Below are 438756 nucleotides of genomic sequence, written 5' to 3'. Positions count from 1 at the left end.
CGCGGCCGAACGGGGAGTTCCCGATGCGGCTGAGGAGGACGTAGTACAGCGTCACGAACACGAGCAGCAGGACCACCGCGTACGTCCCGCCGACGACCACGCTGGTTCCGACGTCGAGCGTGTCTGCGAGCCCGTACACCACCTCGCCGATCGCGGTCAGCCCCGACTCGGTTTCGTAGATCGCCCGTGCGGGGCTGTTGATCGGGGTGGAGATCCCCTGTCCGCCGCCGGTGCCGAACCGGAGCCCGAAGACGTCGACGACGTTGTAGCTGCTCGCCGACGGATCGGTGACGGTGCCCGCGAAGTAGCTGGCGTTGAACACCAGCCGGATGATCTCCGAGAGGCCGACGGTCACGATCGCGAGGTAGTCGGCGTCCAACTGCAGCGCGGGCAGCGCCGCCAGCCCGCCGACGACCGCGGTGATCAGTAGCGCGCCGACGATCGCGATCGGCACCGGCAGCCCCAGCCCTGGCGGCGAGCCCGTCGGCGACGCCGCGAGGATCGACATCGCGTACACTCCGACGGCCATGAACCCCGCGACGCCGATGTTGAACAGGCCCGTATACCCCCAGTGGAGGTTCAGCGCCAGCGCCAGCAGCGCGTACACCGCGATCAGGAACGTGATGTTGCTGACGGAGTTGGCGACGGCGTTGGCCACCGAGGCGTTGTTGACGCCGGCGAGAAAGCCCGCCAACAGGCCGTGGAACAGGTACGTCCCGAGCAACAGCCCGGCGATCAGCCGGGCGTCGTTCTCCTTGAAGTACGCCGGGACGGCTGCCCAGGCGCGATCGGCGACGCTCATGCGGTTTTCACCCCGCTGAACAGCCCCGACGGCCGGTACAGCAACACGAGGATCATCACGGCGAACGCGACGACCCGCGCGAAGTCGGAGGGGATCCACACCAGTGAGAGCCGCGAGGCGATGCCGATGATGATCCCGCCGCCGATGGCGCCGTAGACGCTGCCGATCCCGCCGAGGATCACGCCCGAGAACACCAACAGCAGGAGCCGCCAGCCGACGTTGTAGTTGAGCGTCCCGCGTTCGAGCACCATCAGAAAGCCGGCGATCCCCGCGAGCCCGCCGCCGACGATCCACGTCGTGCGGACGACGCGCTCGGTGGGGATCCCCGTGACCTGTGCGAGATCCTTGTTGTCCGCCATCGCGCGCATCGCCTTCCCGAGTTTCGTCCGCTGGAGGAGGAAGTGGACGCCGAACATCAGGCTCACTGCGGCGACGATGAGCGTGGCTTCGTGGGCGTTGAGCGGGACGTACCCGTCGACCATCGGGATGTCGACCGAGGGGATCGACCCCGTCTCGGTCACCCCGCGGGTGCTGGTGCCGAACACGAACACGATCGCGTACCGCATCGCGAGCGCGACGCCGATCGACGCGATCAGCAGGGGGATGCCGCCCTTGTCCCGCATCGGCTCGTAGACGATCCGGTCGAGCAGGAGCACCACGGCGACGGTGATGACGCCGGACGCGACGAGCCCCACGAGCAGCGCCAGCGGGGCGTTGATCACCGAGATCAGCGACGGCGCGGTGACGAGAAACGCCTCGCCGAAGGGGACGTCGACGTTGAGCGTGAAGAAGGCGACCAGGTAGGCGGCGAACCACCCGGAGAACGCACCCGTCGTGATGTAGTCGCCGTGGGCGAAGTTCGCGAAGCTGAGGATGCTGTACGTCATCGAGAGTCCGACGCCGGCCAGCCCGATCACGAGCCCGACGATCAGCCCGTCCAGCACGTACCGGCCGACCTGTGAGACCGGGGTCGACCCACCGAGGAGATGGACGCCGCCGGCGCCGACCTCGACGCCGGCCAGCTTGGCAACGAGATCGATGAGGAGGTAGCCGATCACGAGCCCCAGCGCGGCCACTGCGGGCCGTTCGAGCAGTGTCCGGCCGACAGCGCTGTACTCATCAGAAGATACCATGTGTGTCTTTCACAATCACTCTCTCCGCCGGAGGGATATAAAAATTCACTGCGTCCAGTCGACAGACTGCCGCCACCCCGCCCGGTCACGTCGGCGGATCGAGCCACGAATCGCGTCGGCTGGGGTGGGGGTCGACCGAGGTAATTGGCCACTCGCGGCGCACGACGCGCGGGGCTATCTGAGGGCCGACAACACCCCACAGCCCCCGAACGTGAGACGGACCCACACGCGTCTTGCGGTTATCTCGCTCGAACCGGCGATTAATCGGGGTGAAACCGATCCAAACTCGGCCGGAGTATCTCCCCGGTTTACCCCCGTCCAGCCGCTCCTGTCGAGTGCATGAGTGACACAACGACATCGCGGCGAACGTATCTCCGAGCGGCGGGTGCGATCGGCCTCGCAGGTATCACGGGACTGGCTGGCTGTTCGGGCAGTGCCGGAACGGGCACGCTCGCGACGCAAGTGAAGGACGCGCCGGGCGACATCTCGGACTTCGAGTCCTGTGTCGTCAGTATCCAGGGGTTCTGGGTGAAAGAGGCCGAGAACACGGAATCCGAGGCGGGTACGTCCACCACCGTCAACACCGCCGCCACCGATGAGGGCGGCGTCGAGCAGCAGGACGAGGCGGATGTCGATCAGAGCGACGAGCGCACGTACTACGAGTACGACGAGCCGCAGGAGGCCGACCTCGTCCAGCTCCAGAACGGGGAGAGCTCGCTGGTCGACGAACGCGAACTCGAGGTGGGCACGTACGCGTACCTCCAGCTCGACGTCTCGGGCGTCGACGCGACGCTCGCCGACGGCGGGAACGCAGACGTGGGGACGCCCGGCGAGGCGCCGCTGCAGTTCAAGGAGCGCTTCGAGATCCGCGAGGGCCAGCGCACGACGTTCACCGCCGACTTCACGCCGGTCAAGCGGGGCCAGACGGGGAAGTACCTCCTCCAGCCCGTCGCCTCCGGCACCGAGGTCGCCTACTCGGAGACGACCGAGGGAACGGCGACGCCGAGCCAGTAACGCAGCCAGCGAGTTTTCCGGAGCGATCCTTCGCCCGGCCCGTCGTCGGCCGACGCCCGCGTAGCCCGGACCCGCCCGCGAGACAGTAGGGAGAGCTATCCGGCCGTGGGCGTGGCATCGACGGCACGGGCAGTATGCGGCTCCTTCGCGTTTGCTCGTGTATACTAATCGCGGCGGGGGGCCAAGTCGGCGGTATCGAGATGCCAGACAGCCTCCGAACGGGCGAGCGCGCCCTGATACCTACCGGGCACGACGCGGCGAGTTACACCTGCGTCCGTTCACTCGCCCGACAGGGGATCGACTCCATCGTCGCCTCCGAGAAGTCGGGGGTCCCCGCCGCGGCCTCGCGGTACTGTGAAGAGTTCGTGTCGCTCCCGACGGCGTCGACGACCGACTCTCGTAGGGCTGCCCGCCTCACCGCCGGCGTCGATGGCCGTCTGCCGGACCGACCGGCGACAGCTCAATCCGAAGGGCCCTGCCTGTTTTCCTCTCGGGGGCATAACGGGGACAAATGGCAGCTGATTCCCGACAGTACGATCTCGTCGTGTGGGGAGCGACTGGGTTCGCCGGTCGCTTGACGGCCGAGTATCTCACGGAGCAGTACACGCCGGAGACGCTCTCGCTGGCGCTCGGCGGGCGGAATCCCGACCGGCTGGCGTCGGTCGCGGCCGACCTCGCCGACGGGAGCGAGGCGTGGGACGACGTCCCGACGGTCGTCGGCGACGCGACGGAGCCAGCGAGCCTCCAAGCGATCGCCCGGCGCACCCGCGTCGTCTGTACGACCGTCGGGCCGTACACGCGATACGGCACGCCTCTGGTCGCGGCATGCGTCGAAGCCGGAACCGACTACTGCGACCTGACTGGCGAAGTGAACTGGATCCGTGAGATGATCGACCGCTACCACGAGGCGGCGGTCGACGCCGAGACGCGGATCGTCCATAGCTGTGGGTTCGACTCCGTGCCCGCAGACAGCGGCACCCTGCTCGCACAGTCCTACGCGCTCGAGGCGTTCGACGCGCCGTGTGAGACGGTCCGCATCTCAGTCGACGACGCCAGCGGCGGTGTGAGTGGCGGCACCCTGGCGAGCATGGCCGCGGTGTTCGAGGCGGCGGCGAACGATCCGCTGGCTCGGGAGACGCTCCGGAACCCCTACTCGCTGGCGCCGGCCGGCGAGCGCGACGGCGTCGATCTCGGCGGCGCCCGCTTACCACGGCACGACTCGATCCGGTCGGTCTGGACTGCGCCGTCGCCGATGGCGCAGGTGAACGAACGCGTGGTCCGACGCAGTAACGCCCTACTGGGCTACCCCTGGGGGCGGGAGTTCCGCTGTACGGAGGTCGTCGCCACCGGCTCCGGGCTGCGCGGCGCGGCGGGTGCGACGCTTCTCGCCGGCGGTCTGGGGCTGTTTACGGCGGCGATGTCCGTGGGTCCGGCGCGGCGCGCCGTCCAGCGGTTTCTGTTCCCGGATCCGGGCGAGGGGCCGAGCACCGAACAGATCGAGAACGGCCACTTCACGGTGTCCGTCCTCGGCCGTGGGACGGCCCGGGACGGCCCGTTCAGCGTCGTGGCCGAGTTCGGCACCGACCTCGACCCAGGCTACGGCGCGGCCGCACGGATGCTCGGCGAGTCCGCGGTCTGTCTCGTCCGCGGCGACGTCGACTCGCCGCTGGACGGCGGCGTGCTCACGCCCGCCTCGGGCATCGGCGCCCCTCTCGTCGAACGGCTCCGCGACGCCGGATTCACCGCGACAGCCCGCGCAGTGGAGGCGCCGTCGACGGCCGATGGCGCCGACGCTAAATAGCCCCAACCGGGTCCCCAGCGTGTCCGCAGCGGCTGCCAACCGATCGACAACTGGAAAACGCTGCTTTTTACTGCGCATTGATAGGTTAGGTGTGTCCGAGTCAACAATCGCGGACGAGGAGATGGAGGTGTCGTGGCCACGACCCCCCGGTCCGCTCGCCCAGCGCCTTCGGGATGGCCTCGGCCCCGGCGCTCTCGGCACACCTCGCCCTCCGAGGACCCGTTCTGAATATTGCCGTCGTCAAAATGTTGGCAGAACACATATCCTCATAACGGCCCGGGTCAAATTAGGGGTATGTCCACATCCGACACACCGTACCGACGACTCCGCCAGTTCAACGCCGTGATGGCGGTCCTGCATTTCGTCCAGGGTGCGCTGATGATCTACCTGAGCACCTCGCTCAAGTGGACCATCACCGTCACCAGTCTCGAGTTTCAGGCGGGCACCCAGCGCCTCACACCCGTCCTCGAACCCTGGACGACGATCCAACTGTCGTACCTCGTCGCCGCGTTCCTGCTGCTGTCGGCGCTCGCCCATCTCCTCATCGCGACAGTGCTGTACAACTCCTACGTGTCGTACCTGAAACGCGGCATGAACCCGTACCGCTGGTACGAGTACGCGATCAGCGCGTCCGTGATGATCGTCGTCATCGCGATGCTCGCGGGCGTCTGGGACCTCGGGACCCTCGTGGCGCTGTTCTCGCTGGTCGCCGTGATGAACCTCATGGGGCTCATGATGGAACTGCACAACCAAACCACGACGACAACCGACTGGACGGCCTACCTCGTCGGCTCCTTCGCGGGTCTCGTCCCCTGGGTCGTCATCGCCATCACCATCGTGGCCACCGTACTCGGGAGCGACGGCGGCGGGCCGCCGGACTTCGTGTTACTGATCTACGCCAGCCTGTTCGTGTTCTTCAACCTGTTCGCGATCAACATGGTGCTGCAGTACCGCGAAACCTGGAAGTGGCAGGACTACCTCTTCGGCGAGAAGACCTACATCGTCCTCAGCCTCGTCGCGAAGTCACTGCTCGCCTGGCAGGTGTTCTTCGGCGCCCTCAACGCCCCCGTCTGAGGCTGACTCTCTCTTTGGCGGTCCCAGACACGGCTCCCCGACCTCCCGCCGCCTCGCGATAATCCGGGCTCAGAAAGCTGGCCTCGGCACTCATAGGGCTCGTCGTCGCCGGATGCCGAGTCCGGCTCGGCCCGGTGCCGTCGTCATCGGCCACTCGACGGTAGCCGCCGAGCGCGGAAGGCCGTTACCCTTCGCCAGAACCGTCCGCGGGTCGACGACCGCGTGGCGTCGCGTTCATGCCCCCCGGGATCCACGCACCGGTATGGCTACCACGCTCGAAGGGACGATCCTCCGGGGCGAGTCGTTCGACCCCATCGAGGGGCGGGTGATCGTCGAGAACGGCGAGATTGCGGCGGTGGAAGCGGCCCGGACCGACTCGACCGACATCGTGCTCCCGGCGTTCGTCAACGCACACACCCACATCGGCGACTCGATCGCGAAGGAGGCCGGCGGCGGCCTCTCGCTGGACGAGCTGGTCGCGCCGCCGGACGGACTCAAACACCGCCTCCTCCGGCAGGCCAGCCGCGAAGAGAAAGTCGACGCGATGGCTCGGAGCCTCCGGTTCATGGAGGACTCCGGCACCGCGGCGTTCCTGGAGTTCCGCGAGGGCGGCGTCGAGGGCGTCGAGGCGATCCGCGACGCGCTGGCCGACCGCGAGATCGACCCCGTGATCTTCGGCCGTGAGAGCGCCGACGCGATGCGGGCCGCCGACGGGTTCGGCGCCAGCGGCGCCCGTGACAGCGAGTTCGGTGACCTCCGGAAGGCCTGCCGGGCGGCGGGCAAGCCGTTCGCGATCCACGCCGGCGAGCGCGACCCCCACGATCTCACACCCGCGATGGATCTCGATCCCGCGTTCCTGGTCCACGTTGTCCACCCCGGAGACGAGCATTTCGACCGCATCGAACGCGAGGAGCTACCGGTGGTGGTCTGCCCGCGTTCGAACCTCGTCACGAACGTCGGCGTCGCCCCGATCCGCGAACTGGTCGAGCGGACGACCGTCGCGCTCGGGACGGACAACGTGATGCTGAACTCGCCGTCGATGTTCCGCGAGATGGAGTTCGCCGCCAAGCTGGCCGACGTGAGCGCGACCGAGGTGCTCCGGATGGCGACGAAAAACGGCGCCGAGCTGGCGGGGAAGGAGTACGGCCTGATCGAGGAAGGCAGACCCGCGAAACTGCTCACGCTCGACGGCGACTCGGACAACCTCGCCGGCGCGGAGGAGCCCGTTCGTGCGGTGGTCCGGCGGGCGGGTGAGGCCGACGTAAAGGACGTACTGCTATAGCGAGTAAGCGTTCGACCGATTTTTGTGACGGGACGATCAGTTCGCAGTATGTCCTCCACGCGACGAAAGCTCGCTGTCCGCCTCCTCCGGACGGATTGGAGCGAGTGGAACCGTTCTCTTCGGGCGAAACTGCTGTCCCCCGTGTTCGTGCTCCTCGGCGGTCTCACGAGCGTTCTCCTCCAGACCGGACTCGCCCATGGGGGGGCCGAACCACGACTGGACGGCGTCGTGACGGGCGTGTTTGCCGTGGGAAGTTTGGTCCTCGGTCTCGTCGTGCTCGCGCTCGTCGACTGACGCCTCCGGCCCGGGGTGGGCCCAGTCAGTTCACGGGAACGGGTGATACGCCCGCTCCGGCCGCGCCTCGTACCCCATCGACGCCGCCACGCGCCCCAGCCGGTCGCCGAAGAACGGCTCGCCGGTGAACAGCGGCTGTGCCTCGGGGATCACGACGCGAACACCCTCGAACCCCAGCGCGGCCACGTCGCGGGTCGTCGTCCGGGCAGCGTACGGCGTGAGCCCGGCGTCGTCGACGCGCTCGACGAGGGCGTCGAGTGCTGCTTCGCCCGAGAGCTCCGCAGCCTCGTCGGCGACCGAGTCGGCCGGCACAGTCGTCTCGGGGTGTGTGAGCTCGCGAGCGCGGTCGGGGAAGTCGGCGTACTCGCCGATGGCGCCGCCCTCCTCGCCCGCCTGTTCGGGCCCCATGTCCCGGAGTTCGATCCAGTTCTGGAGCGCCTCCGCGAGCGCGCCGGTCGCGGCGTCGACGGGATCGAGTGCCGCCCCGGAGCCGGCGGCGAACCGCGGCCACTCCCCGTCGCGGTGGACTGTCGCGGCGACGACCGGCACGTCGACGTCCTGCGTGAGCAGCGTGACCGAGACCGAGAGCGCCTCGGCACGAGCACGCTTCTCGAGTTCGCGGACGCGCTCGTCGTCGACGGCCAGCCCCAGCGGCTCGTAGTCGGAGTACCACGCGAGCATCGTCGCGTCGCGTTCGATCACCTCCGAGAGCCCCGAGATCACCGCCTCGACGGTCGAGCTCCCGAGGCCGAGCCCGGTGGTGATTGGCGGCTTGATCCGCCGCTCGGGCGGGGGGTACTGGACGATCTCGGCGGGGAGCCAGACGCCCGACTCCTCGACGAGATCCAACCCCGGCAGCCACGGGCGCTCGGCGTCGGGGTCCGGGTCGTAGCCGTCGCTCGTGACGAAGCGCGTCGGGAACACGGCGTCGTCGAGCGTTGTTGCTGGCGCGTGCCGGAACTCCGCGTTGCGGTAGACGCCGGCCGCGTAGCGCTCCAGTCCCTCGCCCAGCGCCTTCATGTACGCCTCGTTCCAGTCCGCAGCCGCACCGGCGGCGAAGGGCGCGGCGCTCGCGTCGGAGAACCCCTCCGTTCCCGCGATCGACGCGAGGTAGTATGGGAGGGGGAACGACGCCTGTTCGCCCACCTGCTCGACGAGGCCGACGCGGTCGTCGACGGCGATCTCGGCCCGACCGACGGCGTCGTCGAGGTCGGTCTCCCGGAAGGACAGCGAGAGCGTGCGGTCCCGCCCGCCGGCGCAGCGACAGTACGGGACCGGCTGGAACCGGCGTTGCACGTCGGCCTCGCCGACCTCGACGACCGTGCCGCCCAGATCCTCGCCGGTCAGCAGCCTCGTCGCCCGACGGCCGGCGACCGCGCCCGCGTAGCGCACGGCGCTGGTGGGCGCGGACCGATCGTCTCCCTCGGCTGTCGCGGCGACGCGGCGCTCCAGACAGCGGTAGCAGCCCGAGGCGGGCGTGAACGCCGAGACGGCGGCGTCGACCGCGTCGACGGCGTGGCCGCCGACGCCGCCGATCTCGACGGCGACCCACCGGTCCAGCGCGTCACTGTCGGCGGCGGTGCCGAACGCGTCCGCGCCGGCGGCGCCGACGACGAAACAGAGCCCCACGTCGGCGAACTCGTCGCTGCCGGCCTCGATCACCCGCGCGTCGAGATCGTCCATCGCCGCCTCGATCGCGTCGACGGCGGGGCCGCTCCCGACGATTCCGATATCCATGTCCCGGGGAGGGGGCGCCGCTCGCAAAAAGGAACGGGTGCCGGCTTAGCTGGCGATCATCGACTGCGCGACGCTCGCGATCTCCGCGGCGTCGGCGTCGTGGAGCCGCTCGTCGCCCAGCTTCAGCCGCAGTCGGGGGCGCCCCACGTCGATCGGGACCTTCTCGGTGTCGATCAGCCCCAGCTCCTCGAGGCGGGTTTTCGTCCGGGAGAACGTCGCCTTCGAGGCGATCCCCACGTCCTCGCCCCACTTGCTGATGTCGTACAGCAGCACGTCGTTCTTGGCGGCGACCAGCAGCGAGATGGTCACCTCGTCGAGCCCGTCGCCGTCGCCCCGGGCGGTCTCCAGCGAGTCGAGCACCGCGTCGAAGTCGGTGCGGGACTGCTCGCCGATGTCGTCGGCCATCGTCTCGCGGACCCGCGAGATGGCGGGCGTCCGGAGGTTGAACGCCTCAGCGGCCTCGAAGCGTGCGCTGTAGTCCTCGTAGGCCTGCCCGACGAACGACTCGTCGTCGGTCGAGAGCCCGGCGACGGCGTCGCCGGCAGTGACGACGGCGATCGTTCGCTCCTCGGTCACGAGCAGCGCGTTGTCGACGCCACCTTCGAGCGTCCGGAGTTCGAGGCTGCCGGCCTCGACGAGGTCGGCCGCGTTACTGGCGACGAGGAAGTCGTCCATCACGTCTTTGAGCATGCGTTCGTCCGCCAGCAGCTTCACCGTCGGGAACTCGCCGTCGAACTCGGTTCCGAGTCCGATCAGCGCCTCCACCGCCGCCGCCGAGGGACCGACGAACAGTACCTCGCCGTCGGCGGCTTCGATGCTCTCCCGCAGGATATCCTCTATTTCGTCGCCGAGTAAATTCGAGTTCATTCCTACGAGAGTATATGCGCTACTCGATATTTAATATTAACGGGTATATCGCCGTCTCAGGGCTTCTACCGGAAATTCTGAACTCGTTCTGATGGGAAATCAAGGCCGGAGTCGTGTGTGTAAGACAACTCTTTTCACGGAAGAAATGGTATGGTATTCCATGCCACGGAACGGTGCGCTACCGAGAATCGGTGTTCGGACCGGCGAGTTCGTCGCGCGCCACCCGCGGCTCGTCGTGGCGGTCGCGGCGATGCTCGTGCTCCTTGCGGTGCAGGATGGGGCGCTGGCCGCGGACGGTGTGGTCCTGGAGCCGGCCGACGACGCCTCGGCCGACCCCGGCCCCGAACCGATACGGGACTAGCGACCGGCCGTTTCGGCGGCGAGCTCTTCGGCGAGCTCGGTACACCAGTGGATGTCGCCGCGGTAGACCACGGGGAACTCCCCCCGGCGGAGGAACTGGACCAACTCAGCCGCGTCCATCTCGATCTCCCACTCGTTCCCGATCAACACTGGCGGGCAGTCCTGGTCGACGTTGATGAACGCACGCCCGCCCGCAAGCGACGGCGACAGCATCCCGTGGGTCAGGGTGAACGTGTCGCCGTCCCGGACCAGTTTTGCCTCCGTCCCCGCCAGCGAGTCCGTCTGCGTCAGAACGTGTGTGCCGTCGCCGACGACCGCGTAATCCTTCCCCATGATCACCCGCCGACGGGCCAGCGCGAGCGCCCGCTCGATCGCGTAGCCGTGGGCGACCAGCCGCGCGAACATGGTCCCGACTTTCGCGGCGTGGCTGTCGAGCACCTTCTCGAACGTGACCGCGCCCGCGACGCTCCCTTTCCGGACGAGCTCCGTCCCCTCCTCGTAGGAGCCACAGGCGTTGAGGAAGAACGTCTGGACCCGGGAACGGTCGACCGACGAGATCGAGAGCGTCCCGTCGGGACAGCGCAGCCCCGTCGGCTCACAGTGGCCGACGAAGTGGAGCAAGTCGTGGCGCTGCTCGATCACGTCGGCGAGCTCGTCGACTGACAGCGACTCCCGCACGTCGATGTCGATCTCGAGCTTCTCGGCCCGCCGCCGGTAGATGTCGGCGGCCCGGGAGTGCTCCTCCCGCATCTCCGCGTCGTTGAGCACCGCGACCACCGAGATCGGGCCGTCGGCCCGCCCCCGGTAGAGCGATCGGTTCTCGTAGGCCGCCGGGAGCGTTTTGAACGTGTCCATGGCGACGCCGCCGGCCAGCCAGCCGTGGTAACGACTCGGCCCCAGATCGGCGTCCCGGAGCTCGACCGGGTCGGGGGCGGCCACGCCCGCCCGGTAGAACGCCGAGAGCGAGCTGTCGAGCCGGTCTTCGTCGCTCAGCGGGCTGCTTCGCGGGGTGAACAGCTGCGGCACGTCGTCGAGCATGAACGGGAGACACTGGACGCCGTCGTACGTCGGCTCGACGTACATCGAGAGGTGCCACTCCGGCAGCGCCTCGGCGACGGCGTCGAGATCGACCTCCCGGTACGCCAGCACCCGTTCGGCGATCTCCGCGTCGTAGAGCGCGTCGGCGTCGATGGGGAGCCGATCGAGCAGATCGGCCGCCCGGACAGTCGCGTCGTGGGGGCCGGCGGTCCGAACCAGACAGTCGAGCCAGAACGTCCGTCGGAGCAGCGCCGCGACCCGCCGCTCGTAGCGTCGTCCCTGCCCCAGATCGATCTGCTCGCCCCCGGCACGGAGCGACGGCTCGACCCCGTCGGCGACGTGGACCTCGGCACCGAGGTAGTGTGCCAGCGGCGCCGCCGGCAGCAGCGCCGACAGCGAGCGGGGAAGCCGGAGTTCGATCGACGAATCGGGGACCGCCTCGCGAACGGAGTCGGGGATCGAGACCGTCTCGCCGAACGTCAGCGAGGGCGGGCGCTCCCGCATCGAACTGAACGATCGGTCGGCCGTCGCCGAGCAGAAGGCCCCAGAAAACGTCGAGAGCGCGGTCGCGACCCCCGCCGGGCTCCGGGGGACGGTGACCGACTCCCGCGCCGAGTCCACCCGGCTCCGAAACCCCAGCCTGACAGCCGTGGGGCCGGGGAACGAGACGACGGTCCGGTCGAACTCCGGCTGGGCGAGGCTGAACGAGCCGTCGACCCGGAGGAACGTCCGGACCGGCGCGGCGATCCGGAGCTCGTACGCGCCGGCGGGGAACGAGATCGGTCCCTCACGGCCGCCCAGCGTGGTCGACTCCCCGCTGTCGATGTCGTCCACGGCGACGACGACGGGCGGGAACTCCAGCCGCTCGGTCCGCCCGGCGACTGCGGCGTCGACAGGTGCGTCCAGCGCCGGTGCCGCGGCGGTCGGCGTCCACCCGACGGTCCCGACGCGGACGGCGGTTTTGGCCCCGTCGACGGCGCGGACACCGTCCCCCTCGATCTCGACGTCCATGCGTCCGTCCCGCGATACGGGAGGCCGGCGCTAAATCTCTGTCGGGCAGCGACAGTCAAGCTTAACCCGGACCTGGCCCCGGTTGCGCGTATGGAGCACGATCACGTCCGACAGGTCGATCCCGAGCTCGCGGACGCGCTCGAAGCCGAGACCGACCGCCAGCGGGACACGATCACGCTGATCGCCAGCGAGAACCACGTCTCGGAGGCGGTGATGGACGCCCAGTCCAGCAGCCTCACCAACAAGTACGCCGAGGGGTACCCCGGGCAGCGCTACTACGGGGGCTGTGAGCACGCCGACACCGTCGAACAGCTGGCGATCGACCGCGCGAAGGAGCTGTGGGGCGCAGAGCACGTCAACGTCCAGCCCCACTCCGGCTCGCAGGCCAACATGGCCGTCTACATCGCCGCGCTCGACCCCGGCGACAAGATCCTGAGCCTCGATCTGACCCACGGCGGCCACCTCAGCCACGGCCACTCCGCGAACTTCGTCGGCGAACATTTCGAGGTGCAGCACTACGAGTGCGACGACGAGACGGGGTACGTCGACTACGAGGGGCTGGCCGAGCAGGCCGAGCAGTTCGAACCGGACATGATCGTCTCGGGCTACTCCGCCTACCCCCGCGAGGTCGAGTGGGAGCGCATCCAAGCGACCGCCGAGTCGGTCGACGCGCTCCACCTCGCCGACATCGCTCACATCACCGGGCTCGTCGCCGCCGGCGAACACGCGTCGCCGGTCGGCGTCGCCGACTTCGTCACCGGCTCGACCCACAAGACGATCCGCGCCGGCCGCGGCGGGATGGTCATGTGCGGCGAGGAGTGGGCCGAGGCCGTCGACAAGGCCGTCATCCCCGGAATGCAGGGCGGCCCGCTGATGCACAACATCGCCGGCAAGGCGGTCGGATTCGAGGAGGCGCTCACGCCGGAGTTCGAGGAGTACGCCGCCCGCGTCGTCACCAACGCGGAGGCGATGGCCGAGCGCCTTCGCGAGCGCGGCCTCGATCTCGTCTCCGGCGGCACCGACACCCACCTCGTGCTCGCTGATCTCCGGCCGTCCCACCCCGACACGAGCGGGAAGGACGTCGAGGAGGCCCTCGAGAAGGCGGGGATCGTCCTCAACGCCAACACCGTCCCCGGCGAGACACGCTCGCCGTTCAACCCCTCCGGCATCCGCGTCGGCACGCCCGCGATCACGACCCGCGGGTTCACCGCGAGCGACTGCCGGACCGTCGCCGACTGCATCGCCGACGTCGTCGACGCGCCGGACGACGAGGACGTGCTCGCCGAAGTCGCCGAGACGATCGGCGAACTGACCGAGAAACACCCGCTGTACGAGTAGTCTGAGTGGGACGGCTTTTTCCGTAGAGCACTGGAGTAGTCGATAGATGCGTACCAACCTCCTCTGGGTCGGCCCGCCGGAGCCACCTGAGACGGTCGCCCGCCTCGCCGAACGGCGCGGCTGGTCGCTCCGGAGCGCCGACCCGGGGAGTAGTGCCGGTGCGGCGACCCGTCACCGCCCCGCGGCAGTCGTCGTCGGCACGGACGACGCCGATCTCGACGGGCTCCGTGCGGCCACGCAGGCGCCGATCGCGCACTGTCCACCGGTGACGACCGCCGACGGCGTGGGCGCCGCGAGCGCGGTCGGCGTCGATATCGTGCTCCCACAGGACACCGACGAGTGGGGAGTGGACACGCTCCTCGACCGCCTCGGGGCCGTCGAGTCGGACTCGGCCTCGATCGCCGACGGGATGGGCTCGGCCCACGACACTGCGCGGGAGGCAGCCGGCGATCCACCGGCACCGACCGGAACCGCGACGCCGACCGACGAACGCCCGCCGCGGGGGACGCTGACTGTCGACGACGAGGGGCAGATCAGCTACGTGGGCGAGCGCGCCGCCGAGCTGCTGGGCCGGGACGCCGAGTCGCTGCTGGGCAGCGAGCTTCACGAGGCGTTGCCGTGGGCCGACCTCGGCCGGCTGGAAAGGGTAGACGATCTCGCGGCCGACGACGGGACGGTGTCGACGGTCGAGCGGCTGATGCCGGCCAACCGCTGGCTGAAGCTGACCGCCCGTCCCACGGACGCGGGCGCGACGGTCACCGTCGTCGAACTCGACGCGGCCGAGCGTCGGCGGGTCGTGCTCGACCGGCTCCACGGGCTCACTCGCCGGCTGTTCGCCGCCGAGACGCCCGACGCCATCGCGGAGATCGCCTGCGAGGCGGCCCGGGACGTGCTCGGCCTCGAAGTCGTCGTCGTTCGCCTCGCCGAGCGGGGTGGGGACGGGCTCCGAGTGGCGGCGAAAACCGAGCCGGTCGAGGAGCTGATGCCCGCACGGTCGCGCTACGGCGTCGGCGAGAGCATCGCCGGCGCCGTCTACGAGGAGGGGAGCCCGCGGATCTCGCTCGACCTCGACGAGGAGCGGTTCGGCCAGATCGAATCGACGATCTCCCTCCCGTTGGGCGAGCACGGCGTCATGAGCGTCGGCTCGACCGCTACCGACGCGTTCGACGACGCCGACGTCTCGCTGGCGCGGCTGCTGTCGACGACGGTGACCGCGGCGCTCGATCGGGCCGAACGCGAGACCCAACTTCGCCGTCGGGAGGCGGTGCTCGAATCGGTCCAGGGGATGGTGTTCGTGCTCGACGAGGACCGACTGATCGACTACGTTTCGACGCCGCTGGCGGAGCGCCTCGGCGTGAGCCGGGAGGATGTCGTCGGCAAACACGTCGTGGAGTTTGTCGACGTGACAGAGTTCTACGGCGCCGAGAGCCGGCTCCGCGAGGACGTGTCGGATCTTTCGCTCGACCTCCGTATCGACTCGCCCGACGGGGAGTCGTTCCCCGCCCGCGTCGACCTCTCGGTGCTCGAACAGACCGACCGTGGGCGGACGCTCGTCGGCATCGTCGAGGACCGCTCGACGCTGGCGGAGACCCGCGAGGACCTCCGCCGGGAGCACGAGCGGCTGTGGACGCTGTTCGAGAACCTCCCCGACCCGGTCGTCGACGCCGAACACGTCGAGGGCGGGCCGGTGATCCGCGCAGCCAACGACGCGTTCGCGGACGTGTTCGGCGTCGACCGCGAGTCGATCGTCGGGCAGCCTATCGACGAGGTGCTCAGCCTGCCCGCCGGCGAGCGACCCGGAGACACGCCGCCGGAAGCGATCAACGAGCGGGTCCGCGAGGGGGAGGTAACGGGCGCGAAAGTCCGGCGGGAGACCGCCCACGGTGCGCGGACGTTCCTGTTCCGGGGGATCCCCTACGCCGAGAACGGTTCCGTCCGCGCGTTCGGCATCTACACCGACGTGACCGAGATCGAGCGCCGCGAGCGCCACGTGAAGGTGCTCGATCGACTGCTCAGACACAACCTCCGGAACGATCTCGGCGTCGTGATCGGCCGGGCCGAGAACGTGCTCGAACGGGCGGACGACCCGGATATCGAGTCGGAGGCCGCCGCCCTCGTCGAGGCCGCCAACGGGCTGATCGACCTGAGCGACACCGCAAAGCGCATCCGCCGGATCATCGAGGGCCCCGAGACCGAGCGATCCACGATCGGCGTCGCGAGCCTGTTCGGGCCGGTCGCGGCCGACGCCCGGGAGCAGTTCCCCGAGGCGACGGTTCGGATTGGCGACGAGTTCGACGACCTCGCGGTGCTCGCCACCTCTGATCTCCGGCTCGCGCTGGAGGAGTTGGTCGAGAACGCGATCGTCCACGGCGCCGACGCCCCGGCCGTGGATCTCCGAGCGGAGCCGTTCGAGCCCGCCCCGGGGGAGTGGATCGACCTGCTCGTTGTCGACAACGGGCCGGGGATCCCGGAGGCCGAGCGCGCGGCCATCACGGGCAGCCGCGACATCACACAGCTTCAGCACGGTAGCGGGCTGGGGCTATGGCTCGTCCGCTGGGCCGTCGAGTCCGTCGGCGGCGACGTGTCGTTCGAGCGCCGGGACGGGAACACCGTCGTGCGGCTCCGGCTCCGCCGGGCGACGGAGTAATCCACGTTCTTGCCCACTCGAAATAGTTTCCATCCTTTTCTATGCACGTATCCGAGGGTTGAAGTGGGCCCAGCCCCCGGTATCGACCGTGAGCGAGGCAATTCAGGAGCGAGCCGACCGGGCGGACGTGATCGACGGCGAGGCCGTCGCCGCGGCGGTACGGGAGAGCGTCTCCGGGGCGGTCGATCGCCTCCGGAGCGAGGGCGTGACCCCGGGGCTGGCGACCGTGCTGATGAGCGACGACCCCGCGAGCGAGACGTACGTCCGGATGAAACAGCGCGACTGCGAGGACGTGGGTATCGAGAGCCGCCACGTCGAGATCGACACTGACGCCCCGCAGTCCGAGCTGTTCGAGACGATCGACGAGCTCAACGCCGACCCCGCGATCGACGGGATCCTGATCCAGCGGCCGCTGACGGCGGGCGTCGACGAGCCGGCGGCGCTGCGCCGGGTCGCCCCCGAGAAGGACGTCGACGGGTTCCACCCGGAGAACGTCGGCCGGCTCGTGACCGGCGACCCGCGATTCGTCCCGTGTACGCCGCTGGGGATCCAGCGGCTGCTGGTGGAGGCGGGCGTGGAGATCCCCGGCTCGGACGTGGTCGTCGTCGGCCGCTCGGAGCTGGTGGGGAAGCCGCTCGCGAACCTCCTGCTCGGCCGCGGCGACGACGCGGACGCGACGGTGACGGTCTGTCACTCGAAGACCGACGACCTGGCGGCGCACGTCTCCCGCGCGGACGTGGTGGTCGTCGCCGCGGGCGTCCCCGAACTCGTCACCGGCGAGATGCTGGCGCCGGACTCGACGGTGATCGACGTGGGGATCAACGCCGTCGGCGAGGGCGACGACCGCGAACTGGTCGGCGACGTCGAGTACGAGAGCGCTTCGGAGGTCGCCGGCGCGATCACCCCAGTCCCCGGCGGCGTCGGGCCGATGACCCGAGCGATGCTACTGCGGAATACGGTGATGGCTGCGGCCCGGCAGTCGGGCGTCGATCTCGATCTGGAGTGAGGCTATCGGCGTCGTGATAGGTCCGACAGGAAATCTAGCGACGACACGATGGTCGTCGCACGCCACGCGCCGTGGCCGATTTTTACTCCGTGACGACCGTCACCGGCCCCTCGAAGTCGAGAATGACGCGCTGGGTCACGTCGCCGAAGATCGCCTTCCCGGTGGGCGAGCGGCGCTGGCCGGTCATGAAGATGTGGTCACAGCCGTGGTTCTGTGCGCCGTCGATTACGGTCTCGGCCCGGTCGCCGACCGCGCCGGCGGTCTCGTACTCGATGTCGACGCCCTCGAGCGTCTCGACGCCGATGTCGTTCGCGAAGCTGCGGGCGCCCTCAAGCGCCTGTCCGACGGAGTAGCTCACGTCGGCCTCCGGGATCGCCTCCAGCGCTTCGCGCTCCTCGGCGTACTCCTCCTCACTCACGACACAGAGCAGCGTGAGTCGGGCGTCGACCCCGGCCGCGAGTTCGCCGGCCTCTCGAACCAGCTCCTTTGTCACGTCGTCCGGTCCGACGACAGCGAGTGCGTGTTCCATACGCCGCAAATACCACGGTCCAGTGATAAAGCTGGCTGAAAACGTGGTAACACGTGGCGGAGGTGTGGATGGCCGTGCGACCGGGTGTGCCCCACGCTCCCGCAATCGCCTTTCAACTCTCGGCCAGCCCGTCGAGCCGCTGGCGTGCGGCCGCGAGCGCCGACTCCTCGCCGTTCAGGTAGCGGTGCAGGTCCCGGCACGCCCGGACGAGCGACTCGACCGTCTCCGGAGGGAGATCGCCCTCCAGCGCGTCGAGCCGCTTCTGTTGATCGCGGATTCGCCCGAGCGTTCGGCGCGCGTCCTCCTCAGGGGCGTCGTCGAGGTAGCTGGCCACGTCGTCGCGGTAGGCGTCGACGGCCGCCGCGTACGCCAGCCCACGGGCGGGCGCGAGCGACTCGGGCACGTCAGCGGGCGCGGGACGTTCGCCGTCGTCGGCGCCCTGGAGCAGGTCGAGTAGGTAGCGCTCGGCGGCCTCCCGTTCGGGCTCGTCGGACGCGGCGCCGAAGCGTGCGTCCCGGCGGTAGTCGGTGATCGCCGCCCGAAGCTCCCCGACCGCGAGGTACGTGTCGTCCAGCGGGAGCAGCTCGCCCCCGCGGAGGAACCCCCGCTTACGGAGGTACGCCCGGCAGTCCGACGCCACGCTGTCGGCGATATCGGTGATCCCCTCGCCGTCCGCGAGCGCGGTCCGGTGTGGCGTGAGCTCGAACTCGGCGGGGCTGTCCGTGTGGTGGCGCCGTTCGTCCTCGACCGCGACGCTCCGGAGGCTCCCGCAGTCCGGGCAGCTCGCCTCCCCGGTCTCGTAGTAGGACCAGCGCGTGCCGCAGTTCTTGCACTCGCGCTCGCCGCGGATCTTCATGCCCGATCGTGGGAGCGCCGGCGGCAAAACGGCGGTGGTCGGGCGGCGCGTCCACCGACCACGTCCACGGAAGCGAAGCGGTTCGAAAGAGCGAAGCGCTTTCGTCGTGCCGAGAGGCGCCTCGCGCCTCTCGTAGCACTCCCGTTAGCCAGCCAGAAATCGAAGATTTCTGGCGACGTGGACGAGCGGCGCTCGTCCGCCAGCCAGAACGCGGCGCGTTCTGGCGACGTTGTCAGAAGCTGTGCTTCTGACTGCCCGCCGGACGTAGTCCTGCGACGGCGAGCGACCAGCCGAGCCCTGCGTCGCTCGGTTCTCGAGTGTGATGCCGTGGTCGGGTGTGAACCCACCCCGCCCGCCCGTCAGCGATAAGTGACGACCCGCCCTACCGCCGGGCACGATGTCTCACCCGACATCCGTCGAGGATAGAGGAAGCCGTCGACAGGCGGCTGATCGAGAAATCGGTCGGCGCTGAGGACAGTCGGGACGGCGAACTGGTTCTGTCGCTCCCCGACGGTGAGCACCGGCTCTCCCGCGAGGCCGCGACGGCGTTGCGGGACGACCTGACCGCGGCGCTGACGGGGTGCCGGGAGTTCGTCCGGACTGCAGGCGAGCACCGCCCGGACGGCAGCTACGTCGTCTCGCGCCGGGGCGCCGACTCCGCGGGCAACGCCAAGCAGTTCCGCGACTTCCGGACGATAACGGCGCTGTACGAACGGCTGCCCGAGCAGTTCGACGCCAGCGCGGTCGGCGTGGCCGCCGGCGACGACGCGGTGTCGGGGAGCCGCCGACACCTGCTCGTCCGGCACTTCGCCGAACACCCCGCTTTCGACTGCGAACTGGTCGCCGAACAGCCCCTGACCGCGGAGAAGACACCCTCTGACGACGGGCAGACACGGGCGACCGTCGCCGCCCCGACCGACTGAGCAGTCCCGCAACGGCTGCCGCGGCGTCAACGCTTTTCTCGCCGCCGGCCGATCGATCGCCCATGACGTTCTCCATCGTCGCCAAAGCGGATGACGCGATCGGGATCGCCGTCCAGTCGAAGTTCGTCAGCGTGGGCTCGGTCGTCCCGTTCGCGGACGCCGAGGCGGGCGCGATCGCGACACAGAGCTTCGCGAACGTGGCCTACGGCGCGGACGGGCTGGAGCATCTCCGGGACGGGCTGACTGCCGAGGAGACGATCGAGCGGCTGACCGAGGCAGACGACGAGGCCGAGCGCCGGCAGGTCGGCGTCGTCGGCGCGGACGGCTCCGTCGCCGGCTTCACCGGCGACGACTGCTTCGACACTGCACTCGACGTACAGGGCGAGAACTACACCGCACAGGGGAACATCCTCGAAAACGAGGAGACGATCCACGCGATGGCCGAGACGTTCGAGGAGGCCGACGGCGGCCTGCCCGAGCGGCTGCTCGCCGCGCTACAGGCCGGCGACGAGGCCGGCGGCGACAGCCGCGGCAAGCAGGCCGCGGCGCTGTACGTCGTCAAGCCCGAGGGCGGCTACGACGGGGGGAACGATCGCTGGATCGACGTGCGCGTCGACGACCACGAGACGCCGATTCAGGAGCTCGAACGCGTGTTCAAGCTGTACGACGTGACGCTGCTGGCCCGGGAGGAGCCCGAGGAGGTGACGGAGCTGACCGGCGAGACCGCACAGGCGGTCGCCGACACGCTGGTCGATCTGGGCCACCTCGACACCGAAGATGCGGAGACCGTCGCCGCATTCGCCGAGCCCCAGCGCGACGCGCTGGAGGCGTTCCGGGGGATGAACAACTTCGAGAACCACTCGCTGCCCGTCGTCGAGGACGCGCTGGCCCGCGGCTGGGACGACGCCGACGGCGAGGGGGAAAAGCGCATGGTCGACGCGATCTGGCACGGGCTCCAGCGGCTGGAGCGGGAGTAGCGAGGCGGGAAAACTCGCCTCCGGCGAGGCAAACCGCCTCGGAGCGACGAGCGGCGTGAGCCGCGAGTAGCGAGATCAGTAACCGACGCGGTCGTTTGTTCCGCCGTCACACCCAAGCGCCCGCGGGTTCTACCCACCCGCATGCGCGACGAGTCGGAAATCCGCGAGCAGTACGAGTTCCTGCAGGAACAGCTCGACAGCGAGGAGATGAACCACGAGGGCGTCAGGGAGATGTTCACCTACTACAAGCGGGCGCTGGGGTGGGTGCTCGAGGAGGAGCATATCTAGTGTCGGATTCGGGACAACGCTACGTTTAACAGGGGGGACTGCCAACGACCGATGACGCTTCGTCTGGAGGGCCGAAGCGTCAGCGGGGACCGTTTCGACGCCGGGCACGGCCGGTTTTCTCGGCCCGCCCGGCGTTTTCGTTCTCACGTCCGTCAGTCACTGCTCCGTCGTGACGGATACGTCGAATCGTCAGATCAGATTTCTCCCCGACTACCGACGTTGGCCGGCGTCAACGGCCCTAAAACCGATATCTGCGTAATCTTTATCAGCGTTCCGAAATAGTAGGAAAGTAACACTATGTACGACCTCACCGGGTTCCAGCGCGACCTGTTGTACGTCATCGCGGGCGAGGGCGATCCACACGGACTGGCGATCAAGGAGGAACTGGAGGAGTACTACGAGTCGGAGATTCACCACGGGCGGCTCTACCCGAACCTCGACACGCTGGTCGAGAAGGGGCTCGTCGAGAAGGGCCAACGCGACCGTCGAACCAACTACTACACGCTGACCCGCCGCGGGACCCGCGAGATCGAGGCACGTCGAGAGTGGGAGGACCAGTACCTCGACCTAGACTAACCCTCGCCTTCGGTCCCCGTCTCCGGTGTGTCGTCGCCGCCCTCCGCGAACTCGAACTCCTCCCCGACGCCGACGGTGATGTAGCTCGGGTCGACAGCGTACGGCTCGATCGGCTCCGCGGCGACGAGCTCGGGGAGGACGATGCGGGTGAAGTGGACGACGAACACCAGCAGCATCGGCATCAGGAAGATGCCGTACCAGCCGAACAGCAGCGGGCCGAGGGTGTACGCGAGCATCAGCGCGCCGACGTGGAGCGAGCGCCCGGAGACGTACGGTCGGAGCACCAGATCGGGGATCGTATCGACGATCACGAACGACACCGCGGCGAAGGCGATGACGAACGCGAACCCGCCCGCCGTCCCCGCGAGCGCCGACTGGACCGCAAGCACCAGCGCCACCGGGACGTAGACGAGCTTCATCCCGACGACGGGGATCAGGCTCGCGATGCCGGCGAGCATCCCCACCAGCGCGGGCGCCGGGATCGACCCGCCCGGCGGTGCGAACACGTTCAGCACGGAGTAGGAGATCACGCCGATCGTGCCGGTCAGGATCGCGTTGAGGATGTTGCCGAAGAAGATCGAGTTGAAGTCCCGATCGACCGCGCCGAAGAACGTCCGGACGATCCCCCGGTCGTCGTCGAAGTTCCGGACGAACCAGCGCGCGAGCCGGTGGTCCTCCCGCAGCAGGTAGAACGCCATCGCCAGCATCACGAACAGGTGAATGCCGGCGATGCCCAGCACCGCGACGGTGCCGAACGCCGACTCGATCGGCTGGAGCAGCTCCGAGAGCTCCGCCGACGTGAGCATCTCCACCGTCCCCTCCTGCAGCAGGCTCTCCGGGTCCGCGATCCCGTCCAGCAGCGCCGGGTCGATACCGAGCTGTTCGACGTCGATCGTGGTCGTCTGGGCGTAGCGGTCGAGCTCCTGGAGCACGATGGTGACCGCATAGCCCACTAGCGCCAGCGCCGGCAACACCAGCGCGAACAGCGAGACGCCGGCGGCGAGGCTGGGGCTGTCGAGGGCGCGCCGGAGCTGCCGGTAGATCGGCCGCGTCGCGTAGTAGACGAAGAGGCCGAACACGAGCGTCCCGACGAAGGAGTAGGCGACGAACGCCAGCGCGCCGGCGAGCGCGAGGCCGAGCGCCCCCCACGCCAGTCGCCCCTTGTCGACCTCCGAGAACTCCATACCTCCCGAGGGGACCGGCGCGAGTATAAGCGTGTTCCCGACCCGGGGGGCGCACGGGCCCCTAGAGCTTTACGTGCCGGGTGCGGTACGTAGCGACCCATGCTGCCGCTGCAGGCCGACACGCTGTTCGCCGCCCCCCTTTCGGAGCCGGTGGTCAGGCTGACGATCGCCGGCGCGCTGGGGCTGTTTCTCGGGCTCGAACGGGAGTGGTCCGAGAAGTCGGCGGGCGTGCGGACGTTCTCGCTGTTGACGCTGTCGGGCGCGACGACGACGCTGCTGGCCGAGCGTGTCGCTGCGACCGGCGCGCTGGTGGCGGTCGGCGGCCTGCTCGTCCTGCTGATGGGCGGGCTGCTCGCGGTCCGAGAGCTCCAGAGCGACAGCGCCGACGCCTCGCTCTCGCTGACCACCAGCGTCTCGATGTTCGTCGCCTACGGGATCGGCGCGCTCGTGGCGGGGGGGCTGGTGATCGAGGGGGTGACGGTGGCGGTGATCTCTTCTGCGCTGCTAGTGCTCAAACGGGAGCTCCACTCCTTCGCCGGCGACCTCGACCGCGCCGAACTGCGCTCCTCGACGGAGTTCGCCGTGCTCGCGTTCGTGATCTACCCGATCCTGCCCGCCGAGGAGGTGGACCTCTTCGGCGTCGGCTTCCCGCCCCGGGTGGCGTGGCTGATGGTCGTCACCGTCGCGGGGATCGGGATCGCGAACTACGCGCTGGTGCGGACCTACGGCGGTCGCGGCGTCGCAATCACGGGCTTCTTCGGCGGGCTGGCGTCGTCGACCGCGGTCGTGGGCTCGATGCTCGATCACGTCCGCCAGCGCGACTCGGTGACGGAGTACGCCGTCGCCGCGGTGCTGCTGGCCGACGCCGCGATGGCCGCGCGCAACCTCGGGATCGTCCTCTTTTTCACCCTCACCTCGGGCGTACCCGTGCTCGTCGCGGCGGCGGCGCCGCTGGGCGCGCTGGTGCTCGCGAGCGTGGGTGCGGCCGCGCTGACCGCCGACTGGGACACGTCGCTCGAAGTCGAGCTGGAGAGCCCGTTCTCGATGCGGAACGCGCTCACTTTCGGCGCGGTGTTCGCGGTGATCCTCGTCGGTTCGGCGTTCGCACAGGCCCGCTTCGGCACCGCGGGGCTGTTCGTCAGCGCCGCGATCTCGGGGTTGGTCTCCTCGGCGGGTGCGACCACGTCGGCGACGCTTCTGTACATCGGCGGCGGCGTCGGCGGCGGGCCAGCCGTGATCGCCGTCCTGCTCGCGTCGGCGTCGAGCATCGCGGTCAAGGCCGGGCTCACGCTGTCGGGGCCGCGACGGTTCGCCCGCTCGGTCGCGATCTGGTCGGTGCTGCTGCTTGGCGTCACCGCGGCGGTGGCGGGGGCGGCGATCCTGTTCGGGCCGGGGTTCTGAGCGGACCGCCAGCTTAACAACGACCCCCCCGCTCTCTCAAGCATGGACCGGGATACCGCGGAGCCGGAGGTCACCGACCTCCCCGGCGACCGAGCCACGGAATGGGTCGACTACCACCACGAGTTCGCCGCACCGAGCACGTACGTCTACGAGTTCGTCTGGGACCACACCGCGCCCGCCGAGGGCCCGTTCTGTACCGACGTCGACGGCAACGTGCTGATGGACTTCACCAGCCACGTCGCCGCGGCGCCGCTTGGGTACAACAACCCCAAGATCATGGAACCGCTCTCGGAGTTCGACCTGTTCGACCCGGTGAAGATCGCCGGGCAGGACTTCTACGCCTCCGACGGGAAACCCCCGGGCGAGGGACTCCCCGGCGCCGCGGGGCTGATGGACCGCATCACCGCCACCGCCGAGGAGTTCGGTATGGACACCGTGTTCCTCTCGAACTCCGGCGCCGAGGCCGTCGAGAACGCGATGAAGATCTCCTACGACCACAACCCCCTCGGGAAGTACGCGCTCACCTTCGAGGGGGCGTTCCACGGGCGGACGCTGGGCGCGCTCTCGCTCAACCGCTCGAAGGAGGTGTACCGGCGTCGATTCCCCGAGATTTCGAGCGTTCACGACTTCCCGTACTGCTCGTGTGACGGTGCCCCCGAGAACTGCCAGTGTGGCTACTTCGCGGGCGGCACGTCCGCGCTGCGCTCCAAACTCGACCCGAAGACGGGCCACGTCAACCCCGAGGAGGTCGCGTTCCTGATCATGGAGCCGATCCAGGGCGAGGGCGGCTACCGCTTCCCCAGCGAGGCGTTCGCCCGCGATGTCGCAGAGGTCACCGAAGAGCACGACATCACGCTGGTCGCCGACGAGATCCAGTCGGGGCTCGGCCGCACCGGCGAGTGGTGGGCCTCCGAGCACTACCCGTTCGATCCGGACGTGATCACTTCCGCGAAGGGGATGCGCGTCGGCGCGACGATCTCCGACAGCGAGACGTTCCCCGAGGAGAAGGGCCGACTCTCCTCGACGTGGGGCGCCGGCGACATCGTGGCCGCCGCCCGCGGCGCGTTCACCATCGACGCCATCGCGGAGTACGACCTGCTCGACAACGCCACCGAGCGCGGACAGCAGTTCAAGGAGCTCCTCCACGACGCCGACCTCGACGGCGTGACCAGCGTCCGCGGCAAGGGGCTGATGCTCGGCGTCGACTTCGAGTCGAAGGAGCTGCGTGACGATATCGTCGACGCCGCCTTCCAGCGCGGTCTGCTGCTGCTGGCCTGCGGCCAGAAGACGATCCGCGTCCTGCCGCCGATGGACGTGACCGAACGCGAGATCGAACTCGGCGCGGAGCTGTTCGTCGAAGCGATCGAAGCCGAGAACTGAGCGACGCTGCCGACCTGTTTCACGAGCCCTCTCCGACTGCCGTTTTCCCCCGTTTCTGTCCGGAGCCAACTGACGCCCGATAGCGGCATCGCTCCCCCCGACCCCACAGCACCGACTGATTAACAACACTGGCTCAAAAGATAACAAGAGTTATTAGACACTACTACAGAATTAATAATCAGATGGGGCTAACCAGACGGCAGTTGATGGGTATCGCGGTCGGAACGGCGGGGGTCGGGGCGCTCGCCGGCTGTCTCGACGCGACGAACGGCGACAGGTCGGAGTCGGACGGACGGACCGCCCAGTCGTCCTTCTTCGTCTTCGGATCGATCACCGACGCGGTCGCCGGCGACGCGGCCACGGCGGCGTTGCTGGTGCCGACTGGGCAGCACGGCCACGGCTGGGAGCCCGGGCCGCGGGTGCGCGAGGAGGTCTCCGGTGCCGACCTGCTCGTCCACGGCCCCGAGGCGTTCCAGCCGTGGATGGACGACGTGCTCGCCGACCTCGACGCCGACGGCGACGAGGTCGCGACGGTCGACGTGGCCCACGACGTGGATCTGCTCCCGGCGAACGGCGGCCACGGTCACGAGGACGGGGGGGACGATCACGAGGCACACGCGGAAACGGATCATCACGAGGAGACGGAACACGACGGCGGGGGACACGACCACGGCGCCACCGACCCACACTTCTGGCTGGACCCGACGCGGGTCGCCACGGCGGCCGGGACCGTCGAGGCGGCGTTGGCCGACGTCGACCCCGGGAACGCCGACGCCTACGCCGAGCACGCGTCGGCGTTCCGCGAACGGCTGAGCGCCCTCGACACGCGGATCGAGGCGACCGTCGCCGACGCGTCGACCGACACCCTCCTCGTCGCGGGCCACGACTCCTTCAGCTATCTTGCGGACCGCTACGGCGTCCACGTCGCGGCGCTGACCGGCATCTCGCCCGACGACCGCCCGACCACGCGGGACATTCAACACGCCCAGGAGATCATCGACGAACACGACCTGCAGTACGTCTGTGCGGATCCGCTGGCGTCCCAACAGGCCGCCGAGCAGTTGGTCGCCGAGACCGACGCCGAGGCGGTGCTGCCGCTGACGGCGATCCCCGGCCTGACCGACGAGTGGGACGCCGAGGATTGGGGCTACGTCGACGTGATGACGGAGGTGAACCTCCCGACACTCGAACGGGCGCTCGACGCATGACCGCGGTCGTCGAGGCCACGGACGTGACGTTCGCCTACGGCGATCGCCCCGTCATCGAGAGCGTCTCGCTCGACATCGAGGCGGGAGGGTTCCTCGGTCTGGTCGGTCCGAACGGCTCGGGAAAGACGACACTGCTCGAACTCCTGATCGGGCTCCGGCGCCCCGACAGCGGCTCGGTTCGGCTGTTCGGCGAGCCAGCCCATCGCCGCGGGACCGGCAAGCGCGTGGGCTACGTCCCGCAGAACGTCTCGGACGCGGCCGGCGAGATGCCCGTCACGGTCCGGGAGGCCGTCCGGATGGGGCGCTACCCACGGCACGGGTTCGGGCGGTTCGATGATGACGACCGCGCGGCCGTCGAGGCGGCGCTCCATCGGGTCGAGATCACGGATCTCGCGGACCGGCGGGTGGGTCGCCTCTCGGGCGGGCAGCGCCAACGCGTGTTCATCGCCCGCGCGCTCGCCGCCGAGGCGGACCTGCTCGCGCTCGACGAGCCGACGGTCGGCGTCGACGCCGAGTCACGCGAGGCGTTCTACGATCTGCTCGGCCAACTCAACGACGAGGGGATGACGATCGTGCTGATCGAGCACGACATCGGCGTCGTGACGACTCGCGCCTCCGAGATCGCCTGCCTGAACCGCGAGCTCTACTTCCACGGCGACCCCGAGACGTTCGTCGAGACCGACGCGCTCGCGGCGGCCTACGGCGGGTCGCAGTCGATCGTGCGGCACAACCACTGATGATCGAGAGTTCGCTCGCGCCGTCGCCTCGTCCGCTCCAGTTCGACGGTGTGGCCTCGTTCGCCATCGACGGTCTCTGGGGCGGGCTGCTGGATCTGCTCGCCGCCGCGACCGGGATCGAGATGCTGTCCTACGCGTTCATGCAGCGGGCCTACCTCGCGGCGATCTGTGTCGCGCTGCTCGGACCGCTCGTCGGGAGCTTCCTCGTCCACCGGGAGATGGCGATGATCGGCGACACGCTCGCCCACTCGGCCTTTGCCGGCGTCGCGGCGGGGCTGTTCGTCAACAGCCTGTTCGCGGTGACGGTGCCGCCGTTGCTCGCGGCGCTCGTGGTCGCGGCCGTCGCCGCGCTGGCGGTCCAGACGCTGATCGACTCCGCCGGCGCGTACCGCGACACGTCGTTGGCTATCGTACTCACCGGTTCATTCGCGGTCGGGAGCGTGCTGCTCACCGCGACCGACGGCGGGATCGCGGTCGGGATCGACGCCTACCTGTTCGGCTCGCTCGCGACGGTTTCGCGGGCCAACGCGGCGATCCTGCTGGCGATGATCGTCGTCGTCGGAACGGTGGTCGCCGTCACCTACCGCCCGCTGCTGTACGTTACCTTCGACGAGGTCGGCGCCCGTGCGGCGGGCATCCCGGTCGCACGGTATAACCGACTGCTCGCGGTGTTGACCGCGGTGGTCGTCGTCGGCGCGATGCAGATCATGGGCGTGATCCTCGTCGCGGCGATGCTGGTGATCCCGGCCGCGACGGCGACGCCGCTCCGGGGGTTCAAACGCTCGATCGTGGGTGCGGTCGGCGCGGGTCTGCTCGCGACGGTCGCGGGCGTGACGCTCTCGTACGTGTACGACGTGGCCGCGGGAGGGACGATCGTGCTCGTGGCGATCGCCATCTACGCGGCGTCGATCCTCGCGGTTCGAGTGCGGAAACGGCACGGCGGTGCGCCGGCGGGCGAGCAGTGAGTAGTGGGGAGGGGGAGCCGAACCCCCACCGCGAGCGAAGCGAGCGGGCCGACGAGCCACTGTAAGGAGTGAGGAGGCTTTTGCTCGAGCTTTTGCCAGGGCCCCTCTGGGGGCCCTGGCAAAAGCTCGAAGCGTCGAGTTACATGTTGTACCGCCGATCGTCGTCGCGCTCGGGGTACTGATTCCCGCCGGTCATCTCCTCGTAGGTCGCGCCCGCGAGGTACTCGTCGTAGGTCACGTCGTAGCCGGTCCGCAGGTGGAAGTCGAGGTCGCCGCTGCTGACGGCCTGCTGGAACAGCGCGTGGATTCCCCGGCGGAGGAGTTCGTCGGTGTCCGTCCCCATCGCCGCCGACAGCATCGCGAGTTCGTTCCGGGTCTCCGGGTCGAGGTCGACGGTCGTCTCCTCGCCCAGTGCGGCGTAGTTCGCGGTCACGTTCTCGTCGAGGTCGTCGAGGCTCATGCCTGACGGTTTGGCGGGAGGGGAATACGGCTTGTGGCTCGCCCGCCGGCGGTGATCAGCCGGCGCGGGATGACTCGCACGCCGGCACGCCGTCAGCCGGCGCGGGATGACTCGCACGCCGGCACGCCGTCAGCCGGCGCGGGATGACTCGCACACCGGCACGCCGTCAGCCGGCGTGAGATGGCTCGCCCGGGGGGATGCGGTCAGTCCTGTGGGATCTCGCCCGGGCTCGGTATGGTCGTGACGCTCGCGGGGACGTAGCGGTCCCAGAGCACCAGTAGGCTCGGCAGGACGAGGACGCTCACTGCGAACGCTGTCGTCATGGCGACGACGACAATCGCCCCGAAGCTCTGGAGTTGGGGGTGGGGAACGAGCGCGATGGTGGCGAACGCGCCCGCCGAGGTGAGCGTGCTGCCCAGCAGCGCACCGCCGGTCCCGGTGACGGCGGCCTTGAGCGCCTCGAACGTGCCCGCGCCGGCGCGGCGTTCGTCGGCGAACCGGTCGCCGACGTGGATGTTGTAGTCGACGCCCAGCCCGATCACCAGGCTCATCAGCAGCGCAGTCAGCAGCGTCAGCGGGATCGAGAGGACGGCCATCCCACCGATGACGAGCCCGAGCACCAGCGCGATCGGAACCGAGACGACCAGTCCGAGCGTGGCGCTGCCGTGCATGTACTCGAACACGGCGGCCAGCGTCAGTGCAATGGCCGCGAGCGCGAGCACCATCGTCGTGAGGATCCCGCCGACGACTTCGCCGAGCACTGCGTCGTTGACGGCGAGGTTCCCGACGACGGTCGCGGTCCGATCGTCGCCGTCGGCCATGCGGTCGGCGCCCTCGGCGAGCTCCGGGACGACGCTGCTAGCCTCCGCGTAGTCGGCGTCGAGTGACAGGGTCACGAGCAGGGACTCGTACTCGCCGCCGTCCCGCTCGACGACGCTGCTCGCGACCTCACTGTCCGCGGCGTAGAACGCGTCGTACACCCGTTCGAGGTTCCGGTCCGGCACGCCGTCGCCGTCCGTGTCGGCGTCGTCGAGGACGGCCGCGAACGAGTCGTTCCGCGCAGCGACGGCGTGCATCGCCGTCACGGGTGAGCGGACCCCCCCGCCGTCTGTGCGATCGACCAGCAGCCCTTGCCCGTCGATCTCGTCGACGCCGCGCCGGAGATCGTCGAGCGTGTCGTCGCTCGTGACCTCCCCCTCTATCAGGATCGCCTCCTGTGTGGCCGTCTCGGCGCTGGCGGGCTGGTACACCTCGTCGACGTGTTGGCTCCGTTCGGGGACGGGATGGGGATTCCAGCCGATCGGGTCCGGCAGCTCCTGTTTCCACTCCGCGACCACGCCGTCGTTCTGCTGGTAGCTCTCCTCGTCGAGGTCCGCCCACGCGACGCCGCCGGCGCTCCCGACGACGAGCGCGAGGACCAGCACGGCCGGCGCGCCGCGTCGCGCGAGCGTAACTGCCTTCGCGAGGGCCGGCCGGAGGTAGCGACCGTGGCCGAGCGGCCGCTTGTGGCGGTCGATCCCGGCGCGTTCGAGCAGCCCGTCGACTTCGATCTTGAGCGCGGGGACGACCGTGAGGAAGATCAGCAGCGCCGAGACCACGCCCAGCGTGATCGACACGCCGAGGTTACGGATCAGCGGTAGGGGGTTCGAGAGGTTCGCGAGGAAGCCGATCGCCGCGGTGACCGTGACGAGCACCAGCGCCGTGGCGACGAGGCTCACGCCGCGGCGCATCGGTGCCCGAATCCCTTCGTCCTCGCCGCGCTGCTCGCGGTAGCGATTGAACACGTGGAAGCCGTAGTCGATGCTCAGCCCGGCGACCAGTACCACCGGGATGATGCTGGTGGCGCCGGCGGCGACGCCGAGCCAGCCCAGCAGGCCGAACATCCACACAACCGAGAGGGCAACGCCGACCATACCGACGACCACGTCGACGAGGTCGCGGTACGCGAACCCGAGCACGACGAGGATGAACGCCAGCGCCGCCGGCACCACGAGCTCGACCATCTCCCCGAAGAAGTGGCTACTCGCGTCGCTCCACGCCGCCGAGTTCACGACGAAGAAGCCGGCGGCGGAGCGCTCGTTCGCGCTGTGGTACAGCGCTGCGGTCGCGTTGTCGACGGTGCCGTTTCCGGCGTCGGCGTCGAGCGCGACGAGCAGCCGGCGGTCGGCCGCGGTCGTCTCGTTCCGCCCGTGATCGGCGGGTAGGTAGCGTAAGGCCCGCGGATCGTTCGACAGCGTCCGATCGACCAGCCGTTCGACCTCGCCGCGCGTCGCGCCCTCGAGCGCCCGGATCTGCTCGTCGAGCGAGGCGTTCGGGCTGCCGGCCGCGCGCTTCCCGACGAGGTTCGAGAGGCCCGTAACGCCGTCCTCGTGGAGGGCGGCGTCGACCGTCTCGTTCTCGCGTATCGTCCGTTGGTAGCGTAGCCCGGCGAGCAGGGACCCCTTCGAGAGGACGTTGCCGTCGTCGTCCCGGACGTACACGGCCTCGAAGGTACGGTCCGGCCCGTCGTCCGACCCGCCGAACTGGCTCTGTGCGTACTGTGCCTTCTGCACGCGCTCGACATCGTCGAACGCGTCGGCGTCGGCGCCGGCCTGACTCCCCGTGTCGAGCTGGGGGATCCCGGCGACCACCAGCCCCGAGAGGAGGATCATCACCAGCAACGTGAGCCGAGTGTGTCGCGTGACGAAACCGATCGCGTCCGACAGTGTATCTCGTGACATCGTTCGCTGTGAGAGACGCTCCGAACGCAGCCAGCTTATAAACGGATCCAGGACTGTCGAGTCGGAGTCTGGGCGGAAGAGTTAAATATCGAAACCGTCCCCACCACGGACGACTTACGCCCCGCGACCGCGCCGTTTTAGCGACGCCGCGCCCCACCTTCGCGTATGACCGACGCCGACGGCGGCACGAGCGCCGCCGACGCCCCCTTCCCCCCGGATCTGGATCTCGACGCCGTCCGCGAGGCGCTGATCGAGTGGTACGAGGACGACCACCGGCCGTTCCCGTGGCGCCAGACCGACGACCCCTACGAGATCCACGTCAGCGAGGTGATGAGCCAGCAGACCCAACTGGACCGGATCATCTCCGCGTGGGAGGAGTTCCGCGACCGCTGGCCGACCGTCGACGCCCTCGCCGACGCCGACCGGAGCGAGGTGGTGGCGTTCTGGACCGATCACTCGCTGGGGTACAACAACCGCGCGAAGTATCTCCACGAGGCCGCCAATCAGGTCGTCGAGGCGTACGGCGGCGAGTACCCCGAGTCGCCCGACGAGCTCGAGGAGCTGATGGGGGTCGGCCCCTACACTGCCAACGCCGTCGCGTCGTTCGCGTTCAACAACGGGAACGCGGTCGTGGACACGAACGTCGAACGAGTCACCTACCGCGCGTTCGACGTGCCGGACGACGACGCGGCGTTCGAGGCGGCCGCGGCCGAACTCATGCCCGACGGCGAGTCACGCGTCTGGAACAACGCGATCATGGAACTCGGCGGCGTCGCCTGTACGAAATCGCCCAGCTGCGACGAGGCGCGCTGCCCGTGGCGGCGGTGGTGTCACGCCTACGAGACCGGAGACTTCACCGCACCGGACGTGCCAGAGCAACCGAGCTTCGAGGGGAGTCGGCGACAGTTCCGGGGGCGGATCGTCCGCGTGCTGGGCGAGCACGACGCGGTCGCCGTCGACGATCTCGGCCACCGAATCCGGGTAGACTACACGCCCGACGGCGAGCACGGCCGGGAGTGGCTGGAGGGGATTCTCGACGACTTGGCCGACGACGGGCTGGTCGCCGTCGAGACGGAGGACGGCGAGCGCGTCGCACGGCTTCGGTAGCTGGGGATCGGTGAAGGTCGGCGGGTCGCCTTTTCGTCCGCCCGATCACGCTCTCTCCCGCCCCATCTCGACCAACGCGTAGCCGGCGCCGAGGAGCATCCCCGTCACGTGGGCGACCCCCGAGCTCTCGGGAACGACTGTCGACGCGCCGACGAAGTCGTTCAGCAGTTGGAGGGCGACGATCGCGACCGCGCCCGAGATTAGCCCGCGGCGCACCGCCGGCGTCTCGAACGGGCCGCGACCCCGTGCCAGCGCCACGGCGGCGAACGCGGCGGTGGCCTGGGCCGCGCCGCTGGCTCCGACGATCCCGCCGCTGACGCCCGTGAGGACGTACTGGGCGACCTGTGCCAGTATCCCGGCGACGCCGGTCGCGGCGAGGAAGGCGGCGTAGCGTCGCGCGCCGAGCGCGTGCTCGGCGATCGTCCCCCAGATCACGAGAAAGAGGAGGTTCGCGGCGAGGTGGTTCAGATCGGCGTGACTGAGCACCGCGAGCAGCCAGCCCGGTGAGGGCGACGCTCGTGCGACGAACCACGCGCCGAAGCGGTCCGCGCCGAGCGCGGCGGCGAGCCACGGGGCGAGCGCGTGCCAGCAGACCAGCACCGTGACGGCACCCCCCGTCACTGGGCTGCCGCCGAACCACACCTGCAGGTCCGCGGCGACCCGACGGGACGGGCGCTCCGAGTCGGGGTCGCGGGCCATGACCTACTCGTCGTCTGTAGGCTTCGGTGCCATCAGTCCTTGTTCCGTGAACAGCTCCTTCCCGCGTTCGTAGGCGCCGAAGCCGTAGAGCCGTGAGGGGCAGAGCACGTACCGCCGTTTCACCCCACCCTCCGAGCGGTAGCGGATCACGAACCGCGGCCGGGTCAAAAGCGGGAGGCCGTACTCCGGCTCGACGCTCTCGACGGCGTCGTACTTGATGCTGATCTCCTTCTCGGGCCGCCCGCCGCGGAGCCGCGACCAGACGAGCCACGCGAGCAGCAGCCCCGCGCCGGCGCCGGAGAGCCACACGGGCAGCGTCCGGACCGCCAGCGCGACCCCGACGACGACCGCGAGGCCGAACAGCGCGACGCCCGCGCGGCGAACCGGGGGGATCTCCTCGTCGGTCAGCGCGTCGCGGAGCGTCCCCAGCGGGCTCCGCTCGCCGACCCGGATGCGGAGGCCGTCCTCCGCGACGATACAGCGGCCGTCCTTCGTGCGGAACTCGCCCACCACTGTGTGGTCGGTGGGAGAACGGCGGAATAGCGTTTTTGGGTCGCGCTCACTCCTCGGCCACTGCCCGACACCGCTCGACCCACTCGGTCCGGAACGTCTCGTCGCTCACCACTCGCCCGACGAGATTCGCCGGCCGGCGAACACCCTCGTCGACACACCAGCCGAGACACTCCCTGTAGATCCCCATCGAGAGCTCTTCCCTGTCGGGATCGCGGACGACCGGCACCGTCTCAGTGCCCGAGAGCACCGCCGCGAGTGCGCGCGTGTGGCCGTCCGCGAGCACGACCCGGCCCGGCTCGACCGTTCCGGGGTCGAGTCCGAAGTCCTCGACGGGCTCCAGATACGGCAGCGGTTCGGGATCGGGGTCGTCGGCGTTCCACCAGTCGAGCACGCCCTCGAGCTTCGCGGCGCTCACGAGCAGTTGGCTGGGATGGAGGTCGGCGAGCGATCGCTGTTCGATTTCTTCACTTCCGTCCATCAGGACGCGGTGGAGACGATCTTGATCACGTCGCCCTCCTCGAGCTCGTGATCCTCGCCGATGCGCCGGCCCGCGCGGGCGTCGACGGCGTGGACGTACCCGTCGCCGATGTCGGAGTGGACGGCGTAGGCGAGGTCCTTCGGCGTCGACCCGTCGGGCAGCAGGAACGCGTCGGGGAGCACGTTCCCGGTGCCGTCGGTCCACTTCGATTCGTTCTGGACGGGATAGGCGGTGAATCGATCGAGCAGGCCGTACACCGCCTCGTTCAGGGACTGCTGGACGCCGGTGCCGCCGTGCTCGGCCATCGTCTCCCGGATCGTCTCGAGGCCCCGTTCCTGCGTCTCGCTCACGTCGCCGACGATCTCGAAGTCCTCGTCGCCGGGGTCGTAGTCGAGGATCCCCGCCTCGGCGCCGTTCCGGAGCGCGAGCTCGCCGTCGGCGGTGCAGGGGACGACCGGCTTGTCCGTCTCCCGCAGCGCCTCGACGTTCTCCTCGGGCGCGATGTCGATCTTGTTCGCGACGAGGACGATCGGCTTCGTGCGGGCTCGCAGATCGCGGGCGAGCGTCTCGCGGTGGTCGTCAGTCCAGTCCCGGGGGTTGTCGGGGTACGCCATCCCGCGGAGCGTGGCGGTTACGTCGTACTCGTCGGCCCCGAAGCCAGTCAGGAGATCGTGGAGTGCCTCGTCGATATCGAAGTCCGGCGAGCGGGACTTGCGCTCGACGGATTCCCAGTTGCGGTCGACGATGCCCGTGAGCCAGCGATCCATCTCCTCCTCGATGAACGTGGCCTCCTCCGTGGGGTCGTACGTGCCGACCTCGACGGGTTCGCCCTCCTCGTCGGTCGCGCCGGCGGCGTCGACGACGTTGAGGATCACGTCGGCGTCGGTCAGCGCGTCGAGGAACTGGTTCCCGAGCCCGCGGCCCTCGTGGGCGCCGGGGACGAGCCCCGCCACGTCGAGCAGTTCGACCGGGACGTAGCGTTTGCCGTCCCGGCAGTTGTCGCTGTCACAGCGCTCGTCGCGGTCGAGACAGGGGCACTCGGTGCGGACGTGGCTGACGCCCCGGTTCGGGTCGATCGTGGTGAACGGGTAGTTGCCGACGTCGACGTCGGCCATCGTGGCGGCCTTGAAGAACGTGGACTTGCCGGCGTTGGGTTTGCCGGCGAGTGCGACCGAGAGCATTTAGTTGCGGGTTGGTTCTGTGGACGGAGAGAACTGCCTTTCGGTCGATACCGGGGATTCTGAGTTTCGACGACTTTCTCGACGGGGGAACGCTGTCGGCGCGAAGCGGCCGCGACCTCGTGTCGCGGCTCAGCGCGAGGGATGAGCGAGTGAGCGGAGCGAACGAGCGAATCGGCTGGGGAGGTCTGTGGGCCATGCGGTCGGGGGGGACTGAAAGGGGCTGGTCGCTCGGGGAAGCACGACGACGCAAGCACTGAGGGAGCGTAGCGACCGAAGCGCGCAGCGAGTCGCGCGACCCGAGCGGGCAGGGGCTTTCACGGTATTGCTGGCCCTGTAGTCTGGACGAGCAACTCAGAGCGATAACCAAACAGAAGCAGTAGCAACCATACCGCAAACTCAGAAATCCGGCGTCTGCTCCTGCGGATCCTCCGGTGCCGCCGAGTCGTCGGACTGCACAAGCTGGATCTCGCCGTCGGCGCGCATCGTCCCCTCGACGTTCGCGCGCTCGTGGACCCGCAGGTCGCCACAGGAGACGTCGCCGCGGACGTTCGCGCCGGCGTCGATCGTGACCCGGCCGTCGCGGGTGCTCACGTCGCCGTGGATCACGGTCCCGGTGTGTAGGTGCACGTCGCCGCGGGCACGGACGCTGCCGAACAGCTCCGAGTGCTCGCCGATCGTCACCTCCGTCGCGCGGATGTTCCCGTGGAGCCGGCAGTCCGAGCCGATCGTCGCGGGCGTCGAGACGCGCCACGCGTCGTCGGAGACCGACGAGCCCCGCGGGATCACCAGCGGCGCCTGCTCGGCCTCGCCGCCGTCGGCCAGCGCGTACGCCAGATCGTCGGCGGCCTCCTCCTCGCCCAGCCGGAGTAGCTGGGAGAGCACGATGAAGTAGAACACCAGCGTCGGCATCGGGTTCCGGATCGTGATCCAGCCGTTGGCCTCGAACCCCTCCTCGATCTCCACGTCGTCGCCGATGTCCAGATCGCCCGACACCATCAGCTGGCCGCCGATCCGGGCGCGTTCCCCCAAGTACGCGTCATCGCCGACGAGCACGTCGCCGTCCACGTCGGTCCACATGTCCAGCCGACAGTCGTTCTCGGCATCGATGTGGCCGCCGAAGCTGCTCCGTTCGCCGGCCGCGACCGAGCGACCGCGGACCCCGAACTCGACGGTCGACTGGCCACCGACCAGCACGTCACCGTCGGTGACGAGGTCGTGCTCCTCGACCACGGTGCCGCTGGGGATGGACAGTTCGTCGAGCGGGTCCTGACGGAGCGACATATACGCGAGGAATCGGGTCCCATACTTAAAAGCCTCCGTCAGACATACCTCCACATCCCGACAGGATCCGCGGCCGTCCGGCCGTGTTCGGTGGTGACGCCGCCGGCGCTCGCCCCGGAAGCGTGAGGTTAACCCCCGGCGGCGTCCTACGTCGGCGCATGACCGCACTTTCGTTCGACGAGGAGGGCGTCGACGTCGTCTACGAGGGCACCGAGTTCCGACTGGAGAAGCCGCTGATCGAGGAGGCGACCGAGAAGTCCTACCCCGACGTGACCGACCACGAGGTGCTCAAGATCGTCGAGGAGGACCCCACCATCTCTGGGGAGCCCCGCCGAGTCGGCGACATCGTGCAGTCGATCTGACGCCCGATCAGCTCAGCCCGTACTCGTCGTGGTCGTCCTCCAACCCGTCGGCCTCCGCGACGAGGTAGCCCATCAGGTCCTGCGCGCTCTCCGCGACGGTTTCGAGGTCGTCGTCCGACCGCCCGGTCACCGACACCGACAGTTCCCGCAGCCCCAGATCCACTCGCGGGACGGTGCCGTCCTCCCCGGACGCATCGGCCGAACGCCGGCGGGCCTCCCCGCCGGACGCGTCGCTGCTCTCGTCGCCGCCGTTCTCTCCCATACCCGCGGGACTCTGTCCGGCAGTACAAAAGTTTCCGGGAGCCGCCGGCTCAGCTGTCCACGAAGGTCCGGCGATCCAGCCGCTCGGTCGCCTCGTCGGCCAGCGTCCGCAGATTGACGGCGTCCTCGCGGTTGTAGGAGATCAGCGTCTCCAGCGAGCCGTCCTCGCCGCGCTCGTACTCCTTCCAGAGCCGGACCGCGTCTCGGCCGGAAATGTCCGGGCGATCGCGTTCGATCCCGATCTCCTGCTCGATCGGCTTGAGCCCGCCCGAGAGCCCGAGCTGCTTGCAGGTGTACATCAGGTCGAGGTGGGGCGTGTCCACGTCGAGGCCGAACGAGGTCTCGAGGAACGGCACGTCGAAGCGCTTGCCGTTGAACGTCACCAGCAGGTCGGCGTCCGCGAACTGCCCGCGGACGTTCTCGGCGGTGAGGTCGTCGCCGTTGACGAGCGTCGTCGTCTCGCCGTCGCAGTGGAACGAGACGGTGGTGACTTCGTTCCGATCGTGGTCGAGCCCGGTCGTCTCGATGTCGAAGAAGCAGGCCGACTCCCGGAAGTTCTCGTAGAGCCGCCAGCGCTCGCCGGAGGGGAACGCTTGGTCGAAGAAGGCAGCGTCGCCGGCGTCGAGGCGCGGGCGGGCCTCGTCGATGAACGACTCGACGCGCTCGCCGGTCTTGACGCCGACCGCGCTCGGGTGGAAGTCGTCCCAGTGGGTGATGTCGTCTTCCCAGAGTCGGCGTTCGGTCGTCTCGCCGACGCCGCGAACCGGGATGAAGGAGTTCTCGATACCGATGTTCGTACGTTGTTTAGACATGGTGAGTTGGGAAGATTGGGGGGTTGGAGAGGCTCCGTGGATCGTTCATCGACGGCTATGTCAAACGCGGAGAAAAGCCTGCGGGTTGTCCGGGTCGGTGAGGACTGCCTGAACGCTCCGCCATGGCCGGGCGTCAACGACAACAGTTTCCTCCCCCCGCTGTCCATCCTGAACTGAATGGTGGACCCGCTGTGGTACCCCTCGGTCGGGGATGTCGTCGACATCCACGAGGACATCGTCTCGGAGTACCCCGAGACCGATGGAGGGGTTCGAAACCAGGGAGACATCGAGTTCGCCCTCGGCTACGTCGAGAGCGGGAGCTTCGGTGAAGCGCCGGATGGAATCCACGAGAAGGCGTTCCACCTGCTCCGACTGCTCGTCGCCAATCACCCGTTCGTCGACGCGAACAAGCGAACGGCGCTGAACACGACGAGCGTCTTCTACTTCCTCAACGGCTACCGGTTTACTTACGACCACGAAATCCGCTCGTTCCTCAAGCAGTTCGCCGTCGACGAGGCGGCTGTCGACGAGTCGGCGGCCATCGAGTACCTCCAGTCACATACTGAACAACTGGATCTCGCCGCCGAGATCGAGAACTGGCGTGAGGACCTCGTTCAGTTCGGCGTCGACGAACTCACGGGCAGTCGGGACGACCCGAACGATTAACCGCGTACGTGCGTTACATCAGCTATGGCGACGGAAGAAGGAGTCGAGTCGGAGTCCCCGTTGGACGAGGTGATGGCGGACATCAGGCAGGAGCTCGTCCGCCGGGTCGCGGCCGCCGACCGCGACGAGAACCGCGACGTCTACGACGCCCTCGAAGACGAGTAGCCACTGCCCCGGCAGTTCGCCGGGCTGAGGACGAAGGAGTTCTCGACGCGCATGCCCGGAGTGGATCGGTTCTCGGGTATAAACTCGGCACTCCGTGGGGGAAGACGAAAGAACGAGGTAGGGACCACGGGAAGCCGTGAGCCGTGAATCAGACAGTTTACCGACTCGGACTGTTGACGCTCCTCCTCGGCGGTTTCGTCTCACTCGGCGCGGCTACTGCCGGCGGCGGGGTCGGCCTCCTGTTGCTCGCCCTCGGGTACCTCTTCGGGCTGATCGGCGTGCTCCAACCCGACTCTTCGGGGCTGGCGGGCAGCGAGTAGCTACTCCCGCACGCGCTCCCGTTCGCTCTCGCCGTCCTCGCGTTCCTTGTACGGCTCACACACACGGCTCAGACCTTCCTCGAAGCTGATCTCGGGCTCCCAGCCCGTGGCCTGCTTGAACTTCCCGGCATCGGCGTGGGTGTGGTAGACGTAGTTCTCCAGCGGCACCGGCTCGTAGACGGGGTCCACGTCGGTCCCCAACTCCTCGTTGATCATGCCGACCATCTCGTTGAACGTGTAGGGATCGCCGACGCCGAGGTTGTACACGCCGTCGAGCTCGTTCTCGGCGGCGAGCTCCAGCCCGCGGACGATGTCCTCGACGTGGGTGAAATCGCGGGTCTGCGTGCCGTCGCCCCAGAGCACCGGCGACTCGCCGTCGGCGATCGCGTCGGCGAACTGCGCGATCGTGTTGGCGTACTCCCCCTTGTGTTCCTCGTTGCCGCCGTACCCCTGGTAGACGGAGAAGAAGCGCATCCCCGCGAGCGTGAGGTCGTGGAAGTCGGAGTAGTACTCCGCGTAGCGCTCCCGGCCCATCATCGACGCGTCGTACCCCGTCGCGGCTTCGACGTCCATCTCCTCGTTGCAGGGCTCCTGCTGACTGCCGTAGATCGAGGAGGTGGAGGCGTAGACGAACGTCTCGCAGCCGTCGTCCATCGCCTGCTCGACGACGTTGACGAACCCCTCGATGTTGACGCGGGCGCCCTGCCGGGGGTTCTCCTCCAGCATCTGTCGGGAGGATAGCGCCGCGAGGTGGAACACCACGTCCACGTCGGTCGGGAGGTCGTCGTCGAGCACGTCCGCCTCCGCGAAGATCACGTCGTCAGCGAGGTTCTCGGGGGTCCCGAGGTAGCAGTTGTCCAGCGCGATCACCTCGTTGTCGGTCGCGAGATAGTTCGAGAGGTTCGAGCCGATGAACCCCGCGCCGCCGGTGACGAGCACGCGCTTGCCGTTCATGTGCGGGCCTCCACCCGGCGGCGGCAAAGGCCTGTCGTTCGGCGATACGAACATCCGTCCGGTGTACCTCGATATTTTGAACGGATACTCCAGTTTTTCGCGGCTCGATGCCAGACTTATTCCGATACTTCGGGAGTCGGCCGTAGGTTTATGTACTCTGGCAGAAAATTAGTCAACAAATGTCTTCGATCGAGCTCACGGCCAGCCAGCGTACGATCCTCAGGGCGCTCGTCAATCTCCACGGTGAACAGGAGTCCGCAGTCAAGGGGGAGACGATCGCCGAGGAGGTGGGCCGCAACCCCGGAACGATCCGGAACCAGATGCAGAGCCTCAAGGCGCTCCAGTTGGTCGAGGGCGTCCCCGGCCCGAAGGGCGGCTACAAGCCGACGACCAACGCGTTCGATGCACTCGACGTGCAGCAGCTGGACGAGCCGGCGTCGGTGCCGCTGGTCCACGAGGGCGAGGAGCTAACCGGCGTCAACGTCGAGGAGATCCGCCTCACTAGCGTCCACAACCCCGACCTCTGCCGGGCGGAACTCCACCTGCGCGGCTCGGTCAAGCAGTTCCACGAGGGCGACGACGTGCGCGCGGGTCCGACCCCGCTGTCGGCGCTGGTCGTCGAGGGCACCGTCGACGGGAAGGACACGACCGCGAACGTCGTCATCCTCGAGATCGAGTCGATGGCGGCGCCGTCAGGGGAAGCCGCGCACTGACCGACGCGACGGTCCGCTTCACCCCTCCCGTTCGTCTAACACCACCGGGATGCCCCGTTTCGCGACGTCCTTTACGAACTCCCCCGAGTCCGCCTGCAGGATCTCGATCGTGTTGTAGTGGACCGGCAGCACCAGATCCGGCTCCATGCGCTCGGCGAGGTCGGCCGACTCCGCGGCGCTGCTGACGACGGTGCCGGCGATGTTCGCGAGGAACAGCGAGACCGAGAGCTCCGCGAACGCGTCCAGCGCGTCGCTGTCGCCCGGCCAGAACACCGACGTGCCGCCGATCGCGAGCCGGTAGCCGACGCCGAACCCCTTCGGATGGCTGACGTTCCCGTCCTCGTCGGCCCGGGGGCCGTCGGGCTCGTTGTACGCCGGGACGGACCAGACATCGGCGCCGCCGTCGACGCCCTCGACCGCGAGGTGGTCCTCCTCGCCGATCCGGACGACCTCGCCCGGGAGTTCGGAGACGGGATCGACGTCGCGGTCGATCCCCGCCGGGTCGACGGCCTCGTAGACGACGACGGTGGTGTCCTCGTTCGCGACGCGGCGGATCCCGTCGGCGTCGTAGTGGTGGTCGTGGGTGATGCAGACCAGATTAGCGTCCTCGGGGCGGTAGTCGGTCGCCCGCGGGTGGGCGGCGTCCTTGGGGTTGCCGCCGCCGACGGGGGTCCAGTCGCCCGTGAGCACGCCGTAGCGGCCGGGGTCGAGGTAGGCGACGAAGCCGCCCGGCGTCTCGATGCGCGTGGTCGCGTAGCCGAGCCACGTGACGGCGAGGCCGTCGTGGTGGACAGTCATGCTCGACGGTGGGGTCGGGGGGTTCTTAGGGGTTGGTGGAGCGGTATTCGGCGTGGTTTTTCGAACAGCTACTGACGGGAGTTGCTACGACAGCAGTTCGATCGTTGGCAACTGAGACAGCAACCGCGACGGCGACAGCAGTTCGAATGTTGGAACCTTGCGACTGCAGTGCGCCGGGCACGAGGCCCGGCGCAGCGCCAAGTCCCCACCCCTCCCCGCGGCCTCGCGACCGGTGCGAGGCCGCGGCGTCCACCGCTCCGCCACCGCACCGCAGCCAGCAGTGGCGCGAAGCGCACGCGGCCTCGTGCGGCGTGTCAGCGCGAGGTCCTCGCGAGTGAACCGAGCGAGGGCACGTGAGAGCTTGCTCTCTCGGAGGACGAGGGAGCGACGAAGGAGCGACCGAATCGGTTGGGGAGGGCTGTGGGCTGTGCGGGGCGGTGCGGTCACAAGGTGCCAACGATCGACATGCTGTCGCCGTTGCAGTAGCTAACGAGTCGACAGACTGTCGAAACAAACCCTCTTCAAACCGATCAGTCGTTGGCCAACCGCTCTACACGCTCCACAGTATCCGCATCTCCCGGCGACTTATCCTCCCGAACCCCCACGAACCGCGGGAACCGCAGCGCGTAGCCGGCGCCGTAGGTCGGCGACGCCTGAATCTCCTCGTACCCCACCTCGAACACGACCTCGGCCCGGAACTCGACGGTCTGGCCGTCCTCGCTGACGACGTGGGGTTCGAGCAGGTCGGTGAGCTCGGCGAGCTTCTCGTCGGTGATCCCCGTCGCCACCTTCCCGACCGTCTCGTAGCCGTCGTCGGCCCCCACCGCGAGCAGGAACGTCCCGAACTCGTTGGCGCGGCGCCCCTCGCCCCACTCCGCGCCGACGACGACGCAGTCCAGCGTCTCCACGTCGGGCTTGCGCTTGAGCCAGTCCTGCCCGCGGTCGCCGGGAGTGTACGCCGAGTCGGGCCGTTTGAGCATGATCCCCTCGTGACCCGCCGAAAGTGCGCCCTGCTCGAACGCCTCGATCTCGTCGGCGTCGTCGCTGTAGAGCACCTCGCTGGCGGCCTCGGGCAGGAGTTCCGAGAGCCGGTCGTGGCGCTCCCGGAACGGCCGGTCGAGGAGATCAGTCTCCTCGGTTCCTTCCCGACCGTCGAGCAGGCAGTCGAACGCGTGGAGTTCGAGTTCGACCGCCTCGCGCATCTGCTCGACGTCGTGCTTCCGGCGGAACCGCCGGAGCACCTCCTGGAACGGCAGCGGGCCGCCGTCGTCGTCGACCGCGACGACCTCGCCGTCGAGGATCGCCGGCGCCGTCAGTCGCTCCTCCGCGTACTCCCGGATCTCCGGGAGCGCGTCGGTGACCTCCGAGGTGTTCCGCGAGTAGAGCCGGACCGTCGGGTCCTCGGGCGTCGGCTCGCGGTTGGCCTCGGGCGGCGCGATCCCCTCCGGATGGTGGTGGAGCTGGACGCGAGCGCCGTCGAACTTGATCTCCGCGGCGACTTCGTCCCACGACTCCAGCGCGCCGGTGACGGTGCCGGCCTGGGCGAGCATCGACTGCACGGGCCGGCCGACAGTGAGGCTCATCTCGGCGAGCCCGTCGTCGCCCTCATCGCGGGCGATCCGGGCGACTCGACCGTAGTCGTTGCTCACTTGGAGCGCGTCGGCGACCAGCCCCGGGTCGACCTCGAACGCTTCTGCGATCGCGTCACGGACGGTGCCCTCGCCGACACCCAGCCGCATCTCCCCCAGCACGAGCCGGGCGAGGTAGCGCGCCTCCGCGTCGCTCACTCGCGAGAACAGGCCGAACAGCGTCGCGAGCTTGGTGTCCTCGCTGCCTTCCCCCTCGGCGGCGGCGACCTCCCGGAGCGCCTCGTCGACCTCGGCCAGCGTGGGGCCGTCGCCGCCCGCGTCGCCGCTCGCGAACGCACCGAGCCCCTGTTGGCCGCCGAGGTTCAGCCCCGCTGCGACGGCGCCGATCTCGCCTTCGTCGGCCAGTCGCTCCTCGACGTCGTCGGCGGTGACGTTCGTGCCGGCAGCTTTCGCGAGCGCCTCGTAGCAGAGCGCGGGCCCCACGTCGAGCGTACGGGCGTCCCAGCCCGGGAACACCCGGCCCTGGAGGAAGCGCGCGACGGTCTCGATCTCGCTGCCGGCGTCCCGGAGCAGATCCGCGACCAGCGAGCCGGTCTCGAGGTCGGCGGGCTCGGCCTCCAGTTCGGCGGCGCGGTCGGCGAAGGCGGCGAACTGCATCTGACTGGGGTAGGACCAACCCCCAAAAAAGGCCCCCGATGCGGCGCCGGCCGTCGGCCCACGGGTTCTTCCCTGTCCGTACACACAGCCACGGGCATGGATCAGACGCTCGCCGATCGCGTCAGGGAGCTGCAGTCGGTCGACCCAGACGCGTTCGCCCAGCAGGCCGCCCAGGACGCGGAAGTCGTGAAGTCGCTGCTCCGCGAGGGGGCGTTCGACAACCACCGCTCGGTGGTGGGGATGGAGTACGAGTTCTACGCCGCCGCCGACGGCCGGTGGGCCGAGAACGACGCGACCGACGGCACGCTGATGCGGGTGCCCCGGCGGCTGTTCGACCTGATCGACTTCGAGAAGGAGCTCGGGCTGCACAACGCCGAGATGACCACCAGCCCGCAGCCGTTCAACAGCTACGGGATGGCCGCACAGTCCGCCGAGATCCGCTCACACCTCCAGAACGCCCGGGACTGCACCAAGGCCGAAGGGATGCGGCTGGTCAGCGACGGGATCTGGACGATCCCGCCCGCGGGCGAGACCGCTCGGGAGTATCTCACCGACAGCGTCGTCGACGACGGCGTCCGGATCGCGGTCAACATGAGCGACGCCGTGCGCTACCACGCGATGTCCAACACCGACGCGATCGATCCGCCGATGACCGTCGACGCGCCCAACGTCGACCTCGAAGCCGACACGGTGATGCCCGAGAGCCTGATCACGTCGATCCAGCCCCACTACCAGATGAGCCGGGCGGCCGACCTCCCCCGACACCACACGTACGCGCTGCGGATCGCCGGCCCGCTCCTCGCACTCGGCGTGAACGCGCCGTTCTTCCCGCCGGACATCTACGAGGACGGCGTCGACGCCGAGACGATCCTCGACGAGGCGTACATGGAACACCGCATCGCCGTGTTCGAGTCGGTGCTCAACACCGATGACGCGGAGAAGGTCGCGTTCCCGGCGGATCTGGACACCGTCGAGGAGGCGGTCGACCGCATCGCGGGCGACGACGTGGTGGTGCCGATCCCGACCGACGACGACGGCGAGCGCTTCGACGACCAGTTCCCGACGTTCCGGGCGAAACACGGCACGTACTGGCGCTGGGTCCGGCCGGTGTTCGGCGGCTCGACCCGCTCGGACGCCAACGCCCGCATCGAGTTCCGCCCGCTGCCCGGCCAGCCGACCGTGAAAGATACCGTCTCGTTCCTCGCGGCGTTCGCGGGGCTGATGCAGCAGCTCCCCCGTCACGGCCACCCGGTCGACGAACTGGACTGGGCGACCGCCGAGTCGAACTTCTACGAGGCAGTACGGGAGGGGCTGGACGCCGACCTCCACTGGATCACCGCCGACGGCGAGCGGACGACCGACACCGACGACCTGTACGACGACCTGCTCGCGAACGCGAGTGCGGGGCTGCAGTCGGCGGGTTGCTCGACGGCGGCCGCCGAGGAGTACCTCGCGCCGCTGCGCCACCGCGTCGAGAACCGCGTGACGCCGGCGTCGTGGAAGCTCGACCGCGCGCGCGGCCGGATCGAGGACGGCGAACCGTTCGCCGACGCGGTGCAGGATACCAAACGCGAGTACGTCCACCAGCAGCGGGAGACGCTGCTGCAGGGGGCGTTCGCGGACTGGGCGTAGGACGGCGGCGCGGCTGGTCGGTCGTGGCAGACCGGAGAACGTGAAACGCGAGTGTTTTCGTACAGACACGATCGCGGCATCGGCTCCGAGCAGCGACACGACGGTCGCTGCCGGTCGCGCGCCGCGGTCGGTTTAGAGCAGCTTGTCGATCTCCTTCTCCTTCGTGACCTCGACGCCCTCGTCGGTCACGACGGCGATGTTGATCCCGTTGCCGGAGGCGGTGTCCCGCTCCATCGCGCTCTTGATCGCCTTCGTCGCGACGGTCTTCGCGTCCTCGATACCCATCTCCTCGTCGAACTCCTGTTCGAGCACGCCCAGCGCGAACTGGGAGCCGGAGCCGGAGACGGCGTAGTCCTCCTCGGTGGTGCCGCCCAGCGCGTCGATGGAGTAGACGTGCGCGCCGGTGTCGTCGACGCCGCCGAGGATGGGGGAGACGATGTAGAACGCGCCCGAGCGCAGGAGGTTACCCGTCAGCGTGGAGAGCGCCTGCATCGACATCTGCTTGCTCCGGCGGACCTCGAACAGGTTCGACTCGGCTTTCAGCGTCTCGATCAGCGACTGGGCCGCCGACACCGAGCCGGCGATAGTGAGCGCGCCCGTCGGGTGGATCTGCTCGACCTTCTGGACGTCCTTACTGGAGACCATGTTACCCATGCTGGCACGCATGTCCGTCGCCAGCACGACCGCGTCGCCGGCGTTGATGCCGATCGTGGTCGTCCCGGTCTTCATCCCCTCGTCGGTCCCGGCCTGTGCACGACGCTCGTCGGCGTGGGGGAACTCCCCGAGTTCGGGGCCGAAGACGTCGGACTGGTCGCCGCTCAGCGGGTCGAGCCCTGACTGATCAGCAGGTGTTCGCATTGACGAACGCTAATCGGGGAACGCTGATAAAGCCACCCCTTCGGGGAGAACTCCCCGGTTCCGAAACCCCGACGGCGCCGCTTCGCGGGCGGGCGCTCCGCGAAAAACTCCCCCGACTACTCCGTCGCCTCGTAGGCCGCCTTCGCGCTGTCGACTGCTCGGCCGAGCGGCAGCGGGACGCCAAGTCGGCGGGTGAACAGCGCGACCGGCAGCAGCGCGATCCCGAACAGGACCGTGAGTTGGTAGAGTGCGAACAGTGTGACGCGGCGAATGGTTCGGCTCATCTCCGTGCCCGTTCGGATCGCGTCCCGGTATAAGTACTTGTCGGGCCGCGTTTCGGATATACCTCGACGCTTGCAGGCGTTTCCACTGTGGTTGTTCCGAGCGAAAGCGGAATGGGATATCGGATAAAGACGGGCGATAACGTGTGGGGCTCATGCGGAGTATCGCTGTAAGTTATACAGTCGGTCGGTCCATGCTGCGCGGGGGCAGCGCCGCTTGGGAAACCCTGAAACACACCCTCGGCGTAGAGGGTGGTATGAGCGAGTCAGACTGGACCGACGCCATCGTCGGCGAACGGATGGCGGTCGACCAGCAGTTCGCCGCGGAGGTCCGTGACTCCCCGTTCTCGAACCAGGAGTGGGGGCTGATCATGACGGCGGCGGAGTTCGATATCGTCGACGCCGACGACCCAGAGAACGCCCGGATCGTCCCGAACACGGAGAAGGTGGCCGGGATCATGCCCGAGGTCGAGAAGATGGAACGCGGGATGGGCGCCGGGCCGGGCGGCAGCGCCGACGGCGGTGGCGGCGACGGCGTGTTCTCCTCGGTGAAAGACGCCCTCGGCGTCGGTGGCGGCGGCGACGGCGGCGAGCCCGACCGGACCGAGGAGGCCGAGGCGCTGCTCGAACGCTACGCGGAGGCGCTGCAGGAGCACTTAGTCGAGAAGGGGCGCTGGGAGCAGGTCCGCATCGCGTACCAGGAGTAGGACGCCCCCGACGCCGGCGTTAGCTGTTGGCGATCTCGGCGTCGTCGAGCGGGAAGTCGACGTCGACCTCCTCACGGCTCTCCTCGGTCAGCGTGAGTTCGAGCGCCTGGCCGCAGTCCGGGCAGGGGAGGATGACGTCGATGCGGAGCGACTCGCCGGCACCGCGGATCTCCGTGACGGTGCTGTCGGTGGTCGTGAGGTACTCGCTGTCGAGCTCGTGGGCACAGGCCATACCGGCCCTTGTGCCGCCACCCGTTTCAGTACATCGGCCGTCGCCGACTCTTTTTTAACCGTCTCCCGCCCAACGGCGGGTATGAGCGATTTCGGCCTCGACCTCACCCGCGCTGAGGAGGAGCTCCCCGACGACGACGCGACGGGTGACGTAGTGCTGGGGGTGCTGGACGGCGAAACCGATCCCGACGAGTGGATCGACGCCGTCCGGTCGGGCGACGTGCTCGTCCTCGACGTGGCGGGCGACCTGAACACGCTGGCCGCGGGGTTCGCCCGCGAGATCCGAGCGGAAGGCGGGTCGCTGACCCACTTCCGGGGGTTCCTCGTCGTGACCCCACCCGGGACGGAGATCGACGCAGACAGGCTGTAAGCGCAAGCCCCGCCTCGGTGCGGCCGCGGACGACCGATCGCGACGGTTCTCGGTACTCGACGGCCGGTAGCCCCCGTCGTTATCCCGGCGCCGCCCGTAGTGGGACCCATGCCCACGTACACGCGCCGCACTCGCGTCGATGCCCCGCTCTCGGAAGTCTGGGCGTTTCACTCCCGGGTCGAGGGGTTGGAGTCGCTCACCCCCGGGTTCATGTATCTCGACGTCGGCGAAGTCCGCGGCCCCGGCGGGGAGGCCGACCCCGAGGTGCTGATGCAGGGGAGCGAGATCGAGATGTCGCTGCGCCCGTTCGGCGTCGGGCCGCGCCAGCGCTGGACCTCGATCATCACCGACCGCGAGGAGGGCAACGGCGTGGCGTGGTTCCGCGACGAGATGCGCGGCGGCCCGTTCCCGCGCTGGAAACACACCCACCGTTTCCGCGGGGACGGCGACGGGACGATCATCGAGGACCGCGTCGTCTACCGGCTCCCGCTCGGCGGGCTCGGCCGGGCGCTCGGGCCGCTGGGCGTCGTCGGCTTCGAGCCGATGTTCCGCTACCGCCACCGGCAGACGAAGAAGCTGCTTGAGTAGCTACTTCTCACACCATCGTCGGCAGCAGTGCCGTTACGAACACGACCCCGAGCCAGCCCGCGGCGTTCCACCACGGCACGCCACGGACGCGCGGGCCGGGGAGGACGTCCGCGTACGCCCACGCGCCGTCGCGGACCGCGTTCGGTTCGACCGCGGCGTCGGCGAGCGTCGCCAGCACCGCCGCCAGCCCGGCGACGGCGACCGTGCCCTCGACGGCCAGTGACGCTGCGCGGACCGCGAGGTAGACGACGGCGGGCCACGCGAGCAGGATCGAGACGGGGACGCCGGCGACCTTCGGCCGGAGGTAGTGGGTGAACAGCCCGGCCCGGATCGCGGGCGCCTCGACGGCGAACGCGACCACGATACCGCCGGCGAACAGCGCGACCGTTTCTGAGAGCGGCCACGTCAGCAGCGCGTGCAGCAGTGTCGCGAGGAACAGCACGATCTGGCTGCCGACGTAGCGCCGCGCCGTGTCGTCGTCGATGGGGCGGTCGGCCGCGGAGTGGGCCGAGTCAGTCACGGTTCCGTGCCTCCGCGGTGAGGTAGATCCCCAGCAGGACGACGGCGCCGCCGACGATCGTCGTCGGCGTCGGCACCTCGCCGGGAAGCAAAAGCAACGCGAGCACGGTGCTCCCGACGGGCTCGCCCAGTAAGCTGACCGAGACGACGCCGGACTCGACGTGGGCGAGCGCCCAGTTGATAACGGTGTGGCCGAAGATTCCCGGCCCGACCGCCATCCCGAGGAACAGCAGCCACTCGTGGCGCGGGTAGTCGACGAGCGGGGCGCCCTGTGCGAGGGCGACGACGAGCAGCACGACCGAGCAGGCGACGTACACGACGACGACGTAGGGAACGAGCGAGACGCGCTGCCGGAGCGATCGCCCGGCGAGTACGTAGGCGGCGGCACAGACGGCGCCGACGAGCGCGAGGGCGTTGCCGTACGTGCTCGTGCCCGTGAGCCCGTCCGAACTCCCGATCCCCATCGCCGCCAGCAGCGGGTCGCCTAGCGACATCGTGGCGGCGCCGACCAGCGCGACGGCGATGCCGACGAGCATCCGCCGGGTGAGTCGTTCGTCGAGCAGCGCCCACGCGCCGACGGCGACGAACAGCGGCTGGCTCTGGACCAGCGTCACGCTGGCGGCGACGGAGGTGTGGTTCAGGCTCTCGAACCACGACGCGAAATGCAGCGCGAGCGCGACGCCGGTGAGCCCCGCGACGCCCAGATCCCGGAGCTCGATCGCCCGGAACTCGTGGCGGTAGCGGCCGACTGCCCACGGCAGCAGGAACGCGGTCGTGAACAGCACGCGGTAGAACGCCTTCACGACGCTCGGCGCGCCCGACCAGCGGATCAGGATGGCGCTGGTGCTGACGGCGACGACGGCGACCGCCAGCGCGCCCATCGGCGGGACTCGCTCCTCGACGGCGGCGAGGGACACGCAGAACGCTCCTCTCGCCGGGCGCTTACCCGTTTCGGAGGGAGCAATCCAGTATCGTCCCCGCTCGATACCGTCGTCAGAGGGGCCGTCGTCGTCGGGCGATACTGACTCACGTAGCGAGGCCAAGAGACAATCCTTAAGTCCGAACCCGGACCTACGTGGAAGTGCCCGCCCTTAGCTCAGACTGGTAGAGCAGCCGACTGTAGATCGGCTTGCCCCCCGTTCAAATCGGGGAGGGCGGACTGAACTTCAACACCCGTGAGCGATAGCGAACGGTGTTGAATGTGAGGGAGAACCGATCCGATTCGAGCACGGAAGTCGCAGCCGAGCGCAGCGAGGTCGTCTTCCGGCGTTCCAATCGGGGAGGGCGGACTTTCTCCTCACGACGATCAGATTGACGAGCGCTGTGTGTGTCGTCGAGACCGACGGTTCGAGCGCCGCACTAAATGACGTCCCGCTCGCGGAGCGCCTCGATCGTCGCCTCGTCGACGCCGACCGACTCGAGCACCTCCCTCGTGTGTTCGCCCATCTCCGGCAGTCCGGAATCGGGCCCGTGCCGGCGCTCCGGCGTCGCTTTCGCGGGGAAACCGACCCGTGGGACGCCGTCGTCCTCGACGATGCCGCGACTCCTGATGTGGGGGTCGGCGATCGCCTCTTTCGGCGTCCGGACCGGCGCGAACATCACGTCCAACTCGCCCAGTTCCTCCTCCCACTCCGCCTGCGTCTTCGACCGGAACGTCGTCGCGAGGGTGTCCCGGACCGCTTCCCGGACGGCGTCGTCCTCGGCGTGGTGGTTCTCGATCAGTTCGGGGTGGTCCACCGCCGCACAGAGGTTCCGCCAGAACTTCGGCTCGAGCGCGGCGATCGAGACGTATCGATCGTCCGCGGTCCGGTAGAGGTCGTAACAGGGGAGCTTCCCGGTCAGTTCGGTCTCCCGCGGGCGCGGGTCGTCCCCGGCGAAGGCCGCCGACGCCACCGGCTGTGCGAACGACAGGATCGTGTCGGTCATCGAGACGTCGACGAAGCTCCCCGATCGGTTGCCGAGCGAGCGGCTGAGAAGCGCGCTCACGACGCTGAACGCGGCGAAGAGGCCGCCGGCCATGTCCCCGATTGGGTAGCCCGGAATTGCGGGCTTCCCGTCGGCCTGCTCCCGCGTCATATCGACCAGCCCGGCGACGCTCGCGTAGTTGAGGTCGTGCCCGACTCGATCACGGTACGGCCCATCCTGTCCGTATCCCGAGAGCGAACAGTAGACGATCTCCGGATTGTGCTCGCGGACCGACTCGTAGTCGATACCGAGTTCCTCGGCGACGCCCGGCCGGAACTGCTCGATCACGACGTCGGCGTCCGCGACCAGTTCGTCGAAGAGTTCGTGCCCGTCGTCGTCCTCGAGGTCGAGCGTGACGCTCCGCTTCCCCTCGTTGACCGCAGTGAAGATCGTTCCGACGCCCTCCGGCGTCTTCGGCGCCATGGACCGCGCGTAGTCGCCGACCCCCGGCTCCTCGACTTTGACGACGTCGGCGTTCATGTCCGCGAGGAGCTGTGTCGCGTACGGGCCCGGTAGCAGCCGCGTCAGGTCGAGAACGCGAACCCCCGTGAGATCCATACGCCGTCTCCACCGCGAACACGCTTAAAAAGTGGTCCCGCGGGGGGTCTCCTTTCACCGTCTCCCGGCCGATCGCCGGTCTCGGCGACAGGCCGACCGCTTACGAATCCGGATCGGCCCACGGATCGTCGGCGTCCGTGGGCGCCAGTGCGCGCTCGATGTCGGCCTCGTCGAACTCCGTCGAAGACAGCACCATCGCGAGGCGCTGCCAGCGGGCGCTGAGGTCGCCCTCGCCCTCTGGGCCCACGCGGGCGCCGTGGGTCTTGAAGAACTCCGTGCCGCGGTCGCGGCGCGAGCCCTCGCCGGTGTGGCCGTCGAACACCGCGTCGAATCGACCGTTCGGTTCGAGATCGCTGACGGGGAAGTCGTGGCTCGGCTCCTCCCCGCGCTTGCGGGCCTCGGCGCGGCGCTCTGCGACGGTGCCGAAGTACTCGTCGGCGTTAGCGGCCTCGCGGGAGGACTGCGCGCGGGCACACGCGAGCGCCGCGTGCACAGCACAGAGGCGGCCCCGCCACTCGTCGGGCTCCCAGCGGTCGGTCGCCAGTTCCTCGTAGCGTGCCACTTGGGTCGCGACGTCCTGCCCGGCCCGGAGGTCCTCGACGACGTAGAGGTTCAGGCGCTCCCAGAGGTTCCAGCCGAACCCCGAGCGTGCGAGCTCCCACGCGGCCCACGCCGCGATCTCCTCGTCGGAGCGCCGGACCGCCTTCTGGAGCAGGCTGGAGACGACGTACCGGCTGAAGCCGCCGTCGGTCTCGTCGGGGTCTTTCTCCTCGCCGAAGTCGTCCTCGCCGGTCGCCTCCGGGGGCCGGTCGGTCTCCAGCGAGCCGTCGCTGCCGAACGTCGCCTGTCGCTCGTCGCCCATGTGCCCGTCGCCGGCGGCCGGCGCCTAAACGCTCTCGGTCCGTTGGGTGGTCGCTGTCGGGCTATCGGCGTCGGACTACAAACTCGCCCCGGATCAGGCGTCTGTCGCCGATGAGCCTTCCTCGTCGTCGCCGCCCCCTTCGTCGTCGTTCGAGTCGTCTCTCTCGTCGCCGTCCGGTTCGTCCGCCTCGTCGCTACCCGACCCGTCGGCGTCGTCGCCGACGACCGTCTCGTTGACGCGGACGCCCTTCTCCGCGAGGTGGCGCATCTGCTTGCGGGCGAACTCCTCCTCGCGGGTGCCGTGGGTCGCGAGCACAACCACCTCCGCACGCCCGACCGGGCGCATCGTGCGGCCCGCGCGCTGGGCGCCCTGGCGGCGGGAGCCGCCGAGCCCCGACGCGACGACCGCGAGCTCCGCGTTCGGGAGGTCGATCCCCTCGTCGCCGACGCGGGAGACCACCAGCGCGTCGCGCTCGCCCGTGCGGAACGACTCGAACAGGCGCTCGCGGCGGTGGTGGGGAGTCTCCCCCGAGACGAACGGGGCGTCGAGCTCGTCGGCGATCGCCTCGCCCTGATCGAGGTAGTCGACGAACACCAGCGCCTTGCCCTCGTGGTCGGCGAGCAGTCGGTCGATCTCCTCGACTTTGCGGGGGTTGGTGGCGGCCAGCTGGTGGCGCTCGCGGCCGTCGGCGCTGGCGTACTCGTTCTCGGCCAGCTCGTCGTCCCACGGGAGGTAGCGGAGTTCGACCTCGGGCTCGGCGACGAAGCCGGCGTCGAACAGCGCCGACCAGTCGGTGCCGAGCGGCGGGCCGATCAGCGTGTAGATGTCGGTCTCGTCGTCGCTCTCGCGGACCGGCGTGGCAGTGAGGCCGAGGCGGTGTTTGCTCTGGAGCGCCGCGGACTGTCTGAACACCGGCGCCGGAACGTGGTGGGCCTCGTCGAACACGATCAGCCCCCACTCGCGCTCGTCGAACAGCCGGCGGTGGCGGTCCATCCCCGCGATCTGGTAGGTCGCGATCGTGATCGGGCGGAGCTGCTTCGTGCCGCCGTGGTACTCGCCGACTTGGTCCGGGTCGACGGTGGTGTGGCGCTCGATCTCCTCGCGCCACTGCCCCGCGAGTTCGCGGGACGGAACGAGGATCAGTGTCTCGCCCCCGACCGCTGTGAGCGCGCCCAGTGCGGCGACGGTCTTCCCGGACCCGGGCGGGCCGACGAGGACGCCGGCCTGCTTCTCGAGGAAGCTGTCGACCCAGGACTGCTGGTACTCCCGGAGGTCGGTGGTGAGCTCGGCGTCGATGGGGTCGCCGCTTTCGAGGTCGCGGTCGTCGACGACGGGGTAGCCCGCCTCGTAGAGGGTGCGCTTGATTCCCGCGATCGCGTCCTCGTTGACCCACGCCTCGGTGTCGGAGATGGGCGCCCGGATCGCGTCGTCGTCGAGCTTCTCCATCGCGACGTTGCCCATGAGGTCGTCGGTGGCCGCGGTGAGGACGGTGTAGCCGTCCTCGTGGGTGTCGAGCCGGAAGCGGTTGGCGCGCTTCCACTGGCTCTCGACCCACTCCTCCAACCCTTCGTAGCGTCGGGGGAACACCCCACGCATCGTGAGGATCAGGTCGGCGACGCCGTCGAAGGGTGCGGACCAGACGTCCTCCGGGCGGATCCGGTAGAGGTAGCCGCGCGTGCCGGGCTCGGTACCGGTCGTGTCGACGAGGTGGGCGAACTGCGAGAGGCGGGCCTGGGTGTACTGCGTCGGGCGGTCGACGACGATCTCTCGTCGTTCCGGGAAGACGATCACGCGCTCGCGCGAGGCGAGCTCCCCCCACTCCGTCGGATACCAGACCACGGGGTCGTTCTCCACGTCGACGCGTTCGAGCAGCCCCTGATCGGCGAGGCGGGAGAGTGCCTCGTCCGCGTCGGCCTGTGACTCCTCGAGGCGACGGGCGAACTCGTCGGCGGTGAGCAGCGGCCGGCCCTCCGCCTCGACGGCGTCGTAGAACTCCGAGAGGGAGAGATCCGTCATTACCCACGGTTGGCGGTCGTGGGGAATACGGCTTGCGACCTGTGGCGTCGACGCTTCACCGACGACTGTCGGGGAAACGCTCTTCCCCTCTCCGGATAACCTGTGAGACGATGCTGTCCGTTCGTCAGTGAGCGTCGGTCGACTGCCGGTCTGACGCGGGGTGTAGCCTCGCGTCCGTCACTGCGGTCGCCACCCGTTTCTTCGCCCTCGAAACGCCCGCTCACTACCGATACTGACGACGATGACGAACGACACGACTGACACGACATCGACTGCATCGAACGAGACTACTCCCCCGGCCGCCGTTCGTTCGGGCTTGCGTACACACGCACGCGGACTCGACACGTGCGACCCCGAAACGAATCTCTCACCCGACGTGCTTCCGGCCGGCCTCCACGACGCGGCAGTCGTCGCGCTCGGGGAGAGCACTCACGGGACGCGGGAGTTCTTCCGGCTCAAACATCGACTGCTGCGCTGGCTCGTGACCGAGGCGGGCGTCCGGACGTTCGCGATGGAGGCGAACGCGCCGGAAGCGCGGGCACTCGACGAGTACGTCGTCCACGGCCGGGGCGATCCGGAGGCAGGGCTCGAAGACCTGTACTTCTGGACGTGGCAGACCGAGGAGGTGCTCGCGCTGGTGGAGTGGCTTCGCGCGTTCAACGAGGAACGGCCGATCGACGACTGGGTCCGATTCCGCGGCTTCGACGCCCAGTACACGCAGGGCGCCGTCGACGCGCTCCGAGACCACTTCGGCGGCGAACCGGAGTCAGATCTCGCAGCCGATCTCGAACTGATCGGCGACGACGGCACTCGGCCCGTAAACGATGATCGAGCCGAGGAGCGCATCGAGGCCGTGGAGCGTGTGGTCCCGCGCGTCCGCGCGGCGCTCGGGGACGGCGACGCCGACGAGCGTGCCCGTCACTGGCTCCGGGTGATCGAACAAGCGACCGAGTACAAGCGGCGACTCCTCGAGTGGGAGGCAGCCGACGACGGCGACGCCGAGACGGCGATGGAAGCGGTGCTTCGGGTCCGGGACCGGGCGATGGCCGCGAACGTCGAGTGGATCGAAAAGCGGGCCGACGGGCCGGTCGTCCTCTGGGGCCACGATGCGCACGTCAACCGGGACCGGCACGCGGTCCGGGATTCCGAGGCCGCCGTGCCGTCGATGGGGAACCATCTTGCCGATCGGTACGGCGAGGTGTACTACGTGGTCGGGTTCGCGTTCGCCCGCGGGTCGTTCCAAGCGATCGACCGGACCGGCGAGGGGCGAGGACTCACCTCGTTCACGCTGCCCGACCCAGTTTCGGGTACGGTCGAGGAAGTGCTCGACGATGCAGGTGTGGGGACGGCGATGCTCGATCTCCGAGGCGGAACTGAGGATCCGCGGCTCGTCGACTGGCTGGCAGCGCAGCGAGAACGGTTCTCGGTCGGGGCGACGTACGACGGCGGTCCCGAGGGGTATCTGACTGCGTACCCGATCGCGGAGGCGTTCGACGCGCTCTGTTACGTCGAGGAAACCACGCGGGCGCGGCCGATCGTGGGCTAGCGCGAGCAGTCCGCGCGGTCGAGCTCGCCCTTCGAGCGGAACCGGCCGTGACAGTCGACACAGCGCAGGTGGCCGTCGCCGGGCTCGGTGACGAGATCGTGGCCGCGGACGTAGAACGGCCGGGGCACGTCGCGCGGGCGGATGTGCTCGGGGACGTGCTCGTCGGAGCGCTCCGAGAGCGTGCTTCGGAGCCGGATCGTCTCCACGTCGGTCCGGTCCCACCGCTCCGAGCGCTGGGCGGCGCCGATGTCGGCGATCTCCGTCCACGCGGTGACGACGACCGGGGAGGCGGTGTCGGTGTCACAGACGACCACCACGAGCCGGACACCCTCGTCGACGCGGGCGAACCGCCAGCCGTCGCTGCTGTTCCAGCGAAGCTGTCCCCCGCGGATCGTGGCGTCGATGCCGTCGAGGGTGACGTAGCGGCCGCCCTGTGCGAGCCGCTTGCGGACGTGGTCGGTCAGGGAGTACTGTCCCGGGTTCCGGATCGGCGGGTCTTCGGGCCGCCGCCGGGTGGCCTCGGGGACCGCCGCCTGCTCGGCCGTACGGTGCGTCGTCTCTGGGCCCGGGGCGCCCCGGCCGTCCGGGCCGTGGTCACGGGATGCCACTACCGGCGGCTTCGTACTGGAGGGTTATTCCTCTTGCGCCGGTATCACACTGCGTCAGCGCGACGAAAAACGGGTCGGGAGGCGGCGTCGCCGGTTCAGCTGAGGAGGCCGAGCCCCTCGATGCGCTCGACGATCTGCTCGACGGCCTCCTGTGCGTCCTCGGTGCGTTTCCCGCCCGTGATGACGATCTTCCCGGAACCGAACAGGAGGATCACCACGTCGGGCTCGTCCATCCGGTAGACGAGGCCCGGGAACTGTTCGGGCTCGTACTCGACGTCCTCGAGCCCCAGCCCGATCGCGAGCGCGTTGAGGTTGAGGTTGTGCCCGAGGTCGGCGCTCGAGACGATGTTCTGGACGGTGATCTCCGGGTCGTCCTCAACCGGGATGGTGAGGTCACGGAGCTTCTCGAAGATGATGCCCAGCGCCTCGTGGACGTCGGCGATGCTCTTCGCGCCCGTGCACACGATCTTCCCCGAGCGGAAGATCAGTGCTGCCGCCTTCGGACTCTGTGTCCGATAGACGAGGCCGGGGAAGTTGTCGGGGTTGAAGTCGGCGCCCGGGAGGTCCTCCGCCAACGCTTCGAGGTCGAGCTCCTGCCCGATACCCGTCGATGCGACCACGTTCTGGATCTCTATTGAGTCTGCCGGCGAACTCATCGTTCACCCTTTATTGCTCACCCAGCCCTTATAAACGGTTCCCTTATATACCGCCTCGCCGGTGTCGGTGGTGGATCGTGAGAAGATATTCCCACGGTAACGCCACCCAGTGGCCGATCGAAACATCAGGGTTAAGTGTTCCACACCCATCGGATGGAATGCGAAGAACGCGCCGTGGCCCGGGACGACCCGAGACGGTGCGTGGGCCCGGCTCGCTTCGATGGGTTTATGACCCATCGAGCGAAACATACGGGTCCGAAGAAAGATGAGGATTCCGCCCCCCCGGTCCGCCGTAGGACGGAATCTGATGTGAGCTTTGGTAGTTCGGTGTCCCCCGGTTCGGCCGGTGGACAGCGAACGGTAACCGATACGCAATACCAGATTGGTAACGATCACGTCGTGTGATCCGACCCGCCACCCACGTGCATCAGCACGTACACATTCCGGTTGATCCTGCCGGAGGTCATTGCTATCGGGGTCCGATTTAGCCATGCTAGTCGCGCGGGTTAGACCCGCGGCGTATAGCTCAGTAACACGTGGCCAAACTACCCTACAGACGGGAACAACCTCGGGAAACTGAGGCTAACTCCCGATACGCGTCGACTGTTTGAACACGTCGACGCTCAAACGCTCCGGCGCTGTAGGATGTGGCTGCGGCCGATTAGGTAGACGGTGGGGTAACGGCCCACCGTGCCAATAATCGGTACGGGTTGTGAGAGCAAGAGCCCGGAGACGGAATCTGAGACAAGATTCCGGGCCCTACGGGGCGCAGCAGGCGCGAAACCTTTACACTGCACGCCAGTGCGATAAGGGGACCCCGAGTGAAAGGGCATATCGCCCTTTCTTTTCTGAACCGTAGGGGGGTTCAGGAACAAGAGCTGGGCAAGACCGGTGCCAGCCGCCGCGGTAATACCGGCAGCTCGAGTGATGACCGATCTTATTGGGCCTAAAGCGTCCGTAGCTGGCCGCGCAAGTCCGTCGGGAAATCCACCCGCTTAACGGGTGGGCGTCCGGCGGAAACTGTGCGGCTTGGGACAGGAAGGCTCGAGGGGTACGTTCGGGGTAGGAGTGAAATCCCGTAATCCTGAACGGACCGCCGATGGCGAAAGCACCTCGAGAGGACTGATCCGACAGTGAGGGACGAAAGCTGGGGTCTCGAACCGGATTAGATACCCGGGTAGTCCCAGCCGTAAACGATGTTCGCTAGGTGTGTCACTCACTACGAGTGAGTGATGTGCCGCAGGGAAGCCGCTAAGCGAACCGCCTGGGAAGTACGTCCGCAAGGATGAAACTTAAAGGAATTGGCGGGGGAGCACTACAACCGGAGGAGCCTGCGGTTTAATTGGACTCAACGCCGGTAACCTTACCAGCCCCGACTACGGTGATGACGGCCAGGTTGATGACCTCGTCACGACGCCGTAGAGAGGTGGTGCATGGCCGCCGTCAGCTCGTACCGTGAGGCGTCCTGTTAAGTCAGGCAACGAGCGAGACCCGCACTCTTAATTGCCAGCATGTCCCTTGTGGATGATGGGTACATTAGGAGGACTGCCGCCGCCAAGGCGGAGGAAGGAACGGGCAACGGTAGGTCAGTATGCCCCGAATGGGCTGGGCAACACGCGGGCTACAATGGCCGAGACAATGGGTTCCTACCCCGAGAGGGGACGGTAATCTCAGAAACTCGGTCGTAGTTCGGATTGCGGACTGCAACTCGTCCGCATGAAGCTGGATTCGGTAGTAATCGCATTCCAGGAGAGTGCGGTGAATACGTCCCTGCTCCTTGCACACACCGCCCGTCAAAGCACCCGAGTGGGGTCCGGATGAGGCCTGTTTCACAGGTCGAATCTGGGCTCCGCAAGGGGGCTTAAGTCGTAACAAGGTAGCCGTAGGGGAATCTGCGGCTGGATCACCTCCACTGACCGGGATCTGCCCTCTGGGCAGACCCACCTTTCGCCGTTCGGTGTTTCCGGTTCGACCGGGCACCTTAGAACTACCAAAGCTCCATAGGGCTCGTAGCTCAGTGGGAGAGTGCCTCCTTTGCAAGGAGGATGCCCGGGGTTCGAATCCCCGCGAGTCCATCTCGGATAGAAGGAAACCGTGCGGGTTATATGCCCGACGGAAGTACGATGGAATCCAGAACGATCGATGCACCAGACCGCGAGAGCGCGTCTGGGAAGGGTCAGAGTACGCTCCCGTGACACCCACGGGACGTACGTTGACGACCGTGTGTAAGCGTAGTCCAGGCACCCACTGGACCCGTTCACCCGGGTTGCAGTGGAACGACGATAGACGATTACCGACAGACGGCTACTATGCCGGCTGATGGATTGCTCGGCTCGAGTGCCGAAGAAGGACGTGCCAAGCTGCGATAAGCCTCAGGGAGCTGCATGGAAGCATAGAACTGAGGATCTCCGAATGGGAATCCCCACCGCAATTGCCTCGCGCAATGGGGAACGTCCTGAATTGAAACATCTTAGTAAGGACAGGAAGAGAAAGCAACTGCGATGTCGTTAGTAACCGCGAGTGAACGCGATACAGCCCAAACCGAATCCGCAAGGACATGTGGTGTACAGGCTGGCTCCCAGCACTCGACAAACTACGAGAAGTCTCTTGGAACAGAGCACGAAACAGGGCGACAGTCCCGTACCGTAGTTCAGTAGAGTGTGCGCCAGTTCTAGAGTAGCGGGGGTTGGATATCCCTCGTGAATGTCGCGGGCATCGACCGCGAAGGCTAAACACTCCTCGAGACCGATAGCGAACAAGTAGCGTGAGCGAACGCTGAAAAGCACCCCGAGAAGGGCGGTGCAATAGGGCATGAAACCAGTCGGCGATAGAGCGACGGGGCTTGAAAGGCCCCTCTCAAAACGATCGAAGCGCGAGCTTCCAGTAGGACGAGAGGGGAGCCGAAGTTCCGTCGTACGTTTTGAAAAACGAACTAGGGAGTGTATCTCTTTGGCGAGTCTAACCGGATCATCCGGGGAGGCGTAGGGAAACCGATAGGGGCGCAGCATTGCCAGGCCCACCGTGTTCAAGCGCGGGGAGTCGAAGGGATACGACCCGGAACCGAGCGATCTACTCTGGAGCAGGGCGAAGCGTGCCGAAAGGCACGTGGAGGCCCGTTAGGGTTGGTGTCCTACAATACCCTCCCGTGACTCGAGAGTAGGGGTGAAAGGCCCATCGAGCTCGGCAACAGCTGGTTCCAACCGAAACATGTCGAAGCATGACCTCATCCGAGGTAGTTTGCGCGGTAGAGCGACCGATTGAGAGACCCGCCTCCGAGAGGAGTCGGCCTCTCTGTCGAACTCCGAACGTGCAAACGCCGTGGACGATGGGAGTCCGGTGCCCGGGGTAAGCTTGGGTACCATGAGGGGAACAACCCAGAGCTGGGTTAAGGTCCCAAAGTGTAGATTAAGTGCGATTGGAAGGTGGTCTCGAGCCCTAAACAGCCGGGAGGTGAGCTTAGAAGCAGCTACCCTCTAAGAAAAGCGTAACAGCTTACCGGCCGAGGTTCGAGGCGCCGAAAATGATCGGGGCTCAAATCTACCACCGAGACCTAGCGGCACTATTCAGATAGTGACCCAGTAGGTTGGCATTCTGGACGGATGGAAGCTCGGGCGAGAGCTCGCGTGGACCGTCTAGTAACGAAAATCCTAGTCATAGTAGCAGCGAAAGTCGGGTGTGAACCCCGACGGCCAGAAGAGTAAGGGTTCCTTGGCACTGTTAGTCAGCCAAGGGTTAGTCGATCCTAAGGTCCCTCGTAACTCGCAGGGATCGAAAGGACAGCTGGTTAATATTCCAGCACCATCGTGCAGTGAAACCGACGCTTTCGGAACCATTGAGCCGGGCCTTCGCCCGGTCGAATCGAGGAAGCTCGTGGACGCCGTAACGGCAGGAAGCGAGCGAAGCTCGAGACAGCGAAAGTCGATGTTACCAAGAGCCCGTGAAAAGGGAGCACGATGTCCGTACCGAGATCCGACACAGGTACTCTGCCAGAGCAAGGCGCGGCCTGTCGGGAGAACCGACGTTAGGGAATTCGGCAAGTTAGTTCCGTACGTTCGCAATAAGGAATGCCTGCCCCAAGCGGGGCAGGTCGCAGTGTCTTGGGCGCTCCGACTGTCTAGTAACAACACAGGTGACCGCAAATCCGCAAGGACTCGTACGGTCACTGAATCCTGCCCAGTGCGGGTATCTGAACACCAAGTACAATTGGACGAAGGACCCGTCAACGGCGGGGGTAACTATGACCCTCTTAAGGTAGCGTAGTACCTTGTCGCTTCAGTAGCGACTCGCATGAATGGATCAACGAGAGCGCCACTGTCCCAACGTTGGACCCGGTGAACTGTACGTTCCAGTGCGGAGTCTGGAGACCCCCAAGGGGAAGCGAAGACCCTATAGAGCTTTACTGCAGGCTGTCGCTGAGACGTGGTCGCTACTGTGCAGAGTAGGTAGGAGGCGTTACAGAGGTACCCGCGCTAGCGGGCCACCCAGCCATACATGAAACACTACCCGGTAGTGACTGCGACTCTCACTCCTGGCGGAGGACACCGGTAGCCGGGCAGTTTGACTGGGGCGGTACGCGCTCGAAAAGATATCGAGCGCGCCCCAAGATTTCCTCACTCGGGTCGGGAACCCGAGGAAGAGCGCAAGAGCAAACGGAAGTCTGACAGTGTCATTCCCAACGAGTGACGCTGACGCGAAAGCGTGGTTTAGCGAACCAACCATGGTCCTTGATGGGCCAGGTTGCTGACAGAAAAGCTACCTTAGGGATAACAGAGTCGTCACGCGCAAGAGCACATATCGACCGCGTGGCTTGCTACCTCGATGTCGGTTCCCTCCATCCTGCCCGTGCAGAAGCGGGCAAGGGTGAGGTTGTTCGCCTATTAAAGGAGGTCGTGAGCTGGGTTTAGACCGTCGTGAGACAGGTCGGCTGCTATCTATTGGGGGTGTTATGGTACTTGACGAGAACGATCGTATAGTACGAGAGGAACTACGATTGGACGCCACTGGTGTACCGGTTGTTCGAGAGAGCACTGCCGGGCAGCCACGCGTCACGGGGTAAGAGCTGAACGCATCTAAGCTCGAAACCCACTCGGAAACGAAGTACCGTTGAGGTCACTCGTAGAAGAGGAGTTAGATAGACTCGGGATGTACGCGCCAAGGCAACGAGGCGTTGAGTCCGCGAGCACTAACAGACCGAAGCCATCATTCATCCGGTAATCGGATATCTCTGCACTGCACCCGTTTTGAACGGGTCCAGGTGCGAACTGGACTACGCTTATTACACGGTTCGATCACACCGAGCATGGCATGCTCGTGGTTCGATTCCACGACTCGGCGTGAGACGGCCAGAGTGGTGAGGCAACACCCGTACCCATCCCGAACACGGAAGTTAAGCTCACCTACGTGTGGGCGAGTACTGGCGTGGGCGACCCGCTGGGAAAGTGCACTCGCCGTCTCTCTATTCATTGCGGTATACTTGACGTTGTGAGGAGTGAGCGAGTCGATCGCTCTCCGCTCGTTTTCGATACCTCGAGCGGATATCCTATCCGCCGCAACACGTATTTTTATGCCTGCTCGGGTGTTGTAATCGGCACGATGCCCGACGACGGTCCGGCACTCCTCTCGTTTGGAGTGGACCGGGCGATGCGGGCGCTACGCGAGCACGCGGCCGGACGGAACGTCATCGCGGTGCTGACCGACTCGACGGCCGACGAGTGGCATCGCCGCTGGGAGCGATCCGGCGGCGACGCGACACAGCTGGCGATCGTCGACTGTTTCGACTTCACACGGGGAGCCGCGGCGGAGACGCGCACGAACGTCGTCTCGAACGACCTCGTCGTCACCGAACTGGAGCGTCCCCTCACCGGCGAGGGGCTCCAGTCGGTGTCCGATCGCTTCTTCGACGGCTGGGCCGAGAGTCCGCGCGGGACCGTGGTGTACGTCGAGTCGCTGCGTGATCTCCGCGAGGACACCGATCGGGAGACTGTCGAATCCCTGCTCGATCGGTTCCGCGAGCGCACCGAGCGGGAGGGTTCGGGGGTCGTCGCCGCCGTCTCCCCCGACACGGTGTGCGACGCCGTCGCTTTCGGCGACGCGTTCACCGAAACCGTCGGCGAGCCGTCGTTCGACTCCGACGCGCCGACCGCGGTGCAGCGGCTCCGGGCGACCGATCCGACCACGTTCGGCTACTTCCGACAGTACTGGCGGGACGCGATCGAGATCCTCGACCGGGTCGACCGCTCGTACGTGCAGGCCGGCCAGCTCGACACCGAACTCTCCTCGCGCACGCTCGGCGCGACGCTGTCGGCGCTGGCGCAGTTAGACGCGCTCGCGGTCCGGGCCGACACGAACGGCCCGAACCGGTACGACTGCCGGCGCTACGACCCCGAGCGTGCCGCGGAGCTCGGGCTCGCGGTCGAGCTACTGCCCGACTGACGGCGCCGCGAGCGAGCTATCGACGACGGTGCCGTCAGGCCGGAGCGTCACCGTCCCGAGCATCGTCGTCTCCCCGGGTTCGGTCGTCGACGCGATCACACGAAGCGTCTCTTTTCGATCGAGCCGTTCCCAGAGCACCTCCTCGACCATCCCTTGGAACGAGTCGGGGTCGGTCCACCCCGAGTCGATGTCCGATGGCACCCGGACCACGACGCGCAGTTCGCTCTCGGTCACACGAACCCCGACGCCGAACGTGTCGCCATCGCCCGCCTCCTCCGTCCCGTCCGCGTCGTCGCTCATACCCGCCCTCGGTTCCCGTCGGGCAAATCCCCTCCGGCTCGCCCGTGTGTGAGACTCACAGACTGAGACGGTGCCGATGGGACGCCTTTTGTCCGGGTACCACGTCGATCGTTCCAATGAGTTATCGGATCGGACTCGTCGGCAAGCCCTCCGTGGGCAAGTCGACGCTGTTCAACGCCGCGACGATGAACGACGTGCCGGAAGGGGCCTACCCCTTCACGACGATCGACCCGAGCGTGGGCGAGGCGTACGTCCGCGTGGAGTGTGCCGCCCCGGAGTTCGACGAGACGTGTACGCCGAGCGTCGGCTACTGCGACGACGGCACCCGGTTCGTCCCGGTCAAACTCGTCGACGTGGCGGGTCTCATCCCCGGCGCCCACGAGGGGAACGGGCTGGGCAACCAGTTCCTCGCGGACCTGAACGAGACGGACGTCCTCGTTCACGTCGTCGACTTCTCCGGCGAGACCGACCTCGAAGGCGAGGCTACCGAGGGCCACGACCCCCGGGAGGACATCGCGTTCCTCGAGAACGAGATCGACATGTGGTACCTCGACGTGCTGGAGAAGGGGATCGAGCGGCACCTCTCGGGCTACCACGGCGGCGACGGCGACGTGGAGGACGCGCTCGGCGAGCAGATGGACGCGTTCGGGATCGTCGCCGAGGAGATCAAGCAGATCATCCTCGGCCAGGGGATCGACTTCGATCCCGAAGCGTGGAGCGACGACGAGCGCGAGGAGCTGGCCCGGGAGATCCGCAAGCGCACCAAGCCGATCGTGATCGCGGCCAACAAGATGGACACACCCGCCGCACAGGAGAACTGGGCCGAAATCACCGAGGAACAACAGTACGACCACCTCGACTTCGTGCCCGTCAGCGCCCACGCCGAGAAGTCGCTGAAGAAGGCGAACGACGCCGGCGTCGTGGAGTACACCCCCGGCGAACCCGACTTCGAGATCGTCGGCGACGTGAGCGGCGAGCAGGAGGAGGGGCTCGAACAGATCCGCGAGTTCGTCGGGAACTACGGCGGCACCGGCGTCCAGGACGTGCTCGAGACCGCGCTGTTCGAGACGCTGGGCTGTATCGGCGTGTTCCCCGGCAGCGCCAACGGCTCGAAAGACGAGAAGGGCGTGTTCAGGGACTGCTTCGTCCTCCCCGAGGGCGGCACCGTCGAGGACTTCGCGTACACTATCCACTCCGACGTGGGCGACGGCCTGCTCCACGGGATCGACTGCCGCTCCGGCCGACAGGTCGGCTCGGACCACGAGCTCGCCCACCGCGACGTGGTCGAGATCGTCACCACCGGCTGACCGCTGGCTACTTCTCCCCCGACGCCCGACGTGCCAGCCGTGCACGTCGACTGCAAGCTGTTCGGCCCGTTCCGCGACGACGCCGGCGTCGAGGACGTGGGCGGCGAGTACGACCCCGGAACGACCGTCGGAGAGCTCCTGTGCGATCTGGAGGCGGAGTATCCGAGCCTCGAGGGACGGCTCGTGGATGAGGACGCGGACGAGACTGCAGGATCGACGGTCGTGACGGTCGACGAGAAGAACGTGACCCACCTCGACGGGCTCGACACCGAACTCGAAGACGGTGACGTGGTCCGGATCGTCCCCTCGGTGTACGGCGGGTAGGCCGCGGGCGCGGCCGGGCGCTCAGTCGTCCGCGCTTGCGGGCGCGACCGAGTCGACCGCCGCGTCCGGGACGGTGCCATCCTCGTTCCAGCCGCGGGCCTCGTAGTACTCCTGAACAGCCTCGGCGAGGTCCGGGATCTCGTAGGGGAGGTCGTCGTCGTCGACGTCCTTCCCGCGCTTGTTGTTGAAGTGGCGTTCGCGCTCGATCGTCTCGGCGCCGATCGACTGCAGTCGCTCGTAGTCGACGCCGAACAGCTGTTCGAGGCGCTCGTCGGTCATGTAGTCGCCGCCGAAGGCGCAGATCACCCCGGAGTCGCGGACGACGTTGTGGTTCTCCAGTCCGACGAGCGTCTCGGCCTTGCCGAGCGTCCCCTCGGGATCGACCTCGCCGGAGTACTCCAGCCCGAGCATCCCGCCGTACATGTGGTCGGCACCACGGTTCGCGACCGCGTAGGAGAGTCCCTGGCCGTGGAGCGTCCGGCCGTCGTGGGCCGCGAACTCCAACCCTTTCACGGTGTAGTTGTCGACGCCGAGCTCTTCGTGGGCGCGGGCAGTCCCCTCCGCGAGCAGGTCGCCGATCCCCTCGCGGTGGGCGATCTTCTCCAGGGTCTCGTGGACCAGCTCCGCGTCGCCGAAGGCGTCCTCGCTTTTGAGGTAGGCGGCGACGGTGACGCCCGCGGAGATGGTGTCCATCCCGAGCTCGTCACAGAGCTCGTTCGAGATCATCACGTCGACGATGTCGCCGACGCCCTGACAGGTGCCGAAGGAGTACACCGTCTCGAACTCCGGCCCCTCGGTCTCGACGCCGCGCTCCTCGTCTTTCGTGGGGAGCTTGCAGGCGTAGGCGCACTGTGAGCAGGCGCCTTTCTTGTACTTCTTCTCCTCGACGGCGTTGCCACCGATGTTCGCGATGCTCTCGAACTCGTAGTCGTCGAAGTACCGCGTCGGGATCGAGAAGTTGTCGTTGATGAACTCCGTGTTGCCGGTGGTCCCCTGTCGGCGCATCAGGTCGTCGCTGGTGGCGGCCTCGCGGTGGACGTCCATCGCCGGCGGATCCGGGATCTCGATCTCGGGGGTCGAGTCGCCCTCGAAGGTGACGCACTTGACGTTCTTGCTGCCGAGTACGGCGCCGATGCCGCCGCGGCCGAACGCCCGGGAGTCGAACGTCATCACCGACGCGAACCGGACGAGGTTCTCGCCGGCGGGGCCGATCGTGATGCAGTTCTCGGGGCCGAGATCGTGGTGGCTCTCCATGTACGCCGAGACGCGACTGGTCTCGGCGCCTTCGAGTTCGGGCACTTCCTCGAACTCGACTTCCGGGCCCTCCGGGCCGTCGGTGACGTGGATCGCGAGCAGTTCGTCGCTCTCGCCGACCAGTTCGAGCACGGAGAGCCCTGCGGCGCCGAAGTTTCGCGAGAGGTAGCCGCCGGCGTTGGTGGAGACGAGGCCGTCGGTCAGCGGCGAGAGCCCCGTCATGTTCATCCGGCCGGTGAATGAGGTCTGACTCATCTGCATCGGCCCGGTCGAGAGGTACGCGCGGTTCTCCGGGCCGAACGGGTCGGCGCCGAAGGGGATCCGATCGTGCGCCAGTGCGGTCGCCGTCGCGCGCCCGCCGATGGTCCGTTCGAGCACGCTGTCGATGTCGACGGTGTCAGCGCTGCGCTTCCCGACGTCGACGGTGAGCATCGGCCCCTTCGCGTGAAGCATGCGTGGTCGCTTCGCACCGCCGAGACTTATTCCTGTCCCCAGTTTTCTGGTGCTTTCCCTCGCGCGCGTGCGTGACCGTTCGAAACCACTAAGGTCGGAGCGGAGCGAATACCCTCTATCAAGGCGCCGATGATACCTGATGCCACAGCCGCGTCCGTGCTCCAGAGTGGGCTGATCCCCGAGGGGACACGGGTGCAAGTGTTCAGCGAGATCTACTGGGTGTTCCTCGCGCTCGGAACCCTGGTGGGAGCCGTCGTTATCGGCTACATGTTGTACAATGCGTATAAATACAGCTACGAGGGCGGCAGCGACGAGAAGGATCGCCCGAAGCTGGGGGAGGTCCCGACCGGCGGGGGGAAGGGGAAGAAGCTGTTCCTCTCGCTGAGTCTGAGCGCGATCATCGTCATCTCGCTCATCGCGTGGACCTACGGGACGCTGCTGTTCGTCGAGGGACAGAGCGGCGAGCAGGGCGTCGAGGTGGAAGTCGAAGGCTACCAGTTCGGCTGGAACTTCCACTATCTCAATGACGACGGGAGCTACGCGGGGGTGAACACGACGAACACGCTCCGCGTGCCCGTCGACAGGCAGGTCAACTTACGGGTGACGTCGGCGGACGTGTTCCACAACTTCGGCATCCCGGAGCTCCGGGTGAAGTCCGACGCGATCCCCGGCGAGACCACGGAGACGTGGTTCGAAGCCTCCGACACGGGTACGTATACGGCCCACTGTTACGAACTGTGTGGCCAAGGTCACTCCTACATGGACGCGGAAGTGATCGTGATGCCCGAGGACGAGTATCAGGACTGGTACACGTCCCAGACCGCGTCCGCGAACAACGAATCCGCGAGCAACGAGTCCGCCGCCAACGTCGCGGCGGCGGGGGTGTAACGTATGACAGACGACACACAACCACGAACTGACGGCGGCACGGCACTGCCGGGTGACAGCCACGACGACGGCCACCTCCCGCCGCGGTGGTCGCTGAAGCGCTGGCTCGTCACGACCAACCACAAGGACGTCGGGATCCTCTACCTCGCGACCGCGATGTTCTTCCTCATCTTCGGCGGGGTGCTCGCGCTACTGATCCGCGCCCAGATGTGGGCGCCGCGGGCCCCCGGGGAGGGGATCCTCTCGGCGATGGCGTACAACCAGGCCGTCTCGCTGCACGGCCTGATCATGGTGTTCTGGTTCATCTCGCCGTTCGCGACCGGGTTCGCCAACTACATCGTCCCGCTGCAGATCGGTGCGGAAGATCTGGCATTCCCGCGGCTGAACGCGCTTTCCTACTGGCTCTACCTGGCCTCGGGCATCCTGGTGTTCGCGTCGTTCTTCCAGGGCGCCTCCTACGCAGGCGGGTGGACGCTGTACGCGCCGCTGAACATCCCGGCGTTCATGCCGAGTATCGGGGCGACGACGACGGTGTTGGCGATCGTGGTGTTCTGTGTCTCGATCACGGTCGGTGGGGTGAACTTCATCACTACGATACACCGCATGCGGGCACCCGGGCTGACGATGCGTTCGCTCCCGCTGTTCACCTGGTCGATGCTGCTGACCGTCTGGATGATGCTGCTCGCCTTCGCGGCGCTGCTGGCGGCAGTCATGATCCTGCTCTCGGACCGCATGCTCGGGACGACGTACTTCGCGGCGACGACCGCGGGCGGGTCCGTGCTGTGGACCCACCTGTTCTGGTTCTTCGGTCACCCCGAGGTGTACATCGTGTTCTTCCCGGCGCTGGGCGCGATGGCCGAGATCTTCCAGACGTTCACCGGCAACCGGATCGTCGGCCGGAAGTGGTTCATCGTCTCGATGGTGCTCGTCGCGCTGCAGAGCTTCATCGTCTGGATGCACCACATGTTCCTCACCTCGATCAACCTCGAGGTGAAGACGCTGTTCATGGCGACCACTATCGGGATCTCGCTGCCGTTCGACCTGATGGTGTTCGCGCTGATCTACACCCTGATCAAGGGCCGAATCAGATGGGACACGCCGATGCTGTACGCCTTCGGTGCGATGGTGCTGTTCATCGTCGGCGGGATCACCGGCGTGTTCCTCGGCGCGGTCGTGCTCGACTACGAGTTCCGTGGCACCTACTGGGTCGTCGCCCACTTCCACTACGTGATGGTCTCGGGGGTGACGGGCCTGATCGCGGGGCTGTTCTACTGGTTCCCGAAGATAACCGGGAAGACGTACGACGAGTTCCTCGGGAAGCTGAGCTTCGCGGTGTACTTCACCGGGTTCAACCTGCTGTACTTCCCGCTGTTCCTCGCGTGGGGGACGCCCCGGCGCGTGTTCGCCTACCGTCCCGAGTATCTGCCGTGGCACCGCCTCGCTTCGGTGGGCGCGGTGATCCTCGGGATTTCGTTCCTGTTGATCATCTATAACCTCGCGAAGAGCATCGTCGCGGGCGACGACGCCGCGGCGAACCCGTGGCCGTACTCGACGACCGCGGAGTGGGCAGTCTCCTCGCCGCCGCCGATGGAGAACTTCCCCGGCACGCCGTCGTACGCTAGCGGCTCGCTCGAGTTCCTGCGTGACGACGAACCGACGGGCGCGGCCGCCGCCGACGGCGGCACGACCGCGACCGACGGCGGCCACGCGGCCGCACTCGAGTCGGCACACGACGACGGCGGACACGTCGATCACGCCAGCTACTGGCCGTTCATGATCGGCCTGTTCACGGTGGTCACCGCGATCGGCTTCTCCGGGCTCCAGACCGGGAGCTTCCCGAGCGGGCTCGAGGGCACGTTCTACGCTGCGGCCTCCGTGCTCGGCGTGATCGGGCTCATCGGCTCGGTCTCGTTCATGGGGTACGAGAACTTCACCGCCCACGAGGGCGGCTTCGGCGAGACGTGGCCGTTCGGCGGCGTCGAGAACACGAAGATGGGGATGTGGGTGTTCCTGGCCTCCGACGTGGTGCTGTTCGGGGCGTTCATCGGCGCAGCCATCTTCCTGCGTGTGGCCTACGGCTGGACGCAGTGGCACCCGATCCCGCACAACCCCATCCCGGGCTTGGTCAACACGTACCTGCTGTTGACCAGCTCGTTCACGGTGATCCTCTCGCTGGTCGCCGCCCAGAAGCGCAGCCGGAAGGGCGTCGTCGCGAGCCTCGTCGTGACGTTCCTGCTCGGGCTGGCGTTCCTCGTGAACAAGGCGATCGAGTGGGTCGTCCTGTTCCAGGGGACCGAGGAGTACGCACCGATCGCGCTGGACTCCAGCGTGCGCGCCTCGACGTACTTCCTGACGACGGGCCTGCACATGGGCCACGTGATCGCGGGGCTGCTCGTCACGGCCTACCTGATCTGGCGCGCCTGGAACGGGGCGTACGTCAACGGCGACGACGAGCCCCTGGAGTACTTCGGGCTGTACTGGCACTTCGTGGACATCGTGTGGCTGTTCCTGTTCCCGATGTTCTACATCGTCTAGACCAATGGCACGAACAAAACTCTACACCGGCATCTACGTGGCACTGTTCGTCATCGCGACGATGCAGGTCGGCGTCGAGCAGATCGGTCTGCTCGAGGAGAGCTACCTGCTCGCGCTCGGCCTGATCACCGCCCTCTCGCTGATCAAGGCGGTGATGGTCGCGGGCTACTTCCAGCATCTCGTCTGGGAGCCCCGTTCGGTGACGTACGTGATGCTGCTGGGCTTCGTCGGCTTCCTGGCGCTCACGGTCGCGGCGTCGTACTCGATCCAGTAAGGCGCCGCCGCGGTCGCGGCTTTTCGGCGACATCGTCGTTCGGTAACAGTTCTCTCCCGGGCGATACCGTTATTCCGGATCCTGACAACCGGGACACATGGAGCTAGCAGTCATCTCCGACAGTCACGTCCCCGAACGCGAAACCGCCCTCCCGGCAAAGTTCCGCGAACGCGTCGCGGCCGCGGACCACACGATCCACGCCGGCGACTTCGAGACGGCCGACGTGCTCGACGACGTGCGCGATCTCGCCGCCGGGCTCACGGCCGTCCACGGCAACGTCGATCCCGACGAGCTCGGTCTCCCTGCCGTAGCTGCGGTCACGTTCGAGGGCGTCACGTTCGTCGTCACTCACGGCACGATCAACCCCGTCGCCGCGGCCGTCGACGCCCGTCACGTCGACACGGAGATGGAAGTAAGTGAGAAAGGAGAGATCCCGTCGTTCGAGGCACGGCTGGAGAGCGACACCGGACTCGTCCTCGGCGGCGACCAGTGGGCCGACGCCGTCGCGGACACGGCCCGAGCGCGCGGGCGGACCGAGCCTGGCGAGACAGTCGTCGGCATCGGCGGCCACACTCACGTCGTCGAGGACACCGTTCACGAGGGCGTCCGCGTGCTCAACCCCGGGTCAGTGACGGGCGCCGACCCCGCCGAGCGCGCGACGATGATGACCGTCACGGTCGAGGACGCCGAGGTCGACGTGGCGCATCACGAGGCCTGACGCCCCGCCTTCAGGTCCAGACGAACGTGTAGCTGTAGAGGAACACGAACGTGATCAGCGTCAACAGCGCGAGCACCTTGATGTGGAACTGGAACAGCTCGTCGCTCTCGCGGTCGTCGGCCGCGGCGTAGCGTTCGGCCTCCGCCTCGGTCAGCGCGTTGCCGTGCTCCTCGCCGAGGTGCAGCGCGTGGAGATGCTCGGTCGGGAACGGGCGGCCACAGTACGGACAGCGTTCGGCGTCGTCGTCGACGGCGAACGCCGCGTCGGTGCTCGCTCGTTCGGCCTCGTCGGTGGTGGATGAATCGGTCATGATCAGATGAAGGGGGCGTCGATCGTCGGCTGTGCGAGCAGCCACAGCCCCGTGATCGTGTACAGCACCATCACGATCACGTAGGGGTACTGGCTCCGAATCGGCTGGAGTCGGCCGGTGAACAGGTCGAACGCCCGGGTGTGGGCGGCCCACACCGCGAGCAGGTGGCCCGACAGCACTGCAACGGGACCGACCCAGCTCACCCACCCTGGGAGCCCGAGCACCGGCGGTGCGACCGGCGGCGACAGCGGGCTCAGCGTGACGACGACCGACGCCGGGAGCTGGGTCAGGAAGTACGGGAAGTAGTGCCCGAAGTGGTAGCCTGCGGCGATGGGCACCAGCGCGGGCGCGAACGCGGCGGCGATCCGTGGCGCCGAGCGGTACGTCGTCCCGCTGCTCCGCACGCGCTTGGAGGCCCCCCAGTAGACGCCGAAAAACAGCGCGTAGCCGCCGAGCATCGCGCCGAAGTACGCGAGCTCGGCGGGCACGCCCGCGCGGACGACCGGCGCCGCGATCGACTGCCAGCCGGGGGTTGCGACGAACCCGTCGAACGTCGTCACCCACAGCAGCGCGATCACGAAGCCGATCTCGCTGGCTATCGTCGTCGCGTCGGCGTCCACGTCCGTCAGCGCCGCGCCGGGCGCGGCCAGTTCGAGGCCGTCGTCGGTGCGCTTGATCGGCGCCACGCGGCCGTACAGCTCGAACACGCCCGAGATGGGATCGATCTGCCTCCGCCACGTTCCGTGGCCGAGCAGCACGCTCCCGGCCACGGTCGCGGCAAGGTACGCGCCGACGACGACGGTCAGCTGTGTCGGGTTCGACGCCACCGCGGTGACCACCTCCAGCCAGACGAGCAGCAACAGCCCGGCGACCGCGGGCCAGCGCCCGACCCAGTCGGGCAGCGAGAGCCTTCCGTCGCCCGCAAGCGGCGCCGCGAGGCGGCCGAAGGGGTCCAGCGCCGGCCAGCTGTTCCCCACGAGGTAGGCGCTGGCGGTGAACCCCGCCCACCAGACCACCCAGACCAGCAGCACCGCGAAGCTCCGCGCGGCCTCGGGCGGGCCGAACACGCCCGTCACGACGACGCCGGCGAGTCCGAGCAGGCCGATCGCGCCGCCGACGGGGCCGCCCCAGCGGCGGATCGCCGCGCCGCCGGGGATCGACACGCGACGATCGTGGTAGGACTCCAGCAGCTCGCGGTCGGTGACGAAGCTGGTGAGCAGGAAGGAGACCGCGACGACGCCGCCGCCGGTCATCAGGAACAGCCACGTCGGCGTGTCGACGTTGCCCGAAGTGATCCCCGGGCCGCCGTGGGCACGCGCCGGCGCCGCGAACAGCGTCACCGACAGGAGGACTGCGAGCCAGCGCGTTCCCGTGCCGGCCACGGCCGATCGGACGGACGCTGCGAGTCGGCGGGCGTCGCCCCGTTTTCGGGCCGACACCGAGCGCTGGCAGTGTGTACTCACGTCTCCCCGAAACTCGGGGCGGGAGCTACAGGAACGTTTCGCAACCGGTTCAGGCGCCAGTCAGCAGGTTCACCGTGATCACGAGCACGATCAGCAGCCCCAGCACCCACGAGCCGGCCATCACGGCGGCCGCACGCCGGTAGCCGCGGGCCTTTGCGGCCGCGTAGGTGCCATAGAAGAGGTAGAAGACGAACGCCGCCGCCAGCGCGCCGCCGACCGCCGCGCCGCCGACCGCGACGATCGAGCCGGAGAAGGAGTCGCCGCTGACGAACAGCGTCGCGCCGCCACCGACCGCGAGCGCCGCGACGATGAACGCCAGCGTCCACGCCGACTCGTTGCCGGCGAGGGAGCTCCAGACCGACTGGTCGTGCTGCAGCCCCGGCGTGTACTTTTTCCAGCCCCGACCTACCGTCGCCGCCACGACGGCGACGAGGAGGACTGCCATCAGCGCCGCACTCACGAGGTAGATCGTCGATGCCATGGTACGTCTGTTACCGAAGAATGGCCACGGCGAGGGTATAAAGATTCGTTTCCTCCGTCGTCGGTGACGGTGTCGTCAGTCGGAACGTAATGTACGCGGACTGTGTGGGAGTGTCCTCAGCCCGTCGCTGCCGGAAAAGCCGGCGTGTCCGGCTACTGCCGCCCCCCGATATCGAGGGGTGATTCGGGGGTGGTAGCCAACCGCACCGAACCGCTAAGAGGTGTCACCACCTACTGTGGCGTATGGGACTGGATTCGAACAACCCACACGACCCGCTGGGCAAACGCGCGCCGCGGGAACACCAGCAGCCGACCGATCCGTACAGTCCCGAGTTCCAGCGCGATCTCCAGTACGCATCGGACCTCGTGTTGCAGACGGCGGAGCGACAGGCCGACGACTTGGAGGTGGTCCGAGAGATCCGGCGGGAGCAGCAGCGCCGCGAGCCGGTCCCGCTGGATGACCACGGCGCGCTCGGCGACGACCCGTTGGACCCGCTGGACGCCCTCAACGCCGACACGATCGACGATCTCAGCGACGACGCGCTCGCCGTTATCGCGGACCTGCCCCCGATGGAGACCGAAATCGACGACTTCGGGGCCGGGACGGATGGGGTGTCGGGCGTGGACGGGTCCAGCGACGACACGCCGGACGACGGCCACGACGAGTACGAGGAGGGGTACGTCGACGGCTACGAGGAGGGGTACGAGGAGGGGTATCGGGAGTGAGTTTTTCAACCACTCGGCCGGTGTGTCGTGTATGGCCGTCGTCAAAGTCGCCTGCCCGTACTGCGGCGAAGTCGCGAACGCGACCGTGAACTCGAAATCCGACGAGATCGCGGAGATCGGACGGAGTCAGAGCTCGAGTCGGAACTACCACTCCGCCTGTAAGGAGTGTGGTAGTCGGTTCCACTACGCCCTGAACTCCTGACTGTCCGCTTTCAGCGCGGTTGCTTTTTTCGACATGTCGACTCGCGAAGCTGGTCGTTCGAACCGTGGCGTCGACAGAAATGCTCCGGCTGGGATTCGAACCGGAGCAAGACGTTCCGGGATGCTCACTTCGTTGCGCTTCCGGGCTGCGACTTGCAGGCTTCGAATCCGAGTCGATTCGTCGACGCCGACTCGCGGTTCGCTACGCTCACTGCTCGAACATTGGCGTCGACAGAAATGCTCCGGCTGGGATTCGAACCCAGGTCATCACCGTGAGAGGGTGATATGATTGGCCGGACTACACCACCAGAGCGCTTCGCATCCAATCGTATTCGGGTTGAACGTAAAACCGTTGCGTTTCCTCGCCGCCGTGTGGCGGATTCGCAGATCACGAGGGGGCCGTCGACGCCTTACCGGAGCCGCTCGCCGCCGAGGTACACCTGCTCGGGTGACTGCCACGCCTGCACGTCTTCGAGCGGGTTGTCGGGCAGCACCAGCAGGTCCGCGCGGTACCCCTTCTCGACCAGTCCCGTGTCGTCGAGGCCGAGCAGGTCGGCGGCGTTGACCGTCGCCGCCTCCAGCGCGCCCCGCTCGTCGAGGCCGTACTCGACCATGTAGGCGAGCTCGTGGGCGACGTCGGCGTGCTCGTTGAACGGCGTGCCCGCGTCGGTACCCATCGCGATCGGCACGTCGGCGTCGAGCGCGTACTCCCACGCGGCGGCCATGCGATCGGCGGCGTCCTGCCCTTTCTCGACGGCCTGCTCGGGGATGCCGGCGTCGCTGTTCTCGACGATCCCCTTCAGCGCCGACAGCGTCGGCACCCAGTAGGTGTCCCGATCGGCCATCAGTTCGGCGGCTTCCTCGTCCATGAACGTCCCGTGCTCGACGCTGTCGATCCCCGCGCGGACGGCGTTTTTGATCCCCTGCGTGCCGTGACAGTGCGCCGCCGTGGGGCGGCTGGCCGTGTGGGCCGTGTCGACGAGGGCGTCCAGCTCCTCGGGCGTGAGTTCGGGCGCGCCGGTCTGGGCGCCCGTCGTCAGCACGCCGCCGGTGGCCATACACTTGATCACGTCGGCGCCGGCTTTGAGCTGTTCGCGGACCGCCTTGCGGACCTCGTCGGGGCCGTCGGCCTCGCGGCCGAACCAGTGGCCGTGACCGCCGGTCATGACGACGTTCTGCCCCGCGGCCTGCACGCGCGGGCCGGCGATGGTGTCGTTCGCGACTGCCGCGCCGGCGTCGATCGCGACCGTCGCCGGCGCGCCCAGATCCCGGGTCGCGACGACGCCGGCCTCGGCCTGCTTCCGGAGGTTCTCAGCGGCGCGATAGGCGAGCGTCGCCTCGCTGTCGCCCTGCACGCTCTCGGCGTCGGGCCGGGCGTCCATCATCAGGTGGACGTGGCTGTCGATCATCCCCGGCACGACGAACTGTCCCGAGACGTCGACGCGCTCGTCGGGCTGTTCGTCGCTCGCGTCGCCGACGACTGCGACCGTGCCGTCCTCGATCAGTACGTCCGCGGTCCGCACTCCCTCGGCGTCGACTACGTGGCCGCCTTCGAGTAACTGCATGGCTGTCGGTGGTGGCGCCGACTACCTAAAGCGTCGGGTGGCGGCGAGAAGCGGTCCGCGGCGGGAATTCGGGCTCGCGTTACTCCTCGGAGTCGTCGTCGGACTCCTCGGCGAGCGCGTCGAGCAGTTCGGCGATCTCCTCGGTCTCGTACGTCTCGTACCCGTCGTCGATCGTAATCGAGACGACCGAGAGCGCGTCGGCCTCGATCTCCTCCTCGTGCTCGCGGAGGCTCCGCAGGACGAGGTTCAGCCCCTCGTCGAGACTGAGATCCTCGGACCAGCCGTCCTCGAGCACGCCCTGGATCTCCTCGCGACCGCCGCCGATGATGGTCGCCTTCCACTCGTGGGGCGTCCCGGAGGGATCGGCGCTGAACAGGCGCGGCGTGCCCTTCTCGCCCTCGACGCCGCCCTCGATCCCGCCGATCAGGAGCGCGGCGCCGTACGGTCGGGTCCCACCCATCTGGGTGTTCTCCTGGATGTGGTCGGTGATGTACTTGGTGAGCGTCTCAACGCCGATCGCCTCGCCGTAGCGCAGATGGTTGCTCTGGGCCATCTGGCGGGCGAAGTCGATCAGCTGGCGCGCGTCGGCCACGTGGCCGGCGGAGGCGCCGCCGATGTGGTCGTCGAGCTTGTGGATCTTCTCGATGCTCTCGGACTCCATCAGCTCGGAGCTCGCTTGGGCCTGTGCGGCGAGGACGACGCCCTCCTCGGTTCGGACGCCCACGCTGGGTGCGCCACGCGAGACGGCCTCGCGGGCGTACTCCACCTGGTAGATGCGTCCGTCCGGGGAGAACAGCGACGTCCCGCGGTCGTAGGCCTGCTGGTCGTTTCCTCTCATCGGGAACCCTCCGCCGCAGAGACGGCTTCGCTGTCGGTCATCGACTATCGGTACGCCCCCCCGACTGAAAAACCCTGCCTAAGCGGGATTTTACAACCCCTATCGCTGCTGGCGATCTCGGGCCGTCGTGTGAGACGGGACGCGGCCGCGGCTGTCCTGCCCAGTTCGGGGATTTATGCCGCCTTAGCCCCCGGCGTACGTATGGCCCGTGCCACCGTCTGTCTTACCGTCGATTTCGACGCCGTCTCGCCGTGGCTCCACGCCGGCGAGTTCGGCGACTCGCCCGTCCAGCGCTCCCGCGGCCGCTTCGGCGCCGAGGTGGGCGCGCCGCGGCTGCTCGACCTGTTCGACCGCCTCGACGTGCCGGCAACGTGGTTCGTCCCGGGGCACACGATCGACTCCTTCCCCGAGCCCTGCGAGCGCGTCGTCGACGCCGGCCACGAGATCGGCCACCACGGCTGGAGCCACACGCCGCCGGGCGAGTACGAGAGCCGCGAGGCCGAGCGCGCCGACGTGGCCCGCGGGATCGAAAGCATCGAGTCCCTCACCGGTTCGCCGCCTGCGGGCTACCGCTCGCCGTCGTGGGACTTCTCGCCGCACACGGTGTCGATCCTCCGAGAGTTCGGCTTCGAGTACTCCTCCAGCGGAATGGCCCGGGAGTTCGAGCCGTACGAACTGACCGACGAGCACGCGCCCGTCGACGAACCGTACGAGGTCGGCGAGCCGGTGGGGATCACCGAGATCCCCGTGTCGTGGCAGCGCGACGACTACCCCGCGCTGGCGTTCTCGGGCAACCGCGCGTTCTCCGACGAGGCGGCGGTGTTCGACCACTGGCGCCGGCAGTTCGACTGGATGTACGAGCAGTACGAGGGGACGAACTCCGTCGAGGGCGGCGTGTACGTCCTCACGCTCCACCCGCAGGTTAGCGGCCGGAGCCCCCGGCCGTCGATGCTCCGGGAGCTAATCGAGCATATGGCCGCCAAGCCCGGCGTCGAGTTCGCGACGGTCGGCGAGGTGGTGTAGCGCGGTGTCGAAACCGTTTGGAGCCTCGCGCTCCCACTCGAAGGCATGTCCGAACTCACTGCCGCGCTCGACGCCGAGGGCTTGGTCTGCGTCGTCGGCGCCGGCGGCAAGAAGACCACCATGTACGCGCTGGCGGCCGAGAGCGACCGCGCTGTCGTCACCGCCACCGTCCGCATCCCCATCTTCGACCCCCACGTCGCCCGCGTCGACGTGACCGAGGACCCGATCGCGGCGCTGATGACCGCTACCGACTGGCCGCTCGGCCTCGTCCCCGAGCAGGAGTTCGAGGACCGCTACCGCGGCTACGAGCCCGACACGGTCGACGAGATCGGGGCAGCCCACGACGGCCCGGTCCTCGTCAAAGCCGACGGCGCCCGGATGCGCGAGTTCAAGGCGCCCGGCACGAACGAGCCACAGATCCCCGAGCAGGCCGACACGGTGATCCCGGTCGCCAGCGCCCACGTGGTCGGCAAACCGCTCTCCGAGGAGCTGGTCCACCGGCCGGAGCGCGTGGCCGCGGTCGCGGGCATCGAGGTCGGCGACGAGATCACGCCCGAAGTCGTGGGGCGCACTCTCGCGAGCCCTCAGGGTGGTCTCCGGGGCGTCCCGCCCGGCGCGACGGCGATCCCGCTGGTGAACAAGATCGACGACGACGAGGATCTCGCAGTCGGCCGCGAGATCGCGAACGCGGCGCTCGAACACGCCGACCGCGCGGTCGTCCCGCGGGTCGTGCTCGCGCGGATGGCCGACGCCGAGATTCGCGAGATCGTCGAGTAGCTACCCCAGCCGCGCCGCGGCCTCGTCGAACTCCGCCTTCGTATTGATGTTCTCGAACGTCTCGAGGTCGGTCACGGCCGTCAGTTCGTCCTCGCCGACGACCGCATAGGAGAGGTCCTCCAGCGGTGCGAGGATCTTGCGGTCACCCCGTTCCAGCGCGGCGTCACAGGCATCGGCCATCGCGTCGGGTCGGTACACCGCCTGCGTCGTCTGGTACCAGCCGTCGCCGAGGCGCGGCACCGCGCCGTCGAACGGCGGCGTTCCTTCGTCGTCCCCGTCCGCCGGCGGGTCGATCTCGCCGCTCGCGCGGTCGAACAGGTAGCTGATCGCGTCGGGATCGACGAAGGGCATGTCACAAGCGACGACGGCGGTGTACTCGCCCGTCGCGGCCCGGCAGCCGTTCCTGATCCCGGCCATCGGCCCCTGATCGGTCTCGGGGTCGAGCGCGAAGCTGGTGGGGAGGGAGTACTCTTCGAGCGCGTCGCCCTCGCCGGCTGACCGCGTGCCGGCGAGCGCGTCTTCGATCGCCGTGCGCTGATCGTCCCGACAGTTCACCACTAGTTCGTCGACCACGGGTTCGAGCCGGTCCGCGACGCGGCGGATCATCGGCGTTCCGGCCAGCGGCGCGGTCGCCTTGTCGTCGTCGCCGAAGCGGGTCGAGCGCCCGCCGGCGATTATCACGGCCGAGTGCATGGGCGTGGCTCGGTGACCTCGCGGAATGTGGCTTGCGGTCCGGTCAGCCGTCGTACGAGCGCTCGATCACCGTCTCGCCGCTCTCGTTCCGGACGATAACGGTGTCGCCGCCGTTGTTCCAGACCGGACTTCCCTGCCCCCAGTAGTAGTCACCGCTGCCGTCCTCGCCGCTGCCGGTGTGGAGCGTGATCGTCCCGTTCGGCGGGATCTCGGCGCCCTCGGGGAACGTGTACGTGTGATCGGCCTCGTCGCTGACGGTCCAGCCCGAGAGGTCGAGCGTCTCGTTGCCGGCGTTGCCGAACGTGACGTACTCACCGTTGAGGTTCTCCCGGTCGTCGCCCGCGGCGTCGGCGGTGATCTCGCTGATCCACAGCGGCGGGCCGCCGTCGGCGATGGGAATGGGGGTCTCAGTCGCGGTCTGGGGGTCGCCGGTCGCGCAGGCGCCCCAGAGCCCGGCGTCGGTCCCTCTCGCGATCCCCTCGGCGGTGCCGTAGCGCTCGCGGTACTGGAAGCTCGAACTGTCGTACCGTCGCGCGAGTCCCAGCGTGAGCAGTCCGTAGTTGAACGAGTCGCCGTCGACGTGGACGTACGCCAGCAGTCGGCCGTAGTAGCCTCGGCGGGGCTCGTTCTCGTCGAAGGAGAGCGTCACCGTCTCGCCCAGCAGTTCGTCCTCGGCGTGCTGACTGGCACGCTCACCCCACTCGCGGAGGCAGTTCCGGCCCGCCTCGGCCTCGGGGACGCCGGGGAACTCCGCGGGGTCGGTCTCGGCGTGGACCTCCGGCGTGTCGACGCCGAGCAAGCGAACCGTGTCCTCGCTGCCGTTGGGGTAGCGCACGTCGATCGTGTCGCCGTCGACGACGTCGATCACCTCGACCTCGATCGCGTCTGGCTTGGGCGTCGCCGACGGCGGGGCGTCGATCGCAGTCGACGGCGTGGCTGCCGTGCCCGTCTCGGTATCCGTCGGCATCCGACCGTCGCCGTCGGTCGCGACGGGGCCGCCGGCACAGCCGGCGAGAACGAGGAGCAGACAGAGCGCGACTGCGCGGGCGCCGGAGTGCATCGCCGGCGCTACGGAGGGAAGCGGGAAAGGCGTTGGCTACGGCGCGAGGCGGTTCTTCCGGTTTTTCATGTTCTCTTCGTAGTAGTCGAACGTCACCGGACACCACTCCGCAGCGAAGTCGAGCACCTCCTCGGTCAGCCCGCGGATCTCCCACTGGGCGTCGGCAGCGGCGCGCATGTCGGCGACGTGCATCAGCGTCCGGGCGTTCATGCTCATCACGACGTTGACCTCGGTGCCGATCGGCAGCACGAACCGGGCGTCCTCGGGCGGCATCCCCAACTCCAGCAGGCGCTGGTACTCTTCGACGGAGCGCTGCACCGAGTCGCGGAACACCTGCTCGCGCTGCTCGACGGTCGCCTCGTCGACGCTGCCGCTCTGCTGATTGCGGCCGATCCAGTCCGGGTCGGTCGCGGAGGGCGGCGTGACGACCATCTCGCCGTCGCCCACCGCCTCGGGGTCCACGTCGTCGAACGAGACGTAGCGCATGCTCTGGACGTCGAAGGAGACGTGGCGGTGGCGGGTGAGCTGGGCCATACAGGAGCGGGACATCCCCTCGATCGCGAACGTGGCCTGCGGGTGCTCGAACGGGCCGAAGTGGCCGTGGGAGAGCAGGTGGCCGATCAGCGTCTCCTTTTTCGCTTCGAGGTCGTCGCCGTCGACGGTCTCCATCGTCTCCTCGAACGTCTGCTCGCCGACGAACGCCGACGCGTAGTCGTTGCGTGCGGCCCGACAGATTACCTCCTCCGGGTCCTCCGTGGCCTCCAGCAGTTCGACCTCCATGTTACTACGTTCGCGGGACCGGCGCGGCATAACTCTATCCGAGTCGGTCTCCCCCCGGACTGAAACCCTTGGCCCGGAACGAATCGCTTTAGTGGCTCTCCGGGGAATCCAACCGTATGGCAATCAAGCCGAAGTACGTCAAACAGCTGGGGACGATCCTGCTCGAGAAGTACCCCGAGTCGTTCAACCAGAACTTCGAGACGAACAAGGAGAGCGTCACCGCGCTCACGAACGTCGAGTCCAAGGAGGTCCGCAACCGCATCGCGGGCTACATCACGCGGAAGGAAGCCGGCGCCGCCGCACAGGAAGCCGAAGCGTAGTTCTCCGCTAGTAGCTGTACTCGTCGGCGGTCAGCTGGACGTATCGGTTCCGGTTCCGGAACTTCACGAGCTTGTACTCCGCGAGCAGCTTCGCACCGCGCAGCCCTGCTTTGGGGCTCCAGGAGAGCATCTCGTTGGCGCCGTCCTCGGCCAGCATCTCCTCGCCGACGCCGAACACCTCGTCCCACTGATCCGGCCCCCAGCCGCGGACGAGCTCCGCGAGCGAGACGTTCCGGAGCACCTCGTCGCCGATTGCGTCGCGCCACTCGTGGTTGTAGTGGCCCAGCCGCTCCTGTGCCGCGAGTCGCCCCGCGATCGCCCCGGTTCGGACCGCGAGGTGGTCGCCACCCTCGTGGAACGCCGACGTGGTGCCCATCGCGCCGCCACAGACCGCGATCCCGGCGTCGACGGGCGACTCGATCGGCCGCGTCGAGGAGATGGGGTACGTCTCGGTGCCCCGGCTCTTGCCGGCGTCCTCGACGATCGGGAAGTCCTCGAGATCGTACTCGTCGCCGTACTCGCGTTCGAGCAGGCGCTCGATGTAGGTGGCGCCCTGCGGGATCCGGTCGTCCTCGGGGCGCAGCAGGTCGTACTTCTCGCGGTCCTCGACCTCGTCGATGTCCATCCCGATCGGCATCGTGAGCCCGACCCGACAGACCCGGTCCTGGTTCGGGAAGATCCACGGGTAGGCGGTGTGGCCGGGCATCAGCCCCCACCAGAACACGATGGCGTCTTGCACCTCCTCGTAGATCTCCTCGGGGAACTCCCGGTACTCCTGGTAGGCGATGTGGTTGGCCGTCGGCGGCGAGAGCACTGTGCTCGCCGAGCGGTGCTCCGGGAGGTACTCGTCGAGCACGCCCATCGTGACGGTGCGCTGGGGGCCGTCACAGAGTAGGAGGTAGTCGGCGCCGATCTCCTCGCCATTGGCGAGCGCGACCGTGTGCCGCGGGTGGTCGTGCGCCTCCGTCAGGACGCCCTTCACCGACGCCTCCGTGCGGTAGTGGGCGCCCACCTCCTCGGCCCGCGAACGCAGGAAGTCGTCGAAGCGTGCGCGGTGGAAGGTGTAGCCGAACTCGTCGTAGGACGACTCGATCCCGGTCGAGCGGAGGCTACACGCCGTGTTCGGGCCGCGGAACTCCGCGCGGTCGAGCACGTTCTGCACCACCCCGTCGGGCATCTCGTCGGGGTGAATACCCATGATGTCGACCCAGTAGTCGAGGATGCCGGCGGCGTCGGTGGAGTCGGGACCCAGCCCCGAGCGGTCCTCGCGCGGGACCCCCTTCTCCAGCACCACCGCGTCGGCGCCGTGTTCGGCCGCGGCGTGGGCGGCCGCGGTCCCGGCCGGCCCCCCGCCGACGATGGCGACGTCTACGCGTTCCATGACTGGATAGGTGCGTACTCGCCGCGTTAAAGGTACTGACTCCGGGCGCCCCCGCCCCGACCCCCTCGGTCACATGAACATCCGGTCGGCGAATGCCGCCTCCTTTTCGGCGGCGGCCTCGTAGCGCTCGGCGAGCTCCTCGTAGTAGCGCCGGATCTCGTCGGCAAAGGCCTGCAGCGGCTCGGTGTTCACGTCGAGGTCGTACAGCTCGTCGATCGTCTCGATCAGCCTGATCGCGGCCTCCATGTCGGGCGTCTGATCGTGGACCGGCGTGCGGAACACGCCGACAGCAAGCGGCGAGTCGATCCCCTGCTCGACCAGCGCGCCCGTCACGCCGTCGAGGTACCCCCGCGACATCGGCTCGATCTCGCTCCCGGTTAGTCGCCGCTCGCGGTAGTCGTCGGTCGCGACGTAGTACGTCCGGTGGTCGTCGGGGCCGTGCTGCATCGGCACCGCGTCGACGACGACCACCTCCTCGACGCCGTGATCCTCGGTCCAGGAGAGGATCTCCTCGCCGAACGGGCCGCTCAGCGCCGGCGGCACGAACAGCTCGTTCTTCAGCAGCGTCAGCTCCAGATCCGGCCGCGAGAACAGCCGCGTGTGGTGTGTCGGCTGCCCGTTCTCGAAGGGGGTGATGCTCGGCATCCCCTCGGCCGACACGTGGCCCGTCTCCGTGAGCTCGAGTTGGTCGATCAGGAAGTCGACGGCCGTCAGCCCGGCGAGCCCGTAGCTCGCGAAGCCACAGAGCAGCGTCTCCTTGGGTTCCTCGCTGCTCTCGACGCCGAACCGACTCGCTGGCCGAGCACTGTCGTCCATGCGTATGGAGTCGGCGGCTGTGGCCTTAGTTCTCCGGTCGATCCCAGTCGGCGTACTCCTCGATCCGGGATACTGCCTCGCGTTCGCGGGCGCCGCCACAGCGCTCGGCCACGCCCGTGAGGAAGTCGAGGCGCCCCCGGAGCTCCTCGTCGTCGAACCCCGCGACACCCAGCCGCGAGGCTGCGACCGTCGCCTCGACCACCGCGCCGAAGCCGCGGTTGATCGTCGTCGCCTCCTCGCGGACGACCTCGCTCTCGCCGGGTGTGAGCTCCCACTCCCGGATCGTCGTCTCCCCCTCCGTCCAGGTGTCGAGGAGCGCCGCGTCGACCCCGATCCACGCGTCCGCGCTGGGGAGCACCGGTTCCGGCTCCTCGCGGATCGAGAGCGCGGCGTCGACGAACGGCCGCGGGTCGGCGACGAACTGGACGACCCCGCCGCCGCGGCGCTCGAAGTTCCGGCGCGTCCGCGTGTTGCCGTACGTCCGCGCGGTGACGGGATCGCCCGCGTGGAGGCCGAGCGCGGCGAGATTCCACAGATCGTTCGGCCCCTTCGTCGCGATGACGGACTCCGTCACCCCGCGCAGCGGGACCGGCCAGCCGTCGGGCGCGTCGTCTTCGGGCGCCCAGCCTCCGCCCGCCCCCGTCATACCGTCAGCCCCCGTTCGAGCGCGACGAACAGCGCTGCGGCGACGCGGTCGGCGGTCGTTCCGGGGTTGATCCCCTCGTCGACGAACGCCTCGGCCAGCTCCTCGGCCGGATCGAGCGAGTCCGTCCGTTCGACCGCAGCGAGGGTCGATTCGGCGCGCTGGCGGACCTCCCGCGCAGTCTCCTCGCCGTGGGTGGTCGCGACCAGCGTGTCCGGCTCCGCGGCCAACTGCCGGAGGAAACAGCCCGCCGCGCGGTCCAGTACGGGGCCGTCGTCGGCAAGGATCGATTCGGCGGCATCGAACGTCCGCGGGAACCCCTCGACCCACTCCGCGGCGTTCGTGTCGGGCACGCCGTCGTCGGGATCGGCGGAGAGCGCCATCACGTCCCAGAGCGTCATTTCCCGCTGGCGGAGCGCGGGCGCCGCGTCGCTCCCGTGCCGTGCGTCCAACTCGGCGACGCCCTCGGGTGGATCGCCGACCGCCACGTCGACGTGCTCGAACGCGCGGTAGAAATCCACGGCATCGTCGACGGTCGTCGCCCGGCAGCGATCGCGAACCGCCTCGCGATGCAGTTCGTCGGCCGCGGCAACGCTCACCAGCGGCGTCAGCAGCAGCAGGCAGCCGAACTGGGTGTTGCCGCCGGACTGCCGACTCATGCCCGCGACGGCGTGGTCGAACGCCTCGCCGACCGGTACCCCCTCGGCCGCCAGCCGCAGCCCTGCCGCGCTCCCGACGCTCCCGGCGAGGAACTGCTCGAAGCGCAGGTCGTCGAGGTCCCGCCGGCGGTCGACGTTCCCCGGCTTGGGGGTGCCGGCCACCTCCAGCAACAGCGCGAGTTCGGCGTTCTCCGCCGGGGTTCGGGGGCTGTCGCTCACGGCTCCACCTCTCGTGGGCTCTGCTCCTCCGCGAACCACTCCGCCACTGCGTCCCCAACGCGGTCGAGCACCGCGGGGTCGTCGCTCGGCCGACCGACACTGACTGCGTCGGCGCCGTACTCCAAGTACTCCCGGACGCTTTCCCGGCCGCGAACGCCGTTGTTCGCGATCAGGAACAGGTCGGTCGCGTCGGCGACGTCGGCCACTCTGGCCTCGCTGTCCATCGCGTCGACGTGCATCGCGTCGGCGCCCGCGGCCTCGACCCGTCGGGCCACGGCCACGAGATCGACGCCGTCGAGTTCGGTCCGGACTTTCACGCTCACGTCGGCGCCGGTCGCGGCGGCCGCGACGAGCGCTTCGAGTCGCTCGGGCTCCCGGAGCAGCGACTCCCCCGCACCGGCCGCACAGAGTTCGTCCTGCCGGCAGTGGGCGTTGATCTCCACGAATGCGTCGTGATCGGCGGCCACCGCGGCGACTTCCCGGACCGGCTCGGCCGTCGTCGAACGGACGTTGATTCCCGGTCGCAGGTCGACGCCGGAGAGCGCCGCGAGCTGGTCGTCGACGAACGTGATCGGGTCGTCGGGCAGGAACTCAGAGCGGTCGCGGTCGGCGACCATCGCTCGGGCCGCTTCCCGGGTCGACCGATCGAGGCAGACGCCACCGAGGACGGCCGCACCGGCCCAGTCAGCACCCGCTCGGGCCCACTCGGCGTCGGCCTCGCCCGAGAGCGACGCCAGCGCCAGCCGCGGTTCGAACATCACGGCTCACCCCCGAGCGCGGGCAGATCGCTCGTGTCGATGTCGTCGCCGTCCAGTGCTTCAGGGCCATCGACTGCGACCCCGAGACTGTCTAGGCCCGCGCCGACGGCGGCGAGCGCGAGCGCGCAGGCCCGACCGACGCGCTCGGCGTCCGCGGGGTCGTCGATCTTCGTGTCGGTCCGGACGACCGGGCGATCGAGGTCGGTGCCGTCCGCCTCGTCGAGCACGAACGCGTCCGCGAAGCCGTACGTCTCTGCGACGCCGGCGGTCGACGGCTCGCGGCCGGTGCCGGCCATCAGGTCCGCGACGGGGCCAGAGAACGCCTCGTCCTCGCAGAACGGCGAGACGGCGACGACCGGCGTCTCCCCGAGCGCGCGGTCGACGCCCGGGAGCGACCGAATCGGGCCGACCGAGGTGACGGGGTTGGAGGGGCCGATCACGACGGGGCCGCTGAGGGCAGCCTCGACTTCTGGCGTCGGTTCGGCGGTCTCCGCGCCCCGGAACTCTACGCCCTCGACGGAAGGGTCCGCTCGGTTCGCGACCCAGTACTCCTGAAAGTGCATCTCGCCCTCGGGCGTCTGGATCATCGTCGCGACGGGGTCGTCGCTCATCGGCAGCAGGTCGATCGCGAGGTCGAACGCGTCGGCGAGCGTGTGGGTGGCCTCGGTCAGCGAGTGCCCCTCCTCGAGCAGCGAGGTCCGGGTGATGTGGACCGCGCGGTCGCGGTCACCGATCGTCATGAACTCCGCGATCCCCGAGAAGCGCCGCCAGCGCGCGATCTCTTGGCCTTCAGTCTGCGCATCGTCGGGGAGGTAGCGCGGTCCTTCTTCGAGGCCGGCCGCGTCGGCGAGCCGGAACAGTTCCGCGTTCGTCTCGTGGCTGTCGCCCTCGATCCCCCACCACGTCTCGCGGTCGAGCACGCCGCCACCGTCGAACAGCACCGTGTCGAGGTCCGGGCAGACGAGCAGCCCGCCGAGCTCCACGTCGTCGCCGGTGTTGCCGACGACGGTGACGGCGTCGCGCGCGAAGACGTGCTCGTCCCCGGAGAGCAGCTTGGGGGTGCCGGTCCCCCCGGCGAGGAACGTGACCATGGGCGGCGTTTCGTGGGCGCGGGGTTGAAGCTTCCTCTCCCGACGGCGCACCGGGGCGACTTTGGGGCTCGCCCACGGGGCTCCGGTATGAACGCGATCAAGGACTCCGTCCACGACTGGATCACCCTCTCCCCGGTTGCGACGGACCTGCTCGATACGCCGGCGTTCCAGCGGCTCCGGCACATCAAGCAGCTCTCGACGATCCGGCTCGTCTACCCCTCGGCCTCGCACACGCGCTTCGAGCACTCGCTGGGCGTCTACCACCTCGCCGAACAGGCGCTCACCCACCTCCGCGTCGACGGCGAGCGCGCGGATCACGTCCGCGCCGCCGCGCTGCTGCACGACGTGGGCCACGGCCCCTACGGTCACCAGACCGAGGAGGTGATCATGCGCCGCGCGGGCCGGCACCACGACGAGATCGGCGACGTGATCGCGGACACCGGAATCGCCGACGTGCTCCGGGAGCACGACCTCTCGCCGTCCCGCGTCGCCGCACTCGTCCGGGGCGAGGGCGAACTCGGCCAGCTCGTTTCGGGGGAACTCGACGTGGACCGGATGGACTACCTCGTCCGCGACGCCCACCACACCGGCGTCCCCTACGGCTCGATCGACCACGGGCGGCTGGTGCGGTCGCTGCGCTACCGCGACGGCGAACTGGTGCTCGCCGAGGGGAACGTCCGCACTGCGGAGTCGCTGCTGCTCGCCCGCGGGCTGATGAACGGGATCGTCTACCGCCACCACGTCTCCCGGATCGCGGGCTCGATGCTCGAACGCGCCGCAGAGCGCCTGCTCGATGGCGAGAACGACGTGGGGATCGAGGAGTTCGCCCGGATGGCCGACCACGATCTGCTGGTCGCGCTAGGCGAACACGTCCCCGACCTCGGCGGCCGGGTCGAGCGCCGGGATCTGTACAAGCGGGCGGTGTGGGCGGACCTCTCGGACACGCCCGCACACCTCCTCGAACTCGAACACGAGGACGAGCGCGCCGCCGAGCACGATATTGCGGAGCGCGCGGGCGTCGACGAGTCCGAAGTGATCGTCGACGTCCCCCGCCGGCCGTCGATGAAGGAGTCCAACGCCCGCGTGGTCGTCGATGGCGTGGTCCAGCGACTGGAGGAAGCCTCGGGGCTGGTCACCGCGATCCGACAGACACAGCGCGACAGCTGGCGGTTGGGCGTGTACGCGCCCGAGCAGGAGCGCGAGGCGGTCGCGGAAGCGGCCGTGGACGTGCTAGGGCTGCCCGAGCGCGTGCAGCGGTAATGTGGTCGCTATCGGCGACGCTCGGCGGGTAGAACGGGCGGCTCGGGAGAATCCATCGTCACACGGGGCTCGGTGGGGGTAACCCTCGTCACTGCCGCCCGGCGGGACGTTGCGCCTCGGCGAGTATGAGTGGTTCGTCTCGCCGTTACGCCGCATCGACCGCGCCTCCCCGTACCGCCGTCACTCTCGATCGACCGCGGCTCAACGTGCCGCGGTCAATCAAGCTCCAGCCACGGCACTTCGACCAGCGGCGGGATGTGGGTCTCGATGTGGTGCTCCCAGACGCCCTCCTCGCCGAACGCTTCGCCGTGGTCGGCCGTCACCACCACGTCGCCGTCGAGCTCGTCGACGAACGCGGCGATGTCCTCCAGCACGATCCGGAGGTTCTCCTCGTACAGCCCGAGTGCGGCCTCCTGCGTGCCGTTTTTCATCACGTCCGCCGGGTCGAGTTCGAGCCAGAGCCCGGCTTTCTGGGCGAGTTCGCTGCCGTCGAGCACGCTCTCGACGTTGGTCCGGAGCGTGTCGCTCATCGACGCGAGCGTGCCGCCGTCGGCCTCCGCGTCGCCGTTCTCGGCTTCCTCCTGTTTCCGGATCCCCTTCTGGATCTGTTTGAGCTTCTGTCCCTTCCCGCGGGAGAGGTAGGGGGCGTGGGGCTGCATGTAGTGCAGGACGGTGCGCTCGGCGCGCTCGACGGCGTCGCGGTTGTTCCGGAACGCCTCGGTGATCCCCTCGGGGGGGACCGTGCCCAGATCGTCGTCCCAGCCCGTCTTCCAGACGTCGAACACTTCGGTGATGTGGTCGGAGGCGGTCCACTCGTAGTCACAGCTGGCGCCCCACTTCAGCTCGTTCAGCGGGATCCCGAGATCGTTGATGAACGGGTTGCCCGAGAAGTAGGCGATGTCGTGGTGGCCGGTGAAGTTGCGGTACGCCCACTCCGGCGTCGACGATCCGGCGCTGCGTCGCTTCTCCAGCCGCCCGTCCAGATACTCGTCGTAGATCTCGCTGAACACGTCGTAGCGACACGCGTCGAGCACCAGGCAGTAGTCCCACTCGGACTCGAGGAAATCCTGATCCCGCATCAATTACCGGGGGGTTCTCAGTCGTTCTACGTATTCCTGTTGTTTTCGTGGCCCCTCGAAGGCCGGCTCGCCCCTTCAGCACGACTTTTGTGTGCCGGCCCGGAGTAGCGGGTATGGAGCTGTTCGCCGTCTCCGACCTCCCGGAGATACGGGCGGGCGACGATCTGGCCGCGATGATCGCCGAGCGGGTCGACCTCCGGCCCGACGACGTGGTCTGTGTCGCCTCGACCGTCGTCTCCAAGGCCGAGGGCCGGACCGCCGACCTGGAGGAGTTCCCCGCCGGCCCGCGGGCGAAGGAGATCGCCCGGAACCTGGAGGAGATCTCCGGCGACGAGAAGGACCCGCGGTTCGCACAGGCCGTCCTCGAGAACAGTACCGACGTGGTGATGGACGAGCCGTTCATCCTCACCGAGGCGCCCTTTGGCCACGTCAGCGTCAACGCCGGGATCGACCGCTCGAACGTCCCGGACCACGACCTCCTCCTGCTGCCCGAACGACCGAGTCAGTCCGCCGAGCGCATTCACGGGAACCTCCCCGAGTCGCCGCCCGTGATCGTCACCGACACCTCCGGCCGGCCGTTCCGCCACGGCCAGCGCGGCGTTGCGATCGGCTGGGCGGGGATGCCCGCCTCCCGGGACTGGCGCGGCGAGACCGACCGCGACGGCCACGAACTGCAGGTGACCGTCCAGAGCGTCGTCGACGAGCTCGCGGGCGCCGCCAACCTCCTCTCCGGCGAGGGTGACGGCGGCGACCCGGTCGTCGTCGTCCGGGACTGGGCGTTCGGCGACCACGACGGCAGCGACAACATGTTCCGCGAGATGCGCGGGGACTTCGTGCGCCAAGCGCTACGTGGCTGGAAGTACGAGGACTGATCGATGCCCGAACCCACCCCCATCCGCCGCGGGATCGAACTCACCCCCGAACACCCCGTTGGCCGCCTCGCCGAGCTCGCCGAAACCGCCGAGGCGGCGGGGTTCGACGCCGCGTTCGTCTCCTCACACTACAACAACCGCGACCCGTTCCAGGCGCTCACGGCGATCGCCGAGCGAACCGACTCGATCCGGCTCGGCCCGGGGGTCGCCAACCCCCACGAGAGCCATCCCGTCGCGCTCGCGTCCCGAATGGCCACGCTTGACGAGCACTCGGGCGGCCGCGGCGTGTTCGGGATCGGCCCGGGCGACCCCTCGACGCTGCGGAACCTCGGCGTCGACGGCGACGATCGCGGCCTGCGCTCGGTGCTGGAGGCGTTCAAGGTCGCGAAGCGGCTCTGGAACGGCGAGCGCGTCGACCACGACGGCACGTTCGCCGCCGAGGACGCCGGCCTGAACTACGAGCCGCCGGGGGAGCTCCCCGTCTACGTCGGCGGGGAGGGGCCACACATGTGCCGGATGGCCGCGAAACACGCCGAGGGACTGCTGTTCAACGGCTCACACCCCCGGGACCTCGCGTGGGCGGCCGACCGGGTCGCGGAGGGGCTGGACGAGCGCCCCGACCACCGCGGCGAGTTCGACTTCCTCGCGTACGCCAGCGTGAGCGTCGCGGCCGATCGCGAGGCCGCCCGCGAGGCCGCACGGCCGCCCGTGGCGTTCATCGCCGCCGGCGCGCCCGAGCCGGTGCTCGCCCGGCACGACATCGACGCCGAGCGCGCTGCCGCGGTGGGCGAGAGGATCAGTGAGGGCGCCTTTACCGAGGCGTTCGAGCGCGTGACGCCAGCCATGATCGACGCCTTCGCCGCCGCGGGCACCGTCGAGGAGGTGGCCGACCGGCTGGCGGCGGTGTTGGATCACGCCGACGGCGTCGTCTGTGGCTCGCCGCTGGGGCCGGATCTCGACGCGGCGGTCGAGCTAGCCAGCGAGGCGCTGGAGGAGGCGGAGAAACAGGGCTGATCGGACGACTACCGCGTCGAACTCGCGCCCAGCAGGTCGATCAGGCCGCCGAACGCGAGGTAGCCCAGCGCACCGCTGGCGGCGATCACGAAGAGGGCACCGACGGCGGCCGAGACGGCCGACAGCGGGTCCTGTGTCACGACGCCCTCGAACAGCCGTCCCATCTCGGGCAGGTCGGTGACGAGCCGGGTCACGAACTCCTGCAGCGTAGCCATACGTCGGCGTTGTATCGGGGGTCACTTCGCTCTTCCGTGTGCAGCCGGGGGAGTTTTCCCCGGCCGCGCCCCACCGACGGGCAGTGACGCTCGATCCTATCCACGTCGACACTATCGCCCGGATCGCGGCCTCCATCGCGGGCACCGTCGACGACTCCGACCACGACGACCACGCCGACCGCGCGTGGGGGCTGCTCGACCCGCTGCGGGAGGACGGCCGGATCGTGGTCGAACCGCTCGCCGAGCCGGCCCTCCGGGCCGCCGCGATCGACGACGTGGCGCTCGCGGACCGACCGTTCGAGACGACCCACGGGCTCGACGCGGGGACGCTCAACCCCACCGGGTTCAAGAACGGGCTGCTGCTCGACGTGGCACAGGCGGCGATGGCCTCGGCGCCGACGGATCTCGATCTCCACCGCTCGCGCTCGATGGTCGCGACCGTCCACGCCAGCGACGCCACCCGCGAGTACGGCGAGGAGTGGCGCAACTACGACGAGGGCTACAGCCGCCGGAAGGTGCTCCAAGTCCCGGCGGTGAGCGAGTTCGCCGACGAGGTGACCCACGAGCTCGCGCTGTATCTCGCGGAGTCCTCCCACGCGCTCGAACACGCCGAGCAGGTGGAGGAGCTACTGCTGCTCGATGGGCCGCTCTACCCCAAGCGGCTGTTCAACTGGGAGTCCCGCGACCCCGCGCTGGCGGAGGCCACGAAGGAGGCAGCGCCGCAGGCGATCGTCGAGAACTACGTCCGGCTGGTCGAGCAGTTCGTCGAGCGCGGCGTCCCGATCGCGGGGTTCGTGAAGAACCCCACCTCCCGGTTCATCGTCCGGACGCTCTCCGATCGCGTGCCGACGCCGTGGACCGACGACGCCGCGCTGTTCACCCGCCTGCTGGAGCAGCGCGACGACGCGCTCGACGAGAGCGCCGACGACCCGTCCGCTGCTCGGGAGGAGTCCGACCTCACGTTCACCTCGTGGTTCCGCTCCCGCGGGTCGTCCGACGAGCCGATGTCCGTCGACGGCGACGCGATGGGGATCGAGCGCCGACTGGAGCCGGAGTGTTACGAGGTGACGTTCTGCTACCTCTACGACCCGCGGACCGACGTGACGTACAAGATCGAGGCCCCCTACGCCGTCACGCGGGACCCCGAGACTCGCGAGGCGCTGACGACCCAGCTTCTGAGCGAGGTCGCGACCGAGCGCGGGCCGCCGGAGGCGATCGGGAAGGCCGACGAGCTCGCGAAGATCGGCGCCGGCGAGAAGGCGGCGATCCGCCGGAAGTTCGAGGAGACGTTCGGCAGCGAGTCGCGGTCGACGTACGACGGGCTGCGCTGGGGCGAGGAGGAGTAGTTTCGGTTCTCGGTGGTGGTTCGGTCGTTGGTAACTGGGACAGCGACTCCGATAGCGACAGCAGTTCGGTCGTTGGGCGCTGTTGAAACCCTCCGCCTGTGAGAGATTCCGCGATAGTCAGTAAGTACAGGCTGGACAGATATCGCCGTCGGCTCTCTCTTTCCTGGTGTTGTTCAATCTATCCTGCTGAGGCTGGGGAACTCGGTACTACTCGCTACTGGTTCGTTGTTCCACGTACTCGCGTGTCTCTCCGTGCAACACGTATTCTACCTGCTGAAGTTCATCGATCGACCCCGAGCCGGTGACGAACATCGCTGTCCGCAGCTCGGCGATCAGGTCTTCGACCCGTTCGATGACAGCGTCTGGCCCGTCTGTGGCTGGTTTCAAGAACGGTTTCGCCAACCCGCCGGCGTGGGCACCTAGGGCAATCGCTTTTGCCACGTCCAATCCCGTTCGGACACCACCACTCGCAATTACGCAGTCGTGTTCGGTAACACACTCGATCGTACTTGCAGCGGTCGGGATGCCCCATTCTCGGAACAGCGTGCCGATTCGTTGCTGCCGCGGCGCGTTCGCGGCTGCTGCGCGATAGGCTTCGATCCCGGACCACGTCGTTCCGCCTTTACCAGCGACGTCGATCGCGTCAACGCCTGCCGCAGTTAGCTCGCGAGCAGTCTCTCCGGAAATTCCGTTGCCCGTTTCCTTGACGATAATCGGCACCGAGAGTGCCTCGGACACTCGTTCGATCGCAGCTACACAGTTCCGCCCGTCGACATCGCCTTCAGGTTGGGTGGCTTCCTGAAGGAAGTTCAGGTGAACCGCGAGCGCGTCGGCGTCGATCATTTCGACTGCCTGCTCGACCATTCCGATGTCGTACTCTCGGAGCTGTGCAGCGCCGAGGTTCCCGTAGATGAACGCATCGGGCGCGGCATCGCGGACGACGGTGTACGATTCGAGGACGCGTTCGTCGTCGAGTTCGAGGCCCGCTCGCTGGCTACCGAGACCCATGGCGATGCCGGTCTCGCTGGCGGCCCGGGCCAGCGCCCGATTAATCTCCGTCGTGTTCTGGTGCCCGCCAGTCATGCTCTCGATGAAGATCGGGGCAGATAAGTCGTGACCCAGGAAGTCGATGGAGGGATCGATCGCGTCGTAATCAAGTTCCGGAAGCGCGTTATGGATGAGTCGGACGTCGTCGAAGCCCGTCCCTGTCGTTTCGACGTCCCGATCCTGAACGATTTGAAGGTGGTCGTCCTTTCGGTCTTCAGTCTCCGAGGAGTCCTGCGCCGTCATTACCCGAGTTCGTACAGGAGGTGGCAAAACAATACTGTTGTATGGCTCTGTTGGCACTGTCTAGTTAAGCACGGCTTCTGCTGGCGTTTGTTCGTCGAGCGATTGATGCGGTCTCTGGTAGTTGTAGTAATGCACAAATTGTTCAAGCCATTCGCGTGCGCTTGCCCGACTGCCGACCCAGGAGTTGTGGAAACGGTCGATGCGCATTTTGAGGGTGTGAAACCACTTTTCGATGTGGTTTCGGTCGGTATAGTCAACCCGACCGTTGAGCCCTAAGCGAGAGAGGGCAGTCCTATACCCGAACTGGTCAACGAGAAACACAGCGTCGGAGAGATCGTGTTTCTCACGGAGTCCGTGAAGGAACGCAGCCGCTGGATCAGTCCCATGTCGTCCGAACAGCTCCACATCAAGAATCAGTTTTGTGTCGAGATCTATTGCAGCGTACAGCCAAGACCATTCGCCATTGATTTTGATAGCGGTCTCGTCAACTGCGACCCTTGACGGCTGCGCCGTCGGCGGGTCGCCGACGCTATCAGCGACTCGGTGAACCCATTGGCAGATCGCTTGATGTGAGCGTTCTACGCCGAATAATCGGAGAATTTCTTTCGTTTCTCGAAGCGAACAGCCGGTCGCGTGGAGGCGGACGGCGAACGCCCTGACGGGCGTCGCCGTCCGCTCTCGCTCCCAACATTCAACATTCGCTGTGTTCAACGTCTCTTTGAGCAGTTCTTGGTTTCGCATAGACACCAAAACCAACGAACTGCTCACTTCTCAAACTGGCTTAACTTGACAGTGCCGCTCTGTTGAAACCCTCGAGAACTGATAGGATCGGCGTGCGAGATACGGAGGATCAATGGGGCGTTTGGTGTCCGTTGGTGGGACGACGATCTCGACAGACCAATCGACCAGAGACGTTCACCCACTACACACCATTCTTCGAGATGACAACCGTCACTGTCTGGCCGTCCCGTCCCATTGCTTGGACAGTCCAGCCGTACTGTTCAACAGCCGCGCGGAGGTCCTCAGGAACGAGGTCTGGATTGCCTGCGTCACAGTAGACACGCGGGAGAAAGCGCCGCAGTCCTTCTGGGGGTTCTCGGCGATGTTGTTCAGGGAGTGCGACTTGTCCGCTTGCTTCGTCTGGAAACCCTTCAGCCCGATCAATGCCGTCATACCCGAGGTCACGGACAGCATCGAGAATGGTGTCGAGCGAGATCTGCTCCCCGCACATCTGTAGCTCTCCTCACTTCCGAGTTACGAGGAGCACGATCATAAATCTGCGCGCTGGCTCGTCACGTAGCGCAATCGAAAGTGCCGTATTCACAACTAACCGATGATCTCGGTTTCGAATAGACTGCACCGTCGTGCAAGACTCACGCCCTGTATGCAGCAGCTTGCTTCGACAACTACTCAACTTCTGTCAGTAGGGGCGTACGCGATACAGAGGGTGTAGGCAGCACGGTGAACGCCTCAGTTACGGAAGCGTTTCGCCCTCTGCGTAGCAGTTGAACCGAACACTTGCGGTTGCGATCTGCTCGGCATCCGGGTCAGTCAACGAGACAGTGTATTCACCGTGAACCGGTGGGGGGCCCAACGGTACCGCGTAGAGTTCGTCACTGCTGGAGCCAAACACGGGGTAGTCCTCGGGGTCGAGACTACTCATCCCTCGATTGCTCATGAGTGGAATCGACGCGACGAGGTCGTCATCACTATCTCGTATCCTGACTGCGTGGTACCGTTCTCCAGTAATGGCTTGGTCAGAAACCAGTATCCCGAGGGAGACCTGATCTTCACCTCGTATTGGAGCAATCTTTCCAAGATATTGCGAATCGCTGCCCACGCCTCGACTGGAACACCGAGCGATGAGTTCTTCATTACCGAGACAGCCAGCGGTTGCAGTCACAGTGGCAGCAACACCCGCTATCAGCTCACGTCTGGAGGGCATGGCACCTGATGTGTGTCCACGTATTGTAATGATACTGGTACTGCGGCATTCGTGCTCTGTACTCAGCAGAACGCTGAGAACAGATCTCCGGTTGAGGGTTTCAACAGAGCATCTCGATGCTTGATACTTGCGATCGCAGGGCCCCGGGCACGTGGCCCGGCACAGTCATAAGTGGTCATGCTCACTCCGCGGTCCTGTCCGCAGTCCAACCGAACTCGGCGGTCGCTGTTCCGAATCCCTGTCGTCGGTCAACGGAAAGCCCAGCCCCGACCGTTCGCTAAACAACCCCTACGCCGGTGTCTCCTTCTCCACGTCGATCTCCACGTCCTCCACGCCGATCCGGGCGAACTGCGTGCGGATGTGCTCCCGCGCCGCCGAAAGCGCCTGCTCGCGGGTGTCGAACCCCCGCGGCATCGGCGACTCGAACGCCACCCGGATCTCCTCGCCGTCGATCTCGATGGCCGAACCGCCGCTCTCGACCTGGTAGAACGTGTCACACACCCAGACGTAGGCGGCGTCCTCGTCGGGGGCACCCTTGTACGACGGGGGCTCCTCGCCGCGCTCGAACAGCGTGCCGGTGAGGGCGGTCCCGCCGCCGCGACCGTGGACGTAAATCATACCGAAGCTAGTCGGTCGGCGCCTTTAGGGGTGCTGCCCCCGGCGTCCGCCGCGATCCCCGGGACAGGGAAAGGCGTATGGCGGGAGCCCTCCACCGCCGATACATGAGCGATTCGGGCGATCTCGGCGACTTCACCGACTACGTCGACGACGCCGAGCAGTCGGGGGCGACCGACGGCGGCGACGCGGCCACGGGGGACGACCCGGGCCGGGAGAGCGACGACGCGGCCGAGTTCGAGCGCTACGGCGCCGAGCCGGCGGGCGCCGACGAGGGGCTGGGCACCGTCTCCGTCTCGCAGGGGCTGCGCGTCTCCCAGGATGGCGACGAGACGACGCTGCGCGCCTTCATCACCACCGGGAACCGCGACTCGGTGCGGCTGGGGAGCTACCTGCTCGTCCCCTACCCCGACGACGAGGTGCTGTTCTGCTCGATCGCCGCGCTGGAGTACGCACAGGAGTTCCAGTCCGACGACGCCACCGAGATCCACGCGCGCCGGCAGATGCGCCGCGAGGAGTTCGAGGAGCGCGACTACAAGTTCATGGCCGAACTGGAGCCCGTCGCGGTCATCTACGAGGAGGGCGACGAACTCAAGCGCCGGATGACCGACCGCGTACCCAAGCCCGGCGCGCTCGCCCGCGAGGCCTCGGACGAGGAACAGATCAAGACGGGACTCAAGATCCCCGGCGACGGCGTGTTCCTCGGGCACCTCTCCGTGGGGGGCGAGAAGGTCCGCACCGCCGCGGAGCCGCCGACGGTCGACTACCGCGTGAAGGACGACTACGCCGACGGCGACCCGCTCCTCTTCCGCCACACGCTCGTCGCCGGCGGCACGGGCTCGGGGAAGACCCACGCCTCGAAGAACGTCCTCCGGCAGTACCTCGACGAGGAGCGCGCCTACCCCTTGGACGACGGCCGGGAGGTCCAGCCCGCGGTCGTGCAGTTCGACCCGCAGGACGAGTACGCCCAGATGCACGACGACAACCCCGGGATGAGCGACGCGTTCGCGCGCACGCTCGACCGCGAGGGGATCGCCCACGGCGGCCACGACGACACGATCGCGCTGGTGCCCGTCGAGGACGGCGTGAGCTACGGCGGCGAGAACCACCGCGCCGAGCAGGTGCGGTTCACCATCCCGTTCTCGGTCGTCAAAGAGTACGAGATGCCGTGGCTGGTCGCCGGTGGCGGGCTGAACGACAATCAGTACCCCGCGCTGCTGACGCTCCTGAACCGCTTCTTTAGCGACTACGGGCAGGAGGGCACGTACGAGGAGTTCAAGCGGTTCCTCGACGACCCCGGCCTCAAGGAGGAACTCGACGAGTCGGGCCGGGTCCACGAGGCGACGTTCGACGCCGTGAAGCGTCGGGTTCGAGGGATTCCTTCCGGGATCTTCGATCAGGATGCTCGACCGATCACCGAACTCGACCACGAGCTCGTCCGGCCGGGCGGGCTGACGGTGGTGCCGACGTACCACCTCTCGACCTCGCGGGCGAAGGAGATGTTCGTGCTCGCGGTCTCCTCGTTGCTGGTCGACGACAAGCTCTCGAACTCCCCGCAGAGCCAGCGCATCAAGGAGACGCCGCTGGTGCTCGGGATGGACGAGGCCCACAACTTCCTCTCCGACGCCGACACCGTGCAGGCCCGGAAAGTCGTCCAGAAGTTCACGGAGGCCGCGAAGCAGGGGCGGAAGGAGCGACTCGGGCTGTTCCTGATCACGCAGGACCCGCAGGACATCGCGGAGCCGGTGTTCAAGCAGGTGAACACGAAGGTCGTGTTGAACCTCGGCGACGAGGACGCGATCTCGTCGGTGAACATCCCGACGGAGTTGGCACAGAAGGTCCCCTACATGGAGAAGGGCCAGATGGTGGTGTACTCGCCGGACAACTCCGAGCCGGTGGAGCTGATCGGGCTGAGCGAGTGTGTCACCAGACACGGCGACTGACCTGCGACGACCTCCGTGTCGTCGCGGCGGAACGAATGCCGTGTCTGTGTGTGACTCGCCGCGGCGAGTGAGCGCGAAGCGATCTCGTGTCGCGAGCACCGAACCAACGCCGTAACTGTGTGGCCCGCCGAGGTCACGAGATCCGCCACCTCGCTTTTCACGGATGCCCCCGAACCCCCAGTCATGACCAAGCGAATACTCGTCGCGTACGACGGGACGCCACAGGCCGAGGAAGCGCTGGAGTTCGCGATTGACGAGTGGGACGGCCACGACATCACGCTGCTGTACGTCATCAACCCCGTCGAGGCCGGCTACAGCGCCGGCGTCGGTATCCCCAGCGGCAGCGAGGAGTGGTTCGAGCAGTCCAAGGCGGACGCCGAGGAGCTGTTCGAGGAGGCCGGCGCCGAGTACGACGCCGAGTTCCGGACGGAGATCGCGGTCGGGCGCCCGCCCCAGACGATCGTCGAGGTCGCCGGCGGGGAGAGCGACGACGTCGACGCGCCGGCGTACGACCACCTCGTCGTCGGGAGCCACGGCCGCACCGGCGTCTCGCGCATGCTGCTCGGTAGCGTCGCCGAGAAGGTGGTCCGGGAGTCGCCGATCCCCGTCACGGTCGTCCGGTGAGTCGGCCGACAGGACGGTAACGTCGACGCCACCCGCTGACCCGACGGTGACCTAATTACGGCCGACTCGACAGGCATTAAACCGCGAACCGCCCGTCTCGGGTATGGAGTTCGACGACGCCGTCCTGACCCGCCGCAGCGTCCACGAGTACAGCGACGAGTCGGTCGCCGAGGAGACAATCGAGGCCGTCTTCGAGCGCGTCCGCTACAGCCCCTCCAGCTACAACCTCCAGCCGTGGGAGTTCCTCGTGCTGACCGAGGCGAAGAACCGCGAGCGCCTACAGGAGGTCGCCTACGGGCAGGCGCACGTCACCGACGCGCCCGTCGCCGTCGCGGTGCTGGGCAACACCGACCCCAGCGCCCACGGCGAGGCGGTCGCCGAGGACCAGCTCCAGAAGGGCTACCTCCCGAACGAGGAGGCCAAGGCGGGCCTGCTGGAGACGATCGAAGGGATGGCCGACCGCGACGCGGAGACCAACCGCGTCTGGGCCACCAAGAGCACCGCGCTGGCGGCGATGACGCTGATGCACGCCGCCCGCGCCGAGGGGCTGTCGACCTGTCCCGTCGGCGGCTTCGACCCCGACGCGCTTCACGAGGAGTTCGACGTCGACGAGCAGTACGAGCCGGTGATGCTGGTGACGATGGGCCACGCCGCGGCTAACGCCGCCGACACGAACACGCCCCGGAAGTTCCGCCGCTCCGTCGACGACATCGTCCACCGCGAGGAGTTCGAGCCGACGGAGGCCGAACTCGACGAGGAGGTCGTGACCGAGAGCTTCGCGACGCAGTAGTCGATCACGGCTCGTGACCTGCCGCGCGCTCCGTCGCGCGGCCGCGGAGCCAATACCGCGATTGTGCAGTCACCAACGATCACGAGCGACGACAACGAACAGAACTATCCTCCCCGCCGACAGCTACCCGCTATGGTCGCAGTCGAACAGGTCCTGTTCGGCGTGTTCCTCGCCGTCGGCGGTGCCCTCCTCGCGATCGACCACCCGGCGATCGACTGGCTCAACCGCTGGCTCAAGTCGGCGGGAACGACCCAGCAGCCGTCGGAGATCGAGATGGACGACAACGCGCGGCTGGTCGGGTTCGTCGTCGGGAGCCTCACGGTCGTCGTCGGCCTGCTGCTCGTCGTTGATGGGACTGCTTGAGTGCAGAGCCACGGACTACTCGGCTCCGGCGCCCACTCCGCCGACTACCAGCGTCGGGATCGCCGTGAGTCGGACGACCCGCTCGGCCGTGCTCCCGGCGGTGGCGATCCTGGAGAACCCGGTCCGGCCCTGTGTCCCCATCACGATCAGCTCCGCGCCGTAGTCGACGGCGGCGTCGACGATCTCCTCGACGGCCAGTTCGCTGGGGGCGGTCCCGTCCGTCGGGATCAGTATTCGGCGGTACATGCCTCCTCCGGGAGAGCGAGCCGGAATAAACGCTCGGGCTCAGATACCCGGGATGCCCAGCGCGCCGATCTCGACGAGGCTGACCCGCGAGAGGATCCACAGCAGCACGATCGCCGCCAGCCACGCCGCGAAGCCGATCCCCGCGGCGCTGAGCCAGCCGCCGGGGTAGCGCCAGTTCACGACGCCGATCCACAGCAGGAGCAGCAGCGCCGGGCCGACGACGGGAATCCCGCCGACGAAGCCGAACAGCGCGTACACCAGCGCGCCCACGGCCGCGGCGATGACGGCGTCGCCGAACGCCGGCTCGTCGCCGACGACCACCCTCGCGCCGATGTGAATCGCGAGCGCGCCGACGAGCAGGCTGACGATACCGACGAGCAGTCCGTCGATGAGGGCCATACCCCGACCAACGCGTCGCGTCGGGGAAAGGATGGTGGGCGCCGTGGCCGGCCGGCGACGCCGCGACTCCGGGGAGGCCGAAGGCTTTAGCGGGAGTCACTGCGTTGATTGGAACGAATGGACGAGTCGGATCTGCGGATGGACCAGCGCGTCAGAAAGTCGACCCGCGAGACCCTCCGGGAGTCGTTCGTCACGGGGCTCGCGGTCGTCGTGCCGATGCTGGTCACGGTGATCGTCCTGGCGATCGGGTTCCAGTACGTCTACGACTACCTCTCGTGGTTCGCACAGGGGATCGTCGCCGCCGACAGCCGCGTGAAGCTCCCGATCATCGGCGACATCCCGGTCGGCGTGTTCGTGATCCAGTTGGCCACGCCGGTCGTGCTCCTCGTCATCATCATGGTGGTGGGGATCTTCACGAACACCACCAAGTGGGGCGAGCGCGCGGTGGACTATTTCGACTACTTCATCTCCCAGATCCCCGCGGTCGGCGGCGTCTACGACTCCTTCCGGCAGATGAGCGACGTGATGCTCGAGTCCGACACCCAGAGCTTCCGGGAGGTGAAGCTGGTGGAGTTCCCCCACGAGGGCGCGTACACGCTGGGGTTCGTCACGACCGAGACGCCGGACGCGCTCTCGGACCCGGCGGGCCACGCCGAGATGCTCACCCTGTTTCTCCCGCTGGCGCCCAACCCCGTGATGGGGGGCCATCTGGTCCACATGCCCGCAGACCGCGTGATGGACGTGGACATGACCGTCGAGGAGGGTATCCGTGCCATCGTTACCAGCGGTGTCGCCGTCGCCGGGGGCGAGGGCGCCACGAGCGGGGGGATGTCCGAGGAGCAGCTTCGCGATCTGGCCGGCGTCGAACACGCCGACCAGCAGTTCGACCCCGAGGACGACTCGCCGACGATCCGCCGCTCGGCGCCGGTCGACACCGACCGATCGGACACGTACGACGAGTCGGTCGAACCCGCGCGGGCGACGACGCCGGACGACATCGCCCGTCGCGAACGCCCCGAGGCCGAAGGTCCCGCGGCCGACGCCGACACGGCCGCGGAGCGAGCCCACGGCGTCGACACGGGCGACGCGAACGTCACCCCCGCGGAAGAGTCGGGACGCTACGCCACCGAGGCCGACGCGACCGATCGGCCGCCCGCGGAGATGGCCGGCCGGGACGCCGCCCACCGCGAGGGGACCGACGAGCCGCCGGCGGAGGCGGCCGGCCGCGACGCCGAGCAGCGTGGGGAAACCGACGAGCCTCCGGCGGAGGCGGCCGGCCGTGACGCCGCCGATCGCGAATCGACTGAGGAACGCCCGGCGACGGCGGCCGATCGCGCGGACGAACAGCGCGACGCCACCGAGGGCGAGCCCGAGGACGAGGCGAACGAGGACCGGGGTGGCCGGGGCTGATGGCGGCGTTCGAACTCCGCGAGCACACGGCCGACGTGGCGGTCGCGGCCCGCGGCGCGACGCTCGGGGCGACGTTCGCCGCCGTCGCCGACGGGCTCGCGGCGGCGATGTGCGAGGAGTGGCCGCCGGCGGACGCCCCCGACGGCGGGGAGCGTGCCGAACTCCGGCTGACCGCCGAGAGCCGCGAGGCGGCGCTGTACGACTACCTCGACCAGCTCATCTACGAGCGCGACGTTCGGTCGGTGCTGCCCGTCGACAACGCGGCCGAGGTGGCCGACGGGGAGGCGTGGACCGTCGACGCCAGCTACCGGGGTGTCCCGCTCTCGGCGGTGACCGCTCGGGATGTGAAGGCGGTGACGTACTCCGAGATGCGACTCGAGCGCATCGACGGGGAGTGGGAGGCGTACGTCGTCTTCGACGTGTAGCCAGCCGCGGCTCGCGACCGGCGAGCGACGCTTGGTCGCTCGCGAGGAGCGTGTTGCCGCGGCTGTGTGTAACCGATCTCGCCTCGCGATCGGCGAGCGACGTTCGATCGCTCGCGAGGAGCGTGCTGCCGCGGCTGTGTGTAGCCAACCTCGCTGCCGGCTCACTCCTCGACGTACTGCCGGACGAGCCCGCACTCCGGGCAGGCGTACGTCGTCGGCTTCACCTTCTCCTTCGCGCCGAGGCTCCCCAGAATTCCTTCCTTGGGCTCGTCAGTGACGAGGTGGAGTTCGAACCCGTCGGAGGTGCGCATTGTCATCTCTTCGAGTGTGACGCCACAGTCGGGACAGCGTCTCGTCGTCGCCATGCTGGCGCCTCCGTCCCCGATCGACGTAGTTCCCCCGGGCGAACGCCTTTGCCCCTCCGGACACAGTTGGGGGTATGACGCGCCACATCGCTCCCGCGGCGGCCGCAGTCGGGGTGCTGCTCGCCGTCGTTCCGGATCGGGCGCTGGCACACGTCCGGTACGTCACGCCGGGCGACGGCGGGGAACGGGCCGCGGAACTGCTCGCCGCGGTCGCGGCGGACCCGCTCGCGCTGGCACTGCTGTTCGGCGGCGGTGCCGGCGCTGTCGTCGCGGGCGCGGGCTGGCTCCGGCTCCGGCCGTTCCGGCTGGACCTCGCCGTCCTCCGGCGGACGCTCCGGAGCTACGACGACCTCCTGCCGTGGCTCGCCCGCCTCGCGATCGGCCTGCCGATGGTCGGCGCCGGCTTCACGGGCTACCTGTTCTCGCCGGCGGCGACCGCCGACTTTCTCGGGCTTCCGGGCGCGCTCGTCCGGCTGTTCGGCATCGGCGTCGGCTTCCTGCTCGTGTTCGGTTTCGCGACGCGGCTCGCGGCTGCGATCGGGCTGTTCGGCTACCTCGTGGGCCTCCTGCTGAGTCCGGCGTTGCTGCTGGCGTTCGAGTTCCTCCCGGGGCTGCTGGCGATCCTACTGCTCGGCGGCGGGCGCCCGAGCGCGGACCACGTCTTCTCGCGAATGTCGGCCGTCGGGGGAACGGTGTACCAGCGCATCGACCCGATCCGGGAGACGCTCGCGCCGATCGGTGAGCGACTCGCCGCCCGCGACGAGCTCGTCCCGGTGATCGTCCGCGTCGGGCTGGGGTTCTCGTTCGTCTACCTCGGGGTCGTCCAGAAGCTGCTCATGCCCGGGCAGGCCCTGGGCGTCGTCGCGAAGTACGACCTCACCGCGGTCGTCCCCGTCTCGCCGGAGCTGTGGGTCGTCGGCGCCGCGCTGACGGAGGCGGCGCTGGGGATCGCGCTCGCGTTCGGGCTGTTCACCCGCGCCGGCTGCGGGGTCGCGATCCTGATGTTCACGACCACGCTGTTCGGCCTGCCCGACGACCCCGTGATGGCCCACGTCTCGCTGTTCGGGCTGGTGTCGGTGCTGGTGATCACGGGCGGCGGCGCCTACTCGCTCGACCGCTGGCTGGCCGAGCGGTTGGGTGACGAGTCGGGGCGACAGCAGCGAACCGACGAGCCGACGGCGACCGCCGACTGACACGCAACGGTCTTTCTCTTCCGGCCCCGACGCCCGAGCATGACCACGATGGAGTTCGGCGACGTGACGCTCGAGCGCGTCCGGGAGCACGTCTGGGAGATCCCACAGGAGGAGGGGATGGAAGTCCCCGGCCGCGTGCTCGCGAGCGAGGCGCTGCTCGAGGACATCGGCGACGACGACAGCCTCCAACAACTGAAAAACGCCGCGGCACTGCCCGGGATGACGAAGTACGCCCTCGCGATGCCCGACGCCCACCAAGGGTACGGCTTCCCGGTCGGCGGCGTCGGCGCGATCGACGCCGAGGACGGCTGCATCTCGCCCGGCGCGGTCGGCTTCGACATTAATTGCCTTACGGGGGGATCGGAGGTGTCCCTCTCGCACGGGCGGAAACGGAAGATCGAGAACCTCTGGCGGGACTTCGACGAGCAGGACGCGGTCGTTGCAGCAGGTGACGACGGCGAGGTGTCGTCCTCTATCCGGTTGTTCACTCAGTCAGCGCCGAAGACTGTCCACGAACTGACGACGGAGACGGGCAAGACGATCGAAGCGACTGCCGACCATCCAGTCCGCACGCCGAACGGGATGGTCGAAATCGACGATCTCGATGACGGTGACCAAATCCTCGCGCATCCGTTCGAGGGACTCCAGGACGAACAGCCGCCGGAGTTCGACCTGCTCACGGAAGACGACTTCGAGGACGAGGACCCCCAACTCGTGGAAGCACTGAATGAACGGGGGCTGCTGCCACTCCGTCCGACGGACGACACGTTCCCGCGGCTCCTGAAGCTCGTGGGGTTCCACACCGGAGACGGGGCGTTCCGTGACGACCAGACGTGGTTCTACGGTGAGGAGGAGGACCTCCGGACGATCCGGGAGGACATCGCCGCGCTGGGCTTCTCGCCGTCGCCGGTATACGAACGCGATCGGGAGCACGAGGTCCGCGGGAACCGCTTCGACCACACCGAACACAGCGTGAAGGTCGGCGCGAAGTCGCTGCGGGAGCTACTCCTGCGTCTCGGTGCCCCGGACAGCCCGAAGGTCGACTCCGAGTTCACGGCGCCCGACTACCTCGACCGTCTCCCCGACTGGCAGCGTGCGCTGTACCTCTCGACGTTCTTCGGGGCGGAGATGAGCGCCCCCGCAGCGATGACGGCCAAGAACCTCTACTGTCCGTCGGTGTCCCACAACCGCCGCAGCGACGTTTCCCAGGCCGGAGAGGAGTTCATGCAGGACCTCATGCGCCACCTCAACGAGATCGGGGTTCGGACGAACAGCCTCGAACACGTCGAGGAGTACGAGGAACACGACACCGAGCGGTTCAGGTTCGGGATCAAGAACGACTCCGAGACACTCACCGAGTTCTTCACGACCGTCGGCTACCGCTACAACGAGGAGAAGCGGCGGAAAGCAGTCCTCGCGGCACAGTACCTCAAGCTCAAAGAGCGGACGATCGACGAGCGCGTTCGGATCGCCGAGAAGGCACAGGCCCTCGCGGACGGTGGGGTCGCGACTCGGGAGATCAAGGAGCGGTTCGACGCCGTGAACGATCGGTTCATCGATCGGAGCATCTACAAGCAACGGAAAGGGCGGCCGCGCCCGCCGATGTCGTTCCCGGACTACGAGGAGTTCTGTGAGAACACGACTGTCGCCGACGACCTGACGGTCCCGGTCGAAATCGAATCCATCAAACGGATCGGGAAGAAGCCAGTCTACGACATCGGCGTCTCTCACGACGCCCACAACTTCGTCGCCAACGGCGTGGTCGTCTCGAACTGCGGCGTCCGGATGCTCCGCACGCCGCTCACGTACGACGACGTGCGCGGCCGCGAGGAGGAGCTCGTCGACGCGCTGTTCGACGCGGTCCCCTCCGGCCTCGGCGGCGGCGGCGTCGTCGGCGGGAGTCGTGACGCCGTCGAGGGTGCGCTGGAACGTGGCGTCGAGTGGGCCGTCGAGGAGGGGTACGCGACCGAGGCCGACCTCGAACACTGTGAGGACGAGGGGCGACGGCCGGACGCCAAGCCCGAGTACGTCTCGAAGAAGGCCAAGGACCGCGGGATGAACCAGATGGGGAGTCTCGGCTCGGGCAACCACTTCCTCGAAGTCCAGCGTGTCACCGACACGTTCGACGACGCGGTCGCCGACGCCTACGGGCTCACCGAGGGGGAGATCGTCGTGCTGATCCACTGTGGCAGCCGCGGGCTGGGCCACCAGATCTGCTCGAACTACGTGCGCCGGATCGAGCAGGAGCATGGCGATCTGCTCGACGAGCTACCGGACAAGGATCTCGCGGCGGCGCCGGCGGACTCCAAACTGGCCGAGGAGTACTACGGCGCGATGTGTGCGGCGGTGAACTTCGCGTGGGTGAACCGCCAACTGATCACCCACCGGACCCGGGAGACCCTCGCCGACGTGTTCGACGCCGTCGAGACGGCGGACGTGGAGCTGCTGTACGACGTGGCCCACAACATCGCCAAGCGCGAGACCCACGAGGTCGACGGCGAGGAGCGCGACCTGTTCGTCCACCGCAAGGGCGCGACCCGTGCGTTCCCGCCGGGCCGCGAGGAGGTACCGCCGGCGTACCGCGACGTGGGCCAGCCCGTCATCATCCCGGGATCGATGGGCGCCGGCAGCTACGTTCTCAAGGGCGGCGACCGCTCGCTCGCGGAGACGTTCGGCTCGACCGCCCACGGCGCGGGGCGGCTGATGTCCCGGACGCAGGCCAAAGGGGAGTTCTGGGGCGGCGACGTGCAGGACGATCTCGCCGAGCAGGAGCACATCTACGTGAAGGCCAACTCCGGTGCCACCATCGCCGAGGAGGCGCCCGGCGTGTACAAGGACGTCGACGAGGTGGTCCGCGTCAGCGACGAACTGGACATCGGCGACAAGGTGGCGCGGACGTTCCCGGTCTGCAACATCAAGGGCTGAGCTTTACGTCGGGGCGAGCGTACGTGGGGTATGCTCGAAACGCGGCGCGGCCGGTTCGTCGGTATCGCGCTCGCCATCCTCGTCGTCGCCGTCCCGCTGTCGGCGCTCCTGATCCCGCCGGACCCGTACACGCAGGTGGTCGTCCTCGCGGGTGTGGTGCTGTTCGCGCTGACGGCGGCGAACCTCCTCAGCCACCCGACGGTGTACGAGCGGCTGCGCGAGCAGTAAAAATCAGGTAACTTACTGTTCCTCGTTTCGGCGAACACTTTTGGTCCGTATCCACCACTACTCGGACATGTCCCTGCCAACACGTGACGAGGTGCCTGCCGACGAGAAGTGGGACCCGTCACTCGTGTTCGACTCCCCCGACGACTGGGCGAGCGCCGCCGACGCGTTCGAGGCCCGGCTCGACGACCTCCGTGCCTACGAGGGCCGTGCCGCCGAGGACGGCGAGACGCTGCTCGAACTGTTGGATCTGGTCGAGGAGCTCAAAGTGCGCCGGCTCGGGAGACTCCACCTCTACGCCTTCCTCACCAGCTACGTCGACACGACCGACACGGCGGCCCGTGAACGCTTCGCCCGCTACCGCGATCTCGCGGCCGAGATGGCGTCGGCGATGGGGTCTCTGGTCCCGGAACTCCGCGAGGCCGGCCGGGAGCACGTCGAGGAACTCCGCGCGTCGACGCCGGGACTCGACCGACACGGGGCACACCTCGACCGCCTGCTTTCGAGCGCCGACCACGCGCTCTCTCGCGAGACCGAGTCCGTGCTGGCGGAGCTCGACCCCGCCCTCGAGAGCGGGAGCGACGTGGGCAGGTCCATCGTCGACGGTGACGTCGCCCCGCCGACAGTTGAGACCACCGACGGCGAGCGCCGGGTGACGCCGGCCGCGAAGTCGGCGTTGCTGCGCGCTCGGGATCGGGAGGTCCGCCGTGTCACCCACGAGCGGTTCCGCGAGGAGCTTCGGCGTCACCGCCACGGGATGGCGTCGGCGTACGTCGGGCGGATCCGCGCGGACTGTCGCCGGGCCGACGTTCGCGACTACGACTCCGCGCTGGCGCGCCGGCTCGCCGGCCGCGACGCCAGCCTCGGCGGCACGTACCCGACCGACGCCTACGAGACCGTGATTGAGGGGATCGCCGACCGACTCGGCCCGCACCACGACCTGCTCGAGGCCCGCCGCGAGGCGACCGACGGCGACCAGTTCCGGGAGTGGGACCTCCTCGCCCCACTGCCGCCGGGCGAGGCGCCCGAAGTTCCCTACGATCGAGCGCGGGAGCTGATCCTCGACTCGCTCTCCCCGCTCGGCGAGGCGTACGTCGATCGCGTGGCCGGGATCCTCGACGAGCGCCGTGTCGACGTTCGCGAGACGGCGAACAAGCGCCGCGGGCCGAAGGCGATCCAGAACACCGCCGTCGCCGAGGGGCCGTTTCTCGCGCTGAACTACGACGGCAGCCTGCGGGCGCTGCTGCTGTTCACCCACGAGCTCGGCCACGCGGCGAACCGCGAACTCGCGGCCGACGAGCAGTGGCCGATCGATCAGGGCGTCCCCGAGCACACCGGCGAGGTGGCGTCGTTCGCCCACGAGACGCTGCTGGTCGACCACCTCGCCGAGGTGTGGTCGGGGGCCGAGGCGCTCCACGCCCGCTCGGTGTTCCTCGACAAGCTGCCGCTCTACCGCGCCGCTCGCGGAGCGACGTTCGTCCACGAACTACACGACGCGGTCGCCGACGGCGCCGACCCCGGCCCGGACGCGTTAGACGAGCGCCACCGCGACCTGCTCAGCGAGTTCAAAGCGCCCGTGGAGCTGGGCGAGCACGCCGGTGCGGGCTGGCAGGAGATCGACCTCGCTCGGGAGCCGTACCACGCCTACCTCTACGCCACCGGCTCGGTCGGCGCGCTCGCGCTGGTGCGGGCGCTCCGCGAGGGTGATCTCGCGCCGGAACAGTACCGCGAGATGCTCGCCCGCGGCCGGAGCGTCCGCTCGAACGAGGCGTTCCGGCCGACGCTCGACTTCACCGACGAGGCGACCGTCGAGCGCGGGATCGACGCCTACGCCGACCGCGTCGACGCGTTACTCGACGCGCTCTGAGTCACTCCCCCGTCGGGCCGTTCGGGCCGCCGGGACTGTCCGGCCCGCGGGGTCGCTGCGGGCCGACGCCGATGGTGACGCGGTCGTCGCCGCGCTCGGGCTGGATCTCCTCCCCGTCCTCGAACCGGACGAACGAGAGGTAGAACGGCTCGCCGCAGCCCGAGTCGGGCGCCTCTGCGGCGTCGGGCAGCTCTTCGCCCGTGAGTAACAGTTCCTCGTCCGCACCACAGACGAACCGGACGCCGTCGACGTCGTCCTCGTCCTCGAACGGCTCGTCGGGGGCGACGTACTCCCACCCTTCGAGAGGGTAGGGCGTCACGGTTTTGTCCGCGAGATACCCCTCGCGCTCCAGTTCGTGGACGGCGCCACAGCGCGGGCAGTAGTAGGTGACGGGGTAGGCCATGGTGGACGTTGGTGTGGCACGACCACGTGACTTTCGCCGGTCGCGGGCGCCGGTAGCGCGATCGCCGTGGCCGGCCGAGTAGCAACACCTATCGGGCGAGCGACCCCAGCGGCGAGCATGATCGACGAGACGGTCGCCGAGATCCGGGAGATGCGGAGCCACTCCTCCTCGGCAGTCGCGGTGAAAGCCGCCACCGCACTCCGGGAGCTACTGGATCGGGAGTACGTCTCCGCGGACGCGTTCGATCGGGACCTCGAACACAACGCCGGCGCGCTCCGGCGGGCGAATCCCTCCCACGCGTCGCTCCACGCCGCGATGCGCAGCATCACCGACGCGGTGGTGGACGAGGGCGACACGCCCGAGGAGGCCAAGGCACTGCTCGAACAGGCCATCGAGGACGCCGTCGAGCGCGTCGAGTCGGGCAAGCGCCGCGCGGCCGCCCACGCGGCGGACACGTTCGAGGACGGCGAGACGATCCTGACCCACGACTACTCCTCGACTGTCCTCGAAGCCGTCGAGACCGCCTGCGCCGACGGCACCCACCTGACGGCGTACGTCACCGAGGCCCGACCGCGCTACCTCGGCCGGAAGACCGCCCGGATGCTCGCGGGGATCGATCGCGTCGAGCCCCACCTGCTGGTCGACAGCGCCGCCGGCTACGTGATGGACGAGGTCGACCGCGTGATCGTCGGGATGGACTGCATCGTCGAGGGGACGCTGTACAACCGCATCGGCACCTACCCGATCGCCGCGGTCGCCGACCGCGAGGACGTGCCCGTCACGGTCGTCGGCTCCTCGACCAAGGTGATCGACGAGTTCCGCTTCGAGAACGAGTTCCGCCCGGGCAGCGAGGTGATGCGCGAGCCCGTCGAGGGGGTGGAGATCGAGAACCCCGCCTACGACGCGACGCCGGTCGAGCTCGTAGACACGCTGATCACCGACGAGGGCGTCGGCGAGCCCTGACCCGCGATGCCCGCGCCGCTCTCGCTCCGCACGCGCCGTGCGATCGACGACCGCCTCGACGGTCTCCGCGAGCGGTTCGGACAGTTCCCCGTCGTCGACGTCACCCGCCTCAACGATCCCGAGTTCTTCGAGCACGGCGTCGAGATGTTCGATCGCGGCCAGCGCGGCGCCGCGGGTGCCCGCGTCACCGACGACGACGGCTGCGTCCTCCTGCTCCGCGACGACCGTGATCCGGAGATGTGGGTGCTCCCCGGCGGCGGTCACGAGCCGGGCGAGACGTTCCCCGAGACCGCCCGGCGCGAGGTCCGGGAGGAGGCGGGCGTCGACTGCGAGATAACGGGCGTGTGGCGCGCGGTCAGGAAGCGGTTCGTCCGTCGGGACGACCCCCAGCGGCGGGGGTACCTGCTGGAAGTGTTCTTCACCGCCGACGCCGTGGGTGGGGAGGCTGGCGTCGACCAGGCACGGCTGGACGACGGCGAAGAGGTGCTCGAAGTCCGGTGGTTCGACGAGGTGCCGGCGAGCGTGATCCCGGTCGTGACGGACCCGACGGCGCCGCCGGTGGTGTGAACGCCGGCCGGCTCAGACGGTGTCCCGGTCGGTGTACGTGTACCGGCGCGCGATCGACTCCCCGTCGAACTCGTGGAAGTCGGCGAACCCGAGTTCGACGGCGTCGCCGTCCTGCTCCCCGCGAAACGTCCCGCGGACCGCGACGGTGTCCCCGTCATCGGACTGCGTCCGATTGCCAGCGGAGCGTTGCTCCACGCTGTCGGCGACGACGGCGTGGAGTTCGTGCTCGCCGTTCGAGAGCGGCCGGCCCGTCTCGTAGAACTCCCGAAGTGCTTCCCGTCCCTCGATGGTCGCCTGTCCCGGGCGCTCGTAGACGACGTCCTCGGTGAACAGTTCGACCAGCGCGTCGTACTCCCCGGCGTCGACCAGCGCGTAGTACCGCCGTACGACTGATTCTCGTGACATGTCGGTACTGCGTGGGCGAGTCGGTTGAGCGTTTCCCCGGACCGATGGCTAGCGGGGCCGACGACGACCGCGACCTGCCGAGAAGGGTACACTCTTTTCGCCGCAGGTCGACGCCGCGAGTATGACCGAGCCAGACGTGCTACTGCTGCGCCAGAAGATCCACGGACTATCCGTCGACGAGTACGCCGATGCGATGCGCGAGCGCCTCCCCGACGCCGACATCGCCGTTGCCCGGACGCCCGAGGCGGAGCGGGAGCTGATCGAGAGCGCCCGCGTCGTCGCCGGCTTCAACGTCGACCCCGAGATGCTCGACCGAGCGGCAAACCTCGAGCTGTTCGCCTGCTCCTACGCCGGCACGGGCCACCTCCCGATGGAGGCGCTGGAGGAGGCCGGCGTCGCCGTCACCAACGCCTCCGGCGTCCACGGGCCGAACATCTCGGAGTACGTGATCGGCGCGCTGATCTCGCTAGCGCGGGATTTCCCCCGCGCGGCCCGCCAGCAGGAGGAGCGCGTCTGGCAGTCCTTCGGGAGTCAGGAGCTCTACGACTCGACGGTCACCGTCGTCGGGATGGGCGCGATCGGGCAGGCGGTCGTCGAGCGGCTGGAGCCGTTCGGCGTCGACACGATCGGCGTGCGCTACACCCCCGAGAAGGGCGGGCCGACCGACGAGGTGCTCGGCTTCGACGAGATCCACGACGCGCTCCGGCGCAGCGACTCGGTCGTGCTCGCGTGCCCGCTCACGGACGCGACCCGGAGCCTGCTCGACGACGAGGCGTTCAAGACGATGCCGGCGGACGCCAACCTCGTCAACATCGCCCGCGGTGGCGTCGTCGACACCGAGGCGCTGGTCCGCGCGCTCCGGGGTAACGCCATCGGCGCCGCGTTCCTCGACGTGACCGACCCCGAGCCGCTGCCGGCGGACCACGCGCTCTGGGGGTTCGACAACGTCCGGATAACGCCCCACAACGCGGGCCACTCCCCGGTGTACTTCGAGCGGCTGGCCGACATCGTGGCCGGGAACTACGAGGCGCTCGAAGCGGGCGGCGAGATCGAGAACCGCGTCGTCTGATTCGGCCGACTGCCTAGACCCAGCCTTCCTCGACGAGCAGTTCGCCGTTGAGCACCGAGGCGCCGGCGGCGCCGCGGATGGTGTTGTGTGCGAGACAGTTGTACTGGACCCCCTCGGCGGTCTCACGGAGCCCGCCCGCCGAGATCTGCATCCCCTTGCCGCGCATCCGATCCAGCCGCGGCTGCGGGCGATCCGGGTCGGCGAACACGTGGATCGGCTGCTCGGGCGCCGACGGCAGGTCCACGCTGTCGAGGCTCTCCAGCGCCTCGTGGACGGCTTCGGGCTCGGGGTTCGCTTCGAGCTCGGCGAACACGTTCTCCAGGTGGCCGTCGAGCGACGGGACGCGGTTACAGGACGCGGACACGTCCACGTCGTGCAGCGAGAGCTCGCCGTTCTCCACGTCGCCCAGCAGCTTCCGGGACTCGGTCTCCATCTTGGCCTCCTCGCCGCCGATGTGGGGGAGGACGTTGTCGATGATCTCCATCGACGTGACCCCGGAGTAGCCCGCCCCGGAGACGGCCTGCAGCGTCGCGACGTGGACGCGTTCGAGGCCGAACCGATCCAGCGCGGCGAGTGTCGGGACCATCGTGATCGTCGAGCAGTTGGGGTTCTTGACGAGCGCGCCGTCCCAGCCGCGCTCCTCGCGCTGAGTCTCGAGCAGGTCGAGGTGGTCGGGGTTGACCTCCGGGATCGTCAGCGGCACGTCCTCGGCCATGCGCTCGTTCGAGGAGTTCGAGGAGACGACGTAGCCCGCCCGGCAGAGTTCGGGCTCGATCTCGGCGCCGACGCCGGAGGGCAGCGAGGAGAACAGCAGGTCCAGATCGTCCGGCAGCGCCTCGGGGCTGGTCTCCCGGACGGTCATTTCGGCGACGTGGTCGGGGATCGGCGTGTCGACGCGCCACTTGGCGGCGTCGCGATAGGGGCTCCCGGCGCTCTCGGGGCTGGCGGTCACCGCGGCGATCTCGAACGTCGGGTGGTCGTCGAGCAACTGGACGAACCGTTGGCCCACGGCGCCGGTGGCGCCGAGCAGGCCGACACGAACGGACATTACCCGCTGTGGGGGTGGCGTGCCTAAGTGCGTTCGGGTAGCGGGAGAGAGCCCGGCTAACTGCTGATTTCGAGAGTTTCGTGCTCCCAGTTCCGGTTCGGCTGCGAACTGTCAGCACGTTTCCGGCGGCGCCGACGAATCGTTGGCGGACTGTCTGGCCTGCTGGACTCTGTCGGGGTCGACGCCGTAGACGTACCGAGCAGCGCGTGAATTCCTCCCACGGCGGACCTAACTGCCGGCTACTTTTATACGGTCTCGGGCTATATCCCCACGAATATGCCATCAGAGTTCGGCGCGCTGTCAGTGCTCCCGCCGCTGCTCGCGATCGTGCTGGCGATCGCGACCCGGAAGGCGGTGTTGTCGCTGTTTCTCGGCATCTGGGCCGGGGCGGTGATCTACACGGGCGGGCTCGGGATCGTCCAGACGTTCGAGTGGATCGTCGCCGCGGTCGCCGGGGATTTCCACGTCCGCATCCTCGTCTTCACGCTCCTGTTGGGCTCCGGCGTCGCGATGATCTGGAACCTCGGCGGCTCCTACGCCGTCCGCGACTGGGCGATCGCGAAGCTCGACAGCCAGCGGAAAGTCGGCGCCGTGGCGTGGCTGCTCGGGGTCGTGCTCTTCTTCGACGACTACGCCAACACGGCGATCGTCGGCTCCGCGATGAAGGACGTCTCCGACCACTTGCGCATCTCCCGAGAGAAGCTGTCGTACATCGTCGACTCGACGGCGGCGCCGGTGGCGACGCTGGGCATCTCCTCGTGGGTCGCGTTCCAGCTCTCGCTCATCACCGACGGGTACGAGGCCGCGGGCGTCGCCGACCATCCGGCGGCGTTCGAGGTGTTCCTCAGCTCCATCCCGTTCAACATGTACTCCATCCTCGCGGTCGTGATGGTCGCGATCATCGTGTTCTCCGGGCGTGACTTCGGCGAGATGCTCGACGCGGAGCACCGATCTTGGAGTACGGGTGCGGTGAGTCGCGAGGACGCCCGCCCGATGCAGGACGTGAAGTCCGACCTCGGCGAACCGAGCGCGACGAACCCCCGCCTCGTGAGCTTCTTCGCGCCGATCGCCGTGCTCATCGCCGTCACGATCGGAAGCGCGCTGTGGACCGGCTACTCCCCCGGCGCGAGCGTGATGGACATGGTGACCAACGCCGACTTCGCGTCGGCACTGATCTACGGCTCGTTCGCGATGGTCGCCACGGGGTTCGCGCTCGGGAAGTTCTACGGCATCCTCACGCTGGGTGAGTCGACGGACACGGTGATCGACGGGTTCGGCCTCATGCTCACTGCGGTGTCGATCCTCGTGCTCGCGTGGGGGATCGGCGAGGTCGTGAGCGCGTTGCAGACCGGCGAGTACGTCGCCGGGATCGTCGGCGACCAGTTCCCGATCGCGGTGCTGCCCGCGCTGGTGCTGGTGCTCGCGGCGTTTATCGCGTTCTCGACGGGCACCTCCTGGGGGACGATGGGGATCCTGACGCCGATCGTGATCCCCGTCGCCTGGAACCTCACCGGCGACCACACGATCATCGCGGCGATGGTCGGCGTGATCTTCTCCGGCGCCATCTTCGGCGACCACAGCTCCCCGATCTCGGACACGACGGTGCTCTCGGCGACGTTCACCGGCGCCGACCTCGTCGACCACGTCCGCACGCAGCTGTACTACGCGCTCACCGTGGCGCTCGTCGCGATCGTGCTGCTGCTCGTCTGGGGCGTCACCCGGATCACCCCGGTCGCGCTGCTACCGGTGGGCGTCCTCGCGCTCGTCGGGCTCGTCTACGGGCTTTCGGAGCTCGATGCGGACCGCAAGGGGATCGAGCCGGTCGCCACCGACACGCCACAGGAGGCCCCAGAGTCGGACGAGTAAGGGTGTCGCCGCCGCGGGCAGCCGGCGACGACTAACCGCTCCGACGCACCTTTTAAACAGCTTCGGGAGGTAGATCGAGTCCGCGCCTTCAGTCCCCACCCGAGCACTCCCGCATGGGAGCGATGACAGCGTGGCGAACCCGGGCGCGGAACATCCGTCGTGAGAGCGACCGCCCGCCGGGGCGTACCCGGTCGCCCGGCACGAGGGTTAGCCAGCCGACGCGGCACGCAGCCCCGGGATGAGGCTGGCAGTTAGTGTTCCGGGCGACACTTCACGGCCAGCGGCGCGTTCGTCCCGAGGGCGGGCTTTATCATTGTCCGGGCGAACTATCTAGCATGTCACTCGATATCGCAGTACCAGATCCGCCGGACCTCTCGAACCGTGGGATGCCGCGGGAGTTCGAGTGGGACGACGACACGCTCGGCTCGGAAGATTTCTACCGTGAGGACCTCGAGGACCTGCTGCAGGCGGGCGCGTGGAGGGAAGGGTTCAACGAGTGGGAGGAGTACACCGACCTCGACGAGCGGCAAGCCCGCGCCGTCAGCGATCTCGGGCTGTTCCACGCGATCGACTTCTACTGGGATCCGACCGAGGACCGACTCCGGTTCGACGTGCCGGAGATACCCGAGGACTGGCAGGAGCAGGACGTGAGCGTGTCGCTCGACTCGGACGACCTCGCGACGATCGACACCGCGCTGACGGACCTCGCCCGGACCGTCTACGAGGTGCTTGAGGACTACATCGACCGGAACGACACGGCCGACGGCGAGGGCTGGGGCGAGGACATATACGGGGACCGAGAGGAGTAGCCGCCCGATACGCCGGCGTTCCAAAACCCCTATATCGGGCGTTTAGGCCGCCCGAAACGCTCGAAATCGGGCGGTATCGGCTGCAAGATTTATCCGTCTCCCGTCCCTACTTGTAACCGACTATGAGTACTCAGAAGACTGCCCGACAGCGTGCCGGCACCGTCGAGGAGAACGCCGTTCGCATCGACACCGAGAAGGCCGAACAGATCGTCGACGCCTTGAACCGCGATCTCGCGTCGGCGTACGTGCTCTACCACCAGGTGCGAAAGCACCACTGGAACGTCGAGGGCGCGGAGTCCGGCGACCTCCACGAGTTCCTCGACGCCGCCGCGGGGACGCTCGAGGGCCACGCCGACGCGATCGCCGAGCGCGCGCAGGCGCTTGGCGGCGTCCCCGTCGCGGGCCCCGCCGCACAGGAGGAGCACGCCTACGTCGAGTTCGAGGGCGAGGACGTGTACGCGATCCGCGACTCGCTAGAGGCCGACCTCGAGGCGTACGGCGACGTGATCGAGAACGTGCGCGAACACGTCGGCCTCGCGACCGACCTCGGCGACTACGCGACGGCCGAGCTCCTCCGCGAGGTGCTGGAGGATCTGGAGGACGACGCCCACGACATCGACCACTACCTCGAGAACGACACGCTCGTCCAGGAGTAGAACCGTGTCCGAGCCCAAACGCGGACGGCTCGTCCGCGACCTGCCGGGCGGGACCGTCCGACAGGAACGGGGAACCGTCGACGAGAACGCGGTCCGGCTCGACCCCGACGAGGCCGCCGAGATGGTGGAGGCGCTGAACGTCGCCCACGCGGGGGCGTTCAACCTCTTCTACCTCGTGCGGAAACACTACTGGAGCGCCGAGGGCGCCGAGTCCGGCGCAGTCGCGGAGTTCCTCGGTGACGCCTACACTCGGCTCCGCGAGATCGACGACGCGGTCGCCGAGCGGATCACGGAGATCGGCGGCGTCCCCGTGAGCACGCCGCCGGAGATCCAGGAGTACGCGCCCGTCCACCTCGAGGCCGAGCACCTCTACAGCCTGCGTGCCTCGCTGGCGGGCGATCTGGACGCGTACGCCACGCTGGCGGTCAGCTTCCGGGAGGGGATCGACACCGCCGACGAGATCGGCGACGGGGCCAGCTACGAACTGCTCTCGGACCGCCTCGAGACGATCGAGGACGACGCCCACACGATCGAGCGCTACCTCGAGGACGACGCGCTCGTGGAGGTGGACCGATGAGTGCGCCACACCTCCGCCACCCGGCCGACGAGGAGCTGCGCCGCGAGTGGGGGAGCGTCGGCGACAACGAGATCCGGCTCGATCCCGAGGCGGCCGCCGCGGTGATCGACGACGTGAACCGTTGTCTCTCGGGGCTGTACGTCCTGTTCAATCAGCTCCGCAAACACTACTGGACCGTCGCGGGCGTCGAGTCCCACCAGATCGAAGAACGGCTCGAGGAACAGGCCGACCGCCTCAGCGAGTTCACTGACGAGCTCGCGATCCGCGTCCACGCGCTGGGCGGCGTCCCCGTCAACGGTCCGATGGGGATCCGCGAGCACGCGCCGATGCGGATCGAGGGCGGCGACGTCTACGCGCTGCGCGACGCGCTCGCGAGCGACCTCGACGGCTACGCGACGCTCGCGGTGACGGTCCGCGAGGCGATCGAGACGGCCCGATCGGTCGGCGACGAGCGCACGGCCGAGGCGCTGGAAGAAGGACTCCTTACGATCGAGCAGGACGCACACACCATCGAGCGCTACCTCGGCGACGACAGCCTCTAGCGGCGGACGTCGACGGTCAGATCCGTCGAGATCCAGCCGTCCTCGTTCCCCTCTTCGGTGAACACGGTTCGCTCGGTCGAGAGACAGTGGGCGTTCACGGCGGGCAGCTCCGTCCGATCAGCCTCCTCGACCGGCTCGTTCGTCGGCATCAACTCGATTTAGGGGTACCTAAAGAAATAAAGCTTCGGGTCGAGCGGGAGGCGGCTATATAGCCCTCCGGATGCGACCGAAGTGACCCGTATAGATGTGTATTCACGGGCTTATACGACTTTAAAATATTCATACCCCTGTGGTATTTCCTGTATCCCATCCGTTATTTCGTCCCAGAAAGCATCTCGCTCGTGTGCAAGATTCCAACGAGGGCGGTCGTCCACGGCGGACGTTTCTGAAGACGGCTGGGGTCGTCGCCACCGCGGGGCTCGCGGGCTGTAGCGGTGGCGGGAACGAGACCGACTCCCCGACGACCGGCGGCGGGGGCGGGGAGACCGAGACCGAGAGCGAGACGCCGGGGAGCGCCGACGAGGGGACGCCGACCGGGAACACGCTGTCGCTCTCGATCCCGAACGCGGCGAACTTCGACCCGGTACAGATCAAGGGCGACGGCTCACAGCTCGTCTCCGACCACGTGTTCAGTGAGCTGTTCAGCCTCCCCCGCGGGAGCCTGGAGCCGGAGGCACAGCTGGTCTCGGACTACTCGGTCTCCGACGACGGGCGGACGTACACGTTCCAGCTCCGGGAGGACGTGACGTTCCACAACGGCGACCAGCTGACCGCCTCGGACGTGGTGTACTCCTGGGAGCGCCTCGCCGCCTCCGAGAACAGTCAGGAAGGCGGGGTGATCCTCGATGGCGGGTTCCAGATCGAGCACGAGACCACCACGGAGACGGTCGACGGCGAGGAGCAGGAGGTGTACGAGCCCGGGAGTCTGGCGGTCGAGGCGGTCGACGAAACCACGCTGGAGGTGACGCTCGCCAGCCCCTTCTTCGACGCGCTGTTCTGGTTCGCGTACGGCTCGCTGAGCCCGGTGCCGGAGGGTATCGTCGGCGACATCGAGGGGTACGACGGGGAGATGGAGTACTCGGAGTTCGCCTCGCAGTCGCCGATCGGGACGGGCCCGTTCCGCACGGAGAGCGTCGAGACGGGGACGGAGGTCGTCCTCGCCGCCGACGAGGAGTACCACGGCGAGGAGCCCGGCCCGGAGGAGATCCGGATGCAGGTGGTCCAGAACACGCAGGCGCGCTACCAGCGCGCGGTCAACGAGAGCGTGCAGGCGTTCGAGCTCCCCAACTCCCGGTTCGACCCGAGCAAGGTCTCCTTCGAGGAGAGCCGCGAGCTGGGCCAGCGGATCGGCACGTACGGGCCGCTGTCGAACGACGAGACCGTGAACTACGCGACGTGGGACGACGCCTACACCGCGTACTTCATCTTCGACTGCTCGCGCGTCGAGAAGCCGATCCGGCAGGCGCTGAACTACGCGGTCAACCAGGAGAACTTCGTCGAGCAGGGGTTCCGCGGCGTCGGCGAGCCGGCCTACCACCAGAGCCCGCCGTCGGTGTACCCCGGCGGGAAGGAGGCGTACGACCAGCACGCCGAGGAGAACTTCCCGTACGGCTACAACGAGGCGCTGATGGAGGAGGCACGGACGACGATGGAGGACGCGGGCTACGGCCCGGACAACCCCGCCTCGATCACGCTCTCGCTGTACAACGACCGGAACCCGGACGCCTACTCCCGGATCGCGGACATCCTCCGGTCGAAGGCGTCGGCGATCCACGTCGACCTCACGATCGAGCGCGCGCCGTTCAACACCATCATCAGCGAGGCCGTCAGCGGCAACCTCGACATGTACACCCTCGGGAACGGGCTGGAGTACCCCTCGCCCATGGACATGCTCAAGTTCGGCCGCCCGTACGAGGGGAACCTCGTCCGCTGGCGCGAGGACCCCTCCGACGCCTCCGAGCGCGCGGCCGCGGCGTGGGAGCAGATCCAGAACAACCTCGGCCCGGGCGAGTCGGCACAGCAGGCCCGCAACGAGGCGTTCATCACCATGGAGGAGGCGATCTGGGAGGACGCGATCTACCTGACGAACTACCACCCGCGCGGCCAGCAGTGGTGGTACGACGACGTCGACGTGCCGATCCAGAGCAGCGGCTTCCACGACCGACTGTACGACGACGTGACGTTCTGAGCCCGCCGGCGGATCTTTCTTCCCACATGATAACTGTTCGACTCGACCACGCCTCATGAATCGGCTCACCTATCTGTTCCGGCGGATCCTGATGTCGATCCCCGTGCTGTGGCTGGGGACGACGGCGACGTTCCTGATCATCCGGGTTGGCCCGCTCAGCCCGGCGGCCGCGATCGTCGGCCCGATCAACAGCGCACAGGCACAGGAACAGCTGGAGCGCATCCGGCAACAGCTCGGGCTCACCGATCCCATCGGCGTGCAGTACGTGGAGTATATGACGGCTCTGATCACGTTCGACCTCGGCCAGTCGTGGGTCGTCTACCCGGGACAGAGCACGATCTCGCTGCTCGCGCAGTTCGGCCCGCGGACGATCTGGCTCGGGCTCTGGGCGGTGCTCATCCCCATCTTCGTGGGCATCCCGCTGGGGATCTACGCCGGGCTCAACGCCAACTCCGCCGAGGACTACGCCGCCTCGATCGGCGGGATCGTCTGGCGGGCGATGCCGAACTTCTGGCTGGCGGTGATCCTGCTCGCGCTGCTGTCCCGGACGGAGTCGCTGTTCTTCGGCGCCGGCTGGGAGTCGTTCCTGATCGAGACCGAGCTCGTCGGCGCGCCCGACCTCTCGAACCTCGGCACCGTCGACGGGTTCGTCACGGCGACCAAGCAGATCCTCCCCGCCGCGTTCGTGCTCGGCTCGGCGTCGATGGGGAACGAGCTCCGGCTCTCCCGGACGGCGGTCCTCGAGATCATCACGGAGGACTTCGTCGACATGGCGAAAGCCACCGGCGTCCCCGACCACCGGATCGTCGGCAAGCACGTGCTCCGGAACGCGATGATCCCGCTGATCCCGATCGTCACCAGCGAGGCGTACCTGCTCGTCGGCGGGAGCGTGCTCGTCGAGGTCGTGTTCGGCATCAACGGGATCGGGACGCTGTTCTACGAGGCGATGACTAGCGGCGACCTCCCGCTCGCGGGCTCGCTGATGTTCGTGTTCATCCTCATCACGGTCTCCATCAACATCGCACAGGACCTGCTGTACACGGTGATCGACCCGCGGATCGGCTACGAGGAGCGACGATGAGCGGGGAGGTCTATCAGCGGGACGCCGGCAGGCGCCGGCTCCCCGTCCTCGTGAACTCCGCCGCCGGCTGGGCGCTAGTCGCTGGCCTGCTGGTGCTGCCGGAGTTCGGCGCGCTGCTGCAGTTCGCCACCGAGCTCCTTCCGCTCGGCGCCGGCGTCTCGAGCCTCGCCGACTCGATCCCCACCCTGATCAGTCGGGAGACGATCCCGAACCAGGGGGCGAACGTCCCCGGCTCCGGCTGGCAGGGGACGTTCCTCGGGCTGTCGCCGGCGGGGGCGTGGGCGCTGCGAGTAGCCGTGGCGTTCCTCTACGGCGGCGTCTGGTGTGTCTGGCTGTGGTACGGCTACCGCCTCTGGCGCCGGAAGTACCGCGACGCCGACTGGACGCCCCGCGACGACGCGGTCCGCGGGTTCGGCCGCCATCGCTGGGGCCAGTTCGGGCTGGTCGTCGTGGTGCTGTTCCTGATCCTCTCGATCTTCGCGCCCGCGCTCGGCCCGACGACGATGGAGCGCAACGTCGAGGACCCGTTCAGCTACGAGGTGAGCTACTACGACGAGGACGCCGGTGAGGTGCGGACGGTGACGGTCGGGCAGGCGAACCTCGAGTCGACCTCACAGGGGATCGAGGAGCGCAACGTCGGGCTGTTCAGCTACGATCGGTACAACCGCTACCACCCATTCGGGACGTTACCCTCCGGGCAGGACCTGTTCACCGCGGTCGCGCTCGGGGCGCGGGTGTCGCTGTTCATCGGGCTCGTCGCGATCACCGTCAGCGCGGTCGTCTCGGCGGCGCTCGCGCTGATCAGCGCGTACTACGGTGGGCTGGTCGACCTCGCGATCGTCCTGCTCAGCGACGCGACCCAGTCGTTGCCCCAGCTGCTGGTGGTGATCATGCTCTCGGTGGTGCTCTCCCAGACGTGGATCGCCGGGCTGTACAACGGCGCCGTGTTGCTCTCGCTGATCTTCGCGCTGACGGGCTGGCCGTCGCTGTGGCGGGCGGTCCGTGGGCCGGCGCTGCAGGTGTCCGAGCGGACGTGGGTCGACGCCGCCGACGGCTACGGGCTCGACTCGCCGCGGACGATGCTGCGGCACATCTTCCCGTTCGTCGTCGGCTACCTGCTGGTGTACGCGTCGATGAGCCTCGGCGGCATCATCATCGGCGCCGCCGGCCTCTCCTTCCTCGGCCTGGGCGTCACCGCGCCAACGCCGGAGTGGGGCCGGCTCGTCAACGTCGGCCAGCCCCTGCTCACGACCGTCTCGTGGCACATCGCGGTGATGCCGGGCGTGCTGATCGTGATCGTCGTGACGGGGTTCAACGCGCTCGGCGACGGAATCCGCGACGCGATCGACTCCGAGACCAACCTCGAAAACGAGGAGGAGGCCAGCGCGGCCGCCAGCGGGGCCGGGGGGTAACGATGCCGGGCGATCACCCCCTCGCGAGGGCGTGGACGCGCGTCCGGAACGTCGTAAGTTCGACCGCGGCGACGTACCGCGAGGACGGTCGTGACGTCGTCGAAGTCGTGGCCGACCACGCGACGGCGCGGGAGGCCGACGACACGGTGACGCTGAGCTTCACCGTCACGGGAGACGTTGCGGACGAACTGGCGGCGGCCGTCGATGACGACGCGACGTACCGGACCGAGGTGCAGTACGTCGACGTGGACGGAACGCGGCTGTTCGTGCTCGAAGTGCGTGCGCCCGAGGCGCCGGTCGTCCTGCTCGCGGGCGGCGTGGGCCACGACTCGCTGCGGCCGCACGCGTCCCAGCCGGACGCCCCCGCCCGCACGCTCGTCCGCCGCGTCGACGGGCGCGAGGCGGCCCGGTTCGGCCACGAACGGGTCGCACCGTTCGTCGACGAGCTCGGGTAGCCGTCGCCCGACCCGTCTACATCCCCCCGTCAGCCGAGTCGTCCTGCGTCATGATGACGCCGCTGAGCAGCATCAACACCGCGAGCGCGACCATCCCGGCGTCCCAGCCCATCCCGGCACTCGGCCCGGCCATGCCGCCCTGCATCCCGCCGTCCATTCCGGTGCTGCCCAACCCGTCCATCATCCCCGAGCCGAGCAGCGCCTGGTTCAGCAGCATCAGGACCGCGTACGCGATCATCAGCGGGCCGCTTGCGTCGCCGAGGCGGTCGGCGCCGTCGGTCAGCAACAGCGCGCCGTGGCCGAGCACGACGACGCCCAGCACGAGCATCAGCCATCCGCCCGTCCCCATCGCGCCGGTCGACGCGCTCCACAGCGAGTAGCCACCCGAGACGAGACCGATCGCGGCGCCGTACAGCCGCGTGTTCGAGGCCATACTCGCGCTTTGCCCGGACGGCGCTTAAACCCGCCCTCGCCGGAGCAGGCGGCCGGATCAGTCCTCGGCCAGCAGCACGCGGTCGACGTACTCGTCGAGTTCGTCGCGGGCGGCCGTCGCCGCCACGTCGTCGCCGCCGGTCACGCGGCGGGTCATCGCGCCGGCGACGGTCGTACTCAGAAACTCCGCGACGGTCGCGGGGTCGACCTCCCGGAAGGCGCCGGACTCGACGCCGTCCTCGATCACGTCGACGAGCCGGTCGCGGAACGCCCGGTCGTGCTCGGCGAACTGCTCGCGGTAGCGCTCGTCGTGGGCGGCCTGCGCCCGGAGTTCGACCATCGCGGCGGTGAACTCCCCGTGCTCCGCGGCGAGGGAGGGCGTGAGCATCGCGTCGAGGATCGCATCGAGCCGTTCGACGGCGTCACCGTCGGCCGTCTCGGGTACCGACGCCTCGTGCTCCTCCAGCATGAACTGGAGGAACGCCAGCAGCAGTTCGTCCTTGTCGTCGTAGTGGTGGTACAGCAGCGACTTGCTCTTCTCGAAGGACTCGCCGATCCGCTGGATCGTCAGCCCCGCGTAGCCGTGCTCACACAGCGCGAGATACGTCGCCCGCATGATCGACTCCCGGGTGGTCCCGGGGTCGGCGAGGAACGGTGGTGTCTCCCCCATGTCGAACGAATGTTCAGTCGCGAGGATATGGGTGTCGGTCGTGGGGCCTCACTCGGAGTCGGCCGACGTGAACTCGGTCGTACACCAGTGACAGAACTCGAGGTCGGCGTCGACCTCCTTCCCGCAGTTGGGGCAGGTGACCATCTCCGGGTTCTCCTCGGAGACGACCGGTACGTCGACGTCCGGCGTCACGTTGCGATCGGTCTGGCGCCGGTAGGCCAGCAGGAACGCGTCGAACGCGCCGGCGAACTGGACGGCCATCGTGGGGTACAGCGCGGTGCTGTCGGCGATCGCCTCGCCGGAGCTCATCGCCACCAGCGTCCCCTCGGGGACGAACGCGAACGTCACCGCGAACGCCAGCGCGAGCCAGCCGAACCCGCGTAGCCAGCGCCGCAGGTAGAACTGCCCGAACCCGGTCGCGATAGTGCCCAACAGCCCGGCCAGGTACGGCCGGAGTCGCTCCGGAACCAACGACATACGCCCCCTGAACGGCCCGTCGGGGAAAGCGCTTCCGTCTGCCCGTTCCCCTCCGACGTTGAACGAGCGTTCACCGAAGTCGGAAGGGTTATGGCCGAGCTGTTAGTACGAGAGTACAGACAGATGACTAGCCAGCGTACGTCGGACGAGCGGAGGTGCGGATGAGAGGAGTCGACACCGTCGTCGACGCCGTGATGGACCACAGCAAAGTGGTGATCGCGGTGATGTTGGTGTTGACCGTCGCAATCGGCAGCGGCGCGGCGATGGTCGAGCAGACGTCCTCGCTCGACCAGTTCCAGACGGACTCCCCGGAGGGTGAGGCGCTCGACTACGCCGAGGAGAACTTCTCGACCGGCGACGAGGACACCACGACCGCACAGGTGATACAACGTGACGACGACGTGTTCGACCGGTCGTCGCTCGTGGGGATGCTGGAGTACCAGCAGACGCTCCACGACAACGAGACGATCAACGCGACGCTGTCGGACGACCAGCCTAGCACGAGCATCGCGAACGTGGTCGCGATCGCGGCGATCAGCGCCGAGGAGGGCGAGGACGTCCAGCGGACCGCCGCCGAACTGCAGGCGCTCAACGAGAGCGTCAGCGAGGAGCGAGCGGCGATCCAGGAGCGCAACGAGACGCTGACCACGACCGCGGGGCTGCTGCGCGAGTCGCTGACGACGCTCCGGCAGAACCCCGACGCGAGCGTCGAGGCCGCGTTCGCCGACGTGCGCGCGAACACGAGCGTCGAGCTCGACGAGGAGGACGCCGCGACGTTCGAGCGTGCGGCCGGACAGCTCCGGAACGCCACCTCCGAGGCCGAGGCCCAGGAAGCGTACCAGCTCGGGACGCAGGGCGTGCTGGCGGATCAGTACGCCGCCCTGCAGGAGCGCTCCACGGCGCTACAGGCGGACGCCGACCGACTCCAGACGCTCGCTGACGAGCTCGAAACCGAGCGCCAGCAGTACGAGAACGCCTCCAACGCCACCCTCGAAGAGCAGCAGGAGCAGCTCCGCTCGATGAACGAGTCGGAGATCCACGACACGATCGGGACCGTGCTCGGCGAGGACGCCGGCGGGAACGGCGGCGACGGGCCCGGAACGTTCGCCCTGATGCCGACCGACTACGACCCCGGCTCGACGGAGGCCGACGCGACGATGCTGATCGTGACGATGGAAGGTGACGGTTCCGCGGCTCAGGGCTCCGCGGGTGAGGAGATAATCGACGCCCAGCTGGCGATGCAGACGGTGAGCGGGCAGGCCGACGGCGGCGAGTACCTCGTCTTCGGCGCGGGGATCATCAGCGACGAGATCACCAGCTCGATGACCGACAGTCTGCTGATCGTCGGGCCGCTCGCGATCATCTTCGTGCTGATCGCGCTCGCGGTCGCTTACCGCGACGTGCTCGACATCCTGCTCGGGCTGTTCGGTATCGGCGCGGTGCTGGCGTGGACGTTCGGCTTCATGGGCTGGGCGGACATCGCGTTCAACCAGATCTTCATCGCGGTGCCGGTGCTGTTGATCGGGCTGAGCATCGACTACGCGATCCACATCTTCATGCGCCACCGCGAGGAGCGCGGTAACGGCGGGGAGGGCGGCCCGCGGGGGTCGATGCGGACCGCCCTCGTCGGCGTCGGGATCGCGCTGATCTACGTCACGGCGACCACCGTGATCGGGTTCCTCTCGAACCTCACCAGCCCCGTGCCGCCGATCCGGGAGTTCGGGATCGTCAGCTCCGCGGGGATCACCGCGGCGCTGCTGGTGTTCGGCCTCCTCATCCCGGCGATGAAGGCCGAGATCGACGAGTTCCTCGAAGGGCGCGGGATCGACCGACAGAAGCGGGCGTTTGGCACCGGCGGCGGCGCGTTCTCGTCGGTGCTCGCCGTCGGCGCGACCGCCGCACGGAAGAGCCCCTACCTCGTGATCGTGCTGGCGCTGGTGCTCAGCGCCGGCGGCGGCTACGGCGCGACACAGGTCGACACGTCCTTCGAGCAGTCGGACTTCATCGCGGAGGACCCCGACGATTGGATGAAGGATCTCCCCGAGCCGTTCGCGCCCGGGGACTACACGGCGAAAGCCAACCTCGAGTACGTCAACGACAACTTCCTGCGACAGGACTCCCAAGCACAGATCCTGATACGGCCCGACGGGGGTGATCTCACCGACGACGACGTGCTCCAGCGGATCGCCGACGCGGAGTCGACGGCCGCCGAGCAGGACGACGTGACACAGACGCTCTCGAACGGCGAGCCGCGGATCGAGAGCCCGCTGTCGGTGATGGAGGCCGTCGCCGAGGAGAACGACTCCTTCGGCGCGGCGTTCGAGGCCGCGGACACGAACGACGACGGGGTTCCGGACCGCAACCTCGACGCGCTGTACGACGACCTGTTCGAGGTCGCACCCGACCGCGCGTCGAGCGTCATCGACCGCGACGACGGCGAGTACACCGCGATGCGGATCGTGGTCTCCGTCCAGGGCGGTGCGAACGGCGACGCCGTCACCGAGTCGATGCGCGACGTGGCCGACCAGGTCGACGGCGAGGGGCTGGACGCGACCGCGACCGGCAGCGCGGTGCTGAACAAGATTGTCCAGGACCAGCTGCTTCAGACCGTCGTCGAGAGCCTGCTCATCACGCTGGTGGCGACGTTCGTGTTCCTGATGATCGCCTACCGGCTGACCGAGGGGAGCGCGACTCTGGGCGCGGTGACGCTGCTCCCGGTCGCGTTCAGCGTGACGTGGATCCTCGGCACGATGCATCTGCTCGACATCCCGTTCAACGTGATTACGGGGATGATCACCAGCCTCACCGTCGGACTGGGGGTGGCCTACAGCATCCACCTCTCCGAGCGGTACAACCAGGAGCTGGAGCGTACCGGCGAGATCTGGACTGCGATGGAGCGGGCGGTCACCGGCACCGGCGGCGCGCTGCTGGGCTCGGCGGCCACGACGGTCGGCGGCTTCGGCGTGCTGATCTTCGCGATCCTACCGCCGCTGCAGCAGTTCGGCCAGATCACGGGGCTGACGATCATCTACGCGTTCCTCGCGAGCGTGTTGGTGCTGCCCTCGCTGCTCGCGGTCTGGACGCGCTTCGTCGGCCCGGACGGCGTGTTCCCCGCGCCGGCCGACGGTGACGACGACGGCAGCGACGGCGGCGACACCGACGACGGCGGGTCCGCAGGCACGGCCACCGAGGTCGCGCGGCAGGGACCCCGCGCCGAACGCTGCTTCGACCGCTCGGTCGTCGGCCCCGACGGCACGGTTACGGTGACCATCGAGACCGAGGGCGTCGACGGCCGCGCGGTCGTGTACGAGCGGACGGACGGGACGCCGACCATCGAGTCTGCGACGACCGAGCCGGTTCGGCAGGTCGAAGCAGACGGCGTGCTCTCGGTCGCGCTCGAGGGCGAGAACCCGACGCTGCGGTACACGACGACGGTGCCCGAGGACGCCACGGACGGCGAGACGGTCACGTTCGACGGCGCCGTCGTCGTCGGCGGCGAGGTGTACAAGACCGACGGCGAGTACGAGGTGTCGGTCGTCTCCGACGTGTTCGAGCGCGTCACCGCCTCCGGCACGGTGTCGGCGGCGGATCTCGCGGACGCCTACGGCGGGTTCGAGCGCGAGGAGCTCACCGAGGCCCAGCTCAGCCGGATCAACCAGGCCTGGACCCGCGGGGAGGAGTGATGGACGACGCCGACGCCGCGAACGCGCTGACAGAACTCGGGCTCTCGACGTACGCGGCCCGGACGTTCGTCGGCCTTCAGAAGATCGGCGTCGCCAGCGCGAGCCAGGTCGCGGGGGTAACCGAAGTGCCGCGATCGCAGGTGTACGGTGCGACCGACGAGCTGGAGGAGCTGGGCCTGATCGACGTCCAGGAGGGGTCGCCCACGCGCTACCGGGCGGTCCCGGTCGACGAGGCCCAGGAACTGCTGTACGACCGGCTGCAGTCGACCGCTGACGCGGCGTTCGATCACCTCGAGAGCGTCCGGGGCCAGCACGCCTCCTCCGACGACCGCGAGGCCATCTGGACCACCGAGGGGCGGGAGAACGTGACTGCCCGGATCACGTCGCTGGTCCCGGGCGCCGATCGCCAGGTGCTGTTCGCGACGAGCAACCCGGCGCTGCTGACCGGCGACGTGGCCGACGCGCTCGTCGAGGCGGCGAACGGCGGCGCCGACGTGACGGTCGCCAGCGCCGACGCGGCCGTGCGCGAGGCCGCGAGCGACGCCGGACTGTCGGTCGTCGACGTGGAGGAGGCAGCACCGGAGCTCAGCGTCGGTCGGGTATTGCTGATCGACGGCGACACGGTGCTGCTGAGCGTGCGGCCGACCGAGGAGATGCCGACCGTCGCCGACGAGTCGGCGTTCTGGAGCGAGGGGACCGGGTTCGCGCGCGTGCTGGCGGCGGTGATCCGGCAGGCGTTCGTCTGAACGGTTTTACCGGGGTCCTCCCTCGCTTCGCTCGGTCGAACCCCGGTAAAACTCGTTCATGTCGTCAGAACGTTTTGCGTTCTGACTGCTACCCAGAATCGCATCGCGATTCTGGTGATGCCAAAATGCCGGACCTCCCTTCGGCCGGTCCGGCGAACCGCTCGCTTCGCTCGCGGATGCGACGTTTTGAGAAACAACTGAACGTGAAGTGTGGGAGACGAAGCCGGTACTGGGGAACTGGCAGTCAACGATCAAGTGTTTGATGAAAATGGTCAGAAATCGACAGTTGTTGACGGGAGTGGCGACAGTCCTCTACTTCCTACTCGTTTAGCGAGGACTGGCGCGACGTCAAGCGAAGCTCTGTATCGTCAAAAACATTTTAATCTTCAAAATAGACGGAGATTATTGTGTATCGGTCCCTACCCATACATGGGGGAAGGGATGCCCCTTAACGACCTTGGGAGGGGTCGTAGTGGGTTCTCGATCGGGAGGCAGTCCAGGCGGCGGTCGCGATCGTTGAACTGACTGCGGAACTCACACGTGGTGAGGTGTCCGAAACAACGTCTGTCGTCGGTCCACCACTTCAGATGTTGTGGTCCCCCTCACCGCCTCGTTCGGAATGCCCCGAGAACGTTCTCTCATCAGTTCGCACGAACTACACACCAGCCGTTTCTCGATCGTTCCGAGCGACAAAACGTCCGCCGATCGACCCTCAGTCCACCCACCGCAGCACGCTCGCCGCCCACGTGTACCCCGTCCCCGCGGCGAGGAACAGCACCACGTCGCCGTCCGCGACGAGCCCACGGTCCAGCCCCTCGTCGAGCGCGAGCACCTGATCGACGCTCTGGACGTGGCCGTACTCGTCGAGGTAGTGGTGGCCGTCGCCGACGCCCAACTCGTCGGTGAGGTAGTCGTGGAACGAGCGCTTCATGTGCGTGAGCGCGACGAAGTCGATCTCCTCGCGGGTCAGCCCCGACGCCGCGAGCGCATCGTCGGCGACTGCGAGGAAGTTCTGGAGGCTCACCTCGCCCAGCCGTTCCTTCATCCCGTCGGGGTCGGGGACGGTCAGCGTGTGCAGCCCCTCGTCGACGGTCGCCGCGCTGGGCGGGCGCTCGGAGCCCCCGGCGGGCATGATCACGTCCCGGGAGAACGAGCCGTCGGTCTTGGCAGCGTGGCCGTGGATCGTCGCGAGCGCGCGCTCGCCGGCGTCGCGTTCGAGTACGGTCGCACACGCGCCCGAGCCGAAGTTGAACATGAACGACGCGTCGGCGTCGCCGTAGTCGACGAGATCCTCCTCGCGGCTGGCCCCGACGAGCAGCGCGGTGTCCACGTCCCCCGTCTCGATCTGGGCGGCGACCTGCCGGAACGCGATCGGCTGCCCGGCACAGAGCGAGTAGCTCTCCGTCGCGTAGGCGTTCTCGGTGCCGAGGCGGTCGGCGATATCCGCGGCGGCCGACCAGACGACGTGGTCCTTGTACTCCGAGCCGTGGTACAGCACCAGATCCACGTCGGCGGCGTCGACGCCGGCGTCGTCAAGTGCCTCGCGGGCCGCGGTGACGCCCATGTCGGTCGCGTGGTCGCCGTCCGGCGGGCAGACATGTTTCTCGACGACGCCCATCTTCTCGACGACCACGTCCTCGGGGATGCCCGAGCGGTCGGCGATCTCCGGGCCGGTGATGGTCGACTGCGGTACGTAACGGCCGTAGCCAGTGAGTGAGACGGTCATTGAGTCGAGAGTCGCCACCGGTCAGCCGCGCCGGTAGCGGTCGAGGGAGTCGGGGAGCCGTTTCGCGACCGTGCCGCCGAGGCGGTCACGGACGGTGCCGAGCAGGCCGTTCGGGACGTACAGCACGAACAGCACGAAGATCACGCCGATGTAGAGGCTGGCGTGGCCGTTGAGGAACGTCTCGATGGCGCCGCCGACGGTGAGCCCGCCGACGAGGTCGGCCTCGATCACGCTCGCCGGGAGGTGCTCTCGGAGGTACGGCAGCAGCCCGCCGCCGGAGCCCCGCTTCGAGAGGAACTCCCGGACGGTCTCGTCGAACAGCCGGCCGTACAGCGGGCCGGCGAGCGTGCCGAAGCCGCCGATGATCGACGCCAGCAGCGCGTCGCCGGTGACGAGGAAGTACATCGAGTTGTCCGGGGCGACCGAGCGGCCGTAGCCGCCCATCAGGCCTCCCGCGATCGCGGCGAAGAAGCCACTGATCGCGAACGCCGCCAGCTTGAACCGGAACGGGTCGTACCCCACCGCCTCGGCGCGCTCCTCGTTCTCGCGGATCGCCAGCAGCACCGTGCCGAACGGCGAGTGGATCAGCCGCTGCATCGCGAGGTAGCAGACGAGCACCACCAGTCCGACCATGTAGTAGGACACCTCGGTGCCGCCGAGTTCGACGAACAGTAGCTCCACGCTGTCGCCGGTCAGCCGACCGATCTCGAGGTTGAGTGCGTCGACGCCGGGCACCCCAACGTCGAACCCGTCGGGGTGGACATCGGTCGAGACGGCGGCGCCGTCCCGCGGGTTCTCGCTCACGTAGTCCCAGCCGCGGACGAACACGTACGCGACCTGTGCGAACCCGAGTGTGATCATCGCGAAGTACACTCCCGAGAGTCGGAAGGAGAGCGCACCGATCGCGAGCGCGATGACGACCGCGAGCAGCCCCGCCAGCAGCAGTAGGAACATGAAGGGCGTCCCCGGCGCGAGCAGCGGTATCTGCCCGTTGGCCGCGAGCACGACGAAGTACGCGCCCGTGCCGTAGAAGATGGCGTGGCCGAAGGAGAGGTAGCCGGTGTAGCCCGAAACGAAGTCGAACGACATCGCGAACAGGCCGAAGTAGAACACCGTGACCATCGTCTCGACGCGGGGCAGCAGCGTCTCGACCTCCGTACCGAGCGGCGAGGCAGCCAGCAGTGCGTAGAGGAACGGGTACAGCGCGAACGCCGCCACGACCAGCGCGTGGGCGGTGTGCTCCCGGAGGTAGCGCCGCCACCACTCGCGCCCGCTGGCGGCCGCAATGGTACCCTCCTCGGGTGCGGCCGGGTCGTCCTCGTCTGGCGGATCGGCGCCGAGATCGTCGGCGCTGCCGCCCTCGGTGGGAGAGCTAATGGCCGCCCACCTCCTCGACGCCGAACAGTCCCTGTGGCCGCACGATCAGCGTCAGCACGAGTACGAGGAAGATCATCATCTCGGGGAGACCGGTGAAGGTGATCGCGTTCTGGAACCACCACGTCATCGTCGCGTCGACCATACCCACGAGCCCGGCCGCGACGACGGTGCCCCGGAACGTGCCGAGGCCGCCGACGATCACGACGACGAACGCGGGCAGCAGCGTCTCGTGTGCCAGCGGCAGGCTCGCCCCCCAGACGGGGTCCCACATCAGCAGCATGCCGGCGACGCCGGCGATCGCGGAGCCGAGCGCGAACACGGTGGTGAACACGCGGTTCACGTCGATCCCCAGTGCGGCGGTCATCTCGTCGTCCTCGCTGCCGGCCCGGACCACCATCCCGTAGCGCGTCTGGGTCAGGAACACCCAGACGGCGCCGATCGTGACCGTGCCGAAGGCGATCTGGAACAGCGCCAGCGGCGACACCGAGAGCCCGGCGAACGAGAGGTTCTCGACCATGAACGCCGGCTTCGTCCCCAGCGCGTCACGCCAGTCGGTGATCGGCTGGATGCCGTAGAACGAGACGACGATGCGGGCCGCCTCGTCGAGCACGAGCGCCAGCCCGAACGTCAGCAGGATCTGGTAGATCGGCGGGCGGTCGTACAGCTGGCGGATCAGCCCCACCTCGACGGCGCCGCCCAGCGCGCCGATGGCGGCGAACACGAACAGCGTGCCGACGAGGAAGAACAGCACGCGGGCGAGGTCGCCCGTCGCGCTCCCGACCAGCACCACCATCACCAGCCCGCCGAGGTAGGCGCCGAGCATCGTAAAGGAGCCGTGGGCGAAGTTGAGCACGCCCAGCAGCCCGAACACCAGCGTCAGCCCGCTCGCGATCATCGCGTACAGCGCGGCCTTCGACAGCCCGTTCACGAACACCTCCGACAGCGTCCCGAGCCGGAGGAACTCCCCCAGCGCGTCGACGATCAGGGGTGTGAGTACGGCCCCCGTCATGCCGAGAGATGCCTCCTGAGCCGTTCGGAGTCGGTCGACACCTCGTCGGCGTCGCCGCTGTCGACGACGACGCCGTGGTCCAGTACGTAGAAACGGTCCGCGAGGTCGAGCGCCATCGGGAGGTTCTGCTCGACCAGCAGGATCGTCGTCTCGCCGGCCACTGCTTCGAGCGCGTCGTGGACGGCCTCGACGATCAGCGGCGCCAGCCCCTCGCTGGGCTCGTCGACCAGCAGTAGGTCGTTCCCGCCGACCAGCCCGCGAGCGATCGCGAGCATCTGCTGCTGCCCGCCGGAGAGGTCGCCGGCGTCGCGGTCACGAATCTCTTCGAGGTCGGGGAACGCGTCCCACGCGAGCTCCAGCCCCGCCTGCACGTCTGACCCTTTCGGCACGGCGATGCGGACGTTCTCCTCGACGGTGAGCTGGCTGAACATCCGGCGGTCCTCGGGGATCCACCCAACGCCGGCGTCGGCGACCTCGTGGGTCTCCTTCCCGACCAGCTCCTCGCCCCGGTAGCGGATCGACCCCTCGCGGGGCGGGGTGAGCTGGAGGATGCTCCGCAGCGTCGTCGTCTTGCCGACGCCGTTGCGACCCATCAGCGCGACCACCTCGCCCTCCTCGACTTCGAGGTCGACGCCTTCGAGGATGTGGCTCTCGCCGTAGTACGTCTCGACGCCGTCGAGTTCGAGCAGGCTCACGCGCCGGCCACCTCCTCGTCGTCGTCGGTCTCAGTATCGCTCGTCGCTCCACTGGTCGTGGGGGCCGCCTCGTCGTCCACCCCGTAGCCGCCGAGGTACGCCCGCTGCACCGCGGGGTCGTCCCGCACGGCCGCGGGCTCGTCGTCGGCGATGACTGCGCCCTGGTTCAGCACGACGATGCGGTCGGAGACGTTCATCACGATGTCCATGTTGTGCTCGACGAGCAACACCGCGTGATCCGTCGCCACGTCGGCGATCAGGTCGATGATGTCGTCGACGCTCTCGCTGGAGACGCCGGCGTTGGGCTCGTCGAGCAACAGCACGTCGGGGTCGCCCGCGAGCGCGATGCCGACCTCCAGTTGGCGCTTCTCGCCGTGGGCGAGCGCGCTCGCCGGACGGTCCGCCAGCGCGTCGAGGCCCACGCGGTCGAGGATCCTGTGGGCTTCCTCGATGTGCTCCTCGAACGTGTTGGCGTTTCGCCACCCCTTCCAGGCGTTCTCGCCGGCGGCCTGTGCGGCCACCCGGACGTTCTCAAGCACGGTCCGTTCGGGGAACACGTTCGTAATCTGGTACGATCGGTGGACTCCCGCCTGCGCGACCGCCGCGGGATCAGCGTCGGTGAGCGACTCCCACTCGCCGTCCCGGCGGAGTTCGATGCTGCCGGCCGTGGGTTCGAGCGCGCCCGTCAGCAGGTCGAAGAACGTCGTCTTCCCGGCGCCGTTGGGGCCGATCAGCGAACAGAGCTCGCCTTCCCGGAGCCGAAAGTCGACGTCATCGACGGCGGTGAGGCCGCCGAAGTTCTTGGTCAGTCCGGCGGTGCGGAGCATCTACAGCGAGCAGTTCATCCCCGGCGCGTCGGCGGGGATCGTGGTCTCGCCCTTGCCGATCGTCGCGAGGGGCTCGCCGGGCTGGATCGCGGCGTCCCAGTTCTCGGCCCACTCGTCGCTCGTGGGTGCGAGGTTCGCGACCGTCATGGCCGAGCGGGCCTGGTTGTTGTACTCCTGGAACGTGTAGCCGTTCTCGCCTTTGGGCGTGTCCGTGACCGTCATCCCCCGGAGCGCGCCGGCCACGTCGCTGCCGCTCGTGGAGCCGGACTCCTCGACGGCTTGGACGATCGCGGAGGCCGCGGTGAACGTCCCCGACGTGAACAGGTCCGGCACGACGCCGTAGGCGCTCGTGTAGGAGTCGACGAACGAGCTGTTGATCTCGTTGTCGTACTGGTTCCAGTGGTAGCGCGTCGTGAACGGGCCGAGCCCGGAGTTGTCGAGCTTCTCCTGTGTGAGCGGCTCGCCGAGCGCCTGCTGGAGCGTCTGCCCGACGACCTGACTGGTGACCTGTGTCGCCAGCCCGCCGAAGACGGAGTAGCTGTAGTCGCCCTGGAGGTAGGCCGTGAACATCTGCGGGAGCGTCGAGACGGTGAACCCGCCGACGACGCCGTCGGCGCCAGCGTCCTCGGCGTTCTGGAGCAGCCCGTCCCACTCGCTGTACCCCTGCGGGACGAAGCGCTTGTCGAGGATCTCCACGCCGTTGTTCGCGAGCACCTGCTCGTAGTTGTTGACGACCGCGCGACCGAACGAGTAGTCGGCGCCGAACAGGTACACCGACGAGATGTCGGTCTCGGTCGCGACGTACTTCCCGCCGGAGCGGGCGTCCATCGCCGTGTTCTCGGAGGCCCGGAATACGAGATCGGAACACGTGCCCTCGTTCGAGGTGATGCCGGCCGACGCCGCGGGACCGGCCATGAACGGCACCTCCGCGGTGTCGACGACCGTGTCGATCACGCGGGTCGCCGCGCCGGAGGACGCGGTGCCAAAGAGCATGTCCACGTCCTCGTTCTCCACGAGGTCGGTCGCCGCCGACTGGGCGGTGTCCGCGCTGAACTGCGTGTCACGGACGATCAGTTCGTACTCGGTGTCGCCGGCGGTCACGGTGTAGCTCCCCGTGGTCGACTCCTCGATCGGGTCGGTGTCGCCCTTGTAGGCCATTCCGGAGAAGAACCCCCAGAGCGCCTGCTTCCCGTAGTAGCCGAGGTCACCGGAGACCGGCTGGAGCACGCCGATGCTCATGCCGCTGCCGCCACTCAGTGCGCCTGTACAGCCTGCGAGCCCGGCGACGCCGGCAACGCCGGTCGCTCGAAGCATGCCTCGCCGCGATAGCTTTCGCGCCATATCCTCAGTGTGAGGTTCTCTCCCACCATGGATGGGCGGGTTAACATGTAAATATCGCCGGCGTTCGGGCCGCTACTCCAGCTCTCCCAGTGCGTCGACCACCCGATCGATCAGCTTCCGCTCGGCGCGACGGAGGTTCTTCGACGCCGCGGGCTTGGAGACGTCGAACTCGTCGGCCAGATCGCCCAGCGTCGCGCCGCGCGGGCTCTCGAAGTACCCCCCCTCGACCGCGGTTTCGAGCGTCTCGCGCTCCGTCTCGGAGAGCTCCCGACAGCCGTTTATCAGCGTCATCGCCGCGCCGGCGTTGCTCATCAGCTCGGAGATCTCCGGGATGCTAGTGTCCTCCCGGGAGAGCACCGAGAAGTCGTTGTTGCGCTCCAGCCCCGCGAGCGCGCCGTCGGCGAGCCCGTCGTTGTCGAAGCCGACGTGCCACGTCTCGCGGCCGTCCTCGATGTAGAACGGGCCGGTGACGTAGCCATCGTTCTGCCGGATCGTGCTCATCGCACTGGTCTCCTGGATCGTGGTCCGGATGCGGGCCGCCCCGTCGCGCTTGGCGAGCAGGTCGAACCCTTCCATCCCCCGGTGCTCGCGGAGCATCGACAGCCCCTGATCGAGCTCGTGGCGGTCCGGCGCCTCGACGACCATCCGGGTCTCGAGCTCCCCGGCCGCGGGGTTGAACTCCCAGTAGGAGGCGGCGAAGCTCAGTTCGGCGTCGTCCGTCGTGTCGATGAACGGGCAGTCGTACTGCCGCATATCGAGTGCGATGTCGATCATGGGGGAGCTGTACTATCATGAACGATTCTCTGGTTCCGTGTTAAGGGTTTCCGTGGGCGGATCCTTCCGTGGGACCGGGTTCATACCTGAACCCTCCCTTATTGGATGGTTCGGGGACTGTCCTTCCCCATGACCGACGACCCCACCCCGGGCGCCGACGGCCCGGACCTCACCGCCGCGAACGTTCTCGAGGCCGACGACGACCGCTACGCCGCCGATTCGGTCGCACTGGTCACCGGCGCGGCCTCGGGAATCGGCCGCGCGGTCGCGGTCGCGCTGGCGGCCAACGGCTGCACCGTCGCCGCGGCCGACGTGGACGCCGACGGCCTCGCCGACACCACCGACCGCGGAGCCGACCTTGACGCGCCGGGCGCGATCCACACGATCGAAGGGGATCTGACCGAGGACGACGACATCGAGCGGGTCGTCGACACCGCGGCGGAGTACGGCGATCTGCGCTTCCTCGCGAACGTCGCGGGGCTCCAGCACGTCGCGCCGATCGAGGAGTTCCCTGCCGAAAAGTACGACCTGATGCAGCGGGTGATGCTCCGCGCGCCCACGCTGCTGTCCAAGCATGCGTTCCCGCACATGCGCGAGGCCGGCGGCGGCGCGGTCGGGAACATGGCGTCGGTCCACGGCCACTACACGACGAGCGACAAAGTGGCGTACAACGTCTGTAAGTTCGGCATTCGGGGGCTCACGCAGTCCTTAGCGGCCGAGGGTGACGGCGACGTGCGGGCGTTCTCGGTGTCGACGGGGTACGTCTCGACGCCGCTTGTGACCGGGCAGATTCCGGACACCGCTGAACAGCGCGGTCTGACCGAGCAGGAAGTGGTCGAGGACGTGATGCTCGGACAGTCGCGGACGAAGCGAATGATGAGCCCTGTCGAGGTCGCGAACTTGTTCGTGTTCGGCTTCTCGAAGCACGCGAAACACCTCAACGGCGGGGATCTGCTGTTCGACGGCGGGATGACGGGGACGTACGAGTGAGAGCAGCCGGTCGGTAACCGGGACGGGAACTGTTCAACGAGCGCCGATGCGTTCCGTACGGCGTCTCGGAGTCCCTCCCCGTCGGCGTCGACGACGCGGCGGCGCGGGAGTACCACTTTATGCGTAGCCTGCCCTACTCGACACGTGATCTCTCAGGTTCTCGTTCCGATGGACGACTCGGAGATGGCCCGGCGAGCGCTCGAGTACGCCCTCGAGAACCATCCGGACGCGGACATCACCGTCATACACGTCTTGGGCGGACCGTCGCCGTGGGGGACGGCAGCGACGTCGCTCGCGCTCGCGGATGACCTCGAAGCGGCCGCCGAAGAACAGGCGGAGGAGCTGTTCGACGACGCCCGGGACCTCGCCGCCGAGTACGACGTCGAGATCTCCACCATCATCGAACTGGGCCATCCGGCTCGGGCGATTTTGAACAGGGCCGACGAGTTCGACGCGGTCGTTATCGGCACCCACGGTGGCTCGATGGCCGACCGACTGGTCGTCGGGAACGTCACCCAGAAAGTGTTCCGCCGGTCGCCGGTCCCCGTCATCGTGGCCCGGTGAACGGGGGCTGCCGCCGGCGTCGGGCAGTCTCGCCCGGGGCGTTCCGGGAGACCGCGGTGACGAACACCGGTTTTGGGCTCCCGACAGCTACTCCCCGAACTCTTCTTTGAGGGACGTCCGGTCGATCTTCGACGGTCCCGAGGTCGGCATCTCGTCGACGAACACCAGCGCTTTCGGGTGTTTGAACGACGCCAGCCGCCCGTCGAGGAACGCGGTCAGTTCGTCGAGTCCGAGCGACTCGTCGCCGACGACGACCGCCTTCCCCACCTCGCCCCACGTCTCGTCCGGGATCGGGACGACGACCGCCTCGTCGACTTTCGGGTGGTCGGTCAGCGCGTTCTCGACGGCGGCGGGGTAGACGTTCTCCCCGCCGGAGACGAACATGTTCTTCTTCCGACCCTCGACGTAGTAGTACCCCTCCTCGTCCACGCTGACGAGGTCGCCCGTGGAGACCCAGCCGTGCTCGGCGTCGCCCGTGGCGCCGAACGTCCCGCGGCTTTCGCTCTCGTTCCCCCAGTAGCGGTCCGCCGCGTGGGGAGAGGCGAGTTCGAGCTCGCCGACTTCGCCCTGCTCGACTTCCTCGCCGGCGTCATCCACGACGCGGGCATCGACGTGCATCGCCGGCACGCCGACGCTGTCGGCCTTCTCGCGGGGCCAGCCGTCGGGCATCGTGAAGTTGTTCGGGCCGCACTCGGTCAGCCCGTACCCCTGCGAGAGGTCGACGCCGCGGCCCCACCACTCGCGGAGGACGGCGTCGCGACACGGGCCGCCGCCGGATTTGGCGAACCGCAGCGTCGAGAGGTCGGTACTCTCCCAATCGTCGTGTTCGGTCATCATCCGCAGCACCGCGGGGACCGCGACGAGCACCGACGCGTTCGTCTGCTCGACCAGCCCCAGCACCTCGCCGGGGTCGAACTCCCGGGCGATGAGGACCTCGCCGCCCATGTGGAACAGCGGGAGCGTGAGCACGTTCCAGCCGCCGGTGTGGAACATCGGGAACACCATCGGCGTGGTGTCGTCCTCGCGCAGTCCCCACGCCGTGATGGTGTTGAACGAGTTCCAGAGCAGCCCCCCGTGGGTCAGCACGGTCTCCTTCGGCGTCCCGGTCGAGCCGCCGGTGTGGAGAAAGAGGGCTGGGTCGTCCATCGAGAGGTCGGCGGTCTCGACCGGCGCGTCGTCCGCGGGTCGCTCGTCGAGCAGGGAGGGGTGATCGACCGTCGGCTCCCCCTCGGCGGGCAGCGCGCGGACGGTCGTCTCCAGATCGACGTGGTCGAGCGCGTCCTCGACGGCTGCGGCGAAGGGTGCTTCGACCACGAGCAGTTCCGGTTCGACGTTCGCGAGCAGTTCACCGAGTTCCCGTGCGGCGAGGCGGTGTGAGAGCGGGGCGAGCACGCCGCCGGTCTTCCCGCAGGCGAAAAAGAGGTCGACCAACGCGGGGCGGTTCCGGGAGACGACGGCGACGCGTTCGCCGTCGGCGACGCCGTGGTCGCAGAGCAGGCGCGCGGTCCGGTTCGCCCGCGCGTCGAGGTCGGCGTACGTGAACTCCCGCCCCGTGGTGTCGTCGACGAGGCCGACGCGGTCCGGCGAGAGTTCGGCGCGCTTCTCGCTCCAGGCGCCCACCCAGTCGTACGGCCGGGCGCTGTGGCCGTGGACGGGATTGGTTCCGTTACCGGGCATGGTCGTCGAGGAACTCGCGAAGTCGGTCGGTCACGCTCTCGGCCTGCTCGACGAAGAAGAGGTGCGGGCCACCCTCGAACAGTTCGAGTTCCGCGTGGGGGAGCCGCTCGGCCAGCGCGTGGGCGTTCTCGACTGGCAGCACCTCGTCGTCGGTGCCGTGCATGAGCAGCGTCGGCAGCGAGAGTCCGCCGAGTTCGTCGGCGGCGTCGAACGCCTGTACGGCAGCGGCCTGTGCGTTCCGTCCGGCCTCGCTGGCGTCGGAGTCGAGCCGCCAGTCGACGATATCTTCGATCAGGTCGGGGTGCGATCCGGCGAAGCCGTCGGAGATCGCGGGCGTCATCTTGTACCGGATCGCTTCGCGCTCGTCGGCGTCCTCGGGCACGTCGAACATGAACGCCTGTGTCTCCGGCGGGACCGGCACGGCGTCCTCGCCGCCGTGGGAGGTACAGAGCAGCGCGAGCGACGCGGCGCGGTCGTCCTCGAGCGCGAAGCGCTGGGCGATCATTCCCCCCATACTCGCGCCGACGACGTGGGCCGACTCGACGCCGGCGTCGTCGAGCACCGCCCCCAGATCCTCGGCCATCTCGTCGATCGTGTAGGGGCCTTCCGGGCAGTCCGAGGCTCCCGTCCCGCGGTTGTCGAACACGATCGTGTCGTAGGAGTCGGCGAGGGGGTCGCGCTGGAACTGCCACATCCACTTCCCGTAGCCAAGGCCCTCGACGAAGATTACCGTCGGCGCGTCGCTCGGCCCCTCTCGATCGTAGGAGAGGGCCACGTCGCCGTTGTGTGCGGTCGGCATACCCTCGAACTGTCGCCCGCGGGCTATCAAGGTCCGTATTCACATGTGAACCGGGGTAGCTACGGTGCCGCCGGGACTCGATTGGGGTATGCCTGTCGCGACCGTCGGCGACGACGCCGAAGTACAGCGCGAGGTGACCGAGGAGACCATCGAGGCGTACTCCGAGCTCACCGGCGACGAGAACCGCCTCCACACCGACCCCGACTACGCCGCCGAGGGGTTCTTCGGCGGCGTCGTCGCCCACGGGATGCTCGGTGCGGGACTGATCAGCGCCGCGCTGGCCGCGCTCCCGGGGGATATTGTCTACCTCTCGCAGGACCTCGATTTCGAGGCGCCGGTTCGTCCCGGCGACACGGTTCGGGCGAGCGTCGAGGTCGTCGCGGAGCTGGGCGACGACCGCGTGCGCGTCGAGACTGTCGCCGAAGTCGTCGACGGCGACGAGCCGACGACGGTGATCGACGGCGAGGCGGTCGTGCTCTCGGTGCCGCACGAGGAGTAGTCACCCCGACGCTTCAGGGCCGACGGAACGCTCGCAGCGTGTCCCGGCGCTTGCTCGACTCCGAGAGCAGCTGTGCGAACCCCCGCTTTTCGAAGATCGCCTTCCAGTCGCGGTGGTACAGCGGGAACTCGTCGTTGACGTAGGAGACGTCTGTCTCCCCGCGGGCGCCCGCGCCGCGGGCGGACTCGTTCTCGACGGTCAGCAGTAGGTCCCCGGTCACCCGGCCGACCTCGTCGAACACCGTCTCGGCCTCGTCGGGGTGGATGTGCTGGAGCGTCTCGACGGAGTAGACGGCGTCGAACGCGCCGTCGTCGAACTCAGGCAGGATCTCGCCGGCGTCGCCGACGTGGAACGTCGCGTCGGCCGCGAGGTCGGGGTACTCCTCGCGGAGCACGCTGATGGCGTCCGCGTTGATCTCGATCCCGTGGAGGTTCTCGAAGCCGCCGTCGTGGAGGTGGGCGAGGTGGCGGCCGGAGCTACAGCCGATCTCCAGCACGCGCGCCTCGCGGTCGAGGAAGTGCGAGACGAGATCGCGCACCTGCTCGCTGGCCTCGTTCGGCCCCTTGTGGGCGTAGTACGTCGGCGAGAACTCGCCGGTCCGCTCGGCCCACTCCTCGCGCACGTCCTCTGGATTCACTGTGTGGGGTTGGGGCGCCGGCGAGTAAAGGCCCGTCGGCCTGTGGACGGGCGGCTGCCGGCGGTTCGACACTGTCCCGGCCGGACCGAAGGGGTTAACAGTCAGCCGCGAGTTTGTCGGTACGTAATGGCGACTGGTACGGTTGATTTCTTCAACGACACGGGCGGTTACGGTTTCATCGAGACTGAGGACGCGGACGACGACGTGTTCTTCCACATGGAAGACGTCGGCGGTCCCGACCTCGAAGAGGGCCAGGAGGTCGAGTTCGACATCGAACAGGCCGACAAGGGCCCGCGCGCGACGAACCTGACCCGCCTGTAACTCGGCTCAGCGTTTTCGCGACGCAGTAACTATTCGGGCGTCCGCGTTGCGGACCCCTGAACTCACACGTTCCAGCGGCGGCTACTCGCCGCCCAGTGTGTTCACACCACCGAGCGACGGCTATCCGCAACCGCCTTAGGCCGTCGGCGTGGAACGCGAACTATGCAACCACGAGCGATCGCGGAGCTCTCGACCGCCGAGCGCCGGGCCTTCTTCGACCGGGACTCGGGGGTCGAGAGCGCCCGCGAAGACGTCCGGGAGATTCTCCCGCGGGTACGCGAGGAGGGTGACGTGGCGGTCCGGGAGCTCTCAAAGGAGTTCGACGGCGTCGACGTCGCGAACATCGACGTGACCGCCGAGGCCGAGCGCGCGGCCGAGGACGTCGACGACGACACGCTGGCGGCGATCCGCGACGCCGTCGCGAACGTCCGGGCGTTCCACGAGCGCCAGCGCCCCGACGGCTGGCGCGAACAGTTCGAGGACCGCGAGCTCGGCCGGCGTTTCCGACCGATCGAGCGCGTCGGCGTCTACGTCCCCGGCGGCACCGCCGCCTACCCCTCCAGCGCGATCATGGGCGTCGTGCCAGCGAAAGTCGCGGGCGTCGAGCACGTCGCCGTCGCGACGCCGCCCGCGGAGGAGATCAACCCCGTCACGCTGGCCGCGATCCACGAGGCCGGCGCTGACGCGGTGTACTCGGTGGGCGGCGCACAGGCGATCGGCGCGCTGGCCTACGGCACCGAGACCGTCGACGCGGTCCAGAAGATCGTCGGCCCGGGCAACCCTTGGGTCACCGCCGCGAAGGCTGAGGTCCGCGGCGAGGTCGAGATCGACTTCCTCGCGGGCCCGAGCGAGATCCTCGTGCTGGCTGACGACACTGCCGACCCGGAGTTCGTCGCCGCCGATCTGCTCGCACAGGCCGAACACGATCCGGAGGCCAGCGTCGTCGCCGTCACCGACGACGCCGCGTTCGCCGAGGAGATTGTGGAGGAGACCGAGCGACAGCTCGCCGACCGCGAACGTGCGGAGACGATCCGCGAGGTGCTCGATTCCGACGCTTCGGGCGTGCTCGCCGCGCGTTCGATGCCCGAGGCGGTGCTGTTCGCCGAGGAGTACGCCGCCGAACACCTCTCGATCCAGGCCGAGAACGACGAGGCGCTGCTCGACCGCATCGACAACGCGGGCAGCGTGTTCCTCGGTCCGTACGCGCCCGTCGCGGCCGGCGACTACGCTACCGGCACGAACCACGTGCTCCCGACCGGCGGCGGCGCGAAGGTCCACGGCGGCCTCTCCGTCGACGAGTTCCTGCGTTCGTCGACGGTCCAGCGCCTCGACCGTGACGCGTTGGCCGACCTCTCGGACACCATCACCACGCTGGCCGAGGCGGAGGGGCTGGAAGCCCACGCCGAGAGCGTCCGCGTTCGGCTACGGGACGGCACGACCGGCGACGGGGACGCGTCCGGCGACAACACCGACGATGCCGGCCGCGCCGGGGACGCGTCCGGCGACAACACCGACGATGCCGGCCGCGCCGGGGACGCGTCCGGCGACAACACCGACGATGCCGGCCGCGCCGGGGACGCGTCCGGCGACAACACCGACGATGCCGGCCGCGCCGGGGACGCGTCCGGCGACAACACCGACGATGCCGGCCGCGCCGGGGACGCGTCCGGCGACAACACCGACGATGCCGGCCGCGCCGGGGACGACGCATAGATGCCCCGGCCCGCGGCACCGACGTTCCCGGACGCTTGCGAGCGCCTACTCCGCGACCCCGACGGCGAGCACTCGCTGCACACCACGCTTGCGCCCGTCTTCGACCGCCTGACCGACGCGGAACGCGTCGCCGGCGACTTCGAGGCGGTCCGAGCGTTCGCGCCCGAGTCCGGCGACGCCCTCGAACTCGGCTGTGGCGTCGGCGCGCTGCTCGCCCACCTGAACGACCGCTTCGACCGCACATTCGGCGTCGACGCCCACCACGACCTGCTCCGCTTCACGGCTCACCGCGCCCCAGACACGGATGTGGCCGTCGGCAACCCCCTCGACCCGCCGACGGACGCGACGTTCGATCTCGTGGTCGCGATGGCCGGCCCCGCGGCGCCGCCGGCGGTCGACGACCCCGCCGACCTGATCGAGGCCGCGGCCGACCGACTCGCGCCCGAGGGAACGCTCCTCCTGCGGGCGGTCACCGACGCCGACGCTGTCCGCGATGCTGTCGAGTCGCTGGGCGTGCTGACCGGCAGCGGCTACCGGATGGAGCGCTCGGTGACCGATCTCCCGAGCAGCGGCGGAATCGACCTCCGGATGGGCTACCGTGCGACCGACGAGGACAGCGGCGACACCGCGACGACCAGCGAGACGATCGCGGTCCCGGTCCACGACGCCGAGTCGCTCCGAGCGGCGGCGGAAGGCGCCGGACTGCAGGACGTCCGCCTCGTCGACGGCTCGGGGACGACGCTGTTGGTCGCTCGAGCCTGAAGATCGGTTTTCTGTCGCGAAATTCTGAAAACAGTCTCGCAGGGGTCGTCGCGTGACTACTCGGACTCCGAGGGCTCCTCCGACTCCGGAGTCTCGTCCGAATCCTCACGCTCACGGACCCGTAGCGTCGCGATCCGCGTCCCGTCGACGCCGGTCACTTCGGCGACGTGCCCGTCGATCTCGACGCTGTCGCCGTGTTCGGGCGCGCGGTCCAATCGGCTGAGCACGAGTCCACCGACCGTCTCGACGCCCTCGTGGCCGAACTCGGTCCCGAGCACGTCGTTCACCGCGCCGATCGCGACGCCGCCGTCTACGTCGATCCCACCGTCGCTCCGCCGGTGGATCGCCGGTTCGGCCTCGTCGAACGTGTCCGTGAGGTCGCCGACGACGGCCTCCACGATGTCCTCGACCGTAGCGATCCCCTCGAACGAGCCCCACTCGTCGATCACCGCGGCCATCTGCTGGCTGTCGTCTCGGAACTGCACGAGCAGGTCGTCGATCGACGTGGTCTCCGGCACGACGATGACCTCGTGGGCGAGATCGCCGGCTGTGACCGCCGACTCGCCGTCGCCGACTGCACTCAGCACGTCCTTCACGTCGACGAAGCCGACCACCTGTGTCGGCTCGTCGGTCTCCACGACCGGGTAGCGCGTGTGGCCCGACGCCGCGACGGCCTCCCGGAGGTCGTCGAGCGACGCGTCGGCCGGCACGCTCACCACGTCCGGCAGCGGTACCATCACTTCCCGGACCGTGGTGTCGTCGAGTTCGAACACGCGCTCGATCATCGCGACCTCGGCCACGTCGACGTCGCCCTCCTCCCCGGAGCGTGCGAGCACGCGTCGGATCTCCCGTTCGCCCAGCGTCTCGTCGGACTCCGACGCCGGCGCGACGCCGAGCAGCCCCGTGAACGCGTTGGCGGCGCCGTTGAACACGACGATCCCCGGGTAGAACAGTAGGTAGAACAGTTTCATCGGCGGCGCGAGCAGCAGCGAGATCCGCTCGGTCCGGGCGATCGCGAACGTCTTGGGTGCGAGCTCGCCGAACACGACGTGGAGGAACGTGATGATCGAGAAGCCGATAGCCAGCGCGACGAGGTGGACGAACGTCGGCGGCAGCACCGATCCCAGCACGGGCTCCAGCAGCGACGCGATCGCGGGCTCGCCGGCCCACCCCAGCCCCAGTGAGGCGAGAGTGATCCCCAACTGCGTCACGGCGAGGTAGTTGTCGAGGTCGGTCATCACGTCCTGGAGCGCGCCCGCGCCGGTGCGTCCCTCATCGACCAACTGCTCGACCGAGGTGGCTCGCACCCGTACGAACGCGAACTCCGCGGCGACGAACAGGCCGTTCAACGCGACGAGCACCAGCGCGACGAGCAGCCGGCCGACCGAGAGGGCGACGTCTACCATCGCCCCCTCAAGCCAGCGGCGGTCGTCTGCAACGAGTCCATACTGGACTGTCCGGCGCTGGCGGCAAAAAGTATCCCCTGCGGTCGCCGCCGGCGACCGTCGCCCGCAGACCGGGAGGGTTTTCCTGTGCAGCCGTCGTTCCCCTACCCATGTACCACGTCGTCGGCGGCGGGATCGCCGGCCTCGCGGCCGCGTACAGCCTCCAGCAGCGCGGCCACGAGGTCCGGATCTTCGAGGGAAGCGACGAGCTCGGCGGGCTCGCGGCCAGCTACGAGACTGCGGGCGACCCGATCGAGAAGTTCTACCATCACCTCTCGAAGTCCGAGGAGACGATCGTCAGGCTCGCCGACGAGCTTGGCGTCGGCGACCGCATCGAGTGGCTGGTCGGGAAGAATGCCTACCGCATCGAGGGCGAGACCTACCCGATGGACACCCCGTGGCAGATCCTCGCGTTCCCCCACTGGAGCGTCTACGATAAGTTCCGGCTGGGGATGCTGACCCTCGACGTCGACGTCCGGGGCGGCATCCCCGCCTTCGACACCTACGAGCGGCTCGAAGCGTTCGAGGACCAGTCGGCCGTCGAGTTCGCCAAGGAGCACACGACCGAGAACGTCTACGAGACGTTCTTCGAGCCGCTACTCGACGCGAAGTTCGGCGACCGGAAGGGCGACGTGAGCGCGGCGTGGCTGCTCGCCCGCATCAAGTTCCGCGGCGAGCGCGACCTGCTCCGGGGCGAGATCCTCGGCTACCCCGAGGGCGGGTTCGAGGCGCTACTGGACCCACTGATCGACGCTGTCGGCTGCGATACCGTCCGGACCGATACTCGGGTCACGGACCTCGGGATCGAGGACGGGACCGTCGAGACGGTGACGACCGAGTCCGGCGGCGAAACGACGACCCACGACACCGAGGGCGTCGTCGTCGCGACGATGCCGAACGTGCTGGAGGAATTGGCGGGCTACACCTGCGAGATCGACTTCCAAGGCGCGGTGTGTGCGGTCGTGACGATGGATCGCCCGCTGACCGACACGTACTGGCTCAACATCGCCGACGACGCCCCCTTCGGCGCGCTGATCGAGCACACGAACTTCGTGCCGCCGGCGCGCTACGGCGGCCAACACCTCCTCTACGTCGCCTCCTACGTCCAGAGCGAGGACGAGTGGCTCGCGACGGCCGACGACGAGGAGATCGAGCAGGAGTGGCTCGACGCGATCGGGGGGATGTACCCCGAGTTCGGCCGCGAGCACGTCGAACAGTTCCGGCTGGCCAAGGCGCCGCGGGCCGCGCCGATCTACGAGCAGGGGTATCTGGATACGGTGGTGCCGTACGATCTGGAAGCTGACGTGGCCGACGGGCTCTACTACGCCGGGATGGCCAGCGAGGCCCAGTACCCCGAGCGCAGCCTCGACGGCGGCATCGTCGCCGGTTTCGAGTGTGCAAAGCGGATCGACCGAAAGGCGGACTGATTCGTTTCTCTTACCGGTTTCTCTCCGTTTGTCGGTAACAGCGACTGTGACAGCATCTCGATGCTAGACCGCCTGCGACCGCAGGGCGCCGGACACAGGGTCCGTCATCAGAAATCGAAGATTTCTGATTGGCAGACGAGAGCCTGCGGCTCCCGTTAGCCAACCAGAACGCTTCGCGTTCTGGTGACGGCGACAACTGCCGGCCCGCGGTGTCTACCGCGACCGCACCGCTGTGGCGGTCGGCGCGCGACGTGAGCAGGGCGGGACCGGGATCCCGCTGGCAGTACCGGCGATGCGCGGGTCGCCCGCACGACGCCCCGTGTGCGAACGAGCACGCGCGGTCCTCGTGACCGAAGCGAACGAGGAGACGAGAGAGCGCTTCGCTCTCTCGGCGGACGAACGAGCGAACGGACGTGAGCGAGTGAGTCGGCCGGGGAGGGAGCGAGGCGGGAAAACTCGCCGAAGTTCCCACGAGCGGAGCGACCCGCGAGCAGTGAGGGCTGTGCGGGGCGGTGCAGTCACAAGTGGTCAACGATCGAGTTGCTGTCGCTGTACACTGCTCCGGCGTTACCGAACCCAACCCAGAAACACGAAAACGCCTACTCGTCCGGATCCAGACCGCCCTGCTCCCGGACCTCCAAGATGTGCCGCATGTTCATATAGATCTCCGGAATCGACGTCTCCTCGCCCGCCTTGTACAGGTCCGACACGCGGTAGAGGAACGCCCCGATCTGCGACGCCTCCGAGGAGTCGTCGCGGGCGCGGATTTCGTCGGCGACTTCCCGCAGCGCCTCGCGCTTCTCCTCGTTCTCGGGGAACGTCGCGTCGCCCTCGGGCGCCATCTCCCAGTCCGGGTCGTCGCCGTTCTCACCAGCCATGCTGCTGGACGCTCTGCCGGCGGATCACGCCGACGTTGTTGGCGACGTTCTCGGTCAGCACGCGGAACGCGTCGGCGGTCTCGCCCTCCCGGAGCACGACCGGCTTCCCCTCGTCGCCGCCCTGCCGGATCTCGGGGTCGATCGGGATGCCGCCGAGGAACGGCAGGTCGTTCTCGTCGGCCAGCGTCCGGCCGCCGCCCTCGCCGAAGATCTCGTGCTCGTTGCCACAGTCCGGACAGCGGAACGAGGCCATGTTCTCCGCGATCCCCAGCACCGGCGTCTCGTGCTTACCGAACATCCGCAGCCCCTTGCGGGCGTCGTCGACTGCCACGTCCTGCGGCGTCGTCACGACGACCGCCCCCGTCAGCGGCAGCGTCTGGAGGATGGTCAGCTGCGTGTCACCGGTCCCCGGCGGGAGGTCGAGCACCATGTAGTCCAGTTCGCCCCACTCCACGTCCTCGACCAGTTGGGTCAGGAGCTTGTGGACCATCGGACCCCGCCAGATGACGGGGTCGTCCTCGCCGGAGAGGAAGGCCATCGACATCAGCTTCACGCCGAACTTCTCCGGCGGGATGATGGTGTCTTCGTCGGTGGCTCGCGGCGCCTCGTCGGCGTCGAGCATCCGGGGCACGTTCGGCCCGTACACGTCGGCGTCGAACAGCCCCACCTCGGCGCCGAGTTTCGAGAGGCCGGCGGCGATGTTCACCGCCATCGTCGACTTGCCGACGCCGCCCTTCCCGGAGGCGACGGCGATGATGTTCTTCACGCCCGGCAGCACCTGATCCTCGCCCTCCTGATCGTCGGGGATGTTGGCCGAGAGTTCGACCTCCAGTCCGGCGGCCTGCAGTTTCTCCCGGACATCGGCGGCGATCGCCGACTCGTGGGGGGCGTACGGCGCCCCGAGCGCGAGCGACACTTTCGCGGTCCCGTCCTCGACTTCGATGGCGTTGACCAGTCCCAGCGACACCAGGTCGTCGCCGAGGGAGGGGTCCTCGACCTCCGCGAGCAGGTCGCGTACGGCGGCTTCGTCCATAGTGAGCGGTGGCGCGTTCGGCTAATGAGGGTTTTGAAGCCGGGTCCCGGCGCGAGGTCGGTTTTGTACCCCTCGACACCGCCGTCGTGGGGGTAGCGAAACCACAAGTAGTTACATTTTCGGTGTCACCACCCGGAGGCTTAAGCCCGTCCGGACGAACCCTAAGCCAATGCCGCTCTCGGACGAGTTCGGCCGCGAGGTGACCGGGGTCCGGGTCTCCCTCACCGACCGGTGTAACTTCGACTGCGTCTACTGCCACAACGAGGGGCTGGGGGACACCCGCGGGCCGATGGAGCCCGGCGACGACGAGATGGACACCGACGACGTGGTGCGCTTCCTCGACGTGGTCTCGGAGTACGGCGTCGACTCGGTGAAGCTGACCGGCGGCGAGCCGATGCTCCGCCAGGACTTAGAGGAGATCATCCGCCGCGCGCCCGACGAGATGGAGGTGTCGATGACGACCAACGGCACGTTCCTCCCGGGCCGCGCCGAGGACCTGAAAGAAGCCGGGCTCGACCGCGTGAACGTCTCGCAGGACGCGCTCGACCCCGACGAGTTCGCCGAGATCACGAAGTCCGGCGCCTACGAGAAGGTGATGGAGGGGGTGCAGGCCGCCGTCGACGCCGACCTCGCGCCCGTGAAGCTCAACATGGTCGTGTTCGAGCACACCGCCGGCTACGTCGAGGGGATGGTCGAACACGTCGCCGAGAACGAGGGGCTCCAGCTCCAGCTGATCGAGTACATGCCCGAACTCACGGGCCGGCCCGAGTGGAACATCGACATCGACCGCGTCCACGACTGGCTCGACGACATCGCCGAACACGTCGAACACCGCGAGATGCACTACCGCAAGCGCTACTTCGTCAACCCCGAGACGGCGGAGTCGGTCGCCGCCGCCCCCCAGCCCTCCGAACTCGACGAGTTCCAGGGGGGGATGGTCGAGATCGTCGACCCCGTCGAAAACGCCGATTTCTGTGCCAACTGCGGCCGAGTCCGGGTGACCCACGAGGGGTACCTGAAGGGCTGTCTCAACCGGAACGACGACCTACAGTCGATGGGCGAGATGAGCCGCGAAGAGATCCGCGAGACGTTCGAGCAGGTGGTCGCCGAGCGCGTCCCCTACTACGGCGAGTACCTCGTCGAGAACGAGCGCGGCGAGTACGAGATCAACGAGAAGTACATCTCGGCCGCCGACTGAGTCTCCTCCTCACCGACCCGGAAGGAACTCCCCGTACCGCTCCACGAGCGTCCCCGCCAGCCGTCGTTCGACGGGCGTGAACCCCAGCAGCTTGAGCGTCGCCGCGAACGCCGCGAGCCCGGTGACCGTCCCCACGACCGCGCCGACGAGGCCGGGGGCGACCATCCGGGCCGCGAACGCGATTCCGGCGAACGGGACGGCGGCGAGCAGCGGGAAGCTGTGGCGCTTCGTGAACGGCTGGAGCCCTTCGAGACGGTAGAGCACCGCCACTTCGATCCCGTTGTTGAGCGTGAGCATCAGGAGGTACGTCCAGACGACGCCCGCAAGCCCGAACTCGATCGTGAGCGGGATCGCGACGACCGCGAGCACGGTCGTGATCGCGACGTTCGTCACCAGCAGCGCGCGCTGATGGTCGGTCATCCGCAGCAGGATGCCCACGCTGCCCGCGGCGCAGGCGGCGACCTGTGCGAGAATGAACAGCGTCAGCAGCGGCGCGTACGCGGTGAACGTCGGGCCGAACGCCGCCATCACCGTCTCGCGGTAGATCACCACGGGCACCGCGGCGGCGACGACGCCGACGAGGACGAGCCGGCTGGTGACGTGGTAGAGCCGGGATAGCGCCTCCTCGTGGCCCTGCTCGTTGAGTGCGGCCGCGACCGGCGGGATGAACTGATTGATCGCCATCAGCGGCAGGCGGACGAGCTGGGAGACCAGCACCCCGACGGAGAACACGCCGCCCGCGACGCCCGTGAGAAACACCGCGATCAGCGGGTAGAACCCCAGCCGCTGGGTCGTGGTCGCGATCCCGCCGAGGAACAGCGGGATCGTGTAGTCGAGGTAGCGCCGGCGCAGCGCCGGGAGGTCTGGGCCGCGCAGGCGCGGGCGGAACCCGCGGGCGCGGACGATCCAAACTGCGGCGCCGACGCCGGTGAGCCCCATCACCGCCAGCACGCCCCCGGCGACGAACAGGATGTCGCCGAGGACGAACGCGCCCACGATGCCCACGATCAGCTGGGCGGCGGGGAACGCCAGCCGGAGTGTGAGGTTCAGCGGCGCGACTGCCTCGATCCCGCGGAGCACCTCGGTCACGGTGAACAGCCAGACGCTCGCCGGCATCCCCAGCGCGAACACCCGGAGCAGCGTCGCGAACTGCTCGCTCTGGCCGGCCATCGCCGTGAGCCGCGGCGCCGTGAGGAACAATCCGGCGCCGAAGACGGTCGAGACACCGAGCAACAGCAGCGACGCGAACGTCGCCAGCGCGTTCCGCTCCGCCTGATCGGCGGTCGGGAGGAAGCGGCTCAGCCCGCTCCGGAACCCGAGTACGATCCGGGAAAGAAATCGTTGGATGCGGCGGGCCAGTGCGAACAGCCCGTACGGCGCCGCGCCGAGGCCGTTCGTGAGCGCGGCGGTGAAGACGACGGTGAGCCCGCGCTGGAGCAGGATACTCGGCACCGAGACGGCGGCGCCGTGGGCGACCCGCTCCAAGGCGTCGTCGAGCCGACGAGCCACGTCGTCAGTCTGTTCGGGAGACCCGTCGGTGGACACGCTGCCGGCTACCCGGAACGCCCGAAAAAATCCGGCGGTCCGTCGGAGCCGTGTGGTGTGCCACCGAAGGTAGCTTGATTGGTCGGCGGCGCCACGCTCGGGTATGTCCGACAGCTGTGAGTTCCTCGAACGGCGGCGCGCCGGCGACGGCGCCGAGTTCGACGGCGAGCGACCGTACTGCACCGCCGTCGACGCGTTCGTCCAGCCGATGCGGGCCGACGTCTGCGCGAAGCGCTACGGGCTCGACCCGGAGACCGCCTGCGAGTTCTACCGCGAGGCGACGGGGCTCGGCTCGATTACCGGGTTCGACGGTGGGGAAACGACGGCGGATGGCGAGTCGGAGACGGAGGAGGCCGGCTCGTGAGCTACGACGACTACCGCGACGGGAAGCCGCTGATCGTCACCGCCGCGCTCACCGGCGGCGTCCACGGGAAGGAGGCCAACCCGAACGTCCCCGAGAGCCCCGCCGAAGTGGCCGACGCGGCGGCGGCCGCGGAGGAGGCGGGGGCGAGCATCCTTCACCTCCACGCCCGCGAGGACTCCGGGGAACGGGCGTTCTCGACCGAGCGGTTTCAGGCGCTGACCGAGGCGGTCCGTGATGCGACCGACGACGTGGTGATCCAGCACTCCACCGGCGGGACGGCTGCGCCCGACGCGCTCCGGGCCGAGCCGCTGCGGACCGATCCTGCGCCGGAGATGGCGTCGCTGGACATGGGGCCGCTCAACCGCTACCAGCACCTCACCAGCGAGAACACCCGGGCGCTCGTCGACGCGCTCCACGAGGAGATGCAAGCCCGCGGTATCAAGCCCGAACTGGAGGTGTTCAACGGCGGCCACCTCAACGAGTCGCTGCGGATCTGGGACGAACTCGCCGAGCCGCCGTACGTGAACCTCGTATTCGGCGGCGGGACGACGACGATCCCCAGCCCCCGAAATCTGCTGAACATGGTGGAGAACGTGCCCGACGGCGCGGAGTTCAACGTCCTCGCGTTCGGCCCCCACCAGCTCCCGCTGACGACGATGGGGATCCTGCTGGGCGGGCACGTCCGCGTGGGGCTGGAGGACAACCTCTACTACGCGAAAGGCGAGCAGGCCGAGAGCAACGCGCAGTTGGTCGAGCGGACCGTCCGGATCGCCGAGGAGTTGGGTCGCCCGGTGGCGTCGACGGCGGAGGCCCGAGAGATTTTGGATCTGTAGTCGACGGCGCGTGGCAGCCACGTCGGGCGATCGGCCCGCCGCTGTCGGCGGTGTTTCCGTCTCACACACCCACCCCCGTTCCGTGATGTTTAAGTGTGTACTCCCGGAAGCGATGGGTGTAGTGAACTGTAGGGGCACGGCGTCCCGAGTCCGAGGAATCGGGCGACGATAGAAGACAACGCGGGTTGCGGTAGCCTAGCCTGGCCCAAGGCGCAGGGTTGCTAACTCTGTGGCGCACAGCCTCCGGGGTTCAAATCCCCGCCGCAACGCTCGCACCGACACCAACCAGATATGAGTGCAGAAGAACCAACGGACGGCGAGGCGGAGGGGGACGAGGACCTCCAGTACTTCGTCCGGATCGGGCAGTCCGACCTGGACGGGACCAAATCCGTCGAGCGGTCCCTCAGCGAACTCAAAGGCATCGGCAAGCGCATGGCGCGCATCGTCGCCGACGAGGCCGACGTAGATCGGCAGGCGACGATCGGACGCCTCGAGGACGACGAGATCGACAGCGTCGTCGAGGTCGTCGAGAACCTCGGCGATCACGTCCCCGAGTGGATGGCCAACCGGCAGAAGGACTTCTTCTCCGGCGAGACCACCCACGAGACCGGGGGCGATCTCGAGGAGTCCCGGCGCCACGACATCAACCGCATGAAGATGATCAGCTCCTACAAGGGCGTCCGCCACGAGCGCGGGCAGAAGGTCCGCGGACAGCGGACCAAGTCCACGGGTCGAACCGAGGGGACCATCGGGGTCAACATCGAGGAGATCCGCGAGGAGATGGAGGAGGATGAGGCAGAATGACGACAGGTAACGCCACCAAACGCTACGAGACGCCGAACCACCCGTTCCAGGGCGAGCGTATCGCCGAGGAGGCCGGGCTGGTCGACCGCTACGGGCTCGAGAGCAAGGAAGAGCTCTGGCGCGCACAGTCGCGCCTGCGTGACTTCCGCCGCGAGGCCCGACGGCTGCTCGGCGCCGCACAGGGCGACGTCGAGGCCGCCAACGAGCAGGGCGACGAGTTCGTCGCTCGGCTCCGGAAGATCGGCATCCTCAACGAGAACGACGACATCACCGAGGTGCTGGGTCTCGACGAGACCGACGTGCTGGAGCGCCGTCTCCAGACCGTCGTCTACCGACAGGGGCTGGCGTCGACGCCCCAGCAGGCTCGGCAGTTCCTCGTCCACGGCCACGTCACCGTCGACGGCGCTCGGGTCACCGAGCCCTCGAAGTTCGTGACCGTCTCGGAGGAGGACGACATCGAGTTCGACGAGAACTCCGTTCTCGCGGACGAACTCCACCCCGCACGCGCGGAGGGTCAAGACGAATGAGCCAGAGCGAGTCCACAGCCGACGACGACGAGAAGTGGGGCATCGCACACGTGTTCGCGTCGTTCAACAACACGCTGATCACGGTGACCGACGCCACCGGCGCCGAGACAGTCGCGAAGTCCTCCGGTGGGACGGTCGTGAAGCAGAACCGCGACGAGGCGTCGCCGTACGCGGCCATGCAGATGGCCGAGGCGGTCGTCGACGACGTGAAGGCCGCCGGTATCGGCGGCGTCCACGTCCGTGTCCGCGGTCCGGGTGGCAACGACACCAAGTCGCCCGGCCCCGGTGCACAGGCGACGATCCGAGCGCTCGCCCGCGCGGGCCTGGAGATCGGCCGCATCGAGGACGTGACCCCGCTTCCCCACGACGGGACGCGCGCACCCAAGAAGAACCGACTGTAACACATGGCAGACGAATTCGACGTCGAGTACATCCGAGGCGACGATCGCGAGGCGCGGATCCTCGTGCGCGGTCTCACCCCGGCCTTCGCCAACGGGCTCCGCCGGGCGATGATCGCGGACGTGCCCACGCTGAGCATCGACACCCTCCACGTCGTGGAGAACTCCTCGGTGATGTTCGACGAGATGATCGGGCTCCGGCTCGGGCTCGTCCCGCTGACGACGCCCGACGACTTCGAGTACGGTGACACCGTCACCCTCGCGCTCGACGTCGAGGGGCCGGACACGGCGTACTCCGGGGATATCGAGTCCTCGGACCCCGACGTCCAGCCCGCCGACGAGGACATCCCGATCATCCAACTCAACGAGAACCCCAGCGGCGAGAACCAGCGCATCGAGCTGGAGGCCGAGGCCGTCCTTGACGACGGCAAGAGCCACGCCAAGCAGTCGGGGGGCGTCGCGGTCGGCTACCGTCACCTGCGGACGGTGTCGGTCGTCGGCGACCGCGGCGAGTTCGACGAGGAAGAGACCAACATCCTCCGCGGGGTCATCGAGACCGAGGAGGGTGAGCTGGTCCCGACCGACGAGTTCGATCACGACCTGACCGAGCGCTACCCCGGAAAGGAACTCGAAGTCGAGGACGTGCCCGGGGCCTTCGTCTTCCACGTGGAGACGGACGGCTCGATGACGGTCGAAGAACTGGTGCTCCGCGGGATCGAGTCGATCGAGTCACGCGCGGACGAACTGCAAGAGAAAGTCGCAGTCTAATGTTCCAAAGTCCACGACACCCCGACGCCAGCCCCCGATCCGGGAGCCCCGGCGCCGGCGCGTCGTGGCTGCGGACCGAAACCGCTTTCAAGGGACATCGAGTACACGAGAGTGCAGGCAGGGATAGCCAAGTCAGGCCAACGGCGCAGCGTTCAGGGCGCTGTCCTGTAGAGGTCCGCAGGTTCAAATCCTGCTCCCTGCACTCTCAGTTTTTCGGAGGCAACTCCACTTCAGAGGTCAATCCATGAGTAGCAACAAGACGAACCCGAGACTAGGGAGCCTCATCGCCGAGCTCAAGTCGGTCTCCCGCGACGTCGGTGCCAACGTGTGGGCCGACGTCGCCGAACGACTTGAGAAGCCGCGCCGCACGCACGCAGAGGTCAACCTGGGTCGCATCGAGCGATACGCCCAGGAAGACGAGACAGTCGTCGTGCCCGGCAAGGTGCTCGGTAGCGGTGTGCTCCAGAAAGACGTTACCGTCGCCGCGGTCGAGTTCTCCGGCACCGCCCGGAAGAAGATCGACCAGGTCGGCGAGGCAGTACAGCTCGAACAGGAACTCGAAAACAACCCCGAAGGCAGCAACGTGCGGGTGATCCGATGAGCGTCGCCGAGTGGGAGGCCGACCTCGTCGTCGACGCCCGCGACGCTATCATGGGCCGCGTCGCCAGCGAGGTCGCCCAGCGCGCCCTCGACGGCGACCGTGTCGCCGTGATCAACGCCGAGCAGGCCGTGATCACTGGCAACGAGGAGGCCACGATGGACACCTACCGCACGCGAGCGAACCTCGGTTCGGACTCGGGGCCGTACTACCCCAAGCGCCCGGACCGCATCTTCAAGCGCTCGGTGCGCGGGATGCTGCCGTACAAGCAGGATCGCGGCCGTGAGGCCTTCGAGAGTATCCGCATCTACGTGGGCAACCCCCACGACCGCGACGGTGAGGTGCTCGAGGGCACCTCGCTCGACCGGCTCTCGAACATCAAGTTCACCACGCTCGGTGAGATCTCCGAGACCCTCGGCGCCAACAAGACATGGTAACGAACACGTCCGGCAAGAAGAAGACGGCCGTCGCCCGCGCCACGGTGAGCGAGGGCGAGGGTCGCGTTCGCATCAACTCCCAGCCCGTCGAGCTGGTCGAACCGGAGCTCTCCCGTCTCAAGATGCTGGAGCCGTTCCGCATCGCCGGTGACGACCTCCGCTCGGAGATCGACATCGACGTGTCGGTCTCCGGCGGCGGCTTCGCGGGGCAGGCCGACGCGGCCCGCACCGCGATCGCCCGCGGGCTCGTCCAGCACCTGCAGGACGCCGAACTCCGCGACGCCTATATGGAGTTCGACCGCTCGCTGCTGGTGAACGACTCCCGGCAGTCCGAACCGAAGAAGTGGGGCGGGCCCGGCGCGCGTGCCCGTTACCAGAAGTCCTACCGCTGAGGTGATCAAACCATGATGATACCCGTCCGGTGTTTCTCGTGTGGCAAGGTCATCGGGGAACACTGGGAGGAGTTCGAGGAACGAGCGCGTGACGGCGACGAGGACCCCGCGGCGGTGCTCGACGACCTCGGCGTCGATCGGCACTGCTGCCGGCGCATGATGGTGAGCCACCGCGATCTGGTGGACGTCGTCTCCCCCTACCAATGAGCACGGAGTTCAATCGGTACGAGAAAGCCCGCATCATCGGCGCCCGAGCGCTGCAGTTGTCCTACGGCGCGCCGGTACTCGTGGAGACTGATCGCACCGAACCGTACCTCATCGCGGCACAGGAGTACGACGCCGGTGTCCTGCCGTTCACCGTTCGACGGGAGGGCAAATGACGCGCATCAGCGGCGTCTCGCTCCGGCGCGTGCTCGACTCCCGTGGCAACCCCACGGTCGAGGCCGACGTGCTGACGCGGTCGGGCGGCTTCGGCCGCGCGGCCGCCCCATCCGGGGCCAGCACCGGCGAGCACGAGGCCGTCGAGCTCCCGCCCGGCGAGGCGATCGCCGCGGCCCGGAAGCACGCAGTCCCCCGACTCGTGGAGGAGGTCCACGCGGGGAACCAGCGCGAGGTCGACGCCGCGCTGCGCGGCGCCGACGGCACCGAGGACTTCTCGGAGATCGGCGCCAACAGCGCGGTCGCCATCTCGATGGCGGCCGCCAAGGCCGGCGCCGACGTGCTCGGGGCGCCGCTGTACCAACATCTCGGCGGCACGTTCCGGGGGGACAACTTCCCGGTGCCGCTGGGCAACGTCGTGGGCGGCGGCGAGCACGCCGCCGACGCGACCCACATCCAGGAGTTCCTCGCGGCGCCGGTCGGGGCTCCCTCCGTCGCGGAGGCGGCCTTCGCAAACGCCGCGGTCCACGAGACCGTGGGCGAGCTCCTCACCGAGCGCGGCATCCCCGCCGCGAAAGGTGACGAGGGCGCGTGGGCGCCGTCGATCGACGACAGCGAGGCGTTCGAGATCGTCGCGACGGCCTGTGAGCAGGTCGCCGAGGACGTCGGGTTCGAGATCGAGTTCGGTCTCGACATCGCGGCCTCGGAGCTCTGGGACGGCGACGCCTACCAGTACGGCGACCGGAGCCGAAGCCCCGCAGAGCAGGTCGACTACGTGGCCGAACTGGTCGCGGAGTACGACCTCGCGTACGTCGAGGACCCCGTAGAGGAGAACGACTTCGAGGGGTTCGCCGAACTCACCGACCGAGTCGGTAGCGAGGCGCGGAGCGCCTCGAACGCGAGCGGGCGAAGCCCGCGAGCAGAGGAGACGCTCCTGTGTGGGGACGACCTGTTCGTCACTAACACCGAGCGACTCCAGCAGGGTATCGAGCGGGGCGCGGGCAACAGCATCCTGATCAAGCCGAACCAGATCGGGACGCTCTCGCTGGCGGTCGACGCCATCGAGACCGCGAGCCGCAACGGGTTCACGCCCGTGATCTCCCACCGTTCGGGGGAGACCGAGGACACGACGATCGCACACCTCGCCGTCGCGACCGGCGCGCCGTTCATCAAGACGGGCACCGTCGGGGGCGAGCGAACCGCCAAACTCAACGAACTCATCCGCATCGCGGAGGACGCTGTATGAGCGAAAGCGAGAACGACGACACAGAACCCGCCGAGGAGGACGTGGCCGACGAGGTCGCCGACTCCGACGCGGCGGCAGAGCCCGCCTCGGACGCCGAGGCAGAAACAGCACAGGCCGACGAGGCCGAGGAAGAGGAGTCCCGGTTCGACGAGAACGTCATGCCGGACGAGGAGGAAGCAGACCTCCTCATTCCCGTCGAGGACTACCTCTCCGCTGGGGTCCACATCGGGACCCAGCAGAAGACCAAGGACATGGAGCGGTTCATCCACCGCGTCCGGGACGACGGGCTGTACGTCCTCGACGTGAGCCAGACCGACGGCCGCATCCGGACCGCGGCGGAGTTCCTTTCCAACTACGACCCCGAGCAGGTGCTCGTCACCTCCTCGCGGCAGTACGGTCGGTTCCCGGCGGAGAAGTTCGCGGACGCCATCGGCGCCCGCGCCCGCACGGGCCGGTTCATCCCGGGCACGCTGACCAACCCGAAGTACGACGGCTACATCGAGCCGGACGTCGTGGTCGTCACGGACCCGATCGGCGACGCGCAGGCGGTGAAGGAGGCCATCACGGTCGGCATCCCCGTCATCGCCATGTGTGACTCGAACAACGCCGTCTCGAACGTCGACCTGGTCATCCCGACCAACAACAAGGGTCGACGCGCGCTGTCGGTGGTCTACTGGCTGCTGGCCAACGAGACGCTGGACCGCCGCGGCGCCGAGCCCAGCTACGCCCTCGAAGACTTCGAGGCCGGGCTGTAGGCCCGTCGAGATCCTTTCTGCGTTCAGTTCTGTCCGGGTAGCGGCGGCGCCGTGTCGTCTGCCGAGGTCTCGGCTGGGTTTCGTGAATCGCACTCGTTCGTGTGGGTAGCTCCTCGTTCATTGGGAACTGAGACAGCAACTCGATTGTTGGCGACTGAGACAGCAACCGCAACAGCAACTCGATCGTCGACCACTTGCGACCGCAGTGCGCCGAACACGAGGTTCGGCGCAGCACCGAGTCCCCACCCCTCCCCCCGCGCTCGCCGACCGCTGGCGAGCGCGAGGCGTCCACCGCTACCGCTGTGGCTGTCGGCGCGCGACGTGAGCAGGGCGAGACCGGCGGTCTCGCTGGCAGTGCGGGCGACGCGTGGATCGCCCGCACGACGCCTCCGTGCGCGAACGAGCGCGCGAGGTCCTCGTGAGTGAACCGAACGAGGGCACGAGGGAGCTCCGCTCCCTCGGAGGACGAGTGACCGAGCGAAGCGAGGGAAGGAGTCGGCTGGGGAGGTCTGTGGGCTGTGCGGGGCGGGGCGGTTACAAGTGGTCTAGCCTCGAGTTGCTGCTGCCGTGTGGTTGCTGTCTCAGCACCCAACAATCAGGCTACCGTACCGTCCAACCACGCCGACGACGGGCTTTTCCTGACTCTCATACAGGTACACCCATGGGCTATCGAACCGTGCGAACACAAGACGTGGAGCCGGCCCCCGACCGACCGTGCGAACTCCGACGGCTGACCGAGGCCGCGGGACTGACGCAGGTAGCTCTCAACCGCTACAGCGTCGAGCCGGGCGAGGAGATTCCGCTGGCGTACCACTACCACGACGAGCAGGAGGAGGCGTTCTACGTGCTCTCGGGGGCGATCGAGGTCGAGACACCCGAGGGGACGTTCGAAGTGGGCGCCGACGAGCTGTTCGCGGCCGAGCCCGAGAGCCCCCACCGGACGTACTGCTCCGACGACGCCGAGGGGGCCGCGGAGGTGCTGGCCGTCGGCGCGCCGCAGGCCGACGGCGACGTGCACGCCTACGAGCCCGACGAGTAGCAGTCGGAACGACTGTAACGATCGAGAGCGAGCGTTCGGACATGACGACTTCGAGCGCCCCCGGCAAGGTGTACCTGTTCGGGGAGCACGCCGTGGTGTACGGCGAGCCTGCGGTGCCCTGCGCGATCGAGCGCCGGGCACGGGTGAGCGTCGAGCCACGCGACGACCACCGCGTCCGCGTCGAGGCCGACGAGCTCACCCTCGACGGGTTCACCGTGGAGTGGGGAAACGACGCCGACGAGCAGCCCGACGTAGACGTCCCCTCGACGCTGGTCGAAGCCGCGACCGGCTACGTCGACGAGGCGTTGGGGCAGGCCCGCGACGCGCTGGACGACCCCGAGGCGGGGTTCGACGTGACCATCGAGAGCGACATCCCGCTGGGCGGCGGGCTGGGCTCTTCCGCCGCGGTTGTCGTCGCCGCGATCGACGCCGCGGTGCGCTCGCGTGGCGAGTCGATCGACCCCGAGGAGCTCGCCGACCGCGCGTATCAGGCCGAATCGACCGTGCAAGGCGGGGAAGCCTCCCGTGCGGACACGTACTGCTCGGCGATGGGCGGCGCGGTCCGCGTCGAGGGCGACGACACGCGCCCGATCGAGGCGCCCGAACTCCCCCTCGTCATCGGCTACGACGGCGGCGCGGGCGACACGGGCGAACTGGTGGCCGGCGTTCGCGCGCTCAAGGAGGAGTACGAGTTCGCCGCCGACACCGTCGAGACGATCGGCGACCTGACCCGCGAGGGCGAGCAGCTACTGGCCGAGGCCGAGCCCGGCGAGGAGCCCAGCCCCGTGTTGCTCGACGAACTCGGCAACCTGATGGACTTCAACCACGGGCTGCTGTCGGCGCTGGGCGTCTCCTCGCGCTCGCTGGACCGGATGGTCTGGTCCGCCCGCGAGGCAGAAGCGGAGGGCGCGAAACTGACGGGTGCGGGCGGCGGCGGCTGCATCGTCGCTCTCGATCGCACGCAGGCCACCCGGCGGGCGCTGGAGTACTCGCCGGGCTGTGAGCAGGCGTTCCGCGCCGAACTCGCGACCGAGGGGGTGCGTGCGGAGGAATGAGCCCGACGATCCTCAAGCTCGGCGGCTCGGTGATCACCGAGAAGGACCGCGCGGAGACGCTGGACGGCGAAGCGCTCGACGCGGCGGCCGACGCGGTCGCGGATGCGATTGAGAACGGCGATGTGTCCGAACTGGTGCTCGTCCACGGCGGCGGGAGCTTCGGCCACCACCACGCCAGCGAGGCGGGCGTCACCACGACCGACGGGAGCGGCGACGCCACGGACGCGATCGCGATTCACAGCGCGATGAAGACGCTCAATCAGTTCGTGCTCTCCCGACTCCACGAGCGCGGGGTGCCCGCGCTTCCGGTCCACCCGCTCTCCGCGGGGGCTCGGGACGCCGGCGGCGAGCTCGACCTGCCGATGAACCAAGCGGCGACGATGCTGGAGGAGGGGTTCGTCCCCGTCCTCCACGGCGACGTGATCGCGACGGCGGGAGAGGGCGTGACGGTGCTCTCCGGCGACGAGATCGTCACGACCGCCGCGGCGCACCTCGCCGCCGAGCGCATCGGCCTCTGTTCGACGGTGCCGGGCGTGCTCGACGTGGAGGACGAGGTGATCCCCGAGATCACCGCGTTCGATGACGCCGCCGACGCGCTGGGCGGGAGTGACGCCGACGCCGACGTGACCGGCGGGATGGCCGCGAAGGTGCGGCAACTGCTCGATCTCGGCGCGCCGGCGTCGGTGTTCGGCCCCGAGAGCATCGGGGCGTTCCTCGCGGGCGAGCAGCCGGGGACGACGGTCCGCGGGCGGCAGTAGGCCTGGGACGACGATCTGCGGACGGTGACGGCCACGGCCGGACAGTTAAGTGTCTTAGCGACGAATCTGTCCCCATGGCTGCGGACCTCACCGAGCGCGTTCGGGAGATCGCCGACGAGCGCGGCGTTCCCGAGTCGGAAGTCTTCGAGCAGGCGCTGGAGCGCGGGGTCGAGGACATGTGGTTCGACCTCGTCGTCTCCCGGTACCTGAGTGGGGAGATACCGCGAGCCGAAGCGCTCGAAGCTGTCGGTGAGGAACGACTCCGACGGGTCGAGCGGGAGGCAGAAGCGGTCGAAGAGGACGTGCGCTGGGGCTCGACGGCGTGATCGTCGCCGTCGCCGACGCCGGCCCCATCATCCACTTGGCCGAGATCGACGCGATAGAGCTTCTGGGAACCGTCGACGAACTGTACGTCCCGGAGACCGTTCGAGGCGAACTGGAAGCCGGAGGCGTTCCACAAGGGTTCGAGAAACTCGAGTTCGAACTGGTCGTCGCCGAAACGGACGAACGGAAGTTCGGCACTGGGCTAGACGAGGGTGAAACGGCCGCACTGGCGGTCGCGACGGGTCGTGACGCCGTTCTCCTGACCGACGATCTGACGGCGAGGGAGGCAGCGAAGGAATCAGGCGTCGGCGTACACGGTTCGATCGGCGTCGTCGCACTCGCGTTCAACCGTGGCGAACTGACCGAGGAGCAGGCGGTCGAGTCGATGCGATCGCTGCAGACGGAGACGAGTCTGTTCGTCACCGACGCGGTCGTGGACCACGGGATCGAGATGCTCCGGGACAGGTCGAGCGAGTAGCCGGTGATCTGCGGGCGGCAGTAGGCCCGGTGCGACGATCCGCGGGCGGTGACGGACAACCGCCCCGGGACGACGATCCGCGGGCGGGAGTCGTTCGGCAACCCTTTACCCCTCCCATGCCCGGCTTCGACCATGCACGAGATCACCGGGAGCGGCTTCGTCGAGGTGATCGCCGGGTCGATGTTCTCGGGGAAGACCGAGGAGCTGCTGCGGCGCCTGCGACGCGCGGAGATCGCCGGGCAGGACGTGGCGGCGTTCACTCCGGCCATCGACGATCGGTACGGCGAGACCACCATCGGCTCCCACGAGGGGCGCCAGTGGGACGCGCGGGTGATCGACAACGTCGGCGACGGGGTGTGGGAACTGCAGGAGTACCTCAACGGCGAGGAGGTGGTCGCGATCGACGAGGCGAACTTCTTCGACCGCGACCTCGTCAACGTCTGTAACGTGCTCGCCAACGACGGCCGGCGGGTGATCGTCTCCGGGACCGACATCACGTTCCGGGGCGAGCCGTTCACACCACTGCCGGAGCTAATGGCGATCGCGGAGTACGTCGACAAGCTACAGGCAATCTGTACCGTCTGTGGCGAGCCGGCGACCCGGAACCAGCGGCTGGTCGACGGTGAGCCCGCACACGTCGACGACGACACGATCGTCGTCGGCGCCGAGGAGTCCTACGAGGCACGGTGTCGGAGTTGCCACACGCTCAGGACCGACTGAGAATGACCGACCGAACGGGAACACACGGATGACCCAGTGGATCGGGAGCCCGGAGGGTGGCCGCGACCGCGGGCCACGAGCGCTCGCTCGCGCGTGGGCGGAGGTACTCGTCCGGCCGCGACGGTTCTTCCGAAACGGGATCGCGCCCGCGGATCAGGCGCCGGGGCTGGTCTTCGGCGTACTCGTGGCGCTGGGTGCCGTCGCCGGCCGACTGGCGACCGGCGACATGCCCACCTTCGAGACCGGCGGCGTGACACCCCCGTTCGGGCTCGGGAGCGGGCTGGGCGCCGTGCTGGTGCTGCTTGGGGTCGGACTGTTCCTCGCGCCGGCGGCGTTTCACCTCTCGGCGGCGATCGAGACGGTGGGGCTGTCGCTGCTAGCGCCGGACCGCGGCGGCGTGAGCGAGACGGTACAGGTCATCGCGTACGCGACCGCACCCTGTCTGCTGACCGCCGTGCCGTGGGCGCCGCTGCGGGTGGGCTGCTGTCTGTACGGGGCGGCGTTGCTCGTCGTCGGCACCGCGGTCCGGCACCAGACCTCGATCCCGCGGGCGGCGGTCGCGGCGGCGCTGCCGGCGGTCATCCTGTTCGGCTACGGCTACGGGGGATTCGCGGCCGCGGGGCTCTGAGTCGGGGCCGTTCCGGTCGATCGCAGTTGTTTTCGACAACGCCTTTAGGGCGGACCGAGTTTGTCCTCACAAATGGGCAACTGTATCATCTGTGGCGCCGACACCGAGGGCCACATCTGCCAGTCACACGAAGAGGACGTCGTTTTCGAGTTCCGCGGCAACAGCCCGGACCAGCTCGTCGAGAACCGCTTCTACCGCGGCGTCGTCGACGGCTACGCCGACTTCGGCGTGTTCGTCGACCTCTCGTCGAACGTCACGGGGCTGCTCCACCGCTCCGAGCTGGACGGCCGCCTCGAGAGCCTCGACTGGGAGGCCGGCGACACCGTCTTCGTACAGGTGAAGAACGTTCGTGACAACGGGAACGTCGACCTGACCTCCTCGATCCGACAGGCCGATCGCGAGTTCCGCGGGACGCTGATTCAGGACGGGACCGAGGAGCTGCTCCCCGAGGATGACGAGGAGGAGGTCGAAGAGGGAAACGGGCGTGAGCGGGACGTAGAAGCGACGACCGGGGAGGACGAGGAGTCCGCTCCGGCCGAGACCGACGGCAGCGGTGCCGAGGCGGCGACGCAGGCCGTCGACGAAGCGGCGGCGGAGTCCGCCGATTCCGAGACCGAGCCTGACGAGGCCGACTACGCCGAAGACGAATCTTCGGAGAGCGAGCCCGTCGACGCCGATCCGGCGGAAGCCGACACCGAGGAGACCCCCGCGGGCGCCGAGCCCGAGGAGCCGACCCGCCGCGACATCGGCGAGCTTTCCGACCGCGTCGGCGAGGAAGTCCGGATCGAGGGCGAGGTCGTCAGCGCGCGACAGACCGGCGGCCCGACCGTGTTCGAGCTCCGCGACGAGACCGGCGTGGTCGACTGTGCAGCGTTCGTCGAGGCCGGCGTTCGCGCCTACCCCGAGATCGAGGTTGGCGACATCGTCCGACTCGACGGCGAGATCGAGATACGCCGCGAGGAGCTGCAGGTCGAGACCGAGGCGCTGGTCGAACTCGAGGGCGAGGAGCGCGAGACCGTCGAGCGACGGCTCGCCGAGGCGCTGACCGAGCGCGCCCGCCCGGACGAGGCGACGCTGGTCGCCGACGACGACGCCGTTTCGGCGGCCAAGGAGAACCTGCTCGACGCCGCGGAGGCGATCCGCCGTGCGGTGTTCGAGTCCCGGCCGATCGTGGTCCGGCACGCGGCGACCGCCGACGGCTACGTCGCCGGCGTGGCGCTCGAACGCGCGATCCTCCCGATGGTGCGCGAGGAGCACGCCGAGAGCGACGCCGAGTACCACTACGTGAACCGCCGTCCGCTGGAGGAGGCGGTGTACGAGATGAACGACGCGACGAACGACGTGACCAGCATGCTGCAGGACCGCGACCGGCACGACGAGAAGCTGCCGCTCGTGGTGCTGGCCGGCACCGCCTCCACCGTCGAGAGCGAGGACGGGCTGGAGATGCTGGGGATCTACGGCGCCAAGCGCGTCGTCGTCGACGCCGCGCCGGCGGACGCGGAGATCGCCGACACGTCGGACGTGCTGGTCAACCCCGACGCCGCCGGGCTCTCGACGGGCGCGCTGGCGTCGTCGCTCGCGACGACTGTCTCTCCCGAGGTGCGCGAGGAGATCGCCCACCTGCCGGCGGTCAGCTACTGGCAGGACACGCCCGACTCCTACCTCGACGCCGCCCGCGAGGCCCGCTTCGACGAGGAAGCGGTGACGGAACTCCGCGAGGCGATCGCGCTGGAGGCGTTCTACCAGTCCTACGACGAGAAGCGCGAACTGGTCGGCGACCTGCTGTTCGGCGAGAGCCCCGAGGCCGTCGCCGCCGGCGCGCCGGAGGACGCCGCCGAGAGCGAGACGCTTGCGGGTCACATCGCGACGCAGTTCCGCGAGAAGATGGACACTGAGGTCGAGACCGCCGAGGCCAACATCGAACGCAGCGAGAGCGAGGGCGTCGAAGTCGCGGTGCTCGACACCGAGGAGTACACCCACAAGTACGACTTCCCGCCGAGTTCGCTGCTGCTGGACGAGCTCCACCGCCGCGGCGACGCGGACGTGACGATCGGCATCGCGATGGACGAGCTCTGGGTCCGCGCGGAGACGGACGTGGATCTGCGTGCCGTGGCTCGTGAAGCGGCCTCGAACGCGCCGAACGCCGGGATCTCGGCTGCGGGGCTCCGCGAGGGTCGGATCGAGTTCCTCTCCGGTGCGCGTGAGGAAGTCGAGATCGCCGTGGTTGGTGCGGTCGTCGAGCAGTTCGACTGATTCTCGGTTCGCTGCATTCTCTCGGTTTTCTTCGGTTCGGTAGTCGGTACTGGGTTCAGCTACTGGAACAGCGACCGCGACAGCAGCTCGATCGTTGGCAACTGAGACAGCACCCGCAACAGCAGCTCGATCGTCGACCACTTGCGACCGCAGGGCGCCGGGCATGAAGCCCGGCGCAGCACAGAATCCCCACCCCTCCCCCCGCCGGCGCCGAACGGTGGCGCCGGCGAGGCGTCCACCGCGACCGCACCGCTGTGGCGGTCGGCGCGCGACGTGAGCAGGGCGAGACCGGAGGTCTCGCTGGCCGTGCGGGCGACGCGTGGGTCGCCCGCACGACGCCTCCGTGCGCGAACGAGCGCGCGAGGTCCTCGCGAGTGAAACGAGCGAGGGCACGAGAGAGCTTTGCTCTCTCGGAGGACGAGGGAGCGAAGCGACCGAGTCGGCTGGGGAGGATTGTGGGCTGTGCGGCGCGGTTGCAGTCACAAGTGGTCTAGCTCACTCCGCGGTCGTGTTCGCGGTCGCGGTAGCCATCGCCGATCAATCAACTCGATCGGTGGCTCACGGCTCACTCCGTTCGCCGTTCGCGTAACGAGGTGGTTTACCTCCGCTCCCTACGGTCGCGGAGTTTCCCCACCTCGCTCGCAACCCTTAACCCCGAAAACCACCCACCACACACCAATGAGCACGGACGCCGCGGACACCGAAAACGGCGACCCCCCCACCTTCGTCGACGCCTGCGAGGAGCTCTGCCGCCGGATCATCGAGGAGGACCTCGAACGCGACGATCTCGAAGCCGCCAAGCGCGAGGTCTGCAGCGAGACTGGCGCCCCAAAGGTCCCCACCAACGGCGACATCCTCAGCTACGCACCCGACGAGTGGCGCGAGGAGGTGAAGTCCGTCGTCCGGCGCAAGCCCGTCCGGACTGCCTCGGGCGTCTCGCCGATCGCGATCATGACCTCGCCGCATCTCTGCCCGCACGGGAAGTGTCTCTACTGCCCCGGCGGCCCCGCCTCGGAGTTCTCCTCCGCGCAGTCCTACACCGGCCACGAGCCCGCGGCGGCCCGCGGTGAGCAGAACGACTACGACCCCTACGGGCAGGTCACGCTCCGACTCGAACAGCTCCGCGCGATCGGCCACCCCGTCGACAAGGCCGAACTCATCCTGATGGGGGGCACGATGACCGCCCGCAGCCACGACTACCAAGAGTGGTTCGTCAAGCGCGCGCTGCAGGCGATGAACGAGTACGACCTCGACAGCGACCCGAACCCCAGTCAGACCGAGAGCTTCGCCGAGCCGCCCGAACAGCAGGAGTTCGAGTACCTCGAGGACGTGATCGCCCGGAACGAGACCGGGGACATCCGCGTGACGGGGATCACCTTCGAGACAAAGCCCGACTGGTGTGACCCCGAGCAGATCGACCGCATGCTCGATCTCGGCGGGACGAAGGTGGAAGTCGGCGTTCAGACGACCTACGAACGGATCAACCGCGAGATGCACCGCGGCCACGGTACGCAGGCCTCCATCGACGCCAACCGCCGCCTGCGGGACTCGGCGTTCAAGGTCGGCTTCCACATGATGCCGGGCCAGCCCGGGATGAGTCAGGAGATGTGCCGCGAGGACTTCCGGCAGCTGTTCGACTCCCCTGAGTGGCGCCCGGACTACCTCAAGATCTACCCCACACTCGTCGTCGAGGGCACCCGCGTCTACGACATGTGGAAGCGCGAGGACTTCGAGCCGTTGGACAACGAAACCGCCGCCGACGTGGTCGCCGACGCGATGAACGAGATTCCGAAGTACTGCCGGCTTCAGCGCGTCCAGCGGGACATCCCCGCGGACTTCATCGAGGGCGGCGTCTGGAAGTCGAACCTCCGGCAGCTCGCCCAGCAGCGCGCCGAGGAGAAGGGGTACGAGATCCGGGACATCCGCGCCCGCGAAGTCGGCCACAACGACGCCGACCCCGACCCCGCGGAGATCACGCTGGACACGATGGAGTACGAGGCCGGCGGCGGCACGGAGCGGTTCATCTCCTTCGAGGACCCCGTCCGGGACCTGCTGATCGGCTTCTGTCGGCTGCGGTTCCCGAACGATCCCGTGCGCCGGGAGCTACAGGACGCCGCGCTGGTCCGCGAACTCCACGTCTACGGCTCCGAAGCGACGTTCGATGGGAGCGGCGACGACGACGGCCAGGAGTGGCAGCACCGCGGCTACGGCAAGCGGCTCGTCCGCGAGGCCGAGCGCCAGGCCCGCGAGGCCGGCTTCGGGAAGCTGAGCATCATCTCGGGCATCGGCGTCCGAGAGTACTACCGCGAGAAGCTTGGCTACCACCAGGACGGCCCGTACGTCTCGAAGCGTATCTGAACGGGAGTGTTTTTGTCAGCGTCGCTCAATGCCCCGCGTATGAGCGACGCAGGCGGGGACGGGCAGGACTCCGTGGGCCAGCGGCTCCGGGAGAACGCCACGGGCATCGTGAGCACCCTCGTCACCGCGATCTGGTTGGGTGCGCTGTTCACCGATCAAGGCTGGTGGCTGGCGGCGATGCTGGTGGGCTACATCGCGGTGGTGCCGATCACCGCGATGCTGTTCGGCGACGAGGAAGAGCAGGAGGAGTGGCTGGACCGGGACGGGGACAGCGCCACGAAGCGATCGAGCGACGAGAACGAGGAGACCCCCCTCGAGACCCTCCGCCGGCGCTACGCCGAGGGGGAGCTGAGCGAGGCGCAGTTCGAGCGTAAGCTCGACCAGCTGCTCGGGACCGAGACGATGGAGGACGCCGAGGAGTACGCGCGCCGGGAGCGCCGCGAGCGGGAGACAGAACGCGAGCGGTAGCCGCGGTCGGGTAGGCGCCGGCGTGAGCCCCGAACGGAACGCCCTTCCCGGTCGCCCGAGAAATCCGGCGCATGGAGCCGAAACGCGAACTGTCGAGCGTCGACCTCGCGGCGCTCGCGACCGAGCTCTCCCGCTACGAGGGAGCCAAGCTCGACAAGGCGTATCTCTACGACGAGGACATGCTGCGGCTCAAACTCCGGGATTTCGACCGCGGGCGGGTGGAGCTGTTGATCGAGGTGGGCGAGAACAAGCAGGCCCACGTCGCCGACCCCGAGCGCGTACCCGACGCGCCCGGACGGCCCCCGGAGTTCGCGATGATGCTGCGCAACCGCATCGAGAGCGCCGACCTCGTCTCCGTTTCCCAGTACGAGTTCGACCGCATCCTCGTCTTCGAGTTCGAGCGCCCCGACCAGAACACCACGCTGGTCGTCGAACTGTTCGGCGACGGCAACGTCGCCGTACTGGACGGCAACGGCGAAGTCGTGCGCTCGCTGGAGACGGTGCGGCTCAAGTCACGGACGGTCGCGCCCGGGAGCCCCTACGAGTTCCCGAAGTCGCGGCTCAACCCCCTCGAAGTCGACTACGACACGTTCGAGGCCCGGATGGAGCAGTCCGACACCGACGTGGTGCGGACGGTCGCGACCCAACTCAATCTCGGCGGCTTCTGGGGCGAGGAGCTCTGTCGCCGCGCCGGGGTCGAGAAGGCGATGGACATCGACGACGCTGGCGAGTCGGAGTACCGCGCGATCCACCGCGAACTGATGGATCTCGCCGAGGCGCTCCGAAGCGGCCAGTTCGACCCGCGCGTGTACGTCGAACTCGACGAGGACGCCGAGAGCGACGAGGACCGCCCGCTAACCGAGCGCGGCCGCGTCGTCGACGTGAGCCCCGTGGTACTCGAAGAGCGATCGGATCTCCACAGTCAGGCGTTCGACTCGTTCAACGCCGCGCTTTCGGAGTACTTCTACCGCCTCACGGAGCAGGCACAGCGTGAGGAGGAGGGTGGCGGCCGCGAGCGCCCGGAGTTCGAGGCCGAAATCGAGAAGGAGAAACGGATCATCGAACAGCAGGAGCAGGCCATCGAGGGGTTCGAGGAGGAGGCGGAATCGCTCCGGCGGAAAGCCGAAATCTGCTACGCGCGCTACGATCTGATCGACGAGGTGCTCTCGACGATTCAGAACGCCCGCGAGCAGGACCGCCCGTGGAACGAGATCGGGGAGACGCTCGCGGCGGGCGCCGAGCAGGGCATCCCCGCCGCGGAGGCAGTCGTCGACGTGGACGGCTCCGAGGGGACGGTGACGGTCGACGTCGACGACGAACGGATCACTCTCGACGCGACGACGGGCGTCGAGAAGAACGCCGACCGGCTCTACCAGGAAGCGAAGCGCGTCGAGGGGAAGAAGGAGGGCGCCCGCGAGGCGATCGAGGACACCCGAGAGCGACTCGAAGCCGTCAAGAAACGGCGCGAGGCGTGGGAGGAGGAGCCCGAGCCGGAGCCCGAACCCGACGAGGGGCAGGAGGACATCGACTGGCTCTCGCGGGCCGACATCCCCGTCCGGCAGCCCGAACACTGGTACGAGGAGTTCCGGTGGTTCCACACTAGCGACGGCTACCTCGTGATCGGCGGGCGCAACGCCGACCAGAACGAGGCGCTGGTGAAGAAGTACCTGAACAAGCACGACCGGTTCTTCCACACGCAGGCCCACGGCGGCCCGGTGACGATTCTCAAAGCCAGCGGCCCCTCCGAGCCGTCGAGCGCCGTCGACTGGCCCGAGTCGAGTCTGGAGGAGGCCGCCCAGTTCGCGGTCGCGTACTCCTCGGTCTGGAAGGACGGCCGCGGCGCCGGCGACGCGTACATGGTCGAGCCCGATCAGGTGAGCAAGACGCCCGAGTCCGGCGAGTACCTGGAGAAAGGCGGGTTCGCGATCCGGGGCGACCGGGAGTACTTCCGGGATCTGGCCTCCCGGGTCACGGTGGGGATCACCTGCGACGACGAGACCCGGGTTATCGGCGGCCCGCCGAGCGCGATCGAACCGAAGGCGGAGACGACGATCACGCTCGAACCCGGGAAGTTCGCCCAGAACGACGCCGCGGTGAAGTGTTACCGTGAGTTCAAGTCGCGGTTCGCCGACGAGTCGTTCGTCCGCAAGATCGCCAGCGCCGACCGGATTCAGGAGTTCCTGCCGCCGGGCGGCAGCGATCTGATGGACTGATAAACGGCGCTAGCGCCCATCTTCTGCGGGGAGCCGCAACCCCTTCCGCCGCCCGGCGAGCACGTCGAACCGCTCGTCGCGTCGGATTTCGAGCCAGTAGAGCAATCGCTCGGCCCAGCGGAGCTTCCTCGCTTTCAGTTCGCTCACGTCGGGATCGTCGAACTGCCAGCCCACGAACCGGAGCTCCCCCGCCCCCAGCGCGTCCGCGAGAAACGCCGCGCGGTCGCCGTCGGTGAAGCCGCCGAAGTTCCGGACCGGCCCTTTCGGCGCGGCCTGTGTGGTCGGCAATAGTCGTTCGTCGGCGAACTTCGGGACCCACTCCGCCAGCGCGTCGACGTTGTCGCCGTGGGCGTGGACCGCGGCGGGGAGCCCTTCACGGCTCGCGGCGGCGAGACGCCCGGGCGTGCCGTCGAGGTCGGTGACCGCGAGGTCGACGCCGATTCCGGCGTCCCGGAGCGTCGTCGCGGCCGAGGAGGCGGCGATGACGCGGTCGGCGGCTGCGGCAGCCTCAGTCTCGTCGGCGAGGGTCGGCCCGGCGCCGGCGACGGCGACCGTTCGCCCCTCGAAGGCGGGGAGGACGTCGAGATCGAACGGCTCGGTCGTCGACGCCAGCCGGTCGCGTGCGCGCTCGTCGGCCGCGCGGCCGAAGCCGAACTCGGCGAGGATGCGCTCGTAAACGGGCTCCCAGACGTGGAACTCCATACGGTGTAGCCGTGGCTGACGGACGTGAATACTGCGGAGATGAATGGGCCGGCGTGGTACCGAAGTACCCCTACCCAGGTACCGTGCCGGCGTCCACTTGTGGTTTTCTGCGGCCCCGGTATAAGCTTTCTTGTCGGCTCCGGCGAGTGAAGCCCCGTAACCTTGATGCGGTGGCTGGCGCAGGATACCCCATGGATCTCTATCGCACCAGCGAGTCGGGTGTCGTCCCGGTACAGCCGCTCGACCCCGGCGAGACGGCCGGGCTCGCCGGCGCGCTCCTCCAAGGGCCCGGCGGGAGCCTCGGCGGCGACGATGTGCTGTTCGTGACGACGGCTGCCGGCGACGGCGCCGCAACGGCGCTGGCACTCGACGCCGAGGGGTCGGCGGTCGTCGTCGGTGCCGTCGACGGTGAACTGGGCAGCGACGCGGTCACCGACGCACTCCAGCGCGCCAGTACGGTCGCGGATCACCCCTACGAGGCGCTCGACGAACAGTACGACGGGGGGTCACTCCGCGAGGCGCACGCGGAGTACTTCCACTGTGCCCCGCTCGACCCCGGGGCGTTCAACGAGGATCAGCGCGTCCGGCTGCTCGGGACGGCGTTCGCCGACGAGGCGCTGGATCTGGCGACGTTCCTGAGCGACCGGGAGCTGGCGGTCGACGCGGTCCGGATCGAGGCGTTCGGCGCGGTGGAAAGCGAAGAGTTCCTCGTCCGGTTCGTCGCCGACGACGATGGGCAGCAGACGCAGGCTGCCGACAGCACGGAGGAGTGGGTCGCCGGCACGAACGCGAGCGCCGCGGCAGCGACTGGTGAGGCTGCCAGCGGCGACGACGGCGCGGAATCGGACGCACCGACCCACGAATCGGCGCTCGCGGCGAGCGATGGAGTCGACGACGATGTCGGAGCGGAGGACGAAACTGGGTCGGAGGACGGGAACGGAGCGGACGGCCGGGACGGAGTGGGCAGCGGAGACGGAACCGACGAGGGGGCCGGAACGGACGGGGCCGAGGAGGAGAACCTCGAACTGCCGACGTTGCTCGACGCCGTCGCCGAGGGTGTAGCGGACCGGCTCGTCGGGACGTTCGACGCCGACCCCGAGGAGATGGTCTCCGTCGAGCGCGGGAACGAGCTGCTCGTTCGGCCGGATCACCCCGCCTACGCCGGCGGCGTGCTGCGCTACCGGCTCCAGGTCGACACGGACGGCACCGTGGAGTTCGGGGTGAACATCTACGGCGGCAGCGAGGCCGAGAAAGAGCAGATGCGCGCGGTGGTCCGGGAGAACGAGGCGGCGATCGAGGAGGAGCTGGAGTACGAGATCGCTGACGGCTACGACGGGTTCGCGGCGAGCCGGCAGTTCGCGACGTTCGATCAGGTCGCAGCCGCCGAGATCGTCGACGAGTTCGATCGGCTCGTCCGCCTCTTCCACTCCCGCGTGATGCGGGCCTGACGCCGAGAAGGAAAGAGACGTCACCCCGGAGCCCGGAGATCCGGGCATGCGAATCGTCCAGCGCGGCCACGGCGCGGAGGGCCGTGACCGGGTGACGCTCGTCCCCGAGACCGTCGACGACCTCTGGCACCTCTCGCACGTGCTCGAACCGGGCGATCTGGTCGAGGGCGACACCACCCGCCGCATCCAGCGCAACGACGACCAGATGCGCGACACCGGCGGCGAGCGCGAACACCTCCACGTCACCCTCGAAGTCGAGGACGTGGAGTTCGCCCGGTTCGCGAACCGCCTCCGGGTGGGTGGCGTGATCCAGCACTGCTCGATGGAGGACCAGATCGGGCTGCACCACACGATCAACGTCGAGACCCACGAGGAGCTCACGATCGAGAAGTACCTCAAGCCCGACCAGCGCGACCGGATCGAGGAGGCCGCCGAGGCGACCGACGCGCCGGACGTGGCGGTCGTCACCGTCGAGGAGGGCGAAGCGTACGTCCACACGGTCCAGCAGTACGGTACCGACGAGTACGTCTCGCTGACCGCGCCGACGGGGAAGGGGGAGTACGCCCAGCCACGGACCACCCTGTTCGAGGAGCTCGGCTCGGCACTCCAGCACGTCGACGCGGAGGCGATCATCGTCGCCGGCCCGGGCTTTACGAAGCGCGACGCGCTCGACTACCTGAAAGAGGAGTACCCCGACGTGGCCGAGAAGGTCGCGACGACCGTCGACACCTCCGCGGCGGGCGATCGCGGTGTCCACGAGGTGCTCAAACGCGGCGCCGTCGAGGACGTGCAGGATCAGACCAGAATCGCCCGTGAGAGCGAGCTTATCGACGAGCTCACCGAGCGCATCTCCACCGGCGAGAAAGCGACCTACGGGATCGAGGAGACCGCCGAGGCCGCCGAGTACGGCGCGGTCGGGACGTTGCTCGTCGTCGACGAGCGCCTGCGCACCGAGCGACAGGACGAGGGCGACTGGGAGCGGGACGCAAACGAGATCATCGAGACCGTCGAGCAGAAAGGCGGCGAGGTGGTGGTGTTCTCCTCGGAGTTCGCCCCCGGCGAGCAGCTGTCGAACCTCGGCGGGATCGCGGCGCTGTTGCGGTACCGGATTCAGTAGCGCGGACAAAACTTTACGAGCCTCCCCGCGTTCAGTACGGCTCATGGACAGAGAGACCACCCGCCGAGCCCTCCTCTCGACAGTTCTCGGCGCCGGGGTCGGCGGGATGGCGCTGACGGAGGCCCGGTCCTACTTGGATCGGTTCGCGCCCGGGTCGGGCAGCGTCTGGGGCGCCGCCACGGGAACCGCCCCCGACGAACTCGACAGCCCGTACGGTCCGGCGACCGTCAGCTACGACGGCTACGGCGTCCCGCACGTCGAGGCAGAGAGCGAGCGGGCCGCCTACTACGCGCTCGGCTACTGCCACGGCGCCGACCGGCTGTTCCAGATGGATCTCTACCGGCGGCGGATGGCCGGCCACCTCTCCGAGGTGGTCGGCCCGTCGACCGTCGACTCCGACACCTTCCACCGACAGATGGATTTCGAGGGCGCAGCCGAAGCCACGTGGCAGCGCGCGGAGGGCACCGAGACCGGCGACGTGGTCGAGGCGTACGTCGCGGGGGTGAACCACGCCCGCGAGGTCAAGCCGACGCCGGTGGAGTACGGGCTGCTGGAGTTCGAGCCGCAGGCGTGGACGCCGACGGCGACACTGCTTGTCCAGAAACAGATCTCGTGGGGGCTCACGGGCTCGTTTCGGACGCTCCGGAGGGCGCTGGCCCGCGACCGGCTGGACGCCGACGCGACCGAGCAACTCTACCCGCGGATGATGGACCACGAGACGCCGATCCTGCGCGGTGGAGAGGCGTCGTTCGCGGCTACCGACGGCGACGCCGCCGTCCCCGACCCGGACCTCGTCGACTGGCTCGGCGCGTTCGAGACCGGCCCCGGGATCGGCTCGAACTCCTGGGTCGTCTCCGGCGAGCACACCGCCTCCGGCGACCCCATCGTCGCGAACGACCCCCACCTCCAGCTCTCGGCGCCACCGGTCTGGTACGAGCAGCACGTCGTCGGTCCCGAGTTCGACAGCCGCGGGGTCGCGTTCCCGGGCGTCCCGTTCGTCGTGATCGGGCAGAACCACGCCGGGGCGTGGGGCTTTACGAACGCGGGCGCGGACGTGATCGACTTCTACACCTACGAGACGGTCGACGGCGGCGACGGGTACGAGTACGGTGACGGCATCCGACAGTTCGACAGCCGGAGCGAGACGATCGAAGTCGCCGGCGCCGAGAGCGTCGATATCGAGGTGAAGCGCTCGGTCCACGGCGCGGTTTTGAGCCAGTACCCCGACGGCGACGGGTTCGCGGCCGCCGACGAACTCGGCGTCGCGTGGACGGGGCTGTCCGCCACCCGGACCGTCGAGGCGGTCCGTGAGCTCAATCTGTCCGACGGGCTGGACGACGCCGAGGCCGCGATCCGGAAGTTCGACGAGCCCACACAGAGCTTCGTCTACGCCGACGACTCGGGGAACACCTACTACTGGGTCACCGGCCAGATCCCGATCCGGACCGTCGACGGCGAGCCCGTTCGGGGCACCCGGATCTTCGACGGCTCCGCAGGGGAGGGCGAGTGGGGCGAGGGGTACGAGCCCTACGGCGAGTCTTCGTGGGACGGGTTCGTCCCCTACGACGAGAAACCCGGCGCCCGGAACCCCGACTACCTCGCGACCGCGAACCAGCGCATCACGAACGACCCCGAACACTACCTCTCGGAGGGGTACGCGCCGCCGTTCCGTGGGGGGCGGCTCTACGACCGGCTCGACGCCCGCGCCGAGAGCGAGGCGCCGATGGACGCTGCGTTCCACCGAGACCTCCAGACCGACGTTCTCGACGGCCGCTACGACCTGTTCCGGCCGATCGTCGAGGAAGTAGTCGGTGCGGGTAGGACGGCCGACGACGATCTGGACGCGCCGACCGCGGCGTCGCTGCTCGACTGGGACGCCGAGATGCGGCCCGACCGCGCCGAGCCGCTGCTGTTCGAGCAGTGGCTCCGGGCGTTCCGCGAGCGAACGTTCGGCGACGATTTCGAGAGCGTCGATCTGCCCGAGGAGTTCCCGCGACCGAACTTCCGGGTGCTCGGCACGCTGTCGGCCGACAGCGAGTGGTTCGACGGCGACCGAACGGCGGTCGCGGCGGACGCGATGGCGGACGCTCGCGAGCGCATCGACAGCGAAGGCTGGGAGACGTACGGTGACTGGAACCGCGTCCGATTCGCCCATCCCTTCGACCAGTCGTTTCTCAACTACGAACAGCTCCCCACCGCGGGCTCGCCGGGGACGGTGCGGAACTTCCACAGCGAGGCGTCGACGGGCGCGAGCTGGCGGATGGTGGCGACGTTCGACGGCGAGTCGCGGGCGGTGCTGCCCGGCGGCAACTCCGGCGACTACTTCTCGGCTCACTACGACGACCAGCTCTCGCTGTGGGCGAACGGCGAGTACAAGTCGATGGCCCGGACGCTCCCCGACGGCGTCGATCTGACGTTCACGGAGGGCGACCGATGAGTCCGGACTCGTCGGTGTCGGGTCTCGCAGGCCTCCGGAACGACCGCCGGCGCCGGCTCGCGACGACCGCCGTCGCCATCGTGCTGGGGCTGGTGCTGTCGCTGTTCCACTGGACGGGGCTCCTCGTGGCGGGTGCACTGGTCGCGCTCCCACAGCGGTCGCTCGGGCGCGGGGTCGCCGCCGGGGTCGGGATGGGTGCGCTGGTCGTCGTCGGCTTCCTCGGGCAGTTGGCGCTCGCGGGGACGCTCGACCCCGTGCTCGCGATGGGGCAGCCGAGTCTGCTCGCGCTGGGGATCGGTCTGCTGCTGCCGGCGTTCGGGTCGCTCCTTCGCGGCGTCGTCTGATCGGTCCGAGGTGGCGTGCGAATCACTCGGAGTCGTCGAACTGGAGCGGGACGATCCCCGCCTCCCGCCACGCCTCGAACTCGGCTCTGAACCAGTCGTCGGTCGCTTCGACCGCTGCCTCCGTGTGACAGCAGTAGTAGCCTCGGCCGTCGTGGAACAGGACGACCGCCGCGTCGTCGACCGGGGGCGGGTAGTACACGACCGCGCCCCCGTCCGCCCCCTCGATCGTGTCGAAACTGCGACTCCGGAGCTCGCCGGAGTCCTGTGTGAACATCGAGATCGCTAGCGCCTGTGGGTGGACGCGGTCGATATCGAGTTCGAAGCGGTGGACGATCGGGTGGGACTTTTTGACCGCCTCGACGCTCTCGTACCGGTCGTCGGTCGGGCCGCTCTCGAAGAACAGATCGCGGGCGTCCGACTCGTGCCAGATGTACCAGCCGGCGAGTGCGACGAGCTCCTCAAGCGAGCAGTCCGAGAGCTGGACGGTCGCGATGTCTGCGTCCTCGAACCGCTCGGGTAGCCCCGGCGGCGGCGTGACGCTGTTCGCGTACGCCTGCACGTACTCGCTCCAGCGCATCACGGTCGTGGAGTCGACGCCGTTGCCACTCACCAACTGCTCGATATCGGTGCTCCCCGTGAGCGGCCCGTCCTGTGACGGGTGGGGCGGAAGGTCGTCGGGAACCGCATCGGCCTGATACCCCATGTGCGGTCGATTGCCCACGGACTCCCTTAATACTGCGTCGGCTTCCGCGGGGCGACGCCCGCGCCGAACTGTCCCTTTTTATCGGCTCCCGTCCCACCCACACCCATGGGCACCCACATCGTCCCGGTCGGCTTCGACTACGACCGGCTGATCGCGCCGTTGATCCGCGACCAGTTCGACGTAGATCGGGTGGTGCTGCTGGAGGGGGCCGTCGGCAGCGAGGCCAACGTCGAGTACTCCCAGAACCTCGCGGGCAAGCTCGAACAGGATTTCCAGAACCTCCTCGGGGCCGAAACCGAACGCGTCGGGCTCTCTGACGTGTACGACTACGACGCCGCGTTCGAGCGGGCGTACGACCTGATCAACGCTCACCTCGACGCCGGCAGCGAGGTCTGGGTCAACATCTCCTCGATGCCCCGGCCGGTCAGCTTCGCCTTCGCGACCGCGGCGCACTCGATCACGCTTGAGCGACAGGCGGACCGCCACCGCATCCACACCTACTACACCGCCCCCGAGAAGTACTTGGAGACGGAGATGGCCGAGGAGCTACGGGAAACGCGGGACCTGCTCGCCGAGGTCCGTGAGGCGGGCGTCGACGACGAGGAGATCGCCGAGCGCCTCGGCAGTATCGAGGGGCTGCTCTCGGAGTTCGACGAGCGGGGGACCACGATCGGCGCCAAGCGAATCGGCGACAACCACATCGTCGAGCTCCCGGTCGCGGCGTTCTCGAACGTCGAGCCGTTCGAAGAGGTGATCCTGTTCACGCTGGGCGAACACGGCGAGTTCGAGAGCGTCAGCGAACTCGCGAAGACGCTCGCGGCGGACATGGGCGAGGAGTACACCGACAGCTTCCGGTCGAAAGTGATCTACAACGTCGACCGGCTCGGCCCCGGCGGGAAGGCGTACGTCGAACAGGAGGAGCACGGCAACTCCCACCGCACCTCTCTCTCACGGATCGGCGAACTCTGGGTGCGGGCCCACGCCGACGACGAGCCCGCCGAACTCTCCTAATCCGCCGTCCCGTTGTACCAGTCGAGTTCGTCCCCGTCGATCTCCGTGGGCGACTCGGAGGTCACGGCCGTGACCGCGCCCGCGGCGTCGAGGTAGAGTCGGCCGTCGTCCTGGACGGCCGTATCGCGGAACACGCGCTGGGCCTCGGTGGGCGAGAGGCTCTCGTTCTCCGCGAGCATCAGGGTGAGCGTCCCCGCCACCAGCGGCGCCGCCACGGAGCTGCCGTACATCTCGCCAGCCGTGTTCGTGTCGATGGCGTCGGGCGCCGAGATGTCGAGCCGCGGGCCGGTCGAGCTGTACGACCGTGGCTCGCCGGTCACCGCGTCGACGGCGCCGACGGCGATCACCCCCTCGGCGGTCGCTGGCGCGACCATCCCGCCGGCGTCGCTGCTGATGTCGAGTTCGTGGCGGGAGGAGAACAGGTCGACGGTACTGTCGTTGGCGTCGGGGCCGCCGCGAACCGCGACGTAGTAGCGCCCTCGGGGGACGGTGGCGTCGATCGCCTCGGTGTGGCTGCCGTTCCCGCTCTCGTTCGTCGCCGACTTGGCGATCAGCGGATCCTCGCCGTTCTCGGCGCGGTAGAGGTAGAGGTCGTAGTCGGCACTCCCCTCCCAGTAGAGCCGGAGCGAGACGCTGCCGCCGATCCCCCCTTCGCCCAGCGTGTTGTACCGGGTGTCGTTCGCGAACGCGAGCCAGCCCTCGTTCCCGGTGCCGGTCCAGTGTCGCTCGGCGTAGTTGCCCGCAGAGGTGACGAAGGCGGTGTCGTTCTCGGCGGTTGCGGCGGCGGCCTCGTTCATTCGTGCCATCCCCTCGGCGGTTCGCGGGAAGTAGCTCCCGGCGTCGACGACCACGTCGACGTCCTGCTCGCGCAGCCAGGCGAGTGCGCGTTCGTAGGCGGCCGGCCCGCCGTCGAGGCCGATGCTCGCGAGGTACAGCTCCGAGTCGGGTGCGGTCCGGGCGACGATCTCGGCGACTGCGGTGTCGTGCGTGCTGTCGACGGAGAATCCGGACGATCTGTCCGCGAACGTCCGGCTCGCGGCGACGGAGTCGCCGATCGGGCTCCCGCCGGGGGAGAACTCCCCGCCGATGACGCCGACCCGAACGCCGTCGCCGGTGACGCCGGCGTCGTGGACCGCGCCGAACCCTGACAGCGGGTCAGGCTCCGTCGACTCTTCGGGAGGGTCGGGCGACGATCGGATGGCGTCGGCGAGCGCGTCGTTCGGTGGCCCACGAACGAGCTGCTGGCTGCTCGACCCGACGGGGGCCGCGAAGGAGACGCTGCTCACGACGACGACGACGACGAACAGCGTCGCGGCGGTCCCGACTCTCATTCCGTCACCTCCGATGGTTGCTCATCAGTCCATCCGACTGTACTGGAGTGCGACCGCTGCGATGGCGACCAGCCCGCCGGCGAGGAACAGCGCCGCCGGCGGGACCGTGCCAAACAGCGCGCCGGAGCCGGTCGAGTCGGCGACGCGGGGGCCCGTGGGGCCGGCGATACCGCTACCCCCGACGTTCACCGTCGCGTGGACCAGCAGGCTCCCGACGAGCACCGCGGCCGCGGCGCCGACGTACTGCCGGAGCGAGTCGAGCAGCCCCGACCGCTCGGCCTCGTTGCCGACACAGACGACCAGCGAGTCGTCGACCGGGGCGTACACCTTCATCTCGCGGCCCTTGACCGAGTACCGCGTCTCGGCGACCTCGACCAGATCCGCCTCCTGGAGGTTGTCGAGGTGGTGGCGCGCGTTCTGTAGCGACGTGTCGACCGTGTCGGCGAGTTCGGATGCCGTCCGGGGGTCCTCGTGGAGCGCCGTCAGCAGCGATCTGGCGGTCTCCGAGGAGAGCGACCCGATCAGCGGATCGACCTCCTCGTCGTCGAGCCAGAGCAGCCGGGTGCCCCCCTCGTCGTCCCCCTCGTCGGCGGCGACGGCGTCGGACTCGGACGGCAACAGACCGGACATGGGTGTGCGTACCACATCCAGTAACTAAACCCTTCGGTAACGACAAGAACAGCCGAGTCAGCGCGCGCGGCGGAGTCGCCCCAGCACTGGCGTACGCTCGCCGACGAGCGCGTCCGCCGCCTCGACTGCCTCGTCGGCGTCGGCGGCAGTCGCGTCCCCACCGTACCGGGCCCGCTCGTACAGCCCCGCCACGCGGTAGACGCGCGTGTCCGTCACGTCGAGGCGGTCGAGGTAGTCTTCGACGGTCTCGCCGGGGCGTCGCGGCCGGTAGCGAGCGCCGAGCAGCGTCTCGATCCGGTCGTACGCGCGCTCGACGTCGGAAACGGGGTCCGCCCGTGGCTGGTAGCGCAGCCAGACGAACCGATAGAGCCGGGTATCGAACCCGAACCGCCGGGCGGCGGCCACTCCGCCGAACAGGAGCACGAGGCCGTACCCTACCTCCTCGGGCGTGGGCAGCGCCGGCTCGTCCGAACTCCCTTCCTCGCCGCCGCCGGTGAAGTTCCCGACGGTGCCGTTCGGGGCCTCCTGTCCGGGCCGGAGGATCTCTTCGAGGTTGTCAGTCGCCGTCACCGCGTCGGCGGTGTCGTTGCCCGTCCCGGCCGTGGTCGTCTCCGTCGGCGTTGGTGTCCACTCACCCGGGCCGGTTCGGTTGGTGTCGACGCCGTTTTCCCCGGCCTCACGAGCCTGCGTGACGCGCTGCTCGGCCGCGGACTCCCGGGGGCCACTCGGCGTCGGGTCGAACGCGACCCAGCCGGTCGCCGGGAAGTACACCTCGACCCACGCGTGGGCGTTCAGCCCGCGGACGACCCACTCGTCCTCGGCGACGCGTTCGCCGGGGGTGTACCCCGTCACCATCCGGGCCGGGACCCCCTGGGTTCGCAGCATCACGGCCATGGTCGTCGCGTAGTAGGTACAGTAGCCGGCGTCCATCTCGAACAGGAACCCGTCGGCGACGCTCCCGCGCGGGCGCTCGACGTTCAGCGAGTACTCCTTGTTCCGCTCCAGGTACGACTCGATCGCGACGGCGGTCGCGTAGGGGGTGGAGGCGTTCGCCCGGTCGGCGACCGTGGCCGCGCGCTCGCCCACCCGGTCGGGCGTGCTGTCAGGCAGCGAGAGGTAGCGCTGTTCGACCGTCTCGGGGTAGTCGGTGCCGGCCATCCGGAGGTCGTCGATCGTGTACGCCGGGCGCTGGCTGACGACCCGGTAGGACTCCCCCTCGGCGATCGGCGCCGCCGCACGGAGGCCGCTCTCGGCGGTCACCTGCGTCGCGCGCTGGACGGCGCCCTCGACGCTGACGGGCTTCCACACGGCGGGCATGGAGTTGAGCGTGCTCTCGGCGGTGATCGTCTGCTCGATCTCGATGCTGGGGCCGGGCGGGCCGTCGAGCTGGCCGTCGTAGCTGCGGGCCTCGCCGCTCCGGACCCACGAGCCGCCCGTGTAGCGGTCGTAGGCGCCGACACGCCAGTACCCCTGGCGCTCGGACTCGACGGAGAACCGGACCTCCGGTGAGAGTCGGATCGCGCCCACGATGCCGACGTTGTCGGCGTTGTCGACGACGTTGCCTTCGAGCGTCGGCGTCGCGCTACCGCCGAGGACGGGACCGCCGGCGGCGCCCGGGACCAGCGAGACGGTCGACGAGAGCACGATCATGGCGGTGACGACCAGGACGACCGTGTCCCAGTGGAGCGCGATCGCCCGCCGGGGGGTGAGCTCGCCGAACCCGACCGCGACCGCCGCGCCGACGGCGCCCGCAAGCGTGGTGAGAAAGCCGGCGTCACCCGTAAGCACGAACAGGCCGAGCGCGCTCCCGCCGATCGCGGCGCTCAGGGGGTAGTTCCCCCGGAGCGCGAGCAGCCACGAGCCCAGCAGCGGCGCGGGCAGCACCGCGAGCACCCAGATCTCGGCCTGGATCAGCCGGAACACCGAGAGCCCGCTGAGCAGCGCCGCGAGGTCGGTCAGCACGGAGCCGGCGTCGATCAGCGCGCGCTGGCTCGCGGGGATCGAGAGGTAGTACGCCGCCATCCCGGCCAACAGCGCCGCCGCGCTCCCCAACAGCGCCGTCCGGGTGTCGACGCGCCCGGCGAGCACCGCGCCGACGGCGAGCACCGCGCCGGCCTCGACGATCAGCAGCCCCGTCCCGCCGACCACGTCGGTGACGTGAAACAGCACCCGGAGGTACGACGCCGTGAGCACCGCGATCCCGACCATCCCCGGCGAGAGGATCGCCGACCGGAGCGACCAGTCCGGGTCGGTCGCGAACCGCGACCGGCGGCCGGGCGCGGTCGTCACGCTTCCACCTCCGGGGTCGGCGCGGTGCCCGCCGTCCGCGCCTCGACCATCTCCGAGAACTGGTGGCGGCGCCCGCGGACGTCGACGGTCGCGTCGTCGCCCCGCCCCTTGATCACCACGTCGGCGTCGGGGTCGGGCACCGGCCCGGAGTCGACCACCGCAAGCGTCCGGAGCATCGCCGCCTGCCCGCCGAACTCGGGGCCGACCCGGAGCTCCCCCCGGGGGAGCGAGAGCTCGATCGGGACCCCGTCGGCGACCAGCGGCAGCACCACGCTCGCGGTCGCCTCGGCCATCGCGTCGGCGCCCTCGGCGTTCGCGCCGGCGGCGACGGTCACCGACGCCACGTCGGTGTCGGCGGCGAACTCCGTGACGATCAGCTCGTCGCGCTTGGCCGTGGTCTTCCAGTGGATGTCCCGCAGTGGGTCGCCCGGGACGTACTCCCGGAGCTCCTCGAACTCGCCGCGCTGGTCGCTCCGGCTGTACTCCTGCAGCCGTCCCAGCGACCGCCGCCCGACGGCGCCGAGCCGGCGGACACGCGGGAAGACGATCGTCGTCTCGGTCCCTCGGAGTTCGGTCTCGCGTGCGTGCAGGCCGAACGCGTCGGTCGCGACCACCGTCACCGGGCCGAGCGTGTGCTGGCCGCGCTGTCGGTACTCCACCTCGTACTGGAGTGGCTCGGCGCCGACGGCCGTCTCGAACGTGATCTCGGCGTCGCCGCTGGGACGGTCTCGGACCGTCGCGTTCTCGGATTCGACCGGCCACAGCCCGTCGCCGACGCGCTCGGTCACGTCGCCGAGAAACGGCCGGGAGAGCGGGTCGCCGTTACGGCTGTGGAAGGCGAGCGTCGCCGTCCGGCTCTCCCCGACGTGGGCGTTCTCCGGCGGCGTGCGGTCCACGTCGACGGCGGGGACGAACCGGATCTGGAGGTAGCCGGCGACCAGCGCGACGACCGCGGGGGCGACGATCGCGTTGAGCGCGCGGGCGCCGAACACCCCCGCGAGCAGCACTGCTAGCCCCGCGATTCCGGCGATGGCACGGCCACGGCGGGTGAGCATCACTCGACAGGGACGGTCGAGAGCGCCGAGGCGACCACGTCCTCGCCGGTCTCGCTGCCCGTTCGCGGCCGGATGCGGTGGGCGAACACCGTCCGGGCCTCCGTCTGTACGTCGTCGGGGGTGACGTAGTCGCGGCCGTCGAGCAGCGCCCGGACCTGCGAGGTGCGGGCCAGCGCGATGCTCCCCCGGGGGCTGACGCCGAGTTGGGCCTCGTCCCGGGTGTGTTGGGCCAGCCGGCTGATGTAGCTCCGGACGGGCTCGCGCAGCGTCACCTGGCTCGCCGTCTCGCGGGCGCGCCGGAGCCGCTTGCCGTCGGTCACCGGCTCCAACTCCTCGATGGGGTGGTGGCCGGCGGTGCGGCCGATGATTTCGGCCTCCTGCTCGTCGTCGGGGTAGCCCAGCCGGAGCTTCTTCGCGAAGCGGTCGACCTCAGCCATCGGGAGCTCGTAGGTGCGGCCGGTCTCGACGTCGTTCTGGGTCGCGATCACGACGAACGGCTCGGGGAGGCTCCGGGTGTCGCCGTCGACGGTCACCTGTCGCTCCTCCATCGCTTCCAGCAGCGAGCTCTGGGTTTTCGGCGGCGCGCGGTTGATCTCGTCGGCCAGCACGACGTTCGCGAACACCGGGCCGGGCTGGAACTCGAACTCCTGGGTCTTCTGGTTGAACACGTTCACGCCGGTCACGTCGGAGGGCAGTAGGTCGGGCGTGAACTGGACGCGGCGGAACGAGGCGTCGACGGAGGTCGCAACCGAGCGAGCGAGCATCGTCTTCCCGGTCCCGGGCACGTCCTCCAGCAGGACGTGGCCCCGGGCCAGCGTCGCGACGAGGAGGTGTTCGATGGCGTCGCGCTTCCCGACGATGACGCGCTCGACGTTGTCGACGATATCGTCGATCAGGCCGGCCGCCGCCTCGACCGACAGCGGGTCCAGCGTCGACGGGGCCGCGTCGCCGCCGGTCTCGATCGCCGCGTCACCGCCGTCGGACCGAGCATCGTCGGTCATCGTCGCGGACCACCTCCGGGAACGCCTGTGCGGGGAAGGTACACGGGGGGATTGTGTGGCTGTGTCTACCTAACTCTGCCGCCAGCGGCGGATCAACCCCGTCGCTGACGGGGCGGCGTGTCCGTCTTGCCGCATCGGACAAGCCATTAGCCGTGGGGCCCCCAGCCCGGGCCATGGAGACCACCGACGCGTTCGCCGGCCTCGACTGCATCGACTGCGGGGAGCGGTTCGACGCCGACACCGCGACGCATCGCTGCCCGGACTGTGGCGGCATCCTCGACCCGGCGTACGACTACGACGCGATCGACGTGTCCCGCGAGACGTTCGAAGGGGAGCGCTTCGACTCGCTGTGGCGCTACGACGCGCTGCTGCCGTTCCCCCGCGAGGCCGCGGTCTCGATCGGTGAGGGGACGACGCCGCTGGTCGACTGTCCCACGCTCGCCGAGGCGATGGGCGTCGGCGAGGTGTACATCAAAGACGAGGGGCACAACCCCACTGGGACGTTCAAGGACCGCGGGCAGACCGGCGCGGTGACCGCCGCCGCCCAGCACGGCGCGGAAACGATCGCGCTCAACACTGCCGGCAACGCCGGGCAGGCCGCCGCAGCCTACGCCGCACAGGCGGACATGGACGCCCACGTCTGGCTGGCCGAGCGCGCGGGCTACACCCAGAAGGCGATGATCGAGGTCCACGGCGGCGAACTCCACGTCGTCGAGGGGGAGATCACCGACGCCGGCGCCGCCTACAGCGAGCGCATGGACGAGGAGGACTGGTACTCGACGAAGACGTTCGTCACGCCCTACCGCCACGAGACGAAGAAGACGATGCTGTACGAGACGGTCGAACAGCTCGACTGGGACGTGCCCGACGCGATCGTCTACCCGACCGGCGGCGGCGTCGGCCTCGTCGGGATGCACAAGGGCGCCACGGAGTTCCGCGATCTCGACTTGATTGACGACCTGCCGGGGATGTACGCCGCACAGGCCGCCGGCTGTGCCCCCGTCGTGAAGGCGTGGGACGAGGGGAAGTCGATCCACGAGGCGTGGGGCGACGAGAACATCACGACCGTGCTCAACGGGATCGCGGTCCCCGACCCGGGTGCGAGCCCGCTGATCCTCGACGCACTCGAAGAGAGCGGCGGCGGCGCGGTCGCCGCGAGCGACGAGGAGATTCTCGATGCAGCCGTCGAGATCGCCCGGACGGAGGGCGTGGAGATGGGCGCGACGTGTGCCGCCGCGGCTGCCGGGGCGTTCGATCTCGCGGAGCAGGGTGAACTCGGCGAGGACGATACGGTGGTGCTGCTGAACACCGGCGCGGGCAACAAGGACGTGGACACGCTGCGTAGTCACCTGGGCGAGCGGGAGTTCGCGGGCGGGGAGTAGACGGGCCGGGCTCTGTTGAAGCCCTATTTGCCAGATATTCTACGGCGAAACAGTCGGTAAGTGGGGTTGCGATTTGAGCCAATACAACGAAGTGGCTCTACTTACAGGTGTGTACTATGTCAACATGTCCAGAATGCTCTCATCAAGAACCACACATTAGACCCTTTGTTTCAGACGACGGTTTTGATGACCTTGAAGATCGGAATACTGTAGAGGATGACATAGGATACTCAGATATCGAGTATTTCTATGCGTATTTATGTTGTCCAGAGTGTGATTCGATTCTCGGTGGAGGGCCAAGACGGATAGAAGTAGATGAGTAAGGCCGATTCGTAGGTCCTCTGTACTTACCGATCATCTCCAATCCGTCACGGGGCGAGTGTTTCAACGGAACCACACGCCCCCGGAGGTGTTTTCTCGTATACGAGAGAGTATACACGACGTATGAGCAAGAGCATCCGCGTCGACGAGGAGACACACGCCGCACCGTCGGCGCTCAAGCGGGAGGACGAGACGTACGACGACGTTCTCTCGCGCCTGCTCGAAGAGCGCCGCGAAGCCGTCGTCGAAGGTGCGGGCTGTGGGACGGGAGCGACGCTGCGACGGCAGCACGCGAGGCGCGTGAACGCTGACTTCGACGTTCCAGCATTGACCGACGTCGTCGATATCGACCTTCTGTAGCGTCCGCCGTCTACGGCCCTTTTTACCGGATGCCGCCGAACGTCGGCGTATGACGACGATCAAGGACTCCGTCCACGACCACATCGAGGTGGAGGGGGTCGCCGCCGACCTGCTGGACACCCCCGCAGTCCAGCGGCTCCGCCACATCAAGCAGTTGGGGACGGTGCAGTTGGCGTACCCCTCCGCGAACCACACGCGCTTCGAGCACTCGCTGGGCGTCTACCACCTCGCCGAGCAGGCGCTCGACCAACTGGGCGTCGACGGCGTCGACGCCGAACGCGTCCGGGCGGCGGCGATGCTCCACGACGTCGGCCACGGCCCGTTCTCGCACAACATCGAGGCGCTGACCCACCGCGAGACGGGGAAGTACCACGACGACGTGGACGAACTGCTCGCGGAAGGGAAGGTGGGTGACGTGCTCCGATCCCACGACCTCTCGCCGGACCGAGTCGCGGGGCTGGTCGCCGGCGAGGGGAAGTTCGGCCAGCTCGTCTCCGGGGAGCTCGACGTCGACCGGATGGACTACCTCGTCCGGGACGCCCACCACACCGGCGTCCCGTACGGCACGATCGACCCCGGGCGGCTCGTCCGGGCGCTGCGGTTCGTCGACGGGGAGCTCGTGCTCGCGCCGGGCAACGTCCAGAGCGCGGAGTCGCTGCTGGTCGCCCGGGCGCTGATGAACCCCACCGTCTACGCCCACCACGTCGCCCGGATCAGCAAGGCGATGCTCCGCCGGGCGACCGAGCGACTGCTCGACGCCGACCCCGATCTGACCGCGGAGGAGCTCCGCCGGATGGACGACCACGGGCTGCTGGTCGCACTGCGGCTGTGTGAGGAGACTGACGAGTTCGCCCGGCGCTACGCCGAACGGGACCTGTACAAGCGTGCGGTCTGGGCCGAACTGGGCGGCGTGCCCGACTGGCTGCTCGACGCCGGGCACGGAGAGACGCGGGAACTGGAAGCCGAGATCGCCGCGGCCTGCGATCTCGACCCGCAGGAGGTGATCCTCGACGTCCCCAGCGAGCCGTCGATGCGGGAGTCCACCAGCCGCGTGATGGTCGGCGACGAGATCCGCGAACTCGGCCGGCAGTCGCCGCTGGTGAAGGCGCTCCGGACCGCCCAGTACCAGCAGTGGCGGCTGGGCGTGTACACGGTGGCTGGGGCGACAGAGCGCGTGGGTCACGAGGCGGTCGAACGCCTCCAGCTCGACGTCGACGGCGCGCTGGTGAGCGAACGCCGCGGCCGCCCGGCGACGCTCGACGAGTTCGCCGGGGCGGAGTGACGGCCGCCATCCCCGCACTTATGCGTGGCCGCACCCACCCCCGACCGTGACTGGAACCGTCGAACGCATCCACGTCGCCGGCGAAGCGGGCGCCCCACCCGAGCCGCGGGAGTCCGTCGAGGCAGTCGTGGGCAAGGGGCTGACTGGCGACCGCTACTTCGAGAACGAGGGGACGTTCTCGACCGACGACGAGGACCGGACCCGGGATCTCACGCTGATCGAGGCCGAAGCGATCGAGCAGGCGGAAGCCGACTACGACGTCTCGTTCGAACCCGGCGTCCACCGCCGGAACCTCACGGTCCGCGGGGTGGGGCTGAACCGCCTGCTGGGCGAGCGGTTCCGCGTCGGCGACGCGGTCGTGGAGGGAACTGAGCTCTGTGAGCCCTGCTCGTACCTCGAACGGAAACTCGAAGAGAAAGGGGTTCAGGAGGCGCTGGTCCACCGCGGCGGGCTGCGATGTGAGATCGTCGATGGCGGCGAGATCGCCGTCGGCGACGACGTACTCACCGAGTAGAACCGACGCGTTCAGGGCGCCGCCGTCCCCAGCGCAGCCATGAGCGACCCCGAAGGGCTCGACTTCGACCGCGAGATCAAGGTCCGGCTGGCGTTCGCCGTCGTCGCCGCCGCGCTGGGGATCGGTGTCGCGATGTTCACCGACGTCTCCGAGTGGATCGCGTTCGGGATCGTCGTCGTGTTGGGGATCGTTGCACCGCGGGCGTACCTCTACCTCACCGACGAGTAACGCCTCAGAGCCGGTCGGACCGACCGGCGGCGCTCCAGGCGTCCGTTGGCGTCCCGTCGCGGACTCGCACGGTTCGGCGCTGGGTCGATTCGACGCGGCCAGCGAACCCCCAGCGTTTGCCCTGCCAGCTTTCGGCCTCGTTTTTAGCCGCTTCCGCCGCGGCCGCCGCCTCGCCGTCACGGATGTGGGCGCCGACGGCAGCAACGATGGCCGCGGCTTCGGCCTCGTCTGCGTCGTCGGGCAGGTCGAGGCGCTCGGCGAGGGGGTCAGTCATATGGGGATGTTGCCGTGTTTCTTCTGGGGCGTCTGCTCGCGTTTGCCCTGCAGCATCTCCAGATCGGAGATCAGCCGCGCGCGGGTCTCCGGCGGCTCGATCACGTCGTCGATGTAGCCGCGGTCGGCGGCGGTGTAGGGGTTGGCGAACTCCTCGCGGTACTCGTCGATGAGCTCCTGCCGTCGGGCCTCCACGTCGTCGGCCTCGTCGAGTTCGTCGCTGTAGAGGATGTCGACCGCGCCCTCCGGCCCCATCACCGCGATCTCGGCGGTCGGCCACGCGTAGTTCACGTCGGCGCCGACGTGGCTGGAGGCCATCACGTCGTAGGCGCCGCCGTAGGCCTTCCGGGTGATGACGGTGAGCAGCGGCACCGACGCCTCGCAGTAGGCGTACAGGAGCTTGGCGCCGTGGCGGATGATTCCGTTGTGCTCCTGATCGGTGCCGGGCATGAAGCCGGGGACGTCGACGAACGTCAGGACGGGAACGTTGAACGCGTCACAGGTGCGGATGAACCGCGCGCCCTTCTCGCTGGCCTCGATGTCGAGCGTGCCAGCGTTGACCCGGGGCTGGTTCGCGAGTACGCCGACTGCGCGGCCGTCCATCCGGGCGAAGCCGATCACGAGGTTCTTCGCGAACTCAGACTGCACCTCGAAGAACGAGCCCTCGTCGACGACGGAGGTGAGCACGTCGTGCATGTCGTAGGGCTTGCGCGGCTGGTCGGGGACGGCCGAGTTCAGCGACTCGTCGGCGCGCTCGGGGTCGTCCCACGGCTCGACCCGCGGGGGGTCCTCGACGTTGTTCTGCGGGAGGTAGGAGAGCAGCCGCCGGATGTTGTCGAGCGCGTCTTCCTCGCTCTCCTCGGCGAAGTGGGCGACGCCGGAGGTGGAGGCGTGGGTGACCGCGCCGCCGAGCTCCTCGAAGCTGACCTCCTCGCCGGTGACAGTCTTCACCACGTCGGGGCCGGTGATGAACATGTGGCTGGTGTCCTTCACCATGAACGTGAAGTCGGTCATCGCGGGGGAGTACACCGCACCGCCCGCGCAGGGGCCCATGATCGCGGAGATCTGCGGGACGACACCCGAGGCCTCCTGATTGCGCCGGAAGATCTCGGCGTAGCCGCCGAGTGCGTCGACACCCTCTTGGATCCGGGCGCCGGCAGAGTCGTTGAGCCCGACGACCGGCGCGCCGACCTGCGTGGCCTTGTCCATCACCTTCGTCACCTTCTCGGCGAACACCTCGCCGAGCGAGCCGCCGAAGACGGTGAAGTCGTGGGCGAACACGAACACTTTCCGGCCGTCGACCTCGCCGTAGCCGGTGACGACGCCGTCGCCGTACACCTGTTTCTCATCCATCCCGAACTTGTGGTTGTTGTGGGTTCGGAACTGGTCGAACTCCGTGAACGTGCCCTCGTCGAGGAAGTAGTCGATCCGCTCGCGGGCGGTCATCTTCCCCTTCTCGTGCTGGCGTTCGATCCGCTCCTCGCCGCCGCCTTTCAGGGCTTCCTCGCGGCGTTCACGGAGTTCCTCGATGCGGTCCTCCATCGTCACTGTGGACCACCTGCAGTCATTACTCCGAACGTCGCCCAGGTGTCGCAAAAGGATTCCGAACACGCGAGGCCGGAAAACGTCGTGCCTCCGGCGCGACGGCAAACCCCCTCGGAAACGTGAGCAGGGCGGCACCGGCGGTCCTGCTGGCAGTCGGCAGCAAGGCCGACGACGACGGTGAGCGCAGTGAGCCGCGAGCCGACGCCACACCGCGACCGATTTACCCCCACCGTTCCGAACCCTCGACCATGACCGACACGCGCAGCGCGCTGCTCGACGCCCTCGACGACGGCCCCGTCGACGGCCCCGCGTTGGCCGACCGCCTCGGAGTTTCCCGAGCCGCGGTCTGGAAACAGGTCGAAGGTCTCCGCGAGGCAGGCTGGGGGATCGAGAGCACCGACGACGGCTATCGCGTGGCCGACGTGCCGGAGTTCGGCGGCGCCGCCGTCGCGTACGGGCTCGACGCCCCCTTCGAGATCGAGTTCCACGACAGCATCGGCTCCACCAACGAGCGCGCCCGCGAACTCGCGGACGAGGGCCGCGAGGACGTGGCCGTCGTCGCCGACGAACAGACCGCCGGCCGCGGACGGCTGGACCGCGGCTGGCGCGGTCCTTCCGGCGGGATCTACACCTCGCTGCTGCTCCGCCCGGACGTGCCGCCCGCCCACTCGCCCGTCTACACGCTCGCGGCCGCGGTCGCCGTGACCCGCGCCGCGCGGGAGGCGGGCGTCGACGCGCGGATCAAGTGGCCCAACGACGTTCTCGTGAGCAGGGCGGAACCGGAGGTTCCGCTTGCAGCCGGCGGCGAGCCGGCGAACGAGAACCAGTCGGACTCGTCCGATGACCTACTGGTCCCGGCGGCAGGCGAGGCGCGCGGCGGGCAGAAGCTCTGTGGCATCCTCACCGAGATGGAGGGGGAAGCGGACCGTGTCGCGTGGCTGATCGTCGGTATCGGGATCAACGCCAACGTCGGTGCGGGCGTGCTCCCCGACGGTGCGACCTCGCTGCTGGCCGAACGGGGCGAGCCGGTCGACCGCCGAACCTTCACCCAGCGCCTGCTGGAGACGTTCGACGAGCTCCGCAGCGACCCGGAGTCGATCCTCGACGCGTGGCGCGAGCACGCGGCGACGCTCGGCCAGCGTGTGCGCGTGGCGACCCCCGGCGGCGACGTGGTGGGCGAGGCCGTCGACGTGGAGTTCCCCGGCGCGCTGGTGGTCGAAACCGACGACGGCGAGCGCGAGCGAGTGACTGCAGGGGACTGTGAGCACTTGCGACCGATCTGAGGCACAGTCGGGGCGTGTCCCACGCTTATCCGGCCGCCCCCCGTAGGAAAGGGAGATGACCGACATCCCGCCGGATTTCGACCCGGAGTCGCCCGAAGAGCGCGAGATCGCCGGCGAGGCGGCCGGCGACCGATCCGACTTCCTCTCGCTGATGGCCCACACGTACCGCGGCGAGCTCGGTCGGATGACCTCGTGGCGAACGCGGATCGACAGGACGACCAACTGGGCCGTCGTCGTCACGGCGACCCTGCTCACGTGGGCGTTCTCCACCGATTCGCGGCCCCACTACATCCTCCTTGTCGGGATCGTAATGGTGACGATCTTCCTGTGGATCGAGGTCCGTCGGTACCGCGTGTACGATATCTGGCGCTCGCGGGTCCGGCTCCTCGAGGAGAACGTGTTCGCGAACGCGCTCGATCCTGAGGGAGTCGAGCAGTCGAGCTGGCGGCAGCTCCTGAGCGAGGACCTCCGCGAGCCGGCGATCAAGGTGTCCGCGTACGAGGCCATATCCCGCCGCCTTCGCCGGGTCTACTTCCCTCTGATCTCCGTGCTGGTGGGGGCGTGGATCGTCCGGCTAACCGTGTTCGGCACCTCGAACGGTGTCGTCGGCGCCGCAGCCGTCGGCGCGATCGCCGGGGAGTTCGTGCTCGTCGGCGTCGGAGCGTTCTACGGCGTCGTGCTGCTGCTGTCGTTCCGGCCGAGCGGGCGGCAGGCGAAAGGGGAGCTCCAGTCCGAACCCGACGCCGAGCGGTGGAAGTAGCGTCCGGAACGGAAACGCACTAACCCCGACCGGCCGAACCCCCACTATGACCGACCCCCTTCTCGTCCGTGCTGCCCGCGGGGAGCGCACCGAGCGCCCGCCAGTCTGGCTCATGCGGCAGGCTGGACGCCACTTGCCTGAATACCGCGAGCTCCGTGAGGAGTACTCCTTCCGCGAGGCGATCGAAACGCCCGAAATCGCCGAGGAGATCACCCTCCAGCCGTACGAGCGCTACGACGTCGACGGCGTGGTGATGTTCTCGGATATCCTCACCTGCCTCGAACCGCTCGGCTTCGACTACCACATCGAGTCCGGCGTCGGCCCGGTGATCGAGAACCCCGTCGAGGGGCCCGACGACGTGGCCCGCCGCCGGGGCGACGTGCGGGAGGAGCTGGCGTTCGTCGCGGACCTGCTCGACCGCCTCGACGAGAGCGTCGCCGACGAGGACGCCGTGTTAGGGTTCGCCGGCGGCCCGTTCACGCTCGCGTCCTACGTCGTCGCCGGCGGGCCAGACCGCGGGCGCAAGGAGGTCCGGAAGTTCCGGGCGCGCCACCCCGAGGCGTTCCGGGAACTGCTGGAACGGTTCGCGGACGTGGTCGCGGAGTACCTCGAGATGCAGGCCGACCACGGCGCCGACGCCGTCCAGCTGTTCGACACCTACGCGGGCGTGCTCCCGCCGGACGACTACCAGGAGTACGTTCTCCCGCTCCACCGCGAGATCGTCGAGCGCGTCGATCTCCCGACGATCGAGTTCGTCCGTAACATGGGCGGGCGGCTGGAGAGCTTGGACGCGACGGGGGCCGACGCCGTCGCGCTCGACTGGACCGTCGACATGGCGGCTGCTCGCGCGGAGTTGGGCGACACGCCCGTGCAGGGGAACCTCGACCCGTCGCTGCTGTACGCCGACCCCGAGACGATCCGCGAGCGGACTGCCGAAATAATCGAGGCCGCGGGGCCCGAAGGACACGTGCTCAACCTCGGCCACGGCGTCAACCGCGACACGCCGATCGAGGGCGTCGAGGCGTTCGTCGAGACCGCGAAAAACTGGGAGTGGTAGCTACTCGGCGCCCGCCAGGTTCCCGGCCAGCCGTCGGGCCTCCCGGACGCGGCTCGGGACGCCCATCCGGCCGGTGTAGTTGGTCGCGAGCGTGATCCCCTCGGGGGGGTCGACGCGCTCGCTGGCGCTCCAGGAGTCGTCCCACGCGGGGAACGCCCGCGGCATGCGCTCGATGTTGACCACGTCGGCGTCGACGCCCATCACGCGCCGGAACTCGGAGACGGCAGTCTCCCCGAGCGTCTCGTCGTCGCGTTCGATCGCTCCGGGGTCGTGCATCCCGCCGAGGAAGACGGTGTAGACGCCGTCGCGGTCGAACAGGCTGGTGTTCCACGTCACGCCCAGCGTCCGCAGCGGCTCGGTCCGGCGGACCTGGTAGCCGAACCCGTCGACGCGGGCCGGGCTCTCTAGATGCACCATCACGAGGGGGTTGTAGTTGAACTCTCGGAGCGCCGCCGCACTCTCGGCGTCGACGCCATCGACGATGTCGGCGGTGGTGTCGGCAGGCGTCGTGAGCACGACGTGATCGACGCGCCGGCTCGCGTCGTCGGTGTGGACGAGCCACTCGTCGTCGCCGGCCCGTTCGATCTCCGTCACGGGCGTCTCGCGGTGGAGTCGGTCGGCGTGTTCCTCGGCCAGCGCCTCCGGAAGCCGCTGAAGCCCGGACTCGAAGCTCGCCGGCGGTGGCGTCTCGTCGTCGGCGAACACCAGTCGGGAGAGCGCCGCCCGGAGCAGGCTCCCGTTTTTCTCCTCCATCCCCATGATCGGCTTCAGCGCGTACTTCGCCGGCATTCGCGCCGGGTCGGAGCCGTACGTGCCGCCGAATAGCGGCGAGATGAGGTTCGTGTACGTCTCGGTGCCGAACTTCCGGACGAACGCGTCCCGGGCGGACTCCTCCGGGTCGATCGAGTCCATCAGCGGCTCGGCCAGCAGGCGGAGTTTCGCCGTCGGCGAGAGCAGATCCGTCCGCCGGAACGCCGACAGCGACCGGGGCGCCTCCCGGAGCTTGCCGCCGGCGTAGACGAACAGCGGCAGCTCGTCGTCGGCCGTGATCACCTCGTCGGCGATGTCGAGGTCGGTCACCATCGCCCGGATCGCGTCGGTCATCCGCAGGCGCTGGGGGCCGAACTCGAACAGCTTCCCGTCGATCTCCCCGCTGCGGACGACGCCGCCGACCTCGTCGCTGGCCTCGTACGCCACGGCGTCGACGCCGCGCTCGGCCAGCGCGTGCAGCGTCGAGAGGCCGGTCATCCCGCCGCCGACGACGGCGACCGCGGGGTCGTCCTCAGTCATTCCGGCGGGCGTTCAGACACATCGCGTTCGGCTCCGGCCGGCACTTGCACTGCTGGAGCCCGTAGAGGTCCGGATCGAAGTCCGCGATGAACGGCTCGGTCAGATCAGCGAGCAGGCCGACGAACCGCTCGTCGTCGTAGGGGACGGGGACGCGAGTGAACGCCATCCCCTCCGCTTCGGCCTCCTCGCGCAGGTCGTGGTCGAGCTCCCCGAGCGTCTCGCTCTGCTCGTGCATGAAGCTCGTGGGGTCGACGACGACGCGCTCGGCGTCGATCTCCTCGATCACGTCCTCCACGTCGGGCTGGGTCCACTCCACGTCGCGGTTGGCGTGGTTCTGGTAGCCGAGTTCGTACTCGGGGTTGCCAAGCATCCCCGCGACCATCTTGCAGTACTCCTCGACGTACTGGACGTAGCGGCTCCCCTCGTCGAGGTAGTACGTCGGCGTCCCATGGGCGGAGAAGATCAGCCGGGTGTCCGCGTCGAGTTCGATTCCCTCACGGTCGAGCGTCTCCCGGATCTTGTCCGCGCGCATTCGGGCGTAAGCCGAGTGGGTGTGGTACCCCGTGATCTCGGTGTACCGCACGTCCCAGTCGAGCTCGTCGACGGCCTCGGAAAGCTTCTCCAGCGACTGCACCGTCGTCGAGGGGCCACACAGCGGGTAGACGGGCAGCCCGATGAGGCGGTCGACGCCGTCGTCGTGGGCGGCCTCGGCGGCGTCGCCGATGAACGGCTCCATGAACTGATAGCCGACGTACGTCTCCACGTCGTAGCCGCGGTCCTGGAGTTCGGCCTCGACGAGCTCGGCCTGCCGGCTCGCGTGGGCGTTCAGCGGCGAGCCGCCGATCTCGCCGTACTCCTCGATGAGGCCGGGCGCGCGGCGCTCGGCGAGCGAGCGGGCACGCTCGCGGGCGGCCTCCTCAGTGGTCTCCCCCTCGATGTCCATGTTCGCGAGGAAGATGCGTTCGAGGTAGTCCTCGACGACGTCGCGGTCGGCCACGGCCGGCTCGCCGAAGTTGAGCACAGCAATCCCAGTAGTCATACCTCGAACACGGGGCCGGCGAGGCAGAAAGGTAACGGTTCAGGCGCGCGCCCGCGCGTCCTCAGCGATCGTCGCCCTCGCCGTCGTCCGCGTCTTCGGTTTCCGAGTCGGCGTCGTCCCTCGATTCGGCGCCCTCGGCGCGAACGGCGGCGGAGTCGACGGTCTCGCGCTCGGCCGCCTCGCGGGTCGCGACGCGGGCCTCGCCGCTAGTGTCGTCGAACACCATGTGGCGGTGCGGGTAGGCGATCTCCACGTCGACGTCCTGCTCCTCCAGCTGCTCCCAGATCGCCGTCTGGACGCGCGAGCGGGCGGTCAGGAGCTTGTACGGCCGGTCGATCCAGTAGCGGAGCGTCAGGATCACGCCGTCGTCGTGGAACTCGTCGATGTAGCAGGTGGGGCGTGCGGGGTAGCGCGCCGAGCCGATGCGGATGTCCGGCCCGCCCTCGATCACGCCGTCGACCTTCCGCGCCGCGCTCTCGATCAGCGACCGCGCCTCGGCCACCTCGCTCTCGTACGTTACCTCGATCGACAGCGAGAGCCGGGTGCGCTCGTCCTCCGCCGAGAGGTTCGTCACCTTGTCTTGCCGGATCACGTCGTTGGGAACGACGAGGAACGTGTTGTCCATCGTGAATATCTTCGTGTACCGGATCGTGATATCGTCGATGAACCCCCGGGTCCTGTCGGGGAGTTCGACCATGTCGCCGATTTCGTAGGGCTCGTCGGCCAGCAGGAACAGCCCGTTGACCACCGACCCTACCAGCGGCGCCAAGACGATCCCGATGACCGCCGAGAACACCGTCACCGAGAGCACGATGTTGCCGAGTTCGAGGCCGACCAGCCCCGCCGCCAGCAGCAGGAAAAACAGCGTGATCGTCGCGCGGATCAGCCGCAGTACCTGCTGGGCGACGCTCTGCCGCCGGAACCGCTTCGCGACCGGGCGCCCGAACAGCCGGACGGCGTACCGCGAGACCGTGTAGCCGATGGCGCCGAACACCACCATCAGGACGAAGCTCAGCGCGGGCGAACTCCCCCAGTTGGGGAACATCGGCGCCAGCCGGTCGATGAGGGAGCCGAGCATCCGTATCGGGTCCGGGAACTGGCCGAGGCTCACGACCCCACATCCACCCGCCCCGGAAAAAGCGTTACCGTCGGCGCGGCCCCGGTGTCGATAAGCGATCGGACGCCCAAGCGAACCCATGGAGAAACAGACGCTCCGCGAGCGGGTCTGGGACGAACTCGAAGCCAGCGGCGACGCTCGGTTCCCGTTCCCGCCCCACGGCCGGATCCCCAACTTCGCCGGGGCGGAGGAAGCGGCCGACCGGCTCGCGGCGACCGAGGCGTGGGCCGCCGCGGAGACGATCAAGTCAAACCCCGACTCCCCCCAGCGACCGGTCCGGCGGCGGGCCCTGGAGGCGGGGAAAGTGGTGTACATGGCCGTCCCGCGACTCAGCGACGAGGACTGCTTCCTGCGGCTCGACCCCGCGGAGATCGACGACATCGACCACGCTACCACGATCGGCGGGTCGTCGGAGTTGGGGGTGCAAGTCGGCCCCGAGGCGATGGCACCGATCGACCTGATCGTCTCCGGCAGCGTCGCCGTGACCGAGGACGGGGCACGGGTCGGGAAGGGCGAGGGGTACAGCGATCTGGAGTTCGCGATCCTCCGGGCGTTCGGGCTGGTCGACGACGACACCACGACGGTCACGACCGTCCACGAGATGCAGGTGGTCGACGAGGACGTACCGACGACGGCACTGGACGTGCCGATGGATCGACTGCTCACGCCCGAGCGGTCGATCCGGACCGACTCGGCGGGCGGGAAGCCGTCGGGGATCGACTGGGACGCACTCGACGACGAGCGGCTCGAAGAGATCCCGATCCTGTCGCGGTTGGAGCCCTGACTACGTCTCGATCGCCGCCGCGAACGCCGGGAGAACGCGTTTGACCTGCGCGCCGTCCTCGACGAAGACGATCGTCTGTGGCGGGTCAGCGGCTTTCGGTCGGACGCGGAGCCCCTCGTCCTCCGCTGCTTCGGCGACCGTCGCGGGCGCGACGCGGAACTCCACGCGGACGCGGTCGGGCTGGACGTAGACGCTCGCGATCGTCTCGTCGGCCGGGGCGTTGCGGACGCGGTAGGCCAGCGCGCCGTCGGCCGTCGGCTCCACGTCCGGGTCGGCGTCGGTGACCGCGAGCGCGTCGTGGCTGGCGCTGCTCTCCAACTCGGAGGCGAGCAGTTGGGCGATGCGGTGGCCGTCACTCAGTCGGTCCGTACTCATTCGTCGAGCACCGAATTTCGGGCCGCCCCGGCGACCCCGCTCACGTCGACGCCCTCGCGGCGGGCGTAGACGACCGCGGCGGCCTCGATCGTCACGCCCAGTTCGCGCTGGAGCTCGTTGATCCCCGCGACGGCGGTCTGTTTCTCCACGCCGGCGTCGGTGACGCGGTCGAGCACCTGCTCGAAGGCGCTCTGCTCGCGCAGCACGTCGGCGTCGGGGGTGAACTCCTCGGGAACGTCGACGGCGTCGGGCTCGAACGTCGCGACGAGCTCGCCGTCCTCGCGTTCGAGTAGCCCGCGGCCCAGCGCAACGTCGACGACGCGTTTGGCCTGATCGGGGGAGAACCAGTCTCGGTCGAGCGAGAGCGCGACGACGAACTCGCCGTCGCCGAGCCGGTCCCGGCCCTCCTGCCGGAACGGGACGGCGACGGTGGCCTCCAGACTCATGCTCGTGTGGAGGGGGCGGGCTGAGGGTAAGGGTTGTGGATCGACGGGGTTCGGAGGTGATTCTTCGACGGTGACTGTTTCCACGGCATCGGACGATACTGCTTCCGCGACCGCGAACAGCGACAGCATCTCGATCGTTGGCAACTTGGACAGCAACCGCGACAGCATCTCGATCGTTGGCCACTTGCGACGGCAGTGCGCCGAACACGAGGTTCGGCGCAGCATGGAGTCCCCACCCCTCCCCCCGCGAGCGCCGACCGTCGGCGCTCGCGAGGCGTCCACCGCCCCGCTACCGCACCGCGGCCGCGGTGGCGCGTGACGTGAGCGCGACGGCGCGAACGAGCGCGCGAGGGACGAGTGACTGAGCGATAGCGAAGGAACGAGTCGGCTGGGGAGGCCTGTGGGCTGTGCGGGGTGGTGCGGTCGCAAGTGTCCCTGCTCACTCCGCGGTGTCGTCCACTGCTGTAGTGGTGCCGTTCGCGGCCGTGGTACTGTCGCCCCCCCAACAATCGACGCTCCAACAACACCGATCACGAACCCCGACCGATCCACCACACACCGCACCAGCGATCAGCACTGGGCCGAGAGTCGAACAGGGCGGGAACTGCTCGCTCGTTCCTCGCTGCGCCGTTCCCGTCGGCTCGACGCTCGCTCCGGCGTCTCACTGCTTTCGACGCGGAGCGAGAGTCGAACGGTTCAAGTATTCGCTGACCGTTTCCCAGGGTATGCAAGACCAAGGACACTCCCGACGCAAGCGGACCGGGGGGCGACTCGTCCGATCGCACAAGAAGAAGCGCCACCAGCTGGGGAACGAGCCCACCGAGACCACGGTCGGCGAGCCGAGGTTCCGTGTCGTCGACGCCCGCGGCGACAACCACAAGACCCGCGCGCTCTCGACGAACGTCGCGCAGGTCGCCGACGGCGGTGAGACTGTCGAGGCCGAGATCGAGGACGTGACCGAGAACCCCGCGAACGTCAACTACGTCCGACGGAACATCATCACCAAGGGCGCAGTCATCGAGACCAGCGCCGGCACCGCGCGCGTCACCTCCCGCCCCGGCCAGACGGGGCAGGTGAACGCGGTCGTCGTCGAGGAGTAACTGCGACGCGTTCTCCCGTTCTCTCGACCAGTTAGCGGCCGCGCCGGCGACGGGGGAGGGATCCCCGACGCCGACCGCGGGACGGTGTTCGAGCGCGACTTCCGAACGACGAGGACACCGGCTACGGGCTGGACATCGTCGCCGAGGCCCACGGCTGAGACGTGACGGTGACCGAGGCGAGGGCGGCGCTCGCTTCGAGATCACCGGCGTCGAGTTCGCCTAGGGCGTCGGCGCGGCCTTCTGGAGCGCGGTCTCGGCGACGTTGCCGCCGTAGTCAGCCGAGCGCGAGAGCGAGTCGACGATCAGCCCGAGCAACTGCGCTCGCGCGGGGTCGAGCTCCCGGAGCAGCTCGTCGATTTCGCGGGCGCTGGCGTCGAGCTCCTGGACGCGCTCGCGGGCGCCGTTGGCCAGCCGGATCGCCTCGTCGTTCTCATCGGCGACCAGCGCGGCCATCGCGTCCTCGATCACCTCGGCGGCCGCGTCGTGGAGCTCCTGCAGCGAGGCCGCCACCTCCTCGGGTGGGGTTCCATCCAACTCCAGCGAGAGGTGGGCGATCTTGGTGGCGTGGTCGGCGACGCGCTCCAACTGCCGAGCGCTCGAGTGGTAGTCGAAACAGACCTCACGGGGGAGCCCGAGCTCCTCGGCGGCGGTCGGGCTGCGCAGCGTCGCCCGGAAGATCCGGGAGACCACCATGTACAGCCGGTCCACGTCGTCGTCGCGCTGGATCACGTCACGAGCGAGGTCGTCGTCGCCGGCCGCCAGCGCCTCGACGGCGTCGTCGAGCATCGACGACGCGATCAGCCGCATCCGGTCGACCGCGTTGTGGATCGACAGCTCCGAGGAGTCGAGCAGGTCCCGTACGACGACGCGGTCGGCGGTCTCCTCCAGCACCTCCAGCCCGACGAGCCCCTGGGCGGCCTGTCGGATCTCCCGGCGCTGGTCGGTCGTGATCCGGTCGGCCTCGAAGGAGATCACGTCGAACCCCGAGACGTACATCGTCATCACTGCCCGCCGGAGCTCCTCCCCGTCCAGCCCCGCCACGTCGAGGCTCCCCTCCGTCCGCCCCTCCTCGCTGACCGGCGTGAGGATGAGCGAGTCGTCCTCGGGGTGGAACTGCACGCGGCTTCCCGCCTCGACGTCGTTCTCGGTCGCCCACTCCTTCGGGATCGACACGGTGAACGTCGAGCCGCCCGTCACCTGCACCTTCCGGGTTTCGGCCATTGGGAGTGGGTAGCCGCCGGGACGGTGATAAACATTCCCCTCAGCTATATACTCCCACGTCGACCTGATACTCGAACGGAAAGACACACCATTGAGCCACGAATCTACCGAGACGTTTTTCGACGCAGATCGCTAAAATAGTCGCCGAATCGGCCCATACAAGCAGATACAGACCGTTCGGGGACAACCGATTCGACGGATACGTGTGAGAACTGTTTCCGAACGTTGTACTATATAGATTTCATAGTAGTGTATTTACCTGCGTACGGGAACTATCCGGTGATGGCAAAACAGACCGACGGCGTCTCCCGACGAACGTTCCTCGCCGCCGCAGCCGCCACGGGCACGGTCGCGGCTGCCGGCTGTACGAGCAACACTGACACCGAGAGCGACGGACTCACCGGGAACATCGACATCTCCGGCAGTTCGACGGTGTTCCCGCTTTCGGTCGCGATGCGCGGGGAGTTCACCGCTGAGGACGTCCACCCGGACGTCGATATCTCGGTCAACTCGACCGGCAGCGGTGGGGGGTTCACGAACTACTTCTGTACGGGCGATACGGACTTCAACAACGCCTCCCGACCGATCACCGAGACCGAAGAGGAGCAGTGTTCGAACAACGACGTGACGCCAGTCGAACTCAAAGTCGCGACCGACGCGCTGACGGTCGTCGTCAACAACGACGCCGAGTGGTTCGGCGACGACGGCGAGGAGTGTATCACGGTCGAAGAGCTGGCGGAGATCTGGTCGGGCGAGAGCCAGCCGACGACGTGGAACGACGTGAACGCCGACTGGCCCGACGAGGAGATCGACCTCTACGGCCCCACCGACGCCTCCGGGACGTTCGACTACTTCCTCGAGGAGATCATCGGCGAGGAGGGCGAACACCGGACCGACTACCAGGCGACCGAACAGGACAACCAGATCATCAACGGCGTCGCCAACAGCGAGTACGCGATCGGCTACATGGGCTACGCCTACTACTCCGAGAACACCGACCGCGTGACGGCGCTGGGGATCGACAACGGCGACGGCTGCGTGAAGCCGACGCTGGAGACCGCAAGCAGCGGCGAGTACCAGCCGCTCTCCCGGCCGCTGTTCACCTACCCCGCACAGTCGGCGCTGGCCGAGGAGCACGTCGCCGAGTTCGCGCGCTTCTGGCTCGAGAACAGTACGAGCGAGGAGATCGTCGCCGACGAGGTCGGCTACGTCCCGAACACCGAGGAGGAGAAGCAGGAGAACCTCGACCGCCTCGAATCGGCGATCGAAGCGGCCGCCGAGTAGTGTCGGCCGCGCTGTGAACCACACAACGAAGCGCTTTTTCGGTGATACACCGATGAACGAGTTACAATGAGCGGGGACGGAGCAACAGAGGGGTTGACCCGACGGACGCAGAACTCCTCGCGAGAACTGCTCGCGAAGGCGTTCTTCTTCTCGTGTGCGGCGCTGTCCGTCGTCACGACGCTGAGCATCATCGGGCTGTTGGTGTACGAGGCCTCGAAGTTCTTCGCGATCACCGCGCCGCTAGTGGGGATCGAGGGGCCGACCGCAACGCTGACGGAGTTTTTCACCGGCAGCGAGTGGGGGCTCCAAGGGCCGAACCTCGGCGTGATGCCGCTGGTGGCGGTGACGGTGATGGTGACGATGGGCTCCGGGCTGATCGCGATCCCGCTGGGCGTGGCGACGGCGCTGTACCTCAGCGAGTACGCCAGCGAGCGGGCACGCTCCTACCTCAAGCCCGCACTCGAGATCCTCGCGGGCGTCCCCTCCATCATCTACGGGATCTTCGCGGTGGCGTACATCACGCCCGTGCTCGACGCGCTGTTCGGCGTCGACGGGCTGTTCAACGTCGCCTCGGCGTGTATCGTCGTCGGCATCATGATCCTCCCGATGGTCGCATCGGTCTCGGAGGACGCGATGCAGGCGGTGCCCGACGACCTCCGGCAGGCGGGCTACGGCATGGGCGCGACCAAGTACGACGTGTCGACGGGGATCGTCGTCCCCGCGGCGGCGTCGGGGATCTTCTCCTCCTTTATTCTCGCGCTGTCGCGCGCGATCGGCGAGACGATGGCGGTGACGCTTGCGGGCGGTTCGCTCGCCCGCGAGTTCGACCCGACGAGTATCGCCTCGTACCTCTCGCTGTTCGACCCCGACACCTACCTCGAACCGGGAATGACGATGACCGCGGCGATGATCCAGCTACTGACCGGCGACGTGACCGGCGGTGGGCTCGCCTACCGCAGCCTGTTCGCGGTCGGGCTGGTGCTGTTCGTGATCACCCTCGCGATGAACGTGCTCAGTGACCTGATCTCCCGACGGTACCAGGAGGACTACCAATGAGCGCGGACGTCAGAGAAGGGTTCGGCCGGGTCAGCCGACGGATCGGGAAGCTGTTCCGTGCGGTGCTGCTCGCGTCGACGCTCGCGGGCATCCTGACGCTCGCGGTGCTGTTGGTGTACGTCGCCAACGACGCGTTCAAGCCGCTGACGGCGGATCCCGGCTGGCACCTCACCTTCTTCCTCACGCTGGTCGTGCCGACCGTCGGCGTGGGCTGGTGGAGCTACCGGCGGAGCTACGGCACGCTCGCGACGGGGCTGCTCGGCACCGTGATGCCGGGGATCGCGGCGTTGTACGCCGGGGGGCTCGCCGCGCTGTTCATCGACGTGATCCCGACGCTGGTGTGGCTCTCCTTTGTCGTCGCGGTCGCGGTGCCGATCGGCGTCGCCGCCGCGCTGCGGCGGACCGACCGAAACGTGCCGTTCCTCGCGAAACTGGGACTGCTGCTCGGGACGACGGCTGGCTCGCTGCTGGTGATCCCGGGGGTCGTCCAGGAGCTCCCGACGGTGCCGGCGGACTGGATGGTGCTCGTGCTGACGCTCGGGGTGCCCGAGGCGCTCCTGCTGGGACGTTGGCTCGGCGGTCGGTGGGGCCAGCGCGCCGGGCGGATCGCCGGTGCGGCGATCCTGCTCGGCAGCGCCGTCGGCGGCGTCGTGGGGACGGCGACCGGGCTCGGCGCGATCCCGGGCGTCGCGCTCGCGCTGTTCGCCGGGGTCCCGACTGGGATCTACGTCGCGATCGTGCTGAAGGAGCGTCCCGAACGACGCGTCGGGCTGTTGCTGCCCGCGGTCGTCGTCGCCGGCGCGCTGACGGGCGAACTGCTGGTCGGCGCGCTCGGCTTCGCCGGCCCCGAGTCGTGGGTCGACTGGGGGTTCCTGACCAGCACGGTCCAGCGCGCCAGCGACCCCTCGGCCGTGGGGATCTACTCCGGGGTCGTCGGAACGATCCTCCTGATGTTCGTCGTCGCCGCCATCGCGGTGCCGGCCGGCGTCGGCGCCGCGGTGTACTTAGAGGAGTACGCGCCCGACACGACGCTGACCCGGATCATCGACGTGAACATCAGCAACCTCGCGGGCGTGCCCTCGGTGGTGTACGGGCTGCTGGGGCTGGGGCTGTTCGTCCGCTACGCGGGCCAGCCGACCGGGACGCTGCTGGTCGGCGGCGCGACGCTCGCGCTGCTCGTCTTCCCCATCGTGATCATCTCCTCACGGGAAGCGATCCGGGCGGTGCCGGACTCCGCGCGGCAGGCCTCCTACGGAATGGGTGCGACGCGCTGGCAGACCGTGAAGAACGTCGTGCTCCCGCGGGCGTTCCCGGGGATTCTGACGGGGACGATCCTCGCGCTCTCGCGGGCGATCGGCGAGACCGCGCCGCTGCTGGTGATCGGCGCCGCGCAGGTGTTCGGCGTGCCCGACTCCTGGAACTCCGCGATCGGCGCGATGCCGCTGCAGCTGTACGTCTGGGCGTCGACGTACGCCAGCCCGGCGTTCTACACCACCGTCCTCGCGGCGGGCATCGTGGTGCTGCTGACCGCGATGCTGAGCATGAACTCGATCGCGATCTACGTACGCAACCACTATGAGCAACGCTGACCAGCCAACAGACATGAGCGAGGGATCGAGCGGCGACGAGTACGCGGTCGGCGTCCCCGAGGGCCGGGGACGCGACCGGGACGCCGACGGCGAGACCGAGACGATCATCGAGAGCCGCGACCTGAGCGTCTGGTACAACGACGAGCAGGCGCTGCGGTCGGTGAGCATGGAAATCCCGGAGAAGCGGGTGACCGCGATGGTCGGCCCCTCGGGCTGTGGGAAGTCCACCTACCTCCGGAGCATCAACCGGATGAACGACTTGATCGACGCCGCACGCGTCGAGGGCGAGATGCTGTTCGACGGGAAGAACGTCTACGACGACGACGTCGACCCCGTCGCGCTGCGCCGGCGTATCGGGATGGTGTTCCAGCAGCCCAACCCGTTCCCCAAGAGCATCTACGACAACGTCGCCTACGGGCTGCGCCTGCAGGACCGCACCGAGAACTTAGACGAGAAAGTCGAGCAGGCGCTCAAGGATGCCGCGCTCTGGGACGAGGTGAAAGATCAGCTCGATCAGTCGGGACTGGACCTCTCCGGCGGCCAGCAGCAGCGACTCTGCATCGCCCGTGCGATCGCGGTCGACCCCGAGGTGGTGCTGATGGACGAGCCCGCGTCGGCGCTCGACCCCGTCGCGACCTCGAAGATCGAGGACTTGATCGACGACATGGCCGAGGAGTACACGGTCGTGATCGTCACCCACAACATGCAGCAGGCCGCCCGCATCTCCGATAAGACCGCCGTGTTCCTCACCGGCGGCGAGCTCGTGGAGTTCGACGACACCGACAAGGTGTTCGAGAACCCCGAGAACGATCGAGTCGAGGACTACATCACCGGGAAGTTCGGGTAGCGCGGCCGCATTTTCCACGGATCCTTCTGTCGCCCCCGTTCGAACAGCGGCGCGTATCGCCTCGGACGGCTGCCGAGGCGGCCCCATGGCTACGTTCCCCACGGGAGACGGGGCGGAGTCTCGAACAGTTATCTACCCCGCGGCGCAATCGACGGGCATGCCGCGGGACGACTACCAACGACAGCTCGAATCGCTGCGGGAGGACGTGCTCTACATGGGCGAGCTCGTTGCTGAGCGCCTCCGGATGGGGCTGGACGCGCTCGAACAGCAGGACGGCAATCTCGGTCAGGAGGTGATCGACCGGGACAGCGAGGTGAACGAGCTGTACCTCGAGCTCGAACAGGACTGCATCGACCTGCTCGCGCTCCAGCAGCCCGTCGCCGGCGACCTGCGCTTCATCGCTTCCTCGTTCAAGATCATCACCGACTTGGAGCGGATCGCCGACCTCGCGACCAACCTCGGCGAGTACGCCGCGGAGGCCCGCTACGAGGTGTTCCCCGACGTCGACGTCCAGCGGATCGGCGACGAGACGCTTGAGATGCTCGCGATAGCGATGGCGGCCTACGAGGACGAGGACGCCGACGGCTGCTTCGCGGTCGCCGAGCGCGACGACGAGCTCGACGCGCTGTGTGAGAACGCCTCCGAGATCATCGTCCGCGACCTGATCGAGAAGGAGGCCGACGACGAGAACGAGATCGAGGACCTGATGGCCGACGTCTCGCGGCTGCTGCTGACGGTTCGGGACCTCGAACGCGTCGGCGACCACACGGTGAACATCGCCGCGCGGACGCTGTACATGGTCGAGAACTCCGACGAGCTGATCTACTGACTCACTCGCTCAACCGCGCGAGCTCTGTATCCGAGAGCTCGATCCCGCTCGCCGCGACGTTCTCCCGAAGGTGTTCGACGCTCGACGTGCCCGGGATCGGCAGTGTCACGTCCGAACTACCCAGCAGCCACGCCAGCGCGATCTGGTAGCGCGAGGCGTCGTGTGCGTCGGCGATCTCGTCGACGATCTCGGCTTTCTCGCTGAGGTCGCCCGCGCCGATCGGGAAGTACGGGATGAAGCCGATTCCGGCGTCCTCACAGGCGTCCAAGACGTCCTCGTGCTCGCGGTTCGTGAGATTGTACTCGTTCTGGACCGTCGCGATCTCGACGTGATCGCGGGCGGTCTCCAACTGCTCGACGGAGACGTTGCTCAGGCCGACGTTGTCGACCAGCCCGTCGTCTTTGAGTTCTCCCAGCGTCGCGACGGACGCCTCGAAGTCGACGTCGGGGTCGGGGCGGTGGAGCTGGTAGAGGTCGATACTGTCGACGCCCAGTCGGTCGATCGACGCCAGCGTGGCGTTGCGCAGGTAGTCGGGGTCGCCGAGCGGGAGCCAGTCGCCGTCGGGGTTCCGGAGCAGCCCGCCTTTCGTCGCGATCAGCGCGTCGTCGACCACGCCGGCCTCGGAGAGCAGGCGCTCGCTCGTGCCGGGGCCGTAGGAGTCTGCCGTATCGACGAAGTCGACGCCGAGTTCGACCGCCTCCCGAGCCACGTTCCGTGCGGCCTCCTCGTCGTCGGGCGCGCCGATGATGTTCTCGCCGCAGAGCCGCATCGCGCCGAAGCCCAGTCGGTGGACGGTGTACTCGCCGATGTCGAACGTGTCGCTCTGGTTCTCGGTCACGCCCGGACGTACCGGCGCCGGCGGGGAGGGTGTTGTGCTACCGGCAGCGCTACTCGTCGTCGGCGACGCGCACCTCGTACGCCTGCCCGTCCACGCGGTAGCGGCTGCGCGACTCGTCGTGGCCGATGAGTCCGTACGTGACCTGCTCGGTGCTCCGGAGTCGTACCTCGTCGATGCCCTCGTCGAAGAACGGGAGCGTGTTCCGCAGGCCGCGGTACCAGTCACGCATCACCTGCTCGCGGATGAGCGTCTCCTCGGCCTCGCCGGCGCGAGTCACGGACACCGTCACGTCCTCCTCGCTCTCGCCGCCGTCCCACTCCGGCGCGGTGACAGTGACGGTGTTGCCGTCACGTTCGTGTTCGACGCCGTCGGTCGGCACGATCTCGCCGGGGTCGCCGACGAGCTCGACCATCGCCGTGCTCGAGGAGGACTCGTCGCCGTAGCCGACCGAGACGGCGTAGCGGCCGCCGCCGAGGTGAGGGTAGGCGCGGCCGTCCTCGGGCGGGAGGCTCCCGCCGCCGCGGTAGGCGTGCAGCGTCCACGACTTCGTGCCCGCGGGCGGCACCATCCGACACTCCGCGGTCCGGACGTACGGGCCGAGGTCGAACCACTCGCCGTCGTGGCGCTTGTACACGTACCAGTGGCCACAGCCCAACTGCTCGCGGGTGTGGTTGACGAACTGGAACGTGATCCCCGCCGGGAGCTCGGCCCGCTCGGTCTCGGGGCGGAGGTACGTCCCGGAGGACTCGTCGGCGGTGTGGTACCAGCCCGCTCCGGCCTCGCCGTCGCCGTCGATCGGGGGGACGGACTCGCCGGCGAAGCGGGACTCCCCGTCGGGCCCGGGCGCGCTCGTCTCCCAGACGGTGATGCTGGCGTCCGCGCCGTCGGTCCCGCCGAGGTACTCGTACACGCCGGTCGGCCGGCCCGACCCCTCGGGGTGGCCGACGACGGCGTACTCCCCCCGGATCGCCTCGCCGGGGTCGAGCGTGACCGTCTCGGGCAGCCAGCGGTCGATCTCGCCCGCCAGCCGCCACTGGCCGTCGCTGTCGCGTTCGACCGCTGGCGGCTCGTCGACGAGGTCGTGATCCCCCGTCGGCGCGAAGAGCAGGCTCCCCTCGTCGCGGAGCCCCGCGCTCATCGACGGCTCGCCGTGGTCGCGTGGCGGTTCGCTCGCCGGGCGGCCAAAGGGCGGGAGCCAGTCGAGGCCGACCGACTCGCGGTACCGCTCGGTGTTCTGGAGCGAGGCGACCAGCCGGGCGGGGTGGTCGGCGGCCGCGGTCGCGTCGAACCGCATCCGAACTTCGGCGCCGTCCTCGGTCCGGTAGCGCATCGGCGAGAGCGCGTACGTCCGGTCGATCGTCCCGAGGTCGACGACGCTGGCGCCGAACAGCGCGTTCCCGTCGATCTGGACCACCTCGTCGGGGGTCCCGGCCGGCGTCGACGGCGTGGCTGTCGGCGTGTCCGTCGCGGGGTCGCTGGGCTCGGTGTCGGTCGTCCCGACGGAGCTACAGCCGGCGAGGAGGCTGCTGCCAGCTGCCAGCGAGGCGAGGAGGGCACGTCGGCGCATACGCGCAACTCCGAACCGTCGCTAAAAGGCCCTTGTGGAGGGAAAAAGACCGTTTTGTGCCTACTGGAAGCCCAGACGGTTACCGCGGTCGACGTTCGCGCTGGAGCTGCCGCGGAACTCCTCCTCGACCTCCTCGTAGTAGCTCATCAGGTCGTCGGTGATCGTCGGGCGCACCGCCTCGATCGCCTGCCGGAAGTGGCGCATCTCGACCTCCTCGGCGCCGTCGGACTCCCGCAGCGCCTCGATCGCAGCCTCCCGACAGATCGACTCCAGGTCGGAGCCGACGTAGCCGTCGGTGATCTCGGCGACCTCCTTCAGGCTCACGTCCGGCGCCAGCGGCGTGTTCTCGGTGTGGATGTCGAGGATCTGCTCCCGGCCGCCCTGGTCGGGCGCGCCGACCATCACGAGCCGGTCGAAGCGCCCCGAGCGGATCAGCGCGGGGTCGATCATGTCCGGGCGGTTGGTGGCGCCGATCACCATCACCTCGCCCATCTCCTCCAGCCCGTCGAGCTCGGTCAGCAGCTGATTGACGACGCGCTCGGAGACGTTGGTCCCGGCCTGCTCACCGCGACTCGGCGCGAGCGAGTCGAGCTCGTCGAAGAAGATCACGGTGGGCGAGACCTGTCGGGCCTTCCGGAACGTCTGCCGGATCGCCTTCTCGGACTCGCCGACCCACTTCGAGAGCAGTTGCGGGCCGCGGACCGAGATGAAGTTGGCGTTGGTCTCGTTCGCGACGGCCTTCGCCATCAGCGTCTTCCCGGTGCCGGGCGGGCCGTACAGCAGCACGCCCTTCGGCGCCTCGACGCCCATGCGCTCGAACTTCTCGGGGCTGGATAGCGGCCACTCGACGGCCTCCTTCACCTGCTGTTTGGGGTCGGTGAGGCCACCCACGTCGTCCCACGTGATCTTGGGGAGCTCGACCAGCACCTCCCGCATCGCGCTGGGTTCGACCTCGTTGAGCGCGCCGCGGAAGTCCTCCTTCTTGACGATCATGCGGTCGATCAGGCTCGGCGGCACCTCCTCCTCGTCTAAGTCGATCTCGGGGAGGTAGCGCCGCAGCGCCTTCATCGCGGCCTCCTTGCTGAGGCTCTCGATGTCGGCGCCGACGAACCCGTGGGTCTCGGCGGCGAGGTGGTCGAGGTCGATGTCGTCCGATAGCGGCATCCCGCGGCTGTGGATCTGGAGAATCTCCTTGCGGCCGGTCTCGTCGGGGACGCCGATCTCGATCTCGCGGTCGAATCGGCCGGGGCGGCGCAGCGCGGGGTCGACGCTGTCGACGCGGTTGGTCGCGCCGATGACGATCACCTGCCCGCGGGAGTCGAGCCCGTCCATCATCGTCAGTAGCTGGGCGACGACGCGGCGCTCGACCTCGCCGGTCACGTCCTCCCGTTTGGGTGCGATGGAGTCGAGCTCGTCGATGAACACGATCGAGGGACTGTCCTCCTTGGCGTCCTCGAAGATCTCCCTGAGCTGCTGTTCGGACTCGCCGTAGTACTTCGAGATGATCTCCGGGCCCGCGATGGAGAAGAAGCTCGCGGAGGTCTCGTTGGCGACGGCTTTCGCGAGCAGCGTCTTCCCGGTGCCGGGCGGCCCGTGGAGCAACACCCCCTGGGGCGGCTCGATGCCCAGTTTCTTGAAGATCTGGGGGTGTTTCATCGGCAATTCGACCATCTCCCGGACGCGCTGGATCTCGTCTTCGAGGCCGCCGATGTCCTCGTAGGTGATCCCGCCGCCGGTCTTGTCGAAGCCGGAGATAGGCTCCTCGCGGAGCTCCACGTCGGTCTCTTCGGTGATGAGGCAGACCCCGTCGGGCTCGGTGTCGACGGCGATCAGCGGGATCGCCTGCCCGGGCGAGCGCATGAACGGGTGGTTCGTGCTCGACATCACGGGGACGATGTCGCGCTCGACCACCGGGCGCTTGAGGATCTGGCGTTTCACCATGCCGGCGGCCTCGGAGCCGAACTGCACCGACGCCTCTTCCGGCGGCGCGAGGGTGAGCGACTCGGCAGTCTCGGCCTCGGCCTTCCGGATGGTGACGCGCTCGCCGATGCTCACGTCGGCGTTCTGGCGGGTGAAACCGTCGATACGCACCGTGTCGGTGTTCCAGTCCTGTCGATCGGCGCGCCAGACCTTCGCCGCCGTGGTCTCGGCGCCCTCGATCTCGATGATGTCCCCGGGGGAGAGCTTGAGGTGGAGCAGGGTGTCGGGGTCGAGCCGAGCGATACCACGGCCCGAGTCGTTCGGGTACGCTTTCGCGACTTCCAGTTGGACTTCGTTCATGAGTAACCCGGAGTGAGTTAGGTAGAAAGAAGGGGTGTTCGCGCATAAGTGTGGCGTTAGACCGAGGTTTTCTTCGCGCTGCCACACAGCGAATTACCGGCCGACGGCTGCCGAATTCTCTGGTCGAACGGCGGCAGAGTCGATCGAGGAAACGTCAGGGCGGCCGTACTCGATCCCGCAGAAGTACCGAACCGCCGCGAGTCCGAGCGCTTTCGTACCACCCCGCGCAAACCTCGCCAATGAGCGAGTCCGTCCCTACCGGCTGCGACCCGATCGACGACCTGCTCGGCGGCGGCTTCGAGCGCGGCACCGTCACGCAGGTGTACGGCGAACCGGCGGCGGGGAAGACCAACCTCGCGCTCGCGGCGGCCGTCGAGGCCGCCGTCGACGGCGGGCGCGCGCTGTACATCGATACCGAGGGGCTGTCGGTCGACCGCTTCCGGCAGATCGTCGACGGGAAGACCGACGGCGAGGCGGACTTCGAGGACGTGGCCTCCCGGATCGTGATCTCGGCGGCCCACGATTTCGCCGAACAGGCCGAGGCCGTCCGAGACGCCGAGGAGCTCGCCGACACCGCCGACCTGATCGTGCTCGACTCCGCGACGGGGTTCTACCGACTGGAGCGCGCGGGCGACGACTCCGGCGGCGAGTCCCTCCGGAAAGTCGCCGGGCAGATCACCCACCTGCTCTCGCTGGCCCGGAAACACGACCTCGCGGTCGTGATCACGAACCAGGTGTTCCGTGACCCCGACGCCGATCGGACCCGCGGGCTGGGCGGCAACACGCTCGAGCACTGGACCGGCGTCGTACTACGGCTTGAGCGGTTCCGGGGCGGGAACCGCCGGGCGGCGCTGGAGAAACACCGCTCGAAAGCGACCGGCGAGACCGCGACGTTCCGGATCGTCGAGGAAGGGCTGGCGGCTGCCGAGGATCTCTAACTCGGCTCGTTCCGCCCGAACTGGACCGCCAGCCAGCCGCCGATCCCCGCGCCGATGCCGCCGGCGAAGTAGCCGGCACCGAGGACGAATGCGATGGCGAGTAGACTGCCGACGGTCCTGAACCACCCGTCCTGCCAGAGGAACCACGTCGTCGAATCGTACAGGAACCACACCACGAGCGGGAGTGCGGCGATCAGGCCCGCGCGGCCCCCGGCCGCGTAGGCGTCGACCGCCTCGGGAGCGAGGTAGCCGGCCACGAGACCCGCGACGAACAGCAGCGGGCCGCCCTGCCCGCCCTGCCCGTAGACGGGGAGCGCCACCGCGACGCCGACGGCGCCGCCGAGGAGGACACAGCGCCACAGCCGAGCACGATCGGTGGAGGGAGCGGTGGTCGAGGACACGCCGGGACGCTGGCGCGCCAGCAGCAAAAAATCGGAGGTCGCTCACGTCGTTCGTGGATGTGGCCCGAAGATAACCTACTCACCGCGAGCGAACGGAAGTGAGCGAGCGGGCCAAGGAGGCCCCGTCAGGGGCCGACGCAGGCTTTTGGCCGAGCTTTTGCAAGGGCCCTCCGGGGCCCGCAGCAAAAGGTCGGGTTAGAGCTCGTTCAGCTTCCGCATCAACTGGCCGCGGTACTCCTCGTCGGCCTTCACGCCCTTGAGTTCGAGCACGTTCCGCTCCAGTCGGTCGAGCGCGACGTGGAACGCGTGCTCGGCGCCGTACCCCTCACCGGAGCCGGCGACCTGCCCCTGCGTGGTTCGCAGGCGGATCTGACAGCGCAGCAGCGGGGTCCCACGGAGCTTCTCCTTGTGCTGGGTGAAGCGGACGTGGGCGTGGAGCACGTTCATCTCCTTGAACTTGTCCGCGACGCTCGTGATGTCCGCGACGATGTCCTCACGGGAGAGCACGTCCAGCAGATTGACGTTCGTGATCTGGACGTCCATCGACTCCTCCTCGGTGTGGGTCAGCGCACGGAGCACGTCGGTCTTCGTGATGACGCCCTCGATCTCGGCGCCGTCGGGCGTCGCCGTCACGATGAGCCCGGAGATGCCGTTCTCGAACATGACCGACACCGCCTCCTCGACGGTCTCGCCGGCGGTGATCGTCTGGACCGGGCTCGACATCAGGTCGTAGACGGGGATGTCGAGCATGCGCTCGAGCTCGCCGCTGCGGTCGCCCTCGCCCTGTCGGTCCTCGTCCCGGACCGCGAAGTCGACGATGTCGTTGGTCGTGACGATCCCCGTGAGGTCGCCGGTCTCGTTGACGACGGGCAGCCGGGAGATACCGTTCTCCCGCAGGCGGTTGATCGCCTTGCCGACGTGGTCGTCCTCGGTGACGGTGACGACCGACTCCGAGGCGATGTCGCCGACGGTGATCGCTTCGAGGTTCTCGAGCACCGCACGCAGGATATCGTCGGCCGCGACGATCCCCCAGAGGTTCTCACCCTCGTAGACGGGGGCGATCTTCACGTCGCCCTCGACGAGGACGCGGGAGACCTCGCGCACGTCGTCGTGCCGGCCCACCTTCGGCGGGCTCCCGCCGCTCCGTGAGGAGCGGACGACGGCGCCGACCTTCATGTCGTCCTCGACGTGGGACTGGATCAGCTGTTTCTCGCGGATCACGCCGATACAGTCGCCGTCGTCCATGACGACGACCCCTTTGGGGTTCTCCCGCTCGAACCGCGACCGAATCTTCGCGACACGGGTGCCGGCCTCGACCTCGACGAACTCCTCGACGGCGATATCAGAGATGTCCATAGACACCTCATCAGTTCCCCCGGCGTTGCCTTGAAGCTTATCGCATCGGGACAACGTCGTGATCTGTTCCTGTGGCGCGTTCGCGCCGGTGGCCGAAACACCGCGGAACCGTGGGAGGGGACCGCTGCGGACGGCGTCATCGTCGGCCCGGGCTCACACGCGAGCAGGACCCAGAGCGTTCTTGGGGCTGGCTCACGGAGACCGAAAACCATGCACGAACACGGAGCGAGTGGCCGCGCCGCGCTCGCCCGCCGCGCGGCCGTCGCGGGCGGCGACGTGGCGAAGGAGTTCTTCCGGACCGGCGTCGCGGTCGAGACGAAGGACGGGAAGACCGACGTGGTGACTGAGGCCGACCGCGCGGCCCAGCGTGAGGTCGAGGGGATCATCCGGGATGAACGTCCCGAGGAACCGATCGTCGGCGAGGAGGACGACGCGCGCAAGTCGGTGCCGGAAACGGGGCCGGCGTGGATCGTCGACCCCATCGACGGCACCAACAGCTACGTCCGGGAGCTCACGACGTGGGCCACCGCGGTCGGCTGCGTGACCGACGGTGAGCCGGTTGCGGCCTGCAACTACCTGCCTGCGATGGACGACGTGTACACCGCCGACGGCGAGGCGGCCTACCGCAACGGCACCGAAATCTCGGTTTCGTTAGTGAGCGACCCCGAGCGCGCCGCGGTCGTGCCGACCGTGTGGTGGCCGCGGGAGCGACGCGACGAGTACGCCCGCGCGTGTGAGGCTATCGTGACCCGCTTCGCGGACTTGCGACGGCCCGGCAGCGCACAGGCCGCGCTCGCGATGGTCGCCGCCGGCTCGGTCGAGGGGGTGATCACCAACGTCCAGACGAAGCCCTGGGACACGATCGCCGGCGTCCACCTCGTGCGGCAGGCCGGCGGGAAAGTTACCGATCTGGAGGGAGACCGATGGCACCACGACGCCCGCGGGCTGGTCGTCTCGAACGGCACGCTCCACGACGAGATGCTGGCGGCCGCACGGGAGATCGACGACGCGGTCTGACCTCCGTTGCGTTCCGGTCTGTTCCAGAAAGAGAAAAATATCGACAAGACGCGTATCTTCGCTGGGAACACTTGCGGTTCACAGCTTTCCTGCGGTGGCGCGAAAGCGGGCACGGCCTCGTGCCGTGCCTCAGCGCGAGGGACGAGTGAGCGACGGAAAGGAGCGAACGAGTCGGCTGGGGAGGTATGTGGGCTGTGCGGGTGAGTGGAACTGAAAGGGGCTGTCGGCTCCGGGAAGGCGGACGAGGCACGCACCGCAGGCGACCGACGCGAGCCCCCCGACCGGAGCCGGCAGGGGCTTTCACGGTGTTGTTGATCTCCGACAACCCAACACCTCGAGTCTCACTGAGCACAGCTAATCAACCCAAGCCCAAACCCCGCCCGACAGACACGAATCAGCGGCCCAGTCACAACCGCAAAGAGCCTCCACCCCGGACCCCGAACCATGGAACTCGACGAGACGGACCGGCAGATCCTCCGTATCCTCCAGGAGGACGCCCGGACCCCATTCAGCGAGGTGGCCCGCCGGATCGACATGTCCAGTGCGACGGTCCACGACCGGGTGAACCGCATGGAAGAGGCGGGCGTCATCGAGGGGTACCACGCGAGCGTCGACGCCGACGCGGTGGGGTACGGCGTGAGCGCGTTCGTCGGCCTCCGCACCGAACAGGGCCGCGAGGAGGAGGCGCTGGCCCATCTCGCCGGCCTACCCGAGGTACAGGAGGTCCACCTCACGACCGGGCAGTGGGACGTGATGGTGCGGGTCCACGCCGCGGACACCGAGGCGCTCCGGGACCTGATGTTCGACCACATCGCCGACACCGAGGGGTTCACGCGCTCACAGACGATGGTGGTGCTCGGTACCGACTACGAGGCGGACGGGCTGCCGGTCTAGCCGACGTACTGCGCCTCGGCGGAGTTGCGGTCCTGGCCGAAGTCGACGATCTCGGCGTCGATCACGTCGCCCACGCCCGCGCCGTCGGGCACGCCGTCGACGAAGATCACGAACCCCTCCTTCTTGCAGACCGCGACCCGCTCGCCGGAGTGGTGGCTGTTGAACTCCTTGATGCCCAACGAGACGCGATCGCCCACGTCGACCGGCGGCTCCCGCTCGGTGGCGGCGTCGTGGGCCTGCCGCGACTGGTCGCGCTGGGCCCGCTCGATCCCGTCGGCTCGCCCCTTCCGGTAAGCGGCGTAGACGGCGATCACGGCGACCGCGACGCCGCCGGCCACCAGCATCGGTGTCGGACTGACCATACCACCACGGGCGGGTCGCGTGAGGTAACGTTACTGGTCCCGGGTCGGTCGATGCGGGATACCGCAACCCTGAAGCCCCACGCTGTGCGGTGTTGAGGTATGTTCTCCCTCCGCGAGTGGGCTGATGGGAACCCGGAACGCCTCTGGGCCGGGGTCGTCGGCACACTCCTGGTGGCGCTGGTCGGGGGGTCGATACTCGCCCCCGAGACCGTCTACGATGGGTTCATCTGGCACTACTTCTGGGGACCGGTACAGGCCGACGCACACAACGCGGTCTGTGCGGTCCGCCCCGGAAGCACTGTCGAGTACCTCTACAGCACGTCGGCGTGCCAAGCGGCCGCCGAGCCCGTGGCCTACCCGGGCTACACGGTCGTCAGCGAGATCGGCTACATCGTCTCGCTCCTGCTCACGATCACGGGCGTCGTGTTGCTGCTTGAGCGGCTCGGGATCGGCGAGGAGCGCGGGCTGTTCTGGGCGATGGTGCCGTTCATGCTGCTCGGCGGCGCGCTCCGGACCGTCGAGGACGCCCACAACGCGATGGGCGACAGCTGGTTCGACTACCCGCTGAACACGCTGCTGATCAGTCCGATCATCTACTTCACGCTGTTCGTCATCGCGCTGGCTTGCATCCTCCTCTCGCTGTGGCTGGCCCGGCAGGAGTACGTCGACGACTACGTCCGCCCGCTGACGGCGATGGGCAGCGGCGCGTTCCTGCTCTCGGTCGGCTACCTCTCCTACCTCGCGCTGACGGATCCACAGGTGCAGTTCTACCCGCTGGTGCTGGTCGCGATGGTCGGGCTCTCGGCGGCCGCGGCCGTCGGGACGTGGTACGCCATCGAGACGTTCGCGCCGAGCATCAACGAGGGGACGGGGATCGCCGGCGGGATGGTGCTCGTCGCTCACGCCGTCGACGGCGCCGCGAACGTGATCGGGCTGGACTACCTGATGGCGCTGGGCGTGCCGTACAACCTCAACCCCAAACACCCCGCGAACCAGTTCATCGTCGACCTGTTCGGGGCGGCGTGGCCGTTCCTCGTCGTGAAGATGGCGGCGGCGACGTTCCTGATCTGGGTGTTCGAGCCCGAACTGGTGGAGGAGACGCCGCGGTACACGACGCTGCTCCTGATCGCGGTCAGCGCGGTCGGGCTGGGACCGGGCTCTCGGGACCTGTTGCGGTCTGTTTTCGGGGTCTGAGGCGTTCTCCGGCGGTCGGCCGTCGACCCGCGCCATTTTTACCCTCGGACGCAGAAGGACGAGTAAGAACATCCCGCGGGTAAACGCCACCGGGGCGTTGCGGGGATCGGTGACCGACGCGCTGTAAGACGCCGGGGTCCACGACCCCCACGCTCGCGGCTGTTTCAGTACGCACACCGCCACGAACGTGGCTTTGAGTGCATCCAACCATGGAAGTCGAAATCGCAACAATCGGCGGCTACGAAGAGGTCGGTAGACAGTGTACCGCGGTCCGCGCGGGCGACGACGTCGTCATCTTCGACATGGGCCTGAACCTGAGTAAGGTCCTGATTCACGACAACGTCGAGACCGAGCAGATGCACAGCCTCGACCTGATCGACATGGGCGCCATCCCGGACGACCGGGTCATGTCCGAGATCGAGGGCGACGTGCAGGCCATCGTGCCCACGCACGGCCACCTCGACCACATCGGCGCCATCTCGAAGCTGGCCCACCGCTACGACGCACCGATCGTCTCGGCGCCCTTCACGATCGAGCTGGTGAAACAGCAGGTCCAGGGCGAGTCGAAGTTCGAGGTCGACAACGACCTGATCAAGATGGACGCCGGGGAGACGATGCAGATCGGCGACGACACCGAACTGGAGTTCGTCAACGTCACCCACTCCATCATCGACGCGATCAACCCCGTGCTCCACACGCCGGAGGGCGCCGTGGTGTACGGGCTGGACAAGCGCATGGACCACACGCCCGTCATCGGCGACCCGATCGACATGGATCGGTTCAGCGAGATCAGCCGGGAGGAGGGCGTGCTCGCGTACATCGAGGACTGTACCAACGCCTCGAAGAAGGGCCGGACGCCCTCCGAGCGCGTCGCCCGCGAGCACCTGCGTGACGTGATGATGAGTCTGGAGGATTACGACGGCGGGATCGTCGCGACCACGTTCTCCAGCCACATCGCCCGCGTGAAGAGCCTCGTCGAGTTCGCCGAGGAGATCGGCCGCGAGCCGGTGCTGCTCGGTCGCTCGATGGAGAAGTACTCCGGCACGGCCGAGCGCCTCGGCTTCGTCGACTTCCCGGACGATCTCGGGATGTACGGCCACCGCAAGTCCGTCGACCGCACGTTCAAGCGGATCATGAAGGAGGGGAAGGAAAACTACCTCCCGATCGTCACCGGCCACCAGGGCGAGCCCCGCGCGATGCTCACCCGGATGGGTCGCGGCGAGACCCCATACGACATCGAGGACGGCGACAAGGTCATCTTCAGTGCCCGCGTGATCCCGGAGCCGACCAACGAGGGCCAGCGCTACCAGTCCGAGCAGCTGCTCCGGATGCAGGGCGCCCACATCTACGACGAGATCCACGTCTCCGGCCACCTGAGCCAGGAGGGCCACTACCAGATGCTGGAGGCGCTCCAGCCCGAACACGTGTTCCCCGCCCACCAGGACCTCAAGAACGCCGCACAGTACGTCGACCTGTGTGAGTCCGAGGGGTACACGCTGGGCGAGGACATCCACCTCTCGCGCAACGGGCAGGTCCACCAGATCACGGAGTAACGATGAGCGACGAAGCGACGGTCGAACGGCTGCTCGCCGCGGTGAAACAGCGCCGCGAGCGGGTCAACGACGCCATCGCCGAGGAGCTCCCGATCGAGGAGCCCGAACGCCTCTACGAGGCCTCGCGCTACCTGCTCGACGCCGGGGGGAAGCGCCTGCGGCCGACGGTGTGTCTGCTCGTTGGCGAGGCGCTGGCCGACGTGGCGCCGGGGACCGCCGACTACCGCGAGTTCCCCGCGCTGTACGACGGCGAGGTCGACCTGCTGCGGGCGGCAGTCAGCATCGAGGTGATCCAGTCGTTCACGCTGATCCACGACGACATCATGGACGACGACGACCTCCGGCGCGGCGTGCCGGCGGTCCACCGCGAGTACGACGAGTCGACCGCGATCCTCGCGGGCGACACGCTGTACGCCAAGGCGTTCGAGTTCATGACCGACACCGGCAGCCGGCCGGAGCTCTCCGTCGCGGCCACCAACCGGCTGGCGCGCACCTGCACCGAGATCTGCGAGGGGCAGGCGCTGGACGTGGAGTTCGAGACCCGCGCGGGCGTGCTGCCCGAGGAGTACCTCGAGATGGTCGAGCTCAAAACCGCCGTGCTGTACGGCGCCTCCGCGGCCATTCCGGCGATCCTGCTCGGCGCCGACGACGAGACCGTCGAGGCGCTGCGGCAGTACGGGATCGACTCCGGACGCGCGTTCCAGATCCAAGACGACGTGCTCGACCTCACCGTTCCGAGCGAGGAGTTGGGCAAGCAGCGCGGCTCGGACCTCGTCGGGGAGAAGGAGACGCTGATCACCCTCCACGCACGCCAGCAGGGCGTCGACGTGGACGGGCTCGTGGGCGCCGAGACCGCCGACGAGCTCACCGAGGCCGAGGTCGCCGCGGCCGTCGAGACGCTCGAGGAGGCGGGCAGCATCGAGTACGCCCGCTCGAAGGCCGAAGAGCTGACCGCGCGCTCGAAGGACCACCTCGACGCGCTACCGGACAACGAGGCAAGCCGGCTGCTCGCTGACTTGGCGGACTACCTGATCAACCGCGGCTACTGAGCCGCGAGCCACGGCCGTTTTTCGGCGGTGACGGCGATCGACGCGTACGGAGTCGACCGCCGTCGCCGTTCCGTTCGCCAACTACTGTTCGTGATCGCCGGCGCCCACACCGGGACGTTCGCCGGCTCCGTGATCCCGACGACGTTCGGGCTCCCGGGCGACGTTGCGGGCGGGCTCACGATCCTGCTGCTGTTTCCGCTCCCGTTCGTGGTCGACGAGAATCGGAGATTCCCGTCTGCACACGAGAGCGTCGCTCTCGTGAACGTCGACGCGAGGTAGGAGTACGCCGACCCACTGTTCACGAAGCTGATGCGCTGAGCTCACCGCAGGTCGATCTCGAACCGGGACTCGGCGGCTGCGGCGTCCCGAAGGCGCTCGGTCGACCCACACCGATCGAGCAGCGCCGTCAGCCCATCGAGCCGGACCGGGCGGTAGTCGAGTAGCTCCGCGGAGACGTTCACGCGACGCGCGTCGGCCGCGACGAACGGGTGCGTGTCGGGGTTGTTGTCGTGGTGGTGGCCGTGGATCACCCAGCCGTCCCAGTCCTCCGGCACGTCCTCCGGGCGGTGAGTGCAGTAGAACGTGCGCTCGCCGTGATCCAGTACGGTGGCGTCGACGACCGGGAACGGCGCGTCGTCGGGGTCGAGCCCGACGTCGTGGTTGCCACGCACCAGCAGATCGCCGTCGAGCTGGTTGAACCGCTCGATCGTCTCCCGGCCGTCCTGCATATCCATCGCCACGTCGCCGAGGTGGACGAGCACGGCGTCGGGCGGGACCGTCTCGTAGTGGGCGTCGAGCATCGCGCTGTCCATCGCGCCGGGCGAGTCGAACGGCCGGTCGCAGTACTCGATGATGTTCGCGTGGCCGAAGTGGTGGTCGGAGATCAGGTAGCGGCTCACGGCGTCGATAGCGGGAGATCGGTACTTAAACTCTCACTCCGGTGTGGGCCCGACTCTCACGCCGGTGGCCGGCAGATAGGACCGCGATGGACACGCTCAAGCCGCCGCCGCCACCAGTTCCGACGTGTCCCGCTATCAGGACGCCGGGCTGTTCGTGGTGCTGGCTGTCGCGTGGGGGGCCGGCTTCTCGGCGATCGAGGTCGGCCTGGAGACGATCCCGCCGATCCTGTTCGCGGGGTTTCGATTCGATATCGGCGCAGTCGTAACAATCGGCGCGCTCGCGGCGCTGGGGCGGCTGGATCTCCCGCAGACCCGCGCGGACTGGCAGGCGATCGCCGTCGCGGCGGCGTTTCTCGTGTTCGGGAACGTCTTCTTCCTCTTCTTCGGGCAGCTCTACACCTCCGGCTCGGTCGCGTCGGTCGTGTACAGCCTCAATCCCGTGCTCACTGTCGGCTTCGCCGCCCTGCTACTCTCGGGTGACGGGCTGGCGCTCCGGGACGCGGTGGGGATCGTCCTCGGACTGATCGGCGTGGTGCTGATCGCGCGGCCGTCGCCGACCGCCGCGACCGAGCCGCCGGCCGGGGCTCCCGATCTGCTCGACGGCGCGTTCGCGCTGCTCGGGCCGGACGCGCTCGGGGCGGCGCTGGTGTTCTGTGCGGTGATCGCAGTCGCGGCGGGCAGCGTGCTGCTGCGCCGGGTCGACGCACCGATGGCCAGCCTCCCCACGACTGGCTGGGCGATGGGGCTGGGCGCGATCATGCTCCACGCCGCCAGCCTCGGGCTGGGGGAGTCGATCGTCGTGCCATCGGGGACGTGGACGTGGGTCGCGGTCGGCTACGTCGGCGTCGTCGCGAGCTCGGTGGGGTACGGGGCGTACTTCACGCTGATGCGCAGTCGGGGGCCGTTCACCGCGAACCTCGTGAGCTACGCGGTGCCGCCGGTCGCCGCCGTCACGGGCTGGGCGCTACTCGACGAGGCGCTCCCGCCAGCGGCCGTCGCCGGCTTCGGCTGCATCCTCGTGGGCTTTCTCGTGCTGAATCGAAAAGTGGTCAGCGAGGAGCTCCAGCGACTGCGGGCCTGATCGGGCGAGAAGTCAGTTCAGGTCGAGATCCGCCAGAATCTCCTCGGCGTGGTTCTCGGGGTCGACGCCCTCGTAGACGGCGACGATCTCGCCGTCGTTCACGACGAACGTGTTGCGGAACACGCCCATCACTTGGTTGCCGAAGACGTTCTTCTCGCCGTAGGAGGCGTACGCCGCGGACACCTCGCCGTCCTCGTCGGAGAGCAGGTCGAACGGGAGGTCGTACTTCTCACGGAAATCAGCCAGATCCTCGACGGGGTCGTCGCTGATGCCGACGACTGAGACGCCCGCCTCCTCGTAGGTGTCCCAGTCGTCACGGAACGAACAGGCCTCGGTGGTGCAGCCGGGCGTGTCGGCGCGCGGGTAGAAGTAGACGACCGCGTACTCGCCGGGCAGATCCGAGAGCGAGACCACGTCGCCGTCCTGGTTGGGGAGCGAGAACTCGGGGGCGTCGTCGCCGGGTTCGAGCATGCCCGAGCGTGCGACCGGCGGGGACTAACGCTTTCCGCTCCCGGCGACGCCTCACCAGAGCTGCTCGGCGGCCTCGCGCTGGAGCAGCGCCTCGGCGTTGTCCGCGGGCAGCGACACCACGTCCTCGCTCTCCAGTTCGTACTCGCGATCGTCGACGCCGAGCAATCGCCCCACGTCCTCGGTGACGCGGACGGTCGTCCGCTCGTCGTCAGCCGCCGCAGCGGCGGCCTCCGTCCCCGCGCCGGTCGCGGCGGCGTCCGCACTCGTAGGCGCGTCGTCTCCGCCCACGTCGGCGCTCGCGGTCGCGACCCCGCCGTCCGATCGGGGATCGACCGGTGCCTCGGGCGGTTCCGACCCCGCCGCCTCGGCCTCACCGGCCGGCCTGTCCGGCGGTGCCGGCGGCACGTCGTCGGACTCGTCGGCGCTCGACGGGCCGGCCGGATCGGGCGCGCCCGTGCCGACCGCCGGCTCGTCGCGTGAGGGACCGGTGTCGTCGGTTCCCGTCGGCGCCCCGCCGCCGGGCGCTGCCGGCTCGCTCGGTTCCGTCGTCTGGGTCGGCTCGGGCTGGGCGCCCGGCGAGCCCGCGGGGACGCTGTCGCCCTCGCCGGCGAGGATGTCCAGCACGCGCGAGCGGTTCTCGCCGATACGGCCGACCATATCCTCGAACAGGTCCCGCTCTTGCGTGGTGAGCCCCTCCTCCTCCACGGGCATATCGGCGGCCTTGAACGAGGCCATCTTGACGACCTTCCCGACGCGGCGCTCGTAGATCGCCTCGACGACGTCCTCCGCGCGCTCGATGTCGTCGCTCAGCCGGGAGACCTCGGGGTCCGAGAACGGCTCGTCGGCTTCCTCGGCCACGCGCTCGCGCTCCGCTTTCAGCTCCTCGATGTACGCCGCGACGTCCTCGTAGAACGAGTCCCGCAGGTGCTGGAGGCTGTCCTTCTGGCGCTCCTTGCTCTGGACCGTCTGGAGTTCGTCGATATCCATGCTGTGTGTTGGGGCCGCGCGGGTGGCGCAACGGCGGCCTGCGGGGTCGTTCGGTTACTCTGCGGCTTTCTCGGCGCGCCCCCTCGCCATGAGGAACACGCCGACGTACTCTTCCACTGATTGCGGACCGGGCTCTAAAGCTGTTTCGCCGCCGAGATCGACCGGGCCGGGCTCGGTGACGTTCACCATGATCCGCTGGCCGCGGAAGCGGTGGGCGACGGCGTCTTCTAGCGGGTCGAACGCGTCGAGATCCGCGGGGTCGATTGGTTTCACGACGAAGCCAGTCCCGCCGTGGAGCGTCCCCGGGAGTCGGATCAGCCGGCGGACGTCGGTGGTGACGGGCTCGTCGATCGGCGCGGTCTCGTTCCCGACGACCTGTGCGGTCAGCGCCTCGATCAGCTTGCGCAGGCCGGGACCGCCGGCCTCGACGTTCCCCTCGCGGATCGCGTCGGGGTTGCGCTCCGCGGCGTCGAGGATGGTGCTCGCCCGGCCGTCGCCGATCCCATCGAACGCGGTGAGCGCTTCGAGGGCGTCCTCGCGGTCCATCTCCCGGAGTTCGGCGACGAACTCCACGAGTTCGCGGTGGACGCGTCGGCCCCAGCCGCCGCCGGTCTTGAGCTCGCGGCGGGTGGTGCCGCCGTAGGAGACGGTGCGGATCAGGTCGTCGCGGTCGAGGTCGACCGCGCGGACGTAGTCGACGATCTCGCGCCGGGCCTCGCTGTCGAGGTCGAGCAACGCGCCGTTGCGGACGTGGACGTGGTAGCCACGGCCGCCCGAGAAGACGATCAGCAGCTCGTCGTCGGCGAAGCCGAAGTCCTCCCGGAGCAGGTCGAGCAGTCGCTGGAGTGCGTCCTTACACGCCGCGAGCATCTCGGCGTAGCTGGCCTGTTCCTCGTCGACGCCGGGGAGGTGGTCGGCGTCGAGGTCGAACACGAGATCCGCGCCGCGCCAGCCCTTCTCGGCCATCGTCCTGTTGTCGGGGTCGTCGTAGCGCGCCGCCGAGAAGTAGGCGTGGCGGGGCGCCTCGCGTTCGAGGAACTCCCGGACCGACTGGGCATCCCCGCCCATATCCAGCAGCGACCGGTGGCGGACCATCGTCGTTCCGTCGCTCTCGGTGTAGGGGATGTGCCCCCACTCCCGAGCCGCGGGCTCGGGCGGCACCGAGAGGTCGGCGTCGGCGTAGTAGTCGCCGAAGCGCCCTCGAAGGTAGTTCCGCGTGCGGTCCTCCATTCCTGTGCTCGCTTGTGGAGTTCGTGGTATAGGGTTTTGCCTTCGCCGACGCGGCGCGTCGCCGCGCCACGGGACGGCGTCACAGGGTCCGAGACGGCGCCCTCGCCGGGTTTCGGCGGGTCCCGAGTTCGACGGCTTTAAGTCTCGCATCGCCGTCGTCTCGGGTGAGACAGGCGTAGCCTGTTTCACTCACCCGTAGGAGCCGCCTACGCGTACTACGGAGGTGAAAGATGGCAGATTCAATAGAGGAAGCAGTATCCCGCGCACTCGAGGACGCACCCGATCGGAACTTCACCGAGACGGTCGACCTCGCAGTTAATCTGCGCGACATCGACTTGAACGACCCGTCCAACCGGGTCGACGAGAGCGTCGTGCTCCCGTCAGGAACCGGACAGGAGACACGTATCGTCGTCTTCGCGACCGGCGAGACCGCCGTCCGCGCCGAAGACGTCGCCGACGAGGTGCTCAGCCCCGACGAGCTGGAGGATCTCGGCGACGACGACGACGAGGCGAAGGACCTCGCCGACGATACGGACTTCTTCATCGCGGAGGCCGCGATGATGCAAGACATCGGCCGCTACCTCGGGACCGTGCTCGGTCCGCGAGGGAAGATGCCGACCCCGCTCCAGCCCGACGACGACGTGGTGGAGACGGTCGAACGGATGAAAAACACCGTTCAGATCCGCTCCGGCGACCGCCGGACGTTCCACACCCGCGTCGGCGCCCAGGACATGACCCCCGACGAGGTCTCGAACAACATCGACGTCATCATTCGTCGTCTCGAGGCCGACCTCGAGAAGGGCCCCCTCAACATCGACTCCATCTACGTGAAGACCACGATGGGGCCGGCCGTGGAGGTGCCCGCATGAGCGAAGCCCAGGACGTCCGCAAGACCGAGACGGTGCCCGAGTGGAAGCAGCAAGAGGTCGACGAGCTCGTCGACTTCCTCGAGCGCTACGACGCCGTCGGCGTCGTCGGCGTCACGGGCATCCCCTCGCGACAGCTCCAGAGCATGCGCCGCGGGCTCCACGGCACCGCCGAGGTGCGCATGAGCCGCAACACGCTCATGACCCGCGCCGTCGAGGAGGTCGACGAGGGCCTCGAACAGCTCGCCGCGGAGATCAGCGGCGAGGTCGCCTTCGTCGGCTCGAACGACAACCCGTTCGGGCTGTTCAAGGAGCTCGAAGCCTCGAAGACCCCGGCGCCGATCGGCGCCGGCGAGGTCGCCCCCAACGACATCGTCATCCCCGAGGGTGACACCGGGATCGACCCCGGCCCGTTCGTGGGCGAGCTGCAGTCGGTCGGCGCCTCCGCCCGGATCATGGAGGGGTCGATCAAGGTCACCGAGGACTCCCACGTGCTCGACGCGGGGGAGACGGTCTCCGAGGACCTGGCGAACGTGCTCGCCGAGATGGGTATCGAGCCCAAGGAGGTCGGTCTCGACCTGCGCGCCGTCTACGCCGACGGCGTGCTGTTCGAGCCCGACGAGCTCGCACTCGACGTCGACGAGTACCGCGAGGACGTCCAGGCTGCCGCCGCGGCCGCCCGGAACCTCTCGGTCAACGCCGCCTACCCGACCGCCGAGAACGCGGGCACCCTGCTCGCGAAGGCGGCCGGCGAGGCCAAATCCGTCGGCCTCGAGGCGACGATCGTCAACGAGGAGCTCGCCCCCGATCTGATCGGCAAGGCGGACGCACAGCTGCGTGCGCTGGCCGCCCAGATCGACGACGAGGAGGCACTCCCCGAGGAGCTGCAGGGCGTGGAAGCGCCGGCAGCCTCCGAGGACGTCGACGAGGACGAGGACGAACAGGACGACGAAACGACTGATGCCGAGGACGCCGACGACGCTGAGCCGGAGGACGACTCCGACGACGACAGCGACGGCGGGGAAGGTCTCGGCGAGATGTTCGGGTAACTTACAATGGAATACGTTTACGCTGCACTCACGCTGAACGAATCGGGCGAGGAGATCAACGAGGAGAACATCACGGCCGTGCTCGAAGCGGCCGGCGTCGACGTCGAGGAGTCCCGCGTCAAGGCCCTCGTGGCCGCGCTGGAGGACGTCGACATCGAGGAGGCCATCGAGACGGCCGCCGCTGCGCCCGCCGCGGGCGGTGCGGCCGCCGGCGGCGCTGACGGTAGCGCCGACGAGGCCGAGGAAGCAGAGGAAGAGGACGACGCCGAGGAGGAGGCCGAGGCCGAAGACGACGACGACGAGGGTGACGACGAGGAGTCCGGCGAGGGCCTCGGCGAGCTGTTCGGTTAAACGGCAGCGACCCTCTCACCGACGCTTCCGCAGTGCCGATTTCTTTCGACGCTCGTTCGGGAGTGGCGACGCTGGCGTGATCGCTCGTTGACGCCCCTTACCGCAGCCAGTTGATCGCCACGATCGCGACACAGACGGCCGCGATCGCGAGCGGCGCCGCCGAGTCCGGCTGGCCGAACTCCCAGCCGAAGACCGTCGTGCCGACGACGGCAACGGCCGCGACAGCTAGTCCGATCAGTTGGAGGGCTCGCGAGTCGCTCGACTTCCCGGGCATAGCTGGCGCTACTGGGGCGAGATGCATAGTTCTCCAGGACAACACTATCGCTATTCGAGTAACGTTCGGAAGGATTGTGCGTGGGTGCTGTCCAGCGGACGAGCACCTGCATCGTATGGTGAGTGGTTGCTCACCGTGCGATGCGTGGGACCGGATTTGAACCGGCGGACCTCTACAGGACAGCGCCCTCAACGCTGCGCCGTTGGCCTAGCTTGGCTACCCACGCTCGCGTGCTTGCTGCAGTCGTTCATTACCGACGGTCCAGTAAAAGGGCTTCCTTTTCGCGTCGCCGTCGGGCGACGAGATAGCCCCGGGGAGCCGACGGCGCCGTGCCGTTGCCACACGTTTCTTGGCCCGCGGGGTCGACGCTCCGGTATGAACGTTCGTGCTACCGTCCGCGACCACACGCTCGGGACGGCGACGCTGCTCTCCGTCGTCGCGCTCGCGCTCGTGTTCGCCGCCGCGTTGCGTGTCGTCCCCGCGGAGGCGCTCCCGCAGGCGCCCGCGGCGATCGTCGACGCGATCCCCCACCTGAACGCGCTGATCTGTACGGTCGCGCTGGCTACCGTGATCCTTGGCGTCCGGGCGATCCGGGAGGGGAACGTCGAGCGCCACCGGAAGCTAATGGGGGCGACGTTCGGCCTGTTCGCGCTGTTCCTCGTCGCCTATCTCTACCGGGTCAGCCTCGTCGGGCCGACGGAGTTCCCGGCGACGGGGCTGTTGGAGACGGCGTACCTCGCGATCCTCGGGATCCACATCACGCTCGCGATCGTCTGCGTGCCGCTGGTGTTCTACGCGCTGCTGCTCGCGTGGAGCTACCCCGTCTCGGAGATCCCGGAGACGAACCACCGAAAGGTGGGCAAGATCGCGGCGCCGCTCTGGGCGATCTCGTTCGCACTCGGTGTCGTCGTCTACCTGCTCGTGTACGTGATCGCCTGACTACCTCCACTGCGGTTCGGACCGCTCCGCGCCGCAGTCGGGACAGACCACGACCGTCTCTCCCTCGCGATCCCCAGACGCGACCTGCATCTCCTCGCGCCCACACGCCGGACAGCCCCGGATTCGGTGCTCGCCGCCACACTCGGGACAGGCCAGCAGCACCTCGCCATCCCACGCCGGGGAGAGCCCGCGGTGGCCACAGTCCGGGCAGTCCAACGGGATGCGCACCTGCTCGGTCTCGGTCGGTGCGCCGAGTGCGAGCACGAGGGCCGGCGACTCCCCCACGTTCGTGCCGGTCTGGTACTCGCCGGGCGCGAACCGAACCGCCTCGCCGGCGTCGACGACGATCGGTTCCGAGAGCGTCTCGAACGTCACCGTCCCCTCGACCACGTAGAACACCTCCTCCTGATCGAGGTGGGCGTGGAGCCCGCTCGGCAGCCCGTCACCCGGAGAGAGGCGGTAGCGGTTGATCGCCACGTCGGTCGTCCCGAGCGCGTCCGAGAGCGACTGCCGATCCGTACCGTCGGGCGAGAACGTCCGCATACGGGCTCCTTCGGCGGGCGTGAGAAAGAGCTTGTGCCGTCCCTCAGTCGTTACAGAGTCACGGCTGACGATCGCCGTCCCTCAGTCGTCACAGAGTCACGGCTGACGATCGCCGTCCCTCAGTCGTCCGCCACGACGGCGCCGTCGATCTCCGGCCGCGTCACGTCCCGATCCGTCTCCTCGCCATCGATGTCGTAGGGGTACTCTCCCGTGACACAGCCCAGACAGAGGTCCGCACGCGACTCGCCGAGCACCTCGGCGACGCCGTCGACGCTCAGGTAGGAGAGCGAGTCCGCACCGACCGTCTCGCGGATATCCTCGGTGTCCTGCCCCGCGGCGATCAGCTCCTCGCGGGAGGCCATGTCGATCCCCATGTAGCAGGGCGCGAGGATCTGCGGCGCGCCGATGCGGAGGTGAACCTCCGCCGCGCCGGCCTCCTCCAGTAGCGATACGAGCTGCGTCGAGGTCGTCCCGCGGACGATGCTGTCGTCGATCAGCGTGACCGACTTCCCCTCGACCGTCGAGCGGATGGGGTTGAGCTTGAGGCGGACGGCCTGCTCGCGCTGGTCCTGCGTCGGCATGATGAACGTCCGCCCGACGTAGCGGTTCTTCATCAGTCCCTCCGCGAACTCCGGCCCGTCGTCGCCGAGCTCCTCGCTCGCGGCCTCGGCGTACCCCGTCGCGAACGCTCGCCCCGAGTCGGGGACGGGCATCACCACGTCGCTCTCGACGCCCGATTCCTCCCAGAGCCGAGCACCGAGGTCGCGGCGCGTGTCGTAGACGAGCTCCTCGTCGATCACGGAGTCCGGCCGCGCGAAGTAGACGTGCTCGAAGAAGCAGTGGGCGGTGTGCTCCTCCTCGACCAGCTGGTAGCTCTCGTACCCCGTGCCGTCGGGGTCGAGCAGGACGAGCTCGCCGGGTTTCACGTCCCGGATCAGCTCGCCGCCGAGCGTGTCGATCGCCGCCGACTCGCTTGCGAGCACGTAGCCGTCGTCGAGCTTCCCGAGACAGAGCGGGCGGTTCCCCTGCGGGTCGCGGATCCCGAGCACGGTCTCGTCGTGCATCACCGTCAGCGCGTAGGAGCCGTGGATTCGGTCCATCGTGCGCTTGACCGCACGGACGAGATCGGCGTCGAGCAGATTGCGGGCGAGGTCGTGGGCGATCACCTCGGTGTCGCCGTCAGAGGTGAACGCGTGCCCCTCTCCGGCCAACTCCTCGCGGATCTCGCCGGCGTTGACGAGGTTCCCGTTGTGACTCAGCGCGAGCGAGCCCGAGCGGAAGGAGACGGTAAACGGCTGTGCGCAGGCCTTGTCGACGCTGCCGGCCGTCGGGTAGCGGACGTGGCCCACGCCAGTCGAGCCCTGGAGGCCGTCGAGGTCGTCCTCCTCGAACGCCTCGCCGACCAGCCCCATCTCGACGTGGTCGTGCTGCTGGAACCCGTCGTGGGTGACGATCCCCGCCGACTCCTGGCCGCGGTGCTGGAGCGCGTACAGGCCGTAGTAACAGGGGTGGGCGGCCCCGCGGTCCTCGAGCGCGACACCGACGACGCCACACTTCTCCCGCATCCCGTCGGTCGGCCCTTCGGCCGAACCCTCGTGCATACCCGCCCGTCGGTCGCGCGGAACCAAAAACCCCCGCTATCGTGCTGTATCGTTGCCGGTAAACGGAGAGAATATTCAGATACGTGCATATCGACGGCCGGCGCGGCGATCGCGCTGTCCGTCGCTGGGACCGTCAGTAGCGCGAAAAGCAGCCGCTACTCGGTGGGAAAACGGCGGAGAAGACTGCAGTGAGAGCCGTCAGTTGTCGCCGCTTTTCGACTGCCACTCGTAGTCGCGTCGCTTGGCGGACTTCCCGAACCCGCACGACGAGCAGACCTTCTTCTTCGTGTGGTAGGATTTTTCGCCGCAGCGGCGACATTTCGTGTGAGTCGTGGTGTTCTTCTTCCCCTGGCTCGGTGTTCCTGCGCCGGTCATAGAGTTACCGAAACGACGTTGTCACCACGGATAATCGTTGTGTTGTCCACTTCCTCGACGTCGAGTTCGCCCAGCACGGCGTCGCTCGCGTCGGCCGGTTCGAGCACGACGTTCATGTGCTGGTCGTAGCCCGAGAGCGCCCCGTAGAAGGACTCGCCGTCCTTCAGATGGACCGTCACCGGCTCCGAGAGCGACTCCTCGAGCACGTCGAGCGGGCGTCCACTCATGGTCACTCAAACCCCGGTGCCGGAAATAAACGTACCGAACCGCCGACGACGCCGGACGGCCGTTCCCATCGCCGGGCGAGTCGGCTCACTCCAGTTGGCCGACCGCCTCGGCGGCGTAGCCGAAGATGTCGTCGTACCCCTCCGCCGAGAGGAGCACGGGGTAGAACGGCTCGTCGGCGGTCAGCGCCTCGCCGTCGGCGATCGCGAAGCGCTCGCCGGCCTCGACGCGCTCGAAGTTCGGGACGACCACGTCGTACTCCCGGCCCGGCGGCTTGGCGATCGGGCCGTCGAGGCGGAACACTTCGACTTCCCCGCGTTCAGGCTGAGCGAGCCGGTCGTCCGTCGCGGGGACCGACAGCGCGTTCGACGCCGCGAGGAACGCCCGGGTGAGCCAGTAGGCGTTCTCGGCGGCCTCCTCGCTCCCCTGGAGGCCACACTCCAGTTCGATCGTGTGGGCGTGCTCGACCAACCGGCCGTCGGTGTAGTTGTCGGTCTCGATCAGCACGTCGACGGGGAGCAGCGGCGCGAGCGAGCGCGCGATCTCGTCGACGGTGTCGATCACTGCGATCGGCTCGGCGTAGGACTGTGTGGAGTGCAGCGCGAGCACCGTACAGCCCTGCACCTCGCGGGCAAGCTCGTGGGCCAGCCGCGACTCGTGGGTGTCGCCGTCGGGGTCGCCGGGGAACGCGCGGTTGAGGTCTTCCTCGACGTACCGGACGCCCCGCTCCAGCGCCTCCTCGTTGGCGATGATCAGCTTCACGGGGCGATCGACTTCGGGGTCCTCGGCGACGAGACGGTCGACCGCCTCGACGCCACAGGGCTCGTCCCCGTGGATGCCAGCGACGACGGCCAGTTCGGGCTGTCCCTCGCCCAACTGGTGGATTCGCATACCACACTGAAGGAGGTGAACGGGCAAGAAGGGATCGGCTTCGGCCTACTCGATCAGCGACGCTGTCCGGGACAGCGCCGCCGTCAGCAGCGCCACCGTCGCCGCCAGATCGTCGCGATGGGCGGTCTCGACGGGGGAGTGGTGGTAGCGAACGGGGATCGAGAGTGCGCCCGACAGGACGGCGCCGCCGGCGTTCTGGAGCGCCCCGGTGTCGGTCCCGATGTTCGCGGCGACCTCACGCTGGTGAGCGATCTCCTCGGCGTCGGCCACGTCAGTGAGCCACTCGACGACGGCGGAGCTGGGGATCACGGAGGCGTCCTTGCGCTTGATCCCGACGCCCTCGCCGAGCGTGGACACCGTCTCGCCGGCGTCGACGCCGGGGACGCTCCGTTCGAGCGTTCCGTCGAGCGCGAGCACGAGATCCGGGTCGAACTGCTCGTCGGTCGCGACCGCACGAGCGCCGCGCAGGCCGACCTCCTCCTGCACCGTCGCACAGAAGTGGACCGTCGCGTCTGGCTCTGCGGCGCGTGCAGCGGCGAGCATCGCGTAGACGCCCGCGCGGTCGTCCAGCGCTTTCCCGGTCACGCAGTCGCCGAGTTCACGCGGTTCGGCGTCGAGCGTGACCACGTCGCCGACCGAGACGGCCTCGGCCGCGGCGTCGCCGTCGAGCCCCAGATCCACCGCGAGGTCGTCGATATCCGCCACGTCGTCCTCGTCGCGCGTGTGGGCCGGCTCGGCGCCGATGACGCCCGGGACCGTCCCGTCGTCCGTGTGCACGGTGACGGGCTGTGCACGGAGGATCTGTGCGTTCCAGCCGCCGAGAGCGTCGAGCCGGAGGAAGCCGTCGTCGGTGACCCGCGACACCATGAAGCCGATCTCGTCCATGTGGGTGGCGACGACGACCTCGCGGTCGTCCTCACCCTCAACAGTTCCCACGACGGTGCCCATCGCGTCGGTGTCGATACGGTCGACGGCGGGCGCCAGCGCCTCGCAGACCACTGCGCGGACGCCGTCTTCGTACCCCACCGGGCCGGCGGCCCGGGCGAGATCGAACAGGAGTTCCCGATCGTGCATAGTCGAGGCTGTTCCGGGGCGAGCAAAGGCGCTCCGGTCGGGGCGACCGTCGCCGGCTCAGGGAAGCCGCGCGAACCGCCAGAGCGAGGCGATTCGGACGAACCCGATCGACTCGTAGAAGCCGACGTGCTCGTCCGTGGCGCAGACGACGATCCGCTCGGCGGGGAGCGGGCAGCGGTCGACGACCGCCCGGACCAGTTCGGCGCCGACGCCCTCGCCCTGCGCGTCGGGCCGGACGCCGACGTGGGTGAACCGGGCGACCGACCCTTCGGTCTCGTCGTCGTGGACGTACCAGCCGGCAGCGCCGATCGGCTCCCCGTCGCGGGAGACGACGACCTCGCGTCCGTCGAGCGCGCCCGCGATCGCGGCGGTGTACTCGATCCCCGCGGGGTCGCGGCCGACCGCCTCGTGGACGGCTCGGGCGTCGTCGCTGCCGTGCCGGCGAGTGTCGAACCGCAGCCTCGTGTCGTCACCGGGAGTGGCGGTCGAGTCCGGGACGAGCGCCCGGTAGTCCTCCCGCTCGTAACCGTGGTTCCGGAGGAAGGGATCGAGGCGGACCGCCGTCTCGGTGTCGTGGCCGGCGACGACGCGGTGGGGGAGGTCGTGGCGCCGGTAGAGGCGATCGAGCTGCTCGAGCAGCGCCTGCGCGGCGTCGTCGTCGCCGACCGACGGCGGGAGCCCCGCCGTGGACGGGAGTCGGGCGTCGAGCAGCTGTGTCGCCGCCGCGCGGTCGGCGTGGGCAGGCTCGTGGACGAACGTCCCGAACCACGTCTCGGTCACGTCGGCGAGGACGCGCCACTTGGCGTACTCCGCGTCGGCGACGCGCTGGGGCGCGAGCATCTCACCCCAGCCCCGCGGCGTACTCGTAGTCGGCGGGGTAGGCGTCGGGCGTGTGGTCGTCGATCGCGATCCGCCAGTCGTCGATCAGCCGCGGTTCGAACATCGCGACCAGCAGCTGACGACGGACCGCCGCCACGTCGACGCCGTAGAAGTCGTCGGGCACGCCGCGCAGGTAGTCGAGCGCGGTCGAGAACAGCGACCGCATCCCGTCGTCACCGGCCTCGGCCCCCCGCCCGCCGTCGGCGGCGTGTTTGTGCGTACCGGCGGCGACCTGCTGCATCCCGTGGCAGAACGCCGACTCCGCGGTCCCCCGGCCGTAGTTGTACCACTCGAACTTGAAGCAGTCGTAGCTCTCGGTGTAGGCGGCGTCGTTGTACAGCCGGACGCCGTGTTCGGCCGCGCGCCGGAGCGTCGCGTGCTCCCAGCGACGGTCCTCGCGCCACCCGGTCGGGTCCCCCAGCGGCGGCGCGACACCGGGGTCGCGGGTGTGCTCGTCCATCGTCGGAGGAGTAGAACGGGCAGGGGCCTGAAACTATCGCCGGCGAGCGCGAACAGTGCGCAACGACCGACCCGAACCGTTGGCTTAAACCACGACGGCCCGTTTTCCCGGACTGTGTGCGAGGGTAGCCAAGCTGGGAAACGGCGGCGGACTCAAGATCCGCTCCTGTAGAGGTCCAAGGGTTCAAATCCCTTCCCTCGCATGAGTGCGCGCCGAAGGCGCGCTACGAATGCACACGGAAGAATTTGAACGAAGGCAGACGCAGCGCGAAGCGACCGTCTGCACGTAGTTCAAATCCCTTCCCTCGCATCGTCGGGGCAACCACCCCGTGATGCGGGAAGACGCTCTCGGAGCGCTCTTCCCTCGCAAAACTCTGCGTCCACGACTCAGTAGCGGTCGCTCAGTCGATCTTCCCCGATGACGGCTTCGCACACATCGAGAACCGCGTCAGCCGCAGGATCGACAGCGTCTCGAAGGGGTAGGACTCCTGTCGGACCTCCTCCGAAACGAAGCCGGCGTCGCGGGCCAGTTCCTCGACCGCCTCGAACCCCGCGAGCGAGGAGACCAGCAGCAGCGCCTGCCCGCCCGGCGCGAGCACGCGCCCGAGGTCGTCGAGGAACGGCTCGATCAGCTCGCGCCCGCTCTCCCCGCCGGAGAGCGCCTGCTCCATCCAGTCGTCCCACTCGTTCTCGGGATCGGTCGGGAGGTACGGCGGGTTGAACAGCACCGTCTCGAAGCTCCCATCGGCGAACGCGTCCGTGAGATTCGTCCGGACCGCCGCGATCCCGCGTTCGCGTGCCTGCTGACAGGCGTGTGGGTTCACGTCGGCGGCGACGATCTCCGGCACCTCGGGCGCGACCTGCTCGGCGACCCAGCCCGAGCCGGTGCCGACTTCCAGCGTCCGCCCGCGGGCGAACTCCGCGGCGGCGTCGGCGAGCAGCCCCGAGTCCTCCGCCGGCTGGTACACCTTCGTCTCCTCCCCGCGGCGCTCGGCCAGTCCCGCGGCCGTCGACTCCTCGTCGGTCATCCGTCCGCCTCCGCGTCGGCAGCGCCTTCGCGCTCGATGCGGTCGTCGTCGGTGTCGTCGTCGCCAGTCTCCTCGCTGTCTTCGGATCCCTCGTCCGCGTCGTCAGTCACGTCACTCGCACTGACGCCCGAGGCGGCGAACCCGCCGGGCTCCGGCCGGCCGGAGAGTTCGCGCTGGGGGAACGGGATCTTGATCCCTTCCGCGGCGAACGCTTCCTTGACCGCCGCGATCACCTCCGTCCGGGCTTTCCACATCTTCCGGGCGCTGGGGTTGTCGATGTAGTACCGCAGACGGAGCACGACGCTCGACCCCCCGAACTCCGCGAGCACGACGTTGGGGTCCGGCCGCTCCATCGGCGTCTCCGTCTCGGCCATCGCTTCGGCGGCAGTCGCCATCGCGTGCTCCACGTCGGTATCGTAGTCGACGCCGACGTCGGTCTCGATCCGCAGGCGCCCCTTCCGGGAGCGGTTGCGGATCTCGGTGTCCGTGACGATGTCGTTGGGGATCATCACGTACTCGTCGTCGAACGTCCGGAGCTGGGTGTTGAACACGCTGATGTCGGTGACGATCCCCTCCTCCTCGCCGATGACGACCCAGTCGCCCAGATCGAACGGGCGGGAGAACAGCACGACAAAGCCCGCGAGCACCGCGCCGAGGGTCTGGCGCGCTGCGAGACCTATCACGACACCGGCGGCCCCCGCACCGAGCAGCAGTTGGCCAGGGTCGACGTTCCAGATCCCCAGCACCACCAGCACCCCCATTGCGAACACGAACAGCTGGACGAGGTGGTGGGCGACCTCCTGCTGGTGGTCGCTGATCGCGCCGCGCTCCTTCGAGAGCCGCCGGATGCTACTCTTGGTGATCCGAGTCAGCCCGTACGCGGCCACGAACACGGCGATACTCAGCGCGATGGCGGCGACCTGCTGGCGGGAAGGGTCGATCTGGGACAACCCCTGTTCGAGCAGCCGGCCCGCCCGCCAGACCGCGATCAGGAACATCGCGGTCACGGCAGTCCAGACCGTGACGATCCCCGCCTGCACGGACTCGGCGACCGGGTCGTCGACGTGATCTTTCAGCCGCGAGCCGAGCGACCGCACCCCCGAGCCCACGAGCCCCAACACGACCAGCGCGACCAGCGTGAGGAGGAGTCGCATGTCGGTCGACGTCGTCAGCGCCCAGATCGCCTCCCGGAGACCGTGGTGGCCGGGCATTCAGCCACCCCTGTCGCCGACGCCGGGGTCGACCTGTCGAGCGAGCTGTGCGAGCGCGGCGAACTCCGCGGGCGAGACGGTTCCCGCGCGCTTGCTCATCAGCGACTCCTCAGCGGCGTCGACGACGGCGTCCGGCGTCTCCAGCCCGGAGATGTGGCCGGTGTTCCGGACGGCGTTGCGCATCGTCTTCCGGCGCTGGGTGAACAGCGCCTTCACGAACCGCAGGAAGAAGGACTCGTCGGCCACCTCGTACTCCGGCTCGCGGGGCGTACAGCGGACGACAGCGCTGTCGACGCGTGGTCGGGGGTCGAACGCCTCGGCGGGGACGTGCTCGACGATCTCCACGTCGGCGTAGTGTTGGGCCGACACCGAGAGCCGGCCGTAGTCGTCCTCGCCCGGCCCGGCGACCATGCGCTCGGCGAACTCCTGCTGGAACATCAACACCAGCGGGCGATTCCGGGGAAGGAGGTCGAACGCGATCTCCGAGGAGGCGCCGTAGGGGAGGTTCGACACCGACGCCGAGAACTTCGGCAGGTCGACCTCGAGCGCGTCGCCGCCGATCACGGTCAGCGCTCCGGACTCGATCGCGTCGGCGAACTCCTCGCGGAGGAAGCCGACGAGATCCGGGTCGCGCTCGACGACGGTGACCTGCCCGTCGGCGGGCGCGGCCGCGAGCAGGCGGTCGGTGAGGGCGCCGGTGCCACCGCCGATCTCGAGGACGTGCGAGCGGTCGGCCGCTTCCGGGAGATAGCCCGGGAGCCGGTCGAGCACCCGGTCGTCGACGAGGAAGTGTTGGTCGAACTCCGGGTTCCCCCGCTTGGCCCGACGGATGAGGGCGTCGGGGTCCCGCAGGTCGTCGGACCCAGTCATTACCGGCGATACCGCGTCGGCGGCGTTAAAAGCCCCGTTCCGCTACTGCTGCTCGCCCACGAACGCCCGGTACTTCACGTCCTCGGTGAGCTCCTCGATGATCCGCTCGACGACGGTGCCTTTCGCGTCGTGGAGCCCGGAGATGCGCTCCTCCAACTCCTCGAAGCTCTCGAAGGGTCCCTCCCGCTTGCGGCTCTCGAGGATGTCGTCCCGGAGCTTCTCGCCGATCCCGGGGAGGACGTTGAGCTGGTGGAGCCGCAGGGTCAGCGGCTGGGCTTCGTTGAAGTACTCGAGGAAGCGGTCGGGGTGACGGTCGACGATCTCCTCGATCACGTAGTCGAGCTCCTGCTCGGCGCCCCGTGAGAGGTCGTCGTGGTCGATCTCCCGGTAGCGCTGGACCAGATCGCGGTCGGCGTCGGGCGCGACGACGATCCGGTCGCCGATGCTCACGTCGGCGCCGTCGACGAGCGTGAGATCGAACAGGTCGAACTCCTGTTCGCCCACGGCGTAGGCGATCTCGGGTTTCTGGTGCTGTGACCGATCGTCGTCAGGGCGCCCGTACGGGAGGTGGTCGAGCACGACGGCGTACTCGACTTCCGCCTCGGCGGCGTCCTCGGCCGTACCGGACTCGTCGGCGTCGCTCATGGCCGGCGTACGTCACCCCGACGGATAAACTGTCGCCCGGCGTGAGAACGAGTCGAAAGCGCCCGCGGTCAGGCGTACTCGGCGACGACGTTGAGGATCTCGTCGAGCTCCTCGCCCGACAGCGAGTAGCGCTCCTGTGCGTAGACGGTTCGCAGCTCGTCGCGGTCGCGGGGGAGCAGGTCCGCGATCTTGTGCGCGGTCGCCTCGTCGACCTTCTCGAGCTCCTGCAGGCGCTCGACCAGCTCGCGGGACTCCTCGGCGTCGAGCAGTGCGAAGCGGTTCACGTGTTCGATGGCACGAGCCAGCTCGTAGCGGAGTTCCCGCTCCTCGTCGGCCGCGCGTTCCTCCTCGACGGACTGGAGCTCCTCTTTCACCTCGGCGGCGGTGAGATACTCCTCGTCGAGCTTCTCTTTGAAGATCGTCATTACTCTTCCTGCGCGCGGAGATGGGCGGCGGCGGCGATGATCGTCTTCTCCTTGCCGCCGTCGGTGATCTGGACTTTGAACGCGTCGCCCTGCTGGCCGAGAACCTCGCCGGTGTGGCCGTTGAAGCGCGCGTGGAAGCGCCCGTCCTGCACCGAGGGGTCGAGCACGAGGTGGACCTTCTGTCCCTCGTCGAACTCGGCGATGGCGCGCTGGGGCGGCGACGTGCCGCGCTCGCGGGGGTGGTTCGAGAGCTTGTTCCGGGTTCCGGTGTTGGGCCCGTTGGAGCTAGGCATGGTCTTGTACCCGCGTACTGGTGGTCGGCGTATAAACGATGCGTTCTCGGGACGGGATGTGCCGCCGAGACACCCCACTGGCCGCGCCGGAAGCGGAACTATGACGCCCCCGCCGGCCCAGTGGCCGGTATGAGCGACGAGCACGACGACGAACGCATCGAGACCCGGGCGATCCACGCCGGACAGGAGCCCGACGCGGAGACCGGCGCGCTGATGACGCCGATCTACGCCAACTCCACCTACGAGCAGGACGCGCCCGGCGACCACCGCGGCTACGAGTACTCCCGGACGGGCAACCCAACGCGGACGGACCTGGAGGAGAACCTCGCCGCGCTGGAGGGCGGGGAGTTCGGCCGCGCGTTCTCCTCGGGAATGGGGTCGATCAACACCGTCCTCAATCTGCTCGAATCCGGCGACCACGTCGTCGCCGGCGACGACGTCTACGGCGGTACTCACCGAATCTTCACGCAGGTGTACGAGGACTACGACCTCGAGTTCGACTTCGTGGACACCACCGACCACGACGCGGTCCGCGACGCGATGCAGGAGAACACCGAACTCCTCTGGGTCGAGACGCCGACCAACCCCCTGCTGAACGTCAACGACATCGACGCGCTGACCGACATCGCCGACGAGTACGACGCGCTCAGCGCCGTGGACAACACGTTCGCGACGCCGATGCTCCAGCGACCCCTCGAACACGGCGCGGACATCGTCTCCCACTCGCTGACGAAGTACCTCGGCGGCCACTCCGACGTGGTCGGCGGCGCGCTGATCGTCGACGACGCCGAACTCGACGACCGCATCGCGTTCTATCAGAACTCCGTCGGCGCCACCCCGTCACCGTTCGACTGCTTCCTCGTCCTCCGCGGCACGAAAACGCTGCCCGTGCGGATGGACCGCCACTGCGAGAACGCCAGCGAACTGGCGCACTGGCTGCAGGACCACGACGCGATCGACCGCGTCTACTACCCCGGGCTGGAGAGCCACCCGGACCACGAGCTCGCGGCGGAACAGATGGACGACTTCGGCGGGATGCTCAGCTTCGAACTCGACGGCACGCTGGAGCAGGCCCGGACGGTCGTCTCGGAGACGGACGTGTTCACGCTCGCCGAATCGCTCGGCGGCGTCGAGAGCCTGATCGAGCAGCCGGCGACGATGACCCACGCCGCGATTCCCAAGGAGGAGCGTGAGGCGGCGGGGTTGACTGACGGGCTGATCCGGGTGAGCGTCGGCGTCGAGCACGTCGACGACATGAAGGACGATCTGGAGCAGGCGTTCGAGGACGCGCTGGACTGACCACGAACGAGCGAAGTTCCCGCGAACGAAGTGAGCGGGAGCACGAGAGAGCTTCGCTCTCTCGGAGCGAGTGAGTGGGCCAAGAGCCGACCAACGGGAGGCTCGCAGGCTTTTGGTCGAGCTTTTGCAAGGGCCCTCCGGGGCTCGCAGCAAAAGGTCGAGTAGAAAGGTCGGTTATCGGCGAACGAACTCCGAGAGCTTCTCCGAGATTGTCCGTTCCTCGCCGAGTTTGAGGTAGTAGGCGTCGCCGCCGTCCTCGTAGTAGCTCTCGATGCGGCGCACCACCTCGAAGCCGATGTGGCGGTAAAAGGAGAGCGCGTCCTCGTTGGTCGCACGGGCGTGGCAGGTCACCGAGTCGTGGTCGCGGGCCACGTCGGCGACGAGGCGCTGCCCGAACCCCTCGCCGCGGTGGTCCGGCGAGACGGCGAGGAAGAGGATGTAGCCGTCGCGGCGGGCCGAGACGAAGCCGGCGAGCTCCCCGTCGACGAAGATCAGGCGGCAGTCGGCACGGCGATAGGCGTCCCTGAAGAAGCTGCGGCGCTGCTTCAACACGCCCTCAGTCCGGCGGATCCGCTCTTTTAGTTGCCACGCCTCGGACTCGTGGGTGCCGTCCCCCCGGGGGTCCCGGCGCGTCTCGACCGTCGCGCTCACTGTTGCCGATTGGTAGTCGTGACGGGGATTTAACTCCGTCGTCGGTGGGGGCAAGCGTCGGCGGGAGGGCGACGGGGATATCGAGCTTCGTGGCTGGGGAACGGAGGGCCCAGCAGGGCGCTCGCCGTATTGGTCGTCACACGTCGACGGCATCGAGCTCCGTGGCTGCGAGCCGAAGCTCGCAGCAGGTCACGCGCCGTCGACGGCTAAAACACGCTGTCGGCGGTCGCGGCCCCGACCACCGCGAAGACGGCGCCGATGCTCACCGCCTTCGCGGTCTGGTAGGCGTCGGCGTCGAACGCCTCCGGTGCGGCGAAGCTGAACGCCAGCACGAGCACCGAGCCGAAGGAGACGAGCATCAGCGTCAGGAACCGGTAGGGGATCCCTGCGACCTCCGTCTCGTCGTCGGCGTCGCGGCCGCTATCGGCGCGGTAGAGCGCCCCCCAGCCGATCGCGACCACGATCCCGACTACCGTCACCCACTGGGCCGGGTTCATGAACCCCGCGAGCACCCAGACCTCCTCGGTGACGACGAACGGCCCGGCGAGCAGGAACCCCCCGACGACCTGCTGGGCCACGTCGGCCGGCTGGAACTCGCGGTTGAACAGCCGGCGGAGGAGCCTCCGCACGATACCGGTCATACGTCGTCCTCACGGCGGGAGGTCTTTACTCCGACGACCGCTGGGCGGGACACCGCCGCGGCTGCTCGTCGCCGCGATGGGGTTTCACACCGCCGCGGCTGCTCGTCGCCGCGGCGGAGTTTCAGAAGATGTTCGCCTGCCGGTACACCGAGATCCCCTCGTTGGTGATCTCGTACGGCTTCGTCTCGCGGGAGTGGTTCGCGTCCCGGATCTTCTGGATCTCCACCGCCAGTCTGGTCTCTCGGAAGTCCGACGGACGGACGTACTGGAGGATGAACACCGCGTCCACGAGGTATTCGATGATCCCGTACCGCGAGGTGTAGGCGTCGTCGCTGTCGGCCTCGGAGGTCAGCATCGTCGTCACGCCCGCCCGCTTGAGCGAGCGCGCGAAGTCGAACACCTCGGACCGCCGGTCGGCGGGGTGGTCGTACATCATCTCCAGCAGCGACACCGAGTCGAGCACCAGCCGGTCGGCGTTGAACTCCTCGACCAGCCGCGAGATGTCGTTCCGGATCGACGACAGCGAGTTCGCCATCTCGATGGGGTCCATCGCGACGATCGCCAGCCGGCCCTCGTCGCGCCACTTCCGGAACGGCCAGCCCTTCTCCTCGGCGGTCGAGAGGATCGCCTCGCGGGACTCCTCCAGCGTGATGTAGATCGCCCGCCCGTCGTCCTCGAGCGTCTCCGTGAGAAACTGGAGGCCGAACGTGGTCTTCCCGGTCCCCGCGGAACCGATCGCGACCATCAGCGATCGCGTGGGGACGCCGCCGAGGATCATCTCGTCCAGCCCCTCGATCCCCACGTCGATCCGGTCGATGTCCGAGTCCAGCTCCGCCTCGTCGAACGACTCCCCCTCGCCACCGAACCCCTCGGCGCCACCACCGAAGCCACCACCACCGGCGCCGAACCCGCCGCCACCGCCGAACTCGTCCGCGCCACCCTCGTCGCCGATCGCATCGCGGCCGCCCCCGCCCTCGCCGAACTCGGGGGCGTCGCCGAACGGGTCCTCCTCGGACTCGGCCTCGTCGCCGGCGACACCGCCGAAGGGATCGGTCTCCTCCCCGCCCTCGTCGAACGAGTCCGCGCCGGACCCGCCGAACTGATCCGACTCTGGACGCTCCGGCGACTCATCGGCGACCGGTTCGCCGAAGGAGTCCTCCCCGTCCTCAGCCTCGCCGCCGAACGAATCCTCCCCGTCCTCAGCCTCGCTGTCGAAGGAGTTCTCAGCCTCGCCGCCGAACGAATCCTCCCCGTCGTCGGCGGACTCCTCTGCCGCGGGTGACTCCTCGTCCGCGCCCGCACGCTCCTCCTCGTCGGCCTCGCGCATCGCGCGCTCGAACCAGTCTTCCTCCTCCTCGTCGCTCATGGGGGCGCGCTCACCTCCGCGGGGCGGTCACTCATTATCGACCCTCCGTTGCGCCCGCAAATGAAGGTTGTCCGTGTAGCGTGTATCCGCGCGTTTTTGCCGGCGGGGTGGGAAGCGCGAGCCATGTTGGTCGGTATCGTCGCGAATCGGGGCAACAGGCGGGCGTCGTTCCTGGCCGCGGATATCCGGGATCGGCTCCGGGAGGCCGACGTCGAGGTGTGGCTCGACGAGGCCACGGCGGGGGCACACGACGAGTCCGGCCACCCCGTCGACGCGATGGACGCGTGTGACCTCGTCGTCACGATCGGCGGCGACGGGACGTTCCTGTTCGCCGCCTGCGGCGTCGGCGGGACGCCGGTCCTCGGCGTGAACCTCGGCGAAGTCGGCTTCCTGAACGCGGTCGGCCCGGAGGAGGCAGTCCAGGAAGTGATGCGGGAGGTCGAGGCGCTCGAAAGCGGCGAGCTCTCCGTCCGTGAGGCGCCCCGACTCGTCGCCACTGGTGAGGACTGGGAGAGCCCAGCGGCGGTCAACGAGATCGTCCTGCAGGGGCCACAGCGCGGTCGCGCCGGCGGGATCGGGCTCGAGACCAGGGTCGACGGCTCGCTGTTCTCCTCGGGCCGGGCCGACGGCGTGCTCGCCGCGACGCCGACGGGATCGACCGCGTACAACCTTTCGGAAGGCGGGTCGCTGATCCACCCCGACGTCGACGCGATCGTGCTCAACGAGATGTGCGCCGAGGCGGGGATGCCGCCGCTTGCGGTCGGGCTCGACAGCGAGATCACGGTCCGGCTCACGGGGGCGCCGGAGGCCCACGTCGTCGTCGACGGCCGAGTGACCCGGAGCCTGGAGCCGCCGGCGACGGTGACGATCCGGACCGCCGACACGCCGGTCCGGATCGCCGGCCCCGACGTGGAGTTCTTCGAGGCGCTGAACAAGCTGGAGTAGGTCGCCGCGCTGTTCGCGTATCGTGTCCCGGAAAACGAGCGAGCGACGAGGCCGAGGCGGTCAGCCCCAGTTCTCCTCGCGCGTCGGGCGGTCCGACAGCGCAGCCACGTCGACGCCGGCCAGCGACTCGTCGGTCGCCGCGGCAACCTCGAGCGCTTCGAGCGCCGCGTGGGCCGACACCGTCGTCGAGAGGTAGGGGATCTCCTCCTCGACGGCGGTTCTGAGGCTGTCACGCTCCGTCGACAGCAGGAAGTCGATCTCGTCGGCCATCAGCGCGCCTTCGAGGTCGTCCGGCTCGGCCAGTTCGAGGTGGTCGGCGAACGCGTCGACCACGTCGGCGGGCCAGTCGCCGTCGACCGCGAGCGTGCCGGACTCGGGGATCTCGTTGTCGGCGGCGATCTGGGCCTTCCCGTAGGCCGCGCCGAAGCTCCCGGCGGTGCCCATCACCTCGCCCGTGGACTTCATCTCCGGCCCGAGGCGTGGGTCCGAGTTCGGGAGGCGGTCGAACGGCAGCACGACCTCCTTCACGCTCGGCTGCTCGGGGATCTGCTCGGCGACGTCCATCTCCGCCAGCGACTCGCCGGCCATCGCGCGGGCCGCGAGCTTCGCGATCGGCACGCCCGTCGCTTTCGAGACGAACGGGACGGTGCGCGAGGAGCGGGGGTTCGCTTCCAGCACGTAGACGGTCGCCCCCTCGTCGTCTTCCTGCACCGCAAGCTGGACGTTCAGCAGGCCGACCGTCGAGAGCGCCTCGGCGATTTCCTCGACGACCTCGCGGACGCGCCCCAGCGTCTCGTCGTCGAGCGAGCGCGGCGGGATCACGCAGGCGGAGTCGCCGGAGTGGACGCCCGCGCTCTCGACGTGTTCCATCACGCCGCCGATCAGCACGTCCTCACCGTCGCTCACGGCGTCGACGTCGAGCTCGACCGCGTCCTCGAGGAACGAGTCGATCAGGATCGGCTTCTCCGGGGAGACGCGGACCGCCTCCTCGACGTACTCCTGGAGTTCCTCGTCGCTGTGGACGATCTCCATCGCGCGCCCGCCGAGCACGTAGGAGGGGCGCACGAGCACCGGGTAACCAACGTCGTGTGCGAGGTCGAGCGCCTCGGCTTCGCTCGTCGCGGAGCCGCCGGCGGGCTGTTCGATGCCGCGCTCGGCCATCAGGCGGTTGAAGCGGTCGCGGTCCTCCGCGAGGTCCATCGCGTCGACGCCGGTGCCGAGGATCTCACAGTCCAGCCCGCGGCGGTCGAGCTCGTCCTGTAGCGGTTCCCCCACGTCGACGGAGGTCTGCCCGCCGAACTGGACCATCACGCCGTCGGCGTTGGTGGCCTCGACGGCGTCGGCGACCTCCTCGGCGGTGATCGGCTCGAAGAACAGCCCGTCGGAGGTGTCGTAGTCCGTCGACACCGTCTCGGGGTTGTTGTTGAGCACGTGGGCGTCGATCCCCAGTTCCGAGAGCGCGCGGACCGCGTGGACCGCGCAGTAGTCGAACTCCACGCCCTGTCCGATACGGATCGGGCCGCCGCCGACCACGACGACGCTCTCGGCGTCGCGGTCGACCTGCAGTTCGCCCGCAGCCGCGTCGCCCTCGAACGGGCCGGTGAAGGATGGGGGTTTGCGCGAGGAGTAGTAGTACGGCGTCGACGCCGCGAACTCGCCCGCGCAGGTGTCGACCTGCTTGTACGTGCGGCCCGGCACGGTCGCCTCTACTTCACCGACGCCGGCACGTTCCGGGGAGACGGGGAGGCTCTCGCTGTCTGCGGCGCCCGCGGCTGCGGGCTCGGCGGCCTCCCGCCACGCGCCGCGGGTCTCGGGCAGCCACGTCAGACTGCTGTCCTCGAACACGTTGCCCGCGAGCGCGGAGATCTCCGCGTTCGTGAAGCCGGCGACCGCCGCGGGCGTGAACTCGCCGTCGACGACCGCCTGACTCGCGTCGACGATGCGGGCGAAGCGCTCGACGTACCACTCGTAGATGCCCGTGGCCTCGACGACCTCCTCGACGGTGAAGCCGCGCTCGAACGCCTCGAACATCGCGTACGGACGGTCCGGGCTCGGGCGTTCGAGGTAGCCCTCGCGAAGCTCCTCGTCGTCCAGCGCGTCGAACTCCACCGCGGGGTCGTACTCGGAGCTTCTGAGCGCCTTCAGCAGCGACTCCTCGAACGTCCGCCCGATCGACATCGCCTCGCCGGTCGACTTCATCGCCGTCGAGAGCGTGAAGTCGGTCTCGGGGAACTTATCGATCGGCCAGCGGGGCACCTTCGTCACCACGTAGTCGATCGCGGGCTCGAACGCCGCGGTCGTCTCGCCGGTGATCTCGTTGTCGATCTCGTGGAGGCGCTTGCCGAGCGCGACCTTCGCGGTCACGCGGGCGATCGGGTAGCCCGTCGCCTTCGACGCCAGCGCCGAGGAGCGGGAGACGCGGGGATTCACTTCGACGACTCGGTACTCGCCGCCGGGAGTGCCGTCGTCGCGCCACGCGAACTGGATGTTACAGCCGCCCTGAATCCCGAGGTCGCGGATCACCTCGAGCGCCGCGTCGCGCATCTCCTGGTGGCCGTCGTCGGGGATCACCTGCGAGGGCGTCACGACCGTGGACTCGCCGGTGTGGATCCCCATCGGGTCGAGGTTCTCCATGTTGCAGATGATGATGCAGGAGTCGCCGGCGTCGCGCATCACCTCGTACTCCAGTTCGACCCAGCCCGAGATGGACTCGGTCAGCAGCACCTCGTCGTTGCGCGAGAGCCTGAGCCCTTTGCGCGTGCGTTCGAGCAGTTCGTCCATCTCGTGGACGACGCCGGAGCCGGAGCCGCCCAGCGTGTACGTGGTGCGGGCGATCACGGGGAGGCCGCCGACCGCCTCGACGCCGGCCTCGACGCGCTCTTTGAGCGCCGCTTCGCTCATCTCCGTCGCGGACTCGTCGTCGTCGAGGCTGATGGTCGTCGACGCGGGCACCGGCTGCCCGAGCTCCTCCATGCGCTGGCGGAACAGGTCGCGATCCTCGGTCGCGTAGATCGTATCGAGCGGCGTGCCCATGATCTCCACGTCGTGCTCTTCGAGGACGCCCAGTTCGGCGAGTTCGGCGGTGACGTTCAGCCCGGTCTGCCCGCCGATGCCGGCGATGACGCCGTCGGGCTGTTCCTTCCGGATCACCTCCGCGATTGCCTCGGGGGTAATGGGTTCGACGTACACTCGGTCGGCGGTCTCGGGGTCGGTCATGATCGTCGCCGGGTTGGAGTTGACGAGCACCACTTCGGCGCCCTCCTCCTGCAGCGCCCGGCAGGCCTGCGCGCCGGAGTAGTCGAACTCCGCGGCCTGTCCAATCTGGATCGGGCCGGAGCCGATCAGGAGAATCGTCCGACCCTCGCCGGCGCCAGGGTCGCCGCCGTCGGTCGCGTCTGTCGGCGGCGACGGTCCGCCGCCGTCTGTGACTGGCTCCGGGACCACTGATCCGTCGTCACTGCCGGTGTCCGTCATTACTCACTCCGAATACGTGAATCGTAATAAGTTCGGCGAATAGCTACGAGGTCCGTAGAGAGATTACGAATTTCGTAACGACGGCGCGCCGTTCGGTCGAAACAGCAATATCTGTGACAGCCGAGACGGCGAGCGTGTCCCGCGAGTACATAAGCTGGTCCGCGACGACATCCCCGCAGTGATCGAGGGCGACGGCGAGACCCCCGTCACCCGCGTCGTCGACGGTGACGCGTACGAGGAACGACTGTTCGGGAAGCTCGACGAGGAGGTGAGTGAGCTCCGCGAGGAGCCGAGCGCCGACGAACTCGCCGACGTGCGGGAGGTGCTGGCCGCGATTCAGCAACGGCTCGGCATCGACGACGACGAGCTCGAACGCGTTCGCGAGGAGAAGGCGGCCAAACGGGGGCGGTTCGAGGACGGCGTCGTACTGGAGCGCGTCGAGGATTAGACGTAGGGCTCGGGGTCTAGATCGCGTTCGTCGCGGTACTGATCGACGAACTCCGTCACGTCGAACTCGAGCATCTTCTCCTCGAACTCGGTCATCGCGCGCTCGCTCTCGGCGTGGGAGATCGCGTGCTCCATCATCTCGACGACCAGCTCCACCACCACTTCGTGGAGCCGTCGGGCGTCGAACTGGGAGATCCACACCATCGCGAACCCGACGTCGCCCTCGTCGGTCGCGTCGGCGACCGCGATCTGTTCGGGGAACTCTTCCATCACCATCCCCATCAGGTGCGGGGTGCCGAAGTCCGGCATCTCCTCGCTGGTCGTCTCCACCACGTCGTCGAGCGTCTCCACCAGAAACTCCGGGAAGAAGCGCGTCGGCGGGTGCATATCCATCACGACCGCGTGAGATTCCCCGCAGTCACAGTCGAGTTCGCGCATCCCGAGGTCGAGCGACGTGAGCGCGACCGTCTCGCCACAGGGTAGCTCCAGTCGCTCGCCGCCTGCCGTAGCCATGGTCGAGAGAGGGGGCTGACGGGCTAAAAGGTCGCCGCTCCCGCGCCGTGTTCGGCCTTACTCCTCCTCGTCGGAGCCGACGTCGAACGTCCCGCCGCCGGCCTCGTCGTCGTCGGCGATCGAGACTTCGGTCGCGCCGTCGTCGCCCTCGTCGGTCACCTCGATCTCCGCGGCGTCGTCGTCCGTGTCGTGTTCCGCTTCGTCGTCCGTGTCGTGTTCCGCTTCGTCGTCCGTGTCGTGTTCCGCTTCGTCGTCCGTGTCGTGTTCCGCTTCGTCGTCCGTCTCCTCGTCCTCGCGTTCGATCCCCTCGATCTCCAACTCCACTTCGACCTCGATCCCCTCGGTTTCGAGTTCGGCCTCGATCTCGCGTTCGTCGCCGGCCTCGACTCCGAGTTCCTCGCTGTCCACTTCGACTTCGACCTCCACGTCGATCTCAACGTTCGCGTCGTCGGACATACGCGAGGCCGTAGGGACGCGGACGGGATAGTTCGCTCGGCCGTTCTCTCCGACGTTCCGGGCCCGCCGCTCACGGCCCACTCCGTTCGGAGAGACGGTTTCGCCTCCCGCTCGCGGCTCCGCCGTCGCCGCTCGCTGTTTCGTGACTGTTTACCTCCGCTTCCTTCGATCGCGGAGTTTCCCAGTCCCGCGTTCGACAGTCTTTACCTCCAAACAGCCCGACCACGAAGCATGCAAGAGGAGACACGCGTCGAGTGGCGTCAGTGGGGGCAGGACGCCTTCGACGAGGCGCGCCGACGCTCCGTACCCGTACTGCTCTCGCTCTCGACGACCTGGTGTGTGGACTGCCACGAGATGGACGCCACCACCTACGCCGACACCAACGTCGCGGCCAACGTCAACGACCGCTACGTCCCGATCCGCGTCGACGCCGACCGCCAGCCGCGGGTGCGCGAGCGCTACGCCGCCGGCGGCTTCCCCTCCACCGTGTTCCTCACGCCCGACGGCGAGGTGCTCTCGACGGCGACCGCGCTCGCGCCCGACGGGATGCGGCAGGTGCTCGACCGCGTCGCCGAGAACTACGCCGAGAAGGGCGACGGCGCCGGCCGCGTCCCGCGCGCGCTCTCGGGCGACCTCCCGCCCGCGGGCGAGGTCGCCGCCGCGATCGAGGAGCAGCTCGCCGGCCAGCTCGGCGAGAAGTTCGACGACCGCTTCGCCGGCTGGGGTGAGAGCGCGAAGTTCCCGCTTGCCCGGACCGTGGAGTTCGCGCTCAAACGCGAGCGCGATCAAGCCCTCCGCACCCTCGACGCTATCCGGGACCACCTCCACGACGACGTGGCCGGCGGCTTCTTCCGCTACGCCGGCCGGCAGGACTGGGGCGAGGTTCACCACGCGAAGCTGCTCGACACGAACGCGTCGCTGCTCCGGGCGTTCGCCCACGCCTACGTCTACACCGGCGAGGACGCCTACCGCGAGCCCGCCGAGTCGACCGTCGAGTTCCTCACCGACGACCTCTGGAGCGGCGTCGCCGTCGGCGGCAGCGTCGGGCCGGGCGAGGGCGCCGAGTACTGGCGGAAGAACGCCGAGGAGCGCGCGAACGCCCGCTCGCCGCGGACCGATCTCACCGCCTACGCCGGCGGCAACGCTCTCGCCGCCGACGCGCTGCTGACGTACTACGGCTACACCGACGACGATCGCGCCCGCGAGTACGGCGAGCGCGTGCTGGACTACCTCGAACGTGATCTGCTCGAACACGGCTCGGTCGTTCACTTCCGCGAGCGAGGACAGGACGGCCCCCGCGACGTGCTCGGAGATATCGCCGCCGTCGTCGGGGCGTTCACCCGGGCCGAGCAGACGCTCGGCTACGGTGCCGACGTGGCCACGACGGTCGCAGACCACGCGGTCGAGGCGCTCCACGACGGCGGCTCGTTCCGCGACGGCCCCGCCGAGGGTCCCGGCTTGCTCGACCGCCCGCTCCGCCCGCTGGACGGCAACGCCGGGATGGCGAACGCGCTGGTCGACCTCGCGACGCTGACCGGCGACGAGGCGTACCGCGAGCTCGCCCGCGAGACCGTCGGCGCCTTCGCGGGGGCCTCCCACCGCGTCGGCGTGCAGGTCGCGGAGTACGGCACGGCCGCGAGCCGACTCGTCCACGAGCCGCTGGCGGTAACCGTCGCCGACGAGCCGGGCAGCGATCTCCACCGTGCGGCGCTCCGGATCGCCGACCACGAGAAAGTGGTCGTCCCCGACGCCGACGAGTCGGTCGCGCCGGAACTCGACCGCGGAACCGCCCGCGTCGCCGGCGTCGACGAGCCCGCGAGCGACCCCGAGTCGCTGATGGAGCGCGTCGCCCGGCTGGAGTAGCCGTCCGAGAAACGCCGCGAAACGACCTTCACGGGTAAACGTTCGGTGAGTTTTTGAGGGGGCAAGCTGTGACAGACGACCATGGCAAGCTTGCGCGATCTCGGGCTCTCGGAGTACGAAGCCCGGGCGTACCGGGCGCTGCTCGACGACTCGCCGAGCACGGCGAAGGAGCTCTCGGGCTCCAGCGACGTGCCGATGGGCAGAGTGTACGACGTGCTGAAAGATCTGGAACGGCGGGGGCTGGCTCGGAGTCAGGCCGCGAGCCGACCGAAGAAGTACGTCGCCGTCGAGCCCGAGGCGGCGCTGGACCGCCTGCTCGACGCGAAACGCGAGGAGCTGCGGGAACAGGAGGCCCAGTACGAGGAGGCCGTCGACGAACTGGAGGGCGATCTCGACGCCGGCGTCCCCACCGAGGAGGGGTTCTGGACCGCAGTCGTCGGCCGGGAGGAGAGCGCCGACCTGCTGCTCGAACGGCTCGATACGGCGACCGAGCGGGTGATCACCGTCGCCGGCGGGCCGACCCCGCAGTTCGACGTGGGCGAGTACGGCGACGAGGTGACCGCGGCGCTCGGGCGCGCGCTCGAACGCGGCGCCGAGGTATCGGTGCTGCTCGGCCCGGATCTGATCGAGACGCTGCCGAACACGGCGCTCAAACGCTACGAGAAGGAGCTCGCGGGCCACCCGGCCTTCGAGGTCCGAACCACCGAGCGGGTCAGCGGTTCGTTCCACCTGATCGACGGCGTCGAGGCGTGTATCGAGGTCCCGAACCCGCTGGCGCCGCGGGAGCCGTTCGCGATGCTCGACCTGAAGGATCGGGAGTTCACCGCGGACGTGCGGGAGACGTTCGACCCGCGGTGGGAGGACGCCGAACCGCTGACGACTGACTAGGCCGAGAGCTCCTCGCGGAGTCGGGCCATCGTGACCTCGCGCTCGGCGACCGCGTCGTGCTGGTGGATCGACTCGTCGTTCTCCTGTTTGACGTGGATCACCGCCTCGTCGTCGAGGTCGGGGTAGGCGTCGACGACGCCCTCCGCCAGCGAGCGCACGCAGTCCTCGACGAACTTCGCGTTGGCGTGGGCCGCGTAAGTCATGTGGTCCTCGTCGGGACGCTTGGCCAGGTTGTAGATCCGCGCGCTCATCGAGTCCCGCGCGATCTCGATCAGCTCCATCAGGTCGACGTCGGGCTCGGTGTCCTGCGTGATCGTCAGTGTGGCGTGCCCGCGCTGGGAGTGGCCGGGCTGGGGCACCTGATCGAGGAACGCCTCGGTCGTCTCGTCGTCGACGCCCAGTTCTTCGAGCGTCTCGCGAGCGCGGGACTCGGACATCCCCTGCGAGCAGGGGCAGACCGTCATCCCGGTGACGCGGCAGCCAATCTCCTCCTCGGTGCCCTCGTCGGTGGCGGTCGCGGAGGCGATGATGTCGACGGTGCCCTGCGTGGGCCGACCGCTGGCGGGCGTCTCCTCCCGGAGCACCCACTCCGCCTCCATCTCCACTTCGGCGGTGGTGGTGTACTCGTGTTTGGCCAGCAGACGCTCGGCCGCCTCGCCACAGAGCGCCTCGACGCGGTCGGTCTCGCCGTCGACGGCGTCCTCCAGCACCTCGTCGATCACCTCCATGTTCCGGCTCATGTCGATCCCCTTCCGGCCGCTGGGGAGGTCGACGAACACGGAGAACTCCGCGGTCAGCACGTACGGTCGGTCCTCGCCTTCGAGTTCGACGAGCTTCTCGACGCCCGTGACGCCGACCTGACTCAGCCCGACGGTCACGTCGGGCTCGTCGGCCTGCACGTCCGGAAGCTGGTGACTCATTACCGGTCCTGCGGCCTCCGCGTGATTAGTGTTGTTGGAAGAGGCACGCGCGCCAGCGCGCGCGAGGGCCGCCGAGGTTCGTGTGGTCAGCGACGCACAGCGACGGCATCGAGCTCTTCGGGAGCGACACGGAGGTCGCTCCGGTTCGCTCGCCGTAACTGACTACGCACAGCGACGGCATCAGGTTCCGTGGCCAGCCCACGGAGGGGCTGGCCGGTCACTCGCCGTTTTTTGGCTACGCACAGCGACGGCGTCTAGCTCTTCGGGAGCGACACGGAGGTCGCTCCGGTTCGCTCGCCGTCGCTGGCTATGCACAGTCACGGCATCGAGCTCCGTGGCTGCGAGCCGAAGCTTGCAGCAGGTCACTCGCCGTGTTCGACTACGCACAGCGACGGCGTCAAGTTCCGTGGCCAGCCCACGGAGGGGCTGGCCGGTCACGCGCCGTCGCTGGCTAGGGCCAATCCTCGCGCTGGTCCCCCTCCTCGAAGTGGTCCTCGTCGTCCTCCTCGGCAGCGATCTCCCAGTCGGCCGCCTCGGCGGCGTTTTCGAGCGGCAGGTACTCCCAGTCGACCGACTCGGCCTGCTCACGGTGCTCCTCCGAAGTGCCGACGAACACGTGGCGTTCGGTGTCGAACTGGCGTTTGACGTTCTCCAAACTCTCTTCGACGCCTCGCGGGCCGGAGAAGAAGTCCTGTCTGATGCGTTCCTTTCGCGTGAAGTTGGTGACGACGTAGGTGGGTTTGTCGCTCACCACGCCGACGTAGCTCGTCCACCCGCGGGCGTCGTTGAACACCGCGTTGGGGTCGGCGAGCGACTTCAGCGCGTCCAGTTCGAACGCGAGCGTCATGTCCGAGGAACCGCCGGAGTCCATAGGCGCACTGGGAGCGGTCGCCGCAAAACGACTTCGGTGTGGTAGTCGTCCGGAACCGGGCCGAAAACGGACTCGTCGAGATCAGTTGTCCACGCCGGCTGGCAGCGTGCCGTTACCAGAACGCGGAGCGTTCTGGTTGGCGAACGAGAGCTTCGCTCTCGTAAACGGCGAGATCAGTCGTCAGCGACCGGCGCTTCCAGATCGTCGACGCTGAAGGATTTCTCGACCAGCTTCTCCTTCTCGTCGCCGACGTGGGTCCCCTCACGCATCAGTTGCTTGTACGCCGACTGGGGCGCGAGGTCACCGATCAGCACGCCGCCGACGATGCGGCCGTCTTTGAGCGCGAGGCGGCGCCACTCCGTGTCGGAGTACTTGCGCTCGACGCTGTCGTCGCCCTGCGTCGGGTGGCCGAAGGAGAGGAACGGGAAGTCGAAGTGGGTGATGGAGTACGAGGAGACCCAGCGGAACTCGTCATCGCCGTAGTCGAGCATGTTCTTGGCGGCACACTCACCCTGGGCCTTCGCGGAGCCCCACGCACCGTTCTGGGCCTGATCGCCGAGGATCAGGTCGTTGAATTTGGTACAGTCGCCGGCGGCGTACACGTCGTCGAGGTTGGTCTGCATGTACTCGTCGACGATGATGCCGTCGTCGTCGTAGTCGAGGCCGGTCCCGCGGAGGATCTCGGTGTTGATGTCCAGCCCGATCGCGACCCCGGCGAAGTCGGCGTCGTACTCCTCGCCGTTGGGGTCGACCGCGGACTCGATGTGGCCGTCGTCGTCGACCTCGAAGTGGTCGACACCGGAGTCGAACACGGGGGTGACCCCGCGCTCGCGCATCGCGTCGTGGAGGATCTCGGCGCCCTCCTCGCTGAGCGCGTAGCGCCACCAGGCGTTCCCGCGCATCAGGTAGTGGGCCTCGACGTCCTGTGCGCCACAGATCGCCGCGAAGTCGATGCCGAGCAGGCCGGCGCCGACGATGACGCCGGTGTCGGCCTCCTCGACGTCGGCCTTGATCTTCCGGGCGTCCTCGAACGTCCAGAAGTGGTGGATCCCCTCCGCGTCGGAGTTGTCGACGGGGAGCTGTGCGGGCGTCCCGCCGGTGGCGATCAGCAGCTTGTCGTACTCGTAGCTGTCGCCCTCGTGGCTCGTGACCGCGTTGGCGTCGGTGTCGATGTCGACGACGAGGGTGTTGAGCTGGAGGTCGATGTCCCGCTCGTCGTACCACGACTCCTCGTGGATGGAGATGGGCGCCTCCGGAAGCTTCCCCTTCGCGAACTCCTTGATCAGGATACGGTTGTAGAGAGCCTCCCCCTCGTCGGTGATGACGGTGATGTCGGCGTCCGGAGCGTTCTCGCGCAGCGTCTCCGCCGCCGAGCTCCCAGCGACCCCGTCGCCGATGATCACGAACGACTCACTCATGGCTTCAGGTTTGGCAGCGGGGGTTAATGTGGGTTGCCATACGGCTTTCGGTAGGAGAAGGCGGGCCATACCGCGGGTCTCGGAGGGTTGAAGGTCGTTGCGCCGCTACAGTCGGACGATGAAGCTCCGTCAGAACGTCCGTCACTTCGCGGCGAAGCAGGCGCTCACGATGCCCGTCGTCGGGGAGAAGATGAACGAGAAGCTGGTCGACCTCCACGTCGACGAGTTCGGCGACCGCGCCGAGGACGGCCACCGGGAGGAGCGAGAGCCCCACATGGAGGTCTTCTTCGACTGCACGATGGCCACCTATCTCGGGGCGCTCGGCGACGGCTTCCCCGAGGCCGAAGCCCGGGAGATCACCCACCTACAGGCGAACTTCGACTTCTACAACCACGGCTGGACGGAGATGATGGAGTTCCCCGTCGACGAGGTCGAGGAGCACTACGAGCGCTACGCGGACTTCTTCGATGCCCACGACATTACCATCGACGATCCGCTCGGGGAGTTCCGAAACCGCGAGGTTCCCGAGGCGCCGTCGACGCCGGGGAAGCTCGACGATCCGGAGCACCCCCACGCCGCGGAGGGGTTCGCCGACGACGTGTACGTCGAGACCGAGGATGGGGTGGTCGCGGGCGACCGCAGCGACGAGATTCAGGGATCGGCGAACTGAGCGGGCAGGTTCGGTCGGCGAGCAGGTGGCTCGATCGGCGACCGCGGCGGGCTGAACCACACAGCCGCGATACCCGCCGCGATACGGTGTTCAGATCACGGCGGGGTTGGTCGCGTTCTGATAGTTGAGTGCTGAGATGGTTTCTCGTACTGTCCACACAGGGAGTGCATCGTTCGGCGAACAACACTGTAAGGTCGGCAACTCTGCCGCAGTGACGTTCGCGGTCGCGGCGGCACAGTCAACGCTAATACTGTGAGTTGCTCCCCAGCGACTACCTCGGACGAACCTCACTCATCAGCGAACCGTTTTTCCTCCCGCCACGCCCACTACAAAGCAGTGGACGCCCACCAAGAGGAGCTCTCGAACCCCTTCGCGATGGACGAGGACTGCCGGAACTGCCCCGCCCTCGCCGACTGCCGGGAGCAGGTGGTCCACGGCTACGGCGACGCCGGCGCGGAGTTCGTCTTCGTCGGCGAGTCGCCGACTGCGGGCGCCGAAGCGACGGCCGTACCGTTCACCGGCGACGCCGCAGGCGAGCGAGTCCAACGCATCCTCGGCGAACTCGGCTTCTCGCGCTCCGACCCTGCCGCCGCCGAGCCCTACCTCCAGAACGTCTACCTCACCTACCTCTCACGCTGTCGCCACCCCGAGCGGGCGGCGACCGACGAGGAGGTGCGGAACTGCGAGCCGTTTCTCAACGCCGAACTCCGGATGATCAACCCCCACATCATCGTCCCCGTCGGCGACCGCGCGCTGCGGGAACTCGCGATCGAGTACACCACGCGATCGCCGGACAGCTTCGACGTGACCGAGGAGCACGCCACCACGGTCCGGGGTCGGGGGTTCGAACTCGTGCCCATGATCCCGCCGGGCGAGCAGAGCGACGCACAGGAGGCCGCGTTCGTCGAGCACGTGAAGGAGAACGTGTTCTCGCGGGACTACCGGCAGACGAAGGGTCGCAGGAGTCGGTAGCCGGTCGTTCGGCGCTACGCCCAGTACGCCGTCTCGTTCGGAACGCCACGTGTCCCGACGACGACGCCGGCGGCGACGACTACGACGACGAACGCGAACACTGCCGCCGTCGGTGCGAGCGACGCCGAGTCGGGGAGCCGTCGCAGGAACGTTGCCAGCCCGCCGAGTGCGAACGCCGAGGTGACGCCGGACGCGAGCAATCCGGCCGCGCGGGAGTCGAGCATACCGGCGCGTCGGCGGGCTGTCGCTTAAGGGCGGCGCTCGACGCCCGGCCGGTCGCGTCCCGCCGGATTCAAGCGCGCCGCGGGCCGAGAGTCGACGATGACAGTCGTCGTGCTGCTCGCCGATCCGCCACGCCCCGGACTCTGCTTCCCCGACCTCGCGGCGACGAGCCCGCTGAGCGAGTCGGAGGTCGCCGAGCTCGCGGCCGCGATAGCGAAGGACACCATGCGGGCCGTCGAGCGCTCCGGCGCCAGCCTGCTGGTGAACTACCGTCCGGATGATCTGCTCCCCGAGGTCCACCGGACCGACGCCGCCCCCGAGGCGGAGCTGCGCGCGCTCGCCGCCGACGCGCTCGAGGACGTGAGCGACGTGCGCTTCGAGCCGCAGGTCGGCTCGACGACCAGTGCCCGCGTCGGCAACACCGCCACCCACCTGCTCGAGGAGGAGGAGATCCGCTCCGTCGTGGTGCTGCCCGGCAACACGCCGTTCGTCACTCGGACGGGGATCGATTCCGCGGCGATGAAGCTCCGCTCCAACGAGGTGGTGCTGGGCCCCGGCGCCCGCGGCTCGGTGTACTACGCGGGCTTCACCGACACGCTCGACTTCACCGACGCGATGGCGCCGCCGGCGCTGAACACGCTCGCGGAGCTGGCTCGCGGCGAGGGCCACGACACCGAGTTCGTCCCGACCCAACCGACGATCGAAACCAGCGACGACCTCGCGAGCGTGGTCGCGGAGATCCGCGCGCGCGTCGCCGCCGGGAGAGCGGTCCCCGAGTTCACGACCGCGCTGATCGAGGAGTACGGGCTCGTCGTCGACGAGAACGGCCTCGACCGGCAGTAACGGCCGCCCAAAACTTTTACCGGCGCATCGAGAACCGGAAAATATGTCGGTTCGAAACCCCCGACGCCTCCGCTACCCCCTCGCTCTCGTCGGGCTCGTCGTGGGGATCTTCGCTCTCCAAGGTGTGCTCGAGATCGTCGTCCAGCGTACGGTACAGTCCGGCTTTCCGGCGTGGCTGCCGACGTTCGGCAGTATCGGCCAGACCGTGCTGACGTACACGCTGCTCGGCAGCGCCTACACGTACCTGTTCGTCCCCGTGGCCGCGTTCTGGCTGGGGATCCGGTACGCCGGCGGGGAGTGACGCCGGAACGGTAGGTTCAACCCACCCGAGCGAGTACGGCCGGACGCGCGGTGGGATGGCAGAGTGGACCATCGTGTCTGCCTACATCGGATCATCACGCCGAGGCGACATTTTAACCCCGAAATACCAGACTCAGGCCTTCTACCCCAAGTATAATTATTCGTTGTTTATAAAAACACAGGTTCGATAATCCAGTCTAATCAATTCCTTTTTTAGTTCATATATTGAAATATTATTCAAGATCTTCGTGAATATTTCAGGTTCTGTTGATACTTCATTGGTCATATTCTATCTACGGTGAAATAGCCGGTAAGTGGGATCGCTTTCTAACCGCTCTTGGGTTTTGTTCAGCTACTGTAGTGTTTGTACTTCCAACAGTTCCTTTAGGCCTGGATAGGAATGGTCGATTAACGAATGAGGCGCCGACGTTTCCTCCGTCACGGGTTCATTGCCGGAGTCACCGTCTCCATCGCCGGCTGTAACACAAAGACGGGTACGCCAGACGGCGAGTCGGATACATCGACGCCCGGGGCTGACGAAACACCGGAGGACACCGCTACATCTGCAGAGCAGACACCTTCGGAAGGTGAACAGCAGCCCAGCGAAGATTCCGAACCAGCGGCACGGTACTTTTTCGAGGATGAAACCGGGGCACTCGGCCACCTCGCAGACGACGAAGTACCCCAAAACTACGACCACAGCATAACCAACTCTGCTACAGAGTCCGAATACCGGGAGATGCAGAGAAACGACCGCCAGTACCCGGAAGGACTGGAAGACGGACAGTTGACGATGACCGTCGACGAAATGATCTCCCGCGCCGAAGAGATCTACAACAACCCCGAAGAAAACATAGACACATTAGGATACGAAGACCTGAACTTCGCTGAGGAAGACGACGAAATAGTATTCACCCGGGCATTGATCAAAGCATCACAGGAAGCAGGAGTAACTAGCTCAGGTCTAGCAGACATTGTAGTAGCAAACATCGCAGAAGACGCCGTCGACCAGATTCAACCCGGCTTCACTGAGTTCAAACTATCAACTCTGCCAGCAACTGAACCGATAGCACCAGGAGGTCAGGGACACAGCGGAGGCGTAAGAGAAAACGAGTACAACCAGAGCTTCGGAAACTCCGGCTTCAGGCATATGGCCGCCCTGCTCCAGTACGAGAAAGATGGAGAAACAGAACTCAAATACGCCGAACAAACTAACTCAGTAAACGTAAATACATTTAGAAGAGTAATCAGGCATCCAGAGTTCTCGCTCTACCGCTCAAGCCTAGAACAAGATACTGTAGACAATGCAAGAGACTCAGAGCCTGGAGACGAGGGAACAATGTTCCCAGAACACTACGTAACGGCTCTAGACTACACTAAAGCAAGAGAGCTAGAGAGTTCCGAAGACAATATTCTCGGATTAGGTGAGAACACATTCGGCGGGCTCAATGCTACAGGAGACTATATCGGAGGAGTACTATTCCAACTGGTAGACGATATGAGCATCACTGGTTATGACAATAACCCAGATAGGAATCTAGATTCACCAGAAGCTGTAATTGATGGCACTCTAGTATCAGACGAGTTCGGTGAGAGCTTAGAACAGTTCGTAACAGACCCGACCCGAGAGAAAAGACAATACATAGAGAATATCGCCCGTGGAATGTACCAGATACAGGAACAGGAGGGATGGGGGACAAGTCTTGCATTGACGGGTACACTAGAAGACCCAGAAATACTGCCGACCGATCAACCAACAGTTAACGCAGTGAGGCAGGACAAGGCCTACGATCAGGTACGAAAAAGAGTCGTCGCGTAGCGGTTAGTAGTTCACCTGTACTTTCCGGCCTTTCTCATCTATTACCAGCCGAATATTTTCAATATAAGCGTATTTCCCTTTACCCCATCCTGTCAAGTGCGTCACGTCGGTCCTCGACGGAGATGTTGTCGTATTTCATCGTCGTCTCCACGGACTGGTGACGGAGCTGGGACTGTGCGGCTGCAAGACCCTCTTCTCGTGCCATATATGTTCCCGTTGAGTGCCGGATAGCGTACCACGACAATTCCCGTTCGATATCACCGATCTCGCGCAGTTGGTTGAGTAGGTACTTCAATGAAGAAGAACCATAGGGGTTGCCGTGGCGCGTTAGCCATAGTGCATCGGTGTCGTCATACTTCTCGTACATCTGCCGTTCCTCCATCCATCGAGTAAGGTATTCTGCCGTTTCCCGGCGGAGACTGACCGACCAGTTGTCCTCGTTCTTCGACGACTCATCCGCAGGGATGTGGAGCGCGGCGTTATCGGGGTCTACCCAGTACGTCTTAGCTCGTTCTACCTCGACAGGTCGAAGCCCAGCATCGAGACTCGTATGCACAAGACTCGGGTATTTGAATCCGTTTGCCCGTTCGAAATCCTTCGGGCCGACCTCTTTCATCGGCTTTCCGTACCTCCGACCAAGATGCTTCTTCCACTCCGTTCGACCATCCGGGTCAAGCGCGTGGTATGACGGGACTGTTCCGAACTCTAGGGAAGCCTCTCGGATCGCTTTCCGCTCCTCCTGATGTAGGAAGGCTTTGGGCTGTTTGGCTCCCGAATCCGAGGAAATGGTTATCGGCGACTCCCACTCATCGGCGTCGTCGCGGTAGCGAAAGTACGCCTTGAGTGCGAGCTTGATGTTGTGGAGATAGCTCGATGAATACTCGTTATCCGCCATCACCATTTCCCGAATATAAGTGTCGGCGTCTTCGTGGTCAATATCGAGGCTGAACTCTCCTCGATGCTCCCAAGCCCACCGATGGAACTTATCGAGAACGCTTGCGTACACCTTCGCAGTGTCGTATGCGTACCCTTCCAGTTGATCAGGGTTCTTCCCCATACGCGAAAGCCACTTGATTAACTCCGTCCGGTGGTTCTCGTATGCGACTTCTTGCCGGTGGTTCACGGCAGCACGCGATTCATCGCTCATCATAACGATACCTTCAACTTTATTGCGGTCATTCATTGGTACACACCCTATGACGCAGGATTTCGTCCGTTCCGGGCTTTTTCAACTTAGCCGGGGATGGCACGGTTTCGTTCATATGATTTCTGGTAAGATGGCCTGAAATCGCCCGACTGCGACGGGGTGTAAAGTGTCAATTCGGTGGGATGGCAGAGTGGCCTATTGCGCCGGTCTTGAAAACCGGTGGCGTCAGCCTCCTGGGTTCAAATCCCAGTCCCACCGTATTCTGTGAACGATAGTGAGCAGCGACGCGTGTCGAACCCCTCCACCGACGCCGACCGCGTCGAACGCAAAGGCTTTGGGCCGGTCGGGCGAACGTCCGAGTAATGAGCGACGACTGGCCCCACGACCCGGACGGCGAGGAGGGGAGCGAAGGCCGCCGTAAGTACGGCCACGCCGTGCTGGCCAAGAAGATCGACGAGGAGGAGGACTTCCCGCTCTCGGCCGAGGAGTACGTCGCCGACTACGGCGACCACCCGGTCCGGATCAGCCACGAGCAGGTCGTCTCCGTCGAAGAGATCTTCGAACACGTCGACGCCGAGGAGTTCGAGGACTTCGTCGAGTTCCACCGCACTCTCGGTGCGGCGATGCGCGAGAACGGCTACTGGTTCTACGAGGGCGCCGAGCAGTTCGTCGACGCCTGAGCGACTGCCCGCCTTCTCCACCATCTCCCCGATCCGAGGCGTGGCGTTCGCGGCTCGACGACTTTCGGCTGGCCTAAAACCCGAAACGACTAAATGGATTTAGGCAAGCCTAAAGGATATGTGGCGTAGGGACACGCCCGCCGAGCCGGAGACGACGGCTGCGAGGGACCGGAGCGACTCGACCGTGGGACGGCCTCGAACGTGGCGGGGGGTAGAACGATGACCGAGGTGGAGCTCTGCCCGCTCCGCCGGCGGATCGAGGCGCTGGCCAGCGAGCGCGGCGAGTACTACCTCGTCTGCAGCCGCTACGGCGACCGGCCGGTGCCGGCCGACGGCTGCCGGTTCGAGAGCTGTGCCGTCGCTCGGCGGGCCGCACGGCTGACCGAGGAGTACCGCTCGGCACTCCGGCGGTACGACCCGGCGCTCCCGGAGTACGACATCGTCGTCCGACAGACGCCGAAGCTCGGGGCGGAGGCCGACCCCGACGGGGCGGGGGCCAGCCAGTGATCGAGACACACGTCGACCGCGCGCGGACCGCGGTCGAACGCGAGCGGGAGGTGCTCTCCGAAGAGGGGTCGGCGTACGAGGCGTTCCGGCGCCGCGTCGAGTCGCTGTCGGCGGCGGAGATAGGCCGCGGGGCTGGCGTCGGGGGGACGACCCACGGCGGCGTCGCGACCCGGACTGCCCACGGGGACGCGAGTGGGGGCGCCTGCGAGCAGGTCCGGGAGGCGTTTGCCGAGACGGTTCGGCCGTACAGCGTCGACGACGTGGGTGAGGAGCCGCTGCTCGAGACGATCCGCGAGGAGCTCGGCGACGGGATCGCGCTGGCGCTGGCGCCGACGACCGAGACGGCGTTCACCCCGCAGACCAAGGGCGCGATCCTCACCGCCACCCGCGAGCGCTGGCGGGGGATCGACGCCACGATCGACGCCCTCGACAGCGAGGCCGAATCGCTCCGGGCGGTCGGCGAGACGGTCGACGAGATCACGGACTGGCTCGCGGCAGCGGACGAGATGCCACTCTCGTCGCTGGGGTTCGACGAGCTCCGGGAACGTCACGACCGACTCGCCGAGTTCCGGGATCGGTGTGAGCGGCTGCTCGACGACCGACAGGAGTTGCTGCTGACGACGACGGGCCGGAACCACTCCGCCGACGTGGCCCATCGGTCGCTCGTACGGTATCTCTACAGTTCGCTGCCGGTCGTCTACCCGGTGCTGTCGACGGTGACGCGGTTGTACGACGTGTTGGAAGAGTGTCAGCGGGCGGTTCGGGATCATCTGACTCGACGGGTATGAGCGATTTTGGGTGATAGAACGGTCGTGGCTCGGCTCGTTGGTCTCCCGTACGGCGACTGCGACAGCACCAGCAGTTCGATCATTGGCCACTGAGACACCGGCCGCGACAGCAGCTGTAGACAACTTGTAACCGCAGTGCGCCGAGCACGAGGCTCGGCGCAGCACCGAGTCCCCACCCCTCCCCGCGGCCTCGCGACCGGTGCGAGGCCGCGGCGTCCACCGCCGCCGCACCGCGGCCGCGGTGGCGCGAAGCGCACGCGGCCCCGTGCCGCGTGTCAGCGCGAGGGACGAACGAGCGAACGGACGTGAGCGAGTGAGTCGGCTGGGGAGGTCTGTGGGCTGTACCGGCCGGTGCGGTCACAAGTGGTCTACGATCGAGACGCTGTCCCTGTTCGCGGTCAGTCCTCGAACTCCGTGCACCCAGCGGCGACGTTCGCAGACACTAGCCGATCAACACGATCGAGCACAGACTGCCGCGTACACTCCTTCCTGTACCGAAAACACTCGTAAAACCGACTACTCCTCGTCCAGCGACATCCGCTCGCCCAACTGCTGTTCGATCGAGCCGCGTTCCCACGTCCGGGTCCCCTCGCCCTCGATCTCGGCTTCGATCTTCTCCTCCAACAGATTCACTGCCACCGAGTTCGCCCCCTCGGGGATGATCAGGTCGGCGTGTTTCTTCGTCGGCTCGATGAACTGCTCGTGCATCGGCTTCACCGTCGAGAGATACTGGTCGATCACGTCCTCCAGCTCACGGCCGCGCTGGATCACGTCGCGCTTGATCCGCCGAAGAATTCGCACGTCGGCGTCGGTCTCGACGTACAGTCGGAGATCCATCATGTCGTTGATCTGCTCGTCGTACAGCGAGAGGATCCCCTCGACGATGATCACGTCGGTCGGGAGCACCGTCACGCGTTCGTCCTTGCGGTTGTGGATCTCGAAGTCGTACTGGGGCATCTCCACGGCCTGTCCCTCCGAGAGCTGCCGGAGGTGCTCGCGCAGGAGCTCCCACTCGAACGCGTCGGGGTGGTCGTAGTTGATCTCCTCGCGCGCCTCGCGGTCGAGGTGGCTCAGGTCCTCGTAGTAGTTGTCGAGGGGAATCCGGGTCACCGACTCCCCGACGCTCTCGGTTATCAGGCGGGCGACTGTGGTCTTGCCGGCGCCGGTGCCGCCGGCGATCCCGACCACGAACGAGGGGATAGTCATCGCACGGTTCGAAGAGAGCGCCGCGTTTCAAACTGCTGTTTCGGCCCAGTCACCCCGCCAGCTCGAGCTCGTTGGCGACGAGGAAGGCGGCGGCGACGCCGAGGGTGAGCACCGCCGCCCAGACCGCGATCGCCGGCTCGCTCCAGCCGTCGGTAACGGTGACGGCGACGAGCCAGGCGAGCAGTCCGGTTCCGAGAACGAACGCGGCGTCCGGTAGGTCGACCATATCCGCGGTAGCGACGCCCGGCTACGTCAGTGTGACGCTCCGCTGTCGAACAGCGAGGCGCTGAGCTGTTCGGCCTCGGCCTCACCGTTCCCCTCGCCCGGGCCGGCGAAGGCCGCCCGCGCGATCGTCGCCGCCAGCGTGTCGGGGTCGTCGACAACCGGCGCGAGCGCGGCTCGGAGTGCGGTTCGCTGCACGTCGATCACGGGCGCCCCGTCGGCCTCCTCCCGGGCGCGCTCCCGGCGCGCCTGCAGTTCCAGCCACGCACGGACGGTCGCGCCGGTGTACTCGCGGGCGAGCTCCACTGGGTCGTCGACGCTCGGCACCGTCGCGAGGAAGCGCGCGCCCGGGCCGTCAGCGTCCACCCGATCCTCGACCCACTCGCGAACCGTCTCGGGATCGTCCTCGGCGTCGAGCGCCGCGGTCGCCGCGTCGAGCAGTTCGGCCTCCCGCTCGGCCACGCGGTGGAACGCGTCGCCGACGACGACCGTGTCGGCGCCGGCCTCCCGCACTGCCCTGACGTCCTCGCCGTTCGCGAGCCCGCCGCCGTACCAGAGCCGCGAGCGGACGAGCGCGTCGTCGATCCGGTCGAGCGTCTCGACCGCCGTCTCGCCGCCGTACGTGCCGGAGTACTCCAGATAGACGATCTCAGACTCCAGGTGTCGGTCGGCGGCCATCGCCCGTCGCTTGGCGGCCGCAGGGTCGAGTACGTCTTCCTCGCCGACGCCGGCCTCGCGGGCGGCGGCGCTGTCGGGGTTCTGGACGATGTACGCCTCGAACGCCGCCTCCGAGAGCAACAGCGAGGTGGCGACGCTTGCGAGCCAGTCGGCGACCCGGTCGGGGAGCCACGGCGCCTTCCGGCCGACGAGCTGGGGCGCGAGCACCTCGCGAACGCTCTCGATCGCGACGCCGAGTGTTCCGACGAGCGCCTCGCTGTCGCCGTTGAGCACCTCCGGCACGAGCAGCAGGTCGGCGGTCTCCTGACTCCGTTCGGTGACGTGCTCGGCGCCGCTGGGTTCGTGACAGACCGGCGTGGACAGCGGCGCCAGCAGGTCGAACGCGGCCTCGGTGTTCGCCGGCGTCACGTCCGCGGAGCCCCCGACCGAGACAGCGTCGGTCTCGGCGAGCCACAGCGGGTACAGCAGCGGGAGCTTCTTCGCGCCCTCGGGGTCGACTTTCGTCACGTGGTCCCAGTCGGGCACCGGATTGGTGTCGAGCGCGCTCCGGGCGAGCAGCCGCGCGGCGTCGACCGCGCGCTCGCCCCGGGCTGCGAGATCCCGTCGCATACAGGCAGTTCGCCGCCGGGCGGCAAAAACCCGGTCGGTTCGGGGATGGACAGCTTCAAACCGCTGGTCGGCCCACCCTCGGCCATGTCCGGACCGCTTCGCCGGGTCGCCGACCGGCTCGCGGGCGTCGACGCGCTCCCGACGCCCGCCCGTGCGGTGTTCAGCCACTACGCCGCCGGCGGCTCGCTCGAACTCAGGGCGATCCGCCTCCAGCAGCGCGTCGAAGACGAGATCGAACGGATGATCGACGACGCCTACGCCGACGTGGAGGCCGCTCTCGCCGCGGAGTTCGGCCGGGAGTCGGTCGAGTTCTCCTACGACACCAAACTCACCATGCCGGTCGAGCTCACGCTCGCACACGTCTACCGCCGGGCCAGCGAAGCTGCGGCGCCCGGGATCAACCCCGTCTCGGGCCGGCGTGCGACCGACCCGATCTCGAAGTTCCGTCGGCGCCGCGCCGACTCGGACGCGGATTCGGTCGAACTGGTGGGGGAGACGCGCCGCGCCCGTGAGGTGGCCGAACTGGTCGTTGTCGCCCTGCTCGACGGCGACATGCGCGACGCGATCAACGACGGGGAGTACGAGGATTTCGAGGTCGACTTCGACCTGTCGCCGGCGGACCGCGAGCGCGTCGCCGAGATCGCACAGGAGGTGCTACAGGCCGCGGTGCAAGAGCAGTTCGCGGCGTTCCCCGACGACGTTCGGGGGGCCTACGACGCCGCAGTCGACCGCTCGGAGGCCCACCAGGATCGGGACCCCCACTTCCGGGCGCTGCTGGCCGACGCCGTCGCCGCCGCCGAGGCCGACGCAGTCGACGGCGTGACCGTCGAGGGCGACACCGACGAGCGCGAGCGCGATCCCGCGACCGCCCGCGAGGCGCTCCGGGAGGAGTACAAACACGCGGAGTTCGAGGACGACCCGGCGCTGTTCGACGAAACCGAACTCGACCTCCCGTACCTCGTCACCCAGTACGGCCGCGTCGGCGTGATCTACCACGGGATGATCGAGATGTTCCGCGAGGCCGGCATCGAGCTCTCCCCGGAGTTCGAGCGCGCGGTCGTGCTCTCCATCATCGGCGCACAGGTCTGGCTCGACGACGTGGACGACTTCGCGGCCGACGTACGCGAGGGCCAGCTCACCCCCGTCACCGCGGAGTACCTGCTGGCCGGGAGCGACGCCGAGGCGTACGACGCCGTGGTCTCGATCACGGAGTCGTACCTCGACGCCGCCCGTGACGCCGCCGAGACCTCCGACGCACCGATCACGGGTATCGCCGTCGAGTACATCCGACAGGACGGCGAACCGGGGAAGCTCCCGCGGTAGCGCCGTCCACCCGGGGCGACTGCGAGGGCTTATTAACTTCGGCGCAGTGATTCACAACTAGATGGACACAGAGGCTACTCCGACGTCGCGGCGGAGCGAGCGGGTGGTTGGCGGAGCCGGCGTGCTGGCGTTGCTCGTGGCGTCGGCCGTCGGCATTGCGATGGGAGCGACGAAGCCGGTCGGGATCGGCTGGGTCGCGTTCGTCGCCATGGTCGGCGGCGTCGCACTCGCCCGCCGGACCGGCGACAAGCGGCCGTCGACGCTGGTCTGGGGCTCCGGGCTGGCAAGCGGCGCGATGATCGTCAGCGTCGGGCTGTTCCTGCTGCCGGACGCGCTCAATCACCACCCGAAGTTCGGCGGGCTGGGCGTCGCGGCGGGCGTGATCGTCGGCTTCGGGGGCCACGCGATCGGCCATCGGCTCTCTCACATCGACCTGCCGATGGACGCGACCGTCGCCCAGCTCACCGCCCACGCCGCCGCGGCGGGGGCGATCATCGGCATCGTCTACGGCAACATGCCCGAACTCGGCCCGCTGCTGGGCGTCGCGATCGTCTCCCACAAGGGGCCGGCAGGGTACGCCGCCGCGGACCGCCTCCAGCGCAACGGGCGCTCGTGGCTGCCGATCCTGCTGCCCGCGGCGGGCGTCGGCGTGGTCGCGGTGCTGACGAGCGCGATCGCGCTGCCGGCGTCGCCGCCGGTGAACGGGCTGGTGTTCGGGTTCGCGACGGGCGTGTTCCTCCACGTCGCGATGGACTTCCTCCCGCGGTGTGAGCTGGGAAGCGAGATCCACGACGCGCTGAGCGTCGACGACGACGCGCACGAAGTGCTCGATCGGCTCCGCCTCCACGCGGTGGCGTCGACGGTGCTCGGCGGAACGGTGGTCGTCGTCCTGTGGCTGGTCGTGACTGGTGGCCCCTGACTACTCGCGGAGTCGTCGCACCTGCCACACCATCGCCGAGCCCACCAGCAGCAACACGGTGAGGTTGAACGCCGCCTGGAACAGCGAGCGGTACTCGTGGCTGATCCACTGATTGATCGCCGAGGAGACGTTGAAGTAGAGCTGCAGCGTCGCGATCAGGGCCACCAGCGAGAGCCCCGCGAGCAGCACGTAGTTGAGCGTGCGCCGGAGGTCACGCCCCTCGTCGGTTCGGCTCGGTTCGGCTCGCTGCTCGTCGGTCTCGTCGGGTTGGTCGGTCATGGTTGGCTCGATCGTGGCTCGGTCCTCGGGCTGTGCGTCCCCGTCCGGTTCGTCGTCGCTCATCGTCGCCTCCGCGCGAGCAGCCCCGCGCTCAGGAGTGCGACGACGGCGACGATCGGGCCGAAGCCGGGCGTCTGTGCCGCCGTCGTTTCGGTCCCCTCGGGTCGGGCCGGGGGCCCCTCCTCGCTCTCGAAGTCGCTGGCGTCGAACTCGACCTCCTGCTCGGTCTGGTCGCGTTCGAGCGTTTCGGTGGGGTCAAGGTTCACGACCCCGCCCGCGGTGTCGACGATCACGCCGTCGCGGGTGAGCACGGCGTCGACGTAGTAGTTGTACTCGCTGGGCACCGACACCTCGGTGGTGACCATCTCGCTTCGGCCCTCACGCAGGCCGCCGGCCTCGACGCTCGTCCGGGCGGCGACGACGTTGGACTCGGCCTGCCGCAGGACGAACGTCACCGACAGCGAGTCGGCCTCGCTGGGGCCGGCGGCGGTGAGCCAGCCGCCGAGTTCGAGCGTCGTCCGGTCCTCCCCGGCGTCGGCGATCGACACCGACACGGGCTGGAGAACGGGGTCGTCGACGAAGCTCACGTTCGACTCGGCGTAGGCGGGCGTCAGCGCTTCGACGCCGCTGATCTGCCGGGTGAACTCGTCGACACGGGTACCGTTGCGGTACACCACGCCCTCAAGCTCGTAGCCGCCGTCACGGGGGACCGAGAGCGTGGTCGAGACGCGGCGCTCGCCCTCGGCGGTCAGGTCGCCGACCCTGACCTCCTCGGAGGCTTCGAGCAGCCCGGACTCGGCGTCAGTCGCCTCGAACAACACGGTCACGTTCTCCGCGGTGTTGCCGCGGTGGTCGAGCGTCGCGAACAGTTCCAACTCAGCCGTCTGTCCCGTGATCTCCCCGGTCGCGATGTCGGCGTCGACGACGCGTACCGGCCCCGGACGAATCGGGTCGTCGTCGGGCGCCGTGACCGCGCCGGGGACCACGGCGGCCGCGAGGAGGGCGACGGCGACGACCACGACGGCGACGCCGGCGAGGACTCGGTTGCTGTCCATAGCCTAACGGTCTCGTGAACTGTACAAGTGCTTTGTGTGGGGTTAGTGGGTGAATTCCGGAGGCAGGACAGCGGTGATCGGTGAGACGGCTATCTCCCCGTTTCGGAGTTGACTGTCCCCGAGACAGCGACCGCGACAGCAGCTCGAACGTTGGCACTTTGCGACCGCAATGCGCCAGGCATGAAGCCCGGCTCGGTACCGAGTCCCCACCCCTCCCCCCGCGAGGCGTCCACCGCCACCGCACCGCTGTGGCGGTCGGCGCGAAACGCGAGTCCCTCTGTGGACGAGCCAGCGCGCGAGGTCCGCGTGAGCGAAGCGAACGAGGGCACGAGAGAGTTTGCTCTCTCGGAGGACGACCGAGCGAACGGATGTGAGCGAGTGAGTCGGCTGGGGAGGACTGAGGGCCCTGCGGGGCGGTGCGGTCGCAAGAGGGCATGCTCGCTCCGTGGTGGCAGTCACGCTGCCGTCGATCGTCCAGAGCGCTCGGCGTCGTCACGACGCCGGACTCCGCCCACCTGTCGACCCCCTAGAAGCCACGAACAACCGGTATCGGAGACGAAACACTCAAACGCCGACCCCGACAACCGAACCGTATGGAACTGCGGGTCATCGAGAAGACTGACGAGGAGCTCCGCATCGAGGTCGCCGGCGAGGGTCACACGTTCATGAACGTCCTGAAGGGGACGCTGCTCGAGAACGACGACGTCGCCGCCGCGACGTACGACGTGAACCCCGAGCAGTCCGGCGGTCAGACCGAGCCGATCCTCTCGATCACGACCGAGGGCGGCGCCGACCCCCTCGACGTGCTCGAGTCGGCTGCGGGCGACGTGAGTGAGAAGAGTGCGGTGCTGCGGGACGCCTTCGAGGACGCGGCGGCCTGAGACGGCTCTCGGATTCTTTCTCTCTGTCGTCGTTCGTCGCCGACCGGAATTCGCGGATGCCGTGACGCGGTGAGAATCAGATCCGGACCGGGATCCCGCGCTCGGCGAGGTACTGCTTGACCTCCTGGATCGAGTAGTCCTCGTAGTGGAAGATCGAGGCCGCGAGCCCGGCGTCGGCGTCGGCCTCGGTGAACACCTCGTACATATCGGCGGGCGAGCCACAGCCCGAGGAGGCGATCACGGGCGTCGAGACGGCGTCACAGACCGCCGCGGTGAGCGGGATGTCGTACCCCTCCTCGGTACCGTCTTTGTCGATGGAGTTGACGAACAGCTCGCCCGCACCGCGGGATTCAGCCTCCTCGGCCCACTCGACGGCGTCGATCCCGGTGCCCTCGCGGCCGCCCTTCACGGTGCACTCGAACCAACAGGACTCGCCGTCGACCCGCTCGTAGTGTTCGCCCTGCTCGTCGTACCGTCGGCGCGCGTCGAGCGAGATGACGATACACTGCGAGCCAAAGGCCTCGGCGCCACGGTCGATCAGGTCGGGGTTGGCGATCGCCCCGGAGTTGATGCTGACCTTGTCCGCGCCGGCCCGGAGCGTCTCCTTGATGTCGTCGGTCGTCCGGATGCCGCCGCCGACGGTCAGCGGGATGAACACCTCGTCCGCGACCGCCGACACCGTATCGAGCATCGTCTCCCGACCCTCCGCGCTGGCCGTGATGTCGAGGAAGACGAACTCGTCGGCGCCGGCCTCGTTGTAGCGTTTGGCCATCTCCACCGGGTCGCCGGTGTAGTCGAGATCCTCGAAGTTGACGCCAGTGTAGACGGCCGGATCGCCGTTCTCGTCCACGTCCACGTCGATGCAGGGGATGACCCGTTTGGTGAGCGTCATTGTGTGGGTTCGGCGGCGTCGGTCGACGGTCCGCGCATACGCTGGCTGGGCGGGCCACCCATTTGCACGTTACGGAAGGAGCGACCGAACGGCCCGGAACGAAACCCGACGACGGGAGCGGGCCGATCGCCGGAAGCGATTTACGCCGTCCGTCCACACGTCCGAGTATGGTCGACGCCACGGAGCGCGACGGGATGACGTGGTACCAGTGTGAGAACTGCGGGCTCCTGTTCGACGACGAGAGCGACGCCAGCCAGCACGAGGAGAACTGCGCCGGCGACGACCCCTCGTACCTCCAGTAGCCCGCGTTATCGCTCGTCGAGCCGCGTCCGGAGCGCCGGGAGCAGCCACTCGACGACCCACGCGCCCGCGAGCAGCCCCGTCACCGCACCCAGCAGCTCGATCACCGACACGCTGACCGCGTTCGTTTCTCCGGCGACTACGACACCGACGACGAGCAGGAACGCGCCGATCACGAGCCAGTCGGCCGTCGACCGCTCGCTCCCAGTCGACTCCTGCTGGAGTCCCGTGTGTCCGTACGCGACGGAGGGTGCGACACTCAGCAGGAGGCCGACGACGACGCCGGTCGTCGGGAGGGGGTCCGCGACGACGGCCAGCCCCGCGCCGAGTAGCACCGTCGGGAAGAGATAGACGACGGCCGGATGGTCGGGGACGACCCCGTACAGGAGTTCGTCGATCGCGGCCCGCCGGTTCGGGGGTGGGCTATTTGTCGATACCGTCGTGTTACGCCGTCGACTCGTCGGCACCGACGATCTCGAAACTCTGTTCGCCCCAGTCGTCCTCGACGAACACGAACACGCGGCCGCGAGCCACCTCGGGATCGGCTTCGACCTCGATCCGCCGGCCTTCGAGGTGCCGTGCGGTCACGCCGGGGAACACCTCCTCTTCCTCGCCGGGATCGATCATCACGCGGCCGACGCCGGTGTCCTCGAGGATCTCGTCCTCGGTCTTGCGGTCGTTGACGTACAGCATCACCCCCTCGCTCTCGGTCGGGTCCGTGACCAGCAGGTGGCACTCCTTTCCGGGGCCGGTCCGGACCGAGCCCTCCTCGACGCTGGGAACCCCCCGGTACAGCGTCTCGCGGCCGTCGGCGTACTCGACGACGACACCCTCCTCACGGAGGTCGATACCGACCGTGTCGGGGGGCACGTCGTTCCGGTTGGACATAGTCGGGCGTAGCGCCCGCGAACGCAAAAGGGCCGCGTCACGCGACGGCAGGTGCGACGACGCCTACGACCCAGTGACGTCCTCCGCGAAGACAGCGTAGGCAGTTACGCCGGCGCCCCAGAGTAGTATCCCGCCGAGCACGGCGTCGTTCGGGACGTCGTAGCCGAGGTTCCACGCGAGCACGAGCAGCTGGAGGCAGACGAACAGCCCCATCGTCGCCGCGATCACGACCGTCTCGACACGTGGTGGGCCGGGGTCGAACCGGAACGCCACACGCAACACGCCGTACGTTACGGCGGTCAGTCCGGGGACGAGCAGGACTGCGAGCCACCGCGGGGCGTAGTCGTCCGGCGTCCCCGAGAGGTCGACGTGAACGATCATCCGCTCCGGGAGCGCCGGCCACGCGATCGCGCCCGCCGTGAGCGTGAGCAGGACCGTGACCGCGGCGAGCGAATCACGGCGGGAGAAACGGCGCATTCGGCGACGAGTCGTGTCGGGGACGGGAAAGCGTTTACTGCTACCGCATCCCCGGCGGCGGCCCCTCGTCGTCGTCCTGCTCGATGTCGACGTTCAGACCCATCTCCTCGCGTCGCTCCTCCAGCTTCCGGATCTCCCGCCGGTAGTACGTGCCGCCGGCGACGGCGACGCCGAGCAGGCCGACCACCAGCCCGCCGAAGATCTGCACGTCACGCGGGAGGTAGAACCGCACCGAGAGCGACTCCCGGGAGAGCTCGGTCCACTCGATCGTGAGCCGACCGTCGACGACCGTCTTCGACTCGGCCGGCGGCGCGATCCGGCCGAACAGCGGGATCGACGCCTCGCGGTTCTCGGGGAGGACGACGGTGTAGTTGCCGCCCTCGACGGCGGCGGGGTGGGTGAACTGCTTGGGCGTGCTCTCGCCGGAGTACGCCAGCCGACCGTCCTCGCCCGGCGGCTCGATCACGAGGTGGTTGTTCTGGGTGCGCACGGCGCCGCCGTGGTCGCCGAACGCGGAGCCGTTGATCGTCGTCCCGTTGGGGTAGCGATACCGCAGCGAACTGACCGTGAGCGGCTGATCCGTTCCCAAGAAGCCGGGCCGGGAGAGCCGGATGCTGTCGTTGACCGCCGAGCGGTCGTACACCGCGTGGTAGGTGACGTTGCTGGTGACGGTGATGTGGACCTCGTCCTCGGCGTCCCAGTCGTACGGCTGTGCGGGCGGCTCGTCGAGTCTGTCGGGGCTGGTGGGGCCGCCGCCCATTCCGCCGAGACAGCCGCTAAGCGTGACAAGCGCGACCAGCGCGACCAGCGCGAGCAGTCGACGGTTCATCCCTCGGTCCTCACGGCACGACGCACTTGAGTTCGGCCGGGAGATACTCGCCGACGCTGGCGAGCAGCCCCGGCGGGTCGGTGCCCGCGGCGCAGACGACGCTCTGTTCGAGCAGCCCCAGCCGCTCGACGGTGACGATGTCCTGTGCGTGACCCGCGCGGTTCAGCGTCGCGCGTACTTCCCCGCGCGTCGCGGAGTTGACGTTGAGCCGGCCGCCGGAGTCGGCGCCCTCGTCGTCGTTGCGGGTCCAGTCGTACAGCATGTCCTGGGTCTCGTCGGCGAGCCGGTGGTCGCCGTCCGCGTCGTAGACGAACTGCAGGGGCGTGTGCTGGACGACGCCGAAGCGGTCGCGGATCTGTGAGCCGTCGCCCGGGCCGAGGCCCAGGTCGTCGGCGTCGATCTCGATCGGCTGGCCGGCGTCGAGCGTCCACCCCTCGTCGTCCCAGTAGCGGAGCGTGCCGACGGCGACCTCGCCGTCGTCGAAGTGGTCGGTGATCTCCCCCCAGCGCTCGCGCAGGACGTTCCGGCCGGCGGTGGCGTCGTCGCCTTCGACGGTGACGGCCACGAACTCGTCGTCCCGGACGCCGACGGTCCAGTCGACGTCGAGCTCGGCGAGATCGTTCGCGACCAGCGAGTCCAGACTGTCGAGTGTCCGTTTCCGGGCGCTGCCCTCGACGTAGCACTTGGTTGCGAGGACGACCATCAGGCCGCCTCGACGTTGAGTTCGTCGCGGAGCTGGTCGAGCCGCCACTCCATGGCCTCGACCATGCGGGTGTTCTCCATCGCTTCGAGCTGGGTCCCACACTCGGGACACTCGAAGCCGAACTCCATCGCCTCCTCGAACTCGAAGCGCAGCGAGCAGTTCTCACACAGGTAGAACTGGTGTTCGGTCTCGTAGTCGAGACGCTGCTGGAGCGCGTCGGCGAGGCGGTGCATCTCCTCTTCGAGGTTCTCCGGGATGTTCTCGTAGTGGAACGTCCAGAGGTAGGTGAGCCAGCCCGAGTCCTCGTCGCGGACCCGGCGGTAGGCGGCCAGGTCGTTCTCGTAGAGGATGAACAGCGCGCGGCGCACGTCGTTGAGTTCGAGGCCGAGCTCCTCCGCGAGTTCCTCGTCCGTCACTTCGCCGTCCGGGGGGGCGGCGGCGACGGGCATCCCCGTTGGACCGACCAGGTCGTGGAGGTACTTCTGAATCACCGGGTCCTCCAAGAGTTCCTCAAAAGCCATTGCGGCGACCTAAAAGGGGCACGCGCTTCAACGTTGTGGGTTCTGGGTCTTCGTTCGAGACGTTCGGTTCGAAAGTGGCGGTGGCTGGGTTGTGATCAGCTACTCGGTGAAGGGCGGGATAGCGGTGGTCAGAAACAGCTAGAAAGCCCCAGTTCGCTCGGGTCCCGGGCCTCGCTGCGCTCCTCGCTTCGTTCGCTCCGCTCACTCCGCGGCGGTGCTTGCGTCGGCCGGGTTCCCCGAGCGAACTGCCCCTTTCAGCCCCGCCCGACCGCACAGCCCACACACCTCCCCAGCCGATTCGCTCGTTCGCTCCGCTCACTCGCTCATCCCTCGCGCTCGGCTCGCGCACGGAGGCGCGAGCGCTTCGCGCCACCGCGGAACTGCGAGCATGCGCGTCGATGCTCCGAAAGTCAGGCGTCGTCGTCGGCTTCGTCCACGTTCCCGTCCTCGTCCACGAGCTCCGGATCGACCACGCGCTTGCCAGTCTCCTTCGGGATCACGCGCTGCTCGCCGCCCTCCCACTCGCGGTCGAGTTCGTCGCCGTCGAACAGGCGGTCGAGGAACACGGCGAGGCCGGCGACCTCCGAGTGGGGCTGGTTCGTGACACCGACGTTCCAGTCCGCGTGGTCGTACACCTCGAACGGCACCTTCTCGCCGCCGACGACGATCAGGATCGGCTCGTCGTGGTGGGTCTCGCGGATCTCGTCTTGGACGGTCTGGACCTCCTCGCCGTACATCGTGAGGTGGACGACCGTCCCGTCCCAGTTCTGGATGATCGCACGCTGGTCCTCCCGGAGTTCCACCTCGAAGGGGCCGCCGAAGCGGTCGGTGATGTCCCGCACCGTCTCGGCGGACTGGCCGGCGTTGTCCGGAAAGATCACGCGGTCGGCGCCAAGCGCGCGGGCAGTGAGGCCGACGTGGGTCGTCATGCGGTCGTCCCGGCCCGGCCGGTGGCCGAACCGGAGCACACAGCACTCCGGGGCGTCGTGCATACGCCGACGAAACCATGGCGGAGGGGTGGCGCTTTCGGTTTCCCGGCCGCGAGCGATCGGAACGCACTTCCCCGAACCCGAACAGTCGCGGGTATGAACCTCAGCGGGCAGACCGTGGTCGTGACCGGCGGCGCCGGACTGGTCGGCTCCCACCTCGCGGGGATGCTGGCCGACGAGAACGACGTGCTGGCAGTCGACGACCTCTCGAAGGGCGAGCGCGAGGCGGTTCCGGAGGGCGTCGCGTTCGAGCAGGCCGACATGCTCGCCCCCGACGACGTGGCACGCGTCATCGACGAGGAGACGGATATCGTGTTCCACTTCGCGGCCCACACCGACGTGCGCGTCGACGATCCCGAGGAGGAGCGCCGGGTGTTCGAGGAGAACACCGAGATGACGTACAACGTCCTCGAACGGATGCGCGAAGTGGGTTGTGACGCGCTTGCGTTCACCTCGTCATCGACGGTGTACGGCGAAGCCCCCCGGCCGACGCCGGAGGACTACGCGCCGCTGGAACCGATCAGCATCTACGGCGCCTCGAAGCTCTCCGACGAGGGCGTGGTGTCGACGTTCGCCCACTCCTACGGCATCCAGTCGTGGGTGTTCCGGTTCGCGAACATCGTCGGCCCGCGCCAGCGAGGCAACGTGATTCCGGACTTCATCCAGAAACTGCAGGACGACCCCGAGACGCTCACGATCCTCGGCAACGGCAAGCAGGAGAAGTCCTACCTCCACGTGGCGGACTGCGCGGCCGCGATCCGCGACGTGGTCGAGCACGCCGACGGCGAGTACAACCTCTACAACCTCGGTTCGAAGACTACCACGTCCGTCGTCGACATCGCGGACATCGTCGCCGACGTGATGGATCTCGACCCCGAGTACGCGTTCACTGGCGGTGACCGTGGCTGGACCGGCGACGTGCCGAAGATGCGGTTGGACACGAGCAAGCTCTCGGCGTTCCACGACGTGCCGGAGGCCAGCGACGCGGCGGTCCGACGCGCGGCCGAACAGCTGTACGACGAGCTCCGGTAGCCCGGCTCAGACCAGAACGGTTTCTTCGGCGTCGAGTTCTCGATTCTGACAGGTTACTTCGCCGACTGCGAGGTACTCCCCCGCCTCGGGTGACTGCCACGCGGCGTCGAACGTTACGCTCTCGCCGGCCGGGATCGTCTCGCTGCCGAGCACCTGTGCGAACATCTGGTCGGCGTCCGAGCGCCACAGCGGCGACGCGTCGTCGTCGGCGTCGGCCGGGTAGACGGAGACGCGGACGCGCTGGCCGTCGGTAAAGGAGAGTTCCACGGGCTCGTCGCCCCGGTTCTCGACGGTGAGTTCGAACGCGAGCGCGCCGTCGCGCTGTCGGCTGTGGAGGGAGCTTTCGAGCACGGCCACAGTTCCAGCGACGGCCAGAAAAACCTTCCCGCGTCAGGCGTCGTCGCGCATGTCCGGCGGCAGCAGGTTCGGGATGCCGTCTTCGATGGGGTAGGACTCGCCGCAGTCGGTGCAGGTCAGCGTCCCGGAGATGATCTCGCCGTCGTCGCGCTCCGTCGCGTCGAGTTCGAGGTCGTGTTTGTCCATCGGGCAGCAGACGATCTCCATCAGCGACTCCTTCATGCGCTGTTCGTCGGGCCGGCCGGGGCAAAAGGCTGCGGGTTCCGCGGGGCTACTTCACGTAGCGTTCGTACGCCGACCGGAACGCGCCGGACTCCTCGGTGAGTTCGTCCCACTCGTCGAGCCCGCGTTCGACGCGGGAGCCGTCGATCGTGTTATCGAGCACGAACGCGACCAGCCCGCCGACGGCCATCCCCGTCCCGCCGACGACGTAGACGGTGTCGGCGACGATCTGCAGCGTCGCGTCGGGGAGTATCGGCGCGGTGAGCAGCGGGCCGACGATCGGCGTCGCCGCCACCCCCTCCGCGAAGGCGGCGGCGCTCCCGACGTTGCCCATGTACGCCGGAAGCGCGAGCCCGACGAACAGCGAGATGCCGACGACGAACGCGTTGCGCGAGGAGTCGAGGTCGACGTGTTTCAGGTTCGAGAGCCCGACCGCGACGATCTGCCCGAACATCGCGACGTAGAGCCCGCCGACGATCGGGTCGGGGATGGTGGTGATCAGCGCGCCGACGTAGCCGACGAAGCCCGCGATCAGCATCAGCACCGCGCCGACTTGAATCACGAAACGAGAAGCGACGCCGGTCAGCCCGATCGCGCCGATGTTCTCGGAGTAGGAGGTCGAGCCGTTCCCGGTGCCCATGATCCCGGCGAACACGGTCGCGATCCCCTCGACCCCGACCCCGTGGTCGATCCGCCGTGCGGAGGGTGCGCGCTCGCCGGCGAGGCGGGCGACGGCGTGGTAGTCACCGAAGGACTCGATCATCGAGGCCAGCACGCCCGCGAACATCCCGATCACGAACGAGGTCCGGAACGTCGGCATCCCCCACTGCAGCGGCGCCGGAATCTGGATCAGACTCGCGTTCGCGACGACCGAGAGATCGACGAACGCCGGCGAGTCCGCGGGGACGACTCCGAGCACCGAAAGCCCGGTCGCGAGCGCCCACGCGACGGCGATTCCCAGCAGAACGGGGTAGAGCCGGAACGCGCGGTGGGCGTCGTCGACGTACTGGCTGAAGCCGACGATCAGGAGCACGGTGAGGCCGAGCAGCCACCACGCCTGCTCGGCGGCGACGACCTGTGGCGCGCTGAACAGCGAGAGCCCGATGAGCGCGATCGTCGGGGCGATCACTACCGGCGAGAGATACTGTTTGAGCCACCCCATGACGCCGAGGTAGCCGAACACCGCCTCCACGATCCCGCCGACGATGATCGCCCCCTGGAGTGCGAGGATCGCCTGCTCCCAGTTACCCGTGCCGACGAACCCGATGATGGCCAGCGCGGGCGCCAGCATCGAGAACGTCGCCCCCTGCACGATCGGATAGCGGTTCCCGACGACCGTCTGGAGCAGCGTCCCGACGCCGGAGACGACGAAGAAGGTACCGACGTACAGCGGCTGCACCGCGGCGGGCATCCCCATCGCGGTCGCGAGCGCGAGGGGGACGGCGATGTTTGCCCCCACCATCGTGAGGTAGTGTTGGAGACCGAGCAGCGCCGACTCGCCCGCGGGCGGGCGCTCGTCGACCCCGTACTCGATGTCCTCCGACTGTTCGACCGACTCGGTTCCGGGCTCGCCCGCCATCCCCTCCGGCGGGGTCTCCGGGTTCGGCGCTTCGCTCATCGACTGTCTACCCGGACGGTTCAGCCTCGCCCGTAAATACGGCCCGCATCCGGGGCGGCGCTGGGTGCCTTACTCCCAGGGGGTCTGGCGCTCGACGGTCTGGTCCCGGTCGGGGCCGACGCCGACGGCGTAGACGGGCGCGTCGAGTTCGCCTTCGAGGTATTCGAGGTAGTCGCGGCAGGCGGCAGGCAGCGCCTCGTACCCCTCGGCGGCGACTGCGCTCCAGTCCTGCTCGCTCCACGTCTCGAACTCCCGGAAGTTCGGCTCACACCGCGCCCACTCCTCGGTGGTGGCGGGCACCGTGGTTCGGGTCTCGCCATCGAGCTCGTAGCTGTGACAGACCTTCAGCTCCTCTAGCCCCGCGAGCACGTCGACGTGATTCACCGCCAGCCCGGTGAACGACGAGCGTCGCGCGGCGTGGCGCAGCATCGGCACGTCGAGCCAGCCGATCCGTCGCGGCCGGCCGGTGACGGTGCCGAACTCCCCACCTTTCTCGCGGATCTCGTCGGCGAGTTCGGCCTCGTCGGCGTCCATCTCCGTCGGGAGCGGCCCCTCGCCGACGCGGGAGAGGTACGCCTTCACGATGCCGACGATCTCGCCGGCGCCGACGATGCCGGGGCCGACGCCCGAGCCGACGGCGGCGCCGCCGGCGGTCGGGTTCGAGGAGGTGACGTTGGGGTAGTTCCCGTGGTCGATGTCGATGCTCGTTCCCTGTGCACCCTCGAACAGGAGGTTGCCGCCCGACTCGTGCTGCTCGTGGAGGAAGTCGCCCGCCTCGACGAGCATGTCGTTCTCCCGGAGCCGCTGGCCGTAGTTGGCGTACTCCGCGACCAGCTCGTCGACGTCGAACTCGACGCCGGTGTCGATCCCGAACACATCCTCCGCGATCGCGCGCTTCTGGGCAACGGTGTACTCCAGCCGGCTCCGGAGCACGTCGACGTCGAGGAGGTCGCCGACCCGGACGCCGCGCCGGCCGGCCTTGTCCTCGTACGTCGGGCCGATCCCGCGCCCGGTGGTGCCGACCTTCATGTCGGTGTCCTCCTTGTCGGCCTCCTCCATCTGGTCGAACACGCGGTGGTACGGCATGATGACGTGGGCCCGCTTGGCCACGCGGACGTCGGGGTCGAGCCCCTGCTCCCGCAGGCTCTCGATCTCGTCGAACAGCGTCCGGGGGTTGACCACGCAGCCGTTGCCGAGCACGCCGGTCTTCCCGCGGACGCAGCCGCTCGGGACCAGCGAGAGCTTGTACTCCTCGCCGTCCTCGACGACGGTGTGGCCCGCGTTGTCGCCGCCCTGATACCGAACGACTGTGTCGGCTTCCTCGCCCCAGCGGTCGACGAGGGCGCCCTTGCCTTCGTCGCCGAGTTGCGCCCCGACGATTGTGACGGTCATGTGCGGCGGTTCAGTAGCCCCGGCTAAACCGATTTCGATGCCGCTATCGCACCAGCCGTGGTCGGAACGGTTAACTTCGCCCCGTGTGTAGCTATACCACCCAGATCCCCCCGACGGTCGAGGGGAAGTTTTAACCTCTCGCAAGAGAAGTTAACATACAGCATGATAGATCGACTGGAGAAAGAAGTGGACATGCTGGAGCGGCACCTCCAGGTCCTCCGAATGGTCATCGAGAACGAACCGATCGGTATCGTGAAGATGTCGAACGAGACCGGCTACCCCCACCACAAGGTACGCTACTCGCTGCGCGTCCTCGAAGAAGAGAACCTCATCGAGCCGTCGAGCCAGGGTGCGATCACGACCGATCACACCGCGGAGTTCGTCGAAGACCTCGACGAGAAGCTGGACGACACCGTCGAGAAGCTGCGGGACATGCGGATCGAGTCGGCGCCGGAAGCCGAGAACTGACGGTTTCTGCAGTTCTGAAACGCCGGTCTACAGCTCCGGAACGCTGACGTGGAACTCGCCTTCGCGGGTCTCCACGAGACAGAGGTGGTAGCCTTCCTTCCGTGAGAGCTTGACGAAGCTCTTGTTCTTGCTGCGCTTCAGGAGCCCGCCGCCGGTGGCCTCCTCGGCGGTTTCGAGCGCGCCCGGTTCGTAGTAGCTCGACGTGACGAAAAACGCCGCCGACAGCTCCTCGTTGCTCTCGGCGACGGGGGTGGCGTTCCGGATCAGCGACTCGAGCATCGGCTCGGTCGCGGGCTCCCGGGAGTCGTTGAGGTCGGTGACGACCAGCGGCTGGCCCATCCGGTCGCGCAGCACCACGTCGAAGGAGACACGCTCCTCCTCGGCCTCCTCGCCGAGGGTCACCTCGCCGCGGAGTTCGATCCGGTCGATCTTCGGGAGCGCGTCGTACAGCGTCCCCATCGACGTCTGATTCCGCGTCTCCCGAACGTCGTGGACGAACGTCCGGGTCAGCCACTCCACGAACCCGTACTCGATGGTGTCGTGGAGCCACTCCTCGAACGGTCGGCCGTCGACGACTGCGCCGTCGTCGTCGAACTCCGTGTGGTGTTCGAGCCGGAGGTTGTCGTTGACCGCATCGCGGCCGGCGTCGCCGGAGTGGGCGTCTTCGAGCGTCGGCCCGCCCTTGCGTTCGTAGCGAACGAACAGGTTCGTGCCGGCCATCGCCTCCTCCGGCGTGATCTCGTGGTCGCCCTCGGGGACGTACTGCTGGACCGCTTCGAGTTCGGACTCGGCCGCTTCGAGCTCCGTCTCCAGCCGGTCGACGGTCGACCTGAGCTCCTCGAGCTCGGCTTCCAGCTCCTCGGCGGTCGCCGCCGCCTCGTCGCGCTCGCGTTCGAGCCGGTCGCGCTCGCCGGAGAGCCGTTCGTTCTCCGACTCGAGACGGTCGGTTTCGGCCTCCAGCTCCTCGACGTGCTCGCGGAGCCGGTCGCGCTCCTCGCGGAGCGCCTCGACCTCCTCGGCCGACTCGCTGCTCGACGCCGGCTCCGTTGTCGGCGTGGGCTCGGAGCTCCCGTCGTCGTCGGACTCCCGTGATACGGAGTTCTCGGGGTCGAGCGCCGGGATCGTCGCCCCCTCCCGCCACTCGGACTCGGCTTCGAACCGCTCTCGGGCCCCCGAGGATCCCCCGGCCGACGATCGCTCGGTCGACGCTCCGGCTGTGGACCGCGCAGTCGACTCGTCTGCCGACCTCGATTCGTCGCCGCCGGACATCGCCGCCTCCGCGGCTTCGCCCGCCGATCGGTCCGTTCGCATCGACGCGGTCGACTCCGTCTCCTCGGCCCCACTGTCGGCTGTTTCCGCCTCCGACGACCGGTCGCGAGGGGTCCGCGAAACCGACGGTTCGTCGTCGCTCCCGGCCGCCCCAGCCCGGGATTCGTCGGCCGAACTCTCCTCGTCGTCCCCCTCTGGGGTGTCGGCCCGTTCAGCCGCGCCGGCAGTGCTGGGCTCTGCCCCCGTCGCGGCTCCACCGTTCGGAGCGGACGGCTCCCGACCCGATGTGGCGTTCTCGTCCGCGATGGACTCTTCGCCCGGGGCGGACTCCCCACCCGTCTCGGGCTCGTCGGTGCTCGCGGCGGCGGCCGCGGCGTCGCCGAAGGAGTCCGGCTCGGGCACGTCGACGATGTCGAGGTCGACGGTTCTGACCCGGTAGATGCCGACCTCGTCGTCGGCGCGCTCGAACGCCTCGTCGCCGGAGATGCGCCGACGCTGGTTCCCGATGAACGCGACGGGCAGCCGGCGGCCGCCGTAGTAGACGAGGTAGTAATCACCCGAGAGCACGTTCTCCGAGAGTTCGACGTAGCCCGTGAAGTTGCCCGACTGCAGCGTCTGATCCACCTCCGAGATCGGCGTCTCCTCGGTGTAGTACTCCCCCCGGACCTCGCCACCGGTCTCCTGCATCGCGAACAGCAGGGGAAGCGAACGGTCGGGAGCGACGTAGGCTGTGCCGTCGGCGTCGGCGAACCGGTCCATGTCGCCGTCGAACACGCCGAGGACCCGGCCGTTGAGCATGAACAGCCACGCCCCGCCGTCGGTAACCGCCCCCGTGAACTCCCCTTCGGCGAGCTCCCGGAGCCCGGCGTGGCCGTCGGAGAACGGCTCCGAATCCCAGTCGGTCACCCGCTCGACCGTTTGACTCTCCATCGTTGATCGGTACTCGCCCGGTGCGGTCAAAATACTTTGTGGAGCGTCCCCCGATCCGGACAGCGGTCTGACGCGTTCACGGCGGGACAGGCACAGCGGCGACGGTCAGCCGAGCGCCCGAACGACCGCGGCCACGATCGGCGCCCCGAGTAGCGCCAGCGCGACGATCGCTACCGGAGGGGCCCCCTGTGTCGGCGGGAGCGATCCCGTCACCGTCAGCCAGACCGCGCCGGCGGCGACGACGACGATCCCGAAGCTCGCAGTGCTCGCGACCGCGCGCTCGATCGACGTGGCCACGATCGCCAGGGGGAGGGCGGCGACGAGCATCCCCGCCGGGTGGGCGACCGTCGCGGCGGCGCCGAACAGCCACGCGAGCGCGCTCGCGGCGTCGGCGAACCGCCCGTCGCGGACCGGCCGGAGCCGGCTCCCGTAGGCGAACAGCGTCGGCGAGGGCTGAGTCACGTTCGTGAAAAGCGGTGGCTCGTACATCAATCCACCCACTCCGGGCGAACGTCCGAAGGGATAACTAAGAGGCGTCCGTGAGCCGACCCGTGTCCGCTCAGTTCTCGCTGGACGCCGCCACTCCGCGGCGGGAGATCGCACGCCTCACGGGGCCGGTCGCGGTCGTCGTGTCGATCGGGGGGATACTCCTCGCGACGGTGCTCTCGCCGACGTTCTCCTGGGCCGGGGCGCTCTCGGATCTCGGCGTGACGCCCGGGAGCGCGTGGCTGTTCAACGGCTCGCTGGTCGTCGGCGGCCTCGTCGGCGCGCCGTACGCGTGGGCGCTGTGGAGCGCTGGGGCCGACCCGCTGGGCCACCTGCGCGCGGTGACGTACCTACTCGCACTGGTCGGGATGGTCGGCGTCGGCCTCGCCCCCGCCGGCCGGCCGCTGCATTTCCCGTTCGCGATCTCGTTTTTCGTGTTCGCCGCGCTGACCGCGGTGGTCGACGGCGTCGCCCGCTTCCGGCTCGACACCGGGAAGCTCGCGCTACTCGCGGGCGTGCTCGCACCGCTCGCGTGGCCCGTGTGGCTGCTGTGGCTGGGCGGTCGTGGGATCGCCGTCCCGGAGTTCGTGGGCGCGGTGCTGTTCGGTGTCTGGGTGGTCGCGCTCAGCCCCGAACGCCCCGGCCGCCCGACGTAGCTACGTCGCGAGCTCGGCGAACGCGTCGACGGCGTCGTCGTCGCCGGCCACGACCAGCGTGTCCCCCTCCTCGATCCGCATCCCCGCGTCGATCGACGTGATCGTCCGGCCGTCGCGTTCGATCGCGATGACGGTGCAGCCGGTTCGGGCGCGTACGTCCGCGTCCGCGAGCGAGTGGCCCACCAGCGCGGGCGCCTCCCGTCTGACGACCTCGACCTGTGTCTCGGGCGTGATCACTTCCTCGTCGAGCAGTTTCGACGCGAGCATCCGGCCGCTGACGGTCGGCAGCGAGAGCACGTACTCCGCGCCGGCGCGGTAGAGCTTCGGCGGCGAGTCGGCCTCGTTGGCTCGCGCGATGACGTTGGTCTCCGGCGCGACCTGTTTGGCTACGAGCGCCGCGAACAGCGCGGTCGTGTCGTCGGCCAGTGCGAGCACCAGCGCCTCGGCGCTCTCGATCCCTGCGTCCTCCAGGGTCGCCGGGTCGGTTACGTCGCCGACGATGTCCACGCCGGGTTTGTCCTCCACGTCGACGATGGTGGCCGGGACGCCCGCGGCGGTGATCGCTTCGGCGACCGCGGAGCCGACGACGCCGTAGCCCGCGATCGTGATGCCGGACCGCGCCGAGCGACCCTCGGCGATGCTCCGCTGTTTCATCGTCTCGACGCCGTCCTCCGGCCCGGCGACGAGCAACACGGTGTGCTCGTCGATAGTCCGGCCCGGATCGGGTGCCGAGACGAACTCGCCGCGGAACCACGCGCCGATGATGTTGGCCCCCGGCAGCTCCTGGATCCCGCAGTCGCCGATCGTGCTCCCGTCGAGTGGCGAGCCCCGCTGGACCAGCAGCTCGCCGACCTCGAACTCGTCGGCGATCTCGACCGCGCCGCTCAGCTCCGAGGAGAGGGCGGCCGACGCCTTGCCCGCCAGCGACTCCCCGAGCACGTCCCGGGGATGGATCACCTCGTCGGCGCCGGCGTAGCGGTGGTAGTCCGCGTGGCTCTCGTCCTCGACGAGGCTCAGTACCCGGGTCTCGGGAGCGACGTGCTGGGCGGCGAGGATCACGCTGGCGTTCGTCTCGTCGTCGTCGGCCACCACCACCGCGCTGGCGGCGGCGATGGAGACGGCTTCGAGCGTCTCGACCTCCTCGGGGTCGCCGTGGACGACTTCGACGCCGTCTGCCCGGAGCGACTCGACGGCGTCGAGATCCGACTCGACGACGACGTACGGCTGACCGCGCGCGCTCAGTTCGGTGATCAGCGTGTCGACCGTCGGCGAGAACGAACAGATCACGATGTGCCCCTCGCCGTCGAACGTGCGGGACGGTCCCGACGACAGTGCCTCCGCGAACAGCGGCAGCACGAACGCCGGCAGCGTGAGGAAGATGAGCGCGACGCCGGTGAACTGCATCGCGATCGACAGCGCGAGCATCGGCGTGGTGTCCCACTGGCCGGCCTGCTCGCCGTAGCCGACGGTGGTGAACGTCTCGACGACGACGTGCAGCGCCTCGATGAACCGCATCTCCACCCCCTCCAGCCGCGCCATCCCGAACTGGTAGAGGAGGGCGTAGGCCAGGATCACCGCGGCCGTCCCGAGGAGGTAGAGCCCAACACGCCGCGCCGGGTTCGCCATACCCTCCAGTCCGGGGGGAGGGGCTAAAAACCGCCGGGCCCCGGTGCGGTCCGAACCTCAGCGTTCGACTGGGCGCACGCCGAACATCGCGGCGACGGCCAGTAGCCCCGCACCGAGCAGGAACGACTGGCTCCAGCCGAGCGTCGCTTCCGAGGCGCCGACCTGCGTGCCCAGCGGCCCGCGGATCGACGACCAGACGAACTGGTACGTGCCGGCCGTACCCATCGCGAGCGCGCCGACGGCCACCAGCCACCACCGCGAGAACGGGAGCGCGTCCGCGTCGGCCGCCATCAGACGAGTCGGGAGAGCCGCTCGCCCAGGAGTGCCCGGAAGCGGTCGACGTCCACGTCGACGGCGACCCGGGCGGTCCGCTCGGCGTCGGTGAGGCCGTACTCGTCGAACATCACCGCGCCGCGGGCATCGCCGTCGTCGACGAACACGTCGGTCGGCGCCGACTCGTGGGTCAGCACGTCCGCGAACAGGCCCGCGACCACGAGGGCGTCGTGCTGTGCGGCGTGTTCGAGGCCGACGCTCTCGCGCACCCAGTCGGGGTAGTAGTCGAGCCACGCCCGGATCGTCTCCGCGGTCGCCGAGTCGCCGTCGACGACACCCGGCGGCACCTGGGCGCGGTGGGTGACGTTCAGCCCCGCGACCTTCGGGTTCGCGTCCCAGACGACGCGTCTCGCCGCGGCAGGGTCGGAGTAGAAGTTCGCCTCCGCCATCGGCGTCCGATTGCCGGTCGCGCGGATCGTCCCGCCCATCACGGTGACCTCCTCGAGGCGCTCGGGGAGGTCGGGGTCGCTCATCAGCGCGACCGCGACGTTCGTCAGCGGGCCCAGTCCGACGAGCGTCAGATCGTCGTGTTCGGTCGCCTGCTCGCGGATGAACGCCGGCGCGTCCGTCGACACGGGCTCGGCGGCCGGTCCGGGCAGCTCGCCGGTGATCCCGCCCTCGCCGTGGATCTCCTCGGCGGTCTCGAGTTCGTGTGCCAGCGGCCGACCACAGCCCGCGGCGACGGGCACGTCCGTCCGGTCGAACAGCGTCAGCACCGACAGTGCGTTCCGTGTCGCGTTGTCGACGCTCGTGTTGCCGGCGACCGTCGTCACGCCGACCACGTCGAGCTCGTCGCTCGCGAGCGCCAGCCCCAGCGCGACGGCGTCGTCACAGCCCGGGTCGACGTCGAGCAGCACCTTCCGTGACATGGCCCCGCGTTCTGGCCCGCCCGACAAATACCCCCCGCGACTCAGATGATCTGCCAGCCGCCGTCGACGTGGAGCAGCTCACCCGTCACGTACCCCGCGGCGTCGCTCGCGAGGAACACCGCCGCGGGCGCCACGTCGGTCGGGAACCCCGCCCGGCCCAGCGGAACCGGCTTGAGGAACTCCCCTTCCTCGGCGCCCTCCTGGGCCTCCTCGGTCCACCCCTCGAGGAACTCCGTCGCGATCTGCCCGGGGGCGACGGCGTTGACCCGGATCTCGTGCTCCGCCAGTTCGAGCGCCGAGCCGCGGGTGATCATCCGGATTGCCCCTTTGGTGGAGTCGTACTGCACCTGCCCGAACTGCGCGACGTTCGAGCTGATGGAGGCAGTGTTGACGATGCGGCCCGCGACGCCGCGGTCGATCATGTCGTTGGCGGCGATCTGGGTGCCGAAGAACACCCCCTTTGCGTTGACCGCGTGGATGCGGTCGAACTCCTCCTCGGTAATCTCCCGCATCGCGCCGCCGATGTAGAGGCCGGCGTTGTTCACCATCACGTCGACGCCGCCGTACTCGCGGGCGGCCTCGACGGCGACGCGGATCTCCGCGGGGTCGGAGACGTCGGTCTCGACGAACTCGGCGGTGCCGCCGTCGGCCTCGATGCGCTCGTGGGTCGGCTTCTCGGCGTCGCGGTCCTTCGGCTCGGGGTCGATGTCGGCGTTGAGGACGGTCGCGCCGGCGTCGGCGAACGCGAGCGCGATCGCTCGCCCGATGCCGGAGCTCCCGCCGGTGACGACGACCGTCTCGTCGGTGAAGTCGTACTGAACTGTACCCATACCCCCGCCCACGGCGGAACCGCACTTAATTCCCGACGCGTTCGCGTGACGCCGTCGGGATCGTCCCGCCCAAGAGCTATCGGGGCGGGCGACCCATCGACGGGCATGGCCCGCCACGTGAGCCGGGAGAAGCAGTCGCCGAGGTATCTCGACGAGGAGGACATCGATCCCGAGAAGGGCGACATCGCGGTCTGTCGCTGCGGGCTCAGCGACGACCACCCGTTCTGTGACGGCTCCCACCGACGGACAGAGGACGAGGGCGACGGCGTGTACTGCTACGTCGACGGGGAGCGCCGCGAGATCGCGAGCGTCACGTTCGCGGACGGCGAGACCGTCGAGTACGGCGAGGAGAAGTCGGACTGACGCGTCGGGCGATCGACTGCGCGGCTGGTGGACCCGCGCTCGCTGCCGAGAAGGGCCGAGCCGGGGACCGCCGACGTCACTCCTCGACGATGAACTGGGCGGCGATCGACCCGACCTCGCTCATCGTCTTCGGCTCGTCCACGGCGTCCGGGAACGGCGAGTCGCCGTTGAGCTTGTTGAGGAACCCCGCGTGCCGGGCTTCGACGCTGTGAATCCCGATCGCGGCGTTGAACACGTCGTCGTTGGCGACGGTCGGCGCGGCGCCGGCGTAGGCGGCGACACCCGTGTTCTCCAGCGCCTTCGCGACGCCGAAGAACTCCGAGGGCGTTTCGTAGCCGAAATCGTACGTCGCTTCCTCGACGGGCGTGCCGCCCAGCGCCTCGATCGTGTCGGAGATCGCCGACACGTGGGCCGCCTCGTGGTCGCCGACGGTCCGGAGGTAGCCGGGCACGAGATCACGCAGCCCGTCGTCGAACTGGTGGAGCACGTCGGCGTCGCGCAGTTCACTGTCGCTGAACTCGGCGATTCCATCGCGGTAGAACGCGTTCTCCAGGTGTTCGAGCGTCAGTGCGTAGTTGAGCACGTCGAGGTCGCTCGTGTCGTCCGGGCGCTTGCGGTCGTGGACCGGCCGGTACTCGCGGAGCTCGTAGACGCTCGGGTCCACCTCGCTGGTGACGAACCCGCCGGCGATTCCGAGCACCTCATCGATGGATTTGGCCTCGTCGACGGCGTCCGGGAACGGCTGGTCACCGTTGACGACGTTCAGGAAGCTCGCGTGGCGGGCCTCGACGCTGTGGATGCCCGCCGCGACCGTCAGCAGCCCGTTGTCCACGATCTGGGGCGCGGCGCCGGCGTAGGCGGCGACCCCGGTGTTCTCAAGCGCCTGTGCGACGGCGAAGAACTCCGAGGCGGTGGTGTAGCCGAACTCGTAGCTTCCCTCGGCGACCGGATCGCCGCCCAGCGACTCGATCGTCGCGGTCAGCGCGTCGACGTGAGCTTTCTCGTGGTCGCGAACCGTCGCGAGGTAGCCCGGGACGGCTGTCCGGATCGTCGCACCGAAGCCCGAGAGCGCGTCCGCGTTCATCAGCTCGTCGTCGGAGAACGCCATCAGCCCGTCGCGGTAGAACGCGTACTCCAGATGCTCGAGCGTGAGCGCGTAGTTCAGCAGCGGCACGTCGGGCGCGGCCGCGGGCGGACCCTCACAGGGCAGTCCGTCGTCCTGCCCGACGGAGAGCCCCTCCGGGCGGGGGTGAGTCGAGTCAAGCTGCTCGCGCTCGGCGGCGAGTGCATCCTGTGCGACCTCGTTGGGGTTCACCCAGCGCGTGCCGGCGATCTGGACCCCGATGATCTGCCCGTCCGGCACGTCGTCGTCGGCCACCGAGAGGGTGTAGTTGCCGCTGTAGCGCGGCTTTCCGTCCGGGTAGGGTTCGAGTTCGTTCGGCCCGACGACGAAGCCGACGTCGTAGCCGTCCTCGGTCTCTCGAGCCATGAGTACGCCGGAGTTACCGGAGACGCACACCGAGAGCTTCTCCGTGCCGTAGAACGCGGGCTTGCCGATCGCTTCGTGGGCGCTCGCAGTCCCGGCGAAGCCGGCGCTTGCGACGGCGCCGACGCCGAGTGCCTTCATCACGGTTCGTCGGTCGACACTTGTCTCACGACTGTCGTCGTCCGATTCGAGTAGGTCGAAGTTTGCCACAGTCGCGCCCACGTCGCTGGCGGAGTAAGTTATGATCCGATTTCAGCCCGTATGGGGACGTTAACGGAAGGGAACGAGGTAATCTGCTCCCGGGCGGGTGCTACGCGGAACTGTTTAGGCCGATGGCGCGCGCAGTCGGGGTGTGTACCGGACCGGCCACCTCGGGGTGTCGATGCTCGTGTTCGCCCCGATCGGCTCCCTGCTGGTCGCGATCGGCCAGCCGCTGGCGGCGCTCGTGACCGGCGGCGCGATGCTCTGGCTCGCGATGCTGCCCGACGTGGACCACCGAATTCCCGGGGTCCCGCACCGTGGACCGACCCACTCGCTGCTGTTCGCCGGGCTCGTCGGCGGGGCGTTCGCCGGCGCGGGCGCGCTGCTGGCCGAGGGCGTGGGGACGGTCGGCCGGCTCCAGCTCTCGCTGTTCGGTTTCTTCGTCGGCTTCGTCAGCGTCAGCGCCCACCTGCTCGGCGACGTGCTCACGCCCGCGGGCGTGGACCTGTTCTGGCCGTGGGGCCGGGAGTTCAGCCTCTACGTCACCCGCGCGGACAACACGCTCGCGAACTGGGGGCTGTTCCTGCTGGGAACCTTCGCGCTCGCCGCCGCGGGCTCGCTGGCGGCTCAGGGCGTCTGATCGGTGACGAGCACCGCACTGATCGCCCAGCGTTCGTACCCCAGCGACCTGGCGAGCGCGACCGACGCCGGCGCCGACTCGCGGGTGCGGTAGCGGACCACCGCGTTCCTGTCCACATCGAACGCGGTCTTCGTGATCGTGGAGACGACCGCGCGCCCGTAGCCGCGCCCGCGGTGCTCGGGGTCGACGACGACGCCCACGTCAGGGAACGGGAGGTGGGTCAGCGTCGCGACCGCCGCGAGCTCGCCGTCGACGAACAGCCCCGCGGTCTGCCCGGGCCGGAACACGGGCGAGGCGCGGGCCCACTCCTCGCCCGGGACGCGCTCGCGGAGTCGTTCGAACGCGTCCCGGTCGGCGCCGACGAGCAGGCGGGCATCGGTGTCGACCGGCGAGAACGAGGCCTCGTCGACGTAGCCGAGGAAGTACGGACCGTGGACGGCATCGACGCCGGTGTCGCTATCCGCCAGCGCACGCGTCACCGCCTCGGTCGCGGGGAGGTCGGCGTCGCTGAGTGTGTCTGCGGCCTCGACGAGCGCGGCTTGGAGATCCGCGGGGGCGGCCACGACCAGCGCGTCGCTGCGGCGGACGAGGCGGATCGTCCCCTCGGTGGCCGTGTCGACGACCGTGACCCCCGATTCCGAGAACACCGCGGGCGAACAGTCAAGCCGCTCGGCCCAGTGGCGGGCGATCCGGTCCTCGGTGTCGGGCGCGAGCGTCATCGCTTCCACCTCTGAGCGCGAGACGCAAAAAGAGCGGTCGTCTTGAAGTGGCCGCCCGCCCAACGGCCGGCGATGGCCGACCCAACGCTCGATGACGACGCGATGACCCGCTTCGAGGTGCCCGAGTTCGAGGAGCTTCCCGAGGATCTGCAGGACCGTATCACGGAGGAGACCGAAGAGGCCGGCTTCACGCCGAACGTGTTCTCGGCGTTCGCGTACAAGCCGAGCCACTTCCGGGCGTTCTTCGACTACCACGACGCGCTCGTGGACGACACCGCGCTCGACCGCGAGGAGGTGGAGATGATCGTCGTCGCGGTCTCGGGGCGGAACCACTGCTACTACTGCAACGTCGCCCACGGCGCGCTGCTGCGGATCTACTCGGGCGACCCCGAGCTCGCCGACCAGCTGGTCGCGAACTACCGACAGGCCGACGTGAGCGAGAAACGGATGGCGATGCTCGACGTGGCCGTGAAGCTGACCGAACACCCCGACCGCGTGACGGAGGCCGACCTCGAACGGCTGGCCGAGGTGGGGTACAGCCCCGAAGCGATGTGGGATATCGCCGCCGTGACCGCCTTCTTCAACCTCAGCAACCGGATGGCGATGTTCGCGGACATGCGGCCCAACTCGGAGTTCCACACGATGGGGCGCTGACCGCGGTCAGGCGCCGACTGCGGCGTCGACGACGACGAGCAGCACGAAACCGACGAGGAACGCCGCCGTCGCGGCGTCGGCGTAGCCGTGGCCGTGGCTGGAGGGGACCATCTCCCGGAGGACGACCGCGAGCATCGCGCCCGCGGCGAAGCCGGCGGCGACGGGGAAGATCCCCTGGGCGATCCCGACGAGTGCGAAGCCGAACACCGAGCCGATCACCTGCGGGACCGTCCCCGAGAGCGTGGTGTAGAGGAACACCTTCGGCGTCGAGACGCCCGACTGAGCGACCGGGATCGCGAACGCGAACCCGTCCGGGACGTTCTGGAGCGCGATCACGATCGCGAGCACGATCGCCACCTCCTCCAGTCCCGAGGCGTAGGCGATCCCCATCGCCAGCCCCTCGGGCGCGTTGTGGAGCGTGATCGCGCCGCCGACCAGTGCGGCGCGGCGGAGTCGGTCGTCGAGCGCCGCGTCGTCGCTCCCCCCGTCGCTCCCATCGAACTCGACGTCGCTCCCGTGGTCGTCCCCGTCGTCGATCTCGCCCCCGCCGTGGCCGCGCCGTCGGTGGTACTCCGTGTGGAGGTGCGGGAGCACGCGGTTGCCCGCGAGCAGGCCGAAGCCGCCGAGGAACACGCCGACCATCACCGCCGAGAGCGCGCCCTGCTCGCTGCCGGGGATGATGAGGCCGAACACCGACGCCGCGACCATGATGCCGCCCGCGAGCCCGAGCGCCGCGTCGTACGTGCGGTGGCTCACGCGGGCGCCGAACAAAGTCGGGATCGCGCCGAGGCCCGTTGCCAGCCCCACCAGCGTGCTCACTAGCAGCATCGACTGGAACGGCGTCATTGGGGGAAGGAGTGTGGGCCGGGCCTAAATACGCTCGGCCCGCGGCGACGCCGGCGCGGCCGTTTCGGGAACGCCTATACGACCACGGCAGGTAGGGCCGGCCATGACCGAAACTGACGACGCCTGGTTCGCCGGCATCGACCCCGGCGACCCCGAGGCCGCGGCGGCGGCGATCCGGGAGGGTGAGGCCGACGAGCCCCGCGACTGGCCGGCGCTGGCCGTCGACGCCGGGTTCGCCGCCGACGAGGACGAGTACTACGACCGGCTCCACGAGGCGACCGTCGACGCCGCTCGCGAGGCCGCACGCGCGGCCGAGCGCGCGGACGACCAACAGTTGATCCACACGCTGCGGGCGATGGACGACGCCGAGCGAACCGCGAACGAGCTCGCCGAGCGACTGGAGGAGTGGGCCGGCGCGCTCATGGACGTGGAGGAAGACGCCACGGGACTCGACTTCGCGGCCGTCGTCGCCCAGCGCGAGCCCGCGGACGCCACCGAGGAACGGGCGATCTCGCTGGCCGAGCGCGTGGTCGACCTCCGCGAGGAACGCGACGACCTGCGGGCGTTCATCGAGCGCCGCGCGCCCGAGGTGGCGCCGAACCTCGCAGAGATGGCCGGCCCCGTGCTCGCCGCACGCCTTATCTCGCTTGCCGGCGGGCTGGAATCGCTCGCGAAGAAACCCTCCGGCACCGTGCAGGTGCTCGGCGCGGAGGACGCGCTGTTCGCGCACCTGCGGGGGCACGCTCCCTCGCCCAAACACGGCGTGATTTTCACCCACGAGTTCGTCCGCGGCACGCGTCCCGAGGACCGCGGCTCGGCAGCGCGCGCGCTCGCAGGGAAGCTCTCGATCGTCGCCCGGATCGACTACTACAGCGGCGACCGCCGGGAGAGCGTCCACGAGGACCTGCGGGAGCGGATGGAGACGATTCGCGCGCGTGCGACGGACGAGGAGGAGGTGGCCGATGAGTGAGCTTCCCGCCGGCGTCGAGCGCCGGACTGTCGCCGGCGAGGATCGCTTGACGACCGAGGGCGAACCGGTGTACGGCGAACCGATCGTCGACGCCCGGCGGGTGTGGGACGCCGGGCGGTCGAAGCTCGGTGCGATGCTCGAACTCGGGATGGACACTCGTCTGCAGGGCGGGGAGTCAGTGCTGTACCTCGGTGCCGCTTCCGGGACGACCGTCAGCCACGTCGCCGACTTCGCGGGGCCGACGTACGCGGTGGAGTTCGCGCCGCGACCGGTCCGGGATCTGGTCGACGTGGCCGAGAGCCGGCCGAACCTGTTCCCACTGCTCGCCGACGCCCGGAAGCCACGGGAGTACGCCGGCGTCGTGGAGTCCGGGCTCGACTGCATCGTGCAGGACGTGGCGACCCGCGGGCAGGCCGAGGTGGCGACCCGGAACGCGGCGTTCCTCGCCGACGACGGCCTGCTGCTGGCGGCGATCAAGGCCCGCAGCGAGGACGTGGTCGCGGAGCCGGACGAGGTGTTCGAGGACGTCCGGGAGACGTTGCGGGCGGAGTACGAACTGCTCGAAACGATGCGGCTGGACCGCTACCACGACGATCACCTCGGGATCGTCGCCCGGAAGCGGTAAGCGCCACGAGAGCACGCCACAAGCTTCGACGGCCGTTTGTTCTATCCCTGTACTTTACACCTCGCCGACACAGCGGACAGGTATGGCAGCTATCCGGACGGACGGGCTCCGGAAGGAGTACGGCGCCGTCACCGCCGTCGACGACCTCGACCTGAGAGTCGACGCTGGCGAGGCGTTCGGCTTCCTCGGGCCGAACGGCGCCGGGAAGTCCACGACCATCGATCTCCTGCTGGGGTTCGCAACGCCGACCGCCGGCCGAGCGGAACTTCTCGGTCGGGACACCACCGCGGCCGGGAGCGTCCTGCGGCGGGACGTCGGCGTGTTGCCCGAACGCTACGGGGTGTTCGAGGGGCTGACCGCACGCGAGCACCTCCGCTCCATCTGCCGGCTGAAAGGGGTCGACGACGACCCCGACCGCCTGTGTGATGTGGTCGGCCTCGACGCCGCCGACCGCGACCGTCCCGCCGGGGGGTTCTCGAAGGGGATGCGGCAGCGACTCGCGCTCGCGACCGCGATCGCGGGCGATCCCGACCTTCTCGTGCTCGACGAGCCCTCGGGCGGCCTCGATCCGACCGGAATCACGACCCTGCGCGAGATCGTCCGCGGCGCCGTCGACGACGGAACGGCCGTCTTCTTCTCCAGCCACCACCTCGCGCAGGTCGAGGCGGTGTGTGACCGCGTCGGGATCATGAACGACGGCCGGCTCGTGGCGGTCGACACCGTCGACGGGCTCAGACAGCGAACCGGCGGCGCCGAGCGACTCCGGTTGGAACTCGACGAGGCGCCCGGCGAACCAGTCCTGCGCCGTCTCCGGACGGTCGACGGGGTGTTCGACGTGACTGTCGACGGCTGGGAAGTCGTCCTCGGCTGTCGTGAGGCGCCGGCCAAGGCCGAGGCCGTCGCGGCCGCCGTGGACGCCGCGACGGTGGCGGATTTCTCGGTCGAGGGGCGCTCCTTGGAGCGGCTGTTCGAACAGTACACGACCGACAGCGACGCGAGAGCCGCTGCCGACGGTGCGCTTGCGGCACAGGACGGTGGGTCGCCGTGAGCGTCACGGAGGTCGCGCGCCACGACCTGCTCGTCGTCCGGCGGTCGCTTCTGCTCAAGGCCGTGCTGGTGGTCCTCCTCGCCGCGCCGGTCGGCGGCGTCCTCGTCGGGTTCGGGCTGGGGGACGATCCGGGCTTCCGGTTCCTGCTGCTGTCGACGTGGCTGGTCGTGGGCGGTGCGGTTCCGCTCGTCGGCGTGCTCGCCGCCGCGCCGGCCGTGGCCGGCGCCCGGGATGCCGGGCGGCTCCGCCTGCTGCTCGCCACACCGATCGAGCGGGCGACGGTCGCGGCGGGCGTACTCTGCGCTCGCCTGCTCGTCGTCGTCGGGTCGCTGGCTGCGGGGCTCTGTGCCTGTGTGGTCGTCTTCCTCGCCCTCCCCGCGCAGGTGGCGCCGGGCCGACTGGCCGGCTTCGTGCTGTTCACGCTGGCGGTTGGGGTGACCTACGTCTCGCTCGGGCTCGCAGTCTCCGTCACCGTCGACTCCGCGACACGTGCCGTCGTGGGGGCGGTCGGACTGTTCGCCGGAACGCTGCTCTGGCCGCAGGTCGCGTCGATCCTCCACGGCGTCCTCGCCGACCTCGGGGTCCCCGCGCCGCGAGTGGCGTTTCAGTTGCTCGGGCGACTGAGCCCGTTCGGCGCGTACAGTCAGGTGATCAGCGATCCGGGTGCGATCTACGGTGTCGCGGTCACCACGCCGCTTCTGGGATCGGGAGCGATGGCTCTCGTGCTCACCCTCTGGGCGACGGTTCCGCTGGCGCTCGGCGTTCGACGGTTCGCCCGGATCGATCTCTGAACGCGCGCCTCGGCCACGCGTTCCGGAGCCGGCACCCTATTGAGGTGGGGGCTCTGACTGTGGAGCAAATGGAGGAACTGGGCTCCCGCGAGAGCTTCGACCGGATGGGAACCCTCGGGATCGAGGAGGAGTTCTACGTCGTCGACGACGAGGGGCTGCCGGTCTCGGGTGTCGACGAGCTGGTGTACGGCGACGCCGAGCCGCCGGCACCGCTCGCGGGGAAGCTGGACCACGAGCTGTTCAAGTTCACCATCGAGACCCAGACCCCGCAGATCGAGGACGTGAGCGAGGCCGAGGACCACCTGCTCGCGGTGCGGGAAGCCCTCGTCGAGCACGCCGAGGATCACGGCTATCAGATCGCGGCGGCGGGACTCCACCCCGAGGCGCGCTGGCGCGAGCTCGATCACGCCGAGAAGCCGCGGTACCGCTCCCAGCTCGAACGGATCCAGTACCCACAGCACCGTAACACGACCGCGGGCCTGCACGTCCACATCGGCGTCGACGACCCGGACAAGGCGGTTTGGATCGCCAACGAGCTTCGGTGGGAGATGCCGCCACTGTTGGCGCTGTCGGCCAACTCCCCGTTCTGGAACGGGTTCGACACGGGGCTCGCCTCTGCGCGGGCGAAGATATTCGAGAACCTCCCCAACACCGGGATGCCCACCGCGTTCGAGGACTACGCGGCGTTCGAGCAGTACGAGCGTCGGATGGTCGAGCAGGGGTCCGTCGAGGACCGCGGCGAACTCTGGTTCGACGTACGCCCCCACACCGGCCACGGCACCGTCGAGATTCGGACCCCGGACGGGCAGGTCGACCCCGCGGTCGTCGACGCGTTCGTCGAGGGGATCCACGCGATGGTGATCGACCTCGCGGAGCGCTACGAGGACGGGAAGCGCGACTCCCTCGGCGCGGGGCTGCGCCGGGAGCTGCTCGACGAGAACAAGTGGCGCGCGACGCGACACGGCCACGACGCGACGTTCGTCGACCGCGACGGTGAGTCGACGATCGACCTCACGACGGCGATCGAGCGCACCTGCGACCGGATCGGGAACGACGCGTTGACGGCGCTCCTCGATCGGGAGAGCGGGAGTCGGCGACAGCGCCGGATCCACGAGGAGCGGGGGAGCGAGGCGCTGCGGGAGTCGCTGGTGTTGTAGCGCGGGTACCGAGCATGGCCGCTCGACCCGTAGCGCCCCCGCGACCGGGGGAGGCGTCATCGATCCCAGGGACCTAAACATCAATCCCCTCACGTTTCAAAACGCATTTGTGAGTGGCAAGGGATCGTCTACTCCCCGCAGATGGCCGCCATCGAAACCTCCAACCTAACCAAGCAGTACGGAGACACGATAGCCCTCCAAGCGTTCGATCTCACAGTCGAGCGCGGGGAGATATTTGGATTTCTCGGCCCCAACGGCGCCGGAAAGTCGACGATGATCGACATCCTCCTCGATTTCGTCCGCCCGACCGACGGGGAGGCGGAGATCACGGGCCACGACCCCCAGCAGTTCCCCCGTAAGGTCCGGCGGGATCTCGGCGTTCTCCCGGACGACTACGGCCTCTACGACTCGCTCACCGGGCGCGAACATATCGAACTCGCCGTCTCCCTCAACGATAGCGGGGAGGACCCCGAGGCGGTTCTCGCCCGTGTCGGCCTCGCCGACGCCGGTGACGAAGCGGCCGGGAGCTACTCGAAGGGGATGTCACAGCGACTCGCGTTCGGGATGGCGCTCATCGGCGATCCCGACGTGCTCGTACTGGATGAACCGACGTCCGGCATCGACCCGAACGGGGTACAGGACATCCGAGAGATAATCCGTGAGGAGGCCGACCGCGGAACGACCGTCTTCTTCTCGACCCATATCCTCGAACAGGTCGAAGCGGTCTGTGACCGTGTCGGAATCATCGACGACGGCGAACTCGTCGCCGTCGATACGATCGACGGGCTTCGGGACCGGTTCGACAGCCGCTCGATGCTTTCCCTCTCGGTCGACACGACGCCGATAGACCTCGAACTCGGCGATATCGACGGTGTTAGCGCGGTCGAGATCGCCGAGGGACGGGTCGAAGTCCGGTTGACTGACGCCGACGCGAAGTCCACCGTCATCGCCCGGGTCGAGGCGTCCGGGGCGTCCGTAACCGACATCGAGATCGAGGAGGCGTCGCTCGGTGACCTGTTTGCCCGGCTTACCGCCGAGGAGGCCGACGCATGAACGCGCTGGCAGTAATCGCGCGGAAGGACTTCAAGGACTCGCTGCGGACCCGTTCGATCTGGGTGATTGCTGGGGCTATGACGGTTCTCAGCCTCTCACACGTCCTCTCGTTCATGTCGACGCCGATCGCCGATCAGCACACTCGACCGTTCGTTCTGGCGGTCGCCCAGTTCACCCTCTGGCTGCCTCTCGCCGCCATCGGTATCGGGTTCAAGTCGATCGTCGGCGAACGGAGTTCCGGAAGCATCCGGGTTCTCTTGGGACAGCCGGGCACCCGCCGGGACGTGGTGTTCGGGACGTATCTCGGGCGATCGTTGATTCTGACGACGACCGTCCTGCTCTCTCTGGCGGTGATGAGCGTCGTCGTCACCGTCGGGTTCGGAGGTATGGAGGCCGTCGACGTGATCGGCGGAACGATCGCGCTGTTGCTGTTCGCGCTGGCGTGGATCGGGCTGACCGTCGGCGTGTCCAGTTCCGTCGCAAGCGAGACCCGCGCGATCGGCCTCGTGATGGGTCTGTACGCGCTGGTCGAACCGCTCTGGCGGAACCTCGTCTTGCCACTGTTCTCGTTTGCGTTCACGGGAAGCAGCCAAGTCCCCTCTCAGGCAACGGTCTTCTACTCGCTTGACGAGCCGACGTGGTATCTCTACGTCAACCGCCTTAGCCCTGCGGAAGCGTTCAACGCCGCACGCTACTACGTCCCCGAACTGATCGAGGGTCTGCTGTACGGCACAGCCGTTCCCGGACCCCACGCTCCGAACGTTTTCGGACTCGCAGTCCTGCTGGGCTGGGCGACGATTCCCGTCATCGTCGGCTACCGGCGGTTCGAGCGCGCCGAACTGCAGTAGCCCCACCCGCTCAGTACCGGATCGGGTACTCGCGGATCGTCTCGGGGACGGCGTCGCCCCAGAACTTCTGCATCTCCTCGTCGTCCATCCCGCGCTCGGTCTCCAGTGCGGACTCGTACGCCTCGCGCAGGTCCGCGATCGGCTGGCCGGGCGCGTCGACTCTGAGGTTGTGGTAGAGCTTGTGCGGGTCGCCGTACACCAGCACCGCGGCGCTGAGGTTGTCACCGCGCTTGTCGCCGCCGGCGGACTCGCTGGCTTCCAGCGCCGTCAGCAGCCGGTCGGTGAACCGCCCGGTCGCGCGCTCGAACGCGGCGGCGACAGCGTCGATCACCTCGGGGCTCGCGAGCAGGTCCCCGCCGACAGTGTACTCCTCGCCGACGTAGTGGTCGGCGTGCTCGACGCACTTCTCGCCGGTGTGGGCGTACGTCCCCCCGTCGGCGTCGATCCCGTGAAGCTGGAGGCCGACAGACCCTGCCCGGCCGGCGACGAACGCCTCCGCCGCCGTCGGGAGCGAGATCCCTCGGTCGAGCAGGGCGAGCAGCGCCTCCCCGTAGTCGGCGCCGGCGTCCCACGACTGGGTGACGACGGCGCCCTCGGCGCTCACCCACGGGCAGACTGCCCCGACCGCAGGGAACGCCGACGCGACGGCGACGCCGACCTGCCCGGACTCGGGATCGCGGGCCGCGATCGAGATAGTCACGGCGTTCGCCCCCTGCTCGTGGTACTCCCAGTCACACCCCGACTGGGGCTGTCGCCGGCTTGAACGTTCCGGCCTCGGCCGAACGTTTTTGCCCGACCGCACCGCCACTGTCGACCGTGTACCTCTCACACCCGGTCCGACGGATGCGGGACGACCCGGGCGAGGCGCCGGCGACGCTGGTCGTCGAACTCGACGACGGTGCGGAGCCAGCGGGGCTCCACGACACCCTCACGGACGCCGGCGGCGGGGTGGTCGAAGAACTCGGGTTCGACTGCTGGCTCGTTCGGCTGCCCGAAGCGGGCGTCGCCGAGCTCTGCTCGCTCTCGGGCGTGGTTCGGATCGAGACCGACGCGACGCTTGAGCGAACCGTCGACGAGACCGTCGAGGGGGAGAGGAGCGAACCCCCCGAAAGCGAGGACACTCGGGAGGTCTGACGCGCGGCGGCTGTGGTTGGCGGTCCACGATTCGACGGGCGATGGGTCGACAGGCTACTCCGGGGGCGACGACGCGGTTGCGGTCGACGCTTCCTGTGGGGAGTCCGTCGACGATTCCGGCTCGACCCTCGGTAGTGTCACGGTGAACACGGTGCCCTCCGGGCCGGTGTCGGTGAGTTCGACGGCCCCGCCGTATCGCTCGACCAACCGCGCGACGATGGTGAGACCGATCCCGTGGTCCGTCTTCCCCGTCGCCGTCTCGAACAGCAGGTCGCGCTCGGCTTCGGGGATGCCCGAGCCGTTGTCCGCGACGCGGACGTCGACGGTGTCCGGTCCCGCGGAGACCGAGACAGTGACGTGGGGGTGGCCGCTCTCGTTGTGTTCGACCGCGTTGTTGAGCAGGTTCGAGAACACACGTTTGAGAAGCTCGTCGGCACGGACGTACACGCCGTCAGGGATCTCCGCGTCGGTCTCCACGTAACCGTACCGGTCCTCCAGTTTGTCGAGCTCCTCCGCCAGCACGTCGGTGAGATCCACGGGGCCGAGGTCGGTCCCCTCTTCGAGGGACTGCAGCAGCAGACGCACGTCCTTGGTCGTCCCGGTGAGCTCGTTCGCCTGCCGCTCGATGACGTCGAGGTACTCGTAGTCGGGGTCCTCCTCGCTGGATCGCTGTTTGAGTAGGTCGGCGTAGCCGCTGATGACGGCGGCGGTGTTCAGCACCTCGTGTCGGAGGAGGGAGTTGAGGTAGTCGAGCATCTCCCGGCGCTCCTCGGACTCCTTCGCTTGGACGGATGCGCGCTCGGCATTCACAGCACGCTCCACCGCCCGTGCCTCGTAGTAGCCGATCAGGAACCCCCCGCCGACGCCGATGCTGAGCGACCACCGCGTCCACCCGACGACGATCAGGACGTTCTCCGGCGGCATCGTGAGAATCAGCACGGCGTTCACCAGCATGAACCCGATCCCCCCGGCGACGGTCCACTTCAGCACGCGGAACTGCTGCCCGCCGGAGAGCGACGAGCGCGACAGATACCTCCCACCCGCGACGAGTCCGACGATCCCCGGAAGGCTCGTCAGGAGGCCGGTGACGTAGACGGCATTTATCAGGTGAAGCCGGCTCGAAAGTATAAGCCAGGTGAACTCAGAAACAACAATCGCGCCTAACAGACAACCGAGCGCGACCAGAATCCCGTTTGCACGGTTGTCAAACTTCACTCGTTACGTCTCAAGAACCGCTTAATACGCATAATGGTTCCGGAGATTCTCGTGTCGGAAGGACCGACGTCGAACGATAGGAGGGTTCTGCGGAGGGTTTCCGGGGAGTGTAAAGATCGAGCACGGACTTGCCTCTCGTCCATTCGTCGACGTCGACGTGGGTTCGGAAGCTCACCGCTCGAACATTGGTCGCAACAGAAGTAACTCGGCTCTCGCGAGTTGGTGGCGCGGAAAATCATGCGCTGGCTGGGATTTGAACCCAGGTTGTGACCATGGCAAGGTCACGTGATACCACTACACTACCAGCGCGTTCCTTCGCATTCCCACCAAGTGCGGTTTTCTTCTTAAGGCTTCCGAAACGCTGCCAATCGACGGCCGGCGGCGGGGTATCGCGCCGTCCGTGAACGACATCCACGACACAGACTCACGAGCGAAAGAAACCGGCCAACGGGCGTCTCGGGCCGTGTGACGCCGTCACAGCCCCCGTGCTGAGTCGCTACCCTTTTACGGTGTCGTTCGGAAGTGGAGGTACAGTCCAGTGGCGAGGCACATGACGGACGGCACCACACTCGTCGTTCCGTCGTCGCTCGTCCGGGAGGCCGAGGACAAGCGCGAGGCGACCCGGAAGCTCGGGTACGTGGCTCGCGCCGCGGCCATCTACCGGATCGAGCGAATCCTCGTCTTCCCCGACCGGGAAGCCGAGGGCCGCTGGGGCGGGGAGTTCGTCCGCACGGTGTTGGCCTACGCGGCCACACCCCCCTACCTCCGGAAGGAGGTCTGGGACGAACGCGACGAACTGCGCTACGCAGGCGTTCTCCCCCCCATGCGTGTCTCCCCACGGACCGGCTCCGAGGGTGAAACCCCGGAGTCGAGAGAAGGAATCGTGACCGAGGTCGGACCTGACGACCGCGTCCGGGTCAATTGCGGACTGCAACACCCGATCTCCCTGCTCGTCCCGCCGTCGATGGCGGTCGAAGAGGGAGAGCGCGTCACAGTCAGGGTCTCTTCGCGAGAACCCGTCCGCGCACGGCTCGTCGACGAGGACCCATCCGGGTTCACCGTCGACGCCTGCGTGGACATCCAGGAAGCCCTCGCCCGCGAGGACGCGGGCATTCGCATCGGCACGTCGCGCCACGGGGACGAACTCACCCGTTCGCGGCTGGCCGAGATCGCCCCGCGCTACCGGGACGGCGCCACCGTCGTCTTCGGCTCGCCGGGCCGCGGGCTTCCGGAGATCATCGGGGCATCCCCGAACGATCTCCCCGTCGAACCCGACTCACCCGGGTTCGACCTCTGGCTAAATACGGTTCCGGACCAGGGCAGCGAGGTAGTGCGCACCGAGGAAGCGGTGTTCGCTACGCTCGCCCCGCTCGCGCTCAGGGACTGAGCGCGGAGGAAAACGAACATGCCACAACCAAGCAGACCACGAAAAGGCTCGCTGGGCTTCGGCCCGCGAACGCGTGCGGCGTCGGAAGTGCCGCGTATCCGCTCGTGGCCGGACGACGAGGGCTCCCCTGCGCTGCAGGGGTTCGCTGGCTACAAGGCCGGCATGACCCACGTCGTGATGGTCAACGACGAGGAGGACTCGCCGCGGAACGGGATGGAGGAGTCCGTCCCCGTTACCGTCGTCGAGACCCCCCCGATGCACGCGATCGCCGTGCGAGCCTACGAGGACACGGCGTACGGATCGAAGCCGGCAACCGAGGTTTGGGCGACCGAGTTCCACGACGAGCTCGACCGCGCGCTCGACCTGCCGGCGGAGAACGACTTCGAGGGCGACGCTGAGGAACTGCGAGCGCTCGTCGAGGAGGGTGCGGTCGACGACCTTCGGGTCATCACCCACACCACCCCCGCGACGCTGCAGAACATCCCCAAGAAGGAACCCGACGTGATGGAGACGCGAGTCGGCGGCGGCTCCCTGCAGGAGCGTGCCGAGTTCGCGCTCGACCTGGTCGAGGACGGCGGCGAACACGAGTTCGGCGACGTCTTCCGAGCGGGCGAGTACCTCGACGCCTCGGGGATCACCAAGGGCAAAGGGACGCAGGGTCCCGTCAAGCGCTGGGGCGTCCAGAAGCGGAAGGGCAAGCACGCCCGTCAGGGCTGGCGGCGCCGCATCGGTAACCTCGGCCCGTGGAACCCGAGCCGCGTTCGCTCGACGGTTCCCCAGCAGGGCCAGACCGGCTACCACCAGCGGACGGAGCTCAACAAGCGCCTGATCGACTTCGGCGAGGGCGACGACGCCTCCGTCGACGGCGGCTTCGTCAACTACGGCGAGGTCGACGGGCAGTACGCCCTCGTGAAGGGCTCGCTGCCGGGCCCCGATCAGCGCCTCCTGCGCTTCCGCCCCGCGATTCGGCCGAACGACCAGCCGCGCCTCGATCCCGAGGTGCGCTACGTCTCCACGGCCTCCAACCAAGGGTAACACACAATGCAAGCAACTATCCGAAACCTGGACGGCTCGGACGGCGACGAGGTCGAGCTCCCGGCGGTGTTCGAGACGACGTTCCGCCCGGACCTCATCAAAGGCGCCGTGCAGGCCGCCCAGGCCAACCGAAAGCAGGCGTACGGCGCCGACGAGTACGCCGGGCTCCGCACCCCCGCCGAGTCGATGGGGTCGGGCCGCGGCATGGCGCACGTACCTCAGGAGAACGGACGCGCGCGGCGTGTCCCGCAGGCCGTCGGTGGCCGCGCGGCACACCCGCCGAAAGCCGAGAAGGACCAGGGCAAGAAGGTCAACGACAAGGAGCGCAAGCTCGCGACCCGCTCTGCCATCGCCGCCACGACCGACGCCGAACTCGTGACCGAGCGCGGTCACGACTTCGACGAGGATCTCGAACTCCCGCTCGTCGTGAGCGACGAGTTCGAGGAACTCAACAAGACCAAGGAGGCCGTCGAGGCCTTCGAGGCGCTGGGTATCCACGACGACGTCGAGCGCGCTGACGACGGCAAGAGCGTGCGTGCCGGTCAGGGGAAAGCCCGTGGCCGGAAGTACACCGAGCCGAAGTCGGTACTGGTCGTCACCAGTGAGGAGCCCTCGCGTGCCGCACGCAACCTCGCGGGCGTTGACGTCGCGACCGCCGCGGACGTGAACACTGAGGACCTCGCACCCGGCACCGACGCCGGCCGACTGACGCTCTGGACGGAAAGCGCCGTCGAGGAGGTGGCCGACCGATGACTGGAATCATCGAACACCCGCTGGTCACCGAGAAGGCGATGGACCAGATGGACTTCGACAACACGCTCCAGTTCATCGTCAACGTCGACGCGGACAAGCCCACCATCGAGGCGGAGATCGAGTCCAGCTACGACGTGACCGTCGACTCGCTGAACACGATGGTCACGCCGCAGGGCAAGAAGAAGGCGATCGTCCGCCTCTCCGAGGAGGACGACGCACAGGAGATCGCCTCGCGGATCGGGGTGTTCTGACACATGGGACGACGAATTCAGGGGCAGCGGCGTGGCCGCGGGACGCCCACGTTCCGGGCGCCTTCCCACCGCTACAAAGCTGACCTCGAACACAAGAAAAGCGAGGAGCACGACACGATCTCCGGCGAAGTCGTCGACATCGAACACGACCCCGCCCGCAGCGCGCCGCTGGCGGACGTCGAGTTCGAGGACGGCGACCGTCGGCTCGTGCTCGCTCCCGAAGGTATCGCCGTCGGCGACACCCTGCAGGTGGGTGTCTCCGCCGAGATCAAGCCCGGTAACACGCTGCCGCTCGCGGAGATCCCGGAGGGGATCCCGATCTGTAACGTCGAGAGCCAGGTGGGCGACGGCGGGAAGTTCGCCCGCGCCTCCGGCGTCTCGGCACAGCTGATGAGCCACGACCGCGACGTCGCGGTCGTCCAGCTGCCCAGCGGCGAGGTTCGCCGGCTCCCGCCGGCCTGCCGAGCCACCATCGGCGTCGTCGCCGGCGGTGGGCGAACGGAGAAGCCGTTCGTCAAAGCCGGCAACAAGCACCACAAGATGAAGGCCCGCGGGACCAAATACCCGCGTGTCCGTGGGGTCGCGATGAACGCCGTCGACCACCCGTTCGGTGGCGGCGGCCGCCAGCACCCCGGTCAGCCCAAGTCCGTCTCGCGGGACGCCCCGCCGGGACGGAAGGTGGGCGACATCGCCTCCAAGCGCACCGGCCGCAGCGGTGGCAAGGGGGGAGAGTAAACCATGAGCTCGGAATACCGAACCGGCCGCGAAGGGGAGTTCACCTACCGCGGTCACACGCTCGAGGACCTCGAAGAGATGGATCTCGACGAGGTCGTGGAACTGCTACCCGCCCGCGTGCGGCGAACTATCGACCGGGGACTCGGCGTCGACCACCGCAAGCTGGTCGAGGCAGCCCGGGACGCGACCGAGGAGGAGACCGCGAACGATCCGCTCCGGACGCACCTCCGGGACATGCCGATCCTGCCCGAGTTCGTCGGCCTCACCTTCGAGGTGTACAACGGCCACAGCTTCGACCGCGTGAAGGTCGAGCCGGAGATGATCGGCCACTACCTCGGTGAGTTCCACCTCACCCGATCCACCGTCGAGCACGGTCAGGCCGGCATCGGCGCGACCCGGTCCTCGAAGTTCGTGCCACTCAAGTAACCTATGGGAATCAGCTACAGTGTCGACGCCGACCCGGAGACCACGGCGAAAGCCATGCTGCGGGAGCGTCAGATCAGCCTGAAGCACAGCAAGGCCATCTCGAAGGCCATCAAAGGCAAGACGGTCACCGAGGCCGAGGAGTACCTCGACGCGGTTATCGAGGGCGACCGCTCGGTGCCGTTCAAGCAGCACAACAGCGGCGTCGGACACCGATCCGACATCGACGGCTGGGACGCCGGCCGCTTCCCGGAGAAGGCCAGCAAGGACTTCCTCAAGCTGCTGACCAACGCCAAGAACAACGCCGACCATCAGGGGTTCGACGGCGAGGAGATGACCATCTCCCACGTCGCGGCCCACAAGGTCGGCGAGCAGGTCGGCCGAAACCCCCGCGCGATGGGGACCGCCGACCCCTGGAACACCGTCGAAGTGGACGTGGAAATCATCCTCGAAGAGGAGGAAGATAACTGATGGCGGACGAACAGCAGTTCATCGAGAACGGCCTGCAGCGGAGCCAGATCGACGAGTTCTTCGCGGACGAGCTCAGCCGCGCCGGCTACGGCGGCATGGACATCGCGAAGACGCCGATGGGGACCCAGATCGTCCTCAAGGCCGAGAAGCCCGGGATGGTGATCGGGAAGGGTGGGAAGAACATCCGGAAGATCACGACCGAGCTCGAGGACCGCTTCGACATGGAGGACCCGCAGATCGACGTGCAGGAGGTCGACGAACCCGACCTCAACGCACAGATCGTCGCGGACCGACTGGCCAACGCACTGGAGCGTGGCTGGTACTTCCGCAAGGCGGGCCACACCACCATCGACCGCATGATGGAGGCCGGCGCGCTGGGCGCGGAGATCGTCCTCTCGGGGAAGGTCACCGGCGCTCGCTCGCGCGTCGAGAAGTTCAACCGCGGCTACATTAAGCACAACGGCGAGCCCGCCCAGTCGGTCGTCGACGAGGGCCAGGGCGTCGCCGTGATGAAGCTTGGCACCATCGGGGTCAACGTCAAGGTCATCGGACCGGACGCGGAGCTCCCCGACGACTTCGAGATCACCGAGACCTCGGAGCCGCCGGAAGTCGAGCAGGCCGAGACCGGCGAGGGCGTCGAGGAGCTGCTCGCCGACGTCGAGGAGGAGGAGATCCCCGAGGCGCCCGAGCACGAGGAGCCCGAGCTCCCCGACGAGGATCCCGAGGAAGTCATCGACGAGGAGGTCGTCGAGGAGGTCGTCGAGGCCGCCGAGGAGGTCGTCGAGGCCGCCGAGGAGACCGAGGACGTCGAGGAAGACGACGTCGAGACCGCATCCGAGGAGGCCGTGGAGACGGCCGACGAGGAGGAGCTCGACGAGGACGTCGAAGAGGAAGCGGCCGATCTCGTCTCCGAGATGGAGGAGGCCGAAGACGCCGAAGACGACGAGGAAACGGAGGAGTAATACATGGCGATTCTCTACACTGAAGAGATCAGAGACATGACGCCCGCCGAGCGGGCGGCCGAGCTCGAGGAGCTCGAGACCGAGCTCCTGAACGCTCGCGCCGTGCAGGCGGCGGGTGGCGCGCCGGAGAACCCCGGCCGCGTCGGCGAGCTTCGCCGCACGATCGCCCGGATCAAGACGATCCAGAACGAGGAAGGCGACGACGTCGAAGCGGCCGAGATTCAGGAGTAACGCACGATGGCACTCACACCCGATACCCTCACACGACACGAGCTCAACGGGCTGCCCGTCCGGGTAGCCGACGCCGCCAACCCCGACCTCGTCGGGATCAGCGGCCGCGTCGTGGTCGAGACGATGAAGACGTTCCACGTCGACGACGGGCGTCGGGTGCGGCAGGTCCCCAAGTCGGGGAGCTGCTTCGAGTTCGCTATCACGAACGCGGAGGACGCTGCGAGAGCCAGCGTCGCTCCCGCCGCAGATGAAGCCGCGGGCGCCGCCGAGGCGTCCGGGTCCGTATCCCAACTCGGGACGGAAACTGCCGGGGTCCGCCCCGGTAAGTCTGGCCCGTCCGCCCCGCCCCGGAGTCAGGGTCGGGGGGCGAGCCAGTTCGAGGAGGACGACTCTCCCCGAACCGGCGAGTGCCAGGATACGGTCTACGTAACGGTGGATGGCGAACGACTGCTCTCACGACCCACCGCGCGAACCGAGCGCGGGGGTGATTCGACATGGCAATCGGACTAAACGTAGAACAACCGGAGGAGACCTGCTCCGACGAGAACTGTCCGTTCCACGGGGACCTCTCCGTGCGCGGGCAGACGCTCGAGGGTGAAGTCGCCTCCACCGACATGGACAAGACCGTCGTCGTGGAGCGGGAGTACGACGTTCGTGTGCCGAAGTACGATCGGTACATGAAGCGTCGATCCCGCGTCCCGGCACACCTGCCGCCGTGTGTGGACACGGAGGAGGGTGACACGGTTCGCATCGCAGAGACACGACCGCTCTCGAAGACCAAATCGCACGTCGTCGTCGACGTTCTCGACGACGGGGGTGAATGATGGAGGCGCTGAAAGCCGACGTCACGCAGGGTCTGGAGAAGGGCTCGAAGATCGTCTGCGCCGACAACACCGGCGCCCGCGAGCTCAAGGTCATCAGCATCACCGGCTACTCGGGGACGAAGAACCGTCACCCGAAAGCCGGCATCGGCGACAAGATCACCGTCTCGGTCACCAAGGGCACGCCCGAAATGCGCCGCCAGGTGCTCGAAGCGGTGGTCGTTCGCCAGCGAAAGCCGATCCGGCGACCGAACGGCGAGCGCCTCAAGTTCGAGGACAACGCCGCCGTCATCATCGACGAGAACGAGGAGCCCCGCGGTACGGAGATCAAGGGGCCCGTCGCTCGCGAGGTCGCTGAGCGGTTCGGCACCATCGCCAGCACGGCGACGATGATCGTCTAAGCATGACACGACAGCCACGCAAACAACGAAACCAGAAGCGAGACGCCGACCTGCACGAGAAGCAGAAGCAGGTTCGGGCCACGCTGACGGCCGAGCTCCGCGAGGAGTACGGCCAGCGGAACGTCCGCGTCAACGCGGGCGACACCGTCGAGGTGCTCCGCGGCGACCACGCCGGCGAGGAGGGCGAAGTCCTGGAGGTCGATCTCCGGGGCGAGGTCATCCACGTCGAGGAGGTCACCGTGGAGAAGACGGACGGGGAGGAGGTTCCCCGGCCGCTCGACGCCTCGAACGTCCGCGTGACCGAACTGGATCTCGACGACGAGATCCGGCAGGCGCGTCTCGAGGAGGACAACGAATGACGAACCATCAGAAGCGACTCTCGGTACCGAACTCCTGGCCGGTCGAACGGAAGGAGGAGACGTTCACGGTCAAGGCCGACGCCGGCCCCCACGGTGAGGACGGGGTTCCCCTGCTCATCGTGCTCCGGGACGTGCTCGGCTACGTGGACTCCCGCAAGGAGGCTCGCTACGCGCTGAACAACGACGCGGTGCTCGTCAACGGCGACGCCGTCGCCGACGAGGCCCGGCCGATCGGGATGTTCGACATCCTGGCGTTCCCGGCCCGCGAGGAGTACTTCCGCGTGTTCCCCGGCGAGGGCGGCCGCCTCGCGCTCACCCCGATCGACGAGGAGAGCGCGGCCTCCCGACTCGGGAAGATCACCGACAAGCGCCAGGTCAGCGGCGGCGCGTTCCAGCTCTCGCTGCACGACGGCACCACCCTCCACGAGGAGGACGCCGACGAGTACAGCGCGGGCGACTCGCTGGTGATCGACAACGAGGACAAGGAGATCGTCGCACACTTCGAGTACGGCGAGGGCGCGCTCGTCACCGCCGTCGACGGCCAGCACGCCGGCGAGATCGGCGAGGTCGAGGAGATCCTCGTCACCCCCGGCTCCGGCCGCAACAGCGTCACCGTCGCCACCGACGACGGCTCCTTCGAGACCGTCGAGGAGTACGTCGTCACCATCGACGAGAACTTCGTGGGTGATGACGATGAGTGAAGCCGAAGCGGAGTTCCACCCGATGCGCGAACCGTCCATCGAGAAGGTCGTCGTCCACATGGGCGTCGGCCAGGGCGGGCGCGACCTCGGGAACGCCGAGGAGATCGTCGAGGAGATCACGGGCCAGCAGTCGGTCCGAACCTCGGCGAAGCGCACCGTGCAGGCGTTCGACATCCGCGAGGGCGACCCGATCGGCGCGAAGGTCACCCTCCGGAACGAGGACGCCCGCGAGTTCCTCGAGACGGCGCTCCCGCTGGCGGAGATCAGCGCCTCACAGTTCGACGAGGCCGGCAACGTCAGCTTCGGCGTCGACGAGCACACCGCGTTCCCGAGCCAGGAGTACGACCCCCAGACGGGGATCTACGGGCTCGACGTGACAGTCACGCTGGTCCGACCGGGCTACCGCGTCGCCAAGCGCGACCAGGGCACCCGGTCGATCCCCGAGACGCACCGCATGACCGCCGAGGACGCCATCGCGTTCCTCGAGACCGAGTTCGACGTGGAGATCGACGAATGAGTGAACTAGACGGCGAACACACCGGGAACGAAGAGACCGGCGAGCACGCCACCCAGGGCAGCACGCAGGAGCGGCAGTGCCGACGCTGCGAGCGCACCGAGGGGCTGGTGAGCAAGTACGGCGTCTTCGTCTGCCGGCAGTGTTTCCGAGAGATCGCCCGCAGCATGGGCTTCCGGAAGTATCGATAACTATGGCAGGAAACGACCCACTGGTGAGTGCCCTCTCCGGCATCGACAACGCCGAGAGCGTCGGGCACCTCGACCACACGGTAGCACCCGCCTCGAACGTGATCGGCAGTATCCTCGAGGTCTTCTACGACCGCGGGTACATCGGCGGCTTCGAGTTCGTCGACGACGGCCGAGCAGGCAAGTTCGAGGTCGAACTGAGTGGCGCCATCAACGACTGCGGGGCGGTCAAGCCCCGCTACTCGGTCGGCGCTGACGAGTACGAGCAGTGGGAGAAGCGGTTCCTCCCGGCCCGTGACTACGGGTCGCTCATCGTCACGACCAGCCACGGCGTCATGAGCCACTACGAGGCCCGCGAACAGGGCATCGGTGGCCAGATAATCGCATACGTCTACTGATGAGCAGAACAGAACTCACTATCCCGGACGACGTCTCCGCGGAGCTCGACCATCTCGACCTGACCGTCGAGGGTCCCAACGGCTCGGTCACCCGACGCCTCTGGTACCCCGACGTCGACGTCAGCGTCGAGGACGACAGCGTGGTGATCGAGGCGCCCGAGGACTCGGACGCCAACACCCGCGCGACGGTCGGCACCTTCGAGAGCCACGTTCGGAACATGTTCCACGGCGTAACCGAGGGCTGGACCTACGAGATGGAGGTCTTCTACGCCCACTTCCCGATGCAGGTGGAAGTGCAGGGCGAGGAGATCGTCATCGAGAACTTCCTCGGCGAGCGCGCCCCGCGGCGGACGCCGATCCGGGGCGACACGCAGGTCGAAGTCGACGGCGAGCAGCTCACCCTGTCGGGCTCCGACAAGGAGGCCGTCGGCCAGACCGCAGCGGACATCGAACAGCTCACGCGGGTCAGCGACAAGGACAACCGCGTGTTCCAGGACGGCGTGTACATCACGCAGAAACCCACGGGTGATGCCTGATGGCTGACGACGCACCCGAGGAGATCGAGGACATCAGCGGCGTCGGGCCCTCCAAGGCCGAGACGCTCGCGGAGGCCGGCTACGACTCCGTCGAGGACCTCAAGGCCGCCTCGCAGTCCGAACTCGCCGAGGTCGACGGGGTCGGCAACGCCCTCGCGGCCCGGATCAAGGCCGACGTCGGTGGCCTCGAAGTCGAAGAGGAGACCGAGGCCGAGATCGAGGACGAGGCAGACGAGGAGGAGGCCGACGAGGACGAAGAAGTGGAGACGGAGCTCCAGCCTCGCGGCCACGCCGACAAGACGCCCGACCTCGACGACGACACCGCGGCCGCGCTCGCCCAGAAGCACCGCGAGGGCAAGCCGCAGTTCAACCGACAGGACTACCACAAGAAGAAGCGGGTCCCCACCTCGTGGCGGCGCCCCCGTGGTACCCTCTCGAAGCAGCGCCGTTCGATCAAGGGCAAGGGTCCGAAGGTCGAGGCGGGCTTCCGCTCGCCGAAGGCCGCACGCGACCTGCACCCGAGCGGCTTCGAGGAAGTGTACGTCCACAACGTCGACGACCTCGACGGCGTCGACGGCGACACGGAAGCGGTCCGCATCGCCTCGAAGGTCGGCGCCCGCAAGCGCGAGCGCATCGAGGAGGAGTGTGAGGACGCCGGTATTCGTGTCCTCAACCCGACCTACGTCGAAGTGGAGGTAGAGGAATGACGGATCTGAGCGCACAGAAGCGACTCGCAGCCGAAGAGCTGGACGTCGGCGAGAACCGCGTCTGGTTCGATCCGGAGGCACAGGACGAGCTCGCGGACGCGATCACCCGCGAGGACATCCGCGATCTGATCGCGGACGGAACGATCCGCGCGGAAGACGAGAAGTCCAACTCCCGCGGCCGTGCCCGCGACCGCAAAGCGAAGCGCGACTACGGGCACCAGACCGGTGCCGGCTCCCGGAAGGGGAAGTCCGGCGCCCGGCGCAGCGAGAAGGACGAGTGGGTCAGCCGGATCCGCGCCCAGCGCTCCCGGCTGAAGGAGCTTCGCGACGACGAGGAGGTCCTCGACGCCTCCCAGTACCGCGAGCTCTACAACAAGGCAAGCGGCGGCGAGTTCGACAGCGTCGCCCGCCTCGAGGCCTTCGCGGAGAACAACTACGACGTCGAGATCGGAGGCGACGACTAATGGCAACAGGACCACGATACAAGGTGCCGATGCGTCGTCGCCGTGAGGTTCGGACGGACTACCATCAGCGGTTGCGCCTGCTGAAATCCGGCAAGCCTCGCCTGGTCGCCCGGGTGAGCAACAAGCACGTCAGGGCGCAGCTGGCCAGTCCCGGACCCGACGGCGACGAGATCCACGCCGCAGCGTCCAGCGAGGACCTGTCGGAGTACGGCTGGGAGGCTCCCACCGGGAACCTACCGAGCGCGTACCTGACGGGCTATCTCGCGGGCCTGCGAGCGATCGACGCCGGCCTCGACGAGGCCGTGCTCGATCTGGGTCTCAACACGGCGACGCCCGGCAACAAGGCGTTCGCAGTACAGGAAGGTGCAATCGACGCGGGGCTCGAGATCCCCCACAGTGACAGCGTCCTCGCGGACTGGTCGCGCAACCGCGGCGAGCATATCGCCGAGTACGCCGAGCAGCTCGAGGATGATCTGTACAGCGGGGAGTTCGACGCCACGGAGCTGCCCGAGCACTTCGACGACGTGCGGGAGACGCTCCAGGAGGACCACGAATGAGCCAGAACGACGGCTGGGAGCCGGTGACCCGGCTCGGCAAGCAAGTGCAGGACGGAGAGATCACCTCCATGGAGGAGGCGCTGCAGTCCGGGCTCCCACTGAAGGAGCACGAGATCGTCGACCAGCTCCTCCCCGGCATGGAGGACGAGGTACTGGACATCAACATGGTCCAGCGCATGACCGACTCGGGCCGGCGGGTGAAGTTCCGCTGTGTCGTCGTCGTGGGTAACCGCGACGGCTACCTCGGCTACGCCGAGGGGCGAGACGATCAGGTCGGCGGCGCGATCCAGAAGGCGATCGAGGTCGCGAAGCTGAACGTGATCAGTGTCGACCGCGGCTCCGGCTCCTGGGAGGACCAGGCCGGCGGCGTGAACTCGCTGACCCGGCGTGCCGAAGGCAAGGCCGGCTCCGTCGAGGTCGAAGTCATCCCGGCCCCGCAGGGGCTCGGGCTGGCCGGCGCCGAGACCGTCCGGAACATCCTCGAACTGGCCGGGATCCAGGACGCCTGGACCCAGTCCAACGGGAACACGCGGACGACGGTCAACCTCGCGAAGGCGACGTTCAACGCGCTCGAGAACGCCTCGCAGGCACGCACGCCTGACCGCGCGCGACGCGTCCAGCGAGAGGCCGACGACGGGGTGAGCAACTGATGCGAGCAGTCGTCCAACTCCGCGGCAACATCGACATGACCGCGGGCCAGCGCGACACGCTGGACATGCTCAACATCGGCCGCGTCAACCACGCCGCGCTCGTTCCCGAGACAGACACGTACGACGGGATGGTCGCGAAGGTCAACGACTTCGTCGCCCACGGTGAGCCCTCGGTGGAGACGCTGGCGCTCGTGCTCGAGACGCGTGCGGACGCGCTCGAGGGCGAGGCCGACGTCGACGAGGAGTATCTCGCCGCGGAGACGGAGTACGACAGCTTCGAGGCGCTGGCGGAGGCGCTGCTGGCGGAGGAGACGACGCTGCGCGAGCAGAACATCTCCCCGACGCTGCGACTCCACCCGCCCCGTGGCGGGCACGACGGCATCAAGCATCCGGACAGCACGGGCGGCGAACTCGGTCCCCACGAGGAGATCGACCCGCTCCTGGAGGCGATGCGATAATGACCAGCAAGAAACGACGACAGCGCGGTTCCCGCACCCACGGCGGCGGCAGCCACAAGAACCGGCGCGGCGCCGGCCACCGTGGCGGCCGCGGCAAGGCGGGCAGCCGCAAACACGAGATGCACCACTACGGGCCCTGGGCGAAGCACGGCTTCACCCAGCCCGACGAGGTACAGGACAACGTCGCCGAGGTGCGCGTCCAGAAGATCGACGAGGACGCGGCGCTGCTGGCGGCGGAGGGCGTCGCCGAGAACGACGACGGCGCCTACACCATCGACGCTCGCGACGTGGCCGAGGACGGCTGGGAGGCCGACGTGGTGAAGGTGCTCGGCAACGGGCAGGTCCGCCAGGAGCTGCACGTCACCGCCGACGCGTTCAGCGACGCCGCGACCGAGCTGATCGAGGACGCCGGGGGCTCGACCACCGTCTCCGAGCGCGCCGAGGAGCGTGCCGAGCGGGAGGCCGAACAAGCCGCCGAATCTGAAGAAGCCAGCGAGGACTGACAATGAGCTGGAAGGAGACCGCCGAACCAGTGCTCACGCGGATGCCGACGGTCGCACGGCCGGAGGGGCACGTCCCCTTCAAGCGCAAGCTGCTGTGGACCGCCGGCATCCTCGTGATGTACTTCTTCCTGACGAACGTCACCCTGTACGGGCTCCAGACGGGGGGGACTGACTTCTACGGCCAGTTCCGTTCGATCCTCGCCGGCGCGTCCGGCTCGATCCTGCAGCTCGGGATCGGCCCGATCGTGACGGCGTCGATCGTGCTTCAGCTGCTGGGCGGGGCCGACCTGCTCGGGCTGGACACCGAGAACGACCCGCGCGATCAGGTGCTGTACCAGGGGCTCCAGAAGCTGCTGGTCGTCGTGATGTGTGTCCTGACCGGCGCGCCGATGGTGTTCGCGAGCCCGATTCTGAGCGCCGACCCGGTGGTCGCGCAGTCGCTCGGGATCGGTCTCCGTGGCGTCGAGGCGCTGCTGTTCGCGCAGATCCTCGTCGGCGGGATCCTGATCCTGTTCATGGACGAGATCGTGAGCAAGTGGGGCGTCGGCTCCGGGGTCGGCCTGTTCATCATCGCCGGCGTGAGCCAGCGCCTCGTCAGCGGCCTGTTCGGTTGGCAGGGGCTGACGGGCAACAGCGGCTTCGTCTCCTCCTGGATCGGGATCATCACTGGGAGCGCCGAGCTCCCGGGCTCGCCGCTGACGACCGAGGGGTTGAGCGCGATCTTCCTCGGGCAGGGGATGATCCTCGCGATGATCACGACGGTGCTAATCTTCGTCGTGGTCGTCTACGCCGAGAGCGTCCGGATCGAGATCCCGCTCTCGCACGCTCGCGTGAAGGGCGCCCGCGGGAAGTTCCCCGTGAAGCTCATCTACGCCAGCGTCCTGCCGATGATCCTCGTCCGTGCGCTGCAGGCGAACCTGCAGTTCCTCGGGCAGATCCTCCACAGCCAGTGGAACGGCATGCCCGTCTGGCTGGGCGAGTACGACACCCAGACCGGGCAGGTCGTCGAGGGGCTGTTCTGGTACCTCAAGCCGATCCAGAGCCCCGACCAGTGGATGTGGTTCGTGGGCGCGACTGTCACCGCCGACTGGTGGCAGGTGCTGCTCCGGATCGGCATCGACCTGACGTTCATGATCGTCGGCGGTGCGATCTTCGCGATCTTCTGGGTGGAGACCACCGGGATGGGCCCGGAGGCGACCGCCCAGCAGATCCAGAACTCCGGGATGCAGATCCCCGGCTTCCGGCAGAACCCACAGGTGATCGAGAAGGTGATGGAGCGGTACATCCCGCAGGTCACCGTCATCGGTGGCGCCCTCGTCGGGCTGCTGGCGGTGATGGCGAACATGCTCGGCACCATCGGGCAGGTCTCCGGAACGGGGCTGCTGCTGACGGTCTCCATTACGTACAAGCTGTACGAGGAGATCGCCGAGGAGCAGCTGATGGAGATGCATCCGATGATGCGCCAGATGTTCGGCTCAGAATAAGGAAGGTTCGGGCCTTACAGCCCGGATACGTCCTTCTCAGCGACTCTCCTTCCTAGCAGAACGCACGTCCGAAAGCGGCCGCTGAACCACGCGACGGCGAACGTGACGACAGGCCAGACACCTCGGAAGCAAGGGGAGAAGCATCGCCGTCGCGGGGCGGCACGGAACGCGGTCACCGCGCCGACGCGTTCGAGTTAGCGAGTCGGGTCGCGGGCGGGGATCAGTCCCTGTGCCATGAGGCGACGGGCGATGACGACCAGCCCGTTCCCGAACCCCTCGCCGAAGATCGCTTGCTCCTCGCCGCTGTCGGGGATGATCGAACTCACGAGGATCGTCGAGCGGTCGACCAGCAGGAGCCGCCCGATCGCCGTCTCGTCCTCGGCGTCCGCGGCGTGGAGCCACTCCAGTCCGGAGACGAACGTCGTGGCGTCGGGGACGGCCGCCTGGATCCGGCGCTTTAGCGGCTCCGTCAGCGCGCCGACGACGAGTTCGATGTCGCCGTCGACGTCGTTGAGCGTCGCGACGAGCTCCTCGGTCAGCAGCGACTCGTCGCCGGCGACGAGCTCCTCGGTCAGCAGCGACTCGTCGCCGACGACGAGCACGATCTCCTCCGTCGCGGTCTCGAGGAGCCCGTCCGTCCGGTTCTCGATCGCCTCCCGTCCGCTCATCGCCCACACCTCCTGGATCGGGGACTCCTCCTCCTCGTCGACGGCAGTGACCGCGCCAAGCGAGTCGTGCAGTCGCTCGATGCGGTCGTCGTACTGGTCGCGGAGGGTCTCGGTCGCCTCCCCCAGCGAGACCGCGCGGAACTGCTGGGGGCTGGAGTGCTGTATCTCGACCAGCCCCTTCGCCTCCAGCACCCGGATCGCGTCGTACACGCGGGTCCTGGGGACCTCGGTCAGGTCGCTGAGCGACTTCGCGGTGCCCGTACTGAGGCGGGTCAGCCCGACGAAACACCGGGCTTCGTACTCCTTCAAGCCGAGCTGTTGGAGTACCTCGATCGCCTCCCGCACGTTTTCAGGTGTGTCCATGTAAGCCGACCGTCCGAGGGAGCCCCGGGGTCGGTCTACCGTTTCGGCGGTAGTGGGATAGGTTTTGTCACTGGTCCCGTGACAGAGTTAACAGTCGAAATATCTACAGAGAGCTGCTCTATTGGGATAGTTCTTTCAATCTACGGTAAACGTTACTCTCCCAGTAACACGGTACGGGACGATTTACGATGAAGCTTCTTTCGAACTGACAGAAAGTAGTTACTCGTTTAATCACAAAAGAGATAACGGCGTGGACACAGCCAGTAGTACACGCGAGAGCGGTGTCGACGCCCCCGTACTGCAGTCCGGCCAGCCGGGCAGCTGTCACCGCACGCCACCAATATCGATGTCCAACGACCCACTCCAAGATCCGGAATCCGAAGCCATCGAGCAGCTCGAACGGTTCGGACTGAGCACGTACGCCGCTCGGACGTTCGTGGCGCTCGCGAGCTTGGGCTCCGGAACGGCCAGAGACGTGAGTCAGGTCGCGGAGGTACCGCGCACCCGGGTGTACGGAGCGGTCGAGGAGCTACAGGACCGGGGGCTGGTCGACACGCTCCAGTCCTCGCCCAAGCAGTTCTGGGCCATCTCCAGCGAGACTGCGGGCCGGACGCTCAAACGGGAGTTCGAACACCGGCTGGACGTGCTCCGGACGGCGCTGACCGAACTCGAGCCGACCGACCGCCAGAGCGAACAGCGGGGGGTTTGGACGGTGGACGGCCAGCCAGCCGTCACGGAGCGGCTGTTAGAGTTCTTCGACGGCGCCGAGGAGCGGATCGTCTACCTGACTGCCGGAGACAGCCTCTCGGCCGAACTGGTCGAGGGGCTGCAGGGGGCCGCGGCTCGGGGGGTCTCGCTCAGGCTCACGGGCGGGTCGACGGCTGGGCAGGAGCGGCTCCGATCGCAGTTCCCGGACGCGACGGTCACCGAGCCGACGTGGGGCTGGTCGGAGACGCGGGCGGGCCGGCTCATGATCGTCGACGGCCGGAAAGTGCTCGTGAGCATCGTCGGCGAGGGCGGGGACGCCTCGGAGACCGCGATCTGGAGCGAGGGCTCCTCGAACAGTCTGGTGGCGGTGGTGAAAGCGATCTTCGACGGCGTCCCGGAGTCCGACAGCCCGGAGTAGCGGGGTGGCCGTCCCGGCCTGTACATCGGGCGCCGGTCAGGGAGTACAGCCTACTCGCTTTTCGAGGACGGTCGAAGCGAGACGCTGTCGCGATGGCCGTGTTTCAGACACTCGTCGAGGAATCCCGTCAACTGACTGGCTGCCTCCGACTCGAGACCACGAACGCGCCCTCCGTCTCGTTCCATGGCAGGTTCAACAGCACTGACTCGTCGCGTACTTGGAGTGTCGCGTACCGCTCACCCATCTCCTCCCCCCAGTCATGGTCTCAAAGCGGGTGGCCCGTTTCGTCGATCGAGGAGGTCGGTTCGTCCTTACTCATCGAGCGCCCCGAACTGATACTGTAACGCGGTTCGAATGTGGAAGTTCTTCGTCTCGACGCTCTCTGCCTGTAGTGCGAGGTTGAGGTGGTCGAGTGCCCCCTCGGAGAAGCTCTCCTCGCGTACCGCGGCTGTGGTGGACGTTTTCATCTCTGTTCGTCTGGTAGTAGCCTGCTACACATTTTACTGGGGTTCATATTACGGATTCAGATTTTTGTGATTGACCGAGTGACAGAAATTGTGATCCGGTTCCCGACGTCACCTCGAGAGAGCGTACTCGGGGGGAGCCGGCCGAACCTACCCATCGAACTCGGTCGACTGCCGCGAGCAGCACTCCTTCGAAAGTGACAGAACGCTCTCGTGGAACTCGTCGTAGTTCGGGCTCTCGTAGCCGTCCTCCGTATGCCACTTGTATCGAACCTCGTGGGACTCGTCGATGGTCACGAGCGCCCGTTTCGGGACACCGAGGTGGCGCTCCCACTCGTCGTCGGCCAGCCCGAACTGTTCGGTGACGCGGCCGGTCGAGTCGCTCGACAGGGGGAACGGGATGTCGTATCGATCGATGAACTCCTTGTGGGCGTAACAGGGTTCGAGCGAGATCCCGAGCACGTCGACGTTCTCGGTGAACGTGAGGTACTCGGCGTCCCGGAACCGACAGAGCACGTCGGTACAGACCGGGCTGAAGTCAAGGGGTAGAAGACGGGACGACAGCGCTGCCCGCCACTCGCGGTCGGGGCGCGCGGTACACGTCCCCGTGGTCCCGACGCTGCTGACCACGAGCGGGGGGTCGGGTGATAGAATCCCGACAGTAGATCCCCGATCCGGCCCACGAACGGGGACCGTGGTACTCCGACTCAGAGTAAGGTTATAACCCTCCGGCCGATATAGCCGGTGACCATGAAGAAGCAGGAGCTCATCCACCTGCACGGCCTTCTCGCGGAGCTTCAGAGCCAGTTCGACGCAGCGGGGGACACTGTCTCCGAAGAGTACCGGGAGCTGGGCGTGCAGCCGACATCCATTCACCGATCGAAAACTGACCACAAGGCAGCCGTATTCGCGCTGATCCACGGCGTCACCGACGAACTCGAAGACGGCGAAGAGGCGGAGACGGAGACGATCGCCGCCACCGCCGACTGATCCTGCGGCCGCGGTCCGACCCGACGACAGATCGAACAGCGACTGCGATACCGGTCCCCGCTGGAGGGACTTCGATTCACGCCGATCGGTACTGAAGCGTTTATCTGTCTACCGTGTGTAGCGTCAGGCGAAGCGTGCCGGCCGACGCGCTGAACGAGGGACCACCATGAGTGTCCAACAGACGCCATCGGGCGACCCGCTGGTATCGTACCCCGAGTTCGGGCTGAGTTGTCTGTACGACGACGACGACGACCCCTCGGAGGTCACCGTCTTCCCCGGGGAGGAGATGTCGACCACCGAGTGGGTCACTGCCGACGTCGACAGCGCCGTCGCTCTCGACGAACTCCGGTAGCCGGCACAGTTTTCTCCGCGGATCCGAGACTGAACACCGCAGCGGCAGCACCGGCGACTTTCGGCCGAAGGTGAGCGGCGACTCCCGCCGCCGTTCCGGGTGGCCGAAGCCACCGCAGAAGACAGCATTAAACCCGGGGCAACAGTACAGCCACCTATGAGCGACGAACCGTCAGCCGCACTTTTGTCACACCTGCTCGTTCCGGTCGCGACTGAAAAGGACGCCCGCGAGACGGCGGTCGCGCTGGCGCCGTACGATCCCGAGCGCGTGACCGTGGTCCACGTCGTCGAGAAGGGCGGCGGCGTCCCGGACAAGACGCCCGTCGAGCAGTCCGAGTCGATTGCCGAGGCGGCGTTCTCGGGGTTCCGCGAGCGGTTCCCCGACGCCGAAACCGAGACCGTCTACCGGCGGAACGTCGTCCAAGGCGTCATCGACACCGCCGCCGAGACCGGCGCGAGCGCGATCGCGTTCCAGCCCCGGGAGGGGAGCCGCCTCCAGCAGTTCCTCGCGGGCGACCGCACGCTCCGACTGGTGACCGAAGCCGACCGCCCGGTTATCACACTCCCGGGACGAACTGAATGAGCGACGAGGAGCTCGCCAAGGACCTCGGCCCGCTGGCGGCGCTGACCATCGGCGTCGGGACGATGATCGGGGCCGGCATCTTCGTCCTCCCCGGAGAGGCGATCACCCGTGCCGGCTCGTTCGCCATCGTCTCGTTCGTGCTCGGCGGGGGGATCGCCCTGTTCACCGCGCTGTCGGCCAGCGAACTCGGGACGGCGATGCCCCGCTCCGGCGGCGCGTACTTCTACGTCAACGAGGCGTTGGGCCCGCTGTTCGGCTCGATCGCCGGCTGGGCGAACTGGCTGGGGCTGGCATTCGCCTCCGCGTTCTACATGGTCGGCTTCGGGGAGTACGTCGTCGGCATCGCCGGCCTCCCGGACGGGTTCCTGATTGCCGGGTTCACCGTCCCGTGGATCAAGTTCATCGGCCTGCTGGCGGCGACGCTGTTCGTCCTCGTCAACTACATCGGCGCCAAGGAGACCGGACGGCTCCAGAACGTCATCGTGGTCATTCTGGTGCTGATCCTGACCGTGTTCACGGTGTACGGCGCGACCCGCGCGGCCCCCGCGAACATCCCGGGGTCGAAGGGGCTGACGCCGATGCTGGAGGCGACCGGCCTCATCTTTGTCTCCTACCTCGGCTTCGTCCAGATCACCAGCGTCGCCGAGGAGATCAAAGAGCCCGGGAAGAACCTCCCGCGGGCGATCATCGGCTCGGTCGTGATCGTGACGATCATCTACGCGCTCGTGTTGGTCGTGATGAGCGCCGCGGTCGAGCCCGGGTTCATTCAGGCCCAGTCGGAAGCCGACAACATCGCGGTCGTCGAGGTCGCCCGGCTGCTGATGGGGCCGATCGGCGCGGGCGCGATGCTGTTCGGCGGCCTGCTCGCGACGGCCTCCAGCGCGAACGCCTCGATCATGGCGTCCTCGCGCATCAACTTCGCGATGGGGCGGGACCGCATCGTGACGCCGGACCTCAACGAGATCCACCCGCGCTTCGGCACGCCGTACCGCTCGATCGCGCTGACGGGCTCGTTCATCCTCCTGTTCATCGTCGCCGCGCCGATCAACACGCTGGCGTCGATCGGGAGCTTCCTCCACTTGGTGATCTACGGCCTGCTCAACATCGCGCTGGTCGTGATGCGCGAGGCCGACGCCATCGACTACGAGCCCTCCTTCACCGTCCCGCTCTACCCGTTCACTCCAATCGTCGGCGGGCTGCTCTCCTTCGCGCTCATCTACTACATCGAGCCCGTTCCGCGGCTGGTCGGTGCCGCCATCGTGCTGTTCGCGGCGATCTGGTACCTCGGCTACGCCCGGAGCAGGACCGAGAAGCAGGGGTTGTTGAGCGAGTACATCCTCTCTCGGGAGGAGGAGATGCCCGACGCCGCCGTCGACGCCGCCGAGAGCGTCCAGCCCACGGGGGACAACCAGTACCGCGTAATGGTGCCGCTCGCGAACCCGGCCCACGAGAAAGAGCTCATCACGCTCGCGAGCGCGATCGCCAAGCAGCGCGGCGGCGTCGTCGACGCGGTCCACGTGATCACCGTCCCGGACCAGACCTCGCTCAGCTACGCCGCCGACCACGTCGAGCGGCTGGAGGAAGACCACCGAACGGTGCTCGAGGACGCCCGGACCGACGCCGAGACGTTCGACGTCGAGGTCGAGACGAACACGATTATCTCCCACCGAGGAATCGGCGAGGTGTTCGACGCCGCCGCGGACCACGAGGCCGACCTCGTGGTGATGGGTTGGGGCCCCGACAGCGGCGGTCGCGTCGAGGGCGCCGTCGAGGAGGTCACGAGCGACCTGCCCTGTGACTTCCTCGTGCTCAAGGACCGCGGGTTCGACCCCGAGCGAATCCTGATCCCCACTGCGGGCGGCCCGGACTCGGAGCTCTCCGTCGAGGTCGCCAAGCTGCTCCAGTCGGAGTACGGATCCGAGCTCACCCTGCTGCACGTCGCCGACGACGAGTCGGCGGGACGGGAGTTCCTCGAAGGCTGGGCCGAGGCCCAGGAGGTCGACGCCGAACTCCGCGTCGAAACCGGCGACGCCGAGCGCGCGATCGAGGACGCGGCCGGGGACGCCACGCTGGTGATCCTGGGCGCGACCGAGCGCGGCGTGCTCTCGCGGATGCTCACCGGCTCGCTGGTACCCGACGTGGTGGCCGACGTGGACTGCTCGGTGCTGCTGGCGGAACGCAAGCGGGACCGGAGCGTGCTCGACCGGCTCCGCGGGCTGCTCCGCTGGTAGAGACACCTCCGCTCGATAGCCCTTCTCCTTCGCCGACCGCCGCCCGTTCTCCCGCGCCCCACGGGAACGCTTTACTCCACGCCGGCGCAATCGCCGCCATGAACCGACTCCGTCCCGATCGCCGGCCCGGCGAGTGGTCGCCGTGAGCGGGAGCCACGCCCGCCGCGGGAAGCCGAGCCGCTACGCGTTCTCCACTCGCGACGTGGGGCTCGACGGCCGGCAGGGCCACCTGTTCACGCCGGACCGGCCGGCGGACGCGCCCGTGATCGTGCTCACCCCCGGCGCGGGGCTCCCGTGGCGGCCGACGCTCGAAGCGACCGCCGAGCGGTTCGCGGAGCGGGGGTACGCGGCGCTGGCGTTCGACCACCGCGGCTTCGGCAGCGTCGGGGGGGACCGCCTGCTCTCACCCGGCCGCCAGCGCGCGGATCTCGACGCAGCGATCGAGGCCGCGCGGGACGGCCCGGAGGTCGACGGTGACCGCCTCGCGCTGTGGGGAATGGATCTCTCGGCGGCCACCGCCCTCGCGGCCGCCGCGGACTCGTTCGCGGTCGACGCCGTTGTCGCCCGGTTCCCGGTGCTCGACGGCGCGACGCTGCTGCCCTCGTGGCTCCGCCCCCGGCTCCGCGGGCTCGCGCGCGGTGTCGCGGACTACCCGGCCTCGGCGCTGGAACGGCTCCGCGGCGTCGACGCCGACGAACGGGGGCTCAGGGTCCCGCTGTTCGGCGACGCGGGCGAGGTGGCGGCGATCACCGCAACCGGCGCCGCCCGGGACGTGCGCGACCTGTTGGGCCGTGAGCCCGGGACGACGCCCGCACGTTCGCTTGTGAAGCTCCAGCGCCACGATCTGAGTTCGGCCGTGACAGACGTGAACTGCCCGACGCTGTTCGTCGCCGGCGAGCACGACGAGGTGGCGCCGCCGGATGCGGTCGCGGCGGCGAGCGAGTCGGTCCGAGACGCCTCGCTGGTCAGGGTGCCGAGTTCGCACTACGCCGCGCTTGCGGGCGTGGAGCTGGAGCGGACGCTGAACCACGAGCTCGCGTTTCTGGACGCCGAGTTGTAGGGATCGAGATATTTTCTGTCGAGTGTCACTCTCCGGGTGTTTTGTACGGGGTTCCGGTCGGTGTTGGATAGGGAATTTCCGGAACAGCAATAGCCGTCCGCTGGAACCGCAACAGCAGTTCGACGCGAGACCACTTGCAGCCGCAGTGTGCCGGACACGAGGCCAGTCATCAGAAATCGAAGATTTCTGATTGGCACCGGAAGCCGACGGCTTCCGGTTGCCTCGCCGACTGGTGGCGAGCGCGAGGCGTCCACCGCCACCGCACCGCGGTCGGCGCGAAACGCCAGTCCCTCCGTGGACGAGCCAGCGCGAGGGATGAGTAACCGAACGAAGTGAGGGAGCGAGTCGGCTGGGGAGGTCTGTGGGCTGTGTGTGGCGGTGCGGTCGCAAGTGGCCAAGCATCGAGCTGTTGCGGTTGGAGTCAGACCCGACGTTGACGCCCACCCGACCGAGAACGGAGAAACCCGAAACCACACGGATTCAACTACACCACTCTCCACCCCTAAACCATGGACGCCTTCGCCCCGGCCAGCGTGACGGCCGTGTTCGCTCCCGATCAGGTCGAGTCCGGCTCCCGCGGCGCCAGCGTCGCGCTCGAAGACGGCGTGACCGTTTCCGTCGACGACGCCGACGAAACCGCGGTAACCGTCGACGGCGAGCCGACCGAGTTCGACCCCATCGAGCGCGTGCTGGGTCGCCTCGGCGTCGCCGCCGCGGTCGACGTGCGCCCGCAGGTCCCCCTCGGTGCGGGGTTCGGCGCCAGCGGCGCCGCCACGCTCGCGACCGCACTCGCCGCGAACGAGCGGTTCGAACTCGGTCACGCTCGCGACGAGCTCGTCGAGCACAGCCACGAGGCCGAAGTCGCCGCCGGAACCGGGCTCGGCGACGTGTTCATTCAGGACGCTGGCGGGCTGCTGTACAACGTCGGTGACGGTCGACAGCGCGTCGAAACGGACGAGCCCGTCGAGTACGTTTCCTACGGCGGGCTCTCGACCGCCGACGCGCTGGCCGACGAGGCGCTGATGGACCGGGTCCGCGAGGAGGGCGGTGCGGTGCTCGACACACTGCCGGAGCCGCCCACGCTCCGCGGGGTGGTCGAGCGCTCGTGGCCGTTCGCGCGGGCGCTGGACCTCCCCACCGAGCGCGTCGCCGACGACGTGGCTCGCGTTGAGGACGCCGGCGGCGCCGCGACGATGGCGATGCTCGGGGAGACGGTCCTCGCCGTCGACTGCGAGGGCGTGCTGGCAAACCGGACCCGCGTCTCCACTCAGGGCGCGCGGCTGCTGTAACCCTCCGTCGCCGCGACCACCAGCTTCAAGCCCGGGACCCGTTCCAGTACGGACATGGACGGCCACGCCGCGGCGCCCGGCGCGGGGACGGTTCTCAACGCGCTCGCGACCGGCCGGGGGGCCGCGTTCGCGCTCGATTTCGACACCGCCGCCCACGTCGAACTCGACGGCTCAGGCGACATCGAGGGGGCGATCGACGGCCAGCCCGACGCCGACACCGACCTGATCGAACGCTGCGTGGATCTCGCAGTCGAGCGCTGGGGCGACGATCCCGCAGCGACCGCCGACCTCCCGGCGCGGGGGTCGGTCGGCGGCACGGTCCGAACCGAGAGCGAGGTGCCGACCGCCGCAGGGCTGAAAAGCTCCTCCGCGGCCGCGAACGCGGCCGTGCTCGCGACTGCCGACGCGCTCGGGCTCGCGGGGATCGTCGACCACGAGGACGCCTGCCGGATCGGTGTCGAAGCCGCACGCGAGGCGGGCGTCACCGTCACCGGCGCGTTCGACGATGCCAGCGCGTCGATGCTCGGGGGACTCACCGTCACCGACAACACCGCCGACGAACTGCTCGCTCGAGAGGAGGTTGACTGGACGGCGCTAGTCTGGACGCCGCCGGAACGGGCCTACTCCGCCGACGCCGACGCCGAGCGCTGTGAGCGCGTGGCGCCGATGGCCGAGCTAGTCGAGGAGCTCGCACTCGACGGCGAGTACGGGACGGCGATGACGCTCAACGGGCTCGCGTTCTCGGCGGCGCTGGGCTTCTCGGCCGAGCCCGCGGTCGAAGCGATGCCCCACGTCGAGGGCGTCTCGCTCTCCGGCACGGGACCGAGCGTCGTCGCCGTCGGCGACCCGGAGGGGCTGGAAGCGGTCGAGGAGCGCTGGCAGGAGCGAGCCGGCGAGACGCTGCGGACCGAGACGCGGGCGACCGGAGGCAGATACCTATGAGCGAACGCACACCCGACGACATGACCCTGGAGGAACTGCGCGAGGAGATCCAGCAGATCGACCGCGAACTGGTCGAGCTCATCGCCCAGCGCACCTACGTCGCGGACACCATTGCCGACGTGAAGGAAGAACAGGGGCTCCCGACCACCGACGAGGATCAGGAGCAGGCGGTGATGGACCGCGCCGGCGAGAACGCCGAGCGATTCGACGTGGACTCGAACCTCGTGAAGGCGATCTTCCGGCTGCTGATCGAACTGAACAAGGTCGAACAAAGAGAGAGCCGGTAGGCGTACGGACGACTGTTTCAGAGCTTCTAACTGCGTATTAGTGAGGCTGGGTCGACTCTCGACGCCACCATACGAAATTTCAGACTTGATGAGCAGGCGGAAGATTCGACACAAGTCTGTTGCACACGGGATACGACAACCACTACGAGTCCACGCGTCGTTCAGCTGGGACTATCTCCTCCGTCCTGAGTCATTCCTCGTCAGTTGGTTCGAGTGGGACTCGTTCTACCTCGATATCTTCGTAGTCCTTCTCAGAGGAGAGTACGTCCATCCCTCGCGTTTCCGCAGTCGCCGCGTGGAAGGAGTCGAACGGCGTCATTCCCTCGTCGTAGTAGTTGACAGCTTTCAGAACTACTTGTTTCTCCTCCTCGTTCCGCACAGGGACGAGTTCGAGCAGGTTCGCCACCAGCGGAACGTAGTCGAACTCGTAGCGTTCTCGGGCGAGGAGAAGTTCGAGATACGAGAACGGTGACGTTTCGACGTCGTACTCGCCGAGAGCGTCCTCAGCGGTGTCCTGCAACCAATCAGTATCTTTGGCGAGTGCGAGCAGGAAATCCGTCTCGACGTACACCGTCATCTATCGCCGCCGGCTTCCTCAGCCTCGTCTTTCGCCTCCGCCTCGATGTCCTCTCGAATTTCCTCAACTGATGCATCGTGAAGCTGGCCTGCCGCCTCGCGGACCGCGGCAAGTGGGTCGTCCGCGACCGGAATCAACTCGATTCTGTCCTCGTACATAACGATGTGATACTTCTGGCCGTACTTCTCGCGCACCTCTTTTGGGATGTACAGCCGTCCCTGTCCATCCGTCTCTGCTGACATAGAGGTGAGTACGATACCACAGACAAAGAATCTTACCACTATCGAGTAGTTGATGGTTTCAATCAAAACAGCTCAGTAGTGTGCATAGTGTATTTCATCTATTTGAACAAGGTCGAACAGCGGGGAAGCCGATAACTGTTAACACACCGCTTTTTCATTCTCGCCTCGTAGTGGCCCGCATGCACTGTCTCGACGGATCTGGACGCCCCGAGAACGGAGAGGGTTGATGTGGGCGACTCAGATACCGATGTAGAGATCTCCGGAGAGCAGTCCACGGCACCGGAGATCCTCTAATCGGTGATCGAATCCGCCCAGCACGAGATGGAGCGGGGAACGACTGGACTCCTCCTGTCGGGGTTCTCCGCGGGTCTCGATATCGGGTTCGGGCCGCTGCTGATGGCGGTCCTGCTCACGGTCAGCGACGGCGGGTACGGTGATCTCGGGACGGAGCTACTACTGGCGAGTGCGTACTCCGTCGGGTTCATCTTCGTCATCATCGCGCGCTCGGAGCTGTTCACCGAACACACGACGCTCGCGGTGATGCCCGTCCTCGACAACCGAGAGTCGCTCGGGAAGTTAGGTCGGCTCTGGGGGTTGATCTGGGTCAGCAACATCGCTGGCGGCGCAGTGTTCACCGCGTTCGTCGTCGTGTTGATGCCGAACTCGGGGTCGCGAGCCCGGAGTCGTTCGTCGCCATCGCTCGAAAGATGGTCTCTCACGGGCCCGGATGGCTGTTCGTTGCGGGCATCCTCGCGGGGTGGCTCATGGGCCTGTTGGCGTGGCTGATAACCGCCGCGAAGGAGACCACCAGCCGCCTGCTCATCATCTGGCTCGTCACCGCCTCGATCGGTGTTCTCCACCTTCCGCACTCGATCGCGGGCAACGTCGAGGTGCTGTTCGGGCTGTTTCTCACCGCCGAGATAACGGTGCTCGACTACGTCACGTTCCTCGCGTTCTCGACTGTCGGGAACGCGGTCGGTGGGGGCGTGTTCGTGAGCCTGTTGAAGTACGGCCACGTCGTTCGCGGTGGGGGATGACCGCGTCGTCTCTCGAAGATCTACTCCTCGTCGGTTGGTTCGAGTAGGACCCGTTCGACCTCGATCCCGTCGTAGTCGTTCTGGGAGGAGAGGACACCCATCCCTCGTGTCTCCACCGTCGCCGCGTGGAGCGCGTCGAACGGCGTCATCCCCTCGTCGTAGTAGTTGACGGCTTTCAGCACGACCTGCCGCTCCTCCTCGTCGCGCACGGGGACGAGTTCGAGGAGGTTCGCCACCAGGGGTACGTAGTCGAACTCGTAGCGTTTCCGGGCGATCAGGCGTTCGAGGGTCGGCGCTGCCGCTGGACGGTTGGGGCCGACGGCGGCCGCGAACAGCACTGCGACGGCGTACACCGCGACCTGCCGGCGCTGGAGCAGCGCTTCGTCCACTCCGTGGCCGTTCGGGAGCGCTCGGGAAAACGAGGGAGGTCGGCGATCGACTCCGGGATGGTGCTACTTATACTCCCAGGGCGCTGGGTTGGAGGTATACACTCGCCCCCGTCGCTCGATCGGCGGCTCACCTACTCCGGGCCGCAGACGTGCGGGGGCATCCTCATGACCGACTCCGACATCTCGAACGTCGTGCTCGTCACGGTCGACTCGCTCCGGGCCGACGCCGTGGGTGCGTACGACGACGACCGGCACACGCCCGTCCTCGACAGCATCGTCGACCGCGGGACGACGTTCGACCGCGCGTTCGCCACCGGTAACTGGACGCCGTTCTCGTTCCCGTCGATCATGGCCTCTCGCCCCGTGTTCGGCGACACCGGACGCATCGGTGTCGACGGCACGGAGACGCTGGCGGAGACGCTCTCCGAAGCGGGGTTCTCGACGGCCGGGTTCAACGCCGCCAACGGCTTTCTGACCTCCCACTGGGGGTACGACGACGGGTTCGACGAGTTCGAGCCGTTCGTCGCCAGTGTCGGCTCCAGCATCTACAGCAAGTATCTCGCGACCCACCCGACGGTGGAGGCGTGGCTCCAACTTGCGACCTCGCCCGCCCGGCGATTCGGCTCGTGGCTCCGCGGCGGCACCGACGAGCGGCCGTTCCTCGACACCTCGCGGATGTTCGACGTGGAGCACGCGGCGACCGACTACGTGGAGTCGGTCGAGGAGCCGTTCTTCCTCTGGATCCACTACATGGACGCCCACACGCCGTACGTCCCCGCGCCGCGGTACATCCGCGAGGTCTCCGACGGCCTGCTCGGCACCCACCGGATGATCCACGCCCACACCCGGACGGGGCTGGGCTGGAACGTCGGCGAGCGCACGCTCGACGATCTCCGCACCCTCTATCAGGCCGCAGTCCGGCAGGTCGACGCCAGCGTCGGCCGCGTGCTCGACGCGCTCGAAACCGCCGGCGTCGCCGACGAGACGGCGGTCGTCGTCGCGGGCGACCACGGCGAGGAGTTCCAAGAACACGGCCACCTCGCACACTACCCGAAGCTGTACGACGAACTGATCCACGTTCCGTTCGTCGTGGACGTCCCCGGGGGCGAGGGCGGACGGGTCGAGCGACAGGTCGGCCTCGACGCGATCCCGCCGACGGTGACCGACCTGCTCGGCGTCGACGCGCCCGACGCGTGGCAGGGGGCGAGCGTCGCGCCGAGCGTCCGCGACGGTGCGGAGCCGGCCGACGAGCCCGTCGTCTCGGTCACCGTCCGGGGCGAGAGCGTGACCAGCCAGCCGATCCCGCGATCGCTCGACGACGGCGACCTACTGGTGAGCGTCCGCGACCGCGACTGGACGTACGTCGAGAACGTCGGCGCCGGCTCCTCGCCGGCGGTCGACGACGACGGCGGCGCGCACGAGCTGTACTTCCGTCCCGACGACCCGACCCAGCAGGACGATCTGAGCGACGATCCCGGCCCCGAAGAGCGAGCCGTGATCGAGGAGTTCGGCGAGCTCGTCGGCGCCCACGCCGACCTGCTCCGCGCTGCCGACGGCGACGCGGCGGCCGCGGCCGACGGCGTCGACGAGGATCTCGAACACCGACTGGAGGCGCTAGGCTACCGCTAGATGGTCCGCGCGCTTCTGCGCAGCCTCGTGAGCGGCCCGCTCGCGGTCCGGCTCCGGCGGTACATGATCGTGGGCACGACGACTGCGGGGGTGCAGATGTTGCTGCTCTGGCTGTTCGTCGACGTGGGCAGGGTGAACTACCTGCTGGGCGCGACTGTCGCGATCGAGATCACGATCGTCATGACGTACGTGCTCAACAACGCCTGGACGTTCGCGGCGATGCGGAACTCGGGGTGGGGCGCGTACCTCACCGGCCTGCTGAAGACCAATATCGTGCGGGGGACGGCCATCCCGATCCAGCTGGCGGTGCTGTACGCGCTCGTCGACTTTCAGGGGGTGCAGTATCTGCTGGCGAACGCCGTGGCGATCCTCCTCAGCGGCGTGTATCGGTACGTCCTCGACACGCGCTGGACGTGGGGCCGGACCTGACTCGTGGTTCCGGCAGAACGCGAGCAGTACACTCTGTACCCGTCAGTGTGCAACGCTACCGAGGCTTTCGGCGATTTCAAGACCCCGTGTGACGTACTCGGTGACAGATAATGACGCATGAGTGACTGGAGTGAGCGCATGGCGTCGGGGACCGAGATCCTGCACCGACAGGCGGTCCGCATCCCGCTCCCGGACGTGGCGGCGGAGCAATCGCTCCACGAGAACATGACGCGGATCGCCGACGCCGGCCAGCGAAAGGCCGAGCTACTCGACGATCCGGACGTTCCGCTGACGGAGGTGTACGAGGACGAGCTAGCGGAGACCCAACAGAGCTTCAAATACCGCCTCCAGCAGGTCGCCGGCGAGGACTACTACGACGTCGCGACCGCGTACCTCGAGGGCGAGCGTGACGACTGGGTCGGCGCGCTCGCGGCGTACTATCTGGAGTGTTACTACCGGCTGCAGGAACGGTACACCGTCGACGAGCAGATCTTCTTCCTGGTGATCCTCCGCTATCCGGACTGCTTCACCGTGAACCTCAGCTTCCTCACCGGCGACATCAGCGACGACGCCGTCCGGTACGAGTCCGCCAAACATCTCGAGGCGGATCTCGACGACCGCGGCCACAAGCAGTACTACGCCGACTGTCAGTACACCCAGCATCAGGCTGCGGCGTATCTCCGCGAGCGCGTCGATTGCATCCGGGACGCGTTCCCTGACCCGGAGACGACGCCGATCGAGCAACGGCAGTACGGTGGGTTCGTCCACGTCACCGGCCGGGACGGCACGACGTTCGCGGAGGTCCTCGACTCAGTCACCCTGGATCCGGACCGGTTCGACGACGAGATCTCCTCACCCGGCCTCGTTCCGGAAGGGCCGGAGACCAGCCGGGCGAAGGAAAAGTACGTTTCCAACGCCGAGGTCGAGCTGTAGCCGACGAGTTCCCGGACGGGGCGATCGGCACCCCGATCGGGGCCACGAGAGTCGGTTCCCCGCGTCGGCCGCGCTGGCGCCGGCGAACCAACGAAACTTTGCCTGCTGGTGGTGGAGTAGCTGTATGAGCAACTATCACGTCGTGATGGAGGCTGCGTGGCTCGTGCGAGACGTCGAGGACATCGACGACGCCATCGGCGTCGCCGTCTCCGAGTCCGGCCGCCGACTCAACGAAGCCGACAAGGAGTACGTCGACGTCGAGGTGGGGCTGACCGACTGCCCGGCCTGTGGCGAGCCGTTCGACTCCGCCTTTATTGCCGCGAGCACCGCGCTCGTCGGGCTGGTGCTCGAGATCGACATCTTCAACGCCGAGAACGAGGAGCACGCCACCCGCATCGCCAAAAGCGAGGTCGGCGGCGCGCTGCGTGACGTCCCCCTGGAGGTCATCCAGACCGTGCAGACCGAGGAGGGCGACGAGGGCGCGAGCGCCGAGTAACCCCCAGCTTTCCGAAACGCTTTCAAATTACCCCTAGTTATTCGCGGGCATGGAGCTGCCGACACCCGAGGACCTGCGCGAGCGGCGGAACGCGGTGGGGCTGACGCAGTCGGCGCTGGCGGAACGCGCCGAGGTCTCCCAGCCGTTGATCGCCCGCGTCGAGAACGACGACGTGGACCCGCGGCTCTCGACGCTCCGGCGGATCGTCGAAGCGCTCGACGAGGCCGAGGGCGAGGTTGTCCGGGCGGCGGACCTCATGCACGAGAACGTGGTCCACGTGAGTCCGGACGACTCGGTCAGCGACGCGGTCGAACTGATGGACGAGGAGGCGTACTCACAGCTCCCGGTGATTCAGAACGGGGTCCCGGTGGGCTCGATCTCCCAGTCCGACGTGGTCCACGCCGGCGAGAACGTCGGCGAGCTGCCCGTCGCCGAGGTGATGAGCGAGTCGTTCCCGACGGTGAGCGCCGACGCGACCGTCGACGAGATCCGGAACCTGCTCGACCACTACAAGGCGGTGATCGTCACGGAGGGCGGCGAGGCTGCGGGGATCATCACCGAGGCGGACATCGCGAGTCACCTCTCTTAGTTCTCCGTCGCCGTTCCGACTGCGGTGCCGGCGACGGCTTCGATCCGCCCGTCGGCGTCACCCCCGACGGTTTCGAGGTGGAGGCCGCCGCTGTCGCCCGGCTCGTTCAGTCCCTCTCTGACACCATAGGACAGTTCCCACGTCCCCTGCTCGCCCGGCGCCAGATCGAGACGGATCGGGCGGGGGTAGGAGGCGTACTGGACGCTCGTGTTCAGCATCCCGCGGAACGTCCCCGCCACTGATCCGACGTTCTCGGCCGTCACTGACACCGTGAACGACTCCTCCGGTACGACCGTCTCGGGGTAGTCGAAGCTCACCAGTTCGTACTCGGCGGCCGGCTTCCGGATTCGTTCGATGGCCCGCTCCGGGAGTCGCCACGATGCGCCACCGACGGTGAGGCGGGGTGACTGCGCGGCGAGGCTGCCCTCGACCGGGAACGCCAGCCAGCCGCCGGGGCCCTCGCTGCCGGCGGCTTCGGGTGGTGTGTAAAGGGTTCGTCTCCCGCCCGGTGTTGTCCAAAAGTTCCCGCCCGCTACGACTGATCGGACTGGGGAGCCGTCGACGGATAGCGCGTACTCGCCGGCCGGGGGGGCCGACTCGTCTGTCGTCGACAGCTTCGCGAGGACGTAGCGTCCGCTGGGGTTCTCCGTGACGGTGCCGGAATCGGTGTAAACCGTGAGTAGCGACCCCTGGGCGACCACACGCCGGAGCGTGAGATCGACACCGCCGACGGTGAGTGTGTCCCCGAGCACGGCTGGTTCGGCCGTCGGCTCGGGGGTGGCCGACGGCTCGTCGGTCGGACCCTCGGAAGAAGTCACGCTTCCGGTGGTCGGTGATCCGTCTCCCTCACCGAGACACCCCGCGAGCGCGGTGCTCCCGAGTGCACAGGCGAGTACGCCAAGCGCGTCGCGTCTGGAGGGCATCGCTTCCCGGTTGACCCGACCCTGCTAAGTGTCTTCTGTCCAGTCGGACGGCTACAGCTCCAGCCCGCGAATACTGACGCCCTCGCCCTCTTCCACCTGCCCGATCACGCGACCGTCCGTCTCCCCCACGAGCGAGTTCGCCTGCTCGGGATCGACGGCGGCGACGAACCCGGTACCCATGTTGAACGTCCGGTGCATCTCCTCGTCGCTCACCTCGCCGAGGTCCTGCACGAAGTCGAACACCTCCTGCCGGGGCCAGGGGTCGTCGATCTCGTAGTGGAAATCCCCGAGTCGTTCGAGGTTGGTCCAGCCGCCACCGGTGACGTGCGCCGCGGCGCGAACGTCGTGTGCGCGCATGGGGTCGAGCAGGTCGGTGTAGAGCCGCGTCGGCTCCAGTAGCGCGTCACCGACAGCGTCGTAGCGCTCGCCGGGGTAGGGGTCGGTGTACTGGTACTCCCGGGTGACGGCCTCGCGGGCCAGCGTGAGGCCGTTGGAGTGGATGCCGGAGGATTCCCAGCCCACCAGCGCGTCGCCGACCTCGGCGCTGCCGGGGAAGACGGCGTCTTTCGCCGCCAGCCCCGCACAGGTGCCCGCGAGATCGAGCCCCTTCACGACCTCGGGCATCACCGCAGTCTCGCCGCCGACGAGCTCGAGGTCGGCAGCCTCGGCGCCGGCGGCGAGCCCTTCGCCGATCTGCTCGGCGAACGTCTCGTCGGGCTCGTCGACCGCGAGGTAGTCGACGAACGCCACCGGGCGCACGCCCGCGGCGACGAGGTCGTTGGCGTTCATCGCGATGCAGTCGATCCCGACGGTGGAGTAGTCAGCCATTGCTTCGGCGACGAGGAGTTTCGTGCCGACGCCGTCGGTCGCCAGCGCGAGGTAGCGGTCGCCGATGTCGAGCAGGCCGGCGTAGTCGCTATCGGTGCCTTCGCCCGCGGCGCCGGCGGCGCCGACCAGCGCGGCCGTCGCCGCCTCGCTGTCGGCGATGTTAACGCCCGCCTCGGAGTAGGTCAGCCCCTCCTCTTCGGTCATGTCAGAAGCGGCGGGAGGACGGCGCAAAAGTCCTCCGCTCCCCTCCTGCTGGGTTTGGGTAAGTGTGGGATACTGCGTAGCTCGGGTGCTTTCTACGACGGTGGAGAGTGCGGAGTCGATGTCCTGATCGTGGCTTGACTGCGGAGTTCGGTGTCTTGACCGCAGAATTCGGTGTTCGAACCGCGAACACGACCGCGGAGTTCGGTGTCCTGACCGCGGAGTTCGGTGTCCTGACCGCGGAGTTCGGTGTCCTGACCGCGAACACGACCGCGGAGTGAGCTAGACCACTTGAGACCGCAACCGCCCCGCACAGCCCTCACACCTCCCCAGCCGACTCGTTCCTTCGCTGTCGCTCAGTCACTCGTCCCTCGCGCGCTCGTTCGCGCACGGAGGCGCTCACGTCGCGCGCCACCGCCGGCAGCGGTCGCGGTGGATGCCTCGCCGGCGCCGATCGTCGGCGCCGGCGGGGGGAGGGGTGGGGACTCGGTGCCGCGCCGGGCTTCATGCCCGGCGCACTGCGGTCGCAAGTTGCCAAGCATCGAGATCCCGTCGCGGTTGCGGTGGCCGAGAGCCGAAACCCATCTGTCGCGGTCGCCGACGAACCCAAGAAAACCGCGATTACCCTTCCAAAGCCGAAAACTCAGAACCCGATACCCAGCACGAACACCACGTACACCGTCACGGCGATACTCGGTAGGAACACGCCCACCCACACTGCCTTGCTCCAGTCGATCACGGTCCGCCCGTCGAGCGCGCCGATGGGGATCATGTTGAACGCCGCGAGGAACAGGTTCACCGCGAGCCCGCGCCCCCCGAGCAGTTCGAGCAGGCCGATGTCGAGCGTCAGCCCACCCACCCACAGCGGGACGAACACCGCCGCGAGCACGATGTTCACCGCCGGCCCCGCCAGCGCGATCAGCCCGTGCTGGCGGTCGGTCAGCCGGCCGCGGTGGTGGACTGCCCCCGGCGCGGCGAAGATGAACCCCAGAAAGGCGCTCATGATCGCCAGAAACAGCATGTTGTACTCCGCGCGGAACGCCGCGATGTTGCCGTACCGTACCGCCATCACCTTGTGGCCGATCTCGTGGAGCAGGAACCCTATCCCGGCAGTCAGCAGCGACACCACGAGTGCGATCGCGAACGCCGTCGGATTCCCGGTGAGCAGCGCGATCGCGCGGTTCCCGCCGCCGGCGAAGAAGATCGCGAACGCGAGCCCCAGCGCGAGCCACGCGATCAGGAGGTCCTGGATCTCGCTCGCGGAGAACCGCAGCGATGGGTCGAACCGTTCGCCGCCGCCTCGCGGGGCGCTCACGCGACCCACCCCCAGACCGTACGGGCGCTGTTGCGCGCTCCCTCGATCAGCAGCTCCGGCACCGCCGCGGCCCCGCCGATATCGCCGAAGAACGCGGGCAGCACGTACAGCGCGAACAGGAACGACGCGACGAAGCTGCCGACGTTCGTCAACGCGACGATCATGATGAGCTTGAACAGCGGCACCTCGAACATCTGCCCCACCAGCTCGCCCAACGGCGTCTCCTGATCGTCGAGGAGCCCGTTCAGCGTGTCGATGTCGCCGACGTTGACGGTCGTGTACCGGAGTTCGACGTAGCCCGCGAACCAGCCCGGCGCGAGCAGGGGGTTCACGGAGGTGAGCCACGCGACCGAGCCGCCGACCAGCGCCGACGGCCAGCGCGCGCCCGCAAGCCGCGCGAGCCCCGCGGCGAACACGCCGTTGACCACGAACCACGCCCCGAACAGTTCGAGCAGGAAGCGGTCCTCGACGCCCGCCATCGCCAGCAGCACGAAGAAGGCGACGAACGCGCCGGTGATGCCGACCGCGACGATCTTCCCCCACGGGAGTAGACGCTCCTTCTGGCCGGTCAGCGACGACTTCGGCGGCAGGCGCTCCGGATGAGCGAGGTACGCTTCGATCCCCTGCTGGTGGCCCGCGCCGACGATCGCGACCACGTCTTTCCCCTGCTCGCGCAGATCGACGAGGTTGTGGGCGATGTAGGCGTCGCGTTCGTCGATCAGCGCCTCGGCGCCGCCGGGGGAGAACTCCCGAAACTCCTCCATCATCGCGGTCACCACGTCGGTGTCGGTCAGCTCGTCGGGGTCGAGCAGCTCCTCCATCTCCTCGTCGGCCGGCTCGCCCTGATCGAGCACCAGCCCCATCGCGGCCGCGACGACGGCGCCGACGACCAGCCCCGCCGAGAGCCCGAGCGTCATCGACCCGACCGCGGTGATCACGAAGTTGCCGAGGTACTGCGTGACCAGCGCGTCGGTCAAGCCGAGGCCGACGCCGGCGAACGCGCCGAGGCCGACCGCGCCCGCGGCGGCGACACCCAGCGCCAGCACGTCGTCGTCCAGCGCGCGCAGCGTCACCTCCGAGAGCCCGTACGCCGCGACCAGCCCGACCAGCGCGCTGCCGGTGAGCCCGACGAGCAACGGTTGGGTGACGCCGACCGCGCCGCCGAAGATCCCGAGGATCGGCCCGAGCACGATCCCCACGAGGAGGCCGAACACGACGCCGCCGATCCGGGGGTCGGTGATCCCGAACGCCAGCGAGCCGACGACCCGGAGCTTCTCGAAGATCCCCATCCGCGCCCAGAACCGCCGGATCGTCTCCTGGATGTCCCGGTCGACCAGCGCGAGCTCGATGTCCAGATCCTCCGCGGTCTCGACAGCCGCGAGCATCTCCGCGCCGGGCTGGATGTCGAAGCGGTCGCCCATCCGTGCCTGCACGTACGAGAGCATCCAGTACGCGAGGAACTGGAACACGGTGTTCCCCTCCAGCAGGTCGCCCGCGTTCAGGTCCTCGGGCTCCTCGCCGCGCATCTGGTTGTACCGCCCCTCGTCCAGTTCGACGGCGACCACGTCCGGGCGCTCCGCCTCGATGGTCTCCTCGACCTCCCGGACGCTCTCGGCGGAGACGTGCGCGGTCCCCACGACCCGCACGCTGCCGTCCGAATCACTCATTGAGACCGGTTCCGCCCCCGTGGGCCTTGACCGTGACGAAGCGCGCTCCCCACCCCGAACCGTTTTGCTCGCCGCCGCCCCAGCCGGGGACGTGTTCGAGAACCGCGAGAGCCACGCCCGCTCACCCGCCCACGAGGTCGCGCTCGACTGCCTCGCGGCGGGGGTCCGGGGCGTCGACCCCGAGCACGCGACCCGTGACGCCCTTGCCGTCGACAACGACAGCCTCGAAATCACTACCGACGAGAGCGCCACCGTCGACTTCGCCGAGTTCGACCGCGTGCTCGTCCTCGGCGGCGGCAAGGCCGCGCCGGGGATCGTCCGGGCGCTCGACGCCCGCCTCGGCGACCGGATCGACGACGGCCTGATCGTCGTTCCCGAGGCCGACCCCGCGGCCGGCGGGTCGATCGGCCCGGTGGCCGTCGAGGGCGGCGGCCACCCGCTTCCGACCCCCGAGGGCGTCGCAGCCACCGAGGAACTGCTCGAACTGACCGAGACCGCGGACGAGCGCACGCTCGTGCTCGCGGCCGTCACGGGCGGCGCGAGCGCGCTGCTGGCCGCGCCCGCGGGCGAGCTCTCCGTCGGCGACCTCCGGCGATCGACCCGCGCGCTGCTCGACGCCGGCGCCGACATCGACGAGATCAACGCCGTCCGGAAGCACATCTCCCGAGCGAAAGGCGGGCGGCTTGCGGCGGCGGCCGCCCCCGCCACGGTGCACACGCTCGCGATGAGCGACGTGGTCGGCGATCCGCCGCCGGTGATCGGTTCGGGGCCGACCGTGCCCGACGGGACGACGTACGCCGACGCGCTCGCGGTGATCGGCCGCCACGGGATCGACGTACCGACGGTCCGCACCCACCTCGATGCCGGCGACGCGGGCGAGTTCCCCGAAACGCCCGGCACGGATGCGGAGCTTCTCGGCACGACCCACGTCGTCGCCGGCGCTCGGACGGCCATCGATGCCGCGGCGGCGGCGGCCGCAGAGCGGGGGTACGAGCCCTGCGTGCTCTCCTCGCGTGTCCGCGGCGTGGCACGCGCGACTGCACCGACACACGTTGCGATCGCCGAGGAGGCCGCGATCGCCGGCGACCCGGTCGAACCGCCCGCAGTCCTGCTCTCCGGTGGGGAAGCGACCGTCGACGTCCACGGCGAGGGTGAGGGCGGCCCGAACCTCGAGTTCGCGCTTTCCGCCGGACTCTCGCTGGCCGGTAGCGCCGACGGCGCCGGCGACGAACTCGTCGTGGCTGCGATCGACACGGACGGCCGCGACGGCGCGACCGACGCCGCGGGCGCGCTCGTCGACGGCGGAACGGTCGAGGACCGAAAGGTCGCCCGCGACGCGCTCGGCCGCAACGACTCGCTTGGCTACCTCGCCGACCGCGACGCGGCGCTCGTGACTGGCCCGACGGGGACCAACGTGAACGACCTGCGCGTGCTAGTCGTGCCCGAGCGGGGCGACTGAGCGACGCTGGGTCGCCCGAGAGGGAACAGAGTTTCAACGGACCGCACGAAACCCGGACTGTATGGTCGACATACTGCCCTCCACCCCCGACGCCGACCCCGACCCCGAGCCACGGGTGCTCGGCGTCGACAGCGAGGAGGCCGGCGAGACCCTCGCCGCGCTCTCCTCGGACACCGCCCGGGAGATGCTGCGTGAGTTCCACGACGACCCCGCTACACCCTCCGGCGTCGCCGACCGGCTGGACCTCTCGCTCCAGAACGCCCAGTACCACATCGGCAACCTCGAGGACGCCGGCCTGATCGAGCCGGTCGATACGGTGTACTCCGAGAAGGGGCGCGAGATGACGGTGTACGGCCCGGCGGACGCGCCGCTGATCGTCTACGCCGGCACGGAAGAGGAGACGACCGGGCTGAAGGCGGCGCTCTCCCGGCTCGTCGGCGCGGTCGCGGCGCTGGGGCTCACGAGTCTGCTCGTGCAGGCGTACTTCGGCGAGCTCCCGCTACCGTTCGGGCAGACCGGCGGCGCCGGGGAGTACGAAACCGGCGCCGACGGGACGGCCACAAAAGTCGCGACCGAGACGGAGTCCGGCGACATCGGGATCGCCCAGACGACGCCGGAGCCCACGGCGACGCCGACGCCCGAGGCGGTCCGGGCCGCAGAAGATGCACTCGCGCTCCCGCCGGGGCTGCTGTTCTTCCTCGGCGGCGTGACGGTGCTGCTCGGGGTCGCCGCGGTCTGGTGGCTCAGCCGCCGCTAGAGGTACGGCGGTCGCTCCGGCTCGTCGGGCGACTCCTCGGCGGCGTCACGCTCGACACTCCCCCCGTCGGCCGCACTCATCGCGCCCGAATTGTCGTCCCGGTCGACCGCCAGCTCCGCGGCGATGTCGACGGGTCGGTCCTCGCTGTCGGCGTCGGGGCTGTACGTCGTCGACGGTTCGTCGGACTCGGACTCGTCGGGCGTTGCCTCCTCGCTCTCCTCGGCCGAGTCGGGGTCGTAGGACAGCAGCGCCGTCACCGCGAGCACGCCCAGCGCGACGGGCTGTTCGGTCGCCAGCAGGCCGAGCACGTCGACTGCGAGCATCCCCAACGCGACCGAGCTCCCGAACCGGAAGCGATCGATGTCGACCGCGCCCTGCAGCGTCGGCGCGCCGAGGGCGACGCCGAGCGCGAACGCGACGCCGGTCCCGGCGGCGGCGGCCGCGGGCAGCAGCGTCGCGAGTTCGAAGTTCATCGAAAGCTCGGCACCGCCGCGGAAGCTGGCGATCATCCCCAGCCCGACGATCGCGCCGGGGCCCGGGAGGTACGTGCCGACCTCGGCGCTGGCGGTTTTCGCGGCGATCGCGAGGATCACCAGGCCGGCGAAGCGCTGGAACACGTCGGGGTCGAACAGCGAGTACAGCGTCTGGGCGAACGCCGCCTCGACGACCGCGATCGGGACGAGGACGGCGCCGACCAGCAGCACGGAGCTTGCCTTCTCGGTCGGCGTGCCCTCCATCTCCGCGAGGATGACCGCGACGGTGGCCGAGCCGCCGAAGATGAGGAGGCCGGTCTGGAGCACGCCGCCGGGGGAGATCGCCCCGGTCTCGGTGGTGAGCGCGCCGGCGACGACAAGCGCGGGGAAGATCCCGTCGACGAGCGGGAGCCCCATCACCGTCGCCAGCAGGCGCGTGGCGCCGCCGACCTGCTGTTCGAGGCGGAGCGCGATCGGGTGGTCCGAAACGCTCACGACTAGCTGGCGGCCTCACCCGTGGCCAAACGGTGGTATGCTCCCGACTCCGGATAGCCGCGGCCGAACGCGAATCCTGTAAATTTCGGGAGGAAACGTCGTACTGTTCGCCACGTCGGTTTGAGCGAGTCGGCGGCACTGACGTTCGGCTGGCCGACGATGCACGACGTAGCGAGACGGTCGACGTCCATACCCTTACTTCCGCGGATAGGGCGATAAACGTTGTGTGAGAGTGGGCCCCATGAACACGGCCGGATCGTCAGCGAAACTGGACGTTAGTCGAAGAACTCATGGCGAAATAGGGATAGAACTGAAGATACGTTGGTGGCATCGTCAGATCGGTGCGGCCACGGTTGTATGTGTGTGGACGAGCGCCACACAGTTCCGTGACTCGGAACGCTTTTGGGCCGAGACTCACCACCGACAACATGGCGAGTAACGGGTCCGAACCCTTCTCAGAGAAGCTGCGAGTGCCGGAGGCGCTGACGTTCGACGACGTGCTCCTGCGGCCGATGGAGAGTCGTGTCGAGCCCGACGCCGCAGACGTGTCCACGCGCGTCTCGCGGAACGTCGAGCTCCAGATTCCCGTCCTCTCGGCGGCGATGGACACCGTCACCGAGGCCGGGATGGCTATCGGGATGGCCCGCGAGGGCGGGCTGGGCGTGCTCCACCGCAACATGGACGCCCCGGAGATGGAGGCCCAGATCGCACAGGTCAAACGCGCCGACGAGCTGGTGATCCGGCGGGAGAACGTCGTCACCGCCGCGCCCGAGCAGACCGTCGACGACGTCGACGAGATGATGGAGCACGAGGGCGTCTCGGGCGCGCCGGTCGTCGACGAGGACGACACCGTGCTGGGGATCATCTCCGGCACCGACATCCGCCCGTACCTCGAAGTCGGCGAAAGCGACACCGTTCGAGAGGCGATGACCGACGAGGTCATCACTGCCGGCGAGGACGTGAGCGCCCGTGACGCGCTCGAACTCATGTACGACCACAAGATCGAGCGCGTCCCCATCGTCGACGACGAGGACCGACTGGTCGGGCTCGTGACGATGCAGGGGATCCTCGCGCGCCGCGAGAACGAGAACGCGGCCCGCGACGAGGACGGCCGCCTGCGCGTCGGCGCCGCTGTCGGCCCCTTCGAGGACGAGCGCGCGATCGCCGCCGACGAGGCCGGCGCCGACGTGCTGTTCATCGACTGTGCCCACGCGCACAACCTCAACGTCCTCGACTCGGCGAGAGCCATCACCGAGACCGTCGACGCCGACGTGGTCGTCGGCAACGTCGGGACCCGGGAGGCCGCGGAGGCCTGCGTCGACTTCGCCGACGGGATCAAGGTCGGCATCGGCCCGGGCAGCATCTGTACGACGCGGGTCGTCTCCGGCGCGGGGATGCCCCAGATTACCGCCGTCGCCGAGGTGGCCGACGTGGCCAGCGAGCACGACGTACCCGTGATCGCCGACGGGGGGATCCGCTACTCCGGCGACGCGATCAAGGCGATCGCCGCCGGCGCCGACGCGGTGATGCTCGGCTCCTACTTCGCCGGGACGGACGAGGCACCCGGCCGCGTGATCACCATGAACGGGAAGAAGTACAAGCAGTACCGCGGAATGGGCAGCGTCGGCGCGATGCAGTCCGGCGGCGGCGAGCGCTACCTCAAAGAGGAGAACGACGAGGAGTACGTTCCCGAGGGCGTGGAGGCGGCGACCCCCTACACGGGGACGCTGGCCTCCGAGCTCCACCAGCTCGTCGGCGGGATGCAGTCCGGGATGGGGTACGTCGGCGCCGAGTCGATCCCCGAGTTCAAGGAGCGCTCGGAGTTCATCCGGGTCTCCTCGGCCGGGCAGACCGAGGGCCACCCCCACGACGTGATGATCACCGACGAGGCGCCCAACTACAGCCCGAACGAGTAACCCCGTTCGGTGGTCGGAGCTACAACGAAGGCCGGAAGGGGTATTTTGATATAGCCGGACGCCCCTTCTCCGCCAGAGCTAAGCGCTCCATATCAGATGAGTGACGATCGCCCTCTCGTACTCGTGGTCGAGGACGAGTCAGATCTGGCAGACCTCTACGCCGCGTGGCTCGGCAGCGACTACCGCGTCCGAACCGCCTACGGCGGCCGTGAGGCCCTCGAGAACCTCGATAGCGGGGTCGACATCGTGCTGCTCGACCGGCGCATGCCCGGCCTCTCCGGCGACGAGGTGCTCGACGCGATCCAGGAGCGCGGGATCGACTGCCAGGTCGCGATGGTGACCGCGGTCGAGCCCGACTTCGACGTGCTCGGGATGGGGTTCGACGACTACCTCGTCAAGCCCGTCGCGCGCGAGGAGCTGCTCGAGACCGTCGGCGACCTGGAGCGCCGCAGCACGTACGACACCGGCGTCCAAGAGCTGTTCTCGCTCTCCTCGAAGAAGGCGCTGCTCGAGGCCGAGAAGACCGACGCCGAACTCGCCGAGAACGAGGAGTACCAGCAGCTCACCGACCGGCTGCAGCAGCTCCGCGAGGAGCTCGACACCACGATCGACGAGATGAGCGAGAGCGGGGAGTTCGAGTCGCTGTTTCGCGAGTTCGAGGACGTGGACGATCCCTTCGACGACGTGGAGGGGAGCGAGCCGTTCGCCGACGACACCGAAGACGACCCGTTCGGCGGCGTCCAAGAGTAGCTCAGAGCCCGACTTCTGTGCCGACGTTCTCCGTCTGCGCCCGCTCGACGAGCGCTGTCGCCGCCGCGGCGTCGAGCACCGCCGACCCGACCGACGCGACGACGAGTATCTCCGTCGCCGACTCCCGCCCGGCCTCCCCCTCGAACACCGCCGACAGCGGCGTGAACGCGGACCCGTCGTGGTCCGGGAAGTCGCCGGTCTCGGCCGCTTCTGCCGGCACGTCCGCGAACAGCCGCGCCGCCCGCGAGACCGCCGTCGCGTCGAGTTCGCGCATCTCGGTGGTGTAGGCGCCGACAGCGACGACCAGCGTCCCGGGCGCGAGCGCGTCGCCCGGAAACACCGGCTCGGTCGCGGTCGTCGCCGTCACGACCACGTCGGCGTCCGCCACCGCCGCCCCCGCCGAGTCGACCGCCGCGGCGTCGATCCCCTCGGCTCGCAGGTCGGCCGCACACGCCGCCCGCGAATCACTCGGCGAGTAGACCCGAACCGAGTCGACGCTCCGCGCGGCCGCGATCGCGCGAGCCTGCCAGCGTGCCTGCGTCCCGGCGCCGACGATTCCGAGCGTCACCGGCCCGTCGCCGACTGCGAGCCGGTCGGCCGCCAGTCCACCGATACAGCCCGTCCGGGCGTTCGTGATCCGGGTCCCTGCGAGCAGCGCGGTCGGCTCGCCCGTCCGGGCGTCGGTGACGGCGATCTGGGCCTGCACAGTCGGCAGCCCGCGCTCGGCGTTCCCCTCGTGAACGCTCGCGAGCTTCGTGGCGTAGTGGTCGTCGCCGTGGATGTACGCCGGCATCGTCAGCCCCGTTCCCAGCGGTTCGTCCCCCTCGATCCCCGTGCCGACCGGGAAATGCGGTCGGTCGGGGCGCTCGACCTCGCCGCGGCCCTGCTTGCGGAACGCCCGTTCGATCGCCGGCAGCAGCTCGTCGAGGTCGAGCAGCTCCGCCACGTCGTCGTCGGAGAGCACGCGCATACGGCCCACATCCACCCCCGCGAAGATAGCTCTTGGCCGAGCGTTCAAGGGCGATGACGGGACCACGCCCACCGACCCGGTACTGAGACCAACCACGGGGGAGTCGAGGCGGGAGCACGACGCGCCCCCCGTGAGCCAGCCACGCGTCGTCTGTTCGCCACCCGTGATGGGGCCGGCACAACGGTTTTGCCCACACCACGCCGAGGGGTCGTATGCGAGTCGTTGTCGTCGGCGGCGGGATCGTGGGGCTGTCGAGCGCGGTCGCGCTGGCCGACCGCGGCGCGACGGTGGTGCTCTGTGAGCGGGGCAGCCTCGGTGACGGGAGCACCTCGCGAGCGCTGGGCGGGATCCGGTGTCAGTTCTCGACGGCGGTCAACGTCGACCTCTCGCTGGCCAGCCGGCCGGTGTGGGAGGCGTTCGAGGACCGTTTCGGCGTGGACATCGCGTTCCGACAGGCGGGCTACCTGCTGCTCGCGCGGACCGAGGAGACCGCGCAGGGGCTGGAGCGGCAGGCCGATCTCCAGCGCGAGCGCGGCGCCGAGACGGAGCTCCTGACCCCCGACGCGGTCACCGACTACTGTGCGGGCGTCGACCCCGACGCGGTCACGGCCGCGACGTACAACCCCCACGACGGCTTCGCGGATCCTTATCTCGCGCTGCAGGGGTTCGCCGACGCGGCCCGCGAGCGCGGGGTCGACGTGCGGACCGGGACGGCCGTCACCGACGTACGACTGGCTGACGGGCGTGTCGTCGGCGTCGACGTGGCAGGCGACGGCGCGCCGAGCGACGGCACCATCGACGCAGACGCCGTGATCAACGCGACGGGGCCGTGGGCCGCCGAACTCGCCGCGATGGCGGGTATCGAGATTCCGGTCGAGCCACAGCGCCGGCAGGCGCTCGTCGTCGATCCGGAGCGCTCGGTGCCGGAGGACGACCCGCTCACGATCGACTTAGAGACGAGCTCGCACTTCCGGCCGGAACGCGACGGCGCCGCGATCGTCGGCGGCTACTTCGACGACGAGCCGGAGACGCCCGATCCGGACTCGTTCTCTGCGTCCTACGACGTGGGGTGGGCCGCCGAGACGGTCGAGCGCGCCGCGGTGTACTGTGACTACTTCGGCGACGGCACCCGACTGAAGCGCGGCTGGGCCGGGCTGTACGCGGTCACGCCCGACCACCACCCGATCGTCGAGGAGTCGCGCCCCGGGTTCGTACAGGCGGTCGGGTTCTCGGGCCACGGGTTCCAGCACGCGCCTGCGACCGGACAGGTCGTCGCGGAGCTACTTCTCGACGGCGAGGCGTCGACGGTCGACGTCTCGGAGCTCGGCAGCGACCGCTTCGAGAGGGGGGAGCTCCTCCACGAGCGGAACGTGGCCTGACGTGGCGGGCGAAACCGGCTTCCGATCGGCGAGCGAACCCGGACCTATGGTCGCGAAAGAGTCCGAGTCCGAACTGGCACGCGGCGACGAGGCGCCCGAGTTCTCGCTGGAGGGCGTCGACGGCGAGACGTACACGCTGGAGACGTTCGCCGACAGCGACGCGCTGCTGCTCGTGTTCACTTGCAACCACTGCCCGTACGCACAGGCGAAGTTCGACCTGCTGAACGAGCTCGCCGACGAGTACGAGGACGCCGCGATCGTCGGCATCAACCCCAACGACGCCGAGGAGTACCCCCAGGACAGCTTCGAGGAGATGCAGGCGTACGTCGAGTCCGGCGAGATCGACTACGACGCCTACCTCCGGGACGAGCGTCAGGAAGCCGCCGACGCCTACGGCGCGGTCTGTACACCCGACCCGTTCCTGTTCAGAAAGGAAGCCGACTCGTGGACGCTCGCGTACCACGGCCGCCTCGACGACGCGCTCAACCCCGACGAGGAGCCCTCGGAGTTCTACATCCGGGACGCGATCGACGCGGTGCTCGCCGGGGAGGAAGTCGATATCGAGGATCGCCCCTCGCGTGGCTGCAGCATCAAGTGGAAGAACGACTGAACGGACCGGGACTCAAGCTTCGGTGTGTTCCCGGGCGCTCTCCAGCGCTTCGCGGGCGTTCTCGACGGCCGCGGGCTGTTTCGCGGGGTAGGCTTCGACCTTCGCACGCAGGGTGATCCCCGGGCCGCGTTCGACCTCCCCTTTGAACGCGTCCTGCTTGTCCAGCCGGAGGAAAAAGGCGCAGTTCTCGTCGACGCGCTCGTCGAGTTCGCCGATCACGTTCTCGATGTCAGACAGGTCGCTCAGCTGGCGGAGCACGTAGCGCACGTCGTCGGCGTTGTCGACACGGGCGGAGAACACCACGATCCGGTCGCCGTGGTGGCCGCGGTTGACCTCGCGCTCGATCTCGTACTCCTCGGGGAGGAACTGTCGGAGCGCCTGCTCGACGCGTTTCTCGTCCTCCGTCGCGTAGCAGAAGGTCCGCAGGTCGACGTAGTGAAACGGGACGCTGGGCATGCCTGTCGGTAGGGGTGCAGCGCGCAAAAGGCTTCCTCGACGGAGAAGGACGCGATCGGTTTACTCTTCGGGGTCCTCGTCGCCGGCTTCCGCGACCAGTTCGAGCTGGTCCTCCGGAATCCCGGCCTCCTGCCCGTCCTCGAAGACGATCGTGTAGTTGGGGTCGCCGAACATCGTCTCCATCACCTGCGTGATCTCCCCCTCCTCGCCGTCGAACTCGCTGTGTTCGTCGTGAAGAACGACCGTGTCGCCTTTCTCGAAGCTCATAGTGGTTCGTTCCGCCGGCCCGAATTTAAGCGCCGTGATTCGCCGAACCGCTCACTCCCGGACCGCGGCGTAGATCTCCGCGAGCCGATCCACCGCGTGTTCGACGCTGATCGACGCCCGGCGGTCGAGACAGTTCTCCCGCAGGCGTACGCGTTCGTCGAGCGTGCGCTCGATCGCGGCCGCGAACCCGTCGATATCGCCCGGCTCGAAGTGATACCCCGTCCCGCCGTCGTCGACGGTGTCCGAGAGGGCGCCGCTGTCGACGCCGACGACGGGCGTCCCGCAGGCGAACGCCTCCAGGGCGACCAGCCCCTGCGTCTCGACCGGGCTGGGGAACAGAAACGCGTCGAGGCCGGCGTAGAACGCCGGCAGCTCGTCGCGATCCAGAAAGCCCAGGAACCGCGCGTCGACGTCCCGCTTCCGGGCAGCCTCTTCCAGTTTCGTCCGGGCCGGACCGTCGCCGCCGAACACCACCGTCACGTCCCGATCGAGGCGGTCGCAGGCGGCGAGGATCGCCGGGAGCGACTTCTCGTGGCCGTGCCGCCCCGTGTAACCGACGAGCGTCCGATCGTCGGGGAGGCCGTGGCGCTCGCGGAACGCCGCCGAGTCGACGGGACGAAAGCGCTCGGTGTCGACGCCGTTGGGGACGACCTGCGGGTCGTCGACCCCGAGCTCCGTGGCGACGTACTCGCCGGTCGCCGCCGAGGGGACGATCACGGCGTCGGCCCGATTCAGGAACCACGACTCGTAGCGCCGGCTCAGCGCCGCAGTCCGCTTCCGAATCGGTCCCCACGAGGAGAGGTAGCTGGCGTACTCAGAGGTCGGCGTGTGGTACGTCGCGACCAGCGGGAGGTCGCGGCTCCGGGCGAGGCGCATCCCGGCGAGCCCCAGCGAGAACGGCGTGTGCGCGTGGACGACGTCGACGTCCGTGACGGCGTCGGGGACGCGGGGGAGCCCGAGCCGGTAGCCCGCGTAGATCGGCAGCGGCAGCGACCGAACCGGATGTTCGTCCGCCTCGGGCGCTCGGTCGGGCGAGTCGGGGTAGACAATCTCCATCCGGCCGCCGCGCTCCCGCCAGCGGTCCCGCCAGCTCTGGACGGTGTAGGTGACGCCGTTGACCGTTGGCAGGTAGGTGTCCGTGAACGCCGCGACCGACTCCATGCGCGAGCGGTTGTCCGAGGCGCGGTTAAGGGGTTCCGGAATGGCTCTCCCCCACGAGGCGCTCGTACTGCTCGACCAACCGCTCGCCCACGCGGTCGAGGGAGTGCTCGGCGGCAGTCTCGCGGGCGTTCTCCCCCAGTCGCTCCTGCAGGTCGGGGTTCTCGTCGAGTCGCCGGAGCGCGTCGACGAACCCCTCGCGGCTGTCGCACTTCAGACAGTCCTCGCCGTCGGTGAAGAACTCCTCGAACACCGGAATGTCCCGGAGCACGACCGCCTTCCCGCAGGCCATCGCCTCCAGCGCGGCGATCCCCTGGTTCTCGTCCTTGGTCGGGAACAGGTACACGTCCCCTGCGCCGAAGGCGGCGCGCTTGTCGTCCATCCACCCCGTGAACGTGACGTTCTCGGGGGGGTTGTTCGTCCAGTAGCGCGTCGCCTCGCCGGCGGCGGCGCCCTCCTCGTAGTGGCCGAACCACGCGAAGTCGTACTCCGTCTCCTTCGCCACCTCGCAGAACGTCGTCAACCCCTTGCGCTCGAACACCTCGCCGACGCAGAACACCACCATCCCCTCCAGATCGAACCGCTCGCGGGTCTCTTCGCGCAGCGTCTCGAACCCCTCCAACGAGTCGACGTCGACGCCGTTGGTGACCGGCTCGATCGGGGTCACCACGGGGTACTCCCGGAGCACTCCTTTCGTGTACTCACTGGGGCAGAGCACCAGATCCGCCTGCGAGTAGAACCACCGCAGGTACGGCCGCAGCGCGGGCGCGAGCCGGTCGGTGAAGCGGAACGACTCGCCGAAATCCTCCGCGGTAACGTGGGCGTGCAGCACGAGCGGGATGTCGTTGCGCGTGGCGTGTCGGGCGACGGCGACGCTTCCCGGGCCGACGATGTTGCAGTGGGCCACGTCGTACTCCCGGAACGCACGGCCACCAGTGAGCCGAGACGTCGCCGCGTCGACGGGGCCGTCGCCGACCCACGGCGACTCGACCACGTCGACGCCCGCCCCCTGGAGCGCCTTGCGCTGCTGGCGGGTGGCGGTGACGATCCCGCCGCGGATCCGGTCTTCCAGTTCGAGGTAGTCGAGAACGCGCACGGCTTTCGTCGTTCTTCGGAGGTCGGATTGATCAACGTTCCGGCCTGCGGCCGTCGTCGACACAGCCACTTCCCCGAGCGATCCCCGAAAGCGATAACCCCGACAGCCCTCTCGGTACTGACGAGAGATGAGCGCCGGGATCGCCGAGGAGCGGATCGAGCGCCTCGCCGCGCTGGCCGAGGCCGCCGCGTCGGCGGGGCAGTACGACCGTTCGCGGGAGTACGTGCGGCTGGCCCGGCGGCTCGCCGAACGCAACCGCCTCTCGCTCCCCCGGCGGTTCGCGCGCTCGACCTGCGACGACTGCGACGTGTTCCAGCGCCCGGGCGTGAACGTCCGGGTGCGGGTCCAGCGCGGGCGCGTGATCCGGCGCTGTGACTGCGGGGCGATCGCCCGCTACCCCTACCGAGACTGAGCGCTCCCCAGATCGAAGCTTCAAAGCTTCCCCGGCGAGTCGTTCCGATAACAATGTCTGACGAGCTGCGAAAGCAGGCACACGAGCTCGACGTGACCGTCTGGGTGGGGAAGAAGGGGATCGACGCCGTCGTCGACGAACTCGACGACCAGCTGAACAACGAGGAACTGGTGAAGGCGAAGTTCCTGCGGTCGGCCCGCGGTACCGACGACACCGAGGAGCTGGCGGCGGCACTGGCCGAGCGCGTCGACGCGGAGGTGATCGACACCCGCGGGCACACGGCGGTGTTCCACTGATGGCGATCCTGCAGACGACGCCGACTCCGGGGGGGTCGACCCTCGATGCGAACCAGGTGGTCGCGGCCTTCCTCGATCAGTTCCTTCCGACGGTGCTGGCGAACGCCATCGGCGCCTTTCTGGTTTTCTTGGCGGTGTTCGCGGTCATCTACGGCGTGGGCAAGGCGACGGCCGTCCCGCTGGTCGACCGCGTCCTCGACGCCCGCGGGCTGGAGATCCACGCCCGCCGTCCGCTGATCAAGATCACGTCGGTCCTGATCGTGTTCGTGGCGATCACCGTCGCGTTCGGCTTCGCCGGCTTCGGGGACTTCCTCCAGTCGCTGGCGACGGTCGCCGCCGCCGCGACGCTGGCGATCGGCTTCGCGATGCAGGACGTGATCGCGAACTTCGTCGCCGGCGTCTTCATCTACGCCGACCGGCCGTTCCGCATCGGCGACTGGATCGAGTGGGACGGCAACTCCGGGATCGTCGAGGACATCTCCTTCCGGGTCACCCGCGTCCGGACGTTCGACAACGAACTGCTCACCGTGCCGAACTCCCAGCTCACCGACGGCGTCATCAAAAACCCCGTCGCGAAGGACACGCTCCGCCTGCAGTTCACGTTCGGCATCGGCTACGACGACGACGTGGAGAAAGCGACCGACATCATCGTCGACGAGGCCGAGCGCCACCCCGACATCCTCACCGACCCGGCCCCGAGCGTCCGGCTGACCGAGCTCGCGGACTCCTACGTCGGCCTGCGCTCGCGGATCTGGATCGACAACCCCTCGCGGGCGGACTTCGTGAAGATCCGCTCGGAGTACGTCAGGAACGTCAAACAGCGTTTCGACGAGGCGGGCATCGAGATCCCGTTTCCCCAGCGGACCATCTCCGGCGGGCTGGAGCTCCCTCCGGAGGTCGTCGAGCAGTAGCGTCGGCCACCCCACCCTCGTGCCGTCTCGTTCCTATCATTGATAACTTCGTCCGAACAATCAAAAGGGGCCACCCCGACTCCGTATCTGTGAACGTCCCGAACCTCAGCGCGGGCGGCCCGTCACAGGACTCGCGATCGGACGACTCGACGACCACCCGGCGCCGACTTCTGGCCGGTGTGGGGGCCGGCGCCACCGGGCTTCTGCTCGGCGCCGGCACGATGGGTACCGCCGCGGCGAAGGGGAAAGGTGGGAGGGCGGCTGTCCCCGTCGACGAACTCCCCGACGGCACCCGCACGTTCCACTTCGACGAACCGACCGGTGAGTTCGTCAGGAAAACCTGTGAGAAAGGCGGCAACGGCATCGTCCTGGCTGGCTGGTCGTTCTACTACGAGGGCGAAGACCCCGCGGAGACCGACCGGACGCTGTTCACCAGGGACAACGCGATCGACACGGCGGTCCAGTACACCCTCTCGGAGCCGGGAACCATCGACTGCGGGGAGTTCGTCCTGACCACGTACTCGCCGGACGGCAGGCCCTGAGTCCCACAGATGCGTCTGGGAACCCACGGTCGGCGGGCGCACGGAGCCAGTCCGGACGCCCAGCGTGGGTTCCGCGACGTCGGCGCCGACGCCGTCGCGCTGTTTCTGGCGTTGAATCTCTGGCTCGTCGTCGCCTCGGTGCTGATGGTCGGGGCCACGGCCGTCGCGCTGGGCATCCCGGTGCGAGGGGTGCTCCGGGAGCTGTTCCTTCCCGGCTTCGCCATCTACTTCGTCTACGTCAGGGATCGCCGGTCGATCGCGCCCGAGGACCGGCTCAACCACCCGCAGCGAACCCGGCTCGTCGAGCGGTACGAGGGGCCGCTGCACGTGACGGAGCTGCTGGCGCTGGCTGCCTACGAGCTGGTGCTGTTCTCGGCCGTTCCGCTCGGGACGGTGGACGGGCTGGTCATGCTCGGCATCGCTCACCTGCCGTTCGCGGTGCTCTGGGCGTACTCGTCGCTGAAGGGCCACCCGGTGCTCGATTCGCTCGCGGTGGCGCTCGCCTGGGGGGCGCTCGTCGTCACGAGCGTGCTCGTGACCGGGCCCGTCGTCTCGCCGCCTGCCGTCGGCGCCGTCCTCCTCGGCTGGGTGGTGATCGTCTTCGCCGGCGTGGAGTCCCGGAACGTCGACGACGCCGACGGCGATCAGCGACTCCGACGGGACACCGTCGCCAGCCTCCTCGGCCCGCGACGCGCAACGGCGCTGGTCGTCTGCCTCAAACTGTGCGGCGTCGGCGTGTTCTGGCTCGTCGGTGGAGCCGTGAGCGTGATCCTGCCGGTTCTGTATCTCGGACTGCTTCGAGTGTTCCGAACGCTCTCTCGGCCCGTGAGTGCCGGTCGATGAGCGGTAGCTGTTGGCTGCCGGATCGCGGTGGGGGCGTCGCCGACCGGATGACGGTCACCGCTCGGGACGAATACCGTTATGAGTACTCTTCGACAAGCCCCCGGTAATGCCACCACTGTTGACTCGGTGGGTCGCGGTAGTGCTCATGTTCTCGGGGGTGGTTCCAGCGGTAGCAAACGTCTATCTCCTCCGCGACGAGCGGGAGAAACCGGGCGTCGTCTGGTTTCTCACGACCATGGTGTTCGGCGGGCTCTGGGCGCTGACGTTCGCCACGTTCACGCTCGTCCGGTCGCCCGAGCTCACGCTGGCGGTGGCGAACGTCTTCTGGGCCATCCTCCCGGCGACATCGGTGTCGATGTTCCTGTTCGTCTACGAGTACGTCTCTAGTAAGCGCCCGGCGAACCTGCTGGTCGTCGGCCTCTTCCTCCCGGTCGTCGGCCTGTTCGTGCTCTCGTGGTGGAACCCGGACAATCTGGTGTTTACGTCGGAGTACTACGTGGACTCGGCGGGTGTGCTCCACTTCCCGCAGTTCGGGGGGCCGGTGAAGCTACTCGTCGTCAAGGTGTACGGCTACCTACTGGTGACGCTGTCGACCGGGATGTTGCTCGGGGAGGCCATCCGCGCGACGGGTACGCGCCGTCGCCAGGTGTTCTCCATCATGCTCCTGTTCTCGATCCTGGCGCTCTCGACGTTGGTGAAAGTCGCCGAGCTCGTGCCGATCTACTTCGACCTGACCTCGGTCGTGTTCTCGCTGTCGGGGCTCGCGTTCGCCGTCTCGACCCAGCGAAGCGGTCTCCTCAAACTCGCGGCCGTCGCCCGTGGCCAAGCGTTCGAACAGGTCGAGGACGCCATCCTCGTCGCGAGCCCGTCGGGCATCGTCGTCGACGCCAACCGTAAGGCGGTAGAGCTGTTCGCGCGGGACGTGAAGTTCGAGCCGGTGTCGGCGGTGCTCGGCTCGCAGTACGACGCGTCCGCGACCGACGAACCGCAGACGATCTCGTTCCCCCAGGAGGACGGGGTCCGGTACTACTCGGTCAAGCACTCCCCGGTGAGGGACTACCGCGGAACACAGGGCGAAGTGATCGTGCTGACGGACGTGACTCCGATCACGAACCGCCAGCAGGACCTGGAGCTGTTCCGGCAGGTCACAAGCCGCATCTTTCGGCACAACTTCCGGAACCGGCTGAACGTCATCGCCGGCTATGCGGAGATGCTGCAGGAGGACGACGGCGGGGAGTACGCGACCCGCATCCGGTCGACGGCCGACGAGCTCATCGCGATCACGAGAAAGACGAAAGACGTCGGCCAGATATTCACGGAGGGGCAGGCCCAACCGCTCTCGCTCGAGCGCGTCGTCGAGCGCGCGATCACCGGCGTCGAGGTGGGGGAGGAAGCGGTGTCGATAACCGTCGACGTGCCGTCCGTGATGGCCATCGCCCACCCGAAACTCGACCTCGCGATTCGGGAACTCGTCGAGAATGCGATCGTTCACAACGACCGCGTCGACGACCCGACTGTCGACATCTCCGCGTCGGTCGGGGAGGAGTGGGTGACGCTGTTCGTCGCGGACAACGGCCCCGGTATCCCCGAGCACGAACTCCAGGTGCTCGACGAGGAGAAGGAGACGGACCTGAGCCACGGCTCCGGCATCGGGCTCTGGCTGGTCTACTGGATCGTCAAGCGATCGAACGGCGAACTCGTCTCGGAGACGACCCACGAGGGTTCACGCATCGGCGTTGGCCTTCGGTTAGTGGGCAACGAGGAATCGGCAGAGTAACGCTCGAGACCCCGTTTAGTCCAGCATCCGGTCGGCGATCGTGTTCCGCAGCACCTCGCTGGTCCCCTCGTAGATCTCGTTGAGTTTGGCGTCGCGGTAGTAGCGCTCGACCGGGAAGTCCTTCGTGTAGCCGTAGCCGCCGTGGACTTGGATCGCCTCGTTCGCCACCTCGCGGCTGACTTCGCTGGCCTTGAGCTTGGCTTGGGCGGATGCCTTGATGTAGTCCTCGCCGCGGATCTTCAGGTCCGCGGCTTTGTGCATCAGCAGCTTCGCGCTCTGGACCTTCGTGTCCATGTCCGCGAGCTTGTGCTGGATCGCCTGGAACTCCGAAATAGGCTGGTCGAACTGCTCGCGGTCGGTGGCGTACTCCGTCGCGGCCTCCTTGGCCGCGCGGGCGATCCCGACGCCACGGGCGGCGATGGAGATGCGGCCGCCGTTGAGCGTCTTGAGCGACTGGACGAACCCGTCGCCCTCCTCGCCGAGTCGGCGTTCGGCCGGCACCCGCAGCCCGTCGAACCGGAGCTCAGCGGTGGGACAGCCCTTGTCGCCGAGTTTGTGCTCGGTGTTCTCGACGATGAAGCCGTCGTCGGTCTCGGGCCGGACGACGAAAGAGGAGATCCCCCGGTTGCCCGCGTCGGGGTCCGTTTTCGCGAACACGACTACTGTATCCGCGACCGAGCCGTTGGAGGTCCAGAGCTTCCCGCCGTCGATGACGTACTCGTCGCCCTCCCGCTCGGCGGTCGTGGTCATCGCGGGCACGTCGCTGCCGGCGCCAGCCTCCGAGAGCGCGAACGCGCCGACGTCGGAGCCTTCAGCGAGCGGCGTGAGGTACTCCTCCTTCTGGCTCTCGTCGCCGAACTCGTACAGCATATTGCCGGCGAGCGAGGTGTGGGCGGCGACGATCGTGCCGAGCCCGCCGGAGCCTCGCGAGATCTCCTCGATGCCGATCGCGTAGGAGTGGTAGTCGAGCCCGGCCCCGCCGTACTCCGTGGGGAACGGCATCCCCATCAGCCCCAGTTCGGCCATCTGGTCGACGAGGTCCTCCGGGTACTCGTCTGTCTCGTCGATCTCGGCGGCCCGGGGGACCACCTCCTCGTCGACGAACTCGGCGACCGTGTCGCGGATCTGGCGCTGTTCGGCGTCCAGACTGAAGTCCATACCTCCGTCTCCTCCCGGAGCGGGCTTAGGGTTTTCTACCCGGCCCTGGCCCGGTGGCCGCGGTCGGAACACGACGGCTCGCGAACCGCTTGGGAGAGACTTTTAACGCCGCTGCACGTAGACCCTGCAAACCGAATGCCCGGACCCGACCCCCTCGCCGACGTTCCGTCCGATGACCTCGCGTGGTGTCACGAGGCCGTCCAAGACGTCTCCCGCACGTTCGCCCTGACGGTAGACGTGCTCGAGGAGCCCATGGACTCCTACATCTGTCTGGGCTACCTCCTCTGCCGGGTCGCGGACACCGTCGAGGACGCCTCCCACATCCCGCCCGCGGAACAGGCGGCGCTGCTTCGCACGTACGACGCCGTGCTCGACCCGACCGACGATACCGAGATCGACGCGTTCGCGGCTGCGGTCGAGAAGTGGCTCCCCGCCGAGGACGAGCGCAACGCCGACTGGGCGGTCGTCGCGAGCGCCCGCCGGATCGTCGCGACGTTCGAGGCGCTGCCCGTCGACGTGCGCGAGGCGATCACGCCGCCGGTCCGGGAGATGGTCGACGGGATGGCCGACTTCGTCGAGCGCTACGCCGACGAGGGTGGCCTCCGCATCGACGACAGACACGAACTGGAGGAGTACTGCTACTACGCCGCCGGCACCGTCGGGAACCTCATCACCAACCTGGTGACCCGGGGAGAGATCGACGACGAGCGCGAGCGAACGCTGTACGAGACCGCCGAGGAGTTCGGCCTGCTGCTCCAGCTGGTCAACGTCTCGAAGGACGTGTACGACGACTACGACGAGGAGAACAACGTCTACCTCCCCGCCGAGTGGCTGGCCGAGGAGGGCGTCGAACAGGAGGAGGTGCTCGACCCCGCCAAACGCGAGGGTGCGACCTCGGTCGTCCGCCGTACGACCGACCTCGCGCGGTCGTACCTCGACGACGCCGGGACGTACCTCCAGCACGTCCCGCTGCGGGACGGCAACACGCTCGAAGCGTGGGCGGTGCCGTTCCTGCTCGCAGTGGGGACGCTCCGGGAGGTCCGCGAGCACCCGGAGGACGTGCTGACCGAGCGCGGCGTGAAGGTGTCCCGGAAGGAGGTGTTCGCGGTCGTGAGCGCGATGAGCTCGAAGGGTCGGGACGCGCTCCCCTCGTTCCGCGAGCGGATCGCCAGCGCGCCGTTCCACCAGCAGCCGACCAGCGCGGACTGACCGGCTACCCCTTCGCTTATCCACCCGTCACGACGCCACGAGAGCTAACGCTGTCGCTCTCGCGTGAAGAGAAGACCGCAGAACGTCGGCGCCTCAGTCCTCGAGCGCGTCGGCGATCCGCCGCAGTTCCCGCGTCGCGTCGCGGACCTCGTCGCGGAGCTGTCGGACCTCACGCACCATGTCCTCGGTGGCCTGGGCCTGTCGCTCGCTGCCCTCGCCGCCCTCGCCGCCGGCTTCGGTGCCCATGCCGCCGGGACCGCCGCCCATTCCGGGCGCGCCGCCGCCGCCGCCCATGCCACCGGGGCCGCCACCGCCGCCCATCATGCCGGACATCATCTGTGCGAAGGGGTTGCCGCCGCCGGGACCCTCGCCGCCCATGCCGGGCGGGCCGCCGCCCATCCCCTCCGGGCCGGGCGCCTCGCCCTCCTCACGCTCCTCCTCGCGGCGCTCGCGGATCTCCTCGACGCGTTCGCGGAACGACTTCTCCTCCTCGCCCTCAGCACTTTCCTCCGAGCCGTCGGCCTCGTCGGGTTCGTCTGCCATACCTCCGGGTTCCGGGGCCACGGCGAAAAGGGTTGTTGCATCCTCTCAGTTTTGCGGGGGAGGGAAACCACGGCGGCCTCGCCCCGACTTATCCGCCCAGCACAGTATCAGACCCTGAAACGCGGGGAGACGTTGATGGTTCCCCCACCAATACTGGAGCGTGGCGCCCCTCCGGTGGCGCGGTCCCCGCGGCACCCTGTTGGGTGCGCCCGACGATCGACGAGGGAGTCCGCCCTATCCCCGACTCCCTGGATGACACACCCCGATCACTTCCAACGGCGGCATCCCGCCGTCGGGACATCCTCTCCCCGCTGACGCCCGGCTAGTTCGGAGCCGGACGTCTCGGCCCTCCACCCAAACGAGCCGCGCTCGTGGTTTCACGCCTCGAAATTTCGGTGCTACCGTTCAGCACTTTCCGGGTAGGGACGGTGCCGGGACCGTGTCCTCGCGTCGGCTCAGCACTTCTCGGCCGCGGCCGCGGACTCGCCCTCGATCGGGACGAACGTACCGTCGATGTCCCACTCGTGGATGCAGTACACCTCGCCGAGCCGGTCGGCCCGCCATACCCCGCCGTCGTACCGTTCGAGCCGCCCGCAGCGCTCGCAGACGCGCCGGTCGGGCGTGCGAAGGAGATCGCTCATTGCCGGCGTGAGGGTGGGTTCGGGTATGAACCTTCCGCCGGCGGCAGCCTATTCGACTGACTGCGACGCTTCGACTAGCCGTGACAGCGGCGCCGCGAGATGCAGCGTCGTCACCTCGGTCCCGCCGAACGATTCGGTGACGCTGCCGATCCGCTCGAAGCCGATCGACTCGTAGAACCCCCGGCCTCGTTCGTTCCCGTCGAACACCTCCAGCCAGACGTGTTCGTGGCCCGCCGCGCGGAGCTGGCGGGCGACGTGAGCCGTGAGTTCGCTGCCGACGCCCGCCCCCCAGTGCTCGGGCGCGACGTAGAGCCGCGAGAAGAAGGCGTCCGGGCCGTCGGGGTCGCTCTCCCAGTCCCGTGCTGGGCCGGCGTTGGCGAAGCCGATCACGCCGTCGTCGTCGGCGACGAGAAAGCAGGCACCGTCGGCCGCGTCCACCTCCCGGATTTCCTCCCGTAGCGACTCGGTGTCGTACCACTCCTCGACCGTCGCATCGACCGTCCCCGCGCCCAGCAGGTCGTCGTAGGCAGCGTGCCACGATTCCCGGGCGAGGGAAGCGACGGCGGCGGCGTCGCCGGGAACGGCGTCGCGGATCTCCATACCCGCGGCTGTCCCGCCGCCGGCTTGAGGATTTCGCCCGCCAGCTTTTCGGTCGCCGCGCCCGCCTACCTTCTCGTGGAGTTCACGCCCCGTCGCACGTTCTGGCTCGCCCTCTGCTGGCTCGGCGGCACGCAGTGTCTCTCGTGGGCGATCGCGGTTGTCCGGGTCGGCGTCTGGCCCGGCAACGTCGCCGCGCTCGCCGGCTTCTCCCTGCTGACGCTGGTCGCGCTGGTCGGCGTGCTCAGCCCCGAGTGGGCCGGCGGTCCCGACGAGCGGACCCCGGTGTGGTGGGCGGCCGTCGTCGCCGCGGCGGTCGGGACGGTCGCGCTGCTGCTCTGAGAACCCGAAAACCTACCCCCGACCGCCGGGAGCGGGAAACGATGCAGTACGGCAACAGCGTCGGCCCGTTCCCCGATCGCATCCCCGAGACGCCCGACAGCTTCGCGTTCGTCGAGCCCTCCCTCGGCGAGTCGAACGTCCCCCTCCGCGAGTTCGACCCCGAGTCCGTCCGGGAGCGCTGTAACGAGGCCGACCTCGACCTGATCGTCCACCTGCCCATCGAGCAACCGCTGGTTCACGCCCCGCCGGAACACGCCGACGGCGCCCACGCCTACGTCGAACGGGCGCTCGATCTCGCGGCGGCGGCGGGTGCCGACCGGGCGGTCGCACACTGCACCGCCAACCGCGGGAGCCGCGACGACCTCGACCTGTTCCGGGAGAACGTCCGCCGGCTCGACGCGGCAGGCGCCGAGCGCGGCGTCGAGGTCACGTTCGAAAACCTCGGGAAGCTCGACCGCGGCTACGACCTCGACACCGTCGGCCGGGTCCTCGAGGACTGCGGCGCCGCCTGCTGTTTCGACGTGGGACACGCGTTCGAGGAGGACGGGCAGGTGGCGATCGAGTCGTTCCTCGCCGACTACGCCCACCTCGTGACCCACCTTCACGTCCACGACGTCCGCGCCCGCGGGGACACCCACCTCGCGCTCGGCGACGGCGAGATCGACTACGAACCCGTCGCTGCCGAACTGACCGCGGCGGGGTTCGACGGGACGATCACGATCGAGTCGTTCAGCCCCGATCAGGCCCTCTGTGTCCACTCGGCCGACCGGCTCCGGGCGGCGTTCGACCGCGTCGAGTAGCCCGACTCAGACCCTCCGGTACGGGCCGAGCCGTGTCCCGTCGGTCAGGTACGCCTCGCCGCTCGCAAGCGCCTCGGGCAGGAACGGCGCGAGGAACGACTCCCCCTCGACGTTGATCCACGTCCCGCCGGAGCGGTCGTTGAACGCGGGGAACACCACCAGCTCCGGCTCGTGCCACGCGAGCTCGTCGGCGTCGTCGCCGAGCGCGTCGCGGAACGGCGCCCGCCGCAGCGGCCCGCGGAGCCACGCCCGCTCGACCCGGCTTCCGCCGACCTCGTCGGTCAGCCGAACCGACGGGTGCTCGTGGCCCATACAGAGCGTCGACGCCGAGAGCGCCTCAGCGGTTGGCCACGTGTGGCCGTGGACCATCCCGATCGAACCGACCCGTGCCCCCTCGGCCGGGAGCAGGTCGATCCGATCTGGGAACACGTCGCCGATGCCGCCGTCGTGGTTTCCCTTCGCGAGCGTGAGCGGCACTGCACGCGCGTCGAGCGCGTCGAGCAGGTCCCGAACCTCCTCGGCCTCTGCGCCGTCGGGCTCGGCGATCCGGTGAACCAGATCACCGAGCACGACCACGCGGTCGGCGCCCGTTCGGTCGAGCAGGGAGAGCAGCCGCTGCCGTCGCTCGTCGGCGTTCGAGTCGAGTTCGACGCCGCGCTCGTAGCGCAGGCCGACCTCGATCCCGGCGTGGTAGTCCGCGACAGCGAGCGCCCGCTCGTCGCCGAGGTCGAGCGTCGCCGCCGGCGCGCCGGGGACGGGTTCGACCGCTGGCTCGCCCATCAGATCGCCTTGAGCGTGCCGTCGGTGGGCTCGTAGCACTTCCCGCTCATCATCGCGTCCTGCACCGCGTCCTCGACGGCGCCGGCGTCGACGCCGTGCTCGTCGACGACGCGCGCGACGACTGCCTCGCGGTCGGCGCCGTCGCCATCGTCCAGTTCGCTCATCACGTTGATGACGGCGTCCTCCAGATCGAGGTCGCCGGCGTCCTCGTCAGGCTCTTCTTCCGGTTCGGTTTCGTCGGGCTCCTCACCGGTCACTTCGGCCTCGATCTCTTCGAGTTCCTCCTCGGAAGAGGGCACGTCGATGCCGGCCTCGCCGGGTTCGCCGACCTCGCTACCCGTCGAGAACTCCGCGCCGAACTCCTGTTTGACCTCCTGACGCTCCTCCTCGGTCAGGGCTTCCTCGTCGTCGACGGTCTCCTCGGGATCGAAGTCGCCGATCTCCTCGGCCTCTTCCTCGACGGTCTCTTGGACCGACTCGCCGGCGTCGAAGTCACCGAGTTCCTCAGTCGCCTCCTCGTCCGTCCCCTCCGACGTCTCTTCGTCGACTTCGGTTGTGTCCGGATTCGTTTTCTCGTCCGCCTGAGCCGTCTCCGTAGACGCTTCGGGGGACTTCTCTCCGCCTTCGGTTTCCTCTGGCGCCGTCTCAACCGATTCGGGTTCTTCGGACTGCTCTGTTTCCTCTTCCTCCGACTCGACTGATTCTGATCCGGTGGATTCGGTTTCCGTCGGTGACGTCCCTTCGCCAGTCGAGTCCGGTTCGGTCGATTCCGCGTCGTCGGCCGTCGGTTCGGACGCTGTCTCGGTCGTCGACCCGGTGCCGGCGAGGTCGAGATCCACTTCGGGGAGCAGACCGAGCTCCGCTGGGCCGCCGTCGCTCGGCTCGGTCTCCAGCGAGCGGACGACGTCGCGCTCACCGGCCACCTGTTCGACTGCTTCGACCGCGAGCGACCGGACGGCTTCGAGGTAGGCGGTTCCGGTGTCGTAGTGCTCGATCGCTTTCGGCACACCGGCAGCCAGCGAGGGGCCGACGCCGTCGGCAACGAGCGCGTCACGGAGGTCGTCGCCGCGCAGGTCCGAGTCGAGCGCGGCCGCGAAGACGGCGAGCCGGTGGAGCGTGCGTTCGGCCGCGGAGACCACCCAGCGGTCCCGCGTCTCGGCGTCGACTTCGTTGATGCTCTCCGGGCGGACGGAGGTGAACACGCGGTCGGAGTCCTCCGGTTCGAACGTCCGGGCCTTCCCCGAGAGCGCGACGAACGTTGGCGGCTCGGTACGGCTCAAGAAGGCGTGTTCGTCGGGCTGGTACTGCCCGGCGTAGGTGACGAACGCCCCCGTCGGGTCGACGACGCGCCCACGGAGGCTGTCCTCGTTGACCTCCTCGACCTCGGTCAGCACGCCGACGGCGAACAGGCGGTTCACGCGCGCGCCCGTCGGCGTCACGACGTAGTTCGGCGCGCGCTCCTCGTCGCTCTCCGAGTAGGAGAGCGTGGCGTCGTCGAACTCCGCGGCGAACAGCCGGCGGGCGATCTCGCGGTTGCCCGGGCCGGAGTCGGCGCTCATGCGCCCACCCCCAGCTCTGCGAGGAGGTCACGCGCTTCCGTCTCGGGATCCTCCTCGACGGGCTCGAACGCGTCGGCGTTCATGTTGGCGCCGTACTCGTCGACCGAGAGCGAGCCGCGGGCGCGGTAGGCGTCGCCAACCAGCGCCCCGGCGATCGTCTCGGCGACGACCTCGCGGTCCATCGCCTCGCGGGCGGCCTCACGGGCGTCGTCGAGGTCGCCGCCGTAGATCTCCTCGGTCAGATCGCGGCCGAGGATCACCGTACACGTCCCGGTGCCGTCGTCGAGGATCGCCTTCGTCCGGAGGTCGTCCTCGCCCTCCACGTCGCCGTGGGAGCGACACTCGCCGTTCTGGATCGCGCGGTTGCACTCAGGACAGCGCTGGATCAGCCCGGAGCCGTCCCGGACCTCGATCACGTTGCCGGAAAGCTCCACGTCGAACAGCCCGCCGCCGGTGACAGCCTCGCCGATCGACATCGACGGCGCCGAGTCGGTGACCGAGACGGCTTCGTCCACCGCCGTCACCGTCGAGAACTCCGAGACGTTCACGGAGGGCGCGCCGCGGTACTCCCGGACGTACACGTCCTCGAGCCGGACGCTCTCGCCCGTCTCGATCTCGGGGTGGGGATCCCAGTCGGTGAAGGGGAGTCGGCCGGTCTCGTCGCCGATGACGCCCGAGAGGATCTCGGTTTCGCCGTCCCGGCCGTCGATCGTCCGTTCCTCGACCTCGACGACCTGTACCTCGACAGTCCGGCCGCGATCCCCCGGCTCGAGTTCGATCAGGTCGCGCTCGCCGCCGATCTCGTACGGTACGTCGAGGTCGTCGGTCTCCAGCGCGACGCTGGTGCTGTCGCCTAGATTGAGTTCGGGGCTGCCCTCCCACTCGCGGACGCCGGCGTTGCCGACGGTGACCGTGTCGCCCGGCTCGAAGCCGAACTCCTGCCAGGCGGTGTAGGAGACGGTGCCCGTCCCGTCGGCGAACTCACCTTCGCGGATGGTGATGTCGTCGCCCTGGTACCGGATCGAGCGCGTCCCCTTCGTGAGCACGCGGACCGTCACGGTGACGTTGTCGCGCTCGGTCGTCAGGTCGGCCACGTCGACCGATTCGGGGGTGGCGTCGCCCCCCCCACCGTCGCCGTGTTTCCGGCGGACGCTCTGTTTGGCCTCGTCGATCGGAACGCTGTACTGGAGGAGGTTCTCCAGATCTTCTTTGACCTCCTGTTTGTCAACACCGAGAGCGGAGGCGAGCTCCTCGGCGTGTTTGTCTACGTCCATCGTGCGGAGTTGGGCCGCGATGGCTAATAAGGGTTCGTCCCACCCGTCCGACCGGCGAACGAACGCTTACGGAAGTGGCGAGTAGCCCGGACCGAACGACCCTTGGCTCTGGGTGAGACACGGGGTGTTATGGACAGCACCACACGCCTGACGCTCGCCCGCGAGGCCGCCAGAGCGGGCGCCGAGGTCGCACACGGGGGGTTCCGCGGGCCGCTGACCGTCGAGACGAAGAAGAACGCGCTCGACTCGGTGACGGAGTTCGACCGCGAGGTCCAGCGCCACGTGGTGGGGATGTTTCGCGAGGACGACTCCGACGCGGTGATCGTCGGCGAGGAGGAACTGCCGGACGTCGATACCCGGACCGCCCTCCCCGAGAGCGGCGACGCCTGGGTCGTCGACCCGATCGACGGCACCAACAACTTCGTCGCGGGCAACCGGATCTGGGGCTGTGCGGTCGCCGCCGTCGAGGACGGCGACGCCGTCGCCGCCGTCAACGAATTCCCCGCACTGGGTGACAGCTTCGCCGCCGCCGACGACGGGGCGATGCGCAACGGCGAGTCCTGCAGCGTGAGCGACCGATCGGACCCCGGGACGTTCACGATCAACCCGATCTTCGGTCTCGAACCCCGAGACCGCCGGAAGCTGGCGGAGTACATCACCACCATCGCCGAAGAGTTCGGTGACAGCCGCCGCTTCGGGAGCTCGCAGTACGCGCTCTCCTCGGTCGCCGCCGGCGAGCTCGACGCCGCCGTCTCCGGCGTCGAACTCTCGCCGTGGGACACCGTCGGCGGCGTCCACATGGTCCGAGAAGCGGGCGGCACCGTCACCAATCTCGACGGGGACCGCTGGACGCCCGGCGACGGCGGCATCATCGCCTCGAACGGCGAGGCCCACGACGAGCTTGTCACCGCCTTCGACTGACGGCACTCAGGCGTCGTAAGCCAACACGACCCCGTCGTCGAGCCGTTCGACCTCCGTCAGCGACAGCTCCGGGAAGGAGTCGGGGTCGGTGAACCCTTCGCCGTCCGCGAGCGTCGGCGCGTCCCGGCCGCCGATCACGACCGAGCCGACGTAGACGGTCAGCCGGTCGACGAGGTCGGCCTCGAACAGCGAGAAGATGAGCTCGCCGCCGCCCTCGACGAGCAGGCGCTCGACGCCGTGCGCTTCGAGACGGTCGAACGCCGCGGTGAGGTCGACTCGCCCGGACCCCGCCGTGATCACGGTCGCACCGGACGCCGAGAGCGCTGCCACGTCGGCGTCGTCGGCGTCTTCGCTCACGAGCACGTACGTCGCAGCTGCATTGTCCAGCACTTCGGCGTCCGGCGGCGTCCGTGCGCGGGAGTCTGCGACCACGCGGGCGGGGTTCGCCGGCTTTCCGTGGCGTTCCCGCCGGGCGCGCCTGTCGGCGTCCTTGACGGTCAACCTCGGATCGTCCGCCAGCACGGTTCCGACCCCGACCAGCACGCCGTCGACGCCCGCCCGGAGCTCGTCCATCCGGTCGAAGTCCGCCGGGCCGGAGATCGGCACCTGCTCGCGCTCGCGTGTCGAGAGCTTCCCGTCGACGCTCTCGGCGGCGTTCACGTGGACGTGCACGCGTCCCGTTCGGGCCGCACGGGAGTCGACTCTTTCGGTCCGAGCGGGAACGCTGAAGTCCCGGCGCGACTGAACCCCGCCGATGACTGTCGAGACGGAGGTAGCCGTGATCGGCGGCGGCGCGACCGGCGTCGGCGTCGCTCGCGACCTCGCGATGCGCGGTGTCGACGTGGCGCTGCTCGAACGCGGCACGGGGCTCAACGCCGGCACGTCGGGGTGCTCACACGGCGTGCTCCACAGCGGCGCTCGATACGCCGAGTCCGATCCCGAGGGAGCCGCCGACTGCTTGCGGGAGAACCGAACCCTCCGCGAGATTGCCCCTGGCTGTGTCGTCGAGTCCGGCGGCCTGTTCGTCCGGCTCGCGGGCGACGATCCCGACTACTTCGAGCGGAAGCTCGACGCCTGCCGCGAGGTCGGGATGGAGCCGACGCGTCTCAACCCCGACGAGCTCCGCGAGCGCGTCCCCGGAGCCGCCGGGGCTGTCGAAGAGGGGTTCGCCGTTCCCGACGGCGTCGTCTCCCCCGCACGGCTCGTAGCCGCGACAGCGGCGAGTGCTCGCGACCATGGCGCGAGCATCCACACCGGATCGGCGGTGACCGACATCGACGCCGGTTCGGACTCCGAACGTCTCGCCGTGCACGTCGACGGCGGACCCACGATCGTCGCCGATTCGGTGGTGAACGCCGCAGGTCCATGGGCGGGCGAGGTCGCCGCGATGGCCGGCGCCGATCTGGGGATGCGCCCGACTCGGGGCGTGATGGTGGCCGTCGACTATTCGGGCCTCGGGCCGGTTCTCAACCGGTGCCGAGAGCCGGCCGACGGCGATATCGTCGTTCCCCACGGCGAGCAGGCGGTTCTCGGGACGACCAGCGTCGCCGTCGACGACCCCGACACGTTCGAGCGCGAGGACTGGGAAGTCGAGCGGACGGTGACGGAGTGTGCCGCGATGCTGCCGGCGGTGGCCGACGCGACGGTCGAACGGACGTACTGGGGGCTCCGGCCACTGTACGAACCGGACGAACTCGACCGCGAAGGGCGGGGCATCTCCCGGGATTTCGCGGTCGTCGCCCACGACGCTGCGCCGGGGCTAGTCAGCGTCGTCGGCGGGAAGCTCACGACGTACCGGCGCATGGCCGAAGCTGTAGCTGATCGCGTCTGCGGGGATCTGGGCGTCGAGGAGCCCTGCCGAACTGCCGAGGGGCCGCTTCCGGAAGCAGGGACTCCCGAGCGGCTCGACGAGCTGGCTCGGGAGTTCGGTGCGGTCGGCCCTGCCGACGCCGACGTGGTCGGGGAGTAGCGAACAGCCGGAGCGGACAGCCGGCGCGACAGCTCCGGAGTTGCGTCTTCGTCGCGCCGCGGTGTTCAGGTCACGCAACGAGATGGTCCCGTCATCGGCCAAAAAAGCTCGCAGGAGGGAGCGCGTCGCTCAGCCGTCGACGGGCTCGACGCCAATCGTGACCGGAACGCCTTCGATCTCCCACTCCTCGACGAGGCCGCTGTCCTCGTCGATCTCGCTCACGTCGACGAACTCGGCGGCTCGGACCTCCTCGGCGACGAGATCGCGACGGTCGTCGAAGAACCCCGCCACGCGCTCGTCGTCGATATCGACCGCGACGCGGATCTCCTCCTCCACGTCGAGTTCGAGGCGCTTGCGGGTCTCCTGTACTCGGCGGATCAGGTCGCGGGCGTACCCTTCACGCTCGATCGCCTCGGTGAGTTCGGTGTTCACGTAGACGGACCCTCCGTCGAACTCGGCGCCGGAGACGTGCTCGGGCGGCTCGGTCTCGTACTCGACCATCTCCTCGGTCAGTTCGACGGTCTCGCCGTTCACCTCGACGCCGCCTTCGACTCCCTCGCGGGGCTCGCCGCGGACGGCGGCCATCACGTCCTGTGCGTCGCCGCCGAACGCCGGACCGATCACGCTCATCTGCGGGTCCGCGACCGCCACGAGCTCCTCGTAGTCCTCGGTGACGGTGAGCTTCTGTGCGTTCACGCGCTCGAGGAACAGATCCTCCAGATCGCGCATCGCGTCGGCGACCGTCTCGTCGTCGGTCTCGATCACGACCTCCTGGACGGGCCAGCGGAGCTTCCGGCCGCCCTGCTGGCGGGCGTTCGCGGCGGCCTCCTCTACGTCGCGGAGTACGGCCATGTTCCGCTCCAGATCGGGGTCGTGCAGGTCGTCGTCCGGCGTCGCCGCCTCGAGCATGTGGACCGTCTCGGTCTCGCCGTCGAGCGTCTGGTACATCCGGTCGGCGAGATAGGGGGTAAAGGGCGCGAGCAGGCGGACGACCTCGTTCAGCACGGTCGAGAGCGTCGCGTACGCGGCGCGCTTGCTCGCCGAGTCACTTTCCTCCCACATGCGCTCGCGGATCGCCTTCACGTAGAACCGGCTCACGTCCTCGGTCACGAAGTCGAGCAGCGTGTTGAGGGCGTCGTGGACGGCGTACTCCTCCCACGCGTCCTCGGTCTCCTGCTCGACCGTCTGGAGCCGGGAGAGCACCCACTCGTCGACGACCGAGCGGTCGCCGTCGCTCAGGTCGGCCTCGCCGGGGTCGTAGTCGTCCAGCTCCATGTACGGCAGCGGGAACCGGAACACGTTCCAGAGGATGTTGAGCGTCGACTGCATCTCGTCGAGCCCCTCCCACTCGAAGCGTAGGTCGGCGCCGTGCTGGTCGTGCTGGAGCAGGTACGCCCGGAGGGGGTCGCGGCCGACCTCCTCGATCGCCTCGTGGGGCGTGACGATGTTGCCGAGGCTCTTGGACATCTTGCGGCCGTCGCTGTCCAGCGCGAACCCGTGCATCACGACCTCGTCGTACGGCACCTGATCGACCGCGGCGGTGCCCATCCCGAGCTGGGACCAGAACCAGCCGCGGGTCTGGTCGTGGGCCTCGACGATCACGTCGGCGGGCCAGAACTCGTCGAAGTTCTCTTGCTGGCTGGGGTAGTCGAGCGTGCCCCACGAGGCGACTGAGGAGTCCAGCCACACGTCGAACACGTCCGGAACGCGGGTGTAGGTCGTGTCACCCTCGGTGATCGTCAGGTCGTCGACGGTCGGCCGGTGGAGGTCGAGCTCCTCGGCCGCCACGTCCTGATCGGCGCGTTCCGCGAGCTCCTCGCGCGTGCCGACGACGATCCAGTCGTCCTCGGTCGTCTCCTCGGCGGTGCTGTCCTCGGGCGTCCAGATCGGGATCGGGATCCCCCAGTAGCGCTGCCGGGAGACGTTCCAGTCCGGCGAGTCCTCGATGAAGTTCCGGAAGCGGTTGTCCCGGGCCTCTGCCGGGTGCCACTCGCTGTCTTCCATGTTCTCGAGCAGCTCCTCCTTCACGTCGGTGACGGTGACGAACCACTGCTCGGTCGCGAGGAAGATGATGTCCGTGTCACACCGCCAGCACTGGCCGTAGTCGTGGGTGTACGTCTCGTGGGCGAGCAGGTAGCCGTTCTCCCGGAGGTCGTCGATGATCTCCTCGTTGGCGTCGCGGACGAACTGGCCGGCGTACTTCCCGGCGCGCTCGTCGTAGACGCCGTCGCTGCCCACGGGGCAGAAGATGTCCAGCCCGAGTTCGTCGCCGCGCTCGAAGTCCTCCTGCCCGTGGCCGGGCGCGGAGTGGACCAGTCCGGTGCGGTCGGTCTCGACGTAGTCGGCGTGGTACACTTCGCCGGCGCCGGTGAAGTCGGGGTGGTCGGGCACCTCCTCGGCGAGCGGGTGGTCGTACTGCCACCCCACGAGCTCCTCGCCTGCGAGCTCCTCTTCGATCTCGTACTCGTCGTACCGACCCTTCTTCAGCACGTCCTCGACGCAGTCGGTCGCGACGTACAGCACGTCCGTCTCACCGCCGTTCTCGGCGCGTACTTTCGCGTACGTCGCGGCCTCGTCGACGGCGACGAACGTGTTCGCCGGGACGGTCCACGGGGTCGTGGTCCACGCGACGAGGCTTCCCTCGCGGTCGGCCAGCGGGAACTGCACGTAGATCGAGGGATCCTCGACCTGGTGGTACTCGACCTCGTTTTTCGCGATCGCGGTTTCACACCGCGGGCACTGGGTAATCGAGCGCTTGCCCTGCTCGACGAGCCCGTTGTCGTGAGCCTGCGAGAACGCCCACCACGCCGACTCCATGTACTCCGGCGAGATCGTCTGGTAGGGGTTCTCCCAGTCCATCCAGACGCCGATGGACTGGAAGTCCTCGTCCATGTTCTCGCGGTTCTCGACGGCGAACCGCTTGCACTCCTCGATGAACTTCTCCATTCCGTACTCCTCGATGTCCTGCTTGGAGTCGAAGCCGAGCTCCTGCTCGACTTTCGTCTCGATGGGCAGGCCGTGCATGTCGTAGCCAGGCCGGTCGGTGACGTGGTGGCCCTCCATCCGTTTCCGGCGGATGACGGCGTCCTTGAGGGTCTTGTTCCACGCCGTGCCCAGGTGCATCTGCCCGGAGGTGTACGGCGGGCCGTCGACGAAGAAGAATGGCGGGTCGTCGGCGTGTGCCTCCTTGGTCCGTTCGTAGGCGTCGTGGTCGTCCCAGTACGCCGAGACGGTGTCCTCCACCGCCCGTGGGTCGTACTGGTCCGGGACCTCTTCGTCCATACTCGTTGGCTGTGTTGGGTCGCTTATCAACCCGGTGGTCCCGCAGTCTCGGTGTCGGACCGCCCGGCGGCTCCCGGCCCAGTATTTATTGGTCGTATGCCCGAACCGTCGGGCATGGACAGCAGGACGGAGTGTTGCCGGCCGGTGTCGCGGTGAGATGATCGGGCTCGTCAGGCGGTACCTGCTCGTCGTTCTCCGGTTTCTCCCCTTCGCGGTCAGCTTCCTCCGTGACCGCCGGCGGTTCCTCCTGTTCGGCCCCGCCCGGCAGGTGAGCGAGCAGAGCCACCGCCGGCGGGCCGAGCGCATCCGGGACACGATGGTGGCGCTCGGCCCGGCGTTCGTCAAGATCGGGCAGGTGCTCTCGACGCGCCCGGACATCGTTCCGCCGACGTACGCCGACGTGTTCGGGACTCTCCAGGACGAGATACCCGAGGACGTCGGGGGCGATCCGCGGACGGTCCTCGAGGCGGAGCTCGGCGACGAGCTCGACCTGTCGACGCTCGAACGGGTCGCCGGCGGCTCGCTCGCGTTCGTCTACACGGTCGCCTACGGCGACGAGCGGATCGCTCTGAAAGTTCGCCGGCCGGGGCTCAAGCCCCTGATCGAGCGCGACCTCCGGGTGATCCGGGGGCTGCTCCCGCTGGTCACCCCGTTTCTCGACGAGCGACAGCGGTACTCGGTTCGGAACGTCGCCGACGACTTCGAGGAAGTCATCATCGACGAGCTCGACTTCGCCCGGGAGCGGGCGATCATGGACGACATCCGGACGAACTTCGCCGACGACGACCGCGTCGTGATCCCCGCCGGCTACGAGGAGCTCTCCTCGGAGCGCGTGCTCGCCATGGAGTACCTGACCGGCCGGAAGGTGACCGACGACGACGCGTTCGACGGCGTCGACGTCGGGCCACACGAGATGGCGACGTGGATCACGGAGATCTACCTGGAGATGGGGCTGGTCGACGGCGTGTTTCACGCCGACCCGCACCCGGGCAACCTCGCGGTCACCGAGGACGGCCGGCTGCTGATCTTCGACTTCGGGATGAGCGAACGGCTCCCGGCGACGACACAGGACGACATCGTCGACCTCTATCGGGCGCTGGTCCAGCGGGACACCGACGGGCTCGTCGACGCGCTGATCGCGCTCGACGTTTTCGAACGCGGCGTCGACCGCGCCGAGGTCAGGCGCGTGCTCGAACTCGTCATCGAGAACCTCGCCGGACGGTCGGAGGTCACGTGGCGAACCATCATCACCGAACTCATCACGTCGCTCCGGGAGTTCCCGTTCCGCATCCCGCCCGACGTGATGTTGCTCGTTCGTGTCGGCACCGTCGGCGAGGGCGTCTGTCGGCAGCTCGATCCGGAGTTCGACTTCCTCGCGGCCGTCCGGACGTTCCTGCTCGAACAGGGGCTGATCGAGAGCGAGCTCGCCGCGATGGTCGAGGACTCGCTGGCCGACGCCCGGCAGTCGGTGCCCGCGATGGCTAGACTCCCCACCAGACTCGACCGGACGCTGGACCAGCTCGAACGTGGGGAGCTGACGGTCCGAACCAAGCCGCCCGCTGACCGCGGCGCCGGCGACCCGGCTCTCGGATACGCGGTGCTCGCCGGCGGGTCGGCCGTCGCGGCGGCCGTGCTCACGATCGGCGCGCCCGGATACGCCGCCCCGGTCGGCGGCTCGGCGGCCGTCTTCCTCCTTGCCTACCTCCTCCGGCGTCTCGGGTAGCCCGCCGACGTGCCGCGAGGGAGACGTTCAAACGCGTGCCCCGACAACCCACTCCCAATGACCGACATCCCGCTCGAACACGTCCACCGCGAGCCCGACAACCCCACCGGTAACGCTTTGTTCGTTCTCCACGGCCGCGGCGCCGACGAACAGGACCTCCTCCCCATCGCGGACCGCCTGCCCGGCGACCGTCACGTCGTCAGCTTCCGCGCGCCGGACCGCCTGCGTGGCGGCTACACGTGGTACGATCTCGACCTCTCCGGCGGCGGCCTCGAGTCGAGCCAGCCCGACCCCGATGGGTTCCGGCGCAGCCTCGACGTGGTCGCCGAGTCCGTCGACGCCGCGATCGACGCCTACGACCTCGACGCCGACAGCCTCGGCCTGCTGGGGTTCAGTCAGGGCGCGATCACCAGCCTCTCGCTGGTGCTCGAACAGCCCGACACGTTCGCGTGGGTCGCCGCCCACCACGGCTACCTCGCCGACTCCCACGCCGGCCGCTCGCCGGACGGGATCGAGGGCAAACCCGTGTTCGTCGCCGCCGGCGCGGCCGATCAGATCATCCCCGCCAGTCGCTCGGAGGCGGCCGCGGAGGGGATGCGCGAGGCCGGCGCAGCCGTGACGTTCGGCACGTTCGAGGGCGGTCACGGGATCGGCCCGGACGAACTCGACGCGGTGCAGGCGTTCGTCGAGGAACAGGCGTAGCCCGCCACGGTCGTCCGGTCGATCAGAGCCCGGGGACGACGTTGAGGACGGCGAACGTCTCCAGCAGCATCCACACCACGAACACCGCGTAGAACACGAGCAGCAGCCACGCCTCGCGGTCGCTGAGCTGGAGATCCGTCCGGAGCGCGGTGAACAGCGCGACCGTCGCCACGACGAGGAACGTCATCATCGGGACAGCGACCCCGTAGTTGATCACCGCGCCGCCGGCGAGCACGATCCCGGCGGGGACGGCGACGAGTAGGTCGAACACGTTGCTCCCGAGCACGTTCCCGAGGCTGGTCACGCCCCGCCCCTCGCGGGCGGCCCGGACCGACACCAGCGTGTCCGGTAGCGAGGTGGCGGCGGCGACGACGGTCAGGCCCCAGACTGCTTCCGGCACGCCGAAGGCGGCGGCGAACACGTCCGCGCCGTAGACGAACCCCTCGACTGCCACGAGCACGAGCGCGAGGCTGAGCAGGAGCGCGCCCCACTGTCGAGCGACGTTCACGGACTCTGTTGGGGGCTCGGCGGCGTACTCTACGGTGTCGGCGTACTGGATGAACACGTAGAGTCCGTAGAGCCCGATGAGCACCATCCCGAGCCACGGCGGAATCTCCGCGGCCAGCCGCGAGCTCTCGGCGGGGTAGTAGATCACGCCCAGCGAGAACACCAGCAGCAACGCCGCGACGGAGAGCATGTAGAACAGCGCCTCCTTGTACACCACGTCGCGGCTGGCGTTCAGCTCGTCCTCGGAGAGCAGCGCCGCCACGCCGGGAATGACGAGGATGTTGAACACTGCCGACCCGACAACGGCGCCGACTCCGAGGTCGAACGATCCGTGGAGCACGGCCGACAGCACCGCGATCGACAGCTCCGGGAAGCTCGATCCGATCGCGGCGACGACGGACCCCTGTATCACCGGCGGCAGTCCGTAGTGCGTCGAGAGCTGATCGCTCGCCTCCTCCAGCATCTCCGATCCTTTCCAGACGACTCCCGTCGCCACGAGCGTCGCGACCGCCGCGAGCAGCACCGACATGGCCCGGCGTTCAAACGCGCCACTCAAAACGGCTCCGGGCGAGGGTCGGGAGCCGCAGTCGGTAGCCCTAAATCTGCCCGTCACCAATTCCGAGTATGAGCGTCGCCAAGACCGTCGAGGATCTCGGTGCCGAACTCGGCGAACGCATCGCCGCCACCGACGAGTACGAGCGCTTCGAGGCAGCCAAACGCGCCGTCGAGGCGAGCGAGGAGGCCCAGCAGCGCATCGAGCAGTTCGAGTCGCTCCGGGCCGAACTCACGACTGCTCGGAAGACCGGCGAGGCCGATCAGGAGCTGGTCGACGAGGTCCGACAGGCCCAGCACGAGCTTCACTCGCTGCCCGAGATGGCGGAGTTCCTCGAGGCCCAGGAGGCGTTTCAGGCACGCCTCGATGCGGTGAACGACGCGATCTCCTCCGAGCTCGTCGTCGACTTCGGTGGCGAGGCCGGCGGCTGCTGTCAGGACTGACTGCGACACGGAGAGTCGCCGTCTGTCAGGACTGATTGCGGCCACTTCTCACCCGAGAGCTTTTGTCGGAAACCGCGACCAGTAGCGCCATGCTCGCGATCGCTGGCGGCAAGGGCGGCGTCGGGAAGACCACGACCGCGCTCGGCCTCGCCGCTGCCCTCCCCGACCGCCCGTTGGTCGTCGATGCCGACTGCGACATGCCGAACCTCCACGCGCTCGCCGGCGTTCCCGCCGACGAGAGGCCCCACGTCTGTCCGGCACACGACTGTCGTGTCCTTCCCACGCCGGAGGATCGTCCCGACTCGCTCGATCAGTGCCTCGAACGCCTCCGGGTGGAGGCCGACGCCCACACGCTCGTCGACACGCCCGCTGGTGCGGGTGTCGACGCCGCGACGCCGCTCCGGATCGCCGACGGCGTCGTGCTGGTGAGCACTGCTTGTGCACCGGCGCTGCGGGACGCTGCTAAGACAGCGTCGATGGCCCGCGCGGTCGGCACGCCCGTCCTCGGAGCGGTCCTCACCCGCACGCTCGCCCGTCCGCCGAACGTGGCGGAACTGCTCGGCTGTCCGCTCCTCGGCGTCGTTCCCGACGCCGCGGGTCGACCACTCGACGACCGGCGGGTCCGCGAGCGGTACGAGGCGGCCGCGGCCGCGCTCCTCGACGCGACGACGTCGTTGTGAGCGCCTGACAGCTGCACGGAACGCTTTTGGTCCACAAACCAGTATCAGAGTTCATGGCGAGACGGCTCTCGACCGGCATCAACGTCCTCGACCGCGAGATCGAGGGCGGCCTCCCGGCGGGCTCGATCGTGCTGCTCTCCGCCGAACCCGCCAGCCAGTCGGAGCTGTTCCTCTACGAACTCACCGCCGAGCGACAGACCCTCTATCTCACGACCATCCGCTCCGATCAGGCCGTGACCGACGCGATCGACCGGACGACTACCCGGACGGGCGATCCGACGGTCCGCGATGTGGGCGGTGACGCACCGCTCGACCGGGCGAACCGCTTGATCGGTACGCTGCCCGAGGAAGCGACGCTGATCGTCGACGTGGTCGACGCGCTGGAGCGCTACGACCGGGGGCGCTACCGGCGCTTCCTCAACGAACTCCAGACCGTGATGGTCAACACCGGCGGCGTCGCGATCCTCCACGGGCTGAACGGCGTCGACGTGCCGAACCATCGTGACCTGACCGCCCACGTCGCAGACGTCGTGTTCGACCTGCAGACGACCGTCACAAACGCCGAGGTGGAGAACCGCCTCGTGATCCCCAAGTTCCGCGGCGGGAAGGCCCTCTCCGAGCCGATCAAGCTCCGGCTGGCCGAGAGCGTCAACATCGACACCTCCCGGGATATCGCCTGAGAACCCTTCTCGCGACCGCTCAGGGCTCGCCCAACGCCAGTAGCCGTCCACCGTCTCCAGTGACGAACAGCGCTTCCGGGGTCGCGACGACGTCCCCTACCCCCTCGGTCGATCTGGACCACTGCTCCTCCCCCGTCGTTGCTGAGAGCGCCGTCAGTCGGTCCTCCCCGCGGAGGAGAACACTGTCATCGACGACCGTGGGGACACCGGCTCGCCCATCAGATCGCTCGTAGGTCCACGATCGCTCCCCGTCGTGGGTGATCGCGTAGAGGATCTCCGGGCTGGCAGCGTAGACGTGCCCGTCGTCGACGGCCATTGGCTGGTGGCCGCCGTTAAGTAGATTGAACCCCCAGCGCCGCTCGCCGTCGGTCCCGTACGCGACGACGAGTCCGTAGCTCTGGATGAGCAGCAGGTCGTCGTGGACCACCGGCCCGCCAGTGACGGGGTTGGTCTCCGCGCGCCACTGCTCCCCGCCGTCGTCGGTTCTCAGCGCGACGATCCCCGTCACCCCGGAGTTCGAGCCGACGTACAGCGTGTCGCCGTCGACTGCGGCCGGAGTCGTGAACGTCGTGTTCCCCTGGTCGACCGAGTCTTGGATCCGGCGCGACCACAGCACCGACCCGTCCGCGACCCACAGCGCGTGGACGGTACCGGTCCAGTCCGGAACGTAGGCGACGCCGCCTGCGACGGTCGGCGGTGCGGTCAGGCGAGCGTCGATGTCGTACAGCCACTCTTCCTCGCCGTAACGCGATCCGAAGCAGACCACTCGACCGCGTTCGAGCGATCGTTTCCCACTGACGAGAATACGGTCGCCGACGACTGCCGGCGGGCCGTTGAGGTCGATCCGGAGCGGCGCCCACCAGTACGTCTCGCCGGTCCGTGCACCCAGGGCGTAGAGCCGATTGAAGGAGCGCGACTCTGGCGTCACGGCGTCCGCAGGAACGTACAGTCGTTCGTCGGCGAGCGCGGGCGTTCCGGCGGCCCGCGTGCCGTCCAGCTCTCGCCCCCAGACCGTCGTGGGGTCGTTGGGTCCGTCTTCGACGCGTCGTGTATGGGTCGCGTCGCGACCGTCCATTCGCCACTCGCCGCCGACACTGTCGAGTTCTCCGTTCGGGAGACCACCTGAGACGCAACCGGCGAGGCCGACACTGGCGCCTGCGGCCGCGAGGAACGCTCTGCGGGAGGGCACGGCCGCTCTCGTGGCGGGGCGAAGTTGAATCTTCTCCCGCCGCATTCGATATCGCGATATACGATTTACGTGTTCGCTGCTCGTCGCTCAATCGAACCGGTAGATGTTCGCGACGTACGTCTCTCGGACTTGGTCCCCCCAGTTGTGGGTGTAGGTGTCGATCACGTCGCTGGCCACGTCCCCTCGGAGGTACTTCACGACGCCGCGATCGCCGGTACGATCACGGAGGTGCGTGGTGAAGAAGTGCCGGAAGTAGTGGGGGGTGACGTTCTCGCCCGCTCCCGCGCCGGGCTCGTACCAGCCCATCTCCTCGGCGTAGTTCCGGACGTAGTGTCTGACCGCCCGTGCGGTGAGCCGTTCCCCCCAGTCGCCCGCGGTCGAGAGGAACAACGGCTCCGCCGGCGACGGCGAGTCCGGCCGGATCGCCAGCCAGCGCCGGAGTCCGCGCCGGAGTTCGTCGTCGACGGGGATCACCGTCGACCGCTTACGCTTGTTCGACTCCTCGCGGACCTCACCGTTGTACTCCTCCCCGCGTGCGGGCGCGCTGTCGACGTATATCGCGTCGCCACGGCCGTCGAGCTGCGGCCGGCCGTCGAGGTCGTACCCTTCGAGGCCGGGCTCGGCGAGTCGCAGGTCCCGGTAGTCGAGGTTACACAGCTCGCCGACGCGCATCCCGGTTTTCAACAGCGTCAGGACGATCGCGTGATGGAGCGGGTGAGAGATCCGACCGAGGAACTCCCCCATCGTCGCCACGTCGACGTCCCGACGCTCGGGGTCTTTCTCGATCGACTCGTCCATCTCCTCCATCACCAGCGCCATGGGGTTCTCCTCGAAGGCGCCCACCCGGTTCATGTAGTCGTAGAAGCGATTGACCGTCGTGGCGTAGGTGGCGACGGTGCTCGGCGACAGCTCCGACCGCAGGGAGTGGAGCCACGCCAGACAGTCCCGGTGGCCGGCGGATCCGGGATCGGTGGACCGACTTTCGAGGAACTCGGCGAACCCCCGAAGCACTCGTTCGTAGGCGTCGCGGGTGCGCTCGGCCCGACCGTGCATCTCCATATCTTCGAGGTAGTAGTTGACCGGGTCGGCCACCTCGGCGTCGGGAGACCTACTCGCCATCGAGCACGTACCCCCCGTCCCTGCCGCTGTAGCGGATCTGCTCTGACTCCTGTGTGATCCGGTCGAGCCGATCTTCGAAGTCGCCCAGCACCGCGTCGACCAGTTCGTCCCAGCCGACGGCCTCCTCTGAAGAGAGGACTTCGTGGACACGCGTTTCGAGGGTGTCACCCCTGGGGTTCGAGCCCGAAGGACTGCCTTTCTCGGGGTTGCTCGTCCCCCCCGGCTCGTCGGCCGGCTCGAAGCCGCTCCGGCCCGCCTGTACCATCGTCCGGACGAACTCGCTCTGACTCATCCCGAGTTCGTCGGCAGCCTCCCGCCACCGCTCACGCTGGTGGGCGGGTACCCGCGTCTTGACCTGTACCGTCTCGTTGTCGGCGTCCTCGGCCATGGGTCGAGCGTCCGTCGCCGAGCACATCAACGTACCGGTAACAGGGATTAGTGCCCTAATCCTCTAGAAAGGTACCGCAATTCCCCCAAATACGTGTACCGGCTTTGTTGATCTTCGTTATTCGGTACTCTCCACGTCGATCAACACCTCTCACCGGTTCGGTCCCGTTGGCGTCGATCATCGTGTGAGTTCGAACGGTGGCTCCGCATCGGCGGGGAGCGGGTTCTCGTAGCCATCCACCTCTCGTTCGAACTCCTCGCGTGCAGCGGCGAGTTCCTCCCCGTCGGCCAGCAGGTCGAGCGTCGAGCCCGCGAGCAGCTTCGCGACGTAGGGCAGCGCCGTTCGGCCGAAGTCGCCGTTCGCGACGACGGCCTGCCAGGAGTGGCCGGGCGTGCCCAACGCCCACGTCGTCGCGCGGAACTGTGCGGTGGGCGTGATCTGGCTCACTTCGCCGACGTCGGTCGAGCCGCCGCCGGGATCGCCCTCGTCGAAGGCGTCCATCGGTTCGCCGTACAGCGGCGCGTCGGCGGCTACGTCATCGTGTGGCGGTTCGAACTCCGCGAGCCGATCCTCGATTGCCCCCTCTGGAAACGTCTCTTGGAGCTTGGCGGCGAGTTCGCGTTCCTCCTCGCTGAACGTCACGGTACCGAGTTCGGCCATGTTCTCCCGGAACGTATCCGCGATGACCGAGTTGGAAACGAGTCGGTGGACGCCGGTGTAGTAGCGTTCGTTCACCTCGGTCCGGCTCATCGTCGCCGCGCCCGCTGCGATCTCGCGCAGCCAGTCGGTCACCCGCTCGACACCGTCTCGCGTCGGCGCACGGACGAAGTACCAGACCGACGCCTCCGCGGGCACGACGTTGGGCGCATCGCCGCCCTGCTGGACGTTGTAGTGGACGCGCACCGCCTCCGGAACGTGCTCGCGCATGTACTCGACGCCCGTGTTGAGCAGCTGGACGCCGTCGAGTGCGCTCCGGCCGGATTCGGGCGACGCCGCGGCGTGGGCGCTCTCGCCCTCGAAGGTAAACGATAGCGAGTCCATCGCGAGTGAACTACCGCGCTGTGGTGCCGTGTGGTCGCTCGGATGCCACGTCACGGCGGCCGCGAGGTCGTCGAACACGCCGTCGCGGGCCATGAACGTCTTCCCTACCAACGTCTCCTCGGCGGGACAGCCGTAGAACCGGATTTCGCCTTCGGTATCGCCGCGATCCAGCGCCCGGGCGACGGCGATCGCGGCGCCGACGCCCGCGGTCCCGAACAGGTTGTGGCCGCAGCCGTGGCCCGGTCCACCGGGCTCGATCGGCGAGCGCTCCGTCGCGACCGCCTGTGAGAGGCCGGGAAGCGCGTCGTACTCGCCGAGGATCCCGATCGTCGGCCCCTCCCCGACGGCGTAGCTCGCGACGAACGCCGTCGGCATGCCGCCAACACCGGTGGTGACGTCGAACCCGGCGTCGGCCAGTGCCTCGCTGAGTAGCCTGCTTGCACGCTCCTCGTGGAGCCCCAACTCCGGGTGCTCCCAGAGATCGACCGCGAGTTCGTCCATCCGGTCGGTAAGGTCGTCCACGTCGTCGAACAGCCGTTGTTTCACGCCCGCAACCGAGGTCGCGGGGTGCTTAACTCCTCGGCCGGCGGTGAACTGACGCTGTTCAGTCGAGTTCCCGTGACGCCACGGCGACTTGTAAACTATATCTCGCGATATCGAACCTCGGTAATTTGCCATCGAACGACGCCCGGGGAGAACTGACCGAACAGTCGATAGGGGGCTCCTACCGGACCGTCTCGCAGAAGCGAATCCCGGGAAGCTAACCCCGCGGGCACCGTATCGGCGTACATGTCCGAAAACGGAAGCGTCGAAAAGAGTCGACAGACGGTACGGATCATCGGCGCGCCGACAGACTACGGGCAAGACCGGCGCGGGGTCGACATGGGGCCGTCGGCGATCCGCTACGGCGGACTGAGTGAGGGTCTCTCTGACGCTGGCGTCGACGACGAGGACGCGGGCGATCTACTCGTGCCGCGTGCCGAGGAGCGCGACGCCCACTACCGCACACCCAGTAAGGGGAAAGCCCGGTTCCTCCGGGAGACCGAGGATGTCTGTAGCCGGCTGGCCGAGGAGGTTCGCGGGTCGATCGCGGACGGCGCCACCCCGCTGGTGTTGGGCGGCGACCACTCGATCGCCATCGGAACCGTCTCCGGGTCGGCAGCCGACGCCGAGATCGGCGCAGTCTGGTTCGACGCCCACGGCGACCTGAACACGCCGACAACGACGCCCTCGGGCAACGTACACGGGATGCCTCTGGCGGCGCTGCTGGGCGTGAAGGAGTGGGCTGGCGTCGACTGGGCCAACGCGCCGTCGCTCTCCCCGGCGAACGTCGCGATCGTCGGCCTGCGCTCGGTCGACGACGCCGAGCGCGAACTGCTCCGGGGCAGCGAGATCAGCGCGTTCACGATGTCCGAGATCGACGACCGCGGGCTCGACGAAGTGGTCGACGACGCGCTTGCGGTCGCCAACGACGGCACCGACGGCTACCACGTCAGCCTGGACCTCGACTGGCTCGACCCGACGATCGCGCCCGGCGTCGGTACCCCGGTCCGGGGCGGCGTCGACTACCGCGAGGCCCACCACGCGATGGAGCAGGTCGCCGCCGATGGCGGCATGCGCTCGATGGAACTGGTCGAGGTCAACCCCACGCTCGACCAGCACAACGAGACCGCAGAACTAGCAGTCGAGCTCGCGGCCAGCGCGTTCGGCAAACGCATCCTGTAGATATCCGCGTTCGTGTATTTCGATACTGGCTCGGAAGAGAACCTTTACACTCCTGTGTTCATATCCTCCGCCCATGTCCGAAACCGTGCTGGTGATCGGCGGGGGCGGCCGCGAACACGCGATCACGCGTGCGCTGGCGCCCGACGCCGAGGTGTACGCGCTGGCCAGCAACCGGAACCCGGGGATCGGCTCGCTCGCGGCCGGAACCGAGATCACCGACGAGACCGACACCGCGGCGGTCGTCGCGTACGCCGAGAGGATCGACGCGGATGCCGCGGTGATCGGGCCTGAGTCGGCGCTGGCGGCCGGCGTCGCCGACGCGCTGAACGACGCTGGCGTGTTCACGTTCGGCCCGACCGCCGAGGCTGCCCGGATCGAGACGGACAAAGCCTACCAGCGGGAGTTCATGGCCGAACACGAGATCCCGGGGACGCCCGAGTTCGAGACGTTCGACGAGGCCGAGGCGGCCGCGGCGTACGTGGAGGACGTCGAGGGCGACGTGGCGGTCAAGCCCACCGGACTCACCGGCGGGAAGGGCGTCCGCGTCACCGGCGATCAGGTGAGCCACGCCGAGGCCGCCGAGTACGTCCGGGGGAGCGGCCACGACGAGTGGGTGATCGAGGAGCGCCTCGTCGGCGAGGAGTTCACCGTGCAGGCGTTCGTCAACGACGGGGAGATGCGGCTGACGCCGGCCGTACAGGACCACAAGCGCGCCTACGAGGGCGACGAGGGACCGAACACCGGCGGCATGGGGAGCTACAGCGACGCCGGGGCGACGCTCCCGTTCATGACGCCACAGGAGTACTACAGCGCCGCGAGCGTGCTGGAAGCCACTGTCGACGCCCTGCCGGAGTACACTGGCGTGCTGTACGGGCAGTTCATGCTGACCGACGAGGGGCCGAAAGTGGTGGAGTTCAACGCCCGCTTCGGCGACCCCGAAGCGATGAACGTTCTCCCCGTGATGGAGACACCGCTGCTGGATATTGTGACGGCCGCCCGGGAGGGAGAGTCGCTACCAGAGCCGGCGTTCGAAAACCGCGCGACGGTCTGTAAGTACGCCGTGCCGGCGGGCTACCCGACCGACCCCGACGCCGGGAGCGAGATCGAGGTCGACGAGTCGACCGTCGCGGCTGCCGCCGACGCACACGGCGGCGACGCGCTGCTGTTCTACGCCTCCGTCGACGACCGCGAGGACGGCCTGTTCACCACGACCTCGCGATCGTTCGCGGTCGTCGGCGTCGCCGACGACATCCCGACCGCGGAATCGATCGCGGCTGACGCACTCGCGGCGGCGGGCGAGGGGCTCCGCGTCCGCGAGGACGTGGGAACCGAAGAACTGGTGGAGTCACGGATCGACCACATGGCGTCGATCCGCGACTGAGAACCGCGTTACTCGAACTGCTGGACGACTTCGAGGTCGCGGTCGGTCCGCATGAACTGCGCCAGCCGCCGGGTCGCGTGACAGTCCGGGCAGCTGAGGTTCTGGTCGGACTCGGGGAGATCCGTCGGGTTCGACTCCCACTCCTTGGTACACTCCGGACACAGTAGGCGGACGAACGCTTCGACCATGTCTCGGAGTTGGGACCCGACGGCCGATAAAGCTTGTCGCCCCTCCGACCGCCCCCTCAGGCGGGGTGACTCAGGTTCGACATCAGCTGGCGGACGTTCGGCCCCTCCTCGTCCTCCCGTTCCTGCGGGAAGATCCCCATCGGGACGACCACGTCGGACTCGTGGTTGAAGTTCGCGACGAGCAGGAACACCGGCACCTCGTTGCCGTCGACGCTCACCGTCGCGGAGAACTTCGTCACCGTCCGGGCGGAGCCGAGCATCTCGACCTCCTCCTCGGACTCCTCACTCACGTCCTCCATGTTGTCGAACCGCTGCTGGAAGCGCTGGACGAGCTCCCCGGGGTCGAGGTTCGCGATCGGGTTGAACGACTGCCCGGCGAGTTGGACCTGCGGTGAGGTGAACGCCGCGAACACGCCGACGTCGGAACTCCCCAGCGGGCCGAGGTCGATCTCCTTCCGGTACTCCGTCACCGTGTTCGTCACCTCGACCTCCTGCCCCGCGAACGTCCGGGTCATCGTCGGCTGTCGCTGGCCGGTCTGTTCGTACCCGGTGTCCCCGGTGTCGGTGGTGGCGTACTCGGCGCTGAAGCTGGTGGAACCGCTACAGCCCGCTAGCCCCGCGATCCCTGCTACTGTCAACCCACCGACTTTTCGACGTGATAGCTCCATACGGTTCCGTTACCGGGAGATGGGCATAAACGTCGTGGCCATTGTTCCCCGTGGGCGACATCTGCCGGCAGCGTCAGCTCCCGGGGAGGATATCCCCCAGTGCACCGCCGATCGCCATCCCGACGAAACAGACCGCCGTCTGACAGATCGCGACCCAGGGCTCGGTCCAGTCGACGCGGCCCCACGCGGTCATCATGAACAGCGCCGTCAGGGCGGCGATCGTGAGCAGCCCCACGGGCCGTCGCGGGACGATGCCCAGTATCGGGTCGACGACGCGCACGTCCTGGATCTCGGCCACGTACAGTAGCCCGGTGACGATGCTGACGCCGAACAGCAGCGTCGCGACGAAGTAGATCGGATGGGTCGCGAGGTAGACGCCCGCCTCGAGCGTGCCGCCCTCGATCACCATCGGGATGCCGAACACGACGCTCCCGACCAGCGCCTCGGCAGCGTCGTGGCGGTCGAACCCTGTGATCACCCGACCGAAGACGGGGGTGTCCTCGTCGATCCGTCTGGCCATCCGGATGCTCTCGCGCACCCGGGACTGGGTCTCGTGGTCCTCGTCGGCGAGTTCGAGTTCGAGCGCCTCGAGCTCGTCGAGTAGATCGTCGACGTTCGTCTGCTCCTCCGCTTCGGGCATCCGACTCAGCACCCCCTCGTCCGGGCTCGGTTCGAGAGCCTCCGACTCGTGCCAGAAGCGTTGCTCGTCATACCCGAGTGCGCGATGGCGCCGAAGGTAAGCGTTTGGCTGACGGGCGATCGAGGAGAGAGCCGCGAGGGGGGATCAGAGTGAGTCGATGAGCGCGTCGAACCCCTCGTCGTCGCCGTCGAAGCGGTTCGTGGGGACGACCTGATACTCCACGCCGACGCCTTCGGGAGGAATCCCGAGGCGGTCGGCGACTTCGGATCGAAACGGGTCGATCGTGACGTCGATCCCCTCGTCGAACTCGTTCGCCGGTTCCCGGGCGTCGCTCGTCGCGATCACGATGTCGGTGCCCGGATCGTTGGCGTACAGCTCGGTCAACAGTCCGTACAGATCGGCACCCGCCGGCGGCTCCTCGTCGGCGCCCGGTGTTCGCGTCAGCAGCAACAGCGTGTCGGCGTGGTCGAGCCGATTGAGCACCGTCCCCTCCTGGTAGACGAGCACGTTGCGGACGAACGCAGGCATGATCAGAACGAGGTGGTGGCGGATCCACCGGAGTAGCTGCTTCGTCTGCGCGTACGCGCCGTTGCGCTCGCGCAGTCGCTCTTCCAGTCGGTTCCGGTTCACGTCACGGGTGCTGAACCCTTCGCTCGTGACCTTCGCGGTTCGCTCGGTCACGTCGCCCGAGAGGAAGCCGAACGACACTGGCGAGTCGAACCCGTCCGGTAGCGAGTCCTCGTTCTTCGCGGTCGCAGCCTGTCGGAGGAGATGGTTCCCGTCGATTGGGAACCCCTCGCGGTCGGTTTCGGCGTGGTCGAACAGCCCGCCGAGGACGTACGGCTCGGCGCGCCGGTCGTTCTCCGCCGTGATCGTCACGACGGATTTCTGGTACTCGTAGGTCATGAACACCGACAGCGCGAAGACGGCGACCGCCCCCGCAAGCAGCGTCACGACCGTGTCGAGGATCGAGGTGGCGTACTGGACGTACTGCACGACGGCCAGCAACACCAGTACTGACACCGTGTAGAAGAACGCCCGGCTTGCGACGGGGAACTGGATCCACCGGAGCCGCTCGCGGATCGAGAGTTGGTGTGGGACCTTGACACCGTACACTCGCGAGGTGACACCACCGGAAAGCACGCCGAGCAGCACCGCGACGCCGAAGGTGAGGAACTCGCGCTGCACCGCACCGATCACCCGCCCGAGATTCCCGAGCGTCGGCAGCAGCGCGACCAGCGCCACGACTAACACTAGGCCGGCCTGGATTCGCTTGGTCCCGTCGAACAGGAACAGCGCGAACCAGCCCGCCAGGAGCCCGCCGAGGATGACGACCGGGAAGTCGAGCGTCACGCCCGCGACGCCCGCGACGGCCCCCGACAGCGTTCGGAGCAGGCCGCCGTTAGCCCAGACGGTCGACGCGGCGCCGGCGACGGCCGGTATCGTGACGGCGAGGCTGACAAAGGCCGTGACGACGACGGCGATCTCTTTTCGGGTTTGGCTGGAAGGAAGGTTCATTAGGGGGCGGGAGTACTACTGCTGCTCGGCCTGCTCGTCTTCCCGCTCCAGCATGCTCGGGAACCGGCCGGAGCCGAACATCCCGTTGAGCAGTTCCTTGACCTCCGCGTCGGAGTCGTCGTTCATGTGGAGGACGAACTCTTGGTCGTGGTGGAGCGGCCGAACGTCGTCGCGGTAGACGTAGGCGCCGTAGTTCACGTCGTCGTCCGACTCGCGTGTCCACTCGTGGAGCCGGTGGTAGTACTGCCACATCCCGCCGATCCCGACAGTGTGGTGGGTCGGGATGAAGGAGTTGTTCCGGCTGACCTGTCGGTAGGTCGGCTGGTAGCCGTCCGGATCGGTGACGACGCTGAGGTTGTCCATCGTGAGCCCGCCGATGAAGGTGACCATCGTGATCTCGTCGGGGTTCCCGATGTCGTACTGCTCCTCGTGGTACGTCTCCGAGTTGATCATCGTGTGATCCTCCAGCGTCTCGGTGACGGCCGGGTGGAGCGGGTTATCCGCCGGCGTCGTGGGATCGTCGACGTACTTCAGCGCCCGGGACATGTACGCCGAGACGTACCGGAGCCCGTCGTACGTCGGGTCGCTCTCGGAGCGATCCTTCAGCGCCCGCGGCGAGAAGTCGTTGATCGGCGCCCGCCCGTGCTTGTTCTCGAACATGGCTTCGAGGGAGTTCCCGAAGAACCGGAAGATCTCGTCCTCGTGGTTCTCCAGCACCGCGGACTCCTCGATGCTCCGCGGCGAGCTGACCAAGTCCTCCGGGTTGGTCTCCCCGCGACGAAGGTACGGGTGGTCGCCGTTGTTCGCGGGGACGGACGGCTCGACGTCGAAGTCGTAGATCCCCTCGTAGCCGCGAGCGAAGTCGCGACCGTACGTCTCGGTGTCCTCTGGGGGGGTGACTTCGGGCACCGACACGTCCTCGTCGACGGCTTCGGCGTGGACGCTGGCGATCGCACGGAGCCGTTCGAGCGCCTCTACGGTGCCGCCCGTGCTGACGACGTCGTTGCCACCACGGATATGGAGCCCCTGCTTCACGTCGTCGATCTCCTCGTCGAACGGCTGGATGTAGCGGTCGTACAGGTGGTGGGAAACGCTGTCGCCGCGCGTGCTGCCGGCGTCGAGCGGCATCACGTCGTCCAGTAGCAAGTGCGGGTCGGCGGCGTTGCTCGACCCGAGATCGTCGACGAGCTGTTCGCGTAGCGCCGAGGGGTTGCGGTCGGTCGGAACCGTCTTCTCGACCACGGGGTCGTCGATCGCGAGGTCCTCGGGACCGAACTCGATCAGCGTCCCGGCGTCGGTGAACTGCTCCTCGAAGGCGGCGGTCATGCGGTCGATGGCTGCGTCGTAGGAGTGGTCGATCTGGGCCTCCCGCTGGATCGTCGAGGGATCGAAGATACAGTTGAACGGGTCACGAACGTCCTTCGAGCTGCGCTGAGGGTTGATCGTGAACCAGTCGCCGAGCGTCTGGAGCTCCCGATACTTGTTGTCGAACTCCTCGGACTTGTCCGGGCGCCCCGGGAGGATGCCGGAGTTGTGCTCCAACACTGCCGTCTTGATGTCGACCAGCAGCTCGAGCGCCTCCCTGATCCCCTCGCCGTCGATCCGCTCGGCGCCGACGGCGTCGAGCTTCTCGTTGAGAGTGCCGAAGGAGTCGAAGTTCAGGCTCCCCCGCATCCCGCTCTCGGTGGTCGCGTCGTTGATCGTGGTGAGGCGGGCCTCGATCGCCGACTCCAGCTCGTCGACGAGGGAGACGATGTCGGCGCGGTGTTCGTTGACCGCCGCGACCTGGGCCGTGTCGCTTCGAACCTTCTCATGCCACGTCTGTATCCAGTCGTCGACTTCGTCGTCGACGCGGTCCCGGAGCGTCACCAGCTGGTCGTGCTCCTCGACGAGCTGGCTCACGGCGCTTTCGACCTGTTCGAGCGTTTCGTCGAAGGATGGGTTCTGAACGTGGTGGTACGTCTCCTGATCGGGGTCGAGTACGATGTCCCGGAGCACGTCCCGCACCATCCGTGCCTGCGAGACCGTCAGCGCGTGAGAGCCCTCGACGTTCTCCGCGGTGATCGCCGAGATTTTCTTGAACAGCTGCCACCGCTTCTCGATGTTCCCGATCTCCTTCCGGACGACCGACGCGAGGAGGTAGCCGAGGGCGCCCTCGTTGTCGATGTCGCTAGGCTCGATGTGTGCGATGCTCGGCGCCTGTTCGATGAACTGTCGGGCCGCTTCCGGCTCCGCCACGTCGTCCGGGAGCTGGACCTCGCCGTTGGCCTGCACCTGCACCTGATCCCGGATCGTCTTGCGCTCGTCGTCCAACCCCGCGACCCGGAGCCCGTCGTCGGTGAGCAGCGTGTCGCGGACGTCCGCGTACCGGTTCCGGAGCTCCATCGCCTGGTTCACGACCGGCTCGGTCGAGACGTCCTGTTCGGCGGCCTCCATCGCCGAGGGGAAGTTCTCCTGGAGGTACGTCTCGACGACCTTGTAGAGGTACCCTTCGGCAGTGAGCTCGTCGAGCTTCTCCGAGAGCGTCTCTTCGACCTCCTCTCGGGCGCTCTCGCGCTGGTCGACCTCGTACTCCATCGTGTACGGGACGGCCATCGAGAACGCCGAGAACTCCGGCGGGCCGTTCGTGCTTTGGGGGTTGAGCGAGTCGTACAGGTTCCCGCCGATCATCCCGTTCTGGTGGGCGAGGATGCTCCGGACGGTCGCCATCTCGAAGTCGTCGTCGCTCACGCTCCCGACGTGGGGGACCAACGTCACCGACCGGAACGGGCTCTCGTCGTTGATCCAGAGGTACTCGAGCTCGGAGAGCGCGGCAAAGGCGTTCGTCTTCTGTTTCGTCTGGTCGCCGACGGAGGGAATGACGGCGAACAGGTCGATGCTGTCGGCCTCCATCTCCATCGCCATGTCGATGAAGATCCCCGACCCCGTCCCGCCCCCGAGCGTCGTCACCATGACGGTCTCCCCGGGGTTGTTCGGGACGACGGAGTCGCCGACGTGCTCGTTGATGTGGTAGAGTGCCTTGCTCACGGCACGGCGCCGGTAGACGCCGCCGCTGAACCCCTCCCGCTGGACGTGCGAGAGCGGTTCGCGGTCGTCTTTCAGCCACCAGTTGTTCGCGTTCCGCCGCTCCAGCAGCTCCTTGATCGCCCCCGGGGCGGTCATGTTCCCCTTCTCGGTCCATCGGTTCGGGATGGACTCGACGAGGTTGCGCTGCTCGATCCCCATATCCAGCAGATCGTTCGCCGTGTCGATATCGTCGAGCAGGCTCCGGATCTTTCGGTTGATCGGCCCGTAGCGCTCGTCGTGCCAGTCGTCTCCCGTGGCCGTGTCGATCGTGTAGGCCTGGAGCTCCCCCGGTTCGTCCCGTTCGTAGTTCTCGGTGTCCAGGACGTCCTCGAGGATCCAGTCCTGTTCCATGAACTTGTAAACCACCTTACTCCCGCCCCCTCCGACGCCAATCAGCGTGTCGGGGGTGTTACAACGAGCCATTCTACTCTATCGATTGAAGTTATCTCTACATAAATCTGTGTGATGAGCACACCGTTTGAGCCTGCCGAATGAAGCTGTCTTCGGGTGCTCGTAAACACCGCTTAATCAGCATCAGAAGTCGTGTTTTCACCGATCGAGTAGGAAGCGCTTACCGGCCGATTCCGGCCCCTACCGAACGGCCGAGAACGGGGCCGTCCAGACGGCGCCGTCGGCGACGACGAACAGCCGGTCGTCCCCGGCGGCTAGCCCGTCGACCGACCGCCACGGGAGGTCGATCCGGGCGGTCGTGTTCAGTTCGGGGTCGGCCCGAACCAGCTCGCCGTTCGACGCGAAGTAGACGCTGTCGTCGGTTACGACCGGCGCCGAGGAGACGGTCGTCTCCAAGCTGTCGACCCGGTGCATCCCCGTCCCGAGCGTGTAGATGACCGACCGCCCCGCCATGACGATCGCGTCGTCGTTCGCCGTGAGCCACCGGAACCCGGGCCGGTGGGCGTCCATCCGCTTCTGCCATCCTCCCCGTTCCCCCGACCAGACCACTCCCGACTCGCTCGCGATGTACGGTGTCCCATCCGCGACAACGGAGCCGACGAACTCCCCGGCAGGGGCGGAGAAATCCGTGGCACGGTTGTTCGTGAGGTCGATCCGACGGCTCTGCCCGTCCTCGAAACAGAGCGTCACCGAGCCCCCAGCCACCATGGGCGAGACGGCGAACACGCCGGAGAGCTCCTGTTTCACCTGCAGGTCGGCGCCGAGGATGCGGCTCCCGCGCCGGTCGGAGACGTACAGCCATCGATCGCCGCTGAAGTGGTTCGGCTCGTGTCGGAACGTCTGGATCGCGGGCGGTCCGGCCTCACCGAGTGCCGCAACCGTCAACGAGGAATCGACGACGTAGACGGTGCCGTCCCCGCCGACGATCGGCTCCGCGAACGGGTTCGTGAACGGGATCGTGTCGTCACGCGTCCCGTCGTGGCTCAGGCGCGTGAGATGTGCCTGCGTGGTCCCGAGACGGACGGTGTCGAGGTGTCGTTGCGGGAGCCAGTTCCGGTCGACCGGGATCGAACGGTCGTGGAGCCCGGCGTCGCCGGCGACGAACACGCGTTCGTCGGTGACGACCGGCGCCATCGTCACCGGGTACTCGTCGAAGAACTGCTCGAACGGTCCCCGGGTCGTCGGTTCGTGGGCGTCGGTCCCCGTCGATTTCGGACCGGTGCTCCGGGCAACCCCGGTCTTCGACCCCCGCTCGTCAGCCGTCGGATCCGCGTCGTCGGATCGCGCCTCACCGGCCGTAGTGGATCGCTCCCCATCGATCGTTCGGGACCGCTCGTCGTCGGACGTGGTCGGCTTTTCCTCGGCGTCGTCGCGTGATTCCTGCCCGTCACGCTCCGTCGCCGTGTCGAACAGGTGGTCCGGTTCGTCGCTCTCCGTCTCCTCGCTCGCCGTCTCGATTCGTTGTTCGCCGCCGAACACGTCGTCCGTGGCATCGCGTTCGGGCGTGTCGGGATCCGTCGTCGTGATTCCCACATCTCCCTCGGTCTCGTCGGTGCTCTGCGCGATCCCCGCCTCGTCGCCGGCCGGATCGGCCGGTTCCGTCGTCCCGTCTTCCGTCTCGTCGTCGCGGTCCGACCCGGCGATCGGGAACGACCCGTCGTCGGCTGGCGGCTCGGAGCCTTCTCCGCCTTCACGATCCTGCTTCGCCGGATCAGGGATCGGGTTCGAGCCGTCGCCGGCCCCGACCCCGTCGTCAGCTTCGTCGGCCGTCCGGATCCCGAGATCGGAGTCGTCGTCATCGCGTTCGGCGGCCGCGTCGTCAGCCTCCTGTCGCTGCTGTTCGTTGGTCTCCCGATCCGACGAGCCGCCAGAGAAGAGCTTCCCGAAGCTGGCGCCGACTGCCCCTAACGTGACCCCGACTCTCACCCCCAGTGCGACTGCAGCGATCGCGAACAGGGCCAGCGTCACGATCTCCGTCGAGAGCATGCCGAGGAGCAGCCACGCCGCGACGACGACGATGACTGCCGGGACGAGCGCCCCCAGCACTCCGACGAGTCGGTGAACGACGCTCCGCTGGGCCGGCTGTATCGGCCGTGATTTTAGCCCCGATTTCGCAGTCCGGTACGGGTCGCCGTCCATCTCGAGGGCCTGCTGTTCGAGGATGGCGGCGACCGTCTCCAGCCGTTCGCGCTGCTCCGGTTCGAGCTTCCGTCGACTACCCAGAACGGCACCGATACCGATCGCGTCACCGAACAGCCGACGGACGCCGGGCACTGAGACGGCGGAGACGACGGCGACTACTCCGGCGGCCAACGGCGCCCACGGCGGGAGGGTGGGGGCGATCGGCAGCCACCCGAGATCGAGCGTGACTTGGCTCCCGCTCGTGGCGGGCCCAACCCCGGCGAGGAGTACGGCGACCGCGAGCCCGATACCCACACCGGCGAGCACCGTCCTCCCGAGCCCGCCGCCAGAAGAGTCGGCCTCGAACCCCAGCGACACGTCCCGCTGTTGGGTCTCGGATTCGAGTCGTGACGCGACCGCTGGCGGGGGGAGCTCGTCGACGAGCTCGTCGACCCGGCGGCCCACCCGTTCGCCCGGGGAGAGATCCGTCTCCAGATCGACCAGCTCCGGGCTGGTGTAGCGGTCGGCGAGGTGGACGAACACGTCTGTCCCGACGTGGTCCGGCGGCTCCTGGGTAGAGATCACGTACACTCCGTCGCCCTCCCGATCGAGGAGCGCTCGAAGGACCTCCGCCGCGTTCGCCGCGTCGGGGACGCCGATCTCGACGTGCTCGCCGTCCCGGCGGTGGGTCCGGACCGACGAAAGCAGTTCCTCGCCGGGTGTCGGGCCGGCCGGCCGACCCAGCGCCTCGAACAGACGGCCGTTGACGACGTCTGTGCGGACCCGCCAGCCGGGGCGGTCGTCGAACACGTCCCGAACGGCGTCGTGGTAGTTGCGCAGCGGGTCGTCGCCGCGGGGGCCGGTGACGACGCCGACGAGCGCCTCGGGTGCCTCACGGTGTGCGGGAACGGCACCGCGAACCGTCGTCTCCTCGCCGGTCGTGTCGACGACGAGGCTGACGCCCGCCTCGAAGTCCTCCCGAATCGTCGCCGACTCCCCCGCCGGCGGCTCCCCGCCGACGATGCAGTTCGCGTTCGTCGCCGTGTAGAGTCGACAGCTCATCGGTCCGCCTCGGCGTGTTCGCTTTCGGTTCCAACCCCGACCTCCTCGTTCTCGGTTTCGATCCCGAGCTCGTTCGCCGATCGCTCCGTGTTGAGGCTTTCTCTCATGTTCTCGACCATCTCCTCGGACTTCGACAGTGACTCGCTACCCGGCAGGTGGGACCGCCACGGGTAGGTCCGGACGAGCGTCCGCCCCTCGATCCGGTCGATCAGCCGGTCGGCGCCCTGGAGGATGGGGCGACTCCCGGTCTTGATTCGCTCGCCCTGCTCGTCCGACTCGACGTCGTACCAGAGCGGGTAGAGGAACTCCTCTTGGGTTCGCTCCCGGAGCGACCGCCGGTAGCCGTCCCAGTTCTCCGGCACGTCCAGGTACTGGGTCTCGATCCAGTCGGCGAACGTGGTGTACACGCCGTCCTCGTGGGGGAGCGACGGGTGGTTGGGGAGCGTCTCGCTGCTCAGGATCTCGGTGGGGTTCAGACTGCTCCGCGTCTCGTTGTTCCCCACGTAGGCGGTGTAGGCGGCGGTGAAGTGTCGCTTCGCGTAGTCCGACATCGACGCGACCCAGACGAACGACTTCGCCCCGGTGTCACACTGGTCGACGATCCCCTCGTACACCTCGCGGTACTCGCTGGAGGGGGTCCGAGCCGGCCGCCCCTCGATCACCAGCCGCACGTCGCCGAGCTCCGGATGGTCGTACCGGGGGAGGTCGGTAATGACCTCGGGGGCCTCCTCGAGGATCGCCTCGAACTCCAGATCGTCGAGCGTGTCGTACCGCCCGACCAGTTCGCCGTCCGTGCTGTACACCTCGTACTGCCCGCCGGTCCGCCGCAGCCAGTAGGCGTCGGTGTGCTGTGGCATCTGTCCCGCCGCCGCGGCACGCTGGGCGAAATCGTCCAGCGGGACGGTGAACAGGATCGTGTCGGCTCCGTCGACGAGCCGGGAGAGCGCGTTCGCCAGCGCCTCTGGCGGGACCGTCTCCTGGTACGACAGCGACTCGGCGTTCTCGAGCACGCGTTCGGCCTCCTCCCACTGGTCGGTCGACGAGAACGCCGAACTGAGCCGCCCCAGCGCGGCGTCGATCTTCAACGCCGCGGGCGCCAGCACCGGCACGTCGACCTCGTTCTCGATGTACTCGTGGTCGAGTATCAGGTCGTGTCGCTCCTCCTGTCTGACCGCTTCGAGCTCCTCGTCGAGCGGCTTCCAGTTCGACCCGCCGGTGATGAGCTCGCCCGGGTAGTCGAGGGTCCCGACGACGACCTTCTTCCGGAAGAACCGGCGGTCGGAGACGAACGGGATCTCGAGGAACCGGTACTGTCGCCCCCGATCCACCTCGCGGAGCTGGTTCCGTGGCGGGAACTCGCCGTTCTCGATCCGGTTGCTGATCGCCGTGTCGAACTCCCCGCCGCGGAGGATCGTGATGCTGTTCTCCGTTTCGAGGTGGTTGTACAGCCCGCCCAGGATCGCGGTTTTCCCGCCCCGTGCGGGGCCGATCTGGACCGTCCTGATCTCGGACTCGTACTCGGTGAACTTCCAGAACGCGCCGAGCAGGATCGCGCTCCCGACGACGTTCCCGCCGAGCTGCTCGACCCGGGTCGGTTCGACGGGGCCGCCGCCGAACCCGAGCGAGAGGTGTGCGTCGACGAGGCCGGCGACGACCATGAGGAGGAGGATCCCCCACACCGCCAGCGGGGCGCGGTCGAACTCGTTCGGCGGGCTGCCGATCAGGTGGTCGCGGTCCCGGCGGAGCCACCCGATCAGCGGGATGCCGCCGATCTGGATCCCGGCGACGACGCCGAGGACGAGCGACGAGAGAATGAGCAGCGAGAAGTTCTGGATCAGGACGTCGAACAGCCGACCCATGATCAGGAGCTGTGCGACCACGATGCCGATGCCGGCCCAGAGAACGATTGCCTGGTACCGCTTGTACGTGTCGACGAACCAGACGAGTGAGACGCCAACGAACACCCCCAACGGGAACGGGAGCACGAACAGGAAGCTCTCGCTCGGGAAGAACGTCCCGATCGTCCGCCCGATCAGGCGCACCGTTCGGAAGGCGATCCCACGGCTCTCCCACGCCGGCAGCCAGAGGCTTTCGAGCAGGAACGACGCGACGACGCCAACGATAGAGAGGTAGAGGATTCCGGAGACGAACTCGACGAAAGACGGGCTCCGGATCAGCTTCTTCAGGGAGTTCGCCATTGTACAACGGAGGGATATGTCGAGTGACAAAAAAAGTTGGCTTCAGCGAACTCGCGGAACCACAACGTGGCAGTACGCCCGATTAGGCGGTGCCTACCGATCGACGTTCGCCGATCACCTCAATTTACGACAGTATTATATGTGGCTTGGATAATTACTCCCGAATGTATCAATGCCATACCTATTCGTGGGTGCGGGCCAAGCGGGGTGTGCCATCGTCGACGCGGTGTTCGACCACCAGCGTGTGGCCCAGCTCGCGACGCCAGTGGCGTTCAACTCCACTATACGGGATCTGCAGAACCTCTCCAACATCGAACGGGACGCGTGGTACGGGATCGCCGAAGGCGTCGGCCTCGTGCCGGGGAACACGGCGGGATTCGAGGAACAGGTCGCCGGCGGGTTCGGCCGTGACCCCCGGAAGGCCGACGAAGTCGTCGCCGATCAGGGCGACGCCATCCGTGACGCGTACCGGACACGGTTCGGGGACGAGACGCCGCCGTACGCGTTCCTGTTCTTGGGGTTAGGTGGTGGGACGGGCTGTGGGATCGCGCCGCACCTGGCGGAGGCACTCCGGGAGTACGGGGAGGAGACGACACACGTCATCGCCGTGGGGGTGCTTCCGAACACCGCGCGAGCCACGAAGGACGACGACGAGGTTCGTGCGACGCGGCAGGCGGCGAACACGATGTACGGGCTCGACCGGCTCGAAGAGCACATCGACGGGATGATCCTCGTCGACAATCAGCGGCTCGCCTACGAGGACGCCGCCGAGGGGCGCTTCCACGAGTACAACGAGTACGTCGCCTCGGCCATCGTCGACCTCATCTCCGGGCCGATCCTCGAACGGATCGACCCGGGAAGCTACGAGGACCTCGACGCGCCGATCATCGACCTCCGGGACGTCGTCACCTCGCTGCGCCTGCCCGAGGAGGAGGTCGGCTACGCGGCGCTGGGCCGCTCGATCACGATGACGCGGACGCTGCCCGGCTACATCCTGCCGTTCCTCGGCCGGAAATCCGTCGACGGGGCGGCGCTGTCCCGGATCGCGGTGTCGAAACGGAGCGTCGACGGGCTCGTCCCCGAAGAGACGCGCAAGGCGATCGGGCAGATCCGCGCGCCGGCACCGTACATCGTCGACGACGACTACCGCATTCAGGCGTCGGTGGTGCGGAACCTCCTCGACTCCTACTGTCCGGAGGTGAACCTCGGGATGACGCTGACGGAACGCAACTTGGCTTCGTTTACGACACTTCTCACGTACGCTCGCGAGGACATCGACCGGCTGCAGGAGATCGAGGAGGTCGCCGAGCGACACGATGGAGGTGTGACGACGTGAACCGCCGTCTCCTCGGCGTCGTGGCCGTGATCGTCCTTCTCCTCGTCGCTGCGGGGGCCGTGCTCACGCTCACCGGGGATACGACCGGAAACCCGGAGACGATCGACGAACTCGCCGCGGCGGCCGATCAGCAGCGCGAGGTGACGGCCACCGCGACTGACGTTGCCAAGAGCATCGTCATGCCGCTCGGGTTCGGGGCCGCGCTCGGCCTCGGTATCGGTCTTCTCGGCGGAACCGTCTACGCCTACCAGAACAGGGGGATGCGATGATGCGACGGCGATACTCGATCCTCGTTCTCGCGCTCGTTCTCGTCGTCGCGGCGACGACCGGCGTCGCGACTGCGGCTGCCTCACCCGAGAACCCGTGTGGGGGGACTGACGGCACGACGGCGGTGTTCTACCTCGATACGGACGAACGAATCGACGGGGTCCAGTCGTACTACCCCGGAACGACGGTGACGATGTACGTTTGTCAGGATGGCGAGGCCCAGCAGTACCCGACCGCGTGGGGCGGGTTCGACGCGAATGCCGTCGACGGGGTGTCGGTCGAGAGCGAACGCGAGAACAGTATCGTGCTCACGCTCGAAGCGGGGACTGAGCCGGTCGATCCGAAGGCCGGCGTCGAGAACCGTCCCGACATCACTGGGACGACCATCCAGATCCAGACCGGCTACCGTGCGGAGTCGTCAGTCGCCGACCGAACGATGCGGTTCCCGAGCGAGGAAGCGAGTGGGGAGTTCGAAAAGGCGGAGCGGAGCTGGCTGCGCTCGATCGACACCGTCCGGACGAACTCGACGGTACTCTCGAACGTCTCTTCGGACGCGACGAACAGTTCGGCGGTCCAAAGCGCCATCGCGGCGCTCAACGGGAGCGAACTCTCCCAACGGACGACCGACCTCCAGCGGAGCGTGATCCCGGCCGCGCGATCCGGCGACGGACAGGCGGTCGCGACGATCGTCGAGGAGTCGAACAGCACGGCCGCCGACGCGAGAACGGCGGCTCGTGAGTCGCTCCGGTCCTACATCGAGGCGGCCGAGCAGCGTCGGAGCGCGGCGGTCATGCGCGTTCGGCTGTTCGTCGGTGGCGGGCTCGTCGGCGGCCTCCTCGTCGGCGCCGTCGCCGGCTACGCCCTCTCTCGGCGGACGCTGAGCAAGATCGAGATCGACCGCGGCGTCTCGACCGCGACGCAGTACAGCCCCAAACAGGTCGCACTGCCACTCGTACTCGGTATCCTCGCGCTTCTTGCCGGCATCGCCGTCGGCGCCCTCCAGTGGCCGACGCTCTTCGAGGTGATCCTATGAAACGACAGTACAGAGCGGCACTCGGTATCGCAGGTATCGTCCTCGTGACGACCGCCCTCGGCGCGGCGGCGTTCCTCTATTTCGGTTCGACCCTCGGCGTGTACGCCGTCGGGGTCGGCGCCCCGCTGGTGGTCATCGTCGCTATCGGGCTCTACGTCCGGGGGACGGTCGCCCGCCGCAACACGACCGAGGGGGAGTTCACGAGAAGCATGGCCGAGTCGGTCGCATCCTCGTTCCGCGAGGAGCTGAGCCGGCTCAACCGCCTGAGTCGGGACTACCCCCGCTGGGACGCGTCGGCGGCAAAAACCGACGCGCAGCATCTCGCCGACAGCTTCGAGTCCGCCGGGATCCACGTCGACGTCGACGACGGCTCCTACCGGCTCGAATCCCTCGAGAGCGTCCACAAACTGGAGGAACTCGAGAGCGACGTGGAGTCGTTCTCCGCGACCGTCTCCTCGTCGTTCGCGGGGTTCGCCCGCGAGGAGGTCGATCGCTCCCGGGAGGCGGCCGACGAGGTGCAGTCGGAGTTCCTCGACGAGGACGCCGACCCGTTCGAGTCGGTCTCCATCTCCGCCCCGGACGGCGATTCGCCCGACGTGTCCGAGGCCGAACGCACGATCGAACGCAGCCGTGACGTGACCCGTGAGGTTTTCGACCGGGCGATCGATCGCATCGAGCGGACGGTCGGCGAGTACGGCGGTGATCGCGCGAACCTCCAGAAGCAGTTCCAGTCGATCAGGGACCATCTCGACGTGGGGGAGTGGGAGAGCGCGATGGAGAAGCTCGAACGTGCACGCGAGCGCGTCGAGCGCTCGACGGCCGAGGAGTTCTCCGCCGACCGCGACGCGCTGGTCTCGCTGCTCGGGGCGATCGACGACGCCGAGGTCGACCCGTACCTCTCCGCGGAGCAGCGCGACCGGATCTCCAGCGTCCGCAGCCAGCTGGAGGAGATGGAGTCGGCGCTCTCGACCGACCAGCTCGAAAGCGCGTCGGCGGACGTCCGCCGCGTGGCGATCGACGTCGTCTCGACGCTCCGGTCGGATCTCGAGGGGGCAGACGATACCGTCGAGAGCAGCGACGTGCCGCCGGAGTTCTACACTACGCCGGACGCGATCTACACGAACTACATTGAGGAGTTGCGCTCGGCTGACGATCTCGAAGCGTTCACCGAGCGCTGGGAGACCGCGACCGACGAACTGCTCGCCGCGCTCGACATCGCCGAGGAGAAGGCCGCGGTCGCCGACTCCTACGGCATCGTGAGCGAGCGGATCGAGGAGGCGCTCCGGAAGCAGGGGGAAGTCGACGGCGAGGACCTCCCCGTCAAGGAGCCCGAGCGGTTCTTCGAACTGTACGCACAGGACGAGCCCCGCGTGACGTTCGACGAGCGACGCGGCGTGCTCGTCACCGGCGGCAGCGGCGAGACCTACGGCCTCGAGGTGACGGCCGAACTCGCCGACGACTCTGCGGCGGCCGACGAGGTCACGATCGAGCTCGACGGCGAGAACGCGACCGAGCGCGAGACGGCCGCGATCGGGACCTCGACGGCCGTAACGTTCGACGACGTGCCGTACGGCTCCTACACGGTGACGGCGAGCGTTCCGGCCGAGGCGATCGTCGACGCCGAGACCACGATCGAACTCGACGACGACGCCGCCGAACGGCTCGTGCTCTCGGAGCGGTCGCTCCGTGACCGACTCTGTGGCGACCACGAGGACGCGGTGCGGGACCAGCTGCCGACGGTCGCCCCCGAGCTCGAGGATCGCTTCGAGGCGGACGGCTACCTGACGCCCGACACCGACCTGCCGATCGCGGACGACTACCTCCCCTGTCTCCTGCTGCTGTGGGCCGACGACGCCGGGTACACCGCCCGGATGGACGACGGGCGACTCCTCGTCTACGACCACGAGCGGTTCGTTTCGCGGCTCCGGACGCTCGTAACCCACCACCTCGACGACGACGACGAAACACTCACCTACGACGACATGCGCACCAGATTCCTCTCCGTTCCGGCGTCCGACGAACTGATCACGAACACCCTGACGGAGCTCGACCTCGACGTCACCGTCACCGACGATGGGGTGAGCGCCTGATGTCCGGTGCCTACACCCAGTGGGGGATCGTCTCCTCCGGCGAAGGTGGCGGCCGGATCGCGTCGACGTTCCTCAGCCGCGAGGAGAGCCCCGGGATCGACGACCGGGTGACGCTGCTCAACACCAACCGCGCCGACATGGAGAACCTGATGCAGGACGCCGACATCCTCGAAGAGTACGGCGACCACATCACGATCTTCGGCCCCCGACGCGGCGTGGGGAACGACTTCGCGAAGGGCGAAAAGATGGCCGAGGAACACTTCGACGTGATCTACGACGCCGTCACGGAGCGGATGCTCGGCGCCGACGCCCTGCTTCACGTCACCACCCTCGGTGGCGGGACCGGGAACGGGTCGATCCCGTACCTCATCGAACAGCTTTCGACCGGCTCGAACGTCGAAGGGGAGCGACCGGAGTGGGTCCAGAGCGCGGTCAACATGGCGTTCGCGGCGTGGCCGTACGAGCACGAGCCGTCCCAGCAGCAGTTCAACGCGGTCATGGGGCTCTCGCGGCTGCTCATGCGCCGCGACGTGACACAGAACGCCGACGCGGTGCTGCTCGCGAGCAACACGCACATCGAGAAGGGCGACGACTCGACCGACCAGTACGACGCAGTGAACGAGCGGATCGTCACCGCGATCGACCTGCTGATCAGCGCCGGCCGGAACGCCGAGCGCGTCATCGACGCGGAGGACTACATCGCCCAACCATCGAACATCGGCGTCTACCACTTCACCCCCGGCGTCGCGACGGGTCTCCACTACGACATGCTCGACTACGAGATCATGTTCGACCGGGCGGCCGACCAGTCGTTCGTCCCGATGGACGCGTCCACCTCCCGGGCGGCGTTCGCGGTCGTCCGCGCCCCCGCACACCTCGTCGAGTCGGGCGAGGTGACCAAATCCGGCGTCGAGAACGCGTTCGGCCGCTGGAAGCGCGACAAGGGGATCTCGAGCGCGAAGGGGCTCTCGACGGTCACGCTGAAACCCGGCCGCGGGAACAACGTCGACGTGCTGCTCCTGCTCGGGGGGTTCGACCTGAATCCGCTGCTGGATCAGTCGTGGGCGGAGTACGAGGAGACGAAACGGCAGTTCGAGCAGGCACAGAAGCTGCAGAACGACTCCGAGGCGGCGATTTCGATGAACGAGATCGAGCAGTTAGAGGAGAACTTGACGCGGTACCTGGAGGTGAACGGGTCGGGCCGATGACCGAACGACGCCTCCTCGCGACGCTCGCCGTGATCGCGCTCGTCGTCTCCAGCGTGGCCGCCGTCGGCGTCGGCGTTGCCGAGGACTCGGCCGACGGCGACGTCAGAGTGAACCAGCAGGCCGACGGCAATCTGCTGATCGAGTTCGACAACGCGACGTTCCCCGACCGGCAGGGCGTCGGCGTCAGCGTGACCGCGAACAACGAGACGATCGAACTCGAGACGAACGAAACGGAGACGGAGGATCCGAACTGGTGGGGCCGTGAAGTCCCGGTCGACGCGTTGCCCGACTCCTCGCTGGCAGACGCCCGCGTGAGAGTGACGTACAACGGGACGGAGGAGTTCAATCGGACGATAGACCTCCGGTATCTGGGGGTCGACTCGGGGTCGGCCAGCTTCGACAGCGACGGGCGACTCACGATGAACGCCACGGCTGCGGGGCTCGGTGCCGACTCCGTCGACGTCGAGGTGTCGGCGCTCGGCGGCGAGCCGGTGACGGCCACGGGCACGATCAGCGAGAACGGCGTTCTGCGACTCGAACGTGGGCCGCTCGGACCGTTGCTGCGGCCGCCAGCGACCGTGACGCTGTCGGCAGCCGACAGCGAACTGCAGTTCGTCACCCAGGGGAGCATCGACCTCGGGGAGATCGCCGAAACGGACGTGTCGCTCCGGAGCGGCGGCGTGGTCGTCTCGTCACCGCTTCTGGTCGACGGCTCGGCGTACCACGTCACTCTCACGACCGACGACCCCGCGGCGGCGTACGTCTCCACCGTGAACGCCTCCAGCCAGCAGATCCAACTGGCTAACGAGTACGTGGCCGGCGCGGGCGATGTCACAGTCGAGTTCGACGGGCAGACGGTGCTCAACGGCTCCTTCGAGCCCGCGGGAACGCTCTCGGGTTCGATCGAGAACGGCACCGTCACCATCGCCGACGGGACTCTCCCCGACGGGAGCGTCGATCGAGCGGTACTGAACGGGAGTTCGGGCGTTCGAGTGCTCGATAACGTCACCCAGCAGTCCGGGACCGTGACACTCCCGGGAAACGATAGCGGCGGCGTGAACACGCTCGTGCTGCTCTACAGTGACGGCTCGTCGGTGTTCGTCGATATCGCTGGCGGCGCTTCAGCCTCCCAATCCACCGAGGGAACGGCCACACCGGAGCCGACGGAGGGTGGTCTGATCCCCTCGACTGGGGGGAACAACGTCCTCGTCGGAGCGATCCTCACGCTCGCAGTTCTCCTGGGGCTCGTACTGTTGATCCTCTGGCGGACCTCCTCCGACGACGGTGCCACGGGCGGCGGTGCGTCCGGCCCGCGAAAGCTCACGGTCTCCGTGATCGACGGGTACAGCGATAGCCGGATCACCGACCCCGTGACGGTACAGGTGACGCCCCGACAGCAGCGGACGAAGGAGGGGTATCAGGTCGACACGAGCAGTGAGACCCACGAGATCACCGACGGGGAGTCACGCATCGAGGTGCCCAGAAAGCCGGTCGAGATCGAGACGACGTACAACGGGATCAGCACCAGCCGGACGGTGGAGCTCGCCGACTCCGGGCCGGTCCGGCTGACCCTCGGCCCGGTCTCCCGGACGCTCACGGTTCGCGACGACGACGGCGAGCCGATCCCCGGCGTGACGGTCGCGGTCGTCTCGGGCGGACAGACCCACCTCACCCGAGAGACGGACGAGGGCGGTCGGGCCCAGTTCGACGTCTCGGCCGATGCGACGGATTTCGATATCGTCGTGGAGCACGACCGGTTCGAGTCGGTCTCGCGCCACGTCGCCGACCCCAGTGTCTTCCCCGACTCCATCTCGTTGGTCGAGAAGACGGGGACGCTCCGGGTCCGAACGGGCATCGACGGCGAGCCGACCGACGCGGTCGACCTCCGGATTCGGGCTGCCGAGGGGACACGGAGCGAGGCAGCCCCGACGGTCGAGCAGTCGACCGATCCCGGGATCTACGAGTTCGAGGACGTGCAGGTGGGCAGTTACGAGCTGCTCGCGACGGCCGACGGCTCGGCGTTCGATCCGGACCGTGAGACCGTCGAGATCGGTGCCGACGAGTCTGTGACGGCCGATCTCGACGTCGAGTTCCGGTTCTCGATCGACTCGTACCGCGACGATATCGAGGCGCTCCGGACGGCGGCCGACGAGCTGGTCCCTTCCAGTCAGATCGACACCGCGGTCCACAGCTACTACGCGAGCGTCGGCCACGCGCTCGTCGACGTGGTCGAGTCGCTGCCGGATCGCGGTGACCAGTTCGCCGGGACGGGTGTCGACCCCGACGCGGTGGCCGCGGCGCTGCTCGATGCCGGGCAGGGCGTCATCACCGTCGTCGACAACGCGCTGAACACGAAGCAGAACGTCGATCTGTTCAACGCGTGTGCGGATCTCCCGGCGGCGGCCGCCGAGTGGGACGAGTTCGAGGTCGCGACGCTGTTCGATCTCGCCGGGCAGGAGCGCCTCGACCAGCAGACCGAGATCCGCCAGCGTCTCAGCGAGGTCGATGAGCGGGTCGACGCCGAACGGGAGGAACTGAACATCGTCTCGCCGGCCAGCGACGTGCTCGACGAGCTCCGGGACTACGCTCGGAGCACGCAGAAGCCGGACGCGACCCGGAACGCCGCCGTCGCGTTCGTCGTCATCGGGTTCGCCGATGCGGTGGACGGGCTGTTCGACCGCGGGGAGCTTCGCGAACGGCTCCAGCACACGAGGTTCTAGACTATGCACCGATCGACACTCTCACGACTGATCGTGACCGCGCTCCTCCTCGGGAGCGTCTTCGCCGCGAGCGGGACGCCGGTCGCGGCGTCGGCCGCGGACCCGGAGACGGCCGACGAGTACCTCGCGGCGCTGCAGGAGTACGAGGAGGCGCCGGCGCTCGAGACGTACAGCGAGTTCGAAGTGATGCGGAGTCAGGCGATCACCGCCGTGCAGGTAGGCGAGTTCACGGCGACCGACCGGGAACGGATGTCGGCGATCCTCGCGACGCTCGAGACGTTCAGCGATGCCTATGCCGCCGCCCAGAACGGGAGCGTGGCCGAGAGCGTCACGATGGCCAACCGAACCGGCGAGGCGATCAGTCGCGTCGAGGCGGCCGACGGCGGGCAGTACGCGACGCTCGCACAGCTCGGCCTGGAGCGGTTCTACCGCCAGCAGGGGGACGCGCTCTACGAACAGGGTCGCTCCGCCGAGAACACGTCGGCGAAGATCCAGTACTTCGAGGCCGCCGCCGTCGCGCTCGAACGCGGCGGCGCGACGACGCAGTTCTCCCGGGTGAGCGCCGAACTGACCCAGACCCGGACCACGTTCGAGGCCGATCAGGCGGAGCTCGAGACCGCGGTGTCGCTGGCGAGTTCGTTCAGATCGGGCTGTAGTGAGTCGTGTGCCAGCCCGGTCGCTGCGATGACCGGGCTCGGGCCGGGTGTGTTCGGACAGTACCGCCAGGCGCGCGAGGCGAACGCGGCGAGCGACACCGCGACCCAGATCGTGGACAGGCACTCGATCTCGGAGGACGCCGAGCAGGTCGCCGGCCTCTCCGATTGGACGGATCAGGCGATGCTCTCGCTGGTGATCGCGTCGACGGTACTGCTGTTCGGCTACGCGCTCGTGATCGTCCTCGTCGTCGCGCCGATCGCGGCACGGATCGCCACCTGGAGCGAGGACCTGGAGTACGCACAGGTGGGACGCATCGTCCCGGCGGCCTCCGTGGAGGTGGGTGAGTCGTGAAGCGATCGACCGGAGTTCGGAGCCTCACCCTCCTCGCCTGTCTCGTGCTCGTCGTGGGCGCGGCCGTGCCGGCGGCAGGCGCGTTCACGTCGGTCGAGGTCGACGCGGCGCTGCCCGACGAGAGCGAGACCGACCAGCTCTCCTTTACGTTCACCGCCGACGCGAACGCGACCGTCGACGCGACCGAACAGATCACCCGGGCAAACGGGGACGTCACGTTCCAGTTCGCCTCCTGGGAGCGGACTGACGGCTCCGGCTCGGGGATGGCGACGAGCTGGGACGTGGTCGCCGGCGGCAGCTACGAAGTGACGTACGACGTCAGCGTGATGGGGTCGGTCGACCAGGGGAGCTACGGCGGGACCGCCACCGTCCAGAACCAGAACGGCGGGACGGTCGCGTCCGAACCGCTCGAACTCTCCGTCGACAAGCTCTACCCCCAATTCGGCTACGTCTCACCGTCGACTCAGGAACTCGTCTACCAGGATCCGAACGCACAGAGCGAGTCGACTTCCTTCGACGTTCAGATCCCGAACGACGGCCAAGGGGCGATGGTGCTGTCTGACGTGTCGTTCTCCGGGCTCCCCAGCGGGCTGTCGGCGGAGGCCGACCTCCCCGGAACGATCGACGGCGGCTCGTCCGGTGTCGTCGACGTGACGGTGACCGGTGGCGACTCGATCGAGCCCGGCCAGTACAGCTTCCAGATGACGTTGACCGACAACCTCGGCAACACCGAGGAGGTATCGGTGCCGATCGAAGTCAGGCGGCCGCCGATCGCGTCGGTGTCCGGCGGGGAGATCGAGGTCGGCGACGTGCTCAACGGCACCGACCGCGAGGTCGAGTTCACGATCGAGGAAGCCGGCGGCTACGAGGGTATCGACGGGCTCTCCGCCACGACGATCGGGAGCGAGCAATCGGCCAGCCTCTCGATCAGCGGGACGCGATACCTCTCGACGGAGCCCGGCGGGAGCGCCACGGCGACCGCGTCGGTGTCGGTCGACGAGAACGTCGGACAGCACGAGGATCTCAGCTGGGACGTGGAGCTCACGCCCGACGATCGGGACGCGCCGAGCACCGTCGTCACGGTCTCCGCGCGGTCGATCTATCCGGCGATCCTCGAGGACGTCAGCTTCGCGGAGACCCAACTCGAGTTCGACGAGCCGCGGTCGTCGGTGACGTCGTTCGACACGACGACCGAGGTCGACATCAGGAACTCCGGCGACTTGGAGATGAACGTCGTCAGCACTTCGGCGTCGATGCGCTCCGGCGAGGAGTACATCTCGGCGTCGATCGACGAGGCGCCGGCGACGATCGAGGGACTCTCGACCGGCGAGGCGGTCCTCGACATCTCCGCCGATCCGGACACGCCAGAGGGGACGTACGACGTCGCGGTCACCGTCGACACCGAGTCCGCGGGGAGGATGACGGTCGTCGAGACCGTGACGATCACGCAGGAGCCGGAGCTCGCGGCCCAGACGGAGGTCTCCTACGGGGAGCTCACGATCACCGCGAACCAGACACGGACGATCGACGTCCAGGAGCGGCTCGGCTACGAGGCGATCGAGGGGCTGGAGATCACGAAAGTGTCCGGGCCCGACCGGTGGCTGACGGTCGTCGAGCGGCCCCCGAGCCGGATCGAGTCCGGCGACTCCTCCCCGTTCATCGTCGCCGTCCAGTTCGACACGGAGGCCGAACTGTACGAGCAGTACCGGTGGACGTTCAGGATCTCCGGTGAGAACGTCGAGGCCCGGAACATCACCGTAACGGCGCGAGCGAGACCGTACAGCTTCGACCAGATCACGAACCCGCTGGAGGAGCGGGCCGGCGGCGGCGACTGGCAAGCGGCGACGACGGGGCCGATGAACACGATGCTGCTCGACCTCGAAGAGCGACTGCGCGGCGACAGCGATCTCTCGAACTCCGTGCTCTCCCGTGCGCTCGCGGCCGGTCGGGCGACGCTGCTGTTCGTCGACTCGCTCGAACAGGCACGCGCCGCACAGGACAGCGGAAACTACTCGGCCGCACAGCGCTCGCTCGCCCGCGCTGCGGCCGCCCGTGACCAGATGCGACAGTACGTCGGCGGGATCGAGCAGAACGAGCTCCGGAACACTGGGGACGAGTCGGTCGCCGCCGCCGAGACCGCGTTCGACGAGACGGCGTCGATTCAACAGACGCACTACCGGGAGATGCTGGAGGAGAACAGCTCGATCTACCGGAACGCACAGGCCTACCGCGCGTTGATGCGCCTGAGCGAGTATACGGGCGACCAGGAGACCGCCACGGAGCGTGAGGAAGCCTACAAGCGCGCCTCCCAAGAGTATCTCCGGACCGTCGAGGCCGCGGCGGCGAACCGGACCGCGGGAGCGGCGGCGTACGAGGGGTACGCCGCCAACGCGACGATCGTGTTGGTCGACTACCCGCTCGTGTTGAATCCAGCACGGCTCGACGAGGTCGGGACGACCACGGGCCTGATCTCGGACCGGTACGACACTGCGGTCGACCTGTACGAGCGCGCCGGGGCCACCGAGGAGCGCGACGCGACCCGACAGCGGGCGAACACGGTCGGTCAGCGGCTCCAGGTGAGCCAGTACGGGCTCTACGGCGCGACCGGCGTGTACGGGCTCGGGGTCCTCGCGCTGCTGGGCAGGACGGGACTCAACCTCTATGCCTACTACCGGGACGTGACCGCCTCCGCCTCGGGCGACTTCCTGCTCGACGGCGGTTAGCGGTACGGCCCGGAGACGCTGTCGGGGAACCGGACCGACGACGGGCTGCTGTCCTGGACGCTGATCGCGCCGGGCGGCACCTCGGCGTTCTCGTCGGCCGAGACGCGCACGGTGAACAGCCGTTCGGCGCCGCCCTCGGCCGTCACCTCGACCTCGACTTCGCCCGTAGTGTTCGGACCGACCGAAACGAGGTGGATCGGATACTCGGTCGGGCCGTCGCCCGGTGCGATCTCGTCGACGTGTTTCGGCACCGTCCACTCGTCGAGGTCCGGGCCCTCCGCCTCGAAGCGTAGGTCACGGATCGGCTCGTCGCCCTCGTTCTCGAACCGGAGGTAGACGTTCGAGTTGGGCTGGTCGGCGTTCCCCCACTCGGCGTCGGCGTCGACCGCCAGATCGTCGAGTCGGCTGGTCGTTCGATCGACTAGCGACTCGTTGGGAACGAGCGTCTCGACCTCCCGGCCCCGTCCCGTGACGGTCGCACGGACCACCTCGCTGTCGGGCCGCCAGTCGACGGTGACGGTCCCGGTTCCGGTCTCGTTCGCCCCGAGTTCGAGGTCGAGGGGGACGCTCGGCCCGCCCGGGAACGACACCGCCGACAGCTCACACGCGGTGTCGTCGCTCGTGAACTCGTACCAGAGCTCGCAGCCGTCGTCGGTCGCGGCCCACGTGATCCGTGGTTCGATCGCCCCGGCTTCGACCGGCAGCGAGCGTGCCGGGGCGAACGCCTCGCCGTCGTCGCTTTCGAGGCGCACTGCCGGCACCGTGATCTCGTCGCCGAACGCGGCGTGATCGCGCCGTCCGACGGCTTCGCTCCCGGCGTCGACGGTGACCGGGATCCGGTAGTCGCCGTCGTCGGCAACGAGCTCGAACTGGACGCTTTCCTCGCCGTCGTTCCCCACTGAGAGCCGCTCAACGAACCGCTCACCGCGGGTGGGCGTCTCCGTCGAGAAGCTCCGATCCACTGAGGCCGTCCCCTGGTCGCTCGGCTCGCCGTCGTCGAGCCGGTCCGCGCTGGAGCCGGCCGAGACGGTCCGGGGCTCGGCTCGGGATTGCTCGAACCCGGGCGTCCGATCGAGCGAGAGCTGCCGGGAGACGCGACCCGCGGCCGTGTCCACGGCGACGGACCGTTCTCCCGCCTCCAGCACGGGAACCGAGAGGCGGTACTGGCCGCGTTCGGGGATCTCGATCTCGAAGGACAGCTCCCCGTCGACGGTGTGGGCGTTCTCGAGGGTGAGCTCGTCAAGCACCGGGGCGGGAGTGTCGTTCTCGAGGGAGACGACGAGCAGCCCGTTTTCGTCGACGTCGAGGCCGATATCCGTCGGCGTCGGCGGGAGTTCGGTTCCGAACGTCGACGGTGAGAGCTCCGCGGTCCGGACGCTAACCGGCGAGGTCGGGAGTTCGCCCTCGATCCGGAAGGTGTGCTCCGCCCCGGGTCGAACCGTTCCGATCTCTCGCTCGCTCGCGACCACGTCCGTGAGGGGGACACTTCCCTCGTTGGCGACGGTCACCTCGACCGTCGCCTCGCCGTGGTCGACGCCGAGAGGATCGACTGAGACGGCGATGTCGCGCTGTTCGGTCTCGATCGGCACCGTCACCGTCGACTCCTGGCCGTCGGCCACGACCGTCACCGTGACCGACTCTCTGTCCTCGTCGATGTCCCGGAGCGACACGCGCTCGTCGACGCGGCCGCCGGGCGGGATCGTCGCCGAGAGCGTCGGCGTCGACGGAGTCGCGCCGTCGACGTCGACCGACGCCGTCGTCTCGGCCGGCCCCCCGCCGTCGTTCTCGAACGCGACTTCGACGACTGAGTTCGACGGCGTGATGGCGTCGTCGTCTATCGACACGGAGATACTCTCCGCCCCGGCGTCGACTGCACCGTAGACGGTCACCGTGCCGTTGTGGTGGGTCGCCAGCAGCGACGTGTCCGACGTGGCGGCGATCGGCTCGCCGCGAACGTCACGAAGTTCGGTAACGCCGCCGTCCCTGTCGACGAGGCAGGCCTGGTTCCCGGCGTACCCCAGCAGCGCCGTCTCCGCGCCGTCGGCCAGCCACGTGAACCCTCGATCGCTCTCCCACCGTTTGGCTCCTTCGTCGTAGGCGATCAGCTGGCCGTCCTTCAGCGAGACGACGACAGTGCCGTCCAGAAAGCCGACGTCGACTGCCGCGCCGTCGAGCGTGATGGCGGTGAGCTCCTCCCCCGCCGCGGAGAAGACGGTCAAGAACGTCCAGAGTGCGACCGCGACCTGGCTATCGGCGGCCGCGATCGCCGGCGTCTCGGCCAGGTCGGGACGAGACTGGTCGAACCGCCCCAGCTCCGCACCGCTCTCGGCGTCGAACCGGACGAACGTCCCTTCGCCCGTCGCGACGTACACGTCGCCAGCCGCCGGATCGGCCTCCACGCTTTCGCCGTCGACGTCGACGGTCCACACTCGCTCCCCGTCGGCGTCGAACGCTTCCAGTCCGTCGGCAGTGAGGAGGTAGGCGTGGTCGGCCATCGCGACGTCGGCCCCGGTCGCATCGTCGACGAGCGTCCGTCGCGTGCCGGCGCCGATCAGCACGGCGGTCCCCTCGTCGTCGGCGACGACGAGACCGGTTTCCCCGCCGGCTGCTGCCTGCACGGAGCCCGCACGAAAACTGTCGATCCGCGTGTACGACGGTGATTCGGACTGGTCGGACTCGTCGTCGGTCACCCTGACCGACCTCCAACGACGGGGACGCCGCCGTGCTGCCCGGACGATAGTTTCGTGTGAGCCGAAGGAGATAGCATTCGGACGGTACGTTTACGTGAGCTGTAGTAAACGTTACCCACTCACGGACACCTAGCGAGGCTCCTCGTCGTCCCGCACCTGCGACGGGGTTGGAGGTTGGCTGACAGGCGAGACTGCATCGGGGTGGGATCTCTCGCGCTCCCGCCTCGTCTCCCACCCGGCCGTCTCAGGTCACGGGGTGGGTGGTCCCGTCATCGTACTTGAGTGGTCGGCCGAGCGTTCAAGGGCGGGAACGCGGCCACGTTCGACATGCCTAAACTGGCCGCCGCCCAGTCTCCGGTAGTGAGTTGGCGCGACCTGTTCGGCCACCCGGAACCGTACCCCGAGCAGCGTGACGGGATCGAGGCGGCCCTCGACGCAGCGGACGACGGCGGCTTCCTCGCGCTCGAGGGCGCCTGTGGAACGGGAAAGACGATGCTCGCGCTTTCTGCGGGGCTGGACCGAGTGCGGGATCCGGACTCCGACTTCGAGCGCGTGCTGGTCCTCACAAGCGTCAAGCAGCAGCTGCGCCAGTTCGAGGCGGATCTCGGGACGATCAACGAGAACCTCCCCGAGGCGTACGACCCCGTCTCGGGGCTGACGCTCGTCGGGAAGGCCGACGTGTGCCCGTACGCCCGCGAGAACCGCGGCGGCGTCGACGACGAGAACGTGTACGACCGCTGTGAGGGGCTGCGCGAGCGCACTCGGAACCTCACCAGCGACGGCGGACCGACGACTGCCGACGCGCTCGCGAGTCAGGCCCGTAGCCAGCAGGTCGGAATCGCTGACTCGGGCAGCGCCGGCGCCGACTATCTCGAAACCGCGGGGGAACCGACGCCGTACCGCCCGGACACCGAGGAGTACGGCACCGGCACGGGGAGCACGGAGTACTGCCCGTTCTACGCGCAGTACCTCGCCGACCTCCCGGAGGACGGCGATCCCGCGGAGGCGGTGCCGTTCGACTTCACCGACCGCGGGCTGATCGACACCGAGGAGCTGGTCGGCCTCGCGGCGAGCCACGGGAGCTGCCCGCACTCGGTGATGGGGGCGGTCCTCGGCCACGTCGAGGTCGTGATCGGGAACTACTACCACGCGTTCGACCCAACCACGTCGGGGCAGTTCACCGGCGCGCTCGTCGACGACTCGACGTTCGTCGTCTGTGACGAGGCGCACATGCTCGAACCACGGGTGCGGGATCTGGTGAGCGACGGCGTGGGCGACCGGACCCTGCGCGACGCGGTGTCGGAACTGACGCGGATTCTCCAAGCAGTCGAGTTCGCCGACGAGGCGACGCCTTCGACGGGGAACGACGACGCCGACCTCGTCCGCGGGGAGCTGCAGGAGAGCGACGTGAAACTGGACGAACTTCGCAATTTGCGGGATTTCTGCGAATCGTTGCGCGAGGAGCTGGATCGGCGGGTAAAAGCCCACCTCAACCGCGAGCGCCCGGGCTGGCGCGCGGAGTTGACCGAACTGGAGGACCACGAACTGCCGCTGCGGGACCCAGAGACGCCTCAGCCCGACGAAATCACCGAGTGGGCGGAGCGTGAGGGGTTCGGCGAGGCGGTCTGGTCGCGGGCGGCAGTCGTCGGCGCCGTCGTCGCCCGGATCCTGAACGAGGTCGAAGAGGAGGACGCCTCGCGGGCGGTCACGGCGGTCGGTCGAGTGCTGAACGCGTGGTACCGCGAGGATCACGAGTCGTTCTTCCGCGAGGTCGAACTCTCGCGGACATGGGACGAGACGGAGCGGCCGGACTCCTGGCGCCGGGCGTACAACGCGCGGCTCTCCCTGCACAACTGCGTCCCCAGTCGCGCGATCGGCGACCAACTCGCGGAGTTCGGCGGCGGCGTCCTGATGAGCGCGACGCTCGAGCCGCTCGACGTGTTCCGGGAGGTGACGGGGTTGAACCACCTCGAATCGGAGGGGCGGCCGGTCACGACTCGGAGCTACGGGCTGGGGTTCCCCGAGGGGAACCGCGCCTCCTTCGCCGTCGACGCACCGAAGTTCACGTACGGGAACCGGGGTGAACCGGGCGAGGGGACCGAGTGCCGTCGGATGCACGTCGACGCCGCTGCCACCGTCGCGCGCTCGCCGGGGAACGTGCTCGTGGGAATGCCCAGCTACGGCGAAGCCGAGTGGATGGCCGCCGAACTCGAGGACCGCCTCGAGAAGCCCGTGCTGCTCGACAGTTCCTCGACGGACGAAGTGACCGAGGAACTGAAAGCCGAGTTCTTCCAGGGCGAGCCGAAAGCCCTGGTGACGAGCATCCGCGGGACGCTGACCGAGGGCGTCGACTATCAGGGCGACCGACTCGCGGCGGCGGTCGTCTGCGGTGTGCCGATCATCAACACCGCCTCGCCGCGCACGCGGGCGGTTCGGACCGCCTACGACCGCGAGTTTGGAGATGGGTTCGAAACTGCGTTGACGGTCCCGGCGGTCCGCAAAGCCCGGCAGGCCATCGGCCGCGTGATCCGCGGCCCCGAGGAAGTCGGCATCCGTGCGCTCGTCGACGCCCGCTATGCGCGGGCATCCTGGAACTCGGTCCGGGAGTACCTGCCCGAACGGGAGCGAGAGGAGTTCCAGCCCGTTTCGCCGGATATGCTGGATTTCGGCGTCGAGCGCTTCTGGGACCAGCACCGCTGAAAGCCGGCCCATACTGACTGTTCAGTCAACACTTTACCCCCGGGGTGAGAGAGTGTGGCTATGGCAGACGACTTCCTCGAACGCCTCGCGAGCCTTCCGAGCTTCCAGCACGCCGTCGCGTCCCCCGACGGCGACCGCGTCGCCCTCTACTACGACGTCACCGGCCGGAACGAACTCCACGTCCTCGACGTGGAGACCGGCGAGCGCCGACAGATCAGCGACGGCGAAGTGCCCCGCAACGCCCGCTGGCACGTCGACTGGAGCGCCGACGGCGACTGGGTGTACTTTCACGACGACGAGGGCGGTAACGAGCAGAACGACATCTACCGGATCGGCGTCCGCGGCGAGCGGGAGGGCGAGGTCGAACAGCTCACCGAGCTTGACGGGCAGACCGCGCTGGTCGAGGTGGCCGACGACGGCGAGACGCTCCTGCTTGGCTCGAACCGCGACGGCCAGATGAACCTCTTCGCGTACGACCTCCCCTCGGGTGAGGTGTCGAAGCTGACCGACTACGACCGTGCGGCCGGCAGCGGCGGTTTCTCGCCCGACGTCGATCGGCTGGCGTACACGACCAACGAGTCCGACGACTACAACAATCAGGACGTGTACGTCGCCGCCGCCGACGGCTCCGACCCGCGGAACCTCCACATCGGCGAGGACGGCGCCGAGGCCAGCTTCGCCGACTGGAGTCCCGACGGCGGCCGCCTGCTGGTCTCGGACAACACCGAGAACTTCAGTCGCTGTGGCGTCTACGATCTGGAGAGCGACGACGTGGCGTGGTTCGGCGATCTGACCGCCGAGGAGAGCCCGGTGGCGTTCCTCCCCGACGGCGAGCGGTTCCTCGCGCTCCGGACCCGCGATGCTGCGGTCGTGCCGCTGGTGTACGACATCGAGAGCGGCGAGAGCCGCGAACTCGACGTACCCGAGGGCGTCGCCGCGTTCTCCGGCGCCCGTGCCCCGGCCCTCGACGGCGACCGCGTGCTCGTGAACCACACCACCTCCGACAGCCGGTCGGACCTGCTGGCCCACGACCTCAGGACGGGCGGGACGGAGACGCTACTGGCCGCGGAGTACGGCGAGTTCGACCCCGCCCGCTTCGTCCCGGCCGAGTACTTCACCTTCGAGAGCCACGACAGCCTCGAGATCGGCGCGCTGCTGTACGACTCCGGCGAACGGCCGTCGCCGCTGGTGGTCAACCCTCACGGTGGCCCCCGAGCCGCGGACTACAAGACGTTCGACATGTACACCCAGTTCCTGCTCTCACGGGGGTACTCGGTGCTGAAAGTGAACTATCGCGGCTCGACCGGTCGGGGCCGGGAGTTCGTCGAGCGCCTCTACGACGACTGGGGCGGCGGCGAGCAGGCGGACATCGCCGAGGCCGTCCGACAGGTCACCGCCGAGGACTGGGTCGACGAGGAGCGCGTCGTCGTGTTCGGCGGCTCCTACGGCGGCTACTCGGCGTACTGGCAGATGGTCCAGTACCCCGAGCTGTACGCCGCGGGGATCGCGTGGATCGGCGTGACCGATCTGGAAGACATGTTCGAGAACACGATGCCGCACTTCCGGACCGAGCTCATGGAGAAGTACCTCGGCACGCCCACGGAGAACCCCGAGCTCTACCGGGAGCGCTCGCCGGTGACCCACGTCGAGAACCTCGCGGCGCCGCTGCTGATGGTCCACGGCGTCAACGACCGCCGCGTCCCCGTCTCGCAGGCCCGAATCTTCCGGGACGCGCTGGAGGAAGCCGGGTTCGAGGAAGGCGAAGACGCGGACTACGAATACGTCGAGCTCGGCGAGGAGGGCCACGCCTCCTCGGACATCGACCAGAAGATCCGGATGCTGCGCACGCTGGATGACTTCCTCAAGCGTCGGCTACCGCAGGCGACGACGACGCCCGAACTGTAGGCGACGGCGCCCACGGTTCGGCCGATCGTTCCCGGGACGGCCTACTCGGCTTCTTTGCTGTCGCTCGCTCGCGGACTCTCGTCTCGCTCTCGGTTGGGGTCGGCTTCCGGATTCGAGGCGCCTTCGGCCCGCTCCTCGGCGTGGTCGAACGTCGACGCCGCGGCGATCAGGAAGCCGATGATCGCGGTCACGACCCCGACCGACCCGATGGCGCCGATCGCGATCGTCGACAGGTCGCCCGGAAGTATTTCGGAGGCGGTGAAGACGAACGTCGCCGTGACGAACGCGATGAGCGCGCCGATGCGGAGGAACCGCTCCCAAGCCACGTCGTCGAAGATGCCAGGGGAACTGCTCATAGGTGGCTCAACACCCCGTCGTAGTCGTCGTCGGTGAAGGAGTTACCCAGCGAGTGGACGGAGTGGGAGATCCACAGCCCCGCGGTGAGGTTGACGAAGGCGACGAACGACACCAGCCCCACCTGTCCGGAGAGTGTGAACGCCGAGGCGACCGCACAGACGAACGAGAGCCCCATCAGCCCGTGGAGCACCAGCGATCGCGTCCCGAAGTCCCGGAGCTGTTGGATCGAATTGTCCATACGAACACGTAGCACTGACAGCGTATCAATAGTTCGGCGTTCACACGGAAGCCTGCACCCGCCTGAGAAGTCGGACTGAGCGGATACGTTCCGTCGCGGGACCGGTGGGCGTGAGAGTCGTCGGCCCCTCGGTGCTGCAGGCTGCACAGGATCTCGGCGTTCCCTACGGGCAGGCGACGATCGCGTACGCGGTCGGCGACGCCCACACGAACCTGCTGAACCCGTTCTGGGCGCTGCCGTTGCTGGCAATCACCGGCGTGAAAGCGCGGGAGATGTTCGGCTACGCGATCGCGATGCTGCTGGCGCTGGTCCCGTTCCTCGCGATCGTGCTGTACGCAGTGCCGTACTGATCACGACGGGAGAGTTCCGTCCTCGTCGGTGGTCGTTCTCTGGGGTTGCGTCGCTGTTTGGGTAGCGAGCCGTCCATCGCAGTATCTCATGTTTGTAGGTATTATATAGGGGTAATAGCTACGTTTATCCACGTTTCTTTGCGAATGTCAGACACGTGGACGGTCCGTGTGGACCGTCGGCGGTATCCCGGGCGGTCGGAGCGGCCAGTTCGGGGAGACACCAATGAAACGGCGTAATCTACTCATCGGGGTCGGGACGGCGGCGGGAACGAGCATGGCTCTCGGATCCGGCGCGTTCTCGACAGTGGAGGCGAATCGACAGGCGGAGGTCACCGTCACGGGCGACTCGAACGCCTACCTCGCGTTGGGGCCGGGTGACCAGAACGGGGCGTTCGTCGACGAGGACGACGGACAGGTGGTGCTAGACTTCAGCGGCAACAGCAACGGTGGGGTGGGCGTCGGCGGAGACTCGACGTACACGTTCGACGACACGCTGTGGGTCCAGAACCAGGGAACGTCGTCGACGTACGTCTGGACGAGCGTCGAGTCGTCGACGTTCGCCGACGGGGCGTTCTATCTCTACACTCACTCGAACCGTGACACGCAGTTCTCGGAAGGTGATGCAGTAGAGCTGGGTATCGGGGAGTCGATCCCCTTGGGCGTCTACATCGACACGACCGAGATATCGACCGACAGCTACGACGTGGACCTGACGATCCACGGCGCAGGGGAGCCGCCACAGGACGGGTCCGACGACGGGGGCGACGAGGAGTCCGAGCCCGTCCCGGAGGAGCTGATCGGGACGCTCAGCTTCGACTCGACGGCCAGCTTGCTCGGTACCGACACCCCGGGCTCGCTCCCCGACGGCGAACTGCCGGGCGACCCCGGTGGCCTCACTGACGAACAAATCGTCGTTAGGGCCGAGGCCGGTGCACAGTCCGTCGATGAGGACGGCAACGGCGACTCCGTTCCTTACGGCGACGACGACCCGTTGCCGCTGATGGCGTACGACGACGGGATCTTCGCGGCCGGCGTCCCGTTCGTCCAAGACGACACGGCGTTCGCCCAGTACGGTAACGACGAGCTGTTCCTGAATCTCTTCGACCGCGAGCTGGGGTCGGGGACGGTACTCTGGGACGAGGGCCACGGGCAGTTCTACGATCTGGCGGCACACACCGCGATCGAGACGTACGTCGAGGACGCCGACTACACGCTGTCGGCGACCACCGACATCGCGGCCGATCTGGCCGACGCTGACGGTGTCGTGATCACCTCCCCCGCGGACACGTTCTCGGACGCGGAGCTCGAGGCGCTCGCGTCGTTTGCCGACGACGGCGGGCTGGTCGTCCTCATGGATCAGTCCGACTACAACAACTTCGACGCGACGAGCAACCTCAACGAGATCGCGGCGGCGCTGTCGACGGCGATCCGGTTCAACGACAATCAGGTGTTGAACGGTGACGGCGACTTCGCGTTCACGACGACACAGTTCAACACCGACGACCATCCCAGCCTGTTTGGGGAACGCGCGGGGATTGGTCTCGAACTGGATCGTGACGAGTCCTACGAGGTGGACGTTGTCAGCGTCGCGGACGGCGACACGGCCGACGTCCAGTTCGCCGACGGCACCGAAAAGACCGTTCGGATCCTCGGCGTCGACACGGCCGAGACGGGCGACACCGAGGAGCGGATCGAAGAGTACGAGGGCGTCACCGACGGCGATGCGCTCCGGGAGGAGGCCGACGCCGCCTCGGCGTACGCGGAGGATCTCCTGAACGGCGAGACGGTCACGCTCACGTTCGACGACAACGAGCCGCTTCGTGGGAGCTACGGGCGCCTGCTGGGGTATCTCGAACTCCCCAACGGCGACGTGTACAACGAACGCGTGATCGAAGACGGCTACGCCCGGCTCTACTCCTCGGGGTTCGCGAACCACGATCGGTACTGGGACCACGAGCGGGCCGCACGTGACGCCGGCACGAACCTCTGGTCCGTCTCCGACACGAGCGCGGTGCCGGAGTCCGGCGATTCGGCCGTCGAGTCGCTGTTCTTCCCCGAGCCGGTCGCGGTGTCGGGTGGCACGACCGTCGTCTCCTCCGAGGGCGACGACCCGCTCGTCGCGCTCGACGACGACGCCGGCGTTGCAGTCCTCGGCGGGCCGATCGTCGACGAGGAGTTCGAGTCGGACGAGGGTGGCCCCGGCATCGAGGGCTACGGCCAGTACCCGTTCCTGACCAACGTGATCGACCGCCTCGCAGGCGGCATCGACGGGCGCGTGCTGATCGACGGCGGCCACGGCCAGTTCAATGCCGGCTTCTCGATCGCCGCCGAGGACGCCGCCTACTACCAGCGCTACCTCGAAGGCCAGTCCACGGCCGCGCTCGACTCGATCGCGTTCCAGCCCACCAACGACCTGCTGGACGACAACGGCCCCGCACTGCTCGACGGCGACGAGACGGTCGCGAGCGCCCTGGTCGTCTCGACGCCGACGGAGGCGCTCTCCACCGACGAGCGCGACCGTATCACGACGTTCGCGGACGCCGGCGGCGCGATCGTCCTGTTGGGGACCGCCGCGGACACCGATGCGCTCGGCAACTTCGACCCACTCCTCGCCGATCTCGACGCCGACGTCGGCTTCACTACTACCGCGGTCACCGACGGCGACGACAACCTCGCCGGGGCGAGCAACCCGGCGACCACGAACTTCGCCGACGGGACGGAGCTGTTCGACCCGTTCACGGCGTCAACGGACGGCGGCGGCGAGAGTCCGAGCGTCACTATCGTCGAAGTCAGCGGTGAAACCGAGTACGTGCTGATGGAGAACACCGGCTCGGCCACCGTCGAGATGGAGAACTGGAGCGTTGGCGACGCGGCCGACCATACCTACACGTTCCCCGCCACCGCGCTCGGTGCGGGCGAGACGGTCGTCGTCTCCAACGACGGGAAGTCTGGCGGCACGGTCCCCGACGCCGATATCCTCCGGAACTGGGATGAAGGCTACGTCTGGAACAACGGCGGAGATACGGCGACCCTGGCCGACGCCGACGGCGAAACCGTGGACAGTTACAGCTACTGACTGGCCGAGATGCGGGCTGGGGGTGGGGACATCCCGACCGAACCGTTTTCTTCCCGGCGGGACAGCCCGTTACCGATGCGGCGTCCGTACTACGGCTGGGCGGTCGTCGCGGCCTCGTTTCTGGGGACGTTCGTCGTTTTCGGCCTGAGCTACTCCTTCGGGGTTTTCCTCGAACGGATCGTTGACGCCTTCGGCGGCGCGCGTGGGCCAGCCTCGCTCGCGTTCGCCGTCCAGACGGTTGCGATCTACCTCTGAGCGGGCGGGCTGGGTGCTGATCTATGGCTCGCTGTACGCCGTCCTCGCACATCTCGTGCTCTACGCGTCGGGGATGGGCCTGCCGGCCGCGGTCGGACCGTGGGCGCTGGCGACGGTCGGCCTCACGAGCGCGCTCGGCCGCGTCGCGATCGGGCACGTCGCCGACACCGTTGGGCGGGTACGGGTGTTTGTGGCCTGTTCCGTGGTGATGGGGCTGGCGACGCTGTGGCTGGCGGTCGCGTCGTCGACGGCCGGGGTCGGCGCGTTCGCACTCGTGTTCGGGCTGGCCTACGGCGGCAACGGCGCGCTGCTGTCGCCGCTGGTCGCGGCGCTGTTCGGTCGCGAGAACATCAACGCGGTGTTCGGCCTCGTTTCCGTGGCGTTCGCGGTTTCAGGGCTGCTCGCGCCCGCCGCCGCGGGCGCGACGTACGACGCGCTCGGGACGTACGAGCCGGCGTTTCTCGTCGCCGGCGCCGGTGCGGTCGGGATCGCCGGGCGGTGGGCCTGACCGACGGCTATCCGGCGAACTCGACGCCGGTGATCTCGAACCGGGCGCCCCCCTCTGTCCCCTCGACGACGCTGATCTCCCACCCGTGGGCGTCGACGACTTCCGCGACGATGCTCAGACCGAACCCCGTCCCGTTCCGGTTGGTCGAGTAGCCGGCCTCGAACACGTCGCCGCGCTCCGGCTCGGGGATCCCGGGCCCGGTGTCCTCGACGTAGAACCCCTCGGGCAGCTCCCCGACGGTGATCGTCACGGGCTCCCCCGCCGCCCCGTGTTCGATCGCGTTCCGAACGAGGTCCTCCAGGAGCTGTTTCACGCGGCTCTCGTCGGCGAGGATGGCTCGGTCGAGGGCGACCGACAGCTCGGCGTCGCCCGTTTTTACGTTCGACCAACAGTTCCGGGCCACGGTCGCGAGGTCGATCGGCTCCGGATCGACGGCGGTGTCCCCCTGCCGGGACAGCGTGAGCAGGTCCTCGATGAGTGTTTCCATCCGAGCGTGGGCCTGATCGACGTCGTCGAGGTGCTCGCTGTCACACTCCTCCTGGGCAAGCGTCAGCCGGCCCTGTGCGACGTTCAGCGGGTTCCGCAGGTCGTGGGAGACAACGTCGGCGAACTGCTCTAACTGTTCGTTCTGCCGGGTGAGCCGGCGCTCCTGTTCGGTGAGTTCGCGGGCCCGCGTTTCGAGCTCCTCGGCGCGGACCCTCGCGGTCGTCTGCTCGACGCCGATCATCAGCCCGCCGATCGAGCCGATCATCAGCGCGATGGCCTGGGTTCCGACGGACCAATCGGCGCTGACGCCCGGGTGGAGGTCGCACAGCAGGATGAAGCCGAACATCACGGCCACGCCGCCGCTGATCCAGCCGAGGATTCGGGGGTAGTAGTTCGCGGGTATCTCCGACCCCGGAAGCCAGTAGCCGGCGTACACGAGTATCGCCCCCGGGCCGCCGATGAACACCAGATCGAGCAGCGCGATCGTCGCCGACCCGCCGTCGAGCAGCAGCAGCGCGAACTGGGAGAGCCCGACGAACAGCACCAGCCCGCCGCGGCGAAAACGAGGTGTGGAACCAGCCTCACCAGTCGGGGCGGCGCCCACCCCCGTTCGGCACCGTCGGTGTCGGCCATCTCGATGTGATTCCCCTGGCTTCCCGGTGGGCATATAGTTGTGGTATGTGACAATGGTCCGGTCCCCAGGCCGGCTCCTGTTGTGTACTCGCCGCCTTCCACTCCCGAGCCCGGCGGCTAACCGTCGAAGAAAAACTCGAAAACTGAGGGTGTCGCGTTTACTCCAGGTCGAAGCGGTCGTTCCGCATGACCTTCGTCCACGCGTCGACGAAGTCCTCGACGAGCTGCTCCTCGCCGTCGTCGGCGCCGTAGACGTCCGCGGTGGCCCGGAGTCGGGCGTTCGAGCCGAAGATGAGGTCGAGGCGGGTCGCGTCGTACTCGGCCTCGCCGGTCTCGCGGTCGCGGACCTCGAACACCTCGTCGTCCTCGTCGACGGAGACCCACTCGTACTCCATGTCGAGCAGGACGTCGAAGAAGTCGTTGGTCAGCGTGCCCGGCTCGTCGGTGAACACGCCGCGGTCGCTGTCGCCGTAGGTCGCGCCCAGCGAACGCATCCCGCCGACCAGTGCCGTCATCTCGGGCACCGTGAGGTTCAGCAGCTCGGCTTTGTCGACCATGCGCTCCTCGGGGGAGTCGTACATGTCGTCGTAGTCGCCGCTCCCGAGGTAGTTCCGGAAGCCGTCGACCTTCGGCTCGAGGTGCTCGAAGGACTCCTCGTCGGTCTGCTCCGCGGTCGCGTCGGTGCGGCCGGGCTCGAACGGCACCGTCACGTCGTAGCCGGCGTCGGCGGCGGCCTGCTCGACGGCCGCGTTGCCGCCGAGGACGATCAGATCCGCGAGCGAGACGCGCACGTCGTCGTCACGCGAGTCGTTGAACGCCGCCTGCACGCCTTCGAGCGTCTCCAGCACCGTCGCGAGCTCCTCGGGCTCGTTGACCTCCCAGCTGCGCTGGGGTTCGAGGCGGATGCGGCCGCCGTTGGCGCCGCCGCGCTTGTCGCTGTCGCGGTACGTCGATGCGGAGGCCCACGCAGTCTTCGCGAGCTGAGGGACGGTCAGATCCGTCGCGAGGATCTCCTCTTTCAGGTGGGCGATCTCCTCGTCACCGACGAAGTCGTAGTCGGCGTCCGGGATCGGGTCCTGCCAGACGAACGTTTCGTCGGGGACTTCCGGGCCGAGGAGTCGCTCGGGCGGGCCCATGTCGCGGTGGATGAGCTTGTACCACGCCTTCGCGAACGCCTCCTGGAACTCGTCGGGGTTCTCCTGGAAGCGCTCCAGCACCTCGCGGTAGTCGTCGTCGTGCTTCAGCGCCACGTCGGTCGTCAGCATCATCGGCTCCTCCGACTCCTCGGGGTTCTGGGCGCCCGGGGCGTCGTCGACCTCGTCGGCGTCGACTGGCGTCCACTGCCACGCGCCGCCGGGACCCTTGACCGAGGTCCACTCGTGGTCGAGCAGGTTGTCGACGTACGTCGTGTCCCACTGTGTCGGCGCGTCGGTCCAGGGACCCTCGATCCCGCTGGTGATCATCCCGGGGACCTCGTCGAGGTCGTAGTCCCAGCCGAGCCCCTGTTCGTCGATGGGCGCTGCCTCGGGTTCGGGGCCCATGTGCTCGTCGGGGTCGTCGGCGCCGTGGACCTTCCCGAACGTGTGGCCGCCGGCGATGAGGGCGACGGTCTCCTCGTCGTTCATCGCCATGCGGGAGAACGTCTCGCGGATGTTCGCGGCGGAGCCCTCGACGTCGGGCTCGCCGTAGGGCCCCTCCGGGTTCACGTAGATGAGGCCCATCACGGTGTTCGCGAGCGGGTCCTTGAGGTAGCCAACTTCGCCGTCCTCGAAGCGCTCGGGCGAGGTCTCCTCCCACTCCTGCTCGGGCCCCCAGACGGTCGCCTCGTTGGACTTGAACTCGTCGTCGCGGCCGCCCGCGAAGCCGAACGTCTCGAACCCCATCGTCTCCAGGGCGACGTTCCCCGCGAGGACGATCAGGTCGCCCCACGAGAGCTTGCGGCCGTACTTCAGCTTGACCGGCTGGAGCAGGCGGCGCGCCTTGTCGAGGTTGATGTTGTCCGGCCAGCTACTCTCGGGCGGGAGCCGCTGCAGGCCGCCGGCGGCGCCGGCGCGGCCGTCGGCGGTCCGGTAGGTCCCGGCGCTGTGCCAGGCCATCCGGATGAAGAAGGGACCGTACGTGCCGTAGTCCGCCGGCCACCAGTCCTTCGAGTCCATCATCACCTGCCGGATGTCGCCTTTCACCTCCTCGAGGTCGAGCTTCTCGAACTCCTCCGCGTAGTCGAACTCCTCCCCGTACGGGCTCACGTCCCGTGCGTTGTCGTCGAGGATGTCCACGTTCAGCATCTGTGGCCACCACTCTTGGTTTGTCTTTGCCATCACGAGTATAGTGCGGCTTCCGTGTCTTAAGGTTGTCCAACCTGGGCATGGCGTTCGTGGTAGGGGAGATATAATTACGTATAGTTAAATCAAAATAGCCACTATGAAAATATATTTTCTAATAGGCACAGTCACTTTTTCGATTAATGCGTAACCACAGGTCCTCCTATCGCGTATACGGCCATGTAGCCGGTGTTTTAGACGCTGTTTGAGGGCACTGTGGGCGAGCAACACTGATCACAGCTGAACAACGAGGATAGACGTTGAGAGGAGGCCGGTACGTCTCCCGAAAATGGGGGAAGCCATCGGTTCTACCGAGGGACCAGACGCGTCGGCAGACTACCGACACCGCGGTCGACGGCGGACCCGAGCCGACGACGACGAACGGCTTCCCGACGGGGCGCCGACTAACTGATGACCTGATAGCCCCTGTGAGCTTTCAGCTCGGTCAGTATAGCCGACAGTTAAATAATGCAGCAGCCCGTTAGTTTCGATGCAGTAAGGAGGACACTGGACCGTTCCGCCGACGCATTCCGGCATCCCCCACCCCACATCCCAACGGTCCGGCGTGATCTTCACGTTCGCCCGCCCCACATCGGGCGTCGTCCTCCTTACTTGCTTCTACGCCCGGTAGTCACTGCTCGGTAGCGAGCGTGGCGTCGACGCTCGGGGAACGACGACGCGTGGAAAAAGCTGGGACGGCGGGAGCGCTCAGAACGTCGGTTCGTCCTCGTTGCTTCCCTCCTGCATCGCGGGGTCCTGCTGGTCCTCGACGGTCTGGGTGAACAGGTCGCTGTCCAGTTCCTCGGTGGGCTCCTCCTCGATGTCGTAGGCGGAGACGCCGCGCTGGAGCAAGTCCTCGACGGCACGCTCACGGTTCAGGAACTCGCCGGATTCGACGAGTCGGTCGAGTTCGCCGGTGATACGGTCGGGCAGGTCGACTTCGATCTGGGCCATATCTGCCCTTCCACGCTGGAGCGGTGTGAATTTTCCGCTCGGTGGCTATATCCCGCCGCCGGTCGAACGTCGGCGCGTGCAGGCAGACGAGATCGACCCGCAGGCGAAGGCGGCACTCGACAGGCAGCGATTCTCGCTTCCACACAGCCGGCTCGGGCTGAAGCTGCTCCGTCCCGTCGCCCGGCTAGCGGCGAAGTACGGGAACCGGAACCCCCCGGCGGTCGGCAGCGTCACCGACCTCACGATCCCCGGCCCAGACGGGGAGCTCAGGGCCCGCCGATACCGGCCGGCCGACACGGGCGACGGTCCGACGGTCGTGTTCTTCCACGGTGGGGGCTACGTCTTCGGTGGCCTGGAGACCCACGACGTCCTCTGCCGGCGGCTGGCCCGCGAGAGCGGCTGTGCGGTGCTCTCGGTCGCCTACCGGCTCGCGCCGGAAAATCCGTTCCCCGCGGCCGTCGAAGACGCGTACGCGGCGACGGAGTGGGCCGCATCCAACCCCGGCTCCCTCGGTGGCGCCGAGGGGCTCGCGGTCGCGGGCGACAGCGCGGGCGGGACGCTCGCGGCCATCGTCGCGCTGATGGCCGCCGAACGCGGCGGGCCAGACCTGGCCCATCAGGCGCTTATCTACCCGGCGACCGGCGCCGAAGAGGAACAGGAGTCGGTCCGACAGAACGCGGGAATCGTGCTGAACGAAGGGGACCTGCGTTTCTTCGAAAAGTGCTACTACGGCAGCGAGATCCACCAGCGCAACCCCTACGCCGACCCCGCACGGGCTGACGACCTCTCGGGCGTCGCGCCCGCGACGGTAGTCACCGCGGGGTTCGACCCGCTTCGGGACGCCGGCAAGAGGTACGCTGAACAGCTGCTGGCCGACGGCGTCGACGTCCGCTACGAGAACTACCCTGCACAGGTCCACGGGTTCGCGACGATGGAGATCGACGCCGCCGAGACGGTCGCCTCGCGCGTCGGGCGGGATCTCAGCGACGCGCTTCGGGGGTAGGTCGGGCTGTCGGCCGTCGTGGCCCCGTTCGAACAAACAAACCGTATAGGACGATATCAACCCGGTGGTTGAGGATATACGGTATTTAGCCGAGCTGTCGTCCGTGAATTTTGCCAGTTCTATTTGTAGGAACTAACCCAGATCGCTCTCCAACCGGCTACTCTTTCATTTCGCTTTGCAGTCGACAGCGACCTCAATAGACTACGAGTGGGTCTCGCAAGGAATATTTAACCAGTTAGACAGTCAAGTCTCTGTAACTGTGCTCGGTACTACTGACGAACTGGACGATCCAATCCGCGTCCTCTACGTGAACTCCGATCCCGCGTTCGCGGAGTTGGTTCAAACCAAGCTCCAACAGACGAGTACCGAGATCGACTGTATACCTGCCGACAGTACCGACGAAGCACTGCAATATCTTGCTGCGGACCGGATCGACTGTATCGTAACGGCGTATTCGATCGAAGGTTCCGACGGCATCGAGCTCACAGAGTCGGTTCGCCAGCAGAACGACGATGTTCCGATACTCCTCTTTACTGGACAGGGAAGCGAGGAAATCGCGAGCGAAGCGACTCGTGCCGGCGTCTCGGACTACATCCCAGTCCGATCGGAGCGTGATAACTTCACACTGCTCGCGGCCCGAATCCGAACGCTCACGAAGGCTGCTCGTAAACGAACGGAGGCCGAGCAGACGAAACGGCGCTTCCGGCGAACGCTCGAACGCGCAACTGACGCGATTTACGCTGTCGATACCGAGTGGCGAATCGAGTATATGAACGACAAAATGGCCGAGCGAGTCGATCGTGACCCCAGCGCGGTCGTCGGAGAAACCATCTGGGAGGAGTTTCCGTCGATCGTCGGGACGGAACTCGAAGACAAGTATCGAACGGCGATGGAGACTGGTGAGCCGGTATCGTTCGAACAGCGTCTGGAAGAGCCGTTCGACTACTGGGTCGAAGTGCGAGCGTTCCCGGATGACGACGGGCTGAGCGTCTTTTCACGCGACATTACTACCGAGCGAGAACGGGAACTGGAGCTAGAGCGCAGTGACGCGATTCTGGAGAACATCCACGACGTCGTGTTCGTCCTCGACGAGACGGGGAACGTCGAGTTCGCGAATACGGCCGCGAAGCGGTTGCTCGCAGGGGATCAGTCGGCCCAACTCACAGGACAACAGCTCGAAACGGTCGTCGGTGACCGCGTTAGCGATCCCGATGTAACACGATTCTCCCAAGCAGTCGAATCGACGCTCGACGAGATCGAGAGCGATGGCGGGCCCCCCGGGTTGTACGATGCAGACCTCCAACTCGACGTCGTGGCCGGGACCGGCGAGCGGACGTTCGACGTCCGAGTAACCCCGTTCCAGAGTAAACAGAGCAAGCAGGTGCTCGTTGTCGCTCGAGACGTCACCGAAGAGAGCGAGGTGAAGCGGCAACTGGAACGAGAGCGGGACGCACTCGAGGACCTCCAAGCCGTCATGGCAGAAAGCGACGTCTCGGCCGAATCACGCCTCCAGAAGCTACTGGAAGTCGGCTGTCAGACGCTCGGACTCGAAATCGGCATCGTCTCGCGAATCCAGGACAGCGACTACACGGTCGAAGCAGTTCACGCACCGGAGGCCGACATCGAAGCTGGCGATCAGTTCGACCTCGAATCGACGTACTGTGCGGAAGTCGTCGGTACGGATTCGGTCTGTTCGTTCGCAGACGCCGTTAGCGACGGAAAAGAGACGCATCCTGCCTACCGTGAGTTCGAGTTAGCGTCGTACATCGGCGTGCCACTCGTCGTCGACGACACTCGCTACGGAACAGTCAATTTCTCGAGTCCAACGACGCGGGCCGCACCGTTCGGAGCGCTCGAACGAACGTTCGTCGAGCTGGTAGCACAACTCGTGAGTACCGAACTCTCGCGTCGTCGTGACCGTACCGAACTCGAACGTCAGGAGTTCCTGTTCGACCACGTCCAGGATATCGCAGACATCGGAATCTGGGAATACTTCCCATCGAGTGGCGAACTCGTCTGGTCTGACGGGGTCCGTCAGATTCACCGTGTCGACGAGGACTTCGAGCCAACGCTCGACGACGCGATCGAGTTCTACCACCCCGACGACAGAGAGGCGATTACCGCAGCAGTCGACCGAGCGATCGAAGACGGGGAACCGTACGACCTCGACCTCCGAATCGTTCGGCCCGACGGGGAGGTGCGTGACGTCCAGGCTTGGGGAGAATACGTCGACGACACACAGCGCGGTGACTCAGCACTTCGGGGTGTTTTTCAGGATATAACGGAGCGAAAAGCGGAACGCCGTGAGCACCGAGAGCTCGCGAAGGAATACGAAGCGTTGCTCGAAACGTCCGGGGACGCGATATTCTTGCTTGACGTCGATACCGCTGGTGAGGACCCGTCGTTCGAGTTCGCCAGACTCAGCCCCGGCTACGAGTCACAGACCGGAATTACGACCGAGGAAGTTCGCGGCAAGACGCCACGAGACGTGTTCGGCGACCAGGAGGGTGCTGAACTCGAGGCTAATTACACTCGCTGCGTCGATCAGGGTGCCCCGATCTCGTACCGCGAAGAGCTCGACATCGGTGACGGTGCGCAGTTCTGGGAGACCAGCCTCGCACCGGTCGTCGTCGATGGCGAGACCGTTCGCGTCGTGGGCATCGCCAGAAACGTCACCGAGCAGGTCGAACGGGAGCGCGAACTCGAAGCGACGAACCAGCGACTGGAGTCACTCATCGAGGCCACACCACTCACCGTCATGGAGATCGACACCGACGGGGCCGTCATCCGCTGGAACGACGAGGCTGAAACCATGTTCGGCTGGTCGCGCGAAGAAGTGCTTGGGGAGTTCAATCCGATAGTCCCGGACGAGCAGCAAGAAGAGTTCGCCTCACACCGCCAGCGCGTCCTGAACGGCGAGCGAATCCGAGCGAAGGAGATACGGCGAGAGACGAAGGCCGGGGACGAACTGGACCTGCTCTTGTCGGTCGCGCTGGTTACAGATTCAGACGGAGAAACCACGAGCATCCTCGCCGTCTTGGAGGACATCACCGAACAGAAAGAGCTGGAAGCTCGCCTCCGTTCGCTTCAGGACACCGCACAGCAGCTTAGCGGCGCTGAATCGAGCGACGAGATCGGAGCAATCGCCGTCGATGCCGCGGCCGAGATACTCGACCTCGATATCACCGGCATTTGGGAGTACGACGACCGGGAGAACGTGCTCGTCCCGATCACGGAAACGTCCGCAGCACGAGACCTGTTTGGTGAGCCTCCCCGGTTCACTCCGGGAGACAGTCTCGCTTGGGAGGTGTTCGAGTCCGGAGAAACCCAGATATATGATGATGTCCAAGCCCAGGGTCAACCCTACAATCCGGACACAGAGATACGGAGTGAGATTCTCGTCCCACTGGGTGAGTATGGACTCATGTCGACGGGGTCAGTTTCCACGCAGGTCTTTTCCGAGACGGACGTCGACCTGTTCCGGATCCTCGGCGCGACTGTCGAGGCAGCACTCGCACGAGCGAGCAGGGAGGAAGAACTACACCGACAGAACGAACGACTCGACCAGTTCGCGAGCGTCGTTGCCCACGACCTTCGGAACCCGCTCTCCGTCGCAATGGGGTTCCTCGAAATCGCAGAGGAGACGGGGAACGCGGAGCACTTTGAAAAAGTCGAGTCCGCACACGACCGAATACAACGACTCATCGAGGACCTCCTGACGCTGGCACGTGGGGAGACGACGATCGAGAATCCAGAAGAGATCGACCTCGAGAGTATTACGACGGAGGCGTGGGGATACGTCGACACTGAGGAGGCAACGCTTACAGTCGAAGATGGAGTTCCGACGGTCACTGGCGATGCAGGGCGCCTGACCCAACTCTTCGAGAATCTGTTCCGGAACGCAGTCGAACACGGGGGTGCTGACGTCATGGTGACTGTGGGTCGACTAGATGAGCACAACGGGTTCTACGTCGAGGATACCGGCAGCGGGATTCCCCAAGAGAGGCGAGACGACGTGTTCAAACACGGTGTCACCTCCAGTGAAGGGGGAACCGGGTTCGGGCTCTCGATCGTGGCCGATATCGCGAAGGCACACGGCTGGACGGTTTCGGTGACGGACGGAACCGATGGCGGGGCGCGCTTCGAGTTCAAGCGATCGACGTAGTACCCGTTGTCAGTGAGCAAACTGTGCCCGCGGCCTATGTATTGAGAGAGCAGTCTCAACTACTGGGGACGACCCCGAACGGAACCGATCGGAACGACAGGGGGGGCACTTATGCCGTCGTCGGCCCACCGATCCGGGTAGATGCTGCGAGACGGGACGGTCTTCGAAGACGAGCATCTCCCCCGGGAGATCGTCGGGCGCAACAGCCAGATGAACGAGGTGACCGACGCGCTCGCGCCCGTCGAGCACGGCGCACGCGCCGAGAACTGCTTCCTGTTCGGCCCAAGCGGCGCCGGCAAGACCACCGTCGCCCGCGCCGCCGTTCGGGCGCTCCGCCGCGAGGTGCTCGACGTGCCGACCGCCTACGTCAACTGCTGGACGGACTACACGCGGCGCAGCGTGCTCGAACGCGCGGCGAACGAACTCGTCGACGCCGTGGTCCCGAAGAACGCGGCGACTCGTGACCTGATCGACGCGCTCCAGACCGGCCTCGACGGGCCAAGCGTCGTCGTGCTCGACGAGGTCGACCAGCTCCAGGAGCCGAACACGCTGTACGACCTCCACTCGGTGCCCGGCCTGGCGTGGATCTGCATCGCGAACCGCGAGGTGGACCTGCTCGCGCGGCTCGACGAGCGCGTCCACTCCCGCGTCTCCGTGGGCTATCGCGTGCAGTTCGACCGCTACACCGTCGAGACGGTCACGGAAATCCTCGACCGTCGGGCCGCACAGGGTCTGGAAGCCGGTACCGTCGAGCGCGAGACGCTGAAACGCATCGCCGAACGCGTCGACGGTGACGCCCGGCAGGCGATCACCGCGCTCCGCGTGGCCGCCCGCAAGAGCGAGCGGGAGGGGCTGTCGGCGATCCCGTCGCGGCTCGTCGAGGACGCCGTCTTCGACGCCGAGGCCGAGGTCCGCCAGAAGACTATCTCGAAGCTCAACGACCACCAGCGCGTGCTGTACGAGTGTATCGAGGACGAGGGCCCGCTGATCCAGAAGGAGCTGTACGAGCGGTACGAGCGGGCCCACGCCGACCCCATCACGCTCCGCGCGCTTCGGAAGAGCCACCTGCCGAAGCTGGAACACTACAACCTGATCGAGACCGAGCGCGGCGCTCGGGGGAAGCGCTACCGGCTCGCTTCGCAGGACGCCTGAGGCGCCGCTTCCCGAGATGTCGCTCGGTCACGCCGGCGCCGATGCTCGGTCCGATTCCGCGGCCGGACACTGTCTCGACGGTCCAGCCCCAAAGTGTGGAGCGCGGCGACGACGGCGCCCGCGGAGAGCCAGATCGCCGCCTCGGCATCGACGACGCCGGCGTGCCAGCCCGCGTAGAGTGCGATCCAGAGCAGCGCGCCAGTCGCGATCGCGCTGGTCGAACCGTTCGTGGACGTGCCGAGCAGTCGACCCAGCCCGCGCGGCGGTTCGATCCCGAACAGTCGCGCGAGCGCCCGGACAACCGGCGGGACGCGGGCGTCCCGTTCGGCTCGTCGTCGCACGGGTCGGCTCCCCCGTGCTGAGCGGTCGTCCCGAGCGCCGATGGTCCGCGACTGCCCCCGCCGCCGACGCGCCGGTACTGCGCCACGGCGGACGCGTCGTCGCCGATCTCCTCCTGGGTCACTGCTCCTCTTCCCGTTCGACTCCTGTACGTGTTCTCGGCCTTTGTGCGTACCAGTCGGTCGATGGGTCGCCATACGCCCTCTCGGTTCGGTATCGCAATGAAGCCTCTTCGGGTGGTTCCGTTCGGTTCGTGATGGTGTGAAACCGACCGACAGAAGGGAGAACGGATGGTTCCGTTCGCGTTCCGGACGCCGTCGACTAGCGCGGCTCAGTGCTCGGCGAACCAGCGCTCCAGCTCCTCGAGCCGGTGGATCGCGCGGTCGGGATCGCCGATGTTGTGGTGTTCGTCGGGGTAGATCACCAGCCGCGAGTCGACGCCCTGCTTTCGCACCGAGACGAACAGCTGTTCGGCCTGCGTCGGCGGGCAGCGCCAGTCGTTCTCGCCGGCGGTGACCAGAAGCGGCGTGTCGACGCCGCCGACGTCGGTGATCGAGGAGATCTCGCGGTACGTGTCGACGTTCTCCCACGGTAGGCCGAACTCGTCCTCGTGCCAGAGGTGGTTGTCGTCGGTGCCGAACGTGGCGTAGAAGTCGTAGATGCCGTGCTCGGCCGCCGCAGCGGCGAAGACGTCGGACTTCGTCACCGTCGCGGCGGTGGTGACGCCGCCGTAGGAGAAGCCGGTGAGGTAGAGTCGGTCCTCGTCGGCCCACCCCTCCTCGACGAGGTGTTCGACGCCCGTGACCACGTCGTCGACCTCCTTGTCACCCCGAGTCCCGCGCAGTCGCTCGGCGAACTCCTGCCCGTAGGAGGTCGAGCCGCGGTAGTTGGTTCGGAGGACGATGTAGTCGTTGCTCGTCCAGAACAGTTGATCGAAGCCGAACGCCGGCGAGTCGTACGACATCGGCCCGCCGTGGACCGAGGAGACCACCGGACGCGGGTCGGGATCCTCCGGATCGAATCCCGGCGGGAGGTACGCCAGCCCGTGGATAGTGACGCCGTCGGAGTTCTCCCAGGAGACGCGCACGCAGTCGTGGTGTTCGTCGACCAGATCGGCGTTGACCTCGCTGACGCGTGCAAGTCCCGCCTCGTCGGCATCGGCGCCCTTCTCCGCGTCACCGGAAACGGTCCCCGTTTCCGGTTGGCGAACGGGAGCTTCGCTCCCGTCAACGTCGAGCCCCTCACGCCCCATCGCGTAGATGTCGGCGCCCGCCGTGGGATCGGCCATTCGGAACGCGAGCGTGTCGCCGTCCGCCGAGACCGAGAGCCCCGAGACGGATCTGCTCCGGCCCTGCGCGACGAACACACGCTCGGGATCGTCTTCCTCGGCGTCGAGGCGGACCATCCGGGTGTTCCCCTCGTCGCCGAACAGGCCGACGAGCGTGTCGTCGTCGAGCCAGTGGGGGTTGCCGCCGAACGCGATCGTGCGGTCGAGCGACTCCGAGACCGACCGAAAATCGCCGCTCTCCACGTCGAGCACGTACGCCTCGGTCGGCTTGTACCAGTTGTACGGGTCACCGCCGCCGACGGCGATCCGGCTCCCGTCGGGCGACCATCGCGGCTGCTGGACGCGCATTCCGGCGTCAGTCAGCTGCTGGTACCCCGTGCCGTCCGGGCGGATCGTGTAGACGTTCCGGACGTGGGTGTCGTCGGGGTCTTCCTCGTGCTGGGCGACGAACGCGATCCGGTCGCCGTCGGGCGACCACGCGGGCTGGAGCCCCCGGCGGTCGCCCTTTTCCTCGTCGTCGTAGGCGTTGTCGAGCCGGACCGTCTCGCGGCTGTCGGCGTCGACGACGAACAGGTAGCTGGACACCTCGTCCATCCAGCCCGCACCGTCGCCTTTGTGCTGGAGTCGGTCGATCTCGATCGGCCCGTCCTCGTTGCGCTGCTGCAGGTACTCCTCGTCCTCCTCGGTGGGATCGCGGGCGGCGATCACGAGGCGCTCGCCGTCCGGGCCCCAGTCGAACTCCGCGACGCCGTAGTCGCGGTCGGTGAGCTGGCGGGCGTCGCCGCCGCGCTCCATGTCGAACGACCAGACCTGCGGTTTCGGTCCCTCGCCCACCGGGCCGCCGTTCTCCTCCTCGTCGTCCGCGCCTTCCTCCGCCCCGTTCTCGACGGCGACGCCGGCGTCGGTCTCGCGGGCCGCGACGAACGCGAGGCGGTCGCCGTCGGGCGACCACTGCGGCGAGGACGCGCTGGAGGCGCGGGTGAGCCGGTAGGGATCGGCGGAGCCGTCGGTCGGTGCGACGAACAGCGACGTGTGGCGGTCGTCCTCCTCGGCGTCGAACTCGCTGACCAGGAACGCCACCCGCTCCCCGTCGGGGGAAACGGTGGCGCCGGTCGCGATCGAGAAATCGTAGAACCGCTCCGGGGACAGTTCGTCCATGGCTCCGATGGGCGTGGCGGCATCAAAAACGTACGCCCCGCGGCCGTTCCTACGGCTTCGGTCGGCTTCACCGGCAGAAAGTCGTCGGCGAGATCACTCGCCCGCCACGGCTGACCGCGTGCCGTGACGATCACTCGCCCGCCACGGCTGACCGCGTGCCGTGACGATCAGTTCCCCGTTACAGAGGTGTGGCTGACAGTCGCCGCACCTCAGTCGTCCGCCACGGGGTTCTCCTCGGGCTCGCCGTGGACGGCGCTCTCGATGATCCCGCGCGTGTCGTGGACGAGCTGGACCAGTGCCTCGCGGCGGGCGGCGAACAGCCCGAGTGCGAGCAGGATGTACGTCGCAGTGAACAGGTGTAGCAGCTGGATCTCCGTGACCGGAAGGTGGACAATCTCCCGGAGCGCGAGGAACTCGAGCACCACCTGCGAGATGAACAGGAGGAACAGCCCGACCGCCTCCCGCACGTCGATCTCGAAGTTGATGATCAGCGCGAGCGCGAACAGCGACTGCGCCGCGGTGATCCAGATCTCGGCCTCCTGCTTCGCGTCGAACGCCAGCGCGCCGTACTCGCCCAGCGCGATCGAGTGGACGATCACCAGCGTCCCGATCAGCAGGGTCCACTGGTTCAGCTTCGAGGAGATCAGCGCGTTGAACCCCGCGGTCGAGCGGGCCTTCCGGACCAGCACGACGACGACGATGAGCTCCGGCGACTCCGAAGCCAGCGGCGCGATCCACTGGATCATGAAGAAGGAGGGGATGCCGATGTCCTCGCCCAGCAGTTCGAGGCTGTGGGCGAACGGCTCGACGGCGGTGAAGATGATCATGCCCGAGAACGCGAACAGCGTGATCACCGTCAGCGCCCGATACGGGTTGGGGATCCTCCCCAGCATCGCCGGGACGCCGACGTGTTCGGCGTGCTCTTCGGGCTCACCGCGGAGTACGACCCCGATGTAGAGGATGTACAACCCGACGAGGAACGCCATGTCGAAGATGTCGATCCCGGGGCCGAGCGGGACGAGGAACGCCCACGCGGTCGCGGCCAGCAGGAACGCGATTTCGAGGCTGATGTCGCGGTCGAGCGAGACGGCGTCTTTGAGGAAGCCGCTACGATCCTTCACGGCGGGGTCCTCGTCGGCGCCCGAGCGGAACACCGTGTACAGCGCGACGCCGGCCCAGCCGATACCGATCAGGATGCGGTTCGCGCCGGTCATGTTCGCGACCGCGAGGTTGCCGGCCTCGGCGCCGGCAGGCGTGCCGGCCTGCACGCCGGCCTGCCACGCGTACAGCGCGTCGACGGCGTACTCCGGCGCGACCGCGAGCACTGCGAGCACCGCGATCGCGAACGCCCGTGGCACGTCTTTCTCGGCGGTCTCGGCGCCCCACGTCAGCAGGAACGAGGCGCCGAGGATGCCGACGCCGGCGACGGCGACGGTCGGGAGGGCTGCCAGACCGCCGGCCGCCCCGCTCAGCCACCCGCCCAGCCACGGGAGGGTGAGTACCGTTGCGACGACGAGCATTCCAAGCTTTCTCGTGTTCATTCGGGTCTGGACGGAGCGAGCACCGGAGTTGATAAAAATCACAGGATACCGAAGCCACGGCGGTTTTTCGCAGTCTCGGGGCCGCTGGCGGCTGTTCGGCCACGATCCCGCTCACGGGCGAATTCACGCGGTATCGGGGGTACAACGCCGGGATATCGTGGGTATTGGGCGAAAACGAACGATGTGATGGCGGAACGACTTACACTATTCGAAATTTTCGAAAATTTTGAGAATTCTAGACTGCTCTCGGAGTATCGGCGGTTCACGCATCGTGAGAACTCTTAAGTACTCCGCGGCGGATCCCCGAACGTATGATTCGGGACGCAGCGACCGCACGGGCGGGCGAGCGCGAGAGCCGTCCACCCGGGTCGGATCGCGGGGTGGCAGCCTGATGGGTGGCGCCGTGGCCGTCTCGCTTCAGAAGGGGGGTGTGGGAAAGACCACCGTCGCGATCAATCTCGCGGACGCGCTCGCGGTCCGTGGCCACGACGTGCTGCTGGTCGACCTCGATCAGCAGGGCAACGCCACGGAGGGCGTCGGCCTCAAGGAGGAGTACGAGCGGGCGAGCCCCCACGTCGGCGACGTGCTGACCGACGACGATCCCGTCGACGCGAGCGAGGTGGTCGTCGAGCGGGATGGGTTCGACGTGTTCCCCGCCCACGTCGACCTCGACGAGATCGCCGACCGCGTTCGGAACTCCACGTTCGGGATGCTCTGGGTGCGCCGCCGGATCGTCGAACCGCTGCTCGAGGAGACGTACGACTACGTCGTCGTCGACTCGCCGCCGAGCTTGGGGCCGCTGTCCGATGCCGCGCTGATCGGCGCCGGCAACGTGATCGTCCCGCTGCTGATGAGCGAACCCAGCGTCAGCGGCTTCGAGCGTATGTGGGACCAGCAGATCGTCCCCATCCGCAACGAGGTGGATCTGGAGCTGCTCGCGATCGTCCCGAACGATCTCACGGGCAACAACGAGGAGCGACGCATCATCGAGGACCTAGAGAACTCGCCGTTCGCGGAGCACCTGCCCGAGTTCTGCCGGTCCGCCGAGTTCGACGACCCCGACTCCCCGGGGCCGGGGATCCGCCACCGCATCGCGTTCAGCCGCGCGTGGCGCGACGGCCAGACGCTCCGGGAGTACGACCCCGACAACGACATGCTCGACAGACTCGACAAACTCGCCGAGACCGTGGAGGAGAATGCCTGACGACAACCGCTTCGCCGGTCTCTCCGATGCCGACGAGGAGACCGACGCCGAGCCCGAGGAGCCGGCGGACGCTGACGACGCCGAGGAGTCCGGCGCTGGACCTGCCTTTGAGTTCGACGTGACCACCGCAAAGAGCATCTACGTCCGGCCGGAGACGCTGGAACTGCTCGAGGACGCCGAGTTCGAGGTGGAGAGCCTGCTCCGCCGGGAACACGGGATCCGCGACGTGACCGGCCGCGAGTTCCACGACGCTGCCGTCCGCGTGCTGGCCGAGCACGCCGACGAGATCGTCGAGCGGATTCTCGACGAACGCGAGCAGGACTGACGCCGACTAACTCGAACAGCGCTGGCCGTCGTCCGGCAACGCTCTCCACGCCATCGAGAACGGACTCGCCAGTCACGGTGCCGTCGGTCGGTTCCCCGAGTGGACAGAACGCTTTCAGCAACCGGGGGCGATCCAGCGTCGACTGGCAGAATGCGTCGCTAGTCGCCCGTCGCGGCGCCTTCGGGGGCGTCGGATTCGGCGTGGTCGACCTCGCCGGACTCGGGGCTGTTCGCGGTGTACACTCGCTTGCGGGCGTCCTTCAAGCAGATCTCCTCGGTCACCAGCCCGGCGTCCTCGAGGCGGCCGAGCGCGTCGCGCACGGTGCGGCCGGCGAGCTGGGTCTCCTCGGTGACCTGGCTCTGGGTCATGCGGTCGTTCTCTTGGAGGACGAGGTGGACCAGCTTCGCGCTGGGGGGCAGGTCGGCCATCTCGGCCTCGGTGGCGACGTCGCTCACTGTCGCCCCACGCTGCGGGTGGTTGTCGCCGGGCGCCCGCGCGCCGGCGGGGCGTCGGTACCGATAGATCGAACAATATTCTCGCGCACGGATGCCCGTATGCGCGCGCGACCCTTAAGCAGTTCTTGACCCTGAGGTAAGTCGGTGACATCAGTGTTACCGGACGCCCGGTACGAGACCGGCGGCGTCAGCGGACCGTGCTCTCCGCGAGCTCGCCCAGCGGTCGCGTGCGGGTGAACGCCGGCGTCGAGACCCGAACCTCGGTGTCGGCGTCGACGCCGGCGAAGCGCAGGTGGATCGAGAAGCGGCCGTCGTCGCCGATCGGGGCGGCCTCGTACTGTCGATCGACCGACGCCCAAGCGTACTCACCCGCGTACTCCGCGGCGACCTCGCCGTCGATCCGCCACTCAGAGAGCGCCGCGTCGTCACTCTCGCCGAACGCCGTGCCGGCCATCGGGTAGCCATGATCTGACCACTCGCGGAACCCCTCGTCGATGACGTACACGTCCTCGTAACCGGCCTTCTGGAGCCCGGCGGCCCGGAGCGAGGAGAGGTGGTGCGGGCAGCCACAGTAGGCGACGATGCGCGCGTCGGTCGGCCAGCCGTCGATGCCGCCGCCGGTCGAGCCCTGCTGCGCCGGCGAGAGCACGCTGCCGTAGAGGTGTGAGCGCGTGTACTGTCTCAGCCCGCGTGCGTCGACGAACCGGGCCTCGGCACGCAGGTACCACGCCCGGGCCGATTCGATCGGGAGCAGCCGGACCGCCTCGTCGTTGACCGTCAGCGTCTCCAGTGCGTCGGGGTCGACGCCCGGCGACTCGGGTGGGTCCGGGAACGCCGGCGGGCGCCCGTCGGTCGGATCACCGTCGTCGGGGTAGTCGCCGTTCGCGACCATCGTCTCGTCGATGCTACCGGGGTGTTCGAACGGCGCGCCGCCGGTCTCTCCGGCGTCGTCGGAGGAACAGCCCGCGACGGCGACCGTCGACGCCGCCCCGAGCGTAGCGAGGAACTCGCGTCGATCCATGTTCGAGATTCGACGCCGACGCCGAAACCGCTTTCGCTCGGCTCCCTCCCGCGCTACTCTCGGTCCGCTCCATCGACCGCCACCGCTCGGACCGGCGCGCCGTCGCCGCCCAGTGCGATCGGCTGGGCCCGGAGCTCGAAGCGCTCGGAGACGCTACCGAGGTTCGTGAGATTCTCGAACACCAGCACGC

At 68.2% G+C, this 438756-nt stretch carries 450 protein-coding genes, 9 tRNA genes, 3 rRNA genes and 7 pseudogenes (2 of these 469 cut by a window edge); 259 read left to right on the top strand and 210 right to left on the bottom strand.

The annotated features are described in order from the left end of the window. Both BN1959_RS11405 and BN1959_RS11400 read right to left on the bottom strand, forming a co-directional pair. Window positions 1-802, bottom strand: partial view of a branched-chain amino acid ABC transporter permease gene (locus tag BN1959_RS11405; RefSeq protein WP_053948772.1) — the 5' portion only. It extends 545 nt beyond the left edge of the window; only the first 802 of its 1347 coding nucleotides appear in the window; it begins with the start codon at window positions 800-802; the stop codon falls past the left edge of the window. Continuing rightward, window positions 799-1935, bottom strand: coding sequence for a branched-chain amino acid ABC transporter permease (locus BN1959_RS11400; RefSeq protein ID WP_053948771.1), 1137 nt, complete (start codon window positions 1933-1935; stop codon window positions 799-801). The genes BN1959_RS11405 and BN1959_RS11400 overlap by 4 nt, the downstream gene beginning before the upstream one ends. 339 nt (window positions 1936-2274) lie before the next feature. Here BN1959_RS11400 and BN1959_RS11395 point away from each other — a divergent pair, with 339 nt between their 5' ends. Next, window positions 2275-2949: a DUF4382 domain-containing protein gene (locus BN1959_RS11395; RefSeq protein WP_053948770.1), complete on the top strand. Its 675-nt coding sequence runs from the start codon at window positions 2275-2277 to the stop codon at window positions 2947-2949. 262 nt (window positions 2950-3211) lie between these two features. Here the strand turns inward: BN1959_RS11395 and BN1959_RS14785 are convergent, their stop codons facing one another. Next, entirely contained in the window at window positions 3212-3367 is a 156-nt protein-coding gene (locus tag BN1959_RS14785; RefSeq protein ID WP_154018271.1) for a hypothetical protein, read from the bottom strand. Window positions 3368-3460: 93 nt separating this feature from the next. Here BN1959_RS14785 and BN1959_RS11390 point away from each other — a divergent pair, with 93 nt between their 5' ends. The 4 genes from BN1959_RS11390 (at window position 3461) to BN1959_RS11375 (ending at window position 7400) form a co-directional block, all read left to right on the top strand. Beyond that, window positions 3461-4750 (top strand): saccharopine dehydrogenase family protein, encoded by a 1290-nt coding sequence (locus tag BN1959_RS11390; RefSeq protein WP_053948769.1) that lies wholly within the window; start codon window positions 3461-3463, stop codon window positions 4748-4750. A 294-nt stretch (window positions 4751-5044) separates the two neighbouring features. After that, window positions 5045-5824, top strand: coding sequence for a heliorhodopsin HeR (heR, locus tag BN1959_RS11385; protein ID WP_161803749.1), 780 nt, complete (start codon window positions 5045-5047; stop codon window positions 5822-5824). A 262-nt stretch (window positions 5825-6086) separates the two neighbouring features. Continuing rightward, entirely contained in the window at window positions 6087-7106 is a 1020-nt protein-coding gene (locus tag BN1959_RS11380; RefSeq protein WP_053948768.1) for an amidohydrolase family protein, read from the top strand. A gap of 48 nt (window positions 7107-7154) precedes the next feature. Further along, complete coding sequence (locus tag BN1959_RS11375; RefSeq protein WP_053948767.1) at window positions 7155-7400, top strand: hypothetical protein; 246 nt, start codon at window positions 7155-7157, stop codon at window positions 7398-7400. 30 nt (window positions 7401-7430) lie between these two features. On the opposite strand, the gene BN1959_RS11370 is transcribed toward BN1959_RS11375, so the two are convergent. Then, window positions 7431-9137 (bottom strand): YcaO-like family protein, encoded by a 1707-nt coding sequence (locus BN1959_RS11370; RefSeq protein ID WP_053948766.1) that lies wholly within the window; start codon window positions 9135-9137, stop codon window positions 7431-7433. A gap of 45 nt (window positions 9138-9182) precedes the next feature. Further along, complete coding sequence (gene tbsP, locus BN1959_RS11365) at window positions 9183-10004, bottom strand: transcriptional regulator TbsP (protein WP_053948765.1); 822 nt, start codon at window positions 10002-10004, stop codon at window positions 9183-9185. A 160-nt stretch (window positions 10005-10164) separates the two neighbouring features. On the opposite strand from tbsP, the gene BN1959_RS11360 reads away from it, so the two are divergent. Continuing rightward, window positions 10165-10365: a hypothetical protein gene (locus BN1959_RS11360; RefSeq protein ID WP_053948764.1), complete on the top strand. Its 201-nt coding sequence runs from the start codon at window positions 10165-10167 to the stop codon at window positions 10363-10365. Here BN1959_RS11360 and BN1959_RS11355 read toward each other — a convergent pair. Beyond that, entirely contained in the window at window positions 10362-12413 is a 2052-nt protein-coding gene (locus BN1959_RS11355) for a hypothetical protein (protein ID WP_053948763.1), read from the bottom strand. The two genes, BN1959_RS11360 and BN1959_RS11355, sit on opposite strands and share 4 nt — an antisense overlap. Before the next feature lie 90 nt (window positions 12414-12503). On the opposite strand from BN1959_RS11355, the gene BN1959_RS11350 reads away from it, so the two are divergent. The 3 genes from BN1959_RS11350 (at window position 12504) to BN1959_RS11340 (ending at window position 17404) form a co-directional block, all read left to right on the top strand. After that, entirely contained in the window at window positions 12504-13751 is a 1248-nt protein-coding gene (locus tag BN1959_RS11350; RefSeq protein WP_053948762.1) for a serine hydroxymethyltransferase, read from the top strand. A 46-nt stretch (window positions 13752-13797) separates the two neighbouring features. Then, complete coding sequence (locus BN1959_RS11345; RefSeq protein WP_053948761.1) at window positions 13798-16398, top strand: PAS domain S-box protein; 2601 nt, start codon at window positions 13798-13800, stop codon at window positions 16396-16398. 88 nt (window positions 16399-16486) lie between these two features. Then, on the top strand, window positions 16487-17404 hold the full coding sequence (locus BN1959_RS11340) for a bifunctional 5,10-methylenetetrahydrofolate dehydrogenase/5,10-methenyltetrahydrofolate cyclohydrolase (protein WP_237560332.1): 918 nt from the start codon (window positions 16487-16489) through the stop codon (window positions 17402-17404). 82 nt (window positions 17405-17486) lie between these two features. Here BN1959_RS11340 and BN1959_RS11335 read toward each other — a convergent pair whose 3' ends face one another. Continuing rightward, window positions 17487-17933, bottom strand: a complete 447-nt coding sequence (locus BN1959_RS11335; RefSeq protein ID WP_053948760.1) for a universal stress protein — start codon at window positions 17931-17933, stop codon at window positions 17487-17489. 112 nt (window positions 17934-18045) lie between these two features. After that, on the bottom strand, window positions 18046-18789 hold the full coding sequence (locus BN1959_RS11330; RefSeq protein ID WP_053948759.1) for a DUF7117 family protein: 744 nt from the start codon (window positions 18787-18789) through the stop codon (window positions 18046-18048). 491 nt (window positions 18790-19280) lie between these two features. On the opposite strand from BN1959_RS11330, the gene BN1959_RS11325 reads away from it, so the two are divergent. From BN1959_RS11325 to BN1959_RS11315, 4 genes are all read left to right on the top strand, one after another. Further along, window positions 19281-19712 (top strand): DUF7528 family protein, encoded by a 432-nt coding sequence (locus BN1959_RS11325; RefSeq protein ID WP_053948758.1) that lies wholly within the window; start codon window positions 19281-19283, stop codon window positions 19710-19712. A 62-nt stretch (window positions 19713-19774) separates the two neighbouring features. After that, complete coding sequence (locus BN1959_RS11320) at window positions 19775-20689, top strand: DUF1028 domain-containing protein (protein WP_053948757.1); 915 nt, start codon at window positions 19775-19777, stop codon at window positions 20687-20689. A 141-nt stretch (window positions 20690-20830) separates the two neighbouring features. Continuing rightward, window positions 20831-20977, top strand: a complete 147-nt coding sequence (locus tag BN1959_RS15085; RefSeq protein ID WP_202594678.1) for a hypothetical protein — start codon at window positions 20831-20833, stop codon at window positions 20975-20977. A 297-nt stretch (window positions 20978-21274) separates the two neighbouring features. Continuing rightward, entirely contained in the window at window positions 21275-21553 is a 279-nt protein-coding gene (locus BN1959_RS11315; RefSeq protein WP_053948756.1) for a PadR family transcriptional regulator, read from the top strand. Here BN1959_RS11315 and BN1959_RS11310 read toward each other — a convergent pair. Continuing rightward, entirely contained in the window at window positions 21550-22737 is a 1188-nt protein-coding gene (locus tag BN1959_RS11310) for an AI-2E family transporter (RefSeq protein WP_079978674.1), read from the bottom strand. The two genes, BN1959_RS11315 and BN1959_RS11310, sit on opposite strands and share 4 nt — an antisense overlap. Before the next feature lie 99 nt (window positions 22738-22836). Between BN1959_RS11310 and BN1959_RS11305 the strand changes: the two genes are divergently transcribed. The 5 genes from BN1959_RS11305 to BN1959_RS11285 all read left to right on the top strand — a co-directional run bounded on the left by BN1959_RS11305 (window position 22837) and on the right by BN1959_RS11285 (window position 28428). Next, window positions 22837-24138, top strand: a complete 1302-nt coding sequence (locus tag BN1959_RS11305) for an MgtC/SapB family protein (protein ID WP_053948755.1) — start codon at window positions 22837-22839, stop codon at window positions 24136-24138. Between the two features lie 42 nt (window positions 24139-24180). Then, entirely contained in the window at window positions 24181-25518 is a 1338-nt protein-coding gene (locus BN1959_RS11300) for a class-III pyridoxal-phosphate-dependent aminotransferase (RefSeq protein WP_053948754.1), read from the top strand. A 182-nt stretch (window positions 25519-25700) separates the two neighbouring features. Beyond that, on the top strand, window positions 25701-26726 hold the full coding sequence (locus BN1959_RS11295; RefSeq protein ID WP_053948753.1) for a metal ABC transporter substrate-binding protein: 1026 nt from the start codon (window positions 25701-25703) through the stop codon (window positions 26724-26726). Continuing rightward, window positions 26723-27463 (top strand): metal ABC transporter ATP-binding protein, encoded by a 741-nt coding sequence (locus BN1959_RS11290; RefSeq protein ID WP_053948752.1) that lies wholly within the window; start codon window positions 26723-26725, stop codon window positions 27461-27463. Before BN1959_RS11295 ends, BN1959_RS11290 begins: the two co-directional genes overlap by 4 nt. After that, window positions 27463-28428 (top strand): metal ABC transporter permease, encoded by a 966-nt coding sequence (locus tag BN1959_RS11285; protein ID WP_053948751.1) that lies wholly within the window; start codon window positions 27463-27465, stop codon window positions 28426-28428. The genes BN1959_RS11290 and BN1959_RS11285 overlap by 1 nt, the downstream gene beginning before the upstream one ends. Before the next feature lie 139 nt (window positions 28429-28567). On the opposite strand, the gene BN1959_RS11280 is transcribed toward BN1959_RS11285, so the two are convergent. Both BN1959_RS11280 and BN1959_RS11275 read right to left on the bottom strand, forming a co-directional pair. Beyond that, complete coding sequence (locus BN1959_RS11280) at window positions 28568-28888, bottom strand: hypothetical protein (protein WP_053948750.1); 321 nt, start codon at window positions 28886-28888, stop codon at window positions 28568-28570. A gap of 203 nt (window positions 28889-29091) precedes the next feature. Then, complete coding sequence (locus tag BN1959_RS11275; protein ID WP_053948749.1) at window positions 29092-31608, bottom strand: efflux RND transporter permease subunit; 2517 nt, start codon at window positions 31606-31608, stop codon at window positions 29092-29094. A gap of 165 nt (window positions 31609-31773) precedes the next feature. Here BN1959_RS11275 and BN1959_RS11270 point away from each other — a divergent pair, with 165 nt between their 5' ends. Continuing rightward, window positions 31774-32715: an A/G-specific adenine glycosylase gene (locus BN1959_RS11270; RefSeq protein ID WP_053948748.1), complete on the top strand. Its 942-nt coding sequence runs from the start codon at window positions 31774-31776 to the stop codon at window positions 32713-32715. Window positions 32716-32760: 45 nt separating this feature from the next. Here BN1959_RS11270 and BN1959_RS11265 read toward each other — a convergent pair whose 3' ends face one another. The 5 genes from BN1959_RS11265 to BN1959_RS11245 form a co-directional block, all read right to left on the bottom strand. Continuing rightward, entirely contained in the window at window positions 32761-33414 is a 654-nt protein-coding gene (locus tag BN1959_RS11265) for a rhomboid family intramembrane serine protease (protein WP_053948747.1), read from the bottom strand. Window positions 33415-33417: 3 nt separating this feature from the next. Continuing rightward, complete coding sequence (locus BN1959_RS11260) at window positions 33418-33924, bottom strand: hypothetical protein (RefSeq protein WP_161803748.1); 507 nt, start codon at window positions 33922-33924, stop codon at window positions 33418-33420. Window positions 33925-33973: 49 nt separating this feature from the next. Continuing rightward, window positions 33974-34405 carry a hypothetical protein gene (locus BN1959_RS11255; protein ID WP_053948745.1) on the bottom strand — a complete coding sequence of 144 codons (432 nt, stop codon included), beginning with the start codon at window positions 34403-34405 and terminating at the stop codon, window positions 33974-33976. Then, window positions 34405-35586, bottom strand: coding sequence for a redox-regulated ATPase YchF (locus tag BN1959_RS11250; RefSeq protein ID WP_053948744.1), 1182 nt, complete (start codon window positions 35584-35586; stop codon window positions 34405-34407). The genes BN1959_RS11255 and BN1959_RS11250 overlap by 1 nt, the downstream gene beginning before the upstream one ends. Window positions 35587-35982: 396 nt before the next feature. Then, complete coding sequence (locus tag BN1959_RS11245; protein WP_053948743.1) at window positions 35983-36867, bottom strand: polymer-forming cytoskeletal protein; 885 nt, start codon at window positions 36865-36867, stop codon at window positions 35983-35985. 158 nt (window positions 36868-37025) lie between these two features. On the opposite strand from BN1959_RS11245, the gene BN1959_RS11240 reads away from it, so the two are divergent. Then, on the top strand, window positions 37026-37229 hold the full coding sequence (locus tag BN1959_RS11240) for a DUF5800 family protein (protein WP_053948742.1): 204 nt from the start codon (window positions 37026-37028) through the stop codon (window positions 37227-37229). 7 nt (window positions 37230-37236) lie between these two features. On the opposite strand, the gene BN1959_RS11235 is transcribed toward BN1959_RS11240, so the two are convergent. Both BN1959_RS11235 and BN1959_RS11230 read right to left on the bottom strand, forming a co-directional pair. Continuing rightward, window positions 37237-37491, bottom strand: a complete 255-nt coding sequence (locus BN1959_RS11235) for a hypothetical protein (RefSeq protein ID WP_053948741.1) — start codon at window positions 37489-37491, stop codon at window positions 37237-37239. A gap of 49 nt (window positions 37492-37540) precedes the next feature. Further along, window positions 37541-38281: a ribonuclease H-like domain-containing protein gene (locus BN1959_RS11230; RefSeq protein ID WP_053949385.1), complete on the bottom strand. Its 741-nt coding sequence runs from the start codon at window positions 38279-38281 to the stop codon at window positions 37541-37543. Window positions 38282-38479: 198 nt separating this feature from the next. On the opposite strand from BN1959_RS11230, the gene BN1959_RS11225 reads away from it, so the two are divergent. The 3 genes from BN1959_RS11225 (at window position 38480) to BN1959_RS14780 (ending at window position 39453) form a co-directional block, all read left to right on the top strand. After that, entirely contained in the window at window positions 38480-38968 is a 489-nt protein-coding gene (locus BN1959_RS11225; RefSeq protein WP_053948740.1) for a type II toxin-antitoxin system death-on-curing family toxin, read from the top strand. 24 nt (window positions 38969-38992) lie between these two features. Next, complete coding sequence (locus BN1959_RS15080) at window positions 38993-39133, top strand: hypothetical protein (protein WP_202594677.1); 141 nt, start codon at window positions 38993-38995, stop codon at window positions 39131-39133. Window positions 39134-39276: 143 nt separating this feature from the next. After that, window positions 39277-39453 (top strand): hypothetical protein, encoded by a 177-nt coding sequence (locus BN1959_RS14780; RefSeq protein WP_154018270.1) that lies wholly within the window; start codon window positions 39277-39279, stop codon window positions 39451-39453. Here BN1959_RS14780 and BN1959_RS11220 read toward each other — a convergent pair whose 3' ends face one another. Beyond that, window positions 39454-40407, bottom strand: coding sequence for an NAD-dependent epimerase/dehydratase family protein (locus BN1959_RS11220; protein WP_053948739.1), 954 nt, complete (start codon window positions 40405-40407; stop codon window positions 39454-39456). A gap of 179 nt (window positions 40408-40586) precedes the next feature. Between BN1959_RS11220 and BN1959_RS11215 the strand changes: the two genes are divergently transcribed. After that, window positions 40587-41120 (top strand): Rrf2 family transcriptional regulator, encoded by a 534-nt coding sequence (locus BN1959_RS11215; protein ID WP_053948738.1) that lies wholly within the window; start codon window positions 40587-40589, stop codon window positions 41118-41120. 18 nt (window positions 41121-41138) lie between these two features. On the opposite strand, the gene BN1959_RS11210 is transcribed toward BN1959_RS11215, so the two are convergent. Continuing rightward, window positions 41139-41918, bottom strand: coding sequence for an MBL fold metallo-hydrolase (locus BN1959_RS11210; protein ID WP_053948737.1), 780 nt, complete (start codon window positions 41916-41918; stop codon window positions 41139-41141). Between the two features lie 530 nt (window positions 41919-42448). Further along, window positions 42449-44164, bottom strand: a complete 1716-nt coding sequence (gene ligA, locus BN1959_RS11205; protein WP_053948736.1) for an ATP-dependent DNA ligase LigA — start codon at window positions 44162-44164, stop codon at window positions 42449-42451. A gap of 96 nt (window positions 44165-44260) precedes the next feature. Here ligA and BN1959_RS11200 point away from each other — a divergent pair, with 96 nt between their 5' ends. After that, on the top strand, window positions 44261-45796 hold the full coding sequence (locus tag BN1959_RS11200; RefSeq protein ID WP_053948735.1) for a hypothetical protein: 1536 nt from the start codon (window positions 44261-44263) through the stop codon (window positions 45794-45796). Between the two features lie 132 nt (window positions 45797-45928). Here BN1959_RS11200 and psmB read toward each other — a convergent pair whose 3' ends face one another. Together psmB and BN1959_RS15075 are read right to left on the bottom strand one after the other, a co-directional pair. Beyond that, a complete protein-coding gene (gene psmB / locus BN1959_RS11195) occupies window positions 45929-46654 on the bottom strand; it encodes an archaeal proteasome endopeptidase complex subunit beta (RefSeq protein WP_053948734.1) in 726 nt (241 codons plus the stop codon). Between the two features lie 116 nt (window positions 46655-46770). Continuing rightward, the gene (locus BN1959_RS15075) at window positions 46771-46938 is read right to left on the bottom strand and encodes a hypothetical protein (RefSeq protein WP_202594676.1); all 168 of its coding nucleotides are present in this window, start codon (window positions 46936-46938) and stop codon (window positions 46771-46773) included. 254 nt (window positions 46939-47192) lie between these two features. On the opposite strand from BN1959_RS15075, the gene BN1959_RS11190 reads away from it, so the two are divergent. Next, a complete protein-coding gene (locus tag BN1959_RS11190; RefSeq protein WP_053948733.1) occupies window positions 47193-47642 on the top strand; it encodes a DUF5799 family protein in 450 nt (149 codons plus the stop codon). Between the two features lie 19 nt (window positions 47643-47661). Here the strand turns inward: BN1959_RS11190 and BN1959_RS11185 are convergent, their stop codons facing one another. Then, the gene (locus tag BN1959_RS11185; protein ID WP_053948732.1) at window positions 47662-47874 is read right to left on the bottom strand and encodes a hypothetical protein; all 213 of its coding nucleotides are present in this window, start codon (window positions 47872-47874) and stop codon (window positions 47662-47664) included. An 81-nt stretch (window positions 47875-47955) separates the two neighbouring features. Here BN1959_RS11185 and BN1959_RS11180 point away from each other — a divergent pair, with 81 nt between their 5' ends. Continuing rightward, window positions 47956-48243: a DUF5779 family protein gene (locus BN1959_RS11180; protein ID WP_053948731.1), complete on the top strand. Its 288-nt coding sequence runs from the start codon at window positions 47956-47958 to the stop codon at window positions 48241-48243. Between the two features lie 108 nt (window positions 48244-48351). Then, window positions 48352-48831, top strand: a complete 480-nt coding sequence (locus BN1959_RS11175) for an SRPBCC family protein (RefSeq protein WP_053948730.1) — start codon at window positions 48352-48354, stop codon at window positions 48829-48831. Between the two features lie 7 nt (window positions 48832-48838). Here the strand turns inward: BN1959_RS11175 and BN1959_RS11170 are convergent, their stop codons facing one another. After that, on the bottom strand, window positions 48839-49351 hold the full coding sequence (locus BN1959_RS11170; protein ID WP_202594675.1) for a carotenoid biosynthesis protein: 513 nt from the start codon (window positions 49349-49351) through the stop codon (window positions 48839-48841). Continuing rightward, window positions 49344-50231: a DMT family transporter gene (locus BN1959_RS11165; RefSeq protein WP_053949383.1), complete on the bottom strand. Its 888-nt coding sequence runs from the start codon at window positions 50229-50231 to the stop codon at window positions 49344-49346. The genes BN1959_RS11170 and BN1959_RS11165 overlap by 8 nt, the downstream gene beginning before the upstream one ends. Before the next feature lie 204 nt (window positions 50232-50435). Here BN1959_RS11165 and BN1959_RS11160 point away from each other — a divergent pair. Further along, window positions 50436-50509, top strand: a tRNA-Tyr gene (locus BN1959_RS11160). Window positions 50510-50709: 200 nt separating this feature from the next. Here the strand turns inward: BN1959_RS11160 and BN1959_RS11155 are convergent. The 3 genes from BN1959_RS11155 to BN1959_RS11145 form a co-directional block, all read right to left on the bottom strand. Then, window positions 50710-51873: a CaiB/BaiF CoA transferase family protein gene (locus BN1959_RS11155; protein ID WP_053948729.1), complete on the bottom strand. Its 1164-nt coding sequence runs from the start codon at window positions 51871-51873 to the stop codon at window positions 50710-50712. 100 nt (window positions 51874-51973) lie between these two features. Beyond that, window positions 51974-52735 carry a hypothetical protein gene (locus BN1959_RS11150; protein WP_053948728.1) on the bottom strand — a complete coding sequence of 254 codons (762 nt, stop codon included), beginning with the start codon at window positions 52733-52735 and terminating at the stop codon, window positions 51974-51976. A gap of 93 nt (window positions 52736-52828) precedes the next feature. Further along, window positions 52829-54751, bottom strand: a complete 1923-nt coding sequence (locus tag BN1959_RS11145) for a DEAD/DEAH box helicase (protein ID WP_079978673.1) — start codon at window positions 54749-54751, stop codon at window positions 52829-52831. A gap of 376 nt (window positions 54752-55127) precedes the next feature. Here BN1959_RS11145 and BN1959_RS11140 point away from each other — a divergent pair, with 376 nt between their 5' ends. Continuing rightward, window positions 55128-56297 (top strand): erythromycin esterase family protein, encoded by a 1170-nt coding sequence (locus tag BN1959_RS11140; protein ID WP_161803747.1) that lies wholly within the window; start codon window positions 55128-55130, stop codon window positions 56295-56297. On the opposite strand, the gene BN1959_RS11135 is transcribed toward BN1959_RS11140, so the two are convergent. Both BN1959_RS11135 and BN1959_RS11130 read right to left on the bottom strand, forming a co-directional pair. Next, window positions 56294-56905, bottom strand: coding sequence for a hypothetical protein (locus BN1959_RS11135; RefSeq protein ID WP_237560329.1), 612 nt, complete (start codon window positions 56903-56905; stop codon window positions 56294-56296). The genes BN1959_RS11140 and BN1959_RS11135 overlap by 4 nt on opposite strands. A gap of 95 nt (window positions 56906-57000) precedes the next feature. Continuing rightward, window positions 57001-57561, bottom strand: a complete 561-nt coding sequence (locus tag BN1959_RS11130) for a TATA-box-binding protein (RefSeq protein ID WP_053948726.1) — start codon at window positions 57559-57561, stop codon at window positions 57001-57003. A 440-nt stretch (window positions 57562-58001) separates the two neighbouring features. On the opposite strand from BN1959_RS11130, the gene BN1959_RS11125 reads away from it, so the two are divergent. The 5 genes from BN1959_RS11125 (at window position 58002) to BN1959_RS11105 (ending at window position 63993) form a co-directional block, all read left to right on the top strand. Beyond that, window positions 58002-59473 (top strand): 16S ribosomal RNA (locus BN1959_RS11125). Between the two features lie 91 nt (window positions 59474-59564). Then, window positions 59565-59636, top strand: a tRNA-Ala gene (locus BN1959_RS11120). A gap of 219 nt (window positions 59637-59855) precedes the next feature. After that, window positions 59856-62767, top strand: a 23S ribosomal RNA gene (locus BN1959_RS11115). A gap of 128 nt (window positions 62768-62895) precedes the next feature. Beyond that, a 5S ribosomal RNA gene (rrf, locus tag BN1959_RS11110) occupies window positions 62896-63017 on the top strand. The 16S, 23S and 5S rRNA genes sit together here with 1 tRNA gene alongside, the layout of an rRNA operon. Before the next feature lie 136 nt (window positions 63018-63153). After that, on the top strand, window positions 63154-63993 hold the full coding sequence (locus BN1959_RS11105; RefSeq protein WP_053948725.1) for a DUF7504 family protein: 840 nt from the start codon (window positions 63154-63156) through the stop codon (window positions 63991-63993). Here the strand turns inward: BN1959_RS11105 and BN1959_RS11100 are convergent. Next, window positions 63979-64293, bottom strand: coding sequence for a hypothetical protein (locus tag BN1959_RS11100; protein WP_053948724.1), 315 nt, complete (start codon window positions 64291-64293; stop codon window positions 63979-63981). The genes BN1959_RS11105 and BN1959_RS11100 overlap by 15 nt on opposite strands. Window positions 64294-64409: 116 nt before the next feature. Between BN1959_RS11100 and BN1959_RS11095 the strand changes: the two genes are divergently transcribed. Both BN1959_RS11095 and BN1959_RS11090 read left to right on the top strand, forming a co-directional pair. Continuing rightward, window positions 64410-65600: a redox-regulated ATPase YchF gene (locus tag BN1959_RS11095; protein ID WP_053948723.1), complete on the top strand. Its 1191-nt coding sequence runs from the start codon at window positions 64410-64412 to the stop codon at window positions 65598-65600. A gap of 39 nt (window positions 65601-65639) precedes the next feature. After that, window positions 65640-65924, top strand: a complete 285-nt coding sequence (locus BN1959_RS11090; RefSeq protein ID WP_053948722.1) for a ubiquitin-like small modifier protein 1 — start codon at window positions 65640-65642, stop codon at window positions 65922-65924. Between the two features lie 21 nt (window positions 65925-65945). Here BN1959_RS11090 and BN1959_RS11085 read toward each other — a convergent pair whose 3' ends face one another. Continuing rightward, on the bottom strand, window positions 65946-67631 hold the full coding sequence (locus BN1959_RS11085; RefSeq protein WP_053948721.1) for an aldehyde ferredoxin oxidoreductase C-terminal domain-containing protein: 1686 nt from the start codon (window positions 67629-67631) through the stop codon (window positions 65946-65948). A 129-nt stretch (window positions 67632-67760) separates the two neighbouring features. Here BN1959_RS11085 and coxB point away from each other — a divergent pair, with 129 nt between their 5' ends. The 4 genes from coxB to BN1959_RS11065 all read left to right on the top strand — a co-directional run bounded on the left by coxB (window position 67761) and on the right by BN1959_RS11065 (window position 72046). Next, window positions 67761-68519: a cytochrome c oxidase subunit II gene (coxB, locus tag BN1959_RS14775; RefSeq protein WP_053948720.1), complete on the top strand. Its 759-nt coding sequence runs from the start codon at window positions 67761-67763 to the stop codon at window positions 68517-68519. A gap of 3 nt (window positions 68520-68522) precedes the next feature. Then, entirely contained in the window at window positions 68523-71054 is a 2532-nt protein-coding gene (locus BN1959_RS11075; protein ID WP_053948719.1) for a cbb3-type cytochrome c oxidase subunit I, read from the top strand. A gap of 4 nt (window positions 71055-71058) precedes the next feature. Then, entirely contained in the window at window positions 71059-71328 is a 270-nt protein-coding gene (locus tag BN1959_RS11070; protein WP_053948718.1) for a cytochrome C oxidase subunit IV family protein, read from the top strand. 97 nt (window positions 71329-71425) lie between these two features. Further along, the gene (locus tag BN1959_RS11065; protein ID WP_053948717.1) at window positions 71426-72046 is read left to right on the top strand and encodes a metallophosphoesterase family protein; all 621 of its coding nucleotides are present in this window, start codon (window positions 71426-71428) and stop codon (window positions 72044-72046) included. Window positions 72047-72056: 10 nt separating this feature from the next. On the opposite strand, the gene BN1959_RS11060 is transcribed toward BN1959_RS11065, so the two are convergent. From BN1959_RS11060 to BN1959_RS11050, 3 genes are read right to left on the bottom strand one after another with little or no spacing between them, the layout of a single operon-like run. Next, window positions 72057-72356, bottom strand: coding sequence for a DUF7410 domain-containing protein (locus BN1959_RS11060; protein WP_053948716.1), 300 nt, complete (start codon window positions 72354-72356; stop codon window positions 72057-72059). A gap of 2 nt (window positions 72357-72358) precedes the next feature. Further along, window positions 72359-73819: a hypothetical protein gene (locus tag BN1959_RS11055; protein WP_154018269.1), complete on the bottom strand. Its 1461-nt coding sequence runs from the start codon at window positions 73817-73819 to the stop codon at window positions 72359-72361. A gap of 49 nt (window positions 73820-73868) precedes the next feature. Further along, window positions 73869-74300 carry a hypothetical protein gene (locus tag BN1959_RS11050; RefSeq protein ID WP_053948714.1) on the bottom strand — a complete coding sequence of 144 codons (432 nt, stop codon included), beginning with the start codon at window positions 74298-74300 and terminating at the stop codon, window positions 73869-73871. Between the two features lie 242 nt (window positions 74301-74542). On the opposite strand from BN1959_RS11050, the gene BN1959_RS11045 reads away from it, so the two are divergent. Further along, a complete protein-coding gene (locus tag BN1959_RS11045; RefSeq protein WP_053948713.1) occupies window positions 74543-75025 on the top strand; it encodes a hypothetical protein in 483 nt (160 codons plus the stop codon). Between the two features lie 31 nt (window positions 75026-75056). After that, a complete protein-coding gene (locus tag BN1959_RS14770; protein ID WP_154018268.1) occupies window positions 75057-75227 on the top strand; it encodes a hypothetical protein in 171 nt (56 codons plus the stop codon). A 237-nt stretch (window positions 75228-75464) separates the two neighbouring features. Here the strand turns inward: BN1959_RS14770 and BN1959_RS11040 are convergent. The 3 genes from BN1959_RS11040 to BN1959_RS11030 all read right to left on the bottom strand — a co-directional run bounded on the left by BN1959_RS11040 (window position 75465) and on the right by BN1959_RS11030 (window position 77629). Continuing rightward, a tRNA-Glu gene (locus tag BN1959_RS11040) sits at window positions 75465-75539 on the bottom strand. Window positions 75540-75636: 97 nt separating this feature from the next. Further along, window positions 75637-76791 carry a metal-dependent hydrolase family protein gene (locus BN1959_RS11035; protein ID WP_053948712.1) on the bottom strand — a complete coding sequence of 385 codons (1155 nt, stop codon included), beginning with the start codon at window positions 76789-76791 and terminating at the stop codon, window positions 75637-75639. 79 nt (window positions 76792-76870) lie between these two features. Continuing rightward, a complete protein-coding gene (locus BN1959_RS11030; RefSeq protein ID WP_053948711.1) occupies window positions 76871-77629 on the bottom strand; it encodes an archaeal proteasome endopeptidase complex subunit alpha in 759 nt (252 codons plus the stop codon). 201 nt (window positions 77630-77830) lie between these two features. On the opposite strand from BN1959_RS11030, the gene BN1959_RS11025 reads away from it, so the two are divergent. Then, window positions 77831-78652 (top strand): polysaccharide deacetylase family protein, encoded by an 822-nt coding sequence (locus BN1959_RS11025; RefSeq protein WP_053948710.1) that lies wholly within the window; start codon window positions 77831-77833, stop codon window positions 78650-78652. A gap of 45 nt (window positions 78653-78697) precedes the next feature. Next, window positions 78698-79429, top strand: a complete 732-nt coding sequence (yqeC, locus tag BN1959_RS11020; RefSeq protein ID WP_053948709.1) for a selenium cofactor biosynthesis protein YqeC — start codon at window positions 78698-78700, stop codon at window positions 79427-79429. Here the strand turns inward: yqeC and BN1959_RS11015 are convergent, their stop codons facing one another. From BN1959_RS11015 to thyX, 3 genes are read right to left on the bottom strand one after another with little or no spacing between them, the layout of a single operon-like run. Then, window positions 79430-80122, bottom strand: a complete 693-nt coding sequence (locus BN1959_RS11015; protein WP_053948708.1) for a molybdenum cofactor guanylyltransferase — start codon at window positions 80120-80122, stop codon at window positions 79430-79432. 43 nt (window positions 80123-80165) lie between these two features. Beyond that, window positions 80166-81182 (bottom strand): lamin tail domain-containing protein, encoded by a 1017-nt coding sequence (locus BN1959_RS11010; protein ID WP_053948707.1) that lies wholly within the window; start codon window positions 81180-81182, stop codon window positions 80166-80168. A gap of 36 nt (window positions 81183-81218) precedes the next feature. Then, window positions 81219-81962 carry an FAD-dependent thymidylate synthase gene (gene thyX / locus BN1959_RS11005; protein WP_053948706.1) on the bottom strand — a complete coding sequence of 248 codons (744 nt, stop codon included), beginning with the start codon at window positions 81960-81962 and terminating at the stop codon, window positions 81219-81221. A gap of 116 nt (window positions 81963-82078) precedes the next feature. Between thyX and BN1959_RS11000 the strand changes: the two genes are divergently transcribed. Continuing rightward, on the top strand, window positions 82079-82282 hold the full coding sequence (locus tag BN1959_RS11000) for a 30S ribosomal protein S17e (RefSeq protein WP_053948705.1): 204 nt from the start codon (window positions 82079-82081) through the stop codon (window positions 82280-82282). Between the two features lie 7 nt (window positions 82283-82289). On the opposite strand, the gene BN1959_RS10995 is transcribed toward BN1959_RS11000, so the two are convergent. From BN1959_RS10995 to cofD, 6 genes are all read right to left on the bottom strand, one after another. Then, complete coding sequence (locus BN1959_RS10995) at window positions 82290-83663, bottom strand: NAD(P)/FAD-dependent oxidoreductase (protein WP_053948704.1); 1374 nt, start codon at window positions 83661-83663, stop codon at window positions 82290-82292. 69 nt (window positions 83664-83732) lie between these two features. Next, on the bottom strand, window positions 83733-84479 hold the full coding sequence (locus tag BN1959_RS10990) for a proteasome assembly chaperone family protein (protein ID WP_053948703.1): 747 nt from the start codon (window positions 84477-84479) through the stop codon (window positions 83733-83735). Between the two features lie 25 nt (window positions 84480-84504). After that, entirely contained in the window at window positions 84505-85125 is a 621-nt protein-coding gene (locus tag BN1959_RS10985; protein WP_053948702.1) for a DUF447 domain-containing protein, read from the bottom strand. After that, the gene (locus tag BN1959_RS10980) at window positions 85122-86000 is read right to left on the bottom strand and encodes a triphosphoribosyl-dephospho-CoA synthase (RefSeq protein ID WP_053948701.1); all 879 of its coding nucleotides are present in this window, start codon (window positions 85998-86000) and stop codon (window positions 85122-85124) included. Before BN1959_RS10980 ends, BN1959_RS10985 begins: the two co-directional genes overlap by 4 nt. Continuing rightward, on the bottom strand, window positions 85997-86758 hold the full coding sequence (locus BN1959_RS10975) for a tRNA-dihydrouridine synthase (RefSeq protein ID WP_053948700.1): 762 nt from the start codon (window positions 86756-86758) through the stop codon (window positions 85997-85999). The genes BN1959_RS10980 and BN1959_RS10975 overlap by 4 nt, the downstream gene beginning before the upstream one ends. Next, entirely contained in the window at window positions 86758-87849 is a 1092-nt protein-coding gene (cofD, locus tag BN1959_RS10970; protein WP_053948699.1) for a 2-phospho-L-lactate transferase, read from the bottom strand. Before cofD ends, BN1959_RS10975 begins: the two co-directional genes overlap by 1 nt. 87 nt (window positions 87850-87936) lie before the next feature. On the opposite strand from cofD, the gene BN1959_RS10965 reads away from it, so the two are divergent. After that, window positions 87937-89109, top strand: a complete 1173-nt coding sequence (locus BN1959_RS10965) for an HD domain-containing protein (RefSeq protein ID WP_053948698.1) — start codon at window positions 87937-87939, stop codon at window positions 89107-89109. A 215-nt stretch (window positions 89110-89324) separates the two neighbouring features. On the opposite strand, the gene BN1959_RS10960 is transcribed toward BN1959_RS10965, so the two are convergent. Next, window positions 89325-90188 carry a hypothetical protein gene (locus tag BN1959_RS10960; protein WP_053948697.1) on the bottom strand — a complete coding sequence of 288 codons (864 nt, stop codon included), beginning with the start codon at window positions 90186-90188 and terminating at the stop codon, window positions 89325-89327. 113 nt (window positions 90189-90301) lie between these two features. On the opposite strand from BN1959_RS10960, the gene BN1959_RS10955 reads away from it, so the two are divergent. Continuing rightward, window positions 90302-91060, top strand: coding sequence for a coenzyme F420-0:L-glutamate ligase (locus BN1959_RS10955; protein ID WP_053948696.1), 759 nt, complete (start codon window positions 90302-90304; stop codon window positions 91058-91060). Window positions 91061-91063: 3 nt separating this feature from the next. Continuing rightward, window positions 91064-92074: a 5,10-methylenetetrahydromethanopterin reductase gene (locus BN1959_RS10950; protein WP_053948695.1), complete on the top strand. Its 1011-nt coding sequence runs from the start codon at window positions 91064-91066 to the stop codon at window positions 92072-92074. Window positions 92075-92082: 8 nt separating this feature from the next. Here BN1959_RS10950 and BN1959_RS15070 read toward each other — a convergent pair whose 3' ends face one another. Next, on the bottom strand, window positions 92083-92289 hold the full coding sequence (locus BN1959_RS15070; protein ID WP_053948694.1) for a hypothetical protein: 207 nt from the start codon (window positions 92287-92289) through the stop codon (window positions 92083-92085). 83 nt (window positions 92290-92372) lie between these two features. On the opposite strand from BN1959_RS15070, the gene BN1959_RS10940 reads away from it, so the two are divergent. After that, on the top strand, window positions 92373-93635 hold the full coding sequence (locus BN1959_RS10940; protein WP_053948693.1) for a DNA double-strand break repair nuclease NurA: 1263 nt from the start codon (window positions 92373-92375) through the stop codon (window positions 93633-93635). A 207-nt stretch (window positions 93636-93842) separates the two neighbouring features. On the opposite strand, the gene fni is transcribed toward BN1959_RS10940, so the two are convergent. Both fni and BN1959_RS14445 read right to left on the bottom strand, forming a co-directional pair. Further along, on the bottom strand, window positions 93843-94925 hold the full coding sequence (gene fni / locus BN1959_RS10935; protein ID WP_053948692.1) for a type 2 isopentenyl-diphosphate Delta-isomerase: 1083 nt from the start codon (window positions 94923-94925) through the stop codon (window positions 93843-93845). A 60-nt stretch (window positions 94926-94985) separates the two neighbouring features. Beyond that, a complete protein-coding gene (locus BN1959_RS14445; protein WP_079978672.1) occupies window positions 94986-95666 on the bottom strand; it encodes an IS6 family transposase in 681 nt (226 codons plus the stop codon). A 238-nt stretch (window positions 95667-95904) separates the two neighbouring features. On the opposite strand from BN1959_RS14445, the gene BN1959_RS14765 reads away from it, so the two are divergent. Then, entirely contained in the window at window positions 95905-96162 is a 258-nt protein-coding gene (locus BN1959_RS14765) for a hypothetical protein (RefSeq protein WP_154018267.1), read from the top strand. Between the two features lie 237 nt (window positions 96163-96399). Here the strand turns inward: BN1959_RS14765 and BN1959_RS14760 are convergent, their stop codons facing one another. Both BN1959_RS14760 and BN1959_RS10920 read right to left on the bottom strand, forming a co-directional pair. Further along, window positions 96400-96870 carry a hypothetical protein gene (locus tag BN1959_RS14760; protein WP_154018266.1) on the bottom strand — a complete coding sequence of 157 codons (471 nt, stop codon included), beginning with the start codon at window positions 96868-96870 and terminating at the stop codon, window positions 96400-96402. Window positions 96871-97158: 288 nt separating this feature from the next. Further along, the gene (locus tag BN1959_RS10920; RefSeq protein WP_053948689.1) at window positions 97159-97488 is read right to left on the bottom strand and encodes a DUF7113 family protein; all 330 of its coding nucleotides are present in this window, start codon (window positions 97486-97488) and stop codon (window positions 97159-97161) included. 77 nt (window positions 97489-97565) lie between these two features. Here BN1959_RS10920 and BN1959_RS10915 point away from each other — a divergent pair, with 77 nt between their 5' ends. The 4 genes from BN1959_RS10915 (at window position 97566) to BN1959_RS10900 (ending at window position 101205) form a co-directional block, all read left to right on the top strand. Further along, a complete protein-coding gene (locus tag BN1959_RS10915; protein WP_079978670.1) occupies window positions 97566-99428 on the top strand; it encodes an ATP-binding protein in 1863 nt (620 codons plus the stop codon). A gap of 183 nt (window positions 99429-99611) precedes the next feature. Next, window positions 99612-100052 carry a universal stress protein gene (locus BN1959_RS10910; RefSeq protein WP_053948687.1) on the top strand — a complete coding sequence of 147 codons (441 nt, stop codon included), beginning with the start codon at window positions 99612-99614 and terminating at the stop codon, window positions 100050-100052. A gap of 103 nt (window positions 100053-100155) precedes the next feature. Then, a complete protein-coding gene (locus BN1959_RS10905) occupies window positions 100156-100842 on the top strand; it encodes a nitroreductase family protein (RefSeq protein ID WP_053948686.1) in 687 nt (228 codons plus the stop codon). Window positions 100843-100974: 132 nt separating this feature from the next. Further along, the gene (locus tag BN1959_RS10900) at window positions 100975-101205 is read left to right on the top strand and encodes a hypothetical protein (RefSeq protein WP_053948685.1); all 231 of its coding nucleotides are present in this window, start codon (window positions 100975-100977) and stop codon (window positions 101203-101205) included. A 15-nt stretch (window positions 101206-101220) separates the two neighbouring features. Here BN1959_RS10900 and BN1959_RS10895 read toward each other — a convergent pair whose 3' ends face one another. Beyond that, the gene (locus BN1959_RS10895) at window positions 101221-101451 is read right to left on the bottom strand and encodes a universal stress protein (RefSeq protein WP_053948684.1); all 231 of its coding nucleotides are present in this window, start codon (window positions 101449-101451) and stop codon (window positions 101221-101223) included. A 39-nt stretch (window positions 101452-101490) separates the two neighbouring features. Further along, the gene (locus BN1959_RS10890; RefSeq protein WP_053948683.1) at window positions 101491-101850 is read right to left on the bottom strand and encodes a hypothetical protein; all 360 of its coding nucleotides are present in this window, start codon (window positions 101848-101850) and stop codon (window positions 101491-101493) included. 117 nt (window positions 101851-101967) lie between these two features. Between BN1959_RS10890 and BN1959_RS10885 the strand changes: the two genes are divergently transcribed. Both BN1959_RS10885 and BN1959_RS10880 read left to right on the top strand, forming a co-directional pair. Then, window positions 101968-103260, top strand: coding sequence for a DUF502 domain-containing protein (locus BN1959_RS10885; protein WP_053948682.1), 1293 nt, complete (start codon window positions 101968-101970; stop codon window positions 103258-103260). Beyond that, window positions 103260-103685 (top strand): archease, encoded by a 426-nt coding sequence (locus BN1959_RS10880; RefSeq protein ID WP_053948681.1) that lies wholly within the window; start codon window positions 103260-103262, stop codon window positions 103683-103685. Before BN1959_RS10885 ends, BN1959_RS10880 begins: the two co-directional genes overlap by 1 nt. A 161-nt stretch (window positions 103686-103846) precedes the next feature. Here BN1959_RS10880 and BN1959_RS10875 read toward each other — a convergent pair whose 3' ends face one another. After that, window positions 103847-104050: a hypothetical protein gene (locus BN1959_RS10875; protein WP_053948680.1), complete on the bottom strand. Its 204-nt coding sequence runs from the start codon at window positions 104048-104050 to the stop codon at window positions 103847-103849. Between the two features lie 74 nt (window positions 104051-104124). Between BN1959_RS10875 and BN1959_RS10870 the strand changes: the two genes are divergently transcribed. The 5 genes and pseudogenes from BN1959_RS10870 to BN1959_RS10855 all read left to right on the top strand — a co-directional run bounded on the left by BN1959_RS10870 (window position 104125) and on the right by BN1959_RS10855 (window position 110260). Beyond that, entirely contained in the window at window positions 104125-105243 is a 1119-nt protein-coding gene (locus BN1959_RS10870) for a DoxX family protein (protein ID WP_053948679.1), read from the top strand. A 39-nt stretch (window positions 105244-105282) separates the two neighbouring features. Then, window positions 105283-105595: pseudogene (locus BN1959_RS15505) on the top strand (RtcB family protein); the annotation flags it as partial. Between the two features lie 14 nt (window positions 105596-105609). Further along, window positions 105610-108168 (top strand): RtcB family protein, encoded by a 2559-nt coding sequence (locus BN1959_RS10865; protein WP_394325253.1) that lies wholly within the window; start codon window positions 105610-105612, stop codon window positions 108166-108168. 30 nt (window positions 108169-108198) lie between these two features. Beyond that, window positions 108199-108396 (top strand): hypothetical protein, encoded by a 198-nt coding sequence (locus tag BN1959_RS10860; RefSeq protein ID WP_053948677.1) that lies wholly within the window; start codon window positions 108199-108201, stop codon window positions 108394-108396. Between the two features lie 67 nt (window positions 108397-108463). Continuing rightward, window positions 108464-110260: a M3 family oligoendopeptidase gene (locus BN1959_RS10855; RefSeq protein WP_053948676.1), complete on the top strand. Its 1797-nt coding sequence runs from the start codon at window positions 108464-108466 to the stop codon at window positions 110258-110260. 1 nt (window position 110261) lies between these two features. On the opposite strand, the gene BN1959_RS10850 is transcribed toward BN1959_RS10855, so the two are convergent. Continuing rightward, window positions 110262-110663, bottom strand: a complete 402-nt coding sequence (locus tag BN1959_RS10850; protein WP_053948675.1) for a hypothetical protein — start codon at window positions 110661-110663, stop codon at window positions 110262-110264. A 117-nt stretch (window positions 110664-110780) separates the two neighbouring features. Here BN1959_RS10850 and BN1959_RS10845 point away from each other — a divergent pair, with 117 nt between their 5' ends. Both BN1959_RS10845 and BN1959_RS10840 read left to right on the top strand, forming a co-directional pair. Beyond that, window positions 110781-111626 carry a translation initiation factor eIF-2B gene (locus tag BN1959_RS10845; RefSeq protein WP_053948674.1) on the top strand — a complete coding sequence of 282 codons (846 nt, stop codon included), beginning with the start codon at window positions 110781-110783 and terminating at the stop codon, window positions 111624-111626. A gap of 6 nt (window positions 111627-111632) precedes the next feature. Beyond that, window positions 111633-112193, top strand: a complete 561-nt coding sequence (locus BN1959_RS10840) for an NUDIX hydrolase (protein WP_053948673.1) — start codon at window positions 111633-111635, stop codon at window positions 112191-112193. A gap of 12 nt (window positions 112194-112205) precedes the next feature. Here the strand turns inward: BN1959_RS10840 and BN1959_RS10835 are convergent, their stop codons facing one another. After that, window positions 112206-112598 (bottom strand): nuclear transport factor 2 family protein, encoded by a 393-nt coding sequence (locus tag BN1959_RS10835; RefSeq protein WP_053948672.1) that lies wholly within the window; start codon window positions 112596-112598, stop codon window positions 112206-112208. 121 nt (window positions 112599-112719) lie between these two features. Here BN1959_RS10835 and BN1959_RS10830 point away from each other — a divergent pair, with 121 nt between their 5' ends. Further along, window positions 112720-113667, top strand: a complete 948-nt coding sequence (locus BN1959_RS10830) for a D-2-hydroxyacid dehydrogenase (RefSeq protein WP_053948671.1) — start codon at window positions 112720-112722, stop codon at window positions 113665-113667. A 13-nt stretch (window positions 113668-113680) separates the two neighbouring features. On the opposite strand, the gene asd is transcribed toward BN1959_RS10830, so the two are convergent. Continuing rightward, window positions 113681-114715, bottom strand: coding sequence for an aspartate-semialdehyde dehydrogenase (asd, locus tag BN1959_RS10825; protein WP_053948670.1), 1035 nt, complete (start codon window positions 114713-114715; stop codon window positions 113681-113683). A gap of 276 nt (window positions 114716-114991) precedes the next feature. Between asd and BN1959_RS10820 the strand changes: the two genes are divergently transcribed. From BN1959_RS10820 to dpsA (BN1959_RS10800), 5 genes are all read left to right on the top strand, one after another. Next, window positions 114992-116581: a Na+/H+ antiporter NhaC family protein gene (locus BN1959_RS10820; RefSeq protein WP_053948669.1), complete on the top strand. Its 1590-nt coding sequence runs from the start codon at window positions 114992-114994 to the stop codon at window positions 116579-116581. Between the two features lie 335 nt (window positions 116582-116916). Then, entirely contained in the window at window positions 116917-117390 is a 474-nt protein-coding gene (locus BN1959_RS10815) for a hypothetical protein (protein ID WP_202594674.1), read from the top strand. Between the two features lie 122 nt (window positions 117391-117512). Beyond that, entirely contained in the window at window positions 117513-118046 is a 534-nt protein-coding gene (dpsA, locus tag BN1959_RS10810) for a DNA starvation/stationary phase protection protein DpsA (RefSeq protein ID WP_053948668.1), read from the top strand. 4 nt (window positions 118047-118050) lie between these two features. After that, window positions 118051-118623 (top strand): DNA starvation/stationary phase protection protein DpsA, encoded by a 573-nt coding sequence (dpsA, locus tag BN1959_RS10805; protein ID WP_053948667.1) that lies wholly within the window; start codon window positions 118051-118053, stop codon window positions 118621-118623. Then, window positions 118620-119165, top strand: a complete 546-nt coding sequence (gene dpsA, locus BN1959_RS10800; protein ID WP_053948666.1) for a DNA starvation/stationary phase protection protein DpsA — start codon at window positions 118620-118622, stop codon at window positions 119163-119165. The genes dpsA (BN1959_RS10805) and dpsA (BN1959_RS10800) overlap by 4 nt, the downstream gene beginning before the upstream one ends. Here the strand turns inward: dpsA (BN1959_RS10800) and BN1959_RS15065 are convergent. Beyond that, entirely contained in the window at window positions 119162-119314 is a 153-nt protein-coding gene (locus BN1959_RS15065) for a hypothetical protein (protein WP_154018265.1), read from the bottom strand. The two genes, dpsA (BN1959_RS10800) and BN1959_RS15065, sit on opposite strands and share 4 nt — an antisense overlap. A 194-nt stretch (window positions 119315-119508) precedes the next feature. Between BN1959_RS15065 and BN1959_RS10795 the strand changes: the two genes are divergently transcribed. From BN1959_RS10795 to BN1959_RS10780, 4 genes are read left to right on the top strand one after another with little or no spacing between them, the layout of a single operon-like run. Further along, entirely contained in the window at window positions 119509-121353 is a 1845-nt protein-coding gene (locus BN1959_RS10795; RefSeq protein ID WP_053948665.1) for an ABC transporter substrate-binding protein, read from the top strand. 55 nt (window positions 121354-121408) lie between these two features. After that, on the top strand, window positions 121409-122434 hold the full coding sequence (locus BN1959_RS10790; protein WP_053948664.1) for an ABC transporter permease: 1026 nt from the start codon (window positions 121409-121411) through the stop codon (window positions 122432-122434). Then, entirely contained in the window at window positions 122431-123846 is a 1416-nt protein-coding gene (locus BN1959_RS10785; RefSeq protein WP_053948663.1) for an ABC transporter permease, read from the top strand. The genes BN1959_RS10790 and BN1959_RS10785 overlap by 4 nt, the downstream gene beginning before the upstream one ends. 2 nt (window positions 123847-123848) lie before the next feature. Next, on the top strand, window positions 123849-124301 hold the full coding sequence (locus BN1959_RS10780) for a DUF7529 family protein (protein ID WP_053948662.1): 453 nt from the start codon (window positions 123849-123851) through the stop codon (window positions 124299-124301). A 16-nt stretch (window positions 124302-124317) separates the two neighbouring features. On the opposite strand, the gene BN1959_RS10775 is transcribed toward BN1959_RS10780, so the two are convergent. The 3 genes from BN1959_RS10775 to BN1959_RS10765 are packed head-to-tail and all read right to left on the bottom strand — an operon-like array spanning window position 124318 to window position 125880. After that, window positions 124318-124734 carry a hypothetical protein gene (locus BN1959_RS10775; RefSeq protein ID WP_053948661.1) on the bottom strand — a complete coding sequence of 139 codons (417 nt, stop codon included), beginning with the start codon at window positions 124732-124734 and terminating at the stop codon, window positions 124318-124320. 57 nt (window positions 124735-124791) lie between these two features. Continuing rightward, entirely contained in the window at window positions 124792-125403 is a 612-nt protein-coding gene (locus BN1959_RS10770) for a TetR/AcrR family transcriptional regulator (protein WP_053948660.1), read from the bottom strand. Between the two features lie 48 nt (window positions 125404-125451). Further along, complete coding sequence (locus tag BN1959_RS10765) at window positions 125452-125880, bottom strand: zinc ribbon domain-containing protein (protein ID WP_053948659.1); 429 nt, start codon at window positions 125878-125880, stop codon at window positions 125452-125454. 161 nt (window positions 125881-126041) lie between these two features. On the opposite strand from BN1959_RS10765, the gene BN1959_RS10760 reads away from it, so the two are divergent. Both BN1959_RS10760 and BN1959_RS10755 read left to right on the top strand, forming a co-directional pair. Further along, a complete protein-coding gene (locus BN1959_RS10760) occupies window positions 126042-129563 on the top strand; it encodes an MMPL family transporter (RefSeq protein ID WP_053948658.1) in 3522 nt (1173 codons plus the stop codon). Further along, window positions 129563-130309 carry a TrmB family transcriptional regulator gene (locus BN1959_RS10755; protein WP_053948657.1) on the top strand — a complete coding sequence of 249 codons (747 nt, stop codon included), beginning with the start codon at window positions 129563-129565 and terminating at the stop codon, window positions 130307-130309. Before BN1959_RS10760 ends, BN1959_RS10755 begins: the two co-directional genes overlap by 1 nt. A gap of 712 nt (window positions 130310-131021) precedes the next feature. Here the strand turns inward: BN1959_RS10755 and BN1959_RS10750 are convergent. The 7 genes from BN1959_RS10750 to BN1959_RS10720 form a co-directional block, all read right to left on the bottom strand. Continuing rightward, a complete protein-coding gene (locus BN1959_RS10750) occupies window positions 131022-132035 on the bottom strand; it encodes a 3-oxoacyl-ACP synthase (protein ID WP_053948656.1) in 1014 nt (337 codons plus the stop codon). Between the two features lie 21 nt (window positions 132036-132056). Beyond that, on the bottom strand, window positions 132057-133157 hold the full coding sequence (locus BN1959_RS10745; RefSeq protein WP_348533020.1) for a branched-chain amino acid ABC transporter permease: 1101 nt from the start codon (window positions 133155-133157) through the stop codon (window positions 132057-132059). 250 nt (window positions 133158-133407) lie between these two features. Continuing rightward, window positions 133408-134421 (bottom strand): branched-chain amino acid ABC transporter permease, encoded by a 1014-nt coding sequence (locus BN1959_RS10740; RefSeq protein WP_053948654.1) that lies wholly within the window; start codon window positions 134419-134421, stop codon window positions 133408-133410. Next, window positions 134418-135116 carry an ABC transporter ATP-binding protein gene (locus BN1959_RS10735; protein ID WP_053948653.1) on the bottom strand — a complete coding sequence of 233 codons (699 nt, stop codon included), beginning with the start codon at window positions 135114-135116 and terminating at the stop codon, window positions 134418-134420. The genes BN1959_RS10740 and BN1959_RS10735 overlap by 4 nt, the downstream gene beginning before the upstream one ends. Beyond that, entirely contained in the window at window positions 135113-135943 is an 831-nt protein-coding gene (locus tag BN1959_RS10730) for an ABC transporter ATP-binding protein (RefSeq protein ID WP_053948652.1), read from the bottom strand. The genes BN1959_RS10735 and BN1959_RS10730 overlap by 4 nt, the downstream gene beginning before the upstream one ends. Then, entirely contained in the window at window positions 135944-137284 is a 1341-nt protein-coding gene (locus tag BN1959_RS10725) for an ABC transporter substrate-binding protein (protein WP_053948651.1), read from the bottom strand. A 72-nt stretch (window positions 137285-137356) separates the two neighbouring features. Continuing rightward, the gene (locus tag BN1959_RS10720; RefSeq protein ID WP_053948650.1) at window positions 137357-138058 is read right to left on the bottom strand and encodes a helix-turn-helix domain-containing protein; all 702 of its coding nucleotides are present in this window, start codon (window positions 138056-138058) and stop codon (window positions 137357-137359) included. A 129-nt stretch (window positions 138059-138187) separates the two neighbouring features. On the opposite strand from BN1959_RS10720, the gene BN1959_RS10715 reads away from it, so the two are divergent. Together BN1959_RS10715 and BN1959_RS10710 are read left to right on the top strand one after the other, a co-directional pair. Beyond that, a complete protein-coding gene (locus tag BN1959_RS10715) occupies window positions 138188-139048 on the top strand; it encodes an SDR family oxidoreductase (RefSeq protein WP_053948649.1) in 861 nt (286 codons plus the stop codon). A gap of 144 nt (window positions 139049-139192) precedes the next feature. After that, window positions 139193-139612: a universal stress protein gene (locus BN1959_RS10710; protein ID WP_053948648.1), complete on the top strand. Its 420-nt coding sequence runs from the start codon at window positions 139193-139195 to the stop codon at window positions 139610-139612. Window positions 139613-139699: 87 nt separating this feature from the next. On the opposite strand, the gene BN1959_RS10705 is transcribed toward BN1959_RS10710, so the two are convergent. Together BN1959_RS10705 and BN1959_RS10700 are read right to left on the bottom strand one after the other, a co-directional pair. Next, a complete protein-coding gene (locus BN1959_RS10705) occupies window positions 139700-141289 on the bottom strand; it encodes an AMP-binding protein (RefSeq protein WP_053948647.1) in 1590 nt (529 codons plus the stop codon). After that, window positions 141279-142088, bottom strand: a complete 810-nt coding sequence (locus BN1959_RS10700) for an alpha/beta fold hydrolase (RefSeq protein ID WP_053948646.1) — start codon at window positions 142086-142088, stop codon at window positions 141279-141281. Before BN1959_RS10700 ends, BN1959_RS10705 begins: the two co-directional genes overlap by 11 nt. 88 nt (window positions 142089-142176) lie before the next feature. Here BN1959_RS10700 and BN1959_RS10695 point away from each other — a divergent pair, with 88 nt between their 5' ends. Further along, window positions 142177-142587 (top strand): MaoC family dehydratase, encoded by a 411-nt coding sequence (locus tag BN1959_RS10695; RefSeq protein ID WP_053948645.1) that lies wholly within the window; start codon window positions 142177-142179, stop codon window positions 142585-142587. Window positions 142588-142600: 13 nt separating this feature from the next. Here BN1959_RS10695 and BN1959_RS10690 read toward each other — a convergent pair whose 3' ends face one another. Further along, window positions 142601-143224, bottom strand: coding sequence for a class I SAM-dependent methyltransferase (locus BN1959_RS10690; protein WP_053948644.1), 624 nt, complete (start codon window positions 143222-143224; stop codon window positions 142601-142603). 126 nt (window positions 143225-143350) lie between these two features. Here BN1959_RS10690 and BN1959_RS10685 point away from each other — a divergent pair, with 126 nt between their 5' ends. The 3 genes and pseudogenes from BN1959_RS10685 (at window position 143351) to BN1959_RS10675 (ending at window position 146020) form a co-directional block, all read left to right on the top strand. Next, on the top strand, window positions 143351-143545 hold the full coding sequence (locus BN1959_RS10685; RefSeq protein ID WP_049980416.1) for a cold-shock protein: 195 nt from the start codon (window positions 143351-143353) through the stop codon (window positions 143543-143545). 162 nt (window positions 143546-143707) lie between these two features. After that, window positions 143708-144973 (top strand): annotated as a pseudogene (gene hisD, locus BN1959_RS10680) (histidinol dehydrogenase); the annotation flags it as partial. Window positions 144974-145258: 285 nt separating this feature from the next. Then, entirely contained in the window at window positions 145259-146020 is a 762-nt protein-coding gene (locus BN1959_RS10675) for a class I SAM-dependent methyltransferase (protein WP_053948643.1), read from the top strand. A gap of 56 nt (window positions 146021-146076) precedes the next feature. On the opposite strand, the gene BN1959_RS10670 is transcribed toward BN1959_RS10675, so the two are convergent. Beyond that, window positions 146077-147426 (bottom strand): hemolysin family protein, encoded by a 1350-nt coding sequence (locus BN1959_RS10670; RefSeq protein ID WP_053948642.1) that lies wholly within the window; start codon window positions 147424-147426, stop codon window positions 146077-146079. A 149-nt stretch (window positions 147427-147575) separates the two neighbouring features. On the opposite strand from BN1959_RS10670, the gene BN1959_RS10665 reads away from it, so the two are divergent. Further along, window positions 147576-148892: an NAD(P)/FAD-dependent oxidoreductase gene (locus BN1959_RS10665; RefSeq protein ID WP_053948641.1), complete on the top strand. Its 1317-nt coding sequence runs from the start codon at window positions 147576-147578 to the stop codon at window positions 148890-148892. A 599-nt stretch (window positions 148893-149491) separates the two neighbouring features. Here BN1959_RS10665 and BN1959_RS10660 read toward each other — a convergent pair. Both BN1959_RS10660 and BN1959_RS10655 read right to left on the bottom strand, forming a co-directional pair. After that, complete coding sequence (locus BN1959_RS10660; RefSeq protein WP_053948640.1) at window positions 149492-149770, bottom strand: hypothetical protein; 279 nt, start codon at window positions 149768-149770, stop codon at window positions 149492-149494. Next, window positions 149760-150803 carry an Mrp/NBP35 family ATP-binding protein gene (locus tag BN1959_RS10655; protein ID WP_053948639.1) on the bottom strand — a complete coding sequence of 348 codons (1044 nt, stop codon included), beginning with the start codon at window positions 150801-150803 and terminating at the stop codon, window positions 149760-149762. The genes BN1959_RS10660 and BN1959_RS10655 overlap by 11 nt, the downstream gene beginning before the upstream one ends. A 169-nt stretch (window positions 150804-150972) precedes the next feature. Here BN1959_RS10655 and moaA point away from each other — a divergent pair, with 169 nt between their 5' ends. After that, window positions 150973-152001 carry a GTP 3',8-cyclase MoaA gene (gene moaA, locus BN1959_RS10650; protein ID WP_053948638.1) on the top strand — a complete coding sequence of 343 codons (1029 nt, stop codon included), beginning with the start codon at window positions 150973-150975 and terminating at the stop codon, window positions 151999-152001. A 9-nt stretch (window positions 152002-152010) separates the two neighbouring features. Here moaA and BN1959_RS10645 read toward each other — a convergent pair whose 3' ends face one another. Further along, window positions 152011-153546: a lipopolysaccharide biosynthesis protein gene (locus tag BN1959_RS10645; RefSeq protein WP_053948637.1), complete on the bottom strand. Its 1536-nt coding sequence runs from the start codon at window positions 153544-153546 to the stop codon at window positions 152011-152013. Window positions 153547-153649: 103 nt separating this feature from the next. Between BN1959_RS10645 and BN1959_RS15060 the strand changes: the two genes are divergently transcribed. The 26 genes from BN1959_RS15060 (at window position 153650) to rqcH (ending at window position 173340) form a co-directional block, all read left to right on the top strand. Next, entirely contained in the window at window positions 153650-153910 is a 261-nt protein-coding gene (locus BN1959_RS15060; protein ID WP_053948636.1) for a hypothetical protein, read from the top strand. Next, the gene (locus BN1959_RS10635; protein WP_053948635.1) at window positions 153907-154743 is read left to right on the top strand and encodes a BKACE family enzyme; all 837 of its coding nucleotides are present in this window, start codon (window positions 153907-153909) and stop codon (window positions 154741-154743) included. The genes BN1959_RS15060 and BN1959_RS10635 overlap by 4 nt, the downstream gene beginning before the upstream one ends. 184 nt (window positions 154744-154927) lie before the next feature. Continuing rightward, window positions 154928-155012 (top strand) — tRNA-Ser (locus tag BN1959_RS10630). 22 nt (window positions 155013-155034) lie between these two features. Further along, window positions 155035-155547 (top strand): 30S ribosomal protein S13, encoded by a 513-nt coding sequence (locus tag BN1959_RS10625; RefSeq protein WP_053948634.1) that lies wholly within the window; start codon window positions 155035-155037, stop codon window positions 155545-155547. Next, window positions 155544-156074 carry a 30S ribosomal protein S4 gene (locus BN1959_RS10620; RefSeq protein WP_053948633.1) on the top strand — a complete coding sequence of 177 codons (531 nt, stop codon included), beginning with the start codon at window positions 155544-155546 and terminating at the stop codon, window positions 156072-156074. The genes BN1959_RS10625 and BN1959_RS10620 overlap by 4 nt, the downstream gene beginning before the upstream one ends. Next, entirely contained in the window at window positions 156071-156475 is a 405-nt protein-coding gene (locus BN1959_RS10615; RefSeq protein WP_053948632.1) for a 30S ribosomal protein S11, read from the top strand. Before BN1959_RS10620 ends, BN1959_RS10615 begins: the two co-directional genes overlap by 4 nt. A 3-nt stretch (window positions 156476-156478) precedes the next feature. Further along, the gene (locus BN1959_RS10610; RefSeq protein WP_053948631.1) at window positions 156479-157240 is read left to right on the top strand and encodes a DNA-directed RNA polymerase subunit D; all 762 of its coding nucleotides are present in this window, start codon (window positions 156479-156481) and stop codon (window positions 157238-157240) included. A 117-nt stretch (window positions 157241-157357) separates the two neighbouring features. Next, window positions 157358-157442 (top strand) — tRNA-Leu (locus BN1959_RS10605). Between the two features lie 42 nt (window positions 157443-157484). Further along, window positions 157485-157841: a 50S ribosomal protein L18e gene (locus BN1959_RS10600; protein WP_053948630.1), complete on the top strand. Its 357-nt coding sequence runs from the start codon at window positions 157485-157487 to the stop codon at window positions 157839-157841. Continuing rightward, window positions 157838-158275: a 50S ribosomal protein L13 gene (locus BN1959_RS10595; protein ID WP_053948629.1), complete on the top strand. Its 438-nt coding sequence runs from the start codon at window positions 157838-157840 to the stop codon at window positions 158273-158275. The genes BN1959_RS10600 and BN1959_RS10595 overlap by 4 nt, the downstream gene beginning before the upstream one ends. Then, window positions 158269-158667, top strand: a complete 399-nt coding sequence (locus BN1959_RS10590) for a 30S ribosomal protein S9 (protein WP_053948628.1) — start codon at window positions 158269-158271, stop codon at window positions 158665-158667. The genes BN1959_RS10595 and BN1959_RS10590 overlap by 7 nt, the downstream gene beginning before the upstream one ends. 12 nt (window positions 158668-158679) lie before the next feature. Continuing rightward, complete coding sequence (locus BN1959_RS10585; protein WP_053948627.1) at window positions 158680-158874, top strand: DNA-directed RNA polymerase subunit N; 195 nt, start codon at window positions 158680-158682, stop codon at window positions 158872-158874. Then, a complete protein-coding gene (locus BN1959_RS10580; protein WP_053948626.1) occupies window positions 158871-159047 on the top strand; it encodes a DNA-directed RNA polymerase subunit K in 177 nt (58 codons plus the stop codon). Before BN1959_RS10585 ends, BN1959_RS10580 begins: the two co-directional genes overlap by 4 nt. Beyond that, entirely contained in the window at window positions 159044-160291 is a 1248-nt protein-coding gene (gene eno, locus BN1959_RS10575; RefSeq protein ID WP_053948625.1) for a phosphopyruvate hydratase, read from the top strand. Before BN1959_RS10580 ends, eno begins: the two co-directional genes overlap by 4 nt. Further along, entirely contained in the window at window positions 160288-161046 is a 759-nt protein-coding gene (gene rpsB / locus BN1959_RS10570; protein WP_053948624.1) for a 30S ribosomal protein S2, read from the top strand. Before eno ends, rpsB begins: the two co-directional genes overlap by 4 nt. Window positions 161047-161707: 661 nt before the next feature. Next, window positions 161708-162085: a cupin domain-containing protein gene (locus BN1959_RS10565; RefSeq protein ID WP_053948623.1), complete on the top strand. Its 378-nt coding sequence runs from the start codon at window positions 161708-161710 to the stop codon at window positions 162083-162085. A 41-nt stretch (window positions 162086-162126) separates the two neighbouring features. Next, window positions 162127-163140: a mevalonate kinase gene (gene mvk, locus BN1959_RS10560; RefSeq protein WP_053948622.1), complete on the top strand. Its 1014-nt coding sequence runs from the start codon at window positions 162127-162129 to the stop codon at window positions 163138-163140. Beyond that, complete coding sequence (locus BN1959_RS10555; protein ID WP_053948621.1) at window positions 163137-163898, top strand: isopentenyl phosphate kinase; 762 nt, start codon at window positions 163137-163139, stop codon at window positions 163896-163898. Before mvk ends, BN1959_RS10555 begins: the two co-directional genes overlap by 4 nt. A 74-nt stretch (window positions 163899-163972) precedes the next feature. Then, window positions 163973-164224 (top strand): hypothetical protein, encoded by a 252-nt coding sequence (locus BN1959_RS10550; protein WP_053948620.1) that lies wholly within the window; start codon window positions 163973-163975, stop codon window positions 164222-164224. After that, entirely contained in the window at window positions 164221-164700 is a 480-nt protein-coding gene (locus tag BN1959_RS10545) for a nucleic acid-binding protein (protein WP_053948619.1), read from the top strand. Before BN1959_RS10550 ends, BN1959_RS10545 begins: the two co-directional genes overlap by 4 nt. Window positions 164701-164832: 132 nt before the next feature. Beyond that, window positions 164833-165420, top strand: coding sequence for a thymidine kinase (locus BN1959_RS10540; protein WP_053948618.1), 588 nt, complete (start codon window positions 164833-164835; stop codon window positions 165418-165420). A 28-nt stretch (window positions 165421-165448) separates the two neighbouring features. Further along, window positions 165449-166048: a YIP1 family protein gene (locus BN1959_RS10535; RefSeq protein ID WP_053948617.1), complete on the top strand. Its 600-nt coding sequence runs from the start codon at window positions 165449-165451 to the stop codon at window positions 166046-166048. A gap of 72 nt (window positions 166049-166120) precedes the next feature. Beyond that, window positions 166121-168301, top strand: a complete 2181-nt coding sequence (locus BN1959_RS10530) for a DHH family phosphoesterase (RefSeq protein ID WP_053948616.1) — start codon at window positions 166121-166123, stop codon at window positions 168299-168301. A gap of 678 nt (window positions 168302-168979) precedes the next feature. Then, window positions 168980-170659: a tRNA uridine(34) 5-carboxymethylaminomethyl modification radical SAM/GNAT enzyme Elp3 gene (locus BN1959_RS10525; RefSeq protein ID WP_053948615.1), complete on the top strand. Its 1680-nt coding sequence runs from the start codon at window positions 168980-168982 to the stop codon at window positions 170657-170659. Window positions 170660-170698: 39 nt separating this feature from the next. Further along, window positions 170699-171127, top strand: coding sequence for an SHOCT domain-containing protein (locus BN1959_RS10520; protein ID WP_053948614.1), 429 nt, complete (start codon window positions 170699-170701; stop codon window positions 171125-171127). Between the two features lie 71 nt (window positions 171128-171198). Then, window positions 171199-173340 (top strand): ribosome rescue protein RqcH, encoded by a 2142-nt coding sequence (gene rqcH / locus BN1959_RS10515; RefSeq protein WP_053948613.1) that lies wholly within the window; start codon window positions 171199-171201, stop codon window positions 173338-173340. Window positions 173341-173349: 9 nt separating this feature from the next. Here the strand turns inward: rqcH and BN1959_RS10510 are convergent, their stop codons facing one another. Further along, window positions 173350-174042 (bottom strand): 6-hydroxymethylpterin diphosphokinase MptE-like protein, encoded by a 693-nt coding sequence (locus BN1959_RS10510; RefSeq protein WP_053948612.1) that lies wholly within the window; start codon window positions 174040-174042, stop codon window positions 173350-173352. Window positions 174043-174233: 191 nt separating this feature from the next. Here BN1959_RS10510 and BN1959_RS10505 point away from each other — a divergent pair, with 191 nt between their 5' ends. Genes BN1959_RS10505 through BN1959_RS10490 form a run of 4 tightly spaced genes read left to right on the top strand, consistent with a single transcriptional unit; the run spans window position 174234 to window position 179388 of the window. Next, the gene (locus tag BN1959_RS10505) at window positions 174234-175490 is read left to right on the top strand and encodes a hypothetical protein (protein WP_053948611.1); all 1257 of its coding nucleotides are present in this window, start codon (window positions 174234-174236) and stop codon (window positions 175488-175490) included. 46 nt (window positions 175491-175536) lie between these two features. Further along, window positions 175537-176607 carry an mRNA surveillance protein pelota gene (locus tag BN1959_RS10500; RefSeq protein ID WP_053948610.1) on the top strand — a complete coding sequence of 357 codons (1071 nt, stop codon included), beginning with the start codon at window positions 175537-175539 and terminating at the stop codon, window positions 176605-176607. A 43-nt stretch (window positions 176608-176650) separates the two neighbouring features. Next, window positions 176651-179044: a penicillin acylase family protein gene (locus BN1959_RS10495; RefSeq protein WP_053948609.1), complete on the top strand. Its 2394-nt coding sequence runs from the start codon at window positions 176651-176653 to the stop codon at window positions 179042-179044. Next, window positions 179041-179388, top strand: a complete 348-nt coding sequence (locus tag BN1959_RS10490) for a hypothetical protein (protein ID WP_053948608.1) — start codon at window positions 179041-179043, stop codon at window positions 179386-179388. The genes BN1959_RS10495 and BN1959_RS10490 overlap by 4 nt, the downstream gene beginning before the upstream one ends. 22 nt (window positions 179389-179410) lie before the next feature. Here BN1959_RS10490 and BN1959_RS10485 read toward each other — a convergent pair whose 3' ends face one another. Next, complete coding sequence (locus tag BN1959_RS10485; RefSeq protein ID WP_053948607.1) at window positions 179411-180091, bottom strand: hypothetical protein; 681 nt, start codon at window positions 180089-180091, stop codon at window positions 179411-179413. 105 nt (window positions 180092-180196) lie between these two features. Between BN1959_RS10485 and BN1959_RS10480 the strand changes: the two genes are divergently transcribed. Continuing rightward, on the top strand, window positions 180197-181102 hold the full coding sequence (locus tag BN1959_RS10480) for an HFX_2341 family transcriptional regulator (protein WP_053948606.1): 906 nt from the start codon (window positions 180197-180199) through the stop codon (window positions 181100-181102). Here BN1959_RS10480 and BN1959_RS10475 read toward each other — a convergent pair. From BN1959_RS10475 to BN1959_RS10455, 5 genes are read right to left on the bottom strand one after another with little or no spacing between them, the layout of a single operon-like run. After that, the gene (locus tag BN1959_RS10475; protein WP_053948605.1) at window positions 181099-182433 is read right to left on the bottom strand and encodes a S8 family serine peptidase; all 1335 of its coding nucleotides are present in this window, start codon (window positions 182431-182433) and stop codon (window positions 181099-181101) included. The two genes, BN1959_RS10480 and BN1959_RS10475, sit on opposite strands and share 4 nt — an antisense overlap. Before the next feature lie 24 nt (window positions 182434-182457). Beyond that, window positions 182458-183063 carry an ArsR/SmtB family transcription factor gene (locus tag BN1959_RS10470; protein WP_053948604.1) on the bottom strand — a complete coding sequence of 202 codons (606 nt, stop codon included), beginning with the start codon at window positions 183061-183063 and terminating at the stop codon, window positions 182458-182460. 57 nt (window positions 183064-183120) lie between these two features. Continuing rightward, complete coding sequence (locus BN1959_RS10465; RefSeq protein WP_053948603.1) at window positions 183121-185352, bottom strand: transglutaminase TgpA family protein; 2232 nt, start codon at window positions 185350-185352, stop codon at window positions 183121-183123. Next, window positions 185349-186407, bottom strand: a complete 1059-nt coding sequence (locus BN1959_RS10460) for a DUF58 domain-containing protein (protein ID WP_053948602.1) — start codon at window positions 186405-186407, stop codon at window positions 185349-185351. The genes BN1959_RS10465 and BN1959_RS10460 overlap by 4 nt, the downstream gene beginning before the upstream one ends. Continuing rightward, window positions 186407-187408: an AAA family ATPase gene (locus tag BN1959_RS10455; RefSeq protein ID WP_079978665.1), complete on the bottom strand. Its 1002-nt coding sequence runs from the start codon at window positions 187406-187408 to the stop codon at window positions 186407-186409. The genes BN1959_RS10460 and BN1959_RS10455 overlap by 1 nt, the downstream gene beginning before the upstream one ends. A 173-nt stretch (window positions 187409-187581) precedes the next feature. On the opposite strand from BN1959_RS10455, the gene BN1959_RS10450 reads away from it, so the two are divergent. The 5 genes from BN1959_RS10450 (at window position 187582) to BN1959_RS10430 (ending at window position 191495) form a co-directional block, all read left to right on the top strand. Next, entirely contained in the window at window positions 187582-188790 is a 1209-nt protein-coding gene (locus tag BN1959_RS10450) for a threonine synthase (RefSeq protein WP_053948601.1), read from the top strand. 444 nt (window positions 188791-189234) lie between these two features. Beyond that, complete coding sequence (locus BN1959_RS10445; RefSeq protein ID WP_237560326.1) at window positions 189235-189471, top strand: antitoxin VapB family protein; 237 nt, start codon at window positions 189235-189237, stop codon at window positions 189469-189471. A gap of 49 nt (window positions 189472-189520) precedes the next feature. Continuing rightward, complete coding sequence (locus tag BN1959_RS10440; RefSeq protein ID WP_053948600.1) at window positions 189521-190753, top strand: HD domain-containing protein; 1233 nt, start codon at window positions 189521-189523, stop codon at window positions 190751-190753. Between the two features lie 46 nt (window positions 190754-190799). Next, the gene (locus BN1959_RS10435; protein WP_053948599.1) at window positions 190800-191267 is read left to right on the top strand and encodes an MOSC domain-containing protein; all 468 of its coding nucleotides are present in this window, start codon (window positions 190800-190802) and stop codon (window positions 191265-191267) included. A 39-nt stretch (window positions 191268-191306) separates the two neighbouring features. Next, a complete protein-coding gene (locus BN1959_RS10430) occupies window positions 191307-191495 on the top strand; it encodes a hypothetical protein (RefSeq protein ID WP_053948598.1) in 189 nt (62 codons plus the stop codon). Between the two features lie 4 nt (window positions 191496-191499). Here BN1959_RS10430 and BN1959_RS10425 read toward each other — a convergent pair whose 3' ends face one another. Together BN1959_RS10425 and BN1959_RS10420 are read right to left on the bottom strand one after the other, a co-directional pair. After that, window positions 191500-191769, bottom strand: coding sequence for a hypothetical protein (locus tag BN1959_RS10425; protein WP_053948597.1), 270 nt, complete (start codon window positions 191767-191769; stop codon window positions 191500-191502). Beyond that, complete coding sequence (locus BN1959_RS10420) at window positions 191766-193310, bottom strand: acyl-CoA carboxylase subunit beta (RefSeq protein ID WP_053948596.1); 1545 nt, start codon at window positions 193308-193310, stop codon at window positions 191766-191768. Before BN1959_RS10420 ends, BN1959_RS10425 begins: the two co-directional genes overlap by 4 nt. A 251-nt stretch (window positions 193311-193561) precedes the next feature. Here BN1959_RS10420 and BN1959_RS10415 point away from each other — a divergent pair, with 251 nt between their 5' ends. The 3 genes from BN1959_RS10415 to hemE are packed head-to-tail and all read left to right on the top strand — an operon-like array spanning window position 193562 to window position 196413. Continuing rightward, window positions 193562-194596: a biotin--[acetyl-CoA-carboxylase] ligase gene (locus BN1959_RS10415; RefSeq protein ID WP_053948595.1), complete on the top strand. Its 1035-nt coding sequence runs from the start codon at window positions 193562-193564 to the stop codon at window positions 194594-194596. 55 nt (window positions 194597-194651) lie between these two features. After that, complete coding sequence (locus BN1959_RS10410) at window positions 194652-195356, top strand: DUF2270 domain-containing protein (protein ID WP_053948594.1); 705 nt, start codon at window positions 194652-194654, stop codon at window positions 195354-195356. A gap of 46 nt (window positions 195357-195402) precedes the next feature. Then, window positions 195403-196413 (top strand): uroporphyrinogen decarboxylase, encoded by a 1011-nt coding sequence (gene hemE, locus BN1959_RS10405; protein WP_053948593.1) that lies wholly within the window; start codon window positions 195403-195405, stop codon window positions 196411-196413. Here the strand turns inward: hemE and hemG are convergent, their stop codons facing one another. The 3 genes from hemG to BN1959_RS10390 all read right to left on the bottom strand — a co-directional run bounded on the left by hemG (window position 196414) and on the right by BN1959_RS10390 (window position 199853). Beyond that, window positions 196414-197703, bottom strand: coding sequence for a protoporphyrinogen oxidase (gene hemG, locus BN1959_RS10400; RefSeq protein ID WP_053948592.1), 1290 nt, complete (start codon window positions 197701-197703; stop codon window positions 196414-196416). Further along, window positions 197696-198742: a ferrochelatase gene (hemH, locus tag BN1959_RS10395; RefSeq protein WP_053948591.1), complete on the bottom strand. Its 1047-nt coding sequence runs from the start codon at window positions 198740-198742 to the stop codon at window positions 197696-197698. The genes hemG and hemH overlap by 8 nt, the downstream gene beginning before the upstream one ends. A gap of 61 nt (window positions 198743-198803) precedes the next feature. Continuing rightward, a complete protein-coding gene (locus BN1959_RS10390) occupies window positions 198804-199853 on the bottom strand; it encodes a mechanosensitive ion channel family protein (protein ID WP_237560325.1) in 1050 nt (349 codons plus the stop codon). Between the two features lie 85 nt (window positions 199854-199938). Between BN1959_RS10390 and BN1959_RS10385 the strand changes: the two genes are divergently transcribed. Then, on the top strand, window positions 199939-200643 hold the full coding sequence (locus tag BN1959_RS10385) for a 5-formyltetrahydrofolate cyclo-ligase (RefSeq protein ID WP_053948590.1): 705 nt from the start codon (window positions 199939-199941) through the stop codon (window positions 200641-200643). On the opposite strand, the gene BN1959_RS10380 is transcribed toward BN1959_RS10385, so the two are convergent. Next, window positions 200644-201018 (bottom strand): hypothetical protein, encoded by a 375-nt coding sequence (locus BN1959_RS10380; RefSeq protein WP_053948589.1) that lies wholly within the window; start codon window positions 201016-201018, stop codon window positions 200644-200646. Then, window positions 201015-201464, bottom strand: a complete 450-nt coding sequence (locus BN1959_RS10375) for a DUF2240 family protein (protein WP_053948588.1) — start codon at window positions 201462-201464, stop codon at window positions 201015-201017. Before BN1959_RS10375 ends, BN1959_RS10380 begins: the two co-directional genes overlap by 4 nt. A 725-nt stretch (window positions 201465-202189) precedes the next feature. Between BN1959_RS10375 and BN1959_RS10370 the strand changes: the two genes are divergently transcribed. Next, window positions 202190-202564, top strand: coding sequence for a 30S ribosomal protein S8e (locus BN1959_RS10370; protein ID WP_053948587.1), 375 nt, complete (start codon window positions 202190-202192; stop codon window positions 202562-202564). Between the two features lie 219 nt (window positions 202565-202783). Here the strand turns inward: BN1959_RS10370 and BN1959_RS10365 are convergent, their stop codons facing one another. After that, the gene (locus tag BN1959_RS10365) at window positions 202784-203785 is read right to left on the bottom strand and encodes a phosphate uptake regulator PhoU (protein ID WP_053948586.1); all 1002 of its coding nucleotides are present in this window, start codon (window positions 203783-203785) and stop codon (window positions 202784-202786) included. 282 nt (window positions 203786-204067) lie between these two features. Between BN1959_RS10365 and BN1959_RS10360 the strand changes: the two genes are divergently transcribed. From BN1959_RS10360 to phoU, 5 genes are all read left to right on the top strand, one after another. Further along, window positions 204068-205069 (top strand): PstS family phosphate ABC transporter substrate-binding protein, encoded by a 1002-nt coding sequence (locus tag BN1959_RS10360; protein WP_053948585.1) that lies wholly within the window; start codon window positions 204068-204070, stop codon window positions 205067-205069. A 66-nt stretch (window positions 205070-205135) separates the two neighbouring features. Then, a complete protein-coding gene (gene pstC, locus BN1959_RS10355) occupies window positions 205136-206125 on the top strand; it encodes a phosphate ABC transporter permease subunit PstC (RefSeq protein ID WP_053948584.1) in 990 nt (329 codons plus the stop codon). Next, window positions 206122-207714, top strand: coding sequence for a phosphate ABC transporter permease PstA (gene pstA, locus BN1959_RS10350; RefSeq protein WP_053948583.1), 1593 nt, complete (start codon window positions 206122-206124; stop codon window positions 207712-207714). The genes pstC and pstA overlap by 4 nt, the downstream gene beginning before the upstream one ends. 13 nt (window positions 207715-207727) lie before the next feature. Further along, window positions 207728-208561, top strand: coding sequence for a phosphate ABC transporter ATP-binding protein PstB (pstB, locus tag BN1959_RS10345; RefSeq protein WP_053948582.1), 834 nt, complete (start codon window positions 207728-207730; stop codon window positions 208559-208561). Window positions 208562-208718: 157 nt separating this feature from the next. Further along, a complete protein-coding gene (gene phoU / locus BN1959_RS10340; protein WP_053948581.1) occupies window positions 208719-209390 on the top strand; it encodes a phosphate signaling complex protein PhoU in 672 nt (223 codons plus the stop codon). Between the two features lies 1 nt (window position 209391). Here phoU and BN1959_RS10335 read toward each other — a convergent pair whose 3' ends face one another. Genes BN1959_RS10335 through BN1959_RS10325 form a run of 3 tightly spaced genes read right to left on the bottom strand, consistent with a single transcriptional unit; the run spans window position 209392 to window position 214075 of the window. Next, window positions 209392-210228, bottom strand: coding sequence for an aldo/keto reductase (locus tag BN1959_RS10335; protein ID WP_053948580.1), 837 nt, complete (start codon window positions 210226-210228; stop codon window positions 209392-209394). A gap of 49 nt (window positions 210229-210277) precedes the next feature. Next, on the bottom strand, window positions 210278-211795 hold the full coding sequence (locus tag BN1959_RS10330) for a hypothetical protein (RefSeq protein WP_053948579.1): 1518 nt from the start codon (window positions 211793-211795) through the stop codon (window positions 210278-210280). A 60-nt stretch (window positions 211796-211855) separates the two neighbouring features. After that, window positions 211856-214075 (bottom strand): CDC48 family AAA ATPase, encoded by a 2220-nt coding sequence (locus tag BN1959_RS10325; RefSeq protein ID WP_053948578.1) that lies wholly within the window; start codon window positions 214073-214075, stop codon window positions 211856-211858. Window positions 214076-214314: 239 nt separating this feature from the next. On the opposite strand from BN1959_RS10325, the gene radB reads away from it, so the two are divergent. Continuing rightward, window positions 214315-215013 (top strand): DNA repair and recombination protein RadB, encoded by a 699-nt coding sequence (gene radB, locus BN1959_RS10320; RefSeq protein ID WP_053948577.1) that lies wholly within the window; start codon window positions 214315-214317, stop codon window positions 215011-215013. Here radB and BN1959_RS14750 read toward each other — a convergent pair. Then, window positions 215010-215414 carry a DUF5518 domain-containing protein gene (locus BN1959_RS14750; RefSeq protein WP_053948576.1) on the bottom strand — a complete coding sequence of 135 codons (405 nt, stop codon included), beginning with the start codon at window positions 215412-215414 and terminating at the stop codon, window positions 215010-215012. The two genes, radB and BN1959_RS14750, sit on opposite strands and share 4 nt — an antisense overlap. A 195-nt stretch (window positions 215415-215609) precedes the next feature. Then, on the bottom strand, window positions 215610-216770 hold the full coding sequence (locus BN1959_RS10310) for a CBS domain-containing protein (RefSeq protein ID WP_053948575.1): 1161 nt from the start codon (window positions 216768-216770) through the stop codon (window positions 215610-215612). Window positions 216771-216980: 210 nt separating this feature from the next. Between BN1959_RS10310 and BN1959_RS10305 the strand changes: the two genes are divergently transcribed. Continuing rightward, entirely contained in the window at window positions 216981-217787 is an 807-nt protein-coding gene (locus BN1959_RS10305; RefSeq protein ID WP_053948574.1) for an inositol monophosphatase family protein, read from the top strand. A 444-nt stretch (window positions 217788-218231) separates the two neighbouring features. Further along, entirely contained in the window at window positions 218232-218681 is a 450-nt protein-coding gene (locus BN1959_RS10300) for an Lrp/AsnC family transcriptional regulator (RefSeq protein ID WP_053948573.1), read from the top strand. On the opposite strand, the gene BN1959_RS10295 is transcribed toward BN1959_RS10300, so the two are convergent. After that, the gene (locus BN1959_RS10295) at window positions 218678-219043 is read right to left on the bottom strand and encodes a hypothetical protein (RefSeq protein WP_237560324.1); all 366 of its coding nucleotides are present in this window, start codon (window positions 219041-219043) and stop codon (window positions 218678-218680) included. The two genes, BN1959_RS10300 and BN1959_RS10295, sit on opposite strands and share 4 nt — an antisense overlap. Before the next feature lie 99 nt (window positions 219044-219142). Between BN1959_RS10295 and BN1959_RS10290 the strand changes: the two genes are divergently transcribed. The 4 genes from BN1959_RS10290 to BN1959_RS10275 all read left to right on the top strand — a co-directional run bounded on the left by BN1959_RS10290 (window position 219143) and on the right by BN1959_RS10275 (window position 223118). Next, window positions 219143-220237 carry a DUF63 family protein gene (locus tag BN1959_RS10290; RefSeq protein WP_053948572.1) on the top strand — a complete coding sequence of 365 codons (1095 nt, stop codon included), beginning with the start codon at window positions 219143-219145 and terminating at the stop codon, window positions 220235-220237. 209 nt (window positions 220238-220446) lie between these two features. After that, window positions 220447-221790, top strand: a complete 1344-nt coding sequence (locus BN1959_RS10285) for a ribonuclease J (protein WP_053948571.1) — start codon at window positions 220447-220449, stop codon at window positions 221788-221790. Window positions 221791-221792: 2 nt separating this feature from the next. Then, on the top strand, window positions 221793-222839 hold the full coding sequence (gene idsA3, locus BN1959_RS10280) for a geranylfarnesyl diphosphate synthase (protein WP_053948570.1): 1047 nt from the start codon (window positions 221793-221795) through the stop codon (window positions 222837-222839). Window positions 222840-222866: 27 nt separating this feature from the next. Continuing rightward, a complete protein-coding gene (locus BN1959_RS10275; RefSeq protein WP_053948569.1) occupies window positions 222867-223118 on the top strand; it encodes a hypothetical protein in 252 nt (83 codons plus the stop codon). 41 nt (window positions 223119-223159) lie between these two features. Here BN1959_RS10275 and BN1959_RS10270 read toward each other — a convergent pair whose 3' ends face one another. Beyond that, on the bottom strand, window positions 223160-223738 hold the full coding sequence (locus BN1959_RS10270; RefSeq protein WP_053948568.1) for a metallophosphoesterase: 579 nt from the start codon (window positions 223736-223738) through the stop codon (window positions 223160-223162). A gap of 124 nt (window positions 223739-223862) precedes the next feature. Between BN1959_RS10270 and BN1959_RS10265 the strand changes: the two genes are divergently transcribed. Continuing rightward, window positions 223863-224819 carry a DMT family transporter gene (locus BN1959_RS10265; protein ID WP_053948567.1) on the top strand — a complete coding sequence of 319 codons (957 nt, stop codon included), beginning with the start codon at window positions 223863-223865 and terminating at the stop codon, window positions 224817-224819. A 12-nt stretch (window positions 224820-224831) separates the two neighbouring features. Here BN1959_RS10265 and bcp read toward each other — a convergent pair whose 3' ends face one another. From bcp to priS, 3 genes are read right to left on the bottom strand one after another with little or no spacing between them, the layout of a single operon-like run. Beyond that, window positions 224832-225290 (bottom strand): thioredoxin-dependent thiol peroxidase, encoded by a 459-nt coding sequence (gene bcp / locus BN1959_RS10260; protein WP_053948566.1) that lies wholly within the window; start codon window positions 225288-225290, stop codon window positions 224832-224834. Window positions 225291-225341: 51 nt separating this feature from the next. Continuing rightward, entirely contained in the window at window positions 225342-226277 is a 936-nt protein-coding gene (locus BN1959_RS10255) for a DNA replication complex subunit Gins51 (protein ID WP_053948565.1), read from the bottom strand. Window positions 226278-226331: 54 nt separating this feature from the next. Continuing rightward, on the bottom strand, window positions 226332-227507 hold the full coding sequence (priS, locus tag BN1959_RS10250) for a DNA primase small subunit PriS (protein WP_053948564.1): 1176 nt from the start codon (window positions 227505-227507) through the stop codon (window positions 226332-226334). A 230-nt stretch (window positions 227508-227737) separates the two neighbouring features. Between priS and BN1959_RS10245 the strand changes: the two genes are divergently transcribed. From BN1959_RS10245 to rpl12p, 3 genes are read left to right on the top strand one after another with little or no spacing between them, the layout of a single operon-like run. Then, window positions 227738-228376: a 50S ribosomal protein L1 gene (locus tag BN1959_RS10245; protein WP_053948563.1), complete on the top strand. Its 639-nt coding sequence runs from the start codon at window positions 227738-227740 to the stop codon at window positions 228374-228376. Further along, the gene (locus BN1959_RS10240; RefSeq protein ID WP_053948562.1) at window positions 228373-229422 is read left to right on the top strand and encodes a 50S ribosomal protein L10; all 1050 of its coding nucleotides are present in this window, start codon (window positions 228373-228375) and stop codon (window positions 229420-229422) included. The genes BN1959_RS10245 and BN1959_RS10240 overlap by 4 nt, the downstream gene beginning before the upstream one ends. 6 nt (window positions 229423-229428) lie before the next feature. Continuing rightward, window positions 229429-229773, top strand: a complete 345-nt coding sequence (rpl12p, locus tag BN1959_RS10235) for a 50S ribosomal protein P1 (RefSeq protein ID WP_053948561.1) — start codon at window positions 229429-229431, stop codon at window positions 229771-229773. Window positions 229774-229870: 97 nt separating this feature from the next. Here the strand turns inward: rpl12p and BN1959_RS14745 are convergent, their stop codons facing one another. Together BN1959_RS14745 and BN1959_RS10230 are read right to left on the bottom strand one after the other, a co-directional pair. Beyond that, window positions 229871-230047, bottom strand: a complete 177-nt coding sequence (locus BN1959_RS14745; protein ID WP_154018264.1) for a multidrug transporter — start codon at window positions 230045-230047, stop codon at window positions 229871-229873. Window positions 230048-230188: 141 nt separating this feature from the next. Next, window positions 230189-230273 (bottom strand) — tRNA-Leu (locus BN1959_RS10230). A gap of 149 nt (window positions 230274-230422) precedes the next feature. On the opposite strand from BN1959_RS10230, the gene BN1959_RS10225 reads away from it, so the two are divergent. Continuing rightward, a complete protein-coding gene (locus tag BN1959_RS10225) occupies window positions 230423-230986 on the top strand; it encodes a DUF420 domain-containing protein (RefSeq protein WP_053948560.1) in 564 nt (187 codons plus the stop codon). Here the strand turns inward: BN1959_RS10225 and BN1959_RS10220 are convergent, their stop codons facing one another. The 8 genes from BN1959_RS10220 to BN1959_RS10190 all read right to left on the bottom strand — a co-directional run bounded on the left by BN1959_RS10220 (window position 230987) and on the right by BN1959_RS10190 (window position 237034). Continuing rightward, complete coding sequence (locus BN1959_RS10220; protein ID WP_053948559.1) at window positions 230987-231529, bottom strand: cupin domain-containing protein; 543 nt, start codon at window positions 231527-231529, stop codon at window positions 230987-230989. It lies immediately after the preceding gene. Between the two features lie 119 nt (window positions 231530-231648). Continuing rightward, window positions 231649-233130, bottom strand: coding sequence for an amidophosphoribosyltransferase (gene purF / locus BN1959_RS10215; RefSeq protein ID WP_053948558.1), 1482 nt, complete (start codon window positions 233128-233130; stop codon window positions 231649-231651). A 198-nt stretch (window positions 233131-233328) separates the two neighbouring features. Next, window positions 233329-233505, bottom strand: coding sequence for a 50S ribosomal protein L37e (locus BN1959_RS14430; protein WP_079978661.1), 177 nt, complete (start codon window positions 233503-233505; stop codon window positions 233329-233331). Next, the gene (locus BN1959_RS10210; protein WP_053948557.1) at window positions 233502-233732 is read right to left on the bottom strand and encodes an LSM domain-containing protein; all 231 of its coding nucleotides are present in this window, start codon (window positions 233730-233732) and stop codon (window positions 233502-233504) included. The genes BN1959_RS14430 and BN1959_RS10210 overlap by 4 nt, the downstream gene beginning before the upstream one ends. Window positions 233733-233817: 85 nt before the next feature. Next, window positions 233818-234621: a succinylglutamate desuccinylase/aspartoacylase domain-containing protein gene (locus BN1959_RS10205; protein WP_053948556.1), complete on the bottom strand. Its 804-nt coding sequence runs from the start codon at window positions 234619-234621 to the stop codon at window positions 233818-233820. Window positions 234622-234666: 45 nt separating this feature from the next. Next, on the bottom strand, window positions 234667-235695 hold the full coding sequence (locus tag BN1959_RS10200; protein ID WP_053948555.1) for a M42 family metallopeptidase: 1029 nt from the start codon (window positions 235693-235695) through the stop codon (window positions 234667-234669). 57 nt (window positions 235696-235752) lie between these two features. Next, window positions 235753-236535: a GNAT family N-acetyltransferase gene (locus BN1959_RS10195; protein ID WP_053948554.1), complete on the bottom strand. Its 783-nt coding sequence runs from the start codon at window positions 236533-236535 to the stop codon at window positions 235753-235755. 1 nt (window position 236536) lies between these two features. Further along, the gene (locus BN1959_RS10190) at window positions 236537-237034 is read right to left on the bottom strand and encodes a hypothetical protein (protein WP_053948553.1); all 498 of its coding nucleotides are present in this window, start codon (window positions 237032-237034) and stop codon (window positions 236537-236539) included. Between the two features lie 118 nt (window positions 237035-237152). Here BN1959_RS10190 and BN1959_RS10185 point away from each other — a divergent pair. Continuing rightward, window positions 237153-237236 (top strand) — tRNA-Leu (locus tag BN1959_RS10185). A gap of 198 nt (window positions 237237-237434) precedes the next feature. Here BN1959_RS10185 and BN1959_RS10180 read toward each other — a convergent pair. The 6 genes from BN1959_RS10180 to BN1959_RS10155 form a co-directional block, all read right to left on the bottom strand. Beyond that, window positions 237435-238061, bottom strand: coding sequence for a HemK2/MTQ2 family protein methyltransferase (locus BN1959_RS10180; protein WP_053948552.1), 627 nt, complete (start codon window positions 238059-238061; stop codon window positions 237435-237437). Beyond that, the gene (locus BN1959_RS10175; RefSeq protein ID WP_053948551.1) at window positions 238058-239272 is read right to left on the bottom strand and encodes a mechanosensitive ion channel family protein; all 1215 of its coding nucleotides are present in this window, start codon (window positions 239270-239272) and stop codon (window positions 238058-238060) included. The genes BN1959_RS10180 and BN1959_RS10175 overlap by 4 nt, the downstream gene beginning before the upstream one ends. Next, window positions 239273-240142 carry a 16S ribosomal RNA methyltransferase A gene (locus BN1959_RS10170; protein ID WP_202594673.1) on the bottom strand — a complete coding sequence of 290 codons (870 nt, stop codon included), beginning with the start codon at window positions 240140-240142 and terminating at the stop codon, window positions 239273-239275. It abuts the gene before it with no gap. A gap of 42 nt (window positions 240143-240184) precedes the next feature. Then, the gene (locus BN1959_RS10165; RefSeq protein WP_053948550.1) at window positions 240185-240787 is read right to left on the bottom strand and encodes a DUF655 domain-containing protein; all 603 of its coding nucleotides are present in this window, start codon (window positions 240785-240787) and stop codon (window positions 240185-240187) included. 68 nt (window positions 240788-240855) lie between these two features. Continuing rightward, window positions 240856-241212, bottom strand: coding sequence for an RNA polymerase Rpb4 family protein (locus BN1959_RS10160; RefSeq protein ID WP_053948549.1), 357 nt, complete (start codon window positions 241210-241212; stop codon window positions 240856-240858). Continuing rightward, window positions 241212-241505 carry a 50S ribosomal protein L21e gene (locus BN1959_RS10155; RefSeq protein WP_053948548.1) on the bottom strand — a complete coding sequence of 98 codons (294 nt, stop codon included), beginning with the start codon at window positions 241503-241505 and terminating at the stop codon, window positions 241212-241214. The genes BN1959_RS10160 and BN1959_RS10155 overlap by 1 nt, the downstream gene beginning before the upstream one ends. Window positions 241506-241634: 129 nt before the next feature. On the opposite strand from BN1959_RS10155, the gene BN1959_RS10150 reads away from it, so the two are divergent. Continuing rightward, window positions 241635-242804 (top strand): cystathionine gamma-synthase, encoded by a 1170-nt coding sequence (locus BN1959_RS10150; protein ID WP_053948547.1) that lies wholly within the window; start codon window positions 241635-241637, stop codon window positions 242802-242804. A 174-nt stretch (window positions 242805-242978) separates the two neighbouring features. Here BN1959_RS10150 and BN1959_RS10145 read toward each other — a convergent pair whose 3' ends face one another. The 3 genes from BN1959_RS10145 to BN1959_RS10135 all read right to left on the bottom strand — a co-directional run bounded on the left by BN1959_RS10145 (window position 242979) and on the right by BN1959_RS10135 (window position 245462). Further along, on the bottom strand, window positions 242979-243455 hold the full coding sequence (locus BN1959_RS10145) for a GNAT family N-acetyltransferase (protein ID WP_053948546.1): 477 nt from the start codon (window positions 243453-243455) through the stop codon (window positions 242979-242981). A gap of 206 nt (window positions 243456-243661) precedes the next feature. After that, a complete protein-coding gene (locus BN1959_RS10140) occupies window positions 243662-244096 on the bottom strand; it encodes a hypothetical protein (protein ID WP_053948545.1) in 435 nt (144 codons plus the stop codon). A gap of 121 nt (window positions 244097-244217) precedes the next feature. Beyond that, entirely contained in the window at window positions 244218-245462 is a 1245-nt protein-coding gene (locus BN1959_RS10135) for a KaiC domain-containing protein (protein WP_053948544.1), read from the bottom strand. A 123-nt stretch (window positions 245463-245585) separates the two neighbouring features. On the opposite strand from BN1959_RS10135, the gene BN1959_RS10130 reads away from it, so the two are divergent. Further along, window positions 245586-246407: an NAD(+)/NADH kinase gene (locus BN1959_RS10130; protein ID WP_053948543.1), complete on the top strand. Its 822-nt coding sequence runs from the start codon at window positions 245586-245588 to the stop codon at window positions 246405-246407. A 60-nt stretch (window positions 246408-246467) separates the two neighbouring features. Here BN1959_RS10130 and carB read toward each other — a convergent pair whose 3' ends face one another. Continuing rightward, a complete protein-coding gene (gene carB / locus BN1959_RS10125) occupies window positions 246468-249881 on the bottom strand; it encodes a carbamoyl-phosphate synthase large subunit (RefSeq protein WP_079978660.1) in 3414 nt (1137 codons plus the stop codon). Between the two features lie 178 nt (window positions 249882-250059). On the opposite strand from carB, the gene BN1959_RS10120 reads away from it, so the two are divergent. After that, entirely contained in the window at window positions 250060-250329 is a 270-nt protein-coding gene (locus tag BN1959_RS10120; RefSeq protein WP_237560323.1) for a nucleoside triphosphate pyrophosphohydrolase, read from the top strand. Here BN1959_RS10120 and BN1959_RS10115 read toward each other — a convergent pair. Together BN1959_RS10115 and BN1959_RS10110 are read right to left on the bottom strand one after the other, a co-directional pair. Then, window positions 250326-250841 carry a DUF5815 family protein gene (locus tag BN1959_RS10115; protein ID WP_053948541.1) on the bottom strand — a complete coding sequence of 172 codons (516 nt, stop codon included), beginning with the start codon at window positions 250839-250841 and terminating at the stop codon, window positions 250326-250328. The two genes, BN1959_RS10120 and BN1959_RS10115, sit on opposite strands and share 4 nt — an antisense overlap. A gap of 57 nt (window positions 250842-250898) precedes the next feature. Next, window positions 250899-251297 (bottom strand): hypothetical protein, encoded by a 399-nt coding sequence (locus BN1959_RS10110; protein ID WP_202594671.1) that lies wholly within the window; start codon window positions 251295-251297, stop codon window positions 250899-250901. Window positions 251298-251528: 231 nt separating this feature from the next. Here BN1959_RS10110 and BN1959_RS10105 point away from each other — a divergent pair, with 231 nt between their 5' ends. Then, window positions 251529-253160 carry a DUF255 domain-containing protein gene (locus BN1959_RS10105; protein WP_053948540.1) on the top strand — a complete coding sequence of 544 codons (1632 nt, stop codon included), beginning with the start codon at window positions 251529-251531 and terminating at the stop codon, window positions 253158-253160. A gap of 81 nt (window positions 253161-253241) precedes the next feature. Next, entirely contained in the window at window positions 253242-254048 is an 807-nt protein-coding gene (locus tag BN1959_RS10100; RefSeq protein WP_053948539.1) for a TrmB family transcriptional regulator, read from the top strand. Here the strand turns inward: BN1959_RS10100 and mptA are convergent. The 3 genes from mptA to BN1959_RS10085 all read right to left on the bottom strand — a co-directional run bounded on the left by mptA (window position 254045) and on the right by BN1959_RS10085 (window position 257257). Then, on the bottom strand, window positions 254045-254968 hold the full coding sequence (gene mptA, locus BN1959_RS10095; protein ID WP_053948538.1) for a GTP cyclohydrolase MptA: 924 nt from the start codon (window positions 254966-254968) through the stop codon (window positions 254045-254047). The two genes, BN1959_RS10100 and mptA, sit on opposite strands and share 4 nt — an antisense overlap. A 451-nt stretch (window positions 254969-255419) precedes the next feature. Then, window positions 255420-255839, bottom strand: coding sequence for a DUF7124 domain-containing protein (locus BN1959_RS10090; protein ID WP_053948537.1), 420 nt, complete (start codon window positions 255837-255839; stop codon window positions 255420-255422). A gap of 173 nt (window positions 255840-256012) precedes the next feature. Further along, window positions 256013-257257, bottom strand: coding sequence for an NAD(P)/FAD-dependent oxidoreductase (locus BN1959_RS10085; protein ID WP_053948536.1), 1245 nt, complete (start codon window positions 257255-257257; stop codon window positions 256013-256015). 118 nt (window positions 257258-257375) lie between these two features. Here BN1959_RS10085 and BN1959_RS10080 point away from each other — a divergent pair, with 118 nt between their 5' ends. After that, window positions 257376-257927 carry a DUF6149 family protein gene (locus tag BN1959_RS10080; RefSeq protein WP_053948535.1) on the top strand — a complete coding sequence of 184 codons (552 nt, stop codon included), beginning with the start codon at window positions 257376-257378 and terminating at the stop codon, window positions 257925-257927. Window positions 257928-258263: 336 nt separating this feature from the next. Beyond that, window positions 258264-258899 (top strand): uracil-DNA glycosylase, encoded by a 636-nt coding sequence (locus BN1959_RS10075; RefSeq protein ID WP_053948534.1) that lies wholly within the window; start codon window positions 258264-258266, stop codon window positions 258897-258899. Window positions 258900-258913: 14 nt separating this feature from the next. Here the strand turns inward: BN1959_RS10075 and BN1959_RS10070 are convergent, their stop codons facing one another. Beyond that, complete coding sequence (locus tag BN1959_RS10070; RefSeq protein ID WP_053948533.1) at window positions 258914-259123, bottom strand: hypothetical protein; 210 nt, start codon at window positions 259121-259123, stop codon at window positions 258914-258916. Between the two features lie 97 nt (window positions 259124-259220). On the opposite strand from BN1959_RS10070, the gene BN1959_RS10065 reads away from it, so the two are divergent. The 3 genes from BN1959_RS10065 (at window position 259221) to BN1959_RS14740 (ending at window position 262083) form a co-directional block, all read left to right on the top strand. Then, entirely contained in the window at window positions 259221-259964 is a 744-nt protein-coding gene (locus tag BN1959_RS10065; RefSeq protein WP_053948532.1) for a hypothetical protein, read from the top strand. 43 nt (window positions 259965-260007) lie between these two features. Beyond that, the gene (locus tag BN1959_RS10060) at window positions 260008-260265 is read left to right on the top strand and encodes a hypothetical protein (protein ID WP_053948531.1); all 258 of its coding nucleotides are present in this window, start codon (window positions 260008-260010) and stop codon (window positions 260263-260265) included. A 414-nt stretch (window positions 260266-260679) separates the two neighbouring features. Then, complete coding sequence (locus BN1959_RS14740; protein WP_154018263.1) at window positions 260680-262083, top strand: hypothetical protein; 1404 nt, start codon at window positions 260680-260682, stop codon at window positions 262081-262083. A gap of 79 nt (window positions 262084-262162) precedes the next feature. Here the strand turns inward: BN1959_RS14740 and BN1959_RS10055 are convergent, their stop codons facing one another. Then, window positions 262163-263230 (bottom strand): tyrosine-type recombinase/integrase, encoded by a 1068-nt coding sequence (locus BN1959_RS10055; protein WP_202594670.1) that lies wholly within the window; start codon window positions 263228-263230, stop codon window positions 262163-262165. Between the two features lie 176 nt (window positions 263231-263406). Between BN1959_RS10055 and BN1959_RS10050 the strand changes: the two genes are divergently transcribed. From BN1959_RS10050 to BN1959_RS10035, 4 genes are all read left to right on the top strand, one after another. Then, window positions 263407-263488 (top strand) — tRNA-Ser (locus BN1959_RS10050). Window positions 263489-263592: 104 nt separating this feature from the next. Continuing rightward, a complete protein-coding gene (locus BN1959_RS10045) occupies window positions 263593-263910 on the top strand; it encodes a DUF5785 family protein (protein ID WP_053948529.1) in 318 nt (105 codons plus the stop codon). Window positions 263911-264129: 219 nt separating this feature from the next. Continuing rightward, window positions 264130-264417, top strand: coding sequence for a DUF7552 domain-containing protein (locus BN1959_RS10040; protein ID WP_053948528.1), 288 nt, complete (start codon window positions 264130-264132; stop codon window positions 264415-264417). Continuing rightward, the gene (locus BN1959_RS10035) at window positions 264414-265205 is read left to right on the top strand and encodes a DUF7260 family protein (protein ID WP_053948527.1); all 792 of its coding nucleotides are present in this window, start codon (window positions 264414-264416) and stop codon (window positions 265203-265205) included. The genes BN1959_RS10040 and BN1959_RS10035 overlap by 4 nt, the downstream gene beginning before the upstream one ends. A 516-nt stretch (window positions 265206-265721) precedes the next feature. On the opposite strand, the gene udk is transcribed toward BN1959_RS10035, so the two are convergent. The 3 genes from udk to BN1959_RS10025 are packed head-to-tail and all read right to left on the bottom strand — an operon-like array spanning window position 265722 to window position 267920. Beyond that, window positions 265722-266411: a uridine kinase gene (gene udk / locus BN1959_RS10030; protein WP_053948526.1), complete on the bottom strand. Its 690-nt coding sequence runs from the start codon at window positions 266409-266411 to the stop codon at window positions 265722-265724. Between the two features lie 49 nt (window positions 266412-266460). After that, a complete protein-coding gene (locus BN1959_RS14735) occupies window positions 266461-266637 on the bottom strand; it encodes a hypothetical protein (RefSeq protein ID WP_154018262.1) in 177 nt (58 codons plus the stop codon). Between the two features lie 26 nt (window positions 266638-266663). Beyond that, the gene (locus BN1959_RS10025; protein ID WP_053948525.1) at window positions 266664-267920 is read right to left on the bottom strand and encodes a geranylgeranylglyceryl/heptaprenylglyceryl phosphate synthase; all 1257 of its coding nucleotides are present in this window, start codon (window positions 267918-267920) and stop codon (window positions 266664-266666) included. An 84-nt stretch (window positions 267921-268004) separates the two neighbouring features. Between BN1959_RS10025 and BN1959_RS10020 the strand changes: the two genes are divergently transcribed. After that, window positions 268005-269243, top strand: a complete 1239-nt coding sequence (locus BN1959_RS10020; protein ID WP_053948524.1) for a hypothetical protein — start codon at window positions 268005-268007, stop codon at window positions 269241-269243. 61 nt (window positions 269244-269304) lie between these two features. Further along, window positions 269305-270162 carry a zinc transporter gene (locus BN1959_RS10015; RefSeq protein ID WP_053948523.1) on the top strand — a complete coding sequence of 286 codons (858 nt, stop codon included), beginning with the start codon at window positions 269305-269307 and terminating at the stop codon, window positions 270160-270162. Here BN1959_RS10015 and BN1959_RS10010 read toward each other — a convergent pair whose 3' ends face one another. Together BN1959_RS10010 and BN1959_RS10005 are read right to left on the bottom strand one after the other, a co-directional pair. Next, window positions 270163-270504, bottom strand: a complete 342-nt coding sequence (locus tag BN1959_RS10010; RefSeq protein ID WP_053948522.1) for a hypothetical protein — start codon at window positions 270502-270504, stop codon at window positions 270163-270165. Next, window positions 270501-271496, bottom strand: a complete 996-nt coding sequence (locus BN1959_RS10005) for a DUF7490 domain-containing protein (protein WP_053948521.1) — start codon at window positions 271494-271496, stop codon at window positions 270501-270503. Before BN1959_RS10005 ends, BN1959_RS10010 begins: the two co-directional genes overlap by 4 nt. A gap of 593 nt (window positions 271497-272089) precedes the next feature. Here BN1959_RS10005 and BN1959_RS10000 point away from each other — a divergent pair. Beyond that, the gene (locus BN1959_RS10000; RefSeq protein WP_053948520.1) at window positions 272090-272377 is read left to right on the top strand and encodes a DNA-directed RNA polymerase subunit L; all 288 of its coding nucleotides are present in this window, start codon (window positions 272090-272092) and stop codon (window positions 272375-272377) included. A gap of 76 nt (window positions 272378-272453) precedes the next feature. On the opposite strand, the gene hisF is transcribed toward BN1959_RS10000, so the two are convergent. Continuing rightward, complete coding sequence (hisF, locus tag BN1959_RS09995; RefSeq protein ID WP_053948519.1) at window positions 272454-273269, bottom strand: imidazole glycerol phosphate synthase subunit HisF; 816 nt, start codon at window positions 273267-273269, stop codon at window positions 272454-272456. 167 nt (window positions 273270-273436) lie between these two features. On the opposite strand from hisF, the gene BN1959_RS15370 reads away from it, so the two are divergent. Beyond that, window positions 273437-273571, top strand: coding sequence for a DUF7128 family protein (locus tag BN1959_RS15370; protein WP_053948518.1), 135 nt, complete (start codon window positions 273437-273439; stop codon window positions 273569-273571). A 6-nt stretch (window positions 273572-273577) separates the two neighbouring features. On the opposite strand, the gene BN1959_RS09985 is transcribed toward BN1959_RS15370, so the two are convergent. The 7 genes from BN1959_RS09985 to BN1959_RS09955 form a co-directional block, all read right to left on the bottom strand. Then, window positions 273578-274036 carry a hypothetical protein gene (locus BN1959_RS09985; RefSeq protein WP_053948517.1) on the bottom strand — a complete coding sequence of 153 codons (459 nt, stop codon included), beginning with the start codon at window positions 274034-274036 and terminating at the stop codon, window positions 273578-273580. Next, on the bottom strand, window positions 274014-274457 hold the full coding sequence (locus tag BN1959_RS09980; protein WP_053948516.1) for a DUF5796 family protein: 444 nt from the start codon (window positions 274455-274457) through the stop codon (window positions 274014-274016). Before BN1959_RS09980 ends, BN1959_RS09985 begins: the two co-directional genes overlap by 23 nt. Before the next feature lie 63 nt (window positions 274458-274520). Continuing rightward, window positions 274521-274934 carry a DUF1648 domain-containing protein gene (locus BN1959_RS09975; RefSeq protein WP_053948515.1) on the bottom strand — a complete coding sequence of 138 codons (414 nt, stop codon included), beginning with the start codon at window positions 274932-274934 and terminating at the stop codon, window positions 274521-274523. A 40-nt stretch (window positions 274935-274974) separates the two neighbouring features. Then, a complete protein-coding gene (locus BN1959_RS09970; protein WP_053948514.1) occupies window positions 274975-275763 on the bottom strand; it encodes a DUF5803 family protein in 789 nt (262 codons plus the stop codon). Window positions 275764-275773: 10 nt separating this feature from the next. Next, window positions 275774-276466 carry a DUF2110 family protein gene (locus BN1959_RS09965; protein WP_053948513.1) on the bottom strand — a complete coding sequence of 231 codons (693 nt, stop codon included), beginning with the start codon at window positions 276464-276466 and terminating at the stop codon, window positions 275774-275776. Continuing rightward, complete coding sequence (gene tfe / locus BN1959_RS09960; RefSeq protein ID WP_053948512.1) at window positions 276466-276987, bottom strand: transcription factor E; 522 nt, start codon at window positions 276985-276987, stop codon at window positions 276466-276468. The genes BN1959_RS09965 and tfe overlap by 1 nt, the downstream gene beginning before the upstream one ends. A 410-nt stretch (window positions 276988-277397) precedes the next feature. Beyond that, the gene (locus BN1959_RS09955; protein WP_053948511.1) at window positions 277398-277979 is read right to left on the bottom strand and encodes a tRNA (cytidine(56)-2'-O)-methyltransferase; all 582 of its coding nucleotides are present in this window, start codon (window positions 277977-277979) and stop codon (window positions 277398-277400) included. A gap of 93 nt (window positions 277980-278072) precedes the next feature. Here BN1959_RS09955 and BN1959_RS09950 point away from each other — a divergent pair, with 93 nt between their 5' ends. Beyond that, a complete protein-coding gene (locus tag BN1959_RS09950) occupies window positions 278073-279008 on the top strand; it encodes an NAD-dependent epimerase/dehydratase family protein (RefSeq protein WP_053948510.1) in 936 nt (311 codons plus the stop codon). 6 nt (window positions 279009-279014) lie between these two features. Here BN1959_RS09950 and BN1959_RS09945 read toward each other — a convergent pair whose 3' ends face one another. The 4 genes from BN1959_RS09945 to BN1959_RS09930 all read right to left on the bottom strand — a co-directional run bounded on the left by BN1959_RS09945 (window position 279015) and on the right by BN1959_RS09930 (window position 282597). Further along, the gene (locus tag BN1959_RS09945) at window positions 279015-279359 is read right to left on the bottom strand and encodes a BsuPI-related putative proteinase inhibitor (RefSeq protein WP_053948509.1); all 345 of its coding nucleotides are present in this window, start codon (window positions 279357-279359) and stop codon (window positions 279015-279017) included. Between the two features lie 39 nt (window positions 279360-279398). Continuing rightward, complete coding sequence (locus BN1959_RS09940) at window positions 279399-279587, bottom strand: methytransferase partner Trm112 (protein WP_053948508.1); 189 nt, start codon at window positions 279585-279587, stop codon at window positions 279399-279401. Window positions 279588-279636: 49 nt separating this feature from the next. Next, complete coding sequence (locus BN1959_RS09935; protein WP_053949375.1) at window positions 279637-281166, bottom strand: uracil-xanthine permease family protein; 1530 nt, start codon at window positions 281164-281166, stop codon at window positions 279637-279639. Between the two features lie 108 nt (window positions 281167-281274). Then, on the bottom strand, window positions 281275-282597 hold the full coding sequence (locus BN1959_RS09930; RefSeq protein WP_053948507.1) for an adenylosuccinate synthase: 1323 nt from the start codon (window positions 282595-282597) through the stop codon (window positions 281275-281277). Between the two features lie 162 nt (window positions 282598-282759). Here BN1959_RS09930 and BN1959_RS09925 point away from each other — a divergent pair, with 162 nt between their 5' ends. Continuing rightward, window positions 282760-283065, top strand: coding sequence for a hypothetical protein (locus BN1959_RS09925; RefSeq protein ID WP_053948506.1), 306 nt, complete (start codon window positions 282760-282762; stop codon window positions 283063-283065). A gap of 27 nt (window positions 283066-283092) precedes the next feature. Here the strand turns inward: BN1959_RS09925 and BN1959_RS09920 are convergent, their stop codons facing one another. Beyond that, window positions 283093-285264 (bottom strand): DUF7527 domain-containing protein, encoded by a 2172-nt coding sequence (locus BN1959_RS09920; RefSeq protein ID WP_053948505.1) that lies wholly within the window; start codon window positions 285262-285264, stop codon window positions 283093-283095. A gap of 105 nt (window positions 285265-285369) precedes the next feature. Beyond that, window positions 285370-285753: a hypothetical protein gene (locus BN1959_RS09915; RefSeq protein ID WP_053948504.1), complete on the bottom strand. Its 384-nt coding sequence runs from the start codon at window positions 285751-285753 to the stop codon at window positions 285370-285372. A 62-nt stretch (window positions 285754-285815) separates the two neighbouring features. Here BN1959_RS09915 and BN1959_RS09910 point away from each other — a divergent pair, with 62 nt between their 5' ends. Beyond that, the gene (locus BN1959_RS09910; RefSeq protein WP_079978658.1) at window positions 285816-286406 is read left to right on the top strand and encodes a DUF998 domain-containing protein; all 591 of its coding nucleotides are present in this window, start codon (window positions 285816-285818) and stop codon (window positions 286404-286406) included. Here BN1959_RS09910 and BN1959_RS09905 read toward each other — a convergent pair whose 3' ends face one another. From BN1959_RS09905 to BN1959_RS09890, 4 genes are read right to left on the bottom strand one after another with little or no spacing between them, the layout of a single operon-like run. Beyond that, window positions 286407-288032, bottom strand: coding sequence for a potassium channel family protein (locus tag BN1959_RS09905; protein WP_053948503.1), 1626 nt, complete (start codon window positions 288030-288032; stop codon window positions 286407-286409). Window positions 288033-288089: 57 nt separating this feature from the next. Further along, entirely contained in the window at window positions 288090-288323 is a 234-nt protein-coding gene (locus BN1959_RS09900) for a hypothetical protein (protein WP_053948502.1), read from the bottom strand. Then, window positions 288323-289234, bottom strand: coding sequence for a nucleoside hydrolase (locus BN1959_RS09895; protein ID WP_053948501.1), 912 nt, complete (start codon window positions 289232-289234; stop codon window positions 288323-288325). The genes BN1959_RS09900 and BN1959_RS09895 overlap by 1 nt, the downstream gene beginning before the upstream one ends. 41 nt (window positions 289235-289275) lie before the next feature. Next, window positions 289276-290064 (bottom strand): SDR family NAD(P)-dependent oxidoreductase, encoded by a 789-nt coding sequence (locus tag BN1959_RS09890; protein ID WP_053948500.1) that lies wholly within the window; start codon window positions 290062-290064, stop codon window positions 289276-289278. Between the two features lie 105 nt (window positions 290065-290169). Here BN1959_RS09890 and BN1959_RS09885 point away from each other — a divergent pair, with 105 nt between their 5' ends. Then, window positions 290170-290427, top strand: coding sequence for a CDGSH iron-sulfur domain-containing protein (locus BN1959_RS09885; RefSeq protein WP_053948499.1), 258 nt, complete (start codon window positions 290170-290172; stop codon window positions 290425-290427). 76 nt (window positions 290428-290503) lie between these two features. On the opposite strand, the gene BN1959_RS14425 is transcribed toward BN1959_RS09885, so the two are convergent. Then, window positions 290504-292123 carry a ferritin-like domain-containing protein gene (locus tag BN1959_RS14425; protein ID WP_237560322.1) on the bottom strand — a complete coding sequence of 540 codons (1620 nt, stop codon included), beginning with the start codon at window positions 292121-292123 and terminating at the stop codon, window positions 290504-290506. Window positions 292124-292265: 142 nt separating this feature from the next. Here BN1959_RS14425 and BN1959_RS09870 point away from each other — a divergent pair, with 142 nt between their 5' ends. After that, a complete protein-coding gene (locus BN1959_RS09870; protein ID WP_053948498.1) occupies window positions 292266-292754 on the top strand; it encodes a metal-dependent hydrolase in 489 nt (162 codons plus the stop codon). On the opposite strand, the gene BN1959_RS09865 is transcribed toward BN1959_RS09870, so the two are convergent. Beyond that, window positions 292742-293473 (bottom strand): GNAT family N-acetyltransferase, encoded by a 732-nt coding sequence (locus BN1959_RS09865; RefSeq protein WP_053948497.1) that lies wholly within the window; start codon window positions 293471-293473, stop codon window positions 292742-292744. The genes BN1959_RS09870 and BN1959_RS09865 overlap by 13 nt on opposite strands. A 72-nt stretch (window positions 293474-293545) precedes the next feature. Here BN1959_RS09865 and BN1959_RS09860 point away from each other — a divergent pair, with 72 nt between their 5' ends. After that, window positions 293546-294127 (top strand): peroxidase-related enzyme, encoded by a 582-nt coding sequence (locus BN1959_RS09860; protein WP_053948496.1) that lies wholly within the window; start codon window positions 293546-293548, stop codon window positions 294125-294127. Between the two features lie 6 nt (window positions 294128-294133). On the opposite strand, the gene BN1959_RS09855 is transcribed toward BN1959_RS09860, so the two are convergent. Next, on the bottom strand, window positions 294134-294973 hold the full coding sequence (locus tag BN1959_RS09855) for a ZIP family metal transporter (protein ID WP_053948495.1): 840 nt from the start codon (window positions 294971-294973) through the stop codon (window positions 294134-294136). A gap of 103 nt (window positions 294974-295076) precedes the next feature. Here BN1959_RS09855 and BN1959_RS09850 point away from each other — a divergent pair, with 103 nt between their 5' ends. From BN1959_RS09850 to BN1959_RS09820, 7 genes are all read left to right on the top strand, one after another. After that, window positions 295077-295943: an NOP5/NOP56 family protein gene (locus BN1959_RS09850; protein ID WP_053948494.1), complete on the top strand. Its 867-nt coding sequence runs from the start codon at window positions 295077-295079 to the stop codon at window positions 295941-295943. Further along, window positions 295936-296568, top strand: a complete 633-nt coding sequence (locus tag BN1959_RS09845) for a fibrillarin-like rRNA/tRNA 2'-O-methyltransferase (RefSeq protein ID WP_053948493.1) — start codon at window positions 295936-295938, stop codon at window positions 296566-296568. The genes BN1959_RS09850 and BN1959_RS09845 overlap by 8 nt, the downstream gene beginning before the upstream one ends. A gap of 82 nt (window positions 296569-296650) precedes the next feature. Next, on the top strand, window positions 296651-297616 hold the full coding sequence (locus BN1959_RS09840) for an ABC transporter ATP-binding protein (protein WP_053948492.1): 966 nt from the start codon (window positions 296651-296653) through the stop codon (window positions 297614-297616). Next, window positions 297613-298407, top strand: a complete 795-nt coding sequence (locus BN1959_RS09835; RefSeq protein ID WP_053948491.1) for an ABC transporter permease subunit — start codon at window positions 297613-297615, stop codon at window positions 298405-298407. Before BN1959_RS09840 ends, BN1959_RS09835 begins: the two co-directional genes overlap by 4 nt. A 68-nt stretch (window positions 298408-298475) precedes the next feature. Then, window positions 298476-299564: a glutamate--cysteine ligase gene (locus BN1959_RS09830; RefSeq protein WP_053948490.1), complete on the top strand. Its 1089-nt coding sequence runs from the start codon at window positions 298476-298478 to the stop codon at window positions 299562-299564. 141 nt (window positions 299565-299705) lie between these two features. Next, window positions 299706-300617 carry an ABC transporter ATP-binding protein gene (locus tag BN1959_RS09825; protein WP_053948489.1) on the top strand — a complete coding sequence of 304 codons (912 nt, stop codon included), beginning with the start codon at window positions 299706-299708 and terminating at the stop codon, window positions 300615-300617. Further along, the gene (locus BN1959_RS09820) at window positions 300614-301465 is read left to right on the top strand and encodes an ABC transporter permease (protein WP_079978657.1); all 852 of its coding nucleotides are present in this window, start codon (window positions 300614-300616) and stop codon (window positions 301463-301465) included. Before BN1959_RS09825 ends, BN1959_RS09820 begins: the two co-directional genes overlap by 4 nt. Window positions 301466-301475: 10 nt before the next feature. Here the strand turns inward: BN1959_RS09820 and BN1959_RS09815 are convergent, their stop codons facing one another. Further along, on the bottom strand, window positions 301476-302165 hold the full coding sequence (locus BN1959_RS09815) for a DUF1028 domain-containing protein (RefSeq protein ID WP_053948488.1): 690 nt from the start codon (window positions 302163-302165) through the stop codon (window positions 301476-301478). Window positions 302166-302281: 116 nt separating this feature from the next. Between BN1959_RS09815 and BN1959_RS09810 the strand changes: the two genes are divergently transcribed. Beyond that, complete coding sequence (locus tag BN1959_RS09810) at window positions 302282-302599, top strand: hypothetical protein (RefSeq protein ID WP_202594668.1); 318 nt, start codon at window positions 302282-302284, stop codon at window positions 302597-302599. Window positions 302600-302653: 54 nt separating this feature from the next. Here the strand turns inward: BN1959_RS09810 and BN1959_RS09805 are convergent, their stop codons facing one another. Then, window positions 302654-303814, bottom strand: a complete 1161-nt coding sequence (locus BN1959_RS09805) for an ATP-binding protein (RefSeq protein WP_079978656.1) — start codon at window positions 303812-303814, stop codon at window positions 302654-302656. Window positions 303815-304052: 238 nt separating this feature from the next. Then, window positions 304053-304123: transfer RNA gene (locus tag BN1959_RS09800), tRNA-Gly, on the bottom strand. A 241-nt stretch (window positions 304124-304364) separates the two neighbouring features. Here BN1959_RS09800 and BN1959_RS09795 point away from each other — a divergent pair. The 25 genes and pseudogenes from BN1959_RS09795 (at window position 304365) to secY (ending at window position 318803) form a co-directional block, all read left to right on the top strand. After that, entirely contained in the window at window positions 304365-305201 is an 837-nt protein-coding gene (locus BN1959_RS09795; protein ID WP_053948486.1) for a putative RNA uridine N3 methyltransferase, read from the top strand. A gap of 18 nt (window positions 305202-305219) precedes the next feature. Beyond that, window positions 305220-306236: a 50S ribosomal protein L3 gene (locus BN1959_RS09790; protein ID WP_053948485.1), complete on the top strand. Its 1017-nt coding sequence runs from the start codon at window positions 305220-305222 to the stop codon at window positions 306234-306236. Window positions 306237-306242: 6 nt separating this feature from the next. Then, a complete protein-coding gene (gene rpl4p, locus BN1959_RS09785) occupies window positions 306243-306989 on the top strand; it encodes a 50S ribosomal protein L4 (protein ID WP_053948484.1) in 747 nt (248 codons plus the stop codon). Further along, entirely contained in the window at window positions 306986-307240 is a 255-nt protein-coding gene (locus BN1959_RS09780) for a 50S ribosomal protein L23 (RefSeq protein ID WP_053948483.1), read from the top strand. Before rpl4p ends, BN1959_RS09780 begins: the two co-directional genes overlap by 4 nt. Before the next feature lie 3 nt (window positions 307241-307243). Beyond that, window positions 307244-307975, top strand: a complete 732-nt coding sequence (locus BN1959_RS09775) for a 50S ribosomal protein L2 (protein ID WP_053948482.1) — start codon at window positions 307244-307246, stop codon at window positions 307973-307975. A gap of 3 nt (window positions 307976-307978) precedes the next feature. Then, a complete protein-coding gene (locus BN1959_RS09770) occupies window positions 307979-308401 on the top strand; it encodes a 30S ribosomal protein S19 (protein WP_053948481.1) in 423 nt (140 codons plus the stop codon). Between the two features lie 3 nt (window positions 308402-308404). Further along, a complete protein-coding gene (locus BN1959_RS09765) occupies window positions 308405-308869 on the top strand; it encodes a 50S ribosomal protein L22 (RefSeq protein ID WP_053948480.1) in 465 nt (154 codons plus the stop codon). Then, window positions 308869-309477, top strand: a pseudogene (locus BN1959_RS15535) (30S ribosomal protein S3); the annotation flags it as partial. The gene BN1959_RS09765 and the pseudogene BN1959_RS15535, both read left to right, overlap by 1 nt. 357 nt (window positions 309478-309834) lie before the next feature. After that, the gene (gene rpmC, locus BN1959_RS09755; RefSeq protein WP_053948478.1) at window positions 309835-310062 is read left to right on the top strand and encodes a 50S ribosomal protein L29; all 228 of its coding nucleotides are present in this window, start codon (window positions 309835-309837) and stop codon (window positions 310060-310062) included. 6 nt (window positions 310063-310068) lie between these two features. Continuing rightward, window positions 310069-310572 (top strand): ribonuclease P protein component 1, encoded by a 504-nt coding sequence (locus BN1959_RS09750; protein ID WP_053948477.1) that lies wholly within the window; start codon window positions 310069-310071, stop codon window positions 310570-310572. Next, the gene (locus BN1959_RS09745) at window positions 310557-310886 is read left to right on the top strand and encodes a 30S ribosomal protein S17 (RefSeq protein ID WP_053948476.1); all 330 of its coding nucleotides are present in this window, start codon (window positions 310557-310559) and stop codon (window positions 310884-310886) included. Before BN1959_RS09750 ends, BN1959_RS09745 begins: the two co-directional genes overlap by 16 nt. Next, the gene (locus tag BN1959_RS09740) at window positions 310886-311284 is read left to right on the top strand and encodes a 50S ribosomal protein L14 (RefSeq protein ID WP_053948475.1); all 399 of its coding nucleotides are present in this window, start codon (window positions 310886-310888) and stop codon (window positions 311282-311284) included. Before BN1959_RS09745 ends, BN1959_RS09740 begins: the two co-directional genes overlap by 1 nt. Window positions 311285-311286: 2 nt before the next feature. Beyond that, on the top strand, window positions 311287-311643 hold the full coding sequence (rplX, locus tag BN1959_RS09735) for a 50S ribosomal protein L24 (RefSeq protein WP_053948474.1): 357 nt from the start codon (window positions 311287-311289) through the stop codon (window positions 311641-311643). Then, window positions 311640-312344 carry a 30S ribosomal protein S4e gene (locus BN1959_RS09730; protein WP_053948473.1) on the top strand — a complete coding sequence of 235 codons (705 nt, stop codon included), beginning with the start codon at window positions 311640-311642 and terminating at the stop codon, window positions 312342-312344. Before rplX ends, BN1959_RS09730 begins: the two co-directional genes overlap by 4 nt. Beyond that, entirely contained in the window at window positions 312337-312861 is a 525-nt protein-coding gene (locus tag BN1959_RS09725; RefSeq protein WP_053949370.1) for a 50S ribosomal protein L5, read from the top strand. The genes BN1959_RS09730 and BN1959_RS09725 overlap by 8 nt, the downstream gene beginning before the upstream one ends. After that, window positions 312858-313049: a 30S ribosomal protein S14 gene (locus tag BN1959_RS09720; RefSeq protein ID WP_049980745.1), complete on the top strand. Its 192-nt coding sequence runs from the start codon at window positions 312858-312860 to the stop codon at window positions 313047-313049. The genes BN1959_RS09725 and BN1959_RS09720 overlap by 4 nt, the downstream gene beginning before the upstream one ends. A 2-nt stretch (window positions 313050-313051) precedes the next feature. Next, window positions 313052-313444 (top strand): 30S ribosomal protein S8, encoded by a 393-nt coding sequence (locus BN1959_RS09715; RefSeq protein WP_053948472.1) that lies wholly within the window; start codon window positions 313052-313054, stop codon window positions 313442-313444. Next, a complete protein-coding gene (locus BN1959_RS09710; RefSeq protein ID WP_053948471.1) occupies window positions 313444-313980 on the top strand; it encodes a 50S ribosomal protein L6 in 537 nt (178 codons plus the stop codon). Before BN1959_RS09715 ends, BN1959_RS09710 begins: the two co-directional genes overlap by 1 nt. Continuing rightward, complete coding sequence (locus tag BN1959_RS09705) at window positions 313980-314687, top strand: 50S ribosomal protein L32e (RefSeq protein WP_053948470.1); 708 nt, start codon at window positions 313980-313982, stop codon at window positions 314685-314687. Before BN1959_RS09710 ends, BN1959_RS09705 begins: the two co-directional genes overlap by 1 nt. After that, entirely contained in the window at window positions 314684-315151 is a 468-nt protein-coding gene (locus BN1959_RS09700; protein WP_053948469.1) for a 50S ribosomal protein L19e, read from the top strand. Before BN1959_RS09705 ends, BN1959_RS09700 begins: the two co-directional genes overlap by 4 nt. Next, window positions 315151-315708 (top strand): 50S ribosomal protein L18, encoded by a 558-nt coding sequence (locus tag BN1959_RS09695; protein WP_053948468.1) that lies wholly within the window; start codon window positions 315151-315153, stop codon window positions 315706-315708. Before BN1959_RS09700 ends, BN1959_RS09695 begins: the two co-directional genes overlap by 1 nt. Further along, the gene (locus tag BN1959_RS09690) at window positions 315705-316358 is read left to right on the top strand and encodes a 30S ribosomal protein S5 (protein WP_053948467.1); all 654 of its coding nucleotides are present in this window, start codon (window positions 315705-315707) and stop codon (window positions 316356-316358) included. Before BN1959_RS09695 ends, BN1959_RS09690 begins: the two co-directional genes overlap by 4 nt. Then, a complete protein-coding gene (locus tag BN1959_RS09685; protein ID WP_053948466.1) occupies window positions 316358-316816 on the top strand; it encodes a 50S ribosomal protein L30 in 459 nt (152 codons plus the stop codon). The genes BN1959_RS09690 and BN1959_RS09685 overlap by 1 nt, the downstream gene beginning before the upstream one ends. Next, window positions 316816-317319: an uL15m family ribosomal protein gene (locus BN1959_RS09680; protein ID WP_053948465.1), complete on the top strand. Its 504-nt coding sequence runs from the start codon at window positions 316816-316818 to the stop codon at window positions 317317-317319. The genes BN1959_RS09685 and BN1959_RS09680 overlap by 1 nt, the downstream gene beginning before the upstream one ends. Window positions 317320-317321: 2 nt before the next feature. Then, window positions 317322-318803 (top strand): preprotein translocase subunit SecY, encoded by a 1482-nt coding sequence (gene secY, locus BN1959_RS09675; protein ID WP_053948464.1) that lies wholly within the window; start codon window positions 317322-317324, stop codon window positions 318801-318803. A gap of 194 nt (window positions 318804-318997) precedes the next feature. Here the strand turns inward: secY and BN1959_RS09670 are convergent, their stop codons facing one another. Further along, entirely contained in the window at window positions 318998-319834 is an 837-nt protein-coding gene (locus tag BN1959_RS09670) for a TrmB family transcriptional regulator (RefSeq protein WP_053948463.1), read from the bottom strand. 346 nt (window positions 319835-320180) lie between these two features. Here BN1959_RS09670 and BN1959_RS09665 point away from each other — a divergent pair, with 346 nt between their 5' ends. Further along, a complete protein-coding gene (locus BN1959_RS09665) occupies window positions 320181-320960 on the top strand; it encodes a TrmB family transcriptional regulator (protein WP_053948462.1) in 780 nt (259 codons plus the stop codon). A 311-nt stretch (window positions 320961-321271) separates the two neighbouring features. Here the strand turns inward: BN1959_RS09665 and BN1959_RS14730 are convergent, their stop codons facing one another. Next, window positions 321272-321427 carry a hypothetical protein gene (locus tag BN1959_RS14730; RefSeq protein ID WP_154018260.1) on the bottom strand — a complete coding sequence of 52 codons (156 nt, stop codon included), beginning with the start codon at window positions 321425-321427 and terminating at the stop codon, window positions 321272-321274. 147 nt (window positions 321428-321574) lie between these two features. Further along, window positions 321575-322054 carry a redoxin domain-containing protein gene (locus BN1959_RS14910; protein ID WP_053948461.1) on the bottom strand — a complete coding sequence of 160 codons (480 nt, stop codon included), beginning with the start codon at window positions 322052-322054 and terminating at the stop codon, window positions 321575-321577. 120 nt (window positions 322055-322174) lie between these two features. Between BN1959_RS14910 and BN1959_RS09655 the strand changes: the two genes are divergently transcribed. The 8 genes from BN1959_RS09655 (at window position 322175) to BN1959_RS09620 (ending at window position 329157) form a co-directional block, all read left to right on the top strand. Next, on the top strand, window positions 322175-322414 hold the full coding sequence (locus BN1959_RS09655) for a UPF0058 family protein (RefSeq protein WP_053948460.1): 240 nt from the start codon (window positions 322175-322177) through the stop codon (window positions 322412-322414). A gap of 166 nt (window positions 322415-322580) precedes the next feature. Then, window positions 322581-322766: a DUF7511 domain-containing protein gene (locus tag BN1959_RS09650; protein ID WP_053948459.1), complete on the top strand. Its 186-nt coding sequence runs from the start codon at window positions 322581-322583 to the stop codon at window positions 322764-322766. A gap of 156 nt (window positions 322767-322922) precedes the next feature. Further along, window positions 322923-323348 (top strand): universal stress protein, encoded by a 426-nt coding sequence (locus BN1959_RS09645; protein ID WP_053948458.1) that lies wholly within the window; start codon window positions 322923-322925, stop codon window positions 323346-323348. Further along, window positions 323345-325579 carry an amino acid permease gene (locus BN1959_RS09640; protein WP_053948457.1) on the top strand — a complete coding sequence of 745 codons (2235 nt, stop codon included), beginning with the start codon at window positions 323345-323347 and terminating at the stop codon, window positions 325577-325579. The genes BN1959_RS09645 and BN1959_RS09640 overlap by 4 nt, the downstream gene beginning before the upstream one ends. Before the next feature lie 142 nt (window positions 325580-325721). Continuing rightward, window positions 325722-326639 (top strand): alpha/beta hydrolase, encoded by a 918-nt coding sequence (locus BN1959_RS09635; protein ID WP_161803746.1) that lies wholly within the window; start codon window positions 325722-325724, stop codon window positions 326637-326639. Window positions 326640-327148: 509 nt separating this feature from the next. Then, window positions 327149-327928, top strand: coding sequence for a GHMP family kinase ATP-binding protein (locus tag BN1959_RS09630; protein WP_053948455.1), 780 nt, complete (start codon window positions 327149-327151; stop codon window positions 327926-327928). Window positions 327929-327982: 54 nt separating this feature from the next. After that, window positions 327983-328870, top strand: a complete 888-nt coding sequence (locus BN1959_RS09625; RefSeq protein ID WP_053948454.1) for a shikimate kinase — start codon at window positions 327983-327985, stop codon at window positions 328868-328870. Beyond that, window positions 328867-329157, top strand: coding sequence for a chorismate mutase (locus BN1959_RS09620; protein WP_053948453.1), 291 nt, complete (start codon window positions 328867-328869; stop codon window positions 329155-329157). The genes BN1959_RS09625 and BN1959_RS09620 overlap by 4 nt, the downstream gene beginning before the upstream one ends. A 190-nt stretch (window positions 329158-329347) precedes the next feature. Here BN1959_RS09620 and BN1959_RS09615 read toward each other — a convergent pair whose 3' ends face one another. Next, on the bottom strand, window positions 329348-329734 hold the full coding sequence (locus tag BN1959_RS09615; protein WP_053948452.1) for a PIN domain-containing protein: 387 nt from the start codon (window positions 329732-329734) through the stop codon (window positions 329348-329350). Continuing rightward, a complete protein-coding gene (locus BN1959_RS09610; RefSeq protein ID WP_053948451.1) occupies window positions 329731-329976 on the bottom strand; it encodes an AbrB/MazE/SpoVT family DNA-binding domain-containing protein in 246 nt (81 codons plus the stop codon). The genes BN1959_RS09615 and BN1959_RS09610 overlap by 4 nt, the downstream gene beginning before the upstream one ends. Window positions 329977-330297: 321 nt before the next feature. Here BN1959_RS09610 and BN1959_RS09605 point away from each other — a divergent pair. Then, a pseudogene (locus BN1959_RS09605) lies at window positions 330298-331013 on the top strand (formate/nitrite transporter family protein). Between the two features lie 20 nt (window positions 331014-331033). On the opposite strand, the gene BN1959_RS09600 reads toward BN1959_RS09605, so the two are convergent. Then, window positions 331034-331351 (bottom strand): PIN domain nuclease, encoded by a 318-nt coding sequence (locus BN1959_RS09600; protein ID WP_348533019.1) that lies wholly within the window; start codon window positions 331349-331351, stop codon window positions 331034-331036. A gap of 216 nt (window positions 331352-331567) precedes the next feature. Here BN1959_RS09600 and BN1959_RS09595 point away from each other — a divergent pair, with 216 nt between their 5' ends. The 5 genes from BN1959_RS09595 to BN1959_RS09575 all read left to right on the top strand — a co-directional run bounded on the left by BN1959_RS09595 (window position 331568) and on the right by BN1959_RS09575 (window position 335478). Beyond that, a complete protein-coding gene (locus BN1959_RS09595; protein WP_053948450.1) occupies window positions 331568-333031 on the top strand; it encodes a sulfatase in 1464 nt (487 codons plus the stop codon). Next, window positions 333032-333460 (top strand): GtrA family protein, encoded by a 429-nt coding sequence (locus tag BN1959_RS09590; RefSeq protein ID WP_053948449.1) that lies wholly within the window; start codon window positions 333032-333034, stop codon window positions 333458-333460. It abuts the gene before it with no gap. A 117-nt stretch (window positions 333461-333577) separates the two neighbouring features. Next, window positions 333578-334393, top strand: a complete 816-nt coding sequence (locus BN1959_RS09585; RefSeq protein ID WP_053948448.1) for a hypothetical protein — start codon at window positions 333578-333580, stop codon at window positions 334391-334393. A gap of 124 nt (window positions 334394-334517) precedes the next feature. Beyond that, the gene (locus BN1959_RS09580) at window positions 334518-334889 is read left to right on the top strand and encodes a DUF555 domain-containing protein (RefSeq protein WP_053948447.1); all 372 of its coding nucleotides are present in this window, start codon (window positions 334518-334520) and stop codon (window positions 334887-334889) included. Between the two features lie 49 nt (window positions 334890-334938). Then, window positions 334939-335478: a CBS domain-containing protein gene (locus BN1959_RS09575; RefSeq protein WP_053948446.1), complete on the top strand. Its 540-nt coding sequence runs from the start codon at window positions 334939-334941 to the stop codon at window positions 335476-335478. Here BN1959_RS09575 and BN1959_RS09570 read toward each other — a convergent pair. Together BN1959_RS09570 and purM are read right to left on the bottom strand one after the other, a co-directional pair. After that, on the bottom strand, window positions 335475-336401 hold the full coding sequence (locus tag BN1959_RS09570) for a hypothetical protein (RefSeq protein ID WP_053948445.1): 927 nt from the start codon (window positions 336399-336401) through the stop codon (window positions 335475-335477). The genes BN1959_RS09575 and BN1959_RS09570 overlap by 4 nt on opposite strands. 51 nt (window positions 336402-336452) lie before the next feature. After that, entirely contained in the window at window positions 336453-337433 is a 981-nt protein-coding gene (gene purM, locus BN1959_RS09565) for a phosphoribosylformylglycinamidine cyclo-ligase (RefSeq protein ID WP_053948444.1), read from the bottom strand. Window positions 337434-337588: 155 nt separating this feature from the next. On the opposite strand from purM, the gene BN1959_RS15365 reads away from it, so the two are divergent. After that, window positions 337589-337711, top strand: coding sequence for a hypothetical protein (locus BN1959_RS15365; RefSeq protein WP_272913566.1), 123 nt, complete (start codon window positions 337589-337591; stop codon window positions 337709-337711). A gap of 362 nt (window positions 337712-338073) precedes the next feature. On the opposite strand, the gene BN1959_RS09560 is transcribed toward BN1959_RS15365, so the two are convergent. Continuing rightward, window positions 338074-338745 (bottom strand): Zn-dependent protease, encoded by a 672-nt coding sequence (locus BN1959_RS09560; RefSeq protein ID WP_053949368.1) that lies wholly within the window; start codon window positions 338743-338745, stop codon window positions 338074-338076. After that, entirely contained in the window at window positions 338742-340412 is a 1671-nt protein-coding gene (locus BN1959_RS09555) for a TraB/GumN family protein (protein ID WP_053948443.1), read from the bottom strand. The genes BN1959_RS09560 and BN1959_RS09555 overlap by 4 nt, the downstream gene beginning before the upstream one ends. Before the next feature lie 91 nt (window positions 340413-340503). Between BN1959_RS09555 and BN1959_RS09550 the strand changes: the two genes are divergently transcribed. Together BN1959_RS09550 and BN1959_RS09545 are read left to right on the top strand one after the other, a co-directional pair. Next, window positions 340504-341871: a glycerate kinase type-2 family protein gene (locus BN1959_RS09550; protein ID WP_053948442.1), complete on the top strand. Its 1368-nt coding sequence runs from the start codon at window positions 340504-340506 to the stop codon at window positions 341869-341871. 61 nt (window positions 341872-341932) lie between these two features. Then, a complete protein-coding gene (locus BN1959_RS09545; protein WP_053948441.1) occupies window positions 341933-342628 on the top strand; it encodes an ArsR/SmtB family transcription factor in 696 nt (231 codons plus the stop codon). Here the strand turns inward: BN1959_RS09545 and BN1959_RS09540 are convergent. After that, window positions 342625-343596, bottom strand: a complete 972-nt coding sequence (locus tag BN1959_RS09540; protein WP_053948440.1) for a DUF5794 domain-containing protein — start codon at window positions 343594-343596, stop codon at window positions 342625-342627. The genes BN1959_RS09545 and BN1959_RS09540 overlap by 4 nt on opposite strands. Before the next feature lie 2 nt (window positions 343597-343598). Beyond that, on the bottom strand, window positions 343599-343787 hold the full coding sequence (locus BN1959_RS14725) for a hypothetical protein (RefSeq protein ID WP_154018258.1): 189 nt from the start codon (window positions 343785-343787) through the stop codon (window positions 343599-343601). 237 nt (window positions 343788-344024) lie between these two features. Between BN1959_RS14725 and guaB the strand changes: the two genes are divergently transcribed. Both guaB and BN1959_RS09530 read left to right on the top strand, forming a co-directional pair. Then, entirely contained in the window at window positions 344025-345512 is a 1488-nt protein-coding gene (guaB, locus tag BN1959_RS09535) for an IMP dehydrogenase (RefSeq protein WP_053948439.1), read from the top strand. A gap of 96 nt (window positions 345513-345608) precedes the next feature. Then, window positions 345609-346262: a HalX domain-containing protein gene (locus tag BN1959_RS09530; RefSeq protein WP_053948438.1), complete on the top strand. Its 654-nt coding sequence runs from the start codon at window positions 345609-345611 to the stop codon at window positions 346260-346262. Window position 346263: 1 nt separating this feature from the next. Here BN1959_RS09530 and BN1959_RS09525 read toward each other — a convergent pair whose 3' ends face one another. Then, window positions 346264-347232 (bottom strand): ornithine cyclodeaminase family protein, encoded by a 969-nt coding sequence (locus BN1959_RS09525; RefSeq protein ID WP_053948437.1) that lies wholly within the window; start codon window positions 347230-347232, stop codon window positions 346264-346266. 212 nt (window positions 347233-347444) lie between these two features. Here BN1959_RS09525 and BN1959_RS09520 point away from each other — a divergent pair, with 212 nt between their 5' ends. Next, window positions 347445-348611, top strand: a complete 1167-nt coding sequence (locus BN1959_RS09520) for an NAD(P)/FAD-dependent oxidoreductase (protein ID WP_053948436.1) — start codon at window positions 347445-347447, stop codon at window positions 348609-348611. A 46-nt stretch (window positions 348612-348657) separates the two neighbouring features. Further along, entirely contained in the window at window positions 348658-349221 is a 564-nt protein-coding gene (locus BN1959_RS09515) for a thioredoxin family protein (protein WP_053948435.1), read from the top strand. A 12-nt stretch (window positions 349222-349233) separates the two neighbouring features. Here the strand turns inward: BN1959_RS09515 and BN1959_RS09510 are convergent, their stop codons facing one another. The 4 genes from BN1959_RS09510 to BN1959_RS09495 are packed head-to-tail and all read right to left on the bottom strand — an operon-like array spanning window position 349234 to window position 352198. Beyond that, window positions 349234-349677, bottom strand: coding sequence for an RNA-binding protein (locus BN1959_RS09510; protein ID WP_053948434.1), 444 nt, complete (start codon window positions 349675-349677; stop codon window positions 349234-349236). A gap of 60 nt (window positions 349678-349737) precedes the next feature. Then, window positions 349738-349944 (bottom strand): DUF1918 domain-containing protein, encoded by a 207-nt coding sequence (locus tag BN1959_RS09505; protein WP_053948433.1) that lies wholly within the window; start codon window positions 349942-349944, stop codon window positions 349738-349740. 51 nt (window positions 349945-349995) lie between these two features. Further along, on the bottom strand, window positions 349996-351105 hold the full coding sequence (locus tag BN1959_RS09500) for a glycosyltransferase family 4 protein (RefSeq protein WP_053948432.1): 1110 nt from the start codon (window positions 351103-351105) through the stop codon (window positions 349996-349998). A gap of 25 nt (window positions 351106-351130) precedes the next feature. Continuing rightward, a complete protein-coding gene (locus tag BN1959_RS09495; protein WP_053949367.1) occupies window positions 351131-352198 on the bottom strand; it encodes a glycosyltransferase family 4 protein in 1068 nt (355 codons plus the stop codon). A 127-nt stretch (window positions 352199-352325) separates the two neighbouring features. On the opposite strand from BN1959_RS09495, the gene BN1959_RS09490 reads away from it, so the two are divergent. The 6 genes from BN1959_RS09490 (at window position 352326) to BN1959_RS09465 (ending at window position 356979) form a co-directional block, all read left to right on the top strand. Beyond that, window positions 352326-352610, top strand: coding sequence for a ribonuclease P protein component 4 (locus BN1959_RS09490; protein ID WP_053948431.1), 285 nt, complete (start codon window positions 352326-352328; stop codon window positions 352608-352610). Window positions 352611-352663: 53 nt separating this feature from the next. After that, window positions 352664-352906: a YhbY family RNA-binding protein gene (locus tag BN1959_RS09485; RefSeq protein WP_053948430.1), complete on the top strand. Its 243-nt coding sequence runs from the start codon at window positions 352664-352666 to the stop codon at window positions 352904-352906. Next, window positions 352906-353817, top strand: a complete 912-nt coding sequence (locus BN1959_RS09480; RefSeq protein ID WP_053948429.1) for a mechanosensitive ion channel family protein — start codon at window positions 352906-352908, stop codon at window positions 353815-353817. Before BN1959_RS09485 ends, BN1959_RS09480 begins: the two co-directional genes overlap by 1 nt. 89 nt (window positions 353818-353906) lie before the next feature. Then, window positions 353907-354359 (top strand): hypothetical protein, encoded by a 453-nt coding sequence (locus tag BN1959_RS09475; RefSeq protein WP_053948428.1) that lies wholly within the window; start codon window positions 353907-353909, stop codon window positions 354357-354359. A 9-nt stretch (window positions 354360-354368) separates the two neighbouring features. Further along, entirely contained in the window at window positions 354369-355202 is an 834-nt protein-coding gene (locus BN1959_RS09470; RefSeq protein ID WP_053948427.1) for a UbiA family prenyltransferase, read from the top strand. Between the two features lie 106 nt (window positions 355203-355308). Beyond that, window positions 355309-356979 (top strand): sensor histidine kinase, encoded by a 1671-nt coding sequence (locus tag BN1959_RS09465; RefSeq protein WP_079978654.1) that lies wholly within the window; start codon window positions 355309-355311, stop codon window positions 356977-356979. A gap of 15 nt (window positions 356980-356994) precedes the next feature. On the opposite strand, the gene BN1959_RS09460 is transcribed toward BN1959_RS09465, so the two are convergent. Then, window positions 356995-358137, bottom strand: coding sequence for an acyl-CoA dehydrogenase (locus BN1959_RS09460; protein ID WP_053948425.1), 1143 nt, complete (start codon window positions 358135-358137; stop codon window positions 356995-356997). A gap of 135 nt (window positions 358138-358272) precedes the next feature. On the opposite strand from BN1959_RS09460, the gene BN1959_RS09455 reads away from it, so the two are divergent. Continuing rightward, window positions 358273-359346: a phytoene/squalene synthase family protein gene (locus tag BN1959_RS09455; protein WP_053948424.1), complete on the top strand. Its 1074-nt coding sequence runs from the start codon at window positions 358273-358275 to the stop codon at window positions 359344-359346. Between the two features lie 93 nt (window positions 359347-359439). Here BN1959_RS09455 and BN1959_RS09450 read toward each other — a convergent pair whose 3' ends face one another. From BN1959_RS09450 to BN1959_RS09440, 3 genes are all read right to left on the bottom strand, one after another. Beyond that, complete coding sequence (locus tag BN1959_RS09450; protein ID WP_053948423.1) at window positions 359440-359889, bottom strand: hypothetical protein; 450 nt, start codon at window positions 359887-359889, stop codon at window positions 359440-359442. A gap of 455 nt (window positions 359890-360344) precedes the next feature. Beyond that, window positions 360345-360530: an HEWD family protein gene (locus BN1959_RS09445; protein WP_053948422.1), complete on the bottom strand. Its 186-nt coding sequence runs from the start codon at window positions 360528-360530 to the stop codon at window positions 360345-360347. Window positions 360531-360578: 48 nt separating this feature from the next. Continuing rightward, window positions 360579-361130 carry a GNAT family N-acetyltransferase gene (locus BN1959_RS09440; protein WP_053948421.1) on the bottom strand — a complete coding sequence of 184 codons (552 nt, stop codon included), beginning with the start codon at window positions 361128-361130 and terminating at the stop codon, window positions 360579-360581. A gap of 75 nt (window positions 361131-361205) precedes the next feature. On the opposite strand from BN1959_RS09440, the gene BN1959_RS09435 reads away from it, so the two are divergent. Continuing rightward, window positions 361206-361469, top strand: a complete 264-nt coding sequence (locus BN1959_RS09435) for a hypothetical protein (protein WP_053948420.1) — start codon at window positions 361206-361208, stop codon at window positions 361467-361469. A 41-nt stretch (window positions 361470-361510) separates the two neighbouring features. Further along, on the top strand, window positions 361511-362269 hold the full coding sequence (locus BN1959_RS09430; protein ID WP_053948419.1) for a sugar phosphate isomerase/epimerase family protein: 759 nt from the start codon (window positions 361511-361513) through the stop codon (window positions 362267-362269). A gap of 6 nt (window positions 362270-362275) precedes the next feature. On the opposite strand, the gene BN1959_RS09425 is transcribed toward BN1959_RS09430, so the two are convergent. Genes BN1959_RS09425 through BN1959_RS09415 form a run of 3 tightly spaced genes read right to left on the bottom strand, consistent with a single transcriptional unit; the run spans window position 362276 to window position 365882 of the window. After that, complete coding sequence (locus BN1959_RS09425) at window positions 362276-363049, bottom strand: metallophosphoesterase (protein WP_053948418.1); 774 nt, start codon at window positions 363047-363049, stop codon at window positions 362276-362278. After that, a complete protein-coding gene (locus BN1959_RS09420) occupies window positions 363049-364608 on the bottom strand; it encodes an RPA family protein (RefSeq protein WP_053948417.1) in 1560 nt (519 codons plus the stop codon). The genes BN1959_RS09425 and BN1959_RS09420 overlap by 1 nt, the downstream gene beginning before the upstream one ends. Further along, the gene (locus BN1959_RS09415; RefSeq protein WP_053948416.1) at window positions 364605-365882 is read right to left on the bottom strand and encodes a Single-stranded DNA binding protein; all 1278 of its coding nucleotides are present in this window, start codon (window positions 365880-365882) and stop codon (window positions 364605-364607) included. The genes BN1959_RS09420 and BN1959_RS09415 overlap by 4 nt, the downstream gene beginning before the upstream one ends. 129 nt (window positions 365883-366011) lie before the next feature. On the opposite strand from BN1959_RS09415, the gene BN1959_RS09410 reads away from it, so the two are divergent. After that, window positions 366012-366803: an inositol monophosphatase family protein gene (locus tag BN1959_RS09410; protein ID WP_053948415.1), complete on the top strand. Its 792-nt coding sequence runs from the start codon at window positions 366012-366014 to the stop codon at window positions 366801-366803. 6 nt (window positions 366804-366809) lie between these two features. On the opposite strand, the gene BN1959_RS09405 is transcribed toward BN1959_RS09410, so the two are convergent. Beyond that, the gene (locus tag BN1959_RS09405; protein ID WP_053948414.1) at window positions 366810-367475 is read right to left on the bottom strand and encodes a 2,5-diamino-6-(ribosylamino)-4(3H)-pyrimidinone 5'-phosphate reductase; all 666 of its coding nucleotides are present in this window, start codon (window positions 367473-367475) and stop codon (window positions 366810-366812) included. A gap of 82 nt (window positions 367476-367557) precedes the next feature. Here BN1959_RS09405 and BN1959_RS09400 point away from each other — a divergent pair, with 82 nt between their 5' ends. Then, a complete protein-coding gene (locus tag BN1959_RS09400) occupies window positions 367558-368772 on the top strand; it encodes an FAD-dependent oxidoreductase (RefSeq protein WP_053948413.1) in 1215 nt (404 codons plus the stop codon). A 129-nt stretch (window positions 368773-368901) separates the two neighbouring features. Here the strand turns inward: BN1959_RS09400 and ileS are convergent, their stop codons facing one another. After that, a complete protein-coding gene (ileS, locus tag BN1959_RS09395) occupies window positions 368902-372054 on the bottom strand; it encodes an isoleucine--tRNA ligase (RefSeq protein WP_053948412.1) in 3153 nt (1050 codons plus the stop codon). Between the two features lie 157 nt (window positions 372055-372211). Here ileS and BN1959_RS09390 point away from each other — a divergent pair, with 157 nt between their 5' ends. Continuing rightward, complete coding sequence (locus BN1959_RS09390) at window positions 372212-373777, top strand: ABC1 kinase family protein (RefSeq protein WP_053948411.1); 1566 nt, start codon at window positions 372212-372214, stop codon at window positions 373775-373777. A 57-nt stretch (window positions 373778-373834) separates the two neighbouring features. Beyond that, window positions 373835-374479: an alpha/beta hydrolase gene (locus tag BN1959_RS09385; RefSeq protein WP_053948410.1), complete on the top strand. Its 645-nt coding sequence runs from the start codon at window positions 373835-373837 to the stop codon at window positions 374477-374479. Window positions 374480-374501: 22 nt separating this feature from the next. On the opposite strand, the gene BN1959_RS09380 is transcribed toward BN1959_RS09385, so the two are convergent. Continuing rightward, window positions 374502-375515 (bottom strand): sodium:calcium antiporter, encoded by a 1014-nt coding sequence (locus BN1959_RS09380; protein WP_053948409.1) that lies wholly within the window; start codon window positions 375513-375515, stop codon window positions 374502-374504. Between the two features lie 95 nt (window positions 375516-375610). On the opposite strand from BN1959_RS09380, the gene BN1959_RS09375 reads away from it, so the two are divergent. The 3 genes from BN1959_RS09375 (at window position 375611) to BN1959_RS09365 (ending at window position 377342) form a co-directional block, all read left to right on the top strand. Then, a complete protein-coding gene (locus BN1959_RS09375) occupies window positions 375611-375982 on the top strand; it encodes a YlbF family regulator (RefSeq protein WP_053948408.1) in 372 nt (123 codons plus the stop codon). Window positions 375983-376071: 89 nt separating this feature from the next. Then, window positions 376072-376662 (top strand): MinD/ParA family ATP-binding protein, encoded by a 591-nt coding sequence (locus BN1959_RS09370; RefSeq protein WP_053948407.1) that lies wholly within the window; start codon window positions 376072-376074, stop codon window positions 376660-376662. Between the two features lie 53 nt (window positions 376663-376715). Further along, complete coding sequence (locus tag BN1959_RS09365; protein WP_053948406.1) at window positions 376716-377342, top strand: RAD55 family ATPase; 627 nt, start codon at window positions 376716-376718, stop codon at window positions 377340-377342. Between the two features lie 19 nt (window positions 377343-377361). Here BN1959_RS09365 and BN1959_RS09360 read toward each other — a convergent pair whose 3' ends face one another. The 4 genes from BN1959_RS09360 to BN1959_RS09345 all read right to left on the bottom strand — a co-directional run bounded on the left by BN1959_RS09360 (window position 377362) and on the right by BN1959_RS09345 (window position 381580). Continuing rightward, the gene (locus tag BN1959_RS09360) at window positions 377362-378417 is read right to left on the bottom strand and encodes a PQQ-binding-like beta-propeller repeat protein (protein ID WP_053948405.1); all 1056 of its coding nucleotides are present in this window, start codon (window positions 378415-378417) and stop codon (window positions 377362-377364) included. A gap of 201 nt (window positions 378418-378618) precedes the next feature. After that, window positions 378619-379650, bottom strand: coding sequence for a tyrosine-type recombinase/integrase (locus BN1959_RS09355; protein WP_053948404.1), 1032 nt, complete (start codon window positions 379648-379650; stop codon window positions 378619-378621). Further along, entirely contained in the window at window positions 379640-380038 is a 399-nt protein-coding gene (locus BN1959_RS09350; protein ID WP_053948403.1) for a DUF5805 domain-containing protein, read from the bottom strand. The genes BN1959_RS09355 and BN1959_RS09350 overlap by 11 nt, the downstream gene beginning before the upstream one ends. Before the next feature lie 177 nt (window positions 380039-380215). Continuing rightward, on the bottom strand, window positions 380216-381580 hold the full coding sequence (locus BN1959_RS09345) for an amidohydrolase (RefSeq protein ID WP_053949366.1): 1365 nt from the start codon (window positions 381578-381580) through the stop codon (window positions 380216-380218). Between the two features lie 288 nt (window positions 381581-381868). Here BN1959_RS09345 and rocF point away from each other — a divergent pair, with 288 nt between their 5' ends. After that, window positions 381869-382804, top strand: a complete 936-nt coding sequence (gene rocF, locus BN1959_RS09340; RefSeq protein WP_053948402.1) for an arginase — start codon at window positions 381869-381871, stop codon at window positions 382802-382804. Window positions 382805-382877: 73 nt separating this feature from the next. Beyond that, window positions 382878-384185, top strand: coding sequence for a phosphoribosylamine--glycine ligase (gene purD / locus BN1959_RS09335; RefSeq protein WP_053948401.1), 1308 nt, complete (start codon window positions 382878-382880; stop codon window positions 384183-384185). A gap of 8 nt (window positions 384186-384193) precedes the next feature. Here purD and BN1959_RS09330 read toward each other — a convergent pair whose 3' ends face one another. The 7 genes from BN1959_RS09330 to BN1959_RS09300 form a co-directional block, all read right to left on the bottom strand. Beyond that, a complete protein-coding gene (locus BN1959_RS09330; protein ID WP_053948400.1) occupies window positions 384194-384373 on the bottom strand; it encodes a DUF7836 family putative zinc-binding protein in 180 nt (59 codons plus the stop codon). Between the two features lie 56 nt (window positions 384374-384429). After that, window positions 384430-385041 (bottom strand): DUF6517 family protein, encoded by a 612-nt coding sequence (locus BN1959_RS09325; RefSeq protein WP_053948399.1) that lies wholly within the window; start codon window positions 385039-385041, stop codon window positions 384430-384432. A gap of 73 nt (window positions 385042-385114) precedes the next feature. Next, entirely contained in the window at window positions 385115-385681 is a 567-nt protein-coding gene (locus BN1959_RS09320; RefSeq protein WP_053948398.1) for a hypothetical protein, read from the bottom strand. 144 nt (window positions 385682-385825) lie between these two features. Next, window positions 385826-387199, bottom strand: coding sequence for a hypothetical protein (locus BN1959_RS09315; protein WP_053948397.1), 1374 nt, complete (start codon window positions 387197-387199; stop codon window positions 385826-385828). A gap of 15 nt (window positions 387200-387214) precedes the next feature. Beyond that, entirely contained in the window at window positions 387215-390631 is a 3417-nt protein-coding gene (locus BN1959_RS09310) for a tubulin-like doman-containing protein (RefSeq protein WP_053948396.1), read from the bottom strand. A 225-nt stretch (window positions 390632-390856) separates the two neighbouring features. Next, on the bottom strand, window positions 390857-393859 hold the full coding sequence (locus BN1959_RS09305; RefSeq protein ID WP_053948395.1) for a hypothetical protein: 3003 nt from the start codon (window positions 393857-393859) through the stop codon (window positions 390857-390859). Beyond that, on the bottom strand, window positions 393856-396057 hold the full coding sequence (locus tag BN1959_RS09300) for a hypothetical protein (protein ID WP_053948394.1): 2202 nt from the start codon (window positions 396055-396057) through the stop codon (window positions 393856-393858). The genes BN1959_RS09305 and BN1959_RS09300 overlap by 4 nt, the downstream gene beginning before the upstream one ends. Window positions 396058-396229: 172 nt before the next feature. Here BN1959_RS09300 and BN1959_RS09295 point away from each other — a divergent pair, with 172 nt between their 5' ends. The 8 genes from BN1959_RS09295 to BN1959_RS09260 are packed head-to-tail and all read left to right on the top strand — an operon-like array spanning window position 396230 to window position 408442. Beyond that, window positions 396230-397393, top strand: coding sequence for a cell division protein FtsZ (locus BN1959_RS09295; RefSeq protein WP_079978652.1), 1164 nt, complete (start codon window positions 396230-396232; stop codon window positions 397391-397393). Continuing rightward, a complete protein-coding gene (locus BN1959_RS09290; protein ID WP_053948393.1) occupies window positions 397390-397662 on the top strand; it encodes a hypothetical protein in 273 nt (90 codons plus the stop codon). Before BN1959_RS09295 ends, BN1959_RS09290 begins: the two co-directional genes overlap by 4 nt. Further along, window positions 397659-398693: a hypothetical protein gene (locus BN1959_RS09285; protein WP_154018257.1), complete on the top strand. Its 1035-nt coding sequence runs from the start codon at window positions 397659-397661 to the stop codon at window positions 398691-398693. The genes BN1959_RS09290 and BN1959_RS09285 overlap by 4 nt, the downstream gene beginning before the upstream one ends. Further along, on the top strand, window positions 398690-400783 hold the full coding sequence (locus BN1959_RS09280; protein WP_053948391.1) for a hypothetical protein: 2094 nt from the start codon (window positions 398690-398692) through the stop codon (window positions 400781-400783). Before BN1959_RS09285 ends, BN1959_RS09280 begins: the two co-directional genes overlap by 4 nt. Then, the gene (locus BN1959_RS09275; RefSeq protein WP_202594664.1) at window positions 400783-401991 is read left to right on the top strand and encodes a hypothetical protein; all 1209 of its coding nucleotides are present in this window, start codon (window positions 400783-400785) and stop codon (window positions 401989-401991) included. The genes BN1959_RS09280 and BN1959_RS09275 overlap by 1 nt, the downstream gene beginning before the upstream one ends. Next, window positions 401988-404711 carry a hypothetical protein gene (locus tag BN1959_RS09270; protein ID WP_053948390.1) on the top strand — a complete coding sequence of 908 codons (2724 nt, stop codon included), beginning with the start codon at window positions 401988-401990 and terminating at the stop codon, window positions 404709-404711. Before BN1959_RS09275 ends, BN1959_RS09270 begins: the two co-directional genes overlap by 4 nt. Window positions 404712-404714: 3 nt before the next feature. Continuing rightward, complete coding sequence (locus tag BN1959_RS09265; protein ID WP_053948389.1) at window positions 404715-405719, top strand: hypothetical protein; 1005 nt, start codon at window positions 404715-404717, stop codon at window positions 405717-405719. Further along, a complete protein-coding gene (locus tag BN1959_RS09260; RefSeq protein ID WP_154018256.1) occupies window positions 405716-408442 on the top strand; it encodes a hypothetical protein in 2727 nt (908 codons plus the stop codon). Before BN1959_RS09265 ends, BN1959_RS09260 begins: the two co-directional genes overlap by 4 nt. Here the strand turns inward: BN1959_RS09260 and BN1959_RS09255 are convergent. Beyond that, window positions 408439-411132 carry a PQQ-binding-like beta-propeller repeat protein gene (locus tag BN1959_RS09255; RefSeq protein ID WP_053948387.1) on the bottom strand — a complete coding sequence of 898 codons (2694 nt, stop codon included), beginning with the start codon at window positions 411130-411132 and terminating at the stop codon, window positions 408439-408441. The genes BN1959_RS09260 and BN1959_RS09255 overlap by 4 nt on opposite strands. Window positions 411133-411459: 327 nt before the next feature. Here BN1959_RS09255 and BN1959_RS09250 point away from each other — a divergent pair, with 327 nt between their 5' ends. Further along, window positions 411460-413832 carry an ATP-dependent DNA helicase gene (locus tag BN1959_RS09250; protein ID WP_053949363.1) on the top strand — a complete coding sequence of 791 codons (2373 nt, stop codon included), beginning with the start codon at window positions 411460-411462 and terminating at the stop codon, window positions 413830-413832. Between the two features lie 60 nt (window positions 413833-413892). Next, on the top strand, window positions 413893-415737 hold the full coding sequence (locus BN1959_RS09245; protein WP_053948386.1) for a S9 family peptidase: 1845 nt from the start codon (window positions 413893-413895) through the stop codon (window positions 415735-415737). Between the two features lie 41 nt (window positions 415738-415778). Here the strand turns inward: BN1959_RS09245 and BN1959_RS09240 are convergent, their stop codons facing one another. Both BN1959_RS09240 and BN1959_RS09235 read right to left on the bottom strand, forming a co-directional pair. Next, window positions 415779-416093, bottom strand: a complete 315-nt coding sequence (locus BN1959_RS09240; protein WP_202594663.1) for a hypothetical protein — start codon at window positions 416091-416093, stop codon at window positions 415779-415781. Beyond that, window positions 416090-416332 (bottom strand): hypothetical protein, encoded by a 243-nt coding sequence (locus BN1959_RS09235; protein WP_053948385.1) that lies wholly within the window; start codon window positions 416330-416332, stop codon window positions 416090-416092. The genes BN1959_RS09240 and BN1959_RS09235 overlap by 4 nt, the downstream gene beginning before the upstream one ends. Window positions 416333-416448: 116 nt before the next feature. On the opposite strand from BN1959_RS09235, the pseudogene BN1959_RS09230 reads away from it, so the two are divergent. The 4 genes and pseudogenes from BN1959_RS09230 to BN1959_RS09215 all read left to right on the top strand — a co-directional run. Next, a pseudogene (locus tag BN1959_RS09230) lies at window positions 416449-416682 on the top strand (TIGR00366 family protein); the annotation flags it as partial. 274 nt (window positions 416683-416956) lie between these two features. Then, window positions 416957-419758 (top strand): lamin tail domain-containing protein, encoded by a 2802-nt coding sequence (locus BN1959_RS09225; RefSeq protein WP_237560320.1) that lies wholly within the window; start codon window positions 416957-416959, stop codon window positions 419756-419758. A 75-nt stretch (window positions 419759-419833) separates the two neighbouring features. Next, entirely contained in the window at window positions 419834-420013 is a 180-nt protein-coding gene (locus BN1959_RS15055; protein ID WP_053948383.1) for a hypothetical protein, read from the top strand. Window positions 420014-420026: 13 nt separating this feature from the next. Next, the gene (locus BN1959_RS09215; RefSeq protein WP_053948382.1) at window positions 420027-420521 is read left to right on the top strand and encodes an MFS transporter; all 495 of its coding nucleotides are present in this window, start codon (window positions 420027-420029) and stop codon (window positions 420519-420521) included. A 7-nt stretch (window positions 420522-420528) separates the two neighbouring features. On the opposite strand, the pseudogene BN1959_RS15500 reads toward BN1959_RS09215, so the two are convergent. The 4 genes and pseudogenes from BN1959_RS15500 to BN1959_RS09200 form a co-directional block, all read right to left on the bottom strand. Next, window positions 420529-421185, bottom strand: a pseudogene (locus tag BN1959_RS15500) (sensor histidine kinase); the annotation flags it as partial. Window positions 421186-421221: 36 nt separating this feature from the next. Further along, window positions 421222-421674: pseudogene (locus BN1959_RS15495) on the bottom strand (hypothetical protein); the annotation flags it as partial. A 124-nt stretch (window positions 421675-421798) separates the two neighbouring features. Then, on the bottom strand, window positions 421799-423958 hold the full coding sequence (gene katG, locus BN1959_RS09205) for a catalase/peroxidase HPI (RefSeq protein WP_053948380.1): 2160 nt from the start codon (window positions 423956-423958) through the stop codon (window positions 421799-421801). Between the two features lie 711 nt (window positions 423959-424669). Beyond that, a complete protein-coding gene (locus tag BN1959_RS09200) occupies window positions 424670-424915 on the bottom strand; it encodes a DUF7120 family protein (protein WP_053948379.1) in 246 nt (81 codons plus the stop codon). 76 nt (window positions 424916-424991) lie between these two features. Here BN1959_RS09200 and BN1959_RS09195 point away from each other — a divergent pair, with 76 nt between their 5' ends. The 3 genes from BN1959_RS09195 (at window position 424992) to BN1959_RS09185 (ending at window position 431235) form a co-directional block, all read left to right on the top strand. Beyond that, on the top strand, window positions 424992-425918 hold the full coding sequence (locus BN1959_RS09195; protein WP_053948378.1) for an alpha/beta hydrolase: 927 nt from the start codon (window positions 424992-424994) through the stop codon (window positions 425916-425918). Between the two features lie 259 nt (window positions 425919-426177). Further along, the gene (locus BN1959_RS09190; RefSeq protein ID WP_079978650.1) at window positions 426178-430083 is read left to right on the top strand and encodes a PAS domain-containing protein; all 3906 of its coding nucleotides are present in this window, start codon (window positions 426178-426180) and stop codon (window positions 430081-430083) included. Window positions 430084-430224: 141 nt separating this feature from the next. After that, a complete protein-coding gene (locus tag BN1959_RS09185; RefSeq protein WP_053948377.1) occupies window positions 430225-431235 on the top strand; it encodes a Cdc6/Cdc18 family protein in 1011 nt (336 codons plus the stop codon). Here BN1959_RS09185 and BN1959_RS09180 read toward each other — a convergent pair. The 3 genes from BN1959_RS09180 to BN1959_RS09170 form a co-directional block, all read right to left on the bottom strand. Further along, window positions 431208-431576: a hypothetical protein gene (locus BN1959_RS09180; RefSeq protein WP_053948376.1), complete on the bottom strand. Its 369-nt coding sequence runs from the start codon at window positions 431574-431576 to the stop codon at window positions 431208-431210. The genes BN1959_RS09185 and BN1959_RS09180 overlap by 28 nt on opposite strands. 329 nt (window positions 431577-431905) lie before the next feature. Beyond that, the gene (locus tag BN1959_RS09175; protein ID WP_053948375.1) at window positions 431906-434020 is read right to left on the bottom strand and encodes a S9 family peptidase; all 2115 of its coding nucleotides are present in this window, start codon (window positions 434018-434020) and stop codon (window positions 431906-431908) included. 209 nt (window positions 434021-434229) lie between these two features. After that, entirely contained in the window at window positions 434230-435561 is a 1332-nt protein-coding gene (locus BN1959_RS09170) for a sodium:calcium antiporter (RefSeq protein WP_053948374.1), read from the bottom strand. A gap of 391 nt (window positions 435562-435952) precedes the next feature. Between BN1959_RS09170 and BN1959_RS09165 the strand changes: the two genes are divergently transcribed. Together BN1959_RS09165 and BN1959_RS09160 are read left to right on the top strand one after the other, a co-directional pair. Beyond that, the gene (locus BN1959_RS09165) at window positions 435953-436765 is read left to right on the top strand and encodes a ParA family protein (protein WP_053948373.1); all 813 of its coding nucleotides are present in this window, start codon (window positions 435953-435955) and stop codon (window positions 436763-436765) included. Beyond that, window positions 436758-437090, top strand: a complete 333-nt coding sequence (locus BN1959_RS09160; RefSeq protein WP_053948372.1) for a hypothetical protein — start codon at window positions 436758-436760, stop codon at window positions 437088-437090. Before BN1959_RS09165 ends, BN1959_RS09160 begins: the two co-directional genes overlap by 8 nt. 158 nt (window positions 437091-437248) lie before the next feature. Here the strand turns inward: BN1959_RS09160 and BN1959_RS09155 are convergent, their stop codons facing one another. From BN1959_RS09155 to BN1959_RS09145, 3 genes are all read right to left on the bottom strand, one after another. Further along, a complete protein-coding gene (locus tag BN1959_RS09155; protein ID WP_079978744.1) occupies window positions 437249-437518 on the bottom strand; it encodes a winged helix-turn-helix transcriptional regulator in 270 nt (89 codons plus the stop codon). Between the two features lie 214 nt (window positions 437519-437732). Beyond that, on the bottom strand, window positions 437733-438566 hold the full coding sequence (locus BN1959_RS09150) for a rhodanese-like domain-containing protein (RefSeq protein WP_053948371.1): 834 nt from the start codon (window positions 438564-438566) through the stop codon (window positions 437733-437735). 53 nt (window positions 438567-438619) lie between these two features. Further along, on the bottom strand, window positions 438620-438756 hold the end of the coding sequence (locus BN1959_RS09145; protein ID WP_053949360.1) for a cyclase family protein. It continues 517 nt past the right edge of the window; 137 of the gene's 654 nt are visible here — the last part of the coding sequence; the start codon falls outside the window, past its right edge; the stop codon is at window positions 438620-438622.

Source organism: Halolamina sediminis (assembly GCF_001282785.1).
GTDB lineage: Archaea > Halobacteriota > Halobacteria > Halobacteriales > Haloferacaceae > Halolamina > Halolamina sediminis.
The sequence above is the reverse complement of the archived record's forward strand: the minus strand, read 5'-3'. Positions and strand labels throughout refer to the sequence as shown.

What these genes read in the sequence shown, in the direction of transcription:
- BN1959_RS09375 (WP_053948408.1), top strand. Translation starts at nt 375,611, where the DNA reads ATGAGCGTCGCCAAGACCGTCGAGGATCTCGGTGCCGAACTCGGCGAA.
- BN1959_RS10425 (WP_053948597.1), bottom strand. Translation starts at nt 191,769, where the DNA reads ATGACTGACCCCCTCGCCGAGCGCCTCGACCTGCCCGACGACGCAGAC.
- BN1959_RS10590 (WP_053948628.1), top strand. Translation starts at nt 158,269, where the DNA reads ATGGTAACGAACACGTCCGGCAAGAAGAAGACGGCCGTCGCCCGCGCC.
- BN1959_RS10615 (WP_053948632.1), top strand. Translation starts at nt 156,071, where the DNA reads ATGAGCCAGAGCGAGTCCACAGCCGACGACGACGAGAAGTGGGGCATC.
- BN1959_RS10290 (WP_053948572.1), top strand. Translation starts at nt 219,143, where the DNA reads ATGTTCTCCCTCCGCGAGTGGGCTGATGGGAACCCGGAACGCCTCTGG.
- BN1959_RS10060 (WP_053948531.1), top strand. Translation starts at nt 260,008, where the DNA reads ATGTCGGTTCGAAACCCCCGACGCCTCCGCTACCCCCTCGCTCTCGTC.
- BN1959_RS11180 (WP_053948731.1), top strand. Translation starts at nt 47,956, where the DNA reads ATGAGCGATTTCGGCCTCGACCTCACCCGCGCTGAGGAGGAGCTCCCC.
- BN1959_RS09630 (WP_053948455.1), top strand. Translation starts at nt 327,149, where the DNA reads ATGGACGCCTTCGCCCCGGCCAGCGTGACGGCCGTGTTCGCTCCCGAT.
- BN1959_RS11130 (WP_053948726.1), bottom strand. Translation starts at nt 57,561, where the DNA reads ATGAGTTCGCCGGCAGACTCAATAGAGATCCAGAACGTGGTCGCATCG.
- BN1959_RS09725 (WP_053949370.1), top strand. Translation starts at nt 312,337, where the DNA reads ATGAGTGAAGCCGAAGCGGAGTTCCACCCGATGCGCGAACCGTCCATC.
- BN1959_RS09705 (WP_053948470.1), top strand. Translation starts at nt 313,980, where the DNA reads ATGGCTGACGACGCACCCGAGGAGATCGAGGACATCAGCGGCGTCGGG.
- BN1959_RS10520 (WP_053948614.1), top strand. Translation starts at nt 170,699, where the DNA reads ATGAGCGACGCAGGCGGGGACGGGCAGGACTCCGTGGGCCAGCGGCTC.
- BN1959_RS10910 (WP_053948687.1), top strand. Translation starts at nt 99,612, where the DNA reads ATGACCAAGCGAATACTCGTCGCGTACGACGGGACGCCACAGGCCGAG.
- BN1959_RS09745 (WP_053948476.1), top strand. Translation starts at nt 310,557, where the DNA reads ATGGCAATCGGACTAAACGTAGAACAACCGGAGGAGACCTGCTCCGAC.
- BN1959_RS09320 (WP_053948398.1), bottom strand. Translation starts at nt 385,681, where the DNA reads ATGCCCGAAGCGGAGGAGCAGACGAACGTCGACGATCTACTCGACGAG.
- BN1959_RS09520 (WP_053948436.1), top strand. Translation starts at nt 347,445, where the DNA reads ATGCGAGTCGTTGTCGTCGGCGGCGGGATCGTGGGGCTGTCGAGCGCG.
- rpl12p (WP_053948561.1), top strand. Translation starts at nt 229,429, where the DNA reads ATGGAATACGTTTACGCTGCACTCACGCTGAACGAATCGGGCGAGGAG.
- BN1959_RS11025 (WP_053948710.1), top strand. Translation starts at nt 77,831, where the DNA reads ATGGCCCGTGCCACCGTCTGTCTTACCGTCGATTTCGACGCCGTCTCG.
- BN1959_RS10580 (WP_053948626.1), top strand. Translation starts at nt 158,871, where the DNA reads ATGAGCACGGAGTTCAATCGGTACGAGAAAGCCCGCATCATCGGCGCC.
- BN1959_RS10585 (WP_053948627.1), top strand. Translation starts at nt 158,680, where the DNA reads ATGATGATACCCGTCCGGTGTTTCTCGTGTGGCAAGGTCATCGGGGAA.
- BN1959_RS10920 (WP_053948689.1), bottom strand. Translation starts at nt 97,488, where the DNA reads ATGATTTACGTCCACGGTCGCGGCGGCGGGACCGCCCTCACCGGCACG.
- hisF (WP_053948519.1), bottom strand. Translation starts at nt 273,269, where the DNA reads ATGACGCTCACCAAACGGGTCATCCCCTGCATCGACGTGGACGTGGAC.
- BN1959_RS14760 (WP_154018266.1), bottom strand. Translation starts at nt 96,870, where the DNA reads ATGCCCTCCAGACGTGAGCTGATAGCGGGTGTTGCTGCCACTGTGACT.
- BN1959_RS09955 (WP_053948511.1), bottom strand. Translation starts at nt 277,979, where the DNA reads ATGCACGACGCCCCGGAGTGCTGTGTGCTCCGGTTCGGCCACCGGCCG.
- BN1959_RS14430 (WP_079978661.1), bottom strand. Translation starts at nt 233,505, where the DNA reads ATGACCGGCGCAGGAACACCGAGCCAGGGGAAGAAGAACACCACGACT.
- BN1959_RS09285 (WP_154018257.1), top strand. Translation starts at nt 397,659, where the DNA reads ATGATGCGACGGCGATACTCGATCCTCGTTCTCGCGCTCGTTCTCGTC.
- BN1959_RS11215 (WP_053948738.1), top strand. Translation starts at nt 40,587, where the DNA reads ATGTCTTCGATCGAGCTCACGGCCAGCCAGCGTACGATCCTCAGGGCG.
- BN1959_RS09460 (WP_053948425.1), bottom strand. Translation starts at nt 358,137, where the DNA reads ATGGACTTCAGTCTGGACGCCGAACAGCGCCAGATCCGCGACACGGTC.
- BN1959_RS10195 (WP_053948554.1), bottom strand. Translation starts at nt 236,535, where the DNA reads ATGCTCGCGCCCCAGCGCGTCGCCGACGCGGAGTACGCCAAGTGGCGC.
- BN1959_RS09640 (WP_053948457.1), top strand. Translation starts at nt 323,345, where the DNA reads ATGAGCGACGAGGAGCTCGCCAAGGACCTCGGCCCGCTGGCGGCGCTG.
- BN1959_RS10745 (WP_348533020.1), bottom strand. Translation starts at nt 133,157, where the DNA reads ATGGTCACGGTGTTCTACTTCGGCCTGTTCGCGATGTCGTTCGACTTC.
- BN1959_RS09965 (WP_053948513.1), bottom strand. Translation starts at nt 276,466, where the DNA reads ATGGTCGTCCTCGCAACCAAGTGCTACGTCGAGGGCAGCGCCCGGAAA.
- BN1959_RS10160 (WP_053948549.1), bottom strand. Translation starts at nt 241,212, where the DNA reads ATGACGATCTTCAAAGAGAAGCTCGACGAGGAGTATCTCACCGCCGCC.
- rqcH (WP_053948613.1), top strand. Translation starts at nt 171,199, where the DNA reads ATGGAGCCGAAACGCGAACTGTCGAGCGTCGACCTCGCGGCGCTCGCG.
- BN1959_RS11105 (WP_053948725.1), top strand. Translation starts at nt 63,154, where the DNA reads ATGCCCGACGACGGTCCGGCACTCCTCTCGTTTGGAGTGGACCGGGCG.
- BN1959_RS11165 (WP_053949383.1), bottom strand. Translation starts at nt 50,231, where the DNA reads ATGGGCGCGCTGGCGGTCGCCGTCGTCGCCGTCAGCACCAGCGCCATC.
- BN1959_RS10785 (WP_053948663.1), top strand. Translation starts at nt 122,431, where the DNA reads ATGAGCGGGGAGGTCTATCAGCGGGACGCCGGCAGGCGCCGGCTCCCC.
- BN1959_RS10175 (WP_053948551.1), bottom strand. Translation starts at nt 239,272, where the DNA reads ATGCCCGGCCACCACGGTCTCCGGGAGGCGATCTGGGCGCTGACGACG.
- BN1959_RS14730 (WP_154018260.1), bottom strand. Translation starts at nt 321,427, where the DNA reads ATGAAAACGTCCACCACAGCCGCGGTACGCGAGGAGAGCTTCTCCGAG.
- pstC (WP_053948584.1), top strand. Translation starts at nt 205,136, where the DNA reads ATGAGCGGGGACGGAGCAACAGAGGGGTTGACCCGACGGACGCAGAAC.
- BN1959_RS09820 (WP_079978657.1), top strand. Translation starts at nt 300,614, where the DNA reads ATGAACGCGCTGGCAGTAATCGCGCGGAAGGACTTCAAGGACTCGCTG.
- BN1959_RS09430 (WP_053948419.1), top strand. Translation starts at nt 361,511, where the DNA reads ATGCAGTACGGCAACAGCGTCGGCCCGTTCCCCGATCGCATCCCCGAG.
- BN1959_RS10135 (WP_053948544.1), bottom strand. Translation starts at nt 245,462, where the DNA reads ATGAGCGACGAGGAGGAGGAAGACTGGTTCGAGCGCGCGATGCGCGAG.
- BN1959_RS10890 (WP_053948683.1), bottom strand. Translation starts at nt 101,850, where the DNA reads ATGGCCCTCATCGACGGACTGCTCGTCGGTATCGTCAGCCTGCTCGTC.
- BN1959_RS09930 (WP_053948507.1), bottom strand. Translation starts at nt 282,597, where the DNA reads ATGACCGTCACAATCGTCGGGGCGCAACTCGGCGACGAAGGCAAGGGC.
- BN1959_RS10455 (WP_079978665.1), bottom strand. Translation starts at nt 187,408, where the DNA reads ATGACCGACGATGCTCGGTCCGACGGCGGTGACGCGGCGATCGAGACC.
- BN1959_RS10295 (WP_237560324.1), bottom strand. Translation starts at nt 219,043, where the DNA reads ATGGTCAGTCCGACACCGATGCTGGTGGCCGGCGGCGTCGCGGTCGCC.
- BN1959_RS15070 (WP_053948694.1), bottom strand. Translation starts at nt 92,289, where the DNA reads ATGGCTACGCTGCAGGAGTTCGTGACCCGGCTCGTCACCGACCTGCCC.
- BN1959_RS11155 (WP_053948729.1), bottom strand. Translation starts at nt 51,873, where the DNA reads ATGGATCTCACGGGGGTTCGCGTTCTCGACCTGACGCGGCTGCTACCG.
- BN1959_RS10900 (WP_053948685.1), top strand. Translation starts at nt 100,975, where the DNA reads ATGGTCGCAGTCGAACAGGTCCTGTTCGGCGTGTTCCTCGCCGTCGGC.
- moaA (WP_053948638.1), top strand. Translation starts at nt 150,973, where the DNA reads ATGCCGCTCTCGGACGAGTTCGGCCGCGAGGTGACCGGGGTCCGGGTC.
- BN1959_RS10830 (WP_053948671.1), top strand. Translation starts at nt 112,720, where the DNA reads ATGACCGAGCCAGACGTGCTACTGCTGCGCCAGAAGATCCACGGACTA.
- BN1959_RS09690 (WP_053948467.1), top strand. Translation starts at nt 315,705, where the DNA reads ATGAGCCAGAACGACGGCTGGGAGCCGGTGACCCGGCTCGGCAAGCAA.
- BN1959_RS10670 (WP_053948642.1), bottom strand. Translation starts at nt 147,426, where the DNA reads ATGGTAGACGTCGCCCTCTCGGTCGGCCGGCTGCTCGTCGCGCTGGTG.
- BN1959_RS09470 (WP_053948427.1), top strand. Translation starts at nt 354,369, where the DNA reads ATGCGTCTGGGAACCCACGGTCGGCGGGCGCACGGAGCCAGTCCGGAC.
- BN1959_RS11030 (WP_053948711.1), bottom strand. Translation starts at nt 77,629, where the DNA reads ATGAGAGGAAACGACCAGCAGGCCTACGACCGCGGGACGTCGCTGTTC.
- BN1959_RS09425 (WP_053948418.1), bottom strand. Translation starts at nt 363,049, where the DNA reads ATGGGCGAGCCAGCGGTCGAACCCGTCCCCGGCGCGCCGGCGGCGACG.
- BN1959_RS14745 (WP_154018264.1), bottom strand. Translation starts at nt 230,047, where the DNA reads ATGCCCGGGAAGTCGAGCGACTCGCGAGCCCTCCAACTGATCGGACTA.
- BN1959_RS10005 (WP_053948521.1), bottom strand. Translation starts at nt 271,496, where the DNA reads ATGGACAGCAACCGAGTCCTCGCCGGCGTCGCCGTCGTGGTCGTCGCC.
- BN1959_RS11295 (WP_053948753.1), top strand. Translation starts at nt 25,701, where the DNA reads ATGGGGCTAACCAGACGGCAGTTGATGGGTATCGCGGTCGGAACGGCG.
- BN1959_RS10310 (WP_053948575.1), bottom strand. Translation starts at nt 216,770, where the DNA reads ATGGACATCTCTGATATCGCCGTCGAGGAGTTCGTCGAGGTCGAGGCC.
- BN1959_RS09850 (WP_053948494.1), top strand. Translation starts at nt 295,077, where the DNA reads ATGACCGAAACTGACGACGCCTGGTTCGCCGGCATCGACCCCGGCGAC.
- BN1959_RS10305 (WP_053948574.1), top strand. Translation starts at nt 216,981, where the DNA reads ATGCACGAACACGGAGCGAGTGGCCGCGCCGCGCTCGCCCGCCGCGCG.
- BN1959_RS09860 (WP_053948496.1), top strand. Translation starts at nt 293,546, where the DNA reads ATGGCCGACCCAACGCTCGATGACGACGCGATGACCCGCTTCGAGGTG.
- BN1959_RS09765 (WP_053948480.1), top strand. Translation starts at nt 308,405, where the DNA reads ATGGGAATCAGCTACAGTGTCGACGCCGACCCGGAGACCACGGCGAAA.
- BN1959_RS10105 (WP_053948540.1), top strand. Translation starts at nt 251,529, where the DNA reads ATGCAAGAGGAGACACGCGTCGAGTGGCGTCAGTGGGGGCAGGACGCC.
- BN1959_RS11085 (WP_053948721.1), bottom strand. Translation starts at nt 67,631, where the DNA reads ATGCTTCACGCGAAGGGGCCGATGCTCACCGTCGACGTCGGGAAGCGC.
- rplX (WP_053948474.1), top strand. Translation starts at nt 311,287, where the DNA reads ATGACACGACAGCCACGCAAACAACGAAACCAGAAGCGAGACGCCGAC.
- BN1959_RS11045 (WP_053948713.1), top strand. Translation starts at nt 74,543, where the DNA reads ATGGGACTGGATTCGAACAACCCACACGACCCGCTGGGCAAACGCGCG.
- BN1959_RS15075 (WP_202594676.1), bottom strand. Translation starts at nt 46,938, where the DNA reads ATGAGCCGAACCATTCGCCGCGTCACACTGTTCGCACTCTACCAACTC.
- BN1959_RS10975 (WP_053948700.1), bottom strand. Translation starts at nt 86,758, where the DNA reads ATGTTCGAACCGCGGCTGGCGCTGGCGTCGCTCTCGGGCGAGGCCGAC.
- BN1959_RS09950 (WP_053948510.1), top strand. Translation starts at nt 278,073, where the DNA reads ATGAACCTCAGCGGGCAGACCGTGGTCGTGACCGGCGGCGCCGGACTG.
- BN1959_RS10770 (WP_053948660.1), bottom strand. Translation starts at nt 125,403, where the DNA reads ATGGGGGAGACACCACCGTTCCTCGCCGACCCCGGGACCACCCGGGAG.
- BN1959_RS10965 (WP_053948698.1), top strand. Translation starts at nt 87,937, where the DNA reads ATGAACGCGATCAAGGACTCCGTCCACGACTGGATCACCCTCTCCCCG.
- BN1959_RS09295 (WP_079978652.1), top strand. Translation starts at nt 396,230, where the DNA reads ATGCCATACCTATTCGTGGGTGCGGGCCAAGCGGGGTGTGCCATCGTC.
- BN1959_RS09450 (WP_053948423.1), bottom strand. Translation starts at nt 359,889, where the DNA reads ATGGCAGACGAACCCGACGAGGCCGACGGCTCGGAGGAAAGTGCTGAG.
- BN1959_RS09575 (WP_053948446.1), top strand. Translation starts at nt 334,939, where the DNA reads ATGGAGCTGCCGACACCCGAGGACCTGCGCGAGCGGCGGAACGCGGTG.
- BN1959_RS09970 (WP_053948514.1), bottom strand. Translation starts at nt 275,763, where the DNA reads ATGAACCGTCGACTGCTCGCGCTGGTCGCGCTGGTCGCGCTTGTCACG.
- BN1959_RS10995 (WP_053948704.1), bottom strand. Translation starts at nt 83,663, where the DNA reads ATGGAACGCGTAGACGTCGCCATCGTCGGCGGGGGGCCGGCCGGGACC.
- BN1959_RS09410 (WP_053948415.1), top strand. Translation starts at nt 366,012, where the DNA reads ATGGACAGCACCACACGCCTGACGCTCGCCCGCGAGGCCGCCAGAGCG.
- udk (WP_053948526.1), bottom strand. Translation starts at nt 266,411, where the DNA reads ATGACTATCCCCTCGTTCGTGGTCGGGATCGCCGGCGGCACCGGCGCC.
- BN1959_RS10505 (WP_053948611.1), top strand. Translation starts at nt 174,234, where the DNA reads ATGGATCTCTATCGCACCAGCGAGTCGGGTGTCGTCCCGGTACAGCCG.
- BN1959_RS09365 (WP_053948406.1), top strand. Translation starts at nt 376,716, where the DNA reads ATGGCGAGACGGCTCTCGACCGGCATCAACGTCCTCGACCGCGAGATC.
- BN1959_RS10550 (WP_053948620.1), top strand. Translation starts at nt 163,973, where the DNA reads ATGGCTGCGGACCTCACCGAGCGCGTTCGGGAGATCGCCGACGAGCGC.
- BN1959_RS10845 (WP_053948674.1), top strand. Translation starts at nt 110,781, where the DNA reads ATGATCGACGAGACGGTCGCCGAGATCCGGGAGATGCGGAGCCACTCC.
- BN1959_RS10365 (WP_053948586.1), bottom strand. Translation starts at nt 203,785, where the DNA reads ATGGCCGAAACCCGGAAGGTGCAGGTGACGGGCGGCTCGACGTTCACC.
- BN1959_RS09920 (WP_053948505.1), bottom strand. Translation starts at nt 285,264, where the DNA reads ATGGAGAGTCAAACGGTCGAGCGGGTGACCGACTGGGATTCGGAGCCG.
- rpl4p (WP_053948484.1), top strand. Translation starts at nt 306,243, where the DNA reads ATGCAAGCAACTATCCGAAACCTGGACGGCTCGGACGGCGACGAGGTC.
- BN1959_RS09825 (WP_053948489.1), top strand. Translation starts at nt 299,706, where the DNA reads ATGGCCGCCATCGAAACCTCCAACCTAACCAAGCAGTACGGAGACACG.
- BN1959_RS09625 (WP_053948454.1), top strand. Translation starts at nt 327,983, where the DNA reads ATGGACGGCCACGCCGCGGCGCCCGGCGCGGGGACGGTTCTCAACGCG.
- tfe (WP_053948512.1), bottom strand. Translation starts at nt 276,987, where the DNA reads ATGGCTTTTGAGGAACTCTTGGAGGACCCGGTGATTCAGAAGTACCTC.
- BN1959_RS10815 (WP_202594674.1), top strand. Translation starts at nt 116,917, where the DNA reads ATGTCACTCGATATCGCAGTACCAGATCCGCCGGACCTCTCGAACCGT.
- BN1959_RS10620 (WP_053948633.1), top strand. Translation starts at nt 155,544, where the DNA reads ATGACGACAGGTAACGCCACCAAACGCTACGAGACGCCGAACCACCCG.
- BN1959_RS09275 (WP_202594664.1), top strand. Translation starts at nt 400,783, where the DNA reads ATGTCCGGTGCCTACACCCAGTGGGGGATCGTCTCCTCCGGCGAAGGT.
- BN1959_RS10055 (WP_202594670.1), bottom strand. Translation starts at nt 263,230, where the DNA reads ATGAGCGATGAATCGCGTGCTGCCGTGAACCACCGGCAAGAAGTCGCA.
- BN1959_RS10450 (WP_053948601.1), top strand. Translation starts at nt 187,582, where the DNA reads ATGGAGACCACCGACGCGTTCGCCGGCCTCGACTGCATCGACTGCGGG.
- BN1959_RS10610 (WP_053948631.1), top strand. Translation starts at nt 156,479, where the DNA reads ATGGCAGACGAATTCGACGTCGAGTACATCCGAGGCGACGATCGCGAG.
- BN1959_RS14725 (WP_154018258.1), bottom strand. Translation starts at nt 343,787, where the DNA reads ATGGACGTCGACCGTCTCGCTACGTCGTGCATCGTCGGCCAGCCGAAC.
- BN1959_RS09165 (WP_053948373.1), top strand. Translation starts at nt 435,953, where the DNA reads ATGGGTGGCGCCGTGGCCGTCTCGCTTCAGAAGGGGGGTGTGGGAAAG.
- BN1959_RS10300 (WP_053948573.1), top strand. Translation starts at nt 218,232, where the DNA reads ATGGAACTCGACGAGACGGACCGGCAGATCCTCCGTATCCTCCAGGAG.
- BN1959_RS11250 (WP_053948744.1), bottom strand. Translation starts at nt 35,586, where the DNA reads ATGCTCTCGGTCGCACTCGCCGGCAAACCCAACGCCGGCAAGTCCACG.
- BN1959_RS11285 (WP_053948751.1), top strand. Translation starts at nt 27,463, where the DNA reads ATGATCGAGAGTTCGCTCGCGCCGTCGCCTCGTCCGCTCCAGTTCGAC.
- rpmC (WP_053948478.1), top strand. Translation starts at nt 309,835, where the DNA reads ATGGCGATTCTCTACACTGAAGAGATCAGAGACATGACGCCCGCCGAG.
- BN1959_RS11395 (WP_053948770.1), top strand. Translation starts at nt 2,275, where the DNA reads ATGAGTGACACAACGACATCGCGGCGAACGTATCTCCGAGCGGCGGGT.
- BN1959_RS09500 (WP_053948432.1), bottom strand. Translation starts at nt 351,105, where the DNA reads ATGGAGTCGGTCGCGGCGTTCACGGACACCTACCTGCCAACGGTCAAC.
- BN1959_RS09440 (WP_053948421.1), bottom strand. Translation starts at nt 361,130, where the DNA reads ATGGAGATCCGCGACGCCGTTCCCGGCGACGCCGCCGCCGTCGCTTCC.
- BN1959_RS10625 (WP_053948634.1), top strand. Translation starts at nt 155,035, where the DNA reads ATGAGTGCAGAAGAACCAACGGACGGCGAGGCGGAGGGGGACGAGGAC.
- BN1959_RS10565 (WP_053948623.1), top strand. Translation starts at nt 161,708, where the DNA reads ATGGGCTATCGAACCGTGCGAACACAAGACGTGGAGCCGGCCCCCGAC.
- BN1959_RS09505 (WP_053948433.1), bottom strand. Translation starts at nt 349,944, where the DNA reads ATGAGCTTCGAGAAAGGCGACACGGTCGTTCTTCACGACGAACACAGC.
- BN1959_RS10915 (WP_079978670.1), top strand. Translation starts at nt 97,566, where the DNA reads ATGGCGGGAGCCCTCCACCGCCGATACATGAGCGATTCGGGCGATCTC.
- thyX (WP_053948706.1), bottom strand. Translation starts at nt 81,962, where the DNA reads ATGGAGGTCGAACTGCTGGAGGCCACGGAGGACCCGGAGGAGGTAATC.
- BN1959_RS10150 (WP_053948547.1), top strand. Translation starts at nt 241,635, where the DNA reads ATGAGCGACGAGCACGACGACGAACGCATCGAGACCCGGGCGATCCAC.
- BN1959_RS09385 (WP_053948410.1), top strand. Translation starts at nt 373,835, where the DNA reads ATGACCGACATCCCGCTCGAACACGTCCACCGCGAGCCCGACAACCCC.
- BN1959_RS11010 (WP_053948707.1), bottom strand. Translation starts at nt 81,182, where the DNA reads ATGCACTCCGGCGCCCGCGCAGTCGCGCTCTGTCTGCTCCTCGTTCTC.
- BN1959_RS10155 (WP_053948548.1), bottom strand. Translation starts at nt 241,505, where the DNA reads ATGCCTAGCTCCAACGGGCCCAACACCGGAACCCGGAACAAGCTCTCG.
- BN1959_RS09710 (WP_053948471.1), top strand. Translation starts at nt 313,444, where the DNA reads ATGAGCAGAACAGAACTCACTATCCCGGACGACGTCTCCGCGGAGCTC.
- BN1959_RS09555 (WP_053948443.1), bottom strand. Translation starts at nt 340,412, where the DNA reads ATGAGTGATTCGGACGGCAGCGTGCGGGTCGTGGGGACCGCGCACGTC.
- BN1959_RS11210 (WP_053948737.1), bottom strand. Translation starts at nt 41,918, where the DNA reads ATGACTGTCCACCACGACGGCCTCGCCGTCACGTGGCTCGGCTACGCG.
- BN1959_RS09695 (WP_053948468.1), top strand. Translation starts at nt 315,151, where the DNA reads ATGGCAACAGGACCACGATACAAGGTGCCGATGCGTCGTCGCCGTGAG.
- BN1959_RS11240 (WP_053948742.1), top strand. Translation starts at nt 37,026, where the DNA reads ATGACCGCACTTTCGTTCGACGAGGAGGGCGTCGACGTCGTCTACGAG.
- bcp (WP_053948566.1), bottom strand. Translation starts at nt 225,290, where the DNA reads ATGCTCGAACCCGGCGACGACGCCCCCGAGTTCTCGCTCCCCAACCAG.
- purD (WP_053948401.1), top strand. Translation starts at nt 382,878, where the DNA reads ATGTCCGAAACCGTGCTGGTGATCGGCGGGGGCGGCCGCGAACACGCG.
- BN1959_RS10100 (WP_053948539.1), top strand. Translation starts at nt 253,242, where the DNA reads ATGGCAAGCTTGCGCGATCTCGGGCTCTCGGAGTACGAAGCCCGGGCG.
- BN1959_RS09680 (WP_053948465.1), top strand. Translation starts at nt 316,816, where the DNA reads ATGACCAGCAAGAAACGACGACAGCGCGGTTCCCGCACCCACGGCGGC.
- BN1959_RS10870 (WP_053948679.1), top strand. Translation starts at nt 104,125, where the DNA reads ATGACGCGCCACATCGCTCCCGCGGCGGCCGCAGTCGGGGTGCTGCTC.
- BN1959_RS10085 (WP_053948536.1), bottom strand. Translation starts at nt 257,257, where the DNA reads ATGAGTGAGTCGTTCGTGATCATCGGCGACGGGGTCGCTGGGAGCTCG.
- BN1959_RS10960 (WP_053948697.1), bottom strand. Translation starts at nt 90,188, where the DNA reads ATGCGGGATCAGGATTTCCTCGAGTCCGAGTGGGACTACTGCCTGGTG.
- BN1959_RS09665 (WP_053948462.1), top strand. Translation starts at nt 320,181, where the DNA reads ATGTCCAACGACCCACTCCAAGATCCGGAATCCGAAGCCATCGAGCAG.
- priS (WP_053948564.1), bottom strand. Translation starts at nt 227,507, where the DNA reads ATGGAGGACCGCACGCGGAACTACCTTCGAGGGCGCTTCGGCGACTAC.
- BN1959_RS09345 (WP_053949366.1), bottom strand. Translation starts at nt 381,580, where the DNA reads ATGGACGAACTCGCGGTCGATCTCTGGGAGCACCCGGAGTTGGGGCTC.
- BN1959_RS11065 (WP_053948717.1), top strand. Translation starts at nt 71,426, where the DNA reads ATGGAGCTAGCAGTCATCTCCGACAGTCACGTCCCCGAACGCGAAACC.
- BN1959_RS09720 (WP_049980745.1), top strand. Translation starts at nt 312,858, where the DNA reads ATGAGTGAACTAGACGGCGAACACACCGGGAACGAAGAGACCGGCGAG.
- BN1959_RS10850 (WP_053948675.1), bottom strand. Translation starts at nt 110,663, where the DNA reads ATGGCCTACCCCGTCACCTACTACTGCCCGCGCTGTGGCGCCGTCCAC.
- BN1959_RS09610 (WP_053948451.1), bottom strand. Translation starts at nt 329,976, where the DNA reads ATGTCAGCAGAGACGGATGGACAGGGACGGCTGTACATCCCAAAAGAG.
- BN1959_RS10880 (WP_053948681.1), top strand. Translation starts at nt 103,260, where the DNA reads ATGGCGGCGTTCGAACTCCGCGAGCACACGGCCGACGTGGCGGTCGCG.
- BN1959_RS11355 (WP_053948763.1), bottom strand. Translation starts at nt 12,413, where the DNA reads ATGGACGTCGAGATCGAGGGGGACGGTGTCCGCGCCGTCGACGGGGCC.
- BN1959_RS09940 (WP_053948508.1), bottom strand. Translation starts at nt 279,587, where the DNA reads ATGAAGGAGTCGCTGATGGAGATCGTCTGCTGCCCGATGGACAAACAC.
- asd (WP_053948670.1), bottom strand. Translation starts at nt 114,715, where the DNA reads ATGTCCGTTCGTGTCGGCCTGCTCGGCGCCACCGGCGCCGTGGGCCAA.
- heR (WP_161803749.1), top strand. Translation starts at nt 5,045, where the DNA reads ATGTCCACATCCGACACACCGTACCGACGACTCCGCCAGTTCAACGCC.
- BN1959_RS11315 (WP_053948756.1), top strand. Translation starts at nt 21,275, where the DNA reads ATGTACGACCTCACCGGGTTCCAGCGCGACCTGTTGTACGTCATCGCG.
- mptA (WP_053948538.1), bottom strand. Translation starts at nt 254,968, where the DNA reads ATGAGTCACCAGCTTCCGGACGTGCAGGCCGACGAGCCCGACGTGACC.
- BN1959_RS10765 (WP_053948659.1), bottom strand. Translation starts at nt 125,880, where the DNA reads ATGTCGTTGGTTCCGGAGCGACTCCGGCCGTACCTGGCCGGGCTGTTG.
- BN1959_RS11050 (WP_053948714.1), bottom strand. Translation starts at nt 74,300, where the DNA reads ATGGCATCGACGATCTACCTCGTGAGTGCGGCGCTGATGGCAGTCCTC.
- BN1959_RS09265 (WP_053948389.1), top strand. Translation starts at nt 404,715, where the DNA reads ATGCACCGATCGACACTCTCACGACTGATCGTGACCGCGCTCCTCCTC.
- BN1959_RS11035 (WP_053948712.1), bottom strand. Translation starts at nt 76,791, where the DNA reads ATGCAGTTACTCGAAGGCGGCCACGTAGTCGACGCCGAGGGAGTGCGG.
- BN1959_RS11000 (WP_053948705.1), top strand. Translation starts at nt 82,079, where the DNA reads ATGGCAATCAAGCCGAAGTACGTCAAACAGCTGGGGACGATCCTGCTC.
- BN1959_RS09400 (WP_053948413.1), top strand. Translation starts at nt 367,558, where the DNA reads ATGACTGTCGAGACGGAGGTAGCCGTGATCGGCGGCGGCGCGACCGGC.
- BN1959_RS09305 (WP_053948395.1), bottom strand. Translation starts at nt 393,859, where the DNA reads ATGAGCTGTCGACTCTACACGGCGACGAACGCGAACTGCATCGTCGGC.
- BN1959_RS09590 (WP_053948449.1), top strand. Translation starts at nt 333,032, where the DNA reads ATGGTCCGCGCGCTTCTGCGCAGCCTCGTGAGCGGCCCGCTCGCGGTC.
- BN1959_RS11245 (WP_053948743.1), bottom strand. Translation starts at nt 36,867, where the DNA reads ATGTCGCTCCGTCAGGACCCGCTCGACGAACTGTCCATCCCCAGCGGC.
- BN1959_RS10685 (WP_049980416.1), top strand. Translation starts at nt 143,351, where the DNA reads ATGGCGACTGGTACGGTTGATTTCTTCAACGACACGGGCGGTTACGGT.
- idsA3 (WP_053948570.1), top strand. Translation starts at nt 221,793, where the DNA reads ATGAGCGACGAAGCGACGGTCGAACGGCTGCTCGCCGCGGTGAAACAG.
- BN1959_RS09670 (WP_053948463.1), bottom strand. Translation starts at nt 319,834, where the DNA reads ATGGACACACCTGAAAACGTGCGGGAGGCGATCGAGGTACTCCAACAG.
- BN1959_RS09770 (WP_053948481.1), top strand. Translation starts at nt 307,979, where the DNA reads ATGAGCTCGGAATACCGAACCGGCCGCGAAGGGGAGTTCACCTACCGC.
- BN1959_RS10330 (WP_053948579.1), bottom strand. Translation starts at nt 211,795, where the DNA reads ATGCGCCGACGTGCCCTCCTCGCCTCGCTGGCAGCTGGCAGCAGCCTC.
- BN1959_RS09200 (WP_053948379.1), bottom strand. Translation starts at nt 424,915, where the DNA reads ATGGCCCAGATCGAAGTCGACCTGCCCGACCGTATCACCGGCGAACTC.
- BN1959_RS10210 (WP_053948557.1), bottom strand. Translation starts at nt 233,732, where the DNA reads ATGAGTGGACGCCCGCTCGACGTGCTCGAGGAGTCGCTCTCGGAGCCG.
- BN1959_RS09865 (WP_053948497.1), bottom strand. Translation starts at nt 293,473, where the DNA reads ATGACGCTCGCGCCCGACACCGAGGACCGGATCGCCCGCCACTGGGCC.
- BN1959_RS10010 (WP_053948522.1), bottom strand. Translation starts at nt 270,504, where the DNA reads ATGAGCGACGACGAACCGGACGGGGACGCACAGCCCGAGGACCGAGCC.
- BN1959_RS09845 (WP_053948493.1), top strand. Translation starts at nt 295,936, where the DNA reads ATGAGTGAGCTTCCCGCCGGCGTCGAGCGCCGGACTGTCGCCGGCGAG.
- BN1959_RS09650 (WP_053948459.1), top strand. Translation starts at nt 322,581, where the DNA reads ATGAGTGTCCAACAGACGCCATCGGGCGACCCGCTGGTATCGTACCCC.
- BN1959_RS10325 (WP_053948578.1), bottom strand. Translation starts at nt 214,075, where the DNA reads ATGAACGAAGTCCAACTGGAAGTCGCGAAAGCGTACCCGAACGACTCG.
- BN1959_RS10855 (WP_053948676.1), top strand. Translation starts at nt 108,464, where the DNA reads ATGTCCCTGCCAACACGTGACGAGGTGCCTGCCGACGAGAAGTGGGAC.
- hemE (WP_053948593.1), top strand. Translation starts at nt 195,403, where the DNA reads ATGACCGACCCCCTTCTCGTCCGTGCTGCCCGCGGGGAGCGCACCGAG.
- BN1959_RS09185 (WP_053948377.1), top strand. Translation starts at nt 430,225, where the DNA reads ATGCTGCGAGACGGGACGGTCTTCGAAGACGAGCATCTCCCCCGGGAG.
- BN1959_RS09895 (WP_053948501.1), bottom strand. Translation starts at nt 289,234, where the DNA reads ATGTCACGGAAGGTGCTGCTCGACGTCGACCCGGGCTGTGACGACGCC.
- BN1959_RS09360 (WP_053948405.1), bottom strand. Translation starts at nt 378,417, where the DNA reads ATGGACGGTCGCGACGCGACCCATACACGACGCGTCGAAGACGGACCC.
- BN1959_RS10485 (WP_053948607.1), bottom strand. Translation starts at nt 180,091, where the DNA reads ATGGGGTATCAGGCCGATGCGGTTCCCGACGACCTTCCGCCCCACCCG.
- BN1959_RS11305 (WP_053948755.1), top strand. Translation starts at nt 22,837, where the DNA reads ATGCTGCCGCTGCAGGCCGACACGCTGTTCGCCGCCCCCCTTTCGGAG.
- BN1959_RS09580 (WP_053948447.1), top strand. Translation starts at nt 334,518, where the DNA reads ATGAGCAACTATCACGTCGTGATGGAGGCTGCGTGGCTCGTGCGAGAC.
- pstB (WP_053948582.1), top strand. Translation starts at nt 207,728, where the DNA reads ATGAGCGAGGGATCGAGCGGCGACGAGTACGCGGTCGGCGTCCCCGAG.
- BN1959_RS10415 (WP_053948595.1), top strand. Translation starts at nt 193,562, where the DNA reads ATGACCGACACGCGCAGCGCGCTGCTCGACGCCCTCGACGACGGCCCC.
- BN1959_RS10510 (WP_053948612.1), bottom strand. Translation starts at nt 174,042, where the DNA reads ATGGAGTTCCACGTCTGGGAGCCCGTTTACGAGCGCATCCTCGCCGAG.
- BN1959_RS09315 (WP_053948397.1), bottom strand. Translation starts at nt 387,199, where the DNA reads ATGAACCTTCCTTCCAGCCAAACCCGAAAAGAGATCGCCGTCGTCGTC.
- BN1959_RS09420 (WP_053948417.1), bottom strand. Translation starts at nt 364,608, where the DNA reads ATGAGCGCCGACTCCGGCCCGGGCAACCGCGAGATCGCCCGCCGGCTG.
- BN1959_RS09485 (WP_053948430.1), top strand. Translation starts at nt 352,664, where the DNA reads ATGTCTGACGAGCTGCGAAAGCAGGCACACGAGCTCGACGTGACCGTC.
- BN1959_RS09175 (WP_053948375.1), bottom strand. Translation starts at nt 434,020, where the DNA reads ATGGACGAACTGTCCCCGGAGCGGTTCTACGATTTCTCGATCGCGACC.
- BN1959_RS10495 (WP_053948609.1), top strand. Translation starts at nt 176,651, where the DNA reads ATGGACAGAGAGACCACCCGCCGAGCCCTCCTCTCGACAGTTCTCGGC.
- purM (WP_053948444.1), bottom strand. Translation starts at nt 337,433, where the DNA reads ATGACCGAAGAGGAGGGGCTGACCTACTCCGAGGCGGGCGTTAACATC.
- BN1959_RS10950 (WP_053948695.1), top strand. Translation starts at nt 91,064, where the DNA reads ATGCCCGAACCCACCCCCATCCGCCGCGGGATCGAACTCACCCCCGAA.
- BN1959_RS11175 (WP_053948730.1), top strand. Translation starts at nt 48,352, where the DNA reads ATGCCCACGTACACGCGCCGCACTCGCGTCGATGCCCCGCTCTCGGAA.
- BN1959_RS09645 (WP_053948458.1), top strand. Translation starts at nt 322,923, where the DNA reads ATGAGCGACGAACCGTCAGCCGCACTTTTGTCACACCTGCTCGTTCCG.
- BN1959_RS10410 (WP_053948594.1), top strand. Translation starts at nt 194,652, where the DNA reads ATGACCGACATCCCGCCGGATTTCGACCCGGAGTCGCCCGAAGAGCGC.
- BN1959_RS10720 (WP_053948650.1), bottom strand. Translation starts at nt 138,058, where the DNA reads ATGATCGACATCGCACTCGATATGCGGCAGTACGACTGCCCGTTCATC.
- BN1959_RS10385 (WP_053948590.1), top strand. Translation starts at nt 199,939, where the DNA reads ATGGAGAAACAGACGCTCCGCGAGCGGGTCTGGGACGAACTCGAAGCC.
- hemG (WP_053948592.1), bottom strand. Translation starts at nt 197,703, where the DNA reads ATGACTGAGGACGACCCCGCGGTCGCCGTCGTCGGCGGCGGGATGACC.
- BN1959_RS09280 (WP_053948391.1), top strand. Translation starts at nt 398,690, where the DNA reads ATGAAACGACAGTACAGAGCGGCACTCGGTATCGCAGGTATCGTCCTC.
- BN1959_RS10040 (WP_053948528.1), top strand. Translation starts at nt 264,130, where the DNA reads ATGACCGAGGTGGAGCTCTGCCCGCTCCGCCGGCGGATCGAGGCGCTG.
- BN1959_RS09515 (WP_053948435.1), top strand. Translation starts at nt 348,658, where the DNA reads ATGGTCGCGAAAGAGTCCGAGTCCGAACTGGCACGCGGCGACGAGGCG.
- mvk (WP_053948622.1), top strand. Translation starts at nt 162,127, where the DNA reads ATGACGACTTCGAGCGCCCCCGGCAAGGTGTACCTGTTCGGGGAGCAC.
- BN1959_RS09415 (WP_053948416.1), bottom strand. Translation starts at nt 365,882, where the DNA reads ATGGACGTAGACAAACACGCCGAGGAGCTCGCCTCCGCTCTCGGTGTT.
- BN1959_RS11200 (WP_053948735.1), top strand. Translation starts at nt 44,261, where the DNA reads ATGGATCAGACGCTCGCCGATCGCGTCAGGGAGCTGCAGTCGGTCGAC.
- BN1959_RS09245 (WP_053948386.1), top strand. Translation starts at nt 413,893, where the DNA reads ATGGCAGACGACTTCCTCGAACGCCTCGCGAGCCTTCCGAGCTTCCAG.
- BN1959_RS09700 (WP_053948469.1), top strand. Translation starts at nt 314,684, where the DNA reads ATGACGGATCTGAGCGCACAGAAGCGACTCGCAGCCGAAGAGCTGGAC.
- BN1959_RS10065 (WP_053948532.1), top strand. Translation starts at nt 259,221, where the DNA reads ATGACAGTCGTCGTGCTGCTCGCCGATCCGCCACGCCCCGGACTCTGC.
- ileS (WP_053948412.1), bottom strand. Translation starts at nt 372,054, where the DNA reads ATGGACGAAGAGGTCCCGGACCAGTACGACCCACGGGCGGTGGAGGAC.
- BN1959_RS10725 (WP_053948651.1), bottom strand. Translation starts at nt 137,284, where the DNA reads ATGGCGCGAAAGCTATCGCGGCGAGGCATGCTTCGAGCGACCGGCGTT.
- BN1959_RS11070 (WP_053948718.1), top strand. Translation starts at nt 71,059, where the DNA reads ATGGCACGAACAAAACTCTACACCGGCATCTACGTGGCACTGTTCGTC.
- BN1959_RS10475 (WP_053948605.1), bottom strand. Translation starts at nt 182,433, where the DNA reads ATGAGAGTCGGGACCGCCGCGACGCTGTTCGTCGTCGTCGTCGTCGTG.
- BN1959_RS10480 (WP_053948606.1), top strand. Translation starts at nt 180,197, where the DNA reads ATGGGCACCCACATCGTCCCGGTCGGCTTCGACTACGACCGGCTGATC.
- BN1959_RS15085 (WP_202594678.1), top strand. Translation starts at nt 20,831, where the DNA reads ATGCGCGACGAGTCGGAAATCCGCGAGCAGTACGAGTTCCTGCAGGAA.
- BN1959_RS10420 (WP_053948596.1), bottom strand. Translation starts at nt 193,310, where the DNA reads ATGGAGGACCGCATCGAGGAACTCCGTGAACGCCGCGAGGAAGCCCTG.
- BN1959_RS10170 (WP_202594673.1), bottom strand. Translation starts at nt 240,142, where the DNA reads ATGACTGGGTCCGACGACCTGCGGGACCCCGACGCCCTCATCCGTCGG.
- BN1959_RS10090 (WP_053948537.1), bottom strand. Translation starts at nt 255,839, where the DNA reads ATGGACTCCGGCGGTTCCTCGGACATGACGCTCGCGTTCGAACTGGAC.
- BN1959_RS11335 (WP_053948760.1), bottom strand. Translation starts at nt 17,933, where the DNA reads ATGGAACACGCACTCGCTGTCGTCGGACCGGACGACGTGACAAAGGAG.
- BN1959_RS10080 (WP_053948535.1), top strand. Translation starts at nt 257,376, where the DNA reads ATGAAGCTCCGTCAGAACGTCCGTCACTTCGCGGCGAAGCAGGCGCTC.
- BN1959_RS10540 (WP_053948618.1), top strand. Translation starts at nt 164,833, where the DNA reads ATGCACGAGATCACCGGGAGCGGCTTCGTCGAGGTGATCGCCGGGTCG.
- BN1959_RS11235 (WP_053948741.1), bottom strand. Translation starts at nt 37,491, where the DNA reads ATGGGAGAGAACGGCGGCGACGAGAGCAGCGACGCGTCCGGCGGGGAG.
- BN1959_RS10990 (WP_053948703.1), bottom strand. Translation starts at nt 84,479, where the DNA reads ATGGACGACAGTGCTCGGCCAGCGAGTCGGTTCGGCGTCGAGAGCAGC.
- BN1959_RS09150 (WP_053948371.1), bottom strand. Translation starts at nt 438,566, where the DNA reads ATGGATCGACGCGAGTTCCTCGCTACGCTCGGGGCGGCGTCGACGGTC.
- BN1959_RS10375 (WP_053948588.1), bottom strand. Translation starts at nt 201,464, where the DNA reads ATGAGTCTGGAGGCCACCGTCGCCGTCCCGTTCCGGCAGGAGGGCCGG.
- BN1959_RS09250 (WP_053949363.1), top strand. Translation starts at nt 411,460, where the DNA reads ATGCCTAAACTGGCCGCCGCCCAGTCTCCGGTAGTGAGTTGGCGCGAC.
- cofD (WP_053948699.1), bottom strand. Translation starts at nt 87,849, where the DNA reads ATGGTCACGTTCCTCGCCGGGGGGACCGGCACCCCCAAGCTGCTCTCC.
- BN1959_RS10470 (WP_053948604.1), bottom strand. Translation starts at nt 183,063, where the DNA reads ATGTCCGGTCTGTTGCCGTCCGAGTCCGACGCCGTCGCCGCCGACGAG.
- BN1959_RS09300 (WP_053948394.1), bottom strand. Translation starts at nt 396,057, where the DNA reads ATGGCGAACTCCCTGAAGAAGCTGATCCGGAGCCCGTCTTTCGTCGAG.
- BN1959_RS10750 (WP_053948656.1), bottom strand. Translation starts at nt 132,035, where the DNA reads ATGACCGTCTCACTCACTGGCTACGGCCGTTACGTACCGCAGTCGACC.
- BN1959_RS10665 (WP_053948641.1), top strand. Translation starts at nt 147,576, where the DNA reads ATGTACCACGTCGTCGGCGGCGGGATCGCCGGCCTCGCGGCCGCGTAC.
- BN1959_RS14445 (WP_079978672.1), bottom strand. Translation starts at nt 95,666, where the DNA reads ATGCGAAACCAAGAACTGCTCAAAGAGACGTTGAACACAGCGAATGTT.
- BN1959_RS09225 (WP_237560320.1), top strand. Translation starts at nt 416,957, where the DNA reads ATGGCTCTCGGATCCGGCGCGTTCTCGACAGTGGAGGCGAATCGACAG.
- BN1959_RS09905 (WP_053948503.1), bottom strand. Translation starts at nt 288,032, where the DNA reads ATGGCGAACCCGGCGCGGCGTGTTGGGCTCTACCTCCTCGGGACGGCC.
- BN1959_RS11060 (WP_053948716.1), bottom strand. Translation starts at nt 72,356, where the DNA reads ATGACCGATTCATCCACCACCGACGAGGCCGAACGAGCGAGCACCGAC.
- secY (WP_053948464.1), top strand. Translation starts at nt 317,322, where the DNA reads ATGAGCTGGAAGGAGACCGCCGAACCAGTGCTCACGCGGATGCCGACG.
- BN1959_RS14735 (WP_154018262.1), bottom strand. Translation starts at nt 266,637, where the DNA reads ATGGTCGACCTACCGGACGCCGCGTTCGTTCTCGGAACCGGACTGCTC.
- BN1959_RS09480 (WP_053948429.1), top strand. Translation starts at nt 352,906, where the DNA reads ATGGCGATCCTGCAGACGACGCCGACTCCGGGGGGGTCGACCCTCGAT.
- BN1959_RS14770 (WP_154018268.1), top strand. Translation starts at nt 75,057, where the DNA reads ATGGCCGTCGTCAAAGTCGCCTGCCCGTACTGCGGCGAAGTCGCGAAC.
- BN1959_RS09620 (WP_053948453.1), top strand. Translation starts at nt 328,867, where the DNA reads ATGAGCGAACGCACACCCGACGACATGACCCTGGAGGAACTGCGCGAG.
- BN1959_RS15370 (WP_053948518.1), top strand. Translation starts at nt 273,437, where the DNA reads ATGGTCGACGCCACGGAGCGCGACGGGATGACGTGGTACCAGTGTGAG.
- BN1959_RS10165 (WP_053948550.1), bottom strand. Translation starts at nt 240,787, where the DNA reads ATGAGCGACGCCGACGAGTCCGGTACGGCCGAGGACGCCGCCGAGGCG.
- BN1959_RS09380 (WP_053948409.1), bottom strand. Translation starts at nt 375,515, where the DNA reads ATGTCGGTGCTGCTCGCGGCGGTCGCGACGCTCGTGGCGACGGGAGTC.
- BN1959_RS11290 (WP_053948752.1), top strand. Translation starts at nt 26,723, where the DNA reads ATGACCGCGGTCGTCGAGGCCACGGACGTGACGTTCGCCTACGGCGAT.
- BN1959_RS09355 (WP_053948404.1), bottom strand. Translation starts at nt 379,650, where the DNA reads ATGGCGAGTAGGTCTCCCGACGCCGAGGTGGCCGACCCGGTCAACTAC.
- BN1959_RS09240 (WP_202594663.1), bottom strand. Translation starts at nt 416,093, where the DNA reads ATGAGCAGTTCCCCTGGCATCTTCGACGACGTGGCTTGGGAGCGGTTC.
- BN1959_RS11095 (WP_053948723.1), top strand. Translation starts at nt 64,410, where the DNA reads ATGAGTTATCGGATCGGACTCGTCGGCAAGCCCTCCGTGGGCAAGTCG.
- BN1959_RS10595 (WP_053948629.1), top strand. Translation starts at nt 157,838, where the DNA reads ATGAGCGTCGCCGAGTGGGAGGCCGACCTCGTCGTCGACGCCCGCGAC.
- BN1959_RS09155 (WP_079978744.1), bottom strand. Translation starts at nt 437,518, where the DNA reads ATGGCCGACCTGCCCCCCAGCGCGAAGCTGGTCCACCTCGTCCTCCAA.
- BN1959_RS10130 (WP_053948543.1), top strand. Translation starts at nt 245,586, where the DNA reads ATGTTGGTCGGTATCGTCGCGAATCGGGGCAACAGGCGGGCGTCGTTC.
- BN1959_RS09915 (WP_053948504.1), bottom strand. Translation starts at nt 285,753, where the DNA reads ATGTACGAGCCACCGCTTTTCACGAACGTGACTCAGCCCTCGCCGACG.
- BN1959_RS10525 (WP_053948615.1), top strand. Translation starts at nt 168,980, where the DNA reads ATGAGCACGGACGCCGCGGACACCGAAAACGGCGACCCCCCCACCTTC.
- BN1959_RS10700 (WP_053948646.1), bottom strand. Translation starts at nt 142,088, where the DNA reads ATGCCGACCGCACACAACGGCGACGTGGCCCTCTCCTACGATCGAGAG.
- BN1959_RS11360 (WP_053948764.1), top strand. Translation starts at nt 10,165, where the DNA reads ATGCCACGGAACGGTGCGCTACCGAGAATCGGTGTTCGGACCGGCGAG.
- BN1959_RS10985 (WP_053948702.1), bottom strand. Translation starts at nt 85,125, where the DNA reads ATGACGGGGGCGGGCGGAGGCTGGGCGCCCGAAGACGACGCGCCCGAC.
- rocF (WP_053948402.1), top strand. Translation starts at nt 381,869, where the DNA reads ATGTCCGAAAACGGAAGCGTCGAAAAGAGTCGACAGACGGTACGGATC.
- BN1959_RS11075 (WP_053948719.1), top strand. Translation starts at nt 68,523, where the DNA reads ATGACAGACGACACACAACCACGAACTGACGGCGGCACGGCACTGCCG.
- BN1959_RS11275 (WP_053948749.1), bottom strand. Translation starts at nt 31,608, where the DNA reads ATGTCACGAGATACACTGTCGGACGCGATCGGTTTCGTCACGCGACAC.
- BN1959_RS09510 (WP_053948434.1), bottom strand. Translation starts at nt 349,677, where the DNA reads ATGCCCAGCGTCCCGTTTCACTACGTCGACCTGCGGACCTTCTGCTAC.
- BN1959_RS09655 (WP_053948460.1), top strand. Translation starts at nt 322,175, where the DNA reads ATGAAGAAGCAGGAGCTCATCCACCTGCACGGCCTTCTCGCGGAGCTT.
- BN1959_RS09855 (WP_053948495.1), bottom strand. Translation starts at nt 294,973, where the DNA reads ATGACGCCGTTCCAGTCGATGCTGCTAGTGAGCACGCTGGTGGGGCTG.
- BN1959_RS10380 (WP_053948589.1), bottom strand. Translation starts at nt 201,018, where the DNA reads ATGAGTACGGACCGACTGAGTGACGGCCACCGCATCGCCCAACTGCTC.
- BN1959_RS10660 (WP_053948640.1), bottom strand. Translation starts at nt 149,770, where the DNA reads ATGGCTGGTGAGAACGGCGACGACCCGGACTGGGAGATGGCGCCCGAG.
- BN1959_RS09750 (WP_053948477.1), top strand. Translation starts at nt 310,069, where the DNA reads ATGGCACTCACACCCGATACCCTCACACGACACGAGCTCAACGGGCTG.
- BN1959_RS10025 (WP_053948525.1), bottom strand. Translation starts at nt 267,920, where the DNA reads ATGCGACGGGATCTCGCAGCCCGGGGCGAGCGCGCGGTCGACGCCGCG.
- BN1959_RS11190 (WP_053948733.1), top strand. Translation starts at nt 47,193, where the DNA reads ATGAGCGAGTCAGACTGGACCGACGCCATCGTCGGCGAACGGATGGCG.
- BN1959_RS10110 (WP_202594671.1), bottom strand. Translation starts at nt 251,297, where the DNA reads ATGTCCGACGACGCGAACGTTGAGATCGACGTGGAGGTCGAAGTCGAA.
- BN1959_RS09885 (WP_053948499.1), top strand. Translation starts at nt 290,170, where the DNA reads ATGGCCCGCCACGTGAGCCGGGAGAAGCAGTCGCCGAGGTATCTCGAC.
- BN1959_RS09445 (WP_053948422.1), bottom strand. Translation starts at nt 360,530, where the DNA reads ATGAGCGATCTCCTTCGCACGCCCGACCGGCGCGTCTGCGAGCGCTGC.
- BN1959_RS10445 (WP_237560326.1), top strand. Translation starts at nt 189,235, where the DNA reads ATGAGCAAGAGCATCCGCGTCGACGAGGAGACACACGCCGCACCGTCG.
- BN1959_RS11400 (WP_053948771.1), bottom strand. Translation starts at nt 1,935, where the DNA reads ATGGTATCTTCTGATGAGTACAGCGCTGTCGGCCGGACACTGCTCGAA.
- BN1959_RS11280 (WP_053948750.1), bottom strand. Translation starts at nt 28,888, where the DNA reads ATGAGCCTCGACGACCTCGACGAGAACGTGACCGCGAACTACGCCGCA.
- BN1959_RS10200 (WP_053948555.1), bottom strand. Translation starts at nt 235,695, where the DNA reads ATGCACGATCGGGAACTCCTGTTCGATCTCGCCCGGGCCGCCGGCCCG.
- BN1959_RS09980 (WP_053948516.1), bottom strand. Translation starts at nt 274,457, where the DNA reads ATGTCCAACCGGAACGACGTGCCCCCCGACACGGTCGGTATCGACCTC.
- BN1959_RS09975 (WP_053948515.1), bottom strand. Translation starts at nt 274,934, where the DNA reads ATGCGCCGTTTCTCCCGCCGTGATTCGCTCGCCGCGGTCACGGTCCTG.
- BN1959_RS09370 (WP_053948407.1), top strand. Translation starts at nt 376,072, where the DNA reads ATGCTCGCGATCGCTGGCGGCAAGGGCGGCGTCGGGAAGACCACGACC.
- BN1959_RS10715 (WP_053948649.1), top strand. Translation starts at nt 138,188, where the DNA reads ATGACCGACGACCCCACCCCGGGCGCCGACGGCCCGGACCTCACCGCC.
- BN1959_RS10675 (WP_053948643.1), top strand. Translation starts at nt 145,259, where the DNA reads ATGCCCCGGCCCGCGGCACCGACGTTCCCGGACGCTTGCGAGCGCCTA.
- dpsA (WP_053948668.1), top strand. Translation starts at nt 117,513, where the DNA reads ATGAGTACTCAGAAGACTGCCCGACAGCGTGCCGGCACCGTCGAGGAG.
- BN1959_RS11310 (WP_079978674.1), bottom strand. Translation starts at nt 22,737, where the DNA reads ATGGAGTTCTCGGAGGTCGACAAGGGGCGACTGGCGTGGGGGGCGCTC.
- BN1959_RS09490 (WP_053948431.1), top strand. Translation starts at nt 352,326, where the DNA reads ATGAGCGCCGGGATCGCCGAGGAGCGGATCGAGCGCCTCGCCGCGCTG.
- BN1959_RS11345 (WP_053948761.1), top strand. Translation starts at nt 13,798, where the DNA reads ATGCGTACCAACCTCCTCTGGGTCGGCCCGCCGGAGCCACCTGAGACG.
- BN1959_RS10555 (WP_053948621.1), top strand. Translation starts at nt 163,137, where the DNA reads ATGAGCCCGACGATCCTCAAGCTCGGCGGCTCGGTGATCACCGAGAAG.
- BN1959_RS09330 (WP_053948400.1), bottom strand. Translation starts at nt 384,373, where the DNA reads ATGGTCGAAGCGTTCGTCCGCCTACTGTGTCCGGAGTGTACCAAGGAG.
- katG (WP_053948380.1), bottom strand. Translation starts at nt 423,958, where the DNA reads ATGGCAAAGACAAACCAAGAGTGGTGGCCACAGATGCTGAACGTGGAC.
- BN1959_RS09740 (WP_053948475.1), top strand. Translation starts at nt 310,886, where the DNA reads ATGGAGGCGCTGAAAGCCGACGTCACGCAGGGTCTGGAGAAGGGCTCG.
- BN1959_RS10840 (WP_053948673.1), top strand. Translation starts at nt 111,633, where the DNA reads ATGCCCGCGCCGCTCTCGCTCCGCACGCGCCGTGCGATCGACGACCGC.
- BN1959_RS09350 (WP_053948403.1), bottom strand. Translation starts at nt 380,038, where the DNA reads ATGGCCGAGGACGCCGACAACGAGACGGTACAGGTCAAGACGCGGGTA.
- BN1959_RS15060 (WP_053948636.1), top strand. Translation starts at nt 153,650, where the DNA reads ATGTCCGACAGCTGTGAGTTCCTCGAACGGCGGCGCGCCGGCGACGGC.
- BN1959_RS10775 (WP_053948661.1), bottom strand. Translation starts at nt 124,734, where the DNA reads ATGGCCTCGAACACGCGGCTGTACGGCGCCGCGATCGGTCTCGTCTCG.
- BN1959_RS11015 (WP_053948708.1), bottom strand. Translation starts at nt 80,122, where the DNA reads ATGCACTCGGCCGTGATAATCGCCGGCGGGCGCTCGACCCGCTTCGGC.
- BN1959_RS10780 (WP_053948662.1), top strand. Translation starts at nt 123,849, where the DNA reads ATGCCGGGCGATCACCCCCTCGCGAGGGCGTGGACGCGCGTCCGGAAC.
- BN1959_RS11370 (WP_053948766.1), bottom strand. Translation starts at nt 9,137, where the DNA reads ATGGATATCGGAATCGTCGGGAGCGGCCCCGCCGTCGACGCGATCGAG.
- BN1959_RS11145 (WP_079978673.1), bottom strand. Translation starts at nt 54,751, where the DNA reads ATGACGGATCTCTCCCTCTCGGAGTTCTACGACGCCGTCGAGGCGGAG.
- BN1959_RS10255 (WP_053948565.1), bottom strand. Translation starts at nt 226,277, where the DNA reads ATGGATATCGACGAACTCCAGACGGTCCAGAGCAAGGAGCGCCAGAAG.
- BN1959_RS10430 (WP_053948598.1), top strand. Translation starts at nt 191,307, where the DNA reads ATGAGCGACCCCGAAGGGCTCGACTTCGACCGCGAGATCAAGGTCCGG.
- BN1959_RS09830 (WP_053948490.1), top strand. Translation starts at nt 298,476, where the DNA reads ATGGAGGAACTGGGCTCCCGCGAGAGCTTCGACCGGATGGGAACCCTC.
- BN1959_RS10655 (WP_053948639.1), bottom strand. Translation starts at nt 150,803, where the DNA reads ATGGACGAAGCCGCCGTACGCGACCTGCTCGCGGAGGTCGAGGACCCC.
- BN1959_RS10020 (WP_053948524.1), top strand. Translation starts at nt 268,005, where the DNA reads ATGTCCGGACCGCTTCGCCGGGTCGCCGACCGGCTCGCGGGCGTCGAC.
- BN1959_RS10530 (WP_053948616.1), top strand. Translation starts at nt 166,121, where the DNA reads ATGGGCAACTGTATCATCTGTGGCGCCGACACCGAGGGCCACATCTGC.
- BN1959_RS09715 (WP_053948472.1), top strand. Translation starts at nt 313,052, where the DNA reads ATGGCAGGAAACGACCCACTGGTGAGTGCCCTCTCCGGCATCGACAAC.
- BN1959_RS11225 (WP_053948740.1), top strand. Translation starts at nt 38,480, where the DNA reads ATGGTGGACCCGCTGTGGTACCCCTCGGTCGGGGATGTCGTCGACATC.
- BN1959_RS10140 (WP_053948545.1), bottom strand. Translation starts at nt 244,096, where the DNA reads ATGACCGGTATCGTGCGGAGGCTCCTCCGCCGGCTGTTCAACCGCGAG.
- BN1959_RS09170 (WP_053948374.1), bottom strand. Translation starts at nt 435,561, where the DNA reads ATGAACACGAGAAAGCTTGGAATGCTCGTCGTCGCAACGGTACTCACC.
- BN1959_RS10440 (WP_053948600.1), top strand. Translation starts at nt 189,521, where the DNA reads ATGACGACGATCAAGGACTCCGTCCACGACCACATCGAGGTGGAGGGG.
- BN1959_RS15055 (WP_053948383.1), top strand. Translation starts at nt 419,834, where the DNA reads ATGCGGCGTCCGTACTACGGCTGGGCGGTCGTCGCGGCCTCGTTTCTG.
- BN1959_RS09235 (WP_053948385.1), bottom strand. Translation starts at nt 416,332, where the DNA reads ATGGACAATTCGATCCAACAGCTCCGGGACTTCGGGACGCGATCGCTG.
- BN1959_RS09730 (WP_053948473.1), top strand. Translation starts at nt 311,640, where the DNA reads ATGACGAACCATCAGAAGCGACTCTCGGTACCGAACTCCTGGCCGGTC.
- BN1959_RS10225 (WP_053948560.1), top strand. Translation starts at nt 230,423, where the DNA reads ATGAACGTTCGTGCTACCGTCCGCGACCACACGCTCGGGACGGCGACG.
- BN1959_RS11255 (WP_053948745.1), bottom strand. Translation starts at nt 34,405, where the DNA reads ATGGACGGAAGTGAAGAAATCGAACAGCGATCGCTCGCCGACCTCCAT.
- BN1959_RS10740 (WP_053948654.1), bottom strand. Translation starts at nt 134,421, where the DNA reads ATGACGGGGGCCGTACTCACACCCCTGATCGTCGACGCGCTGGGGGAG.
- fni (WP_053948692.1), bottom strand. Translation starts at nt 94,925, where the DNA reads ATGACGGCGCAGGACTCCTCGGAGACTGAAGACCGAAAGGACGACCAC.
- BN1959_RS09325 (WP_053948399.1), bottom strand. Translation starts at nt 385,041, where the DNA reads ATGGAGCTATCACGTCGAAAAGTCGGTGGGTTGACAGTAGCAGGGATC.
- BN1959_RS11320 (WP_053948757.1), top strand. Translation starts at nt 19,775, where the DNA reads ATGACGTTCTCCATCGTCGCCAAAGCGGATGACGCGATCGGGATCGCC.
- BN1959_RS09790 (WP_053948485.1), top strand. Translation starts at nt 305,220, where the DNA reads ATGCCACAACCAAGCAGACCACGAAAAGGCTCGCTGGGCTTCGGCCCG.
- BN1959_RS09525 (WP_053948437.1), bottom strand. Translation starts at nt 347,232, where the DNA reads ATGCGCGTGCTCTCCGACGACGACGTGGCGGAGCTGCTCGACCTCGAC.
- BN1959_RS10835 (WP_053948672.1), bottom strand. Translation starts at nt 112,598, where the DNA reads ATGTCACGAGAATCAGTCGTACGGCGGTACTACGCGCTGGTCGACGCC.
- BN1959_RS09795 (WP_053948486.1), top strand. Translation starts at nt 304,365, where the DNA reads ATGACGGACGGCACCACACTCGTCGTTCCGTCGTCGCTCGTCCGGGAG.
- BN1959_RS09545 (WP_053948441.1), top strand. Translation starts at nt 341,933, where the DNA reads ATGGTCGACATACTGCCCTCCACCCCCGACGCCGACCCCGACCCCGAG.
- BN1959_RS09270 (WP_053948390.1), top strand. Translation starts at nt 401,988, where the DNA reads ATGACCGAACGACGCCTCCTCGCGACGCTCGCCGTGATCGCGCTCGTC.
- BN1959_RS11330 (WP_053948759.1), bottom strand. Translation starts at nt 18,789, where the DNA reads ATGAAGATCCGCGGCGAGCGCGAGTGCAAGAACTGCGGCACGCGCTGG.
- BN1959_RS15080 (WP_202594677.1), top strand. Translation starts at nt 38,993, where the DNA reads ATGGCGACGGAAGAAGGAGTCGAGTCGGAGTCCCCGTTGGACGAGGTG.
- BN1959_RS11390 (WP_053948769.1), top strand. Translation starts at nt 3,461, where the DNA reads ATGGCAGCTGATTCCCGACAGTACGATCTCGTCGTGTGGGGAGCGACT.
- BN1959_RS11185 (WP_053948732.1), bottom strand. Translation starts at nt 47,874, where the DNA reads ATGGCCTGTGCCCACGAGCTCGACAGCGAGTACCTCACGACCACCGAC.
- BN1959_RS10000 (WP_053948520.1), top strand. Translation starts at nt 272,090, where the DNA reads ATGGAACTGCGGGTCATCGAGAAGACTGACGAGGAGCTCCGCATCGAG.
- BN1959_RS10600 (WP_053948630.1), top strand. Translation starts at nt 157,485, where the DNA reads ATGAGTAGCAACAAGACGAACCCGAGACTAGGGAGCCTCATCGCCGAG.
- BN1959_RS10905 (WP_053948686.1), top strand. Translation starts at nt 100,156, where the DNA reads ATGGAGTTCGACGACGCCGTCCTGACCCGCCGCAGCGTCCACGAGTAC.
- BN1959_RS11100 (WP_053948724.1), bottom strand. Translation starts at nt 64,293, where the DNA reads ATGAGCGACGACGCGGACGGGACGGAGGAGGCGGGCGATGGCGACACG.
- BN1959_RS10205 (WP_053948556.1), bottom strand. Translation starts at nt 234,621, where the DNA reads ATGCGAATCCACCAGTTGGGCGAGGGACAGCCCGAACTGGCCGTCGTC.
- BN1959_RS11380 (WP_053948768.1), top strand. Translation starts at nt 6,087, where the DNA reads ATGGCTACCACGCTCGAAGGGACGATCCTCCGGGGCGAGTCGTTCGAC.
- hemH (WP_053948591.1), bottom strand. Translation starts at nt 198,742, where the DNA reads ATGACTACTGGGATTGCTGTGCTCAACTTCGGCGAGCCGGCCGTGGCC.
- BN1959_RS09685 (WP_053948466.1), top strand. Translation starts at nt 316,358, where the DNA reads ATGCGAGCAGTCGTCCAACTCCGCGGCAACATCGACATGACCGCGGGC.
- phoU (WP_053948581.1), top strand. Translation starts at nt 208,719, where the DNA reads ATGCCGCGGGACGACTACCAACGACAGCTCGAATCGCTGCGGGAGGAC.
- BN1959_RS09595 (WP_053948450.1), top strand. Translation starts at nt 331,568, where the DNA reads ATGACCGACTCCGACATCTCGAACGTCGTGCTCGTCACGGTCGACTCG.
- psmB (WP_053948734.1), bottom strand. Translation starts at nt 46,654, where the DNA reads ATGCGAACACCTGCTGATCAGTCAGGGCTCGACCCGCTGAGCGGCGAC.
- BN1959_RS09455 (WP_053948424.1), top strand. Translation starts at nt 358,273, where the DNA reads ATGCCCGGACCCGACCCCCTCGCCGACGTTCCGTCCGATGACCTCGCG.
- BN1959_RS09465 (WP_079978654.1), top strand. Translation starts at nt 355,309, where the DNA reads ATGCCACCACTGTTGACTCGGTGGGTCGCGGTAGTGCTCATGTTCTCG.
- coxB (WP_053948720.1), top strand. Translation starts at nt 67,761, where the DNA reads ATGATACCTGATGCCACAGCCGCGTCCGTGCTCCAGAGTGGGCTGATC.
- BN1959_RS09775 (WP_053948482.1), top strand. Translation starts at nt 307,244, where the DNA reads ATGGGACGACGAATTCAGGGGCAGCGGCGTGGCCGCGGGACGCCCACG.
- BN1959_RS11300 (WP_053948754.1), top strand. Translation starts at nt 24,181, where the DNA reads ATGGACCGGGATACCGCGGAGCCGGAGGTCACCGACCTCCCCGGCGAC.
- BN1959_RS11375 (WP_053948767.1), top strand. Translation starts at nt 7,155, where the DNA reads ATGTCCTCCACGCGACGAAAGCTCGCTGTCCGCCTCCTCCGGACGGAT.
- BN1959_RS10730 (WP_053948652.1), bottom strand. Translation starts at nt 135,943, where the DNA reads ATGCTCCGCACCGCCGGACTGACCAAGAACTTCGGCGGCCTCACCGCC.
- eno (WP_053948625.1), top strand. Translation starts at nt 159,044, where the DNA reads ATGACGCGCATCAGCGGCGTCTCGCTCCGGCGCGTGCTCGACTCCCGT.
- BN1959_RS10820 (WP_053948669.1), top strand. Translation starts at nt 114,992, where the DNA reads ATGCCATCAGAGTTCGGCGCGCTGTCAGTGCTCCCGCCGCTGCTCGCG.
- yqeC (WP_053948709.1), top strand. Translation starts at nt 78,698, where the DNA reads ATGTCCGAACTCACTGCCGCGCTCGACGCCGAGGGCTTGGTCTGCGTC.
- BN1959_RS09615 (WP_053948452.1), bottom strand. Translation starts at nt 329,734, where the DNA reads ATGACGGTGTACGTCGAGACGGATTTCCTGCTCGCACTCGCCAAAGAT.
- BN1959_RS10015 (WP_053948523.1), top strand. Translation starts at nt 269,305, where the DNA reads ATGGACACAGAGGCTACTCCGACGTCGCGGCGGAGCGAGCGGGTGGTT.
- BN1959_RS10500 (WP_053948610.1), top strand. Translation starts at nt 175,537, where the DNA reads ATGCGAATCGTCCAGCGCGGCCACGGCGCGGAGGGCCGTGACCGGGTG.
- BN1959_RS11265 (WP_053948747.1), bottom strand. Translation starts at nt 33,414, where the DNA reads ATGGCCCGCGACCCCGACTCGGAGCGCCCGTCCCGTCGGGTCGCCGCG.
- BN1959_RS10860 (WP_053948677.1), top strand. Translation starts at nt 108,199, where the DNA reads ATGCTCGAAACGCGGCGCGGCCGGTTCGTCGGTATCGCGCTCGCCATC.
- purF (WP_053948558.1), bottom strand. Translation starts at nt 233,130, where the DNA reads ATGCACGAGGGTTCGGCCGAAGGGCCGACCGACGGGATGCGGGAGAAG.
- BN1959_RS09925 (WP_053948506.1), top strand. Translation starts at nt 282,760, where the DNA reads ATGATAGATCGACTGGAGAAAGAAGTGGACATGCTGGAGCGGCACCTC.
- BN1959_RS09585 (WP_053948448.1), top strand. Translation starts at nt 333,578, where the DNA reads ATGAGTGACTGGAGTGAGCGCATGGCGTCGGGGACCGAGATCCTGCAC.
- BN1959_RS14740 (WP_154018263.1), top strand. Translation starts at nt 260,680, where the DNA reads ATGAGGCGCCGACGTTTCCTCCGTCACGGGTTCATTGCCGGAGTCACC.
- BN1959_RS10535 (WP_053948617.1), top strand. Translation starts at nt 165,449, where the DNA reads ATGACCCAGTGGATCGGGAGCCCGGAGGGTGGCCGCGACCGCGGGCCA.
- BN1959_RS10875 (WP_053948680.1), bottom strand. Translation starts at nt 104,050, where the DNA reads ATGGCGACGACGAGACGCTGTCCCGACTGTGGCGTCACACTCGAAGAG.
- BN1959_RS09890 (WP_053948500.1), bottom strand. Translation starts at nt 290,064, where the DNA reads ATGGGTACAGTTCAGTACGACTTCACCGACGAGACGGTCGTCGTCACC.
- BN1959_RS09160 (WP_053948372.1), top strand. Translation starts at nt 436,758, where the DNA reads ATGCCTGACGACAACCGCTTCGCCGGTCTCTCCGATGCCGACGAGGAG.
- pstA (WP_053948583.1), top strand. Translation starts at nt 206,122, where the DNA reads ATGAGCGCGGACGTCAGAGAAGGGTTCGGCCGGGTCAGCCGACGGATC.
- BN1959_RS09840 (WP_053948492.1), top strand. Translation starts at nt 296,651, where the DNA reads ATGGCAGCTATCCGGACGGACGGGCTCCGGAAGGAGTACGGCGCCGTC.
- BN1959_RS09390 (WP_053948411.1), top strand. Translation starts at nt 372,212, where the DNA reads ATGATCGGGCTCGTCAGGCGGTACCTGCTCGTCGTTCTCCGGTTTCTC.
- ligA (WP_053948736.1), bottom strand. Translation starts at nt 44,164, where the DNA reads ATGCAGTTCGCCGCCTTCGCCGACCGCGCCGCCGAACTGGAGGCCGAG.
- tbsP (WP_053948765.1), bottom strand. Translation starts at nt 10,004, where the DNA reads ATGAACTCGAATTTACTCGGCGACGAAATAGAGGATATCCTGCGGGAG.
- BN1959_RS10885 (WP_053948682.1), top strand. Translation starts at nt 101,968, where the DNA reads ATGGACGAGTCGGATCTGCGGATGGACCAGCGCGTCAGAAAGTCGACC.
- BN1959_RS09570 (WP_053948445.1), bottom strand. Translation starts at nt 336,401, where the DNA reads ATGCCCTCCAGACGCGACGCGCTTGGCGTACTCGCCTGTGCACTCGGG.
- dpsA (WP_053948666.1), top strand. Translation starts at nt 118,620, where the DNA reads ATGAGTGCGCCACACCTCCGCCACCCGGCCGACGAGGAGCTGCGCCGC.
- BN1959_RS10790 (WP_053948664.1), top strand. Translation starts at nt 121,409, where the DNA reads ATGAATCGGCTCACCTATCTGTTCCGGCGGATCCTGATGTCGATCCCC.
- BN1959_RS11350 (WP_053948762.1), top strand. Translation starts at nt 12,504, where the DNA reads ATGGAGCACGATCACGTCCGACAGGTCGATCCCGAGCTCGCGGACGCG.
- BN1959_RS10240 (WP_053948562.1), top strand. Translation starts at nt 228,373, where the DNA reads ATGAGCGAAGCCCAGGACGTCCGCAAGACCGAGACGGTGCCCGAGTGG.
- BN1959_RS10285 (WP_053948571.1), top strand. Translation starts at nt 220,447, where the DNA reads ATGGAAGTCGAAATCGCAACAATCGGCGGCTACGAAGAGGTCGGTAGA.
- BN1959_RS10070 (WP_053948533.1), bottom strand. Translation starts at nt 259,123, where the DNA reads ATGCTCGACTCCCGCGCGGCCGGATTGCTCGCGTCCGGCGTCACCTCG.
- radB (WP_053948577.1), top strand. Translation starts at nt 214,315, where the DNA reads ATGAGCGAGTCCGTCCCTACCGGCTGCGACCCGATCGACGACCTGCTC.
- BN1959_RS09935 (WP_053949375.1), bottom strand. Translation starts at nt 281,166, where the DNA reads ATGGCGGGCGAGCCCGGAACCGAGTCGGTCGAACAGTCGGAGGACATC.
- BN1959_RS09780 (WP_053948483.1), top strand. Translation starts at nt 306,986, where the DNA reads ATGACTGGAATCATCGAACACCCGCTGGTCACCGAGAAGGCGATGGAC.
- BN1959_RS10695 (WP_053948645.1), top strand. Translation starts at nt 142,177, where the DNA reads ATGCCTGTCGCGACCGTCGGCGACGACGCCGAAGTACAGCGCGAGGTG.
- carB (WP_079978660.1), bottom strand. Translation starts at nt 249,881, where the DNA reads ATGACGGACACCGGCAGTGACGACGGATCAGTGGTCCCGGAGCCAGTC.
- BN1959_RS10895 (WP_053948684.1), bottom strand. Translation starts at nt 101,451, where the DNA reads ATGTACCGCCGAATACTGATCCCGACGGACGGGACCGCCCCCAGCGAA.
- BN1959_RS10190 (WP_053948553.1), bottom strand. Translation starts at nt 237,034, where the DNA reads ATGGACGAGCACACCCGCGACCCCGGTGTCGCGCCGCCGCTGGGGGAC.
- BN1959_RS10245 (WP_053948563.1), top strand. Translation starts at nt 227,738, where the DNA reads ATGGCAGATTCAATAGAGGAAGCAGTATCCCGCGCACTCGAGGACGCA.
- BN1959_RS11220 (WP_053948739.1), bottom strand. Translation starts at nt 40,407, where the DNA reads ATGAACGGCAAGCGCGTGCTCGTCACCGGCGGCGCGGGGTTCATCGGC.
- BN1959_RS11270 (WP_053948748.1), top strand. Translation starts at nt 31,774, where the DNA reads ATGACCGACGCCGACGGCGGCACGAGCGCCGCCGACGCCCCCTTCCCC.
- BN1959_RS10115 (WP_053948541.1), bottom strand. Translation starts at nt 250,841, where the DNA reads ATGGCTACGGCAGGCGGCGAGCGACTGGAGCTACCCTGTGGCGAGACG.
- rpsB (WP_053948624.1), top strand. Translation starts at nt 160,288, where the DNA reads ATGAGCGAAAGCGAGAACGACGACACAGAACCCGCCGAGGAGGACGTG.
- BN1959_RS10370 (WP_053948587.1), top strand. Translation starts at nt 202,190, where the DNA reads ATGCAAGACCAAGGACACTCCCGACGCAAGCGGACCGGGGGGCGACTC.
- BN1959_RS10180 (WP_053948552.1), bottom strand. Translation starts at nt 238,061, where the DNA reads ATGACCGACGAGGAGTCGACGGCCGCGGGACTGGCCGAGCGCCGCGGG.
- BN1959_RS10490 (WP_053948608.1), top strand. Translation starts at nt 179,041, where the DNA reads ATGAGTCCGGACTCGTCGGTGTCGGGTCTCGCAGGCCTCCGGAACGAC.
- guaB (WP_053948439.1), top strand. Translation starts at nt 344,025, where the DNA reads ATGGCGAGTAACGGGTCCGAACCCTTCTCAGAGAAGCTGCGAGTGCCG.
- BN1959_RS15065 (WP_154018265.1), bottom strand. Translation starts at nt 119,314, where the DNA reads ATGCCGACGAACGAGCCGGTCGAGGAGGCTGATCGGACGGAGCTGCCC.
- BN1959_RS10220 (WP_053948559.1), bottom strand. Translation starts at nt 231,529, where the DNA reads ATGCGGACGTTCTCGCCCGACGGTACGGATCGGCAGTCGCTCTCGGAC.
- BN1959_RS10705 (WP_053948647.1), bottom strand. Translation starts at nt 141,289, where the DNA reads ATGCCCGGTAACGGAACCAATCCCGTCCACGGCCACAGCGCCCGGCCG.
- BN1959_RS10760 (WP_053948658.1), top strand. Translation starts at nt 126,042, where the DNA reads ATGAGAGGAGTCGACACCGTCGTCGACGCCGTGATGGACCACAGCAAA.
- BN1959_RS09530 (WP_053948438.1), top strand. Translation starts at nt 345,609, where the DNA reads ATGAGTGACGATCGCCCTCTCGTACTCGTGGTCGAGGACGAGTCAGAT.
- BN1959_RS10460 (WP_053948602.1), bottom strand. Translation starts at nt 186,407, where the DNA reads ATGCTCACCCGCCGTGGCCGTGCCATCGCCGGAATCGCGGGGCTAGCA.
- BN1959_RS10360 (WP_053948585.1), top strand. Translation starts at nt 204,068, where the DNA reads ATGGCAAAACAGACCGACGGCGTCTCCCGACGAACGTTCCTCGCCGCC.
- BN1959_RS10755 (WP_053948657.1), top strand. Translation starts at nt 129,563, where the DNA reads ATGGACGACGCCGACGCCGCGAACGCGCTGACAGAACTCGGGCTCTCG.
- BN1959_RS09900 (WP_053948502.1), bottom strand. Translation starts at nt 288,323, where the DNA reads ATGGCGGCCGACGCGGACGCGCTCCCGTTCTCGCGGTGGTGGCTGGTG.
- BN1959_RS10955 (WP_053948696.1), top strand. Translation starts at nt 90,302, where the DNA reads ATGGAGCTGTTCGCCGTCTCCGACCTCCCGGAGATACGGGCGGGCGAC.
- BN1959_RS10045 (WP_053948529.1), top strand. Translation starts at nt 263,593, where the DNA reads ATGAGCGACGACTGGCCCCACGACCCGGACGGCGAGGAGGGGAGCGAA.
- BN1959_RS11150 (WP_053948728.1), bottom strand. Translation starts at nt 52,735, where the DNA reads ATGGGCGACGAGCGACAGGCGACGTTCGGCAGCGACGGCTCGCTGGAG.